Origin of the sequence: Catenovulum adriaticum, assembly GCF_026725475.1 — a bacterium.
GTDB lineage: Bacteria > Pseudomonadota > Gammaproteobacteria > Enterobacterales > Alteromonadaceae > Catenovulum > Catenovulum adriaticum.
Genome location: NZ_CP109965.1, coordinates 1,844,662 through 2,306,034, shown reverse-complemented (window position 1 = coordinate 2,306,034; position 461,373 = coordinate 1,844,662). Strand labels below are relative to the sequence as shown.

The 461,373-nt window shown below is 38.6% G+C and carries 369 protein-coding genes, 8 tRNA genes, 2 pseudogenes and 2 riboswitches (1 of these 381 only partly in view); of the genes and pseudogenes, 260 read left to right on the top strand and 119 right to left on the bottom strand.

The features are described 5' to 3' along the window. Positions 1 to 417 precede the first annotated feature (417 nt). From OLW01_RS10000 to OLW01_RS09990, 3 genes are all read left to right on the top strand, one after another. Entirely contained in the window at positions 418 to 1,401 is a 984-nt protein-coding gene (locus OLW01_RS10000) for an NAD(P)/FAD-dependent oxidoreductase (RefSeq protein ID WP_268073759.1), read from the top strand. A 497-nt stretch (positions 1,402 to 1,898) separates the two neighbouring features. Next, positions 1,899 to 3,035 carry an OmpA family protein gene (locus tag OLW01_RS09995; RefSeq protein WP_268073757.1) on the top strand — a complete coding sequence of 379 codons (1,137 nt, stop codon included), beginning with the start codon at positions 1,899 to 1,901 and terminating at the stop codon, positions 3,033 to 3,035. Between the two features lie 562 nt (positions 3,036 to 3,597). Continuing rightward, on the top strand, positions 3,598 to 4,734 hold the full coding sequence (locus OLW01_RS09990) for an OmpA family protein (protein ID WP_268073756.1): 1,137 nt from the start codon (positions 3,598 to 3,600) through the stop codon (positions 4,732 to 4,734). A gap of 149 nt (positions 4,735 to 4,883) precedes the next feature. Here the strand turns inward: OLW01_RS09990 and gloA are convergent, their stop codons facing one another. The 11 genes from gloA to OLW01_RS09935 all read right to left on the bottom strand — a co-directional run bounded on the left by gloA (position 4,884) and on the right by OLW01_RS09935 (position 14,317). After that, positions 4,884 to 5,282: a lactoylglutathione lyase gene (gloA, locus tag OLW01_RS09985; protein ID WP_268073754.1), complete on the bottom strand. Its 399-nt coding sequence runs from the start codon at positions 5,280 to 5,282 to the stop codon at positions 4,884 to 4,886. 42 nt (positions 5,283 to 5,324) lie between these two features. Continuing rightward, positions 5,325 to 5,960 carry an endonuclease III gene (gene nth / locus OLW01_RS09980; RefSeq protein ID WP_268073752.1) on the bottom strand — a complete coding sequence of 212 codons (636 nt, stop codon included), beginning with the start codon at positions 5,958 to 5,960 and terminating at the stop codon, positions 5,325 to 5,327. Between the two features lie 5 nt (positions 5,961 to 5,965). Then, on the bottom strand, positions 5,966 to 6,667 hold the full coding sequence (locus OLW01_RS09975; protein WP_268073750.1) for an electron transport complex subunit E: 702 nt from the start codon (positions 6,665 to 6,667) through the stop codon (positions 5,966 to 5,968). Beyond that, complete coding sequence (gene rsxG / locus OLW01_RS09970) at positions 6,664 to 7,290, bottom strand: electron transport complex subunit RsxG (protein WP_268073748.1); 627 nt, start codon at positions 7,288 to 7,290, stop codon at positions 6,664 to 6,666. Before rsxG ends, OLW01_RS09975 begins: the two co-directional genes overlap by 4 nt. 11 nt (positions 7,291 to 7,301) lie before the next feature. Further along, entirely contained in the window at positions 7,302 to 8,354 is a 1,053-nt protein-coding gene (rsxD, locus tag OLW01_RS09965) for an electron transport complex subunit RsxD (protein ID WP_268073746.1), read from the bottom strand. After that, positions 8,354 to 10,540 (bottom strand): electron transport complex subunit RsxC, encoded by a 2,187-nt coding sequence (rsxC, locus tag OLW01_RS09960; protein WP_268073744.1) that lies wholly within the window; start codon positions 10,538 to 10,540, stop codon positions 8,354 to 8,356. Before rsxC ends, rsxD begins: the two co-directional genes overlap by 1 nt. Positions 10,541 to 10,565: 25 nt before the next feature. Next, positions 10,566 to 11,129 carry an electron transport complex subunit RsxB gene (gene rsxB, locus OLW01_RS09955; protein WP_268073742.1) on the bottom strand — a complete coding sequence of 188 codons (564 nt, stop codon included), beginning with the start codon at positions 11,127 to 11,129 and terminating at the stop codon, positions 10,566 to 10,568. Continuing rightward, positions 11,126 to 11,710: an electron transport complex subunit RsxA gene (gene rsxA / locus OLW01_RS09950; protein WP_268073740.1), complete on the bottom strand. Its 585-nt coding sequence runs from the start codon at positions 11,708 to 11,710 to the stop codon at positions 11,126 to 11,128. The genes rsxB and rsxA overlap by 4 nt, the downstream gene beginning before the upstream one ends. Before the next feature lie 302 nt (positions 11,711 to 12,012). After that, positions 12,013 to 13,935, bottom strand: coding sequence for an EAL domain-containing protein (locus OLW01_RS09945; RefSeq protein ID WP_268073738.1), 1,923 nt, complete (start codon positions 13,933 to 13,935; stop codon positions 12,013 to 12,015). Positions 13,936 to 14,141: 206 nt separating this feature from the next. Next, a tRNA-Asn gene (locus tag OLW01_RS09940) sits at positions 14,142 to 14,218 on the bottom strand. A 22-nt stretch (positions 14,219 to 14,240) separates the two neighbouring features. Next, positions 14,241 to 14,317, bottom strand: a tRNA-Asn gene (locus OLW01_RS09935). An 847-nt stretch (positions 14,318 to 15,164) separates the two neighbouring features. On the opposite strand from OLW01_RS09935, the gene OLW01_RS09930 reads away from it, so the two are divergent. The 3 genes from OLW01_RS09930 (at position 15,165) to OLW01_RS09920 (ending at position 19,695) form a co-directional block, all read left to right on the top strand. Beyond that, positions 15,165 to 16,526: an MATE family efflux transporter gene (locus OLW01_RS09930; protein WP_268073736.1), complete on the top strand. Its 1,362-nt coding sequence runs from the start codon at positions 15,165 to 15,167 to the stop codon at positions 16,524 to 16,526. 4 nt (positions 16,527 to 16,530) lie between these two features. After that, positions 16,531 to 18,543 carry an excinuclease ABC subunit UvrB gene (uvrB, locus tag OLW01_RS09925; protein ID WP_268073735.1) on the top strand — a complete coding sequence of 671 codons (2,013 nt, stop codon included), beginning with the start codon at positions 16,531 to 16,533 and terminating at the stop codon, positions 18,541 to 18,543. A 69-nt stretch (positions 18,544 to 18,612) separates the two neighbouring features. Next, entirely contained in the window at positions 18,613 to 19,695 is a 1,083-nt protein-coding gene (locus OLW01_RS09920; protein WP_268073734.1) for an AI-2E family transporter, read from the top strand. 66 nt (positions 19,696 to 19,761) lie between these two features. Here OLW01_RS09920 and OLW01_RS09915 read toward each other — a convergent pair whose 3' ends face one another. Both OLW01_RS09915 and bcp read right to left on the bottom strand, forming a co-directional pair. After that, entirely contained in the window at positions 19,762 to 20,865 is a 1,104-nt protein-coding gene (locus tag OLW01_RS09915) for a phosphoribosylaminoimidazolesuccinocarboxamide synthase (protein ID WP_268073733.1), read from the bottom strand. Positions 20,866 to 21,024: 159 nt separating this feature from the next. Further along, positions 21,025 to 21,507 (bottom strand): thioredoxin-dependent thiol peroxidase, encoded by a 483-nt coding sequence (gene bcp, locus OLW01_RS09910; RefSeq protein ID WP_268073732.1) that lies wholly within the window; start codon positions 21,505 to 21,507, stop codon positions 21,025 to 21,027. A gap of 317 nt (positions 21,508 to 21,824) precedes the next feature. Here bcp and dapA point away from each other — a divergent pair, with 317 nt between their 5' ends. Both dapA and bamC read left to right on the top strand, forming a co-directional pair. Beyond that, positions 21,825 to 22,712, top strand: a complete 888-nt coding sequence (gene dapA, locus OLW01_RS09905; RefSeq protein WP_268073730.1) for a 4-hydroxy-tetrahydrodipicolinate synthase — start codon at positions 21,825 to 21,827, stop codon at positions 22,710 to 22,712. Beyond that, on the top strand, positions 22,705 to 23,793 hold the full coding sequence (gene bamC, locus OLW01_RS09900) for an NlpB/DapX family lipoprotein (protein WP_268073729.1): 1,089 nt from the start codon (positions 22,705 to 22,707) through the stop codon (positions 23,791 to 23,793). The genes dapA and bamC overlap by 8 nt, the downstream gene beginning before the upstream one ends. 78 nt (positions 23,794 to 23,871) lie before the next feature. Here the strand turns inward: bamC and OLW01_RS09895 are convergent, their stop codons facing one another. The 3 genes from OLW01_RS09895 to galE all read right to left on the bottom strand — a co-directional run bounded on the left by OLW01_RS09895 (position 23,872) and on the right by galE (position 26,877). After that, positions 23,872 to 24,720 (bottom strand): DUF481 domain-containing protein, encoded by an 849-nt coding sequence (locus OLW01_RS09895; protein ID WP_268073727.1) that lies wholly within the window; start codon positions 24,718 to 24,720, stop codon positions 23,872 to 23,874. Positions 24,721 to 24,837: 117 nt separating this feature from the next. After that, a complete protein-coding gene (locus tag OLW01_RS09890; RefSeq protein ID WP_268073726.1) occupies positions 24,838 to 25,845 on the bottom strand; it encodes an NAD-dependent epimerase in 1,008 nt (335 codons plus the stop codon). A 9-nt stretch (positions 25,846 to 25,854) separates the two neighbouring features. Next, positions 25,855 to 26,877, bottom strand: a complete 1,023-nt coding sequence (gene galE / locus OLW01_RS09885) for a UDP-glucose 4-epimerase GalE (protein ID WP_268073725.1) — start codon at positions 26,875 to 26,877, stop codon at positions 25,855 to 25,857. Positions 26,878 to 27,360: 483 nt separating this feature from the next. On the opposite strand from galE, the gene OLW01_RS09880 reads away from it, so the two are divergent. From OLW01_RS09880 to OLW01_RS09865, 4 genes are all read left to right on the top strand, one after another. Further along, entirely contained in the window at positions 27,361 to 28,710 is a 1,350-nt protein-coding gene (locus OLW01_RS09880) for a CmpA/NrtA family ABC transporter substrate-binding protein (protein ID WP_268076206.1), read from the top strand. A gap of 99 nt (positions 28,711 to 28,809) precedes the next feature. Continuing rightward, positions 28,810 to 29,805: an ABC transporter permease gene (locus OLW01_RS09875; RefSeq protein ID WP_268073724.1), complete on the top strand. Its 996-nt coding sequence runs from the start codon at positions 28,810 to 28,812 to the stop codon at positions 29,803 to 29,805. 42 nt (positions 29,806 to 29,847) lie between these two features. Continuing rightward, entirely contained in the window at positions 29,848 to 30,705 is an 858-nt protein-coding gene (locus OLW01_RS09870) for an ABC transporter ATP-binding protein (RefSeq protein ID WP_428980159.1), read from the top strand. A 100-nt stretch (positions 30,706 to 30,805) separates the two neighbouring features. Next, entirely contained in the window at positions 30,806 to 32,245 is a 1,440-nt protein-coding gene (locus tag OLW01_RS09865; protein WP_326498573.1) for an FAD-dependent oxidoreductase, read from the top strand. A 246-nt stretch (positions 32,246 to 32,491) separates the two neighbouring features. On the opposite strand, the gene OLW01_RS09860 is transcribed toward OLW01_RS09865, so the two are convergent. After that, on the bottom strand, positions 32,492 to 34,876 hold the full coding sequence (locus OLW01_RS09860) for a TonB-dependent receptor (RefSeq protein ID WP_268073721.1): 2,385 nt from the start codon (positions 34,874 to 34,876) through the stop codon (positions 32,492 to 32,494). A 382-nt stretch (positions 34,877 to 35,258) separates the two neighbouring features. After that, positions 35,259 to 36,455, bottom strand: coding sequence for a tyrosine--tRNA ligase (tyrS, locus tag OLW01_RS09855; protein ID WP_268073719.1), 1,197 nt, complete (start codon positions 36,453 to 36,455; stop codon positions 35,259 to 35,261). A gap of 459 nt (positions 36,456 to 36,914) precedes the next feature. Between tyrS and OLW01_RS09850 the strand changes: the two genes are divergently transcribed. Both OLW01_RS09850 and OLW01_RS09845 read left to right on the top strand, forming a co-directional pair. Further along, positions 36,915 to 38,372 (top strand): peptidoglycan DD-metalloendopeptidase family protein, encoded by a 1,458-nt coding sequence (locus OLW01_RS09850; RefSeq protein WP_268073718.1) that lies wholly within the window; start codon positions 36,915 to 36,917, stop codon positions 38,370 to 38,372. A gap of 18 nt (positions 38,373 to 38,390) precedes the next feature. After that, a complete protein-coding gene (locus OLW01_RS09845; protein WP_268073717.1) occupies positions 38,391 to 39,512 on the top strand; it encodes an anhydro-N-acetylmuramic acid kinase in 1,122 nt (373 codons plus the stop codon). 36 nt (positions 39,513 to 39,548) lie between these two features. Here the strand turns inward: OLW01_RS09845 and nadC are convergent, their stop codons facing one another. Together nadC and OLW01_RS09835 are read right to left on the bottom strand one after the other, a co-directional pair. Continuing rightward, complete coding sequence (nadC, locus tag OLW01_RS09840) at positions 39,549 to 40,415, bottom strand: carboxylating nicotinate-nucleotide diphosphorylase (protein ID WP_268073715.1); 867 nt, start codon at positions 40,413 to 40,415, stop codon at positions 39,549 to 39,551. A gap of 65 nt (positions 40,416 to 40,480) precedes the next feature. Continuing rightward, the gene (locus OLW01_RS09835) at positions 40,481 to 40,999 is read right to left on the bottom strand and encodes a retropepsin-like aspartic protease family protein (protein ID WP_268073713.1); all 519 of its coding nucleotides are present in this window, start codon (positions 40,997 to 40,999) and stop codon (positions 40,481 to 40,483) included. Here OLW01_RS09835 and ampD point away from each other — a divergent pair. Beyond that, positions 40,998 to 41,564, top strand: a complete 567-nt coding sequence (ampD, locus tag OLW01_RS09830) for a 1,6-anhydro-N-acetylmuramyl-L-alanine amidase AmpD (RefSeq protein WP_268073712.1) — start codon at positions 40,998 to 41,000, stop codon at positions 41,562 to 41,564. The two genes, OLW01_RS09835 and ampD, sit on opposite strands and share 2 nt — an antisense overlap. Positions 41,565 to 41,576: 12 nt before the next feature. After that, positions 41,577 to 42,425 carry a beta-lactamase regulator AmpE gene (gene ampE / locus OLW01_RS09825; RefSeq protein ID WP_268073711.1) on the top strand — a complete coding sequence of 283 codons (849 nt, stop codon included), beginning with the start codon at positions 41,577 to 41,579 and terminating at the stop codon, positions 42,423 to 42,425. A gap of 55 nt (positions 42,426 to 42,480) precedes the next feature. Here ampE and OLW01_RS09820 read toward each other — a convergent pair whose 3' ends face one another. The 5 genes from OLW01_RS09820 to tsaD all read right to left on the bottom strand — a co-directional run bounded on the left by OLW01_RS09820 (position 42,481) and on the right by tsaD (position 48,880). After that, positions 42,481 to 43,470, bottom strand: coding sequence for a phospholipase A (locus OLW01_RS09820; RefSeq protein WP_268073710.1), 990 nt, complete (start codon positions 43,468 to 43,470; stop codon positions 42,481 to 42,483). A gap of 73 nt (positions 43,471 to 43,543) precedes the next feature. Continuing rightward, positions 43,544 to 45,523: an acyltransferase family protein gene (locus tag OLW01_RS09815; RefSeq protein ID WP_268073708.1), complete on the bottom strand. Its 1,980-nt coding sequence runs from the start codon at positions 45,521 to 45,523 to the stop codon at positions 43,544 to 43,546. 73 nt (positions 45,524 to 45,596) lie between these two features. Further along, a complete protein-coding gene (gene miaE / locus OLW01_RS09810) occupies positions 45,597 to 46,367 on the bottom strand; it encodes a tRNA isopentenyl-2-thiomethyl-A-37 hydroxylase MiaE (RefSeq protein WP_268073707.1) in 771 nt (256 codons plus the stop codon). Between the two features lie 45 nt (positions 46,368 to 46,412). After that, entirely contained in the window at positions 46,413 to 47,801 is a 1,389-nt protein-coding gene (gene dbpA / locus OLW01_RS09805; protein WP_268073706.1) for an ATP-dependent RNA helicase DbpA, read from the bottom strand. Between the two features lie 68 nt (positions 47,802 to 47,869). After that, positions 47,870 to 48,880, bottom strand: coding sequence for a tRNA (adenosine(37)-N6)-threonylcarbamoyltransferase complex transferase subunit TsaD (gene tsaD, locus OLW01_RS09800; protein ID WP_268073705.1), 1,011 nt, complete (start codon positions 48,878 to 48,880; stop codon positions 47,870 to 47,872). A 206-nt stretch (positions 48,881 to 49,086) separates the two neighbouring features. On the opposite strand from tsaD, the gene rpsU reads away from it, so the two are divergent. The 6 genes from rpsU (at position 49,087) to OLW01_RS09770 (ending at position 55,270) form a co-directional block, all read left to right on the top strand. Then, complete coding sequence (gene rpsU, locus OLW01_RS09795; RefSeq protein ID WP_268073704.1) at positions 49,087 to 49,302, top strand: 30S ribosomal protein S21; 216 nt, start codon at positions 49,087 to 49,089, stop codon at positions 49,300 to 49,302. A gap of 12 nt (positions 49,303 to 49,314) precedes the next feature. After that, positions 49,315 to 49,761 carry a GatB/YqeY domain-containing protein gene (locus tag OLW01_RS09790; RefSeq protein WP_268073702.1) on the top strand — a complete coding sequence of 149 codons (447 nt, stop codon included), beginning with the start codon at positions 49,315 to 49,317 and terminating at the stop codon, positions 49,759 to 49,761. Positions 49,762 to 49,926: 165 nt separating this feature from the next. Continuing rightward, on the top strand, positions 49,927 to 51,690 hold the full coding sequence (gene dnaG / locus OLW01_RS09785) for a DNA primase (protein ID WP_268073701.1): 1,764 nt from the start codon (positions 49,927 to 49,929) through the stop codon (positions 51,688 to 51,690). Positions 51,691 to 51,881: 191 nt separating this feature from the next. Continuing rightward, complete coding sequence (gene rpoD, locus OLW01_RS09780) at positions 51,882 to 53,717, top strand: RNA polymerase sigma factor RpoD (RefSeq protein WP_268073699.1); 1,836 nt, start codon at positions 51,882 to 51,884, stop codon at positions 53,715 to 53,717. 191 nt (positions 53,718 to 53,908) lie between these two features. Next, positions 53,909 to 53,985, top strand: a tRNA-Ile gene (locus OLW01_RS09775). Between the two features lie 424 nt (positions 53,986 to 54,409). Next, positions 54,410 to 55,270, top strand: coding sequence for an HDOD domain-containing protein (locus OLW01_RS09770; RefSeq protein WP_268073698.1), 861 nt, complete (start codon positions 54,410 to 54,412; stop codon positions 55,268 to 55,270). A gap of 69 nt (positions 55,271 to 55,339) precedes the next feature. Here the strand turns inward: OLW01_RS09770 and rpmE are convergent, their stop codons facing one another. Then, positions 55,340 to 55,555 carry a 50S ribosomal protein L31 gene (gene rpmE / locus OLW01_RS09765; protein ID WP_268076205.1) on the bottom strand — a complete coding sequence of 72 codons (216 nt, stop codon included), beginning with the start codon at positions 55,553 to 55,555 and terminating at the stop codon, positions 55,340 to 55,342. A gap of 289 nt (positions 55,556 to 55,844) precedes the next feature. On the opposite strand from rpmE, the gene priA reads away from it, so the two are divergent. The 7 genes from priA to OLW01_RS09730 all read left to right on the top strand — a co-directional run bounded on the left by priA (position 55,845) and on the right by OLW01_RS09730 (position 64,831). Continuing rightward, on the top strand, positions 55,845 to 58,025 hold the full coding sequence (gene priA / locus OLW01_RS09760; protein WP_268073697.1) for a primosomal protein N': 2,181 nt from the start codon (positions 55,845 to 55,847) through the stop codon (positions 58,023 to 58,025). Positions 58,026 to 58,118: 93 nt separating this feature from the next. After that, positions 58,119 to 58,658 (top strand): SPOR domain-containing protein, encoded by a 540-nt coding sequence (locus OLW01_RS09755; protein WP_268073696.1) that lies wholly within the window; start codon positions 58,119 to 58,121, stop codon positions 58,656 to 58,658. A gap of 117 nt (positions 58,659 to 58,775) precedes the next feature. Further along, complete coding sequence (gene hslV / locus OLW01_RS09750; protein ID WP_268073695.1) at positions 58,776 to 59,330, top strand: ATP-dependent protease subunit HslV; 555 nt, start codon at positions 58,776 to 58,778, stop codon at positions 59,328 to 59,330. Between the two features lie 9 nt (positions 59,331 to 59,339). Next, positions 59,340 to 60,674 (top strand): ATP-dependent protease ATPase subunit HslU, encoded by a 1,335-nt coding sequence (gene hslU / locus OLW01_RS09745; RefSeq protein WP_268073693.1) that lies wholly within the window; start codon positions 59,340 to 59,342, stop codon positions 60,672 to 60,674. A gap of 366 nt (positions 60,675 to 61,040) precedes the next feature. Beyond that, a complete protein-coding gene (locus OLW01_RS09740) occupies positions 61,041 to 61,871 on the top strand; it encodes a flagellin N-terminal helical domain-containing protein (RefSeq protein WP_268073690.1) in 831 nt (276 codons plus the stop codon). Between the two features lie 775 nt (positions 61,872 to 62,646). Then, positions 62,647 to 63,468 (top strand): flagellin N-terminal helical domain-containing protein, encoded by an 822-nt coding sequence (locus OLW01_RS09735; protein WP_268073692.1) that lies wholly within the window; start codon positions 62,647 to 62,649, stop codon positions 63,466 to 63,468. Positions 63,469 to 64,000: 532 nt separating this feature from the next. After that, complete coding sequence (locus OLW01_RS09730) at positions 64,001 to 64,831, top strand: flagellin N-terminal helical domain-containing protein (RefSeq protein WP_268073690.1); 831 nt, start codon at positions 64,001 to 64,003, stop codon at positions 64,829 to 64,831. A gap of 464 nt (positions 64,832 to 65,295) precedes the next feature. On the opposite strand, the gene OLW01_RS09725 is transcribed toward OLW01_RS09730, so the two are convergent. Further along, positions 65,296 to 66,117, bottom strand: coding sequence for an SEL1-like repeat protein (locus OLW01_RS09725; protein WP_268073689.1), 822 nt, complete (start codon positions 66,115 to 66,117; stop codon positions 65,296 to 65,298). 366 nt (positions 66,118 to 66,483) lie between these two features. After that, a riboswitch (Lysine riboswitch) is annotated at positions 66,484 to 66,657 on the top strand. Between the two features lie 80 nt (positions 66,658 to 66,737). Between OLW01_RS09725 and lysC the strand changes: the two genes are divergently transcribed. Continuing rightward, positions 66,738 to 68,090, top strand: a complete 1,353-nt coding sequence (lysC, locus tag OLW01_RS09720) for a lysine-sensitive aspartokinase 3 (protein WP_268073687.1) — start codon at positions 66,738 to 66,740, stop codon at positions 68,088 to 68,090. A 178-nt stretch (positions 68,091 to 68,268) separates the two neighbouring features. Here lysC and OLW01_RS09715 read toward each other — a convergent pair whose 3' ends face one another. After that, on the bottom strand, positions 68,269 to 68,784 hold the full coding sequence (locus OLW01_RS09715; RefSeq protein ID WP_268073685.1) for a DUF6702 family protein: 516 nt from the start codon (positions 68,782 to 68,784) through the stop codon (positions 68,269 to 68,271). 272 nt (positions 68,785 to 69,056) lie between these two features. Between OLW01_RS09715 and OLW01_RS09710 the strand changes: the two genes are divergently transcribed. Next, complete coding sequence (locus OLW01_RS09710; protein ID WP_268073684.1) at positions 69,057 to 69,908, top strand: 23S rRNA (adenine(2030)-N(6))-methyltransferase RlmJ; 852 nt, start codon at positions 69,057 to 69,059, stop codon at positions 69,906 to 69,908. Here the strand turns inward: OLW01_RS09710 and OLW01_RS09705 are convergent. Further along, positions 69,905 to 70,801: a LysR family transcriptional regulator gene (locus OLW01_RS09705; protein ID WP_268073682.1), complete on the bottom strand. Its 897-nt coding sequence runs from the start codon at positions 70,799 to 70,801 to the stop codon at positions 69,905 to 69,907. The two genes, OLW01_RS09710 and OLW01_RS09705, sit on opposite strands and share 4 nt — an antisense overlap. 111 nt (positions 70,802 to 70,912) lie before the next feature. Here OLW01_RS09705 and OLW01_RS09700 point away from each other — a divergent pair, with 111 nt between their 5' ends. The 3 genes from OLW01_RS09700 to asd all read left to right on the top strand — a co-directional run bounded on the left by OLW01_RS09700 (position 70,913) and on the right by asd (position 73,774). Continuing rightward, the gene (locus OLW01_RS09700; RefSeq protein WP_268073681.1) at positions 70,913 to 71,512 is read left to right on the top strand and encodes an FMN-dependent NADH-azoreductase; all 600 of its coding nucleotides are present in this window, start codon (positions 70,913 to 70,915) and stop codon (positions 71,510 to 71,512) included. Positions 71,513 to 71,550: 38 nt separating this feature from the next. Next, positions 71,551 to 72,402 carry a pirin family protein gene (locus OLW01_RS09695; protein WP_268073679.1) on the top strand — a complete coding sequence of 284 codons (852 nt, stop codon included), beginning with the start codon at positions 71,551 to 71,553 and terminating at the stop codon, positions 72,400 to 72,402. 256 nt (positions 72,403 to 72,658) lie between these two features. Then, positions 72,659 to 73,774, top strand: coding sequence for an aspartate-semialdehyde dehydrogenase (gene asd / locus OLW01_RS09690; protein ID WP_268073676.1), 1,116 nt, complete (start codon positions 72,659 to 72,661; stop codon positions 73,772 to 73,774). 149 nt (positions 73,775 to 73,923) lie between these two features. Here the strand turns inward: asd and OLW01_RS09685 are convergent, their stop codons facing one another. From OLW01_RS09685 to pepA, 6 genes are all read right to left on the bottom strand, one after another. After that, positions 73,924 to 75,801 carry a DEAD/DEAH box helicase gene (locus OLW01_RS09685; RefSeq protein WP_268073674.1) on the bottom strand — a complete coding sequence of 626 codons (1,878 nt, stop codon included), beginning with the start codon at positions 75,799 to 75,801 and terminating at the stop codon, positions 73,924 to 73,926. A gap of 11 nt (positions 75,802 to 75,812) precedes the next feature. Continuing rightward, complete coding sequence (locus OLW01_RS09680) at positions 75,813 to 76,385, bottom strand: MiaE family protein (protein WP_268073672.1); 573 nt, start codon at positions 76,383 to 76,385, stop codon at positions 75,813 to 75,815. A 70-nt stretch (positions 76,386 to 76,455) separates the two neighbouring features. Beyond that, a complete protein-coding gene (locus OLW01_RS09675) occupies positions 76,456 to 77,178 on the bottom strand; it encodes a sulfotransferase (RefSeq protein ID WP_268073671.1) in 723 nt (240 codons plus the stop codon). Between the two features lie 92 nt (positions 77,179 to 77,270). Then, complete coding sequence (locus tag OLW01_RS09670) at positions 77,271 to 80,117, bottom strand: valine--tRNA ligase (RefSeq protein WP_268073670.1); 2,847 nt, start codon at positions 80,115 to 80,117, stop codon at positions 77,271 to 77,273. Positions 80,118 to 80,136: 19 nt separating this feature from the next. Next, on the bottom strand, positions 80,137 to 80,580 hold the full coding sequence (locus tag OLW01_RS09665) for a DNA polymerase III subunit chi (RefSeq protein WP_268073668.1): 444 nt from the start codon (positions 80,578 to 80,580) through the stop codon (positions 80,137 to 80,139). After that, positions 80,580 to 82,085: a leucyl aminopeptidase gene (pepA, locus tag OLW01_RS09660; RefSeq protein WP_268073667.1), complete on the bottom strand. Its 1,506-nt coding sequence runs from the start codon at positions 82,083 to 82,085 to the stop codon at positions 80,580 to 80,582. Before pepA ends, OLW01_RS09665 begins: the two co-directional genes overlap by 1 nt. Positions 82,086 to 82,421: 336 nt before the next feature. Between pepA and lptF the strand changes: the two genes are divergently transcribed. Genes lptF through OLW01_RS09645 form a run of 3 tightly spaced genes read left to right on the top strand, consistent with a single transcriptional unit; the run spans position 82,422 to position 84,983 of the window. Then, a complete protein-coding gene (lptF, locus tag OLW01_RS09655; RefSeq protein WP_268073666.1) occupies positions 82,422 to 83,534 on the top strand; it encodes an LPS export ABC transporter permease LptF in 1,113 nt (370 codons plus the stop codon). Beyond that, positions 83,531 to 84,595: an LPS export ABC transporter permease LptG gene (gene lptG / locus OLW01_RS09650; protein ID WP_268073664.1), complete on the top strand. Its 1,065-nt coding sequence runs from the start codon at positions 83,531 to 83,533 to the stop codon at positions 84,593 to 84,595. The genes lptF and lptG overlap by 4 nt, the downstream gene beginning before the upstream one ends. Before the next feature lie 22 nt (positions 84,596 to 84,617). After that, positions 84,618 to 84,983, top strand: coding sequence for a YbaN family protein (locus OLW01_RS09645; protein WP_268073662.1), 366 nt, complete (start codon positions 84,618 to 84,620; stop codon positions 84,981 to 84,983). Here OLW01_RS09645 and OLW01_RS09640 read toward each other — a convergent pair. Beyond that, positions 84,975 to 86,171 carry a flagella assembly protein FlgT gene (locus OLW01_RS09640; RefSeq protein WP_268073660.1) on the bottom strand — a complete coding sequence of 399 codons (1,197 nt, stop codon included), beginning with the start codon at positions 86,169 to 86,171 and terminating at the stop codon, positions 84,975 to 84,977. The two genes, OLW01_RS09645 and OLW01_RS09640, sit on opposite strands and share 9 nt — an antisense overlap. Positions 86,172 to 86,452: 281 nt before the next feature. Between OLW01_RS09640 and OLW01_RS09635 the strand changes: the two genes are divergently transcribed. The 3 genes from OLW01_RS09635 to OLW01_RS09625 are packed head-to-tail and all read left to right on the top strand — an operon-like array spanning position 86,453 to position 88,301. Continuing rightward, positions 86,453 to 87,118 carry a FlgO family outer membrane protein gene (locus OLW01_RS09635; protein WP_268073659.1) on the top strand — a complete coding sequence of 222 codons (666 nt, stop codon included), beginning with the start codon at positions 86,453 to 86,455 and terminating at the stop codon, positions 87,116 to 87,118. Beyond that, complete coding sequence (locus OLW01_RS09630; RefSeq protein WP_268073658.1) at positions 87,102 to 87,572, top strand: LPP20 family lipoprotein; 471 nt, start codon at positions 87,102 to 87,104, stop codon at positions 87,570 to 87,572. The genes OLW01_RS09635 and OLW01_RS09630 overlap by 17 nt, the downstream gene beginning before the upstream one ends. Positions 87,573 to 87,593: 21 nt before the next feature. Continuing rightward, on the top strand, positions 87,594 to 88,301 hold the full coding sequence (locus OLW01_RS09625) for a FlgO family outer membrane protein (protein ID WP_268073657.1): 708 nt from the start codon (positions 87,594 to 87,596) through the stop codon (positions 88,299 to 88,301). Positions 88,302 to 88,626: 325 nt separating this feature from the next. Here OLW01_RS09625 and flgN read toward each other — a convergent pair whose 3' ends face one another. From flgN to flgA, 3 genes are all read right to left on the bottom strand, one after another. Continuing rightward, positions 88,627 to 89,049, bottom strand: coding sequence for a flagellar export chaperone FlgN (flgN, locus tag OLW01_RS09620; protein ID WP_268073655.1), 423 nt, complete (start codon positions 89,047 to 89,049; stop codon positions 88,627 to 88,629). Positions 89,050 to 89,085: 36 nt separating this feature from the next. After that, positions 89,086 to 89,406 carry a flagellar biosynthesis anti-sigma factor FlgM gene (gene flgM, locus OLW01_RS09615; RefSeq protein ID WP_268076204.1) on the bottom strand — a complete coding sequence of 107 codons (321 nt, stop codon included), beginning with the start codon at positions 89,404 to 89,406 and terminating at the stop codon, positions 89,086 to 89,088. Between the two features lie 84 nt (positions 89,407 to 89,490). Continuing rightward, positions 89,491 to 90,180, bottom strand: a complete 690-nt coding sequence (gene flgA, locus OLW01_RS09610; RefSeq protein ID WP_268073653.1) for a flagellar basal body P-ring formation chaperone FlgA — start codon at positions 90,178 to 90,180, stop codon at positions 89,491 to 89,493. Positions 90,181 to 90,378: 198 nt separating this feature from the next. Here flgA and OLW01_RS09605 point away from each other — a divergent pair, with 198 nt between their 5' ends. The 13 genes from OLW01_RS09605 (at position 90,379) to flgL (ending at position 103,546) form a co-directional block, all read left to right on the top strand. Further along, complete coding sequence (locus OLW01_RS09605) at positions 90,379 to 91,302, top strand: chemotaxis protein CheV (RefSeq protein ID WP_268073651.1); 924 nt, start codon at positions 90,379 to 90,381, stop codon at positions 91,300 to 91,302. Between the two features lie 14 nt (positions 91,303 to 91,316). Continuing rightward, positions 91,317 to 92,147 (top strand): CheR family methyltransferase, encoded by an 831-nt coding sequence (locus tag OLW01_RS09600; RefSeq protein ID WP_268073649.1) that lies wholly within the window; start codon positions 91,317 to 91,319, stop codon positions 92,145 to 92,147. Between the two features lie 206 nt (positions 92,148 to 92,353). Beyond that, positions 92,354 to 92,755, top strand: coding sequence for a flagellar basal body rod protein FlgB (gene flgB, locus OLW01_RS09595; RefSeq protein ID WP_268073648.1), 402 nt, complete (start codon positions 92,354 to 92,356; stop codon positions 92,753 to 92,755). Next, a complete protein-coding gene (gene flgC, locus OLW01_RS09590) occupies positions 92,755 to 93,186 on the top strand; it encodes a flagellar basal body rod protein FlgC (RefSeq protein WP_268073646.1) in 432 nt (143 codons plus the stop codon). The genes flgB and flgC overlap by 1 nt, the downstream gene beginning before the upstream one ends. A gap of 11 nt (positions 93,187 to 93,197) precedes the next feature. Beyond that, the gene (locus OLW01_RS09585) at positions 93,198 to 93,932 is read left to right on the top strand and encodes a flagellar hook assembly protein FlgD (protein ID WP_268073645.1); all 735 of its coding nucleotides are present in this window, start codon (positions 93,198 to 93,200) and stop codon (positions 93,930 to 93,932) included. Between the two features lie 29 nt (positions 93,933 to 93,961). Continuing rightward, positions 93,962 to 95,380, top strand: coding sequence for a flagellar hook protein FlgE (gene flgE / locus OLW01_RS09580; RefSeq protein ID WP_268073644.1), 1,419 nt, complete (start codon positions 93,962 to 93,964; stop codon positions 95,378 to 95,380). 266 nt (positions 95,381 to 95,646) lie between these two features. Beyond that, positions 95,647 to 96,411: a flagellar basal-body rod protein FlgF gene (gene flgF, locus OLW01_RS09575; protein ID WP_268073643.1), complete on the top strand. Its 765-nt coding sequence runs from the start codon at positions 95,647 to 95,649 to the stop codon at positions 96,409 to 96,411. 25 nt (positions 96,412 to 96,436) lie between these two features. Next, positions 96,437 to 97,225 (top strand): flagellar basal-body rod protein FlgG, encoded by a 789-nt coding sequence (flgG, locus tag OLW01_RS09570; RefSeq protein WP_268073642.1) that lies wholly within the window; start codon positions 96,437 to 96,439, stop codon positions 97,223 to 97,225. A gap of 23 nt (positions 97,226 to 97,248) precedes the next feature. Then, positions 97,249 to 97,941: a flagellar basal body L-ring protein FlgH gene (flgH, locus tag OLW01_RS09565; protein WP_428980158.1), complete on the top strand. Its 693-nt coding sequence runs from the start codon at positions 97,249 to 97,251 to the stop codon at positions 97,939 to 97,941. Between the two features lie 35 nt (positions 97,942 to 97,976). Continuing rightward, positions 97,977 to 99,062 carry a flagellar basal body P-ring protein FlgI gene (locus OLW01_RS09560; RefSeq protein ID WP_268076201.1) on the top strand — a complete coding sequence of 362 codons (1,086 nt, stop codon included), beginning with the start codon at positions 97,977 to 97,979 and terminating at the stop codon, positions 99,060 to 99,062. An 8-nt stretch (positions 99,063 to 99,070) separates the two neighbouring features. Then, on the top strand, positions 99,071 to 100,117 hold the full coding sequence (gene flgJ, locus OLW01_RS09555; protein ID WP_268073641.1) for a flagellar assembly peptidoglycan hydrolase FlgJ: 1,047 nt from the start codon (positions 99,071 to 99,073) through the stop codon (positions 100,115 to 100,117). 157 nt (positions 100,118 to 100,274) lie between these two features. After that, positions 100,275 to 102,323, top strand: a complete 2,049-nt coding sequence (gene flgK / locus OLW01_RS09550; RefSeq protein WP_268073640.1) for a flagellar hook-associated protein FlgK — start codon at positions 100,275 to 100,277, stop codon at positions 102,321 to 102,323. A gap of 2 nt (positions 102,324 to 102,325) precedes the next feature. Further along, on the top strand, positions 102,326 to 103,546 hold the full coding sequence (flgL, locus tag OLW01_RS09545; RefSeq protein WP_268073639.1) for a flagellar hook-associated protein FlgL: 1,221 nt from the start codon (positions 102,326 to 102,328) through the stop codon (positions 103,544 to 103,546). Between the two features lie 76 nt (positions 103,547 to 103,622). Here the strand turns inward: flgL and OLW01_RS09540 are convergent, their stop codons facing one another. From OLW01_RS09540 to OLW01_RS09510, 7 genes are all read right to left on the bottom strand, one after another. Beyond that, positions 103,623 to 104,984 carry an NAD-dependent succinate-semialdehyde dehydrogenase gene (locus OLW01_RS09540; protein ID WP_268073638.1) on the bottom strand — a complete coding sequence of 454 codons (1,362 nt, stop codon included), beginning with the start codon at positions 104,982 to 104,984 and terminating at the stop codon, positions 103,623 to 103,625. A 133-nt stretch (positions 104,985 to 105,117) separates the two neighbouring features. Beyond that, complete coding sequence (gene doeA, locus OLW01_RS09535; RefSeq protein ID WP_268073637.1) at positions 105,118 to 106,374, bottom strand: ectoine hydrolase; 1,257 nt, start codon at positions 106,372 to 106,374, stop codon at positions 105,118 to 105,120. Next, positions 106,371 to 107,642, bottom strand: a complete 1,272-nt coding sequence (locus OLW01_RS09530; protein ID WP_268073636.1) for an aspartate aminotransferase family protein — start codon at positions 107,640 to 107,642, stop codon at positions 106,371 to 106,373. The genes doeA and OLW01_RS09530 overlap by 4 nt, the downstream gene beginning before the upstream one ends. Before the next feature lie 44 nt (positions 107,643 to 107,686). Next, a complete protein-coding gene (doeB2, locus tag OLW01_RS09525; RefSeq protein WP_268073635.1) occupies positions 107,687 to 108,868 on the bottom strand; it encodes a N(2)-acetyl-L-2,4-diaminobutanoate deacetylase DoeB2 in 1,182 nt (393 codons plus the stop codon). 424 nt (positions 108,869 to 109,292) lie between these two features. Beyond that, entirely contained in the window at positions 109,293 to 109,817 is a 525-nt protein-coding gene (gene fldA, locus OLW01_RS09520) for a flavodoxin FldA (protein WP_268073634.1), read from the bottom strand. A 24-nt stretch (positions 109,818 to 109,841) separates the two neighbouring features. Beyond that, a complete protein-coding gene (locus OLW01_RS09515) occupies positions 109,842 to 110,036 on the bottom strand; it encodes a DUF2788 domain-containing protein (protein WP_268073633.1) in 195 nt (64 codons plus the stop codon). Between the two features lie 72 nt (positions 110,037 to 110,108). Continuing rightward, positions 110,109 to 110,873 (bottom strand): alpha/beta fold hydrolase, encoded by a 765-nt coding sequence (locus OLW01_RS09510; RefSeq protein ID WP_268073632.1) that lies wholly within the window; start codon positions 110,871 to 110,873, stop codon positions 110,109 to 110,111. 313 nt (positions 110,874 to 111,186) lie between these two features. On the opposite strand from OLW01_RS09510, the gene fadR reads away from it, so the two are divergent. Beyond that, complete coding sequence (fadR, locus tag OLW01_RS09505; RefSeq protein ID WP_268073631.1) at positions 111,187 to 111,891, top strand: fatty acid metabolism transcriptional regulator FadR; 705 nt, start codon at positions 111,187 to 111,189, stop codon at positions 111,889 to 111,891. A 4-nt stretch (positions 111,892 to 111,895) separates the two neighbouring features. On the opposite strand, the gene OLW01_RS09500 is transcribed toward fadR, so the two are convergent. The 4 genes from OLW01_RS09500 to sodB form a co-directional block, all read right to left on the bottom strand. After that, the gene (locus tag OLW01_RS09500; protein ID WP_268073630.1) at positions 111,896 to 113,416 is read right to left on the bottom strand and encodes a SpoVR family protein; all 1,521 of its coding nucleotides are present in this window, start codon (positions 113,414 to 113,416) and stop codon (positions 111,896 to 111,898) included. Positions 113,417 to 113,426: 10 nt separating this feature from the next. Then, positions 113,427 to 114,695 carry a YeaH/YhbH family protein gene (locus tag OLW01_RS09495; protein ID WP_268073629.1) on the bottom strand — a complete coding sequence of 423 codons (1,269 nt, stop codon included), beginning with the start codon at positions 114,693 to 114,695 and terminating at the stop codon, positions 113,427 to 113,429. 57 nt (positions 114,696 to 114,752) lie between these two features. Then, positions 114,753 to 116,675: a PrkA family serine protein kinase gene (locus OLW01_RS09490; protein WP_268073628.1), complete on the bottom strand. Its 1,923-nt coding sequence runs from the start codon at positions 116,673 to 116,675 to the stop codon at positions 114,753 to 114,755. Between the two features lie 272 nt (positions 116,676 to 116,947). Beyond that, positions 116,948 to 117,532, bottom strand: a complete 585-nt coding sequence (gene sodB, locus OLW01_RS09485) for a superoxide dismutase [Fe] (protein ID WP_268073627.1) — start codon at positions 117,530 to 117,532, stop codon at positions 116,948 to 116,950. 297 nt (positions 117,533 to 117,829) lie between these two features. On the opposite strand from sodB, the gene OLW01_RS09480 reads away from it, so the two are divergent. Further along, positions 117,830 to 118,177 carry a Grx4 family monothiol glutaredoxin gene (locus tag OLW01_RS09480; RefSeq protein ID WP_326498571.1) on the top strand — a complete coding sequence of 116 codons (348 nt, stop codon included), beginning with the start codon at positions 117,830 to 117,832 and terminating at the stop codon, positions 118,175 to 118,177. A 145-nt stretch (positions 118,178 to 118,322) separates the two neighbouring features. Next, positions 118,323 to 119,255, top strand: a complete 933-nt coding sequence (locus OLW01_RS09475; protein WP_268073626.1) for a LysR family transcriptional regulator — start codon at positions 118,323 to 118,325, stop codon at positions 119,253 to 119,255. Positions 119,256 to 119,403: 148 nt separating this feature from the next. Here the strand turns inward: OLW01_RS09475 and OLW01_RS09470 are convergent, their stop codons facing one another. Further along, entirely contained in the window at positions 119,404 to 121,284 is a 1,881-nt protein-coding gene (locus OLW01_RS09470) for a methyl-accepting chemotaxis protein (protein WP_268073625.1), read from the bottom strand. A 96-nt stretch (positions 121,285 to 121,380) separates the two neighbouring features. On the opposite strand from OLW01_RS09470, the gene moeA reads away from it, so the two are divergent. From moeA to OLW01_RS09455, 3 genes are all read left to right on the top strand, one after another. Beyond that, the gene (gene moeA, locus OLW01_RS09465) at positions 121,381 to 122,595 is read left to right on the top strand and encodes a molybdopterin molybdotransferase MoeA (protein ID WP_268073624.1); all 1,215 of its coding nucleotides are present in this window, start codon (positions 121,381 to 121,383) and stop codon (positions 122,593 to 122,595) included. Between the two features lie 176 nt (positions 122,596 to 122,771). Next, the gene (locus tag OLW01_RS09460; RefSeq protein WP_268073623.1) at positions 122,772 to 125,981 is read left to right on the top strand and encodes an Ig-like domain-containing protein; all 3,210 of its coding nucleotides are present in this window, start codon (positions 122,772 to 122,774) and stop codon (positions 125,979 to 125,981) included. 102 nt (positions 125,982 to 126,083) lie between these two features. After that, positions 126,084 to 127,247, top strand: coding sequence for a DUF5723 family protein (locus OLW01_RS09455; protein WP_268073622.1), 1,164 nt, complete (start codon positions 126,084 to 126,086; stop codon positions 127,245 to 127,247). A gap of 1,246 nt (positions 127,248 to 128,493) precedes the next feature. Here OLW01_RS09455 and OLW01_RS09450 read toward each other — a convergent pair. From OLW01_RS09450 to suhB, 4 genes are all read right to left on the bottom strand, one after another. After that, on the bottom strand, positions 128,494 to 130,542 hold the full coding sequence (locus OLW01_RS09450; protein ID WP_268073621.1) for an OPT family oligopeptide transporter: 2,049 nt from the start codon (positions 130,540 to 130,542) through the stop codon (positions 128,494 to 128,496). Positions 130,543 to 130,637: 95 nt separating this feature from the next. Next, complete coding sequence (locus tag OLW01_RS09445; RefSeq protein WP_268073620.1) at positions 130,638 to 131,657, bottom strand: FHA domain-containing protein; 1,020 nt, start codon at positions 131,655 to 131,657, stop codon at positions 130,638 to 130,640. Beyond that, on the bottom strand, positions 131,648 to 132,913 hold the full coding sequence (locus OLW01_RS09440; RefSeq protein WP_268073619.1) for a S1C family serine protease: 1,266 nt from the start codon (positions 132,911 to 132,913) through the stop codon (positions 131,648 to 131,650). The genes OLW01_RS09445 and OLW01_RS09440 overlap by 10 nt, the downstream gene beginning before the upstream one ends. A gap of 823 nt (positions 132,914 to 133,736) precedes the next feature. Next, on the bottom strand, positions 133,737 to 134,540 hold the full coding sequence (gene suhB / locus OLW01_RS09435; protein ID WP_268076199.1) for an inositol-1-monophosphatase: 804 nt from the start codon (positions 134,538 to 134,540) through the stop codon (positions 133,737 to 133,739). Positions 134,541 to 134,708: 168 nt separating this feature from the next. Here suhB and trmJ point away from each other — a divergent pair, with 168 nt between their 5' ends. Together trmJ and cysE are read left to right on the top strand one after the other, a co-directional pair. Next, positions 134,709 to 135,443, top strand: coding sequence for a tRNA (cytosine(32)/uridine(32)-2'-O)-methyltransferase TrmJ (gene trmJ / locus OLW01_RS09430; protein ID WP_268073618.1), 735 nt, complete (start codon positions 134,709 to 134,711; stop codon positions 135,441 to 135,443). Then, positions 135,443 to 136,258 (top strand): serine O-acetyltransferase, encoded by an 816-nt coding sequence (gene cysE / locus OLW01_RS09425; protein ID WP_268073617.1) that lies wholly within the window; start codon positions 135,443 to 135,445, stop codon positions 136,256 to 136,258. Before trmJ ends, cysE begins: the two co-directional genes overlap by 1 nt. Before the next feature lie 750 nt (positions 136,259 to 137,008). Here the strand turns inward: cysE and OLW01_RS09420 are convergent. After that, positions 137,009 to 137,296 carry a GIY-YIG nuclease family protein gene (locus OLW01_RS09420; RefSeq protein WP_268073616.1) on the bottom strand — a complete coding sequence of 96 codons (288 nt, stop codon included), beginning with the start codon at positions 137,294 to 137,296 and terminating at the stop codon, positions 137,009 to 137,011. Between the two features lie 1,174 nt (positions 137,297 to 138,470). Between OLW01_RS09420 and OLW01_RS09415 the strand changes: the two genes are divergently transcribed. The 8 genes from OLW01_RS09415 (at position 138,471) to OLW01_RS09380 (ending at position 145,390) form a co-directional block, all read left to right on the top strand. Then, a tRNA-Ser gene (locus OLW01_RS09415) sits at positions 138,471 to 138,563 on the top strand. A 20-nt stretch (positions 138,564 to 138,583) separates the two neighbouring features. Beyond that, positions 138,584 to 138,660, top strand: a tRNA-Arg gene (locus OLW01_RS09410). 24 nt (positions 138,661 to 138,684) lie between these two features. After that, a tRNA-Arg gene (locus OLW01_RS09405) sits at positions 138,685 to 138,761 on the top strand. A gap of 418 nt (positions 138,762 to 139,179) precedes the next feature. Continuing rightward, the gene (locus OLW01_RS09400) at positions 139,180 to 139,437 is read left to right on the top strand and encodes an OadG family protein (protein ID WP_268073615.1); all 258 of its coding nucleotides are present in this window, start codon (positions 139,180 to 139,182) and stop codon (positions 139,435 to 139,437) included. 17 nt (positions 139,438 to 139,454) lie between these two features. Then, entirely contained in the window at positions 139,455 to 141,245 is a 1,791-nt protein-coding gene (oadA, locus tag OLW01_RS09395; RefSeq protein ID WP_268073614.1) for a sodium-extruding oxaloacetate decarboxylase subunit alpha, read from the top strand. A gap of 9 nt (positions 141,246 to 141,254) precedes the next feature. After that, entirely contained in the window at positions 141,255 to 142,388 is a 1,134-nt protein-coding gene (locus tag OLW01_RS09390; RefSeq protein WP_268073613.1) for a sodium ion-translocating decarboxylase subunit beta, read from the top strand. Between the two features lie 1,081 nt (positions 142,389 to 143,469). Then, positions 143,470 to 144,255 (top strand): hypothetical protein, encoded by a 786-nt coding sequence (locus tag OLW01_RS09385; protein ID WP_268073612.1) that lies wholly within the window; start codon positions 143,470 to 143,472, stop codon positions 144,253 to 144,255. A 10-nt stretch (positions 144,256 to 144,265) separates the two neighbouring features. After that, a complete protein-coding gene (locus OLW01_RS09380) occupies positions 144,266 to 145,390 on the top strand; it encodes a KTSC domain-containing protein (RefSeq protein ID WP_268073611.1) in 1,125 nt (374 codons plus the stop codon). 378 nt (positions 145,391 to 145,768) lie between these two features. Here the strand turns inward: OLW01_RS09380 and OLW01_RS09375 are convergent, their stop codons facing one another. Both OLW01_RS09375 and OLW01_RS09370 read right to left on the bottom strand, forming a co-directional pair. Further along, on the bottom strand, positions 145,769 to 147,412 hold the full coding sequence (locus OLW01_RS09375) for an IS1634 family transposase (RefSeq protein WP_268073610.1): 1,644 nt from the start codon (positions 147,410 to 147,412) through the stop codon (positions 145,769 to 145,771). Between the two features lie 124 nt (positions 147,413 to 147,536). Continuing rightward, on the bottom strand, positions 147,537 to 149,180 hold the full coding sequence (locus tag OLW01_RS09370) for an IS1634 family transposase (RefSeq protein ID WP_268073583.1): 1,644 nt from the start codon (positions 149,178 to 149,180) through the stop codon (positions 147,537 to 147,539). Positions 149,181 to 150,008: 828 nt separating this feature from the next. On the opposite strand from OLW01_RS09370, the gene OLW01_RS09365 reads away from it, so the two are divergent. From OLW01_RS09365 to OLW01_RS09255, 23 genes are all read left to right on the top strand, one after another. Next, positions 150,009 to 152,816, top strand: coding sequence for an SLBB domain-containing protein (locus tag OLW01_RS09365; protein ID WP_268073609.1), 2,808 nt, complete (start codon positions 150,009 to 150,011; stop codon positions 152,814 to 152,816). Positions 152,817 to 153,641: 825 nt separating this feature from the next. Beyond that, on the top strand, positions 153,642 to 153,932 hold the full coding sequence (locus tag OLW01_RS09360; RefSeq protein WP_268073608.1) for a nucleotidyltransferase family protein: 291 nt from the start codon (positions 153,642 to 153,644) through the stop codon (positions 153,930 to 153,932). Beyond that, positions 153,929 to 154,294: a HepT-like ribonuclease domain-containing protein gene (locus OLW01_RS09355; protein WP_268073607.1), complete on the top strand. Its 366-nt coding sequence runs from the start codon at positions 153,929 to 153,931 to the stop codon at positions 154,292 to 154,294. Before OLW01_RS09360 ends, OLW01_RS09355 begins: the two co-directional genes overlap by 4 nt. A gap of 1,931 nt (positions 154,295 to 156,225) precedes the next feature. After that, positions 156,226 to 156,798 (top strand): ATPase, encoded by a 573-nt coding sequence (locus OLW01_RS09350; protein WP_268073605.1) that lies wholly within the window; start codon positions 156,226 to 156,228, stop codon positions 156,796 to 156,798. Then, positions 156,795 to 156,950, top strand: coding sequence for a hypothetical protein (locus OLW01_RS09345; RefSeq protein ID WP_268073604.1), 156 nt, complete (start codon positions 156,795 to 156,797; stop codon positions 156,948 to 156,950). Before OLW01_RS09350 ends, OLW01_RS09345 begins: the two co-directional genes overlap by 4 nt. A gap of 273 nt (positions 156,951 to 157,223) precedes the next feature. After that, positions 157,224 to 157,487, top strand: a complete 264-nt coding sequence (locus OLW01_RS09340) for a four helix bundle protein (RefSeq protein ID WP_268073603.1) — start codon at positions 157,224 to 157,226, stop codon at positions 157,485 to 157,487. Positions 157,488 to 157,560: 73 nt separating this feature from the next. After that, complete coding sequence (locus OLW01_RS09335) at positions 157,561 to 158,553, top strand: Wzz/FepE/Etk N-terminal domain-containing protein (RefSeq protein ID WP_268073602.1); 993 nt, start codon at positions 157,561 to 157,563, stop codon at positions 158,551 to 158,553. Positions 158,554 to 158,565: 12 nt separating this feature from the next. After that, positions 158,566 to 159,669 carry a dTDP-glucose 4,6-dehydratase gene (rfbB, locus tag OLW01_RS09330; RefSeq protein ID WP_268073601.1) on the top strand — a complete coding sequence of 368 codons (1,104 nt, stop codon included), beginning with the start codon at positions 158,566 to 158,568 and terminating at the stop codon, positions 159,667 to 159,669. Positions 159,670 to 159,690: 21 nt separating this feature from the next. Further along, the gene (gene rfbA, locus OLW01_RS09325; protein ID WP_268073600.1) at positions 159,691 to 160,566 is read left to right on the top strand and encodes a glucose-1-phosphate thymidylyltransferase RfbA; all 876 of its coding nucleotides are present in this window, start codon (positions 159,691 to 159,693) and stop codon (positions 160,564 to 160,566) included. A 2-nt stretch (positions 160,567 to 160,568) separates the two neighbouring features. Next, positions 160,569 to 161,651 (top strand): DegT/DnrJ/EryC1/StrS aminotransferase family protein, encoded by a 1,083-nt coding sequence (locus tag OLW01_RS09320; protein ID WP_268073599.1) that lies wholly within the window; start codon positions 160,569 to 160,571, stop codon positions 161,649 to 161,651. Continuing rightward, positions 161,648 to 162,481: a sulfotransferase family protein gene (locus tag OLW01_RS09315; RefSeq protein ID WP_268073598.1), complete on the top strand. Its 834-nt coding sequence runs from the start codon at positions 161,648 to 161,650 to the stop codon at positions 162,479 to 162,481. Before OLW01_RS09320 ends, OLW01_RS09315 begins: the two co-directional genes overlap by 4 nt. A gap of 14 nt (positions 162,482 to 162,495) precedes the next feature. Continuing rightward, a complete protein-coding gene (locus OLW01_RS09310; protein ID WP_268073597.1) occupies positions 162,496 to 163,524 on the top strand; it encodes a glycosyltransferase family A protein in 1,029 nt (342 codons plus the stop codon). Further along, positions 163,511 to 164,959, top strand: a complete 1,449-nt coding sequence (locus tag OLW01_RS09305; protein WP_268073596.1) for a lipopolysaccharide biosynthesis protein — start codon at positions 163,511 to 163,513, stop codon at positions 164,957 to 164,959. The genes OLW01_RS09310 and OLW01_RS09305 overlap by 14 nt, the downstream gene beginning before the upstream one ends. A 9-nt stretch (positions 164,960 to 164,968) precedes the next feature. Further along, a complete protein-coding gene (locus OLW01_RS09300; protein ID WP_268073595.1) occupies positions 164,969 to 167,176 on the top strand; it encodes a polysaccharide pyruvyl transferase family protein in 2,208 nt (735 codons plus the stop codon). Further along, the gene (locus OLW01_RS09295; protein ID WP_268073594.1) at positions 167,176 to 167,814 is read left to right on the top strand and encodes a hypothetical protein; all 639 of its coding nucleotides are present in this window, start codon (positions 167,176 to 167,178) and stop codon (positions 167,812 to 167,814) included. The genes OLW01_RS09300 and OLW01_RS09295 overlap by 1 nt, the downstream gene beginning before the upstream one ends. 10 nt (positions 167,815 to 167,824) lie before the next feature. Further along, entirely contained in the window at positions 167,825 to 168,976 is a 1,152-nt protein-coding gene (locus OLW01_RS09290) for a hypothetical protein (RefSeq protein ID WP_268073593.1), read from the top strand. Next, complete coding sequence (locus OLW01_RS09285) at positions 168,966 to 170,048, top strand: glycosyltransferase (protein ID WP_268073592.1); 1,083 nt, start codon at positions 168,966 to 168,968, stop codon at positions 170,046 to 170,048. The genes OLW01_RS09290 and OLW01_RS09285 overlap by 11 nt, the downstream gene beginning before the upstream one ends. 9 nt (positions 170,049 to 170,057) lie before the next feature. After that, the gene (locus OLW01_RS09280; protein ID WP_268073591.1) at positions 170,058 to 171,098 is read left to right on the top strand and encodes a hypothetical protein; all 1,041 of its coding nucleotides are present in this window, start codon (positions 170,058 to 170,060) and stop codon (positions 171,096 to 171,098) included. A gap of 1 nt (position 171,099) precedes the next feature. Then, positions 171,100 to 172,284: a glycosyltransferase family 4 protein gene (locus tag OLW01_RS09275; RefSeq protein WP_268073590.1), complete on the top strand. Its 1,185-nt coding sequence runs from the start codon at positions 171,100 to 171,102 to the stop codon at positions 172,282 to 172,284. 15 nt (positions 172,285 to 172,299) lie between these two features. After that, positions 172,300 to 173,703, top strand: a complete 1,404-nt coding sequence (locus OLW01_RS09270) for a mannose-1-phosphate guanylyltransferase/mannose-6-phosphate isomerase (RefSeq protein ID WP_268073588.1) — start codon at positions 172,300 to 172,302, stop codon at positions 173,701 to 173,703. Between the two features lie 156 nt (positions 173,704 to 173,859). Then, a complete protein-coding gene (locus OLW01_RS09265; protein WP_268073586.1) occupies positions 173,860 to 174,867 on the top strand; it encodes an NAD-dependent epimerase in 1,008 nt (335 codons plus the stop codon). A gap of 1,092 nt (positions 174,868 to 175,959) precedes the next feature. After that, positions 175,960 to 177,030 carry a UDP-N-acetylglucosamine--undecaprenyl-phosphate N-acetylglucosaminephosphotransferase gene (wecA, locus tag OLW01_RS09260; protein WP_268073585.1) on the top strand — a complete coding sequence of 357 codons (1,071 nt, stop codon included), beginning with the start codon at positions 175,960 to 175,962 and terminating at the stop codon, positions 177,028 to 177,030. A 1,273-nt stretch (positions 177,031 to 178,303) separates the two neighbouring features. After that, positions 178,304 to 178,468 (top strand): hypothetical protein, encoded by a 165-nt coding sequence (locus OLW01_RS09255; protein ID WP_268073584.1) that lies wholly within the window; start codon positions 178,304 to 178,306, stop codon positions 178,466 to 178,468. On the opposite strand, the gene OLW01_RS09250 is transcribed toward OLW01_RS09255, so the two are convergent. Next, complete coding sequence (locus OLW01_RS09250) at positions 178,443 to 180,086, bottom strand: IS1634 family transposase (protein WP_268073583.1); 1,644 nt, start codon at positions 180,084 to 180,086, stop codon at positions 178,443 to 178,445. The two genes, OLW01_RS09255 and OLW01_RS09250, sit on opposite strands and share 26 nt — an antisense overlap. Positions 180,087 to 180,184: 98 nt before the next feature. Here OLW01_RS09250 and OLW01_RS09245 point away from each other — a divergent pair. From OLW01_RS09245 to OLW01_RS09210, 8 genes and pseudogenes are all read left to right on the top strand, one after another. After that, positions 180,185 to 180,823 (top strand): annotated as a pseudogene (locus OLW01_RS09245) (MBL fold metallo-hydrolase); the annotation flags it as partial. A 71-nt stretch (positions 180,824 to 180,894) separates the two neighbouring features. Further along, a protein-coding gene (locus OLW01_RS09240) for an IS3 family transposase (RefSeq protein WP_268073582.1) occupies positions 180,895 to 182,006 on the top strand; the annotation gives its coding sequence in 2 pieces (ribosomal slippage) (positions 180,895 to 181,156 and positions 181,156 to 182,006; 1,113 coding nt in all). Between the two features lie 17 nt (positions 182,007 to 182,023). Further along, positions 182,024 to 182,665 (top strand): annotated as a pseudogene (locus tag OLW01_RS09235) (MBL fold metallo-hydrolase RNA specificity domain-containing protein); the annotation flags it as partial. 1,290 nt (positions 182,666 to 183,955) lie between these two features. Further along, complete coding sequence (locus OLW01_RS09230; protein WP_268073581.1) at positions 183,956 to 184,285, top strand: helix-turn-helix domain-containing protein; 330 nt, start codon at positions 183,956 to 183,958, stop codon at positions 184,283 to 184,285. A gap of 7 nt (positions 184,286 to 184,292) precedes the next feature. Continuing rightward, a complete protein-coding gene (locus tag OLW01_RS09225) occupies positions 184,293 to 185,603 on the top strand; it encodes a HipA domain-containing protein (protein ID WP_268073580.1) in 1,311 nt (436 codons plus the stop codon). 280 nt (positions 185,604 to 185,883) lie between these two features. Further along, complete coding sequence (locus tag OLW01_RS09220) at positions 185,884 to 187,284, top strand: MBL fold metallo-hydrolase RNA specificity domain-containing protein (protein ID WP_428980157.1); 1,401 nt, start codon at positions 185,884 to 185,886, stop codon at positions 187,282 to 187,284. A gap of 973 nt (positions 187,285 to 188,257) precedes the next feature. Continuing rightward, positions 188,258 to 189,682 carry a phosphomannomutase gene (locus tag OLW01_RS09215; RefSeq protein ID WP_268073579.1) on the top strand — a complete coding sequence of 475 codons (1,425 nt, stop codon included), beginning with the start codon at positions 188,258 to 188,260 and terminating at the stop codon, positions 189,680 to 189,682. A gap of 236 nt (positions 189,683 to 189,918) precedes the next feature. Beyond that, entirely contained in the window at positions 189,919 to 190,371 is a 453-nt protein-coding gene (locus OLW01_RS09210; RefSeq protein ID WP_268073578.1) for an REP-associated tyrosine transposase, read from the top strand. Between the two features lie 384 nt (positions 190,372 to 190,755). Here OLW01_RS09210 and asnB read toward each other — a convergent pair whose 3' ends face one another. Together asnB and OLW01_RS09200 are read right to left on the bottom strand one after the other, a co-directional pair. After that, entirely contained in the window at positions 190,756 to 192,429 is a 1,674-nt protein-coding gene (gene asnB, locus OLW01_RS09205) for an asparagine synthase B (protein WP_268073577.1), read from the bottom strand. A 380-nt stretch (positions 192,430 to 192,809) separates the two neighbouring features. After that, entirely contained in the window at positions 192,810 to 194,885 is a 2,076-nt protein-coding gene (locus tag OLW01_RS09200) for a YjbH domain-containing protein (RefSeq protein ID WP_268073576.1), read from the bottom strand. Between the two features lie 235 nt (positions 194,886 to 195,120). Here OLW01_RS09200 and OLW01_RS09195 point away from each other — a divergent pair, with 235 nt between their 5' ends. The 3 genes from OLW01_RS09195 to speD all read left to right on the top strand — a co-directional run bounded on the left by OLW01_RS09195 (position 195,121) and on the right by speD (position 197,603). Continuing rightward, positions 195,121 to 196,269 (top strand): MalY/PatB family protein, encoded by a 1,149-nt coding sequence (locus OLW01_RS09195; RefSeq protein ID WP_268073575.1) that lies wholly within the window; start codon positions 195,121 to 195,123, stop codon positions 196,267 to 196,269. Positions 196,270 to 196,409: 140 nt separating this feature from the next. Beyond that, positions 196,410 to 196,745 (top strand): DUF3802 family protein, encoded by a 336-nt coding sequence (locus OLW01_RS09190; RefSeq protein WP_268073574.1) that lies wholly within the window; start codon positions 196,410 to 196,412, stop codon positions 196,743 to 196,745. Between the two features lie 78 nt (positions 196,746 to 196,823). Then, positions 196,824 to 197,603 (top strand): adenosylmethionine decarboxylase, encoded by a 780-nt coding sequence (gene speD, locus OLW01_RS09185; protein WP_268073573.1) that lies wholly within the window; start codon positions 196,824 to 196,826, stop codon positions 197,601 to 197,603. A gap of 657 nt (positions 197,604 to 198,260) precedes the next feature. On the opposite strand, the gene rnt is transcribed toward speD, so the two are convergent. Further along, positions 198,261 to 198,929: a ribonuclease T gene (gene rnt / locus OLW01_RS09180; RefSeq protein WP_428980187.1), complete on the bottom strand. Its 669-nt coding sequence runs from the start codon at positions 198,927 to 198,929 to the stop codon at positions 198,261 to 198,263. Positions 198,930 to 199,146: 217 nt separating this feature from the next. On the opposite strand from rnt, the gene OLW01_RS09175 reads away from it, so the two are divergent. Next, on the top strand, positions 199,147 to 200,019 hold the full coding sequence (locus tag OLW01_RS09175) for a flagellar protein MotY (RefSeq protein WP_326498570.1): 873 nt from the start codon (positions 199,147 to 199,149) through the stop codon (positions 200,017 to 200,019). A 1,115-nt stretch (positions 200,020 to 201,134) separates the two neighbouring features. On the opposite strand, the gene OLW01_RS09170 is transcribed toward OLW01_RS09175, so the two are convergent. From OLW01_RS09170 to OLW01_RS09145, 6 genes are all read right to left on the bottom strand, one after another. Then, positions 201,135 to 201,587, bottom strand: coding sequence for a DUF3010 family protein (locus tag OLW01_RS09170; RefSeq protein WP_268073570.1), 453 nt, complete (start codon positions 201,585 to 201,587; stop codon positions 201,135 to 201,137). 39 nt (positions 201,588 to 201,626) lie between these two features. Then, entirely contained in the window at positions 201,627 to 202,418 is a 792-nt protein-coding gene (locus OLW01_RS09165; RefSeq protein ID WP_268073569.1) for a phosphotransferase family protein, read from the bottom strand. 28 nt (positions 202,419 to 202,446) lie between these two features. Beyond that, entirely contained in the window at positions 202,447 to 203,076 is a 630-nt protein-coding gene (pnuC, locus tag OLW01_RS09160) for a nicotinamide riboside transporter PnuC (RefSeq protein ID WP_268073568.1), read from the bottom strand. After that, positions 203,063 to 203,323, bottom strand: a complete 261-nt coding sequence (locus OLW01_RS09155; RefSeq protein WP_268073567.1) for a YkoF family thiamine/hydroxymethylpyrimidine-binding protein — start codon at positions 203,321 to 203,323, stop codon at positions 203,063 to 203,065. The genes pnuC and OLW01_RS09155 overlap by 14 nt, the downstream gene beginning before the upstream one ends. 69 nt (positions 203,324 to 203,392) lie before the next feature. Then, positions 203,393 to 205,498, bottom strand: coding sequence for a TonB-dependent receptor (locus OLW01_RS09150; protein ID WP_268073566.1), 2,106 nt, complete (start codon positions 205,496 to 205,498; stop codon positions 203,393 to 203,395). Between the two features lie 1,309 nt (positions 205,499 to 206,807). Next, on the bottom strand, positions 206,808 to 210,854 hold the full coding sequence (locus OLW01_RS09145) for a PAS domain-containing hybrid sensor histidine kinase/response regulator (RefSeq protein ID WP_268073565.1): 4,047 nt from the start codon (positions 210,852 to 210,854) through the stop codon (positions 206,808 to 206,810). Positions 210,855 to 211,146: 292 nt separating this feature from the next. Between OLW01_RS09145 and gshA the strand changes: the two genes are divergently transcribed. The 3 genes from gshA (at position 211,147) to OLW01_RS09130 (ending at position 214,317) form a co-directional block, all read left to right on the top strand. Beyond that, positions 211,147 to 212,715 (top strand): glutamate--cysteine ligase, encoded by a 1,569-nt coding sequence (gene gshA / locus OLW01_RS09140; RefSeq protein WP_268073563.1) that lies wholly within the window; start codon positions 211,147 to 211,149, stop codon positions 212,713 to 212,715. A gap of 12 nt (positions 212,716 to 212,727) precedes the next feature. After that, entirely contained in the window at positions 212,728 to 213,339 is a 612-nt protein-coding gene (locus OLW01_RS09135; RefSeq protein WP_268073562.1) for a transglycosylase SLT domain-containing protein, read from the top strand. A gap of 525 nt (positions 213,340 to 213,864) precedes the next feature. Continuing rightward, positions 213,865 to 214,317: a hypothetical protein gene (locus OLW01_RS09130; protein ID WP_268073561.1), complete on the top strand. Its 453-nt coding sequence runs from the start codon at positions 213,865 to 213,867 to the stop codon at positions 214,315 to 214,317. Positions 214,318 to 214,332: 15 nt separating this feature from the next. On the opposite strand, the gene OLW01_RS09125 is transcribed toward OLW01_RS09130, so the two are convergent. Next, a complete protein-coding gene (locus tag OLW01_RS09125; RefSeq protein ID WP_268073560.1) occupies positions 214,333 to 215,979 on the bottom strand; it encodes a tetratricopeptide repeat-containing response regulator in 1,647 nt (548 codons plus the stop codon). 170 nt (positions 215,980 to 216,149) lie between these two features. Continuing rightward, a riboswitch (TPP riboswitch) is annotated at positions 216,150 to 216,249 on the top strand. Between the two features lie 260 nt (positions 216,250 to 216,509). Between OLW01_RS09125 and thiC the strand changes: the two genes are divergently transcribed. The 10 genes from thiC (at position 216,510) to OLW01_RS09075 (ending at position 226,777) form a co-directional block, all read left to right on the top strand. After that, positions 216,510 to 218,441, top strand: a complete 1,932-nt coding sequence (gene thiC, locus OLW01_RS09120; RefSeq protein WP_268073559.1) for a phosphomethylpyrimidine synthase ThiC — start codon at positions 216,510 to 216,512, stop codon at positions 218,439 to 218,441. Between the two features lie 78 nt (positions 218,442 to 218,519). Then, positions 218,520 to 219,602 carry a glycine oxidase ThiO gene (thiO, locus tag OLW01_RS09115; protein WP_268073558.1) on the top strand — a complete coding sequence of 361 codons (1,083 nt, stop codon included), beginning with the start codon at positions 218,520 to 218,522 and terminating at the stop codon, positions 219,600 to 219,602. 20 nt (positions 219,603 to 219,622) lie between these two features. Continuing rightward, on the top strand, positions 219,623 to 219,820 hold the full coding sequence (gene thiS, locus OLW01_RS09110; RefSeq protein ID WP_268073557.1) for a sulfur carrier protein ThiS: 198 nt from the start codon (positions 219,623 to 219,625) through the stop codon (positions 219,818 to 219,820). A gap of 11 nt (positions 219,821 to 219,831) precedes the next feature. Beyond that, positions 219,832 to 220,632: a thiazole synthase gene (locus OLW01_RS09105; RefSeq protein WP_268073556.1), complete on the top strand. Its 801-nt coding sequence runs from the start codon at positions 219,832 to 219,834 to the stop codon at positions 220,630 to 220,632. 133 nt (positions 220,633 to 220,765) lie between these two features. Next, a complete protein-coding gene (gene thiE, locus OLW01_RS09100) occupies positions 220,766 to 222,346 on the top strand; it encodes a thiamine phosphate synthase (protein ID WP_268073554.1) in 1,581 nt (526 codons plus the stop codon). 2 nt (positions 222,347 to 222,348) lie between these two features. After that, entirely contained in the window at positions 222,349 to 223,107 is a 759-nt protein-coding gene (locus tag OLW01_RS09095; RefSeq protein WP_268073552.1) for a HesA/MoeB/ThiF family protein, read from the top strand. A gap of 120 nt (positions 223,108 to 223,227) precedes the next feature. After that, a tRNA-Trp gene (locus OLW01_RS09090) sits at positions 223,228 to 223,304 on the top strand. Between the two features lie 18 nt (positions 223,305 to 223,322). Further along, a complete protein-coding gene (locus OLW01_RS09085; RefSeq protein ID WP_268073551.1) occupies positions 223,323 to 224,156 on the top strand; it encodes a hypothetical protein in 834 nt (277 codons plus the stop codon). A gap of 68 nt (positions 224,157 to 224,224) precedes the next feature. Continuing rightward, the gene (rimI, locus tag OLW01_RS09080) at positions 224,225 to 224,704 is read left to right on the top strand and encodes a ribosomal protein S18-alanine N-acetyltransferase (protein WP_268073550.1); all 480 of its coding nucleotides are present in this window, start codon (positions 224,225 to 224,227) and stop codon (positions 224,702 to 224,704) included. A 105-nt stretch (positions 224,705 to 224,809) separates the two neighbouring features. Further along, complete coding sequence (locus OLW01_RS09075; protein WP_268073549.1) at positions 224,810 to 226,777, top strand: CASTOR/POLLUX-related putative ion channel; 1,968 nt, start codon at positions 224,810 to 224,812, stop codon at positions 226,775 to 226,777. A 193-nt stretch (positions 226,778 to 226,970) separates the two neighbouring features. Here the strand turns inward: OLW01_RS09075 and OLW01_RS09070 are convergent, their stop codons facing one another. Beyond that, positions 226,971 to 227,471 carry a nuclear transport factor 2 family protein gene (locus tag OLW01_RS09070; protein ID WP_268073547.1) on the bottom strand — a complete coding sequence of 167 codons (501 nt, stop codon included), beginning with the start codon at positions 227,469 to 227,471 and terminating at the stop codon, positions 226,971 to 226,973. Between the two features lie 106 nt (positions 227,472 to 227,577). Here OLW01_RS09070 and OLW01_RS09065 point away from each other — a divergent pair, with 106 nt between their 5' ends. From OLW01_RS09065 to mdoH, 33 genes are all read left to right on the top strand, one after another. Beyond that, positions 227,578 to 228,462: a LysR family transcriptional regulator gene (locus OLW01_RS09065; RefSeq protein WP_268073545.1), complete on the top strand. Its 885-nt coding sequence runs from the start codon at positions 227,578 to 227,580 to the stop codon at positions 228,460 to 228,462. Between the two features lie 661 nt (positions 228,463 to 229,123). After that, entirely contained in the window at positions 229,124 to 230,713 is a 1,590-nt protein-coding gene (gene prfC, locus OLW01_RS09060; RefSeq protein WP_268073544.1) for a peptide chain release factor 3, read from the top strand. Positions 230,714 to 230,729: 16 nt separating this feature from the next. Next, positions 230,730 to 232,469, top strand: a complete 1,740-nt coding sequence (gene argS / locus OLW01_RS09055; RefSeq protein ID WP_268073543.1) for an arginine--tRNA ligase — start codon at positions 230,730 to 230,732, stop codon at positions 232,467 to 232,469. 576 nt (positions 232,470 to 233,045) lie between these two features. Next, positions 233,046 to 233,807, top strand: a complete 762-nt coding sequence (locus OLW01_RS09050) for a DUF3450 domain-containing protein (RefSeq protein ID WP_268073542.1) — start codon at positions 233,046 to 233,048, stop codon at positions 233,805 to 233,807. Beyond that, positions 233,807 to 235,168, top strand: a complete 1,362-nt coding sequence (locus OLW01_RS09045) for a MotA/TolQ/ExbB proton channel family protein (protein WP_268073540.1) — start codon at positions 233,807 to 233,809, stop codon at positions 235,166 to 235,168. The genes OLW01_RS09050 and OLW01_RS09045 overlap by 1 nt, the downstream gene beginning before the upstream one ends. 1 nt (position 235,169) lies before the next feature. Next, entirely contained in the window at positions 235,170 to 235,694 is a 525-nt protein-coding gene (locus OLW01_RS09040; RefSeq protein ID WP_268073539.1) for a MotA/TolQ/ExbB proton channel family protein, read from the top strand. A 12-nt stretch (positions 235,695 to 235,706) separates the two neighbouring features. After that, positions 235,707 to 236,105, top strand: coding sequence for an ExbD/TolR family protein (locus OLW01_RS09035; RefSeq protein WP_268073538.1), 399 nt, complete (start codon positions 235,707 to 235,709; stop codon positions 236,103 to 236,105). Position 236,106: 1 nt separating this feature from the next. After that, a complete protein-coding gene (locus OLW01_RS09030; RefSeq protein ID WP_268073537.1) occupies positions 236,107 to 236,724 on the top strand; it encodes an energy transducer TonB in 618 nt (205 codons plus the stop codon). Positions 236,725 to 236,803: 79 nt separating this feature from the next. After that, complete coding sequence (locus tag OLW01_RS09025; RefSeq protein ID WP_268073535.1) at positions 236,804 to 238,084, top strand: tetratricopeptide repeat protein; 1,281 nt, start codon at positions 236,804 to 236,806, stop codon at positions 238,082 to 238,084. Positions 238,085 to 238,257: 173 nt separating this feature from the next. Further along, positions 238,258 to 238,635 carry an HvfA family oxazolone/thioamide-modified RiPP metallophore gene (locus tag OLW01_RS09020; protein ID WP_268073534.1) on the top strand — a complete coding sequence of 126 codons (378 nt, stop codon included), beginning with the start codon at positions 238,258 to 238,260 and terminating at the stop codon, positions 238,633 to 238,635. Between the two features lie 78 nt (positions 238,636 to 238,713). Further along, positions 238,714 to 239,547, top strand: a complete 834-nt coding sequence (locus OLW01_RS09015; protein ID WP_268073533.1) for an HvfB family MNIO-type RiPP peptide maturase — start codon at positions 238,714 to 238,716, stop codon at positions 239,545 to 239,547. Then, complete coding sequence (locus tag OLW01_RS09010; RefSeq protein ID WP_268073532.1) at positions 239,540 to 240,286, top strand: HvfC family RiPP maturation protein; 747 nt, start codon at positions 239,540 to 239,542, stop codon at positions 240,284 to 240,286. The genes OLW01_RS09015 and OLW01_RS09010 overlap by 8 nt, the downstream gene beginning before the upstream one ends. Positions 240,287 to 240,505: 219 nt before the next feature. Beyond that, on the top strand, positions 240,506 to 241,945 hold the full coding sequence (locus tag OLW01_RS09005) for a sigma-54 dependent transcriptional regulator (protein WP_268073531.1): 1,440 nt from the start codon (positions 240,506 to 240,508) through the stop codon (positions 241,943 to 241,945). A gap of 133 nt (positions 241,946 to 242,078) precedes the next feature. After that, positions 242,079 to 243,191, top strand: coding sequence for a sensor histidine kinase (locus OLW01_RS09000; RefSeq protein WP_268073530.1), 1,113 nt, complete (start codon positions 242,079 to 242,081; stop codon positions 243,189 to 243,191). Positions 243,192 to 243,200: 9 nt separating this feature from the next. Next, positions 243,201 to 244,538 (top strand): sigma-54-dependent transcriptional regulator, encoded by a 1,338-nt coding sequence (locus tag OLW01_RS08995; RefSeq protein ID WP_326498569.1) that lies wholly within the window; start codon positions 243,201 to 243,203, stop codon positions 244,536 to 244,538. Positions 244,539 to 244,839: 301 nt separating this feature from the next. Next, positions 244,840 to 245,190, top strand: a complete 351-nt coding sequence (fliE, locus tag OLW01_RS08990) for a flagellar hook-basal body complex protein FliE (protein WP_268073527.1) — start codon at positions 244,840 to 244,842, stop codon at positions 245,188 to 245,190. 58 nt (positions 245,191 to 245,248) lie between these two features. After that, positions 245,249 to 246,940, top strand: a complete 1,692-nt coding sequence (gene fliF, locus OLW01_RS08985; RefSeq protein ID WP_268076195.1) for a flagellar basal-body MS-ring/collar protein FliF — start codon at positions 245,249 to 245,251, stop codon at positions 246,938 to 246,940. Continuing rightward, positions 246,933 to 247,967, top strand: coding sequence for a flagellar motor switch protein FliG (gene fliG, locus OLW01_RS08980; RefSeq protein ID WP_268073525.1), 1,035 nt, complete (start codon positions 246,933 to 246,935; stop codon positions 247,965 to 247,967). The genes fliF and fliG overlap by 8 nt, the downstream gene beginning before the upstream one ends. Before the next feature lie 20 nt (positions 247,968 to 247,987). Next, positions 247,988 to 248,785, top strand: coding sequence for a flagellar assembly protein FliH (gene fliH / locus OLW01_RS08975; RefSeq protein WP_268073524.1), 798 nt, complete (start codon positions 247,988 to 247,990; stop codon positions 248,783 to 248,785). Between the two features lie 34 nt (positions 248,786 to 248,819). Beyond that, positions 248,820 to 250,148, top strand: coding sequence for a flagellar protein export ATPase FliI (gene fliI, locus OLW01_RS08970; protein WP_268073523.1), 1,329 nt, complete (start codon positions 248,820 to 248,822; stop codon positions 250,146 to 250,148). 2 nt (positions 250,149 to 250,150) lie between these two features. Next, positions 250,151 to 250,588 (top strand): flagellar export protein FliJ, encoded by a 438-nt coding sequence (gene fliJ / locus OLW01_RS08965; protein ID WP_268073522.1) that lies wholly within the window; start codon positions 250,151 to 250,153, stop codon positions 250,586 to 250,588. 183 nt (positions 250,589 to 250,771) lie between these two features. Further along, positions 250,772 to 252,823, top strand: a complete 2,052-nt coding sequence (locus OLW01_RS08960; RefSeq protein ID WP_268073520.1) for a flagellar hook-length control protein FliK — start codon at positions 250,772 to 250,774, stop codon at positions 252,821 to 252,823. Between the two features lie 111 nt (positions 252,824 to 252,934). Continuing rightward, positions 252,935 to 253,468, top strand: coding sequence for a flagellar basal body-associated protein FliL (gene fliL / locus OLW01_RS08955; RefSeq protein WP_268073518.1), 534 nt, complete (start codon positions 252,935 to 252,937; stop codon positions 253,466 to 253,468). 13 nt (positions 253,469 to 253,481) lie between these two features. Beyond that, entirely contained in the window at positions 253,482 to 254,555 is a 1,074-nt protein-coding gene (fliM, locus tag OLW01_RS08950) for a flagellar motor switch protein FliM (RefSeq protein ID WP_268073517.1), read from the top strand. 78 nt (positions 254,556 to 254,633) lie between these two features. After that, positions 254,634 to 255,047 (top strand): flagellar motor switch protein FliN, encoded by a 414-nt coding sequence (fliN, locus tag OLW01_RS08945; RefSeq protein ID WP_268073516.1) that lies wholly within the window; start codon positions 254,634 to 254,636, stop codon positions 255,045 to 255,047. Beyond that, the gene (gene fliO / locus OLW01_RS08940; RefSeq protein ID WP_268073514.1) at positions 255,047 to 255,445 is read left to right on the top strand and encodes a flagellar biosynthetic protein FliO; all 399 of its coding nucleotides are present in this window, start codon (positions 255,047 to 255,049) and stop codon (positions 255,443 to 255,445) included. The genes fliN and fliO overlap by 1 nt, the downstream gene beginning before the upstream one ends. 9 nt (positions 255,446 to 255,454) lie before the next feature. After that, the gene (fliP, locus tag OLW01_RS08935) at positions 255,455 to 256,207 is read left to right on the top strand and encodes a flagellar type III secretion system pore protein FliP (RefSeq protein ID WP_268073512.1); all 753 of its coding nucleotides are present in this window, start codon (positions 255,455 to 255,457) and stop codon (positions 256,205 to 256,207) included. A gap of 38 nt (positions 256,208 to 256,245) precedes the next feature. Then, positions 256,246 to 256,515, top strand: a complete 270-nt coding sequence (fliQ, locus tag OLW01_RS08930; protein ID WP_268073510.1) for a flagellar biosynthesis protein FliQ — start codon at positions 256,246 to 256,248, stop codon at positions 256,513 to 256,515. Further along, on the top strand, positions 256,516 to 257,286 hold the full coding sequence (gene fliR / locus OLW01_RS08925; RefSeq protein WP_268073508.1) for a flagellar biosynthetic protein FliR: 771 nt from the start codon (positions 256,516 to 256,518) through the stop codon (positions 257,284 to 257,286). A 9-nt stretch (positions 257,287 to 257,295) separates the two neighbouring features. Then, positions 257,296 to 258,429, top strand: coding sequence for a flagellar biosynthesis protein FlhB (gene flhB, locus OLW01_RS08920; RefSeq protein ID WP_268073506.1), 1,134 nt, complete (start codon positions 257,296 to 257,298; stop codon positions 258,427 to 258,429). 258 nt (positions 258,430 to 258,687) lie between these two features. Further along, on the top strand, positions 258,688 to 259,260 hold the full coding sequence (locus OLW01_RS08915; RefSeq protein WP_268073504.1) for an outer membrane beta-barrel protein: 573 nt from the start codon (positions 258,688 to 258,690) through the stop codon (positions 259,258 to 259,260). A 390-nt stretch (positions 259,261 to 259,650) separates the two neighbouring features. Further along, the gene (locus OLW01_RS08910) at positions 259,651 to 261,276 is read left to right on the top strand and encodes an OpgD/OpgG family glucan biosynthesis protein (RefSeq protein ID WP_428980156.1); all 1,626 of its coding nucleotides are present in this window, start codon (positions 259,651 to 259,653) and stop codon (positions 261,274 to 261,276) included. Next, the gene (gene mdoH, locus OLW01_RS08905; RefSeq protein ID WP_268073502.1) at positions 261,245 to 263,188 is read left to right on the top strand and encodes a glucans biosynthesis glucosyltransferase MdoH; all 1,944 of its coding nucleotides are present in this window, start codon (positions 261,245 to 261,247) and stop codon (positions 263,186 to 263,188) included. The genes OLW01_RS08910 and mdoH overlap by 32 nt, the downstream gene beginning before the upstream one ends. On the opposite strand, the gene OLW01_RS08900 is transcribed toward mdoH, so the two are convergent. Further along, positions 263,189 to 263,953, bottom strand: a complete 765-nt coding sequence (locus OLW01_RS08900) for an AraC family transcriptional regulator (RefSeq protein ID WP_268073501.1) — start codon at positions 263,951 to 263,953, stop codon at positions 263,189 to 263,191. 157 nt (positions 263,954 to 264,110) lie between these two features. Here OLW01_RS08900 and OLW01_RS08895 point away from each other — a divergent pair, with 157 nt between their 5' ends. From OLW01_RS08895 to OLW01_RS08885, 3 genes are all read left to right on the top strand, one after another. Next, positions 264,111 to 265,271 (top strand): Gfo/Idh/MocA family protein, encoded by a 1,161-nt coding sequence (locus tag OLW01_RS08895; RefSeq protein WP_268073500.1) that lies wholly within the window; start codon positions 264,111 to 264,113, stop codon positions 265,269 to 265,271. Between the two features lie 42 nt (positions 265,272 to 265,313). After that, the gene (locus OLW01_RS08890) at positions 265,314 to 266,369 is read left to right on the top strand and encodes a sugar phosphate isomerase/epimerase family protein (RefSeq protein WP_268073499.1); all 1,056 of its coding nucleotides are present in this window, start codon (positions 265,314 to 265,316) and stop codon (positions 266,367 to 266,369) included. 86 nt (positions 266,370 to 266,455) lie between these two features. Beyond that, positions 266,456 to 267,697: an MFS transporter gene (locus OLW01_RS08885; protein WP_268073498.1), complete on the top strand. Its 1,242-nt coding sequence runs from the start codon at positions 266,456 to 266,458 to the stop codon at positions 267,695 to 267,697. A gap of 314 nt (positions 267,698 to 268,011) precedes the next feature. On the opposite strand, the gene OLW01_RS08880 is transcribed toward OLW01_RS08885, so the two are convergent. Continuing rightward, positions 268,012 to 268,911, bottom strand: a complete 900-nt coding sequence (locus OLW01_RS08880) for a DUF3369 domain-containing protein (protein ID WP_268073497.1) — start codon at positions 268,909 to 268,911, stop codon at positions 268,012 to 268,014. A gap of 143 nt (positions 268,912 to 269,054) precedes the next feature. Between OLW01_RS08880 and folM the strand changes: the two genes are divergently transcribed. From folM to pgi, 3 genes are all read left to right on the top strand, one after another. Beyond that, positions 269,055 to 269,759, top strand: coding sequence for a dihydromonapterin reductase (gene folM, locus OLW01_RS08875; protein ID WP_268073496.1), 705 nt, complete (start codon positions 269,055 to 269,057; stop codon positions 269,757 to 269,759). Between the two features lie 461 nt (positions 269,760 to 270,220). Beyond that, on the top strand, positions 270,221 to 271,174 hold the full coding sequence (tal, locus tag OLW01_RS08870) for a transaldolase (protein ID WP_268073495.1): 954 nt from the start codon (positions 270,221 to 270,223) through the stop codon (positions 271,172 to 271,174). 206 nt (positions 271,175 to 271,380) lie between these two features. Beyond that, complete coding sequence (pgi, locus tag OLW01_RS08865; protein ID WP_268073494.1) at positions 271,381 to 273,024, top strand: glucose-6-phosphate isomerase; 1,644 nt, start codon at positions 271,381 to 271,383, stop codon at positions 273,022 to 273,024. A 135-nt stretch (positions 273,025 to 273,159) separates the two neighbouring features. Here pgi and OLW01_RS08860 read toward each other — a convergent pair whose 3' ends face one another. Genes OLW01_RS08860 through purM form a run of 3 tightly spaced genes read right to left on the bottom strand, consistent with a single transcriptional unit; the run spans position 273,160 to position 275,586 of the window. Further along, entirely contained in the window at positions 273,160 to 273,900 is a 741-nt protein-coding gene (locus OLW01_RS08860; protein WP_268073493.1) for a DUF3108 domain-containing protein, read from the bottom strand. Continuing rightward, positions 273,884 to 274,543, bottom strand: coding sequence for a phosphoribosylglycinamide formyltransferase (gene purN / locus OLW01_RS08855; RefSeq protein ID WP_268073492.1), 660 nt, complete (start codon positions 274,541 to 274,543; stop codon positions 273,884 to 273,886). Before purN ends, OLW01_RS08860 begins: the two co-directional genes overlap by 17 nt. A 2-nt stretch (positions 274,544 to 274,545) precedes the next feature. Then, the gene (gene purM, locus OLW01_RS08850) at positions 274,546 to 275,586 is read right to left on the bottom strand and encodes a phosphoribosylformylglycinamidine cyclo-ligase (RefSeq protein WP_268073491.1); all 1,041 of its coding nucleotides are present in this window, start codon (positions 275,584 to 275,586) and stop codon (positions 274,546 to 274,548) included. A gap of 502 nt (positions 275,587 to 276,088) precedes the next feature. On the opposite strand from purM, the gene OLW01_RS08845 reads away from it, so the two are divergent. From OLW01_RS08845 to OLW01_RS08810, 8 genes are all read left to right on the top strand, one after another. Then, entirely contained in the window at positions 276,089 to 277,093 is a 1,005-nt protein-coding gene (locus tag OLW01_RS08845) for a DUF2066 domain-containing protein (RefSeq protein WP_268073490.1), read from the top strand. Then, positions 277,090 to 277,794 (top strand): DnaA regulatory inactivator Hda, encoded by a 705-nt coding sequence (gene hda / locus OLW01_RS08840; protein ID WP_268073489.1) that lies wholly within the window; start codon positions 277,090 to 277,092, stop codon positions 277,792 to 277,794. Before OLW01_RS08845 ends, hda begins: the two co-directional genes overlap by 4 nt. A 145-nt stretch (positions 277,795 to 277,939) precedes the next feature. After that, positions 277,940 to 278,212: a hypothetical protein gene (locus tag OLW01_RS08835; RefSeq protein WP_268073488.1), complete on the top strand. Its 273-nt coding sequence runs from the start codon at positions 277,940 to 277,942 to the stop codon at positions 278,210 to 278,212. Positions 278,213 to 278,237: 25 nt separating this feature from the next. Continuing rightward, complete coding sequence (gene proQ, locus OLW01_RS08830; protein ID WP_268073487.1) at positions 278,238 to 278,951, top strand: RNA chaperone ProQ; 714 nt, start codon at positions 278,238 to 278,240, stop codon at positions 278,949 to 278,951. A gap of 171 nt (positions 278,952 to 279,122) precedes the next feature. Continuing rightward, on the top strand, positions 279,123 to 281,186 hold the full coding sequence (gene prc / locus OLW01_RS08825) for a carboxy terminal-processing peptidase (protein WP_268073486.1): 2,064 nt from the start codon (positions 279,123 to 279,125) through the stop codon (positions 281,184 to 281,186). Positions 281,187 to 281,390: 204 nt separating this feature from the next. Then, positions 281,391 to 282,764: a sodium-dependent transporter gene (locus OLW01_RS08820; protein ID WP_268073484.1), complete on the top strand. Its 1,374-nt coding sequence runs from the start codon at positions 281,391 to 281,393 to the stop codon at positions 282,762 to 282,764. A gap of 71 nt (positions 282,765 to 282,835) precedes the next feature. After that, entirely contained in the window at positions 282,836 to 285,463 is a 2,628-nt protein-coding gene (gene pepN / locus OLW01_RS08815; RefSeq protein WP_268073483.1) for an aminopeptidase N, read from the top strand. A gap of 90 nt (positions 285,464 to 285,553) precedes the next feature. Beyond that, complete coding sequence (locus OLW01_RS08810; RefSeq protein ID WP_326498568.1) at positions 285,554 to 285,796, top strand: DUF2835 family protein; 243 nt, start codon at positions 285,554 to 285,556, stop codon at positions 285,794 to 285,796. 138 nt (positions 285,797 to 285,934) lie between these two features. Here the strand turns inward: OLW01_RS08810 and cspD are convergent, their stop codons facing one another. Continuing rightward, positions 285,935 to 286,150: a cold shock domain-containing protein CspD gene (gene cspD, locus OLW01_RS08805; protein ID WP_268073481.1), complete on the bottom strand. Its 216-nt coding sequence runs from the start codon at positions 286,148 to 286,150 to the stop codon at positions 285,935 to 285,937. 227 nt (positions 286,151 to 286,377) lie between these two features. Between cspD and clpS the strand changes: the two genes are divergently transcribed. Then, positions 286,378 to 286,698 (top strand): ATP-dependent Clp protease adapter ClpS, encoded by a 321-nt coding sequence (clpS, locus tag OLW01_RS08800; RefSeq protein ID WP_268073480.1) that lies wholly within the window; start codon positions 286,378 to 286,380, stop codon positions 286,696 to 286,698. A gap of 40 nt (positions 286,699 to 286,738) precedes the next feature. Further along, positions 286,739 to 289,012 (top strand): ATP-dependent Clp protease ATP-binding subunit ClpA, encoded by a 2,274-nt coding sequence (gene clpA / locus OLW01_RS08795; protein ID WP_268073479.1) that lies wholly within the window; start codon positions 286,739 to 286,741, stop codon positions 289,010 to 289,012. Between the two features lie 115 nt (positions 289,013 to 289,127). Here clpA and infA read toward each other — a convergent pair whose 3' ends face one another. From infA to smrA, 5 genes are all read right to left on the bottom strand, one after another. Beyond that, positions 289,128 to 289,346 (bottom strand): translation initiation factor IF-1, encoded by a 219-nt coding sequence (gene infA, locus OLW01_RS08790; RefSeq protein WP_268073477.1) that lies wholly within the window; start codon positions 289,344 to 289,346, stop codon positions 289,128 to 289,130. A gap of 84 nt (positions 289,347 to 289,430) precedes the next feature. Continuing rightward, the gene (locus tag OLW01_RS08785; protein ID WP_268073476.1) at positions 289,431 to 290,165 is read right to left on the bottom strand and encodes an arginyltransferase; all 735 of its coding nucleotides are present in this window, start codon (positions 290,163 to 290,165) and stop codon (positions 289,431 to 289,433) included. After that, on the bottom strand, positions 290,143 to 290,856 hold the full coding sequence (gene aat, locus OLW01_RS08780; RefSeq protein ID WP_487307249.1) for a leucyl/phenylalanyl-tRNA--protein transferase: 714 nt from the start codon (positions 290,854 to 290,856) through the stop codon (positions 290,143 to 290,145). Before aat ends, OLW01_RS08785 begins: the two co-directional genes overlap by 23 nt. A gap of 128 nt (positions 290,857 to 290,984) precedes the next feature. Beyond that, on the bottom strand, positions 290,985 to 291,938 hold the full coding sequence (gene trxB / locus OLW01_RS08775; RefSeq protein ID WP_268073473.1) for a thioredoxin-disulfide reductase: 954 nt from the start codon (positions 291,936 to 291,938) through the stop codon (positions 290,985 to 290,987). 155 nt (positions 291,939 to 292,093) lie between these two features. Continuing rightward, positions 292,094 to 292,675: a DNA endonuclease SmrA gene (gene smrA / locus OLW01_RS08770; RefSeq protein WP_268073472.1), complete on the bottom strand. Its 582-nt coding sequence runs from the start codon at positions 292,673 to 292,675 to the stop codon at positions 292,094 to 292,096. Between the two features lie 96 nt (positions 292,676 to 292,771). On the opposite strand from smrA, the gene OLW01_RS08765 reads away from it, so the two are divergent. Beyond that, the gene (locus OLW01_RS08765) at positions 292,772 to 292,957 is read left to right on the top strand and encodes a hypothetical protein (RefSeq protein WP_268073470.1); all 186 of its coding nucleotides are present in this window, start codon (positions 292,772 to 292,774) and stop codon (positions 292,955 to 292,957) included. Positions 292,958 to 293,020: 63 nt separating this feature from the next. On the opposite strand, the gene mnmC1 is transcribed toward OLW01_RS08765, so the two are convergent. After that, a complete protein-coding gene (mnmC1, locus tag OLW01_RS08760; RefSeq protein ID WP_268073469.1) occupies positions 293,021 to 295,123 on the bottom strand; it encodes an FAD-dependent 5-carboxymethylaminomethyl-2-thiouridine(34) oxidoreductase MnmC1 in 2,103 nt (700 codons plus the stop codon). 125 nt (positions 295,124 to 295,248) lie between these two features. Here mnmC1 and fabB point away from each other — a divergent pair, with 125 nt between their 5' ends. From fabB to OLW01_RS08745, 3 genes are all read left to right on the top strand, one after another. After that, positions 295,249 to 296,466 carry a beta-ketoacyl-ACP synthase I gene (fabB, locus tag OLW01_RS08755; protein WP_268073467.1) on the top strand — a complete coding sequence of 406 codons (1,218 nt, stop codon included), beginning with the start codon at positions 295,249 to 295,251 and terminating at the stop codon, positions 296,464 to 296,466. Between the two features lie 218 nt (positions 296,467 to 296,684). Next, positions 296,685 to 297,839: a 4-phosphoerythronate dehydrogenase gene (locus OLW01_RS08750; RefSeq protein ID WP_268073466.1), complete on the top strand. Its 1,155-nt coding sequence runs from the start codon at positions 296,685 to 296,687 to the stop codon at positions 297,837 to 297,839. 476 nt (positions 297,840 to 298,315) lie between these two features. Beyond that, entirely contained in the window at positions 298,316 to 302,869 is a 4,554-nt protein-coding gene (locus OLW01_RS08745) for a FimV/HubP family polar landmark protein (protein ID WP_268073465.1), read from the top strand. A gap of 770 nt (positions 302,870 to 303,639) precedes the next feature. Here the strand turns inward: OLW01_RS08745 and nhaD are convergent. After that, complete coding sequence (gene nhaD, locus OLW01_RS08740) at positions 303,640 to 305,085, bottom strand: sodium:proton antiporter NhaD (protein ID WP_268073464.1); 1,446 nt, start codon at positions 305,083 to 305,085, stop codon at positions 303,640 to 303,642. Between the two features lie 409 nt (positions 305,086 to 305,494). Here nhaD and OLW01_RS08735 point away from each other — a divergent pair, with 409 nt between their 5' ends. The 5 genes from OLW01_RS08735 (at position 305,495) to OLW01_RS08715 (ending at position 313,228) form a co-directional block, all read left to right on the top strand. Next, complete coding sequence (locus tag OLW01_RS08735) at positions 305,495 to 306,880, top strand: efflux transporter outer membrane subunit (RefSeq protein WP_268073463.1); 1,386 nt, start codon at positions 305,495 to 305,497, stop codon at positions 306,878 to 306,880. 3 nt (positions 306,881 to 306,883) lie between these two features. Then, positions 306,884 to 308,119: an efflux RND transporter periplasmic adaptor subunit gene (locus OLW01_RS08730; RefSeq protein WP_268073462.1), complete on the top strand. Its 1,236-nt coding sequence runs from the start codon at positions 306,884 to 306,886 to the stop codon at positions 308,117 to 308,119. Then, positions 308,116 to 311,208, top strand: coding sequence for an efflux RND transporter permease subunit (locus OLW01_RS08725; RefSeq protein WP_268073461.1), 3,093 nt, complete (start codon positions 308,116 to 308,118; stop codon positions 311,206 to 311,208). Before OLW01_RS08730 ends, OLW01_RS08725 begins: the two co-directional genes overlap by 4 nt. Positions 311,209 to 311,609: 401 nt before the next feature. Beyond that, positions 311,610 to 312,806 carry a porin family protein gene (locus OLW01_RS08720; protein ID WP_268073460.1) on the top strand — a complete coding sequence of 399 codons (1,197 nt, stop codon included), beginning with the start codon at positions 311,610 to 311,612 and terminating at the stop codon, positions 312,804 to 312,806. Continuing rightward, the gene (locus OLW01_RS08715; RefSeq protein ID WP_268073459.1) at positions 312,794 to 313,228 is read left to right on the top strand and encodes a hypothetical protein; all 435 of its coding nucleotides are present in this window, start codon (positions 312,794 to 312,796) and stop codon (positions 313,226 to 313,228) included. Before OLW01_RS08720 ends, OLW01_RS08715 begins: the two co-directional genes overlap by 13 nt. A gap of 32 nt (positions 313,229 to 313,260) precedes the next feature. Here OLW01_RS08715 and OLW01_RS08710 read toward each other — a convergent pair whose 3' ends face one another. Continuing rightward, the gene (locus OLW01_RS08710) at positions 313,261 to 315,348 is read right to left on the bottom strand and encodes a bifunctional diguanylate cyclase/phosphodiesterase (protein ID WP_268073458.1); all 2,088 of its coding nucleotides are present in this window, start codon (positions 315,346 to 315,348) and stop codon (positions 313,261 to 313,263) included. A gap of 279 nt (positions 315,349 to 315,627) precedes the next feature. Between OLW01_RS08710 and glnS the strand changes: the two genes are divergently transcribed. After that, positions 315,628 to 317,295 (top strand): glutamine--tRNA ligase, encoded by a 1,668-nt coding sequence (glnS, locus tag OLW01_RS08705; RefSeq protein ID WP_268073457.1) that lies wholly within the window; start codon positions 315,628 to 315,630, stop codon positions 317,293 to 317,295. Positions 317,296 to 317,510: 215 nt separating this feature from the next. Then, a complete protein-coding gene (locus tag OLW01_RS08700; protein WP_268073456.1) occupies positions 317,511 to 318,080 on the top strand; it encodes a YaeQ family protein in 570 nt (189 codons plus the stop codon). A 3-nt stretch (positions 318,081 to 318,083) separates the two neighbouring features. Here the strand turns inward: OLW01_RS08700 and OLW01_RS08695 are convergent, their stop codons facing one another. Together OLW01_RS08695 and OLW01_RS08690 are read right to left on the bottom strand one after the other, a co-directional pair. Beyond that, positions 318,084 to 318,389, bottom strand: coding sequence for an EscU/YscU/HrcU family type III secretion system export apparatus switch protein (locus tag OLW01_RS08695; protein WP_268073455.1), 306 nt, complete (start codon positions 318,387 to 318,389; stop codon positions 318,084 to 318,086). Further along, positions 318,386 to 320,371: a hypothetical protein gene (locus OLW01_RS08690; RefSeq protein WP_268073454.1), complete on the bottom strand. Its 1,986-nt coding sequence runs from the start codon at positions 320,369 to 320,371 to the stop codon at positions 318,386 to 318,388. Before OLW01_RS08690 ends, OLW01_RS08695 begins: the two co-directional genes overlap by 4 nt. 107 nt (positions 320,372 to 320,478) lie before the next feature. On the opposite strand from OLW01_RS08690, the gene ccmA reads away from it, so the two are divergent. The 11 genes from ccmA (at position 320,479) to OLW01_RS08635 (ending at position 328,896) form a co-directional block, all read left to right on the top strand. After that, on the top strand, positions 320,479 to 321,078 hold the full coding sequence (gene ccmA, locus OLW01_RS08685) for a cytochrome c biogenesis heme-transporting ATPase CcmA (protein ID WP_268073453.1): 600 nt from the start codon (positions 320,479 to 320,481) through the stop codon (positions 321,076 to 321,078). A gap of 3 nt (positions 321,079 to 321,081) precedes the next feature. Then, positions 321,082 to 321,756: a heme exporter protein CcmB gene (gene ccmB / locus OLW01_RS08680; protein WP_268073452.1), complete on the top strand. Its 675-nt coding sequence runs from the start codon at positions 321,082 to 321,084 to the stop codon at positions 321,754 to 321,756. Positions 321,757 to 321,764: 8 nt separating this feature from the next. Then, the gene (locus OLW01_RS08675) at positions 321,765 to 322,520 is read left to right on the top strand and encodes a heme ABC transporter permease (protein WP_268073451.1); all 756 of its coding nucleotides are present in this window, start codon (positions 321,765 to 321,767) and stop codon (positions 322,518 to 322,520) included. An 89-nt stretch (positions 322,521 to 322,609) separates the two neighbouring features. Further along, positions 322,610 to 322,819, top strand: coding sequence for a heme exporter protein CcmD (gene ccmD / locus OLW01_RS08670; protein ID WP_268073450.1), 210 nt, complete (start codon positions 322,610 to 322,612; stop codon positions 322,817 to 322,819). Then, positions 322,816 to 323,334: a cytochrome c maturation protein CcmE gene (ccmE, locus tag OLW01_RS08665; protein ID WP_268073449.1), complete on the top strand. Its 519-nt coding sequence runs from the start codon at positions 322,816 to 322,818 to the stop codon at positions 323,332 to 323,334. Before ccmD ends, ccmE begins: the two co-directional genes overlap by 4 nt. Then, positions 323,331 to 325,292, top strand: coding sequence for a heme lyase CcmF/NrfE family subunit (locus OLW01_RS08660; protein WP_268073448.1), 1,962 nt, complete (start codon positions 323,331 to 323,333; stop codon positions 325,290 to 325,292). The genes ccmE and OLW01_RS08660 overlap by 4 nt, the downstream gene beginning before the upstream one ends. Before the next feature lie 2 nt (positions 325,293 to 325,294). After that, the gene (locus OLW01_RS08655; RefSeq protein WP_268073447.1) at positions 325,295 to 325,858 is read left to right on the top strand and encodes a DsbE family thiol:disulfide interchange protein; all 564 of its coding nucleotides are present in this window, start codon (positions 325,295 to 325,297) and stop codon (positions 325,856 to 325,858) included. Continuing rightward, positions 325,858 to 326,346 carry a cytochrome c-type biogenesis protein gene (locus tag OLW01_RS08650; protein WP_268073446.1) on the top strand — a complete coding sequence of 163 codons (489 nt, stop codon included), beginning with the start codon at positions 325,858 to 325,860 and terminating at the stop codon, positions 326,344 to 326,346. Before OLW01_RS08655 ends, OLW01_RS08650 begins: the two co-directional genes overlap by 1 nt. 2 nt (positions 326,347 to 326,348) lie before the next feature. After that, positions 326,349 to 327,614: a c-type cytochrome biogenesis protein CcmI gene (gene ccmI, locus OLW01_RS08645; RefSeq protein WP_268073445.1), complete on the top strand. Its 1,266-nt coding sequence runs from the start codon at positions 326,349 to 326,351 to the stop codon at positions 327,612 to 327,614. Between the two features lie 16 nt (positions 327,615 to 327,630). Continuing rightward, positions 327,631 to 328,380: an MlaA family lipoprotein gene (locus OLW01_RS08640; protein ID WP_268073444.1), complete on the top strand. Its 750-nt coding sequence runs from the start codon at positions 327,631 to 327,633 to the stop codon at positions 328,378 to 328,380. 81 nt (positions 328,381 to 328,461) lie between these two features. Beyond that, a complete protein-coding gene (locus OLW01_RS08635; protein WP_268073443.1) occupies positions 328,462 to 328,896 on the top strand; it encodes an MgtC/SapB family protein in 435 nt (144 codons plus the stop codon). Between the two features lie 69 nt (positions 328,897 to 328,965). Here the strand turns inward: OLW01_RS08635 and fur are convergent, their stop codons facing one another. After that, positions 328,966 to 329,397, bottom strand: a complete 432-nt coding sequence (fur, locus tag OLW01_RS08630) for a ferric iron uptake transcriptional regulator (protein ID WP_268073442.1) — start codon at positions 329,395 to 329,397, stop codon at positions 328,966 to 328,968. A gap of 163 nt (positions 329,398 to 329,560) precedes the next feature. On the opposite strand from fur, the gene OLW01_RS08625 reads away from it, so the two are divergent. Further along, positions 329,561 to 330,055 (top strand): DUF4442 domain-containing protein, encoded by a 495-nt coding sequence (locus tag OLW01_RS08625; protein ID WP_268073441.1) that lies wholly within the window; start codon positions 329,561 to 329,563, stop codon positions 330,053 to 330,055. 250 nt (positions 330,056 to 330,305) lie between these two features. Here the strand turns inward: OLW01_RS08625 and rsmF are convergent, their stop codons facing one another. Then, positions 330,306 to 331,748 (bottom strand): 16S rRNA (cytosine(1407)-C(5))-methyltransferase RsmF, encoded by a 1,443-nt coding sequence (gene rsmF, locus OLW01_RS08620; protein ID WP_268073440.1) that lies wholly within the window; start codon positions 331,746 to 331,748, stop codon positions 330,306 to 330,308. Between the two features lie 215 nt (positions 331,749 to 331,963). On the opposite strand from rsmF, the gene OLW01_RS08615 reads away from it, so the two are divergent. Continuing rightward, the gene (locus tag OLW01_RS08615) at positions 331,964 to 332,689 is read left to right on the top strand and encodes an SIMPL domain-containing protein (protein WP_268073439.1); all 726 of its coding nucleotides are present in this window, start codon (positions 331,964 to 331,966) and stop codon (positions 332,687 to 332,689) included. A gap of 76 nt (positions 332,690 to 332,765) precedes the next feature. On the opposite strand, the gene OLW01_RS08610 is transcribed toward OLW01_RS08615, so the two are convergent. The 3 genes from OLW01_RS08610 to pheA all read right to left on the bottom strand — a co-directional run bounded on the left by OLW01_RS08610 (position 332,766) and on the right by pheA (position 338,324). After that, the gene (locus OLW01_RS08610; protein ID WP_268073438.1) at positions 332,766 to 335,837 is read right to left on the bottom strand and encodes an efflux RND transporter permease subunit; all 3,072 of its coding nucleotides are present in this window, start codon (positions 335,835 to 335,837) and stop codon (positions 332,766 to 332,768) included. Positions 335,838 to 335,846: 9 nt separating this feature from the next. Then, positions 335,847 to 336,980, bottom strand: a complete 1,134-nt coding sequence (locus OLW01_RS08605) for an efflux RND transporter periplasmic adaptor subunit (protein WP_268073437.1) — start codon at positions 336,978 to 336,980, stop codon at positions 335,847 to 335,849. Positions 336,981 to 337,163: 183 nt separating this feature from the next. Then, entirely contained in the window at positions 337,164 to 338,324 is a 1,161-nt protein-coding gene (gene pheA / locus OLW01_RS08600; protein WP_268073436.1) for a prephenate dehydratase, read from the bottom strand. 361 nt (positions 338,325 to 338,685) lie between these two features. Here pheA and OLW01_RS08595 point away from each other — a divergent pair, with 361 nt between their 5' ends. Next, positions 338,686 to 341,253: an EAL domain-containing protein gene (locus OLW01_RS08595; RefSeq protein ID WP_268073435.1), complete on the top strand. Its 2,568-nt coding sequence runs from the start codon at positions 338,686 to 338,688 to the stop codon at positions 341,251 to 341,253. Between the two features lie 90 nt (positions 341,254 to 341,343). Here OLW01_RS08595 and OLW01_RS08590 read toward each other — a convergent pair whose 3' ends face one another. Further along, positions 341,344 to 342,987 carry a GGDEF domain-containing protein gene (locus OLW01_RS08590; RefSeq protein ID WP_268073434.1) on the bottom strand — a complete coding sequence of 548 codons (1,644 nt, stop codon included), beginning with the start codon at positions 342,985 to 342,987 and terminating at the stop codon, positions 341,344 to 341,346. A gap of 562 nt (positions 342,988 to 343,549) precedes the next feature. On the opposite strand from OLW01_RS08590, the gene OLW01_RS08585 reads away from it, so the two are divergent. The 9 genes from OLW01_RS08585 (at position 343,550) to OLW01_RS08545 (ending at position 351,902) form a co-directional block, all read left to right on the top strand. Beyond that, positions 343,550 to 344,473, top strand: a complete 924-nt coding sequence (locus OLW01_RS08585) for an ABC transporter ATP-binding protein (RefSeq protein ID WP_268073433.1) — start codon at positions 343,550 to 343,552, stop codon at positions 344,471 to 344,473. Further along, positions 344,473 to 345,201, top strand: a complete 729-nt coding sequence (locus tag OLW01_RS08580) for an ABC transporter permease subunit (RefSeq protein WP_268073432.1) — start codon at positions 344,473 to 344,475, stop codon at positions 345,199 to 345,201. The genes OLW01_RS08585 and OLW01_RS08580 overlap by 1 nt, the downstream gene beginning before the upstream one ends. A 10-nt stretch (positions 345,202 to 345,211) precedes the next feature. Next, entirely contained in the window at positions 345,212 to 347,044 is a 1,833-nt protein-coding gene (locus OLW01_RS08575) for a GldG family protein (protein ID WP_268073431.1), read from the top strand. Positions 347,045 to 347,070: 26 nt separating this feature from the next. Next, on the top strand, positions 347,071 to 348,195 hold the full coding sequence (locus OLW01_RS08570; protein WP_268073430.1) for a DUF4340 domain-containing protein: 1,125 nt from the start codon (positions 347,071 to 347,073) through the stop codon (positions 348,193 to 348,195). A gap of 358 nt (positions 348,196 to 348,553) precedes the next feature. Then, on the top strand, positions 348,554 to 349,810 hold the full coding sequence (gene ectB / locus OLW01_RS08565) for a diaminobutyrate--2-oxoglutarate transaminase (protein WP_268073429.1): 1,257 nt from the start codon (positions 348,554 to 348,556) through the stop codon (positions 349,808 to 349,810). A 372-nt stretch (positions 349,811 to 350,182) separates the two neighbouring features. Further along, positions 350,183 to 350,407 (top strand): DUF4177 domain-containing protein, encoded by a 225-nt coding sequence (locus OLW01_RS08560; protein WP_268073428.1) that lies wholly within the window; start codon positions 350,183 to 350,185, stop codon positions 350,405 to 350,407. Continuing rightward, positions 350,400 to 350,624: a membrane protein insertion efficiency factor YidD gene (gene yidD / locus OLW01_RS08555; protein WP_268073427.1), complete on the top strand. Its 225-nt coding sequence runs from the start codon at positions 350,400 to 350,402 to the stop codon at positions 350,622 to 350,624. The genes OLW01_RS08560 and yidD overlap by 8 nt, the downstream gene beginning before the upstream one ends. A 60-nt stretch (positions 350,625 to 350,684) precedes the next feature. Then, positions 350,685 to 351,062 (top strand): TM2 domain-containing protein, encoded by a 378-nt coding sequence (locus OLW01_RS08550; protein WP_268073426.1) that lies wholly within the window; start codon positions 350,685 to 350,687, stop codon positions 351,060 to 351,062. Positions 351,063 to 351,092: 30 nt separating this feature from the next. Continuing rightward, positions 351,093 to 351,902 (top strand): M48 family metallopeptidase, encoded by an 810-nt coding sequence (locus OLW01_RS08545; RefSeq protein ID WP_268073425.1) that lies wholly within the window; start codon positions 351,093 to 351,095, stop codon positions 351,900 to 351,902. A gap of 76 nt (positions 351,903 to 351,978) precedes the next feature. On the opposite strand, the gene OLW01_RS08540 is transcribed toward OLW01_RS08545, so the two are convergent. Beyond that, a complete protein-coding gene (locus OLW01_RS08540) occupies positions 351,979 to 352,503 on the bottom strand; it encodes a DUF2058 domain-containing protein (RefSeq protein ID WP_268073424.1) in 525 nt (174 codons plus the stop codon). A gap of 111 nt (positions 352,504 to 352,614) precedes the next feature. After that, positions 352,615 to 353,256 carry an arylesterase gene (locus OLW01_RS08535; protein ID WP_268073423.1) on the bottom strand — a complete coding sequence of 214 codons (642 nt, stop codon included), beginning with the start codon at positions 353,254 to 353,256 and terminating at the stop codon, positions 352,615 to 352,617. A 40-nt stretch (positions 353,257 to 353,296) separates the two neighbouring features. Between OLW01_RS08535 and OLW01_RS08530 the strand changes: the two genes are divergently transcribed. The 3 genes from OLW01_RS08530 to OLW01_RS08520 all read left to right on the top strand — a co-directional run bounded on the left by OLW01_RS08530 (position 353,297) and on the right by OLW01_RS08520 (position 357,153). Further along, complete coding sequence (locus tag OLW01_RS08530; protein ID WP_268073422.1) at positions 353,297 to 354,025, top strand: ABC transporter ATP-binding protein; 729 nt, start codon at positions 353,297 to 353,299, stop codon at positions 354,023 to 354,025. Next, positions 354,015 to 356,558: an ABC transporter permease gene (locus OLW01_RS08525; protein WP_268073421.1), complete on the top strand. Its 2,544-nt coding sequence runs from the start codon at positions 354,015 to 354,017 to the stop codon at positions 356,556 to 356,558. The genes OLW01_RS08530 and OLW01_RS08525 overlap by 11 nt, the downstream gene beginning before the upstream one ends. A 109-nt stretch (positions 356,559 to 356,667) precedes the next feature. Beyond that, positions 356,668 to 357,153: a DUF2726 domain-containing protein gene (locus OLW01_RS08520; protein ID WP_268073420.1), complete on the top strand. Its 486-nt coding sequence runs from the start codon at positions 356,668 to 356,670 to the stop codon at positions 357,151 to 357,153. Positions 357,154 to 357,675: 522 nt separating this feature from the next. Here the strand turns inward: OLW01_RS08520 and cysG are convergent. Next, positions 357,676 to 359,097, bottom strand: coding sequence for a siroheme synthase CysG (gene cysG / locus OLW01_RS08515; RefSeq protein ID WP_268073419.1), 1,422 nt, complete (start codon positions 359,095 to 359,097; stop codon positions 357,676 to 357,678). Positions 359,098 to 359,419: 322 nt separating this feature from the next. Here cysG and OLW01_RS08510 point away from each other — a divergent pair, with 322 nt between their 5' ends. Then, a complete protein-coding gene (locus OLW01_RS08510) occupies positions 359,420 to 359,674 on the top strand; it encodes a DUF2999 family protein (protein WP_268073418.1) in 255 nt (84 codons plus the stop codon). 96 nt (positions 359,675 to 359,770) lie between these two features. On the opposite strand, the gene grxB is transcribed toward OLW01_RS08510, so the two are convergent. Continuing rightward, on the bottom strand, positions 359,771 to 360,421 hold the full coding sequence (gene grxB / locus OLW01_RS08505; RefSeq protein ID WP_268073417.1) for a glutaredoxin 2: 651 nt from the start codon (positions 360,419 to 360,421) through the stop codon (positions 359,771 to 359,773). A 212-nt stretch (positions 360,422 to 360,633) separates the two neighbouring features. Next, positions 360,634 to 361,794, bottom strand: coding sequence for an aminotransferase-like domain-containing protein (locus OLW01_RS08500; RefSeq protein ID WP_268073416.1), 1,161 nt, complete (start codon positions 361,792 to 361,794; stop codon positions 360,634 to 360,636). A 141-nt stretch (positions 361,795 to 361,935) separates the two neighbouring features. Between OLW01_RS08500 and OLW01_RS08495 the strand changes: the two genes are divergently transcribed. The 3 genes from OLW01_RS08495 (at position 361,936) to trhO (ending at position 364,589) form a co-directional block, all read left to right on the top strand. Then, positions 361,936 to 362,811, top strand: coding sequence for an AraC family transcriptional regulator (locus OLW01_RS08495; protein ID WP_268073415.1), 876 nt, complete (start codon positions 361,936 to 361,938; stop codon positions 362,809 to 362,811). Positions 362,812 to 363,124: 313 nt separating this feature from the next. After that, complete coding sequence (locus OLW01_RS08490; RefSeq protein ID WP_268073414.1) at positions 363,125 to 363,547, top strand: CBS domain-containing protein; 423 nt, start codon at positions 363,125 to 363,127, stop codon at positions 363,545 to 363,547. A 112-nt stretch (positions 363,548 to 363,659) separates the two neighbouring features. Then, entirely contained in the window at positions 363,660 to 364,589 is a 930-nt protein-coding gene (trhO, locus tag OLW01_RS08485; RefSeq protein ID WP_268073413.1) for an oxygen-dependent tRNA uridine(34) hydroxylase TrhO, read from the top strand. Between the two features lie 62 nt (positions 364,590 to 364,651). Here trhO and OLW01_RS08480 read toward each other — a convergent pair whose 3' ends face one another. Then, positions 364,652 to 365,056: a DUF1801 domain-containing protein gene (locus OLW01_RS08480; protein ID WP_268073412.1), complete on the bottom strand. Its 405-nt coding sequence runs from the start codon at positions 365,054 to 365,056 to the stop codon at positions 364,652 to 364,654. A gap of 545 nt (positions 365,057 to 365,601) precedes the next feature. Between OLW01_RS08480 and OLW01_RS08475 the strand changes: the two genes are divergently transcribed. Next, positions 365,602 to 366,447 carry an HDOD domain-containing protein gene (locus OLW01_RS08475; protein ID WP_268073411.1) on the top strand — a complete coding sequence of 282 codons (846 nt, stop codon included), beginning with the start codon at positions 365,602 to 365,604 and terminating at the stop codon, positions 366,445 to 366,447. Between the two features lie 125 nt (positions 366,448 to 366,572). On the opposite strand, the gene ppx is transcribed toward OLW01_RS08475, so the two are convergent. From ppx to OLW01_RS08460, 3 genes are all read right to left on the bottom strand, one after another. Next, positions 366,573 to 368,078 carry an exopolyphosphatase gene (ppx, locus tag OLW01_RS08470; protein ID WP_268073410.1) on the bottom strand — a complete coding sequence of 502 codons (1,506 nt, stop codon included), beginning with the start codon at positions 368,076 to 368,078 and terminating at the stop codon, positions 366,573 to 366,575. A 14-nt stretch (positions 368,079 to 368,092) separates the two neighbouring features. Then, positions 368,093 to 370,168 (bottom strand): polyphosphate kinase 1, encoded by a 2,076-nt coding sequence (gene ppk1, locus OLW01_RS08465; RefSeq protein WP_268073409.1) that lies wholly within the window; start codon positions 370,166 to 370,168, stop codon positions 368,093 to 368,095. Positions 370,169 to 370,324: 156 nt separating this feature from the next. Further along, positions 370,325 to 370,843 carry a glycine cleavage system transcriptional repressor gene (locus OLW01_RS08460; RefSeq protein ID WP_268073408.1) on the bottom strand — a complete coding sequence of 173 codons (519 nt, stop codon included), beginning with the start codon at positions 370,841 to 370,843 and terminating at the stop codon, positions 370,325 to 370,327. A gap of 157 nt (positions 370,844 to 371,000) precedes the next feature. On the opposite strand from OLW01_RS08460, the gene OLW01_RS08455 reads away from it, so the two are divergent. The 9 genes from OLW01_RS08455 (at position 371,001) to OLW01_RS08415 (ending at position 382,883) form a co-directional block, all read left to right on the top strand. Further along, a complete protein-coding gene (locus OLW01_RS08455) occupies positions 371,001 to 372,974 on the top strand; it encodes a methyl-accepting chemotaxis protein (protein WP_268073407.1) in 1,974 nt (657 codons plus the stop codon). 98 nt (positions 372,975 to 373,072) lie between these two features. Continuing rightward, positions 373,073 to 373,750: a TIGR00153 family protein gene (locus OLW01_RS08450; RefSeq protein WP_268073406.1), complete on the top strand. Its 678-nt coding sequence runs from the start codon at positions 373,073 to 373,075 to the stop codon at positions 373,748 to 373,750. A gap of 16 nt (positions 373,751 to 373,766) precedes the next feature. Next, entirely contained in the window at positions 373,767 to 375,044 is a 1,278-nt protein-coding gene (locus OLW01_RS08445; RefSeq protein ID WP_268073405.1) for an inorganic phosphate transporter, read from the top strand. Between the two features lie 228 nt (positions 375,045 to 375,272). After that, on the top strand, positions 375,273 to 377,507 hold the full coding sequence (locus OLW01_RS08440; RefSeq protein WP_428980155.1) for an ABC transporter permease subunit: 2,235 nt from the start codon (positions 375,273 to 375,275) through the stop codon (positions 377,505 to 377,507). A 12-nt stretch (positions 377,508 to 377,519) separates the two neighbouring features. Continuing rightward, on the top strand, positions 377,520 to 379,160 hold the full coding sequence (pstA, locus tag OLW01_RS08435; protein WP_268076192.1) for a phosphate ABC transporter permease PstA: 1,641 nt from the start codon (positions 377,520 to 377,522) through the stop codon (positions 379,158 to 379,160). Positions 379,161 to 379,180: 20 nt separating this feature from the next. Further along, positions 379,181 to 380,002 carry a phosphate ABC transporter ATP-binding protein PstB gene (pstB, locus tag OLW01_RS08430; protein ID WP_268073404.1) on the top strand — a complete coding sequence of 274 codons (822 nt, stop codon included), beginning with the start codon at positions 379,181 to 379,183 and terminating at the stop codon, positions 380,000 to 380,002. Positions 380,003 to 380,094: 92 nt separating this feature from the next. Next, positions 380,095 to 380,805, top strand: a complete 711-nt coding sequence (gene phoU / locus OLW01_RS08425; protein WP_268073403.1) for a phosphate signaling complex protein PhoU — start codon at positions 380,095 to 380,097, stop codon at positions 380,803 to 380,805. 124 nt (positions 380,806 to 380,929) lie between these two features. Continuing rightward, positions 380,930 to 382,297 carry a molecular chaperone gene (gene yegD, locus OLW01_RS08420; RefSeq protein ID WP_268073402.1) on the top strand — a complete coding sequence of 456 codons (1,368 nt, stop codon included), beginning with the start codon at positions 380,930 to 380,932 and terminating at the stop codon, positions 382,295 to 382,297. A gap of 1 nt (position 382,298) precedes the next feature. Further along, on the top strand, positions 382,299 to 382,883 hold the full coding sequence (locus tag OLW01_RS08415) for a uracil-DNA glycosylase family protein (protein ID WP_268073401.1): 585 nt from the start codon (positions 382,299 to 382,301) through the stop codon (positions 382,881 to 382,883). Here the strand turns inward: OLW01_RS08415 and OLW01_RS08410 are convergent. Further along, positions 382,867 to 383,094 (bottom strand): hypothetical protein, encoded by a 228-nt coding sequence (locus OLW01_RS08410; RefSeq protein ID WP_268073400.1) that lies wholly within the window; start codon positions 383,092 to 383,094, stop codon positions 382,867 to 382,869. The two genes, OLW01_RS08415 and OLW01_RS08410, sit on opposite strands and share 17 nt — an antisense overlap. A gap of 254 nt (positions 383,095 to 383,348) precedes the next feature. Continuing rightward, positions 383,349 to 383,501 (bottom strand): hypothetical protein, encoded by a 153-nt coding sequence (locus tag OLW01_RS08405; protein ID WP_268073399.1) that lies wholly within the window; start codon positions 383,499 to 383,501, stop codon positions 383,349 to 383,351. Between the two features lie 302 nt (positions 383,502 to 383,803). Here OLW01_RS08405 and ydiJ point away from each other — a divergent pair, with 302 nt between their 5' ends. Next, a complete protein-coding gene (gene ydiJ / locus OLW01_RS08400) occupies positions 383,804 to 386,857 on the top strand; it encodes a D-2-hydroxyglutarate dehydrogenase YdiJ (protein ID WP_268073398.1) in 3,054 nt (1,017 codons plus the stop codon). 503 nt (positions 386,858 to 387,360) lie between these two features. On the opposite strand, the gene OLW01_RS08395 is transcribed toward ydiJ, so the two are convergent. Further along, positions 387,361 to 388,776 (bottom strand): VCBS domain-containing protein, encoded by a 1,416-nt coding sequence (locus OLW01_RS08395; protein WP_268073397.1) that lies wholly within the window; start codon positions 388,774 to 388,776, stop codon positions 387,361 to 387,363. A 452-nt stretch (positions 388,777 to 389,228) separates the two neighbouring features. Here OLW01_RS08395 and OLW01_RS08390 point away from each other — a divergent pair, with 452 nt between their 5' ends. The 17 genes from OLW01_RS08390 (at position 389,229) to OLW01_RS08310 (ending at position 406,935) form a co-directional block, all read left to right on the top strand. Next, positions 389,229 to 389,951 carry a polysaccharide lyase family 7 protein gene (locus tag OLW01_RS08390; protein ID WP_268073396.1) on the top strand — a complete coding sequence of 241 codons (723 nt, stop codon included), beginning with the start codon at positions 389,229 to 389,231 and terminating at the stop codon, positions 389,949 to 389,951. Between the two features lie 152 nt (positions 389,952 to 390,103). Next, positions 390,104 to 391,075 (top strand): hypothetical protein, encoded by a 972-nt coding sequence (locus tag OLW01_RS08385; RefSeq protein ID WP_268073395.1) that lies wholly within the window; start codon positions 390,104 to 390,106, stop codon positions 391,073 to 391,075. Between the two features lie 270 nt (positions 391,076 to 391,345). Continuing rightward, on the top strand, positions 391,346 to 391,852 hold the full coding sequence (locus OLW01_RS08380) for a 3'-5' exonuclease family protein (RefSeq protein ID WP_268073394.1): 507 nt from the start codon (positions 391,346 to 391,348) through the stop codon (positions 391,850 to 391,852). A gap of 109 nt (positions 391,853 to 391,961) precedes the next feature. Beyond that, positions 391,962 to 394,538 (top strand): ATP-dependent chaperone ClpB, encoded by a 2,577-nt coding sequence (gene clpB, locus OLW01_RS08375; protein WP_268073393.1) that lies wholly within the window; start codon positions 391,962 to 391,964, stop codon positions 394,536 to 394,538. A gap of 124 nt (positions 394,539 to 394,662) precedes the next feature. Further along, positions 394,663 to 395,469: a CDP-diacylglycerol--serine O-phosphatidyltransferase gene (gene pssA, locus OLW01_RS08370; protein WP_428980186.1), complete on the top strand. Its 807-nt coding sequence runs from the start codon at positions 394,663 to 394,665 to the stop codon at positions 395,467 to 395,469. A gap of 100 nt (positions 395,470 to 395,569) precedes the next feature. Next, complete coding sequence (locus OLW01_RS08365; RefSeq protein WP_268073391.1) at positions 395,570 to 396,391, top strand: 3-keto-disaccharide hydrolase; 822 nt, start codon at positions 395,570 to 395,572, stop codon at positions 396,389 to 396,391. A gap of 108 nt (positions 396,392 to 396,499) precedes the next feature. After that, entirely contained in the window at positions 396,500 to 397,339 is an 840-nt protein-coding gene (gene truA / locus OLW01_RS08360) for a tRNA pseudouridine(38-40) synthase TruA (protein ID WP_268073390.1), read from the top strand. Positions 397,340 to 397,478: 139 nt separating this feature from the next. Next, positions 397,479 to 398,339 carry an acetyl-CoA carboxylase, carboxyltransferase subunit beta gene (accD, locus tag OLW01_RS08355; protein WP_268073389.1) on the top strand — a complete coding sequence of 287 codons (861 nt, stop codon included), beginning with the start codon at positions 397,479 to 397,481 and terminating at the stop codon, positions 398,337 to 398,339. After that, positions 398,339 to 399,589, top strand: a complete 1,251-nt coding sequence (gene folC, locus OLW01_RS08350; protein ID WP_268073388.1) for a bifunctional tetrahydrofolate synthase/dihydrofolate synthase — start codon at positions 398,339 to 398,341, stop codon at positions 399,587 to 399,589. Before accD ends, folC begins: the two co-directional genes overlap by 1 nt. 3 nt (positions 399,590 to 399,592) lie before the next feature. Then, the gene (locus tag OLW01_RS08345; protein ID WP_268073387.1) at positions 399,593 to 400,222 is read left to right on the top strand and encodes an SPOR domain-containing protein; all 630 of its coding nucleotides are present in this window, start codon (positions 399,593 to 399,595) and stop codon (positions 400,220 to 400,222) included. Positions 400,223 to 400,286: 64 nt separating this feature from the next. Beyond that, positions 400,287 to 400,784, top strand: coding sequence for a CvpA family protein (locus OLW01_RS08340; protein ID WP_268073386.1), 498 nt, complete (start codon positions 400,287 to 400,289; stop codon positions 400,782 to 400,784). Between the two features lie 14 nt (positions 400,785 to 400,798). After that, positions 400,799 to 402,310: an amidophosphoribosyltransferase gene (gene purF / locus OLW01_RS08335; protein WP_268073385.1), complete on the top strand. Its 1,512-nt coding sequence runs from the start codon at positions 400,799 to 400,801 to the stop codon at positions 402,308 to 402,310. Positions 402,311 to 402,408: 98 nt separating this feature from the next. Next, a complete protein-coding gene (locus OLW01_RS08330; RefSeq protein WP_268073384.1) occupies positions 402,409 to 403,167 on the top strand; it encodes a sulfite exporter TauE/SafE family protein in 759 nt (252 codons plus the stop codon). Positions 403,168 to 403,181: 14 nt separating this feature from the next. Further along, complete coding sequence (locus tag OLW01_RS08325) at positions 403,182 to 404,297, top strand: DNA alkylation repair protein (protein ID WP_268073383.1); 1,116 nt, start codon at positions 403,182 to 403,184, stop codon at positions 404,295 to 404,297. 227 nt (positions 404,298 to 404,524) lie between these two features. Further along, positions 404,525 to 405,472 carry a LysR family transcriptional regulator gene (locus OLW01_RS08320; RefSeq protein ID WP_268073382.1) on the top strand — a complete coding sequence of 316 codons (948 nt, stop codon included), beginning with the start codon at positions 404,525 to 404,527 and terminating at the stop codon, positions 405,470 to 405,472. Between the two features lie 135 nt (positions 405,473 to 405,607). Continuing rightward, entirely contained in the window at positions 405,608 to 406,228 is a 621-nt protein-coding gene (locus OLW01_RS08315; protein ID WP_268073381.1) for a LysE family translocator, read from the top strand. Positions 406,229 to 406,434: 206 nt separating this feature from the next. Then, positions 406,435 to 406,935, top strand: a complete 501-nt coding sequence (locus OLW01_RS08310; RefSeq protein WP_268073380.1) for an outer membrane beta-barrel protein — start codon at positions 406,435 to 406,437, stop codon at positions 406,933 to 406,935. A gap of 102 nt (positions 406,936 to 407,037) precedes the next feature. On the opposite strand, the gene OLW01_RS08305 is transcribed toward OLW01_RS08310, so the two are convergent. From OLW01_RS08305 to OLW01_RS08280, 6 genes are all read right to left on the bottom strand, one after another. Further along, positions 407,038 to 407,895, bottom strand: a complete 858-nt coding sequence (locus tag OLW01_RS08305) for a sugar phosphate isomerase/epimerase family protein (RefSeq protein WP_268073379.1) — start codon at positions 407,893 to 407,895, stop codon at positions 407,038 to 407,040. Next, positions 407,892 to 409,211: a DUF6005 family protein gene (locus OLW01_RS08300; protein WP_268073378.1), complete on the bottom strand. Its 1,320-nt coding sequence runs from the start codon at positions 409,209 to 409,211 to the stop codon at positions 407,892 to 407,894. The genes OLW01_RS08305 and OLW01_RS08300 overlap by 4 nt, the downstream gene beginning before the upstream one ends. Before the next feature lie 32 nt (positions 409,212 to 409,243). Then, positions 409,244 to 410,518, bottom strand: coding sequence for an AMP-binding protein (locus OLW01_RS08295; RefSeq protein WP_268073377.1), 1,275 nt, complete (start codon positions 410,516 to 410,518; stop codon positions 409,244 to 409,246). Then, on the bottom strand, positions 410,518 to 412,344 hold the full coding sequence (locus OLW01_RS08290; protein WP_268073376.1) for an IucA/IucC family protein: 1,827 nt from the start codon (positions 412,342 to 412,344) through the stop codon (positions 410,518 to 410,520). Before OLW01_RS08290 ends, OLW01_RS08295 begins: the two co-directional genes overlap by 1 nt. Next, positions 412,337 to 414,178: an IucA/IucC family protein gene (locus OLW01_RS08285; RefSeq protein WP_268073375.1), complete on the bottom strand. Its 1,842-nt coding sequence runs from the start codon at positions 414,176 to 414,178 to the stop codon at positions 412,337 to 412,339. The genes OLW01_RS08290 and OLW01_RS08285 overlap by 8 nt, the downstream gene beginning before the upstream one ends. Before the next feature lie 101 nt (positions 414,179 to 414,279). Further along, positions 414,280 to 415,650 (bottom strand): MATE family efflux transporter, encoded by a 1,371-nt coding sequence (locus tag OLW01_RS08280; RefSeq protein ID WP_268073374.1) that lies wholly within the window; start codon positions 415,648 to 415,650, stop codon positions 414,280 to 414,282. A gap of 529 nt (positions 415,651 to 416,179) precedes the next feature. On the opposite strand from OLW01_RS08280, the gene OLW01_RS08275 reads away from it, so the two are divergent. Then, positions 416,180 to 416,854 (top strand): response regulator transcription factor, encoded by a 675-nt coding sequence (locus OLW01_RS08275; RefSeq protein WP_268076191.1) that lies wholly within the window; start codon positions 416,180 to 416,182, stop codon positions 416,852 to 416,854. 100 nt (positions 416,855 to 416,954) lie between these two features. Continuing rightward, positions 416,955 to 417,299 (top strand): DUF2218 domain-containing protein, encoded by a 345-nt coding sequence (locus tag OLW01_RS08270; RefSeq protein ID WP_268073373.1) that lies wholly within the window; start codon positions 416,955 to 416,957, stop codon positions 417,297 to 417,299. Positions 417,300 to 417,329: 30 nt separating this feature from the next. Here OLW01_RS08270 and OLW01_RS08265 read toward each other — a convergent pair whose 3' ends face one another. Further along, complete coding sequence (locus OLW01_RS08265; RefSeq protein WP_268073372.1) at positions 417,330 to 417,590, bottom strand: hypothetical protein; 261 nt, start codon at positions 417,588 to 417,590, stop codon at positions 417,330 to 417,332. 155 nt (positions 417,591 to 417,745) lie between these two features. Further along, positions 417,746 to 419,764 (bottom strand): TonB-dependent receptor domain-containing protein, encoded by a 2,019-nt coding sequence (locus tag OLW01_RS08260; RefSeq protein WP_268073371.1) that lies wholly within the window; start codon positions 419,762 to 419,764, stop codon positions 417,746 to 417,748. Between the two features lie 450 nt (positions 419,765 to 420,214). Between OLW01_RS08260 and OLW01_RS08255 the strand changes: the two genes are divergently transcribed. From OLW01_RS08255 to OLW01_RS08225, 7 genes are all read left to right on the top strand, one after another. Next, positions 420,215 to 420,290, top strand: a tRNA-His gene (locus OLW01_RS08255). 234 nt (positions 420,291 to 420,524) lie between these two features. Next, positions 420,525 to 421,865 (top strand): MurL-like N-terminal domain-containing, encoded by a 1,341-nt coding sequence (locus OLW01_RS08250; protein WP_268073370.1) that lies wholly within the window; start codon positions 420,525 to 420,527, stop codon positions 421,863 to 421,865. Continuing rightward, positions 421,858 to 423,234 carry a UDP-N-acetylmuramoyl-L-alanine--D-glutamate ligase gene (murD, locus tag OLW01_RS08245; RefSeq protein ID WP_268073369.1) on the top strand — a complete coding sequence of 459 codons (1,377 nt, stop codon included), beginning with the start codon at positions 421,858 to 421,860 and terminating at the stop codon, positions 423,232 to 423,234. Before OLW01_RS08250 ends, murD begins: the two co-directional genes overlap by 8 nt. Before the next feature lie 305 nt (positions 423,235 to 423,539). Beyond that, complete coding sequence (locus tag OLW01_RS08240) at positions 423,540 to 424,079, top strand: hypothetical protein (protein ID WP_268073368.1); 540 nt, start codon at positions 423,540 to 423,542, stop codon at positions 424,077 to 424,079. Continuing rightward, positions 424,079 to 425,917 (top strand): OmpA family protein, encoded by a 1,839-nt coding sequence (locus tag OLW01_RS08235; RefSeq protein ID WP_268073367.1) that lies wholly within the window; start codon positions 424,079 to 424,081, stop codon positions 425,915 to 425,917. The genes OLW01_RS08240 and OLW01_RS08235 overlap by 1 nt, the downstream gene beginning before the upstream one ends. Then, positions 425,914 to 426,420: a Rab family GTPase gene (locus OLW01_RS08230; RefSeq protein ID WP_268073366.1), complete on the top strand. Its 507-nt coding sequence runs from the start codon at positions 425,914 to 425,916 to the stop codon at positions 426,418 to 426,420. Before OLW01_RS08235 ends, OLW01_RS08230 begins: the two co-directional genes overlap by 4 nt. Beyond that, positions 426,413 to 428,554, top strand: coding sequence for a putative bifunctional diguanylate cyclase/phosphodiesterase (locus OLW01_RS08225; RefSeq protein WP_268073365.1), 2,142 nt, complete (start codon positions 426,413 to 426,415; stop codon positions 428,552 to 428,554). The genes OLW01_RS08230 and OLW01_RS08225 overlap by 8 nt, the downstream gene beginning before the upstream one ends. Before the next feature lie 64 nt (positions 428,555 to 428,618). On the opposite strand, the gene OLW01_RS08220 is transcribed toward OLW01_RS08225, so the two are convergent. Beyond that, entirely contained in the window at positions 428,619 to 431,726 is a 3,108-nt protein-coding gene (locus OLW01_RS08220; protein ID WP_268073364.1) for an SNF2-related protein, read from the bottom strand. 248 nt (positions 431,727 to 431,974) lie between these two features. Between OLW01_RS08220 and srmB the strand changes: the two genes are divergently transcribed. The 3 genes from srmB (at position 431,975) to OLW01_RS08205 (ending at position 436,134) form a co-directional block, all read left to right on the top strand. Continuing rightward, positions 431,975 to 433,246, top strand: coding sequence for an ATP-dependent RNA helicase SrmB (gene srmB / locus OLW01_RS08215; protein WP_268073363.1), 1,272 nt, complete (start codon positions 431,975 to 431,977; stop codon positions 433,244 to 433,246). A 167-nt stretch (positions 433,247 to 433,413) separates the two neighbouring features. After that, positions 433,414 to 434,826, top strand: a complete 1,413-nt coding sequence (gene pyk, locus OLW01_RS08210) for a pyruvate kinase (RefSeq protein WP_268073362.1) — start codon at positions 433,414 to 433,416, stop codon at positions 434,824 to 434,826. A gap of 135 nt (positions 434,827 to 434,961) precedes the next feature. Next, positions 434,962 to 436,134 (top strand): serine hydrolase domain-containing protein, encoded by a 1,173-nt coding sequence (locus OLW01_RS08205; RefSeq protein WP_268073361.1) that lies wholly within the window; start codon positions 434,962 to 434,964, stop codon positions 436,132 to 436,134. A gap of 58 nt (positions 436,135 to 436,192) precedes the next feature. Here OLW01_RS08205 and OLW01_RS08200 read toward each other — a convergent pair whose 3' ends face one another. Further along, positions 436,193 to 437,140, bottom strand: a complete 948-nt coding sequence (locus OLW01_RS08200) for a GGDEF domain-containing response regulator (RefSeq protein ID WP_268073360.1) — start codon at positions 437,138 to 437,140, stop codon at positions 436,193 to 436,195. A gap of 589 nt (positions 437,141 to 437,729) precedes the next feature. Here OLW01_RS08200 and OLW01_RS08195 point away from each other — a divergent pair. The 9 genes from OLW01_RS08195 (at position 437,730) to gcvP (ending at position 450,694) form a co-directional block, all read left to right on the top strand. Further along, entirely contained in the window at positions 437,730 to 438,128 is a 399-nt protein-coding gene (locus OLW01_RS08195; protein ID WP_268073359.1) for a hypothetical protein, read from the top strand. A 147-nt stretch (positions 438,129 to 438,275) separates the two neighbouring features. Next, entirely contained in the window at positions 438,276 to 439,589 is a 1,314-nt protein-coding gene (locus OLW01_RS08190; RefSeq protein WP_268073358.1) for a TolC family protein, read from the top strand. Next, positions 439,582 to 441,027 carry an efflux RND transporter periplasmic adaptor subunit gene (locus OLW01_RS08185; RefSeq protein WP_268073357.1) on the top strand — a complete coding sequence of 482 codons (1,446 nt, stop codon included), beginning with the start codon at positions 439,582 to 439,584 and terminating at the stop codon, positions 441,025 to 441,027. Before OLW01_RS08190 ends, OLW01_RS08185 begins: the two co-directional genes overlap by 8 nt. Further along, on the top strand, positions 441,028 to 444,153 hold the full coding sequence (locus OLW01_RS08180) for an efflux RND transporter permease subunit (RefSeq protein WP_268073356.1): 3,126 nt from the start codon (positions 441,028 to 441,030) through the stop codon (positions 444,151 to 444,153). A 100-nt stretch (positions 444,154 to 444,253) separates the two neighbouring features. Next, the gene (locus OLW01_RS08175; protein WP_268073355.1) at positions 444,254 to 444,628 is read left to right on the top strand and encodes a PA2779 family protein; all 375 of its coding nucleotides are present in this window, start codon (positions 444,254 to 444,256) and stop codon (positions 444,626 to 444,628) included. 14 nt (positions 444,629 to 444,642) lie between these two features. Next, entirely contained in the window at positions 444,643 to 445,716 is a 1,074-nt protein-coding gene (locus tag OLW01_RS08170; RefSeq protein ID WP_326498567.1) for a PA2778 family cysteine peptidase, read from the top strand. A gap of 273 nt (positions 445,717 to 445,989) precedes the next feature. Then, positions 445,990 to 447,069: a glycine cleavage system aminomethyltransferase GcvT gene (gene gcvT / locus OLW01_RS08165; RefSeq protein ID WP_268073354.1), complete on the top strand. Its 1,080-nt coding sequence runs from the start codon at positions 445,990 to 445,992 to the stop codon at positions 447,067 to 447,069. Between the two features lie 76 nt (positions 447,070 to 447,145). Then, a complete protein-coding gene (gene gcvH, locus OLW01_RS08160) occupies positions 447,146 to 447,535 on the top strand; it encodes a glycine cleavage system protein GcvH (RefSeq protein ID WP_268073353.1) in 390 nt (129 codons plus the stop codon). A 273-nt stretch (positions 447,536 to 447,808) separates the two neighbouring features. After that, positions 447,809 to 450,694: an aminomethyl-transferring glycine dehydrogenase gene (gene gcvP / locus OLW01_RS08155; RefSeq protein ID WP_268073352.1), complete on the top strand. Its 2,886-nt coding sequence runs from the start codon at positions 447,809 to 447,811 to the stop codon at positions 450,692 to 450,694. Positions 450,695 to 451,596: 902 nt separating this feature from the next. Here the strand turns inward: gcvP and OLW01_RS08150 are convergent. Further along, positions 451,597 to 453,333, bottom strand: a complete 1,737-nt coding sequence (locus OLW01_RS08150) for a P-loop NTPase fold protein (protein WP_268073351.1) — start codon at positions 453,331 to 453,333, stop codon at positions 451,597 to 451,599. 1,014 nt (positions 453,334 to 454,347) lie between these two features. On the opposite strand from OLW01_RS08150, the gene OLW01_RS08145 reads away from it, so the two are divergent. Beyond that, positions 454,348 to 454,842: an REP-associated tyrosine transposase gene (locus OLW01_RS08145; RefSeq protein WP_268073350.1), complete on the top strand. Its 495-nt coding sequence runs from the start codon at positions 454,348 to 454,350 to the stop codon at positions 454,840 to 454,842. A gap of 273 nt (positions 454,843 to 455,115) precedes the next feature. Continuing rightward, entirely contained in the window at positions 455,116 to 455,529 is a 414-nt protein-coding gene (locus OLW01_RS08140; protein WP_268073349.1) for an energy transducer TonB, read from the top strand. 67 nt (positions 455,530 to 455,596) lie between these two features. Here the strand turns inward: OLW01_RS08140 and OLW01_RS08135 are convergent, their stop codons facing one another. The 4 genes from OLW01_RS08135 to OLW01_RS08120 all read right to left on the bottom strand — a co-directional run bounded on the left by OLW01_RS08135 (position 455,597) and on the right by OLW01_RS08120 (position 459,310). After that, positions 455,597 to 456,247, bottom strand: a complete 651-nt coding sequence (locus tag OLW01_RS08135; RefSeq protein ID WP_268073348.1) for a hypothetical protein — start codon at positions 456,245 to 456,247, stop codon at positions 455,597 to 455,599. A gap of 181 nt (positions 456,248 to 456,428) precedes the next feature. Next, a complete protein-coding gene (locus OLW01_RS08130; RefSeq protein WP_268073347.1) occupies positions 456,429 to 457,709 on the bottom strand; it encodes a TRAP transporter large permease in 1,281 nt (426 codons plus the stop codon). A 10-nt stretch (positions 457,710 to 457,719) separates the two neighbouring features. Continuing rightward, a complete protein-coding gene (locus OLW01_RS08125) occupies positions 457,720 to 458,316 on the bottom strand; it encodes a TRAP transporter small permease (RefSeq protein WP_268073346.1) in 597 nt (198 codons plus the stop codon). Further along, a complete protein-coding gene (locus tag OLW01_RS08120) occupies positions 458,291 to 459,310 on the bottom strand; it encodes a sialic acid TRAP transporter substrate-binding protein SiaP (RefSeq protein ID WP_268073345.1) in 1,020 nt (339 codons plus the stop codon). The genes OLW01_RS08125 and OLW01_RS08120 overlap by 26 nt, the downstream gene beginning before the upstream one ends. A gap of 251 nt (positions 459,311 to 459,561) precedes the next feature. Here OLW01_RS08120 and OLW01_RS08115 point away from each other — a divergent pair, with 251 nt between their 5' ends. Together OLW01_RS08115 and OLW01_RS08110 are read left to right on the top strand one after the other, a co-directional pair. Next, positions 459,562 to 460,035: a (2Fe-2S)-binding protein gene (locus OLW01_RS08115; RefSeq protein WP_268073344.1), complete on the top strand. Its 474-nt coding sequence runs from the start codon at positions 459,562 to 459,564 to the stop codon at positions 460,033 to 460,035. Then, positions 460,035 to 461,373: the 5' portion of a xanthine dehydrogenase family protein molybdopterin-binding subunit gene (locus OLW01_RS08110; RefSeq protein ID WP_268073343.1), read on the top strand. Its footprint extends 914 nt past the window's final position; the window shows 1,339 of its 2,253 coding nt (coding positions 1–1,339); its start codon is at positions 460,035 to 460,037; its stop codon lies off the right edge, out of view. The genes OLW01_RS08115 and OLW01_RS08110 overlap by 1 nt, the downstream gene beginning before the upstream one ends.

Genomic DNA, 461,373 nt, shown 5'->3' with positions numbered 1-461,373 from the left:
TGAAGTTTAAAAAACTGCTCAACAGAAAAGTTATGAAGGTGCGAATACATTAGAGGCAAGAGGTAGCTTCTCAATTTGAGCCCGTATATAAGCGAGCATCTTGTTTATTTCAATTTTTGTTTTTGACATTAATCGGGAGTCCATATAAGACCCCTGCCAGCTGTCAATTTATTATAGATGAAAGATCTGTTCACCATTAGTGACTGTATATAGTTAAATAATCAATAACGATTTCTTAAATTCAATTAATATCTGCTTGCTTTACATTCTGTTATTCGTTGATTTTTTGATTCGGGTTGCCAGTGAAATTAAACCTGTGTTTTAGGGTCTAAATTTTTAAGAGCTAAATATGCATACGCGTTGGTTTAATTAGTACCTATTGTGTATTTTGCGTTTAAAGCAGATTGAGGACAAAGAATGAAAACCTTAATTGTCGGCGCAGGTATGTCAGGCGCAGCCTGTGCAGACTTGTTAGAAAAAGCAGGCCATCAAGTGACTGTGTTTGATCGCGCCACGCGTGTTGGTGGACGGTTATACACTCGGCATTTACCTTGGGCAGACCTTGACTTGGGTGCCCAATATTTTACTGCTCGAGAACCGCTTTTTAAAACTCAAGTTGATAATTGGCATCAATCAGGTATTGTTCAATTATGGCAGCCAACACCTTGGCTGACTGATAATTATAATTCTCATCCTTCACCAGATAGACAAGCAAGGTATATTGGATTTAAAAATGCGCAAGCGCCTGTGGTCGAACTGTTATCTTCCAGTCATGTCTATTTACAGCAACATGTTGAAAAAGTTAGCCGTAAAAATAATCAATGGTACGCACAATTAAGCAATCATACACAGTCTGGCCCTTATGATACGGTGGTGATGGCGCTTCCGCTTCCATTGGCGGCTGATTTATTTGATGAGACGTTAATTCAAACCTTTGATTTACCCGATATTGAAGTGCAGGCCACACAGGTTTTGGCTGTGCAACTGGCTACCCCAATAAAAACAGAGATGGCATGGTCATTTGTTAAAGATAGACCTATTGATTATTTAGGACAGGTGAGTGCTAAACCAAATAGAAATGCTAACGGGCAAACATGGTTAATGCATTTTACTGATGGTGCTACACAAATGTATAAATATAACGCCACCTCTAGTTTTGTGAAGCTGGGATTATTACAGCTAGAGCAGATATTTTCAGATAATAAATTGGGCGAATGTGTTAATCATTATAGCTATCATCACCCTTACGCTCGGATTTGTAGTAAAAACATTAAACAAAGTTATTACTGGCAAGCCGAATATGGCGTTGGTTTTTGTGGGGACTGGTGTCAAGCTGGGAGAATTGAAGGCGCTTTTTTAAGTGGTAGACAACTCGCGCAACGTATATTAAATATTCAGTAGCTCTGTTTATAATTTTGATCTCAAGCCTCTTTCTTAAAAATAATACAAAGATTCACTCGGCTTAGTATGCTCTAAATTATTTTTTAATCGCTTGTAGTTTTCAGAAAGGCCAATTAACGCATAATAAATGTAAATATTATGCTTTTCATTGCTTTAGTCCTTTTCAGTGTATGTTATTTGTTCTAAAATGGTGGGGAATGAAAATGCACCAACGTTGTGCGAAAAATAAACAATAAGTTGTTTATGACGACATTCTTTATAAGAGTTTATCGAATATTTTGTATTGAAAAAGTCGGTTAATGCACAAATAATTAAATTTATCTTGGTTTTTGACTTACTTTGTATCGCCTTTTTGGTTTACTAGACTAGGTTGTATAAAAAGAATAAGCGAAATCATGTAAATATGATGGATATAAATTTAATAGATGTTTTAAGTTGGTGTAATTGGGATACTAACTTTCATATTAATAAACCCGTAACTGGTTAAGGAATATATAATGAAGAAGTCATTTAAACTAGCCGCACTTGCCTCTGCTATTTTATCTGCCCCGCTAATGGCTGAAGAGCCTGTTTATGTGACCGGCGGCGCAAATTTATTTTTGTTCGACACTGAAGTGCATAACTTAGATTCAGGTTTTGGTCCATGGTTAGGCTTAGGTTATCAGATTGATGATAAATGGGCTGTAGAATTAGATTACAACATGGCTGATACTGACACTCGTGGTTTATCTTCAAATGTAAGCACTGATGTTAGTTTATTATCATTAAATGGTGTATATCGCTATGCTCCGGTTGGTCAAAACAGCATTTTATTGAAAGCTGGTTTAGGTAAATATGACTTAGATGCTGGCGCAGCAGGTGATATTAGCGAAACAGTTGTAAAAGCGGGTGCAGGTTATGAATATTATATTCAACCTAACTTGTCTGCTACTTTCATGTGGGACTTATTATACAGCGTAGATGAAGTTTTAATTGATAGCATGCCGAGCATTGGTCTTAAATACCAATTTGGTGATGTTAAATCGTCTAGCAAATCATCTAGCAGTTCATCTAGCTCAAACGTACAGCCTGTTGATAACCAAGGTTTAGATTCAGATGGCGATGGCGTTGTAAACAGCCAAGACATGTGTGCAAATACACCAGCTGGTGTTCGTGTTAATTCACAAGGTTGCCCATTTGATAGAGACGCTGACGGCGTTTATGACTATAAAGACGAATGTCCAGCAACTCCTGCAGGTGCTAAAACAGACGCTAAAGGTTGTAAAGTTCAGTTAGCAGAAGAAGTATCTATGGATTTATATGTAACTTTCCCGTTTGATAGTGCAGATATTCCTAACGAATACTATGATGAAATTAAAAAATTAGCTGATTTCTTACGCCAGTATCCAGATACAGATGTTAAATTAGTAGGTCACGCAGATTCAACTGGTCCTGCTTCTTATAACCAAATGTTATCTGAAAAACGTGCAGCTCAAGTTGGCGAATATTTAGTCGACAGATTAAATGTTTCTAAATCACGTATTACAACAACTGGTGAAGGTGAAAGCCAACCAATTGCTGATAACTATACAGCGCAAGGTCGTGCTAAAAACCGTCGCGTAACTTCACACATTAAAGCTATTATTCAAAAATAATACAGTTTTAGGGTAAGTAGACAGATTAAAAGGCCAGTGATTTCACTGGCCTTTTTGTTTATTAACGAAGAAAGATTAAACTTTTAACTTAAATTAAATGACAATCCTTTACTAACTTTCTTTCGTAAATTTCACTTTCCTTAACCATCTCGCAAGACGTTATGCTTTCCTCAGCATTGAAAATACATAGGCTTAAATTATCAGTTGGTTATGCTTTATCGATAGGGCGGGCTAATTCGAGACTTATTTCACGTAATATCAGTTTAATGATTTGATATTATGCTGGGGGCTGGTATAAGTATGCCGAATTTATAAAACAGATATTAAAAACAGAAATTTAACGGCAATAAACTACAATTTGTTGTTTTTGCTCATCTATAAATGGGTAAACCGTTAAACTTTATTTGCGCTTTAGCATTTTTTAGACTAAATATTCTTTTTAATATGGAATTTAGTCATAAATATGTCGCTTAAAACGGGTGTAATTCAGTTGTCATTTAATTTATGAACTGGACGCTGGTTTTGACACTTAAATTTTTAAAATAACGGTAAGGAATACACAATGGAATTAAAACATACATTTAAACTAGCTGCATTATCTGCTGCCATTCTAACTGCTCCTGCAATGGCTGAAGAGCCTGTTTATGTAACTGGTGGTGCGAATTTATTCTTGTTTGATACCGAGATTCATAATTTAGATTCAGGTTTTGGACCTTGGCTTGGTTTAGGCTATCAAATTGATGATAATTGGGCGGTTGAATTAGATTACAACTCTGCTAGCACAGATACTCGTGATTTATCACCGAATGTAGACACGGATGTGAGCTTGTTGTCTTTAAATGGTGTTTATCGCTATGCTCCTGTAGGTCAAAATAGCATTTTAGTAAAAGCAGGTTTAGGTAAATATGATTTAGATGCAGGCAGCGCAGGCGACATTACCGAAACTGTTTTAAAAGCGGGCGCGGGCTATGAATATTATATTCAACCTAACTTATCAGCCACTGTTATGTGGGATTTATTGTACAGCATTGACGAAACGGTGATTGATAGTATGGCTACTATTGGTCTTAAATATCAGTTCGGTTCGGTAAAATCGTCAAAAACAGCAGAAAGCAAGCCAGCCAAAGTAGATCCAGTAGAAAAGCAAACTTTAGATTCAGATAGCGATGGTGTTCCAAATAATCAAGACATGTGTGCAAATACGCCAGCAGGCGTGCGTGTTAATTCGCAAGGTTGTCCGTTTGATAGAGATGCCGACGGTGTTTATGATTATCTAGATGAATGCCCAGCAACGCCAGCGGGTGCTCGAATTGATGACAAAGGCTGTCGTATTGCTTTAACTGAAAAAGTATCAATTGATCTCTATGTTTCGTTCCCTTTAAACAGCAGCTATATTCCTGATGAATATTATGATGAAATCAAAAAAGTTGCTGATTTTATGCGTGAATACCCTGATACAAATGTTCAATTAGTAGGTTACACCGATTCAACGGGAACCGCTAAATATAATCAAATGTTATCAGAAAAACGAGCAGCTAAAGTGGGTACTTACTTAGTTAATCGTTTAAATATTGATGCATCACGTGTGAGTTCTATGGGTAAAGGTGAAGAAAACCCAATTGCAGATAACTCAACTAAGTCAGGTCGTGAAAAAAATCGTCGCGTTACTGCTGAAATTACAGCTACGGTAGAAAAATAATTAAAGCATTTGTAAGCTTTTAAACAAAAAAAACCAGAGCTTATGCTCTGGTTTTTTATTTAGGGGTTGGCGAAAATTAAAAAATGTAAAGTAAAGCCAGTATTTAATAGCGCCATACTGAATACAATTTTTTATTAAAAACCGATATATTAAAAACCGATAGTTTCTTGCTTTTGAATAAGCTCTATTGCATATCCATCTGGGTCTTTCACAAATGCAATTTCAACCGTTCCGCCTTTAACTGGCCCAGGTTCACGCGCAATAATACCGCCTGCTGCTTTTATTTGTTCACAGCTTGCATAAACATTCTCTACTTCAATCGCGATATGACCATAAGCTGTACCTAAATCGTATTCGCTTGTATCCCAATTGTAGGTTAATTCTAGCACTGTATTATCAGCTTCATCGCCATATCCAATAAAGGCTAACGAATATTTATATTCGGTGTTGTCGTGTTGACGTAGTAATTTCATACCTAATACTTGGGTATAAAATTGAATAGATTTATCTAAATTCCCGACACGTAGCATAGTGTGTAAAAGACGCATTAAAGCATTCCTTATGAGTTAATGAATGGAGAAGGGGGTTGTTTAAATTTCAACTTTATCTTTGTATTCGCAAAGATCTTCGATAATACACGAGCCACATTTAGGTTTTCTTGCAACGCAGGTATAGCGACCATGTAAAATTAACCAGTGGTGTACATCAACTTTAAACTCAGCGGGTACAACCTTTAATAGTTTTTCTTCTACGGCGACTACATCTTTGCCCATTGCTAATTTTGTTCGGTTGCTCACTCTAAAAATATGAGTGTCAACTGCAATGGTGGGCCAACCAAATGCAGTGTTAAGAACGACGTTAGCTGTTTTTCGCCCAACACCGGGTAGCGCTTCTAGCGCGGCTCTGTCTTGGGGAACTTGCCCATTATGTTGATCAATTAGCATTTTGCAGGCTTTAATCACATTATTGGCTTTGCTGTTATATAAGCCTATAGTTTTTATATATTCTTTTAAACCATCTACCCCCAATGCATAAATAGCTTCTGGCGTGTTGGCAACCGAAAATAATTTTCTGGTTGCTTTATTCACACTCACATCTGTTGCTTGTGCCGATAAAGTCACAGCGACAAGCAATTCAAAGGGCGAGTTAAACTCTAGCTCTGTGGTTGGTGTTGGATTCTCTGCCCTGAGTCTGGATAATATCTCAATGCGTTTATTTTGATTCATAAGGATTAACTTTCAGCAGTCACTCTTGCTCTTTCTATCTTTTCGGATTTGTTTTTATCGCCTACCACTAAGCTTTCAATTCGTTTTTCAAAGCGGTTTTTTAATGCGATTAATAGCCCCATTACAATAAAAGCACCCGGTGGTAAAATAGCGACTAAAAAATGTTGCTCAAACTGGAATAGATGTAAAGTCCAGTCATTGGCTAAGTTACCTAATAATAAATCGGCACCACTGAATAAAGTGCCATTGCCTAGTATTTCTCGAATGCCGCCTAACATTAATAAAACAGCTAAAAACCCCAGCCCCATCATAAAACCATCAGCCGCAGCGAGGTGAACGCTATTTTTTGATGCAAATGCTTCGGCCCGACCAATAATGGCACAGTTAGTCACAATTAGTGGAATAAATATGCCGAGTGTTTGATAAAGCTCGTACGTGTAGGCATTCATTAATAGTTGAACAATAGTCACCAATGAGGCGATGATCATTACAAACACAGGAATGCGGATTTCATTTGGGATCCAGTTTCGAACAATTGAAACACTAATATTAGAACCCACTAAAACGGCTAATGTTGCTATGCCTAACCCCAATCCGTTAATAAATGTATTGGTGACGGCTAATAAAGGGCATAAGCCTAACATTTGCACTAAAGCAGGGTTATTTTTCCATAAACCCTGCCAGCTTATTTCTTGAATTGTGTTCATTTAGACTCTCCACAATTACTATCTAGTTCAAAAATATTGTCTTGTTGCTGTGCCCATAATAAAGTATTTTTAATTGATTTCACTACGGCTCTAGGGGTTATTGTTGCGCCAGTAAACTGATCAAATTGGCCACCGTCTTTTCTAACGGCCCAGGATGATTCATTCTCTGGCGTTAATTTTAGCTCGTTAAAAAAGGTGATCCAACGAGATTTTTTATATTCAATTTTATCTCCTAAACCTGGAGTTTCGCTGTGGCTTGTTGTCCGAACGCCTTTAATTTTTTGTTGGGTATCAATTCCAACTAATAAATCAATACGGCCGCTGTAGCCATCAGGTGCAATGCTTTCAATCACAAGCCCGGTTGGTTTGTTATCTAACCTAGCTCTAAAAACTCGGATAGCTTGTTGATTATTGTCTGTCATTATTCGACAGTCAGTCGTGATGTCATTGTTATATAGAGCTTTTGGCATGATGGCATTGATATTTTTTAAAATTGCCTGATTTTTTTCTTCTGTAATTTTTTGCTTAGTTAGCAAATGTGTCACTGTTACCAAACCTGTAGTGACAATAGCAAATAGCGTTAATATGGCGCTGGCTTTGCTAATGGGATGGATCTTAAACATTAATCTCTCCGTTACCTTGAAACATGGCCATAAGTGCGCGGCTTGGTGTAATAATCAATAAGAGGTACGCACATATTAGCAAGTAGTACGGCAAATGCGACAGCTTCTGGATACCCGCCCCAATTTCTAATTAAAAAGACCAACAACGCGATTAAAGCGGCATAAACGATTCGGCCTTTTGCTGTTGTGGATGCGGATACTGGGTCGGTTAAAATAAAAAAGGCTGCAAACATGGTGGCGCCCGATGTAAGTTGAATTGTAGGTGTTGCTATGCTTTCTGGCGCTGCTAAAAAATAAAAAAAGCTTAAACCAAATAAAACTAGGATAAAAGTAGTAGGGATGTGCCAGTTAATTATTTTACGTTGCAGTAGCCACAAACCACCTAATAAATAAGCCAAATTCACTTGCATCCATCCTAAACCGTAGCTATCACTAAATATATTTTGGCTGATGATTTCTTGGTAGGTTTGCTGATTACTTAAACCCGTTTTAATTGCATCGAGTGGCGTTGCCATTGTAAACCCATCTAGGTTGGTTCTAAATTGAGCTAGTGAGTATCCTTGCTCGCTGTAGCCGGTAAAAATAACCATGAGCATATCCCAAGTCGTTAAATCGTATTGGATAAGCTCTAATGGTGGTAACCACAAGGTCATAGAAAGCGGAAAAGACACAAGTAACACAACATAACCTGCCATGGCAGGATTAAAAATATTTTGTCCCAACCCACCATAAATTTGCTTGGCAATAATAATAGCAAAACTTGCCCCTATAATTGCAATCCACCAAGGGGCTAAAGGAGGTAAGCAAATGCCTAATAACAAACCAGTTAATAGCGCAGTATTATCTTTTAATTGTTTTAATGAACGATTTCGTTGACGCAAGCAAATGAGTTCCGCGATTAGAGCTGCGGCCATTGCGAGCATAATTTGAACTAGTACACCAATGCCAAAATACCAAACTTGGGCGAGTATGCCGGGAATACAGGCCAGCGCGACCGCTAACATCACATCGCTGGTTTTTCGTTGTAGCCGGTTGTGAGGGGAACTGGCGATGCGAAAATTCATTATTTATCTCCTAATGCTTGTTTTTTCGCTTTTGCTTTAGCAATTGCGGCCTTCACTCTTTGTTGCCTGATTTGTGCTTCTGTTAAATTTGAATGATCGGTTTCAGATTCTGGATCAGGTTGATGAGTTTGCGATTCGTCACTTGAATTAGATTCGGTTGCTGTGTCTGCTGACTTCGCTGTTGGATCTGCCGCTGCTTGATTTGCTTGCTCAGCTTTTCTGGCTTTCACTTTTTCGGCAATGGCTTTTGCTTTAGCCTGTTTATCGGTTAAGGCTTGAGTTTGCGGCTCGTCACTTGAATCAGATTCAGCTGCTGTGCCTGTTGAATAAGCGGCTTGCTCAGTTCTTGTTTGGCTCGTTTGCTCAGCTTTTCTAGCTTTCACTTTTTCGGCAATGGCTTTTGCTTTAGCCTGTTTATCGGTTAAGGCTTGAGTTTGCGACTCGTCATTTGAATCAGATTCAGCTGCTGTGTCTGATGACTTCGCTGTTGGATCTGCCGCTGCTTGCTCAGCTTTTTTGGCTTGAGCTGCACGTTTAGCTTTCGCTCTGGCAATAGCGGCTGCCGCAGTTGCTTTTGCGTTGTTTTTTGTTTCAGCCTCTGGCGCTGTTGCTTGTGGCGTTTGGTTGTTTGGTTCGGCTTCTGGTGTTTTTTGCTGTTTTTTTGCTTGTGCCCTTGCGAGTGCCGCAGCTACTTTGTCTTGCGCACTTGGATTTTTCGCCATGGACTGTTTACGAGCTTCTGATGCTTGCTTGTGTTTTTTTAGTCTTTCTTGTTTTTCGCGCTCTAATCGTTCATTACGAGCATTAAAACGTTCTTTCGCTTTTTCTGCTTTTTCATGTTCAAGTTGTTGATTTTTTATATCTGCTTTGGCAACTCGGTAATATTGGACTAACGGAATTTCACTCGGGCAAACATAAGCACAAGCACCACATTCAATACAATCAAATAACTTATAATCCTGTGCTTTCTCATATTCTTTTGCTTTACTGTGCCAATAGAGTTGCTGCGGTAGTAAGGAAGCTGGACATACATCGGCACAATAGCCACAGCGGATACAGGCTTGTTCATCGGTGGCTGCTGGTAATTCTTTATCGCTAGGCGCTAACACACAGTTAGTTATTTTGGTTACAGGCACTCGAGTGTCGGGCAGGGTAAAGCCCATCATGGGGCCACCCATTATTAACCTTGGTTTTTTTAGGGGTTGATAGCCTTGCTCTGATAACAAAAAATCGACCGGAGTGCCAATTCTAGCCCAGACATTTTGGGGCTCTGACAACTGTTTACCTGTTACAGTCACAACCCGTTCAATGAGTGGTTCACCATGTACAACCGCTCTAAATGCAGCGAAAGCAGTACCAATATTTTGGGTGATAATACCTAAATCTGCCGTAATCCCTTTACTGGGGACTTCTTGTCCGGTTATGACTTGAATTAACTGTTTTTCACCGCCAGCAGGGTATTTTGTTGGAATTGCTCTTACCACAAATTGCTGTTTTCCACGGCAAGCTTGCTCCATGGCTGCAATAGCTTCAGGTTTATTTTTTTCAATTGCAATGGCGACTAGTTTAGGTTGTAACAGATGGGTGAATATCTCAATGCCGCTGACAATTTCGTTGGCATGTTCTCGCATTAACAAATCATCAGCTGTTATATAAGGTTCGCATTCAACCCCGTTTATAATTAATAGCTCAATTGGCTGAGAGTTAGCTTGTTTTACATAGGTTGGAAATGAAGCGCCGCCGAGCCCTGAAATGCCCGCTTGCTTTAATTTATCTAACAGTTCAACTTTACTTAAGGTTAAATAATTTGGCGCTGGCGTTATTTCACACCAAGTATCTAAATGATCTGGTTTTATGACGACTGATATTTCGGTTAAACCAGACGGATGAGCTGTTATTCTGGGTTCAATCGCAATGACTTCGCCAGATGTAGGGGCGTGGGTAGGTAGCTCCATTGGCCCTTGCAATTGAGTTAAGGCTTGCCCTTTTAAAACTTTATCGCCCACTTTAACAGTTACTGCGGCAGCTTGGCCGATATGCTGTTTTACAGGCACTATATATTCATTGGCGAGCCCTAATCTTTTGATTGGTGCTTGATTAGAAAGTGACTTACGCTCAGGTGGGTAAACGCCACCAGGAAAATCCCACAAGTAACCTGATTTTATTTTATCGATCAAAGAATCCACGCAGACTCCAATTGATTATCTAGCATTATTGAATTTGTTTAACGGGAATGGTGTTAAGTTGCCAACGCCAATTTTCAGGCTTTGTTTCCAGTGGCAACATATCGATGCAATCAACTGGGCAGGGGTCAACACAAAGGTCACAGCCAGTACATTCATCAATAATAACAGTATGCATTTGTTTTGCAGCGCCGAGAATAGCGTCTACTGGGCAAGCTTGAATGCATTTTGTGCAGCCTATACATTCAGCTTCTCTTATGTAAGCCACTTTTTTGACAGGCTCGGCGGTATCGTTTTCTTCACTGCCCGCTAACGGTTTAACTTCTTTACCGGTCAAATCAGCCAGTTTTTTGATAGTGGAGTCACCGCCAGGCGGGCACTTATTAATGTCGTCGCCATCTGCAATGGCTTGTGCATAAGGCTTACAACCTGGGTAGCCGCATTGTCCGCATTGGGTTTGCGGCAATATTTCGTCGATTTGATCAACTAAAGGATCACTTTCGACTTTAAATCGAATATTGGCATAGCCTAAGACTGCCCCAAAAATGAGTGCAATGAGTCCTAACGCTAATAAAGAATATAACAAAATCATGAGAGCTTAATCAGTCCTGTAAATCCAAGAAAAGCTAATGACATTAAACCAGCGGTGACCATAGCAATAGCTGAGCCTTTAAACGGGGAGGGGATATCGGCAGCAGCAAGCCGTTCACGCATGGCTGAAAATAAAATAAGCACTAGCGAAAAGCCGATAGCCGCTGAAAAGCCATAAATAGCAGATTCAATTAAATTGTGTTTTTCATTGATATTTAACAATGCAACCCCTAACACCGCGCAATTGGTCGTTATGAGCGGTAAAAATATGCCCAATAAGCGATATAAACTTGGGCTACTTTTGTGTACGACCATTTCAGTAAATTGCACAACCACAGCAATCACTAAAATAAATGCAAGTGTGCGTAGAAATGCTAAATCGAGCGGGTATAAAATATAATGGTCAATTAAATAACTGGCGATAGATGCAAGTGTTAGTACAAACGTTGTTGCCAAAGACATGCCTATCGCAGTTTCTACTTTGCCTGAAACGCCCATAAATGGACATAAACCCAGAAATTTGACTAACACAAAGTTATTGACCAGCACAGTGGCAATAAATAATAAAAAATAATCTGTCATAATTTAGCAAATGTATATTATTGATTCGTCGTTAAGCAAAACGGTAAGGTAAATTAGATGATAAGCACCGTACCTAACTAAAGTCGTAAAAATTAAGAGGCGCTATTATCCGGTTTTAGTGTGAAGATAACAACTCGTGCGGCATAAGGTTTTTAAATTATTTCAGCTTTATTTTGGCTAATGGATTAATTTGGGCTGTGATACAGCTTATTCTACCAATGTTTAGCTTTACGAATGCGCTTTTGATTAAGAGGCACTAAAGAGTATAGCGCCCCTGTTGATGTATTAAAGTTTAATTCGTTTTAAAGTTCAGTTGGTTTGCCGATAAAGTAACCTTGAGTACCATCGATAAATATTTTTTCTAACGTATGTTTTTCAATTTCAGTTTCAACACTTTCAGCAAGCACACTCACACCGATTCGATGCGCTAAATCAATTAAAATTCGAACAAAATATTGATTATTTTTATCTTCATCAATGTTGCGGCTGTAACTACCATCTAACTTGATAAAATCAGGTTTTAACTCTCTAAAAAACTTAAATGAGGTAAAGCCAATACCAAAGCGTTCAACTGTTATGCGCGCACCGCTTCGATGAAGCATGCTGACAAATCGTTTGGATGCAGCGGCATTTTGTTGTAAACCAAACTCCGTTAATTCAAATACTAATTTGGCGGCAACGCCAGTTTCGCGTAATAAACGACGCTCTAACCAAATTACAAACTGTTCATCGTGCGCAGATTTTGCCGTTAAATTAATTGCAAAGCTTTGGTTTACTAAGTTTTTTTGTTTTATTAGATTGATAGTGCATTCAATGATCAGGCGGTCAATGGCTATAATTTTGTCCATACGTTCAGCCATTGCAATAAATGAATGCGTAGGCATCACCTGACCATCTTTATTTGAAAATCGAGCTAAAATTTCCGAATAGACTTTTGTACTTTTATTGGTCGGTTGGATGGGTTGTGCAAACAGTATCACTCTTTGATTCACTAGCACATCTTCAATAATATCTCGCCAATTTTGGCTACCATATTTTGAGCTAACATTGTTTAATACCGACTTATCATTTTGAATATGGCAAGCATTCGCTGTTTTGGTTTGAGCTAAGTTTATACCGGTATCGGCAAGGGCAAGCAATTCAGACAGATCATCATTAGATTCATAGCCGACAATGCCTGAATAGGCAATACTGTTGGTTTCAAATATTTTTTGCAACTCCGTTAAACGACCCGTTAAACTCTTCGCCAGATTATCCGCTTCTTTTAAGGTGATGTGAGGCGCAACCATAGCAAAGTCAGCGCCGTTAATTCGGTATAAGCAGGCCCCTTTATAGCTATTGCTAACTCGCGTTAAAGCTTGCGCAATGGCATTTATATATTCATCACCTTCATGGTAACCACGAGACTGGTTTATCGATTGTAGTTCAGTGGCTCTGATAATAGCCAATATGCCAAATTTGTCGGCGGAAACATCAGTTAGCTCTTGTTTTAAAAAATCTAAAAAGCAATTACGATTGGCAAGACCAGTCAATTCATCAATTTTTGCTTCAACTTGTAAACTTTCGGCAGATGATTTCCATTGTTCAATTTCTTGTCGAGATTTTTGGTGAATTTGATTTAAAGGCTCGACTAAAGGCAAACACTCTTTTGGAATCGATTCTGAATTGAATTGCGCTACTGGCAAAGCGTTATCATTATTGAGCTGTGCTTTAAATTGATTAGCTGTCTTGGCGATGCTTTTTTTAATGTTTAATAGGGTTATAAAGCTAGTAAATAGTAAAAGCACAAAAATAAGGGTTACGCTTAAGAAAATAAAGCGATCAGTTTGTTTAAATTCTTTAATGAAAGCTAAGGTAAAGTGAATATTGTATTGGCCATTTTCGGCGGTGAAATCAACTTCTGTAGGCGCTTGATTAAACCATAACATCCATTGCTGACTGAATGTATCGATTGGATCTTGAGGTGCATATTGATGTAATACTGTGCCATCGTTAGATACAATTTTTAAATGCTGATAGGCAAATTGGCTTTTAAGGGTTTTTATTAACTCTTTAGGTTGGTTAGAGTCGGTTGAGGTACTTAACGATTTAATGGTCTGAATATGATTTTGTTGTTGTAAATTCAGTGTACCGGATATGTATTGACCAATACAAAAGCACAATATCAAGCTAAAAAGAATACCAGCCAGTATATTATGTAGAAAAATCCGTCTTAAAATGCTCATGTACCTGGAGACTCCGTTAATTTTCAAACACGCATTAAATTATTTTTAATACAATAATTAAAGTTGCTAATCATAAATGAGCGTGATTAGTTAAAATAATTGATTAAAAATGAATTACTTAAAAGATGATTTTAATGAGTTTAGCGGAAATTCACAAGTGTTGTGATAGTAATAAGGTGATAATAGAAGTGAGCCAAAAGTAAAGTTGGCTCCCCCTCCCCGACTCGAACGGGGGACCTGCGGATTAACAGTCCGTCGCTCTAACCAACTGAGCTAAGGGGGAATAACTTTATTTGCTGACAAATTGGCTCCCCCTCCCCGACTCGAACGGGGGACCTGCGGATTAACAGTCCGTCGCTCTAACCAACTGAGCTAAGGGGGAATTGTCTCTGTCAACGGGGGCGCATCTTAATGATACTCAGTGTCGCTGTCAACAAAGTTTTTATTAAAATTACTAAAAAAATACTAAATGATTAAAATATCATCTTTGTTGATTTGTTTTTATACATCTCGTTGTTTATTTATACAAGTTTTGCTCACGTAAGTACATAAGCTAATTTTTAGTTTTAGTTAAGCGTGGATTATTTATAATTATTAAAGGTGTAACAAATGTCATTATTTAAGGTGGTTAGTTGATTTTAAATTGCCTTAAATTGGTGCATTTTTTAGTGTAATTGACATAAATGAGATGACCTGATGTCAATTAAAAATATTGAAATACTGTTAAAAAAAACAGTTTGCTTTGTGCAAAGCTAGGTAATTCAAGGGCTGGCTTTGGTTATCCACTAAAACTGTGGATAACTATGTTTATAAGTTTGAATATCTGGGTCTAAGCCGCGTGGTTACTGTGTCAATAAAAATAACTGAAAAATAATTAAAAAAATATTTTTAATTTATAATCAATAACTTACGTGTTTTTAGGCGAGGTTTTCTGTTTTTGGAGGTATTGACGTTCAAATATTTCTAGCTCTTGTGCATATCATGACTAAAGGATTGATTAAATATTCAATAAATAGGCCAATTAATACGCTAAAATATTTATCTCAAGTTCAATTTGTTTGGGTAAGGTTAATAAACTGAGTTATTACAATGACATTTAAAACAAAAAAATAAAGATTAATAAGCGCTAATGGTCAGTTAACTATACTGAGTTACTATAAATCATGGCACTTAGTTTATGGATCACTTAAACTATCGCGCTCCCATATTCTGGATTATTGGATTTAGCCGTGCCGACAGATAAAAAACGAAATGACTTGTTAACTCAGCCTATTAAGTCAACTTTAACAAAAATGACAATTCCTATGATGATGGGCATGGTTGCATTAATGTCATTTAATTTAGTTGATACTTTTTTTATTGGCTTAATAGGAACGGACGAGCTAGCCGCGGTAAGTTTCACCTTTCCGATTACATTTACCCTGATTAGTTTAACCATAGGTTTAGGGGTGGGTACCTCTGCTGTTATTGCCAAAACGCTGGGTAGTGGCCAAGAAGATAAAGCACAAATACAAGGGTGTAGTGCATTAATTTTATCTACCGTTTTAGTGATTGGTTTAGCTGTACTGGGTTATTTAACAATTGACCCATTATTTATTTTGTTAGGAAGCGAAGCTAATACCCTCAATCATATTCATGACTATATGCAAATTTGGTATTTGGGCGCCGTCTTTTTAACTTTACCTATGATAGGTAATGCTATTTTACGGGCCTCTGGCGATACTAAAACGCCGGGTATCATAATGGCGTTGGGCGGATTCATTAACGCTGTACTCGATCCTATACTCATTTTTGGTTGGGGTCCTGTACCCGCAATGGGCATTCAAGGTGCTGCTTTTGCAAGTGTTGCCGCTTGGATCGTGAGTAGTTCACTTATTATCTATTTATTAACGGTTCAGCGAGGTTTGGTTGAATTAGCTATCCCTGCTTTTGACAAGTTAAAATTATCAGTTATTGCTATTTTAAAAATTGGCTTGCCTGCTTCAGGTGCGAGCATGCTAACACCGTTAGCTATGAGTATTTTAACTGCGATTATCGCACAATATGGTCACGAAGCCGTTGCTGCTTTTGGGGTTGGACAACGAATAGAATCAATTGCAAGTATGCTGGTATTAGCTTTATCGATGACACTGCCACCTTTTATTAGCCAAAATTTAGGCGCTAACCAAACAAAACGAGTTCAACAAGCTTATAAAATGAGTTGTCGTTTTGTATTATTTTGGCAACTCGGGGTTTACGTTTTACTGGCTGTTTGCGCGCCTTGGATTGCAGATGCGTTTTCAGATAATGAAAAAGTACAGCATCTGATTTGTATTTTTATTTGGATTTTACCTGTAGGTTATGGTTTGCAGGGGATTGTTATTTTAACGAACTCGTCATTTAATGCATTGCATCAACCTATGATCTCTGTGCAGCTAAGTATCCTGCGTTTGTTTGTTTTTTATGTGCCATTTGCTTATATTGGTGGTTTAGTGGGTGGTATTGTCGGCTTATTTGCCGCATGCGTGATTGCTAATTTACTTATGGCAAGCGTATCTTTTATGCGTTTTAATCATTACTTTAAACAAATTCAAATAACATCAAAGGCTTAAATCAATGAAATCATTTGAATTAGTCTCTCATTATAGCCCCGCGGGTGATCAACCTAAAGCAATTGCGCAACTGGTAGATGGGATTGATGCGGGTTTAGCACATCAAACCTTACTCGGTGTTACGGGTTCAGGAAAAACTTTTACCGTAGCCAGTATGATTGCAAAATTAGGCCGGCCAGCAATTCTGATGGCGCCTAATAAAACCTTGGCAGCACAGCTTTATGGTGAAATGAAAGAATTTTTCCCCAATAATGCGGTCGAATATTTTGTATCTTATTATGATTATTATCAGCCTGAAGCCTACGTGCCTTCAACAGATACGTTTATTGAAAAAGATGCGTCGATAAATGATCACATTGAACAAATGCGTTTGTCGGCAACGAAAGCTTTATTAGAAAGACGAGACGTTATTATTGTTGCATCTGTATCAGCAATTTATGGCTTGGGTGACCCTCAATCCTATATGCAGATGCTATTGCATTTACGCCAAGGTGATATTTTAGATCAAAGGGCGATATTACGCCGGTTAGCCGAGCTTCAATACACTCGTAACGATATAGATTTTCAACGAGGTACATACCGAGTTAGGGGCGATGTAATTGATATTTTTCCGGCAGATTCGGAACGAAATGCAATTCGAGTTGAATTATTTGATGAAGAGCTAGAACAAATTAGAGAGTTTGATCCGTTAACCGGTGAAGTTTTTCGTAATTTGGCACGTGCAACTATCTACCCCAAAACTCACTATGTTACACCACGCGAAAAAATTGTTGATGCGATTGAGCAAATTAAAGCCGAACTTAAGCAACGACGCCAGCAATTATTAGACAATAATAAGTTAATCGAAGAGCAAAGAATTACTCAAAGAACGCAATATGATTTAGAAATGATGTTAGAGCTGGGTTATTGCTCCGGCATTGAAAATTACTCTCGGTATTTGTCTGGTCGTGATAATGGCGAGCCGCCGCCCACTTTAATTGATTATTTGCCAGCAGATGGTTTGATGATCATTGATGAGTCTCACGTGACCGTTCCGCAAATTGGCGCTATGTACAAAGGCGACAGAGCACGTAAAGAAAACTTAGTTGAATACGGGTTTAGATTGCCTTCGGCGTTAGATAACCGACCACTTAAATTTGAAGAATTTGAAAGCTTAATGCCGCAAAGCATTTTTGTATCAGCAACGCCGGGTCCCTATGAACTTGAAAAATCAAATGGTGAAGTCGCGGAGCAGGTTGTTAGACCAACAGGTTTAGTTGATCCCGCCATTGAAGTTAGACCTGTTAATACCCAAGTGGATGACTTAATGTCAGAAGCTAGATTGCGTATTGCAATGGGTGAGCGTGTTTTAGTGACAACTTTAACCAAGCGGATGGCGGAAGATTTAACTGATTATTTAAGTGAACACGATATTAAAGTGCGCTACTTGCATTCAGATATAGATACCGTTGAAAGAATGGAAATTATTCGTGATTTACGACTAGGTAAATTTGATGTGTTAGTTGGTATTAACTTACTACGTGAAGGCTTAGATATGCCAGAGGTTTCTCTGGTTGCTATTTTAGATGCCGATAAGGAAGGGTTTTTACGTTCAGAACGATCGCTCATTCAAACAATGGGACGTGCTGCCCGAAACTTAAACGGCAAAGCGATTTTATATGCTGATAAAATCACTAAGTCGATGCGCAAAGCAATAGATGAAACAGATCGGCGTCGCGAAAAACAAACTGCATTTAATTTAGAAAATGGTATTACCCCGCAAGCTTTGAATAAAAAAATTACTGATGTAATGGATTTAGGTGATGCGGCGAATGATGTTAAAACAGGGCAGGTTAAGCTGCGTAAGGTTGCTGATAAAAAAGCTCAGTATAAATTAAATAATGCGGCTGAAATAAGTAAAGAAATTAAAAAATTAGAAGCAGATATGTTTGAACATGCGCGTAATTTAGAGTTTGAACAAGCTGCTAAATTAAGAGATGATATTCATGATCTACAACAAGAATTACTTAAAGTGTAAGTAATTAGAAGCGTTAGCGATAAAGTAAATTGCCGTCTTGGACGCAATACAAATAAACAGGAAACAACAGTGTTAGACTTTATTATAAATTGGTATCACAAACGCTTTTCAGATCCGGATGCAATTACTCTGGCGCTGATATTAGTCTTTATATTTTTTGGTTTAGTATTGCTCGGGGATATTTTAGCGCCTGTCATTGTCGCGTTAGTGATCGCTTATTTATTAGAATGGCCAATTAGTCATCTAACCTGTTTAGGCGTTAGGCGGAGTTTAGCGGTAGGAGCCGTAGTCGTTGTTTTTATTTGCTTGTGTATTATTTCGTTTTTAGGGCTCACCCCACTTATATGGCATCAATTGCTTAATTTAATTAATGAAATTCCGAATATAATCCAGCAAGGTCAGGATTATTTATTGAATATCCCAGAATATCAAGATGTGATTAACGCCGAACAGATAAAAGCGGTGACTGCCTCGATCAATGAGCAATTTGTTGAATCTAGTAAAGGTTTATTAACGGCATCTTTAAACTCAATTGTTACGGTAGTCACTTTACTTATTTACTTAGTATTAGTGCCTTTATTAGTTTTTTTTATGTTGGCCGACAAAGAAACGCTATTACGCCAAGTCATGTTTTTGATGCCTAAAAAACGACGTTTAGCCATAAAAGTATGGGCGGAAATGAATCAGCAAATTGGAAATTATATTCAAGGCAAAGTGATTGAAATTTTAATTGTGGGTAGCGTCTCGGTTATTACTTTTTTATTGCTTGATTTACGCTATGCCGTATTATTAGGGGTTGCAGTGGGTTTGTCTGTATTAATACCTTATATTGGTGCAGCCGTGGTCACAGTGCCAGTTGGTATTGTTGCCTTATTTCAATTTGGAGTGAGCCCAGAGTTTTGGTATGTCATGATTGCTTACGGTATTATTCAAGCGATTGATGGCAATGTGATTGTGCCAATATTGTTTTCGCAAGCGGTTAATTTGCACCCTGTATTTATTATAGTGGCTGTATTGTTTTTTGGCGGTGTGTGGGGATTTTGGGGGGTGTTTTTTGCCATCCCGTTAGCAACCTTGGTGAAAGCGGTTATTAACGCATGGCCAACTAGTTATGACGCAAGCCAGATGCAAAGCCCAGTTGGCAAGAGTTAATTCAAACGCTGCAAAGCTAAAGCGAAAAATATAAGCCATAGTGAGCACTATGGCTTATCTAAAAATTTAATCAATAAGCCCATATTGATTACGTAAAATATCAATAATTTCAGCTTTAGGGTTATCAGATAAATTGAGCTTTTCACCCGTTATTTTTTCAGCAATACCAACATAAACTTGCGAAACATCCATTAAAACATCCACTGGTAAAGCGTTGTTTTTAGCCAATTCGCTGCGCTCATTCATTCGATCTTTATTTAATAAAATATCAGGATCTGGAAAGTGATTTAACAACAATTGACGAAAACCTTCTTTAGAGTTTTCAACAATGTCACCATTTTGATAAGCTGTTCCATCCCATATTCGCGAAGAATCAGGCGTGCCTACCTCATCCATATAAATGAGTTTTTCTTGTCCGTTTTCATCTTCTACATAGCCAAATTCAAACTTGGTATCGACAAATATTTGATCTAGCTGAGCTAAAGCATTGCTAATCACATCAAAGCCTTGCGTTAATAAATTTTCATAGGTTTGAATATCAGCTTGGTTAGAAAAATTAAATGCTGCGAAATTGTTTTGAATGTCGTCGCGTGTAATATTGACATCGTCGACTTCAGGTACATTTGGAATGCCTTTTAGTATGCCTTTGGTTGAAGGTGTGATTAAAAGCTCAGGTAATTTTTGATCTTTAGTCAAACCTTCTGGTAATTTTATACCACAAAAATTTCGTTCGCCTTTATTGTATGCTCGCCACATAGATCCCGTAATATACTGGCGACAAATAGCTTCAATTTTAACCGGCTTTGCTTTTTGCACGATCCACACAAACGGGTGAGGAATATCCAAAATATGGCTATCGGCCAGGCCTTGTTGTTTAAATAATTTAAACCAATGATTAGAAATTGCATTTAATGCGGCGCCTTTACCCGGAACGCCTTGCATACCTTGTTCACCGTGCCAAATGCAATCAAAAGCTGAAATTCGATCACTGATCACCATTATCGCAAGGGGTGCATCTTCGCGGACAGGGTAGCCTTTTTCTTTTATTAAGCGGCGGCTGTCTTGTGGTGTTAACCAATAAACAGAGCGAACTTTTCCGCTGTGAACTGGCTTGTCGGTTCGAATTGGCAAATCATCGTTGACTGCTAATACTTTATCAGCAAGGTTCATTAATCAAAATTCCTATAAATCACTGTGGGCAGCTTCAAGTTAAATCTAAGTTTTTAATGGATTTAACTTGAATTGAAATGTGTGGCAATAATACCAAACAAGGTTAACAACGCCAACTAGCATCATCAATTAACCTTGCATTGCTACAGGGGTAGATAATTACTCGCGATCTTGGCTAGAGGTTAAATAATCAAGCACAACTTGGTGGTGGTCTTTGGTTTTAAATTTATTAAAAACATGTTCAACGTTGCCATCTTTACCGACTAAAAAACTGATACGGTGAATACCGTCGTATTCTTTACCCATAAATTTCTTTAATCCCCAAACACCAAACCCATCGGCAACCGCATGATCAGGATCTGCCAACAAATCAAAGTTAAGGTCATGTTTGTCAACAAACTTAGCTAGCTTTTCAGGTTGATCAGGGCTAATACCAACCACTTTAGTATTTTGAGCTTCAAGTTCGGCTATCGTGTCACGTAATCCACAAGCTTGTGTGGTACAGCCAGGAGTAAGTGCTTTTGGATAAAAATAAACTAATACTTTATGAGTTTTAATGAGATCCGTTAGCTTAATAGTTTGTTGTGCTTGGTTAAGTAATTCAAATTTTGGTGCCGCTTGGCCTTCGGTTAATGTTTTCATATTCAATTATTTCCTTACTGCTTTGTTAGGTTGGTTAAGCAATGATAACAAATTTTATATTTTGCTGTCAGATAGGATAGCAAAGGGATGACATCCGAAATATTAATTTAAGCTGTAGTTTCCAGACAGTCTGCATCGCATTTACGCAAAAATGATTAATTTACCTTGTATGGATTTAGGCTATTTTCATGGAAAACGCGGTGTTTTTACCAAAAAATGTAAATATTTAAGATTAATTTACCTCAAATGCTGCATTCATATTGTCTTTTTTAGCGCTCAACAGTACCATAGAACGCTTGATTTTATGGGGGCATTAAATGATCCGAGGAAGTATTGTTGCGCTAATTACACCTATGCATAAAAATGGCGAGGTGGATTACCAAACACTTGAAAAATTAGTTGAATTTCATGTTCAAGCTGGCACTGATGGCATAGTTGCGGTTGGTACAACGGGCGAATCAGCCACATTACCTGTGGATGAGCACGTGAAAGTCGTTGAAACAGTTGTTAAAACAGCCAACAACAGAGTGAAAGTTATAGCAGGTAACGGTGCTAACTCAACTTCTGAAGCGGTTGAATTGACACTGCGAATGAGCCAGCTATCTGGTATTGATGCTTTTTTATGTGTAACGCCCTATTATAATAAGCCGTCACAACGTGGCTTGATAAAACATTTTGAAGCAATCGCTAATAGCAGCCATATTCCACAAATTTTATATAATGTACCAGGACGAACTGCGGTAGACATGCTACCCCCAGCAGTTGCTGAGTTAAGCCAACATGACAAAATTATTGGTATTAAGGAAGCGACTGGCAGCATAGACCGCTTACATGAAATAAAAGCGTTAGTGAGTGATGATTTTAGTTTACTCAGTGGTGATGATGAAACCTCATTAGCATTTTTACAAGCGGGTGGACATGGGGTAATTTCTGTTACAGCTAATGTTGCACCAAGTGAAGTCTCTAATATTTGCGAGCTGATTAAGCAAGACAAATATGACGAAGCAAAAGTAATTGATGAGAAAATTTTAATTTTACACCAAAAATTATTTGTTGAATCTAATCCGGTTCCAGTTAAATGGGCATTGTTCCGTATGGGGTTGATTCCTGAATGTATTTTCCGCTTACCGCTACTTGAGCCGGAACCAAATTCAAAATTAGTAATCGAACAAGCTTTACAACAATCAGGTTTTATACATGCATAAAACAAAGCGCTTATTAAAATGGACGAGTTTGGCTGCCTGCAGTGCATTATTGGCAGCGTGCGCTGGTAAGCCTAATAAAGCAGATGGTGATTTTAATTACACTGACGCTCAGCTTAAAGAGCCTATTAAAGTGCCAGAAAACCTTAGCTCGGCACAAGTTAAACAAGATTATTATATTGATCATCAATCACAATTAGATGGCCAAGTTGGTAATAAAATTTCTATTTTTCCACCCCGCTTAATTGCGCCTATTGTGACTGCCAGCCATATTGATGACAACGATCCACGTTCAACAATATGGTTTGAGCAAACTGAGCAAATTGATAATTTAAATCAGGCAATTTGGAATGCTATTAATGGCTATCTGGATAAAAATGACGTAGATGTATTAAGTTATGACAAAAATGCTCAGGTGTTATTAACCGATTGGGTTGAAGTTGAGCGAGAAACTGGTTGGGGCTTATGGACTAACTCCCATTTGGTTGAACGTCAAAAATACCAGTTTGAAGTAAAAATGAAACCGCACGGACGTTCTGGTCAGGTAAAAGTTAAATTAGTTGAACGTCAAGCCGTTAAAGAAAATGATCCTATGCATCAGGTGTTTAGTGACCAAGCCGTTGAAACCGAAATGGTTAATGCAATTGTAGGTCATTTTGAATATCGCCTTAGATTAGATGCTGAAAACAGACGTACAGAATACGTTAAAGGCTTTAATATGGAGCGTGGTCAAGCTCCAAACGGAGATGACGCCTTTATTTTAGATGTTCCTTATGAACACGCTTGGGTACGTATAATAGATGCACTTGATCATTATGAAATGTTAATGACGGATTTAAATAAAATCCAAGGTCGCATTTATGCACGTGCTAAGTCTGATAATACGGGCTTTTGGTCTAATCTAGTTGGCAAAAATGAACAGCTACTGGGTTTGAAAAAAGGCAGTTACGTGATTGAAGTTATTCGTGCTGGTGACAAAACCGCTGTAGTATTTAATGATATTACACTCGATCCTTTAACAGAAAAGCAGTTAGATAAAGTGTATCAAAAATTATCAGAGCGTTTTGCTGAAAACTTAGAATAGTATAGCGATAAGTTTGCAGACATAAAAAAACCGCATTTATTTGCGGTTTTTTTATGTCTGCAAAGCGATTAACGGTTTTTAGAAGTTATAGACTAAAGTCACTGAATTACGTTTATCGTCTGTCGTTATCCCTTCATTGGTGTTCTTTTTATTTTTGACAGCAGCTTTTAACGATAATGAACCATTTACTTGCATGGTTAAAGCCGTTTCAAAAACCGATTTTGTATTATAGTTGCCTTTTTCAATTGAGTAAGCTGATTTAAAATTAATGTTTTCCATAATTTTTCGCTGGTAAGTAACAGCACCACGCCAAATCATTTGCTTGCGGTTTTCATAATCATCTTTAGGGTAAGTTATAGCCCCATTATCATCGTATATTAAAACATTATCAGCATTGACACGCTGACCTTCATCATTGGTATAAACGCGTAAGCTATCAAATGCATAGCCAGGACCAATAGATAGGTCTAAAAAGCCCGTTTTTGAATCTAATACTCGAGTATTATAACCCGTTGCTATTGAAGTTTGGTAATGAAACGCAGAAAAGCGATCAGACTCGTACGAGGCGAAGGCTAATATAGCATCGCCTTCGCGATTAACTTTATAGTTTGTTTGGACAGAAGCGAAATACTTTTCTTTAGTTGTTTTTTTACGTTTTTTTTCCTCATTGTTATCGTCGGTATAGCTAACTTCGTCTTCTTTAAATGTGGAGTCAAACGCAAATTGATTACGGAATGATTCTGTTTCATTACCTATATCAAATTTAACTATGGTGGAAGTTGAGTCGTTTTTGTTTGTGCCAGACGTCATTATGTAGCCGACTTCAACGGAGGCGACAAAACTGCCTAATTTGTCCTGTCCTTGTTTTGCATATACTGAATGGCTTGTTAAAGCACAAGCAATTGCGAACGAGAGTTTTAGTTTCATTAGATATATAGGTACATTTTAGGGTTCAAGCAAAAATCGTAATTCTAAAGACTTCTGCTCAAACCTCAATGATAAGCTCATTATTTTTTCAAAAAAAGTTCACACTTATGTAAAGTTTTAAACTTGATAATAAGTGCGATACCAATCAACAAAAGCGTTAACGCCTTGTTTAACGCCTACTTGCGGCTTGTAATCTGTTATGGTTTCTAAATCTTGAGTATCAGCCCAAGTTTTATAAACATCGCCAGGTTGCATGGGCATAAAGTTCTTACTTGCTTCAATACCAATAGCATCTTCAATGGCTTTTACAAAATCCATTAGCTTAACAGGTGAGCCATTGCCTATATTATAAATATAATAAGGCGCAGAGCTATCTTTAGCAGAGCCAGCTTCCGGCTTCCAATTTGCATTCGCACTTGGCGGTTTACGAGCTACTCTTAGAATACCTTCAACAATGTCGTCAATATAAGTAAAATCTCGGGCCATATCGCCATTGTTATAAATATCGATAGCTTTACCATCGAGCATCGCTTTTGTAAATTTAAATAAAGCCATGTCTGGGCGGCCCCAAGGGCCATAAACCGTAAAAAACCTTAAACCCGAGGTTGGTATGCCATATAAATGGGCATAGGTATGGCTCATTAGTTCATTCGATTTTTTGGTTGCAGCATAAAGCGAAACCGGATGATCGACTGAGTCAGAGGTATCAAAAGGCATTTTTTCGTTGAGCCCGTATACAGAGCTGCTGGATGCGTAAACTAAATGCTTAACTTGGTTATGGCGACAGCCTTCTAATATACTCAAGTGACCAATTAAGTTTGCATCTGCGTAAGCAAATGGGTTATCAATTGAGTATCTAACGCCGGCTTGAGCAGCCAAATGAATGACTTGTTCAAACTGTTCCTTTTTAAACAGCTCAGCCATGCCTTCTCTATTAGCCAAATCGAGTTTGATAAATTTAAATTCAGAGTAGGGTGCGAGTTCGGCAAGCCTATCTTCTTTTAATTTTACGGAGTAATAGTCATTCAAGTTATCTATACCAACCACTTGATGACCTTGTTGTAATAGCTTTAACGCGGTGTGAAAACCAATAAAACCGGCGGCACCTGTAATTAAAAATTTCATAGTGTGCTCTTATTGTTTATACCCGTTAGGGTTGTTTTTTTGCCAGCGCCAGCTATCTTGACACATTCTTTCAAGTTCATATTGTGCTGACCAGTTTAACTCTGCTTTTGCAGCGCTTGCATCAGCGTAACAGGCAGCGACATCACCAGGACGACGATCTACGACTTCATAAGGAATAGGTTGCTGGGATACTTTTTCAAATGCAGTCGCCATTTCAAGCACCGAATAACCCGTTCCTGTTCCTAAATTATAAGTAAATACACCAGAGTCTGATTTTAATTTATCTAATGCTTTTAAATGTCCTAACGCTAAATCGACAACATGAATATAATCTCTTACGCCAGTGCCATCTTTGGTGTTGTAATCATTACCAAATATACTGAGTTTATCTCGTCGGCCAACGGCGACTTGGGTAATAAATGGCATTAAATTGTTTGGAATGCCGTTAGGATCTTCACCAATTAAGCCTGATTCATGGGCACCTATCGGATTAAAGTAACGTAAAATAGCAATACGCCAACTTGGGTCCGATTCTGCTAAATCACGTAAAATTTCTTCAATCATTAATTTTGAATGGCCATACGCATTGGTTGGTATGCCAGTTGGCATCGATTCAACTAACGGTAATGCAGCCGGATCGCCATAAACCGTAGCAGAAGAGCTAAAGACCAGTGATTTCACATTAAACTCTGCCATTACTTGGCATAAGGTTATCGTGCCTGTGACATTATTGTGATAGTAGGTAAGTGGAATTTGAGTGCTTTCACCCACGGCTTTTAAGCCGGCAAAGTGAATCACGGCATCAATATTGTTATGTTTAAAAATTTGACTTAGTGCAGGCTTGTCTAAGATATCTGCTTGAAAAAAAACAACATGTTTACCTGTTATTTTTTTTACTCGCTCTAAAGCTTCTTCTGAAGCGTTACTTAAATTATCAACTACTATGACCTGATCGCCTTGATTAAGTAGTTCTAACACGGTGTGACTGCCAATATAGCCGGCGCCACCTGTTACTAATATTGTAGAGCTCATAACCTATTCCTTTAATTTAATATAATGGCCTTAATTTAAGCAAGTTTAACGAATTATCAGTAATAAGGCTAAGAACTTTGACTCTTAATTAGTGCGTAATGTTCATTTTTTTGCACCTATTTGATTTTTATAATGGGTAATTATGCTTAATGATTTTATATATATTTATGATTTTATTGTTATTTTAACTTGTGGCATGTGGATTGCTTTGTATTTGTTGAGTTAAAAATTATATTGCCAATGATGGCAGTAGCCTAAAACCTCAATTTAAATTAAACCTAAATTAAAGAAACAATAAAAACGGGCAGATCACATTTATTAAAATAGTGATTTTTTGTCTAGTGACATAAACGCTTTAACGATGCGGCAACGAAGCTCACACCAATCTTGTATTTATATACCAGATTGGTGTGAGCTTTTTTTTTTGGGAAATTGGAGATACAAATGAAATTTACATCAAAGTGGATGAATAACTTAAAATCAATGTCGATTGCACTTTCATTAGCTGTGGGGAGTACGATAACACCCAGCAGTATTGCAGCGGATGTCGGTTGGCCAGAAAAAGAAGAATTAAAATTTGGCTTTATCAAATTAACCGACATGGCGCCACTTGCTATAGCTTATGAGAAAGGTTATTTCGAAGACGAAGGTTTATATGTCACGTTAGAAGCACAAGCCAACTGGAAAGTCTTATTAGACAGAGTGATCGATGGCCAACTTGATGGTGCACATATGTTAGCGGGTCAGCCTTTAGGAGCCACAATTGGGTTTGGCACTAAAGCCGATATTATTACCGCATTTAGTATGGATTTAAATGGCAACGCGATTACAGTTTCTAATGATATTTGGAAACAAATGAAGCCGTTAGTGCCGCATGAAAATGGTAAACCTGTTCACCCAATTAAGGCGGATGCGCTTAAACCTATTGTTGAAAAATATCAGGCTCAAGGTAAACCTTTTAACATGGGCATGGTTTTTCCGGTATCTACTCACAATTATGAGTTGAGATACTGGCTAGCTGCGGGTGGTATTCATCCTGGTTATTATGCACCGCACAAAGGGGACATTACCGGTCAGTTGCAAGCTGATGCATTATTATCGGTAACACCTCCACCACAAATGCCTGCCACCATGGAAGCTGGCACTATTTATGGTTATTGCGTAGGTGAACCATGGAACCAACAAGCTGTATTTAAAGGCATAGGTGTGCCTGTCGTGACTGACTACGAAATTTGGAAAAATAACCCAGAAAAAGTATTTGGGGTCAGTAAAGGTTGGGCTGATAAATACCCTAATACGCATATTCGAGTCGTTAAAGCTATGATCCGCGCCGCTATGTGGTTAGATGAAAACAACAATAAGAACCGTTCTGAAGCGGTTAAAATCTTAGCCAAGAGTCAGTATGTAGGTGCCGATTATGAAGTCATTGCCAATAGCATGACAGGGACTTTTGAATATGAAAAAGGCGATACCCGAGATGTACCTGATTTTAATGTATTCTTTCGATACAACGCGACTTATCCGTATTACTCAGATGCAATCTGGTATTTAACTCAAATGCGTCGTTGGGGTCAAATATCTGATGCTAAATCAGATGATTGGTATAAAGATATTGCTAAAAAAGTGTATCGTCCGGACATTTATGCACAAGCTGCAAAGGCCTTAATTGCTGAAGGCAAAGCTAAAGCGTCAGAGTTTCCTGAGTTTACAAATGAAAGCGGCTTTAAACCAGCTCAAACACATTTCATTGATAACATTGTTTATGATGGTTCAAAACCTAATGCGTATTTAGAACAATTTAAAATCGGGCTTAAAGGCAGTCAACAACCTTAAATCAATGCAAGTGAACATTTTTAGCTGTCAGTTTGTGGTGAATGGTGTTTCGCCACAGAATCAACTTAATCAGATCTTGTTAAATTATTAGGAATTTATATGCTTAAAGCAGCCGATATAGGCAAAGTGACAGTGCTCGAATTTAAAAGTGCAGTGAACACAGATGCCGCAAAAAAAATATCTAAACTATTATTATTACCTTTTATTGGCCTGACTTTGTTTATCTTTTTGTGGCATGTAGCGTCACAAAATATTGATACATCGCTTGGGCAGTTTCCCGGCCCGGTCCAAGTGCTGGAGCAAAGCTCTGTATTAGTCGATGAGCACTTTGCTGAACGGGAAAAAGCAGAGGCTTTTTATCAGCGTCAGCAAGAGCGCAATGAAGCTAGATTAGCTCAAGACCCAACTTATGATGCCAAAATTCGCGATTATACGGGTAAGTCGACCTTTTTAGACCAAATATGGACGAGTCTATATACCGTAATGGTGGGCTTTTTGATTGCATCGCTCATTGCAGTACCGCTGGGTGTTTTATGTGGGCTGAGCCAAAATGCTTATGCGGCAATCAACCCTTTAATTCAATTATTTAAGCCTGTATCTCCATTAGCTTGGTTACCGCTGGTTACAATGGTGGTCAGTGCTTTGTACGTAACCGATGATCCACTTTTTTCTAAATCTTTTTTAACTTCAGCGCTGACCGTTAGTTTATGCTGTTTATGGCCCACTTTGGTTAATACAGCCGTTGGGGTATCTGGCATTAATCAAGACCTAGTCAACGTGAGTCGAGTATTAACGTTAAATAAGTGGACTCATATTATCAAAATTGTTTTACCTTCATCTATCCCTATGATTTTCACTGGTTTACGTTTGTCATTAGGGATTGGCTGGATGGTATTAATTGCCGCAGAAATGTTAGCTCAAAATCCAGGTTTAGGTAAATTTGTTTGGGATGAGTTTCAAAATGGCAGTTCAGAATCATTAGCTCGAATTATGGTTGCTGTGCTGGTGATTGGGATGATTGGCTTTGCTCTAGACAGGATTATGTTAGCCATTCAGCGCCATGTCAGCTGGGATAAATCTGTTGCGCTACGCTAGTCGCTAGTCAAACTAACCCCAATTATGTAAGGAATGATAAAAATGAATTCAGGCAATCACTCAAAACATTTAGAATTTACCCAAGTTGGAATTGAATTTCCAACGCCTAAAGGGCCTTTTTGCGCCTTAAAAGACGTTAATTTAAAAATTGAAAAAGGAGAGTTTATCTCTTTAATTGGCCACTCTGGCTGTGGTAAATCAACGGTACTTAATATAGTTGCAGGCTTATATCAAGCAACAAATGGCGGTGTTTTATTAGACAATAAAGAAGTTAATCAACCTGGACCTGAAAGAGCGGTCGTATTTCAAAATCATTCATTATTGCCTTGGTTAACGGCTTATCAAAATATCGAATTGGCGGTTAAGCAAGTTTTTAAAGGCAAAATGAGTAAAGCACAAATGAAAGAGTGGATTAATCATAATTTAGCACTTGTTCATATGACACATGCGGCAGATAAAAGACCGGATGAAATTTCAGGTGGTATGAAGCAACGTGTTGGCATTGCAAGGGCGCTCGCAATGCAACCTAAAGTTTTATTAATGGATGAACCTTTTGGTGCACTCGATGCATTAACTCGTGCACATTTACAAGATTCGTTAATGCAGATTCACGCCGATTTAGGTAATACGGTGATTATGATTACGCATGATGTTGACGAAGCTGTATTGTTATCAGACCGTATTGTGATGATGACAAATGGCCCATCAGCGACTGTTGGCGAAGTGTTATCTGTTGATTTAGCGAGGCCCCGAGACAGATTAGCACTGGCTGACCAGCCAGAATACAATCATTATCGTCATCAGGTTCTGAAATTTTTATACGAAAAACAACGCAAAATTGAACCAGTATCAACTCAACATAAAAAGACTAATCCAAAAGGAAAAAATCAGGTGGCATAGAGCTTGCTTTACTTTTGTATATTATCGTTGTTGATTTATTAAAGGCCAGTTACCTGTAGCGGGTCTTTAGCCGACAAATGCAAAGGTGCAGGAGAATATTTTGTCTACTAAACAAAAAATTGTGGTTATTGGGAATGGCATGGTAGGTCATTATTTTGTAGATCAATTAGCTGCCCAAGCTCAGCAGAATGTTGAAATAACTGTGCTGGCTCAAGAACCTAGACTAGCGTATGACAGAGTGCATCTTTCTGAATTTTTTGCTGGTAAAACAGCACAAGATTTAGCTTTAACTTCAGATACTTACTATCAATCTCTAGGGATTAAATTTCACTTAAACAGTCAAGTCGATCGAATCGATAAAGCCAGCCAGTCGGTCACCACGGTTCAAGGCCATACCTTTGCGTATGACAAGCTAGTACTCGCAACTGGCTCTTTCCCTTTCGTTCCGCCGATTGCCGGTAAAGACAGAAAAAACTGTTTTGTATATCGCACCATTGAAGATTTAGAACAAATTCAAGCAGCTGCTAGTCAAAGTAAAGTCGGTTTAGTTATTGGAGGTGGCTTGCTCGGTTTAGAGGCAGCAAATGCACTAAAACAGTTAGGTTTAAAAACACATGTCGTTGAGTTTGCACCTCAATTAATGCCCACCCAAATTGATATTGGTGGTGGACGCCAGCTTAAAAACAAAATTGAAAATTTAGGCGTACAAGTTCATACCCAAAAAGCGACCAGTTTAATTACCGATGGTGAGCAATGCCTGCATAAGTTAGAATTTTCAGATGGGAGTGCGATTGAAACGGATTTAGTTTTGTTTTCTGCGGGTATCCGGCCGCAAGATACATTAGCCAGAATGTTTGAACTTGAGATTGGCGAACGGGGCGGAATTATCATTAATGACCAGTGCCAAACCTCTGATCCCAATATTTATGCGATAGGGGAGTGTGCATTGTGGCAACAGCGTATTTTTGGATTAGTATCGCCAGGATACACTATGGCCCGTGTTGCATGCGCTGACATTTTAACTAAACCTATGCAGTTTAAAGGTGCAGATATGAGCACTAAACTTAAATTAATGGGGGTTGATGTTGGATCTATTGGCGATGCCCACGCTCGTACACCTAATGCCCAAACCTTTTGCTATGAAAACCCACAAACAGGGGTTTATAAAAAAATAGTCACCAATGAAACAGCAGATAAATTAATTGGCGCAGTTTTAATTGGTGATGCAGCTGAATACGACACTTTGCTACAGTATTGTTTACAAGGCTTGGAAATTCCCGCTAACCCAGCTGAGCTTATCGTCCCTAGTTTGCAAGGTGAACCAGAAAACCCTGCAGATAAAATGGCAGATGAAGCTTTTGTTTGTTTATGTAACATGGTAACAAAAGGCTCAATTGTAGAAGCTATTGGTGGAGGATGTGAAACAGTCGATGAGATCAAAGCTAAAACTAAAGCCAGCAGTAGTTGTGGCACGTGTGTCAATATGGTTCAAAATGTGATCGATTCAGAAATGGCAAAACTGGCAATTGAAGTAACTTAACCTCAACCCAGTTTAATGAATATATTTCAAACGGCCTTTTCACGGAAACTGCGTTAAAATCTCGTAAGAAACCATGCAGAGCTATAAGGTTAATAATTCAATTAGTTAGAATACACCTTAACCCGAGTTGAGGTTAACTTAAACCAGCTCTTAAATTTGAATGAGCAAGTTAACAGTAGAGTGTTGGCAGATAAAATTAAAAAACCAAGGTTTTTATACCTTGGCTTTTTAGTTGAGTGGGAGCAACTAGTAAAATGATTTTCTGAGCGTTATGCCTATGGTTCTGGGCTGACCAACACGGTAGGCTAATCTGGCGCGACCACCTCGTTCGCGATCAAATGAAAGCTTAGTATTTTCATCCGTTATATTATTAATATAAACTAATACATCCCAATCATCATATAAAAAACCTGCATTTATATTTAGGGTTTGGTAAGCATCTAAGGTTAAATCCACTTCTGTCTCTTCATTACCACTTGCGCCTGCATAAGGTACCCCTAAACTAAATACGCCAGCGCCGGCCACTTGATCACTTGGTTGAGTAATACGGTCGCCAACATATTGCAGCGATGCATTCAGGTAAGTTGCATCTGAGCCAAATAAACTGGTTGGTAAATCGTAAGTGCCAGCAAATGCGAGTTGTAATTCAGGTACAGAAGCTAAACGATTGCCTTTTTTAACGCCTCCTATAACCTCACCATTGGAATCTAAAATCGTTGAGTCAAACTCTGCGCTAATATAGCTACCAGCAAGACTTAAATTTAAGTAATCGGTTGCTTGAGATTCAAATTCAAATTCAACCCCAGTGGTATGCGAGTCGGGCACATTAAATGAGATCCTAGATGAACAAGAACCTGCGTCTAAAGTAACCTGCAAGCCATCAATTTGGGTATGAAACAAGGCAACATTCGCTGTCCAAAATGATTTTTTAGCTTTAAAACCTACTTCATAGTTAGTGAGTTTTTCATCATCGTAATCCTGAAATCCACCAAATACAGCGGAGTCTTGCTCATTACATAAAGTTTCGTTGAGCGGATCATTTACGCCACCTAATCTAAATCCTTGAGATACTTGAGCATTTAGACTGATTTGCTGATCAATTTGGTAACTGGCGATGATTCTTGAATTAAATCCATCTGAAGCTGTCGAGTCTGTTTGTTCATCGCTATTTGAAAATAAGCCGCCTGTTTTAAAGCTACGTGTTTCTTCATAATCATAATATCGCGAGCCAAAAGTCACTTTTAATTTGTCGCTTGCTTGATAACTGGCTTCACCAAAAATCGATAATTGAGACAAATCGTAAGGGAGCCTTGCATTGTATGGTGAGTCGGCCTCAAAGCCATTAGAAACACTTTCTGCCGTGCCATCACCTAAAGCCGCATCGGTAAATTGGTCATAGCCAGGGGTAGGCAATCGTTGTGAATAGTTACGCTGCGTATCAGAATAAAACCCACCCACTAACCATTCAAACTGACTATCTTTGTTAGAGGCAAAACGTAGCTCGTAGGTATCTTGTTTTACTTTTGTGCTATCGCGTAAATTAGAAGGTAGTTTAACTGCCGCATCTGCAAGCCCTAAATCTAAACTAACACTGCCAGAAAGTGCACTGACATCACGGCTGACTAAAATATCACGGTCAGTATAACTATAAACAAAAGTAACATCGGCAAAATCCGCATTCCATTCACTGGTAATATCAGCAATTAGGGTTTCGTCTTCAAAACCTTCATCTAATAATAAATATTGTTCACGCTCTTTGAGTTTAATTGCGGGCCGCTCGGTTGTAAAAGGGTTGGCGAATAGGTTATAAATTTCATCGCGGTTAAACCCATTCACACTCAGCTTTTGAAAAACAAGCCGTGGGGTAATACTGATGTTGTCGGTTGGTTGCCATTTTATAGCGACTCGTCCGCCAGTTCGAGAGCCATCATTTATATCTTCTTTTCGGCTATTATTTTCGCCTAACGCATCAATAAAACCTGCATATTCTGTGGTATAAAATACACCCCGAATAGCGGCAGTATCAGACAAAGGGGCGTTTACCATGCCTTTTACATGCCCGCCCAATCCACCATCGGTAACACTGTGTGCGTTCAGTTCTAGTGAGCCCTCAAACGAACTTAACTGAGGCTGATTGGTTATGTACCTAACCGTACCACCAATTGAACCCGAGCCAAATAATGTGCCTTGTGGTCCTCTTAAGGTTTCAATTCGGTTTAAGTCATAAAGGTCAATATCTGGGGTGAAAAGTGATAATGAAATAACACTTTCATCTAGATAAATGCCCACTTGTTCTTTTACGCCGGGTTGGTCACGCACGATTTGCCCAGCAGAAACACCACGAATAGCGACCTGGCTTTGACCAGGCCCTAAATTTTGAATGGAGAGTCCGGCAATATTACGAGAGACATCTTCTAAGTTGTTTGAACCAGAGCGTTCTATATCAGCAGAGGTTTGTGCATTAACAGAAAATGGAATTTCTTGCAGTGTGGTACTGCGTTTAGTTGAACTGACGATGATGGTTTCTATTTCTTTTTTATTTGTTTGTGAATCGGTTTCTTGAGCGATCGTAAAACTGGGTGACAAGGTACAAGCTGCCGCAACGGCAAGCGTTAGTTTATGTATTTTCATGCTATAACCTTTTTGTACAGTGAGAGTGTGGTATGTTTTTATATTATTTACGATAAGAATAGGAGAGGATGCGGGTCAGTCAAATAAAGGTTTCAAAAATGTTGCATTTTAATTTTGGGAAGAGAGAAAGTTTCAGTCAGAAAATACAGCTTTATTACACAATAGAGTGGCGTACGCTTACATTATATTGAGTCTTTTTATTACGGAGTAGGGTTCTAAGTACCTGGAATATTTGAACTTTAAAGCGTTAAATTTGAGAAACGTATCGTATGTTGAAAATATGGCATGTGAAAACAAAAAAAATTAGCGACTGAGCGACTGAAATAAGTTTTCAGCCGCTAATTTAAAATTCTACTTTCAGTTTAGCGAATTCGGTTTGCAATTAAGCTAAATTAATTTTCGCAAACTTACGTTTACCAACTTGGTATACAGCTGTAGAGCCTAATTCGATAAGTTGTTTGCTGTCGCTGACTTTTTCACCATCAATCTTAACTGCGCCTTGTTTAATCATACGCATGGCTTCACTGGTGCTGCTAACGAGTTTGGCTTCTTTAAGAAAGCTGGCAATGCCTGTTGCTTCACCTGTGGTAATAGTTACAGTTTCTAAATCGGTCGGGATAGCATTTTTTTGAAATCGTTGAATAAAGTCTTGGTGCGCTTTTTCAGCGGCTTCATCATCGTTAAAACGGGCAATTAACTCTTTTGCTAATTCAATTTTCACATCACGCGGATTTTGACCATTTTCAACAGCTTGTTTTAGCTCGGCTATTTCTTCAAGTGGTCTAAAGCTTAATAAATCAAAGTAACGCCACATTAATTCATCTGATATTGACATCACTTTACCAAACATATCATTTGGGCTATCCGTGATGCCGATGTAGTTGTTTAACGACTTTGACATTTTTTGCACACCGTCTAAGCCTTCTAACAATGGCATCATAAGCACGGTTTGCGGTTTTTGACCTTCTATTTTTTGTAACTCTCGACCCATTAACAAGTTAAATCTTTGGTCGGTACCGCCTAACTCTATGTCTGACTCTAAAGCAACAGAATCCCAACCTTGAACCAGAGGATATAAAAATTCGTGAATCGCGATAGGCTGGCTGCTATTGTAACGCTTTTTAAAATCATCACGCTCAAGCATACGTGCAACGGTTTGGTTAGCGGCTAATTTTATCATGCCTGCCGCGCCCAATTTATCCATCCACTCAGAATTAAAGACGACACGTGTTTTTTCTGGATCAAGAATTTTAAAAACCTGATTTTTATAGGTTTCAGCGTTTGCCAGTACTTGCTCTTTTGTTAACGGCTTGCGAGTTACATTTTTACCCGTCGGATCACCAATAGAGCCTGTGAAATCGCCAATCAAAAAGATAACTTCGTGACCTAACTGCTGAAATGCCCGCATTTTATTGATTAAAACCGTGTGGCCTAAATGTAAATCAGGTGCGGTTGGATCAAAGCCAGCTTTGATTTTAAGTGGACGACCCAATTTAAGCTTTTCTAATAGTTCGTCTTCAACGAGTATTTCTTCTGCGCCACGTTTTAGTTCTGCGAGCGCTGCCTGCACATCAGTCATGCTTTTACCTATTTTAATTTAATATATACGGAACAATTGAGCCTAAGTTAGAGTCAGATGAAAGCTATGGTTATGGTGATAAACGCGGTAACAGTAGACTCATATTTTAAGCTGGCTCGTATACCAATTAATATATACGTGCCAAAATGAGTCATTCTATAGCGCAATAAGCTTAATTTAAAGCTCTAGCCGAGTTTATTAATTAATTTTTCAAACGTTTGGTGAAAAATCAATTTTTAGCGCAAGCCAAGCTAGTATCGGTGTTTAACCAACAGACTTGAGGTGACAGATATAAACTGATTTTTGTCTTTAACTGGTGCTTTTTATTATAAGAGTAATTTTGAGTGTACAAAACCTTAAAAAGTCTGGTTGTTTTTTAATCATTTTGGCTTCTAAACTAGCAAATAAAGCAAAATCAGTATATTCTGAGGGCGAATTTTTTTGAGGGGGTTTTTAATAATGCAAGTCGTCGCACGATTTTGGCGTGATTTTCCTACTTTGCATAAAGTATACATAATCTCAATTATTGTTATTTTGTTCGGCACAGTGTTTTTTCCATCCGAAAACGCGACTGCATCTCGTCAAAACGAGCCTGCGAGTAGTCGTTTAACACCGGGTGTTCGTTATAATTTAGATTTAGAGCAAGTGAATGCGCCACAAAGCGAACAATCCCAAAATACACAAGATGCTCAACCAGAGCAAGCGTCTAAAAAAACAACTTTAACTGACAAACAAGCCATTGCTGAATCAGTTAAAGTGATTGATGATGTATCTGAACAAGCGCAAATTCAGGCGCAACCAGAATTAAAATGGCGTGATATTAAAGTATTACGCAATGATAGTTTGGCGAAAATTTTTGAACGCAATGGCTTATCTGCTAAAACAGTCTGGGAAGTGAGCCAAAGTGGTGATGCTGCAAAAACCTTGATTCGAAAGTTAATGCCAGGTCAAGTGATTCAGTTGGGCTATCATAATGATGAATTTGTACAGCTAGTTTATCCGCTGTCTAAAACCAATTTGATTGAAATCCACAAAACCGATAAAGGTTTTAGTGCGCAAGAAATTGAAAAGCAAGTAGATGTAAAACAAAGTTTTGCAGCCGCAGAAATTACTTCTAATTTTTGGAATGCAGGTTTACATGCCGGTTTAACCAATCGACAAATTATGAATTTGGCAAACGTATTTGGCTGGGATGTGGATTTTGCTTTGGATATTAGAAAAGGCGATAGCTTTGCCGTGGTGTTTGAAGAGTTATATGTTGAAGGCGAATATGTTGGTACAGGTGATATTTTAGCTGCTGAGTTTATTAATCAAGGTGCTAATTTTTCTGCAGTAAGACATACAGACGGCACTTATTATACGCCAGAAGGTCGAAGTATGCGTAAAGCTTTTTTACGCGCGCCTGTTAACTTTAAATATATTAGTTCAAGTTTTAATCCAAGACGTTTGCATCCTGTGACCGGACGTGTCTCGCCACATCGTGGTATTGACTATGCGGCACGAACAGGTACACCCGTTGTATCTGCGGGTGACGGTCGAGTTATTAAATCAGGTTATAGTCGTTTAAATGGTAACTATGTATTTATTGAGCATGGCAAAACCTATGTAACTAAATACCTGCATTTGAATAAACGTTTAGTTAAAACTGGTCAGCGGATTAAACAAAATCAAAAAATTGGTACCGTTGGTGCAACAGGCCGTGTAACAGGCCCACATTTGCATTATGAATTTTTAGTTAATGGGGTACACCGTAATCCTAAAACTGTGAGCTTGCCAAAAGCATTACCAATTGATCCGGCTGAAAAAGCAGCGTTTAGCAAAACGGCAAGTCAGATGATAGCTATGTTGCAAACTAATAAACGCACGTTATTGGCAGCAAATGTAAAATCAGCAGATGCGGCGGTATCTACACAATAATTTAATCTAGGCTGATAAATGACAGAGTATTATATTGGGTTGATGTCGGGAACCAGTGCCGACGGCGTCGATGCAAGTTTAATTGCGATGCACTCAAGTCAGTTGTGCTCAATCGATCAAGTTTATTTGCCTTTTGATGTTATTTTTAAACAGCAAATCATTTCACTTTACCAATCTCAAACTGACGAGATTGAGCACTTATCACAAGTCGCTTATTTATTAAGCGGCTTGTATGCTGATGCAATTATACAATTACTTAAACAAAATAATTTAATAGCTTCTCAAATTAAAGCGATTGGTTGTCACGGACAAACGATTCGTCATCGTCCAAACAGTAAAACCCCTTTTAGTTTACAAATAGCGGATTACGCCAGGTTGGCGGAATTAACCGAAATTGATGTTATTGGTGACTTTCGTTCAGCAGACATTGCTGCTGGTGGTCAAGGTGCGCCGTTAGTACCTGCATTTCACCATGCTATTTTCCCCGCTCAAGCAGGTGATCAGGTTATTTTAAATATCGGTGGCATTGCTAATATGACAGTGTTAAAAAATCAGGTGACTCATCAGCGACAAACAATACTAGGGCTAGATACCGGACCAGGAAACGGCTTGCTTGATGAGTGGTGCGGTTTACATACTCAACAGCCTTACGATCATAACGGCCACTGGGCAGCAACAGGCGAAGTGATAGATGAATTATTACAAGCTTTGCTAAGTTGTGACTATTTTAAAATTAAAGGTCCTAAAAGCAGCGGCAGAGAAGTATTTAATTTAACTTGGTTAAATGAATTTTTAGCCGATTTTACTGAGCGTGCGGCTCAAGATATTCAAGCAACCTTAGTGGCTTTTACTTGCGAAACCATTAAGCAAAGTATCATTCAGTACACACAAACGGCGCAAGTTTGGGTATGCGGCGGCGGGGTGCATAATGAATATTTAATGCAACAACTGCAAACCCGATTAGGGGCAGGCTTTGAGGTGAACAGCAGCGCGAAAATTAATATTGATCCAGATTGGATTGAAGCAGATTGTTTTGCTTGGCTAGCTTATTGCTTTACGCATAGAATACCGGCCAACATGCCGGCTGTTACAGGCGCTAAAAAAGCTAAGATACTGGGCTGCTTATACCCAGCAAGTTAACTTTTTAGTTTTACAACAGCTATGCAAAAAACGAGACTATTTTATTCTCAATGATAAATCAATTGCTTGAATATGCTTAGTTAAAGCACCGCTTGAAATAAAATCGACCCCAGCTTGAGCATAGTCAGCAATGGTATTGATTGTAATATTACCTGACATTTCTAGTTTAGCTGGCTTATTACTCGCATTATTGATGGCTGCAGCTTCTGCTATTTGAACTGGTGAATAATTATCTAACATAATAATGTCAGCACCAGCATCTAATGCCAGTTGTAATTCAGCGTTATTTTCTACTTCTACTTCAACCGCTTTCCCTGGCGCAATTTTTCGGGCTTGAGTAACTGCTTTATCAATTCCGCCTGCCGCAGTAATATGGTTTTCTTTAATTAAAAACGCGTCGTACAGACCCACTCTATGGTTAACACCACCACCACAAGTAACCGCATATTTTTGTGCAAGGCGCATCCCCGGAATGGTTTTGCGTGTATCCAATAATTTAGTATGAGTGTGCTTTATTTTATCTACATATAAAGCAGTCGCCGTTGCCGTTGCCGATAAGGTTTGGATAAAGTTAAGTGCCGTACGCTCGCCTGTTAAAATGGTTCTAGCAGAGCCAGTTAGTGTACAAATAAGTTGATTAACTGCCAATTTATCGCCATCTTTTACGGCCCACTGAATATCAATTTGATCGCCCAATTGTTTAAAGGTTTCTATTAACCAAGCTTGGCCACAAAAAGTGCAATCTTCACGGGTTATAATGTGAGCACTGACAGATTGCTCCACTGGAATAAGCTGTGCGGTAATGTCGTTATTTGCATCTAGGCCGTTTAAATCTTCAAACAAAGCCAATTCGATTTGCTTAGTGATACTGTTTTTTAATTCAGGGCTTAAAGTTATGGTCATAGTTTTATTATCAAAATTGAGTGAAAAGTTAGAGGCGAGCTCAGCATTATCGCGCTATTTTATCATTAATATTGCTTTAGAGTTAGTGTATTACCGCGTTGGCTAAACTCAATTCGTTTTAAAGCACTCATGCCTAATAATATTTGCTCTTCATCCATATGCGGGTTAATGCTAGCTGACACGTTTCTGAGCGTTATTTCACCCACTTGGAGCGTATCTAACCGAGTTTGGAAAACCTCTACCACGCCATTTGCAGTTGACACAGTTTGGCGAGGCCCATAGGGTAAATTAAGTCTACGGGCGACTTTTTCAGGAACTGAGACATGCGTTGCTCCCGTATCTAATAAAAAAGTGACCGTTTGCTGATTAATATGACCGTTAGTGACATAATGCCCATATGGATTACGTTTTAATCTAACCTCAATGGTGCCAGCTTGACTATACTCACTGACAGGGCTTTGGTTTGGGTTTTCTTGGTTATCGTAAAAACGTTGAAACCCATAGGTTAGTAACACAAAACCGATAATCCATGCAGCATAATACATCCATTTTCCGGTTTTTTGATTGACATCAGGTTGTTCCATGAGTAATACCCACTTAAATAAAATTATAAATCATTTACTTACAGGTGCAGAGTTTCGCCCATCTGAACATTTTAATCAAAGACCACAGCCAAACCAAATCAATTTATTAGTGATTCACTGTATTTCATTGCCTGAAGATCAATTTGGATTAAACTATATTGATGATTTATTTTTAGGTTGTTTAGATTGTCAGGCAGATTTAAGTTTTCAAGCTTTAGCTGGATTAAGAGTATCTGCGCATGTCTTGATAAGGCGAGATGGGCAAATTATTCAGTATGTGCCTTTTGATAAAAGAGCTTGGCACGCCGGTGTATCTGAGTTTAATGGCAAAGCCAATTGTAATGATTTTTCAATTGGAATAGAGCTTGAAGGCTCAATCAATATTGAATATGAACCTGTTCAATATAAAGCGCTGGCGGGGGTGGTAAAACAAATTCAACAGTCCTATCCGGCTATTACTCATGATAGAATAGTTGGACATAGTGATATTGCTCCCGGGCGGAAAACAGACCCAGGTGAAGTATTCAATTGGGATCACTTTTATAAATTGTTAAATGACGATTAGGGATATAATAAAATGACATTGCTAAGTATAATTTTAGTGGTTTTACTCGAGCGGCTAATTAAGCCAACTCAAGGGTTTCAATATCAAACCTATTATCAAAAATATGCTGAATTAACCCGTAATTTTCTTAATGGTGAGCATAAACATTCGGCCGAAATATTCATTGTACTTTGGTTAGCTGTACCTGTTTGTTTAGTTGCTATTATTCAAGCAGTGCTCGGCTACGGGGTGCTAGGTTTGGTATTTTCAGCGTTTATTTTATTTATTTGCTACGGTTGTCCGCAACATAGGCTTTGGTATCAGGCTTACCTTGAAGCCGCAGCGCGTGAAGATAAACAAGCTTGTTTTCATTATGCTGAACAACTAGGACAAAAAATGGATGACGCTAATTCAGAACAAGCCGGAGAAACATTAGGTGAAGCGCTTATATGGGTTAATTTCCGCCATTATTTCGCTGTTATTTTTTGGTTTGTGATATTAGGTCCAGCGGGCGCGATTTTATATGTGTTTGCACGTAATTTGGCAAAAAACAGCCAAATTGATGAGAATCAAAACTGGCTGAGCCAAGCGAGTTTACGATTGTTTGAAATTTTAGTTTGGGTGCCTGCAAGATTAACCGGATTTGCCTTTTTGTTTGTTGGGCATTTTTCCAAGGCACTACCGGTTTGGTTTGCTGGGTTAACTCAATTAAAAAAGGGGTCACGGGTGTATTTAGCACAAGTTGCAAAAGCAGCTGAGCCAATTGATGTGCCTGAATCAGACTGCCTAACTGAGCCATGTTTAATGCTAAAACTAGCCAAGCGAGCGTTATTGTTTTTGTTAAGTGTTATTGCTGTTTTAACTTTAGCAGGCTATTTATAAGCGCTCTATAGCTTTTTGTTTAATTTTAGAAAGCGGTATTACGCGCTTTCTAAAATTACAATAAGCTGGTTAAAGCAATGCCTAAGCCAATACGCTGTTGTGAATAATTGTAGTCAATCAAACTTTCGCCATAACCATTAAAGTATTGTAGATAGCCAGTTACTCGCCCCCAAAGCGGAAATGTAACCCCCAGCTCAATAGCCCCTTTGCCGTGGTTTAAGTTTTGCCTAACCATAAAATGGCCCTGCATATTCTGATCGATTCGGTAAGCACCGTTTAATTCAAAGTAACCCATGTATTTGGCTATGTCAGGGTTGTCATCTCGGGTTGGATCGGTAATTTCTTTAGTTTTCGATTCAGGCAAACGCCACCAGGGTCTTAAAGTTAACGCCCAAGCTTCATCTTCAACAATCACAGATAAATACACTCGGTTCCAACTTCGAGAATAAGGCAGACTACGGCCGTTGGATTGATGCTCTAAACCAAATGCTAAACTGGTATGTGTGTTTAATAGCTGCCAATTAACGGGTAAATAATAAAAAATTTCTGGTTGGTAATTGGTTTCTCTAAAAGGCTTTGACATAGCCTCTGTGTATAACTGCCACCAAGATTGCATGGTCAAACCAAAAAAGAGGGCATCTCCTTCAGTAAAGATAGACTCATGGTTTAACGGAACTTTAAAGCTAATTTGAAACTTTGCTTCAAGTGGTCGCGCGGCTTCGCGTACGCCGTCATCTACCTCTATTTTATCGTTAAACCCTGATGTATGAGTGACAGGTAAAATGTAATTCATTTTATGTGGTGTTATTACATAAGGTGAAAAATAGGTTTCACGCTCAGCCGAAATTCGTTCACTTATTGCGCCAAGATGCGGTTGTTCATCTTCGTGCTTACACTTGTCGATAACATCCGTGACAGCCGTATCTTTTTCAGCTTCTTGAATTGTTTTTAAATAACAGGCTTGTTGATCACTATATTGCGCAAATAAATTATGCGAGGTGAGTAGCGAATATAAAGCTAAACTAAGTGGTAAAATTTTATGCATAATAATCCTTTTATAATTGTTAAGCATGAAAGCGAGTCATTTAAATTACGTAAGCCTGAATTTAGATATAGCTTTATCTGCTTGTCGCAGACATATCGAAATTTTTTAAATAGTTTTCAAAATGCTGTTTGAAGCTTGGATAAATAACTTGATTACCATAACCTGAAAGATGATCGGAATCGAAATATAAAGGTTTGTTATTTTTAAATAATGAGCATTTTGTGGTTGAGCAAAGAGCGGGTAATGGATCCCAGACAGATACATTTGGGTATTGTTGCTTTATTGTTTCGAGCGAGCTCGTAGTTGTTTGTCTATACTTTTCCATAAACTCCCTATCAAACTCATAACCTGCTCCGCAAATAGGGTTATCTTGGGTATACCAATCTGCACAACGAAACGCGATATAATTATATATAGGTTTGGGGGCATCTATAATGATATATGGTGTGATTTGTCGTAAGCTTTGGATTATTGTTAAAGATTCATTTAACGCAAGCTTTCTATCTGCAATAGCTTTATCATTGAATTGGTTAGCTAATTTTTCTTCTATATTGGCTGGAAAAATAGAGTTTTGATTTACAAAACGGTAAGTTTTTAAGCTAGCCAGAAATATAATGTCATCTGGCTTGGCGGTTGATTTAATTTCTTCAATCCATTTTTCTAACTTATTTAAACAAGGATTACCCGGTAATAATACTGGTTCACGTAGATTAGCAACGCCGCATCCACCTTTAGACATTAGTTTAATATTAATGCCGGTATCATTAGCTAATTGCCTTAACATTTTACTGTAGGCGCCAGCATGTGAATCACCTAGCACATAAAGAGTCCGATCAGATAAAATAAGCGGAGAGTCTTTTGTTGTTCGTATTGAAGTATATGGAGACCAGACAGTTTCGTTAGTTGTCACACTTAAGCTATTCCATCCTTGTGTCGAAAGGCCTTTATAAGTCACGGCTGTCGTTAAAAATATAGTCGCTAAACTAGCGAAGACTTTAATCTGACTGTTGATTTTTTTAGTTCTACCGATTTTTTGAAAAGTTTTTTCTACACCATAAAATGAAATTAATGAAAGGATATAGGTTATTGTGATAGCGAGAAACATTTCTAGCATGCTTTGCAATCCATAGGACCATCTGAAAAAACTAAAAATAGGCCAATGCCAGAGATAAAGTGAGTAAGATAATTTACCCAAGTGTTGCAACGATGTGCTAGCAAGTAAGCTGGATATTAAATTATGTGGCTTGCCTAAAACTAAGGCATTAATGACTAACCCTGTACCCACAACCGGTAATAAAGCCCATGGGAATGGAAATTGCCCTTTATTAGAAAAAATAGTTCCGCATAGAATAAATAAAAAACCTAAATATAATGATGCACTTGAACTAACCTTAATTAAATTATTTTTTCCGGTTAAAGATACATGCCATTTTAAAAGTATGGCACCAGCAGCTAACTCCCATAGTCTGCTTGTTAATAAATAATAGGCATAGTTTGTATGGGTTAAGCTATAGTAGATTGTTGCGATAAATGAAGCTGCAAAAAGAAAATAGATGGCATTTTTATATTTTTGCTTTAACCAAAAATACATTACAAAAGGATATATTAAATAAAATTGTTCTTCGACACCTAGGCTCCAAGTATGAACGAAAGGATTAAAATCAGTGGACGGAGAAAAATATGAATCGTTATTAAAAGCTAAAGAGAAATTGCTAACCCCAAAGAATGCATATAGCGCCGTTTCATTGATCATTCGACTTACAAAAAATTGAGGGATAAATAGTACAACTACAATACAACAAGTGACTAGGCAAAATAACAATGCAGGATATATTCTAAAAAAACGACGGCTATAAAAGTCCCAAAAATACTCATTAGTTGAACTCGGTTTCCTGTTATATAAAGACGATGCTACGACATAACCCGATATCACAAAAAAAACATCAACCCCAGTAAAACCTCCGGGCAAAAAATTTGAGCTTAAGTGATAGAGTATAACGGCAATAACAGCTAGCGCACGTAATCCATCAATTCCTTTAATGTGCTTGTTCAATTGAATGTTCCTGCATTTTTGATTTGTTTATTGGAGGTATTCGTTTATATCTGATTCAAATGATTAGGTAGCTTTATGCGATTGCGTTAGCAGGCTCACCACTATGAAACTTAAAATCATCATCGGGCGATAAAATTAACTTAGCTTCCACCTGCCCAAAAAATTCGACTCGTTTGGTAATATCAAAATCGGCAATGTCTTGAGCTAAAGTTAAATAATCTTGATAATGGCGCGCTTCTGAACGGAGCAAGGAGGTATAAAAATCACCTAAACGTTTATCAAGATGCGGTGCTAGTTTTGCAAATCGTTCACACGAACGCGCTTCAATGTAAGCGCCCACTATGAGTTTATCGACTAGTGCATCTGGCTCATAGGTTTTTACATGGCGTAACATGCCTTTGGCGTATCGGCAGGGCGTAATGCTTTGATACTCAACGCCGTATTCATCCATAATTTCTAATACTTGATAAAAATGATGCAGTTCTTCTTTTATCAAAACCACCATTTTATCAATCAAATCTTGGCCGTATGCTGAAGTCGATTTAGGAATAATAGATTTAGTTAATTTATTTTTGGCTGCTAATTCACGCCAGTCGCCTTCACGTTTGTAAATTAAGGTTTCAAAAGGTTTAAGCCAGGCGAGTAAAGCATCGCTGCTGGCTTTATCTACTGCATATTTACGAATTAAAAACATAGCCGATTGCGCAGCTTTTAACTCACAAATTAAATGATCAATCAGCAAAATGTTAAGGCTTTCTGGTTTTTTTGCTTTTTGAACCCAGCTATCTGGCGTTTCAGCCTGCAAAAAAGTGTGAATTGGCGCTAATAAATCGTCAAATGGCATAGGTATCTCAAATGTTTTACAGTGTAAATTTTTTAGTTAACAGCATTAATTACGTAATAATCGAGCTCTAAAGGTTCGGCCTTTTAGCTTGCCTTTAGCTATTTTATCTAAAGCAATTTTGCGGTTTTTATGTTTTACCGCTACGTAAGCCCAGTTATCAAATAGTTGAATTTTGCCGATGTCTTGCCCATTTAAATCATCGTTTCGGGTTAGTGCACCTAAAATGTCACCGGCTCTAACTTTTTGTTTTTTACCGCCGTCAATTTGAATAGTCGCCATGGTGGGTGGTGCAATTTGACGATCAAGTACGCTGTCTCTTGGTAGTGATTCTGCTCTTATTTCTCTATCTAAAAGCTCACTTAGCAACTCAATTTTATAGTGGTCTTTGTTACTGAAAAATGTAAACGCCAGTCCTTTTTTACCTGCACGGCCGGTGCGGCCAACTCTGTGTACGTGCACTTCGGTATCGTGTGCTAAATTATAGTTAAATACGGCATCTAGGTTATCTACATCAAGGCCTCGTGCGGCCACATCGGTGGCGACTAAAATGCTGGTACTTTTATTGGCAAATTGTACAAGGGTTTGGTCGCGTTCTCTTTGTTCTAAATCACCATTGAGCGCCATAGCGCTAAAACCGTATGCATTGAGTTCGTCGCATACCAAAAGTGTTTCGGCTTTGGTATTACAAAAAACCACGCTAGATTCTGGTTGGTGCTCTAATAATAATAAACGTAAGTTGTTGAGTCTGTCTTGATTGTCGTTAACCTGAAAAAAGTGCTGGCTGATAGTATTTTGGTCATGGCTGGCTTCTACTTTTATCATTTCAGGTTTTTGCATAATGCGCTGACTGATGCTTTCTATTTTGTCTGGAAAAGTGGCGCTAAATAGTAAGGTTTGTCTTTGTTTTGGCAATTTATCTACAACGGCATCAATGGCGGTTTGAAAACCCATTTCCAACATGCGGTCGGCTTCATCTAAAATAAATGTATTTAAGTGACTAAAATCGAGTGTATCGCGATTTAAATGATCTTCTATCCGACCAGGTGTGCCCACAATAATGTGCGCCCCGTGGTATAAAGAATCAATTTGCCGGCCAATAGGCACACCGCCACACAGGGTCAACACTTTTATATTGTGAATGGTACGGGCAAGTTTTCTGATTTCAGTTGCCACCTGATCGGCCAATTCGCGAGTAGGGCACAGTATTAAAGTTTGAATTCTAAATTTTTTGACATCCAATTTATTGAGTAAACCTAAACCAAATGCAGCGGTTTTGCCTGAGCCAGTTTTGCCTTGGGCGATAACGTCTTTACCGTCAATAATTAAAGGCAAGCTTTGTGTTTGTATTTCAGTCATGGACTGGTAGCCCATTGAATCTAAATTGGTTAATAATTCGGGCTTTAAATTAACAGTTGAAAACGCGTTTTTTGACACAGTGCGACCTTAAATAAATTAACAGAAGGTAAGTATACAGCCTTATTTGGCTGTATTAGGTATAAATTTTAAACCGCTTCTAATTCGTTGAGCGGCCAGCGAGGCTTAACATTGATGTTTTGGTTTGTCTGGCCTGCTTTAAGTCTTTGTAAACCAGCGTAGGCGATCATAGCACCATTATCAGTACAAAATTCTAATCTAGGATAATAAACCTCACCTTGCATTGATTGCATTAAGGTAGCCATTTTTTCACGCAGTTCAGTATTGGCACTTACACCGCCTGCAATCACAAGACGTTTTAAACCCGTTTGCTTAAGTGCTCGTTTGCATTTAATCAATAAAGTATCTACAGCGGCTTCTTGAAATGCGTAAGCAATATCGGCTAGTGTTTGAGGATCATCACCTTGTGCTTTTAAAGTATTGGCAGCAAACGTTTTTAAACCCGAAAACGAAAAATCTAAGCCCGGTCTGTCAGTCATTGGGCGTGGAAATTTAAAGCGGCCTTTTGTACCTTGCTCGGCTAATTTCGCTAATCTAGGGCCGCCCGGATAGTCTAGTCCCATAATTTTGGCGGTTTTATCAAACGCTTCGCCTACGGCATCATCTATACTTTCACCTAGTATCTGATACTCTCCAATGCCTTGAACTTCAACAATTAATGAGTGTCCGCCTGAAACTAACAAAGCCAAAAATGGAAACTCAGGTATATTGTCTTCCAGCATGGGTGCCAGCAAATGGCCTTCCATATGGTGTACGCCAATAACTGGTTTATTCCACGCAAACGCAAGTCCACGAGCAACCGTTGAGCCAACTAATAATGCACCAATTAATCCAGGGCCGGAGGTAAAGGCAATGCCGTCTATGCTTGATTTATCACACCCTGCTTGTTTAAGTGCTTCGTCTATTAACGGAATAATTTTTCGAATATGATCGCGTGATGCTAATTCTGGCACCACACCACCATAATCAGCATGTAACTTTACTTGGCTGTAAAGTTGGTGAGCCAAAAGCCCTTTTTGATCATCATAAATTGCAATGCCTGTTTCATCACAGGACGTTTCAATGCCTAAAACTCGCATAGATTACCTTTGTTCATACCGAATTGGCGGGCATTTTAACGATTTAACATAAGTTTCACCAGTTTTTGTGCTCAATAACTTTACTTTCTTAGGATAATTGGATTAGAATTGCGCACCATTTTTTAGTCTGGCCGCTGAAAATCCCCAAAATGGCTTGGGAATAATTGTTCGAAGCGGTGTGTTTAATTATCCTGAGGTGATATTTAATGCCAATTGTTAAGGTAAGAGAAAACGAACCATTTGATGTCGCATTACGTCGTTTCAAACGTTCATGCGAAAAAGCGGGTATTTTAGCTGATGTTCGTAGCCGTGAGTTCTACGAAAAACCAACTGCAGAGCGCAAGCGCAAAAAAGCTGCAGCAGTTAAACGCCACGCTAAAAAAATGTCTCGTGAAAATGCTCGTCGCGTAAAATTATACTAAGAACTACTTGATATGACGCTTACTGAACAGCTGAAAGAGGCGATGAAAGATGCAATGCGTGCGAAAGATAAAGCGCGTTTAGGTACTATCCGATTAGCACTTTCTGCCATTAAACAGCGAGAAGTAGATGGTCAAACTAGCCTATCTGATGATGAGGTTTTAGCAATTTTAACCAAAATGGTTAAACAGCGAAAAGACTCTATTACTCAGTATGTTGAAGGCGGTCGTCAAGACTTGGCAGATATTGAATCAGCCGAGATTGCTGTTCTTGAAAAATTTTTACCTGCCGCGCTTAGTGCTAATGAGCTAGATGAAATTGTATCTAATGCGATATCTGAAAGCGGTGCACAAGGGATGCAGGATATGGGTAAAGTAATGAATATTATTCGACCTAAAGTACAAGGTCGAGCTGATATGGGGCAAGTTAGTCAAACTGTAAAAGCTAAATTAACTGCCTAATTTAATTTATTCGTGTTCTTACAAAACCGCGCTTATGTGCGGTTTTGTTATTTCTAAAGTTCGAAAAAATATCAATTCATACTGTTAAACAAATGGCCATTAGGGCATATTGTAAACATGCATACCCAATTGCTTTTATCTATTTTTGGTTAAAATAAGAAGAATATGGCAGGCCGAATCCCCCGACATTTTATTGATGATTTAATCGCACGTACAGATATTGTTGACGTGATAGACAGCCGTGTTCGTTTGAAAAAAACCGGTAAAAACTATTCAGCATGCTGTCCGTTTCATAATGAAAAATCGCCTTCTTTTACCGTCGCGCCCGATAAACAGTTTTATTACTGTTTTGGATGTGGGGCCAAAGGCAATGTGATTTCATTTTTAATGGAATACGATAACCTTGAATTTGTTGATGCTATTGAAGAATTAGCCGACATTAACGGCGTTGCAGTTGAACGTGAAGATGTAGCCAACCCAGCTAAAGAACGACAACAAATTGCGCAAACCAAGCAAGATTTTGAAGTGATGTCACAAGCAGCTGAGTTTTATCAGCAACAATTAAACCAAGCCCCCGCTAAAGTAGCTGAATATGTGCAACTGAGAGGTTTGTCGGCTGAGATCATTGAGCAATTTCAAATTGGTTACGCCCCAGATGAATGGGACTCACTGCTAAAAAACTACGGACAAAGCCGACAAAGCGCCACACAACTTGCTGATTTAGGCATGTTAATTGAAAAAGATGGTAAAGCTGGCTTTTACGATCGCTTTAGAGACAGGCTCATGTTTCCTATATTAGACCGCCGTGGCAAATGTATCGCTTTTGGTGGTCGTGTGATAGGGGATGGTACGCCAAAATATTTAAACTCCCCAGAAACTCGAATTTTCCATAAAGGACGCGAACTTTATGGATTATATCAAGCACGAAATGCCAATCGTGGATTATCACGTTTATTGGTCGTTGAAGGCTACATGGATGTAGTGGCTTTATTTCAGGCGGGTGTAACCTACGCGGTAGCATCGTTAGGCACAGCCACCACCACAGATCATATTAAATTGATGCTTAGAGCAACCAGTGAAATTGTATGTTGCTACGATGGTGATCAGGCTGGCCGAGCTGCAGCCTGGCGTACACTTGAAAACGCCTTACCGAGTTTAGTGGATGGCATTCAAATTAAATTTGTATTTTTACCCGACGGAGAAGACCCAGACTCTTATATCAAACAGCATGGCAAGACAAAATTTGAACAGCTAATAGATAACGCACAAGATTTTGTCAGCTTTTTTTATCAAGAACTGTATCGCAAAATTGGCCAGTCAGAAGGGGAGTTTGCCCGCTCTAAACTCAGCCAATTAGCACAACCGCTGATAGAACAAATGCCAAACAGCGAATATAAACATGCGATAAACGACACCTTATCGGTAAAATTAAAGCGCGAAATTAAACATAACCGCCAAGATAAAATCGCAGATGCCAAAGCAAAACAAGCTAAATACACAGCTTCAACCTCAAGAAAGGTAACGCCAGTAAGATTAGCGGTTGCATTATTGCTTGAGCAACCCCATCTAATTAAACATCTGGCTAATATGTCTGATGAACAGCTTAAATCACTTGCACAAATGGATGAAGCTGGGATGGACTTTTTAGTTGAACTTTTATTATTTTGTCGAGGTCAACAACAATGTAGCGCAGCCCAAATTTTAGAGCATTGGCGCGGCACAGATAAAGAAAAAATCGTATCTCAGTTGATGATGTGGGAACACCACGTACAAGCTGAAAACATCGAAGTGGTATTTTTAGATGCCATTGAAAAGCTCTTATCTTTATTTGTGAGTAAACGAAAAGCAATGTTGCAAACCAAAGCCAAGATGAATTTGATTTCAGCTGAAGAAAAACAGGAATATTTAGCTTTGTTAAAAATAAAGTGAAAATAACAGGTAAGTGACCAATATTTAGTTATACTCAAAAATATAAGCCGAATCAACGATAGCTGATGCGACATATGGGTATAAAAACAACCATTATTGAACTTGCTAGTATATTAAATCGAATAATATGCTATAATGTCGAGTTCACTGCATCGTAATTAATTTCTTTTCAAAGGTAAGCGGAAGTCTGTATGGAGCAAAACCGTCAGTCACAACTCAAACTACTCGTTGCTAAAGGTAAAGAGCAAGGTTATTTAACTTATGCTGAAGTTAATGATCATTTACCACAAGAGATAGTTGACTCAGATCAGATTGAAGACATCATCAGCATGATCAACGATATGGGCATACAGGTTTTTGAATCTGCGCCTGATACTGATTCGTTATTAATGTCAGATGAAACAACAGCAACTGATGAAGATGCTGAAGAAGCAGCAGCTCAAGCATTAGCAACAGTGGAAAGCGAAATCGGTCGAACGACTGATCCCGTGCGTATGTACATGCGCGAAATGGGCACGGTTGAGTTGTTAACTCGCGAAGGCGAGATCAAGATTGCAAAAAGAATCGAAGAAGGCATTAACCAAGTACAATGCTCTGTTGCCGAATATCCAGAAGCTATTACTTATTTATTAGATCAATACGATAAAGTTGAAGCAGAAGAAATTCGCTTAACTGATATTGTTTCAGGCTTTATTGACCCTGACGAATCTGATGAAGTCGTATCGCCAACTGCAACGCATGTTGGTTCTGAATTATCAAAAGATGATTTAGATGACGAAGATGACGATGACGACGATGAGGAAGAAGAAGATACCGGGATTGATCCTGAGTTTGCACGTGAGAAATTTACCCAATTACGTGAAGCTTACGAAAAAGTCATGGCAGTGATAGACCAACACGGTCGTAATCATCCTGAAACCCGCGTTGTTATCGAAGAGCTAAGCGACATCTTTAAGCTGTTCCGTTTAATACCAAAACAATTTGATAAATTGGTTGGTAGCATGCGTAAGATGATGGACAAAGTGCGCACGCAAGAACGTATTATTTTAAAATATTCTGTTGAATATTGTAAAATGCCTAAAAAGGAATTTACCAAAGCCTTTGCCGGTGATGAATCTTCAACAGCTTGGTTAGAAAAAGCAGTTTCTAGTGATCAGCCATACGCAAAAGCGCTGACTGAACACAAAGACGAAATTTTACGCTGTATTCAAAAACTAAAAGTGATTGAAGAAGAAACCAAACTCAGCATTGTTAGTATTAAAGATATCAACCGCCGTATGTCGATTGGTGAAGCGAAAGCACGCCGAGCGAAAAAAGAAATGGTTGAAGCTAACTTACGTTTGGTTATTTCAATTGCGAAAAAATACACCAACCGTGGCTTACAATTCTTGGACTTAATTCAAGAAGGTAACATAGGCTTGATGAAAGCAGTTGATAAGTTTGAATACCGTCGAGGCTATAAGTTCTCAACTTATGCAACTTGGTGGATTCGTCAGGCTATCACACGTTCAATAGCTGACCAAGCGCGTACGATTCGTATTCCGGTACATATGATTGAAACGATTAATAAGTTAAATCGTATTTCACGTCAAATGTTACAAGAAAAAGGTCGAGAGCCAACACCAGAAGAACTGGCAGAGCAAATGCAAATGCCGGAAGATAAAATTCGCAAAGTGATGAAAATCGCCAAAGAGCCAATCTCAATGGAGACGCCAATTGGTGATGATGAAGATTCACATTTAGGCGATTTTATTGAAGACAGCACAATTAGCTCACCGGTTGATTCAGCTACTTCAGAAAACTTACAGTTTGCCACGCGAGATGTACTTGCTGGATTAACTGCACGTGAATCTAAAGTACTACGTATGCGTTTTGGTATTGATATGAATACCGACCATACGTTAGAAGAAGTAGGTAAACAATTTGACGTAACACGTGAGCGTATTCGTCAGATTGAAGCTAAAGCGCTTCGTAAATTAAGACACCCATCTCGCTCAGAGCAGCTTAAAAGCTTCTTAGACGAGTAAAGGTATAAAACACAGTGGTTTTTTAAAGCCACTGTGTTTTAAAACGCTATCTTGGTTAATCCTATAAAAATTAAAATTTGTCTATTATCTAACCACTTAGACAGAAAAATAACAAAAATAGGTGACATCGATTTTATACTCATTTATACTTCGCGCCGCTTACTTGATAACTTAACGTTTCAAGATAACATGGCCCCTTAGCTCAGTTGGTTAGAGCACACGACTCATAATCGTTAGGTCCCCAGTTCGAGTCTGGGAGGGGCCACCATTTCATCAAATCACAACATCCCGATAATCAATTTCAACGCCAATATAGTCTGTCTCAAGCAAACGTGTGTTCTTAATGTCCACAAAATTATTTCCTCGATTACGGCTCTGGCTAATCAAGGCTACGAGCTTTTAAATTTGCTATAGCTTTTTATCTTCCATGGGTTTTTAATTTTTTAGATGCATTTCAAGGCTTACTCGAAAATATAATCGGTAACGGCTGAGTCAGCCTGTTAGCGCGGCAAGCATTAAGCCTTATATAACTGGTCACCGCGATTTTACAATGTCTTAATTACTTAAAAAAGGCCGTATAAATAAAAACGCTGTAACTCAGCAATTTTTAATACAACTGCTATTGTTATGATTCAAGCATATATACCTTGGCTTGTACCCAGAATTAAACATTTACAAGGCAGGGACAGATAATGATAGAGGTTGATGATAAAGTTGCACTGGATGTAACTCACGGTTTTCATATTCCACCTAAGCCTGAAGTGCTTATTAAACTTAAAGCGTTGATGGCTCACAAAGAGCCTGAAATGCTTGATATTGCGGATTTAATATCAAGTGATGTTGGGCTGTCTGCTGGGATCTTAAAGGCCATAAATTCCCCTCTATACGGGTTAGATCGCAGTGTGTCGGATATTAAACAAGCCGTAGTTTTTTTAGGGGTTACTGGCACAAATGCACTGGCGACTGCAATTGAATTAAAGCGCTCATTTAACCAGAAAGATTCATGTATTTCATTAGAGCGATTTTGGGATAGTGCCACAGAAATAGCCGCGGTATCTGCGTTTATTGCGTATAAATTTAAGCATAAAGTGATCGTTGAGTCGATTTATACGTTAGGTTTATTCCACGATTGTGGGATTCCTGCAATGGCTTGTAATTATGCGGATTACAAAGAATTATTAATGGAGGCCAATGACAACTACGAGATTAGCCAAGTTGAATTAGAGCAAGCAAAATACTCAACAGATCACGCAACGGTTGGCTATTTTTTGGCAAAGTCATGGCATCTGCCTGATGATTTATGTCAGGTTATTTTACGCCACCAAGAAAGAGATTTTTTATCTCAGGTTCGGGATGAACAAATGAAAATGGGTTATGCCGCAATTAAAATGGCAGAAAATATTGTAACCAGTTGCAAACGTTTTGTGGCGGCTCCGGATTGGCCTCATATTAAACAAGATGTTTTAGATGCACTTGAGATTGATATTGATGAGTATCAGGATATTAGAGATGATGTAGATGACATTATAAATAGTACTCAAGTTGTATTGTGAGTATTTCATAAGTTTCAGGCAATAAAAAAGGCGCTTAAAGCGCCTTTTTTATTTAATAATCTAAAGCGATTATTTTTTAGAGCTAAGTGCACCAAAACGCTTCTTGAAGCGATCAACACGGCCACCAGTATCTAAGATACGTTGCTTACCAGTGTAGAAAGGGTGACACTCAGAACATACGTCTAAGTTTAAATCTTTACCAGCTGTTGAGCGAGTTTCGATTACGTTACCACATGAACAGCTAGCTTTAATTGTTGCGTACTCTGGATGAATATCTTTTCTCATCAGGATTACCTCTATAATAGGGCCGTATAGCCATTCGCGCCAAATAGTCACTACTTGCCGAATACCACACGTCATTTAAATAACAGCATTTTATAATGCCACTTGATTTGGTCGCGGATGATAAGGGATGAGAGATAGTAAATCAAGATTAATTTGAGAAAATGCTATTAGCGATGAACTTATTGAAAATTGAATTAAAGGCAGGCTTAATTATAAAAGTATGATTTTGCGTTCCCTTTGCTTATGTTAATGTATAGGGCTGATTATTGAAGTATTAATAGGTTAATTTGTGGCCATTGCTCAAGTTGCGTTAGCCGTTCCGCTACGCCGATTGTTTGATTATATCATTCCAACTCATTTGTCGCCCAATGTGGGCGCGCGAGTGACTGTGCCTTTTGGCCGGCAAAAATTGATAGGTATTGTGGTTAATATTAAAGCTAACAGTGATTACCCAGAGGCTAAGCTTAAACCTATTGATGCTTGTATTGATGTAGAGCCTTTAATAAATACTGAATATATCAAAATTTTTAATTGGCTGTGTCGCTATTATTTGTGCCCGCCGGGTGAAGTGTTTGTTAACTTGTTGCCTAAAAAATTAAAGCAAGGTGACCCTGATCGTTTAGTCACAGAGCCAGTTTGGCAGTGTACCAACACGCCAGCAAATATTTCTGAGCGGGCAAAACAGCAGCAAGCGCTTTACGATTATTTACGTAAACAAGGCAGCACGACTCAAAGTTTATTAAAGCAAGCCGGTTTTAGTAAATCAATCATTAATCAACTTGAAAAAAAGGCATTAATAGAGCCTGTTGATATTTTGGCGCAACCCCCTAAACCGCTTAAAATTAACCCTTCGCCTTATCAGTTGCAACCTCAGCAGCAAAATGCCTTCGATATTATGAAACAAAAAAGTGGTTTTGCGACGTATTTGCTTGAAGGGGTAACGGGCAGCGGTAAAACAGAAGTATATATGCAATTAATGGCACAGGTGCTAGCGCAAGGTCAGCAAGTACTTATATTAGTGCCTGAAATTGGTTTAACGCCGCAAACTTTGTCACGGTTTCAGCAGCGGTTTGAATGTGAAATTGCTTTATTGCATTCAGAGTTAAATGATAGCGAGCGCCATAACGCATGGCTTAAAGCACGCAAAGGCATAGCACCTATTATATTAGGTACTCGCTCGGCAGTATTAGTGCCCACACCTAATTTAGGACTCATTATTTTAGATGAAGAACACGATGCTTCATATAAACAGCAAGACGGCCTGCGTTATAACGCCAGAGATGTTGCTATTAAGCGAGCATCAGTGGAGTCATGTAAAATTATTTTAGGTAGTGCGACCCCCTCGTTAGAAAGCCTGAATAATGCGCTACAGGGGCGATTTGTGCATATTAAAATGCAACAAAGAACTCAAAAGCATGCGCCGCCAACCCCTCAATTATTAGATATTAAGCACCAGCCATTACAGGCCGGGTTAGCATATGGGGTGGTTGAAGCAATTGAGCATCATGTAAAACAAGGTAATCAGGCTTTAATTTTTTTAAATCGTCGGGGTTTTTCACCCGCATTAATTTGCCATGAATGTGGTTGGGTTTGTCAGTGCACACGTTGTGAGCGGCACTTTACTTATCATAAAGCTTTGTCTCAGGTGGTTTGCCATCATTGCGGTGAGATAAATAAACCGCCAGCTCAATGTGCGGAGTGTGGTTCAACACAAATTATTGATTGGGGCATAGGCACAGAGCAACTGGCAGATTGGCTCACTGAACGGTTTTCAGACGCAAAACCGATTAGAATCGATCGAGATAGTGTACGGCGCAAAGGCGAATTAGAAAACAAGCTAAAAGCGATAGAAAACGGTGAGCATCAAATTATGATTGGCACCCAAATGTTAGCCAAAGGGCACCATTTTCCTAATTTAACATTAACGGTAATAGTCAATGTTGATAGTGCACTGTACAGCTCTGACTTTAGAGCGGTTGAAAAAATGTCGCAATTATTAGTACAGGTTTCAGGTAGAGCAGGGCGCGCTGAAAAACGAGGGCAAGTTATTTTACAAACTCATTTTCCTGAGCATGAGTATTTACAAACCCTGATTTATAAAGGCTACCCAGCACTGCAAAAAAAATTACTAGCAGAGCGCCACCAAATGCAATTACCGCCTTATTATTATTGGGCAATTTTAAGGGTTGAATCGCCCCAACAAGCCAAATTATTAACCACGGTTGAATTAATCGAATCTTTATTTAATGAACAGATTCAAGTTCACTATCAAAATGTAAACCTATTTGCGGTGATGCCAGCACCTCAGGAAAAGCGAGCAGGAAAATTCAGGCATATGATGGTGTTTCAATCTATCCAGCGCAGCATGTTAAATGCAGCCATGCAGCAATTGGTGATGAGCTTAGAGCAAAATAGTTTTAGTCAGCAAGTACGCTGGACATTAGATATTGATCCGCAAGAAATGAACTAAATAATCTTTAATCTTTTTAGCGTTGGCTATTTTCAGCAAGCCCAATGCGCTTTAGAATAATACATAATTAAAGTAGGAGTTGTATTTGTATTCATGGCTAGAGACTATGTAAAAAAAGGTAAACCTGTACCTCGTAAAAACACTAGGCAACAGCAGCCTGCACCTAAAAAAACAAAAAATATTGTTTTGTTATTGTTGGTGGTTATTTTGATTGGCGCTTTTATCAGTTTTTTAATTTCGATTCAGGGCAAAGCGCCAGAGCAAAAAACCATAGAGCCTGTTAACTCAAGCAAAGAATCCCCGTTGCCAAAAATGCCAGAAGAAAAGTGGGAATATGTAAAAGAATTAGAGAATAAAACCATTGAAGTGGATGTACCTAAACGGGATGATAAACCTACACGGCCTTATCAAATGCAATGCGGTTCATTTAGAGTAGAAGGCCAAGCCAATACCATGAAAGCTAAAATTGCGTTTGCAGGGCTTGAATCTATGGTTAAAAAAACCAATGGTTCTAATGGCGTTTGGTATCGAGTGGTTTTAGGCCCTTACCCTACAAAACGAGAAGCTGAAGCAGATAGGCACAAGTTGCAAAGAGCAAAAGTGAATGGGTGCCAAATTTGGTTTTGGACTTGATTTTTAGCAAACCAATCCCATCTTAAATTCATAAATAAAAGTAACCCGCTGCATTGGCGGGTTATTTATGCTTGTTGCCATGATTGGCGGTAAGTCTCAACTAAGAGGAAAATATTTATGACTACGATAGTTTCAGTGCGTCGTGGCGACACAGTTGTTATAGGTGGTGATGGCCAAGTATCGCTTGGTAATACCGTAATGAAAGGCAATGCACGCAAGGTTCGCCGTTTGTATCATAATAAAGTGATAGCTGGTTTTGCTGGTGGTACAGCCGATGCGTTTACTTTATTTGAGCGTTTTGAAAGTAAACTAGAAATGCACCAAGGCCATTTAACCAAAGCCGCGGTTGAACTTGCAAAAGATTGGCGAACCGATAGAGCGCTACGCCGTTTAGAAGCCTTATTGGCGGTAGCTGATGAAACAGCCTCACTTATTATTACTGGTAACGGTGATGTCATACAACCAGAGCAAGATTTAATTGCAATTGGTTCGGGTGGCTCATTTGCTCAGGCTGCTGCGACTGCTATGTTAGAAAATACAGAGCTTGATGCGCGCTCAATCGTAGAGAAAAGCCTGAAAATTGCAGGTGATATTTGTGTTTACACTAATCAAAATCAAACCATTGAAGTGTTAAATGCGAATGACTCAACTAAAACTGAAGCTAAAAAGTAGGAGCCAATTATGTCTGAGATGACCCCAAAAGAAATTGTTCATGAGCTGAATCGTCACATAATTGGTCAAGACAATGCTAAAAAAGCAGTTGCGATCGCTTTAAGAAACCGCTGGCGCAGAATGCAGCTTGAAGAAGAGTTGCGTCAAGAAGTTACGCCTAAAAATATTTTAATGATAGGTCCAACGGGTGTCGGTAAAACTGAAATTGCACGTCGTTTAGCTAAACTCGCTAACGCGCCTTTTATTAAAGTTGAAGCCACAAAATTTACTGAAGTGGGTTACGTAGGTAAAGAGGTTGAAACGATCATTCGTGATTTAGCTGACATCGCGGTTAAAATGACTCGTGAACAAGCGACTCAAAAAGTGAAATACCGAGCTGAAGAAGCGGCCGAAGAGCGTATTTTAGACGCCTTATTGCCAAAGCCTAAACCTATGTATGGCGAAGAAGCACCAGCACAGGAAAGCTCAAGTTCAACCCGCCAAGTTTTCAGAAAAAAGCTGCGTCAGGGCGAATTAGACGATAAAGAGATTGAGATTGATGTGTCTGCGCCTCAAGTGGGTGTTGAAATAATGGCGCCTCCTGGTATGGAGGAAATGACCAATCAACTGCAAGGTATGTTCCAAAACTTATCGGGTGATACTAAAAAGACACGTAAATTAAAAGTAAGAGAGGCTTTTAAATTGCTGATCGAAGAAGAGGCCGCACGTTTAGTTAATCAAGAAGAGTTAAAAGAAGAGGCCATCGAAAACCTTGAACAAAATGGCATAGTGTTTATTGATGAAGTTGATAAGATTTGTAAGCGCGGTGAAGGCAATGGCCCAGATGTTTCAAGAGAAGGTGTGCAGCGCGATTTATTACCGTTAGTTGAAGGCTCAACGGTTTCAACTAAACATGGCATGGTTAAAACTGATCATATTTTGTTTATAGCCTCTGGTGCATTCCAAATGGCTAAACCGTCAGATCTCATTCCTGAACTGCAGGGGCGCTTACCTATTCGCGTTGAGCTGGGTGCGTTGTCATCGGGCGATTTTGTCAGAATCTTAACAGAGCCTAAAGCATCATTAACTGAGCAATATAAAGCCTTGTTAGCAACAGAAGGCGTTAATGTTGATTTTACCCAAGACGGCATTGAATGCATTGCTAATGCTGCGTGGAAAGTAAACGAGAAAACCGAAAATATTGGGGCTCGTCGACTTCATACCGTGATGGAAAAGCTAATGGAAGAAATTTCATATGATGCTTCAGAAAAAAGCGGCGAAGCATACTCAATTGATGCTGAATTTGTTAAAAAGCATTTAGATGATGCTGTCGATGATGAAGATTTATCTCGATTTATTTTATAAATAAGCTGATTAATCTCACTTTATTTAAAATGTTTTTGCTAAATTTCATAAAAAGCCAATAATCATTGATTATTGGCTTTTTCTTTTTTTTAATCTTAATTTTCAAATAGTTAGATTTCTTCTTTATTGTTATTTCCTCGCCTTACTCGACCGATAAATAAAAAACTTTAGCGATTTTTTTGTCCTTTATTTTCACTTTTTTATTAAAGAAGCGACTTTGCACTCCGATAACCTAATTGTCAGCGGATGATAATAATAAAAACAAGGTAGCGTTTATTTAGATGATTAAATCAGATAAATAAGCCAATAACCAAGCAGCAAAGCTGCAAAAAACAAAGCAACGAAAAAAGTTCAGGAGAGTGTAAAATGGGTATGTTCGTCAATACAAATGTTTCATCATTAAATGCGCAACGTCAATTAACAGGTTCAGGTAACGCGTTAGACACAGCGTTTGAACGTTTATCATCAGGTTTTAGAATTAACCGAGCCTCAGATGATGCGGCAGGTTTGCAAATCACAGACCGAATGACCACACAGGTACAAGGTTTAAACCAAGCGGTTAGAAACGCAAATGATGCCATTTCATTAACGCAAACAGCTGAAGGTGCAATGCAAGAAATTACGACTTCATTGCAACGAATTCGTCAATTAGCGATTCAATCACAAAATGGTATTAATACCTCAGCAGACAGAACCGCACTACAAAAAGAAGTGAGTGCGTTAAAAACTGAAATTAGCCGAATTGCGACAACCACACAATTTGCCGGGGTTGATTTATTGCAAGGCGATTATTCAGCAAAATTCTTAGTGGGTGCCAATGGCGGCCAAACGATTTCAGTCAACTTATCACGAGCAGCGGGTGGCAGCTTTGGTGCTTCAAGCTTAGTCGGTGGAGACTTATCAGTTGCAAGTGAACAACTGGCTTCGGCAGCGCTGAGCAAAATAGATGCAGCGATTTCAACTATCGGTGCGGCACGTGCAGACTTAGGTGCGCTTCAAAATCGTTTTCAATCAACGATTCGTAACTTAAGCAACGTTATTGAAAATGTCTCAGCAGCCCGTTCGCAAATTAAAGATACAGACTTTGCGACAGAAACAGCGACTTTGACAAAAAACCAAATTTTACAACAGGCGAGTACAACCGTATTAAGTCAGGCGAATCAACGTCCACAAGCGGCTTTATCTTTATTAGGTTAAAGATGGATAGATTAAAGGTTAGATAAAGCTATCTAACCTAATTTTAAGCTAAAGCCTTTATTGCTTAATTAAAACATTGAAGACTCTTTGAGTAAGAATGATTATTTTAAGTGAAATCGCGTTTTAGTCGTTTATTTTAGTCAATCGTTATTAATCGGTTTTGGTTATTGGCGGTTGACTTAACTGTCTCGTAAGCACTCTCCTGACTGGTGTTGCGATTTGCCGGAGCATTTTGCTCCGGCTGTTTTCGTTACATTGAGTTTTAATGAGTTATTACGTGAATTTAGGTTGGGCTAATTAAGAAGCACGGCTGTTCGTTTTTATTGTGCCAAGCATATGTGTAAATAAAAGTGAAAGCTTGTTATTTGAAACCAGCTAATTAAAGAAGAAGGACAAGGTTAAATTTAAAAAAAGTTAGGCAACCCGCCTATAACCAGCAGAATCAAATAAACGGATAAATAGTTGTATTTTGTTTACTGCTCACTTCATATCTTGCTGATCAGCTAGTGTTTATAACACCTACCCTGCATTTTAAATGTTTTATATGTTTAAAACATTGTTCTGTTTTTATTTTTCACTTAGTTTTCTATTTGTTTTAATTAACTTTTATTATTTAGCCAATTATTATTAAATTAATTTCTAAAGTTGTTTAACTTTTGGTCGATATAGAAATAGACAATGACACATATTTTAAATTTTGTGGCTTTTGTCTTAATTAGGCATTAAGTGGCCTATTAATTGATAAAAGAACATTCTAATTTTAGGAGTGAGTATTATGGGTATGTTCGTAAATACTAATGTATCTTCATTAAATGCACAGCGTCAGTTATCAAACTCAGGCAATGCATTAAATACCTCGTTTGAGCGTTTATCATCAGGTTTTAGAATTAACCGTGCATCAGATGATGCAGCCGGTCTTCAAATTACTGATCGTATGACTACGCAAATTCAAGGTTTAAACCAAGCAGTACGTAACGCAAACGATGCAATTTCATTAACGCAAACCGCTGAAGGCGCGATGCAAGAAATTACCACCTCTTTGCAGCGTATTCGTCAGCTTGCAGTACAATCGCAAAATGGTATTAATACCTCAGCAGACCGTACTGCACTGCAAAAAGAAGTCAGTGCGCTTAAAACCGAAATCAGCCGAATTGGTACAACTACTCAATTTGCTGGGGTTGATTTATTAACTGGTGGTTATTCAGCTAAATTTTTGGTCGGTGCCAATGGTGGTCAAACCATTTCTGTTAATTTAGAAGGCGACGGTTTTGGTGCGTCAGGTTTAGGTGGTGCAAACTTTGATGTCAGCACAGCTGATTTGGCGTCTGCCACTTTAACAGCCATTGATAGTGCGATTTCAACCATTGGTGGCGCTCGTGCCGATTTGGGTGCGTTGCAAAATCGTTTTCAATCAACGATTCGTAACTTAAGCAATATCATTGAAAATGTATCAGGTGCACGTTCACAAATTAAAGATACAGATTTTGCGACTGAAACTGCAGAGTTAACCCGAAATCAAATTATTCAACAGGCAAGTACAACTGTATTAAGCCAGGCGAATCAGCGACCTCAAGCGGCTTTATCGCTATTAGGTTAAGGATTTAGCTAGCTTAAGTTCTGCTTCCACCCGTTTGGGGATAAGCCAGGAGGTAGTGCGACGGGTTAATAGGCCAAGCGGGTGAGCCATACTCACTCCATAAGGGTTAAGCGAGGTTTAGCTTAACCCTTATTTTTGAGCCTTTAACTAAAAAGTTGAATTTTTTATAAATTATTTTGTTTTAGTTGAGCCGTTTGAATAACGGCTTGCTAAATTTTATTTTCTTGTTTTTAAGTATCTAATTTTTATATTTATTTATTTTTTTTTCTCTCTTTATTTTTGTTAATTTTAGTTGTTATTTCCTCGCCTTGCTCGTCCAATAAATAAAAAACTTTAGCGATTTTTTTGTCCTTTATTTTCACTTTTTTATTAAAGAAGCGACTTTGCACTCCGATAACCTAATTGTCAGCGGATGATAATAATAAAAACAAGGTAGCGTTTATTTAGATGATTAAATCAGATAAATAAGCCAATAACCAAGCAGCAAAGCTGCAAAAAACAAAGCAACGAAAAAAGTTCAGGAGAGTGTAAAATGGGTATGTTCGTCAATACAAATGTTTCATCATTAAATGCGCAACGTCAATTAACAGGTTCAGGTAACGCGTTAGACACAGCGTTTGAACGTTTATCATCAGGTTTTAGAATTAACCGAGCCTCAGATGATGCGGCAGGTTTGCAAATCACAGACCGAATGACCACACAGGTACAAGGTTTAAACCAAGCGGTTAGAAACGCAAATGATGCCATTTCATTAACGCAAACAGCTGAAGGTGCAATGCAAGAAATTACGACTTCATTGCAACGAATTCGTCAATTAGCGATTCAATCACAAAATGGTATTAATACCTCAGCAGACAGAACCGCACTACAAAAAGAAGTGAGTGCGTTAAAAACTGAAATTAGCCGAATTGCGACAACCACACAATTTGCCGGGGTTGATTTATTGCAAGGCGATTATTCAGCAAAATTCTTAGTGGGTGCCAATGGCGGCCAAACGATTTCAGTCAACTTATCACGAGCAGCGGGTGGCAGCTTTGGTGCTTCAAGCTTAGTCGGTGGAGACTTATCAGTTGCAAGTGAACAACTGGCTTCGGCAGCGCTGAGCAAAATAGATGCAGCGATTTCAACTATCGGTGCGGCACGTGCAGACTTAGGTGCGCTTCAAAATCGTTTTCAATCAACGATTCGTAACTTAAGCAACGTTATTGAAAATGTCTCAGCAGCCCGTTCGCAAATTAAAGATACAGACTTTGCGACAGAAACAGCGACTTTGACAAAAAACCAAATTTTACAACAGGCGAGTACAACCGTATTAAGTCAGGCGAATCAGCGTCCACAAGCGGCTTTATCTTTATTAGGTTAATTATTTATAGAGTTAAACAGACTTTTTATATTTAACCAAACTTATTTTGGCTTGTTTTGTGCATTACCTTTTTTGCAAACTTAGTTTGCGCTGTATAAGTCAATAAATTGGCATTTGACTCCCTTAATCAAATCCAATGATTTATACAGATGTTGACGGCAGTTGTAGTGGCCTAACCCTCACTACCTCCTGGCATTATAGCTGCCGCTCAACAAATTTTAGCCAAAGATATAAATTAGCTGTTTGTTTTAAACTTTGTTAATACTTTTTTTTAAATTTCTTCCGTAAAAGCTGCCAGTCTTACTCACATAAATGCGATTTGTACTATTGATTGATATAAACCTTGATTGATATAAACCTAAAGTCAGGCGGAATTATTTATCATTAAGCAAAAATTGCTATCTTAATAATATAATGGCATGGGTTAAGTTTAATGTTTCGAACAGATGTACTCACGCTTAGTATTAGCCAGTTGGTGAGTCAACCCATAGGGCATCTTCAATTTCTTCATATTTATCAGCTGCTATTCGCTGAGCTAGGTTGAGTTCTTTAGCTGTTAAGTATTTTTGTAAATCTTGGGCGACTGCTTTAGCTTCGGTTGCGCCATAAACATTTGCAAGTGTCATCCAGATATAACTATGAGTGACTGATTGCGGCAATCCTTCAGCTTTAATGAACATGGTGCCTAAATAAAACATGGCTTTAGCATGACCGGCTAAAGCTGCCCGACGAAACCATTTGGCTGCGTGAATGTAATCTTGGTGTTTTGCATAATAAACGCCTGTCGCAAATAACTTTTGTGGGTTATTAACCGGTTTGCTTGTTTTTAACCGTTCAACTTGTTTACTAAGCTGAGCTATTTGCTGAGTAAGTTGGTTAATGGCTGTTAGCATGGTTTGAGTGTTATCTAGCTTAGCTTCGTTGCTTGTGTTGCTTGAATTTTTGTATTCTAAGGGCGCGTCTAACAAGGCTTGAGTTAAATCATCAGGGATGAGCTTGTCGGCAGATTCTTGACTGTCTTTTAAACTTTCATAGGTCTCATCTTGCGGTGGATCTATGGAACTTAACTCGGTGAGCCCCAGCTCGTCGAAGCCTTCAGTGCTGGTATCGGTTAATTGGTGAGCTAGACTAAGTTCATCGGTTTCTTCTAATTCAGCTAAAGAATCCGCATTATCTTTTTTGATAAAAGCGAGCTCGTCGTCAAAAAGTTCGAGTTCGGGTAAATCTTGCCAGTCATTTAGCTCAGCTTGATGGTTAAATTGTTTTTCTTCAGTTGGCAATGTCATGATTATTTTTCGTTTATTGAGTTAGGTTTAAGGATAAGCACTTAGCTTAAAGTGTAGTTCATCCCAATTTAAATTTTAAATTTAGCTTAGGTCTGTTGTGCTTTTATTTGAAATTCTGCGGGTTTCAAGGTGCCTGTTTATTCCACAAATTATCATAAAATTTTTAAAATTATTTTAAAGCAAAGCTTGCCGAAATACAGCTCATAACAAGCGAGTTAAAAATAGAAATGGTTTAAATTTAGATAGACGCCTCACTTTTTAGTGATTCTAATTTATTAATAAAAATTTGATAAACAGATATTGATTTTTGAATTAATTTGCTTTTTAATGCGCGCGCGTCTTTGATCGGCCCTAACGTCGATCACAAAGACCGGAAGAGGTGCGATATTCAGGTAACTGGTAGGAAAAGGCTAAGCTTTAATAATCACCAGTAAGGGGAATACTCGCCGAGAAGCAAAACAACTTAGCATTTGTTTTGCTTCGGTTAGTGTGGTTGAATCCGGCTAACTGTCACCAACTTGGTGGAGAGCTTTCGGCCTTTGCTGTGAAGTATACATCCTTCATTTCAAAGCCTCTGCTTTCCCATAAATTGAAAATATTAAAATGTTTTCGGGGAAATAATGAAAAATCTTATTGTTGCCAAATTTGGCGGAACGAGCGTAGCAACTTTTGAAGCTATGTCGCGCTGTGCTGAAATTATATCAAATGAACCTAATATTCGAGTTGTGTGTGTTTCAGCTCAATCTGGTGTAACTAATCGTTTAGTTAGATTAACTAAAGCGGATGTTACCCTAGATGAGCGAGCTCAGTTAATATCTGAAATTAAAGAGATTGAATATGCCATTGTTGATGCCTTGGGACGTCCTGAGTGGGTTTGCCTAGCGTTAAACAATTTATTAAATGAATTAACGGCAGTTGCAAACTCTGAAAATTTAGTAGGCTCAATGCAACTCAAAGATCAAATTCAATCTTATGGCGAGCAAATGTCGTCTTTGTTATTTGCAGAAGTCATGAGACAAAAAAGCGTGCATGCCGTTAATTTTGATATTCGCCAAGTATTAAAAACAGATGATAATTACGGCAAAGCTCAGCCCAACATTGAGCAAACTCGGTTACAGGCCGAAAAATTAATTGCCCCAGAATTAGAAGCAACGGTTTTTATTACTCAAGGCTTTATTGGTTCTGATGATCAGGGTCAAACGACAACCTTGGGCCGCGGCGGCAGTGATTATAGTGCAGCTTTAATTGCAGAAGCCTTGCATGCTCAAACCTTGCAAATATGGACTGATGTGACCGGTATTTACACAACGGATCCTAGATTAACTCAAGCTGCACGTCCTATTCCGGAAATCAGTTTTGATGAAGCGGCTGAAATGGCTACCTTTGGTGCTAAAATTTTACATCCTGCTACGCTTATTCCCGCCGTTCGTAGTGGTGTTGGGGTGTTTGTAGGTAGCAGCCGAGAGCCAGATGTAGGTGGTACTTGGATTTTAAATAAAGTGGAAAATAAACCGCCTTATCGTGCAATTGCGCTGCGCCAAGACCAAACATTAGTGACATTAAAAAGCCCTAACATGCTATTAGCGAGTGGCTTTTTAGCAAAAGTATTTGCCATTTTAGCTGAATATAAAATTAGTATCGACTTAGTAACAACTTCTGAAATTTCAGTCGCTTTAACGATTGATAGTCCAACTAACTCGACAGTTACTGGGTTAAACCAAGTTGTATTAGATAAATTAGCGGAGTTTTGTGAAGTTAAAGTTGAAGAAGGTTTGTCGCTAGTTGCTGTGATTGGTAATCATTTACAAGCAAATTCAGGCGTTGGAGGTAAATTACTCACCGCTTTAGAAAACTTTAATTTGCGTATGATTTGTCAGGGTGCCAGCGCTCATAACTTTTGCTTTTTAACTCGAGCTCAAGATGCCGGTAAAGTAGTAGAGCATTTGCACGAAGCTTTGTTTGATGCGATTTAATTAATACTTGCCCTTATTATGGTGGCTAGAGGCTTTTATTCGTGTTTTATGTGGGGTGTTGAGTTGTTTTTATAGCAGAAAAATTAAACGCATCGTGAGATGCGTTTAATTTGATTTAACTTTTGATTTTGTATGTTTGTATCTTCAACTTAATATGTATGATTCTTTCTTGCGTGGTTTAAACCAATGAATCAGCATGACCTTTTTGCCAAACAATTAAAGGTTCATCAACTGAATTAGTAAAGGTGTAGCTATTATCTTCAACCAAAACCTTGTTTACTTGTTCTTCATTGCTGTCAAACAGCACTCGGTTATTAATGCTTAACATATCAGCATCTTCTAACGGCGCTTCAAAATTAAATACCACAGTTTCACCATCTAAATCCGCTGACTTAATAGATAAGTTGACAGGTTCGCCTTCGTTTTTAGTCACAGGCAAGTACTCTTGAAAGTAATATTCAAGGTAGGTTTGATAGGCTTTTAAATCTAACACATCAATATTAGGAATGTGTTCAACTTCAACCAAATCGTTTTCAATTAATTTTCGATTCACCTTTAAGGCTAATTTTACAGTTTCATCGTCAACCGACAGTTCGCTTGAACTACTCGAAGGTTCAGTATCGGCCTGGCTATTTAATGGTAATAAAAACATTAGAGCCAAGCTGCTTAATAATGTATTTGAATTTTGTTTCACGGTTACACCAAAAGTTAGAATATTAAGTTGTTGTTAATAATTTGTTTTAATTTTTGATTAAGGTCAAGCAAAAAAGTTCAATATTTTTATATTTTTTTTATTGATCAGTTTGTAAGCTAAAAAGTCACAAAAAATGTGCAAAATTACCCTTAAAGTACTGACATATATGGGGCTAAGCATTAAAAAATCAATCCTTTAATATTAAATATTCTGTAATCAAGGTATACTATTTTCTAATTATATCGCATTTTTTCCAGTTTAAAGGTTACCAAATGTTAAGTTATCGTCACAGTTTTCATGCCGGCAATCACGCAGATGTGCTTAAACATCTGGTTCAATTATTGGTTATTGAAAAGCTAAAGCAAAAAAATAAACCTTTTGTCTATATTGATACGCACAGTGGGCGAGGGGTGTATGATTTAAAATCAGATGATGCAAATAAAACCAGCGAGTATAAAGCTGGAATTATAAAATTATTGGCCGAACAAAAAAAAGCGCCAGAAGTTATTTTACAGTATTTAGATTTAGTTGCGCCTAATAACGCAGGCGCGTTAACTCAATATATAGGGTCTCCTGAAATTGCTCGGCTCAGTTTGCGAGAGATTGATAAATTAGTGTTAATGGAGCTGCATAATAATGAGATCGACTTATTAAAGTCGAATATGCGGGGCGATAATCGAATTGCCGTACATCATCGAGATGGGTTTGAGGGGTTAGCTGCTTGTGTACCACCAAAGCCAGCACGAGGTTTAGTACTTATTGATCCGGCTTATGAAGTAAAACAAGATTATGATTTTGTGGTTAAGCAATTGCAAAAAGCTTATAAAAAGTGGCCAACCGGAATTTATTTAGTTTGGTATCCGGTACTGGCAACACAAAGAGATCATAGCCAAAATTTAATCAGAAAATTAACTAATCTTGGTGTTTCAAGCTTATTGCAGGTTGAACTCGGGGTGAGTGAGCAGCAAGCAGATTTTGGTATGCATGCCTCAGGGATGTTGGTGGTCAACGCGCCTTTCCAATTAGATGAAAAAATAAAACCCGCATTAGAATGGTTAACCCCTTTATTAGCTCAAGATGATAAAGCTTACGCTAAATTAGAATGGCTTATTACACCTGCTTAAGTCGGAGTAAGGGGAAATTGTTCTAATAAACAATCAACCAGTTTTTTAGTGGCTGGGCCGCTATCGTCTTGTTTGGTTTGCACTAAATAAATAGGTAAAGCACGGTAGGCATTTTGGCTAAGTGGTATTTGTTTTAATTGGTTGTGAGTTAATTCAAATTGAATCATAGCTTGTGGCAAAAAAGCAAAGCCAATGCCTGCTTTAACCGCTTTAATAGAAGTATCAGGGCTAGTCACCGTTAATCTTTGCTCAGCAGCTAACCAGCCAGCATCTTGCTGACGCTTTACACCCGAATCCCGTATGACAATTTGTCTATATTGCTTTAAATCTTCATGATTAATCGGCGGCGTTAGGTTAAATAAACTATGTTTAGGATGTGCAACAGCAATCATAGTTGCTGTGGTAATTGGGGTGCCTAAAAAACCAGGTACAATTTTTGGTGTTAATACTATATCTGCGGTTTTTTCTAAAATCGCTTCTTCGGTAGCGGATAACACGGTTTCTAATATCCTGATTCGGGTTTTTGGATGCTGATTTGAAAACTGCTCAATTGCCGCTAACACAGGCTCAATTGGCATTAAACCATCTACTGCTATTGTCACCTCTGATTCCCAACCCATAGCTAAATGTGCGGCGGTTTGTTCTATATTAAGTGCACTTTCTAATAAATTTTTGGCATGGCGATAAAGTACTTTGCCACTTTCAGTTAAAACGGCTTTGCGCCCTTGGAGCATTAAGACAGGTGCTGGTAACTGTTTTTGCAAATTGGCTAACATGTAGCTAACGCTAGACTGACTTTTATTAAGTTGTTCTGCCGCTTTTGCAAAGCTTCCTTCATCGACAACAGCTTTAAAGGCAGCCCACTGTTCTAAATTAATTTTTGGAATTTTCATGATTAATCTAAAAAGTTGATTGTTTTAATCAATATTTTAATGCAATTAATCAAAAAAATCTTTGTATTATTGATTTGTACTGATTTTAACTTAAAAAATAAAGAGGTTTGCATGAAAAACATTTTAAAAATAGATTCGAGCATATTTGGCGAAAACGGTGTTTCTACTCAATTGGCAAATGCACTGATTGAGCAATTAAAAACAAAACATAACCATATTGATGTTATTCAGCGTCGCTTTGCTGAGCAAGAAATTCCACATTTTGATGCGAGTTGGATTGAAGCGCTTTCAACAAATGAAGCTGAACGTAGCCAAGCGCAGCAAGATAAAGTGAACTTTTCGGATAAGCTAATTGCCGAAGTTCAAGCAGCCGATGTACTGGTACTGACCGCACCTATGTATAATTTTAATGTGCCTTCAATGCTTAAAGCCTGGTTTGATCATATTGCACGGGCAGGGGTCACTTTTAAATATACTGAGCAGGGACCCGTTGGTTTGATTAAGGATAAACCTGTTTATTTACTGACCACGCGTGGTGGAATTCATAAAGGAAAGGCCGAAGATACGCAAATTCAGTTTGTTAAAACGTTTTTGAATTTTCTTGGGTTAAGCAATATCCAGGTCGTTTATGCAGAAGCGCTGAATATGAGTGGTCATCGGGAGCTAAGCATTGAAGCCGCTAAACAAAACATCGCAGAGCTTATTGAATAATCCGTGTGTTATTTACAATGTAAAATAAACTAGGAGTTATGATGAACAATCGCCATATTGTTGAAAAAATTCCAGCTCAAGCTACGTCAGATGGGGCTGGTGTTAAATTACTTAGAGTATTTTCTGGACCCAGAGCAGAACGCTTTGACCCTTTTTTAATGCTAGATGAATTTGGCTCTGAATCAGCAGATGATTATATTGCTGGTTTTCCGCCGCATCCTCATCGGGGATTTGAAACCATTACTTATATGCTAACGGGTAAAATGGAACATCAAGATCATATGGGCAATGTTGGTTTACTCAGTGATGGTGGCGTACAATGGATGACCGCCGGCAAAGGGGTGATTCATTCTGAAATGCCCAAACAAACCCAAGGTAAAATGCATGGCTTTCAGTTGTGGTTAAATCTATCTGCTGAAGACAAAATGCAGCCCGCAAAATATGAAGACATTGAGGCAGATGACATCCCTAATTTTGATTTTGAAGGGTTTAATGTCACCGCGATTGCAGGTAAAACTCAAGTTAATGACCAATTAGTGACAGGTAAAGTTCAGCAGGTAAAAACTCAACCTACTTATTTAGATTTTCAAGTGACTCAGGCATCCGAGATTGAAATTCATATTGCTGATGGGCAAACCAGTTTATTGTATGTTTATCAAGGCGAGCTAACAATAGGGGATGATAACGATAAATTAACGGCTCAACATTTGGCTCGGTTATCGAATAAAGGGCGGGTTAAATTGAGTGCAAGTACCGAAGCTAGATTTTTGTTAATGGCCGGTCAACCACTTAATGAACCTATCGTGCAAAGAGGTCCTTTTGTGATGAATTCAGCGGCGCAAATTGAGCAAGCAATTCGGGATTATCAAAATGATAATTTAACTGATTAACGCAATTTTTATGAGTTTTTACGGCATATTTTAAGGTGTAAACCTATTTTTTTATCAACTTTTTTTAAAATCAATTGGCTTATTGCTCAAACGAAGTTGTGGCGGTGTCTTTGGCTGAATATACAGGGTTAAATTTGTGACTTAAAGCTCGTTAATTTGGGGTTTATTTTGCGTTAAATCTAGCCGAATGGCTCGTTTTTATGTATGATCTTGGCTCTTTTAAAACTTCATTCAGCTCATCGAGGGGATATTGTTAATGAAAAAAGTAGGTTTAGTTGGTTGGCGTGGCATGGTTGGTTCTGTATTGATGAACCGCATGGTTGAAGAAAAAGATTTTGATTTAATTGAGCCCATTTTTTTCACCACTTCTCAAACGGGCCAAGCTGCTCCTAATTTCGGTAAAGATGCAGGCTTGTTATTAGATGCAAACAACATAGATGAGCTTAAAAAAATGGATGTTGTCATTACCTGTCAAGGTGGTGATTATACCAAAGCTGTTTATCCTAAATTGCGTGAAGCAGGTTGGAAAGGTTATTGGATTGATGCAGCGTCTTCATTACGTATGGATGACGAAGCCATTATTGTACTTGACCCAGTTAATAAAAACGTAATTAAAGATGGCATTCAAAACGGGGTTAAAACCTATGTAGGTGGTAACTGTACCGTATCTTTAATGATGATGGGGTTAGGCGGTTTATTTGCGAATAATGCAATTGACTGGGTTTCAGCGATGACTTATCAAGCAGCGTCAGGTGGCGGTGCTAAACACATGCGTGAATTATTATCTGGCATGGGTTATTTAAATCAATCTGTTGCTGGCGAATTACAAGATCCAGCCAGTGCTATTTTAGAGATTGATAAAAAAGTTACAGCAAGCTTAAATTCAGATGGTTTCCCAACAGATAACTTTGTTGTGCCATTAGCGGGTAGCTTAATTCCTTGGATCGATAGCGACTTAGGCAATGGTCAAAGCCGTGAAGAATGGAAAGCAGGCGCCGAAACCAATAAAATTTTAGGTTTAGATGGCAATGCAATTCCAGTTGAAGGTTTATGTGTTCGCATTGGTACAATGCGTTGTCATAGTCAAGCTTTCACCATGAAATTAAAGCAAGACATTCCGTTGGATGAAATCCACGATATGTTAGCCGTGCATAATGAGTGGGCTAAAGTAGTACCAAATGAAAAAGAAGCAACCATTAGCCAGTTAACACCAGCTAAAGTAACAGGTACTTTAGATGTGCCAGTTGGACGCATTCGTAAACTGAATATGGGCAGCGATAAACTTCTTTCAGCGTTTTCAGTAGGCGACCAGTTATTATGGGGTGCTGCTGAGCCATTACGTAGAATGTTACGTATTTTGCTTGAAGACTAATTAGCAGGTATTTTATTTACTGCGAATAGAAAGCGTCCTATGGACGCTTTTTTTGTATGTAGATTTAAGATTTTTAAAAGTGGGAAATATATTACTATTATTAATGCAGTGAACCACACAAGTTGTACTTTGCTTAAAAAACGTAGAAGTTACATTTGATTGGCTTTACGAAAATTACCCTGATAATCAAAGATACGCTCAACGACCTGCCAGTACTTTTTCTTCTGTTGGGCGATAACAAAGTCAGGATAGGGTAAGCTATTTTTTGCTGCTATGACTTGTTGATTAGACTCAAAAGCGGTGGGCTGGGTAGCTAACGCCAAGCGCCTCGCGAAATAAGCATTAAATTTTTCTTTTTGGGTTTTATTGGCCAAGTTAAATAGTTCACTGAGTTCTTGTCCATCTTCATCGTAATAAATCACTTTTAGCTTTTCTTGATGTTCAATTATTTGCATACCTGAACAGCGAATGACCATCGAATTTTTTAATTTGAGTGCGTCTTTAATTTGATCATCAGGGTCAACTAATGCGTGTTGGCATTCATGGCAATAACGGGCTGCAATATCATTTTCTGTCTGACATTGCGGGCAGTTTTTAAACTTAAACCTAAAATTACATTGAGTTGGTGGGGTATCTGCAAGCTTTGTGTCTAAGTTGTTAGTCTCGGCTGTTTCAATTACGCCCCAACATCGTCTGCCGTAATGCTCAATAATGTCACCGTCAGCATCTGTTTTACCCCAAAAAGTATTGTTAAAACCGCATAACGGACAAGGTACAGACACTGGGACTGTGTTTTTACTAGGGCGAACATTCCCCACTTCGGGATAATGTAAATCAAAGTCATTACCCGCATAGTCAATGACTAAACACTCGGTTTTATCGGGCGCTAAGCGTAAGCCTCGGCCAACAATTTGCTGATATAAACTAACGGATTCAGTGGGGCGTAAAATCGCTATAAAATCAACGTGAGGTGCATCAAATCCAGTGGTGAGTACTGACACATTAATTAAGTACTTTATCGTTTTGGCTTTGAATTGAGTAATAATGGCATCTCGATCCCTATGATGGGTATCACCAGTGACTATGGCTACTTGTTTTGCATCTGCAAATTGATTTAAATAATGGTGAATTTCTTGGGCGTGCTGAACTGTCGCGGCGAAAACCATTACACCTTGCTTATTAGTTGCCTGCTCAACAATTTGCTGACAAATCGCTTTGGTCACTCTGGGGTATTGAGTCAACAGCTGATTAATATCATTTGCTTTATATTCCCCGTTGGCGGTTGCTTGCAAATGACTAAAATCATAATGGGCGGTTGCAGCATTGACCATTTTAGGCGGCGTTAAAAACTGATTTTTGATCATGTATCTAAGCGGTAATTCATAAATACAGGTTTCAAACGGGCAGGCGGCTTCAGAGCGGAAAAAACCATAATAGTGATAACGGTAAATCCAACCAAAGTCGAGTCGGTAGGGGGTTGCGGTTAATCCTAGTATTTTTAACTTAGGGTTATTCGTTTGCAATGCCGAAATGACTTTTTGGTATTGGTTATTATTTTTTTTGGCTTGGTGAGTGTTTTTTTCGTTTTCTGGTTTTAGGTTTTTAGTCTGATTTTTTGTGGTTTTATCTTGCGCTTCAGCTTGCGCGTTATCTTGTGTATTGGCAACCCTGTGGCATTCATCAATAATAAGTAAGCTGTACTTATCTTTAAATGCATCTATATTAGGCGCGACAGATTGCACGCTGGCAAAGGTGACAGCGTGTTGGATTTCTTTTCGTTTTAACCCCGCTGAAAAAATGCCCGCTTTTAAACCGTAGCTTTCATATTTTTGGTGATTTTGTTCAACCAACTCTTTTACATGGGTGAGCACCAAAATTTTGCCGTTGGCGATTTTAGCCAGCTCAGCTATCACTAAACTTTTTCCTGCGCCAGTTGGTAGCACAATCACGGCAGAGCTTGAATGTGCCTTAAAGTGATTGATCGTCGCGTCAACGGCTTCTTGCTGGTAGGGGCGAAGTTGATACATTTAAAACCTTTTTAGTGCAATGCGGCTCTAAAAGGCAGGTTTTCACATATTTTAGCTTCGGCGATCAAAATTTCTTCTAATCGGCTATCAACCTCGGTTTTATCAAAATATTCATAGGCCAATTCAACAAATAAATTTTTGTGTTTGGCTTCTGATTTAGCGATGGCTTGGTAAAAATCTTTATCTTTACCTTCAGGTAATGCATCGGCAACCAGAGAAAACCTTTCGTGACCCCGTGCTTCAATGACCCCAGCGACCAGTAATCTGTCCATTAAAAATACGTCTTTGCCATTTCTAAATACCGAACGTATTTGTTTTATGTATGAATCTTGTTTGTCGTCACCGAGTATTTGATCGCGCTCGTCTAACAGTTTTAAAACCTGTTTAAAGTGGATTAACTCTTCAAGTGCTAAATCTGTCATGGCTCTAACTAACTTTCTGCGGTCGGGGTAGTGTGACAACATAGACATTGCCATGCCTGATGCTTTTTTTTCGGCAGCGGCATGATCTTGTAAAAAAGCATTAAAGTCAGCTAATACGGCTTCAGTCCATTTAAATGGGGTTTTGTATTTTAATTCAAACATGGGTTTTATTATCTCGCTCAAAATAGGGCTGAATTTTACCTGTGATGGCGTTTGATAAAAAGTCGTAAAGTTATATTTTATTCGGCTTGGGTGCGGTTTCGGCTAATAAATGCTGGTAATTTAACTTATCTATTTTACCTGCGCGAGTAGATGCAACTTTTAATGGATGTTTAATATGGTTCCAAGCTGTCACTTTGCCTGCGATATTTATGGGGGTAAAGCCTGATTTTATGGGATGAGTGGCAACTGGGTTTAGTTGTGGGTTTAGTTGTGGGTTTAGTTGTAAAAAGTTGAGTAGTTGCTGATAGCTATTTGAATCTGCGATGCTTAGACGCAGCAAATCTTGTTGCCTGTTTTTAAAATAATCTAAAACTTGGGCTTGGTGGCTGAGATAGCACTGCGTTAAAAAAGTATCGGATTGAATATTATCTAAGGTAAACGGCGAAAATGTTTGAGTAAAACAGCGTTTGATGATGGGGTTAAAGCCACCATCGGCTCTGAGTAAGTTATTAGCCATTCGGTTTAATAGCTGTTTTATTGACGGTAACCAGCTTGATAAATCGCGTTCAAGATAAATAAAACGACTGTTTGGGTAAGTTTTATCAAGCTGTTGATAATCTGCAAACACAGGTGTATCGGCGATAACTTGAGCCTGTTTAAAGCAATCATATACGTAAGCTGTATGCGCGGTTTTATAACCTAATTCCAAAAACGCAAGACATAAGCTGGTGGTTGCCGTACGGGGTAGGCCAATAATAAATATTTTATTATTTTGCAGTTGTAAGGTGTTCAAATGCGTCGCTTAAATAAAAACGCCGAATCTTTAAGTGCTTGAAGTGAAGGTAGCTAAAGATCCGGCTGTTATATTGTTGACTGCGATTTTATTTAAAGCGCAGAAATTTCAGCAAATTGCTGCTCGAGCTTGGTCAATGTCGATTCAGCTTCTGCTTGTTTTTGGCGTTCTTTGCTAATAACGGCTTCAGGCGCGTTATTAACAAATTTTTCGTTGCTTAATTTACCACTAATAAAAGAAACTTCTTTTTTAGCTTTATCAATCGACTTTTGTAAACGCGATAATTCAGCTGCTTTATCAATTAAACCTGCCATCGGGATTAATAAATCCATTTCACCCACTAAGGCAGTTGCTGATGCTGGACCTTTTTCACCATCTGCCAACACTTCAATGCTTTCTAATTTAGCAAGCGATTGTAAAAAGTTTTGGTTGTCGGCTAAACGGCGTTGATCGCTTTGCCCTGCATTACGTAGCAATACTTGAATTGGTTTATTAGGTGAAATGTTCATTTCACCACGGATGTTACGAACCCCTAAAATAAACTGTTTTAGCCACTCAACATCGGCAATGGCTGACTCTTCTATCATGTCAGCTTGTGGTTTAGGATAGGCTTGAAGCATGATGGTATCGCCTTCTACGCCTGCAAGTGGTGCTACACGCTGCCAGATGGTATCTGTGATGTAAGGGATAACAGGATGCATTAAACGCAGTAATGTTTCTAAAACCTGAATTAGGGTTTTACGGGTGCCACGTTGCTGTGCTTCAGTGCCATTTTGTAACACAGGCTTGGTTAGCTCAAGATACCAATCGCAGAATTGATTCCAAGTAAACTCATATAAAGTTTGAGCTAATAAATCAAAGCGATAGGTATCAAGGTATTTACGAGACGTTTCAATGGTTTGTTGAAGTCGACCTAAAATCCATTTATCGGCTAGCGAAAGCTCTATTTCGCCACCGTTTAAGCCACAATCTTGCTCTTCTGTATTCATTAATACGTAGCGGCTGGCATTCCATAATTTATTACAGAAATTACGGTAGCCTTCTAATCGCTTCATATCCCAGTTGATATCACGACCTGTTGAAGCCATTGCTGCTAAAGTAAATCTAAGTGCATCTGTACCGTGCGCTTCAATCCCGTTGTCGAATGTTTTACGCGTGGTTTTTTCTATTTTCTTGGCAACTTTTTCCTGCATTAAATTACTGGTGCGCTTTTGCACTAAACTTTCTAAATCAATGCCGTCGATCATATCAATAGGGTCAAGCACGTTACCTTTAGATTTTGACATTTTATCGCCGTTTTCATCTCGGATAAGGCCGGTAACATAAACGGTTTTAAAAGGTACTTGTGGCTTGCCATTGTCATCTTTGTTGAAATGCATGGTCATCATGATCATTCGTGCAACCCAGAAGAAAATGATGTCAAAACCTGTTACTAATACTTCAGAAGGATGGAAGGTTTTTAAATCGGGTGTTTCCTGTGGCCAACCTAAGGTTGAGAATGTCCAAAGTGCAGACGAGAACCAAGTGTCTAATACATCTTCATCTTGGCTTAAACTAATGTCGTCGGCTAAATTGTTATCGCGGCGAACTTCCGCTTCATCACGGCCAACGTATACATTACCTTGGTTATCATACCAAGCTGGAATTCGGTGACCCCACCATAATTGACGTGAAATACACCAATCTTGAATATCGTTCATCCAAGAAAAATACATGTTTTCGTATTGCTGGGGCACAAACTTTATATCCCCATTTTTTACAGCTTCGACTGCTGGTTGTGCAAGCGGCGCGGCTCTAACGTACCATTGGTCAGTTAATAAAGGTTCAATCACCACGCCACTTCGGTCACCGTAAGGTACAGTTAAGCTATGATCTTCAATCACTTCTAATAAGCCAGCTTCTTCAAACTCAGCTACAATCGCTTTACGTGCTGCAAATCTGTCTAAGCCATGAAAACGTTCAGGTAATGGGGCTTCTAGTTCAAGTGGTTTGCCATCAAAAGTAAAGGTTTCGCCTTGCGCTAAAATAGCCGCGTCTTGATTAAAGATATTAATCATAGGTAACTGATGGCGTTTACCAACTTCGTTATCGTTAAAGTCATGCGCAGGAGTGATTTTAACGCACCCTGTGCCTTTTTCCATATCAGCGTGTTCGTCGGCGACAATAGGAATACGGCGATTAACGATAGGTAATAAAATTTCTTTGCCGATGAGATCAAGATAACGTTCATCTTCTGGATTAACCGCAACACCCGTATCGCCTAACATAGTTTCTGGGCGGGTGGTGGCGACCACAATATAGTCTTTGCCGTCTTTGGTTTTTACACCATCAGCCAGTGGGTAACGGAAGTTCCACATGTGGCCTTTTTTATCTTTGTTTTCAACTTCGAGATCTGAAATTGCGGTATGTAATTTAGGATCCCAATTGACCAAGCGTTTACCGCGATAAATTAAATCTTCTTTATGTAATCTGACAAATACTTCTTTTACTGCTTCAGATAAGCCATCATCCATAGTGAAGCGTTCGCGCTCCCAATCCACAGATGCACCTAAGCGACGTAATTGTTTAGTAATAGTGCCGCCAGATTCTTTTTTCCAATCCCAAATGCGATCAATAAAAGCGTCACGGCCTAAGTCGTGACGTGTTTTGTCTTCTTCGGCTGCTAATTTACGTTCAACAACCATTTGAGTTGCAATACCAGCGTGGTCTGTACCAACCTGCCATAATGTATTGTATTGATCCATTCGCTTGTAACGAATCAGGGTATCCATAATGGTATCTTGAAATGCATGTCCCATATGCAAACTGCCCGTTACATTCGGGGGCGGAATCATAATGCTATAGGCATCGCCTTTGCCTGATGGTTTAAAATAGCCTTTCTCTTCCCATGCTTGGTAAAGCGATTGCTCAATTGCGGATGGATTAAATTTCGTTTCCATAAATACTCTGTACTCTACATTATGCGATTTCTGCTGGACTGGTGCTTAAGACATGTCCTGCAACTCTAAAGGTTTTATATCTTTCTCTGGCTTGTTGCTTTGGTTGTTCAGCGGCGGGCACAAAATCAAATATTTGTTGAAATTGTTGACTAAAGTCGGGCACTTGCTGGCTCAAATTAACCAATACGCTGCGTCTGTTTGTTGGCGCTTGCCAGCCTATTTCAACAGGCGAACCGTAACTAGGACCTTCGCCTTGTAAATTGTGCGCAACAAATTGTTTGGCATCAAATTGCCATAATATTTCATCAATTTGTTCTGCTTGGGCTTGAGTATCGGTGAATACAAAAACCTTGTGTTTATCTCTATAAAGCTTGGCAATTAATTGACAAGCAAATTGAGACACAGCAGCCTCAGATGAGCCTGCTGTGTTCTCTGCTAGTATATAAAAGGTAACCTGGCTCATTAGTCTGAAACTTGGTTAGACGCTCTGTTAATAAGGTATTGAGTTAACAAAGGGACAGGTCGACCTGTTGAACCTTTATTTTTACCGCTATTCCAAGCTGTACCTGCAATATCTAAATGAGCCCAGCTATATTTTTTAGTAAATCGTGATAAGAAACACGCAGCGGTAATACTACCAGCTGGTCGGCCGCCAATATTGGCTAAATCTGCAAATGGGCTTTCAATTTGTTCTTGATATTCATCCCATAAAGGTAAGCGCCATGCTCTATCACCCGATTGCTCGGATGCACTGACCAAATCATGAGCCAATGGATTATGATTACTCATTAAACCTGTGGCTTGATGGCCTAAGGCAATCACACAAGCGCCTGTTAATGTGGCACAGTCAATGACAACATCTGGATTAAAACGTTCAACATAAGTCAGCGCATCGCATAGCACCAATCGGCCTTCTGCATCCGTATTGAGTACTTCAACCGTTAAGCCAGACATAGTTGTTAAAATATCGCCTGGTCGATAAGCTCGGCCATCAGGCATGTTTTCACAGCCCGCTAAGATAGCGACTACATTTATTGGTAAATCTAACTCAGCTAAGGCGTGCATCGTTCCTAAAACACCAGCAGCACCGCCCATATCGTATTTCATTTCATCCATGCCTTGGCCCGGTTTTAATGAAATACCGCCAGCATCAAACGTTAAGCCTTTACCCACTAATACAATAGGCGCTACATCTTTATCAGCCCCTTGGTATTGGATAACAGACATCACAGATTCGTTTTCGCTACCACGGCCAACAGCCAGATATGATCCCATACCTAGCTCTTCCATTTCTTTTTCTTTTACGAGATAGGTCGAAATTTTATCGTATTCTTTATCGAGGTTAGTGGCTCGTTCGCCTAAGTATTCAGGGTTACAAATATTCGGTGGTAAATTAGCTACATCTCGGCAAACTTTTTGGCCGACGGAAATCGCTAAACTATGCTCAACCGCCTTTTCGCCAATTGCCAATTCGCGGCGAGTAGGGACATTAAATACAATTTTACGTAATGGACGGCGAGGCTCTTCTTTTTTACTTTTGAGTTGATTAAAGGTGTATAAGCAATCTTGCGTTGCTTCAACTGCCATTCTAACTTTCCAGTAGGTATCGCGACCTTTTACATGCATTTCAGGTAAAAAGCAGACAGCCTCCATTGAACCAGTTTCATTTAGCGTATTAATTGTTTTAGCAATAATTTGTCGGTACTGGCGCTCATCTAATTCTCGTTCTTTACCACAACCAACCAACAAAATACGTTCACTTAACACATTAGGCACATGGTGTAGCAGTAGCATTTGCCCTGCTTTTCCTTCTAAATCACCACGGCGCAATAAATTGCTAATGTAGCCGTCGCTAATTTTATCCAGCTGCTCGGCAACTGAGGTTAACCTGCGAGGTTCAAATACCCCTACAACAATGCAGGCACTGCGTTGTTTTTCTGCGCTACCGCTTTTAACGCTAAATTCCATGTTGACTCCTAATGCTGTTTGTATGCAAAACAGGGCAATTTATCACTGTTTTAGAAAAATACGACTGAAACTAAATAGAGTAATATTACCCTAAAATAGATTAAAAATAATCTGGTTATCTGTTATTAAGCCGTTTAGATTCGCGTTTATTTCGTGAATTTTTGCAAATTAAGGCTGAATAAAATTAACGATATCAGTTACAATTTGTATATTGATATATTTTAACTCAAAATCTGCTTAATTTGGCTTAGATTAACCGTATTTAGTTATGAAAATAACGAGTTTACTTAATATTTTGCTTGATTGCAGCAAAATACAAAATTAACGGACTTTAATTTGATAATTTTTCGATATCTACTGGTAGAAACCTTTAAAGCTCAGTTTGCCGTATTTGCTGTGTTAATGACGATTTTTACCTCACAAACCTTAATGCGGGTATTAGATGATGCCGTCGACGGGAAGTTACCCACCGAGCTGGTCGCTAATATGTTGATGTTATATATGCCCTCCCTTGCTGGTTTGATTTTACCGCTGAGTTTATTTATTGGTATATTTTTAGCGCACGGGCAAATGTATGCCGATAGTGAAATGACTGTATTAAAAGCCTGTGGTGTTAGCGAGTGGTATGTCAGCCGAGTTACTTTGGTGTTAGCGCTGATTATTGCCATTATTGCTGGGTTATTTTCTTTGTGGTGGACGCCGAGCGCATTTGAAGAAAGGGAAGTACTGCGCCAAGAGATTAAAGCCAATGTTGGTCTATCCTCTATCGTCGCGGGACAATTTGAGCAATCAAGTAATAAAAAAGCGGTAATATTTGTTCATGAAAATGAAAAAAATAGCGGTCAGTTAAGTAAGGTATTTGTTGCGCAGCTTACAGCAAATAATGAAAGCGAAAACGATTTTTATGTGTTGTATGCTAAAAGCGGTTATACAGAATCATTTAACCAAGGCGCTGAACGTTTAATTTTGTCTGAAGGCACAGCCTATCAAGGCAATTCGCATCAGCTCGATTATCAGATTACAGACTTTGTTGACTACAAGATGATCATCAAAGAGCAAACCATTGAAGAAAAAAGACTTAAGTTGTTAGCCGTGCCTACACCTGAATTATTAACTATTCCCGGCAATGCGGCAATTGCAGAGTGGCAATGGCGCATCTCTTTACCCATTAGTGTTATTATCGTTGCGTTAATTGCAGTGCCTTTAGCCCGAGTGAAACCTAGGCAAGGTAAATACGCTAAGCTCGTGCCTGCTTTTGCGATTTATTTGTGTTACTTCTTACTCTTGATGGCAGGGCGATCAGCACTGGAAGACGGCAAAATTCCACCACCGCTAGGGCTTTGGTGGATTCATGCCGGTGCTTTGGCTTATGGGCTGTATTTATTTACAACAGAGCGTACATTAGGTCGTCAATTTATTGCCAAATTTATACGTAGGAAGCGCGCATGATTAAAATTTTAGATTGGTATATTGGGCGCGCCATTGTTTCAGGTACGTTTTTTACTTTATTGGTATTAACAGCATTAAGCGGTTTAATTAAATTTGTTGAACAACTGAGATTAATTGGTCGTGGAACTTATGTGATGTCTGATGCGGCTATGTTTGTCGGCTTATCAATTGCTCGCGATTTAGAGATCTTTTTTCCAATGGCCGCTTTATTGGGCGGGTTATTAGGGCTAGGTGCACTGGCGAGTAATAGTGAACTCATTGTAATGCAAGCTGCCGGTTTGTCTAAGCTAGATATTATTAAATCAGTGATGAAAACGACCACCATTATGGTTGTTATTGTGCTCGTTATTGGAGAGTTTTTAGCACCTAAAATGGAGCAAGCAGCTGATAAGTTAAAAGATACCGCCATTTATGGTGACAAAGCTGAAGTTTCAGCACAGTCTGTCTGGTTAAAAGATGGCGCTAAATTTGTTTATGTCGGTGACAGTAAAGATATTTCGCACCTAAAAGACATCACCATCTATGATTTTTCAGATGAACTTGAACTAACACAGGTGACACATGCAGAATCTGCTGAGTTTAAAGGTAGTGACTGGACGTTAAGTCAAATATCACACACTCAAATTGGTTCGCAGTCAATTAGTCGCAATACAGAAGCAGAGGCGACTTGGCAGTCTAATATTACACCTGATAAATTAGCTGTGGTATCAACCACGCCAGAGTCATTATCGCTTGCAGAATTATCTAATTATTTGGATTATTTAGATAATAATGAGCAAGATGCTAGCCGTTATCAACTCGCTTTTTGGCGTAAAATTTTACAGCCTATAACAGTTGCCGTGATGATGTTAATGGCTTTGTCTTTTATTTTTGGGCCTCTGCGTAGTACTTCAATGGGCGCGAGGATTTTAATGGGTGTGATGACAGGTTTTGGTTTTTTTATTGCCAATCGAATTTTTGGGCCCATTGTATTGGTATTTAATATTTCACCTATTATCGGTGCGTTAATGCCAAGCCTGATTTTTACTTTGGTTGCACTGCATTTACTTAAAAAGCGTTAGCTATAAAATGTGTGCAAATATAATGCGTTATCTACTTATATTTATTGGCTGGAGCGCCATTGTATTAGGCGCGTTAGGCGTGGTTTTACCTGTACTACCAACAACGCCTTTTATTTTATTAGCAGGTGCTTGTTTTGCTAAATCGTCCCCTCGGTTTTATCAATGGCTGCTTAACCAAGCGTATTTTGGCGAAATGATTACCAATTACCAAAAATATAAAGGTATTAGTCGCAAAATAAAAGTAAGAGCGATTTTACTCATGTGGTTGAGTATGAGTTTTTCAGCCTATTTAGTGGGCCAGCTTTGGCTGACCTTAACTTTGTTGTTAACTGCTGTGGCTGTCAGTTGTTATTTATGGCGCTTACCTGAGCCGCCGACTTTAAAATAATTTTGAACTGACCATGTCGCCTATTTGAATATTGGCTAGCATATTATTGTTTGTGGTTTGAGCTACCGCAGAGTGGGGGTAAACTTGAGTGACTTCAACCTGGTAGTGGCTGATAATATAATTTGGGCGGACAATGCCTTGCTTGTCTGTGAAGCTTGCTTGATGAAGAATTTTAAAACGATCCCCCACATTTATTTTATTTTTACTGCCTAAATTAAATCGAATTTGACTGTCTGCTACTTCAATAATTTGCCCTTTAGCTGCGGTACACTGCATTAACGCTTCTAATTCGTTCAAACTTTTATCTATTTGATTATTTACGGCTAAGCCATAATCGCTTTGCCAAAAAAGGCGGCTATTTATATTAACTCGTTTTTTTATATCAAAGGGCCAGTGCGCGTCAGTTTGGTAATTAAATGTTTGCACAAGTTCACCGTTATATGCGTTAAACAACTCTATTTGCATATCAAAATAGCGGTGCGCTTGTTCACCCGTTAACCAGTTAGTTAACCGATTGTCGTTATACTGAATAGAGAGATCTGTTAATCGACCTGCTAAAATATATTGCACATCGCTACGTCGTGCGATTGCCGCAAGCATAGCTTTATCTAATTGGCTGCTCATAGTTTGTTGAGCATCGCTTAATTGAATTGGTGAAGGGTAATAATCTCTGGCGTCTAAGTGAAGAGATTGAGTTTGTAAACCTTGATAAATTTTTTCACTGACTTTGCTGGCTAGTGGATAAATCTCACCAATTTGAGCTTGTTCTTGATGACTAACAATAAAAGGAATAACGGCAATTGATTTGCGGTAATCAGCGGTAAAACATTGCCTGTCTTCGGCAAATACATCGGCGCGAATCGACACTTCTACCCGAGTGTTAGACACTTTTTCGTTAATAATTTCAATATCGTTAACCACACCGCTGCTGCGCACCATAAAGAGGTCTTGGGTGAGTAAACCATTTCGAACTTGCTGGGTACTTGATATTGATGCGCCTGAAAAAAGTAGCGCTTCTTTAATGGCTTCATCAATTGCTTTTTTACGAGCTTGGGTTGTATTGCCTTGATAAACTTTCGCGACGCCAGTTGTTTGATACCAAGCTGAAAAAGCAGAAGGTGCCATCCCAGACAATAAAATAGTTAATAAACAATACCTAAGACAATGCTTTTTTAAAATCAGGCTCATAATGCTCACATATCAATCAGTTGATTAAATTTAAAGTGCGTCAAAAAAATAGCACTTTTTATTTAATTTTAGCCAAATTGGCGTTTATTAAACGACTAAAGCGAATTTTATGCCAAGACATTATTTTTGCTTGTTTATTAAAGCTTAAGTATAGCGAGCATCTGTCTATTTTGATATTTTTTGGTTTTACTCGTTGATTAAAATGACGTCAAAATATAATTGGAACTATTTTTGCATTAGTCACCAATAAATCAAAATTTAATTATTTTAAGGCCAGTTAAATGCCAAAAATTGCTAAATTTGCCAGTGTATTTAGCTTATTTATGCTGGGGTGTTCAACACAAACTGTTAATAGTTATTTAGTGCCAGATACACCGGAAGCTGTAAAAGTGCCTGCTGATACATCTAACATGAGCCAATTATCGGTCAAAGCTTACAGTTTTATGCTAGCGGATGAATTGTTGCAACCTTTGGCTCAGCACAATTTAAACGGCAATATGTTAGTGACTCGTTTTGTTGATCAACAAAGCCGAACTCATGTAACGGATAAATCGTCGCCTTTAGCGGATTTAGGCGGGCAATTAGAAGAAAGCTTTATATACGAGTTACAAAAGCGTGGCTATAAAGTGATTGATTTTAAGCTCAGAGATTCAGTTTTAGTCCAGCCTGAAGGCGATTATATATGGAGCCGAGATTTAGCCGATTTAAAATCGAAAGTGGATGCTAAATATGTTGTATCGGGCACGTTAACGCCTCATCAAAATGGCGCCGTAGTTAATATTAGAATGATGAATATGAAAGATGGAGTCGTATTGGCAACAGCTCAGGGGTTTGTTCCTAATAACGTATTTTGGTCAGATGAAAAAGTGACAACTCGTAATGGTATTTTAATGCACAAAGGCGAGAATAACCGGGTTATTGGAGGCGATCGTGAAAGTTATTTTTAAATTATTCATAGTTAGCTTGTTTTTAACCGCATGCCAAACAAACTCAGATTTAGTACAGCTACATAAATATAATGAGTGGGAGTATCAGTTACCTGAAGAAGACTACATTGTCACCGCAACAGGGTACGCTCCTATTAATAGCCAAACCGGAAGTGATAAAACGGTCAAAATGATTAAAGCGATCAAAGTATCTAAATTAGATGCTTATCGAGATTTATCTGAAAAAGTACACGGTTATCAATTAAGTGGCAAGGTGAGTGTTAGAGATTTGGTGATGGGAGATGAACAAATTCGTGCCTCGGTACAAGGGGTGATAAAAGGCGCTCGGTTGATTAAATCATATCCTTTAGACGATGTGTATGTTACTGAGTTAGAACTTAATTTGCGTGATTTATATCGGGTGAGGGCTTTTACTAATGGGCAAACCCGAATTATCGATTCAAAGTACTACTAGTTGAGACTAGGTGGGGGAATAATGAAATCTTTTAGCTTATTAGCAGTAGCGACCGCAAGTGTACTCACGTTAGCTGGTTGTCATTCAATTGCAAAGTGGCAGCAAAAAAATGCTGATACCAACCAGTCGGCGGAAAAGCAAGCTCAATTAAATGATGAAATATTTAATGGACATCAAGATGCTGAATATACTAACTATTGGGCTAGGTCGCCGCATGCGTATTTAAATAAAAAAACAGCTCATTTACGCTCAGATACTCAATTAGACATTAGTGATTATGTTGAAGCTATGTCGATGCGTTTAATCAAAAATATGCGTTATGTTTCTGACAAAACACCCATTGCAGTGACTAGCTTTGTACCCATTGACTCAAATTTAGAACAAAGTAATTTGTTGGGTATGCACCTAGCTGAAAGCTTTCAGCACAATATGCAAAACTTAGGTTTGTCGGTAATTGACTATAAAGCAACCGGAACGATTAGAGTGACTGATCAAGGTGACTTTTCACTCAGTCGAGATATAGATGAATTGAAACATAACCATCCAATTGAATACATATTGACAGGGACTTTTACTTATAAAGATACTGGTATAGATATATACGCACGCGTGATTGGTGTCGAAAGTAGAGCCATTGTGGCTTCTTCACAAGGGGTAATCCCAACGGCGGTTGCTGAACAATTAATATCGTCTAAGCAAAACTCAGGAATTAGCCTAGTGAATCAATAAATGTTTACGTGAGTTTGTTAAGCTCATTTTCCTAAGCAAAATGGATAAATCTGAAACCTGTTAATTAAAAATGTTGTAGTCGCTTTGCTAAACATTTTTAATTAACAGGTTTTTTGTCGATTGATTTAGGCTGCCCTATTTTGTGTTTATAACTATTGAAGGTGTGCTTATGTGTGTTGGTTGTTGCTTTGTTTTTAGATTCTTGCCTTAAATGACATAAAAACCAGTCAATTTTTTGAGGAGAATTTAATGACTATTGGCGTGAGTTAAAGGATTGGGTAAGTCAAAGTTAGCTGAAGTTGATTTAGCAAGTTAGCGAAGCAGATTAGGCTTTGATGCCTTTACCTAAAGTTTGTGTTTGAGCCTGACCTTGTTTATCGTAAGTCATAGCATCAGAGTTTTTGAGCGCTAAAATGGATTGCTTTAATCGTAACACGTTATTTAAACTGGTGCGGATAACGCGTTCGTTAATTGCGCTTTGCGTTTTAATGTCAGCCAGCAATTCATCTAGTTTCGCAACCGCTTGGTTAAAGTGCTCATCTTTTTTGAGCTCTGATAAGTTTTCTAATTGCGAGATTTGTTGGTCAGTTTGCTGAATTTGTGTAAGTAGTTCGTTTTTATTTACCGCAATATTATACACTTCATCAGACTTTCGCTGTTTATAAGCCACCAACTCGTCGTTTAACAGTTGAGTAAATCCCTCAAGTTGAGATTGTTGCTTTGCTAATAACGCTTCATGTTGTGACATTAAATGTAAACCTGCTATTTAAAACGAATACAAAAATTATAGACCAAATAACTTGCCTTCGCTTGCAATAATATTATTTGCTAGCTTTTCGGCATTCACTTTATATTCGCCAGACTCAACCGCTTTTTTAAGACGATCTACTTTTTCTTGATCAAAGCCGCTCGCATTGTTTGCTTTTTTGGTCAAGTTATTTAAATTTTGCGCGGTTTGCGTTAATGACACAGAGTCTTGTCTGGGTGCATTTTTGGCTTGCTGCGCAGCTTGGTTAGCTGGATTATTTAACTGTTGATTTTGTTGCGACTTTTGCGCATCAACCGTATTTTTTCCGAGCTGGTTATTTAGGTTGTTTAGATTAATTGCCATATCTATACCTGTTAAAAAATGACTTCCAATAACTATATCGGCCATTTGTATTAAAGCTTTAGCCCTGTTTTCGTTAATTTATAAAAAAATTTGGATAGCACCAACTGAACTCACTCGGCCTTGTACAATCCGGTTTGAGCTCTTATTTTTTACACTAACTGTTTCACCATAAGTTGCATCAGACATGGCAACTCCGGTTGCTTTTACCGATAAGCCTGAAGTAATTGCCTCTATTGTAACCATTTCACCACGACAAACAAAGCAAATATTGCGGTTAATAATAGCTTGTCCTGATTTTATTTGTCGTTTTGCTTTACTGCCAATGATGGTATTTTTATCGGCAATAAATCCATTTCTTGAACGATTTTTTTCTAATAGCCTAACTTGAATATCTCCCTGACTGATGGTTTGCCCTGACTCTATATACTGGGTGGCGACAACAACCGGCGTCATAATTTTGACTTGGACAGGGACATACAACAGCCACTCTGTATCGGCATTGCATTTTATTTTAACCGTCATATTTTTAGAATAGGTATTAAAATTAGGCACGTCAGCAACGAGTTCACCGTTACATGGGTTTAGTTTTAATCGAGAATCAATAGGGGAGGCTATCGCTTTTAACGTTTCATCTGCTTGTTTAGGATACATTGACTCCACATGGTCCGCAGCAAAGTTTTCAATTTGTTTTTTGGTATAGTTAGCGGCTAAAGTTGCGCCAGAAAATAGGGTTAAGCTGGCGAATAACCAAGCGATTTGTGTTTTCATATTCTAACCTTAGCAAATAAATGCGACTTTTTTCATATTCGACTATGCTTAATCAAAAAAAAGCGTTATAAAAGAAACTAATATCTATTGTCAAAAACTGTTGGTATCTTGACTAATAGCCGTGTTATTGCATTATTTTGTGGTATTGAAGCAATTATCACACCAATAATAATGCCGAAGTGAATGTTGGAGAAAAGTATGGCAGGTGTTTTAGACTCTGTTAATCAGCGTACCCAATTGGTAGGACAAAATCGGTTGGAGCTTTTATTGTTTAAATTGCAAGGAAGGCAAAGATTTGGGATTAACGTTTTTAAAGTTCGAGAAGTTTTGCAGTGTCCAAAACTGACTTCCCTACCTAAACGAAATCCTTATATTCGAGGTGTGGCGCATATTCGTGGCCAGACTATATCGGTTATCGATTTAAGCATGGCAACTGGCGGCAAACCAGTTGAAGATACCAGTACATGCTTTATTGTGATTTCTGAGTATAACCGGTCGGTACAGGGATTTTTAGTTTCCTCGGTCGAGCGTATTATTAATATTAACTGGGAATCTATTTTACCACCGCCAAAAGGCGCTGGACGATATAGTTACTTAACCGCCGTTACCGAAGTTGATAAAGAGCTGGTTGAAATTTTAGATGTTGAAAAAATCTTACACGAGATAATGCCAATTGACGCTCAAGTGAGTGATGCCGTTATGCAAGCTAATCCGGTAGAGAAAGATTATTCAACGAAGAAAATTTATATTGCCGACGATTCATCGGTCGCACGAAACCAAGTTAAAAGAGCTCTCGAAGGATTTGGTATTGATTTACAATTAGCAATTAATGGTAAAGATGCACTCAATAAATTACTCGCTGAGGCAGAAGAAACCGGTGAAGTAACGGATAAGGTAGCGTTACTTATTTCAGATATTGAAATGCCAGAAATGGATGGTTATACCTTAACGGCTGAAATAAAAAATAATCCAAAATTGAAAAACTTAAAAGTTATTTTGCATACCTCATTGAGTGGTGTTTTTAATCATGCCATGGTTGAAAAAGTAGGTGCGGATGATTTTATTGCAAAGTTTAACCCAGACGAATTAGCGGGTGCAGTTCAAAAATGGTTAAATGTTTAAATTAGGGATCGTTTGTGCTTGATAAAAATATAAGCTCGGAAGACTATAGAAAATTCTGCACATTTTTAGAACATCAATGTGGCATAGTGCTTGGTGAAAACAAGCAATATTTAGTTAAAAGTCGTTTAACACCATTAATTAGCAAGTTTAATGTGGCCACAATTTCAGATGTGATTAACCGAGCGATGAGTATGACAGAGCGGCAACTCCGTGCCGCTGTTGTCGATGCAATGACAACGAATGAAACCTTATGGTTTAGAGACTCCTACCCGTTTGAAGTGCTAGCTAAAGATATTTTTCCGCAATACGATGGTAAATTTAAAACTGTGAAAGTTTGGTCTGCGGCCGCTTCATCAGGACAAGAGCCATACTCTATTGCTATGGCGTCTGCAGAGCACCAGCAACGTAAAGCCAACGCTTGCAAAGTTCAAATATTAGGTACCGATATTTCGCCGAGTATGCTGGAACTTTGTAAAAATGCTACCTACGACTCGCTAGCGTTAGCTCGTGGTTTATCCCCGCAGCGTAAACAACAATTTTTTCAAGCATCAATTGAGTCAGGTTGTATGACATTAAAACCTAACATTACCCAAATGGTTAATTTTAGGCAGATGAACTTATTAGACAGCTATAGCTTGCTAGGTAAGTTTGATATTATTTTTTGTCGAAATGTGCTTATTTATTTTTCTGCACAAAATAAAGCAAAAATTTTGAAACAATTTTCAAAAGCACTAAACCCAGATGGTTATCTATTTTTAGGGGCTTCGGAGTCTATTTCGGGGTTAAGTGACGACTTTGTAATGCAAAGGTGTAACCCTGGTATTGTTTACCGGTTAAAAAACTAACATACCAACAGCCATTGCCGCTTCATGTTTAAGGCGGCAATGATTGACTCTCTTTTGTCGCTAATCTCTCACCTTTATAATTAAATCCTTTCTACATTAGTTTTAACTCACTGATATTATTTGGTTATTTTTTTAGTTTTTATTGCTTAAGCTGGTTGGCATTTTATTTGCTTTATTCTAAACATGTGAGTTTAGGAGACAAAAAAATGGCGATTTCTTTCGATAAAGCTTTTGGCGTGCATCCTCAAGCGATTCAATTAAGAACTGAGCGCTCTGAAGTGTTGGCCAGTAATATCGCTAATGCAGATACACCCGGCTATAAAGCTAAAGACTTTAACTTTTCGGAAGCCTTATCTGGCGCGCGTCATCGCTATACAACGTCGCTTGAGCGCACCAATGATAAACATATTTCAGTCAGCAGTCAGATGAACGACGGCTTACAGTTCAGAACGCCAAATCAACCGGATACCGGAGATGGTAATACAGTTGATCTGCAAGCTGAACGAAATGAATTTTTACAAAACCAGGTTAGGTTTAATGCCAGTGTTCAATTTATGACAGATAAAATTTCTAGTTTGAAAAAAGCAATTAAGGGTGGGCAACCATAATGAGTAGCTTATTTAATGTATTTGATATTTCTGGCTCAGCCATGAGTGCACAGTCTGTCAGGTTAAATACCACGGCAAGTAATTTATCAAACGCGAATAGTGTGAGTTCATCGGTAGATGAGACATATCGCTCTCGTCAACCTGTATTTGCGGCTGAAATGAGTCGTGCACAAAATAATATGGATAATACAGAGAATGTTGGCGTAAAAGTACTTGGCATTGTCGAAAGCGACAAGCCTTTGCAGGTTGAGTTTAACCCTAACCACCCTATGGCGGATAAAAACGGCTACATCTACAAGCCAAATGTGAATGTGATGGAAGAAATGGCGAATATGATTTCAGCATCACGTAGTTACCAAACTAATATTCAAATTGCAGATGCCGCTAAAAAAATGCTTTCTCGAACCTTGCGAATAGGTCAAGGTCAATAAGGATAACTGATATGAGTAGCGTTGATACATCCTATACTGATTCTTTACGGTGGGAACAAAATGAAGGCACCAAAGTGCCTGAAGACACAGGTAATAAAGCATTACAACAAGAAGACTTTTTTGCTTTGTTAACCACCCAATTAGCAGCTCAAGATCCAACCAATCCAACCAGCAATGATGAAATGATCTCGCAAATGACAAATTTCACCATGGCGGACGGTATTAGTGATTTAGGCAATAAGTTTGATACTTTTACTAGTCAGTTTTCGGAATTCCTAGAAAATTCGTCATCGAGTCAAACTTCTAATAATGCATTGCAAGCCTCTTCAATGGTAGGACAGACAGTACTGGTTGAAAGCAACGAAGTTCCGCTATTTCAGTTTGATGAAGAAAATTATGGCATGTCTGGTCAATTAATGATGGAAAACGGCATGAATGATATTCGAGTTGAGGTTACAGATAGCAGCGGTAAAGTGGTTAATACCATTGAGGTTGGTGCGGTTTCAGAAGGGCCAGCAGGTTTTTATTGGGATGGTTTAGATGCCGACGGTAATCAAATGCCATCTGGTTTATATACGTTAAATGCAACGGGTATAAACCCGAGTAGTGGCGAGCGAAATGACATTAAAGTAGGTGCTTACTCTAGTGTAAATAGCGTTAGCTTTGGTAGTGGTAATAAACTTTCATTGAACTTATCTGGTTTAGGTAGTTTTTCGATGGATGATATTCTTGAAGTCGCATCTTAAGCGGCAGTAACTTAAAGAGGTGAAAACTTATGTCTTTTAACATTGCGCTTAGTGGTATTTCGGTTTCGCAAAAAGATTTAAATACAACCGCAAATAACATTGCAAACTCAAATACAACCGGCTTCAAGGGCTCGAGAGCTGAATTTGCTGATGTATATGCCAGTAGTGTATTTGGCGGCGGTAAAACAAAAGTGGGTGATGGCGGTTTAACGGCGGTCGTTGCTCAGCAATTTAGCCAGGGTAGCTTAAAATTTACAACTAACTCGCTAGATTTGGCAATTACTGGTAATGGTTTTTTTGCCACTACGCCAGAGTTAACTTCACGTGATAACACTTTTACTCGAGCTGGTAATTTTAAATTGAATGAAGATAATTTTGTGGTGACTAACCAAGGTAATTATTTACAGGTTTATCCAGTTAATGAAGATGGTACATCACAAGGGGTTTCTTTAAGCACCACAGATGCATTACGAATACCTGACTCAGCAGGTGTGCCGATTGAAACCAGTGAAGTAGAGATGACATTTAACGTAGATTCTACTTCAACTCCGCTGGACCCAGCATTATTTAATCCAAATGATAATTCAACTTATCATGCATCTTCATCTGTGACGGTTTATGACTCTTTAGGTGAGAGCCATATTCAAACCACTTATTATGTTAAAGATGAAGCGGGGGCAGCTGCTGCGCCACCAATTAATCGCTGGCATGTTTTTATGTCAATTGACGCAGATGATAATGGTAATCCTATCCCGGTTGATTTAAATGGCACCGCGACAGGGGCGACAGATCCGGATGCGGGTGGAACAGTGACTGCAGCACCGACAGGTTATGGTGCAGGTGATGGCGATTTTGTCGGTGTACCTATAGTGTTTGATAATCAAGGGATAGTTCAGTCGGTTAATGGGTATTTCCCAGGGGTTGATGCTGAACCTTTCATTCAAACTCAAGAATTGGGCCCAAATGCGGGTCAAGCAGGTGTTTTAACCAACGGGGCAAATCCAGCGCAGCAGATTACTTTAGATTTTCAAGATCCGACTCAATTTGCCTCTGCGTTTGAAGTGACCTCGCTTGAGCAAGACGGCGCAACCGTCGGGCGATTAACCGGTGTGAGTATTGGCGATGATGGTTTAGTTTCAGCGAATTATTCTAACGGCACAGTTGATTTTTTAGGTCGGGTAGCATTGGTGCGATTTGCCAATGAGCAAGGTTTGCAGCAAATTGGTAACACCAGTTGGAAAGAGACGATTTCATCGGGGCAAGCTTTAGCCGGTGAAGCCAATACAGGTACTTTTGGTAGTGTTGTTTCATCTGCACTTGAGCAATCAAATGTGGATATTACCCAAGAATTAGTTGATTTGATAACTGCTCAAAAATCATTTCAAGCTAACTCAAGAGCTTTAGATGTGAACTCACAATTACAACAAAATATTTTGCAGATTCGATAATAACTTTATCGAATCTGACAGTTCAACACCAGTCAACTCAAAGCCACATTTACTGTGGCTTTTTTATTTTTATTTAGCATCCTTCAGCTGGCAGTTAATTTTAGCTAGACGATTATCGTCAATAAACTGGCTAGCCTTTTCTTCCCTAAAAGCTAAGTTTATATCTTAAGTAATTTCAATAACTTAATTTAAATATTCTATTATTTGTTAAATTGGTATGCCGTTTGCTTTATCTATTGTACGTCAAATAATCAACGGCAGTCGATATGGATAAAATGTTATATATTGCAGCGAGCGGAGCAAAGCAAAATCTGCTCAATGTTTCTATGCAAGCCAACAATTTAGCCAATGTAAAAACCATAGGTTTTAAAGCTGATATGGCACAGGCCCGAAGCATGCAAGCTTTTGGTGAAGGTTTACCAACTCGAGTATTTTCAATGACCGAAAGGCCAGCGCAAAATATGGCTGGTGGAACTTTAATTACAACCGGACGAGATTTGGATATTGCAATTCAAGGAGATGGTTGGATGGCTGTTCAGGATAACCAAGGGGACGAAGCTTATACCCGCGCTGGTAATTTGCAAATAACCCCTGAAGGCATGCTGACTACAGCGCGAGGCAACCCTGTATTAGGGGAAGGCGGCCCTATTATTTTGCCTGTACCAGTTGATAAGGTAGAAATAGGTTTAGATGGCTCCATAGTGGTGAGGCCTCAAGGCGCACCCGCTAATTTTTTAGAAGACGTGGACCGAATTAAGCTGATTAAACCAGACGATGATTTTCAGTTAGATAAGAAAAATGATGGTTTATTTCGCCCAAAAGACCAGCAAGAATTTGAATTATGTGGATTTTGTGATGCATCGCCAGACGTTAAAATTGTTAAAGGCGCATTAGAGTCCAGTAATGTAAATGCGGTTAGTGCCATGGTTGATATGGTTTCGCTGCAACGTCAATTTGAAATGCAAACTAAGATGATGAAACAAGCGGAAACGATAGATCAGCAGTCAGACGCTTTAATGCGAGTTTTTTAATTGAGCTAATGCTCAGGAGGTTATTATGCACTCAGCTCTCTGGATTAGTAAAACCGGACTTGATGCAACCCAAACTGATATTTCGGTTATTTCTAATAATTTAGCCAATGCCAGTACGATTGGTTTTAAAAAAAGCCGAGCTATTTTTGAAGATTTATTATATCAAAACATAAATCAGCCAGGTGGTCGTTCTTCACAAGATACTGAATTGCCTAATGGGTTAATGTTGGGGGCAGGTTCTAAAGTAGTAGCGACTCAAAAAAACTTTAGTCAAGGCAATATGCAAACTACTGAAAACTCGCTCGATATGATGATTCAAGGTAAAGGTTTTTTCGAGGTTTTACAGCCTGACGGCACCATAGCTTATACCCGAAATGGCCAGTTTACTTTAGATGAAGAAGGTCAAATGGTGACATCAGGTGCGGGTTTTTTATTACAACCTAATATTGTTGTGCCTGAAAACGCACAGTCTATAACGGTGTCACAAGATGGAGAAGTTTCAGTTACCTTGCCGGGCGAAGCTGATAATGCAGTTATCGGCCAGTTAACGGTGTCTGATTTTATTAATCCATCAGGCTTACAACCTATGGGTCAAAATTTATATAAAGAAACAGCGGTTAGTGGAGCTCCAGTTCAAGGGGTTCCCGGTGTTGATGGCTTAGGTTTAACCATTCAAGGTGCATTGGAAACGTCAAATGTCAACGTCACTGAAGAATTGGTTAATTTAATAGAGAGCCAACGTGCATTTGAAATGAATTCAAAAGTCATTTCATCGGTTGACCAAATGTTAGGCCAAGCGGTTCAGCAACTATAATTTTAAATGTTTGGAGCAAAATCATGAAACCAATATATGTCATGCAATCTTTTGTATTGGTCTGTGCAGGGTTATTAACTGGCTGTGCCTCTACGCCGATGGAGCAACCAGAACCGGATGATCCTATGTATGCACCTATTGAGGCTGCTCCAACTATGACTCAAGTTGTGCCTAATGGCTCTTTGTTTAGCACTGTCGCTAACAATAATATTTACTCAGACAGCAAAGCCAGACGTCTTGGCGACATTATTACTGTCATGTTGGAAGAAAATACATCTGCTTCTAAAAACGCTAAAGCGGAATACGGTAAAGAGAATGATATCAGCATGGCGCCTTTTACCGCTTTTGGGAAAAACGTTACCTTTAAAGGTAACCCAATTGATTTAGGTTTAAGCAGCGAAACAGAATTTAAAGGCGATTCAAAAGCTGATCAAAGCAATAGCCTTAACGGTGAAATATCTGTACATGTGACGCGTATTTTACCGAATGGCAATTTGGTTGTTCGAGGTGAGAAATGGCTCACGTTAAATACAGGTAAAGAATATATTCGGTTAACCGGAACATTACGGCCTGAAGATGTGAGCAGTAGTAATACAGTTGCCAGTAATCGAATTGCGAATGCAAGAATTGAATATAGCGGAACAGGTTCGTTTGCAGATGCCAATAAGCAAGGTTGGTTATCGAGTTTCTTTTATTCCACTTGGTGGCCATTTTAAGAGGCGGGATGACGATGAAATCTCTATATAAAAAAATGCTTTGGTTAGCCAGTTTAAGTTTATTAATAGTAAGCAATCAAGCAATAGCACAACGCATAAAAGATTTAGCCAGTATCCAAGGTATTAGAAATAACCAATTAGTGGGCTATGGCCTAGTGGTTGGTTTACCTGGCACGGGCGAGCAAAGTCCTTTTACAGAACAAAGCTTTAAAACCATGCTTAATAATTTTGGTATTAGCATGCCATCTGATGTTAAACCCAAAATTAAAAATGTGGCTGCAGTTGCGGTTAGCGCAACATTACCACCTTTTACCAAACCAGGCCAAACCATAGATGTTACCGTGTCTTCTATCGGCAGTGCCGGTAGTTTAAATGGCGGTACGTTATTACAAACCTTCTTAAAGGGGATCGATGGCCAAGTTTATGCTGTCGCACAAGGTAGCTTAGTGGTTGGTGGTTTTGGCATACAAGGTGGAGATGGCTCGCGTGTATTAGTTAATACGCCAACCGTTGGTCGTATTGCTAATGGCGCTTTGGTTGAACGAGAGGTAAAAACGGCTTTAGGCAATGGCGACCATTTGGTTTATAACCTGCACCGGCCTGATTTTACCACCGCCAAGCGAATGGCTGATGTGATAAATCAATTAGTAGGGCCAAATACAGCCACAGCGGTTGATGCAACCTCAGTACAAGTGATGGCACCGCGTGATATTGGTCAACGTGTTTCTTATATCTCAACCTTAGAAAATTTACAGTTTAATCCGGCCGATGCGCCCGCAAAAGTCATTGTTAATTCTCGTACAGGCACCATAGTGATAGGTCAAGATGTGCGTTTAGCGCCAACCGCAATTACTCACGGCGGTTTAACGGTAACCATTGCTGAAAACCAGCAAGTGAATCAACCTAACGCCTTTGGCGACGGTGAAACTGTGGTCACAACTCAATCTGTGATTGATGTTGCCCAGGACGATACTCGGATGTTTGTACTGGATACGGGGGCTAGTTTAGATGAATTGGTTCGCGCTATGAACGAAATAGGCGCAGCGCCAGGAGATTTAATGGCCATTTTAGAAGCCTTAAAAGAAGCAGGTGCTTTGCAAGGCGAGTTAGTGATTATTTAGGGTTTGCAATGGACAAATTAGAGCAATCACAACTATATAACGACTTTTCTGGCTTAGATGAGCTACGTCAAGGCGGGCTTAAAAACGATAAGCAAGCGCTGCGCAAAGCCGCCGAGCATTTTGAATCTATTTTTATGAAGATGATGCTCAAAAGCATGCGTCAGGCTGAAGAGGTTTTAGCCGATAAAGATAGCCCTTTTAATAGCCAAACCACAAAATTTTATCGAGATATGCATGATGACCAAATGGCGATGGATTTATCTCAAACAGGTGCCTTAGGTTTGGCTGATTTAATTGTGCAACAACTCGATCCTAATCCTGACAATTTTCAAAGTGCGCAAAGCTTAAGGCCGGATGCCGGTTTACAGCAAGCATTACACAGCCCTAAATATGCTCAGCAATTGCGTCAAACAGATAGCGAGTTTGATAAGTCGTTAGATGACTCAATGCAGATGGCTAATTTAGTTCAGGCTGAGCAATTAGCGCGTTATCAGCATCTTCAACCCAATCAACCGCTTGCAAATGAGCCAATTCAGCAAGCTAGTGCGATTAATTCGAACAAGCTATTAAGTTTTGAATCAAAGCAAGATTTTGTTGATAAATTGATGCCGATTGCTGAAAAAGTAGCGCACAAAATTGGTATAGAGCCTCAAGCTATGATAGCTCAAGCTGCGCTAGAGACAGGCTGGGGGCAAAAAATGATCCAAAATTCAGATGGCAGTAATGCATTGAATTTTTTTGGTATTAAAGCGGATAATCGTTGGCAAGGTGATAAGGCCTACGTTAATACGCTTGAACACCGAAATGGGGTAGCAGTTCAGGAAAAAGCTCATTTTAGATCTTATGATAACGTTCATCAGGCACTAGATGACTATACCCAATTTATTCAAACTAACCCTAGATATAGCGAAGCTGTCTCCGTTGCTAACGATTCTAATGCTTACTTTACCGAGCTGCAAAACGCAGGGTATGCAACCGATCCTAATTATGCGTCAAAAATACAAGCCATATTAAAAGATTCCGTTTTTAAATCATCATCTGTGCTAAAGTTTTAAGATAACGAGCCGATATTTAAATACAGCTTAAAAGTATGACTGTGGCTATACTTTTATCGTGTTTAGGGTCATATTTTATTCAAGCTTTAGCACATTAAATTTGTATTAATCATCTAAATCGACTCACATTTGAGTTATTTAATTTTAGGTACGACCTATGAGTTCTCTATTACAGATTGGTAGTTCATCGTTATTAGGTAATCAAAACCAGTTAGCGACAACCAGTAATAACATCGCAAATTTAAATACCCCAGGCTACTCGCGTCAACGCACTGAGTATTCGAGCTATGTTGAGTGGGGGGTTGGTCGCCCACAAGTGACTCGATTATTTGATCAGTTTGCGATTGATCAATTCCGACGAGATACCTCTGAACATTCACGTTTAAAAGCTTTGTCAGATAATACCGCGGTGTTAGATACCTTATTTTCTGATGACTCAACCAGTATCGCCAAAGGGTTAGACAGCATTTTTTCACGCTTACACGAAGCTAGTGATGATCCAACTTCATTAACGCCAAGGCAACTTGTAATATCAGACTCACAAGCTTTAGTCGACAGAATGCAAAGTTTATCTGATCGTGTTCTAGAGCAAGAAAACGTTATCAACGATGAGCTAAAATTGCAGTTAAATGAAACCAATTCATTGATAAAGTCATTGCATGATATTAATCAGAGTGTAGTGACTTCTAAAAAAACGGAAGTGAATGGACAAGCCTCGCCAGAACTATTAGATGAGCGAGATGAAATAGTAAAAAAATTAGCCGAGAAACTAAATTTACAGCCGCTTGAAGATAATAGTGGGGCTATTTTATTGAATACACAAAATGGTCAACCTTTAGTCACGAATGGACATTACTTTCAATTTAAAGCAGTAAATGGTGATCCTGATCCAACCAGAACTCAAATTGAAATTTCAGCCAGCAACGGTTCAGCCAACCGAAGTTTTAATACTAATGATTTAGGCGGTGAGATAGGGGGCTTAATTGAATACCGCAAAACGGTATTGGATGAATCTGTTAACTCATTAGGTCAATTAGCGATTGCTTACGCCGATGCGATGAATGAGCAAAATAAAAAAGGTGTAACACTGGACGGAGATTTAGGAGAGGATGTTTTTAACATACCTACCACTAAAGCACTCGGTTTTGATGATAACTCTAGCAGCAACCATTTTATCGAAGTCGGTATTGAAGACGGCAAAGGTGGTAGCGTTACTAACTTTGATTATGAACTCACCTTTACCAGTGCAACAGAGTATACCGTGCAAGCGTATCAAGGCGGAGATGCCGTAGGAAACACTAGTGGACCTTTCACCATACCGGCCAATACGACGGATACTCAAGCCAGCGCCCAAGGTTTACCCGATGGTTTAGAATTAAGATTTGAAGCGGATGGTGCATTTGCGCAAGGCGATAAATTTTTAGTTCGCCCAACTCGATTAGCGGGTGTGCAAATTGATTTAAATATCAACCGGCCTGAACAATTAGCGTTGGCTGCGCCTATTACGGTTGAAAACCCCATTGCTAACTTGGGTTCAGGTGACGCTAAATTGACTAGCGTGAGCTCTACTGATAGCTCAAATACGCCGCTTAATATGTCAGCTTTTGACGGCGCTGGTAACTTAGATGCTGACGCGCCTGCAAAAGTAGTTTACACCCTTGCAGAAGAATATGAAGTACAAGACAGTACAGGTGCAGTGATAGGCACGGTAACTGACGGCAATAATATTATGCAGCAACTGCGTGATGCAGGTACATGGCCAGCCGGCTCACATGGTGAAAACTATCCTGGATATGAAATTAGTGTCTCGGGTAAGCCAGAACCGGGTGATGAATTTAACTTAGCCTATAACTCAGATAGCTTAGATGATAACTTTAATGCGCAGCAACTGACCGATTTACAATCGAGTGATACGATGCGCCGTAATGTAAGTGGCTCTGAGCAAAATACCCTCACCTTTAATCAAGCTTATTCTAATTTAATTGGCTTTGTTGGCGATACCGCAAATCGTGCTAACGTAGATTTAGCAGCTAGCGAAAGTTTGTTGTCGCAATCTGAAGCTAGAGTACAAAATGTAGCCGGGGTTAATCTAGATGAAGAAGCTGCAGATTTAATTAAGTTTGAACAAGCTTATAATGCATCAGCCAGAATTATTACCGTTGCTCAAACTATTTTTGATTCGCTGCTAGCAGCTGTGAGGACTTAATCATGCGTTTAACCACAAATATGATTTATAACCGAAATTTAGACGGTATTTTAGAGTCACAAAAGCGTTTGGTTAGAGCAAATGATGTACTGAATGAACAAACTAATATTTTAAAACCATCAGATGATCCAACAGGCGCCACTAAGGTTGTGCGGTTTGATGAAGATCTTGCGCGTTTAGAACAGTTTAAAAAGAATAACCTGAGTGTTAAAAGCAGTTTAGCCGAGCAAGAAACGATAATGACTAACATTAACGACTCGCTGACTAAAGCCAATAGTTTAACGATTCAGGCAGGCAATGGAGCTTATAGTTTTGAAGATAGAAAAGCGATAGCTGCGGAGATAAGCCTAATCAAAGACGAAGTTTTTGATTTAATGAACACCAAAAACGCACAAGGCGAGTATATTTTTGCTGGCGCTAAATCAGATCAGCCACCATTTGTAAAAAACTCAGCGGGAGAATTTGTTTATCAAGGGGATGAAAATATAAAACAAATTCAGGTGTCTGAAACACTTAAAATGGATACGGGTATACCCGGTTCAGGTTTAGCTATTTTTGAAAATACAGACGCGCGCAGCTCTGTGACTATTAATAGTACCTCAACTGCAACCGGTGAATATAGACTCATTAGTGGTGACAGCTTTGATAAGTTTCATACCCAAAATTATGTTCAAGTTCCGCCTAATCCAGCAGGCTCTAATGACTATAGTCTTGTATTGGGGGCGGGCACTTATCAGGTTGAAGATAACGCCGGCAATGTTTTAGATTCTGGTGATTATACTCAGGGTGAGCCTATTGAATTTAAAGGTTTAGAGTTTAAAGTAGAGGGTAATGCTGGTGACAGTATAGATTTTAGTTTGGACCCGCCAAACAAAAAGAATATTTTAAATGCTTTAGATGAATTAGTCAGTGTGATTCAAAGCAGTGAAAATTTAAATGACAGTTATTCAGATAAAATCCAAAACACGTTATTCTCTATCTCTCAAGCCCAACAGAATTTGGGCGAAGCCCGGTCAGAAATTGGGGGTAAGGTTAACGTATTAGATTCGGTTGCGTTATCGAATGCCGATCAGGATATTAATATCCGAGAAGCAAAAGCCAATGTATCAGAAGTTGATTTAGCTGAAGCCATAACTGAATTACAAAAACAAGAAGTAGCCTTTCAGGTATCGAGCCAAACATTTACTCGTTTATCCGGACTTTCGTTGTTTAATTATTTATAATTTATCTTAAAAAGAAAAAGTGGATAGCCTTTATCCACTTTTCGTTGATTATACTTTTCGTTAATTATATTGCGATTTATTTAATCCACACTTGTTTGGCATTTACAAATTCTTTTATGCCATGCGGACCTAACTCTCGACCGTAACCTGATTTTTTAATTCCGCCGCTGGGTAATCTAGGGTCGGTTTTTACAATGCCATTAATGGCTACTTGACCTGAGTTAATTTGCAAGGCCAGCTTCTCGGCACTGGCATCATCTTTACTCCAAATCGCAGCACCTAAACCATATTCAGTTCGATTGGCCAGCTCGAGTGCATGGGCGCTATCGTCAGCTTTAATAATTGCCATAACAGGCCCAAAGGTTTCTTCATTAAAAACGGCCATTTTGGGGGTTACATCGGTTAATAAAGTGACAGGGTAAAAATAACCTTGGGTATCAGGTAATTCACCGCCTAACAAGCAGGTAGCGCCAGCTTGAATACTTTGTGATACTTGTTGATGTAAATTTTGTTGTAAGTCTTGTCTCGCTAATGGGCCGATTTGGGTTGATTCATCTAGCGGGTCGCCTAACTTTAATGCTTCAAGCTTGCTTTTGGCTAATTCAACAAACTCGTTATAAACTGAAGCTTGAACAATAATACGCTTTGCTGCAATGCAAGATTGACCCGCGTTAATGATACGAGACAGCACAGCTGTACTGCTCGCTTGCTCTAAATCTGCATCGGCTAATATAATGCAAGGATCAGAGCCGCCTAACTCTAATACTGCTGGCTTTAGTTCTGAGGCCGCCACAGAGGCTACTTTTTTACCAGCCGCGCTTGAGCCAGTAAAAGAAATGCCGGCAATTCTAGGATCGCGCATGGCAACTTCTACATCCGAGGTTTTAACCGGTAAGTTGACCATTATATTTGCAGGTGCGCCTGCTTTGGTAAATACATCAACTAACGCTTGAGCACATCCAGGTACATTAGGGTCATGTTTCATCACACATGTATTACCAGCCATTAAAGCTGGCGCTAAATATCTAAATGCAATCCAAAGGGGGGCATTCCAAGGTAAAATACCAAGTAAGGTGCCAAGAGGCTGAAAAGTAACGTAACTTTTGGACGCATCGGAGGCTATCACTTCTTCTGTTAAATAGGCTTTTGCGTTTTGGGCGTAATGCTCAGCACACCAAGCTGACTTTTCTACTTCGGCTAAACCTTCTTTAATTGGTTTGCCCATTTCTTCAGCCATTAATTTTGCTAACTTGCTTTTATGCTCTCTGAGCTGGATCGCAATTTGATTTAATACGCTAGATCTTTCTTCAATCGATGTTTGTTGCCACTTATCAAATGCAGTAACGGCTTTCCCAATACAATCGCTTATTTGGTGAGCGTTTAATGCGGGATAGTCTGCTATTTTTTGTGCGGTAAAAGGATTGGTTGCAGTTAACATAATCACCTCTAAACGAATTTATCTCAGAGTGAATAAACTCTGAGATATGATATTTTAAATGACTTGATTATTTTTCGGGTTGGCGAATAGCACAGGCTATTTCATCATTAAATTTGAGTTTAAATGAGGTCGCCTATTTACTATTTACCTCAACTAATTTAGCTGATTTTTTATTATCAGCTTTATTGCTAGAACTGTTTTTATCTTTCGTTGGTTTGACTTTTTCATTGCTTTTTACTGAAAAATCTTCAGGCAATGAAAAGAAAGATTCGCAGCCTTTATCCGTTACATAAATGGTGTCTGAGATGCCACAGGTTTTGTTACCATCAACTCCCCACATCCAAGGGATAATATGAAATGTCATGCCTTCTTCTAAGAATGCAGATTCACCTTGTTTTAGACTAATAATATAGCCTTCATCCCAACTCGGCGGAAATGCGATCCCAATCGAATAACCTGAACGGGTAATCAGTCTCGCACCGACATCATTTTCAGAAATAATATTGCGCACTAAATTATCTACATCAGAGACTGTCATGCCAGGCTGCACATAATTTTTGACAGAGTGCAGAGCCAGCTTCATTCTTTCTTGAGCTTTATACATAGAGTCTGTCAATTTACCCATGACAATGGTACGCATCATGGCAGTGTGGTAGCGGCGGTAACAGCCACCAACTTCTAAAAAGACATGTTCATTTTCTTGAACCGTTCTACCTTCCCAAGTAGCGTGACCAATCATGCTGCGAGGACCCGATGTGACATAAGGCATAACAGCAGGGGGCTCACCGCCAGCGCTAAACATAGCACTGCTAATGGCTGCACCTATTTCATTTTCGGTAACACCTACTTGTGCAGCTTCAATACCGGCTTGCATTCCAGCTTCAGTCGCTTGTGCGGCTTTACGCATCAGCTCAATTTCTGCAGGAGATTTTTTAATTCGGCCTTGCTCTACAATACCAAAGCAATCTAATAATTTGCCTTCATTTAAAGTCGTGTGGATACAGTCTTGGTGGTAAGCCGGGAAAAAATAGCTATTGCGTTCATAACCAATGCGTTTTTTCGACAACCCAAACTCTTTTAGGGCATCCACGAGCATTTGAATAGCATCGCCAGTGTCAGGATAAGGGCGCGTTTTTTCAACCCAGGTTCGAGCAATAACGTTCGATTCTTCCATTGCTCGAGTGATCATAAAAGGTTCATCTTCTAACGGCACAACTAGGGCCTGAAAAAAAGAATAGCCAGTTGTCTGATAATCCGTTAAATACATAATATTTTCAGGATCACTGATTACCACCGCATCTAAATTACGTTGTGCGATGCGCGTTCTTAGTTCACTAATTCGGCGTTCATATTCGTCGAAGCTAAAAGTCATATCGTCGCGTTGTTTCATAAAGCCTCCATCACATCTTGTGTTGCTTTAACTAAAACTTCTAACCCTTGTTTTAAATCTGATTCAGGAATCGTGAGCGGGGGGATTAATTTAATAACACGTCCGCCTGTACCACACACGGCAATTAATAGACCTTGCTCAAAACACTTATCGATAATGGCACGGGCAGTTTCACCGGTTCCCACATCTAGGCCCATAATCATGCCTTTGCCTCTGATTTCAATTGCATCAAATGTGCTAGCTAAAGGCGATATGTGCTGCTGCATTGTCTCGGTTTTGGCTTTAACTTCTTGCATTAAAGCGTCATTTTCAAAGTACTTTAACGCTACACTACCTGCAACAAAGGATAAATTTTGCCCTCTAAATGTGCCAGTATGCTCACCCGGCGACCAATGTTTATCAATTTCAGGTTTAACTAAATTAAGCGCCATTGGCGTGCCCATGCCACCTATGCCTTTGGCTAAACAAATTACATCAGGGTCAATATCAATATCGTCAAAGCTAAAAAATGAACCTGTGCGGCCACAGCCAACTTGAATATCATCTAAAATGAGTAACGCACCCACTTTTTTAGCTAACTTACCTAATGCTTCTAACCAAGCTTTGCTAGCTACTTTAACGCCACCTTCAGCTTGAATCGCTTCTACTAAAAACGCAGCCGGTGGACTAACACCACTTGAGCTATCTTCATATAAAGCAGCTAAAGCATCTACGCTGGCAACACCGCATCCATTATGGCAATCACCACAGGTCTTTTCGCAGCCAAAAGGTTGATGCCGCACATGTTGAAGCGAAACGCCTGCGGCGCCCCTAAAATATTGGTTAGCAGTGCAAGCGAGTGCACCTAATGTCATCCCGTGAAAGCCATGAGTAAAAGCCACAACTTCAGTTCGCCCCGTTGCTCGGCGTGCAATTTTTAAAGCGGCTTCAACTGCATTTGTCCCAGTCGGCCCCATAAATTGTAATTTATGGGGCATGTTTCTAGGTTCTAAAATGGTGTCTACAAAGCGCTGCATAAAGTCCCGTTTGGCACTTGTGTGCATATCTAGGCTATGAGTGACCCCATTTTTTTCGATATATTCAATAACGGCTTTTTTCATATGCTGGTTGTTGTGACCAAAGTTTAAAACACCAGCACCAGCAAAAAAGTCAATATACTCTTTTCCATTCTCATCGGTTTGCCTTGCATTATTCGCGGTTTCGAAAACAACCGGATATACACGGCAGTATGCACGAATATCGGATTCTCTTTGTTCAAAAATGCTCATAATGACCTCCATGGGGTGACTGAGTTAAGCAAGCATTGCTTAGTTTAAGATTTAGTTAAATTAGGCACAGGAGCGCCTACAATACGAGAAAATAATTGAGTGACTAAGGCGATTAATTTATCGTTAAAATCGTAATTAGGACTATGGCAAGGCGCATCATGGTTTTCGCCATCATCGGCACCAATCAACGCAAATGCCCCCGGAATAGCATTTAAATAGTAGCTAAAATCTTCAGACGCCATAATTGGCACATTCACATTTTGTGCCAAACTATCTTTACCGTATAAATTTTGCCATTCTTCTCGCACGCGTTGGGCGTGGGTTTTATGATTAATGGTCGCGCTATAACGAGGGTAAATGTTGACCTGACACTCTGTCCCATAAGCTTTAGCGGTATCATGACTGATTTGTTCAATCAACTGATTAATAGTGTCAGCTGTTTCTTGATTCGGTACTCTAATACAGCCCGATAATTTGGCTTGTTGTGGAATAACGGTAAGACCACTTTCAGCTTGAATTGAGGTAACGCTTACAACAGCGGCCTGTTGTGGTGCAAGCTTACGGCTAATTATTTGTTGCAATGCGAGATTAATTGCACTTGCTGCTAAGACAGGATCGGCACACAGTTCTGGTTGGCTAGCGTGACCGCCTTTGCCGGTAATGATAACTTCGAACGTGCCATTGCCGCACATTACAATATCGTCAGGGCATAATAATTGGCCAAACGGAATAGCTGGCCAGTTGTGCCACCCATAAATATAATCTACCTCTTTTAGTGCACCATCTTTGAGCATTTCGCGTGCACCATGCCCGCCTTCTTCTGCTGGTTGAAAAACGAGGCTAACGGCACCCGGGATTTCGGCTTCATTTAACTTTAGCCACTCCGCCGTTGCCAATAGCGTGGCGGTATGGCCATCATGCCCACACGCATGCATGCAACCATCTGTTTTAGATTGCCAAGCTTTATCCGTTTTTTCGCTAATGGGTAAAGCGTCTATATCGCCTCTAAGTGCAATATGTGGGTGCCCATTTCCTTTTGCTGATGGGTTAATGCAAGCTAAAGTGCCAGTTTGCGCATAACTTTGCCACGGGATATCTAATTGATTAAGTTTTTCTCGAATCAGAGAAGCGGTTTGAGTTTCTTGCCAGCTTAACTCTGGTGATTGATGTAATGCTTTTCGGGTTTCGGTTGCCGAATCGATAATATCTTGCCAGTTGCTTGACATGAGTCTCCTATTTTTATTTGAGATGACCGCATTAGCGCAATAAGTTGAACTGCCATGTTCTAAAGCTTTTTAGAATCAATCGTTTACCTGTTTTCATCAAAAAATATATTTCAAATAACTAAAAACTTTACTATAAATTAAAAAATAGTTGTTAACTTGCATTGTCGCCAGTTATATAAAAAATATTTTTATATAAAGTAGTTATAAGCTGCTATTGCTTAGCGCTATAACGATTAATTAATCAATATATAAATTTGGTGTGTATTTATCGAGGAAAGTTCAAGATAAGTTTAGGCTTAAAATAAAATGGGATAGCGTTCAAATTTTTGAGCTGTCTTAAGCGCTTAAAAGGGGTGTCTAAAGAAAAAAATAAAAGGAGAGATAAAAAGGCATTGTTTAAAGATAACAATGCCTTAATGGTGAATTATTTAAATTCAGAAAGATACATTTCTTCAGTTAATTGCTGGCACCAAGCTTTAACTCGATCATCTGTTAATTCAGGTTGTCTGTCTTCATCAATACCTAAACCAATAAAGTGATCATCATCAACTAATCCTTTTGATGCTTCAAAGTCATAGCCATCAGTCGACCAATGACCCACTAAAGTTGCGCCTTTGCGTTCAATAATGTCGCGTACCATGCCCATTGCATCAAGGAAGTATTCGGCATAATCTTCCTGATCTCCACAACCAAAAATAGCAGCCACTTTATCAGTGAAATCTATCTCTTCTAAATCGGGGAAGAAATCATCCCAATCACATTGTGCTTCACCATAATACCAAGTTGGAATGCCAAATAATAAGAAGTCATAGTTTGCTATGTCTTCTTTACTTGATTTAGCAATATCATGAATGTCTACCAGGTCTTTACCCAGTTGTTTCTGGATCATTTTGGCGACAGCTTCGGTATTGCCTGTGTCGCTTCCAAAAAATAAGCCCACTACTGCCATATTGATAACTCGCTTTTACAAAGATTAAAAAAATACTTGGATAAGACCTTTAACTAAAAAGCCGGCGCATCCTAAAAACAGCACTAGCCAAACCATCACTTTGCCATACACAGGAACATCGCCTTTGCTTAAAATGTCTTTTATTGCCAATGCAATTAACACAAATAAGCCGCTGATCCCTAAATAAAAACTAAGTGCTTCAAATTGTTCAAAGGTCATGTTTGATGCCTATCTTTCACGTCAAACCAAAAATTAAGGTCGCAAACTATATCATACTTTTCGTAATGAGAATCATTTTTGTAAAAAATCTAAGATGATTTTATTGAATATGCTGGCTTTTTCTGCATGAATCCAATGCCCCGCTGCTTGAATAATCTTAGCTTGAGCATTTGGAAATTTCTGCTGAATAATACTTTGATGATCGGCTTGAATATAATCAGAGTTACCGCCTTTAATAAATAAAGTCTCGCCATCAAAACTCTGATTAGCTGGCGGATTAAATTGGCAAATTTCTGAGTATTGATCAATTAAAGCGGGCAAATTCACTTTCCATTGCCAATGATCCTCACTTTTTGTCAGATTGCTTAATAAAAACCGCCGAATGTTAATATCATCGACATATTGCGCCAGCTTCGCATCGGCCTGTTGTCGATTGGCAAGATTCGATAAATCAATAGCCTGTAAACCGTTAAATATCTCATTGTGCCGTTCAGGGTAGGCAACGGGTGCAATATCTTCAACCATGAGCTTGTTAATTTTTTGAGGGTAAGTTAGCGCGAGCTGCATTGCCACTTTCCCACCCATAGAATGGCCCAATACATTTATTTTATTTAAATTTAATGGGGCCAGAGTTTCTAGTACATCTTCAACCATTAAAGTATAGGTATGTAAATTGGTATGGGGTGAAACGCCATGGTTTCTTAAATCGAGATTAATCACTTTAAAATCAGCGGCTAAAACTTTTGCAATGCCTGCTAAATTTTGTGAATGACCAAGCAAACCGTGGAGTAGCACCACCGGCTCGCCTTGACCACTTAAGTTGTAATGTAACTTCATATTTAATCAAAATAATCTAATGGCTCAATAGAATGGATTGTAACAGATTTAACGTCAGCAATTTTGGCCATTTGAACGATTTTATGTGATTTTGATAAAGCGTAAAATGCACAAGGTATGCCATTTTAAACTATACTATGTGACTGAGTTCTACTTTTTGTAATGCATTATCGAACTGAGTCACGTTATACTGCATACATGTTAAGCTTTGTTTATATTTTCTTGTTTATTACCGCTGTCATAACACTTAAAAACAAATAAAAACGAACAGGCTTTAATAAATTATTAAAATTATTCAATAAAGGAAGTAGATATGTACATTAAAGCACAAGGCCCTGCGGGTGTTGCTGAAACATATTTAATTGAATCAATCTGGAATGGTAAATACCCTGCTGGCTCTATTTTGCCGGCAGAGCGTGAATTGGCAGACGTTATTGGAGTGACAAGAACCACCCTGCGCGAAGTCTTACAGCGCCTAGCCAGAGATGGCTGGCTAACAATTCAACACGGAAAACCGACTCAAGTTAATGATATTTGGCATTCATGCGGGCTGAATATTTTAGGCACTTTGGTTAAATTAGATCATAATAACTCGGATCAAATTATTGATGATTTGCTATCTGCCCGAACGAATGTTGCAATTATTTATGCAAGAGCTGCGGTAAAAAATGATGCTAAAGCGGTGGTTCACGCGTTAGCTGACTATAATAAATTGGCAGATACTGAAGAAGCTTATAGCGAATTTGATTACCAATTTCATCATGCATTAACCAGAGCTTCAAATAACTCAATTTATGTTTTAATTTTAAATGGTTTTAAATCGCTTTATGAAAAATTAGGTCGATTCTATTTTTCTCACCAAGAAGCCAGAGATTTAGCTCAGGCTCATTACAAAGCTTTTTTAGCTTGTGCCAGCGAAGGTGACTTTGAACAAATACCAGAGTTATTACGCAAATATGGGGTAAAGTCAGGTGAAATTTTCAAAAAGTATCAAGCAAATCTGCCTGAGTTAGATTAGCGCTTTAATCAAGCGCAACTTTTAACTTTTTAATAGGGCAAGTGTCTAATGTGCTGACACTGCCATCACTATTTTCCATTTCTAATTTCACATCAAATTTCCACAGCCGGTATAAATGCTTTAACACTTCTTGTCGACTGCTTGCTAATGGAATACGGTTATGCTGCGTATATCTTAAGGTAAGTGAGCGATCACCATTTATATCAACGTTGTGAACTTGAATGTTTGGCTCAACTTGGCTTAAGTTATATTGCTGCGAGAGCGACTCTCGAATATTTTTATAGCCTTGTTCATTATGAATAGCCGCGACTTCGATAAATTCTTGTTGGTCATTATCGGTTATCTTAAACAGTTTTAAATCTCTAATAAGCTTAGGTGACAAAAACTGGCTAATAAAGCTTTCATCTTTAAAATTCTGCATTGCAAAATGCAGTGTATCCAGCCAGTTTGAACCTGCAATGTCAGGAAACCAGTATTTATCTTCAACTGTTGGCTGCTCACAAATTCGTCTTATATCAATAAACATATTAAAGCCCAGCGCATAAGGATTAATACCTGAATAGTAAGGGCTGTTGTATGGTGGCTGATAAATCACATTGGTATGGCTGTTTAAAAACTCAAGCATAAAGCTGTCGGTAACTAAACCTTCGTCATACAGATGATTTAATATGGTGTAATGCCAAAATGTAGCCCAGCCTTCATTCATGACTTGGGTTTGTTTTTGCGGATAAAAATACTGGGAGACCTTACGAACAATTCGTACTAATTCTCGCTGCCACGGCTCTAACATAGGCGCATTTTTTTCAATAAAATATAAAATGTTTTCTTGTGGCTCGCTCGGAAATTTAACGGTTTTATGCTCTTTTTCGGTTGATTTTTTAGGTACGGTTCGCCATAAATCATTCACTTGGCTTTGTAAATATTCAGCTCTTTCGTGCTGGCGTCTTTGTTCTTCATGAATTGAAATTTTTTGAGGGCGTTTATATCTATCGACACCATAATTCATTAGGGCATGGCATGAATCTAAAGTCGACTCAACTTCGCTAATTCCATATTTTTCTTCGCAGTGCGCAATATAATTTTTCGCAAATAATAAATAATCGATAATTGAATCAGCATCTGTCCAAGTGGTAAATAAATAATTATTTTTAAAAAATGAATTATGCCCATAACAAGCGTGAGCCATAACCAATGCTTGCATTGTCATGGTGTTTTCTTCCATTAAATAAGCAATGCACGGGTTGGAGTTAATAACGATTTCATAAGCCAACCCCATATGACCTCGTTTGTAATTTTGCTCAGTCTGGATAAATTTTTTGCCGAACGACCAATGGGAATATCCAATCGGCATACCTATACTCGAGTAGGCATCCATCATTTGTTCAGCTGTAATCACTTCAATTTGGTTTGGATAAGTGTCTAAGCGGTAATGCTCAGCCACGCGTTTAATCTCAGTGTGGTATTGTTCAAGTAGCTCAAAATTCCAATCTGGGCCATCACTTAATGGCGTTTTTTGGGTGACCATAAGCTCCGCCTTATTTTATTTGTTTTTTAAACAGTTCACGAAAAACAGGGTAAATATCCGCAACCTGAGTAATGTGCTGCATTGCAAAATGAGAATTTTCTGCACTGAGTTTTTCGTATTCTCGCCATAGCGACTGATGGTTGCGAGTTGTTATTTCAATATAAGCGTAGTAGCGGATTAAAGGGAGAATGTGTTGATTAAGAATATCAACACACAATGGAGAATCATCAGCCCAGTTATCACCGTCAGAGGCTTGTGCCGCATAAATGTTCCACTCATCTTGTGGATAGCGTTTTTTAACAATATCAGACATTAACTTTAAAGCGCTGGAGACAATAGTACCGCCGGTTTCTTGCGAGTAAAAAAATTCGTGTTCGTCTACTTCTTTTGCTTGAGTGTGATGACGTATATAAACCACCTCAACATTTTTATAGGTACGGGTTAAAAACAAATACAATAAAATATAAAAACGCTTCGCCATATCTTTAGTGGTTTGATCCATTGAGCCGGAAACATCCATTAAACAAAACATCACAGCTTTGCTGCTAGGTAAGGGCAGCTTATTGTAATTTTTATATCTTAAATCAAACTCATCAATAAACGGGACTTTTTTAATTCGTTTTTTTAATGCTTCAATTTCGGCTTCAAGAATATGAATATCAGCGCTGTGATTGTGAGGCGCATGGCGTAGTTGTGCCAGTTGTTTTTCAGCTTCTTTTAATTGTTTTTTATGTTTTCCGGTTAAGGCTGTGCGTCTTGCTAAAGAGTTTTTCAGTGAACGAACAATGTCTATACTGCTTGGATTACCATCAGATTTAAAACCAGCACGCACCGTTTTATATTGAGTCACTTTGGCTATTTGATTTTTTTTAAGGTTGGGCAGTTCAAGATCTTCAAAAAGAATATCTAAATACTCTTCTTTTGAAATTTGGAATACAAAATTATCTTCCCCTTCACCATCTGGAGTCGCTTCACCTTCACCCGCGCCACTGCCTTCTTCTGAGGGTGGGCGATTAATTTTGTCACCTTGAGTAAATTGATCATTTCCAGGGTGAACCATATCGCGGTGGCCGCCTTTTCCTTGATGGAAAAAAGGTTCAGATACATCTCTTTTTGGAATACTGACACTCTCACCAGAATCAATATCCGTGACACTACGCTGATTAATAGCATCTGAGACCGCTTCTTTAATTTGCTGGTTATAACGGCGCAAAAAGCGGCGGCGATTAACCGCACTTTTATTTTTGGCATTTAAGCGTCTATCAATAAAATTCGTCATATTGGCTCCTACATTTGCCTATAACGTATGGTTTATTTGCAGGCAATGTTTGTTCAATTAAGACGATTTTCTAACTCTCAGATACCATTCACACAGTAGTCTAACTTGTTTTTTTGTATAACCTTTTTCCATCATACGGGCGACAAAATCATCATGTTTTTTCTGATCTTCATTGGAGGTTTTAGCGTTAAATGAAATAACAGGCAGCAACTCTTCAGTATTAGAGAACATTTTTTTCTCAATAACAGTTTTTAATTTTTCATAGCCTGTCCAAGCTGGGTTTTTGCCTCCATTATTGGCTCGAGCTCGTAATACAAAATTCACAATTTCATTTCTAAAATCTTTTGGGTTGCTAATACCTGCTGGTTTTTCAATTTTTTCAAGCTCATTGTTGAGTGCGCTTCGGTCAAAAAGCTGACCGGTTTCTGGATCGCGATATTCTTGATCTTGAATCCAAAAATCAGCATAACTGACATAACGGTCGAATATATTTTGACCATATTCTGAATAAGATTCTAAATACGAAGTTTGAATTTCTTTCCCTATAAATTCGACATACTTAGGAATTAAATAGCCTTTTAAATGTTCAAGGTAAAGCTCGGCAACGTCTGCTGAAAATTGCTCACGCTCAATTTGTTGCTCCAGCACATAAAACAAATGTACAGGGTTAGCAGCCACTTCAGTATGATCAAAATTAAATACCCGAGATAAAATTTTAAATGCAAATCGAGTCGACAGGCCAGACATAGCTTCATCAACCCCAGCAAAATCTCGGTATTCTTGGTAAGACTTAGCTTTAGGATCGGTATCTTTCAAGCTTTCACCGTTATACACGCGCATTTTTGAAAATATACTAGAGTTTTCGGGTGGTTTTAAACGCGACAATACAGAAAATTGCGCTAAAGTTTCCAACGTGCCCGGAGCGCACTGAGCATCTTTTAATTCGCTGTTTTCTATTAGCTTTTGATATATTTTAACTTCTTCTGAAATGCGTAAACAGTAAGGCACTTTAACAATATAAACTCTATCTAAAAACGCTTCGTTGTTTTTATTGTTTTTAAAAGCTTGCCACTCAGATTCATTTGAATGCGCTAAAACCATGCCATCAAAAGGTAGAGCCGACATGCCTTCCGTTGGGTTATAGTTACCTTCTTGGGTTGCGGTTAACAATGGGTGTAGTACTTTAATAGGCGCTTTAAACATTTCAACAAATTCCATAACCCCTTGATTACCTTTGCAAAGTGCGCCTGAATAACTGTAGGCATCGGGATCATGTTGTGCATATTCATCTAATTTTCTAATATCAACTTTACCCACTAAAGCTGAAATATCTTGGTTGTTGTCATCACCAGGTTCAGTTTTGGCAATCGCAATTTGGTCCAGTACAGATGGATAAACTTTTATTACTCTAAATTGACTAATATCACCATTAAATTCATGCAGGCGTTTTCTAGCCCAAGGTGACATTATGGTTTTTAAGTAGCGGTTTGGAATATTAAATTCGGTTTGTAAAATTTTTCCATCTTGCTCTAAATCAAATAAGCACAGCGGGTGGTCGTTAACCGGAGAGCCTTTTAAAATATAAATAGGGCAAACTTCTACTAAGCGTTTTATTTTTTCAGCAAGCGAGCTTTTACCCCCACCAACTGGGCCTAATAAATATAAAATCTGTTTCTTTTCTTCTAGCCCTTGGGCGGAATGTTTAAGGTAAGAGACAATTTGTTCAATGGCATCTTCCATGCCATAAAACTCTGAAAATGCAGGGTAGCGAGAAACGACTCGGTTTGAAAACAATCGGCTTAATGTTGGATCTTGTGCGGTATCTATCATTTCAGGTTCGCCAATAGCTGTGAGTAACCTTTCAGCAGCGTTAGCGTAAACAGATTTGTCAGTTTTACAGAGTTCTAAAAATTCTTGAATGGAATATTCTTCTTCCTGTTTTGACTCGTACCTTTGTTGATAATGCTCAAATATACCCATGCAGGCCTCCTAGCGTTGCCAGCTCAGATTAAGAATTCAGCAAATTTGAAAGCAAGTTTACGTCTTTCATTAATCAAGATGCGCTTTTAGAAAAAACGTGCTTTTAGATTAATTTAAGCGTAGACCTAAGAATGATTAAACGACAGCAAATAAAATGAATTTTTTAATAAATTTTATCTGTGTTGATAAGTAGATAGCAGAGTAAGGTAAATAAAAGAGGATATAAAAATCAGGGCATAATACCCTGATTTTTATATGATAAACCGAGTCACTTAGCTTGCTAAATTAGCAGCAACAAAGTCCCAGTTTACTAATGCCCAAAAAGCTTCAAGGTAATTAGGGCGTACATTGCGATAATCAATGTAATAAGCGTGTTCCCATAAATCAACCGTTAATAAAGGCTTGGTATCAGCATCTGTTAGTGGCGTTGCTGCGTTAGATGTATTTACAATATCTACCGTACCGTCAGGTTTTTTCACTAACCAAGTCCAGCTTGAACCAAAGTTATTAACTGCTTTTTCGTTAAATTGCTTTTTAAATTCTTCAAAAGAACCAAATGCTGAATTGATTGCATCAGCAACTGCGCCTGTTGGCTCACCGCCGCCGTTAGGGCTTAAGCAGTGCCAGTAAAAAGTATGGTTCCAAATTTGAGCAGCATTGTTGAAAATACCACCAGATGAAGTTTTGATAATATCTTCAAGTGACTTTTCAGCTAAATCTGTGCCTTCAACTAAACCGTTTAATTTAGTTACATAAGTTTGATGATGCTTACCGTAGTGATATTCAATTGTTTCAGTTGAAATATGCGGCTCTAATGCATTTTTTTCATAAGGTAATGCTGGTAATTCAAATGCCATGTTACTCTCTCCGTTGGCTAGTTGTATTGATCAACTCTATCTTAGAGATAATTCAATTATAAAAAACCTAAAAACAAGGGGGCTTTTTATAACTAAGATAGCGACTCATTGATACAATAGTGGCGCGACTGGCAATTCTCAACCCCTTGGCGCTTTATTTTCGGTATTCATTTGTTTTTTATTCAGCATAACCAACAAATTGCTCATTTAAGATTGATTTAGCCAAAAGCACTTGGGTCAATTGAGATAATACTTTACAATAGCACTCAAGTATAAAGATTAAAGGTGTACCGCATTATGGAAACTTTAGATAAAATTAAACAGCAGATCAGTGAAAACCCGATTTTGGTATTTATGAAAGGTAGCCCTAAGTTACCTAGCTGTGGTTTTTCAGCGCAAACAGCACAAGCTTTAATGAGCTGTGGCGAACCATTCGCATACGTAGATATTTTACAAAACCAAGATATTCGCGCTGAATTACCTAAATACGCTAACTGGCCAACTTTTCCACAATTATGGATTGAAGGTGAGCTAATTGGCGGTTGCGACATTATCTTAGAAATGTTTCAAAAAGGCGAATTACAGTCATTAATCAAAGAGACTGCAGCTAAACACAAACCAGTAGAGTCAGATAGCGAAAGCTAATTTAAACGCTAGATTCGTTGGTTAACAAGCCCGTTACTAATTACAACGGGCTTTTTTATATTTTTTTTACAGATAAGCTTGTTGAATGTATGAAAAACCAGTAACATTCACCGCATGAATTATTCAGCTTCAGCTTATAATACAAATGAATATATCTAAGATAGATTTAAACCTACTGATTTACCTCGATGTGCTTTTAAGAGAGCAAAACGTAACCCGCGCCGCTCAGCAATTAGGTATTACCCAACCAGCTATGAGTAATGGCTTAAAAAGATTGCGAGAGTTATTAAGCGATCCTGTTTTGGTACGAACCTCAGACGGCATGTCTCCCACTGAAAAAGCACGAAAATTACAACCAACCGTTAGACGAATTTTACTCGACTTAGAAGAAGCGCTTCAGCCAACAGACCCTTTTAAAGCAGAAAGCAGTACTCGCGTTTTTCGCATTATGGCGAGTGATTATGCGGCGTCTACGTTATTACCTGCGTTATTATCTCGGTTGCAAGAATTAGCACCTAACGTATCGTTAGATGTGATGACACCTAGTGATGTAACCTTCCATGACGTAGAGGAAGGTAAAATTGATATGGCAATTAATCGATTTGATGATTTACCTTTGTCTTTTCATCAAAAGGTTATTTGGACGGATCAATTTGTTTGTTTAACGCATAAAGAAAACCCTGTGATTGGTGATTGGGGATTGGATGCCTTCTGTCAATCTCAGCATGTATGGGTAAGTAAAACTGGGTTTGGGGTTGGCTTGGGTATGGACCCAAGTGATATTCAAAAACTCGGCTGGGTAGATGAAAAGTTAGACTCGTTAGGAAAAAAACGTGAAATTAGAGTATTCACTCGAAATTATCATGTTGCAATTCAATTAGCGATGGCTAAAAAATTAATGGTGACAGTGCCAAAGCGCGCAACTGCTAATTATTTACATGATCCTAATATTGTGATGTTAGAGCCACCATTTGAACTGCCACAAATTAAGCTTGATATGATTTGGAGTCCGCTCTTACATCACGATGCAAGTCATATTTGGTTACGCCGATTAATTACTGAAGTTGCCTCGTCGTAAGCGGTAAAGCGTAAGCACACAAAAAACCAAACTTACGATTTTTAGTGGTTATTTACAGATATTAAAAAAGCCGAATACATAAAAGTGTATTCGGCTTTTTTGTTTTTGATAAGGGCGTTTGAATTTAACGTATAACCACGCTCAGAGATTATACTTTAAATTTATCGACTGACTGATGTAACTCGGTAATGCTAGCGTTTATTGATTGACTAATATGAGTATTGGTTTCTGACATTTTATAAATTTCATCAGAGATATCACGAATCTTCACCACATTTTGATTTACTTCATCGGTCACCACGTTTTGTTCTTCTACCGCGGTGGCAATCATGGTACTCATATCTGAAATAGAACTAATTTCCCCTTGGATTTGCTCTAACATTTGATTGGCTCTTTGGGCTTGCTCAACCGATGTTTCGCCATTATGTAAACAAGTTTGAATCAAGCTAACAATCGCTGAGGAACGATTTTGTAATTGGCTGATCGTAGTTTCAATTTGCTTCGTTGACTCTTGCGTGCGCATCGCAAGGTTTCGTACTTCATCAGCAACAACTGCGAAGCCTCTACCTTGTTCACCGGCGCGTGCTGACTCAATCGCTGCATTTAGCGCTAATAAATTAGTTTGCTCAGCAATACCTTGAATAACCTCAATAATGTTACCTATAGTGCGGCTATCATCTTCTAATTTATTTATTTCGCTACTGGCATTATTTAAATGTTCAGCCAGTTCACTAATAACACTAACGGTTTGATCAACCTGCTGTTTACCTTGGTTTGTTAAACTCGCTGTATTTGCAGCATTGCTCGCTGCTGACTCTGTATTTTGGGCAATTTCGGCAACCGTGGTTTGCATCTCGGTTGCCGCAGTTGCCGCCATATCTGCTTGGCTGTGCTGCTCTTGCATAAAGTTTTGGGTATCGGCTGTCATTTGTGACAGCTTAGCCATGGTGTTATCTAACTCAGCAGTGGTTGCGTTAATATAGCCAATCGCATCAGAAAAATCGGCTTGTAGCTGATTAAAAGTTTTACTTAAAAAACTAATTTCATCGTTACCTGATTCATCTAATCTAATCGAGAGATCATTAGTTTGTCTAATTTTTTCTATTGTCTGACATAGCTTATCAATAGGGCGGGTGATGCTAATCGATACAAAGTAAGCAGCAATAATTAAAAGTAAAATGACAATTATAATGGCCGTAATGCCATTGAATAAGGTATTTTCAAATTTAGTTTTAATCGCACTTGTGGTTTGCGTGAGCAAGGTATTTAGGCTTTGTTCTGTTTGGTGAATGCTGTTGCGCATCTGACCTTTCAAACCAGATTGGCTATTTAAACCTAATGTCATATAGGCTTGTACAAACGCATTAAAATCATTTTTATATTTGGCTAGCGCTTGTTGTATTTGGCTTTTTACCTGGCTATTTATATCTGCGGCGTTAATTTGAGTTGAAAAATTATTAATGAGCACGGTAAATTTATCTAAATACTTTGTATCCATCCTGAGCATAAAATCTTTTTCTGCTCGTCGCAGCTGGAGCATTTGTACTAATAATGCATCATTTTGCTGTTGCTTAATTAAATCTTCAATTTTATGTACGGCTGCTCTTAAAGTGCCGTAATATCCAGATTCATGATCCAAGCCGATACTTTTTTGATGTTGACTTATTTCAATAAAAAGTCTTTTATAGGTTTCAATTTGTTTGGCAAAATCGGCTAATGCTCGAGTATCTATGTCTGATACTTGTAAGCTGCTTTTCATATCGCTAATTTGCTGCTTTATGTTGTCATGTTTTTCTTCAAACTCACTGACATAGCTAAGTGATTTACGAGCTAAAAAATCTTTTTCAGCGCGTCTTAACTCTAATACGCTGGTTTCTAGCTGGGCTATATGTAGTTTTTCGTCGTTTAGTGCATTTAATTTAGTAAAATCAGAGCTGATAATTGAGACGATAACGATGATGCCTAAACAAGAAATGAAGATATTAAGATAAGTACGTTGTCTAATACTTAACTGGTACATAAAATTCATGTAATTTTCCGAAAACAATGATTAATACTCAATTTTACAAGTATCAATTACAAATTAAAAATAATAAATTTATCGTTTTTAAAATAAGGAGTAATAATGATCCATTGTGATTCTCAACCCCTATTACCGTTAGAGGATGCATTAACTCAAATGCTAACTTTAACTAAACCAATAAAGCGCAACTTAACAAAAACGATATCCGAATCACAAGGCTGTATTTTGGCTGAAGATATAGTATCACCCATTAATGTACCGCCTTATGACAATTCTGCGATGGACGGTTACGCCATCGCGATAAAACCTGACACTTTGAAATACAAAGTAGTTGGCAAAGCGTTAGCCGGCCAACCTTATCAGCACAAAATTGTACCAGGCGAATGTATCCGTATTATGACAGGCGCGGTGATCCCTGAGGGGGCTAATACCGTGGTGATGCAAGAAAACGCAAAGCGTCTTGAGCAGCATATTGAACTTAGCGAAATTGCCCCTGCAAATCAAAACATCCGGCTAATGGGAGATGATATTCAACAAGGCCACAAAGTATTAGCAAAAGGGCAGTTGTTACGTGCGGTCGATATTGGTTTATTAGCATCACTAGGTATCGCTCAAGTAAGTGTATTTGAACCAATTAAAGTTGGCGTATTCACCACAGGAGATGAATTAAAGCAGCCGGGGGAATTATTATCAGCGGGGCAAATATATGATAGTAATCGGCCAATGCTTAAAGCCTTGTTAAATCATGCGTATATTCAAGTGGTTGATTTAGGCGTGATAGCTGATGATTTTTCAGCAATAGAGCAAGCTTTTATAACCTTATCGAATCGTTGTGATGCAATAGTATCTTGCGGAGGAGTATCGGTAGGTGACGCTGATTATACAAAACAAGTTATTGATAAAATTGGCGAAATTAATTTTTGGAAATTAGCGATTAAACCGGGTAAACCTTTTGCATTTGGTAAAATTAATCAGGCTTTATTCTTGGGCTTACCGGGCAACCCTGTTTCAAGTTATGTCACGTTTGAACAATTGGTTAAACCCGCCTTATCGCATTTAGCCGGTCAGCAGCCTGAACCAAAAGTTCGACTATCTTTACCTGTGAGCGGAACGTTGCGCAAAAGACCAGGCCGCAAAGATTTTCAACGTGCGCGATTAATCCGAAAAAATAATATAGTGGTTGCAGTCGAGCCGGCCGGAAAGCAAAGCTCAGGAGTTTTATCGTCAGTTGCTTACGCGGATTGCTATATTGTGTTGGAAGCAGAACAAGGTCATGTAGGAGACGGCGAACATGTGAATGTTGAATTGTTTAAATAAAGGTTTCAGTAATAAAACTAAAGGTTAATATTTATTAAGGTTTTTGTTTTTTTGTTTTGGGTTTATTAGGCTGCTTTTTATTAAAATCTCTGTTATTCATCAAAACTTCATCTAGTCTTGTTAGATATAGTTTAATACTTAAAGCGCGTCATAATAGCACCAAGGAACTTAACTAAATGCAAATATCTAAAAATACTCAAAAATATATATTATTAGGGCTTGCGAGCTCTGCGTTGATTAGCTGTGGTGGTAGTGATAGTAACGATGATGAGGTCACACCTGATCCAATTGTTAATATTGAAGTATCAGGTAAGGCCTCAAAAGGTATTATCAAGCAAGGGTTAGTCTCCATCTATAAAGTAACAGAGACCGGCTCTTTAGGGGAAAAGTTAACCACAGTACCCAGCGAAATACTTACAGATAATGATGGTAAATATACCGCTAATTTAGAAGGTGATTATCAAGGCGCTATAAAAATCATGATTACCCCTACAGCCAATACATTAATGGTATGTGATGTGATAGATGGCTGTGGTGATATTGCATTTGGTCAAGATTTAACGCTAGACACTAATTTTGAACTGTCAGCGGTGGCCAAAGCGGTTAAAGGCGATAGTGAAAATACACAAGTGACGACTAACGTAACTCCTTTAACGAATATTGCAGCGACGTTATTTGAAGAAACCTTGGCAAATAATAGTTCTATCGATGCGCTTAATGCTGTGTCTGCGGTTAACCAGCAAGTTGCTCAGCTGTTTAATTTAGGGCAAGGGGTTGATGTTTCTGAGATCGAAATTATTGATATTACAAACCAAGCTGAATTAGCTCAAGTTGACACTCAAACATTTCAAGCAGCGGCTATTAATGCCGCAATTGCGGCAAAAGCGGTAAAATCCGATAGCTTAGCGAATTTCCTTAAAGTGGCCGCGCAAGACATTGCAGATAATCAAGGTACGATTAAAGTTGGAGCTGCCAGCAGTGGTGAAAATGTTATCTCGTTGGCTGATACCTTGGCAGAAATTAAAAATTTAAATAGTCAGTTAGAACAAAAAATAATTGAAAAAATACAAAACTCAACTGAATTAACGGATGAAGAAAAACAAGCAGCTGAACAGATCGCTAAAGATGCACTGCAAAATAATACAAATATCAGCGAAGCTTACAATGATATTATTTTAGAAGCAGAAGATGATATTGAAGAAGCTGGCGACGAAGATAGAGCAGGTGACGAGTTTACAGAAGATGATATAAACGATGATCCTACCGGGCCTGTCGTAAAAGGCAAACTCATTGCCGATGATCGCCAGTTAGCTGAAGATGGCAGTTTAACCATTGATGTACTAGCTAATGATACCTTATCAATAGAAGGCGATAATACTGCACAAATTACCCTTGATTCTGTTTCGATGCCTAGCAATGGTACCGCCGAAATTAGTGATGGCAAAATTACGTATACACCTAATGCTGATTTTAGCGGTGAAGACGAATTTACCTATACGGTAAAAGCGCTAAATTTAATGTTTACTGCAAAAGTGACATTGCAAGTGCAAGCGCAAGATGATTTAGCGGGTGGTAGTTTTGAGTTGGCTGAAGATGAAAGCCGAACCGATTCTGCTATTGGCACTTATGATATTGATAATATTGAAAGCATTGAAATAGTGACTCAGCCTGCTAATGGTACAGCTAACGTTGATGCAAACAGTATTGAATATATGCCTAATGCTGACTTTAATGGAAGCGATCAGCTCACTTACAAAGTTAATTTAAAATCAGGGGAAAGTGATGAGAATACCTTTGATTACATGATTAGCTCAGTAGTAGATGCTGAAGCCGACACCATCAATACACCTCAATTTGCCAATGCCAGCATTAATGTACTAGCAAATGATAAATTTAGTGCACAAATTCAATCGGTAAAATTATTAAATGATTCAGCAGAGGTTGACCAGCTAGAAACAGACAAAGGGCTAGCCAATATTTCAGCCGATGGAGAATTAACATATCAGCCTTCAGATAGCGCAGTGGGTAGTGATAGCTTTAGTTATCAAGTTACCACCGAAACCGGAATGATGGAAACAGCCATTGTTAATGTTGAAATCAGCGCAAACGACTCAGCGGCCAAAGCCATGTTAATGGTCGAAGACATGCGAAATTGGGGGGCTTATTTATTCCCGAATGATTTTGAAGGCGCCGGTACTTTGGTTGAAGATACCAGAGCCATGTTGGACGTAGTAGATACAGCAGGCCCAGTATTTGAAACTCAGTTATCTGATATGACCATTTTAGGTGATGTGGCGGCGGTTGTTGAGCAAATTATGGATGATATTAACTCAGGCCAAACAGATGAAACCGTATTTGACAGTGCTCAATATGATGCCAGCTTAAGCGGTATGATAACCGTGCAAGAATTAGTGGATACCCAAGCGCAGTTAAAGGTAGATGTTACTCAAAATGGACACACCTTAAATATTGATGCTGAATTTGTCGTGCCGGAAGAAGAACCCCAAGACTCTGAACTGACTGAAAAAATGATTAAAGGGATTATTCACCAAGGTCATTTAGTTGCAGGCAAAACCTCGATTGAATTTACCGACCAATCTATGTTTGAGATAGTGCTAGCGGGCAGCGCGAATACAGAACATGAACAAAATAAAGTGCTGGAAATGATTGCGGCTATCGAAGTTGATTTACTGCAAGAAGCAACGGGTGATTTGACCCAAGATGTTCGCTTTGAAGGTGGACTCAACTTTACTTTAGTTAAAGGCCAAACGATAGACGTTCAGCTTGAAGATACACAAGACAATAGCGTTGAAACTGAATCTTTCACTTTATATTTACCAACTAATGTTTCAGCTCGAGGCAAATTTACAACAGACTCAACTAATACATTAGAAGCCAACTTTGTATTAACTATTGCAAACGCGGCTGGCTACACACTACCGAGTGATGTACTAATTACGAATCAAGGTGATAGCTTATCATTATCGTTAGATCTTGAAGATGAAAATACCTGGTTAAATACAACAGCCAGTATTGCTTTTGATGCAAATCCACAAGTTGAATCTCAAGGGAGTATTGTTGCCAAAGTGATGCGCACCGGTTATGAAAAAGCCACAGTGTCTATTGAAATGAAAGATTCAAACAGTCAGTTAACACTAACTTATGATTCTGAGCAAGAAGATAATATCACCATCAAAAATGATGATGGCTTATATGTTAACTACGACGAAAATGGATTGTATCCAACTGAAAATGATAAAACGATCGTCGCAGAAATTCGCACTGATGACGACGACAATAGCTTACTTGCAACTTTTGAAGAAAATGAAGATGGCTTAGTTGAGGTGTATTACACAGGGACTAATCGCTTTGAAACCTTCTTTTAATTCTATGCTATTTTCAACGTATTAAACTAACAAAAGAGGGCGCATGCCCTCTTTTTATTTGTTTACTTAGAGCGCCAGTTCAAGCTGTTATAGTGACCTTACATGCATATACCAAAAAATATAAAAGCCTTACTTACGTTATTTGTATTGCTGAGCCAGCCAGCGTTTGCACAAATAAAAAATGACAAAGCTTACAAAGTTGAATTTAATATTAACTCTTTTAGTTACAGCGAAGTGATGCCCGTTATAGAAACCTTTGCTGGGGTTATTCCTGTTGCTAGAATTGGGCGAGAAACCAGCTTTTCATCTAAACCAGAACAGGGCCGTCAAGCTATTACTCATAATCGGGCTAACATTCGAGTTAGCTGGGACCATTGGTTTATTCAGTTAGCCAGCCGTTATGATTATGATATTCAATTTACGCCAGATGCAGCTCAACTCTTTTTTTTAGAGCGCAATCAAAGGCCAGTTAATAAAGATAAATACTTGCTTAAATTCTCGGCCAACCATGTTAAAGCAAATGGATTTGGTTTGGGCTATCAATGGCAATTTAAGCAACTGGATATGAATGTTGTGGCGAATTATTGGCATGTTCAGAATATGCAAAATGGCGACATTAATGGCATTTTTCATGTTGAAGATGATGGCGAACATTTTGAAGTGACCGGTGATATTGACTATAAATATTTTCAAGATGCTTTATTAGACCGAAACAACTGCTCACAAAGTGATCCGCCCGTGCCGGGTTGTCATGGCGCCTGGAAACAGGATGGCGATGGGTATAGTATTGATATGCAATTGGCTTATCAAATAAATAAAAATTGGCGATTTGAAGCAAGTGTTTGGGATTTATTTAACCAATTTACTTATAAACAGTTAGGTATTACCCAAGGTCAGTTAGATACGCAAAACGAAGTATTTAACCCAGATGGCTCGTTTTCGATTAAACCCAGTTTTAAAGGCCAATTTTCGGATGGTAAATATAAGCAAAGCATACCAACGCAAACTAATTTGAGGTTATCTGCTGACTATGCAATACCCGTATGGGCAGAGCTTTATACCGTGGAAGATAGCTATTTTCCTTCATTAGGGGTAGGTGGTGATTATTTTAACACCCGGTTTGAGCTAGGTTATCAAGCCAAATCTAATGCTTTAATAGTGAGAGCCAAACATGCGTATTTTAATGTCTCAGTGGCTAGCGAAACCATTAACTTCCAGCAAGCTGGTACCATTATTATCGATTTTTCGCTTAACTATGCCTGGTAGCTAAAACCATAGGGTGGTTTAGCGAAGAATGAGCGTAATTGAGGATGACTTCAAACACCACAAATGTACGATTACGCGCCCACGTCGCTAATCGTACCTACGATGCTAAAATCTAAAATCTAAAGTCTGACTTAAAGCACCGTAGACGCGAAGCTGGCCTATAGGGATATAGGTCGTAGAGCAATGCAGGGAGCAATTGCCGATAGCACGCGCTTCCACGCCTCGTCATTCCGTACAGTGAGGCACGAACGTGATACGGAATCCATCTTATCAGCAACACGAAATTAATTTAACCATAAACCCGCGTGCGCAAGCTGCACGCCTACAAGGTTTATAAAACAAACCTAAAAACGTAGCCTTGATTAGCGAAGTATGAGCGTAATCGAGGAATACAATGTTAGGAACTAGGTCGCTGCGCTTCTAGGCGCTAGGAAAACCCCAACCCCTCAATTCTAAAATCTAAATTCTAAAACCTAAAGTCTGACTTAAAGCACCTTAGACGCGAAGCTGGCCTAGAACACCGTAGGCGTGCAGCTGGCCTATAGGGATATAGGTCGTAGAGCAATGCAGGGAGCAATTGCCGATAGCTCGCGTTTTTGGGTTCAAGGCAACACAGGAGCAAAATGCCGATAGCTCGCGCGCTTCTAAATTCAAGACGCCACATCAGCAATAGCCGATAGCACACGCTTCCACGCCTCGTCATTCCGTACAGTGAGGGACGAACGTGATACGGAATCCATCTTATCAGCAACACGAAATTAATTTAACCAAAAACCCGCGTGCGCAAGCTGCACGCCTACAAGGTTTATAAAACAAACCTAAAAACGTAGCCTTGATTAGCGAAGTATGAGCGTAATCGAGGAATACAATGTTAGGAACTAGGCCGCTGCGCTTCTAGGCGCTAGGAAAACCCTAACCCCTCAATTCTAAAATCTAAATTCTCAAACCTAAAGTCTGACTTAAAGCACCGTAGACGCGAAGCTGGCCTATAGAGATATAGGTCGTAGAGCAATGCAGGGAGCAATTGCCGATAGCTCGCGCTTCTAAATTCAAGGCACCACATCAGCAATAGCCGATAGCACACGCTTCCACACCTCGTCATTCCGTACAGTGAGGCACGAACGTGATACGGAATCCATCTTATCAGCAACACGAAATTAATTTAACCAAAAACCCGCGTGCGCAAGCTGCACGCCTACAAGGTTTATAAAACAAGCCTAAATTCTAGCCCCTAGAAACCTAACACCTAATCCGCTCGGCTGCGTTTATAAATATATAAACAAATTAAGAAAAAGGCGATTACGCCTGTCCAGCTGGCATATTCAATAGGGGTTGCAAGGGGTATTACAAAAGCGGCAAACACAGCTAATAACACGCCCATTAATGCTTCACCCGTAATTAAACCAGAAGCTAACAATAAACCGTTTTTATTATGAGCAGCTTTTTCAGATTCAGTACGATGCTTTAACTTACTCTCTAACCAAAACCTTAATAAAGCGCCAATAAACAAGCTAATAGCCAACGCTAAAGGCAAATAAATACCAATCGCAACCGCTAAAACATGCAGCCTAAATTTAGCCTTAAAACGTGCCAATATAGAATCAACAATAATGATAATAAATGCGATAAGCGCGCCAAGCTGAATCATCAACCAATCTAAACTTTGATTAAATATACCCGTGGTTAAATCACGCATTAAAACGGCTTGCGGTGCCGCTAAAAAATCAGCATTTGGGTTCGCTTCACTGGCTCGTCCAATCCCATAACTGGTATCCAATAAAATTAAAATAAAAGGTAAAACGATAGCCGCTACTACTACCCCAATCATTTGAAATACCTGTTGCTTCCATGGCGTAGAGCCTAAAATATGGCCACACTTTAAATCCTGTAAATTATCACCTGAAATAGCAGCAGCCGAGCAAGTCACAGCGGCTAAATACATGACAATAATGCCACCAATTTGGGCTACTTGAGTTAACCCAGACAATAAATAAAACCAAATAACCGAGCTAACTAAAACAGTGGCGATTGTCACCCCAGAAATTGGGTTGTTTGAACTCCCCACCACCCCAGCCATATAGGCCGCAACCGACGAAAAAATAAAAGCAAAAACCACAACAAACAAAGTCCAAATCAAAGTGAACATAACAGGGTAGGGTGTTCCTCCCAGTAATGGGTATATTAAAAATACCAACGGAGCAATAACAATAGGCATAGCCAATATTAATAAGGCGAAAGGTAAGTCGTGCTCAGTTCTTAATATTTGATTATCGGTTTGCTTAAATGATTGGAATGATTTTAAATTGGTTTTAATGCTAACCCAAACTGGTTTTGCAATTTGAATCAGCGACCACAAACCACCCACTAACATAGCGCCAACCCCTAAACGGCGGTTATCTTGCCAAATCATATTGGCAAGTTGCTGCCAATCGGTTTGGGTTAATAAATTCGTATCAGCAACTTGTACTTGTTCAAGCCAAAAATCAGACTGTAAATACCAATTGAGTGGAATCCCAATTAAGCTGCCAATTAATCCACCCATTAACACCAAAATGGCGATATTAATGCCAACAATATAACCAACGCCTAATAACGCCGGACTAAATTGAATGCTAAAATTAGCTAATATTTGACCATTTAATAGTGGTTTTATCCAAGTGGCAGACGCCGAAAAAATGCCAAAACCAGTCCCTATTAATTTAAATAGCGCGCTAATGCCACAGGCTTGAAGTAAATGACGAACCCCTAACTGGCTTTTCGAGCTAAACTCGGTTTGTTTATAGTGGGTACTATTATTTAATTCAGTGGGGTTAGCTTGAGTACCGGTTAATTGAAAACCAGCTTGTAATACTTCAGCGGTTGCAACCCCTTCAGGAAAAGCCAAAGAGCGATTAATAATTAACGCGCGTCTTAGCGGAATAGTAAAAATAACCCCTAAAAGGCCACCACTTAAAGCCAAAATTAAAATAGGCCAAAATGAATATCCTTGCCAAGCCTGCATTAATACCAGGGCTGGCACGGTGAAAATAACCCCAGCCGCCAAAGCTTCACCGGCCGATGCCGAAGTTTGCACCATATTATTTTGTAAAATATTCGTATTTTTAAACCAACTCATAATCGCCATACTTAAGGCCGCAGCTGGAATAGAAGCTGACACTGTCATACCAACGAGCAGGCCTATATAGGCATTAGCTGCGGTTAAAATAACAGCCAAAATAATAGCTAATATAATGGTATTTAAATTAAATTCGATAATAGATTGTTGAGCTGGGATGATAGGGGTTGTTTGAGCCATACAAAATCCTGTTTCTGGTGGCGCTTTTTTGCCATTATGACCAATAAAGACAAAGCAGCCAAGCTATCACAGCTTAGCTGCTTTGTTGAGGTTAACTACATCTCAATTAAATTTTCATTTTCTGTTTCGTTTTGATCTGTCGAATGCTCATCTTGCTTTTTTTCACGTGCTTCTTGTTGTGCACTTGAGTATAGCTCGCTATTGTTATCAACAAAATCGCCAATGCTAATGCTGTCTTTTAATAAAAACTGACTAGGTAAAATTAACCCTGAATAGCTTGGTCTGGCGCTAAAGTCTTTATGTTTTGCATAATAACCAAGCGAAGCTAAGCCAAATAAAAAGCAGCTGAGTGAAAAGCTTAGCCAGAGCTGGCGACGATCACGTTTTTGATTAAATAAATATAAACTAAAACGTAAACAAGCAAACACAATAACAAAACCGACCATCGCATTCATCACGTTGGCAATTGTGCCATTCGTATTATAAGCCACCAAACTGCTAACGCTCGTTAGCGCTTTTAGACTAAGTAGCGTGATCAATAAGGTGGACAAATGAGCCCAAAATCGAGCCTCGTGCTTAAAAAATCTGGATAATAAGCTCCAAAAGATAGGCCACAAGGTTAACGCAAAAATTAAACTCAGTACCGGATTAAATAATTGCTTTATTTTAAATTCACCAAAAAAAGTTAAATACTCAGTTAAAGCAAACAAACTAATAAATAAACTAAAGCTGGTTATAAAAAATAGTTTGCTTGAGAAAAACTCAGCGGTTTCTTCACTTTTAGTTAAAGCAATGGTTTCTGCTACTGGGTGGTGAGGTGATAATATTTTGATTCTAAGTTTACCTAAATAAAACTCATCTCCGCTTTTAAGTGTTTTTTTATTGAGTAATTGATTCTTATCTTTATCAAAAACATGGTTTAACGAATTTAAGTCTTCAATTTCAAATTCGCCCAGTTCGTTTTGGCTAATTTGGGCATGATGCTCACTAATGTGAATATCTTCTAAAATAATGTCATTATCATAAGCTCGGCCAATGCGAATAACATTAGATGAGGCTTTTTGCTGTTGACTAACTTTACCCGAGCGAGACAAAGTTTGAATGATTAATTCCATTGAATTGCCTCCATAAATTTTTGAGTAAAGGCTTGTGCATTTTCTTTACTCACGCCCGATAACGTAAAGTGGCTCATTAACGATGAGCTATTATTATGAACAGACACCGACATAAATAAAACATCATATAAGCTGGGATACTTTTTATAGTTTCTCACACAATAGGTACTTTTAAAGTTGGCATTGTTTTGCGCAGGGTGAGTAAAATTTTGATTGCAGTGATAATTGCTTACATTTTTTTCGCCCGCCGCGTTGCCCGGGCCCGCACGCGAAAAAGAGCCTTCTAGCAGTTTGCTAAATTGCATCGCATTGAGTTTATCTTTATCTAACCAACTAAATTGAATTTCAATATTGCCGCTTTGAAAATTTCGGTTTAAATAGAGCTTTTCTTTACTTAAGCAATTAATTTCACTGACCTTAAATTGTGCTTTTTCAGCCTCGGCATTTGATTGCCCCCAGCAAGGAATAAAAGGTGCAATTTCACTTAACACCTGAGTTTGACCTAACCGAGTTTGAGGCCAGTCGCTTGCTAATAAAGGTTCATATAATGCTTGTTGGCTGGTAAATAATTGGGTTTCAATATGCTGGTTGTAATTTTCAACTAAGATCGGCGCTTTGGTTGTTGTTAATAAGGTTTTTAGTTTAGTTAAGGGCACTAAAAAACCCAGTTGATTACCCGCAGTGGCGACATTAACACCTATAACTTCACCTTGCTGATTTAAAACAGGGCCGCCGCTCATCCCGGGGTTAATGGAGCCGGTAAAATTTATGCGTTGGTAAAAGCTATGAGCCGTAATGCCGTTATATGTGCCGGGCGATACTATCATGCCGTAGTCATGTGGGTTACCAATAGAGAATATGTCTTCCCCTTGGTTTGGGCTTTCTGTCGCTAATTTTAATTGAATAAGCGTATGAATATCAGCTTTTAAAATAGCCAAATCATTTACCACATCAAAATTAACTAATTTAGCAGGCAAGTTTGTGTTTTTATCCGTGAGTAATTCAATACGATATTGATTAGGGCTGTTCACAAATAATGAAACAACATGATAATTAGTGACAATATGGCCACCTTCAATTAAAAATGCAGAACCAATTGCGGATTTTTTATTGCTGTTTTTTTCAATAAGTTGAACTTGAAAAACAACCGTTTCATACTCTTTAAATAACGCATCAGCATTATTTTGAGCAAAAGCAGTTGCCGTAAATAAATATATGAATGCCCAGCTAGCAGTCAATAAATGTATGATTTTCATAAAAATAGATAAGTCTTTATGTAATTTGAATAGGCAAGTTCAAGATAACAAATCGATTAAAATAAATATATACCCAAAACACGCTAATTTTCTAGGCGCTAGGGTTGAGAGCTAAACCGTAGCCTTGATTAGCGAAGCATGAGCGTAATCCACCGGGAAGGTTCGAGGTTTTAGGATTCAGGCGCTAGGTTTGAGGTTTAAAACCACCTTTCCCCGCAAACGCAAAACTGGCATAAAACACCGCGTGCGCTATCGGCATTTTGCTCCCGGCAATGCTCTACGACGTATATCCCTATAGGCCAGCTGCACGCCTGCGAGGTTTGTAAAACGTAGGGTGGTTTAGCGAAGCATGAGCGTAAGCCACCGGGAAGGTTTTAGGATTCAGGCGCTAGGTTTGAGGTTTAAAACCACCTTTCCCCGCAAACGCAAAACTGGCATAAAACACCGCGTGCGCTATCGGCATTTTGCTCCCGGCAATGCTCTACGACCTATATCCCTATAGGCCAGCTGCACGCCTACGAGGTTTGTAAAACGTAGGGTGGTTTAGCGAAGCATGAGCGTAAGCCACCGGGAAGGTTTGAGGTTTTAGGATTCAGGCGCTAGGTTTAAAACCACCTTTCCCCGCAAACGCAAAACTGGCATAAAACACCGTAGGCGTGCAGCTTGCGCACGCGTTCCTAAATTTAAGGCAACGCCGGGAGCAATTGCCGATAGCGCACGTTTTTAAGTTTCAAAAATAAAAAAGCCCGCTAACTATATGGTTAGCGGGCTTTAAATATTGGTTTAATTGCTTTTTGGCAATTAATTTTTAATGATTATTGAGTTACTTTTTTAATTCTGGGGTTAAAAAAGGCTGAATTTCTTTTAAGGTAATCGCCAATAATTTAGGGTTAGCTGCCACAATATTACCTGATTTAAAGTAATTATGACCGCCAACCATATCAGTTACCATACCGCCTGCTTCACGCACAATTAATTCACCAGCAGCGGTATCCCAAGGTTTTAAACCAAATTCCCAATATGCATCATAACGGCCAGCAGCAAGGTAAGCTAAATCAAGCGCCGCAGAGCCAGCGCGGCGTACATCGCCACCAATTTTAAATAAAGCGCCAAATGTACCTATATAAGCATCATAATGTTGTTTAGCTTTAAACGGAAAACCCGTTGCTAAAATAGTGCCAGTCATGTCTTTTTTCTTAGCAACTCGGATTTTAAATTCATTTAACTGAGCGCCACGGCCTTTTACGCCAGTAAAAAGTTCATCACGGATAGGGTCATAAACAACCGCAACTTCCGTTTTGCCTTTAACTCTAAGCGCAATCGAAACACAAAAATGAGGAATACCACGAGAGAAATTAGATGTGCCATCTAATGGGTCAATTACCCAAACGTAATCTGCGTCTTTACCTGTTTTATGGCCGCCTTCTTCGCCAATAAAACTATGATCAGGATAAGATTGTAAAATGGTTGAAATAATATCGCGTTCCGCTTCGCGGTCAATATTGGTTACAAAATCATTGTCAGTTTTATTTTCAACCGTTACTCGGTCTAATTGTGAAAAGCCACGAGAAATCGTATGGCCTGCTTTACGCGCTGCGCGTACCGCAATGGTCAGCATTGGATGCATCATCTTACCCTGTCATGTAAAAGAACTAAAAATCGGCGCGTATTATAATTGAACAAGTCATTTTTAGCCAGTAAATTAGCCGATTTTTCATAAAAATAACTCAGCTTTGAGTTAACAAAAAGCTTGTCTATGCTAGAATACGCGCTCAATTCTAGAGGACACCTGTACATGCTTGATAAGATCCGGATTATTTTAATTAATACTTCTCACACTGGTAACATAGGTTCAACCGCTCGCGCGATGAAAACCATGGGCTTGTCTAATTTGTGGTTAGTTGACCCGGTTTCAAAACCGGATAGCCATTCATCAGCGCTTGCCGCCGGTGCAACGGACGTATTAGGCAAGGCTAAAATTGTAGATACATTAGATGAAGCGCTGGCAGGCTGTCGGTTAGTGATTGCAACCAGTGCACGTAGCCGAACTTTGGCTTGGCCTGAACTTGACCCTAGAGAATCTGGCATTAAATTAATTCAAGAAGCCCAGCACGACGATGGTGAAGTTGCGCTTATTTTTGGTCGTGAAAATAACGGCTTAAATAATGAAGAGCTGCAAAAAGCCACTTACCATGCCATTATTCCGGCAAATCCAGATTATAGTTCACTCAATTTAGCTGCAGCAGTACAAACCCTTTGTTACGAAGTTAGAATGGCTTATTTACAGCAAGAAAAATTTGAAACGCAAGTGGAACCTTATCCACTGGTTGATGATATGGAGCGTTTTTACAAGCACCTTGAAGAAACACTAATTGGCACCGAATTTATTGTTAAAAATCACCCGGGCCAAGTTATGAGTAAATTAAAACGCTTATTTAACCGCGCTCGACCTGAATCGCATGAACTTAATATTTTACGTGGTATGTTAGCGTCGGTTGATAAGCTGGTTAAAAATAAAGGTAAACAATAATGTTCGACAGGCTAAAAGAAGACATTCAAGCTGTCTTTCATCGTGACCCAGCCGCTCGAAACTTTATGGATGTTTTAACTAACTATCCGGGCATGCATGCGATTTGGTGGCACAGAATAAGCCATCCTTTGTATCAACATAATTGGAAATGGCTGGCACGTTTTGTCTCTAACGTAGCAAGATTATTAACCGGTATTGAAATTCACCCCGGCGCAACTATCGGCCGTCGTTTTTTTATTGACCATGGCATGGGCGTTGTCATTGGTGAAACAGCCGAAATAGGGGACGATTGCACTTTATATCATGGGGTAACTTTAGGCGGCACCAGCTGGAATAAAGGTAAACGACACCCAACTTTAGCCAATGGCGTGGTAGTGGGGGCAGGCGCAAAAGTATTAGGGCCAATTAATATTGGCGAAAATGCAAAAGTAGGCTCAAATTCTGTAGTGGTTAAAGATGTCCCAGCAGAAGCAACCTGTATCGGTATACCAGGGCGTATTGTAGTACCCAAATCACAACAAAAAACAGATGAAGTACGCAAAGCCATCGCCAAAAAATACGGCTTTGATGCTTATGCGGTTAGCTCTGATAACCCAGATCCAGTTGCCAATCATATTGGTCGTATCTTAGATCACATGCATTTTATGGACAGTAAAGTGATTGAACTGTGCCGTGAAGTGAAAAAAATGGGGGGTGATGTTTGCGATCAAGCCATCCCTGGTTTAACCATAGATGATGATGAAATTGTCAAAGCCGAACAAGACGCCGCCCGCGACAGAACCAACCACCACGAAGCATTCGATCCGCAAATTTAATTTTACCCGGTACCTTTGTATGACTGGTCCCATTCAGTCCTTCGCAGGGAAGACGGCACTAAACACCATCGTCATACCCGCGCACGACTGAATGGATTCAGGAGGTAGAATAACGCAAGGAGCAGTTATCGAGGCGGGTATCCCTTTGGCGGCTTCGAACCTTGTTAGTATTCTGAAATAACAAGCGACAATAGTGCTGATTAATTCAGTTGGTTTGACTTAGGTTTTGTGGTGATTGCGGGATCCCTGCCTACGCAGGGAAGACGGAGTAAATGCAGGGAAGACGGATTTCCGCCCAACCGTCATACCCGCGAACGACTGAATGGATTCAGGAGGTAGAATAACGCAGGGAGCAGTTATCGAGGCGGGTATCCCTTTGGCAGCTTCGAATTTTTTAGTATTTTGAAATAACAAGCGACAATAGTGCAGATTAATTCAGTTGGTTTGACTTAGGTTTTGTGGTGATTGCGGGATCCCTGCCTACGCAGGGATGACGGAGTAAATGCAGGGAAGACGGATTTCCGCCCAACCGTCATACCCGCGAAGGCGGGTATCCCTTTGGCGATGTTGAACTGTGGTAGGGATTAAGAGGTACAGGCAATTATATTGCTGGCTGAATTTGTATTTTGTAATGTCTTTTAAAGTGCTTGCGGGATCTCTGCCTCGGCAATTGCTCCCTGCATTGCTCGATCTCCTGAATCCATTCAGTCGTTCTCAGCGATGACGAGGTAAACCAAGGGATAACACATTTTAAACTAACGGCCATAAATCGTTCCAGTCAGGGTTATTTTCTTCAATTAAATTAACTTTCCATGCTCTTTTCCATTTTTTCATTTGTTTTTCTCGGGTTATTGCCTCATACATAGTTTGATGGCATTCAACATAAACCAAATTAGTGATGTCATATTTTTGAGTAAACCCAGAGTTATACTTTTGCTTGTGCTGCCAAACTCTCTGGTTAATATCACTTGTTACACCAATATATAAAGTTCCATGCTTTTTACTTGATAATATGTAGACGCAAGGTTGATGCAGCATTTCAAACTCCGTTTTGAATAAATATCCGTTCCGTTAATTATAAACCGAGTTTTAGAATTTGACTGAAAACTAGAATGTCTTTTTCATCAATTCGAACTAATAATGATAATTCACTTCGGCGGCTTCGAACCTTGTTAGTATTCTGAAATAACAAGCGACAATAGTGCTGATTAATTCAGTTGGTTTGACTTAGGTTTTGTGGTGATTGCGGGATCCCTGCCTACGCAGGGAAGACGGATTTCCGCCCAACCGTCATACCCGCGCAGGCGGGTATCCCTTTGGCGGCTTCGAACGTTGTTAGTATTCTGAAATAACAAGCGACCATAGTGCTGATTGGTTTAGTTGCTTTGACTTAGATTTTGTGGTGCTTGCGGGATCCCTGCCTACGCAGGGATGACGGAGTAAATGCAGGGAAGACGGATTTCCGCCCAACCGTCATACCCGCGCAGGCGGGTATCCCTTTGGCGGCTTCGAACGTTGTTAGTATTCTGAAATAACAAGCGACCATAGTGCTGATTGGTTTAGTTGCTTTGACTTAGGTTTTGTGGTGATTGCGGGATCCCTGCCTACGCAGGGATGACGGAGTAAATGCAGGGAAGACGGATTTCCGCCCAACCGTCATACCCGCGCACGACTGAATGGATTCAGGAGGTAGAATAACGCAAGGAGCAGTTATCGAGGCGGGTATCCCTTTGGCGGCTTCGAATTTTTTTAGTATGTTGAAATAACAAGCGACAATAGTGCTGATTAATTCAGTTGCTTTGACTTAGATTTTATGGTGATTGCGGGATCCCTGCCTACGCAGGGATGACAGCGTAAAAAAGGATGACGGAGTAATACAGGTATGACAATACTCAACACCATCGTCATACCCGCGAACGACTGAATGGATTCAGGAGGTAGATAACGCAGGGAGCAGTTATCGAGGCGGGGATCCCTTTGACGTTTTCCAACTACGGAATGCAACCCCCAGATCCCAAAACTCCAAATCCCAGAAGCGAAGCGTCCCAGCAATCCATTAACCCAAAAACGCATTTATTCAAAAACTAACCGCTTTGATTTATATTTGCACAAAACTTGGTTAATAATTAATTAATCAAAAAAAATATGGATTTTTTTTAGAAAAAAGTTTGACAAAAATCTGAGAATCGTTAATATGCGCCCCAACGAAAACGGTGAGATGGCCGAGAGGCTGAAGGCGCTCCCCTGCTAAGGGAGTATAGGGTTTGTAGCCCTATCGAGGGTTCGAATCCCTCTCTCACCGCCATTTTCGTAAAGATCAAATACGCGTGTGTAGCTCAGCTGGATAGAGTACCTGGCTACGAACCAGGCGGTCGGAGGTTCGAATCCTTCCACACGCGCCATTTATCTTACCCTAATATCAAAACGCGTGTGTAGCTCAGCTGGATAGAGTACCTGGCTACGAACCAGGCGGTCGGAGGTTCGAATCCTTCCACACGCGCCACTTCTCAGTTTTACCATCTTATTATTAGTTGTAAATGAGCAGTGTTGTTAAATTGTGTAGGTGGTATTTTTTAATACTTTTGCGCCTTAGAGTTAAATTATTTTAACTACAATGTAAAAACACTGAATTTGTTTACTAAACTTAAGCCACTTTAAATCAAACAAATTTAGTGTAGGTCGATATTTAGACTATGCAAAATTCTGTTATGGTCTATATATTATTATCTTTACGTTGAAAATTAACTGATAATTTATGTTTTTAATGGTTTTAATTCAATTAAGCACTAAGACATAAATTTTTAGTTCTTTTTTACGTTGAATTGAGCGTTTAAACTGATACCAGATTTTTAATTTGGTTGATTTATAAACGGCGTCGTGATAACCGTAGGTTCACGAACCTAAATTAATAGAGACGATATATGGAAAACAATCTAGGAGCTTTACTACTTGAAGCGGGCAACCTACTGTTAATCGGTATGGTGGTTGTATTTTCGTTTTTAGGCATTTTAATCTTTTTAATGAAATTAATGTCTAGCTTGGTTGGTGGTGATGCACCTGTCACAGCACAGGTTAATCCTGGCCAAAGAGCCAGAAAACCAGCATCAGCCCCCCAAGATCACAAAGTTAAAGCGGCTATCTCAGCTGCAATCCACCAATATCGCCAAGATAACAAATAGCAAGTAGGAGATTTATTATGGCCAAGCCGCTACTGATTACAGATGTTGTATTAAGAGATGCGCATCAATCACTATTAGCCACTCGTCTACGTTTAGACGATATGTTACCCATCGCCGAAAAGCTAGATAAACTAGGTTATTGGTCGCTTGAAAGCTGGGGTGGTGCAACCTTTGATTCATGTATTCGTTATTTAGGCGAAGATCCTTGGGATCGAATTCGTGAACTTAAAAAAGCCATGCCAAATACCAAACAGCAAATGTTATTGCGTGGTCAAAACTTATTAGGCTATCGCCACTACGCAGATGACGTGGTTGAAAAATTTGTTGAACGTGCACACACAAATGGTGTTGACGTTTTCCGTATTTTTGACGCAATGAACGACGTACGCAACTTACAAACGGCAATTAAAACTGCGATTAAAGTAGGTGCACACGCGCAAGGTACATTATCGTACACAGTGAGCCCGGTTCACACCATGGACATGTGGATTGACATGGCGCGTGAATTAGAAGATATGGGCGTTCACTCAATCTTTATTAAAGACATGGCCGGTTTATTAAAACCTTACGTTGCTGAAGAATTAGTCACTCGCTTAAAAGAAGCGGTTGATGTGCCAATTGCGATGCAATGTCATGCCACTACCGGTTTAAGCACAGCCACATACATGAAAGCCATTGATGCCGGTATTGATATGTTAGATACCGCGGTTTCTTCAATGAGTATGACATACGGTCATACAGCTACAGAAACCATTGCCGCCATTGTTGAAGGCACAGAACGCGATACAGGTCTTGACCTTAATGCAATGGAAGAAGTCGCCTCTTATTTCCGTGACGTTCGTAAAAAATACGCCAAATTTGAAGGCGCATTAAAAGGTGTCGATGCACGTATCTTAACGGCACAAGTACCTGGCGGCATGTTAACTAACATGGAAAGCCAATTAAAAGAGCAGGGCGCTGGCGATAAATTAGACGCCGTATTAAAAGAAATTCCGAACGTACGTGAAGATTTAGGTTTTATTCCACTTGTCACACCAACCTCACAAATTGTAGGTACACAAGCAGTATTAAACGTATTAACGGGTGAGCGTTATAAATCAATCACTAAAGAAACTGCTGGTGTTTTAAAAGGTGAATACGGTGCAACTGCAGCACCAGTAAATGGCGAGTTGTTAGCTCGAGTATTAGAAGGCGGTGAGCAAATCACTTGTCGTCCGGCAGATAAATTAGAGCCAGAAATGGACAACCTAACTGCCGAATTAGAAAAATTAGCGGAAGAAAAATCAGTTAAACTAGCCGATGAAAAAATTGATGACGTATTAACTTACGCATTATTCCCACAAATTGGCTTTAAATTTATTGAAAACCGTAATAACCCATCTGCATTTGAACCAGCACCAACGGCTGAATCAGAAGAAAAACCTGCATCAAACAGTGCGCCACAGGTACAAACAGCAGGTCCAGCTGCTTATAGCGTAAGGGTTGATGGCAAAGTTTATCAAGTAGAAGTAGCACCTAGCGGTGAAATTACAGATATTGAAAACATGCAGTCAGGTGGCGATGAAAGAGTGCCACAATCAACCTCAGTATCAGCAGCTGAAACCTTAAACTCACCATTATCGGGCAACATTTTTAAAGTTAATGTAAACCCAGGCGATCAAGTTGCCGCTGGTGATGTGGTTATCATTATGGAAGCGATGAAAATGGAAACAGAAATCCGAGCAACCAAAGATGGTGAAGTGGTTGACGTATTCGTTAAAACAGGCGATTCAGTTCAGTCTGGCGATCCAATGTTAAGTTTGTCGTAAGGGTTTAAAATGGACGGTATAGCAACTTTATGGGCCTCAACGGGCATAGCTAATTTTGAAATTTTACAATTAGTGATGATTGCTGTTGGTTTTGGGCTTTTGTATTTAGCAATTTCTAAAAAGTTTGAACCTTTATTATTATTACCTATTGGTTTTGGTGCCATATTAACCAACATACCAGTGGCAGGTTTTGCTGATGAAGGCGGTTTACTTTACTACGTATACCATATAGGGATTGATACGGGTGTATTCCCACTTTTAATCTTTATGGGTGTCGGCGCAATGACAGATTTTGGTGCGCTTATCGCAAATCCAAAAATGTTATTATTAGGTGCAGCGGCTCAAACCGGTATATTTGCCACCTTGTTTGGCGCAATTTTGTTAAACCTAATTCCAGGTTTTGATTTTACCTTGGCGGATGCATCGGCGATTGCCATTATCGGCGGGGCAGATGGCCCAACCGCAATCTTCTTAGCGTCCCGGCTAGCGCCCGATTTATTAGGTGCAATAGCGGTAGCTGCTTATTCATATATGGCACTGGTTCCAATTATCCAACCACCCATTATGAAAGCATTAACGTCAGAAGCGGATCGTAAAATTGTAATGGAACAATTAAGACCTGTTTCAGCGAAAGAAAAAATGATCTTTCCATTAATGGTACTCGGCATCACCATTTTATTCTTACCAGAAGCAACCCCATTAGTAGGTATGTTCTGCTTAGGTAATTTAATGCGTGAATGTGGTGCGGTTGATCGTTTGAGCAAAACAGCTCAAAACGAATTAATTAACATAGTGACCATTTTCTTAGGTTTAGCGGTGGGGTCTAAATTGTCCGCTGACAAATTCTTAACCGTAGAAACCTTAGGTATTTTAGCACTAGGTGCTGTTGCATTTGGTATTGGTACCGCTTGTGGTGTATTAATGGCTAAACTAATGAGCAAAATGTCGGGCGGTAAAATTAACCCGCTTATCGGTGCCGCTGGCGTATCAGCAGTGCCTATGGCAGCTCGAGTTGTGAATAAAGTGGGCTTACAAGCCAACCCACACAACTTTTTACTGATGCATGCAATGGGCCCCAACGTAGCCGGTGTATTAGGCTCAGCCGTTGCCGCAGGTATTTTATTAGCATTAGTCGGTGGTTAATGGTTAGCGGTTAAATTTTTAACCAAACCAAACTGATAAAAAGGTTGCCTCGGCAACCTTTTTTTATACCTAACATAAAATCCACAAAAAGTAGGGTGGTTTAGCGAAGCATGAGCGTAAGCCACCAAGAAGGTTTGAGGTTTTAGGATTCAGGCGCTAGGGAAACCCTCAACCCCTAAATTCTAAAACCTAAATTCTGATTCAAACCACCGTAGACGCGAAGCTTGCTCGCGTTTTTAAATTTAAGGCAATGCAGGGAGCAATTGCCGATAGCACGCGCTTCCACGCCTCGTCATTCCGTACAGTGAGGCACGAACGTGATACGGAATCCATCTTATCAGCGCCACGCCAGCAATTACCAACCCCCGCGTGCGCAAGCTGCACGCCTACAAGGTTTACAAAACAAACATTAAAAACCCCGCTTTGATTAGCGAAGCATGAGCGTAATCCAGGATGACTTCAAACACCACAAATGTACGATTACGCGCCCACGTCGCTAATCGTACCTACGGTGCTAAAATCAAAAATCTTTTCCCTAGCAGCGGAGCGCCCTAGTCCCTAGAATCCTAGAACCTAAATTCTAAAGTCTGATTCAAACCACCGTAGACGCGAAGCTTGCTCGCGTTTTTAAATTTAAGGCAATGCAGGGAGCAATTGCCGATAGCACGCGTTTTTGGGTTAAGGCAACGCACACGTGTATTGCCGATAACAATTCGCGTGCGCTATCGGCATTTTGCTCCCGGCAATGCTCTACGACCTATATCCTATAGGCCAGCTGCACGCCTACAAATTTTATAAAACAAATTTAAAACGTAGCCTTGATTAGCGAAGCATGAGCGTAATCGAGGATGACTTCAAGCACCACAAATGTACGATTACGCGCCCACGTCACTAATCGTACCTACGTCTTTCGAGAATTTAGATTTGAGATAATAGATAAGAGAAAAAGTAGGGTGGTTTAGCGAAGCATGAGCGTAAGCCACCAGGAAGGTTTGAAGTTTAAAATACCTATAGCTCGTGGAAAAATATCAAAGTTAAGTTATATTTTTATACAGGAACTACATTATTAAAGGATTATTATATGAAGTATTTATTTGCCAGTTTAATTTTTATTGTAATGAAAAGTTACGCTGTAAATTTCAATGATATCAATACTTACAATAACGAATTAAGATATCACAGAGGTGATTATATTCGTTATATCAACTATATTTGGGTTGCTAATTCTTCCTCTATTGGCAAACCACCTTCAGCAATAAGTAAAGTTTGGACTCATATCCCTTTAATTAATATTCAAGAAGCGAAATTAAGCGGCCATTATAAAATAGGCCAAGCTGTTACTCACCTTGACCGCTATTACTTCGCAATAAAGCAAACTAAGTTTAAATTTAATGATCGCCACTTTGAACGTAATTGGGTTGAGTTTTCGCATCCAGCTATAGGGTACGATTTACCAATAATTGAGAGTCTACCTGATAATTTAATGGGAATTGATATTAATCAGAATGATTTAAGAGATGATTATGAAATTTATGTGTTAATGAACTTTTCATCGCTTCAGTTAAGAAATCTAGGTCTAGCTGCGGGGCGTTTATATAATCAAGTGCTCATGTTAAGTAATATGCCTAATTTGTTTAACACTGAACAAGATCTTAAGATTTTTATGAATAAATTGGTAGCATCGCGTATTTGCCAGAAAAAACTTACATTAAAATATCCTGATTTCACAGGGTTTCAGCACAAATATATTAATTCACCCAGCAGAATTAAGGCCTATTATGGCGGACAAAAAGTTTTACATACTCAGCTAGGTGATGAATACGAGGCTGCTATTATGGATGATTCATGTGTGCAAGTTATCAATTAAGGAATATTAGATGAAAAAATTATTAAAGATAACTTTGCTCATTATATCTTGTATATATTCAAATCAAAATGTTTATGCAGCCCCAAAAATTTGTTCAGATTATATTGATTTTTTACAACTGTTTTATGTGAATGGAATGTTTACAAGTTATGAGGCGTTTTTAGAGAATAAAAGAGCATTGAATCAATTCCAAGATGGTTTTTTAAATCAATCGTATAAAAAAGCAAGCTCAGTTAAAGGCGCCTACAATGATAATGAATTTTTTGTAAGTCAACTTGCAGAAGTAGCCAAACATAAAATAGAGGATATTGCAGAAACACAATCAATAAAAAATAAACTGGAAGAAGCTGTCTATCAGGTATTATTGGGAAACCCAGTCCAAGAAATAAAAAAAGACTTATTAATAGATATAATAGCTCACAATTGGAATTATTTTTTACCTTCAATCATTAATGAAAATGATTATATAAACGCAATTTCGCAGCTTAAAAATACAATAAATGGGTGCAGTAGAAATGTGTTAGTATCGCACTCGCAAGGTAATTTTTATGCGAATAAATTGATAGATGACATGTATTCTAAGCATATACTGCCAGGTGGTTGGTTGCTCACTGACTACCCCATGCTAGGGCTGATGTCTATTGCAAATCCAGCTAATACCATAGGTGATCAAACGGGTACCAAAAATCCAAATTTAGTTGGGCATATTACAAATGACAATGATTTAATTATGTTGGCAGTGAGAGATGCCCTTGAAGCTGTGGATTCAAATTTTAAATCATCATTTAATTCCAGCGATTGGTCTGGCCACTCTATTATTGAATCATATTTAAGTCAGCCGCAGCAGGCTAAATATATTTCAACTTCTATAATTGCTATTGCTGATTCAATGCTGCCCGTACCAATGTATAATCAAAATTTAACACAGTCTAGCGCCATTGAGAGTTATGGCTATTCTGACGTAAACCACATTCTAGATATAAAGTTTTCTGCTAAATATATTTATCGTTATTCTAGTGTGCCGGGGGCTGTTATTACAGATTTTAATCAAGCTATATCTAAAGGCGGCTTTTATAATCAATTTGTTAAAGGAAAATATGAATCTAAAAAAATAGAACAGGGAAGTAAATATTAAAAAACTAGTGACACTAAACGATACACAATAGAGGTTTGAAAACGTAGCCTTGATTAGCGAAGTATGAGCGTAATCGAGGAATACAATGTTAGGAGCTAGGCCGCTGCGCTTCTAGGCATAAGGAAAACCCCAACCCCTAAATTCTAAAATCTCAATTCTGATTCAAACCACCGTAGACGCGAAGCTTGCTCGCGTTTTTAAATTTAAGGCAATGCAGGAAGCAATAGCCGATAGCACGCGCTTCCACGCCTCGTCATTCCGTACAGTGAGGCACGAACGTGATACGGAATCCATCTTATCAGCAACACGAAATTAATTTAACCAAAAAACCGCGCCAGCCAGCTTGACGCCTACAAATTTTATTAAACCCGACATTGATCAGACCCCAAGCTCAAAATTATTAATTTTATAGTAGCGTTCAGCACATCCTGCGAGCTGCTGGATTACACTATTCCTCACGTCATTTATCCCATCCACATGCACCAACTCATAGTCATAGTGGGTATCAAGCTGCACTAGGTTTACACCTTCAAAACACTGGAATACCCAACGTAAAGTTGGATTGCTAATTGGTTTATTTATCTGATTTGGAATGGTTATTTGCGCTTTAGCCATATTCGCACGTAACCGTCTTTGACCTATGCTATAAACCAATAACGACAGCGTCATAATCATCAACAAGGCATCGATTCTGCTTGGCTTTTTTATAAAAAGTGACGAGACAAAAAATAGTGGGTCTTTTAAAAATCTAAACCCTCGCTCAACATGAGATTGCGCTTTGTAGCGCTCAAAAACGCATTCATCGCTTAACTCAGTTTCACAGGCATTTGTTGCCAATACAAAACAAGATTTTTGTTCGACGTAATTCTGTTGCGCGGCTTTATCTTCGGTCACTTGGCCGATAAGTTGCCATTGCACTGATTGAACCACCGCATCTTTTTTGGGTCGGCCTTTTCCTTCATATTGATTATGTGCGTTGCACTCAGCAATGCTTAAACTATGGTATTTTTGCTTTTTATCTAATACTGCTAAGGCGCTTTGTGCATCCGTTTCACAAGCAAATCTTTGCGCTTGCAAATGAAATAGGGCTTTATCCAATGCTTTGCGCTCTTTAGCCACTAAACCTTCGATGCTTTTCTGTGCACGTGCTTTTGCTGCGTTAGAGTAAACAACCAGCCAACGCTGCTCAATATCCATATGCTCAACTCTAAGCGGTCTGTATTGATAGTTGTCGTTGATACGTGTCCAATCATTGGCCGTTAACGCTTCTGAAATGGACTGATTTTCTAATTTTATCGTGGATGGAATGAGAGTGATAAATCGAATTTGTTGGAGAAATTCGGCATTTTCTTTGTGGTAAAATTTGCTGTCTGCTATACAAAATTTGGGGGCATCGCTTGCTTTGAATGTATCTACCAATGCGCTGGCACGCTCTCTAAATATAGTGCTGTCAGATGCATTGCCATCCCAATTTTTACTGAGCATAGGGACGCCGCCGTCTTGCGTAACAATCATCTCTTGCACGATTTGTTTTAAATCAGGTCTATGGTCTTTGCTGTATCCATGTTTGATTTGAATTGGAATTTCATCTTCTTGTTCATCATCTATATTGTATTGGCCTGTAAGTGAATAACTTGTTGTATCTAAAGATTGAAATTGGGTGTCGACTTGCTCTATTTGGCAAGCTTGATAGGCAATACGAGCAAAAAGATTGTCACAACCAAAGTCGCTGCATTGGTCGAGTGTGCGTCCTAATTTGTGACGGTTAAAGTGACTTGCCTCGACTCCTTGTCTAAAAAGATGCTCCATTGGCAAATTTTCAAAAAATTGTGGTGTGAGGCTCAAAGGTCGGTTAGAAAAGCCCAACCCGTTCATAATCATGCCTTTAACCGCTTCACCTGGTGTTATCTCTTGCTTTTCATCTTGAGGTAAATATTGGTCTATTAATTCAACTAGTTTCAAGTCGTCAATTACGCCTGCTACAATTCCATGATGATCTAACCGTTTGATTTTTAATTTCATATTCACCTCAATAAATTGAAGTGCTATTTTATGTTTTTTAAGAGGATCTGACGATCCCTAAAAATAAAATTATTGAATGATCGTCTGATCAATATCGGTTAAACAAACTTAAAACCGACATTGATCAGACCCCAAGCTCAAAATTATTAATTTTATAGTAGCGTTCAGCACATCCTGCGAGCTGCTGGATTACACTATTCCTCACGTCATTTATCCCATCCACATGCACCAACTCATAGTCATAGTGGGTATCAAGCTGCACTAGGTTTACACCTTCAAAACACTGGAATACCCAACGTAAAGTTGGATTGCTAATTGGTTTATTTATCTGGTTTGGAATGGTTACTTGCGCTTTAGCCATATTCGCACGTAACCGTCTTTGACCTATGCTATAAACCAATAACGACAGCGTCATAATCATCAACAAGGCATCGATTCTGCTTGGCTTTTTTATAAAAAGTGACGAGACAAAAAATAGTGGGTCTTTTAAAAATCTAAACCCTCGCTCAACATGAGATTGCGCTTTGTAGCGCTCAAAAACGCATTCATCGCTTAACTCAGTTTCACAGGCATTTGTTGCCAATACAAAACAAGATTTTTGTTCGACGTAATTCTGTTGCGCGGCTTTATCTTCGGTCACTTGGCCGATAAGTTGCCATTGCACTGATTGAACCACCGCATCTTTTTTGGGTCGGCCTTTTCCTTCATATTGATTATGTGCGTTGCACTCAGCAATGCTTAAACTATGGTATTTTTGCTTTTTATCTAATACTGCTAAGGCGCTTTGTGCATCCGTTTCACAAGCAAATCTTTGCGCTTGCAAATGAAATAGGGCTTTATCCAATGCTTTGCGCTCTTTAGCCACTAAACCTTCGATGCTTTTCTGTGCACGTGCTTTTGCTGCGTTAGAGTAAACAACCAGCCAACGCTGCTCAATATCCATATGCTCAACTCTAAGCGGTCTGTATTGATAGTTGTCGTTGATACGTGTCCAATCATTGGCCGTTAACGCTTCTGAAATGGACTGATTTTCTAATTTTATCGTGGATGGAATGAGAGTGATAAATCGAATTTGTTGGAGAAATTCGGCATTTTCTTTGTGGTAAAATTTGCTGTCTGCTATACAAAATTTGGGGGCATCGCTTGCTTTGAATGTATCTACCAATGCGCTGGCACGCTCTCTAAATATAGTGCTGTCAGATGCATTGCCATCCCAATTTTTACTGAGCATAGGGACGCCGCCGTCTTGCGTAACAATCATCTCTTGCACGATTTGTTTTAAATCAGGTCTATGGTCTTTGCTGTATCCATGTTTGATTTGAATTGGAATTTCATCTTCTTGTTCATCATCTATATTGTATTGGCCTGTAAGTGAATAACTTGTTGTATCTAAAGATTGAAATTGGGTGTCGACTTGCTCTATTTGGCAAGCTTGATAGGCAATACGAGCAAAAAGATTGTCACAACCAAAGTCGCTGCATTGGTCGAGTGTGCGTCCTAATTTGTGACGGTTAAAGTGACTTGCCTCGACTCCTTGTCTAAAAAGATGCTCCATTGGCAAATTTTCAAAAAATTGTGGTGTGAGGCTCAAAGGTCGGTTAGAAAAGCCCAACCCGTTCATAATCATGCCTTTAACCGCTTCACCTGGTGTTATCTCTTGCTTTTCATCTTGAGGTAAATATTGGTCTATTAATTCAACTAGTTTCAAGTCGTCAATTACGCCTGCTACAATTCCATGATGATCTAACCGTTTGATTTTTAATTTCATATTCACCTCAATAAATTGAAGTGCTATTTTATGTTTTTTAAGAGGATCTGACGATCCCTAAAAATAAAATTATTGAATGATCGTCTGATCAATGTCGGTTAAAACGTAGCCTTGATTAGCGAAGCATGAGCGTAATCGAGGCTGACTTCAAACACCGCAAATGTACGATTACGCGCCCACGTCGCTAATCGTACCTACGGTTTTCAAAATCCCAACCCTCAATTCTAAAATCTAAAACCTCAATTCTGACTCAAACCACCGTAGACGCGAAGCTTGCTCGCGTTTTTAAATTTAAGGCAATGCAGGGAGCAATTGCCGATAGCACGCGCTTCCACGCCTCGTCATTCCGTACAGTGAGGAACGAACGTGATACGGAATCCATCTTATCAGCAACACGAAATTAATTTAACCAAAAACCCGCGCCAGCCAGCTTGACGCCTACAAATTTTATAAAACAAACTTAAAACGTAGCCTTGATTAGCGAAGCATGAGCGTAATCGAGGCTGACTTCAAACACCACAATTGTACGATTACGCGCCCACGTCGCTAATCGTACCTACGGTGCTAAAATCAAAAACCTTTTCCCTAGCAGCGAAGCTGCCCCAGCCCCTAGAATCCTAGAACCTCAATTCTAAATTCTATCCCCTGAATCCACAAACCTCCAAAATCACTAATTAATGCCCATTTTTAAAACTAATCATTAAAAACACATGGTTTCTCGCCATAAATTTGTTATATTTACGCGCTATAAATTCCAGAACAAATTTAAACTGTGCATCAAATGCTAATAGCGGATTGCTAAGCATTGTAAAGGGACAACAAAGTACTATGAAGCTAAGACTGCTTATTTTATCCACTCTTTTTTTTAGCCTTTCAACTCAAGCGGTTACACCATCGCCGGCTCAAATTGAACAATTTAAAAAACTACCTAAAGCGCAGCAGCAAGCGTTAGCAAAACAATATGGGGTTAATTTATCTAACTTAAGCAACAACCAAAACAACAAACAAATAGACAACCCCGATGTTGTAAACGAACGCCCAGATCAAAAATCACGCGATAGCCAAAGCGCAGGCGACGAAGTCACCGAAACTGAAATCGACAAAGGCATGCGCAGCCAAAACCAATTAAAAGAAAGCGGCACCAAAAGCGTAAGCAGCGAAACAGACGATTCTGAAAAAGCCCAACCTAAACGCAAACTTAAACCATTTGGTTATGAGCTTTTTGCAGGCGCACCTAGTACATTTGCGCCAGCAACCGATGTTCCTGTCCCGCACGAATACGTATTAGGCCCAGGCGATACCGTTAAGATTCAACTATTTGGTAAAGAATATAAAGACTACAGCCTAACCATAGATCGTAACGGCACCTTAATATTGCCAGAAACCGGCCCACTTCAAGTAGTAGGCATGTCGTTTGGCGAATTTAAAACCTTTATTAACGAACAAATCGAACAAAAAGTCATAGGCGCAAAAGCCAATGTAACCATGGGCGAAATGCGCTCAATTCGTATATTTGTACTGGGCGAAGCCTACCAGCCAGGTGCCTACACCGTTAGCTCGTTATCAACCATTATCCATGCGTTATTTGTATCGGGCGGGGTAACCAACGTGGGTTCATTGCGTAATATTCAATTAAAACGCAAAGGCAAAATAATCACCACCTTCGATTTATACGACTTACTATTAAAAGGCGACACCTCAAAAGACTTAAACCTATTGCCAGGCGATGTTGTATTTGTACCACCGGTTAACAGCACCGTTGGTATAGACGGCGAAGTTAAACGCCCAGCCATATACGAATTAAAAGGCGAAACCAGCACCCAAGAGCTAATTAAACTGGCCGGTGGACTATTATCAACAGCCTACCCAAATGCCTCAAAGCTTGAACGCCTTCGTAGCGATGGAACCCGAACCGTAGTCGATTTAGATTTATCTAAGCGAGCTAACAAACAAAAAGTTGTTAAATCAGGTGATGTATTACGTATTTATTCAGTGTTAGATGAAATGGAAAACGTAGTAAGCTTAAATGGTCACGTACATCGCCCAGGTCGATTTAGCTACAAACCAGACATGCGTTTGTTAGATGTTATTGGCAGCATCACTGCACTTAAAGCAAATCCAGATTTAGACTACGGCTTAATCGTACGAGAAGAACCGAATGTACGTACCGTATCAGCCTTATCGTTCTCACTTAAAAAAGCGTTCTCATCGCCGCACTCAGCTGAAAATTTAGCCCTGCAAGAGCGTGATAAAATTTATGTATTTGCAGCAGACGAAGCACGAAAACTTGATAAACTATTAGCACGCCTAAAAGCACAAGCTCGCTTAGACGAACCTGCTAAAGTAGTTAATGTAGCAGGGCATGTAAGATACCCAGGCAATTACCCATTTACTCAAAATATGACAGTGGCAGATTTAATTAAAGCCTCGTACGATCTACAGCTTGAAACCGACATGAATTATGCGTTATTAAAAAGCAAAAATTATCGTCAAAACATTACCGAGTTTGACGTGATTAGCTTTAATAACCCAGCTGATTTAAATAAAAGATTATCACCAGCCGACAAGTTATACGTGTTTTCAATTAATGACGAACGCGAAGAGCAGTTTGTTGACTTAATTAACGAAATTAAACGACAAACCAACAAACAAAACCAACAGCAATTAGTAACGATTAATGGCGAAGTGAGATTTCCGGGCACCTACCCATTAGCTAACAATATGTCACTTAAAGACTTAGTGGCAGCGGCCGGTGGTTTTACTGAATCGAGCTTTATGAACTCAGTTAATATCAGTCGATTTAATACTAATTTAAAAGATAAATCTGAGTATTCACTAATTAAATTGGATCTTGATTCCGACACATTAAACACTTATCAATTACAACCTCGCGACAGCATAGTCGTAAATAAAATACCAGATTGGCGCGATCATGAAACAGTTAAGTTATTAGGCGAATTTAAATTTCCGGGTACTTACGTAATTAACAAAGGCGAAACCCTAGCCGAGCTTATCGAGCGAGCAGGTGGCTTTACAAATGAGGCCTTTGTTGATGCCTCTATTTTTACTCGCAGCTACTTAAAAGAAAAAGAGCAAGCTTTATTAGCCGATGCTGAACGTAAACTTAAACGTGAATTAGTATCAGCACAAATCAATGCAGGCGCAGCCGGCAGCTCAGAAACCATTTTATCATTACTAAGCGAACTAGAAGGCGTAGAAGCCAGCGGCCGTATGGTAATTGACAGAAAACAGTTACTTAGTGCTAACGACTCAGTTGAATTACGCAGTGGCGATAGCCTCATTATTCCGCGCAGAAACAGCGCAGTATCTGTTATTGGTGAAGTTTACTCAGCCACCGCCCAGGTTTACACCAAAGATTGGGATATGGACGATTACATAAACGCAGCCGGCGGCTTTAACCAAATCGCAGAAGGTTCAGATGCCTATATTATAAAAGCAAATGGCCGAGTTGTAGGAAACACAGGTTGGTTTAGCTCAAGCGATTCAATTGAACCGGGCGATACAATAGTGGTACCAACTAATATAGACCCAGTACCAACCCTAAGTATTTGGCGTGATGTAACCAGCATTATTTACCAATCCACAGTCGCATTAGCAGCCGTCGCCGCATTATAAAATAAATTTTAAGCGCCAAGTTTGAAATTTTAAAAAGTAGGGTGGTTTAGCGAAGCATGAGCCTAAGCCACCAAGAAGGTTCGAGATTTTAGGATTCAGGCGCTAGGTTTAAGTTTTAAAAACCATCTTCTCCGCAAGCTGGTATAAAATACCGTAGACGCGAAGCTTGCTCGCGTTTTTAAATTTAAGGCAATGCAGGGAGCAATTACCGATAGCACGCGCTTCCACGCCTCGTCATTCCTTGTGCCACCCCGTCATTCCTGCGCAGGCAGGAATCCCGCAAGCCCCACAAATACCATGACTCACCACAAAACAAAACCAGCACCACAATTGCCAACCTTTCGTCATTCCGTACAGTGAGGAACGAACGTGATACGGAATCCATCTTATCAGCAACACGAAATTAATTTAACCAACCCCCGCGTGCGCAAGCTGCACGCCTACAAATTTTACAAAACAAACTTAAAACGTAGCCTTGATTAGCGAAGCATGAGCGTAATCGAGGATGACTTCAAATACCACAATTGTACGATTACGCGCCCACGTCGCTAATCGTACCTACGGTTTTCAAGAATTTGGATTTGAGATAATAGAAAAAAGTAGGGTGGTTTAGCGAAGCATGAGCGTAAGCCACCAAAAAGTTTGAGGTTTTAGGATTCAGGCGCTAGGGAAACCCCAACCCCTAAATTCTAAATTCTAAATTCTCAAATCTAAAATCCCTCTCCCCAACCAAATAATAATTATGCAATGTCCACCAACCTATGGGACAATTTATTCTTGCGTTAACCCAAAAAACAGCGATACTAATTACAAGAAGGAGGGTGTATGAAACCGTCGAAAGTGATTAAAACTAACAGAGAGCGCATTAAACTTGTTCTTGAGCAATACCATGTAACAAACCCTAGAATATTTGGTTCTGTAGCGCGGGGAACAGATACAGAAGAGAGCGACATAGACTTGTTAGTTGAAACAACAACTGACACAACAATGATGGATATTGGCCATATAAAATATCAGCTCAAAAAATTACTTGGGGTAAGCGTAGACGTATTGACGTTAAACTCAGTACCTAAAAATAAAAGCGCTCAATTACTTGAAGAATCAAAACCGCTATGAGTCGGGACAAGCAAAGGTTACTAGATTATCTTGAACATATTTTAAAGGCGATTGAAAATATTGAATCTTATTGCTCAGAAATTGATGAAATTCAATTTTTAGAAAATTCACTATATCAAGACGCAGTGGTTAGAAATTTTGAGGTTGTTGGAGAGGCTTGTAATAATATTTGTAAACACTACCCAGAATTCGCAGAGCAAAACAATAATATACCATTTGGTTCTGCATATGAAATGCGTAATGCGCTCGCACATGGCTATTTTAAAATTGACTATGAATTAGTTTGGAAAACGATTCATCGAGAGCTACCAGAACTTTATCAAAAAGTAGCTAGTGTGAAATTTAATTATCAAAACACTTAAAATACACAGTCACTATGAAGGTTCGAGGTTTTAGGATTCAGGCACTAGGGAAACCCCAACCCCTCGTCATTCCTGCGCAGGCAGGGATCCCGCAAGCCCCACAAATACCATGACCAACCACAAAACAAAACCAGCATCACACTTGCCTGTAAATTTTAAAACTCAATCAAGATTCAAAATCGCCAGAGGGATACCCGCCGTCGCGGGTATGACGAATATGTAAACAGGCTTTGTAAATTTGTAGGGTGGTTTAGCGAAGCATGAGCGTAAGCCACCAAGAAGGTTCGAGGTTCTAGACGTTAGGTTTGAGGTTTAAAACTCTTGACACCTAGAACCTAGCCCCTAGAAATCTCAATTCTAAAATCTCAATTCTGATTCAAACCACCGTAGACGCGAAGCTGGCCTATAGGATATAGGTCGTAGAGCAATGCAGGGAGCAATTGCCGATAGCACACGCGCTTCTAAATTTAAGGCAACACATCAGCAATTACCGATAGCACACGCTTCCACGCCTCGTCATCCCTTGTGCCACTACGTCATTCCTGCGAAGGCAGGGATCCCGCAAGCACCACAAATACCATGACCAACCACAAAACAAAACCAGCCCCACAATTGCCTGTAAACCCTAAAACTCAATCAAGATTCAAAATCGCCAGAGGGATACCCGCCGTCGCGGGTATGACGAATATGTAAACAGGCTTTGTGAATTTGTAGGGTGGTTTAGCGAAGCATGAGCGTAAGCCACCAAGAAGGTTCGAGGTTCTAGACGTTAGGTTTGAGGTTTAAAACTCTTGACACCTAGAACCTAGCCCCTAGAAATCTAAAATCTCAATTCTGATTCAAACCACCGTAGACGCGAAGCTGGCCTAGAACACCGTAGGCGTGCAGCTTGCGCACGCGCTTCTAAATTCAAGGCAACACATCAGCAATTACCGATAGCACACGCTTCCACGCCTCGTCATCCCTTGTGCCACCTCGTCATTCCTGCGCAGGCAGGAATCCAGCCGTCACCACAAATACCATGACTCACCACAAAACAAAACCAGCACCACAATTGCCTGTAAACCCTAAAACTCAATCAAGATTCAAAATCGCCAGAGGGATACCCGCCTCGATAACTGCTCCCTGCGTTATTCTACCTCCTGAATCCATTCAGTCGTTCGCGGGTATGACGAATATGTAAACAGGCTTTGTGAATTTGTAGGGTGGTTTAGCGAAGCATGAGCGTAAGCCACCAAATAAGGTGTGAGGTTCTAGACGTTAGGTTTGAGGTTTAAAACTCTTGACACCTAGAACCTAGCCCCTAGAAATCTCAATTCTAAAATCTCAATTCTGATTCAAACCACCGTAGACGCGAAGCTGGCCTAGAACACCGTAGGCGTGCAGCTTGCGCACGCGCTTCTAAATTCAAGGCAACACATCAGCAATTACCGATAGCACACGCTTCCACGCCTCGTCATCCCTTGTGCCACCTCGTCATTCCTGCGCAGGCAGGAATCCAGCCGTCACCACAAATACCATGACTCACCACAAAACAAAACCAGCACCACAATTGCCTGTAAAACCTAAAACCTAAAACCTAAAACCTAAAACCTAAAACCTAAAACCTAAAACCTAAAACCTAAAACCTAAAACCTAAAACCTAAAACCTAAAACCTAGCGCCTAGTTTCCTAGAAACCTAGCCCCTAAAACCCCATTTCCCCAAAAACTAAACGGCTTTCACACAAATTCCAAAAAAAGTCATGAAAACTTAATCCAATTATGGAATAATGCGCACCATTGTTTAAGGGATTAAAGCAAAGCACGCACCTGCCAGCGAAACTCCCTTACCAAAATGAATAAAAACGATTTAGGCTAGATGGAAACCTAGGTTGCTAGAGCGCTACGCTGCTAGGATTTAAAATCTAAAACCTAAACTAAAGGAACTAAAATGCCTAAATGTTGGATAATCGCAGGCCCAAACGGAGCCGGAAAAACAACATTTGCTTTAGAATATTTAGCCAATATAGTAAAGTGCACGCATTTTATAAACGCAGATTTAATAGCTGCTGGTTTATCGCCACTGGCACCAGAGCAAGAGCTAATAACAGCAGGTAAGTTATTGCTCAAAGAAATAGAAAACTGCATAAACAAGAACAAAAACTTTGCTGCAGAAACAACTTTAGCAGGTAAAAACTACCTAAAGCTAATAAAAAGATTAAAAGCACAAAATTGGGATGTAGATTTAATATACTTAGCACTACCCAGTGTCGAGCTTTCAAAAGAGCGAGTTGCAGAACGAGTAAAACACGGTGGTCATAACATACCAATAAGCGCACTAGAACGACGTTTTAGCAAAAGCTTAAAAAACTTATTTGAAGCCTACAGTAAAGAAGTAGATAATTGTGTTTGTTATATAAACCACTTAAATTTTCCTGAAATAGTATTTGATAAAAATACAGAAGGAACAACAGTGGCTAATCGACATTATTACGATTTATTGAAAGAGAAGGCGAGTAAATGAACACTGAACGAAAAAGTGAAGTATCAGAGAACGCTTTAGCTATTGGCCAAGCACTACAAAACGCCGTAACCAAAGCATTAGACAAAAAGAAAAAACTCGGCCAATACGCCGTAATATGGGACGACAAAACCCAAACAGTAAAAAGGATTTAGGCTAAAGAGGCAAAGATTTGAGAGTTTAGAATTGAGACTTTAGAACAATCTAAAAACTTGAAATGGAATTTCAATATGCAATTTAAGCAATTAGAGGTTGCCTACATGGATTTAGGTAGTAGAGCAATGCAGGAGCACATTGCCGAAAGGAAACGCAGCTCACGCCTAAGCGTAGAACTATACAAATACAGCGAAAAAATTAAAAACTACGGCTACCGCGACTAAATAACCCGCGCAGCCTTGTCAATCCCCTCAAATATAGCCGACGACTGCATGGATGCAGGAGGTAGAATAACGCAGGGAGCAGTTATCGAGGGGGAAGATAGAGATAGTATTAAAGAATGCATGAGATTTTTAAATATAGCGAAAGGCTCAAGTGCAGAAGTAATAACGCAGCTCTATATTGGTATCGAAGCCAATTTAATTGAGCGAAACCAAGGAATAACATGGATTAAAGAATTGGAAGAAATAAATAAAATGCTTGGCGGATTATTAAACACGAAGCGCAAATTGCTTCAAAATATCGCTCCCAAGTAATTTTCACCAGGATGAAAGCCGAAATTAGGCATCAATTCTAAAATCTAAATTCTAAAATCTAAAATCTAAAACCATGACGAACAACCTAGAAAACCGCTTACAACATATAGAAGATAAGCTAGATCACATAGCTCTAAAATCCAAAGTCTCAAATCTCGATTCTGACTTTTCTGCGCCCGTTCCGGGCGACGACGAAATCGATCTCCGTGAACTCTGGAATGTTATCTGGGCTGGCAAATTTAAAATCATCGCCATCAGTGCCGTTTTTGCAATCGCCTCCGTCATCTACGCTTTATCATTGCCCAATATTTATCGTGCTAGCATCACTGCGGTGAACGAAGATAGCTCTAACAATGGTGGACTGAGTTCGCAACTTGGTGGTTTAGCGGCTTTAGCAGGTGTTAATATTGGTGGAAGTAAAAGCTCTAGGATAGATCAAGCGCTTGCATTATTAGAAAGTAGACCTTTTTTAGAAAAAATAATTGCAGATTACAATTTTAAGCCAGAGCTTTTAGCGGCGGAAAGCTGGAGCCCTGACGAGCATAAATTCATTTATGACGAAGACCTATTAGATCCGACTACACGAGAATGGTTATATCTGGAGGGTGAATCCCTCGAACCAAAAAGCTGGACTGCATACAAAGTATTCAAAAGCAATATCACAGCTGAGTTTGAAGCTAAGTCTGGCTTATTAATATTAAATTATGATTCCATCTCCCCTGAATTTTCCTTGAAAGTAGTTAACATATTAAAAAATGAATTGAATATATTTTATCAACACCTTGATATGGAAGATGCAAAAAAGAATATTAATTATTTAACAAATAAAATTTCTGAAACTCAAATCACAGATATGCAAGCGGTGTTTTACAAAATGATTGAATCACAAACAAAAACCTTAATGCTTGCCGAGGTAAGTGATGAGTATTTAGTTAAAACGGTAGTGCCAGCTACATATCCAGAAGAAAAATTTGGCCCTAAACGCGGTTTGATTTGTATTTTGATAACATTTTTGGGTGGGTTAATTTCTTTAGTTTATGTGCTAATCGCACACTACAGAAAATAAGAAGAGTTTGAGATGAAAATATTAGTTACAGGTGGTGCTGGTTTTATCGGTTCAGCGGTTGTTAGACATATCATTAACAATACTAACCATTCAGTTGTTAATCTAGACAAACTTACTTATGCAGGCAATTTAGAATCATTAGCTAGTGTTAGCACTAATGAGCGTTATGCTTTTGAGCAAGTTGACATTTGTGATGCAACAGAATTAAAACGCGTTTTTGAGCAACACAAGCCAAATATAATCATGCATTTAGCCGCGGAAAGCCATGTAGACAGATCGATAGATGGCCCAGGCGAATTTATGCAAACCAATATTATTGGCACCTATAACTTGTTGGAGCAGGCAAGAGCGTATTGCGCAAACTTAGAAGTCGAAGCCAAAGCAAAATTTAAATTTCACCATATATCAACAGATGAAGTTTATGGTGATTTACAGCATCCAGATGATTTTATTGGTGGTGAAGGGAAAGGCGAAAAGAGTGAATCTCAAAATTTACCGCTTTTCACTGAAGATACTTCTTATGCCCCAAGTAGTCCATATTCTGCGAGCAAAGCGAGTTCTGACCATTTAGTTAGAGCTTGGGCGCGTACTTATGGCTTACCAACAGTTGTTACCAATTGTTCAAACAATTACGGACCTTATCACTTTCCTGAGAAATTGATTCCACTAGTAATCCTAAATGCAGTAGCAGAAAAACCATTGCCAGTGTATGGAAAAGGGAATCAAATTCGTGACTGGTTATACGTAGAAGATCACGCGGAAGCGTTAGTATTAGTTGCCACTGAAGGAAAAGTAGGAGAAACCTACAATATTGGCGGACATAATGAAAAGCAAAATATCGAAGTGGTAAAAACCATCTGCCAAATATTAGATGAGGTTAAGCCAAAAGCTAAAAAGTACGCAGAACAAATTACATTTGTAGCCGACAGACCCGGCCACGACATGCGTTATGCTATTGATGCAAGTAAAATACAAAAAGAGTTAGGCTGGCAACCTAAAGAAACTTTTGAAACAGGTTTGCGTAAAACAGTGCTTTGGTATTTGGAAAATGAAACTTGGTGGCAAAATGTATTGTCAGGCCATTATCAGTTAGAGCGTTTGGGTTCTGGTAATTAATAAGCATAACAAGGATATTTTATGAAAGGCATAATACTCGCAGGTGGTTCAGGTACTAGGCTTTACCCTATTACGATGGGTGTTTCAAAGCAGTTATTACCCATATATGATAAACCCATGATTTATTACCCGTTGTCGGTATTAATGCTAGCAGGTATACGTGAAATACTCATTATCACCACACCAGAAGATTGTAGTTCATTTAAACGCTTATTAGGTGATGGCTCTCAATTTGGTATTGAATTAACCTATACAGTACAGCCTAGTCCAGATGGCTTAGCTCAAGCATTTATTTTAGGTGAAGAATTTATCGGTAATGACGATGTATGTTTAGTTTTAGGCGATAATATTTTTTATGGTCAAGGTTTTAGTCCTAAATTAAAACACGCTGTAGAAAATGCTAAAAATGGGCAAGGTGCAACTGTATTTGGCTACCAAGTAAAAGACCCTGAACGTTTTGGCGTGGTTGAATTTGACGAGAATAGAAAAGCAATTTCAATTGAAGAAAAGCCAACAAAACCAAAATCTCATTATGCAGTTACTGGGTTATATTTTTATGATAACTCAGTCGTTCAGTTAGCTAAGCAAGTTGAACCTTCTCATCGTGGTGAATTAGAAATAACTTGTTTAAACGAAATGTACTTAAAACAAAATAAATTAAACGTTGAAATGTTAGGCCGTGGTTTTGCGTGGCTAGATACAGGTACACACGAGAGTTTACTTGAAGCAGCGCAGTTTGTAGAAACCATAGAAAAACGCCAAGGTTATAAAATAGCCTGCTTAGAAGAAATAGCTTTTAATCAAGGTTGGCTAAATAAAAACGATATTAAAAAATTAGCGAAACCATTATTGAAAAATGGTTATGGGCAATATTTGATGGAGTTAGTTGAAGACTAAATATGAATATTGCATTAAATAGCCCTGTAGCGCCAGACTTAAAAAAACTGACAAGTTATCTAGAGCAAGTCAATGATAGCGGTTGGTATACGAATTTTGGCCCATTGCATCAAGAATTAACGTCACGTCTAGAAGAATATTTAGGGGTGAGAAACTTATTACTTGTTTCTAATGGTACTTTGGCTTTGCAAGTCGCTTATAAAGTGCTTGGTATCTCAAATGCGATAACCACCCCGTTTAGCTTTGTCGCTACAACCAGCTCGTTGTTGTGGCAAAATATACAAACTCAGTTTTGTGATATTGACTCTCAAACCTATAACCTATCGCCAGACACAACTGAGATTGCATTACAGAACGATCCATCTTTAAATGGAATTGTAGCAACTCACGTTTATGGCAATCCTTGCGATGTTTCTGCATTTGGTGATTTATCCAAAAAATATAATACAAAAGTTTTATATGATGCTGCGCATGCATTTGGCATTAAAGTAGGTGAACAATCGGTACTCAATTTTGGCGATGCGAGCACGCTTAGTTTTCATGCGACTAAAGTGTTCCATACAGTTGAGGGTGGCGCTATTATCTTTAAGCATAAAGCTGATTTCGAAAAAGCAAAACAACTTATTAACTTTGGTTTAGACAACGGTGAAATCACGGATGTTGGAATTAATGCGAAGTTAAATGAATATCAATGTGCAGTTGGCCTAACTTTACTGGATAATGTAGATAACATATTAAAACATCGGGCTGAGTTGTTTCGAGCATATTTAAATGGCTTATCAAACACCTTAATTGAAACACCTAAATGGCATCCTAATGCTAATTATAACGGTGCTTATTTTCCAGTTAATTTAATGAATATGGATAATTTTATAAAGGTGTCCAAGATATTAAATGACAATGGCATACAGTTTAGGCCTTATTTTAAACCTTCTTTAGATAGTGCATTTGCACACGTTCAAAACAATGGAACTGTCATTTCTCAGCAAAAAACAAAGTTTATTATTTGTTTGCCTTTACATTTTTATATGTCTAAACAGGATGCCGACCTTGTAGTAAGTTTGATTAAAAAGGTAATTAAATGATTGATTTTTGCATATTAGGAAACCCAAGATCAGGAACAACTTTACTTCGGCTGATGCTATCTACTCATCCAGACATTACAGTGCCACCAGAAGCTGGCTTCGCCGTGTGGTTAATGGAAAACTGGGAAGGAGAATTTTCGCCTGAGATATATGTCGAAAAGCTTTGTCAGACAAAAAAAATTGAATCTTGGCAAATAGATCAAAAAGAGCTAACAGCGTATTTACACAAAAACAAAGTAGATTCTCTAAAAAGTGCAATTTTACAAACTTATGAGTTCTACCGTGAAAATGAACAAGTCCAGTTTATTGGAGATAAAAATAATTTTTATCTCGATCATATTGATACATTAAAAAAAATAAACTCATCAATGTCTTATATACATATTGTAAGGGATGGAAGAGACGTAGCCTGTTCATATTTACAGCTAATGAATAAAAAGTATACCTCAAAATACGCGCCTATTTTACCGACTAATATAACGGAGATAGCAAGCAGTTGGTCACAAAACAATAATAAAATTAGAGCAGGCATCCCCCCTGAAAAAATCATAACAATTCGATTAGAAGATTTAGTAGAAAAGCCTGAAAATGAACTTAAACGCGTATGCAAGTTTTTAGGTTATAAATATGACATTAAGATGTTGGATTATTATAAAAACTCAGACAATTACGAACCTAAAGAATATGATGAGTGGAAATCAAAAAATAAAAAACCAATTGAAAATGACAACTTTAAATTCAAAAGAATACTTTCTCAGGCAGATATCGCAGAGTTTGAAAAAGTTGCTGCAGATACACTGGCTCATTTTGGCTATGAGTTATTGAGCTGACATTTGGAGTAACTTTGAAAATCTATACTGAAAACGAATTATTAGTCGCTTGGGATGACTTGAACTTCAAAGTAACAATTTGCTGTGTATGTTTTAATCATGAAAAATATATTAACTCAGCAATGGAGGGTTTTTTTGCTCAGCGTACCAAGTTTCCATTTAAGGTACTCATTTATGATGACTTATCGACAGATAAATCTAGAGATATTATAAAAGCATGGCAGCAAAAGTACCCGCATATTATTGAAACTGTTTTTCCAGAAGAAAACCAATACTCTAAAGGAAATCGACCGTTAGATTTGCTATTACCTAAAATAGATACTGAGTTTATTTCCTTGTGTGAAGGGGATGACTATTGGTGTGTGGAAAGTAAGTTGCAAAAACAATATGATGAATTGGCTACTAAACCTCAGTTAAATATATGTTTTCATCCAGCATATACATGTTTAGATGGAAAAATATTGGATAACGGATATGGCTGTCAGGGATCAACTTCAAAAATTATTCCAATTAAAAAAGTAATTGAAATAAGCGGTGGGCTTATGCCCATGGCATCTATGTTTATTCGTACACATGCTTTAATTCACTGTCGTGGAGACTTTCCTCAATTTTATCGTAAATTACTACGGCACAGTGCAATACAAATTATTTCTGCTATAAAAGGCGGGGCATTATACTTACCTGAAAAAATGTCGGTTTATCGCTCGATGCACGAAGGTTCTTGGAGTTTTCAAAATGCCAAAAAATTACAAGCTCAAGTAAATAACTTCATTGAATTTACACAACGAAATGAAGAGCTAAAAAAAATAACTAAGCATAATTACGACCGCATTTTTGATCGAGTTATGCTGGGTCGAATTTACCGTTTTATAGGAAACTCTAACCTCAACTTAAGCAATCGTATATTTTCATATAGGAAACTACTTAAATTGCCAATAGGTTCTTACAACAAAGTTCATGGTTTATTGGCTTTAGTTTTAGGCGTTCTTAAACGCATTTTGTTCAAAGTTAAACTTTTAAAGGCCAAGCGTGTTAACAAATAAAACGGCATTAGGTGTCATCTGGAGTTTTTTAGAGCAATTTTCACGCCGTGGAATTTCAGTTCTGGTGACGCTGCTACTTGCTTACTTTTTAACACCTGAAGATTATGGTTTGGTTGCCATGATGAGTTTGTTTTTAGCTTTAGGTAATGCGTTAATGGAGTCTGGCTTTAAACAGGCTTTGATCAGAAAATTAAATTTAACAGATTTAGATATTAATACAGCTTTTTATGCAAACATACTGCTATCTGCTATTGCTTATATCGTCTTGTTTATAGCTGCCCCCTTTATATCTGCGTATTATAATGAACCTCAGCTGACAAGCCTGATCAAAATAGCTGGTCTTATCTTGATATTTAATGCATTTCAGGTTGTACAAACTGCAATTTTGTCTAAAAAAATGGAATTTAAAGCGTTACTTAAGGCTAACTTTCCAGCCGCCATCATTTCAGGTGCTTCTGCTGTTTTATTAGCATATTTGGGTTTTGGGGTATGGGCTTTAATTGGACAAATGTTGTTATCATCTTTACTGATATCAGCATTTTTATGGCTACAAAGTAGCTGGCGTCCTAAAATGCGTTTTTGTATGCATTCTCTTAAAGAAATGTATAACTATGGTTATAAGCTATTTTTATCTAGCCTGCTAGATACGTTTTATAAAAATATTTTTGTGATGATCATTGCGAAGACATTTACAGTGTCGTTAGCAGGTTTGTATTTCTTTGCTGATAGAGTTAAGGAGCTATTAATAACACAGCTGATTATATCTATTCAAACGGTTACATTTCCAGCTCTTTCAGAAATACAAGATGACTCGGCGAGATTAAAGCAGGCCTATCGTAAAATAATGCAAGTGATGACATTTACGGTATTTCCCATACTGCTTATTTTTGCTGCTTTAGCTGCAGTTGTTTTTGATCTACTTCTGCCGGACAAATGGTTAGCAGCTGTGCCTTATTTACAATTAATGTGTATATCATGCTTGGTGATACCAATTATTTCAATAAACCTAAATATTATAAAAATTAAAGGACATAGTGGTTGGTACTTGTTTTTAGAAATTGTTAAAAAACTTACAGGTTTTATTGTATTATTTTTTACCTATAAGCATGGTGTACTAGCTATTTTATATGGGCAGATAGCAAGTCAGGCAGTTAATTATTACCCTAGCGTATATCTCTCAAATAAATTGGTAAGTTATTCGTTTGTTCAACAAATGAAAGACTTTTTACCAAACTTAATATTGTCTGCTGTAGTTGCTATTTTTGTTTGGTATTTACAAACAATTTTGACTCTACCGGCATTTATTGAGTTGATTATCTTAGGGCTTCTTTCACTTATTATGTTTGTTGGGGGGGCTTTTGTGCTCAAACTCGATTCGCTAAGTTTAACCCTAAAAATGTTGCAAAATTTAAAAAATAAAAAACGAGCAAGTTAAGGATTTTACGTGACAAAACATTTTTTACTCGTCAATGAAAACGGATCTGACAATATTGGTGACCATGCTATTAATGAAGGTCTTAAAACGTTATTGTCAGAAAAAGGGTATACATATGAATCTGCTCCTTTTTCTACAAAAAAACAAGTTCAACAAGCCAGCCAACAAAAAGTAGAAAAAAGCGTTTTAACAAAGCTAAAACGGTCCATTTTATCTATTAAACCTTTATTTCACTTTTTGTGGCTACAAAAAAATAAAGCTTTAATCCAAAACCAGCTTAATAATCAATATGACGGAATTATTATTGGTGGGGGGCAACTAATTCTATCTGGTTTTGCGTTTCCTATTGCGATGCATGCCTGGGTTAAATATGCAAAACAAAAAAATATACCAGTTTATGTGGCTGGAGTAGGGTGTGGTGAAAACTTTTTACCTAGCGAGGTAAAATTATATAAAAAAGCACTGCAGCAGTGTGATGCGATATTCGTCCGCGAAACTGCTTCAATTGGCAAGCTCAAAAGTTATTTTAATGTGGAAGCAGAATTTTGCCCCGACTTAGCATTTGGGTTAACTCCGTTAGACAAAGCACAAAAAGCGAATGGTATCATTGTTGGAATGACTGATTATGCGGTATATCAAAGGTATAAAAATGAGGTAACAGATAATCAGTATGACACTTACGACAGTTACTTAAATGCTTGGTTAAACAAAACAAAGTCATTAATTATAGATTCTGAAGAGCCTATTTATCTGGCGTCTACCACCCATAAAGATGCAGCCTGTAATCGCGATTTATATCAATTATTAAAAGCAGCTGTAAATAACCCTATAGAATTAGTTGATGGTGTTGAATCGTTAGACCAATATCGCCGTCTGTTATCAAGATCTCGCGTAGTATTCTCAGGCCGAATGCATAGTTTGATTTTAGGTAAGATTGAAGGGTGTGAACTCAAACCTTGGGTTATCTCTGCAAAAATTTACGGTTTTTTAGATACTTATGGGACTTTAGAGTATGAAGAAATAAAAAGAACTTTTGTTCGACAATTCATAAATAAGCTTTCGACAGTTTCTGTCGCTGTAATTGGATACAGTGATTATGTAGGAGGTAGTGGTACGGGCACAAAGGGCCTTTGTAATGCGCTGGGTCGGGTAGATGGTGTAGTATGTAACAAATTTTTTGTGAAGCCATCGGGTGGCCGCAATAGTCCAATGCAATGGATTCATGATATGGTTGCTAAATTATTGCACGTATTACTGGTTATTTTGGCGAGAGATTTTAGCTACCGGACAGTAAACATTTATAGCCGTCTACCAGTACTTGATGTTTTTAGACATGACTATGTTTTTGGTACGTGGATAGGCAACAATACTATAACGCTTAAGGAGCTTATTAGGTCGGATAAGCATATATTTTGGCGAATGTCAGATGAGTGGGCTTGGCTAGGTACTTTGCATTACAACACAACTAAAAAAGAGACTCATGCTATTAAAAAAGTTAACAATTATTTTTTAGAGCAAAAGCTACGCTTGCTTTCCAAAAGTAATGTTCACGTACTCGCCCCTAGCGTTTGGTTAAAAAACTCTCTTTTACGAGTCCTACCTTGCATACAGGAGCGGGTTCATGTTTTGCCAAATGCGGTTGATTCTTTTTGGTTTTACGACTTTAAACCGAAGGAAAAGAGCCCTAATAAGATTCAAATACTTTTGATTGCGAAAGACCTTGATGAACCCCGAAAAGGGTTTGACGTATTCGAGAGTCTAGCAGCTGAGTTTAGCTCAGACTATATTCAATTTTGCGCGGTTGGCTCCACTAAGCAACGTAACGTTAGTGGCCCAGTCAAACACAAAGGATTACTAGATAAACTTGCGCTTCGAGAGCTTTTAAGTGAACCATCGATTGTATTATCCATCGGAAATTTGGATACCTCCCCCAACTCTATTTTAGAAGCCATGGCAGTTGGTGCTTTGCCTTTAGTTAGAAAGGAGTCAGGAATAGTTGATTATTTACCATCTTGTTTAGACGATTTGTATAATCCTACATTCGATACTCGAGGTGATTTGTTGGTGAAGCTAAAGGGGGGGATTCGTGCACTTGAGCAGAAGGGAGATTTAGTTAGAGCCCAAGTAGCTAACCATATTAGGCATTCCTACTCGTCCGAAAATATTTCTTTTGAACTAGCGAAAATAATTAACCAAGTTAAAATTGGGGAAAAATAATGAAAACGGCTTATATTGGCAAGAATTCTAAAGTATATCAGTTGTTGAAAAATGCTATATTCCGAACGGGTGATATTGAAGTTTCCTACCGAGACGATTTCGAACTACTTGTTAAAAATGATATCGTTCAAGCAGTAGTCTTTTCATGGTCTAAGAAGTTGGAAGACAACATTGCTTTATTCGTTCGTTTAAACCGGTCAGGTATAAAAAAAGTTTACTTTCTTTCGACAAGTGCAACCTGTTTTGAAAGTTGTCATCGTTATGGATATGTAAAGAACAAACTAATCGTTGAACAATTTGTGGTCTCAAATTTCGACTTGTTTTACATCGTAAAAGCTGGTTTAATTGAAAATACACATGATTTAGGGAAAATACATGGTTCAGTCCCGTATACGTCTTTGGACGGATTGGCTTGCTCCATTAATGAATGGAAGAAATTGTCAAGCATTGAGGACTCTAAGGAGATAAAGTTATTTAAAGTAGATTGTCTTACAAGTCAAAGCTTAAAACTACTGCTACTGTACCGCATTTATAAGCTATCTAGTTACTTACCATTTTTCATCTCTCGACCTTTAGATATTGTGTTTAAGTTACTGGGATATAATAACTACGGTTATTTGTTCAGGCAATTTAACTGAGTACTAATTTATGTTTGATATTGTTTTGATTGGAAGTGGGCTGATTGCCGAGTCGTTTTTGGAAGGACTATTGCAAACAGAAAAACCATTGAAAGTCTGTGTTGTTGCCCCCTCCGGCTATCCCTCTAGCCCTTTAAAAACTGTCGAGCTTGATGGAGGACTTGTGACATCTATGTATAGTGGGTGCAGAGGTTTAGGGGCTGGATGGCATGGAGTTATACCAAGTAAATACATTGGTAATGACGAATCCTTAAAATTACTCCGTTCTTGGTATGGGGATATGCGAAAACAGTCACTCTTATGTGATTCTGACTCTCGTGTATTTGTTCCGTATAGAGTGCATAGGCCCAAAATGAGGAACTTAAACTCAGTGCATTTTATTTCTGGATTAGTGAGGCGCATACACGGCCGTGATAAAAATCCCAGCATCGAATTAGCTGATGGTCAAATGCTAGCGTGTAAAAAGGTATATTGTGCTGCTGGCCCCATTAATACCTACTCGCTATTTGCTAGGTCTAGTGATTTGCATGACAGTTTTAAGTTAAATAGTTTTATGGGTGACCATGTTACAGCGTACTTGGGGTATGTGAGTAATAAATACTCACCACCAGATATGGCAAGACATGGGGGAGGATTCTCATACCAAACGCAACTTCTTCATGATTGTGTCATCTTTAAAAGACCTGCTGTGTGTGATTTCAATAATGCTGACAATGTTGCTAATTACACTAGAGCTTGGTCAAACCAAAAAACTGATATTATTAAGAAATTAATTACTAATGGTAGTGCAGGCCTAATCGGAGAAGCTTTGTTTAATAAATTTGGTATAGTTCTTCCTAGTCGAGGAACGAACGTATATGCACAAATTGAATCAAAACAAATATTTCGATTGATTAATAACTCTTGGGTGACTAATGAGGAATCTTTGAAAAAGGTTTTTGCTACGATTTCATTGCTTAGGGCGGGCGTCTCTGGACTTTCAGTTCCCGAGAAATATAAGGTAGGGGTGGGTATACACTTTTTTGGCAATATCCAACCTCTTTCGAGCGACTCTTGCATTAAAGTCCTTGACGCTTCAATTGATCAACATTTGGGACCGTATCATCATACATTTTTTAAATGCGTTAAAGCGTATGAATTGGGGAAATGTTATGACAAATAAAATTCTGTTGTTAAGCGCAGAGTTTCCGCCGTATGGCGGGGGAGCTGGAGTCGTAGCGCAGAGCTTAGCCTCTTCGCTGTCCAGTATTGGCAACTTAGACATTACATTAGTAAAACTTCCTTTTCAAGGGCGTTTTAAATGGTTCGGCTATAGCTGCTTTATATTTAAGTTTATAATGAATTTGATTGTGCATCGACCTAATTTGGTTATTTTAAATGACCAAATTTCCGCATTGTTGGGGTTTATTCCCTCTAGCTTCGGCATTAATTACGTTGTTTTATCGCATGGTTCAGAGGATCGCGCTCTCTTTGGTCATCCAACTACGATTAAGTCGATATTGAAAGTAGATAAATTGTATGTACACGCTGTCAAAAATGCTGCAGCCTATATATTGCCCTCAAAATTTCAAAAAAGGAAAATGCTAAAAACTCCTTTGGAGGCATATAAATCAAAGTTTCACGTCTACCCATGGGGAATTTCAGAATACGAAAAAACGTTGCTTTCTTGTGACGGAGTTAAACTGCAAAGTGCAATGAAGCATTTGGGACCAATAAACATTTTAATTTGTGCGCGCCTTACCCCAGGCAAGGGGGTCTATTCCTTTGTAAGCCAATTAGTTAAAAGCGCTCATGAACTAGAAAAAAAAGTAGCTGTTTCAATACTTGGGAGCGGGGAGGAGTTGCCTTTAATCCAGGAGTTAGTAAATAAATGTGATCCTTCGAAGCTTGATATTAAGACGATTGGATGGGTAGATCAAAAAGAAGTGCCAAAATTTTACCAAGAGTCGCAAGTATTTGTTCATACGAGTACTTTACCTGAATCTTATGGTTTAACTTTTCAAGACGCTTTGATTGCAAAGCTAAAAGTATTTGCCATTGATGTAGGCGCTCTCGTTGAGTTCGAACAATTTGGCCAAGCTAGTTTTTTTAATACACAACAGAGGATGGTTCAAGGTTTAATTCGTTGGGTCAACGAAGACCATGATAAATGGATGGCACTTAGTCGTACACCCGATTTATTAAGCCCTAGAACAAAGTTAGTTGACTTCCTTCTAGAAACAACTGTTGAATAGGCTCATTTTGTGAATGCAATTTTGCTAGCTATTGTCGGATGGAGTGTGCTGGGGAAGCTATTTGCAATTGTAATACTGTGTGGTGGATTGATTAAATCATTTCAGAGCCTCAAAGTAAGTCAAGTTGTATTAGTGACGGGGGTTTTGTTTGTAGACATGTTCGAAATGCTTTATCTCCAGCAATTCAAAGAACCACTTTTTTTACTACTGTTGCTGAGTTTTTTAAAGGTTGACTTATCCCGCACCCCCCGACTATTTTTATTGAGTTTTGCAGTAGTAGTTACATTAGTTTTATTGTCTAGTATAGAAAAATCTCAAAAGACAATTGTAATTTTTTTTGTAATGGCTCTTTTGATCTACATATACAACATTAAGTATCCTAGGGTACTTATGACTGCTATTTGTTTGTTTTTATATCTTTTTGTACTTAAGAGTGAGATGCTGCTGTTAACCGTTGTTTTACTATGGGCTGTGCGGCTGGCTCGAAGCTTGAGCTTTTTCTCCATGTGTCTTATCACGATAGTTTTATATGTTTTAATGTGGAAGTTATTTGAGTTTTATTCCATCGAAGTTAGTGGGTTAATTTTCTTTCTGGAAGGTGCTAATTTATGGAGAATATTTTCTAATATATATGTAATCGAATGTTTTACGGTAGATTTACCTAAATCTATATTGGGCATACAGACAAAAGCTTGTGGTGAGCCTTACCTTCAGGCGTTTTGGAGGGAGAGCCAAACGTTTATCAATAATTTTTACATCAGTGATGGGACCCCACAAGGAATACTATTTCGCCTTGTTTTTGAGTACGGCATTTTTGGGATCATATATGGCGTATTCTTGTTGGCAATTATATCTTCTGGTGTTGAAGAATTTGAGCGCAGAGGACATGGGTACTTTCGAGATTTCTTATGTGTAATCATGTTAATAGCTTTGTTTTTCCAAAGCTGGTTTGGTAACCCCATTTTTTGGACTGTTTGTGCGATTATATTTGGGACATGCCGCACTAATAGTTGCTTTTGGGCATTAAAGATAGGTAGAAAGGCTAGATGATATGAGGAAGAATATTTTAATTACCACTCCTAGGTTCCCATACCCAGTGATTGGTGGTGACAGATTGCGAATTTACTATATCTGTAAAGAGTTAGCAAAAGACTACGACTTGACTTTGCTTAGCTTGTGTGAAACTCAGGAAGAGATGCAGATGCCAATTCCAGACGATGGTGTTTTTGCTAAGGTTGAGCGTGTATTGTTGCCCAAATGGAAATCGTATTTAAATTGTTTGTTTACTTTACCAACTAAAACACCATTACAAGTTGCTTATTATTCTTCGGCTGAATTTAAAAAAAAGGTTGATGAGTTTGTTCCTCAACATGATCTTGCATTAGCTCATTTAATAAGAACAGGGCATTATTTGAGACAATCTGATATTCCTAAAGTATTGGAAATGACTGATGCAATTTCAATGAACTACGAACGAGTTGGGGCTATTGCAAAATCATCCGGTTTTAAAAACATGGTGTATTCAGTAGAACAAAGCCGGTTAAAAAATTATGAACAAGAAATTGCCAAAGATTTTGATTTGTCGGTTTTTGTGTCGCAAGTCGATAAAGATTATTTGTTTCCAGCTGGCTCGGCCAGTCGAGATAAAGTATTGGTTTGTTCTAATGGCGTGAGCTTTGACGCTTTGCCTTGCGATTATCAACCCGATGGTAAAACGATTGTTTTTATTGGTAATATGACTACGGTTCAGAATTTAGATGCGGCGCGTTGGTTTGCCAAGTCGGTAATGCCTGAACTTGTCAAACGAGGTAACTATCAATTTAAAGTGATTGGGCGTATTAAAGAACAAATAAAGGAAGAATTTAATTGTTACGCGAACACATTAGCTACTGGTGGGGTTGAAAGCGTCGCTGAAGCTGCTAAAGGTGCAATTGCGGGCGTATGTCCTATGCGTTTAGGTGCTGGTGTCCAGAATAAAGTTTTAGAATATATGGCTTTGGGAATGCCTGCTATTACCTCTTCTGTTGGCTTAGAAGGTATTGAAGCTGAAGTAGGAAAGGAGCTTTTAGTCGCGGACGATATTAATGACTATGTTGAAGTTATTTCAAATATTGCTAAAAATCTTGATTATGCGGAAAATTTGGGTTCGCAAGGCAACGAGTATGTTAAAAAAGCTCATACGTGGAAAGGGAAACTCTTTCCTATGATAAAGCTAATTGATAAATTATTAAACTGATTGAATGGATTAAAAATGTTTTTACCTATTGTTATGGCTGGCGGCACTGGCTCGCGCTTATGGCCACTTTCTCGTTCAGTTTACCCAAAGCAATTTTTGTCACTAACCAGTGATAATACAATGTTGCAAGACACGGTTTTAAGGCTGGCAGGCTCTGAACATAAAGCACCACTTGTTATTTGTAATGAGGCAAGTCGTTTTATGGTTGCCGAGCAATTAAGAGCAATTAATGCGTTACAAAGCCCTATTATACTAGAGCCTGTTGGCCGAAATACAGCGCCAGCTATTGCACTTGCAGCATTGCAGGCGGTTGCTGATGGTTCTGATCCGGTTTTATTAGTGTTAGCGGCTGACCATGTAATTGCGCAACAAGCCGAATTTTTAAAGGTAATCACTAAAGCAGAAACGCTTGCTGAGCAAGGCGCTATGGTTACTTTTGGCATAGTGCCAAGCCATGCTGAAACCGGCTATGGTTATATTAAACGAGGCAATGAACAAGGGGATGCATACCAGGTTGCTAGCTTTGTTGAAAAACCAGATTTAGCAACTGCGACTGAATATTTTAACTCTGGTGAATATTATTGGAATAGTGGCATGTTTATGTTTAAAGCTAGCCGTTATTTAGCCGAATTAGAGAAGCATCAACCACAAATTTTAGCCGCTTGTAAAAAAGCGATTGGCAATACGGCGAGCGATTTAGATTTTGTTCGGGTTGATAAAGCCGCGTTTGAAGCTTGCCCAGATGATTCTATTGATTATGCGGTGATGGAAAAAACGGGTTCTGCTGTGGTTATACCGTTGGATGCGCAGTGGAGTGATGTTGGCTCGTGGTCGGCTTTATGGGATGTAAATAATAAAGACCAGAATGGTAACGCTGCTAAAGGTGATACTATTTTACATGATACCAATAATTGCTTGGTTCAAGGTGGTGATCGCTTAGTGGCAACGGTTGGGGTTGAAGACTTGGTAATTGTAGATACCAAAGATGCATTATTAGTAGCCGCAAAAGATAAAGTGCAAAATGTAAAACAGATTGTATCTAAACTAAAAAATGATCAGCGTAGTGAACACGAGTTTCACCGTGAAGTTTATCGCCCTTGGGGTAAATATGATTCAATAGATAATGGTGAACGTTATCAAGTTAAACGTATTACGGTTAAACCGGGCGCTAAATTATCGGTACAAATGCATCATCATAGAGCTGAGCATTGGATTGTGGTATCGGGTACTGCAAAGGTTACTAATGGCGATAAAGATATTTTATTAACCGAAAATCAATCAACTTATATTCCGGTAGGGGTGATTCACGCATTAGAAAACCCGGGTAAAGTCGATTTAGAGCTAATCGAAGTTCAGTCAGGTTCATATTTGGGTGAAGACGATATTGTTCGGTTTGAAGATAAGTATGGTCGGGTTTAGGTAGGTTAGGGCTATTCGTTACTGGATTATAAGCCAACTTGACGTCTGCGGTTAGTTGGTTTTTTTTCTTAGACGCGAAGCTGGCTCGCGTTATTAGTTTAACGACACATGCCATATGAGGGCGCTCCGCTTAGAACACTTTTTGGATTGTATTTGATGAAATATTTAGTTACAGGTGCTGCAGGTTTTATTGGCTTTCATACGGCACAACGTTTATTAAGCCAAGGGCATACTGTTGTTGGTATTGATAATTTAAATGATTATTACGAAGTTCAGTTAAAAAAAGATAGGCTTAAAGTATTAGAGCCAAGTGAAGGATTTAGTTTTAAATTTATTGATTTAGCTGATCGTGAAGGCATGGTTGAATTGTTTAAAACAGAACAGTTTGATCGGGTAATTCATTTAGCTGCTCAGGCTGGTGTTCGTTATTCAATTGATAATCCGTTTGCTTATGCTGATTCTAATTTGATTGGGCATTTGGCTATTTTAGAAGGCTGTCGACACAATAATGTTAAGCATTTAGTTTATGCCTCTAGTAGTTCGGTTTATGGTTTAAATACTAAAATGCCATTTTCAACTGAAGATTCGGTTGATCATCCTATTTCGCTTTATGCTGCCACTAAAAAATCAAATGAGCTAATGAGCCATACGTATTCGCACTTGTATGGTATTCCAACTTCGGGTTTACGATTTTTTACTGTGTATGGCCCTTGGGGTCGCCCAGATATGGCTTTGTTTAAATTTACAAAAGCGATTTTGGAGGGTAAAGAAATTGACGTTTATAACAATGGCAATATGGCACGTGACTTTACCTATATAGACGATATTGTAGAAGGTATTTTACGGGTTGCTGAAAAACCGCCTGTTGCTAATAACGATTGGGCACCAGAAGGTGGATCTGCTAAAGATAGTTCAGCACCTTATTATGTGTACAACATTGGTAATGGTTCACCTGTTCAGTTGATGGATTTTGTAAAAGCGATTGAAGATGCCATTGGTACTGAAGCTAAAAAGAATTTTATGGATATGCAGCCAGGTGATGTTTATAAAACCTGGGCAGATACCGACGATTTAGAAAAAGTAACAGGCCATAAACCACAAGTGGGTGTTAAAGAAGGCGTTAAAGCCTTTGTTGATTGGTATCGAGAATATTATGGGGTATAGGGGAATTTAGGTTTTGGAGAGCAGGTTCTAGGAATTAGGCTCTAGGAATTAGGCTCTAGGGCGCTTCGCTGCTAGGGGCGAGATTCTCGAAAACCGTAGGTACGATTAGCACGTGAGTGCGTAATCGTACATTTGAGGTGTTTAAAATTAATCCTCTAATAAGATGGATTCCGTATCACGTTCGTCCCTCACTGTACGGAATGACGAGACGTGGAAGCGTGAGCTATCGGTAATTGCTGGTGTGTTGCTAATAAGATGGATTCCGTATCACGTTCGTCCCTCACTGTACGGAATGACGAGACGTGGAAGCGTAAGCTATCGGTAATTGCTGGTGTGTTGCTAATAAGCTGGATTCCGTATCACGTTCGTCCCTCACTGTACGGAATGACGAGACGTGGAAACGCGGGTTGTCGGGTAATTGCTGGCGTGTTGCTAAATAAGATGGATTCCGTATCACGTTCGTCCCTCACTGTACGGAATAACGAGACGTGGAAACGCGGGTTTTCGGTAATTGCTGGCGTGTTGCTAATAAGATGGATTCTGTATCACGTTCGTCCTTCACTGTACGGAATAACGAGACGTGGAAACGCGGGTTTTCGGTAATTGCTGGCGTGTTGCTAATAAGATGGATTCTGTATCACGTTCGTCCTTCACTGTACGGAATGACGAGACGTGGAAACGCGGGTTTTCGGTAATTGCTGGTGTGTTGCTAATAAGATGGATTCCGTATCACGTTCGTTCCTCACTGTACGGAATGACGATACGTGGAAACGCGGGTTTTTGGTTTGAGGGGAAGGCTGTTTTTAAACCTCAAACCTAGCGCCTAAAAGCCTATTATCTAGAATCTTATATTGTTATGTCATTTCTTGCTTTTTTGTATTGTCTGCTATAATTAATTTGTTTGTAAAATGTGTGCTGGTTATTGGTCAGTTAATTATGTTTAAATAATTTGATCAATTTCACAGTTTAGTGTTAAAAGCCTTACGCACAGGGATAATGAAGAATAAATTTTTCATTTTGTCATATTCAAGTTAGTCTGCTTGGTGTATTATAAGCGCCGATTGAACTAGCGTGACCTAAACGGAGTTTTGTATGGAAATAATAGCTGCGATTGCTATTAGCTTTGCCTCAGTATTTGTTTTACAGCCTTTTGCCGAAAAAATCGGTCTTGTCGATAAACCCAATGTTCGTAAAAAACATTCAGGTGCTATCCCGTTAGTGGGTGGTATGGCGTTTTATTTTGCTACCTTAGTTGCTTGTATGGTGGCTTTTCCGGGTGATAAAACAGTTACTTTATTTTTAATATCGTCTGCTTTTGTGGTGTTTTTAGGTGTGCTGGATGATTATCATAATTTAAGTGTGCGCTCGCGTATTGTATCGCAGGTACTCATTGCCAGTATTATGGTGTTTGGCGCTGATATGTATATTCACAATTTAGGCAATTTAGTTGGCTTAGGTGATATTGATATTAACGTTGCAGGTACGTTATTAACTTTTCTTGCTGTGATTGGGGCTATTAACGCTTTTAATATGACAGATGGGATAGATGGCTTAGCCGGCTCACTTGCTTTAAACACGTTCGCTAGTATTGGTATTTTATTTTTTATAACTGACCAGCATACATTTTTAGCTTTGCCAGTTATTTTAGTTTGTGCAATTCTTCCTTATTTAGCCTTTAATTTAAGTTTAGTACCGGGCCCGGTTAAAAAGATTTTTATGGGTGATGCGGGTTCTATGTTTATTGGTTTGAGTGTTATTTGGTTATTAACTATTGGTACGCAATCTGAAACGCCTGCTTTTAGAACCGTTACTGCACTTTGGATTATTGGTATTCCGTTAATGGATATGGCGGCTATTATTTACCGCCGTATTCGTAAGGGCCAGTCTGCGTTTTTGCCTGATCGTGATCATTTGCATCATATCTTTTTAAGAGCCGGTTTTAGCTCTCGTCAGTCGCTTGCCATTATTTTTGGTTTGTCTATGTTTTATTCTGGTTTTGGTATTGTGGGTGAGATTTATCAGTTACCAGAGTGGTTTATGTTTGTTTCGTTTTTAGCGATATTTGCACTGTATTGTTATTCGTTAGTGCATGTTTGGAAAGTGGTGCGTTTTGTACGCCGCCAAACCGTTAAACGCATAAGAGCCAAAAGAGCCGCACCTTAAGCTCGAATTTATTTTTGTAAAAAAAGCCTGCATTTGCAGGCTTTTTTCGTTTAGGGGAGAGGGGATAGGTTTCAAAAGATTAGAATTTAGATTTTAGAATTTAGATTTTTAGGCGCTAGGTTTCTAGAAACTAGGGCGCTTTGCTGCTAGGGGCGAGATTTTAGAATTTAGAATTGAGAGGTTGGGTTTTTTCACTTGAGGTTTTGTGGGGCTTGCTGGATTACACTGCCTCGGCAATTGCTCCCTGCATTGCTCTACCTCCTGAATCCATTCAGTCGTGCGCAGGAATGACGGAGCACCGTAGGTACGATTAGCGGGGTGGGCGCGTAATCGTACATTCAATTTAGGCATTGGTTTTTTAACCTTGTAGGCGTGCAGCTGGCCTATAGGGATATAGGTCGTAGAGCATTGCCGGGAGCAAAATGCCGACAGCGCACGCGGTGTTTGTTGGGCGAATATATTTTTGTATTGCTTTTAAATGCTAGATTTCGGTAATTGATCTCGATGTTGCCTTACACCCAAAAACGCGAGCAAGCTTCGCGTCTACAATATAATCTAAACTCGGGGTACAAATTACAACCCGCCAGCTGCACGCCTACAGTGGTTTATGTCAGATATAAGAATTTAGATTTTAGAATTGAGAGGTTTGGGTTTTTAAACCCTGTAGGCATGCAGCTGGCCTATAGGGATATAGGTCGTAGAGCATTGCCGGGAGCAAAATGCCGATAGCGCACGCGATATTTTAAACCTCAAACCTAGCGCCTGAATCCTAAAATCTTCCTGGTGGCTTACGCTCATTCTTCGCTAAACCACCCTACAGATTCACTATGCCTGTTAACACATTCGTCATACCCGCGAACGACTGAATGGATTCAGGAGGTAGAATAACGCAGGGAGCAGTTATCGAGGCGGGTATCCCTTTGGCTATTTGAATGTTGATTAAATTTTAGAATTTAACAGGCAGTTATGGTGCTGGTTATGTTTTTTGGTTGGTAATGGCATTTGTGATGACTGCTGGATTCCTGCCTGCGCAGGAATGACGGAGCACCGTAGGTACGATTAGCACGTGAGTGCGTAATCGTACAATTGTTACTTTTAACCTTGATCCTCGATTACGCTCATGCTTCGCTAATCAAGGCTACGTTTTTTCAACTCTCAACTCTCAATTCTCACGTCTCAAATCTTTCTGCTTAACTTTTCATTTTATCTTTTGTTTGTTTTTTTCATGTTATTCCCTAAACTTTAAATTGGTTTTATTTAAAGGGATTTATCTATGAATCAAAAAGTTATGCAAACTCCGGGGATTATTCATCATGGGGCGGTCGATGGTGTGACTGGTTCGTGTCATCAATTAAACATTTCTCCTCATCAGGCTATTTTGGTTGATTGCGGTTCGTTTCAACCGACATTGATCAGACCCCAAGCTCAAAATTATTAATTTTATAGTAGCGTTCAGCACATCCTGCGAGCTGCTGGATTACACTATTCCTCACGTCATTTATCCCATCCACATGCACCAACTCATAGTCATAGTGGGTATCAAGCTGCACTAGGTTTACACCTTCAAAACACTGGAATACCCAACGTAAAGTTGGATTGCTAATTGGTTTATTTATCTGGTTTGGAATGGTTACTTGCGCTTTAGCCATATTCGCACGTAACCGTCTTTGACCTATGCTATAAACCAATAACGACAGCGTCATAATCATCAACAAGGCATCGATTCTGCTTGGCTTTTTTATAAAAAGTGACGAGACAAAAAATAGTGGGTCTTTTAAAAATCTAAACCCTCGCTCAACATGAGATTGCGCTTTGTAGCGCTCAAAAACGCATTCATCGCTTAACTCAGTTTCACAGGCATTTGTTGCCAATACAAAACAAGATTTTTGTTCGACGTAATTCTGTTGCGCGGCTTTATCTTCGGTCACTTGGCCGATAAGTTGCCATTGCACTGATTGAACCACCGCATCTTTTTTGGGTCGGCCTTTTCCTTCATATTGATTATGTGCGTTGCACTCAGCAATGCTTAAACTATGGTATTTTTGCTTTTTATCTAATACTGCTAAGGCGCTTTGTGCATCCGTTTCACAAGCAAATCTTTGCGCTTGCAAATGAAATAGGGCTTTATCCAATGCTTTGCGCTCTTTAGCCACTAAACCTTCGATGCTTTTCTGTGCACGTGCTTTTGCTGCGTTAGAGTAAACAACCAGCCAACGCTGCTCAATATCCATATGCTCAACTCTAAGCGGTCTGTATTGATAGTTGTCGTTGATACGTGTCCAATCATTGGCCGTTAACGCTTCTGAAATGGACTGATTTTCTAATTTTATCGTGGATGGAATGAGAGTGATAAATCGAATTTGTTGGAGAAATTCGGCATTTTCTTTGTGGTAAAATTTGCTGTCTGCTATACAAAATTTGGGGGCATCGCTTGCTTTGAATGTATCTACCAATGCGCTGGCACGCTCTCTAAATATAGTGCTGTCAGATGCATTGCCATCCCAATTTTTACTGAGCATAGGGACGCCGCCGTCTTGCGTAACAATCATCTCTTGCACGATTTGTTTTAAATCAGGTCTATGGTCTTTGCTGTATCCATGTTTGATTTGAATTGGAATTTCATCTTCTTGTTCATCATCTATATTGTATTGGCCTGTAAGTGAATAACTTGTTGTATCTAAAGATTGAAATTGGGTGTCGACTTGCTCTATTTGGCAAGCTTGATAGGCAATACGAGCAAAAAGATTGTCACAACCAAAGTCGCTGCATTGGTCGAGTGTGCGTCCTAATTTGTGACGGTTAAAGTGACTTGCCTCGACTCCTTGTCTAAAAAGATGCTCCATTGGCAAATTTTCAAAAAATTGTGGTGTGAGGCTCAAAGGTCGGTTAGAAAAGCCCAACCCGTTCATAATCATGCCTTTAACCGCTTCACCTGGTGTTATCTCTTGCTTTTCATCTTGAGGTAAATATTGGTCTATTAATTCAACTAGTTTCAAGTCGTCAATTACGCCTGCTACAATGCCATGATGATCTAACCGTTTGATTTTTAATTTCATATTCACCTCACTAAATTGAGGTGCTATTTTATGTTTTTTAAGAGGATCTGACGATCCCTAAAAATAAAATTATTGAATGATCGTCTGATCAATGTCGGTTTCAAGGGGCTGAGGTTTCGGGTAAGGCGGGTGCTCATTCGCCTCAAATTAATTTCGATTTATCAAACATAAAAGCTTTGGTAGTTACGCATTGTCATATTGATCATGTTGGGCGTATTCCTTGGTTAGTTGCGGCTGGTTTTCGTGAATCAATTTATTGCACTCAAGCAACGGCTGAGTTGTTGCCTATGGTGCTTGAAGATGCCATTAAACTGGGGATTACTCGTGATAAACATTTAGTTGAGTCATTTTTAAAAGTGATTCGGTCTTTGATTGTGCCAGTGGCATATAAGCAATGGGTTAATCTTAAAGGCATGGATGGCGTTAAAATTAAATTTCAGCCAGCGGGGCATATTCTGGGATCAGCTTATGTTGAGGTTGATGTTAAATGCCATGAGTTTAAACACAGGTATGTGTTTTCGGGTGATTTAGGCGCGCCTTATACGCCTTTGTTGCCAGCTCCTAAATCGCCGTATCGGGCAGATACTTTGGTGATAGAGTCAACTTATGGTGATAAATGCCATGTTGGGCGAAAGCAAAGGCGCGCGCAATTAAAAGCCGTGGTTGAGCGGTGTTTGCAAAATCAAGGGGCTGTGTTAATTCCGGCATTTAGTATTGGTCGTACGCAGGAGTTGTTGGGTAATACACCCTAAAAATAACTGACGTCAAAAGTAGAATTTTCTCGTAACATAAACGCAGGAGATTCTGCATGAAAACATCAAAATTTAGCGACAGCCAAATCCTGGCAATTTTAAAACAAGCGGAAGCCGGTGCGCCGGTTCCGGAGCTATGCCGCGAGCATGGCATGAGTTCGGCTACCTTTTATAAATGGCGCGCCAAGTTTGGCGGCATGGATGCGTCCATGATGGCCCGATTAAAAGAGCTGGAAACCGAAAATGCACGGCTTAAAAAGATGTATGCCGAGGAGCGACTAAAGGCTGAAATCCTCAAAGAGGCCATCGAAAAAAAGTGGTAAAGCCGTCGCGCCGACGGGAGTTGGCGCAAAAGGCGGTGCAAAACCATTCCATTGCCATCAAGTTAGCGTGTTCCTTGTTTGGGATTAGCGAAACCTGTTATCGCTATCAGGCCAAACTGAGTGACGAGAACGCGCTAATTGCTGACTGGCTGCTTTGGCTAACGACAAATCACCGCAGTTGGGGCTTTGGTATGTGTTTTTACTTTTTACGTAATGTGAAACGTTTTGGCTGGAACCATAAGCGGGTGTTGAGGATTTATCGGGAGCTGGAGCTTAATCTGCGCATAAAGCCTAAGAAGCGCTTAAAACGGGATAAACCTGAAGCACTTGCTGTGCCTGAGTCGATAAACCAGTGTTGGTCTATGGATTTTATGCATGACCAGCTTGTTGATGGCCGCAGCTTCAGGCTACTCAATATCATTGACGATTTTAATCGTGAGGGTCTGGCGATTGAAGTAGACTTCTCGCTGCCAGCTGAACGTGTTGTCCGCACTCTCAATCAAGTTATTGAATGGCGTGGAAAGCCCAGGCAAATCCGCAGTGACAATGGCCCGGAATATATCAGTGCGTTATTGGCTGAGTGGGCTGAAAAACGTGATGTTGAACTAAAATTTATCCAACCAGGCAACCCACAGCAAAATGCTTATGTGGAGCGGTATAACCGCACCGTTCGCTACGAATGGCTGAACCAGTATTTATTCAGCAGTATTGCCGAAGTGCAAGATCATGCGACAGAATGGCTATGGTTTTACAACAATGAACGACCAAATAAGGCAATTGGTGGCATACCACCGAAATACAAACAGGCTTTAATAACGCAACCTTCTACTTTTAGCGTCAATTAAAAATGGGTGTATTACCGTTGTATGAAATTGAAGATATTATTAGCCGTTCGGGTAAGCATGATATTTGGCAGGATTTAACGGTTATTTTAGATTCGCCAATGGCGGCTGATTTTACCCGCCATTATCGAAAGTTATCTAGTTTATGGGATGCCGAGGCTAAAGCTAAGTTGGCTAAAAGCAGGCATCCGCTCGACTTTGAAAATTTGTATACCATTGATAGCCACGCTGAGCATTTGTCGGCGATTGATTATATTAAGCGTAAAGGTTCGCCTTGTATTGTAATTGCAGCGTCGGGTATGTGTAGTGGCGGGCGTATTATGAATTATTTGCAGGCATTGTTGCCCGATGAACGCACCGATGTTTTGTTTGTGGGTTATCAGGCAAAAGGCACGCCGGGGCGCGATATTCAACAGTATGGCCCGCGGGGTGGTTATGTTTATATTGATAATGAACGGGTTGATATTAAAGCCGGGGTTTATACTTTGTCTGGTTACAGCGCGCATGCGGATCAAAAAGATTTGGTGAATTTTGTTAAACGTATGCGTTATCGGCCCAAGCATATTAGGATTGTGCACGGTGACGACGAAGCCAAATTGGCTTTAGCCGAGCAGTATTATCAATTGTTAGGCGATGATGTTGAAGTTGAAATTGGGAAGTAGGGGTTATTGAGGTTCTAGGATTCTAGGTTGCTAGGTTTTAGGGCTAGGGGAACAGAGACTTGAGAATTTAGATTTGAGATTTGAGATTTTAACACCGTAGGTACGATTAGCGGCGTGGGCGCGTAATCGTACAATTGTTATTTTAACCTTGATCCTCGATTACGCTCATGCTTCGCTAATCAAGGCTACGTTTTTAGGCCAGCTTCGCGTCTGTGGTGTTTTATGCCAGATATAAGAATTTAGATTTTAGAGGTTTGGGTTTTTAAACCTTGTAGGCGTGCAGCTGGCCTATAGGGATATAGGTCGTAGAGCATTGCCGGGAGCAAAATGCCGATAGCGCACGCGATATTTGTTGGGCGAATATATTTTTGTATTGCTTTTAAATGCTAGATTTCGGTAATTGATCTCGATGTTGCCTTACACCCAAAAACGCGAGCAAGCTTCGCGTCTACGGTGTTTTATGCCAGATATAAGAATTTAGATTTTAGAATTGAGGGGTTGGGTTTTTTAACCTTGTAGGCGTCAAGCTTGCTGGCGCGATATTTTAAACCTGAAACCTAAAACCTGAATCCTAAAACCTGCTTGGTGGCTTACGCTCATACTTCGCTAAACCACCCTACATTTTTTGAATCTACAATCTCAAATCTCAATTCTCAAATCTCAATTCTCGAAAGACGTAGGTACGATTAGCGGCGTGGGCGCGTAATCGTACATTCAATTTAGGGGTTGTTGGTAACAATTGGTTTTTTAACCTTGTAGGCGTCAAGCTGGCCTATAGGGATATAGGTCGTAGAGCATTGCCGATAGCGCACGCGATATTTGTTGGGCGAATATATTTTTGTATTGCTTTTAAATGCTAGATTTCGGTAATTGATCTCGGTGTTGCCTTACACCCAAAAACGCGAGCAAGCTTCGCGTCTACGGTGTTTTATGCCAATTTTGTGTTTGCGGGGAGGGCGGTTTTAAACCTCAAACCTGAATCCTAAAATTTTCCTGGTGGCTTACGCTCATGCTTCGCTAAACCACCCTACATTTTTTTAATTTACAATCTCAAATCTCAATTCTCTAAAGCCGTAGGTACGATTAGCACGTGAGTGCGTAATCGTACATTTGTGATTTTTAACCTCGATCCTCGATTACGCTCATGCTTCGCTAATCAAGGCTACGGGTGGAATCGCGTGTTCATCGGTAGGTAATGACTTTACATAAACCATGGTTTATAATTGACTGTTTAATAACTATAGTTTATAAAAGATAAATTATAAACTATAGTTATTAATGGTGAGTAAGGTGATTTTAACAAACCTAAAGCAATTATCAGCAGCTATCAAAACTAAACGTTTAAATCGTAATTGGTCACAATCAGACTTGGCAAAGAAAACGGGCCTTTCACAAGTGACTATTTCAAAGATTGAAAGGGGTGGCGAATTTACGGTATCGAATCTCTTTACCATTCTCGCTTCGCTTGGATTAAAACTAGACGTGAAGGATGCGCACTTGGGCTTGGAGTCAGACGCTACGCTTAAAGGCGTCGCCTCAGCTGGATTTAGATCAAATGAAATATTGACTAAAAATATTCCAAATCAAAAAACGATAAAGAAAATAAAAGTGCTCAAGTAGGCCATGTATGGGACGAAAAAAATTATCACAAGTGTTGCACTGTAGTTTAAACAGTACTTATGTCGGCACATTAACGCGCAAAGGTAATCAGCTGGCATTTCAATATTCAGAGCAATATTTACAGAATCCAGAAGCTTTCCCAATATCTCAATCACTCCCTTTGGTATATGAACCGCAACAAGGTGACCAGGTTGTGTCTTATTTTGATAATTTATTGCCAGATGAACAAATCGTCAGACAGCATGTGGTTGATAGGTTGGGCGCTAATAGCGTCAAGCCTTTTGATTTGCTTCAGGCGGTGGGGGGAGATTGCGTGGGGGCGCTCACATTTTCACACGAAATAGATACCCGTGGTGTGCCTGAAGTAGATTTGCAATACCTTTCAGAACAAGAAGTGAGCGAGCAAATAAAACAAACACGGCTTGGCACTTTGGGCATGTCACAAACTAATAGCTTTCGTATATCTATTGCTGGTGCACAAGATAAAACAGCCTTAACCCGTTGGGATGGCAGGTGGGGTTTGCCAAAAGGTAAAACGCCAACAACTCATATTTTCAAGCCATCAATCGTTAGCCGTGATGAGCGGGTTGATATGAGTAACAGCGTATACAATGAATTCTTTTGTATGAGCCTACTTCAAGCTTGTGGGTTTGATACAGCTAACACAACGGTTGAGCGTTTCGAAAATGAAGCCGTTTTGATTGTTGAGCGCTTTGATAGACTGATTGACGAAAAGAAAATCTATCGAGTAGCACAAGAAGATTTGTGTCAGGCACTTGGCGTGTCTTCGGGATCTAAGTATGAAGATAAAGGTGGACCAAGCGCGAAAGAAGTGGTTGATTTTTTGCGAACGTCCAGATACCCAGAGCAGGATATCCATGACTTTTTTGCCTCGCATTTTTTGTTTTGGTTAATTGGTGCTATTGATGGTCATGCAAAAAATTTTAGTGTGTTTATTGATAGTGAAGGTTATACCCTGACCCCCTTTTATGATGTGATGTCGGTCTGGCCATATGTAGGTCAGGGTGAGTTTCAGGCAAAGAAAATTGAGATGGCCATGTCAGTGCGTGGCAGTAAAAAATATTATAAGTGGCATAAAATTATGCCTCGTCATTGGTTGAACCAGTCCAAAATACTCAAAATAGCTGAAGATGATGCGCTTGGCATAATCAATCAGATGTTGGAAGTGGTACCTAGCGCTTTGGATGTGGCTAAACGTAAGTGTGAAAAATATGGTGATGATGCGATAGAAGTAGCAGAGGTGATTGAGGCAAATACGCTTGAAGCTATAAAGCGGTATAAAAGGCTAAGCCGATAAAATTTGGATTTACACGCTAGGTTTTAGGGCGCTTCGCTGCTAGGGGGGGGGATTTTAACACCGTAGGTACGATTAGCGGCGTGGGCGCGTAATCGTACATTTGTGATTTTTAACCTTGAACCTCGATTACGCCCATGCTTCGCTAATCAAGGCTACGTTTTTTCAACTCTCAATTCTCACGTCTCAAATCTTTCTTCTTAACTTTTCATTTTATCTTTTGTTTGTTTTTTTCATGTTATTTCCTAAACTTTAAATTGGCTTTATTTAAAGGGATTTATCTATGAATCAAAAAGTTATGCAAACTCCGGGGATTATTCATCATGGGGCGGTCGATGGTGTGACTGGCTCGTGTCATCAATTAAACATTTCTCCTCATCAGGCTATTTTGGTTGATTGCGGTTCGTTTCAAGGGGCTGAGGTTTCGGGTAAGGCGGGTGCTCATTCGCCTCAAATTAATTTCGATTTATCAAACATAAAAGCTTTGGTGGTTACGCATTGTCATATTGATCATGTTGGGCGTATTCCTTGGTTAGTTGCGGCTGGTTTTCGTGAATCAATTTATTGCACTCAAGCAACGGCTGAGTTGTTGCCTATGGTGCTTGAAGACGCCATTAAGCTGGAGATTACTCGTGATAAACATTTAGTTGAGTCATTTTTAAAAGTGATTCGGTCTTTGATTGTGCCAGTGGCATATAAGCAATGGGTTAATCTTAAAGGCATGGATGGCGTTAAAATTAAATTTCAGCCAGCGGGGCATATTTTGGGATCAGCTTATGTTGAGGTTGATGTTAAACACCATGATTTTAAACACAGGTATGTTTTTTCGGGTGATTTAGGCGCGCCTTATACGCCTTTGTTGCCAGCCCCTAAATCGCCGTATCGGGCAGATACTTTGGTGATAGAGTCAACTTATGGTGATAAATGCCATGTTGGTCGAAAGCAAAGGCGCGCACAATTAAAAGCTGTGGTTGAGCGGTGTTTGCAAAATCAAGGGGCTGTGTTAATTCCGGCATTTAGTATTGGTCGTACGCAGGAGTTGTTGTATGAAATTGAAGATATTATTAGCCGTTCGGGTAAGTGTGATATTTGGCAGGATTTAACGGTTATTTTAGATTCGCCAATGGCGGCTGATTTTACGCGCCATTATCGAAACTTATCTAGTTTGTGGGATGCCGAGGCTAAAGCTAAGTTGGCTAAAAGTAGGCATCCGCTCGATTTTGAAAATTTGTATACCATTGATAGCCACGCTGAGCATTTATCGGCGATTGATTATATTAAGCGTAAGGGCTCGCCTTGTATTGTTATTGCGGCATCGGGTATGTGCAGTGGCGGGCGTATTATGAATTATTTGCAGGCATTGTTGCCTGATGAACGCACCGACGTTTTGTTTGTGGGTTATCAGGCAAAAGGCACGCCGGGGCGTGATATTCAACAGTATGGCCCGCGGGGTGGTTATGTGTTTATTGATGATGAACGGGTTGATATTAAAGCTGGGGTTTATACTTTGTCTGGTTATAGCGCACATGCGGATCAAAAAGATTTGGTGAATTTTGTTAAACGTATGCGTTATCGCCCCACGCATATTAGGATTGTGCACGGTGATGACGAAGCCAAATTGGCTTTAGCCGAGCAGTATTATCAATTGTTAGGCGATCATGTTGAAGTTGAAATTGGGAAGTAGGGTTATTGAGGTTCTAGGATTCTAGGATTCTAGGATTCTAGGATTCTAGGTTGCTAGGTTTTAGGCGCTAGGATTTAGGGCTAGGGGAACAGAGACTTGAGAATTTAGATTTGAGATTTTAACACCGTAGGTACGATTAGCGGCGTGGGCGCGTAATCGTACATTCAATTTAGGCATTGTTGGTAACAATTGGTTTTTTAATCTTGTAGGCGTCAAGCTGGCCTATAGGGATATAGGTCGTAGAGCATTGCCGGGAGCAAGATGCCGACAGCGCACGCGGTGTTTTCGGTAATTGCTCCTGTGTTGCCTTGCACCCAACAACGCGAGCAAGCTTCGCGTCTACGGTGGTTTATGCCAATTTTGTGTTTGTGGGGAGGGCGGTTTTAAACCTGAAACCTGAATCCTAAAATCTTCCTGGTGGCTTACGCTCATGCTTCGCTAAACCACCCTACATTTTTTTAATTTACAATCTCAAATCTCAATTCTCTAAAGCCGTAGGTACGATTAGCACGTGAGTGCGTAATCGTACATTCAATTTAGGCATTGGGTTTTTAACCTTGTAGGCGTCAAGCTGGCCTATAGGGATATAGGTCGTAGAGCATTGCCGGGAGCAAAATGCCGATAGCGCACGCGGTGTTTGTTGGGCGAATATATTTTTGTATTGCTTTTAAATGCTAGATTTCGGTAATTGATCTCGGTGTTGCCTTACACCCAAAAACGCGAGCAAGCTTCGCGTCTACGGTGTTTTATGCCAATTTTGTGTTTGCGGGGAGGGCGGTTTTAAACCTGAAACCTAGCGCCTTCCCGGTGGTAACGGGTACCGATTCAAAAAACTGCATTATTTAATACAAAAAAACTCAATCTAAATATAAAAAAAGGTAAACTTAAGTTGCTTAGCCTCGTTTGGGTTTAAATCGCTGATTAAAACGGGTTGCTTAAAAAAATTGGAAGATAAAATTAAGGTTGAAGATTAATGACTAAACTAATCACCAAAACGGTATTGGAAAACTCAGGGGTTAAATTTGGCACAAGTGGGGCACGCGGTTTGGTAACTGATTTTACCGCTGATGTGTGTGCGGCTTTTACGCATGCGTTTGTTGCATCAATGCAGTTAAATTTTACATTTAAGCGTGTTGCTTTGGCGGTTGATAACCGGCCAAGCAGTTATCAAATGGCACAGGCTTGTGGTGCTGCGTTAAACCAACTGGGGCTTGAAACTGTATATTATGGGGTTATTCCAACGCCGGCATTAGCCTATGCTGCTATGCAAGATAATATTCCGTGTATTATGGTTACAGGGAGTCATATTCCGTTTGATCGCAATGGTTTAAAGTTTTATCGTCCTGACGGAGAAATAACCAAAGCAGAAGAGCAGGGCATTAACAATGGTGAGGTTGAGTTTGACTCGCTGGGTGATTTGCCTGAATTAACGGTTGATGAGTCGGCTGCTAATTTATATGTTGAACGTTATACATCGTTATTTAACGAGCATTTTTTAGCGGGTAAACATATAGGTATTTATGAGCATTCTAGTGCGGGCCGCGATTTATATCCTCAATTGTTTACTCGTTTAGGGGCTCAAGTTACCTCGCTTGAGCGAAGTGATCAGTTTGTACCGATTGATACCGAAGCGGTTTCTGATGAAGATAAAGCGAAAGCTTTGGCTTGGTCTAAAGAGCATGGCTTTGATTTGATTTTTTCAACCGATGGTGATGGCGACCGGCCTTTATTAGCGGGTGAAAATGGCGAGTGGTTGCGTGGCGATATTTTGGGCTTGATTACCGCACAAGCGATGAACATTGAAGCTTTAGCTGTGCCAGTGAGTTGTAATACCGCGATTGAGTCTTGCGGTGCTTTTAAGCAGGTTGAGCGGACTAAAATTGGCTCGCCTTATGTGATTGCTGAATTTGAGCAGCTTAATCAAGTTTTTTCATCGGTTGCTGGTTTTGAAGCAAATGGTGGTTTTTTATTAGGCTCAGATGTTGAGTTGAACGGACAAATTTTAAAAGCCTTACCAACCCGTGATGCGGTGTTACCTGCATTAATGTTGTTAGCGGCCAGCCAAGATAAAACAGTGGCAGATTTAGTGAATGCATTGCCACCGCGTTTTACCCATAGTGATCGGATTAAAGATTTTGCAACTGAAAAAAGCCAGCAAATTATTGCCAATGCCAAGCAATCGCCAGAAGATTTATTGGTTAAGTTAGGGTTTGAAGACGTTTCTATTGCTAAGGTAGATACGACAGATGGTTTAAGAATGACGTTATCTGATGGCAATATTATTCATTTAAGACCATCAGGCAATGCACCCGAGTTAAGGTGTTATGCCGAATCAGATAATGTTGATGTTGCAATAAAATTAGCCAATAAAGTGTTGGGTAATATTGTAAAAGTTTGAATTGGGGTCGGATAATTTTGTAGACGCGAAGCTTGCTCGCGTTTTAGGTTTATATGTGACATTGGTGTATTGCGTGCGTTATCGGCAATTGCTCCCTGCATTGCTCTACGACCTATATCTCTATAGGTCAGTTGCACGCCTAGGGTGTGGTTTAAAATTCTGATTTTGGATTATATGTAGACGCGAAGCTTGCTCGCGTTTTAGGTTTATATGTGACATGGTTTAAAAGGATTTTTATGTTTTCATCAAGGAAAAGGTTGAAAGGACGGATTTCTAAAGCATTTTCATTCTATTCTGTGACTCTGTGTTGTTATCAACGACAAAAAATTTTTCAAAATTTTGATAATGGATGCGTTGCAACAAAAGCGCTAATGGCTTTTGAGCAAAAAGGGTTAGTAAAAAATGTTTGCTACATGGTTATGCCGGATCATTTGCATTGGTTGTTTCAGCTTCAGGGATCAGTAGAACTTTCAAGTTTAGTTAAGCAGTATAAGAGTTTTACCGCAGTTAAATTAAATCAATCAGGTGTTACCCATACCAAAATTTGGCAATCAAATTATTATGATCACCAAATTAGGCAAGAATCAGATTTGGTCGCTCAAGCTCGTTATATTGTTGCAAACCCATTAAGAGCAGGATTGGTTAATCGCGTTGAAGAATATCCGTTTTGGGATTGTATTTATTTATAGGCGCGAAAGGGATATCGAGTTTTACATGCGAGATCGGCGTATCGCGTGCGTTATCGGCAATTTAAACTTCCGTGTATCGCGTGCGCAAGCTGCACGCCTACGGTGCTGTTTGATAATTGGGTAGATGATTTTAAAAGCGGAATTGCCTGTTAAATCGCGTGCGTTATCGGCAATTTAAACTTCCGTGTATCGCGTACGCAAGCTGCACGCCTACGGTGTGGTTTAAAATTCTGATTTTGGATTATATGTAGACGCGAAGCTTGCTCGCGTGTCAAGCAACACCGGATCAATAACAATTTATGGAAACAAAAAACGCAGTGCTCTTTCGAGGACTGCGTTTTTTTGGTTTTCACGCGATATAAAATCGCTGCTACTAAGGTAAGCTTATTTGTTGTAAGCGTCGTTATGAACGGCTGCTACCGCGCGACCTGAAGGGTCGGCCATTTTTGAGAAGCTTTCGTCCCATGCAAGTGCTTCTGGTGTGCTACAGGCTACTGATTTACCGCCTGGTACACATTCAGCACATGATGGATGTGGAAAGTGTTCTTCAAAAATGCTTCGGTAATAATAAGCTTCTTTGGTATCTGGCGTATTGTGCGGGAATCTGTGCTGCGCACTGGCTAGCTGATCATCAGTTACGTTTTCGGCACAATGTTCTTTTAAGCTGTCAATCCAGCTGTAACCAACACCGTCACTAAATTGTTCTTTTTGACGCCATAAAACATCATCTGGTAAGTAACCATCTTTAAAGGCTTCACGCAAAATGTGTTTTTCAGATTTGCCATCTTTACACATTTTAGCTTCTGGGTTGATGCGCATGGCAACATCCATAAACTCTTTGTCTAAAAAGGGTACTCGTGACTCTACACCCCAAGCTGACATGGCTTTATTTGCGCGTAAGCAATCAAACATATGTAGTTTGTTTAATTTACGGTTAAGCTCTTCATGAAATTCTTTTGCGTTTGGCGCTTTGTGGAAATACAAATAACCACCAAAAATTTCATCAGCACCTTCGCCTGATAAAACCATTTTAATCCCCATGGCTTTAATTTTACGCGCCATTAAGTACATTGGGGTTGATGCACGAATGGTGGTTACATCATAAGTTTCAAGGTGGTAGATAACATCTTTAATGGCGTCGATACCGTCTTGAACTGTGTAAGTCATTTCGTGGTGAACAGTGCCAATGGCATCAGCTACTTTTTTGGCTGCTTTTAAATCAGGCGCACCTTCTAAACCAACTGCAAATGAATGAAGTTTTGGCCACCAAGCATCGCCTTGGTCGTCTTCTTCAATGCGTTTTGCGGCAAATTTTTGGGTAATAGATGAAATCACCGACGAGTCTAACCCACCAGACAATAATACACCGTATGGCACATCTGACATTAGGTGTGATTTAACTGATTTTTCTAATGCGGCGTTAATATCAGCTGGTTCTGCTGCGTTGTTTTTAACGGCATCGTACTCCATCCAATCACGATGGTAATACTGGCGTAATTCACCATCGGCACTATGTAAATAATGCCCTGGAGGAAATTCTTTAATTGATTTACAAGTCGAAACCAATGATTTCATTTCTGATGCGACATAAAAGTTACCGTGTTCGTCCCAACCCATGTAAAGCGGGATAATCCCCATGTGGTCACGCGCAACTAAATATTCGTTTTTAGTTTCATCGTAAAGGATAAATGCGAACATGCCTTTGAGTTCGTCAATAAACTCAATGCCTTTTTCTTGATATTTAGCCAAGATAATTTCGCAATCAGATTTAGTTTGAAACGTAAAATCAATTGATAATTCTTTTTCTAGCTCTTTGTGATTATAAATTTCGCCATTAACCGCTAATACATGATTTCGATTTAGATTGAAGAGTGGTTGGTCGCCTGAATTTACATCTACAATTGCTAAGCGCTCGTGCGCTAAAATTGCGTTTTCGCCTGCGTAAACACCTGACCAATCAGGGCCACGGTGGCGCATTAATTTTGACAGCTCTTTTGCTGTCTCTCTCAATTCAGCTCGATCAGTCTTTAAATCGAGAATACCGAAAATTGAACACATAGAGTTTATTACTCCCTCTTCAATCAATAAGTCTTAAAAGTTTCGAAATCACCGAGTTAATCACTCGAAATGTAAGGTTTGTCAGCATATTCATAAAAAAATAGAATACAAGAATATATTGGTGCTTTTAATTAATTTTTTTAGATAATTTAGCCATTTTGTACAAAATAAGCCGATGTTGCGCGTTTTTTGTACTTATATCCGTGTATTTTAGCTTCTTTGCTAAGAGGGGTGATTATACCAAAGCCAAATCAGTCTGAACATATGTAATTTAGTAGTTTAGTGTTTGGCGTTTATATATTGTGCGTTTCAGAGGGGATAAAGCAGGCAATTTGCCTGCTTTATGTTTAGTTCATTTAAGTTAAGCTATGTTAATTTAGCTATCTTAATTCAAAGAAAGCACTGCGAAGTCTTTCTTGGTTTTGCTGTAAATAATTTAAACCGCTGCGGTCAAAATTATTAAAGTGGGTGCTGAGGTTATAAAAGTTTCTGGCTTCGTCTGCTAAGCCAAATGTTAAGCCGTTATGCTCTTCACCTACTAGGGTGTGTAATACGTAACTCCAGTCTGCACGGCCACGAATATTAATGTATTTGTTGTTAAAGTCTTTACGTGGACCAAGCGGCACAGTAAAGCCAATCCCAACTTGTTTTTGATAGTCGTCTTCGTAATTGAACCCACTTAACCCTTCGCGAGCCCCTTTGGTGGCTTTAAACGAAAAGTTAACTTCAACATCATCAAAATGTCGGCTGACAATAAAATGATAGCCTTTATCGCCCGACCAAAACTGACCATACTTGGCTAAAAAGCTGGTATCTAAACTAGATGAGTAATATCTATATTTAGCCACTTTGATTTTTCGATCGATATCGCTGGCTATTTTTTTATAACACTCAATTAAGACTTTATCTGGATCGTTTAAGCAGTTTCTGTCGTAGCCATAACTTGTGTGGCCTTCAAATTTATAATTACCGGCATAAACACTCACTCTGTGTGCGCCCGAATCACTTATCCAATCTGCTTCGACACTGGTTTGAACAAAATCTTGTGCGTATTTACCGTAATTAAATAACACACGTGAATTTAATGGTAAATTTACAACTTGGTGAAAAGTTGCATTAAGGAGTGCTGAGTCTGGCTGACGACCGCCTGAAAATGCGCGACCATCTCGATAGTCTTTACTCTCTTTAAGCTGATTAATATGCAGGGCGGTAAACGCAGCACCTTTCCAAAGGGGAAGTTCTAAATGGCTTGCTAACGCGAGCGAGTAATCAAACATGCCTACTTCTGTGCCCACGGTTGAGTTTAAATGTGGGTATAAGGTGATTTTAGGTTTTATAAAAAAGCTTGATTCAGACTCAAACCAGTTAATATCGGTATTAGGTTTATTTTGGCTTAGTTTAAGTGCGTCGCCTTTTAAAAAGCTGCGATATTGCGCTAAGTTACCCGATGCAGAGTTAACAACCACGCCACTTTGCTTAATATTAACGGTAAAATCTTTAACTTGATTAGGCGCATATTGGCTAATTAAACCGATAACCACGCCGTAAGTATCAATCACGTTAGTGCTATAAACTGAGTTATCAACTTCAACGACAATGCGGCTGTTGCCAGCCATGCCGATTCTAAACTGGTCAAAATCACGGCGAACTAAAGCTTTGTTAAGCATTGATAAAGTTTGCGCAAGGCTGCTGGTTTGTTCGGTTTCAATGGGTTTTATTTGTTTTAGTTGAGTGGGCGTAATTTCTGTTGCTTTACGAGTTAAAGGCACGTTTAAGCCAACCGAATAAAAGGTGTTGTCTGCTAGTTGATCATCGCTGGCACCTAGCATAGCTTTTGAAATGATTTGCGCACCCCATAACCAATTTTTTGGGGTGGCTAGCTCAATACCATAGTTGGTGCTGGTGGCGTCGTACTCTGCCAAAATAGCACCCCATTCATAAGGCTGCCATTTTAATGCGGCAAAGGTGCCGTTAATGCGATCAAGTTTTGAATCACTTGAGCCCGCACCTAATGAAATATCTAGGTTGTAGTCGGCAAAATATTTTGAGGCGACCATAAATTTAGCATCATAATGATTTGCAGCGCCGCCTAAATCTTGAATGCCAACTGCCAGCTTAAACCAGTCATCTGGAATAAAAGGAATTTGCATTTTTACATTGGCAGATAAATCAGAGCTGCCACTTGAATCTTGAGTGTATGCTGATAAACGGGTTGATAGCTCAACGCTTTCCCACAGTGACACACCAAACTGATAATTGGGGGTGTCTTTGTAACCACCACGTTCGGTTAAGGTGCTGTAAATAATGCTGCCATAACCTTCTTGTAGGTTATAGGCACTAGGCACATTAAAGTAACCGCCATAACCATTTAACGATGGTTGAACAATTGGCTGCTCGTTGGCTAAAGCTGGGGTTGTCGCTATCAATAAGCCAATCCCTGTCGACAATAAACGCATAAATCACCAAGTAAATTTTATTGAAAAGTGTAAGAATTTTTTAATGTGCCATAGTATAACGGTTTCAATTAACGTTAACAGTTATTTGAGTGAATCTGGCTTTATTTGTCGGCTAAATTGAAATCTAAATACAGCAAACTGGCATCTTAAAGGGGTTTAGGTTTAAAATACGCGTTAATTTTGTCATTACCTTTATTTTGGGTTGACTAACATTCTACAGAGTACAGGAAATACTATGTCATTTGATTTTGATCGTGTGATTGACCGAAAGCCCACTCATTCTTTTAAATGGGATAAATACAAAGGGCAAGATGTGATCCCTATGTGGGTAGCGGATGCTGAATTTTCACCCCCTCAAGAGGTGATTGACGCGATTAAAGAACGCACAGAACATGGCATTTTAGGCTATACCTTGCCTTATGATGAATTAAATCAAAGTGTATGCGATTGGGTTGCCAAGCAACATAACTGGCATATTTTACCGGATTGGATTGTTTGGACGCCAGGCGTAGTACCTGCCTTTAATGTGGCTTGTAAAGCCTATTGTGAGCCGAGCGATAAAGTATTAATTCAGGTGCCAAATTACCCTCCTTTATTAAAAGCGCCATCGTTAAACCAGTGTGAGCGGGTGGATATTCCAAGTGTATTAGTGGAAGGTCGTTGGACGTTGGATATGGCCGAGCTTGAAAAGCAGGCCGCTGATCCAAAATGTAAACTATTTATTATGTGTAACCCGATGAATCCGGGTGGCTCTGTGATGACCGAAGCTGAACTTAAGCAAGTGGCTGATATTTGTTTGCGTCATCATGTTTTATTGTGCTCAGATGAAATTCATTGTGATTTAATTTTAGACGAAAATGCGAAACATATACCGGCTCCGGCGATTGCAGAAATTTCAAGCCGTTCAATTAGTTTAATGGCACCCAGCAAAACTTTTAATATTGCGGGCTTGGGCGCGTCATTTGCTATTATTCCTGATAGCCGAGTAAGAATGCAGTTCAGAAACGCCGCTATGGGCATTGTGCCTTGGGTTCAGGTGTTAGGTTTGGTTGCAACAGAAGCCGCTTTTGAAAAAGGCCATGACTGGCATCAGGCTTTGATTGAATATTTGCGTGCTAATCGCGATTATTTATATCAGGAAATCAGCCAACTTAAAGGCATGAAAATGAGCAAAGCTGAAGCAACTTTTTTAGCTTGGATTGATTGCTCAGAGTTAGGGGTTGAAGATGTTCAAAGCTTTTTTGAAGAGGCGGGGGTAGGCCCATCACCCGGTCGTGATTTTGGTGAGCCACAATATGCGCGTATTAATTTTGCTTGTACCCGAGCTCAGTTAGAGCAGGCGGTTGAGCGAATTAAAACGGCACATCGCCAACTAGATAAATAACCTTAACTTGGGTTAAGGTTATTTAGTAAGTGGCTAACACAGGTTTAATGAATGATAGTGAGGTGTAATATTTTATGTTTACACCTTTTCCAACCAATTAACGGCATACGATTAATCGTAAGTATAAGTAGTAATATATTATGGTGACAGAATCTCAAGCCTATATTGAACTAATAGGTTATTTTACTGAAAACATTGCTTTATTTGAGTCGCAAGATACCGCAACCACCGGGCAAACCATTGGAAGTTTAATTGAAGAAAAAATCTCAGACAATGTGATGAAGTTTTTTGAGCAGCATCCTGATTTGCCACAAGACACTCGATTAGATGTTGTACGTGAAGCCGATGCTATTGTGACTGATTTAGAAGAGTTTTTATCTCGAAGATTAGAGCAAGAAGCAACTGAACCTCAAAAAGCGTTTATTATTGAATTTTCGGCGTTAATTAAAAATTTATTTGATTCAGCTTTTGCTTAACTTTGTATTAGAGCGAGGTGGTAGTGTCGGGCTTGAACTGAGCGCTGTGTTATTGTTGATAAAGGGAGTCTGTTAGTTTTGTCTTCTGAAAAAATTAAATTGCATGGCTTTAATAATTTAACTAAAAGTTTAAGCTTTTCACTTTACGATATTAGCTGGGCAAGAAGCGAAGCTCACCGGTATGAATATGCGAAGTATATCGACCATCACTATAACGCTAATCGATTAACGGATATTTTGTATCAAGTAGTTGAAATGATTGGCGCTAATGTGCTGAACATTGCCAGGCAAGATTATGATCCGCAAGGTGCCAGTGTCACGATTTTAATGAGTGAGGCACCAACACCTTCGTTACCACCGCCGAAACCCGCAACTGAGTCGGTTGTTGCGCATTTAGATAAAAGCCATATTTGTGTTCATACGTATCCTGAAAACCATCCTCAAAATGGCATTAGTACCTTTAGGGCAGATATTGAGGTGTCGACCTGCGGCATTATTTCACCGTTAAAAGTGCTTAATTTTTTAATCCATTCGTTTGATTCTGATGTGGTGACGGTTGATTATCGGGTGCGTGGTTTTACCCGCGATGTGTCGGGTATTAAGCATTATATTGATCATGAAATTCGGTCGATTCAGGATTATTTGTCGGCAGATATTCACCAGCTTTACGATATGATTGATGTGAATATTGAGCAGGAAAATATATTTCACACCAAAATGGTTTTAAAAGATTTTGAGCTAACCCATTATTTGTTTGGTAGTGGCATTAATGAAATGGGCGAGACTGAAATTGCTGAAGCTAAAAGCGGCTTACAACGTGAAATTCAAGAAATATTTTACGCTAGAAATATTAGTTAGGATATTAGGGGCTAGGATTTTAGGGGCTAGGGAGCTTCGCTGCTAGGTTTTATAAACCTTGTAGGCGTCAAGCTGGCCTATAGGGATATAGGTCGTAGAGCATTGCCGGGAGCAAAATGCCGATAGCGCACGCGATATTTTCTCCAGCGTTGCCTTCTACATAAAAACGCGAGCAAGCTTCGCGTCTACGGTGTTTTATAACAGCACCGTAGGTACGATTAGCACGTGAGTGCGTAATCGTACGTTTAATTTAGGGGTTGGGTTTTTAAACCCTGTAGGCGTGCAGCTGGCCTATAGGGATATAGGTTGTGGAGCATTGCCGGGAGCAAAATGCCGATAGCGCACGCGATATTTTCTCCAGCGTTGCCTTCTAAATAAAAACGCGAGCAAGCTTCGCGTCTACGGTGGTATAAGCCAGATATAAGAATTTAGATTTTAGAATTGAGAGGTTTGGGTTTTTCACTTGAGGTTTTGTGGGGCTTGCTGGATTCCTGCCTGCGCAGGAATGACGGAGCACCGTAGGTACGATTAGCGGCGTGGGCGCGTAATCGTACAATTGTGGTTTTTAACCTTGATCCTCGATTACGCTCATGCTTCGCTAATCAAGGCTACGTTTTCTACAATCTCAAATCTCAACTCTAAACTCTCAAATCTTTTTTATTTATCGGGTTGTTTTTCTTCCTCTTCTGGTACATCAACCGAGATGGGCCAGCCACCTAATGCTTTCCATTTATTAACCATGTAGCAAAATAATTCGGCTGTTTTTTCGGTGTCGTATAAAGCGCTGTGGGCTTGTTTGCTATCAAATTCAATACCGGCTGCACGGCAAGCTTTTACTAACACGGTTTGACCTAAGGTTAATCCGGCTAAACTGGTGGTATCAAAAGACACAAACGGATGAAAAGGCACTCGCTTTATATTGGTACGCTTAATCGCGGCATTAACAAATGACATATCAAATGCAGAATTATGTGCCACCATGACACTGCGCTGGCAGCCATAATGTTTTTGGCGTTTGCGAACTTGTTTAAATATTTCTTGTAAGGCTTCTTTTTCACTAACAGCGCCTCGCAATGGGTTGTTTGGGTCAATCCCATTAAACTCAAGTGCGGCTGGCTCTAATACTGAGCCTTCAAATGGCTCTATATTAAATTGTACGGTTTCACCGCAGTATAAATAACCTTCTTCGTCCATTTCGGTTAGGGTGGCAGCGATTTCTAATAAGGCATTATTATTTGCATCAAAGCCCGCGGTTTCAACATCAATTACCACAGGGTAGTAACCACGGAATCTTTGTTTAAAGTTTTCTTCAGACATGTCATTTATTTTTAACAGATTTGTATGCCATTATGCCAGAATTTGAGTTTGAGATCAGACGATTTTTAATTTCGAGTTGAGCTTTAAGGTTTTATCGCTTTTTATATAGCGCCTTGTTATTTTATAACTGGTCTAATAATTGCTTCGTTCCATTTATATTTAATAAATTGCGTTATTTTGTTATTGGCTTGGTTTTATCGTCAATATTTTGTCTAAAGGTTTGCAAATGATGAACAGACTCCAAGGTTTGCTGGCATTACTTTGTTTGGTTAGCTGTCAAAGTTTTGCCGATGTGCGGCATTATCAAGCGAGTATTGATAGCTCTAAATGGCAGTTTTCAAAACAAACTCGCCTGCAGTGTCGTTTAGAACACGCCATTCCGCGATATGGAAAAGCGGTATTTTCTAGTGCAGCAGGGCGCTCGCTTAATTTAAATTTTGCTTTGGATATGTTACGCCTGCCGGATAATTATAGCTTTGCTAAAGTGAGCTCTGTACCGCCAAGTTATCGTCCTGGGGTGGCAAGTAAATCTGTAACTGAAATGAAATTACTTAAGCAATTTGATGGTGAGCTGACCCAAAAGCCCGCTTGGATATTATTAAATGAGCTTGAAAAAGGGATGACGCCAACATTTTATTATCAAGACTGGTATAGCCAATTTGATAAGGTGGTTGTTGGGGTGAGTGCGGTGAATTTTCATCAGGCTTATGATGAGTTTTTATTGTGTTTAGATAATTTATTGCCTTATTCGTTTGAAGACATTTCGTTAACGGTTTTAACGTACCAAAAAAATTCATCGGAGTTGAGTAAGTCATCTAAAAAACGTTTGGCTATGATAGCCGAATATTTAAAGCAAGATGTAGAGCTTGAGCTGGTGTTGGTAGACGCCTATACCGATAGCTATGGTGGTCGTTTTCATAATCAGGAACTTTCTAAAAAACGAGCTGCAGCCATTCAAAGCTTTTTTGTTGAGCATAATGTTGATAAAGACAGAGTTAAAATAGAAGGCTTTGGGGAAAAACGGCATATAGCATCAAATCAAAATATTATTGAACGCAGCAAAAACCGCCGGGTTGTGATTAGAATGCAAAGACCATAATTGAGGTAGGTTTTTAGGTTTTTAGGTTTCTAGGCGCTAGGACGCTTCGCTGCTAGGGGCGAGATTTTAGAATTTAGAGATTTGGGTTTTTAAACCCTGTAGGCGTGCAGCTGGCCTATAGGGATATAGGTCGTAGAGCATTGCCGGGAGCAAAATGCCGATAGCGCACGTAATACACCCATGCCACATATAAACCTAAAACGCGGGGTAAACCCGCTGCTACGTGATGTGGCAGCGATTTTATATCGCGTGAAAACGATAAAAACGCGAGCAAGCTTCGCGTCTACGGTGGTATAAGCCAGATATAAGAATTTAGAATTGAGAGGTTTGGGTTTTCCTAGCGCCTAGAAGCGCAGCGGCCTAGTTCCTAACATTGTATTTCCTCGATTACGCTCATGTTTCGCTAATCAAGGCTACGTTTTCTCAATTCTCACATCTCAAATCTTCTTGGTGGCTTACGCTCATGCTTCGCTAAACCACCCTACAAATTCATAAAGCCTGTTTACACACTCGTCATGCCCGCGGCGGCGGGTATCCCTTTGGCTATTTTGAATCTTGATTGTGTTTTAGGATTTACAGGCAATAATAATGCTGGTGTTGTTTTGTGGTTGGCAATGGTATTTGTGTTGACGGCTGGATTCCTTTCTCGATAACTGCTCGCTGCGTTATTCTACCTCCTGAATCCATTCAGTCGTTCAAAGGAATGATGGGGTATTGGTAATTGATTTGGTGAAAATCGGTGGCTTACGCTCATGCTTCGCTAAACCACCCTACAAACTCATAAAGCCTGTTTACACACTCGTCATGCCCGCGGCGGCGGGTATCCCTTTGGCTATTTTGAATCTTGATTGTGTTTTAGGATTTACAGGCAATAATAATGCTGGTGTTGTTTTGTGGTTGGCAATGGTATTTGTGTTGACGGCTGGATTCCTTTCTCGATAACTGCTCGCTGCGTTATTCTACCTCCTGAATCCATTCAGTCGTTCAAAGGAATGATGGGGTATTGGTAATTGATTTGGTGCAAATCGGTGGCTTATGCTCATGCTTCGCTAAACCACCCTACGTTTTTTTAATATTAAATCTAAATTCTCAACTCTCTAATCTAAAACGTTTTTTTATTCAGGGTCGTTTTCGGCTAAACCATAATACTGAATATTTAAATAAGCGTAGGCGGTGGTAAAGGCGTTTTGCTGAAACATTTTTAGCCCTGTGCTTTTAAAATCTACTGGTAGAGGGTTGCGTTTAATACTGGCTTTTTCTTCTGAATTGTTTTGTAAATTGACTTCAAGACTTTCAATTAACTGGATGGCAGCTTCCATTTTAAATCCGGCCGCACTGCCTGAAAATTTACCGCGGGTTGGACGCTCTTTGATGACCACTTGCTCAACTTGGTAATCTTCCATTAATTTTTTAAAAGCAAATTGAAAATCGAGCGTGTCTTGCTGTCCCGCACCCGTTAAAACAAATTTTTGAGTACGGCAGTCAGGTACGCCAAACAAACCTTGATCTAAGGTTAAAATGCAAATGATAGCTTCGCTACCTTTAAGTTCGACTCCACAAGCTTTCATAAATAAGGTATCCAATCGATTAATTTGATAGTTAATTGGTTATTGTAACTGATGTTGGTGGGTAAACCAAAGCTGGTTAAGCGGTTTTAGTACTTTTAAATATTGTTGCACTCTGTTGAGAATGTTTTGCTCGGGTTGTGGGTTGTGCTGGCAGTATTTTGTAATCAGTTGCTGTTGTAAATTTGAGTTTAAGTTATTAATTAATATGCTTGCTGCTAAATCATAGGCGGGCTCGGCGACTCTGGCATATTCCCAGTCAATTAAATAAGGCTGCTCGCCAATTAAAATATTTTCAAACGATAAATCACCGTGGCAAATACAACAAGCCTGTTGGCTTTCATCCAGCTGTTTAGCTTGTGTTAATAGGGATTTAAATGAATACTCGGGCAGTTTAAGCGCGGCTAATAAATTTTGTATATCGTTAAAAATTTGCTGGCGAATAATATTTGAATTGATAGGCAGGTTTTGTTGGTGGAGTTGGCTCATTAAACTCACAAGATCAGATATTGTCGGCGAGGTGTTACGGCTACTAACTAATTCATCGATGATTAAGCCTAGCTGAGCATTTTCGTATAGGGTATTTGGGGTGATTTTTGGGGTGATTTGCTGAGCCCAATGTCGGCTCGTTCGTTCGTTTTTAAAACTGTTTGTTGATAAAATCTTAGAATTTAATTGCTTAATAAAAACGGCTGGATGATGTTTGGGATACGCAATAAAACACTGATTAGTGTGGTTGTGTGTCAGCGGCGTAATTTGTTTAAATTCGCCAAGTTGACTTTGCAGCCAACTCAACGATTTTTGATTTAAATTTTGGATACTAGTATTAGGCATATATAGCAGGTAACGTTTATATGCTGGGCTAGTATGCCGAGCTTAAGTTATTATCGACTGGCTGTTCTTTGTAGTGCTTTTGCCATTGATAATAAGCCCACGCGGCTAAAATAGTGTAACAGACAAATAGTAGCGCAGTGACGACTAACGATTTTTGTATATAAATATAAACTGACACTGCATCAATCACGATCCAATAAAGCCAGCTTGCAACCACTCGCTCCGCAATTAAGTAAGTGGCATAAATACTAAAAATTGTTGTGAATGTATCAATTAACGGGTAATCCGCTTGGGTATTTAATTCAAGCCAATGGGCCAGTGCAAAACTGAGTACACATAAAATACTAATAATAACAAGATGGTGGCTAACAGGCCAACGAGTGTAAGTAACATGGTTATCTTTTTTACTCCAACCTAATTGCCAGCAAAACCAACCATATATCGCCATAGCCATATAATAAACTTGCAGTAAGCTGTCCATTAGTAATTGGGCATTAAAAAAGATGATGCAATAGATTGCACTTGCAAAAAATGCGATAGGCCAACACCACATAACACCTTTGGCTGCCATTATCACATAAGCTAAACTGAGAACCAGCGCTAAGCCTTCCCATATAGAGATAATAGACAATTGTGTTAAAACCTCATTCAGAGACACTGGATTTATCACCCATTAAAAATTTGCAGACAAAAATGTGTGTGCCGGTTCGCTCAAATGTGGTTTTAAACTCTTTATTTAAGCAATCCATCACGGCGTCGTATTCACCAAACACTTGGCTACTCATACCATTGGTGACAATATCTAAGTTAGAGTAGGTGCGAATACGTTTTATAAATTCCCAGACTTCGGTTTCAAAGTCTTCAAATTGTAGTGGGTATAAGCTAATTTCGACTGATAATTGCATTGTTATTTCCTGATGTTACCGTCGTTAATCATAGCAGCCATTATTAAATGGCTGCGATTAATTTTATTTTTAAAATTGATATTCAGCAGTTATGCCAACTTGTTTTGGGGCGCCATATTGATAATAGGGTTCAGAAACACCACCTGGGCGAGGGTCCATAATATAGCCGCCAAAATCAAACCCTTGAATGTAATAGTCTTTATCCGTTAAGTTTCTGGCCCAAAGCTTAATTAATACTTCGTTAAATTGATAATTTAATGAGGTGTTAATTAGGTTGTAGCTTTTTGATTTAACGTTATGATCGTCTGAGAAATAAAAGTCATCTTTGCCTTCTGCTTCAATATTCCACCAAAAGTTGTCTGTTAGGGTAAAGTTGAATCCTAAATTGTAGGTATAATTAGGAGATTGAGATAGTTCTCTACCCATCGTTGGATCTGCATTTGGATCTTCTTGATATGTATCAAACTCGGCTTTTAAATAACCGAAATTAGCGTAAGTTTGTATGTGGCTAGTGATTAGATAACTTAAGTCTAACTCAACTCCTTTAGAGCTGCCGTCTGTTGCATTTTTTATCGAAGGAAGAAATTGAATACTGCCATCTTCATTTGGAATTAAAAAATCCTTTTTAATTTGAATGTCTTTACGTTGCATATAAAATGCAGTTAAATTTGCCGTTAAACCATGGTTTTGATATTTGATCCCTGATTCGTAATTCCAGAGGTATTCAGGCTCATAAAATCGGTCGGCTTCTGGTAGGGTTCCATCTGAGTTAACACCCCCGTTCATATAACCTTTATTCACTGAGGCAAATACAAATAACTCGTCAGAAACTTTATAATTTAGGCTCGCTTTACCGCCAACCAAATTGTAATCGGGCGTTGCATTGATACCTGCTGAATTTTGATAATCCATTTCATGATGTTCGTAGCGCATCCCGGTCGTTAAGCTCAACTTTTCAGTGAGCTGAGTATCTAACTGGCCATAAATTGCTTTTTTATTATTATCAAAATCAGAGCTGAAGTCGCTATCAAAATACGTATAGCTTCTGACGTATTCGTCTTGTTTCTTTTGCCAATATACACCGACTATCCAGTCAGTTGATTGGTTAAAAATTCGACCTGCAGGTTCAGATAAAAATCTAAACTCTGTGCTGACATTTTTTTTGTCGTGTTGGTTTCTGTCTTTCGCTTTATAGGCTGCAAAAGGTTCTCGCTCTGGAATACCTTCATAGGTCCAGTCATCGTCAAATCCGTAATCTGTATCAGAGGTGGCAAAACTTTGAATTGATTCAAATGACGCTTGCTCATTTAGTTTGATGCTTAGATGGCTACTTAAAGCTGTGGTGGTTTGTTTATCTTGACCTGGCTCATCGCTAAAGGTTTGTCTGGTATTTTCTATGCTAAAGGCATCGTAACCGTTATCAATATTAATGTGGGTGGCGTTGATATCCCAAGTCACATTTTGATTAGGTTGGAATCTAAGTTTACCACGCAGCGTTAACTCGTCTCTGTTATTGGTGTCGTGGCGCTCTAAGTGGGTGTTTTCAATAAAACCATCACTTAAATATTGATGTGCTGAAACGCGGTAGCTTAAACTATCAGTTAATGCGTTTGAATAGGCTGCACCAAGCTCTTGCGTTTTATAGTTACCGACGCCTAATTTTACTCGGCCAGAAGGGCTGTTTGTTGGCTGAGTGCTTTGCATATAAATTAAACCCGCGAGTGCGTTGGCACCAAAACGAGAACCTTGCGGGCCGCGTAGCACTTCAATTTGTTCAATATCAAATAATGTTGCAGCACTACCCACTGCGCTGTAATCGACTCCGTCTATATATAAACCAACCGGATAGTTAGTGGGGGCGTCGTATTCACTTTGCGCCCCAATCCCTCTAATTTGAATAAAACGAGCGCGTGATGTGCCGCCGGCAAAGTTTAAATTAGCTGCTGAGGATAAAATAGATTCTAAATGGTTGGCTGAGTTTCGCTCAATCGTATCTGTACCAATCACACTGACGGCAATTGCACTAGTTTGAATTGAGTTTTCGCGGAAGTCGCCTTTTATTTTAATGACTTCGGTAGACTCAGTTTCGCTTGAGTTATCTGTTTGTTCTGCTTGCGCGTTAAATTGAAAGCAGGCCGCTAAAGCAAGCGCGATACGAGTGATATTATGTTTCATTATGCTCTCTGAATTGTGGGTTTATAAACGCAGAGAGATACAACAAGACCATCCCTACGTCAGCATTACCTGGACAGGTACAATGGGTTTGCAAAGCATCTCAGTCTTATTGGATTAATTAATGAGCTTTAGTCATTTAATTAATCCATAGAACACCCCATGGTGCCGCTATGGTAACAAGAACAAGGAAGCGAGTCGAGTTAACCACCGTGAAGATTTGAGATTTTAGAATTGAGATTTTAGGCATTAGGGGTAAAAATTAAAATGTAGGGTGGTTTAGCGAAGTATGAGCGTAAGCCACCAGGAAGGTTCTAGGATTCAGGCGCTAGGTTTGAGGTTTAAAATATCGCGTGCGCTATCGGCATTTTGCTCCCGGCAATGCTCTACGACCTATATCCCTATAGGCCAGCTGCACGCCTACAGGGTTTAAAAACCCAAACCTCTCAATTCTAAAATCTGAATTCTTATATCTGGCTTATACCACCGTAGACGCGAAGCTTGCTCGCGTTTTTATCGTTTTCACGCGATATAAAATCGCTGCTACACCACGTAGCAGCGGGTTTACCCCGCGTTTTAGGTTTATATGTGGCATGGGTGTATTACGTGCGCTATCGGCATTTTGCTCCCGGCAATGCTCTACGACCTATATCCCTATAAACCCAGCTTGACGCCTACAAGGTTTATAAAACCTAACCCAGCGCCTAGAATCCCAAAATACAATTGTACGATTACGCACTTACGTGCTAATCGTACCTACGGTGCTGTTATAAAACACCGTAGACGCGAAGCTTGCTCGCGTTTTTATGTAGAAGGCAACGCTGGAGAAAATATCGCGTGCGCTATCGGCATTTTGCTCCCGGCAATGTTCTACGACCTATATCCCTATAGGCCAGCTTGACGCCTACAAGGTTTATAAAACCTAACCCAGCGCCTAGAATCCCAAAATACAATTGTACGATTACGCACTTACGTGCTAATCGTACCTACGGTGCTGTTATAAAACACCGTAGACGCGAAGCTTGCTCGCGTTTTTATGTAGAAGGCAACGCTGGAGAAAATATCGCGTGCGCTATCGGCATTTTGCTCCCGGCAATGTTCTACGACCTATATCCCTATAGGCCAGCTTGACGCCTACAGGGTTTATAAAACCTAACCCAGCGCCTAGAATCCTAAAATACAATTGTACGATTACGCACTTACGTGCTAATCGTACCTACGGTGTTAAAATCTAAAATCTAAAATCTAAAATCTAAATTCTCGCCCCTAGCAGCGCAGCGCCCTAGAAACCTAGCGCCTAGAAACTAGAAACCTAATCTTGTTGTTGGCAATACTGAATTAATTGCTGCAAGGTATCGATTGCTGCCTCATTATCAAATATTTCGAGCTGATGAATAAGCGATTGGTATAAATCTTTTACTTCTAATGCTTGCGATAAACTTTGTATGGTTTGGGTGTCAGCTTGGGTGATAAATTCGTCTTGTTCTAATTTTTGTTTTAACGCGGTGAGATGCGGTAAAACTTCGTCAAAGTCTATAGATTCTTGTTGCTGATCCGGCGTTTTTTGGTTTGATTGAGCTAACATTTGTTGGTTAAGTTGATTAATTGTTTCATGCAGCACATTTGAGTATTGAGCCGACCAATATTCAATTGCATTATTGCTTTGTTGATTTGGGTTTTGAGTTAGCGCATTTTCAAAATGTTTGCAGGCCAAGTGTAGCTTTTGCAAACCTAAATTACCGGAAACGCCTTTTATTGAATGAATTAATTGTTGAGCATTGTGGTTTTGCTGAGATTCAATAAAGGTGTTAATTTTTTGGTCGCTATTTTGGTTATCCTCAACAAATCGTTTTAGCATTTTTTGTGTTAATTCATGATTGCCAGAAAACTGATTAAGTGTATAAGACAAGTTAGCGTAGGGCGCGGCGGTAAGCGCGCTGTCTTCAACTGTTTGATTTAACTCAGAGGCAGTTGCATTACTTGTGTTTGTGCTTTTGTTGCCACTTTGTGAGGTAAAATTTTGACCTAGCCAGTTTGAGATAGTCGATAATAGATCAGCTTCATTAATGGGTTTTGCAACATGATCATTCATCCCATTTTCAATACATTTTTCTTTATCTTCTGGCATTGCGTTGGCGGTCATAGCAATAATAGGCAGTCTTTTATATTGTTCAATTTTTCTAATTTCACGCGTGGCTTGATACCCATCCATCTCTGGCATTTGAATGTCCATCAAAATTAACGCAAAGTCTTGTTTGCTTAATTTTTCTAAAGCTTGTTTACCGTTGTCCGCTAAGGTGATTTTAAAGCCATGATAAGTGAGTAAGGCTTTAGCCACTTCTTGGTTTATTTCATTATCCTCTACCACTAAAATATCCAAACTAACTCCCTTTGTTGTTTGATTTGGCGTAGACGAAGCAATTTGAACGTCACTAGTTTGATCAGACTGTGATATCAGTCGGTACAAATCCCAAATATGCAGCGGCTTGTTAATATTCTCTGCGCGCTCCATTTTAGGCAAAGCTGATGGTTTTACTGAGTTATGTTGGATCACAAAATAGGCGTGCTCACAAGCAAGAGTATTGCGTAATTGTTCAAATAAACCGGGCTGTTCATTCATCTTGTCATAATCGACAATAACCAGTTTAAATTCAGATTGGTTGTTAAGGTTTGATAGGGCTACTTGAATGTTGTCACAGGTTAGTGTGGTGTAACCAAAAGTGGCCAAATTTTGTGATACTAATTGGCTGAGTTTAGGATTAGGTTCAATTAATAAAACAGGATACTCTGGGTAAATTAGCTGATCAAATTGGTAGATGGGTTGCAGAATATTATTTAGACTAAATGGCAGCTCAAAACTAAACGTAGCGCCTTGATTTACTTGGCTATTGACTGTTATTTCACCTTGCATTAATTGGCAGAGTTGGCGACAAATTGTTAAGCCTAATCCGGTGCCCCCGTATTTTCTAGAGGTTGAGTTATCTGCTTGGGTAAATGATTTAAATAGATTTATTTGTTGTTCTTGAGTTAAGCCAATTCCGGTATCAGTGACGGCGAATTCAATTCTGGCGTTTAAGTCGCTACAGGTTTTTAAGCGCACTAATAATTCAATTTCACCTTGTTCGGTAAATTTAATTGCGTTACTCACTAAATTTAACAAAATTTGATTAAGTCGGTTAGGGTCACCAACGAGTGAAAAGGGCACATTGGGCTCTACATTAACAATAAATTCAAGCCCTTTTTGATGAGCTTTATGCGCAAGTAAGTGGCTAACCCCGGTAATGATGTCTGCTAAATTAAATTGAATTCGCTCTATCTTGAGTTTGCCAGCTTCGATTTTAGAAAAATCTAAAATATCATTAATAATACTGAGCAAATTATCGGAGGCCAAATGAATGTTGTTGATACGATTACGTTGCTCTGCATCGAGCTGACTTTTGCTGATTAGGTTTGTTAAACCAATAATCGCATTTAGCGGTGTACGAATTTCATGGCTCATGTTCGCTAAAAATTCGCTTTTTATTTTATTGGCTTGTTCGGCTTTATCTTTAGCGTCGGTTAACGCTAGGTTGCTGAGTTCAAGTTGTTTGGTTCTTTGCTCTACTCTTTGCTCTAATTCATCATTGAGCACCGTTAGCTTGTGTTCGGTTTGTTTACGATGGGTGATATCGGTATTTGAACCTATCATCCGTAGTGGTTTATTGTCTTGATCGCTGGCAAATACCTTCGCCCTGCACAATATCCAAATGTATTCGCCTGATTTGTGTTTCATCCTAAACTCTTGCACAAAGCTCGAAGCTTTACCTTCTAATAACTCATTGGTAGATGCGAGCACTTTATCGGTATCAATTGGGTGAATAAGCGCCTGCAGGGTTTCTAAGCTCGAATCAAGTTCATTGGCTTGATAACCTAACATTTGGCGCCAACGCGCACTTATATAAACTTGATTATTGACAATATCCCAATCCCAAATCCCATCGTTGGTCGCTTCTTGTGCGTAGGCGAGTCGCTCTAAACTATGGGCTAAATTATGCTCGGTATTTTTAATTTCACTAATATCGTTAACACAGCCTAAAATAATTGAATGATTGTCTATTTTTAATTTTTCAAACCGAATATGTAAATGTTGCTCGGTTTTTTGATCGGGGCGTAGGTGACAGTTAAAAAATTCAGCTTGATGTTTAGAGCTTGGTTGGATGAGTTTTTCTAAAGCTTCGCTGATGAGCTCTGCATAAGGTTCAGGTAAAACCGTAAATAAGTCTGTATATTTGGGCGTTTCAGACAAAGAAAAAATATCGACGAGCGTATCTGAACAATAGAGTTTTAATGTATCGCAATGAAGCTCAAACGTGCCTATTTTGGCGATGTTAAGTGCTCGATTAAGTTGTTTTTTTTGGGTTTGAATACGTGCGTTTTTACGAACTAAACGTTTTTTTAATGAATCAAAAGCTTTAATTAGTGGGTGGAATTCACGAGGGAAATTTTTGAAGCTTGGTGTCGCAAGTTTATCATTACGGTTAAGGGCGAGTACATGATTAGTTAACTGCTGAATGGCATTTGAATAAAGCCATAACATTCGGCTTGGCAATAAAGCGATTGTACCTATGATTAATATACTGATGAAAATGACCAAACCAAACTGTTTTTCTGCATAGGTGGGTTTACTAACTGTGGTAGCACTAACCAATTGCCAGTTAGTTGTGGGTGTTAATTCGGCTAACTTAGGCGCAAATTTAAATTGATGATTAAAGTTAGGCTCACTGGTTTGAATTGAGTTAGGTGCCGCTATAATATTTTTTTGGTTGTTAGTTAAATAAAAACCAGTGTTTTGTATTAGCCACTCTGGTTTTAGTATGAGTGCTAGGTAACCTAAATTATTATCCGGATTGCGGCTAGTTGGTTGGGCTTGAATGGCGCTGTTAGGAGAAAAAACAGGAGATATGAGCACCAGTTGATTTGACTCAATAATTAGATGTGGTTTTGCCGCTAGGTTAATATTTGCCAGTTTATTTAAATATTGGTTTAGGTGATGATTTAGCGCTTGGTTGCTATTTTTTTGGTCAGACCAAAATTGATTTTGGTATTTAATGGCTGTTTGCACATAATTTTTATGGGTTTGAGTTTTAAAAACTTGGCTAAGAGCTTGAAATTGTGCACTTGCGTCTTCATTGTTAATAAAACGAATAGAGTGCGGTAAATTTGATATTTGGATAACTTGAGTTAAATTGTCTAATTGACGCTGTATTTTGCTGGTAAGCTGCTGGTTAACTTGGACTGCTGCTGATTCTAAATCGCTTTTTTTTGGCTCTTTTGGTTGAAGATACTGATAAAATGCAAAATACAGTATGGTAAAACTCATTAAGACACAGCAAAAAACTAATGTAAATAATCGTTTTGAAGATAGTTTGAGTATCATTGGATGAATTATTCCCTGCTGAGTCGAGTCATTATTTTTATACAATTTTGTTATTTTTTGCTATTTAAGCGGTCTATTTTAATGTCCCAAATTATCTTATATAGGGGCTTTAATTCAGCTTAGAGTTGTGAGTATATACATAAATTTATGTAAACTGTAGTTTGCTCAGTTTATTAAAACACATATGCAAACAAACTGGCTCATACTGCCTGCATATGGAATAAGGAAACATTAGGTGAATGTGAATAAAAACCTGTTAAATTTTTTGAAAAGCCAGCCAACGTCTTATTTTGCTGGCTTTAATCGAGGTATTGAAAAAGAAGCATTACGCATTCACGCATCTGGCAAATTAGCCACAAGCCAACACCCTAAAGGGCTTGGCTCTGCGTTAACGCACGACTATATTACAACGGATTATGCTGAAAGCTTAGTTGAGTTTATCACCCCAGTTGAGCAAAATGCGCAAACTAGCATTCAACAATTATTGGACTTACACAAATTTGCTTATCAAAACCAGGGCGAAGAACTACTTTGGCCCATGAGCATGCCTTGTTTTGTCGGTAGTGAAGATGATATTGAAATTGCTAAATATGGCACCTCTAATATTGGCAAAATGAAAACGCTATATCGCCAGGGTTTAAAAAACCGCTATGGTAGCTATATGCAAGCCATATCAGGTGTGCATTTTAACTTTTCGTTTCCTGATAGTTTTTGGCAGGCTTGGGCTAGTAGCCAAGGCAAGGTGGCTAATCAATCATCTATCGATGAGGGTTATTTAGCGATTTTACGTAATTTAAAACGAAACTTATGGTTGTTGGCCTATTTATTTGGCGCTTCACCAGCACTTTGTTCATCGTTTTTAAATGGTAAATCGACACCGTATCCAATGCAAAAAATAGGTAAAGGCACTTTGTATTTACCTTATGCTACTGCGTTACGTTTAAGCGATTTAGGTTATACCAACAAAGCGCAAGCCGCGCTTAATATTCGCTATAATCAATTAGATGATTATATTGCAGGTTTACGCCATGCTATTCGTATGCCTTCGGCTGATTTTGCGAGTATTTCAGCGAAACCGGGTGACTATCAGCAACTGAATCAAAATGTACTACAAATAGAAAACGAATATTACTCACCGGTTAGACCTAAGCGCGTTACTGAGTCTGGTGAAAAGCCGACAGATGCGCTGGAGCGTGCTGGCATTCAATATATTGAGTTAAGAGCGTTGGATATTGACCCTTTTAATCCAGCGGGTATGTCAGTAGAACAGGTTCGTTTTTTAGATTTATTAATTACTTGGTGTGCATTAACTGATTCGCCAGATATTGAACGCGAAGATGAATCTATTATCGCCGAGAATTTACAGCAAGTGATTTTGTATGGTCGCAAGCCAGATTTGTTGTTAGAAAAAAACAGCAAACCTATTGCGTTAACGCAATGGTCGACTCAAATATTGGCAGAATTGGACGACTTAGCCAAAATATTTGATGGTGATACTCAGGGCGTATATCACCAAGCGCTGATGGCACAGCAAGCTAAAATTGAAAATCCAGACCTAACGCCGTCAGGCAAAATTATGAGCCATTTACTCGAGCATAATTTAGACAATGGTTCTTTTGGTCTTCAACTTGCTAAACAGTATCGTAATGAAAGTTTTGAGCGAGATTTTCATCATTTTACACAAACTCAATTAGAGCAAGAAAGTAAAGATAGTGAACTGCGCCAGCAGTCGATTGAAAATGCAGATGAACTGGACTTTGATACTTTTTTAACGCAATATTTCGGCTCGTCGTTGTCTGATTAGTTGTTATTTAATATGAAAAAAGTCATTAGCCTTGCATTGTGTGCATTACTCTTGAGTAGCTGTGCAACGCCACCGCCTAAAAGGCCTGAAAATTTGTGTGAGATCTTTTTTGAGCACAGAGATTGGTACGATGATGCGCAAGATGCAGAAGAGCGCTGGGGCACACCTATTCATGTTTCTATGGCTATTATGTATCAGGAAAGTTCATTTAGGCATAATGCCGCTCCGCCAATGCAGTATTTTTTATGGGTTATTCCAATTGGCAGAGCCAGTTCTGCTTATGGTTACTCGCAAGCTAAAACGATGACTTGGTCAGACTATATGCGCGAAACTGATAATTACGGCGCAGACAGAGATGATTTTGATGATGCGATTGATTTTATGGGATGGTTTATTTATAAAACAAATAAAATCAATAAAGTATCTAAATGGGACGCTTATAACCAGTATTTAAATTACCATGAAGGCTGGGGTGGTTATCGTAAAAAAAGCTATAACCGAAAAGCGTGGTTAAAATCTGTATCGGCTAAAGTTCAACGAAGAGCTGAAGTATACGGAGCACAACTTAGAGGCTGTAAAGAAGAACTTAGCCATGGTTGGCTATGGCGGTTATTTTTTGGTTAGCCCTTACAATTTGCGCGATTGGTTTATGAATTACATATGAATTACAATAATGGTCGCGCTTTGTTTAGTTTAAACTTTTTTCCATTTTAGCTTTCCGCTTTAACTTTTCACTTTAACTTTCTAGTGTATCTTTATTGGTGACTAATGGTCATTAATTTGCTAGGTTTGGTATTCAACCCCATTTTTTGAGTATTTTTATATCGATTTAATCTTTTCTTATATTTTTAAGTTTTAGTTATTGATCAATATTGTTAACTAAGCCACTAAAATAATTTTTATTATTAGCCTTTCACTTATTAACTCCCAAATATCCATTAGTCATTTAAAATGTTGATTAGTTGTTTAAATACAGGGAGCTGCCCTATCTACAGAGTTAGCCTATACTTAAATAACTTAAATGCTGGATAACAAATTTAATACCTTAGCTAAGTTATTATCTAGGGTTTAAGTTAAATACCTTGATAGTAAGCGCTAATATAGCTTAGCGGTTAATGATTAAATTTTTGGCAACGCAGGTGGTGTAGAATGATGTTTCAGGCTCAACAAATGTGCGAAAAAAATTGGTCAATTAAAACATTAAACGGTCAGTTTTTATCTGTGATGAAAGGGCAGGTAGGTTTGATAGAAGATGCCGTGCTTAATAATATTAAATGGGCATTTAAACCGGCAAGTGATATTGGCCGATTTTATATTGAGCATGTTGATTCAGGCGAACGTTTAGTTGATGTGGTAAATGGTGGTTATGATAGCTGGAGCTTAGAACCCGGTTTTGACGGAAGCTTTGCATTTGTAAGCCAAGGTGGGCTGTTTCGCCATTTTGATTATCGATTTGATGAACATAATAAGCAATCTATTGTTGAAACTGATTTTGCCTATCCAAAAAAGCCGGTCCTTGATCCGGTACTTAATAAAGAAGTGTCTTATTGTGATCTTTGCAAAAAGCGTTTAGCTGAATATTACCATTGGGTAATTGAGTAGGCTTTTGATAGTCAGCTAAGCTGAATTAGTGTGGCGAACGTCGTATTGCTCACTGCGTGCGGTTAAAGACTCATATCGGGTTTGCTGTTGGGTGTCTAATTTGTTTTGATTGATAACTTCTATTGCTTTCCAATAAAGCGCTTGTTGGGGCTCGTCTAAATGCTGACGTTGCTTTTGTTCTACCAGTACTTGTAATAAATTTAACGCAATTCGCGCATTTTTTGGCATTAATTTTAATGCATCTTTAAAGGCTTGCATGGCTGCATCAATTTGTTTTTGGTTATATAACTGCACCGCAATATTGTTAAGTTGACGTGGTGAAAATGGAATGTCGCGTTTTTCTTGCGTTTCTTGAGTTAAAAATTTAGCCATGATTTTTCCATTTATATCATCAGCATCAAATACCTGAGGTACTTCTTCTAATAATTCAACGGCCTCGTTTTGATATCCTAATTCATGAAATGCTTTAGCTCTATCTATGTAATCTTCAAAACTTATTGCCCCGTATTTGTCCAATTCAAGGGAGTTTATTAGTTGTTTGGCTTTGTCTTGTTCGTCTCTAATGTAATGCAATCTGGCTTGCACTATGGCTATTTTATTTTTCGATTCCGCGGTATGTAAGAATTCTCGTTTAACGGTGGCAAGGTATTTATCAGTTTGTTTAGCAATGTTAACTGATTCTTGCTCAGTTAGCGTTAGTGCATAATCAATTCCGGCGCGGGCAACCGTTAAATATAAGTCTTCTGTATCGTGCACCGAATGTTTGGCAAATCTTAACATAGTTTTGGCCGCTTCGAATTGGCCACTATGATCGTGTAATAACCTGGCTAAATTAACAACCGATTGGTGACGTTTGATATTGCGCGGTGATATTGCTTTGGCATTTCTAAATTGTTGATAAGCTAAATCGTATTCATCATGGTTAATGTAATACTGTGCTAATAAATCTAAAGCGGCTAGGCGTGTTTCAGGTTTTTTTACTAGTTTATCTAAAATGGCTTTTCCGGCTTCTTCTTTATTTAATCCTAAGTAAGCTTTGGCGAGGCCTATCATTGCCCAAGTAAATTTTTGCACCGTGATGATGTCATAAAAGTAGCGAGCCGCGGTGGCGAAGTCTTTTTGTGCTAATAAAATATCGCCTTTTAGGCGCATTACCAGCGGATATAAATGGGTTTGTTTTGGATTATTTAAAGTGTCATCAATATGCGCTAACGCACCTTTAAAATCTTGGTTATCTAGTGCTTGATAAATATGATTGAGTTTTTGTTTGCGCTTAAGTACACGTAATAAACGTTCACTTAATTCTTTTGATGTAAATGGCTTAGCTAAAAAGTCGTCAGGCTGGAGTTCAATGACACTATTAACCAGCGCAGCATCAGTTTCTGCACTGGTAAAAATAAAGGTGGTGTTGAGCTTAATGGCTCCTTTATCTTTTAGTTCTTCAAATAAATGATAACCATCTCGGTCGCGGCTTAAATTAAATGAACAAATGATTAAGTCAAACAAGATATCGTCAGTTAACCTGAGTGCGTGCTTAGCGCTTTCAGCAATTTGAATGCTGTCAAAACCAATTTTTTCTAATGATTTTTTCAGAAAAGTTTGCGCCAAAGCTTGATCATCAATAATTAAAACTCGGGCATGTTTGATTAAATCTTGATTCATATTACAGGCTTAAGGTTTGGTTAACTGATTCAGGCAGAGGTTTGTTTGTTATTAGTACGATCAAGCTACCTTTAATCATTCTTTGTATTGATTATTAATTTAAATAGCGTTAATTACAAGTTTCTCAAGTTTTACTTTTAAATTAATTTGATATCCGTATAATCCAAATTGAAAACTTGTCGGAGTGCCTGTAAGGCTGAGATCGCGTAAGTGGGATCCGTCGAACCTGATCTGGTTAACGCCAGCGTAGGGAACAAGAGTAAACATCTTTTTATACTCTTCATAACTAAGCTTTTTAGGGTTTTCAATTAATCTGGTTTAGGCTTAGCGCTTTATTTATCGGTTAAGATTGAAAATTCAAATGGCAAACTTGGTTTAATTAATGTTAAAGCAAGGGCTAAGTACGTTATTAATATTTGCGCACTTGATTGTTATGTTGATATATCAAAATTATATCTTGTCTCAGATTTGCATTCCGTCTTTATTCTAAATCGTGGTTTAACCACAAACACAGAGATAAAGGCATTAATATGGCTACTAGCAACAGTAACAGAAGAGAAACCCGAGCTGCCGCTCAAGAATTTATTAATAATTTAACTGGCCAACCTTTCCCAAATTCACATAAAGTTTATGTTGAAGGTTCAGACCCGAGTATTAAAGTTGGGATGCGTGAAATTACCCTCGCTGATACTTATGTGGGCGGTACTAAAGAAAATCCTGAATTTGAGCCTAATGAGTCTATTCGAGTTTATGATACTTCAGGCCCTTATACTGACCCTTCTATAAATATTGATGTGCATAAAGGTTTACCTCGTATTCGTGAAAGTTGGATAGCCGATCGTGACGATACTGAAGCACTTGATTCAGTTACCTCTCGTTTTAGTCAAAAACGATTAGCGGATGATGGTTTAGATCATATCCGTTTTGAACATCTTCCTAAAATTCGCCGCGCAAAATCGGGTAAAAATGTAACTCAAATGCATTATGCTCGCCAAGGCATTATCACGCCAGAAATGGAATATATTGCGATTCGCGAAAACGCAAAATTAGCCGAAATTAAAGACAAAGCCTTAACGCCTCAACATCCGGGTAACCCTTGGGGTGCTAATACTCCAAAAGAAATTACGCCTGAATTTGTGCGTAAAGAAGTGGCTGAAGGTCGCGCAATTATCCCAAACAATATTAACCATCCTGAATCTGAGCCTATGATTATTGGCCGTAACTTTTTGGTTAAAGTGAATGCGAATATTGGTAATTCAGCGGTGACTTCATCAATCGAAGAAGAAGTTGAAAAGCTGGTTTGGTCAACCCGTTGGGGCGGTGATACTGTGATGGATTTATCAACAGGTCGTTATATTCATGAAACGCGTGAGTGGATTATTCGTAACTCGCCAGTGCCAATTGGGACAGTACCAATTTATCAAGCGCTTGAGAAAGTAAATGGCGTTGCCGAAGATTTAACTTGGGAAATTTTCCGCGATACGTTAATTGAACAAGCAGAGCAAGGCGTGGATTATTTTACGATTCATGCGGGTGTATTATTGCGTTACGTGCCTATGACAGCTAAGCGTTTAACCGGTATTGTTTCGCGTGGTGGCTCTATTATGGCGAAATGGTGTTTAGCGCATCATAAAGAAAGCTTTTTATATACCCACTTTGAAGATATTTGTGAAATTATGAAAGCCTATGACGTTGCGTTTTCATTAGGGGATGGTTTACGCCCGGGTTCAATTGCCGATGCCAATGATGAAGCCCAATTTAGTGAGTTACGTACTTTAGGCGAATTAACTAAATTAGCTTGGAAACATGATGTGCAAGTGATGATTGAAGGTCCTGGGCATGTGCCTATGCATATGATTCAAGAGAATATGACCGAGCAATTAAAGCATTGTGAAGAAGCGCCTTTTTACACTTTAGGTCCGTTAACAACTGATATTGCACCTGGTTATGACCATATTACTTCTGGGATTGGCGCGGCTCAAATTGGTTGGTATGGCTGTGCAATGCTTTGTTATGTAACTCCAAAAGAGCATTTAGGTTTACCAAACAAAGAAGATGTAAAAGAAGGCTTAATTACTTATAAAATTGCGGCTCACGCTGCTGATTTGGCGAAAGGTCATCCGGGCGCTCAAATTCGCGATAATGCCTTATCAAAAGCTCGATTTGAGTTTAGATGGCATGATCAATTTAATTTAGGGTTAGACCCTCAACGTGCACGTGAATACCATGATGAAACTTTGCCGCAAGAATCCGGTAAAGTAGCGCATTTTTGTTCAATGTGTGGTCCTAAATTCTGCTCTATGAAAATTACTCAAGAAGTACGTGATTACGCGGCTGATTTAGAAGCGAAAAACATAAAAATCGGTGAGTTAGACTCGCAAGTTAATCCAGATGCGGGGATGGCTGAAAAATCAGCTGAGTTTAGAGAAAAAGGCTCAGAGATTTACCACCAAGCTAAGTAATTGAGTTTTGGGATTGGCTTTGCGTTTGCTAATGCAAAGCCAATGACAGTTTTGTGTGGAAAAGAGTGGTAATCTGCAATGAAAATCGCGGTTGTTGGTGCTGGGTTAGTTGGCCGTTTAGTTGCTTGGCAATTAAGCCAGACCCACGAGATCACGCTTTACGATAAAGACTTTACAACTGCTAAGTACAGCGCTGGTTATATAGCGGCGGCCATGTTAGCTCCGGTAGCTGAATCAGTTATCGCGAGCCGTTTGGTGGTTGGTTTAGGCCAATTGTCAGTTAATTTATGGCCGAATATTTTAGCTGAATTAAAACAAAATGTGTTTTATCAGAAAGCGGGCAGCTTGATTTTAGCGCATGCTCAAGATAAAGGTGATTTAGCCAGCTTTTGCCAGCGACTCAAAATAAACGATGGGTTAAAAACGGTGACACGTTGTCAGATTGCTGAGCTAGAGCCTCAAATAGGGGAACGTTTTCATCAAGGAATTTGGCTGGAAAATGAGGCGCAAATTGATAATCGAGCTTTATATCGTGCGCTTGAGCAAACAATATTAACAAGCCAAGTTAAAATTATTACCACCGAATGTGCCACTATTAGCGATAATCAAGTGAGTGCGAACGGCCAAAAACAAGATTTTGATTGGGTGTTCGATTGCCGAGGACTGGGTGCTCAGCTTGATATTAGTCGGTTAAGAGGGGTGCGCGGCGAGGTTGCGCGAGTGTATGCACCAGAAGTGCAATTAAATCGTCCGATTCGTTTATTACATCCAAGATACCCCATTTATATTGTGCCTAAGCCAAATCATGAATATGTAATTGGTGCAACGGAAATTGAATCATCTAGCGATAAGCCGATGACGGTGCGTTCAGCGCTTGAATTATTATCCGCCGCTTATAGTGTTCATTCAGGTTTTGCGGAAGCGCAAATCACGTCGCTTGATGCGGGTTTACGGCCTAGCATGCCTGATAACGAACCCATGATTCAGCATGATGGACGCGTTATTCGCATAAATGGTTTATACCGTCATGGTTATTTATTAGCGCCAGCGGTTATTGCTCATGCACTTGAATTGTTTAATCAGCTTACTGAGCAATCCACAGATTATTTTTATCAATCAGAACAGCTTGATTCTGGGCATTTTGATCAAGTGTTTGGCTAAAAAATGCAGAGTTTTAATTTATGAATATTATTATTAATGGGCAACCTATTGAATTACCGCAAACTCAATCATTGATTCAGGTAGTTGAAAATTTTGGGGCGGTAAAACCATTTGCATTAGCAGTGAATGGTCAATTTATTCCCAAAAGCCAGCATCTTGTTTATGAGCTTAACGAAGGCGATGCGATTGATATTTTATCTCCGGTACAAGGCGGCTAAAAGGTTAATACATGAAAAACAACACAGGTACTTGGTCAATTTACGGCACAGAATTAGAGAGTCGCTTGCTTATTGGTAGCGCTTTGTATCCGTCACCTGCGACTATGCAAGACTCTATTGAAGCCTCTAAAGCTGAGATTGTGACGGTTTCGCTTCGCAGGCAGTCGCCTGAACAAGCGGGCGGGCAAGCTTTTTGGCAACAAATTCAAGCGTTGGGTAAACATATTTTACCTAATACGGCAGGGTGTCACTCAGTGCAAGAAGCTGTTACTTTGGCACAAATGTCTAGAGAAATATTTGATACCAATTGGATTAAGTTGGAGTTGGTTGGAGATGAATATAATTTACAGCCTGATCCCATTGATTTATTAAAAGCGACTGAAATTTTGTTAAATGACGGCTTTCAGGTGCTGCCTTACTGCACTGACGATCTGGTAATTTGTCGCCATTTAGTTGAACTGGGTTGTCAGGTTTTAATGCCTTGGGGTGCACCTATTGGCACGGGTAAAGGTTTATTAAATCCGTATGCGTTATCTGCTATTCGTAATCGTTTTCCTGAGATTAGTTTAGTTGTTGATGCTGGGATTGGCTTGCCATCACATGCGACACAAGCACTTGAATTGGGTTATGATGCGGTTTTATTAAATTCTGCCATCGCTCAAGCGCAAGATCCAGTCATGATGGCGAGCGCATTTAAATGTGCAATTGAAGCCGGAAGACAAGGTTATTTAGCTGGACGAATGCCAGAAAAAGATACTGCAAACCCAAGTACACCTACGTTAGGCATGCCGTTTTGGCACCAAACGGGATAATACACATCTGGGTAATATATAATATAAGGGTGTAGGTATATTTTGCTAGGTTTGGTTACCTTACCTTATTTTTGCAAGTCGTTTATCCGTAGCGTTGGGGCAATTGCTCTGGTTGGTTTAAGTTGAGATGTTAATGTTAGAAGAAAATAAGCGCACTATCGTTTGGAGCATTGCGGGCTCAGATTGTTCAGGCGGTGCAGGTATTCAAGCCGATTTAAAAACCATGCATAATTTAGGCTGTGAAGTTTGTACTGTTATTAGCGCAAATACAGCACAAAATAGCTTAGGCGTTACTGAAATTAATGCCGTTAATGAAGATGTTTTATGGTCGCAATTAAAAGCTTTGCATCAGGACAAACCCGCTAACGTGATTAAAATTGGTTTGTTGGCTAATAAGCGACAGGTTGATTTAATTGCTGATTGGATTTTACGGTGTCAGCGTGATTGGGCGCAGCCGCCTATTGTGGTATACGATCCGGTCGCTATTGCTAGTGCTGGTGGTGATCTAGTTGAAGAAGATATACTACCTACTATTAAACAAAAATTGTTTCCGTTAGTTGATGTATTAACCCCAAATGCAGACGAAGCCCAGCGATTATCTGGCGTTTATATCATTAGCTGGGACAGTATGTTGGATGCCAGTGCAGCCTTGCAAAAAATGGGCATAGGCGCAGTTATTATTAAAGGCGGACATATTGATATTGATAGTCGCTATTGTGTCGATTTAGCGGATAATGGACAGAATCAATATTGGCTCGCTTCTGAAAAAATTGATACCGAACACAGCCACGGTAGCGGTTGCACTTATGCCTCGGCTGTGGCCGCCTGCTTAGCACAAGGTTATTTGCTACGCGATGCGATTACAGTTGCTAAGGCTTATATTAACCAAGGGTTAACTGCATCATCAAAATATGACGGTATTTATGGCCCTATTTGGCAAGGTAATTGGCCTTTAAATTTTGCTTTTTATCCGCACGTTATGCAGCCAAATTCACATTTTGCCAAGCAGTTAGATTGGGAAATTGAAGGCACCAGCGAAACCAGCTGGGCCTCTGAATTTGCAAGCTGCGATACAGCTAGCCTAGGTTTATATCCAGTAGTTGATAGCGTAGAGTGGATTGAGTTTTTATTAAAGCAAGGGGTGAAAACGTTACAGCTAAGAATTAAAAATTTAAATTTAGCTGATGTTGAACCAGATATTATTAAGGCAATTGCTTTGGGCAAGCAATATAATGCTCGGTTATTTATTAATGATTATTGGCAGTTAGCCGTTAAGCATAAAGCTTATGGTGTGCATTTAGGCCAGGAAGATGTACAAAGTGCCGATTTAAATTTAATTAAACACTCTGGCTTGCGTTTAGGGATTAGTACACATGGTGAATACGAACTGATAGCAGCAATGCAATTAAAGCCTAGCTATATCGCTGTGGGCGCTATTTACCCAACCAAAACAAAAGATATGACAGGTCAAATTCAAGGGTTAACTCGATTAAAACGGTATTTAACATTGCAAACTGACATGAAAAATCAACAGCAACCTACATGTCCTATGGTAGCCATTGGTGGTATTAATTTAGAGCGAGCTAAGCAAGTTTGGCAAACGGGTGTTGGCTGTATTGCGGTAGTGACGGCTATTACTCAAGCGAAAGATCCAATACAAGCCGTTGCTGATTTGCAGGCAATAACAGATACAAATCAAGCATTACAGGATTAACTATGCCGTTATCGGTGCAGGAAGAATTAAGATATAGCCGCCATTTATTATTAGATAAAATAGGCAAGGCAGGGCAGTTACGGTTAAAGCAAGCGCGGGTCGTTATTGTGGGAGCTGGTGGTTTAGGTTGTCCTGCAGCTTTATATTTAGCGGCTAGTGGGGTGGGCACGTTAACTTTAATTGATCCAGACACAATTGAAATTTCAAATTTACAACGTCAAATTTTGTACAAAACGAATCATGTCAAACGCGGCAAAACCGAAATAGCCGCTAACCAATTACAAGCCTTAAATCCTGAAATTAAAATACTGGCAATTGGAAAACCAGTTGAACAATGTGATTTTGAGGGCTTGTTGGATTCAGCCGATATGGTTTTAGACTGCACAGATAATGCCTCAAGCCGCTATTTTATTAATCAAGCCTGTCAACAAAACAAAATACCTTTAATATCTGGCGCAGCCATTCGTGGCGAAGGGCAGTTAATGGTATTTGATTTTGAAAATAATAGCTCGCCCTGTTACCAATGTGTTTACCCTGATTTAGCTGAAGAAACTTTAAATTGTAGTAATGCGGGTGTGTTAGCGCCTGTATTAGGGTTGATGGGCAGTATGCAAGCGCTTGAAGCAATAAAATTGATAACGCAAGGCGCATCAAATCAAACTAATAAGTTATTATGTTTTGATGCTTGGCAAATGAGTTTTCATCAATTTGGTTTAACGGCTGATGATAATTGTCGTATTTGCGGGAGCAAAATAGGTTAATTAGCGCTTTTTAGCGTGAAAGTTGAACGAATTGAAGATAAAATAAGCAAACGGTACAAAGGAGTGAATTAATTGCTTTACACAGCTCAAAGCCTCTGTATAATCTGGCCTCAATTCGCTAGGGGTGTAGTTCCAATTGGTAGAACAGCGGTCTCCAAAACCGATGGTTGGGGGTTCGAGTCCCTCCACCCCTGCCATTTCTCGAGAAATCTGAAATGACGCAATTATTAAACCGCTATCAGCAGGCTGTTTTAGCCGAGTTGAACATACCAATATTTCTTCATCATCAATCAAATTCTGATTTATTTGAGACTTGTGATGACTCAGCTGTGAAAACAGCGAATGAATCTGATGCACAGATTTCATCAAAACAAATTTCACCTGAAAATACATCAACAAACAAATCCGCAGCTGAAATCAGTATATCTGTTAATAATGCATCGGCAGCAGAGTTAGAACAAAAGCACTCTGAACGTCATTTTAGTCAAACAAATGATGAGATCTCAGGCCAAGCTAATTCACCTCAACCAACAATACCAGCAAAACCGCAGCCAAATTCAGTTAATGAGCCTGTGTTACAGCAACCGCAAATTGAACAAAATCATCCAGCCGCTAGTCAGCCTATATCGCAACCTCAGAAAAACGATAATATTGACGTTATTGCTGATAAGCTGACCCATGCTTCGTTGCAGGGGCAATCAGCTGAGCAAAATACAGAGCAGCTAGAGCGTGATAAAGCAATTGCGGATAAAACGAAAGCCATTAATCAGTTAGCTTCAATTTTACCAACCACTTCTACTGCATCTGAGGTGACTGAGAATAATTCTAAAAAATCCGAACAATTTGCGTTGCGCTTGTCAGCCATTGACGCAAGTGATTTGAGTATATTGCAGGTGTGGTCACATAATAATGATTGGACATTTGAGCAAGACAGTCAACATAAAGTGATTGCTTATCATCCTAAATTGTCACAACACATGGATTTTGATTTAAGCCAGCCAACCAATAAAAAAAGTTGTTGGCAACTTATTTTAAGCTGTCTTAATTAGCTAGCTTTTTTGGTTAGTGATTAAAATTGCTTGTTGCATAAAATAATTTTAAGGTCATATGCACGAACATGAAAACCCTAATTGTTCCTTTCTCTGAGCGCTATCTTGCGCAAACTTTAATAATTGAAAAACAAGCGCAACCAAACCCATGGAATGAAAAAATTATTCGTTCGTGTTTTGGGCGCCGGTATATGAATTTTGCGTTAACGTTAGCTAATTCAGATCAGTTACTTGGCTATGTTTTTAGTGATCATGTGGCGGGCGAAGTCAGCATTATGAATATTTGTATATCACCTCAATATCAGCGTAAAGGATTTGCTAAGCAACTGCTTAACCATCTTGTTTCGCATAGCCAAGCAATTAATGCCGAAACACTTTGGTTAGAAGTGCGAGAATCTAACATAGCGGCTCGCGCCTTATATAATGAATTAGATTTTAATGAAATTGCGGTTCGTAAAAACTATTATCCTGTTATTTCGGCTAATCAAAAAAAACCAATTAATAACAAAGAAAACGCCATTGTAATGAGTCGCGACTTGGCTTTTTAAAAGCAAAATTTTCGATTTTTCTTTCAACATAATACTAAGCGTGATAATAGTGCAACATAATCATTATTAGCTGTTATTGTTTTTATTTAAATAGGGTCATTGTTCATGGCGATTCATTTCAATCATTTACAACCAATAGATAGGCTCAAGTATTTTATCGAGCGTCAGCTTGTAAAAGGGGCTGGCTATCAATTATTTGTAATTGTGGCTTGTATTGCTATGGTTTCAATCGCAGGTGGTTTGTTAATCGCACCAATTAATTTTGATGGGCATGCTATTGGCGAAGATGTTTGGTGGGCTTTTTTACGCTTAACTGACCCTGGTTATTTAGGTGATGATCAGGGTGCATGGCGAAGAGTAGTTTCAACCTTATTAACGATTTGTGGTTACGTGTTATTTATGGGTACTTTGGTTGCCATTATGACCCGTTGGTTAATCGCGTTTATGGAAAAGTTGGAACAAGGTTTAACCCCAGTTTCAGTGAAACAACACCTGGTTGTATTAGGCGATACCAGCCGAACAGTGCCAATTATTCATGAATTGTTAGGCAATGAAGATAACAGAAATTATTTTAAAAAATTAAATAAAGATAAAGATTTATCGATCATTTTATTAGCTGAAACCGTTAATGCGATTATTCATCAGCAACTGTTAGCTGAACTAAATATGCCACTGAAATTAAGTAAACGTTTAGTACTTAGATCGGGCAAGTCGATTCAGTTAGATGCTTTGCACCGAGCCGCCTGCACTCAAGCAACCGCCATTATATTACCAAGCCAATTTCAGCGTTCTGACTCACCAGTGACCTCAGATGTGGAAACGATAAAATCTTTATTGTCTCTTAACGTGTTGGCTGAAAGCAGTGGTTTACACCCTAGAGTGGTGGTTGAACTTGATGATGCCCGCCATGCTAAACTGGCTAGAAAATCTTATCAGGGCGGTTTGAGCACAGTTGCAACTGATGAAACCATTAGCCGTTTGATTGCTCAGTGCGCCGTTGTTCCAAGTTTGCTCAAAGTGTATAGCCACTTAATTACCTCATCAAAAGGCGCGCAGTTTTATTTTAAATCGGCTGAGCCTTTTGTTGGCATGGCGATTAATCATATTAAACAGTTACACTCAGCCGCAACCTTAATTGGCTTTATCGATCCTCAAACCGAACATTTTGCGTTATCTGTGGGTGACACAGCCCAGCATAAATTAAAGCAGGCTGATGTATTGGTGTTTGTGGCACAAAATTTTCAGCAGATAGAAAAAATTTTACCGAGTAATAAATTAGATAAAGTTCAGTCAGCTGTGCAAAAAACAACCAGTAAAGTTAGCGTAAAAAAATCTCATAAGCGATTATTATTACTGGGCTGGAACCGACGTGTACCTGCAATTATTGCTGAGTTAGATAGTTATGTGAAAGAGCGTTTTGAAGTGACTATAGTGTCTAGCTTAGCAACTGAAATCCGAGAAGCTGAAATTGCTAAACTAGGACCTTTTAGTGAGCGCACAACAATAGAACATAAGGCGGCTGACTATATGGTTGAAGCAGACGTTAAGCAGCTCAACCCAGATAATTACGATATTGTATTACTTTTGTATAGCGACAGGTTAGATTCAACCGAAGAGGCCGATGCAAGAGTTTTGGTAGGCTCTATGGTGCTAAATGAAGTATTAGCTAATACACAGCAACAGCCGCATGTTTTGATTGAATTAAGTGATCCTTCTAATGAAAGCTTTTTGGATCAATCTGGATGGGATACCTTTATTACGCCTTTAATCATGAGCCATATTTTATCGCAGACTGCGTTAATGCCACAAAGCCAAGTTTTGTTTGATAGCTTAATGAAAGCAGGCGGCATTCAAATACGGCTTCGTCAACTTGAGCATTACTCAGATAAAGAAATGCTGAAAGTTGATCAGCTTAAGCTGCTGGCTGAACGGCAAGGCGAATTACTCATTGGTATGGTTAAGCAAGACCTCAGTGGCGATCAGGTTATTTTAAATTTAGAAAATGGTACCCGAGTTTCACAGTTAGCCAATGATCAAATTATTGTGATTGGCAATGAAGCCGGAATTGCCTAACGCCTTTTATCGTTAATAAAAGCTCCGCCGAGTCGCTTAGCCAACTAAGATAGAAGATACGTCAACACGTTGGCTTATTATATCCATAGTTGTATCTACCAAAGACGCTACCTGAAAAACTAACATTCATTCAATGGCGACTAGTAAGCTCGATATCTGCTAGGATATACCGAGCTTATAAAATGTAGCAGTATTATTTTTTGGCGTGGTAAGCCTTGGATACAGCGTAGCTGTCTTCAAACCAGTTCCAGCTTTTTACTTTGTCATTTTCAACATGCACGCGAACTGCCCAGCTGAATTTTCCGGTATCTACACCAGATTTATTGGCAATGGCACTCATACTGCCCATAAATACCGCTTGATCGCCGTTTGCAAAGCTATAGTCTGTAGACCAGCTTGTTACTTTCAAACCAGCACCAAAGCGAGGAAGAAAAGTTTTTAGTACGGTTTCTTTTGACTCCCAGTTACCGATCCACGGAATGTTGGAATCTCCTTCGTTATGCCAAACAAAATCGTCTGCCATTAATGCTTGAAGTTTATCCATGTCACCAGAGCCTGCTGCCCATAGGAATGCTTGAGCCGTCTCTAATGTTTTAGCTGAGTCAACCGCTTTTGTGTTATCCGCTAGGGCTGGAGTGAGTTGGAAAAGAGCGAGTAGGGTAGCAAGGGCGATTAGTCGATTTTTTTTAAACATTTTGTTCTCCTAAATGTAAGTTTTAAGTTCAATGTGTTGGTATGAACACTATACCTGTGCTAAATTTTTGGTAAATTCACTAATTAGACACGTTAGGTATGCGAAAATGCACAGTATAAGATGGGGCGACCTGCAATATGTTCTGGCGGTAGCGAATGAAGGCTCATTATCTGCGGCAGCCAGATCATTGGGCGTGAATCACAGTACCGTATTGCGTCGTCTTGATGCGTTTGAGTATCGCCATAAACTACGCGTTTTTCATAAACTTTCTACCGGATACAAATTAACTATCGAAGGACAAAAATTACTAGAGTCTGCATTAGCAGTAGAATCTACTGTGAAAGCACTGGAGCATAAAATTTTTGGCCAAGAGATGAAGTTGGAAGGAACGCTAAGGTTAACAACAACAGATGCTTTATCGCGTTTAATCTTGGGGACTCATTTGGCTGCTTTTCATCAACTTTATCCGAAAATTCAATTGGAACTGAGTTTGACATCTCGTCGTTTAGATATCTCACATTTAGATGCAGATGTTGCGATTCGCGCTGCAAGTGAGTTGCCTGACACTTTGGCGGGAACCAAATTGTGCAAAATGGCTTTTGGTGTGTACGGTGCACCTGAGTATATCAATGGTCTGCAAGGCCAACATCCACTTGAATCTGCTACTTGGCTGATGATGCATCAAGGCAATGCTTCATTACAGGTGTCAAAGCTGATTTCAGAGGAAAAAATAGTACTGAAAGCCGATTCTTTTGAACCTTTGATCATGGCGGCTGAAAATAAGATGGGACTGGCTTATTTACCTTGTTTCATCGGAGACGGTTCGACAATGCTGCAAAAAGTGGATATGGAAGTAAAACACCAAAGTACCGATCTTTGGGTAATGACTCACAAAGATCTTGAACATTCAGCCAGAGTAACAGCGTTTGTTGATTTTATAGAAGAAGCAATAAAGTTAGATCATAATCGATTAGCTGGTTTTGATCATTAGCGTTTTGCGTCGCCTCGTATTATGTTGCTTCAGAAAATTTTAATTAGTGGGTGTTCATTCGCTTTTTAATGACACTGAAAATCGCGCTAAAGATATACTCTGCTTTTGGCGATGGTAATTGAGTGGTTATTGGATTGAGGTCATCAATTGGTATTAGGCTAGAATTAACTTAGCCTACAACGACCGAATTTCCATAATATCGTTACTGAGTTTCTGATAATATAGCTATAAATTAATCTATTGTTTAATGGCGAACATTTTTAAACTGTCTGCTGTTATCATTATTGGGGTCACGAAAGTGCGGTACACAGCTTAAACTGTAGTTTTTAAACAGTTTAAATTGTATCAGCAATAGCAATTAATGATAGCAACTGCACAATTATAGGGGTTGGTAAACAGGCTATAAACGAATAAGTTTGAGATCTAGTCATAGCTGTTTACAAGCCAAATAAGCAATAATTGAGACCTGCCAAAACAGAGCATTGATGGCTGCTGAGTGTAAATGCTAACCGATTAGATAACCATTGATTGTTTATAAAGTCAAAATCAGCGAAAATAGCGGCCAATTACGATTAACACAACGGATTTAACAAGCGAAGAACTGAAAAAGAGTACTTCTAACAGTGTTTACAAATCCGTGTACAAACAAAAGAATTTATACATGGCAAACCAAGATTTTCTTAATGAAATCAATAAGCGACGGACTTTCGCAATTATTTCTCACCCTGATGCGGGTAAAACAACAATTACTGAAAAAGTTTTATTATTCGGCAAGGCGTTGCAAAAAGCAGGTACAGTTAAAGGCCGAGGTTCAAACCAGCACGCTAAATCTGATTGGATGGAAATGGAAAAAGAACGTGGTATCTCGGTAACGACCTCGGTAATGCAATTTCCTTATAATGGTGCTTTGGTCAACTTATTAGACACTCCAGGTCACGAAGATTTTTCTGAAGATACGTACCGAACGCTAACCGCAGTTGATTCCTGTTTGATGGTTATCGATGCGGCTAAAGGTGTCGAAGACAGAACTCGAAAATTAATGGAAGTGACTCGCCTACGTGATACGCCCATTGTTACTTTTATGAATAAATTGGACCGTGATATTCGCGATCCAATGGAATTGTTAGATGAAGTAGAAACTGAACTCAATATGGCCTGTTCTCCTATATCTTGGCCGATTGGATGTGGTAAAGGTTTTAAAGGGGTTTTTCATATTCATCGAAATGAAGCAATTTTGTATCAGTCAGGCAAAGGCCATACGATACAAGATGGTCAAACGATTAAAGGCTTAGATAACCCTGAATTAGATTCTGCAGTAGGTGAAGAGCTGGCCGAGCAATTAAGAGAAGAGCTTGAATTAGTTATAGGCGCATCACACGAATTTGATCGTGAATTATTTTTAAGCGGCGAGTTAACACCTGTCTTTTTTGGTACAGCCTTGGGTAACTTTGGGGTTGACCATATGCTCGATGGGTTAACCGAATGGGCGCCTGCCCCTATGCCTCGTGAAACAAGTGAGCGAGACGTAATTGCAACAGAAGATAACTTTTCAGGATTTGTATTTAAAATTCAAGCCAATATGGACCCTAAACACAGGGATAGAATTGCATTTATGCGAATTGTGTCTGGCAAATATAGCCAAGGCATGAAAATGAACCACGTACGCACTGGAAAAACGATGAGTATTTCTGACGCTGTTACTTTTATGGCTGGCGATCGTGAACGCGCAGCAGATGCTTATGCTGGTGATATTATTGGTTTACACAACCATGGCAAAATTCAAATTGGTGATACTTTTACTCAAGGTGAAAGTCTTAAATTTAGTGGTATTCCTAATTTTGCACCTGAATTATTTAGACGAATCCGTTTAAAAGATCCATTAAAGCAAAAACAATTATTAAAAGGTTTAGTACAGTTATCGGAAGAAGGTGCGGTACAAGTATTTAGACCTTTAATGAATAATGATTTAATTGTTGGTGCGGTTGGGGTACTGCAATTTGATGTAGTGGTAGCGCGATTAAAAGCAGAATATAAAGTAGAAGCTATTTACGAAGCAATTAATGTTGCCACAGCAAGGTGGGTAGATTCTACTGATGTGAAAAAATTTGAAGAATTTAAACGCAAAGCCGAAAGCAATTTAGCGTTAGATGGTGGCGATAACTTAACTTATATCGCGCCAACCATGGTTAACCTAAATTTAGCCAAAGAAAGATACCCTGATGTGGCGTTTCGCCAAACACGTGAACATTAATTGATAGCGAATTTTTATGAAAATCAGACAACTATTAACCGATAAAGTACAACAAGCTATGTTGGCTGTACAAATCCCTGCTGAATTTGGGCCGCATATCGCACTTAGTAAACAAGCTCAATTTGGTGACTACCAGGCAAATGGTATTTTAGGGGCTGCAAAAAAATTAAAAACAAATCCACGCGCCCTTGCCGAACAAGTTATCGAACAGTTAGATCTTTCAGATATTGCATCCAAAATTGAAGTCGCTGGACCAGGCTTTATTAACATCTTTTTAGCTGAAACTTGGTTATCAGAACAACTTAATCATCATTTAGCTGATCCTAGAAAAAGTGTTGAAAATACCGATAAGCCCGATGTTTGTGTGGTTGATTACTCATCACCCAATTTAGCTAAAGAAATGCATGTAGGGCATTTACGCTCAACTATTATTGGTGATGCTGTTGTTCGTGCGTTAGAGTTTCAAGGCCATAACGTTATTCGCCAAAACCATATGGGCGATTGGGGAACCCAGTTTGGCATGTTAATCGCTCATTTAGAGGAAAAGCTTGAGGGCAACTCAGTAGCAGAAGTTGCGCTTGCTGATTTAGAAAACTTTTACCGTGAAGCTAAAAAGCGATTTGATGACGATGAAGCGTTTGCAAATAAATCTCGTGATTATGTGGTTAAGTTACAAAGTGGCAATGAACGCTGTTTAGAGTTGTGGCAAGAGTTTATTAATATTTCGGTTTCTCATAGTGAAGCGGTTTATAAAAAACTTAATGTCACTTTAACACGAGATGATATTAAACCTGAAAGTGCCTATAACGATAAATTGGCCGGTGTTATTAGAGATTTACAGCAAAAAGGTTTAGCAGTTGAAGACCAAGGTGCTCAAGTTGTATTTTTAGATGAACTCGCCAAAAAAGATGGTGAACCATCGGTTGTGATTGTTCAAAAATCAGGTGGCGGTTATTTATATGCAACAACTGACCTAGCAGCGGCAGAATATCGCAGTAAAAGCTTAAATGCCGATCGATGCTTGTATTTTATAGATGCGCGTCAATCTCTCCATATGCAGCAAGTGTTCACTGTGGCTCGTAAAGCCGGCTTTGTTAATCCGGACATCAGTCTAGAACATCATGCTTTTGGCACTATGATGGGAGAAGATGGCAAACCGTTTAAAACGCGTTCTGGTGACACTGTTAAATTAACCGATTTATTAGATGAATCAGTAGCCCGCGCAAAAACACTTATTGCTGAGCGAGCTACCGATTTATCAGAGCAAGAACAAACAGAAATTGCGCAAAAGGTTGGAATAGGTGCTGTTAAATTTGCAGACTTATCAAAACATAGGACCAGCGATTATATTTTTTCTTGGAAGAGTATGCTGAGCTTTGAAGGGGCCACAGCGCCTTATTTACAATATGCATATACTCGGGTGCGTTCAATTTTTGCTAAAGCGGGTATTGATCCGGTAAGTTTGACAGCAGGTATTCACATTGAAGCAGAACAAGAGCGGGCATTAGCGATTAAATTGCTTCAATTTGAAGATTATTTAACGCAAGTAACAAAAGAAGCACACCCACATGTACTTTGTGCCTACTTATATGAATTAGCCAGTGTGTTTATGAGTTTTTACGAAGCTTGTCCAATTTTAAAATCAGATGTTAATGAAACTGATAAACAAAGCCGACTTGGACTAAGCTTATGGACTGCACAAGTAATGCAGTTAGGCCTAGATGTTTTAGGTATAGAAACCATGGAAAGAATGTAACCCTACCCGTGATTCACCAAAAGTTAATGAGCCTTAATTTTTATCTAAATTAATTTAAGGCTCAAATCAATCAAATAATCAATTTATGACTGTAATAGGGCGTGCTAAGGTTTATTTAAACCCGTGTCTAATAGGTTTATTATAACTTATATTTATTCTTACTATAAACAAAGTTGTTAAAATTGATTGTTCTAACCTCCTTACTCTGGCTGCTCTGCCTGAACCTTTGTTAACATTTGATTAAATTTAAAGCAAATAAACCCCAATATGTAAATTAGATAACAAAAAAAGCAAAATTTATTGTCTATTTATATAAAAATCTTTGCAATCTACTAGTCACATTCGCTAAGATTCAGATGCGTCTATAAGAAGAAGGTCCGTAAGTATAATCTTTAGTGCTGGATTTTACTTACTTTCACTTTATTTATGTAAACAGCGCGGTTGACAGACTGAGGGAATTGGTAGAAGATTTGTTGCAGTTTTATTTAAAACTATAACAAAAGTTCAACGGATGAATCAGAGTCCGCCAGCTAGAAAGTTCCATACAATTATTAATTATTGGGAATCGTGTCAAAGATGATAAAAAGCAAAAAACTCGCGTCTGCAATAGCTGTAACATGTGCGATGTCACTGTCTACAGCTGCCTATGCAGACCCAGTGGAAAATCTGCACAAAGAAGAGCGTGCTATTCATAACGCCGCTGTTAAGTCTCAAAAACGTGTCGATTCTATGTTTGAGCAATCAATTGATTTGCTTGGTGAGTATCGTAGCGTTGTTGATGAAACTGACAATCTAAACATGTACAACGAACATGTGCAGAAACTGGTAAACAACCAACAGAAGCTAATTGATTCACTACAAGGCCAAATTGACGGTATTGAAGATACTAAAAAAGGGGTTGTACCTTTAATGTATCGTATGCTTGATTCTTTAGAGAAATTCATCGCATTAGATATCCCAGTGGAAGTTGAAGCTCGTACAGAACGTGTTGAGCGTATTCGTGAATTAATGAGCGATCCTAACATTACTACGTCTGAACGATTCCGTTTGGTATTAGAAGCTTATCAAATTGAAAATGATTACGGTTCAGCTATCTCTGCATATCAAGGCAAATTAAATGATATGACAGTAGATATGGTTCACATCGGCCGCGTATCACTTTTAGCTCAATCTTTAGACCTTAAGCATGCTTGGGTTTGGGATAATGACGCTCGTGATTGGGTTGAATTAGGTGATGAATATATCAAACCAGTTACCAAAGTAATTCGTATGGCTAAGAAACAGGTTGCACCTGATCTCATTAAAGTGCCAGTGTTTGCAGCGGAGAGTGCAGAATAATGAAATCAATTAAAACAATTCTTACTGCTTCAGCTATTGCTTTAACGTCTATGACTTTTGGCGCTTACGCAAATTCAAATTCGTTAGACCAATTGCTTCAAGAAGTTAAATCAAACCGTGTTTCTGAAGCTAAATTAAATAAAGAACGTGAAGCGGAATTCCAAGCTGCACGTGACCAGAAACAAGCCTTATTAAATAAAGCAAAAAAAGAGCTAGAGGCAGCGCAAGCTCGTCAAAAGCAATTGCAACAAACTTTTGCTGATAATGAAAAACGCATTACTGAAAAAACCAACGAACTTGATGATGCTAAAGGTACATTAGGTGAAATGTTTGGTGTGGTACGTCAAGCTGCTGGTGATACAGTAGGTCGTATTGCAACTTCAATCATTAGTGCACAACCAGCTTATTCTGATCGTACAGAATTATTAGGTCGTTTAGCAGAAGCTAAAGAGTTACCTAAGTTAAATGAATTAGAAGAATTATGGTTCGCACTTCAAACTGAAATGACTGAATCATCAAAAGTTGTTAAATTCGAAGCGCCGGTAATTGGTTTAGATGGTTCTGAATCAATGCAAACCGTAACTCGAGTTGGTTCATTCAACTTATTAGCAGATGACCATTACTTAAAATTCAACTCAGAAAGTAATCAAATTGAACCTTTAGGCCGTCAGCCTGAAAGTCATATGGTTTCATCTGTAGCTGATTTTAATGGTACAGATTCAGGTTACGAAGGTTTATATATTGACCCTTCACGTGGTGCAATTCTTGATATCTTCAAGCAAAAAGCAACTATGATGGAACGTTATCATCAAGGTGGCTTACCAGGTTATGTAATCACAGTTGTATTATTAATTGGTATGTTAATTTCTCTTGAGCGTTTCGTTACACTAACGATTGTTGGTGCTAAAATTAAATCTCAGTTGAAAAATCTTTCTAACCCTTCAGATAAAAACCCATTGGGTCGTATTTTATCGGTTTATCATTCAAACAAATCAGTTGATACTGAGACGCTTGAACTTAAACTTGATGAGGGTATTTTACGTGAAACACCAAGTATTGAACGCGGCGTAAACGTAATTAAAATCCTTGCAGCTATCGCTCCATTATTAGGTCTACTAGGTACGGTTACAGGTATGATTGGTACGTTCCAATCAATCACCTTATTCGGTACGGGTGACCCGAAAATTATGGCGGGTGATATCTCAATGGCACTTGTTACTACTGCTCAAGGTCTAATCGCAGCATTACCGTTGATATTCTTACACAGTATTACTGCAGCTAAGAGCAAGTCTATTGTTCATGTCTTAGAAGAGCAAAGCGCGGGTATCGTAGCGGCTCACGCGGAGCAGGAGCGAGCATAAGATGTTATACCTGATAGAACTTTGGGAAACTGTCAGGGGATTTATATCAACCGGGGGCGATGTATTATGGATCGTCTTCGGGGTGCTAGCGGTAATGTGGATTTTAATGATTGAAAGATATTGGTATATGTTTATGGAATTTCCAAAGCATAAAAAAGCCATCATTCAACGTTGGGATTCACGTGAAGATACGACTTCTTGGTATGCGCACAGAGTGCGTGAAGCTTGGATTTCGGAAGCATCAGAATTACTGAATGCCAGAATTCTATTGATTAAAACCCTAGTGGCGGTATGTCCTTTAATTGGATTGTTCGGTACGGTTACGGGTATGATTTCGGTTTTCGAAGTTATGGCTGTACAAGGTACGGGTAACCCTCGCTTGATGGCATCGGGTATTTCCATGGCGACAATTCCTACTATGGCAGGGATGGTTGCAGCGCTTTCCGGGGTTTTCTTTAGCTCTAGAATAGAAACTCGCGTAAGAATGGAAGTAGAAAAGTTAGTGGACAGTTTGCCACATCATTAGAGAGATTCATTTATGGCACGTAGACATCGCCGACAAGAGGAAGATGCAGCAATCGATATGACGCCGATGCTAGACATCGTATTCATCATGTTGATCTTCTTCATCGTAACAACCTCTTTCGTTAAAGAAGCAGGTATTGAAGTAAATAAACCAGAAGCAAGCCAGGCTGAATCTAAGCCTAAAGCAAATATCTTTGTTGCTATTAATGACAACGGTGATATTTGGATGGATAAACGTATGGTAGACGTAGAGCGCGTTCAAGCTAACCTTGAAAAAATGTTAGCAGAACAAGCAACAGATACTGTCATTGTCCAGGCTGACGAAGAAGCTAAACATGGCAGAGTGATGAAGGTCATGGATCAAATCAAGGCCGCTGGTATTGATAAAATCGTAGTCGCGGGGAAAAAATAATATGATCCGCCTACTGTTATCCATACCAATAGGCATAGCGATAACATTCGGCCTTTTTGTTTTGATGGCACAGTTAATTGCCAATAATCAACGAGGCCCAGATGCTTCTGAGGAAGCACCTAGGATTGATATCGTGATGCAAAAACCGTCCGATTCTGTGCAAGAGCGAACCAGAACGCCGCCACCACCACCACCGCCGCCTCAAGCTCCACCGCCGCCACAAACGGCAGAGCCTGATACGACGGACGCTGATGCGGGAGGTATTAATTTAGATGTACCTCAAGTTAATACAGGTGGTGTTGATGCAGGTATCGGTGATATTAGTGGTGCGTTAATGAAAGATGGTGACGCAACACCAATTGTTCGAATTGAACCCCGCTACCCGGCACAAGCAGCAAGGGATGGCATTGAAGGTTGGGTTGAGTTAAGTTTTACTATCGATGAAGTTGGTGGAGTAATTGATGTAGACGTTATTGACTCACAACCTAAGCGAATTTTTGACCGTGAGGCTAAAAAAGCGCTTTCAAAATGGAAGTACAAGCCAAAAATTGTTGATGGTAAGCCAGTTAAGCAACCTGGTCTGACAGTAAAACTAGACTTTAGTTTGGCATCAAACTAACTTGAGTCTAGGCTCAATTGAGGAAGGTTAGCTTGAACCTTTGTAGTAAATAAGCGTTGAAGCTAACCCAGGAGATAGTATGAAATTCTCACGATTGATATTAACAGCGGTTTTATTCGGTGCGACAGCATCTGCAACTATGTTGCCGATGCAGGCTGCAGCGGCACAATCGCTAGAAGAGAAGAAAAAGGCAAGACCTGTAGAGGTAATGTCTGAAAGAGTTGGTAAAAAAGTTGCTGAAGCGGTTGAGTTTTTAACGCCTAATGAAGAAGAAGGTAGAGAAGCCGATCCTAAAGCTGCTATCCGTCTTCTTGAAGAGCTAGAGCCGAAAAAAGAATTTGATAAAGCTTATTTATCACAACTTATCGGTAAACTTTACGCTCAAGAAGGTGACTACGATAAAGCCATCAGCAAAATAAAATATGCAGCAGACTTAGACATTCTGAGTTGGGATGACCAAGCCGGTGTATATAAGCTTTTAGCTATTTTGAACCTTCAGGAAGAAAAGTACCAAGCAACGATTGATGCATATAATCAATGGTTTGCGTTTACAGAAAAGCATGACCCAACAGTTTATAGTCATAAAGCTTTGGCTTATTATCAGCTAAAAGAATATGACAAAACTATTGAGAATGCTGACTTAGCAATTCAGTATGCGAAAGAACCTAAAGCCGATCCTTATCAATTAAAAATGTCTGCTTATGTAGATCAAAAAAATTATAAGGGTGCGATTGAGGTAACTACTGATGCTATTAAGGTATTCCCGGAAGATAAAAAATGGTGGATTCCACTTGCTCAATTCTATCTAATGACAGAAGATTATGAACGTTCATTGTCGACTTTCGAATTAGCAGAAATACAAGGGTTTTTAACCAAACCAACTCATTTTACAACCTTAGCTCAGTTGTACTCAATGAATGGTATTCCTTACAAAGCAGCTGTGACGATGGAAAAACACATCGAATCTGGCTTACTTGAAAAGAATGCTAAAAATATGGGATCAACTGCAAACTATTTTCATCAGGCGTCAGAATATGACAAAGCAGCAAAAACTTATTTAGCAGCCGCTAAATTAGATAATGATGCTGAGTTCTATCGTAAATCTGGTGATTTATTTTCAGTTTCCGAAAAGTACAAAAGTGCAATTGCTTCATATAACAAAGCTTTAGAGTATGATAGCCCTAAGAAAGGCTCAATTAATGTTGCGTTAATTGAAGCTCATTTCAATTTAGGCAATTACAAAAAAGCATATGAGCATGCACAAGAAGGTCTTAAGTCTAATCAACACAAACGTGTTGCAAAAGGCTGGTTAAGCTATATTAAAGATACAGCCGAGCGTAAAAAGATCTCAATAAACTAAATCTGAAACACTGAGTTTAGTTAAAAAAGCAGCTTCGGCTGCTTTTTTTGTATTTGTTTTTATTTTAAATTTATTTTTGATGTGAAATTAAATAGTAAATAATTGAAATTATTTTCTTTTACCAAAGGTCATATTAGCAGCGATAGCAATTTATTTTTAAAAGGATACGCGTTATGAAATCATCAAATCAAACCTCATTAAATTTAGCAATAGGTGCTGTTGTAGTTGGTTCTTTGTCAGGTGTGGCAACAGCAGAAACTTCTCCTTTTTCAATGCAACCTTTATCTTCTGGATATGAGCAGCTAGTGCATGAAGCTAAATCTGGTGAAGGTAAAACTGAACATGAAGCTAAATGTGGTGCTAAATCTGATCGGGAAGCTAAGTGCGGTGAAGCTAAATGTGGCGAAGACAAAGCTAAAATGCATGAAGAAGGTAAATGTGGAGAAGCCAAGTGCGGCGAAGACAAAGCTAAAATGCACAAAGAAGCCAAATGTGGAGAAGGTAAATGTGGCGAGGGCAAGTGCGGTGAAGGTAAGTGTGGCGCTAAATAGCACCCTCCAGAACACTATTAGCATTTACGGCTTTTAAAAGCCGTTTTTATTTAAAACAGGGTACTTAAAGGTTCACCAATGCAGGTTCAAAAAAAGCTAACAGGTGCGGGTTTAGGCCTTAGGCGTGATTTTATTCAGGCATTGTCGGATTCATTTCCGCAAACGCTAGACTTTTTAGAGGTTGCCCCTGAAAATTGGATGCGTCAGACGGATCAAGCTGTTGAGCAATTTTCAGCACTAGCCCAGCAACATTCATTTGTTTGCCATGGATTGTCCTTATCAATTGGTAGCCCAGACCCGTTGGATATTGACTTTGTTAAGCATGTGAAAGCTTTTTTAGATAAACATGGCATTTTGTTTTATTCAGAACATCTAAGTTTTTGTTCTGCTAACGGGCATTTATACGATTTAATGCCCATTCCATTTACGCAAGAAGCTGTAGATTATGTGGCTCAGCGAATAAAGCTAGTCCAAGATATTTTAGAACGACCGTTAGTACTTGAAAATGTCTCTTATTATACACCGCTGTCAACAGAGCTAAGTGAAAGTGATTTTACCAATGCAATTCTTGCAGATTCAGGTGCCAAACTATTATTAGATGTTAATAATGTTTATGTTAATTCGGTTAACCATAATTATGACCCAAAGCAATTTATTTGCTCGTTACCCACCGAGAAAATTGTTTATGGGCATATTGCAGGCCATTATAACGAAGCAGCCGATTTAATTATCGATACTCACGGCGCGGACGTAATTGAACCTGTGTGGGCTTTATTAGAGTACGCATATCAGTATCATGGTGTATTTCCAACCTTACTCGAGCGTGACTTTAATATTCCAGATCCAAAGCAGCTTTTAACCGAGGTTAATAAAATTAAATTGATTCAAGACAGGTATCAAATTTATGCCTGATTTCAAAGCGCTACAGTATCAGTTTGCGTCAGCGATTAGAAACCCGACTCAAAGCCATAATTTAGATATTGAAAACCGACGACTTAAAATTTATCAAGGTTTGATTTTTAACACCATTCAAGGGTTTATTGATAGCGCATTTCCAGTTCTTAAGCGAATTTATAGTTCTAATGACTGGTTAAGAATAAAGCAGCAGTTTGTTGCCAATCACCAAGCTCAAGCCCCTTTATTTTGTCAAATAGCAGAAGAGTTTGTGGCGTACATAAAAAATGAGTATGAAATCTCGGAAAGTGATCCCATTTTTTTAGCTGAGTTGGCTCATTACGAATGGCTTGAGCTAGATATTTCGCTTAGGCCTATTGAAGCTAGCGAACGTTTGATTGATGATATCAATACACAATCGCTTTATTTATCAAAAAGTGCAGAAGTTGTGTCTTACCCATTCGCAGTTCATCAAATTAGTCCAGACAATCAACCTAAAATAGTTGATTCTGAGCCGACATTTTTAGTGGTATACCGTAACTGGAAAAAACAAGTTCAGTTTTTGAAAGTGAATGCGGTAACCGCTTATCTTTTGGACTTAATTGCAAAAGAGGTCGCAAATGACTTTGCCAGCCTAACCGAATTGTTACAACAAGCCTTACCGCAAACAAATGCTTTAATATTGCAGCAAGGTTTAGCACAAAGCTTAACTGAACTTGCTGAGTTTGGGATTGTGATTAATAAAGACAATCGATAAAGTTGCCAATATGTTTGAAAATACTCAACTCTTTACACTTACTACCTCTACTTAAATAGGCTGTAAGTACCGATTAGTTAAGCATATTTAATCATTTAAAGGTAAACTGATTTCATGATACAAAAAATTGACGTTTTTTAGGTTTTAACTGGATTAATTGATAAGTTTCGTCAATAATTCAACCAATAGATTTCATAATAACAATAATTTGACAGGCGCATGCAAAATAATCGACGTATTCTATTAATTGACTCTACTGCTAGCGATTTTTCGACGCTTAAAACCATTCTTAAGTTTATGGATGAAGATTTTGATAGTGTCGACGTCAATGATACAGCTCAAACCTTAGTTCAACATCAGCAGTGGAAAGCGGTTTTACTTAGTGCTAATAGTGATGATTTTGAGCTATGTAAGCAATTAATTACCGCAGCGCCAGAGTTGCCGTTTATTGTTGATCAGCGTTTATCTGACTTAACCGGCCTTGCGAATGTGGTTGCCGCGTTTGATAGTCAAATTACCCACTCTGGTTTTATTCAAGCTTTGCATCGCTGTGAACTTTATTTGCGTAATAAACCCAACCAACAATTAAGATCCTCTAAAGACTTGCAACACACTTTGGTGGGTCATAGCCATGAAATGCAGGTCGTTCGTAAGCTAATTGAACAGGTTGCGCCAACTGACGCTAATGTACTTGTATTGGGTGAATCAGGCACAGGTAAAGAGGTGGTTGCTCAGGCCATTCATCGTTTATCTAAACGCGCTAAGGGCCCGTTTGTGCCAGTTAATTGCGGGGCTATACCCGGCGAGTTACTGGAAAGCGAGTTGTTTGGCCACGAAAAAGGGGCTTTCACCGGAGCTATTAGCACACGTAAAGGTCGATTTGAATTAGCTCAAGGTGGCACTTTATTTTTAGATGAGATTGGTGATATGCCGTTGCAAATGCAAGTAAAATTGCTCAGAGTATTGCAAGAGCGTATGTTTGAGCGTGTTGGTTCGGCGTTGCAAATAAAATCGAATGTAAGAGTAATTGCAGCAACTCACCGAGAATTAGAAAACTTAGTCAACGAAGGAAAATTTAGAGAAGATCTTTATTATCGCCTGAATGTATTTCCGGTTGAAACGCCTGCACTTAGAGAAAGGCGCGAAGATTTACCCCTATTGATTAATGAGTTAATTCGCCGTTTAACTGAACAAGCGCAAGATTCAGTTAAACTTACAGATAATGCGATTCAATCTTTAATGGAGCATAAATGGGCCGGTAACGTACGAGAACTCTCTAATTTGATTGAACGGCTTTCTATTTTGTATCCAAACCAATTGGTCGATGTCGCAGAACTGCCTAAAAAATATCAGCATATTGAAGTGGACACGTTTGAGCCAGAGTATCCAGAATCAGTTTTAGAGCGGGATGCATTAAATGATTTGTTTTCATTTTCAGAAGACGAAGCACTTGAAGAGGAACAAGCCAGTACCCAAATGGTTACCGAATTACCGCTTGAAGGGTTAAACCTTAAAGAATATTTATCTGAAGTTGAAGTTGATTTAATTAATCAAGCACTTTCCGCGCAAGAAGGGGTAGTTGCCAGGGCAGCTGAAATGCTAGGTATGCGTCGCACCACCTTAGTTGAAAAAATGCGAAAGTATGGATTAAATCAATAGTGGTTTAGCTGTCAAATTAACGACTCCTATGAACCTAGCTTAACTCTATGTTTTATAAGTATTAAATTGTTGGCATTTGGATTGCATTACCTTTGTTAGAATTTTAGTTAAACTTTTGACACAGGTTAATATCATGCAGGCATTGTCGATTTCAAAGCCATTTCACACTTTACAACAAGAAAGCTATCTAGGTGAATTAAACGAGTTAAGAGGCCAGTCTGCTCGTTTAAAGCATTTAGTCGATATTTTACCCGCCGGTGTCATTATTTTGTCAGAAACGGGCTTGGTCGAACAAGCCAATCAAATTGCAATTGATCTATTAGAAGAGCCATTAATTGGTGAATCTTGGCTGAGTGTTATTCATCGCTCTTTTAATCCCAAAGCAGATGATGGACATGAAATTTCACTTAGAAACGGGCGTTTAGTTAAGTTAGAAACAACAGCGCTCACTCCTGAACCAGGTCAGTTAGTCGTGTTAACAGACATGACAAATACACGTTTGTTACAAGCTAGATTGAGCCAATTTAAACAACTTAGTGTGCTAGGAAAAATGATGGCATCGCTGGCTCATCAAATTCGCACTCCTTTGTCTGCCGCTATGTTGTATGCTGCTAATTTGGCAAATCACTCTTTAGCCCCGGCTTCAAAACAAAACTTTCAAAGAAAGTTAATGGCTCGATTACATGATTTAGAAAATCAGATTACTGATATGCTGCTATTTGCAAAAAGTGGAGAGCGCCAGGTTGCTGAAAAACTATCGTTGCAACAGTTATTATCAGAGGTTCAGTCTGGCAGTGAAGCCATGATATTGCAAAGCCAGGGTTGTTTAACGACTAGCTTACCTGAACCTGATATTATTATTTACGGTAACAAAAATGCGCTGGCAAGCGCGATTCAAAATTTAATTCACAATAGTATCCAAATCATAGAAACAGGTGCTCAAATAAAGCTGTTAGCTAAAAGGTGTCCAACTGATCCAAATTTAGTTTGGATTCAAGTTTCGGATAACGGTCCGGGGATCAATGCCAACCAATTACCACATATATTTGAACCTTTTTTTACCACACGAAGCAAAGGCACCGGACTAGGTTTGGCTGTTGTTAAGGCGGTTGCTGAGCAACACAAAGGGCAGGTTAAAGTTGAATCTGAGTTGGGCAAAGGCAGTGTTTTTACCATTGAGCTCAGTATAGTCGATTTAGCTAAAAACGAGTCTAGTGATTTGAATTATGCATCAGGTCAAAATTAATCGGAGTATATGATGAATCATTTTATTTTAGTGGTAGAAGACGACGCCGATTTAAGAGAAGCTATTGTGGATACATTAGCCATCGCAGGTTATAACTGTGTTGAAGCCCAATCGGGTGAAGAAGCTTTAATCAAATTAAACCAAGAAGACATTGGTATGGTTATCAGTGATGTTCAAATGCCGGGTATGGATGGGTTGTCATTATTAAAAGCTGTTAAAAATAAAACGTCTGATATGCCTATTTTATTAATGACCGCGTTTGCCAATATTAAAGACGCGGTGGATGCGATGCGAGAAGGCGCCACTGATTATCTTGCTAAACCTTTTTCGCCAGAAGTATTATTAAATTTAGTGAGTCGTTATTTACCGACAGAGCCAGTTAAAGCTTTTAAGCCAATTGTAGCTGATGAAAAAAGCATCGATTTATTAAATTTAGCTTCAAGAGTTGCCCAATCTGACGCTTCCGTTATGGTATTAGGTCCAAGCGGTTCAGGCAAAGAGGTATTAGCGCGCTATATTCACCAACAATCTCCTCGTAAAGATGCCGCTTTTATTGCCATTAACTGTGCTGCCATTCCTGAAAATATGCTTGAGGCAACATTGTTTGGTTACGAAAAAGGCGCTTTTACCGGAGCGCTGCAAGCTTGTCCCGGAAAATTTGAGCAAGCCCAGTACGGAACTATTTTACTAGATGAAATCTCAGAAATGGATTTATCGCTACAAGCTAAGCTGCTGCGAGTATTGCAAGAGCGAGAAGTGGAGCGTTTGGGGAGTCGAAAAACCATCAATTTGGATGTCAGAGTGATAGCCACTAGTAATCGTGATTTAAAACAAGCTGTGGCGAATGGCACTTTTAGAGAAGATCTTTACTATAGGCTTAATGTTTTCCCATTGACGTGGCTTTCACTAAATGAACGTAAATTAGATATTTTGCCACTGGCGGAACACTTAATTGAACGTCATGCGAAACAGAATAAGCAGCAAGCCCCTAAATTATCAGTCGCTGCCCGTCAAATTTTGCAGCAATATGAATGGCCAGGTAACGTACGCGAATTAGACAATGTTATTCAGCGGGCTCTGATATTGAGCCAAAACCAATATATAGAAGCGTCAGATATTTTGATTGAAGCCGACACTGCTGTGTATCAATCTCAATTTAACCAAGCGCCAGAACAAGATTCACTAGGGGATGAATTAAAACAGCAGGAGCATCAAATTATTATTGATACGTTAATTGCTTGCCATGGAAAGCGAAACAAAGTCGCAGATCAGTTAGGCATTAGCCCACGTACTTTACGATATAAAATTGCTAAAATGAAAGAGTATGGCATTGAAATCCCAGTTTAAATTCACCTGCTTGACTCGTTTAAGTTAACCTTAGACTAGTCAATTTGTTTACATGGAAGTAAACGTATTTTAAAAGGTATTTTTAGTAGGTTAAAGCTTGAGTTAAAAGGTAGTGTGAGGCTGGGTTAGTTGCTATTTATACCAGTAGTTTTAACAAGTACTCAAATTTTTAGACTTAGGAAAACCAAAATAAACAAAATCTTATTCCCATAAACTTATAAATTTATTCCTGTCTGGCATACTAACTGCATATCCTAGTGTAAATTAACTCAATTCAAAAAATTGACGCTGGGAGATAAAGATGAAAATTGGTTCAGATTCTTTATATGCTGAAATGCAAAAAATGGCGATAGGTGCAAATTCACCCATTCAAAATGATGTGATGGGCATTCCCTCGCAATCGATACCTAAAGTTGAAAACCCTACCCAAGCAAAATTTGGTCAATTGTTGAGTGATGCAATTAATAACGTGAATGACTTGGGTTATGAATCAAAACATAAAACAACTCAGTTTGAACTAGGCGATCAAAGTGTTTCTTTAGCTGATGTTATGATTGCAAAAGGCAAAGCAGGTATCGCCTTTGAAGCAACCATTCAGGTTAGGAATAAGGTCATTGAAGCGTACGATAAAATCATTAACATGCCGGTGTAACCTGCAAACAGGTATGGAGTAAATAACAGTGGCTGAACAAACTGCAAACAACGATTTAATGGTATCAGATAGCAACGCTAGTACTGATAATCAAGACGTTGCAAACGAAGAGCAAAAATCTGGATTTTTAAGCTCACTTGGCAATGTCGATGTATTACGACAAGTGACTTTGATACTTGCGCTTGCAATTTGTTTGGCAATTGCAATTTTTATTATTGTCTGGGCTCGCGAACCGGATTTTCGTCCGCTTGGCAAAATGCAAACTGAAGAACTAATCCAAACACTTGATTTTTTAGACCAGCAAAAAATTGAATACCGACTTGAAGGCGATGTGGTTTATGTTATCGAAGAAGAATATCAAGATATAAAACTTCAGCTTAAACGTTCAGGTTTAGAGGTTGCTGCAGGGCCATCTGAAGGGACTGACATATTATTGACTGACATGGGCTTTGGGGTTAGTCAAAGAGTTGAACGTGAGCGCTTAAAATTTAGTCGCGAGCAAACATTGGCTCGAACCATTGAAGAACTTCAATCTATTCAGCGCGCCAAAGTATTGTTAGCCATTCCAAAAGAAAATGTGTTTGCTCGGCATGAAAAAAAGCCCAGTGCAACCGTTGTACTTACGCTAAAACGTGGCAGCATTTTATCTTCTGAAGAAATTGATTCTGTTGTAGATATGGTTGCTTCAGCGGTTCAAAGTTTAGAGCCTAATCGCGTTACCGTTACCGATCAAAACGGCCGTTTATTAAATTCAGGCTCGCAAAACGATTTATCTGCTCGTAATCGTAAAGAATATGAAATTGAGCAAAAACGAGAGTCTGAATATTTAGAGAAGATTGACACCATCTTAATACCCGTAGTTGGTTTAGGTAATTATACCGCACAAGTTGACGTTACTATGGACTTTACCTCGGTTGAGCAAACTCAAAAACGTTACAATCCGGATCTACCAGCCGTACGCAGTGAAATGACGCTTGAAACTAACTCGTTAGGCGGTGTAGCAGCCGGTATACCAGGTGCTTTAACCAATCAGCCGCCACTTGAATCTAACATACCGGAAGAAGCAACCAATGGTGAAATTAATGCTTCGCCAAGTAAAAGCCATCGTGAAGCCACCAGAAATTACGAGTTAGATACCACAATTAGCCATACTCGCCAGCAAACAGGCGTTATTCGCCGATTAAGTGTATCTGTTGCAGTTGATTATGTTGCTAGCACAAATGCTGAAACTGGTGAAGTAAGCTCAGAGCCAAGACCTGTGGCTGAACTGGCCAACATTCGTCGTTTATTGCAAGGCGGTATTGGTTTTGATGTGCAACGAGGAGACACATTAGAAGTTGTCGCTATGCCGTTTGTAAGGGAAGATATTGGCGAAATTGAACAGACGCCATTTTTTGAAGAACCTTGGTTCACTAAGTTAGTTCGATTAATATTGGGTGCTGCGATTATTATCGTCTTGATATATGCGGTAGTTCGACCTATGCTGCGTAAATTAATCTACCCTGAAGAAGTGGTAGATGATTATTCACAAGATAGCGTTTCATCGGGTGTTGATTTAGGGGACGAAACTTTAGATATGTTATCTAATGATTTTGATGCCAGTGCTGTTGGTTTCTCGTCAGATGGCACCTTAATGTTACCTGATTTACACAAAGATGAAGATGTATTAAAAGCGGTTCGAGCCTTGGTTGCAAACGAACCAATTTTATCAGCCCAAGTGGTTAAAGCGTGGTTAAACGAAGATGCCTGATAACGAAATAGCACAACAAGACTTTGATGTCAGCCGGCTCGAAGGGGTTGAAAAAGCAGCGGTATTACTTTTGAGTTTATCGGAAGAAGATGCTGCTCAAATTTTAAAACACTTAGAACCTAAAGAAGTTCAAAAAGTGGGTATGGCGATGGCGTCTATTGATGATTTTAGTCAGGCTAAAATCACCGCAATTCATAAATTATTTATTGATGATATTCAAAGCTTTAGTACCATAGGCTTCCAAAGTACAGAGTTTGTTCGTAAAGCTTTAACAGCTGCCTTGGGTGAAGATAAAGCGGGCAATTTGATTGAACAAATTGTGATGGGCAGTGGTGCAAAAGGGTTGGATTCACTCAAATGGATGGATTCAAAACAAGTTGCCAATATCATTAGAAACGAGCATCCACAAATTCAAACCATTGTATTGTCATATTTAGAGCCAGAGCAATCAGCTGAAATTATGAATCAATTCTCTGAAAAAGTGAGACTTGATTTAATGATGCGAATTGCGAATTTAGAAGAAGTTCAACCAGCCGCGCTACAAGAATTAAACGAAATTATGGAAAAACAATTTGCCGGCCAAGCGGGTGCACAAGCAGCTAAAATGGGTGGCTTAAAAGCCGCAGCCGATATTATGAACTACCTGGATACTAATATTGAAGGGCAGTTGATGGATGCTATCCGTGAACATGACGAAGAAATGAGCCAGCAGATTCAAGATTTAATGTTTGTATTTGATAACCTAGCAGATGTTGATGACAGAGGTATACAGGCCATCTTGCGTGAAGTTCAGCAAGATGTTCTCATGCCTGCGATTAAAGGCGCAGATGAGAGCTTAAAAGATAAAATATTAAGTAATATGTCCAAACGAGCGGCTGAAATGTTAGTTGATGATTTAGAAGCTATGGGCCCAATTCGAATTAGTGAAGTTGAAGCGGCACAAAAAGAAGTGTTATCGGTCGCGCGTCGGTTATCTGACTCTGGTGAAATTATGCTAGGCGGTGGCGGCGGTGAAGAATTTTTATAGAATAGGCAAGTAGCCCCATTATGGCTGATGATTTTAAATACCGAAAATCGATTCGACGTGACGATGATTTAATCGCCGATGCTAAAGCATGGGATATTCCAGACATGCAAGCTGAATTAAACCAGAAAGATGAAAATTACACGAACGTTCTGGGAAAAAAGTCTAATTGGGTATATGAGCCGCCGGAAGCAGATGAAGAAACCGAAGAAGTAAAGCCACTTACTATTGAAGATGTAGAAGCAATTAGGCAAGCTGCATATGAAGAAGGTTTTGCTGAGGGTCAAGCTCAAGGTTTTGAAAAAGGTGAAGTTGAAGGTAAAGAGCAAGGCTACGAAGTCGGTTTAGAGCAAGGCAAAACACAAGGTCATGAAGAAGGTTTGGCAAGTGGCACAGGATTAATGGAAGAAAAAGCCCAACACTGGAATGATATTATTGCGCAACTGGATGAGCCTTTAAAGCAGCTTGATAGCCAAGTTGAAAACGAACTTATTGAGCTTGTCGTTAGTTTAGCAAAAGCTGTGATTCAGACAGAACTTAAAACCAACCCTGAAATTATATTGCAAAGCGTTAAAAGTGCCGCTGAGTTTTTACCCTTTAATACCCAGCAATGTCAGATTTTGTTGCATCCAGATGATTTTGAAATGGTGCAGGAAAGCTACGGCGATAAAGAAATTAATCGCCGTCAATGGCATTTGCATAGTGACCCGAACGTTGAGAGAGGCGGGGTTGAAATTAAAACTCAAGTATCCAGCGTTAGTTATACGATGGATGAACGAATTAACGAAATTTTTGAAAACTTTACTCAACAATCGAGTTAAATAACGGCAATACGTGTTAATGGCGGATTTAAACATGAGCGTGCAACTTAGCCAACGTTTACAGCAATATCAAGCACACATCAGCCAAAGTAAACCTAAAGTGGCTGGCCGGCTAACTCGAGTGATAGGATTGACACTTGAAGCCATTGGTTGCCAGGCTGCGGTGGGCACTCAGTGTAAGGTTGAATCGAGTTCAGGTTATATTGATGCAGAGGTTGTTGGTTTTGAAGGGGATAAAATTTATTTAATGCCCAGTGAAACCATCCAAGGTATTTTACCGGGTGCTAAAGTCGTTCCTAGTGCAACTCAAGATCACCTTCAATTAAGCATGGATTTATTGGGCCGAGTATTAGATGCAAGAGGCCAAGCTATTGACGGAAAAGGTAAAATAGCTACATCTGATCAACCTAGAGCACATCATAAGCTGAACCCTTTACATCGTAAACAAATAAGCCAACCATTAGATGTTGGTATTAGAGCCATCAATAGCATACTGACGGTTGGTATGGGTCAGCGAATTGGTTTATTTGCCGGCTCGGGCGTGGGTAAAAGTGTTTTACTAGGGATGATGACCCGAGGAACCGCAGCTGATGTCATTGTGGTTGGATTAATTGGCGAGCGTGGCCGCGAAGTTAAAGAGTTTATTGAAGAAATATTAGGTGAGTCAGGGCGTGAACGCGCAGTTGTGATTGCAGCACCTGCGGATAACGCCCCCTTAATGAGGCTAAAAGGATGTGAAACTGCCTCTTCTGTTGCTGAATATTTTCGAGATCAAGGCTTAAACGTTTTGTTATTGATTGATTCAATTACCCGCTATGCTCAAGCCCAGCGTGAAATAGCTTTGGCTGTAGGTGAGCCGCCAGCAACAAAGGGTTATCCGCCTTCGGTATTTGCTAAATTACCGGCTTTAGTAGAACGAGCAGGTAATGGTGGTGATGGTCAAGGTTCTATTACCGCTTTTTTTACCGTATTATCAGAAGGGGATGATATGCAAGACCCTATTGCAGATGCATCACGCGCTATTTTAGATGGTCATATTGTATTATCACGTGAGTTAGCTGACGACGGGCACTATCCAGCGATTGATATTGCAAAATCAATTAGCCGGGTAATGCCAGCCGTGACGAGCGACGAGCACCAACAACAAGCCAGAATTATTAAGCAATTATTTTCAAGTTATCAAAACAGTAAAGATTTAATTTCAATTGGGGCTTATACCAAAGGCACAGATCCAACCATTGATGCTGCCGTTAAGTTAAAACCAAAAATGGATAAATTTTTACAACAAGGAATGAAAGAAGTCATTACTTATGATGATTGCTTATCCCACTTGTCTACGTTAACCAGTTCGTTTAGGGCTTAAATATGTTACCGCGCCAGTTACAACTTGTGGTTGAATTTGAACGTCAAAAAGAAGATAAGCTAGCGTTGCAATATGCTGAAGCCCAACAAGATTTGCAAGCAAAAAACGAAAAACTAGTTGGCTTAGATAAACATAAGCATGATTATATAAATAATATGAATAACAATGGGCAAGGCGGGATATCGCCCGACCATTTAATGCGATTTCAAGCTTTTATATCGCAACTTGATAAAGCTTGTACTCAGCAAAGAGCCAAAATTCAAAATGCGAACAAAGTGGTAGAGCAGCGGCGTGCGCTTTGGTTGCAACAGCAACGAAAACGAAAATCAATTGAGCTGCTATTAGAAAAACAAGAACGAGCAGCGCTTGCAAAGCAAGATAAACAAGAGCAACTAGTACTTGATGAGTTTGCACAAAATCAATTTGTTCGTCGAAGTTAATTTCTTATTCTCACCTAATAATTGGTACGGAACTTGATTGTAACGAATTAGAGGTAAGTAGCGTCAAAATAAATGACGCTTTGAGCTAAGTTGTAGAATACAGGCTTACCCTAGGAAATCAGCTTTTAATTACTCATTTTGATTGTTTTGTTGTTTGTTTTATACAGGAATAGGAAACCTTTTATGCAGTATCTTGCCAATGTTCAAACAAATATTGCCGCTTTGCCTAAGCAAAACTATGCTTCATCGCAACCTAGTGCAGCGAGTGGCATTGTTGCTGACCAAGATTTTGCTGATATTTTAAAAGCCTCAAATGATAAAGCGGCAAAAAAACAAGCAGTTGAAAATTCATATCAACAAAAATCAGAAAAAAAAGCGTTAACATCTGCGGATAATACTGGCACAAATCAACATCAAAAAAACGAAAAAATAAATAATTCAGCTAATCAAACCACTAGCAAAGACAAATTTGCTGATAGTGAAACTTCGTCGACCCCAGAAAAACAAACAGATAAATATTCTGCCGCGCAAGTTGGCGATACTTCAGGCAAAAATCAAACAGCTCAAACTGATGAGCAGAAAACGCCAAGCACCTCCCAAATTTCCGGAAAGATTAGCTCAGACAATAGCCCAATAAAAAAAGAAACTCAGCACTCAGTTGAAGATAGTTTTATTATTGAGTCAGCGGATGCTGAGTTGGTTTTAACTAAGCCGGCGAAACAAGCCGCTAAACTTGAGAATGCTGACGAGTTTGATTTTTTAAATTTTTTACAAAAGGCGCAAAATAATAAAGCTGAGTTAAAGTCAGCGGAGAATCTGCAGGTTAAAGTTGACGCACAATCAAAAACGCAGCTTAAAGCGGAAGATGTGCAAGTAAAAGAAGTACATGAAAATGACATCATGGTTGAAAATGCTAAAAGTGAAATAGAGCAACCAATCCAAGCTTTAACAACGGGAAAAGTATCAGAAGCTTCTGTAAAGCAAACTAGTTTAAATCAAGCGGAATCTACTCAAAAATTAGATGATAAAAAAGCGAATGAACAAAAGACGAATAAACCAGATACTCAAGTAACAGAGGCCCAAGTAAAATCATCTGCTAATGTTGATGAAAATGAGCAAGCATTGGCTAAATCTGATGATAAAAGAAGTGATAAAGTGAATCATAGCCAAGCGGTTGAGGTTAAATCGGCTAAATCAGATACGCAAGTTATTAAACAGGCAAGTGAGAGTGGCCAACTCAATGCGCAAAAACAAGATCTGAATGAGCCTCAATCAACTGTAACAGAGGCTAACCCAAAAGAGACAAAAGCAAATAAAAGCCCTGATGTACAAGCTGCTAATCAACAAGCAGTATTAGCTCAAACGCAACAACAAGAGAAAGCAGTTCAACAAGCTACTGACGATGACAAAATAGTAGAGCAAACTTTAGTTCAATCGGTAAAAAGCGAAACCCCGACCGATAAAAAAGCAGATCCTCAAAATGGAGTGCAATCTGCTAAAGCAGAGCCTACTAAATTAAACGCCGAGGGCAAACAAACTGTGCAATCATTAAATGCAAATAAAGAAGGCCAAACTGAAACTGCAAAAGAACTGATTGGACAAGACAAGTCGATAATTGATCACGCTAGCTTAGAGCAATCCGCTAAACAAGAAGTGCATACACAGCAAGCAAAACTAAGCGAGCATACCGCAAGCGCTGATCATAAACCTGCGACAGCTCAAGTTTCGCAACAAATACACAAACAAGAGCAGCAATTTCAGCAAGCTGATAAAAATGTTGAAAAGCAGCAAAGTCTTCATCATCAATTAAAAGAGCAAATAAATTTAAACAAAAATGATTCTGCTAATGCTTTAAATGACTCAGTTAAGTACATGATGAATAGCCGTATTCAATCGGCAGAAATTAGAATTGACCCGCCTGAATTGGGTAGCATGCAAATTAAAATTAGCATGAACGGTGATCAAGCCAGTGTGAGTATGGTGGTACAAAACCAGCAAGCTAAAGATATTCTGGACCAATCTGTGCCTAAATTAAAAGAAATGTTAGAGCAGCAAGGCATTCAATTAGGTGAGTCTAATGTTTCTGAGCACCAAAGTAAGGGTGAACAACAAGCAGGTCAAGGCCATGGTGATGGCGCTTCAGATCAGCCCGAAGATGGCAACGCAGGCGAGTCGCACCAGATAGAACAAACTATTAATAATGGGCATTTAGGTACCGTTGATTATTATGCTTAAATTAATTAGCCGTAGATACAGGTTTTAGACTAAAATACACAACCTATAATTATTGTTATACTTCAACAATATCGTTTATATAGCATAAAATAAAAAGAGTGGGAGTTTACTATGGCGGCTGAACCAGAAGAGTTAGAAGTAGAAGAAAAATCCGCAGGTAAAGGTAAATTATTTATTATCATAGGTATTGTTGTGGTGCTTGCATTAGCTGGCGCGGGTTACTTTTTTCTAATGAGCGATGATAGCAGTTCTGCACCTGAAACAGCTCAACCCAGTTTAGACGAAACTAGCCAACCTGATGGGGGCAACGGTTCGGTAGAATTAGGTTCCGCTTTATATGTCGCCATGCCGCGTCCGTTTGTTTTTAATGTGCCCGGTACACAAAGAGATCGCTTAGTTCAAATTAAAGTACAGCTGCTTGTTAGAGGCGCTCAAAATGAAGAAACAGCAAAAAAACATATTCCGTTAATTGAAGGCACTTTATTACGTATATTTAGTGGTGCAAGTGCTGATCAGCTGGGTACAACTGCAGGAAAAAGTGCCTTAAAAAGTGATTCATTAAAAGCCGTACAAGACGAAATGCAAAGTATTGCAGGGCGCACCGTGATTGAAAAAGTGCTATTTACTGGTTTTGTGATGCAATAGGTAACATGAGTAAATGAGTGATTTATTATCTCAAGACGAAATTGATGCGCTACTTCATGGTGTTGATGATGTTGAAGAAGAAGACATAGACGATGATGCTGGCGGCTCTGGTGGTTCAGGTTCGAGCGCATCAGAATATGACTTTTCATCTCAAGATAGAATTGTTCGTGGGCGAATGCCCACGCTTGAGATTGTTAACGAACGATTCGCCAGACATATGCGCATAAGCCTATTCAATATGATGCGTCGCACAGCCGAAGTATCCATTAATGGCGTGCAAATGATTAAGTTTGGCGAATATGTGCATACCTTATTTGTCCCGACGAGTTTAAATATGGTGCGATTTAGACCGCTGAAAGGCACTGGTCTAATTACCATGGAAGCAAGATTAGTTTTTATCTTGGTAGACAACTTTTTTGGGGGCGATGGTCGCTATCATGCAAAAATAGAAGGTCGTGAATTTACACCCACTGAGCGTCGAATTATTCAAATGCTGCTTAAATTAGTGTTTGAAGATTATAAAGAAGCTTGGGCACCAGTGATGGACGTTTCTTTTGAGTATTTAGACTCTGAAGTGAATCCAGCTATGGCTAACATTGTAAGCCCAACAGAAGTTGTTGTGATAAGTTCTTTTCATATTGAATTAGATGGTGGTGGTGGCGATTTTCATATTTGTTTGCCGTATTCTATGCTTGAACCTATTCGAGAGTTGTTAGATGCAGGTGTGCAAAGTGATAAAGAGGATACAGATTTACGCTGGAGCAAAGCGTTAAGAGATGAAATCTTAGATGTCAAAGTTGATATTGCAGCTAAATTGCTCGACTTTGAATTGTCACTTGAAGATATTATGGAGTTACAGCCAGGTGATGTGATTCCGGTTGAAATGCCAGAAACTTTAACGGTATTTGTAGAAGATTTACCAACTTATCGTGCAAAAATGGGCCGTTCTCAAGACAATATTGCGGTTAAAGTAACTGAAAAAATTAAACGACCACAATCTGTTAAATCAGAATTACAGATGGTAACTCGGGGTGGGCGCCGAATTGACGCGGAAGCTGAGTTAAGAGAATTGGAAGACTTTGATTAAAAGTAAACTTTCATTGTTAGATATCGCTTGAATTATCAAACGTCAACAGACCCTAAGATCAAAATAGAGAGTAATCGTATGAGTGAAGAAATGGATGATTGGGCTGCAGCAATGGCAGAGCAAGCTGAATCAGAGGCTGAAGCTGAACAAGCGCAAGGTGAAAAAAGTGAAGCTCAGCTAGCCGAACTTGAAGAACTATCAGAAGAAGGCGCCCCGATTAGCGCAGAAGAAAAACGAAAACTGGATACCATTTTAGACATCCCGGTGACGATTTCAATGGAAGTGGGTCGCAGTAAAATTAGTATTCGAAATTTATTACAACTAAATCAAGGCTCAGTGGTTGAGTTAGACAGGGTAGCAGGTGAGCCTTTAGATGTGTTAGTTAATGGCACCTTGATAGCTCATGGCGAAGTGGTTGTGGTAAACGATAAGTTTGGTATTCGGTTAACTGATGTGATTAGCCAAATTGAACGCATCAAAAAATTAAAATAATGACTAAACTCATTTCTCATTTAAAATTTTTTTTATTCAGTTTATCTGGCATATCGACTCAAGCCTTGGGACAAACGCCTGATTTAATGTCGAGCATACCAACTTTGCTAATTGGTTTAGTTGTTATGCTTGCACTTATTTATGTGTTAGCTGGGCTTGCCAAAAAAACCAATTTTATGCAGATGAAATCATCAGGCATGAAAGTGCTCTCTGTCTTACCTTTATCGGGCCGTGAAAAAATAATGTTGATTGAGGTGGGAAAGCAACAATTGGTGATTGGGGTGACAGCTCATAATATAAATTTAATTCAATCGCTTGATGAACCAATTGAAATGCCGGCGCAAGATTTTAAGCAAACTTTTGGTAAGTTGATGCAACAGAAAAATAAACAACAATAAGACTCATATATGAAGCGACTCAGCACTTATCTGTTATTACTTCTTGGCTTGGCTTTCAGTTCTGCTGTATTCGCAGAACCGGGTATCCCTGCACTGACCGTGTCGGACAATGCTGATGGTGGACAAGATTATTTAATTAGCCTGCAAGTTCTGGCGTTAATGACAATGCTGAGTTTTTTGCCAGCGATTGTGATTATGATGACGTCATTTACTCGTATTATCATAGTATTAGGGATTTTACGGCAGGCAATTGGTTTACAGTCGTCGCCGCCGAATCAGGTATTAGTTGGGATTGCTTTATTTTTAACGTTTTTTATTATGAGCCCAGTGTTAGAGCAAATTAATGATGAAGCACTACAACCTTATATTGAAGAATCGATTACAGCTAAAGAAGCGTTTTCGATAGCACAGGAGCCAATGAGAGCGTTTATGCTGCATCAAACGCGAGTCAAAGACATAGCGACATTCGCAGAAATCGCTGGGTATGAAACTTTAGACGGCCCTGAAGATGTGCCAATGCGAATTTTAATACCAGCATTTGTAACGAGCGAACTTAAAACCGCTTTTCAAATTGGCTTTATGTTATTTATTCCGTTTTTGATTTTGGATTTAGTGGTCGCGTCAGTATTGATGGCGATGGGTATGATGATGTTATCACCCATGATGGTCTCGTTACCTTTTAAGCTAATGTTATTTGTATTAGTCGATGGCTGGAATTTAACCATGGGTACTTTGGCAACCAGCTTTGGGGTTGGCACTTAACTAAAGTTGTCGAACCAGCCAAATAAGGAGACACCACTATGCAACCAGAAATATTTGTTGATATTTTGCAAGAAGCCATGTTTATGGTGATTTTGCTTGTTTGTTTAGTGATTGTACCCAGTATGATTGTTGGCTTAATTGTCGCTATTTTTCAGGCTGCGACTTCAATTAATGAACAAACCTTGAGTTTTTTACCGCGCTTAATTGTGACCTTAGCAGCGATTGTTTATGGCGGGCATTGGGGGATTAACCATTTAATGGAGTACACCATAGGTATGTTTATGCGGGTACAGCAAGTGGTTGGCTAAATGACGTTTTCAACTGATTTAATCATGCAATATTTGGCAGATTTATTACTGCCTTTTGTTCGGATATCTGCACTTTTGGTTACCATGATCGGCTTTAGTGGTAAGTCGGTTTCAAAAAAAGTAAAAGCTCTATTAGCTTTGATGATTGCATTTTTAATTGCACCTACCATTCCATCTCCTGGTTTCACTGAATTATTTTCGCTCGCTGGCTTTTTGCTAGTTGTTCAACAAATTTTAATTGGCGTTGCGATTGGGTTTATCTCTCAAATATTTTTAAACACCTTTGTGATGGCTGGTCAAACGATTGCTGTGCAAACAGGTTTAGGCTTTGCAACTTTAGTTGACCCTGTTAATGGTATTAATACCGCAGCGATTGGCCAGTTTTACGTTATTTTAGCCACGTTAATTTTTTGGGCTGTTGATGGCCATTTAACGATGATCAAAATGATAGCTTTAAGTTTTGAAGCTATGCCAGTGGGAACTTGGCTAGCAACAGAGCAAATTTATAAAGTGGTTGAGTGGGGAAAATGGCTATTTTTAGCAACCATGACACTAGCGTTAACGCCAATAACCGCAATGTTAATGGTTAATTTTACGTTTGGTATCATGACTCGAGCTGCACCCCAGTTAAATATTTTTTCAATTGGTTTTCCGGTCACGCAGATTACCGGGTTAATTGTGGTTTGGATTAGTCTGTCCGTCTTTATGTTGCATTTTGATACGATTTGGCAAGATGCAGCTTATTTAATGTGCGATATTTTAGGGTGCTAAAGGAGACATATGGCTGCAGAAGACGAAGGTAAAACCGAAGACCCCACCGCAAAAAAGGAAGAAGACGCTCGTAAAAAAGGCCAAGTTGCGCGTTCACGCGAATTAGGTACTATGATGGTGTTAGTAGGTGGCGGCATTGGTTTTTTACTTTACGGCCACTATTTGGGGACTGCGCTTTTTGGCGTTTTTAAAAAAGGCTTTGAACTTGAGCGTGAAGACGCTTTTGACATGTCTCGCATGTTTATTCAAATGAAAACCTTGCTTGCTGAAGTGGCTTGGCCTGCATTTGCATTGATTCTAGTTTTGGTTGTTTTTGCTGTTATTGGCAATATAGCTTTGGGTGGTTATAACTTTTCAACACAAGCAATGCGTCCTAAATTGAGTAAAATGAATCCGATTAAAGGGTTTAAACGAATTTTTGGCATTCAAGGGCTGGTTGAGTTAGTTAAATCTGTTGCTAAGGTGGCAGTTATTATTACCACTGCCTATATTTGCGTTAATTTATTTTACGACGAATTGTTACATATCAATGTAGAAGCAATGCCAGAAGGTTTGTTTAAAGCGTTAGAGATTCTCATTTGGGTATTTTTAATTTTAAGCTGTTCACTTATTTTAATTACGTTAATTGATGTGCCATATCAATTACATCAGCATAATGAACAGTTAAAAATGACCAAGCAAGAAGTGAAAGATGAACATAAAAATTCAGAAGGTGATCCCATTGTAAAAGGGCGTATCCGTAAAGCTATGTTTCAGGCTTTTCAGCGCCGTATGATGCAAGAAGTACCCAAGGCAGATGTCGTTGTTACTAACCCAACACATTTTGCTGTCGCCCTAAAATATGATCCTTTAGGCTCAGGGGCGCCTAAATTAGTTGCTAAGGGCGCAGATGAGATGGCGCTACACATTAGAAAAATAGCAGATGCGCACGACGTACCTATTTTAACCGCTCCTATGCTGGCTCGTGCAATTTATCATACCACTGAATTTGAAGAAGAAATTCCTGAAAAATTATTCGCGGCTGTTGCGCAAGTATTAGCGTATGTATTTGCCCTAAAAGATTATAAAAAAGGAAAAGTGAAAAAGCGTCCTAAGCAGTTTAGCCCGAGCAAATTACCCATTCCACCAGAGATGAAATATTAACCTTATCTGCCATTGAGAAAAACCGAGTTTGCAATTCTTATCTTGAGCGTAAATATTTCATTTGCTTGGTTCCTTTTTACAATGTTTGTTATTTTTTTAACCCTATCGCTGGCACTTTCGAAGTGTTTTCTTATGATTTTTAAAGTATTTTTTATTTTGGCACGTTGTTTGTATCACCGTTTGTGTTCTAGTTGTTATCCCCAGTTTTGGTGACATGCAGCATAGAATTTAAAGAGACTTAAATAATGGAGGTATTAGATGAACAAGCAATCATTAATCACTTTAGCAGCAACGTCTTTATTAGTTACTTCAGGTTTAGCTCATGCCGATACAACTGACCACCAAGGTCTTTATGTGGGGGCCGGGTATGGTTTATTAAAAGTAGATGGTAACGAAGATTTTGATGAAGAAGATGATGCGGTTAATGCCTATGCAGGGGTTCAATTTAATCAAATTTTATCAGCGGAAGCTGGATATATAGATTTTGGTAGCTATGGAAATGATGTTTTTAGCTCTGCAGTGGATGGCTATACCTTGGCTTTAAAAGCAGGGATTCCAGTGCATGATAAAGTCACTTTATATGCTCGTGGGGGTCAACTGTGGTGGGAGTCTGATTTAAGCGCAACCGACGATAACCAAGATTTAGATGGCGAAGATTTCTTTTATGGGGTTGGTGCCTCATTCGCTTTATCGAATAGCTGGGATGTCCGTTTAGAGTACACTCGTTACGATTTAGAGTTTGAACGTGATGAAATTGGCATTTTAGCTGAAGTTGATGACTTTGATACTGAAGTTGATCATGCAGGTATTGCACTTCAATACACTTTTTAATCGCTTAAAATAAACAGTGCTCTTAAGCAAAATTGTTTAAGGCGCTGTTTAAACTCGTTTTTTATAATTATTTTTAATGAATTAACCACAAACACAGGCACGATGGTTCGGTTTTATTTTTGCTAAGGTTAGAAATTGCTACATAGTTAACAGCTTGGTAAAAGAGTCGAGCAGGCTACTGGCTTTGTAAACCTATTTAGGGTTAGATATTAAAAGGTCAAACAGTTAAAAGTGAAAGTGTTTTATTTGCCGGAATTACGATGGAAGTAGGCGTTTAACATTGATTGAGTTTGCTGGCTTGAACATGAATGTAACTGCAAATCAAATCAAGGAACTCATTTTTAATTAACCCGAATTCAAATTAAAAAAATGAAAGTCATGGAGGCTAACGTGTTTCAATTTACCCATAATATTACCCACCACTTTAAAATAGATTACAAATTAATTGCAGTAGCCGCGATTTTAAATAGTGTTTTAGTGAGTGGCACTCAGGCAGCCACCAATGAATTTAGTGCTAAAACGCCTCAAAATATTTTATTCGACGTTGTCACGGCTAGAGCAAAAAAACTAGCCGAAAACACTTATGTAGAGCCTGAAAAAATCCAGATTGATGCACTTAATAATATTGATTATCAAGCATATAGAGCAATACGATATCGCTCTGAATCAGCTATTTGGCACAACAGCGGATTGTTTGAGTTGCAGTTATTTCACCCCGGTTTTTTATATCAACAGCCAGTTAAAATTCATACTGTAACGCCTGATGGTGATGTTAGCATGTTGCCGTTTGATCCTGCGCATTACTCCTATGATGCAAGTGCAGAATCACTACAACCTGTTATTGAGCAAGCAATTGGCGAAACTAAGCTAGGTCATGCCGGTTTTAGAATTCACTATCCATTGAATACCAATGAATACAAGGATGAAATTGCCGTGTTTCAAGGCGCCTCTTATTTTCGAGTTGTCGGCCCGAATCAAGTTTATGGTTTATCAGCTAGGGGTTTAGCAATTGACACAGCAGAGCCCAAAGGGGAAGAGTTTCCTGTTTTTAGAGAGTTTTGGCTAGTGAAGCCTACTGCGGAACAAACTCATTTGGTTGTGTACGCATTATTAGATAGCCCATCTGTTAGTGGCGCGTATCGATTTGAACTACAGCCAGGTATTTCGACGCAAGTTAAAGTAAACGCAAAGTTATTTGCACGTCAAGACATTAACAAATTAGGTGTAGCGCCATTAACCAGTATGTTTCACCACGGCGAAAATACCAATCGATTTATTGACGATTTTCGACCTGAAATTCATGATTCAGATGGTCTATTAGTTCGTTCAAAAGAGGGGCAGTGGACTTGGAGAGCATTGACAAACCCAGTTAATTTAAGAGTTAATTCATTCCAATATACCTCACCTAAAGGGTTTGGCTTATTACAAAGAGATAGAGAGTTTACGCATTACTTAGATGCTGAAGCTCATTATGGTAAACGTCCAAGTTTGTGGGTAGAGCCGATTGGTGATTGGGGTGAGGGCCGCGTTGAGTTAGTTGAAATTCCAACGGATACCGAAACCAATGATAATATTGTGAGTTACTGGGTGCCAGAAAAGCCTTTTAAAGCGGGTCAAACTCGTGAATTTAATTATTATTTAAAAACTTTCGATTCAGGTTTGCCAGAGCATGATAAAGCTCAAGTAGTACGTACCCGCATTGGATGGGGCGCTTTGCCGGGTGAAGATAACCCGCCGCCAAAATCGAAGCGCCAAATTATTGTTGATTATAAAGGCGGTGCATTGAGCAATTTATCTGGAGATTTACCACTGCAAGCGGATTTGTCACTTTCAAGCGGAAAAGCAACAGATATTACTGTGATTCGATTGCCTGACGATCAAGGCTGGCGTGTTGCATTTAAAGTAATGCCAGAAGATAACCAAGCAATCGATATGCGATTAGCATTAACGTTGAGGGAACAACAATTAAGCGAGGTATGGAATTATGTTTGGTATGCCAATGACGTCGAGTTATAAAATGACGCAACACAGTGAAAATAAATCAATTCCATTAAAAGGATTTCGTAAGTTATTCTTTGGTTTGTTAGTTGTCGCGACTGCAGCGTTAGGTATCTGGATTATGTTTGATATTTTACGTTCAAACGGCACCAGTATATTAGAGTTTTCGTTGCTTGTTTTATTTTCAATTACCTTTACTTGGATAGTGACTGCTTTCTGGAGTGGGGCGATAGGCTTTGTTTTACAGCTTTTTAAGCTTGACCCTTTAACACTAAAACCTCAAAAAGAAATTCAGTTATTAGACTCAAATGAGCTTAGTAAACAAAAAACTGCCGTTATTATGCCCATATATAACGAAGATACGGGACGGGTAATAGCAGGTTTTGAAACGACATTACGTTCGCTTGCAAAGCAAAACAATATGGCGCATTTTGATTTTTATCTATTAAGTGATAGTCAGAATGCGGATATTGCGAAAGCTGAAGCCAATGCATGGGGCGAAATGTGCGAGCGTTTAGGCGATTTGTCAAAAAATGTCTATTATCGACGACGAACTAACAATAAATCACGAAAAGTTGGTAACTTAGCGGATTTTTGTGAACGTTGGGGTAGTCAGTACGATCACATGATTGTACTGGACGCCGATAGTATCATGACAGGTGAGTGCATGCTGAAGCTTGTGTCGGCTATGCACCATAATCCTCAAGCCGGATTAATTCAAACGGTTCCTATTCCGGTTAGGCAGCATACGTTTTTTGGTCGATTTTTGCAATTTGCTGCAGTTTTATATAGCCCAATGTTAGCGACTGGCTTAGCATTTTGGCAAACCAATGGTGCCAATTATTGGGGACATAACGCTATTATTCGAGTTAAGGCGTTTATCGAGCAGTGTGGTTTACCAGAACTCGATGGTAAAGGGCCTTTTTCGGGAGAAATTTTAAGTCATGACTTTGTTGAGGCTGCTTTACTGCGCCGCTCGGGCTGGGATGTATTACTACTGGCGGATTTAGAAGGCAGTTATGAAGAAGTACCTAGCAACATACTTGACTATGCCATAAGAGACAGACGCTGGGTGCAAGGTAATATCCAACACTTAGGTTTATTAAACTCATCTGGCATTAAAATGATTAATAAGCTGCACTTTTTGTTGGGGGCCGTTGCTTATATTTCATCGTTAGTGTGGTTGTCTATGCTTGCGCTGAGTACATTTGATGCGGTAGGGCGGGCAATGGATAGTAATATCTTTTTTGAAAGTGCTTATCAAATGTTTCCTACTTGGAAAATTGCGAAAACAGAGTTGATATACTCGTTGTTGTACTTAACTGCTGGATTACTGTTATTGCCTAAAGTTATGGGGATAATTATTGGGCTTATTCATAGAAGAGCTGAATTTGGTGGCTTTTTTAAACTCTTGTTTGGCTCAATTATTGAAACTATATTTGCGATTATTATTGCACCTATGATGATGGTTTTTCATGCCTATTTTGTTGTATGTGTGTTTATCGGGCGTAAAGTGAGCTGGGATCCTCAATCCCGAGAAGGGCGTATGGTTAAATGGAAAGAGGCGTTTTCTTACACCTTTTTCGCCACCAGTGTCGCGCTAATATGGGGTGCTGTAACTTATTACTACACCCCCGTGTTTTTCTATTGGATGACACCCGTATTGTTTGGCTTGGTATTAGCGGCCCCTATCGTGAGATACTCTAGCAGTTTAACATTAGGGCTGTTGGCAAAAAAAATGGGGCTCTTTATTTGCCCAAGTGAAAGTCAAACTGATGCCGTTTTGCTTGAGTTAAATCAGCATTTAGATAGCGTACCGACGTCGTTTCTGGTCGATTATCCGTTGCCTGAGCTCCCGGCAGAGCAAAAAGCTCAGATGCCAATACAAAGCTTTTCATCAACAGCTAAGGCTCGTACGGTAAAAGCCTAATTATTTAATAAAATCAATTTTATGGGTACTTGCGGCTAAACTTTTTTGAAATTGTTTAGGTGTAAGTCCCATTAATGTTTTAAACTCTTTGGTAAAGTAGCTTTGGTCACAAAAACCGCATTGCGTCGCGGTTAAACTAATATTTTGTCCTTCCCTTAGTAACTTACAAGCAGCGGCAATTCGTGTCTTTTTAATAAATTGGCTTGGTGAGCAGGCAAATCTAGCTTTAAATTGTCTTTCAAATGTACTAATTGACATATGCAATTGACTCGCTAATTTGCTTATATCAATACTTTCGCTAAAATTTTGTTGGATAAAGCCAACCGTGTTTTTAAACTGGCTGTAAGGTTCTAATTGTTTGTCAGCCAGTGATAAATCACGTGTGATACCTTCTATCCCAACCGTTTCTCCCGCTCGATTTAATAAAGGCGATTTAGTGGTGACATGCCAGCGCATTTTGCTTGAATTACCGGGAATTAACTCAACTATATTGGCAATAGCTTGACCTGTTTTCATTATGTGTTGATCATCTTGCTGAATTTTTTCGCCTATACTTCGTGGCAGTATGTCTAAATCTGTTTTGCCGATCAGAGATTTAAGCCCATCAAATTTAAAATGATCTAAAAATAGTTGATTGGCATACACAAACCGACCGTTTAGATTTTTCGCAAAATAAAAACTGTCACTTAAGGTTTCAAATAGCTGGCTAGGTTTATCTAGAGAATTTTGAGTGTAAAAAGCAAACACATCAGAGTTGTTTACCATATTGTTATGCCTTATGTTAATAAACGTAACTTATTATTGCTTTTTGAGTTACATATGCCGATTTTATTATAGGAATCGACTGAATTATTACAGAATTTTTTGATAGATCAACTGATACTAGCTTCATAAAGTACAAGTAAATAGGGCTGGAGTCTAAATGAGTAAAATTAGAATGGGAATGGTCGGTGGCGGCCATGGAGCGTTTATTGGTGCTGTTCACCGAATAGCGGCGAGTATTGATAGCCAAATTGAATTAGTTTGTGGCGCATTTGCCAGTAGTGCTGAAAAATCACTTGCATCCGGAAAAGCTTTATATTTGCCAGAAGATCGGGTTTATCCAGACTTTCAAACCATGTTTGAAAAAGAAGCTCAGTTACCGCAAGACCAAAGAATGCAGTTTGTTGCCATTGTAACACCAAACCATATGCATTTCCCGGTTGCTAAAGCAGCTCTTGAAGCTGGCTTTCACGTCTTATCAGACAAACCTGCGACTTTAAATTTAGCCGAAGTTAAAAAGCTGAAAAAAATTGTGAAAGAGACAGGGTTATTGTATGGGTTGACTCACACCTACTCAGGCTACCCAATGGCCAAACATGCTCAAGAGATGATAGCTAATGGAGAAATTGGTCAAGTTAGAAAAGTAATGGTTGAATATATCCAAGGTTGGTTATCTGAGCCAGAAACTGAAGATAATAAGCAAGCTAGTTGGCGAACTGATCCCTCTCGTTCTGGTATTTCTGGTTGTATGGGTGATATTGGTAGCCATGCCGCACATCTTGCTGAGTACATTAGTGGTAAAAAAATTACACATGTTTGTGCAGAGTTATCTACTTTTGTTGAAGGCCGTCGTTTAGATGATGACGGTATCGTATTACTCAAAATGCAAGATGGCGCGAAAGGTACATTACAAGCAAGCCAAATTTCAGCAGGCGAAGAAAATAACTTAACCATTCGTATTTACGGTGAAAAAGCAGGTTTAGAATGGCACCAACACGAGCCTAACAGCTTACAAGTTAAACCACTTACTGGTCCAATGCAGACATTAAGAACGGGTTTAGTGGATGGTGTTAAAGCAAATCGAGGTACACGAACTCCGGCCGGTCATCCGGAAGGCTATTTAGAAGCTTTTGCGAATATTTATCTGAACTTTTCGACAGCTGTAAGAGATTTTGCCGATGGTAAAACCATTGACCCACAAGCCTATGATTATCCTTCAATTGAAGATGGTGTTCGGGGTATGGCATTGGTTCAATCATTTGTTGATAGCAGCGCATCAGACTCGAAATGGTTTGAATTAGAACAACTTTTAGCTGATTAAGTGACACAGGCTTAATTTAAGCCAGATAGGAGGATTTAATAGATGAAAACATTAAAAGGCCCAGCAATATTTTTAGCGCAATTTGCAGGTGACGAAGCGCCATTTAATACGTTACCTAATATTTGCGAATGGGTTGCGAGTTTAGGTTATAAAGGGGTGCAAATTCCAACTTGGGATAAGCGTTTATTTGATTTAGAAAAAGCGGCTACCGATTTAGATTATTGTAAAAAAATTCAAGATACCGTTGCCGAACACGGTCTAGAAATCACTGAGTTATCAACCCATTTGCAAGGTCAATTAGTGGCTTGTCACTCTGCTTATAACGATTTATTTGATGGGTTCGCACCAGCTGAATATCACGGCAATCCTGAAGCTAGAACTGAATGGGCGATTGAGCAAATGATGTTTGCCGCTAAAGCGAGTAAAAACTTAGGCTTAAAAGGGCATGCTACTTTTTCAGGCGCTTTATTATGGCATACCGTTTATCCATGGCCACAACGTCCGGCTGGTTTAGTCGAAACCGGTTTTGCAGAGTTGGCTCGACGTTGGTTACCCATTTTGAATGCGTTTGATGAAGCTGATTGTGATGTATGTTATGAGCTACATCCAGGTGAAGATTTACACGATGGGATTACGTTTGAGCGTTTCTTAGAAGCAGTTGATAACCATCCACGCGCAAACATTTTGTATGATCCAAGCCATTTTATTTTACAGCAGCTTGATTATTTAGATTTTATCGATATTTATCATGAGCGTATTAAGGCGTTCCATGTTAAAGATGCCGAGTTTGTGCCAAACGGCCGATCTGGTATGTATGGTGGTTACCAAGGCTGGGTGGATCGCCCGGGCCGGTTCCGATCATTAGGCGATGGTCAAATTGATTTTAGTGGTATTTTTAGTCGTATGGCTAAGTACGACTTTGATGGTTGGGCTGTCTTAGAGTGGGAATGTTGTCTTAAACACCCAGAAACGGGTGCTGCAGAAGGTGCTCCATTTATCGCTAAACACATCATTAATGTGACTGAAAAAGCGTTTGATGATTTTGCAGCGTCAGGCATTGATGAAGATTTTAATAAAAAAGTGTTGGGCTTAAATTAAAAGAATAAAGCATCAGTTAAGCTCATTTAGTTGATGCTTGCTAACTAGTTAGAGATAGACTCCGAGACTAACAAAGAGACCATAAAATGAATAATACTAATATTAATCAATCAAGAATATTTCTGGCATGCTGTGTGGCGTTAATTGTAACCGCCATGACATTTGCTATACGTGCGGGTATTTTGGGGCAATTAAGTGATGAATTTAACTTAAGCGACACTCAGCTAGGCTGGATCAATGCGATGGCCTTTTTAGGCTTTCCGGTCGCTATGATGTTTGGCGGTTTATTATATAATTTGATTGGCGCGAAAAAACTTATGTTTTTAGCGTTTTTCTGCCATTTAATTGGTTTGGTTTTAACGATAATGGCAGATGGCTTTATTTTATTATTACTGTCTAGCTTCTTTGTTGGTTTTGCAAATGGTTCAGTAGAAGCGGGTGCAAACCCACTGATCGCCGAAATTTACAAAAATAATAAAACCGCAATGTTGAACCGTTTTCACGTTTGGTTCCCAGGTGGTATTGTGATAGGTGCGATAACGTCTAACTTTATGACAGGATTAGATCTGAGCTGGCATGCTCAAATTGCAATCATGATTTTACCAACAATTATTTATGGTTGGCTCATGTTCGGCCAAGCATTCCCGAAAGACGACGAAGTAGAAACTTCAACTTCTGCGAATATTAAAGCTTTAATTTCACCTTTATTTATTTTTATGATGTTCTGTATGACATTAACCGCCATTACAGAGTTTGGTCCGCAGCAGTGGATTGACCGAATCTTAGGCTCAACCGACGCTAACCCAATGCTTATTTTAGCTATGACCACTGGTGTAATGGCCGTTGGTCGTTATTTCGCGGGTCCTTTAGTACACAGACTTAACCCAGTTGGTGTATTGTTAATGTCTTCTGTTGTAGCCACTTTTGGTATTTATTTATTAAGCATTGCCAATGGCGGTTTAATCTATTTAGCTGCGATTGTATTTGCATTAGGTGTGACTTATTTCTGGCCAACAATGATAGGCTTTATTAGCGAATATACACCTAAAACAGGCGCTTTGGGTATGTCATTAATGGGCGGCGCCGGTATGTTTTCGGTGAGTATGTGGAATCCTGTTATTGGTAATTGGATTGATGCAGGTCGACAAGCTGCGGAAAAAACTGGTTTAACGGGCGCTGAAGCGGAAGTGGTAGCAGGCCAAGTAACCTTAGGCCATTTAGTGTATTTCCCATTAGTATTAATTGTTTGTTTTACGGGTTTATACTTTATGACACGTGGCACACGTAATAAAGATAATCAGACGAGCAACGCCGCTGAATCTGTTTAAAAACTTTAAATAATAAAACTTTAATAAAAAAGACAAGTTAGATTTTAACTTGTCTTTTTTATTTCTATCTATCCATTTATATTTATTTTCTTTCTATAACTTCATATCTTGATTTAGCTTATCTGCGTGTATTCGTTTGCTCTCGTTCACTTTACAATGATTGATTGACTGTGTTTTTATCTTAATCTCAGTTCGGCTAAAGGTGTATTTTAGCTAATTGGATTATTTAACCTTACAGCTCTGCATGGTTTCTAACGCCTTCTTCGTGAAAAAGGCCGTTTGAAACATATTAATTAAACCGAGTTGAGGTTATCTTAAAGTTGTGCATTTAAAAGTATGGCGATGGCATTTGTGTAGTCGCTCAAGCTACTTATTTGTAATTTATTTAAGGCCGTATTTTGTTGAATTATCATAACGGACTGCGTTGGAAACGTTTGTTTAAAAATGACATGATACTGGGGAAGGGGATTATTTTCTGGAGATTTAATAAGTTGCTTTATTTGTGTGTATAACGCGGGTGGAAGTTGAGATATTTGGTATATATTTGAAAACTGGCCAGTATGTCCAAGCAGGGTTTCATTTCCTTTTGGTTTTTTTATTATGTGCAATACAGGGCTTTTTATTGCAAGTAAATCTAGCAGTTGAATTAACGCCATTTGGGTAAAATCAGGCAAACTTTTAGGGCTTAATACGAGAGGAATACTTTTAATTAGCTGATTAAATTTTGATTGTTGGTTTTGCGCATACATAATGTCGCGATAACAGCGGATAGCTGAATAAACGGTAGCGGTTAATTTATGAGCCGTTAGTTCTGATTTTTGTTTGTAGTCATGAATATCATAGCCTTTTATGATATCTTCTTTGGGTACATTGCTGGTCTGACCGGTTCTAAGCACTAGTCTGGTCACAGGGTTATTCAAAGTTTGACGAACCCACCTTATTAATTCAAGACCAGCACTGTTAGTTTCCATGACAACATCAATAAAAGCGAGTGCAATATCAGGTTGCTGTTGAAAAATAACTTTTGCTTGATTAGCTGTGTATGCATTTAAAAGTAAAATTCCCTTGTCTTCTATAATCGCATTTTTTAAAACTAACTGGGTTACTTGGTGAATAAACTTATCATCATCAACAATGAGTATTTTCCAGTAATCATCAACCTGAGTTGGATTGCTAGGTTCATGGCAAAAGTGTAAAAAACCATCGTCGCTCATGTTGATCCCTTAAGTTGTTCACTGTCGCTATTTTAGGATAGTTGAATTTACTGATTTAGGGTGGATTTTAATATTTGAATGAATAAATTGTATTGTGGAATATGAAGCAACAAGTAGAGGTAGAGGCAGTTTAGGATCTAATGATGAAAAATACGATTATCATAACAGGCGGAGCCCAACGAGTCGGTTTGGCTAGCGCATTAGCTTTACATCGTTCAGGTTATCAAGTGGTCATTACATATCGTCGTTATCGTGAGAAAATTAAAGAACTGCAAGCATTAGGTATTACTTGTGTTCAGGCGGATTTTAGTCAAGATGAAGGTATTCTATTTTTTATTGAATGGGTTAAACAAAATGTAGAGAGTTTGCGGGCGATTATTCATAATGCAAGTGATTGGAAAGCAGAATCCGATGAAGCTGACACTATTTCGCTTATGAATCAAATGATGCAAATTCATGTGCAAGCGCCATATCAGCTTAACTTGGCATTGAAAAACTACTTTAGTCAATCTTCAACTGGCGATATTATCCATATTACAGATTATACCGTTGAAAAAGGAAGTGAGGATCATATCGCTTATTGTGCCAGTAAAGCGGCGTTAGCGAATTTAACTTTGTCTTTTGCAACTAAATACGCGCCTACTATTAAAGTGAATACCATAGCACCTTCACTCATTATATTTAATCAAGGTGATACCCAAGCGTACAAAGAAGAAACATTAAGTAAATCTTTATTCGGTATTGAGCCAGGTACACAAGAAATGGTGGCTGCAATAGAGTATATTTTATCGAGTGACTACATGACTGGCCGCACGTTAAAGTTAGATGGTGGCCGACATTTAGCGTAAAAAAAACTTGATGTTTTGAATGTGGTTTTTTGAGCTTAAATATTTTTTGATACCGATTTTATGTTATAATCCTGTCATCTTTAATTGGAATAATAAAGCTGTTTATATTGATTGTTTGGTGGCTAAATCACTCAATTTTTTTAGTCGTGACTGCAAACAAGATATTATAAAAGTAATATAAAAAGTTTACCTATTGCTAAACGTTTATGTTGATTAGCATAAACGTTTTATGGCTAATCTTTTTGACAAGTTTAATTATAATATTTAACCAATTAATTCTTGTAAATATAGATTTTGATCCCCATATATTTGTTATATATTTGATGAATAGTTCGAATCTATACAAAATCTGTATAATGGTATTAAACCAAATTATCGCATCAAAGCTAGCCTAATAAGTTGGCTTTGGTTACATTTCTGATTTTTTGTTAGAACAATTGAAACCTATAGGATAGTTATACATGACTACTAAGCTGGAAAACTTACGTAAATTGACAACTGTTGTAGCTGATACAGGCGACATCGAAGCAATCAAAAAATTTAAACCTCAAGACGCAACAACTAACCCAAGTTTATTATTAAAAGCAGCGCAAATTCCTGAATATGCCCCTTACATTGATGAAGCGATTTCATGGGCTAAAGCGCAATCAGATGACGCAGAGCAACAAATTATTGATGCTGGTGATAAATTATCTGTAAACATTGGTTTAGAAATTTTAAAAAGCGTACCTGGCCGTATTTCAACTGAAGTTGATGCTCGTTTATCATTTGATAAAGAAGGCTCGTTGGCAAAAGCTCGTAAATTAATGAAGCTTTATAATGATGCTGGTATCTCTAATGACCGCGTATTGATTAAATTGGCTTCAACTTGGGAAGGTATTCAAGCTGCTGAAATTTTAGAGCAAGAAGGCATTAACTGTAATTTAACACTTTTATTCTCTTTTGCTCAAGCGCGAGCTTGTGCTGAAGCTGGCGCATACTTAATTTCACCATTTGTTGGTCGTATCTTAGATTGGTACAAAAAAGCAGAAGGTAAAGACGGCTATGCTCCATCAGAAGATCCAGGTGTGGTTTCTGTAACTAACATTTACAATTATTACAAGCAACATGGCTATGAAACAGTTGTTATGGGTGCAAGCTTCCGTAACACTGATGAAATTATTGAATTAGCTGGTTGTGACCGTTTAACTATTGGTCCTGCATTGTTAGAAGAATTAGAAGCAGTTGAAGGCGATTTAGAAGTTAAATTAGCATACAGCGGTGAAACTAAAGAACGTCCTGCACGTTTAACGGAAGAACAGTTCCGTTGGGATCATAACCAAGATCCAATGGCTAATGAAAAATTAGCTGAAGGTATTCGTAACTTTGCTGCTGACCAAAATAAATTAGAAGACATGTTACGCGCTAAGCTTTAATTATTAATTTTAATTAGCTTATACAAGGCGGTTTATACCGCCTTGTTTGTTTACAACCCCTAGGGGCTGTTACTCGTATTCGCATACGACTGTAAGGATACAGGAGACGACTAGCTAACCTATTTTGCGTCACGAGCTAAAGCGTTTAGTTAAAATACTAGTTGTATAACAAACGTTAATAGACCCTAATAATAAAGAATAAAATTATGGCTTTATTTACCCAATTAAAAAGTTACCAAGCTTTACAATCACATTTTGAAGAAGTTAAAAACGAGCATATGCGTGATTTATTCGCAAAAGATGCGGATCGTTTTACTAAATTTTCAGCTAAAGCTTGTGGAATTGAACTCGATTATTCAAAAAACCGTATTACGGAAAAAACTAAAGCGCTTTTATTAGACTTAGCTCGAGAAGCTAAAGTTGAAGAAAAGCGTGATGGTATGTTTACAGGCGCACGTATTAATACGTCTGAAGATCGTGCTGTTTTACATACTGCGCTACGTAATAAATCTGATAACGAAGTTTTAGTAGATGGTCAAGATGTGATGCCTGAAGTGCGTGCCACACTTGCTAAAATGAAAGCCTTTGTAGCAGAGGTACATGATGGAACTCGTAAGGGCTACACTGGTAAACAATTCACTGATGTATTAGCGATTGGTATCGGCGGTTCTTTTTTAGGCCCTAAAATCATGACCGAGGCACTTAAACCTTATAAAGTTGAAGGTTTGAACGTTCACTTTGTAGCGAATGTAGACGGTGCACACATTCATGATGTATTGGCTAAATTGCCAGTTGAGACGACTTTAGTGTTAATGTCTTCAAAATCGTTTGGCACGCAAGAAACATTAAAAAATACTTTAACGACGAAAGAATGGTTTTTAAATAACGGCGGCACATTTGAAGATATTGCAAAGCACTTTATGTGTGTTTCTTCAAACATTAAAGCGGCTACTGAATTTGGCATGGATGAAGACAATATCTTCCCTATGTGGGATTGGGTAGGCGGTCGTTATTCGTTATGGTCAGCAATTGGTTTACCGATTGCACTTGCGTTAGGGTTTGATAATTTTGAAGCGTTAATTGATGGCGCTTACGATATGGATCAACACTTTTTAAGCGCTCCGCTTGAAGAAAACGTACCAGCGTTATTAGGTGTTTTAGGTGTTTGGTACATTAATTTCTTTGGTGCACAAAGCCATGTATTACTGCCATATGATCATTATTTACGTGGCTTTCCTGCATATGTTCAGCAATTGGATATGGAATCTAATGGTAAATCAGCAACACCAACAGGCGATTATTTAGACTATGCAACCGGTCCAGTGATTTGGGGTGGAGAAGGTACTAATGGTCAGCATGCTTTCCATCAGTTAATTCACCAAGGCCAAGTATTGATTCCGGCTGATTTTATTATGCCAATACATTCTCAACATGAAATGAGTAATCACCATGCTATGTTGGCTTCAAACTGTTTTGGCCAAACTCAAGCACTAATGCAAGGTAAAACTGTTGAGCAAGTCAAAGCTGAATTTGCTGATAAAGGTTTAACTGACGCTGAAATTGAAAAAGTTGCGCCGCAAAAAGTATTTGAAGGTAATAAACCAAGTAATACTATTTTGATGGAAAAACTAACGCCTAGAGCCTTAGGTCAATTAATTGCTATGTATGAACATAAAGTTTTTGTACAAGGTGTTATTTGGGGTATTAACTCTTTCGACCAATGGGGTGTGGAATTAGGTAAAGTGTTAGGTAATGATGTGTTAGCTAAGCTAGAAGATAGCTCTATAGAGTTAGACGGCGATAGTTCAACTAATGCATTAATTGAGCGTTTCCGTAATCGAAATGCTTAAATTTTTAACTAGCTTTGTTATGTAACCAAGCTAGTTAATCAATTATTCAATAAAAAGGTCGCTCTTAGTAGCGACCTTTTTCTTTTTCAAATATACGCTATTTACTTAGCTTATTCATGAACTGAACTTAGTTTTTTATAGTGGGGTAAAAACATATTTTTCTAGCTGAGCGTCTGCTACTTCGCTGCCGTCGCGCTCTTGTCTGATACGAACTAATAAATAGCCTAATTCGGGCGCTAACCAAAATTCTGTAAGGCGGTCACTGTTTTTTCTAATTCTTTGTAATTTGACCGTTTTTATTTTACCCGCTGGTACTTCAATTGTTTCGTTGGCCACGACTTTAAAATGATATAACTTATCTCGTTTTTTATGATCGATAAGGTAGTATTTCATTTCGGTTTTACCGGCTGCTAAATCTAGCTTCATTTGAAGTTGGTAGCTTATTTCATCATACCAATGAATACTAGCGTCGGCATCTATTTCAACGTTTTCTTCATTATCTATAATGTTAGATTCTTTAAAACTTAGCGTTGTGCTTTTGTCGCTACCTGTACCTTCACGTTTAAATAAGTAGCGAATAGGAGTAACTGTTTGCTCATCGATGGTTAATTCAGAGGTTTCTCTGCGATGATCACTTAAAATCAGAAAAGATAGCTCTGAAAAATATGAAAACGTGAAACGATTTTCATCAATTTGGGATAGTTGGCGCTTAGCTGAACCTAAATTGAGGCGGCCTTTTGAAACTTTATATTTAGCATTAAATGGTGTTAATACATGATTTTGCGTTGTTTGTGTTGGTGAACTATTCGCAGAAAAGCCCACCATACTAATAGCTAAAATACATGAATACGAAAAACAACTAATTTTTTTCAACATAGAGCTCACCTGTTACGGGTAACACTTTATCATCAAGCCAAGCTTGGTTATGGTGCATTTTTAACCTTTGCTGGCAAAACCATCGTACAACTTTAGGGTAAATTATATGTTCTTTAGCATGGATCCGTTGAGCGAGTGTTTCCGCCGTGTCAGAATCTGTAACTTCAATTTTGGCCTGACAAACAACGGGTCCGCCATCTAATTCTTCAGTTACAAAGTGGACACTCACGCCATGCATTTTATCACCAGCGTCAATTGCTCGCTGGTGAGTATTTAACCCTTGATACTTAGGCAACAATGATGGATGAATGTTCAACATTTTTCCAACATATTTTTGCACGAATGCAGCGGTTAAAATTCGCATAAAACCAGCTAAGACCACTAAATCAGGTTGGTAGGTATCAATTACTTCACTGAGTGCTTGATCATAATCTTCGCGATTTGAATAATCTTGATGATTTACAACATGGGTAGAAATGTTTGCATTATTGGCTCTAACTAAACCATAAGCTTGCTGTTTATTAGAAATCACAGCAGCAATCTGGCCACCAAGCTGGCCAGATAATTGATTGTCGATCAAAGCTTGAAGATTTGAACCACTGCCTGAAATCAAAACAACTATTTTTTTGCTTTCAGCTGTCACGCTTATACCATCTCTACTTGCGCTTCACCGTCATTGGCATCTTCAATTGAACCGATTAACCATGCTTTTTCGCCCGATTGACGTAAGCTAATTAAGGTCGCTTCAACATCATCTTCGTGAACCGCTAAAATCAAACCAACACCACAGTTAAATGTTCTAAGCATTTCGTGTGTTTCAACATTACCTGCTTCTTGAAGCCAGCTAAACACATCAGGCCATTGCCAGCTATTTTGTTCAATCACGGCTTTCGTATTGTTAGGTAATACCCGTGGAATATTTTCCCAGAAACCGCCACCAGTAATATGGCTTATTGCATTAACTTTGGTGTTTTCTAAAAGCTTAAGTACAGATTTAACATAAATTTTAGTTGGCTGCATTAAATGTGATTTTAATGGTGTGCCATTTAAATCTTGCTCTAAATCGGCTTCGCTTACTTCTAAAATTTTTCGAATAAGTGAGTAGCCATTAGAGTGAGGACCAGACGATGCAACCGCAATTAATTTGTTACCGGCTTGCACGCGAGTACCGTCAATGACATCTGCTTCTTCTACAACGCCCACACAAAAGCCAGCAAGATCATAATCACTGCCTTCATACATGCCTGGCATTTCAGCTGTTTCGCCACCAATTAAAGCACAACCAGACTGGCTACAGCCTTCACCAATACCTGAAACAACAGAGGCTGCAACATCAATATCTAATTTTCCGGTTGCATAATAGTCTAAGAAAAATAAAGGCTCAGCACCCTGTACAATTAAATCATTGACACACATTGCAACTAAATCAATGCCCACAGTGTCATGAAAACCTAAATCGATTGCAAGTCTAAGTTTGGTGCCAACTCCATCTGTGCCTGAGACAAGCATAGGTCGTTTATATTTTTCTGGAATTCGGCAAAGTGCGCCAAAACCACCAATATTACCGACAACCTCGGGGCGGCTAGTTGCTTTTGTTACGCCTTTGATGCGTTCAACTAATTCATTGCCGGCATCAATATCAACGCCTGCGTCTTTGTAATTTAAAGTTGTTTTCTGCTCAGCCACAGTGGATCCTATTAATAAAATCAAAAAAACGAATAAATTATACCCCAATTAACTGCAAATGCGAGTTAGGGCGATTCATGTTTAACTTTAACCGAAAAGCGATGAGTACCTTTCAATTATAAAATGTTTATATGTTCACAAAAGCAACAGTAAAAACTAGCTAATTGACGATTAACATGAGTCAATACCGTTTTGCGAAACTTAATTTAAGTAAACATATTGTACCAAGTATAAAATCGGAATAAAAAGCTTTTGCTTGATATATTTGTCAGAATTCAGGATGAACAGGATAATATTGCTTGATATTTGAACGGTTTTTAAATGAATTGTAAAAGCGAATCGTTTTTGAGCTTTAAATACATTATGATTAGGTTATTATGGTTTGGCTTGGTTCATTTAATTGATTAGGAAGATTTTTAAACCTATGGCTTTGTATTTCAGCCGTTTTATACAACTATTATTTTTGTTATGCTTTTTGGGTTTTAACGCCAGTGCTGTTGAAATGAATGGCTTATACACGGCACAAATAGCGGTACAAACTCAAACATATCAAGAACGCCAAAACGCTTATAAAAAAGCGATTGAAGTTGTATTTATTCGAATAAGCGGTAATCCACATATTTCAAATCATAGTGATATTAAAAGTGCGATTACAAATTCTACTCGCTATCTAAGTCAATATCAGTTTCAACATATTGATGGACAGTTATTTTTAAAGGCGCAATTTAATGAAAAGGCAATTAATCAACAAATCCGCGCAACGGGTGGCACTATTTGGGGTAGTCGTAGGCCTCAGCTTATTTGGTGGTTAGCGCTTGAAAATGATGATGGGCAACGCAACATAGTTGCAGATGGCAATAACGACATTACTCGTTCGGTATTTGAGCAAAGTCGAGTTCGCGGGGTCGCTTCGTTGTTTCCTTTAGTCGATTTTGACGATTTAATGCTCGTCTCTCTTTCTGATATTTGGGGACGGTTTGATGAGCCAGCGTTACGTGCTAGTGAAAGATACCAAGCAGAAGTGATTGTACTGGGTAAAATATTTAAACAAAAAGCACAAGATTCAGTATCTAGCCAAGCTTGGTTTGCACAATTAAATTTAGTCGATGGTAGCCACTCTCAGCCTTTGTTAGTGAATGCAGACGATAAAAATTTGCTCATGAGTAAAGTGGTTGATGAAGTTGCAAATTTATTAGCGCAAAAATATTCAATAAAAGCGAGCGATGTCACCACCGAAGATTTATCCTTGACGGTTGAGAATATTGATAACGCTGCAGAAGCCATTGTTATTCAAGATTTTTTAGCAACCATTTCGGCGGTCGATACAGTTAAAATATATCAACTAAATCAGTCGGGCGTAACTTACCACTTAAATTTATTGGGTGAAGCGCTTGATGTTTACGACGCCTTAACATTTGACGATAGAATTGAAAAAGTGACCCCTAAATTTGGGCAAGAGAACAGTATGCCAAATAGCCTTTATCGATGGAAAGGACAGTCCCATTGAAACAGCAGTTAACTATTAATTTTGCATTTGAACCTGAAGCAAGTTTTGACTTTTTTTACGCGCAGGGCAACCAACTTTTGGTTGAAAATTTAAAGCAATTTATTAATCAGAAGTCAAACCAATACAGTAAGCAATTGCTTTATTTACATGGTATGACAGGGTGTGGCAAAACACACTTGCTACATGCTGTTTGTCATCACAGCGATGAAGCTGGAAAAACAGCTCAGTATTTACCAGCCGAACAGCTCATTCAATTACCACAAGAGTTTACACTGGGCTTGGAAAATAATGATTTATTGGTGATTGATGATGTCGATTTATTAGTAAACAATTTTGAGTGGCAAAAAAATTTATTTGATCTGATTAATCGTTGTTTAGAGCAAGGTTGTAAACTCATATTTAGCGCGAAAAAACCAGCAGATGACGTTGGTTTTGAGTTGCCCGATTTGATATCTCGATTAAATTGGGGTGAGATTTGGTTGTTAAAACCACTAAGTGATGAACAGCGACAAGCTATGTTACAGCTTAGAGCTCAAGGGCGAGGTATTCCTATGAGCGATGAACTCGCAAGCTATATTATTTTGCGTTGTCAGCAAGACAATGCAAGTATTTTAAGCTGCTTAGAATGTTTAGATAAGGAATCACTAACCGAAAAAAGGCGGTTAACAATTCCTTTTGTAAAAAATGTTATGGGCTGGTAAAGTTGAGTTAATTGCATCAGCTTGAATGAAAAACTCAACAAAACGCGTGAAAGCATTAAACTTAACTTGTTTTTTGTGTATGATGCATGCCAATTTTCCTAGCTTACATTAATAGACGTAACGCTAGTTTAGTACGGTGAGAATTTTGAAAGAATTAATTTCTGTGCACCACTATTTGGTTGGTGCCGATGATTTGGCCGATTGGCATGAGAACAATGAGCTTGCTGCTGATAATTACAATCAAGTGATTCATACTGTTTATCAAATGGCAGATGATGATATTGAAACAGAGCAATTAGAAGGTTTACTTGAACAAGTATGGCATGCTTTGGCAGCCGATGAATATTTGAGCGAGTTTGAAGATGAAAGTGAAATTATGTTGTGGGTTGAAACTTTTTTAAAAGCTCAAAACCAATAACATAATTGAATGGTGAAATTAAATAATGCAACAAACAACCCCTGAAAATGAAAACGCAGTTGACGCTGCAACAACAGAAAGCCAAGCTACAGACACTGTTGAGTCTGCTACCGAAAGCCAAAAATTAAAAGCACCGCAAGAAGTTATTGCGTATTTAAGTGAATTGTTTCCACAGTGTTTTTCAATTAAAGGTGAAGCTAAACCTTTAAAAATTGGTATTTTCCAAGATATCGCAGAGCGAATAGACGATGATGAAAAGTTGTCTAGAACGGTATTACGTTCAGCTTTACGAAAATATACCTCTAGCTGGCGTTATTTAGCGAGCATTAAAGAGGGAGCAAGTCGCGTTGATATCGATGGCAATGAAGCTGGTATTATTGAAGCAGAACACGCGGAACATGCAGCTACTTCGCTTGCGCAAAGCAAACAAAAAGTTGCAGAACGTCGTAAACAGCAACGCCAAGCTGAAGGTAAAAAAGCGCCTCAAACGCGAAAAAAGCATGCTAAAGCGAACCCAAATGTTAAATCTAGCCAAGCTGGACGAAAGCCTATCGCTAAACCAGCCCCTAAAATTGAAAAACGCGATCCATCTGTGCCGTTAGAAGCAGGCATGAAAGTAAACGTTTTAATGGGGAACTCTCCGGTAAGCTGTATACTCAAAGAAGTTAACGGCAACGATGTTGTGGTAGAAACTACTTCAGGCATGACAATTAAAGCCGAGAAAAAACAAATAGTTTAACTGGCAAAGTTGTGATTGTTACCCACAAGTCATCAATTTTTTTGATGACTTAGTTTGGGGAGCAAACAGATTGTTAGCTTATCTAATACTAAAAATATCAGTCCAAAGCGGCGTACATTGCGTTTTGGATCGTTTTACTGTGCTTAGACTCAGAATTTAGGAGTGCTCTAGATGTTTGTGAAAATGCCGATCCGCAGTTTAATTCTGTCATCTGCAATTTTGTTTAGTAATTCTTTGTTAGCTGAAACTGCTAACGACAAGCCCATCACACTTCCTAAGCTGAATCAGGAAACTCAACATGCGTTGGCCAGTAAACGCATTTATCAGCTCTTTACCCGTGAACATTATAAACGCTTTCAGATGGATGATGCTTTTTCACAAAAAGTATTTGAGCGATATGTTGATCAATTAGATTATAACAAGCAATTCTTTTTAGCCTCTGATATTGAAAAAATGTCGGCCAATCAAAACAAATTCGATGAAGCTTTTTACCGAGGAGATTTGTCTTTTGTTTATGACATGTATAGGGTTAATTTAGAACGTCGTAAAAAGATGTATAGCTATGCGCTATCGCTATTGGACGAAAAAAAACCAATGAACTTCACTGGTGAAGATTTTTATTATTATGACCGTGAAGATGCAACTTGGGCTAAATCAGAAACAGAATTAAAAGAATATTGGCGAGAGCGGGTTAAATATGATGCGCTCAATCTTAAATTAACAGGTAAAGAATGGCCCGATATTGTTGAGCGTTTGAACAAACGTTATCAAACCGCAATTAAACGTTTGTCTCAATCACAAAGTGAAGATGTTTTTCAGGCTGTTATGAACGCTTTTGCTCGCAGTATTGAAGCACATACTAGTTATCTATCTCCTCGTCGAGCAGATCGATTCGCAATGGAAATGAACCTATCATTAGAAGGGATAGGTGCAGTGTTATTTGCCGAAGATGACTACACAGTGATTAAAAGTTTAGTCGCGGGCGGCCCGGCAGATAAATCTCAACAAATCAAGCCAGAAGATAAAATTATTGGGGTGGCCCAAGGCGAAGAAGAAATGGTTGATGTGATTGGTTGGCGCCTGGATGACGTTGTTGAATTAATCAAAGGTCCAAAAGGGACTCAGGTTCGTTTGCAAGTGCTTAAAGGCGATTCAGCGGATAACAAATCGATAATTGTCTCTATCATTCGCGATAAAATCAAACTAGAAGACAGAGCCGCAACATCAAAAGTATATACGCCAGATAGCGGCGTATACAAAGATCGTAAAGTTGGTGTAATTGAAATACCCAGTTTTTATTCAGGGATCACTCGTGATGTTGTTAAAGAACTTAAAGCGCTAGAAGAAGATAAAGTTGAAGGCATTATTATTGATTTACGGGGTAATGGCGGTGGCTCATTACCCGAATCAATTAATTTAACAGGCTTGTTTATTGAAAAAGGGCCTGTTGTGCAAGTGAGAAGTGTTGGTAATCGTGTTGATATTCAAAAAGATAGAGATGCTAGAGTTTTTTATTCAGGCCCTCTAGTCGTTATGGTTGATCGCTATAGTGCCTCAGCATCTGAGATTTTTTCTGCTGCTATCCAAGATTATGACCGAGGCTTAGTGGTTGGAGAAAACACGTTTGGTAAAGGTACGGTACAACAACATCGTTCATTAGAGCGTCGCTTTGATATATTGGATAAACCGCTTGGTCATATTCAATATACTTTCGCTAAATTTTATCGAATTAATGGTGGCTCTACCCAAAACCGTGGTGTTAGACCGGATATTCAATTTCCAACGGCAATTGATCCAGCTGAGTGGGGTGAAAGTAAAGAGGACAACGCACTCCCTTGGGATAAAATTCCAAGTGCAAATTATAACTCTGTGGGTGATATTACGGCTTCACAAATTGCTAAGCTAGACAAAAAACATCAGGCGAGAATTAAAAGAGATGTTGAGTTTTCATACATTTTTGATGATATTGAAGAATATAATCTCAATAAAGACAAAAAATTTGAATCTTTAAATGAGAAAGAGCGAGTTAAAGAGCGTGATGAAGCTAAAGCGGAACGCTTAAAACGAGCCAACGAAAGATTAGTTAGAATGGGCAAAGAAAAAGTGGAATCTGTGGACGATATCCCAGATGATATTAATGAGTACGACATTTTCTTAAATGAAGCAGCGAATATTTTATTAGATTATGTCGCTTTAACGCCCACAACTGGAAACGATGAATTAGCTAAACAGTAATTTATCTAATTCGTTAATAAAAGCCCCTATGTGTTATGCATTGGGGCTTTTTATTAATTTTAATTAGTATTTAAAAATTGTCTCAAAATACGTGAAAACGTCTAAACTTAAACAAGTTAAAGTATTTCCATTTAACTCTGATACTTATAAAAAGTTATCTATAAAAAATAACAATGTTCAAATATACCGCTTGCTGGAATTGCCATGCCTCAAATCGAAAACACACACGCTCAATGGTCTAATCGTTTAGCTTATATTTTAGCCGCAACAGGTGCTGCCGTTGGTTTAGGCAACATTTGGAAATTTCCGTATATCATGGGAGAAAATGGCGGGGGGGCGTTTGTTCTTGTTTATTTATTTTGTATCGCGATAGTGGGTATTCCTGTGATGATCGCCGAAGTTTATTTAGGCAAAACAGGCCGCCAAAGCCCAATGAGAGCACTGGGTGTCGTTGCAAAAAAATATGCGGCCTCCGCAGCGTGGAAATATGCTGGCGGTATGGGTGTGTTAGCTGGCTATTTAATATTATCGTTTTATGCTGTGATTGCAGGTTGGGCATGCGCTTATGTTATCGAAACTGCTCAGGGACATTTTATTAATGCCACGCCTAGCGAAGTTAAAACAACGTTTGAGAGTTTAACTAGTTCAGCACCTCAATTGATCGCCTGGACAAGCTTTATGTTATTGGTAACTGTTGGTGTGGTGGCTAAAGGATTACAGAAGGGGTTAGAACGTTGTGTGCGTTATATGATGCCCGCGATGTTTTTACTGTTAATCATTATTGCGGGTTACTCAGCTAATTATGGTGAATTCTCGCAAACGATTCAATTTATGTTTGCACCTGACTTTAGCAAGCTCACAGTAGATTCAGTATTAGAAGCACTAGGCCATTCATTTTTTACGTTAAGCCTAGCCTCTGGTGTGATGATTATGTACGGTGCGTATTTACCAGAAAACACCTCTATTGTTAAAACTTCTATCTGGATAGCACTTGCAGATACCATGGTAGCGTTGATCGCTGGTATTGCGATTTTTCCAATTGTATTTGCTAACGGGTTGGAGCCAAGTGCCGGGCCAGGCTTAATTTTTCAAACTTTGCCATTAGCATTTGGTCACATGCCAGCGGGGCAATTTATTGGTAGTCTATTTTTTGTGATGTTAGTGTTCGCCGCTTTTACATCGGCGATCGCCTTAATTGAATCAAGTGTAGCTTGGCTGGTAGAGAAAAAAGGTTTTAACCGAATGCTCTCAGCTGCGCTTTCAGGATTTGGTTTATGGTTATTAAGCTTATTGAGTATTTTTAGTTTTACCGGTGCATCCTGGACAGAAGTTCATTGGTTTGAATCAAGCATGAATTTTTTTGAAATGATTGATTATCTTACCGCTAAAATTATGCTGCCATTAGGTGGTTTTTTCATTGCTTTGTTTGTTGGTTGGTGTGTAAAACAGCAAGATTTAGCGATGGAACTAAAGCTATCTCCATTTATGTTTTTAGTTTGTTCAAACTTACTTAAATTTATTAGCCCACTTATTATCTTAATTGTATTTTTGAATCTAATAGGTGTTTTAAAATTTTAAAACTTTAGTGTCCTCAAGGTGAGTCATCATTTTGAGGCTTCTACTTTTCGTTTACCGCAAAGAGAGTATTTATGTCCAATACGATTATTAACTCTACAAAGGCTCAATATTTAAAAGACTATCAAGTGCCACCTTTCTTAGTTAGAAACACAGAGCTAACCTTTGAACTAAATTCAGGCTTTACTCAAGTTACGGCTGTAGTTCAATATTATAAAAATGGCGAGCATAATTTACCCTTAGTGCTCAATGGTGAACACCAAAAATTAATTTCAATTCAACTCAATCAGCAATTACTAAACGAAAACGATTATGAACTAGAGGAAGATACATTAACATTTACACCTCAAGTTGATGAATTTGAGCTGACTATTATTAGCCAAATTGATCCGGCTAACAATACCTCGCTTGAAGGCCTTTATTTATCAGAAGGAGCCTATTGCACTCAGTGTGAAGCTCAAGGTTTCAGACGTATTACTTACTTTCAAGACAGGCCTGATGTTTTAAGCACCTTTACCACTCATATTATCGCTGATGTTAAACAATACCCGTACTTACTTTCTAACGGCAATAAAATTTCAGAACACACATTAGATAACGGATTGACTCAAGTAACTTGGCAAGACCCTTATAAAAAGCCTTGCTATTTATTTGCTCTCGTCGCTGGTGATTTTGATCTACTGACAGATAGCTATACTACCAATACAGGCCGAAAAGTAGCACTTGAACTTTTTGTAGATAAAGGCAATTTACATAGAGCTGAACACGCAATGGCTTCTTTAAAACGAGCAATGGCGTGGGACGAAGAAAGGTTTTCATTAGCCTATGACCTTGATATTTATATGATAGTTGCAGTCGATTTTTTCAATATGGGAGCCATGGAAAACAAAGGTTTAAATGTTTTTAACTCAAAATGCGTACTAGCAGATAGCCAAAGTGCAACCGATGCGGATTATTTGAGTATTGAATCTATTGTCGGTCATGAATATTTTCACAATTGGACAGGTAATCGAGTAACGTGTAGAGATTGGTTTCAGCTGAGTTTAAAAGAAGGCTTAACCGTTTTTCGGGATCAAGAATTTAGTATGGATTTAGGCTCAAGAGCCGTGAATCGAATCCAGCAGGCTAAAATTATGCGTGAGCATCAATTTGCTGAAGATGCTGGACCTATGTCGCATCCTATCCGTCCAGAATCTGTTATTGAAATGAATAATTTTTACACAGTGACTGTGTATGATAAAGGTGCAGAAGTCATTAGAATGCTGCATAGTATTTTAGGGGAAGAAAAATTCCAACAGGGGATGCAACTGTATATCGAACGTCATGATGGACAAGCGGTAACTTGCGATGATTTTGTTAGTGCCATGCAAGATGCTTCTGGTATAGATTTATCACAATTTAAATTATGGTATTCACAAAGCGGGACACCCATTGTAAACATTGAAACTCACTACAATGAAGCGCAAAGCATCTATCAAATAAAGATTACACAAGGTACGCCAGCTACCGCAGATCAGCCTGAAAAACAAGCTTTACATATCCCTATTAATGTTGCGTTTTACAGTGAGGATGGCGAGCCGCTAGCGCTCACATTAGATGGACATACCTCAAATGAACAGGTGATTAATTTAACTCAAACCAATCAGACGTTTACCTTTGATTGTTCAAAACAGCCTATTGTTTCATTTTTACGGGATTTTTCAGCCCCAGTTAAATTAGATTATCAATATGCAGATGACACGCTAGCCCAACTTATTTTAGCCGAGACGAGTGCCTATACTAAATGGGAATTAATGCAAACGCTATACATTCAGCATCTTAAACTGAATGTTGAAAATGCTGAATATGTTTACCCTACATTAATTACCGAGTTATTAGCTGAGTTATTATCAGATACGCGATTAGATAAGGCGATGCTTGCTGAGGTATTAAAAGTACCTTCTTTTGCTTCGCTATTGGAGCATTTTGAGCAAGCAGATGTTGATGCCATTTTACGTGCGCAAAATGCATTAGCTTTGCATATTGCTGAAAATTTAAAAACAGAACTTACTCAGGTTTACCAAAATAATTACCGTCAAACTTATCAATATAACGGCGAGGCTATTGCCGAACGTGCTTTAGCGAATGCTTGTTTGTCTATATTGGCAGAGTTAGCAACAGATCAAATTCAAGCGCTTATTGTTGAGCAGTACCAACAATCTGACAATATGACGAATACGTTAGCTTCAATGTCCGCAGCGGCGAAATTAAAAGCACAATCTAGTTTTAGCCAAATTATGGAAGATTTTAATCAAAAATGGCAAGGAGATGCTTTGGTTATGGATAAATGGTTCGCCACATTTGCTAAACAAGATAATGATGACATTTTGACGCGGTTAGACCAGTTGCAACAACATCCAGATTTTAATTGGAATAACCCTAATCGGGTTCGTGCTTTAGTAGGGCAGTTTGCGATGTTTAATTACCCTCAATTTCATCATAAATCAGGGCGAGGATACCAATATTTAGCTAAAGTGATTAAACGCTTAAATAGCATTAATCCACAAGTGGCAGCCCGAATGATTACTCCGTTGATTCAATATAAAAAATTAGATCAACACAGACAAAATTTAATTATTTCTGAATTGAAAAAATTGGCAGAGTTGCCGACATTGTCGAAAGATTTATTCGAAAAAATTAGTAAGTCATTGCCTACATCTTAAACGTGTACCTTAACAGTAGAGGTTAGAATATTGCTCATGTCTGCACGAGTTAAATAGAATGCTGACATGAGTCTAGTCTAGCTCCATTTGATGTTTCCTACTATGAACTCATATTATACTTATTATTTTTCATTAAATATTAGCTATTTAGAATGCCAAATATTTTATACTGGACAGTTGCAACACGTTTTATTAATTGATGATAGGGGCTATAAAGTTCAAATCCCGGTCGTTAATTTAAAAAAACATTTGGATAGTAGAGGGTTAAAGGGACGGTTTAGATTACTCACAGACACGAGTCATAAAATATTAAGTTTTGAGCGGATTGTTTAAGTTTATATTTGTATTGAATTTAAACCATAAAAAAAGCAGCTAAGCTGCTTTTTTTTATGGTTTACAGCGACTAAATATATGTTTTTAGTCACATTTAGTGGCTATTTGGCCGTTGCCAACAATAGAGGTAAGCTTCTATTATTTAACCATATCCGTCAGCTTAATGTTAGTAGCATGTAAACCTTTAGGGCCTTCTTCAAGCTCAAACTCTACTTCTTGGCCTGCTTTTAATGTTCTATAACCATCCATAGTAATAGTCGAGTAATGTGCAAACACATCCTCTTCTTTTCCGTCAGGAACAATAAAACCAAAGCCTTTTGCATTGTTGAACCATTTAACTTTACCGATAGCCATACTGCTAATTCCTTCTATATCAACTCAAACTTCTAAATTTCAAATCGTTTAGGCTATACTGCAAATTTAATGACAATCATTGAAAATTAAATTACAGCCTACATATTCACTGTAGATAAAATATAATTTCAGTCAAGTTAAATTTCAATTTAAATGAAAAAACACTTTATTTTTTGTTAAAGTGATTTTCGTTGTGCATAAACTCAATCGAGAGCTATATTTTAAGTATGGGTAAGTTAAATGAACCTGATCACCAAGATGGTGAGTTAAAAGAAGCGGTTAAATCTAAACTCAAGCCGCCTTCAATGTATAAAGTGGTATTAAATAATGATGATTACACCCCAATGGACTTTGTGGTCGATGTGTTAATGAAGTTTTTTGCGATGGATACGGAAAAAGCAACACAAGTTATGCTGGCTATCCATTATGATGGTAAAGGCATATGTGGCGTTTTTACTTGCGATATCGCAGAAACTAAAGTGGCATTGGTAAATCAATATTCGAAAGAAAATCAACATCCGTTAAAATGTACTATGGAACAAGCCTAGTGGTAAGGATGCTTATTTTTGTCAGCCAGTGGAGTACCTTATGCTAAATAAAGATTTAGAGCAGACGTTAAATGAAGCATTTAGACAAGCGCGAGAGAACCGCCATGAATTTATGACGGTTGAGCACTTGTTGTTGGCTTTATTGAATAATCCAGCAGCAAAGGAATCGCTCGTAGCTTGTGGTGCGCCGCTTGAAACCATTGAATCTGAGTTGGCGAGTTTTATTGATGAAACGACGCCATTAATACCAGAAAATGAACAAGACCGGGAGACTCAACCTACACTTGGATTTCAGCGCGTGTTACAGCGTGCGGTTTTTCATGTCCAATCATCAGGAAAAACAGAAGTTACCGGAGCAAATGTTTTGGTAGCAATTTTTAGTGAGCAAGAATCACAAGCGGTTTATTTATTGAAAAAATCGGATGTTAATCGATTAGATGTGGTTAATTTTATCTCTCACGGCATTCGTAAAACAGAAGGTGAGGATAATTTTGACGGTGCATCTATTGATGAAGAGCATGTTGATGAAGTTCAAAGTGAAGAGGGCAGTGTACTTCGTTCATTTTCAACTAATTTAAATAAAGAAGCAGAAAAAGGAAAAATAGATCCGTTAATTGGGCGCGACCAGGAATTAGAGAGAACCATACAAGTTTTATGTCGACGTCGTAAAAACAATCCATTATTGGTTGGTGAAGCTGGGGTTGGTAAAACGGCAATAGCAGAAGGTTTAGCTTATCGGATTGTGCACGAAGATGTACCTGAGGTGATAGCAGACGCCACCATTTATTCATTAGACATGGGTGGGCTACTAGCGGGCACTAAATACCGTGGTGACTTTGAAAAGCGCTTTAAAAGCTTATTAAAAGAATTAGAGCGAGATGAAAAAGCGATTCTATTTATTGATGAGATTCACACTATTATTGGGGCGGGTGCCGCTTCGGGTGGGGTGCTTGATGCATCTAATTTATTAAAGCCATTATTATCAGGTGGCAAAATTAAATGTATGGGCTCAACAACTTATCAAGAGTTTCAAGGTATTTTTGAAAAAGACAGAGCTTTGGTAAGACGTTTTCAAAAAGTAGATGTAGTTGAGCCATCGGTGGATGATACCACTAAAATTTTAATGGGATTAAAATCTCGTTATGAATCACACCATGGTGTGCGTTACACCGCAAAGGCGGTAAGAGCAGCGGCAGAGTTATCAGCTAAATATATGAACGAGCGTCGTTTACCTGATAAGGCGATTGATATTATCGACGAAGCTGGTGCTAGTCAGCGGTTGGCCGCTCCAAGTAAACGCAAGAAAACGATTAGCGTAAACGACATAGAAATGATTATTGCTAAAATGGCAAGAATTCCAGAAAAGTCGGTTTCATCATCAGATAAAGATTTGCTTAAAAACCTTGAGCGCAATTTAAAAATGATGGTGTTTGGGCAAAATTTGGCTATTGAAACCTTAACGTCTGCAATTCGATTATCACGCTCGGGTTTACAAGACGAAGGTAAACCTGTGGGAAGTTTTCTTTTTGCCGGACCAACTGGGGTTGGTAAAACGGAAGTCACTCAGCAACTCGCGAAAATTATGGGGGTTGAACTCATTCGAATTGATATGTCTGAATATATGGAGCGACATGCAGTTTCAAGATTAATTGGTGCACCTCCTGGGTATGTTGGTTATGAGCAGGGTGGTTTATTAACTGATCAAGTAATCAAACATCCACACTCAGTTGTATTATTAGATGAAATTGAAAAAGCCCATCCCGATGTATTTAACATTCTGTTGCAAGTCATGGATCACGGGACACTAACCGATAACAACGGGCGTAAAGCTGATTTTAGAAACGTTGTTATGGTGATGACAACCAATGCTGGTGTTCAAGAGACAACTAAAAAATCGATTGGTTTTCAGCAGCAAGATCATAGCAGCGACGCCATGAATGAAATTAATCGCACTTTTAGTCCTGAGTTTAGAAACCGTTTGGATAATACAATTTGGTTCAATCATTTAACACCAGATATTATTGTTCAAGTTGTTGACAAATTCGTAGCCGAGCTTGAAACCTTATTAGACAAAAAAGGTGTTTCACTTATTTTACAAAGTGATGCTCGTGAATGGTTGGCTGAAAAAGGCTATGACAAAGCGATGGGAGCAAGACCTATGGCTCGAGTCATCCAAGAGCATTTGAAAAAGCCACTTGCGAATGAATTATTGTTTGGCAAGCTGATTAAAGGCGGTAATGTCGTTATATCGGTAAATGGAGATGAGCTGCAATTTCAATATGAAGATTGTGCGGCAGAAGCTGAGCATCATTAAATTATGATGTCACGTTTTTAAGCTACAAAAAAACCGACGTGAGAACGTCGGTTTTTTTATATCAACTTTCTAAAAGCTAATGGGTTATATCCGGCATCAATTTATGCCCAGATTATTAACGCTGGCGGAAGACAATACGACCTTTTGACAAGTCATAAGGCGTCAGTTCTACTGTAACCTTGTCGCCAGTCAATATACGAATATAATTTTTGCGCATTTTTCCAGAAATATGAGCAACGACAACGTGGCCGTTTTCAAGTTCTACGCGGAACATAGTGTTAGGTAACGTGTCTAAAACCGTTCCCTGCATTTCAATGCAATCTTCTTTCGCCATTTAAATTAAAAACCTCAGTTGTAAAATATGTTTATACGGAAAATTGGCGCAGATCATGCCTTAAGCTGTCGCGTATGTAAAGGTTTAGCTGATTTTTTCTCCGATTATCTGCTCTGAATTAATCCAATTTCCGCCAATTAGCCTTTGATATGGTTTGTATTGAGTTTTGTAATTCATTTTACGACATTCATCTACTTGATAACCTAAGTATACATATTGCTTTTGATTGGCTTTAGCCTGCTCGATGAGCTGTAAAATGGCAAAACGTCCTAACGAGTATTTATCATATGCGGGATCAAAAAATGTATAAACGGCTGAAAAGCTATCGGGCAATACATCAACCACAGAGACTGAAACGAGCTTGTCTTGGTCATAAACCTCTAAATATCCAACCGTGAGCCAATCAATAGCTACAAAGCTTTGATACTGCTCTTTTGTTGGAGGAAACATGCTGCCATCATAATGTCTTTGATTGATGTAGGTTTCAAATAAAGGGTAATAATGCATGATATTTGAACAGTTCTGGTTTAGCCTCACGCTAAAGTGTTTTGCTTTTTTAACCGTTCGCTTTTGGCTGCGACTCAAACTGAATGTTTTAACTGGTACCCGAATAGATTGGCAGGCATGGCAAGCTTCACAATGAGGCCGATAAACTTGAGCGCCGCTTCGTCTAAATCCTAATGTCATCAGCTGTTCATAGTTTTCGGGCGTTTGCACAACAGAATCTAATGCAACCAGCAGCCGCTCTTGCTCCGTGGGAATATAATTACAGGGAAAATATTGGCTAATGCCAAATTTAATTGGGATTGAATGACTCATGTATTTGCTCAAACCAAAGTGATTTATTAATCATTTTGGGTGTTAGTTGGTTCAGTTTTTCTAAAAAAGTCGCTCTTGATATTTCGCTCACGCCTAAACTTGCCAAGTGTTCATTTTGCATTTGACAGTCAATTAATTCGACTCCGGATTGTTTGCATAAGTGAACTAAAAAGCAGAGCGCAGCTTTAGAAGCATCAGTGACGGTATGAAACATAGATTCACCGCAAAATACGCCGCCAGCTAATACGCCATATAAACCGCCTACTAGTTGCTGTGCTTGCCATACTTCAATAGAAAATGCATTGTGTTGTTGATGTAATTGAGTATAAGCTGTTTTCATTTGTGAGGTTATCCATGTGCCCTCTTGAGCGGCTCTTTGCGTTGCACATTGCTCAATTACTGCTGCAAATGATTGATTGACACTAAATGTAAATCCCTGCTTTCTAATGCTTTTTTTCAAGCTTCGGCTAATGTGTAAATTATCTAAAAAGAGTACTCCCCTCGGGTCAGGGCTCCACCATAAAATAGGTTCACCTGGATTAAACCAAGGAAAAATACCATTGTGATAAGCTGACATTAAGCGTTGTGGAGAAAGATCGCCGCCGATAGCCAATAATCCGTTTGGGCTGGATAAAGCAAGTTGAGCTGGAGGAAAATTGACGTTGTGTTCGTCTAGTTGATATAAAGCTATTGCACACCTCGGCTATGATCAATTAAGACTTAAGTATATAAGGCTTTAGCTAAATAGGTTAGTGGAATTGGATAAAATGAGCAAACACAAAGGCCAGCTTGCTCATTTTTTATTAAAGCGGATGAATATTATTTTAACACGTCTAAATAACGCTCTGCATCCAGTGCAGCCATACAACCCGTTCCAGCAGAAGTGATTGCTTGACGATATATGTGGTCACAAACGTCACCTGCGGCAAATACACCTTCAACGCTAGATGCGGTTGCATTACCTTGCAAACCAGAATGCGTAATAATATAGCCATCTTTCATTTCAAGTTGACCTTCAAAAATATCAGTATTAGGTTTGTGGCCAATTGCGATAAATACACCCGCAACATCTAAATTTTCAGTGGCGTCACTTTTTGTATCTTTTAAACGAATCGCGTTTACACCCATATCGTCACCTAAAACTTCATCAAGTGTGCGATCGGTATGTAAAATGATATTACCGTTTTCAACTTTATCCATTAATCTATCGATTAGGATTTTCTCTGATTTAAATGTATCTCGGCGATGTACTAAATGCACCTCTGATGCAATATTTGACAAATATAAAGCTTCTTCAACTGCGGTATTACCGCCGCCTACAACGGCCACTTTTTGGTTTTTATAAAAGAAACCATCACAAGTTGCACATGCTGATACGCCTCGCCCTTGGAAAGCTTGTTCTGATTCTAAGCCTAAATACTTAGCTGACGCACCCGTACAAATAATTAGAGCATCACAAGTATATTCACCAGCATCACCAATTAAGCGATAAGGCTTTTGTTTGAAATCTACGGTATGAATATGATCAAAAAGAATTTCAGTGTTGAATTTTTCAGCGTGAGCTTGCATACGTTCCATTAATGCAGGGCCAGTTAGGTCGTTGGCATCGCCTGGCCAGTTTTCAACTTCTGTTGTGGTGGTTAGCTGACCACCTTGCTGTAAACCTGTAATTAATACGGGTTTTAAATTTGCACGTGCTGCGTATACTGCCGCTGTATAACCAGCAGGACCTGATCCTAAAATTAACAGACGACTGTGTCTGGCTTCGCTCATGTGTTTTCTCCAATCTAATTTTGAAACTTGAAATGATTCTTTCTAAAGTGAGGTCTAAAAAGCATATCTCAAGTCTAATTTAATTTTCTAGTGAATTAAATTATTTAGTCAGTTCGGTTTTATCGATTCACCACAACAAATTTGCATAGGCTCGATTAAACGAACCGTTTTGAGTGGCGTTCTCTATTTTCACGTTTTTTATCAGCTGATTTCCTAATCAATACATAAGTAGCGCCATACCCACCATGATGTTTTTGCGCAGTGTGCATTGCAAGCACAGTATTTAGCGTTGGTAACCAGTGGTTAATATGGCTTTTAAGTAACGCAGGGTAGGGTTTGCTATGTTGACCTATACCATGAATAATCAATAAAGTACGAACATTGTGTTGATAACAATCTTTAATAAACTGAAAGACTTCAATTCTTGCTTCTGACAGAGTGAGTCTATGCAAATTAAGCTGTGCATCTATAGGATATTTACCAAGTCGCAACTTCCGATAAACACCTTCTTGTACACCATCACGTTTGAAAGAAAGATAATCATAAGGGTCAATGGGTTCTACAAACTCAGTTGTTAGCGTGTTGTCGTCTTGTGACTCTGCTTTTATTGCATTTAGTCTTTTAAGTTTCTTTTGTTGTTCTAAACTGTTGTGTTTATTTATCACCTTGTCTTGAGTCATAGGTTTGACATCATTCATGGTTTGGCTAAAGCTAATCCAATCGTTTGACTGTTTCATGGTTACCTCCAAAAACATGGGCTAAAAAGCTTAAGCTTTTGTCATCTTGGCCGATAGTTAAATTATCATTAATGAATCGGTCAGTGGGTGTTTGTTATGTCACAATTTGTAAGCTTAGATCAAGCAGATTTTTGTCAACCAGAAGTCATTTATAATGAAATGACCTCTGTTGATAATGTTATTAAATCAATTCGCTCGTTAACTCATAACATAGAAAAATTGAAAGCGACCTACCAACAAAGCCCTACAAAAGTCAATTTTTCGTTAAACAACATGCCTTAAACAGTTAAACGAGATTCATTTATTAAGACGTTTGAAGAGGATTTTGTAAATTTTTAATCTTGATTATAATTTGCCTCTTTTCATAGTTCTGATTGCAAAACGATTAGGGTGCACCGCTGTAATGGTATCAAGTGATAGCGGTATGCTTTCATTTTGCATTATTGCAGCTAAAGATTCAGCCATTAAAGGTGTATTTGTTAAGCCCCTTGAACCTAACCCAGCAATAACGTAAAGGTTAGGGTATATACTGATCGGCTGTTGAGGCAACCTCCCGCCTTTAGCAAATCCATTTAACTCTGTTTGTAGGCTTTCGATTGGACTAACGTTACCTATCATAGGTAATCTGTCTTCTGTGGTGGCTCGAATCGACGCGCGACTCGAATCTACATTTTTGTCGGTCAACCAGCCTGTAATATTAGGAGTATGGGTTTGATGCATTTCTAAATTTGCATTATCGTCCTCTTCGCTAATTTTTGCATCTGTTTGATCTATTTTGAACGTAGCACCAACGCTATGCAGATTTTGCCATTGCGGTGTTAAATAACCTTTATGGCAAATCACTTTTGTTAGTTGGTTGAGTGTTTTATTCGATTGTAAATAACTAACTTGTCCGCGGCTGGGCTTAATCGCCAAATGTGTTGTTTGAGGTAAATGGCTCACTTGCCAACCTTGAGCCAAAACGACATTGTCGGCTTCAAATACCTGAGTTTCAGGTTTATCGTGAGTGGTTTGGCAGGTTAACCGCCAGTTATTTTGTTGTCGATTTAAATAAATTAATTGAGTATGAGTTGAAAGCGTTAGTTGTTGGGTTTGTTGTAAATATTTAACCGCTGCTTTAATAAAACTTGTTGGGTTTAGCCAGCCTCCTTGAGGAAAATAAAGGCCATTATGAGGGAAGTTAATACCCGTCACTGATTCCATTTCTTGTTGTTTAACATGGTCAAACAGTTCATTTGGCAAACTTGGGTTTGCAAGCAAAGCTTGCTGGCGTTTTTGCATTTTTTCAGAAAAAGCCAGTTGCACCACCCCACAAAAATCAACCGAGAATTCAAATCGGCGACGCCATTTTTGATAAAATTGACAGGCATATTGATAACTTTTTAAATGGCAATCGGTAACCCTATTCAATTCATTTTGTACTAACGGGTAAATAGCACCTTGGCGGTTACCTGATGCACCATCAGCCAAATGGCTTTGGCAAATTAAATGGATATGGTGTCCACGCTCGGCGAGGGTTAATGCTGTGCAAATGGCCGCGATGCCGCCGCCAATAATACAAGTTTGTTTACTTTTAGCTGGCATTTGTGGATACGGAGTTGGTTGCAAGCTTTGCTTTAATTTTGTTTGAGCTACCTTGTTTGAATGTGGGTCGGCAGTTGTCGTTTTATTTTGTCTATTTTTATTTCGATGACTGATGCTTGATTCGTTGGTATTGATTTGAAGCTTATGACCCAATAGCATTTCACGTTTACGACCAAACCCTTTTTGTTTATTAACAACGAAACCCGCTTCAACTAACCCACGTTTAACGAAGCCAGCTGCGGTAAATGTTGCAAAATGACCATTTTTTGAAGCAAGCCTTGCCATATGATTAAAGATATTTTGATGCCACATGGCTTGATTTTTACTAGGCGCAAAGCCATCTAAAAACCAAGCATCAACAATACCGGTTTGATTATCGGCTACTTGGGGTAGTTGAGTATGAATATCACCAAACCATAAATCGAGTTTTATTTGCGAATCAAATTCAATTCTATGTATACCTTCAACTAAATAGGGGTAATTTTGAATGAGCTGCTCTGACCAGCAAGAAAGCATTTGCCAAGGGGCCAAGGCTTTAGCAAGATCAGTTTTGCATAGTGGGTATTTTTCAAAACTGATGAAATTTAATTGTTTTAATGGACTGTTTGGATTTTGCTGTTTAAATTGAGTGAAAGCTTGGCAGACAGCTAAAAAATTTAAACCAGTTCCAAAGCCGGTCTCAGCAATGGTAAAATGATGGTATGGCCAAGTTTGCCAACGATCATTTAACTTGTTACCTTGCTGAAAAACATAACGAGATTCTGCAAGCCCATCGTCGGTAGAAAAATAGACGTCATCAAATTTGGTCGAGACAGGTGTACCATTTTGATTAAATTCTACGCTGGCGGTGTGTATTTTTGTCAATTTTATTCACCCAATTGCATAACAAGGATCGCATTTTACTTGAAATTAACCGATAATAAGCAACTTTTAGCATACCAGAAAAATAATTTGCAATAAGTTGTGTCTTTTGCACTAAGAGGAATTTTATGAAAAGAGCTGTGATTACTGGCTTAGGAATTGTATCTAGTATAGGGAACAATGCACAGGAAGTAACATCTTCGTTAAAAGCTGGCCGCTCAGGTATTACACATTCTCAGCAGTTTGCAGATGCAAATATGCGCAGCCAGGTTTGGGGTAACGTAGACATAGACTTCTCTGAACATATCGACCGAAAGCAGTTACGTTTTATGGGCGATGCTGCAGCCTATGCTTATATTGCGATGAAACAAGCGGTTGACGACTCTGGTTTATCTGAATCGCAAATGTCTAACCCAAGAACCGGCTTAATTGTAGGCTCAGGTGGTGCTTCATCAGAAAACCAAGTAAATGCCGCGGCCACTATGCAAGCTAAAGGCGTGCGTCGTGTTGGGCCATATATGGTTACTAAAACTATGGGTTCTACCGCCTCTGCTTGTTTAGCAACCCCATTTAAAATTAAAGGTGTTAATTATTCAATTAGCTCAGCTTGTGCTACATCTGCTCATTGTATTGGTCACGCTTGGGAACAAATCCAGTTAGGTAAACAAGATGTCGTTTTTGCTGGCGGCAGTGAAGAATTACATTGGACACTAGCTTGTTTATTTGATGGTATGGGTGCGTTATCAACTAAATATAACGAAACACCAGATAAAGCGTCTCGAACTTATGATGCTGATAGAGACGGATTTGTAATCGCCGGTGGTGGTGGTATTGTCGTGGTTGAAGAGCTTGAACATGCGTTAGCGCGTGGTGCAAAAATTTACGGTGAAATTGTTGGTTATGGCGCAACGTCTGATGGTTATGACATGGTTGCGCCTTCAGGTGAAGGTGCCATACGTTGTATGGAGCAAGCGATGGCCACAGTTGATGAAAATATTGACTATGTTAATACTCATGGCACGTCAACTCCAGTGGGCGATGTTAAAGAGCTTGAAGCCATTCAAACGGTATTTGAAAAATATAAACCTGCGATTAGTGCAACTAAAGCAATGACAGGTCATTCGTTAGGGGCTGCAGGTGCTCACGAAGCTATTTATTCATTATTAATGCTAGAAAACGACTTTATTGCGCCTTCTATTAATATTGATAACTTAGATGAAAAAGCAGCGGGATTAGACATTGTATCAGAACCGCGTGATGCTAAACTCAACACTGTTATGTCGAATAGTTTTGGTTTTGGTGGCACAAACGCTACACTTGTATTTAAGCGTTTTCAAAAAGCGTAACTGTCGTTAAATTGAAAATACTTTAAATAAAAAGCCGCTCTTATTAGCGGCTTTTTATTTATATTACCTTATTTACTCAAGCAACTTGAAAGCGATTAATTTCAGTAAAATATAATAGGTTTATTTAAAAAATTAATAGGCTGCTGAAACAAAGTTTTTTGGGTTTTGAGTTTAAAATATCTAACTAACAAAAATTTAAAAACAAAGCTGAATTAACCATGAGCGAAAAACCGCATTTTTTTATCGAAGACTCATTATTATACGCTGAAGAATTTTTTTCAGAGCTTGGCCAGATTACACGTTTTAAAGGCCGAACAGTCACCAGTAAAGACATTTCCGAAGCCGACTATCTTTTAACTCGCTCAACCACTAAAGTGAACCAAGCCCTGCTAAAAGACTGTCATAAATTAAAGTTTGTAGGTACAGCAACAGCCGGTTACAACCATATTGACAGCGATTATTTGGCAAGTCGGAATATTCCATGGAGCGCGGCTCCTGGTTGTAACGCCGATGCGGTGGCTGATTATGTTATAAGCACAGGTTTAAATTTAGCCAATAAATACGGCTTTATGTTAAAAGATAAAGTGATTGGGATTATTGGTGTTGGTCAAATTGGAGAGCGTTTAGTTCGTCGGTTCAATGCATTGGGCTGTCAAGTTGTGCAATATGATCCGGTTAAAGCTTCTGAAAATACCAGTTTTGAAAGTGCGGACTTTGAAGCTGTTTTAGCTTGCGATTTAATTACCTGCCATGTACCTTTGGTTAAAGCGGGAGCTCATCCAACCCAACACATGTTTGACTATGAAACTTTAGGCAAATTAAAACCTGACACGATTTTAATTAATGCATGTCGTGGCGAAGTAATCGATAACGCTGAATTACTACGCTTTTTTGAAAATGGGCATGCTCTACGTGTGATTTTAGATGTATTCGAGAATGAACCAAATATTGAATTAGGTTTATTAAACTATCTTGAATTTGGCACACCGCATATAGCTGGTCACAGCCTTGAAGGAAAAGCACGAGGCACAGAAATATTATACCAAATGATGTGTCAGCGTTTAGGCGTAGACGCACCCATAAAATTAGAATCATTATTGCCGTCATTAGCGATAGAACACATGGTTTTAACGGATAATTATTCGTTAAGCCAGCGTCAATATCGCGCTATTATGAACCTTATTTATGATATCCGAAATGATGATTTAGATTTTAGAATGGGACTTAAACAAGCGCCTGATAGTTTTGATAAATTAAGAAAAAACTATGCAATTCGCCGTGAAGTAACCTCATTAAAAGTCAAATGTGATAATTCACTATTGCCAATATTTACTGATTTAGGGTTTAATACCAGCTTAAAAACCGAATCGTAATAAATAGCCTGAATGCGGTAACTAAAAGTTAAATTAGATAGCTGTCTTTTAAACTTAACTGAATATGTTTTTGTTTCGGGTTCAGGCTGGTTAATTACATAAATCAGTTAGTCAGATCACACTTAATTCTATCTTGAAAAAAGATATATTTAAAAATTAAAGTGTTAGTTTAGAAAAGTTGTCTCGCTTATTAGGGGTATAACGGACATATTTTTGTGAATTTATTCGCTTTGAACCATTAAGTGTATATAGCTTTAATCTCTTTATATAACAGGTGGCAAGCCACTTAGTATTATTAGCTGTATTAGAATTTAAACAACTTGGAATAATTTTTGCCTGTTTAATGGCAAGGTAAACGAATAGATAAAATTTTGGCTGGCAAGCAATATTTTAATTGTCTGCTGATATTCGACTTGACCCAACTGGTTAAAATTCAAATAACTGCGTTTTAACGCTAGATTTAGGATTGATAAAGAATGCGCTTGTATCGAAAAATTTGTTTGGCTGTTGTTTGGCTAGCGTTACTAGGTACGCAATTTAGCTTAATTGAAATTGTTATTGCAAATAAAGCGTATGCCGAGATCCAAATTCGTGGTGACAAGCAAACCGATACGGGTTTAACATCTAATACTTATGGTCCCATTACAGCGCAAGATACTTTATGGAAAATAGCCGATAAAATTCGTCCAGATAATAGTGTATCTACCTATCAAATAATGGTGGCTATATATCAAGCTAACCCAAATGCTTTTTTAAACAACAACTTAAACAATATTCGCAGCGGCGCTACATTAAAAATACCAACTGTTAGTGCAATGCGTAAAGTAAATCAAACTGCGGCTAAAAATAAATCAGATCTTGACGATGAGATTTGGGCAGAAAAACAACGGAAAGTGACTGCCGCAAAAAGTAACCCCGAAGCGCAAAAACGGCAAGAACCCGCCAAACAGTCAGATTTAGAAATAGCCAAAAATTCAATCGAAACCCGAATTGATGCACTTCAGCAAGAGCAAGCCAAATCGTATGAAACGATAAAATCTCAATTTTCAGCCTCGCTAGATAATATTCAAACTTTGATTGATGAAAATGAACGTTTAAAAAATCGCTTGGTTAATGTTAACGACGAAGTGGCATCTTTACGCTCACAAGTTGGACAAGATAGTTTGTTGCAGCAACAAATGGACAAAATTTTGGCGCAACAAACTGAAATGTTAGACCAGCAACGTAAAAAATTAGCAGAAGAAAGCGAAAGTGGTTTGAGCCAGTTTTGGCAAGCTGTTAGCTCAAATATTTTATACCTAATTATATTAGCCACGTTACCTGCACTCATTTTAATTGCGTTACTGTGCTGGTGGCTAATTGCTCGCAAAAAACAACAAAATACACAACAAAGTGAAAATGCAGCTAATTTATCACCAGCAGATAATGAGACGTCTGATATTGAAAACTATGACAATTTATTTGAAAACCAAACAGCCTCCTCTATAGATAAGAGCCCAGTTGAGGAAGGTGGCATCCGGTTAGACGATGATGAACTTTTATCTGCGATGACAGACGATGATGATGTTGACGATCTGCTCGTGGCCGACAGTGAAGATGAATTACTGAGCATGCCTGAACAGGTAAAAGAGTCAGATGATGATACTTTAGATGTTGGTTTTACCGATGATATCTTAGAGCAATCGCTTGATGATTTGGTTGGCGGTGATCTAGATAGCGAATTGGATGATATTGTGTCTGAAGATGATATTGATGCGCTACTGGAAAATATTGATGGTGACGATCAAGCCTCAAGTGACACTAAACCAGACAGAAAAGAAGCTAGTACCGAATTATCCCAAGATGAATTAGATTCACTATTTGAAAGTGATGAAGAGTCCGAAATTTCAGGGGCTGAAAATGGAGAGACAGAGTTATTAGATGATAGCGATATTGATGCGCTAATTGATAATAACCAAGCTGAAAACGAAAACCTTGAAGCTGAAGATGAACTCGATGCTTTACTTGATGAAGACATGGCTCAGAACCCAGTTAACGAAGCAGATTTAAATGAAGATGTTGATATAGACTCGTTAATTGAAGATACCCAAAATGAGCAGCAAGCAAACAATAAAGCCAGCGATGACGATTTTGATATAGATTCACTGATTGATGAAACGCAAGGTGAATCACAAGCAGAGCCTGAAAATAGCGATGACGATTTTGATATAGATTCACTGATTGATGAAACGCAAAGTGAATCTCAAGCAAAGCCTGAAAATAGCGATGACGATTTTGATATAGATTCACTGATTGATGAAACGCAAGGTGAATCACCAGCAGAGCCTGAGAATAGTGATGATGATTTTGATATAGATTCACTGATTGATGAAACGCAAGGTGAATCTCAAGCAAAGCCTGAAAATAGCGATGATGATTTTGATATAGATTCACTGATTGATGAAACGCAAGGTGAATCACCAGCAGAGCCTGAGAGTAGTGATGATGATTTTGATATAGATTCACTGATTGATGAGGCGCAAGGCGAATCACCGGCAGAAACAGACGTAGCGCCTCCTGAAAGTCTAGATGATGAATTAGATATAGACTCGTTGATTGATGAAGCGCAAATTGAGTCGCCAGTTGAAACAGACACTGCCTCTGATAATCAAGATGATGAAATTAAAGAAAATCCATTAAGCTTAGATGTTGATTTTGAACCTGATGAAGAGATTAGTGTAGCTGAAAACAATCCTGAGCCAGTTGAAAAAAATGAATCACTGGCTACCGATTATTCACCTAGTAATACTGAAACCAGTTTAGATGTTGAGTTTGAAGGTGATGGACCTGATATTGGCAATGAGTTAGAAGCTGATACTGAGGCACTTGCCACAGAACAAAATATAGATTTAGCAGCCGACCTTGAGCCTGAAACATTGTCTGATCCTGAATTAAAAATTGATTCAGATATAGAAGATGAAGTAGATACTGATTTACAAACAGAAATACAAACAGGTTCAGATACAGATCTGCAAACTGAGCGTGATTTAGGCAATGAACAGGCTGGTGAATTAGTAGACGACGAAATCAGGGAACCTGCTCAGCCCGAAAGCGAGTTATTAGCAGAACCAGTACCAGAGCCTGAAAATGAACCAGAATTAGGCGCTGATTCTGAACTTGATATTGAAAGTGATAGGGAAGATGACGGAATCGACGAGGCTGACCTAGATGTTGAAAAAGGTTTAGCATTAGATGATGAGTTGCAAACTGAGCGTGATTTAAGCGATGAACAGGCTGATGAATTAGCAGACGACGAAATCAGCGAAGCTGCTCAGCCTGAAAGCGAGTTATTAGCAGAACCAGTACCAGAGCCTGAAAATGAACCAGAATTAGGCGCTGATTCCGAACTCGATATTGAAAGTGATAGGGAAGATGACGGAATCGACGAGGCTGACCTAGATGTTGAAAAAGATTTAGCATTAGATGATGAGCTGCAAACTGAGCGAGATTTAAGCGATGAACAGGCTGATGAATTAGCAGACGATGAAATCAGCGAAGATGTTCAGCCTGAAAGCGAGTTATTAGCAGAACCAGTACCAGAGCCTGAAAATGAACCAGAATTAGGCGCTGATTCCGAACTCGATATTGAAAGTGATAGGGAAGATGACGGAATCGACGAGGCTGACCTAGATGTTGAAAAAGATTTAGCATTAGATGATGAGCTGCAAACTGAGCGAGATTTAAGCGATGAACAGGCTGATGAATTAGCAGACGACGAAATCAGCGAAGCTGCTCAGCCTGAAAGCGAGTTATTAGCAGAACCAGTACCAGAGCCTGAAAATGAACCAGAATTAGGCGCTGATTCCGAACTTGATATTGAAAGTGATAGGGAAGATGACGGAATCGACGAGGCTGACCTAGATGTTGAAAAAGATTTAGCATTAGATGATGAGCTGCAAACTGAGCGAGATTTAAGCGATGAACAGGCTGATGAATTAGCAGACGATGAAATCAGCGAAGATGTTCAGCCTGAAAGCGAGTTTGAACAAGAGCCGGAATTAACCGCTGAGCCCAGATTCGAGACAGATAATGAATTGGATTCAGAACTTGGCCCTTATGCCGATTTTGAAACCGAAACAGAAGACGAATTTGATTTAACGGATGAAGAATTAGATCAAATAAACCTTGATGAATTAACTGAACAAGAAAGTGACCCAGAAATAGAAAGTGCGCTTGAAAATTTTGACTCTATCGCGGAAGAAGTCGAATTTGAAGAGCCAGCTGAAGGTTTTGAAACTTGGCTTGATGAAAATGAATTAGCGTTCGAAACGGAGCATCAAGCACAAACTCAAACGAGTGATCCAGCAGAACAAGCATTTGAAAATGAGCTAGAACAGCTGCTTGATCCCACTTTTGATGGCAATGTAGATAAAGAGCAATCTAGCTTTTCAGTTGATGAGACAACTGATGGGTTAAATATTGATAATTTATTAAATAATGCTGGACCAGATATAGAAAGTGATGACCCAAGCTTGCAAGCAATTGATGAGTATGAAAATACTAATTTTGATGAATTGCTAGGTGAGTTGTCATTAGATGATGTTAAGCCCCAAACGCAATCAACGGATACACTTAACAATCTAGAATTAGATAGCTTAATTGCAGATGAAGACAGCACTAAATTGGATTTTGATGCCGATGAATTAGCTTTTAATTCCATATCTAGCAAACCGCAACATCGAGCTGCTGATTTTATTGAAGTTGATAAAATTTTAGAAGATTTAGAAAGTTCACATAATGAGATTGAACCTTATGATCAAAATAAAATTAAAATTGATTTAGATAATCAAATTGAACGCGAGGATATTGTTGGATTTGATGTTGATCAAGATGATATTTCGGGCTTACAAGCCAAGCTGGATCTAGCACGGGCTTATATCGAAATTGACGATATTGAATCGGCCAAAGCATCACTAAACGAGGTTGTTGAAAATGGTGATGATATACAAAAAAGTGAAGCTCAGTCTTTATTAGAAAAGTTAAAAGGCTAACATAAAGTCGTGTTAGTGTATTTATGACCTTTTGCTAAACTATTGGCCTTTATGCGCTAATAGTTTTCAAAGAGGTTGGAACAAGCCTGATAAACAGTTACTTTCTGGCTGAGTTAGCAATAAATAACGTATAGCGCTGAAAATAAAAAACAACTATTATTTCTTAAAAGTAGCCAGTACTCGCGGGCGCAAACATCGCGAATTCCAAAAAATTGCAATGTATTTAAATCCTCAATCTTGTTAGTGCCTGTCTAATTTAATACCTTTATTAATACTCGAATATAACCAGTTGGCTGGGAATAATTCATATCCATGTTTTGCGGATTATAATGTATGTAACCTCAACTCGGTTTAATGAATATGTTTCAAGCGGCCTTTGCACGGTAACTGCGTTAAACTCTCTTGCATTCAACCCCATGAAAGGGGGAGGTAGAGCGACATCGGAACTAAAGCCGAGACTAGCTATTGACGCGTGAATTTGCCTTGTCCACGCAAAAATGCTTGTTAGAAACCACACAGGTCTATAAGGTTAAATAATTCAATTAGTTAGAATACACCTTAACCCGAGTTGAGGTTAGCTATTAAATATTCTCATTGGTGGATATAGCGACCTAGTGTTAACGTTAAATATAATGGGATCTTATTAATGTCGTTGGATTTTGATAAACGATTAGAAGTTAAGATAGAAAGACAAGTTATATAGGCAGGCAATTTAGATAAGGTAACACACTAAAAGCAATTTGCTTTTAGTGTGTTAAGCGTACATTTAATTAGTGATTAATTAGTAAATGTACGCCAATTGAAGCAGCGTACCCTAAAGCAATCGCCCAGCTCCACTTTAAATGACCAAAGAATGAATAATTACCTTTAGACTGACCCATTAATGCAACACCTGCCGCCGAGCCAACTGATAACAAGCTACCACCGACACCCGCTGTCATTGTAACAAGTAACCATTGGTCTAAGCCCATATCAGGATTCATGCTGATTACGGCAAACATAACAGGAATATTATCGACGATAGCTGACAATAATCCTGCTACTATATTCGCATAAGTTGGATCCCAGTTTGTGTACATGGATTCTGAAATTAATGATAAATAGCCAATAAAGCCTAAACCACCCACACTCATTACAACCCCAAAGAAGAACAATAAGGTATCCCATTCAGCCTGCGCTACTTTGTCAAATACGTCAAAAGGAACAACTTGGCCTAAACGCTTAAGTGCTTTGTCATCTTTACGTTTTTCAGCTTCGGTTCGTTTTTTAGCAAGCGAGCGAGGTAAACTGCGGCGTAAATAATAACCAAAGAATTTAAGATAACCTAAACCAGTCATCATCCCTAAAACAGGAGGCATGCCAAACCAGCTGTGCGCGATAACAGAGGTTGCTATGGTTAAAATAAATAAACACACGATGCGTTTAGCGCCGCGTTTCATTTCAAATTCTTCTTTAATGACCTTGCTGGGTTCATTACTGATAAATAAACTCATTATTATAGCTGGGATAATAAAGTTAACGACAGCAGGAATAAATAATTTAAAGAACTCTACAAAATGTACGTAGCCAGCTTGCCAAACCATTAACGTGGTAATATCACCAAATGGACTAAATGCACCGCCAGCGTTTGAACCTACAACAATGTTAATACAAGCTAAATTTATAAAGGTTTTATTACCCTTTGCCACTTTTAATACAATTGCACACATTAACATTGCGGTTGTTAAGTTGTTTGCAAAAGACGAAATAGCAAAGGCTAATACACCGGTTAGCCAAAACAAGCTGCGTAAGCTTAACCCTTTTGAAATCATCCAAATGCGGATGCCATCAAAAACACGACGCTCTTCCATTGCGTTGATATAAGTCATCGCGACAAGTAAAAACAGCAATAATTCTGCGTATTCTAAAAGGTTATGTTCGAAGATTTCTTTCGCTAGCTCAGACATATCGTGCTGCGTATAAACCCAACCCAGAGCGAACCAAATAAGGCCTGCAGCTACTAATACAGGTTTAGATTTACGTAAATGTAAGAAGTCTTCGGCGATTACTAATGCATAAGCCACGATAAACATAGTAATTGCAAAATAACCGACAAAATGGTTAGTTAGGTCTAGTCTTTCTACGCTAGCGGCTTGGGCAAAAGCTGATGGCGATAAAAGTAATGTAGATAAGGTGATAAATAATGTTATTAAGGGGGTCGCAAAGTTCTTGCGCATTATACTGGGCATAATGTTATATCAATACCTCAACAGATGGATTGCACTAATTTGGGATGCACAACTTTAGCACAACTTGCTTAATTAAGGTACGAAGATGAAATATTTTTATGCAATAAAACTGTGTTTTATTAAGCGCGAAATTAACTGTATTTTTATTGTGAAAGATATGTTTTATAATGTTTTTCTTGTGTAGCTTAGGTGTATAAATACGATGTGTGATTTGACTAATTATTTACGCTTACTGAATAAATAGCTTTTTTAGTTGGTATGCTCAACATTAAATGATTACTTTTACGTAAGTGAGTATAAATAATGTGTAAAAGTTATGTAAATTATAAAAAAGTGATGTCATTCACAATGTGAGCTTGGTAATCTTTTCAATCTATAAAAAAGCATGATGGATAAAATGAATTTTGTAAAAACAATTAAATTTATCGCATTAACAGCCACCTTGTCTGCTTGCCAGAGTAATTATAATGGTGCGATAGATCAGCAAGTTGAGTTTCCAACGCGTTGGCAAAATGCATTGCCTGAAACCCCACAAGGCACTAAATTAGTGCAGTGGGTTGGTTCGGAGCAATTAAACCAATTGATTGAAACAGCAATTGCGAATAATCAAAACATTCGAATTAAGCAATTAGATGTAGACAAAGCTAAATTGAATTTACAAAGAGCGGGCGCTGTATTTTGGCCGGATCTAGATTTTTCCTTGCAGGCCAGTCGTGGTAAATCGGCTTCAGATGCTGCTATTTCTAATCAAGTTTCTGCCGGTTTATCCGCTAGCTATGAAATTGATTTATGGGGTAAATTGAGTGATGCACAAAAAGCCGCGCAATATAATTACCAAAATACAATAGTTCAATTAGAGCAAGCTCAGCTAGATTTAATTACCTCTGTTAGTTCGGTTTGGTTGCAGATGTTAGCATCAGTGCAGTTTATTGATATAACAGAACAAAAATTAAAAAATTTACAAGGCAATTTAGATATCATTGAAAACGGCTATCGTGCGGGGCTTAATTCGGCGTTAGATGTTTATTTAACCCGGAATAATTTAGAAGCTGAAAAATCTAATTTAGCAAAGCAAAAAGCCACTTTAGCACAGCAGAGTCGTCAGCTTTCGTTGTTATTAGGGCATTCACCAAAACAAGGGTTAGAGGTAGGGGATGATTTTCCCGAAGTGGATTTTTCACTACTTAAAGGCATTCCATCAAGCCTGATTAAACAGAGGCCAGACGTACAGTCGGCTTGGTTAAATATTTTAATGAGTAATGCTAATTTAGCTATTTCGCATAAAGATAGATTCCCCAGCTTTCGTTTAGCCGCGGACGTTGATGACAGGCAATCTAGTTTATCTGATTTATTTAGCCAAGGGATTGCTTGGTCTTTATCTGCGTCAGTACTGCAACCCATATTTGATGCAGGGCGTTTGAAAACGCTAGAAGCACAAGCAGAAATTGAATTAAGCCAGTCAGAGCTTAGCTATGTGCAAACAATTTATCAGGCTCTTGACGATATAGAAGGTGGGTTAAATCAATTTGCTTCGCTTGAGCGCCAACTTAGCTATAGTGAAACCTCTAGAGACAATGCTATTTTGGCTGAACAGCTTGCGTTTGAGCAGTATCAACGTGGGATAACAGATTACACAGATTACCTTTCAACCCAAAGAACGGCATTTAATGCTAAAAATCAGGTTGTTGAGTTGAAACGACAAATTATTACCAATCAAATTATGCTGCACCAAGCATTAGGTGGCGACTTTGCAATCGCTAACTTAGAACAGCAGGAAAACTAATTTATGCTAAAAATAATTAAAAAATTCATGCCACTTGTTCTGATAGTGCTTTTTATTGGACTTGTATGGGTTGTTGTTTATAGTAAACCTCAAGCTAACCGAAAGTTTACGCCACCAGAGGCACAGATATCGGTTGATGTTAAACCATTAAAAGCTGTTGATTATCCAATTATCATTGATTCTTATGGGTTAGTTGAAGCACAAATTCAAACGGCATTAACGTCACAAGTTGGTGGAAAAATTACCTATGTGTCAGAGTCGATGCGCGGCGGTGGTTTTTTTGATAAAGATGAGTTGTTAATTGAAATTGAAGCTGTTGACTATCAAGCTGATGTTGATATCGCTTATGCAAATTTAGTAGACGCACAACAAGCGGTGGCAGAACAAAAAGCGCTTGCAGATCAAGCTTTAAAAGATTGGCAAAGATTAGGTAATAGTGAACAAGCGCCAGATTTAGTGCTACGCAAACCACAATTATCAGCAGCCAAAGCAAAGCTGGCTTCAGCAGCGGCAAATTATGAGCAAGCTAAAATTCAACTTGAGCGCACCAAAATCACAGCCCCTTACGCAGGTAGAGTGCTTAATAAATCAGTTGACTTAGGGCAAGTCGTTTCAGGAAATACTCAATTGGGTGAAATTTACTCAACAGAAGCAATTGAAATAAGCTTACCAATTAAAAATAACGAAATTAGCTTAGTCGCATTGCCCGAAGACTACCGAGGCGCAACTCGTGATGTTCAAGTAAATGTAGACATTATTTCGCAATTAGCTGGCAATGAAGTTTGGCAAGGAAAGCTAGTGCGCACAGCAAGTGAAATTAGCGAACAAAGCCGACAGTTACATGTAGTCGCTCGTATTCAAGACCCTTTCGGAGAAAAAGCTTACGGTAAAATGCCGTTAAAAATCGGCCAATATGTAACTGCTAAAATTCAAGGGAAAACACTAAATAACGTCATTATTTTAGAGAATAAGACCATATACCAAGGCTCTTATGTTTACACCTATGAAAATGGCGTATTGCAACGTAAAAATATTGAAATTTTATGGCAAAATAATCAGGTTGCCGTGATTAAATCAGGTCTTAAAGACGGTGATGTGTTAGTGACCACGCCACTTGGTCAAGTGTCAACAGGTACTCGGGTTAAGTTAAAGCAAGATAATATGAGCAAGCCAGCTAATACAGCTCGAACAGATAAACGTGGTCAAGCTAATAAAGATAAGCAAGGTGAAGCTAAATGATTGCTTGGTTTACTAAAAATCACGTAGCTGCCAATTTATTAATGATTTGTATTATTGGTTTAGGTGCGTACCACTTAGTGGCGAAAATTCCGCTTGAGGTTTTCCCTTCAATTGAAACTGATATTGTAAGTGTGAGCGTGAGTTTACGTGGTTCAACACCAGAAGATGCTGAATTATCGGTAGCGACTCGTATTGAAGAAGCATTGATGGATTTAGAAGGGGTGGAAGAGATTACCAGCCGTTCAACTGAAGGGGGCGCCAGCGTTAACGTTGAAGTTGAGCAAGGTTACGATCCACGGGAAATTCTTGATGATGTTAAAAATAGAGTTGATGCGATTAATACCTTGCCGGGTGAAGCTGAAAGGCCCATTATTTCGCTGGCTATTCGCAAGCGTGATGTTATTGATGTAACGATTGCCGGGAATGTGACCGAAAAAGAAATTCGGCAAATTGCGGAAAAAGTAAGAGATGACTTACTTAAAACAAATGGCATAACTCAAGTTGAAGTCAAGGGGGTTCGAAACTACGAAATTGCCATTGAATTGCCCCAAGATACCCTGCGTGAATACAACTTAAGTCTATCTGATGTATCGACGGCGATTCAGCAAAGCTCTCTTGATTTATCTGCCGGTAATATAAAAACCGATGGTGGTGATGTGCTGATTCGCTCAAAAGGTCAGGCTTATCGCCAAGATGAATTTGAACGTATTATTTTAAAAACTCACCCCGACGGCACGGTTCTTACCCTGGGTGATATTGCGCAAATTACCGATGGATTTGAAGAATCACCCATTCGTACTCGATTTGACGGTGAGCGTGCTGCAACTTTATCGGTTTATCGGGTAGGAAAACAAAGTGCGATTGAAGTCGCTGATAAAGTTAAAGAATATATCGTGGAGCAACAACGAAAATTACCAGATGGAATTACCATTAGCTACTGGAGCGATGATTCTGTGGTGGTTAAAAAGCGAATATCCACGTTATTAACTAATGCTGTGCAAGGCGGTATCTTAGTATTAATTTTATTGGGCTTATTTTTAAGACCTGCGGTTGCTTTTTGGGTGTTTATTGGTATTCCGGTAAGCTTTTTAGGCTCCTTTGTTGTTTTATCTTGGTTTGGTTTTACGTTAAATATTATTAGTTTATTTGGCTTTATTGTGGTGCTAGGTATAGTGGTGGATGATGCCATAGTCACAGGCGAAAATATTTATAAGCATTTAGAAAAAGCCGAGAATGGTCTGCAAGCAGCTATTGTGGGCACACAAGAAGTCGCGACCCCGGTAACCTTTGGTGTTTTAACAACGGTGGCAGCCTTTGTCCCTATCTTATTTATTGAAGGGAATCGCGGCGCATTTTTTGCGCAAATACCAGCGGTTGTTATTCCGGTGTTATTATTTTCATTAATTGAGTCTAAATTTGTATTGCCAGCGCATCTTAAATATTTAAAAGTAAGACAGCAAACAGATCCGACCAAGCAAAATAAGCTACAACAAATTCAGCAAAAATTTGCAACTGGGTTCGAGCTTGCCATTTTAAAATACTATCAACCCGCACTTAAATTATGTTTGCAAAATAAAAGAAATACCTTGATCTGTTTTTGTGGGGTATTGGGAATTATTATGGCTGCGGTTATGGTGGGCCATACTAAGTTTATTTTCTTCCCTAGAGTACCCAGTGAAACAGTGTCAGTAAATGTAACTATGCCTAACGGCACACCTTTTGAAGTCACGGATAGCCACATAGCTCGTATTACTGAAATAGCGCAAGATTTACAACAAGAGTATGTTGATCCTGTGACTAACGAATCGGTTATTTTGCATATTTTATCACAAACCGGTAAGTGGGGCGATGCGGCAACTGGGCAAGTGCGTTTTCAAATAACACCGCCAGAAGAGTTGCATTTTAATGTGTCTAGTCAAGAATTGGCTCGAGAGTGGCGCCAACGTGTTGGCGAAATTCCGGGGGCAGAAGAAGTTATTTTTAGATCCGAATTTGGGCGTTCGGGTGATCCTATAAATGTACAATTAAGAGGTAATGATTTTGTTCAGCTAAACAAAGTAGCTGAACAAGTAAAATCACGTCTAGCAACCTACCCAAGCGTATTTGACATTAATGACTCAATGGCGGACGGTAAAGAAGAAATTCGGATTGAATTAAAAACGGAAGCTTATTTATTGGGGATTACTCGATCTCAAGTCATTAGCCAAGTACGACAGGCTTTTTATGGTGTTCAAGCTCAACGAATTCAGCGCGGCCGAGATGATGTTAGAGTTATGGTGAGATTCCCTAGGGATGAACGTAATTCAGTTGCTAATTTAAATAATATGTTGATTAGTGCAGCCGATGGTACACAAGTGCCTTTATCTCAGGTAGCTCGCTTTGTACCGGGTAAAAGTCCTACTTCTATTTATCGAATTGATGGTTATCGAACTTTAAATGTCGTAGCCGATGTTGATAAAGAGCAAGTGAATATGACAGTGCTTAATCAAGACTTATTGAGCTATTTAGATGAATTAATGGCGCAATATCCGAGTGTCGATTATGTAATGGACGGTGAAGCTAAAGAGCAAGAAGAGTCATTCCAATCCTTATATTGGGGTTTGCTCGGGGTGCTATTTGCGATTTATGCGTTATTGGCTATACCACTTAAATCGTACACCTTGCCTTTAATTGTGATGTCTATTATCCCTTTCGGTATTATTGGTGCTATGTTTGGACATTGGTTAATGGGCATGGATTTAACCATTATGAGCGTTTGGGGCTTACTTGCTTTATTGGGGGTTGTCGTTAACGATTCTTTAGTACTAGTTGATTATATTGGCAAGCAACGTGACAAAGGGATAGACGTTAAAGACGCTGTGTTAACAGCGGGGGCTGCGAGATTTAGACCTGTTATGTTAACCTCGTTAACCACTTTTATTGGTTTAATGCCATTATTGTTTGAAAAATCGACCCAAGCGCAATTTTTAATCCCGATGGCAGTTTCATTAGGGTTTGGGATTATTTTCGCCACCTTGATTACACTATTGTTGGTGCCGGTTAATTATTTAATGGCGATTCAAGTCAGAAACTGGTGGAGAGCTATTTAACATTCATTGATCTGTCTATGCGTCTCTGATGACCTTCGGAGGCGCGGTAATTCGGCTATTTTAATGACAACCAAAGATCCACATGCCCTAAGAGGTTGTCTAACTTTAGAGTTTTCAGATAGGCCGCCAATAATTCTCAATTATTTTCCACTATTTTGGCTAATGTCACCGCTAAAGCTTTTCTTTTTTGTCAATTTTGTTATGTTCTCGTTTCTCTGACTATTGCTCATTTATATTTATCTCGCTAGCTGGTTGTTTATTTCATATAACTAACCTAATTTTTAATTAGCTAAGTTTAAATTTATAAATGAGTGAATGCATACAAAATTAATTTGAATCCAGTTCTGCTTGCTGCAGATCGGCAAATTATAATATTACCAAATAGGCTCAAGGATTTATTCATGCGTTTTGTTCAAGTACTACTCTCAGCCGCATTATTATCAGCCAGTCCAACAGTGGCTAGTGCAAATACAAATGAGATTAATTTTTCAGGTTTTGCACGTTTGGTTGGTGGCGTTATGTTGTCTGAAGATGATGCTTTATCAACTTATGACAAGGACTTGAAGTTTAACCAACATAGTTTATTAGGGCTGCAGGCTAGTTATGATTTAAACCCCGATTTATCGGTCACTGCCCAGGTATTAGGTAAAACTCAGTCGTCAAATTCTGGTCTTGAATGGCTTTACTTAAAATATCACTTAAATGATAACTGGCAAATAAAACTGGGTAAGTTACATACGCCGTTTTTTGACTATAGCGATGTGATAAATGTTGGTTATGCTTACCCTTGGGTTGTTTTGCCAACAGAGATATACGATTCGTTTTTTTTCTCATCGTTCACTGGCGGTTTAGCTGAATATACGAGTTTACTGGCTGAATATAATGTTTCAATTCAAGCTTATGTTGGTCAAGTAGATGAAACAATTTCGGTCGCGGGTGAAGAGTTTGATGTCGATCTTGATTACTTTAACGGAATTGCTTTTCAGTTAAGTCGAGGCTCTTTTAACGCTCGTTTGTCTAAAACGTTGGGGAATTACCGAGTAGATGATGTTGGGCTAAATCCCGTGATTGATGCATTTACTGAAATGGGTCAGCAGTGGCCCGTTTTTTCATCGGTTTCTGAATCGTTACGGGTAGAAGGGGATGTTGAATTTACTCAACTGAGCTTGTCTTATGAGCGTTTAAATTGGTATTTGAAAGGGGAATGGATAGATATCAGCCATGAAATCGATTTATTAACTGAATTAACTGGCTATTATATTATTGCTGGTTACCAACATAATGAATTTACGTATCATCTCACTTTTAGTGAGCGGCGCGGGCATTATATTTCAAATTTTCCAGTGCTGCCTACAATTGGCGATCCTGAAGCCGATTATCTCATTGGTGCTTATAATCAAGTATCACAAGACAGACCTATTTTTAACTCATCAACGATAATCCTAGGGAGTCGTTGGGATTACCAACCGGGCCTTGCGTTTAAATTAGATTTAAGTTTTATTAGTGGCCGCCCAGAAATACATTTACCTACGATTGAGCACACTGATTTTGATCGACAGGCAACGTTATTAACGGGGAGTGTTGAATGGGTATTTTAGTCAATAAACGGCTTATTTTATTCATTTTTTGCTCGCTGAGCTTATTTGCCAATGCCAATGACTTATTGGTTGTTAGTTCAAAAATGTCGCCAGTTGAATTGTCTAGGCAACAGATTAAACAAGTCTATCTTGGCGCTAGATTATCGGTTGATGGGGTTAATATTCAGCCGTTGGCTTTACCGGTTGGCGTACGCTGGCGCAGCGTATTTAATTCAAAGGTAATTGGTTTAAGTGAGGCTAGAATTCAGTCTTATTGGGCACAAATGCGTTTTACCGGTAGACGTACTGAACCGACGGAAATGGATAACACGGAAAAATTGATTGAACAACTTAAGCAGCAACCCGGCGCTTTAGGTTATTTACCTAGCCATTTAGTTGACGCAAATTTATTTCATATCATTTATCGTGTGCCGCTTGACTGACATGTCATCAACAAAGCAACAAACATCTTAACCTAGTTAATTGTATATAAGTTGAGCTGTTGATTTATTTTATTTATTTGATCTGATATTAAGTGACTTTCAAGCGGCTTAGAAAATAAATAACCTTGAATAAAGTCGCAACCTGCCTGCTTTAAGATTAAATATTGAGCGTCAGTTTCAACGCCTTCGGCACAAACGGTTAAGTTAAGCGTTTTAGCGAGGCGGATAATCGCTTCAACTATTTGCCTGTCTTTATCCGAGCGCTGTAAGTTGTGAATAAATGATTGATCTATTTTCAGCGTATCAGCTGATACTTGGGTTAAATAACTTAATGAGGAATACCCAGTGCCAAAGTCATCTAATGCAATGTGGCAGCCAAGGGCTTTGATTTCTTTAATAAATAAATTCGCTAAAATAAAATTTTCCATATAAATCGACTCAGTAATTTCAAACTCAAGCAGATTAGGCGAAATTTCATATTGGTGAATTTTGTCGATTAGGCTATTTAAAAAACTAGGTTTTAAAATATCAAAAGTAGATAAATTAAAAGAGATAATGCAATTTGCTAGCGCTTTATTTTGTTTTAATGTTTGAAAGCCATTATTAATTAACCAAGTGGTTAAATCGGTAATCTTACCGGATTGTTCAGCAATTGGGATGAATTCAGCCGGTGATATAAAACCTAACGTAGGGCTTTTCCAGCGTAATAACGCTTCCATAGCGATAGCCCCTTTTGTTGGCGAGACTTTCGCTTGGTAAACAATAAAGAACTCATTTTCGATAAGGGCTTGATCAATAGCGTTTGCAATTTGCAGTCTTCTTTGTTGTTGCTCACTCATAGAATCTGCAAAAATGACATATTGATTACGCCCATTGGCTTTAGCTTTGTACATTGCAATATCTGCATTGCTCAACAAGGTGTGTAGTTGAATTTGATTCCCTTGATTAAAAGCAATTCCAATACTAACGCTGGTGCTGATTTGCCATTTGTTAAGTGCAAAACTAGTCGTGAAAACTGAAAATATTTGCTGGGTAATATAAATTAAATCGTTAGCTTGTTTAGCGTTTGGAATAATAATTGCGAATTCATCACCACCAATTCGAGCAAGTGTGCAGTCTTTACTAACACAGTCTGATAATCGTTGTGCTATTTGCTTAAGGAGCTTGTCACCATTCGTGTGGCCTAAGGTATCGTTAATCGTTTTAAAGTCATCTAAATCTAGTAGTAATATCGCAAATGATAAATTATCGTTAGTTAGCATATTGTCGACTTTTTCTAAGAATAATTTGCGATTTGGCAAGTGGGTTAGGGGGTCGTAATTTGCTAGTAATGTAAGCTTTTGCTGTTGTTCAATTAAAGTATTAGTGTGTTTCGTATTTTCTTGTTTTTCTTGATTAATGGTATTTAGCATTTTATTGATGCTGCCGGCTAAACTGGCAATTTCATCATTGCCAGAGTGTTCACTTTTTAACTGATAATTTGCAGTTTGTGTGACTTGAGAAACTAAGTTTTTTAATTTTATTAAGGGTCTAATTAAGCTGCTTTGCAGCCAAATGAATAAAATAATAATGGTAATAATGATGGCTATGGTGACTGGAATCACTTTTGATAAAAACAGTTCTTGGCTAGTGTGAATTTGGTTTTGGTAATCAACTGATATGACAAAAGTACCCACTGGGTAGCCTGAATCTCCAATGCTTTGACGTAGCATTAAATACGGTGGATCTATGTTGACTTGATTAAATGGTAGCTTTTCAACTTTACCTGAATCGATAGCAGCTTCAATTTCTTTTATGATCTTTGGCGAAAAAAAATCTGGATTGACATAAGGTTGGATGAGCGTGTTATTTTTGTCTAATACTAAGGCGTAGCGAATATAAGGATAATGATCCAGTTGTAATAACTGGGTACTAATCGCAAATTCATCAACTGGGGTTGATGAAAAGTGCTCAATCATTCCTGTTGCCAAGTTATTGCTAAGTGCTAATAAATCTTGGCTAATTGCTTGCTTAAATAATCGCTCATGTTCGTTTAAAGCTAATGTGACTAGCGCGGTCGCACTGGCAATCATGGTTAAGACTGAGATAGCAATTAATTTTGTTCTAATGCTGACAAACATTATGTCCCTTATACTAATACAACGTCACTTAGCGTTTTGGTTACGAATTTTAAATGGTAATTATGTTCGTTTAAGGATTCGTCATATAAAAAATTATTTATAACAAAAATTTAGCTTTTAAACACTATATATAAAGCTTTTAATTGATAAAAATCGCTTAAAGCTTAGTTTTTTTACTTTTCATGTTAGATTATCTATACCCGTGCTGAAAATACGGTACAATCGGGATATAAAACTTCAAAAATAATCTGGCTTAATTTAGAGAGGTATAATCGTTATATGGTCGACACAGTCGCTCGCCCAAGCAATTTTATTCGTAATATCATTGATGAAGATCTTGCCAGTGGTAAACATTCTCAAATTCAAACTCGTTTTCCGCCAGAGCCAAATGGCTACTTGCACATTGGTCATGCTAAATCGATTTGTTTAAATTTTGGTATCGCTGAAGATTACAACGGAAAATGCAATTTACGGTTTGATGATACTAATCCAACTAAAGAAAACATCGACTATGTGCGCTCTATTGAAAGTGACGTAACCTGGTTGGGTTTTACATGGAACAATGACGTTTGTTACTCATCTAATTATTTTGATCAGCTTTATCAGTATGCGCTTGAGCTAATTAAAGCTGGTAAAGCTTATGTTTGCTTTTTAAATGGCGAACAAATGCGCGAATACCGTGGTACTTTAAAAGAGCCAGGAAAAAATAGTCCGTACCGAGATACATCGATAGAAGAAAATCTAGCGTTATTTGAAAAAATGCGAGCGGGTGAGTTTAAAGAAGGTGAGTGTGCGTTAAGAGCAAAAATTGATATGGCGTCTCCTTTTATGTGTATGCGAGATCCTGCGTTATATCGAGTTAAATTTGCGCATCATCATCAAACGGGCGAAAAGTGGTGCATTTACCCAATGTACGATTTTACCCACTGTATTTCAGATGCGATTGAAGGGATTACTCATTCGCTTTGTACATTAGAGTTTCAAGATAATCGCCGATTATACGATTGGGTATTAGATAATATTTCGATTGAATCACGCCCACATCAATACGAGTTTTCAAGGTTGAACCTTGAATATACGGTATTGAGCAAACGTAAATTAATTGCATTGGTTGAAGACAATCACGTGGCTGGTTGGGATGATCCACGTATGCCTACGGTTGCAGGCTTGCGTCGACGAGGTTATACAGCTGCATCTATCCGTGAATTTTGTAAGCGGATTGGTGTTACTAAGATGGATAACATGGTTGAAATGGCAATGTTAGAAGCCTGTATCCGTGAAGACTTAAATGAAAATGCGCCGCGAGCGATGGCGGTTTTAGATCCGGTAAAAGTCATTATTGAAAATTATCCGGCTGATCAGCAAGAAATTTTACATGTTTCAAACCACCCTCAAAACGAAGCATTTGGTAAACGAGACGTTCCATTTTCTGGCGAGCTATGGATTGAAAAAGAAGACTTTAGAGAATCAGCCAATAAAAAATTTAAACGTTTGGTATTAGGCAAAGAAGTTCGGTTACGCGGCGCTTATGTTATTAAAGCTGAACGTATTGAGACAAATGAAGCAGGTGAAGTGACCACCATTTATTGTACTTACGATGCGGATACGCTAGGTAAAAAGCCAGCTGATGGACGCTCTGTTAAAGGGGTTATACATTGGGTGAGTGCCGCGCATGCTAAACCAGCAGAAGTCCGTTTATATGATAGATTATTCCAAGTGCCTAACCCTGCAGCAGAAGAAGATTTTACTCAAGCGCTTAATCCTCAAAGCTTGGTGGTAATGTCTAACTGTGTGGTTGAACCTAGTTTAGCTGACCTTGAAGCCGAAAAATCAGTTCAATTTGAACGAACAGGTTATTTTTGCCGAGATAATCAATCAGCAGATAAATTAGTATTTAATCGCACTGTGGGTTTACGAGATAGCTGGGCAAAAGTTGAAGCTAAATAACCCTTAAATATCTGTTTAACAGTTAGCTTAAAAGGCACTGATTCGTCAAATCGATTCAGTGCCTTTTTGTTTTTAAGCCATATAAGCGAGGCCTCAATCACAAATTGCTCTAAAAACTAGATTAAATGTATAGCGGATAGGGTGTTTTTATCAAATTGCATTAAACTTTAAGATGTTAGATACAAAATCCAGTCAACTGAGCGAGGTTAAACCAGATGGCCAGTTCAACAGTGATTAAAGCGGATATTAATGTATCGCACTTAGACTCTCAGCAATATTTGCGTTTAATGGAAGTCATATCCATTGACGGCCAAGAATCGGCTGAACACTTTACACTGCGGTTATTAACATGGGCGTTATTTCGCCAAGATTTGTTTGTTGATGAAAAAATACAATTAGGGCGCTCGATTAACTCGAGTGAATTACCTGATTTATTTGTCAAACGTACTCAGGCGCAATATGAACACTGGGTCGAAGTGGACAATTTCTTGCCCGATCGGCTAGAAAAAGCAGAAGCAAAATCAGAACATATTTGGCTGTTTTATACACAAGCGGATAAAGTACAAAAACTGCTTAAAAATATTAATAAGCATCCTAATCTACAGTTAGTTGAGATTTCGCGTGAATTAATCGAACAACTGGCAGCGCAAACGACTAAAAATATTCATTGGAATGTGATGATCGATAATGATCAGATTACGGTAGCCTCTGGTGATTTATACCTTGAATCTAGTTTAACTTTTTATCATCCGCTAACCGTACCTTTACTGGATTTAATTCATTAAAGGTTATACTTTTTGATCAATTTTTTGATGTAAATTGTTCCATTCATCGGGTTCTTTGCCTTGCAGCATATAAGACCAAGCGATGAGTTCGGCAATAATTAAATAAACTTCTCTGGGGATTTCACTGCCGACATCTAATCGGCTTAAATAATCAGCCAGCTCGTTATCTTGATGCACCAAAATACCGGCTTGTTCGGCTTGTTCAATAATATGTTCCGCTAAATGATTATACCCTTTAGCAACGACTTTAGGCGTTTGTGGCGCTGGGTAGGTTAAGCTAATCGCGGTTTTAGGCGTTTTATCTGTCATAATCTATACTGCATCGTTATTGCGGTTTCTTGCCACAGTTGTTCGGGGATCTTTCCGATGTTAAATCCGGTTTCTTCTAAATTTAAATTGAAGTGACTTAGTCGCTTTTTTAATTCGTTTATTTTGGCTTGGGCGACTTGGTTTAAACTGTCGGCTTCACAGTAGATATTTAATTTTAAGGTGTCGTCAATTAATGCTGCTTTAATTAATAGTTTGCCATGCTCTTCAAAATTAAATTTAAGTGAAAACTTCCATAGCTTGATTGCTTGCTTATGTTCATCTTCAAACTCATCTGCCTCGCACTGTAACGCCAGCTGCGCATAATCAATTTGGTTATTTTGCATAAATGGCAAACTCGCGAAAATCTGGTTTTGCCCTTGAGTTTGATGTTCGGCTGATTTGATTTGATTTATTTGAAAATGTTTAAGTGCCTGAGCTGCGGATTGCGTTGACTTTTGTGCTGTAACTTGGCCCTGAGATGAATTTTTAGACGATAACTGGCTTTCACTTGATGCTTGACGAGTATTCGTTTTAGCTTTAAACAATATTTGCAGAGCTTGTAATAATTGGGTAGCCAAACCTGTATTGGGTTGTAACGGATTTGTGCTTAGATTAGCCACTAAGCTGGGTAACTGTATTTGTGTTTTAATTTGTGATTGAACTTGCTCTGCACTCGTTGGTAATTTAAGTTGGTCTAATCCTTTTGATAATCTTGTTAACGTATTTTGCAAAGTGGATTGTTTTTCAAATAAAAACTGTAAACTTTCGCTTAGATCATTTTGTTGTACTTGATGTGCTAATTGTCTGATGTTCTGAATTTGGCTAAGCGATAATGTTTGTTTATGGTCGGTTGTTTGGTTTAATTGTTTTAAGAGCGCAGCAGGCGAAATTTCGTTTTTCGGTTGAACCTGAGCCTGAACCAATGGGCTTTTTAATTGAAATAACTGGCTGTTTATCAACTGGTTGCGCAGTTCATCTGTTATTTTAATCTGAATAGATATGGATTTATCATATTGAATCACTAACTCAGGCTTGTTGGATGAAGCTGGATTGCTTTGCAAGCTAAATTTTAGTTTGTCATTTTGATTAAGTGGTAAATCCGCCGTTGGGTTTTTTATTGCTAGTAATTCAAATAATGCTTTTGGCGTGTGTGATAATTGACTAAGGGTTTGTTGTGCCATTTGTTTTACTGGCAATATAAATGAATATTTTTCATTATTGGCTAACTGTAATTCACCTTGCTCTCCTTTAACTGTTAAATTAGCTAATTGCCAGCCATTAACTTGGTTTAACTGAATGTTTGCCGAGTTTTCCAATTTTAGTTTTATAGGAGTATTGGCTAATGTAAAGCTTATATTTGGTTGCTCGATAAGTATATTTTTTACCAGGTAAGTATCCGCTTTAGGTTGGTTAATTTGTGCATTAATAACCATGTTTTGATGCTTAGGATGATTAACAATGGATATATTAAGGCCATGCGCTTCGGGTTTTACTATTAAAGATAACTGTTTTCGGTGCGTTAAATCATGAGGCAATGGCAATCTGTAATGTTTATCTTCAAATACAAACTCAGCCTGGTTTTGTTTAACGGATGCCGTTACTAAATGACCTTTAATTTGATTCGGCTCTAGAGTTTTAGTTGCATGTTGTGCTAAATGATTTACTTGGATTGAGGTTAACGGCTGCCTAGTGACTAACGTTTTACTTGGCGAAATAGTCAGTGTTTGCTGCTGTAAACTGACATCTACTTGCTTAATATTGTTAAGCTGCGATTGTTGATTGGGGTTGAGCTTTATATCTATTTTTTGGCCACTTGGAAATTGCAACTGGCTAATCACTTGGTTTACTTTATGCAGGGCCGCTTGCCTGATATTGTCTTGGATTTGGGCATAAGGGACCAATGCATTTGTACGTTGGGTACTTGATGCTAGGTTCGGCGTGCTTTTTTGTAAACTCTTTTGTAAATAATCAGGTTCTACCATAAAAACTCTTCAGCCATAAGCAAAACTGGATGGCTATTAACTGTGGTTTAATCACTCGATTATGGTAATATTCGACCCCATTTTCCATACTCGAATAGTTGCTTATTTTGTTATCGGCCAATCAGTTAACTTGCATTAGAAATCAGCGAATTTTATTTGATGATTTGTCATTTAAACTTGAACCTAGTCAATTACTGTACCTTACTGGGCCCAATGGCGCTGGCAAAACAACACTCTTACGTAGTTTAGTTGGTTTGCAGCAATTACACCAAGGGGAAGTTCAGTTATCGGGCGTACCTATTGCTGATTGCAGCCCGGATATTTTATATATTGGGCATAAAGCTGCAGTAAATGAGTGGTTGTCAGCAAAGCAAAACTTACAACATTGGCTTAATTTAACGGATCAAGTAGCAGACTGTGAAAGCTTGTTAATGAAAGTAGGGTTGAGTGGTTTGATGGATATTCCGGTTAAATTTTTGTCCGCTGGTCAGAAAAGACGAGTCGCTTTGGTTAAAATGTGGGTATCTAATGCAAAATTATGGGTTTTAGATGAACCTTTTACGTCAATCGACATCAAAGGCGTGGAAGTTTTAAATACTTTATTTGAAAGGCACAAAGCGGCAGGCGGTTATGTGATAGTGACAAGTCACCAAACTTTACCTGATCAAATTGTCGATCAGAGACTAGAGTTGAGTTATCGGTTTTAAGTTATGTCATATTCACATTTTTTTTATCAAATGCTTAAACGCGACCTGCAATTGGCTAAAACACAAAAGCATGAATTGGGTTTGCCCATTTTATTTTTTATTTTAGTTTTGATTCTGTTTCCGATTGCGGTTGGCCCGGAGGGCAACTTGCTGGCTCGATTAGCACCTAGCATTGGTTGGGTTGCGGTTATTTTAGCCATTTTAATCGCATTGCCTCGTATGTTTGCCGAAGATTATGAAAATGGTTGGTTGGAACAGCTATTTCTGTCAGGTTATCCCGGCAGTTTAATTGTGAGTGCTAGGGTCATTAGTTTTTGGCTTTTGTATTGTGTGCCTTTAGTGTTAAGTAGTTTTTTAGTCGTGCCATTTTTTAGTTTTGATATTCAGTTATGGTGGGTTATGTTGCAAACTTTATTGTGTGGCAGCATATTAATGACCTGTCTTGGCTCGGTAGCAAGTGCGCTGCTGGTTTCAAGCCGAAAAGGCAGTGGTGTTATGGCGCTTTTAATTGTGCCTTTATTGATACCCGCAATTATTTTTGCCAGTGCAGCGCAAGAAGCAGCGAGTCAGTCTTTGCCTTATACTAGCCCATTACTTATTTTATTCGCACTGGCTATTTTTGCATTAACAATAGCGCCGCTTGCAACGGCGCAAGCATTAAAATTAAATTTAGGATAATAATTAATATGTTTAAGTGGTTGCACCCATATGCAAAGCCTGAAAAAGCCTATTTAGTTTCATTAGGTATTTTTCGTATCTTAATGCCTATCAGTCTTATAGGACTCATTGTCGGATCGATTTGGGGGTTGGTGTTTGCGCCTGCTGATTATCAGCAAGGCGATTCATTTCGCATTATGTATATCCACGTACCCGCTGCAATTTGGTCTATGGGCATTTATATGTCAATGGGCATTGCTGGTTTTTGTGCATTGGTTTGGCAAATTAAACTAATGGAATTAAGTGTTATTGCTATGGCGCCTATTGGCGCGGTATTTACAGCGGTCGCTTTATTTACTGGGGCCCTATGGGGTAAACCTATGTGGGGGACTTGGTGGGTATGGGATGCTAGGTTAACGTCTGAACTCATTTTATTATTTTTATATTTAGGGGTTTTTGCGCTTTTTCATAGTTTTGATGATAAACGTTACGGAGCAAAAGCTGCCTGCATTTTAGCTGTTATTGGTATGGTGAACGTACCTATTATTCATTACTCCGTAGAGTGGTGGAATACCTTGCATCAAGGGGCCAGTATTACCAAATTTGATAAGCCTTCTATCGCAGGTGAAATGTTATGGCCTTTATTAATTAATATTTTTTCGGTGATGCTATTTTTTATTGCGCTGACCTGTTATCGATTTTCGACCGAAGTGCTTAGAAATGAAAGCCACCGCAAATGGGTGTTAGATTTAGTCAACCAAACTAAAAAAGATAAGCAAGCTTAGATTAGGTTGTCTGAGAATACAGACAGCGAATAAATTATAGTGGCACTTTTATCAGTGTCGTCAGTATTAAAATTAATTAAGTTGAGATTATGGGCGCATTTGAATCTTTTTGTGATTTTTTACAGATGAATGGATACGCATTTTATGTGTGGTTATCTTACGGACTCACACTGGTTTGTGTGATTGCTCTGCTAATTTGGTCAAAACAGCAACGTAAACAAGTTGAACATGAGATTAAACAACAAGAGCTAATTAAAGCAGCCAGAAAACATCAAGTACAATCGGAGATGAGTCTATGAATGCAAGACGTCAAAAACGTTTATATACAGGCCTTATTTTAGTATTGGGTTTATCAATTACGATTGGTTTGGTTTTATATGCATTAAAAGAAAATATTGATTTATTTTACACCCCAAATGAAATTGTAAACGGTAAAAAAGAAACGGGTATTAAACCTCAAATTGATCAACGACTGCGCATTGGCGGCATGGTCGTTGAAGGAAGTGTTAAACGCGGCACTGACAATTTAAATGTTCAGTTTGAATTAGCTGATGCTCAATCCAAACAAAATATTGTGGTTGTTTATGATGGCATTTTGCCTGATTTATTTCGAGAGGGTCAGGGGATTGTTGCTAACGGGTATTTACGAACACCTACCAAAATTGAAGCCTTTGAGGTTTTAGCTAAACATGATGAAGAATATATGCCGCCCGATTTGGCTGAGGCAATGAAAGGCATTAAACATGTAAAACCACAGCAAAACCCTGCGTTGTCAGAGCAAACTTCAAAACCAATCTCAGGAATAACCGAATGATCCCAGAAATAGGCCATGTTACGCTGCTAATAGCATTTGTTTTCGCTGTGTGTCAATCGGTACTCCCCTTAATTGGTGCGCAAAAAAATAATGCAGATTTAATCTCGTTAGCTAAACCTTTTACTTATGCTAATTTTGCTTTGCTAACCATTGCAATGGGCTGTTTAGCTTGGGCATTTTATGTAAACGACTTTTCAGTTACGTATGTTGCAATGAACTCAAATAGTCTACTGCCTTGGTATTATCGTTTATCGGCACTTTGGGGTGCGCATGAAGGTTCTTTATTATTATGGGTGTGGATTTTATCGTTGTGGACGATTGCGGTTGCAATATTCAGCCGTAGTTTAGACGATGCTGATGTTGCCAGAGTGCTGGCTGTTATGGGCATGATTGCGGTTGGTTTTATTGCCTTTGTAGTGTTTACCTCTAATCCATTTGAACGAACTTTCCCTAACTTTCCTGTTGATGGCCGGGATTTAAATCCGCTTTTACAAGATTTTGGGCTTATTATCCATCCGCCTATGTTGTATATGGGATATGTAGGCTTTTCGGTTGTTTTTGCTTTCGCGGTTGCAGCGTTAATTAGCGGCAAATTGGATGCTACTTGGGCTCGTTGGTCTAGACCTTGGACATTAGCCGCATGGGCATTTTTAACGATAGGTATTACACTTGGCAGTTGGTGGGCTTATTACGAGCTTGGTTGGGGTGGCTGGTGGTTTTGGGACCCGGTTGAAAATGCCTCTTTTATGCCTTGGCTTGCTGGCACTGCACTCATTCACTCTTTGGCCGTGACCGAAAAACGAGGGGCGTTTAAAAGCTGGACGGTTTTATTAGCCATTTCAGCCTTTTCACTAAGCTTGTTGGGTACTTTTTTGGTCCGCTCGGGGATTTTAGTTTCAGTGCATGCTTTTGCCAGCGACCCAACCCGTGGTTTATTTATTTTAATTTATTTACTCATCGTTATTGGGGGCGCATTAACTCTTTATGCAATGCGGGCCTCTAGTGTTGTCAGTACACATAGGTACAAGTTATTTTCGCGTGAAGTTTTATTGTTTATTAATAATGTCTTGCTCGTAGTCGCTTTAGTGGTTGTGCTTTTGGGTACTTTATTACCTTTGGTTCATAAAGAAATCGGTTTAGGTTCAATTTCTATCGGTGCGCCTTTCTTTAATCAGATTGCCTCAATTTGGTTTATTCCATTTTCGTTAGTATTAGGTATCGCACCTTTTATTCGTTGGAAGCAAGATAAGTTATCGCGCCATCACAAAACGCTATTTGTAGGTGGTATTTTAACCGTTTTATTGGCTTTGACGTTTTATTTAGCTTTAGCGATTGATGATTTATTAACACTAACAGGGATTGTATTAGCTAGCTGGGTGGCCTGTTTAACGGCGTTAGAAGTGGTCAAAAGTAAATCTATTACCAAACTAAGTTTATCGCACTGGGGCATGGTTTTTGGCCATTTAGGCTTTGCTGTGCTAGTGATTGGGATTTCAGTGACTCAATTTTCAAGTGTTGAAAAAAACCTAAGAATGAAGCCAGGTGAAGTGGCTGAAATTAATGGTTATCAGTTTAAATTTGAATCAGTTGACTTGGTGAAAGGCCCAAATTACTCTGCTTACATGGGGGAATTTGAGGTGACAAAAGGCAGTAGTCAAGTGCATTTACACGCGGAAAAACGCTATTATAAAGTGCAATCAAATGTGATGACAGAAGCAGGGATTGATGCGGGTTTATGGCGTGATTTATATGTTGCTTTGGGTGAATCGTTAGACGATGGTAGTTGGGGCATCCGTTTGTATGTGAAGCCTTTTGTTCGTTGGATTTGGTTAGGCGGTATTTTAATGATGGTTGCGGGTATTTGTTGTTTGGCTGACCCAAGATATCGTCGTATTTTATCAGCTAAAGTCAGTTCAGATAAAGTTAGCCCAGAAAAAGTAAAAGAGAGTGGGAGTTAACAATGAAAAAGTTGCGTTTATTTATTCCAATTAGTGTGTTTTTACTGACTGCTGTTTTTTTATACAAAGGGTTGTTTTCAGATCCAACTGATATCAAAAATGCCAATTTAGAGCGTGAATTTCCTGAATTTGAATTACCTAATTTAATGGATGAATCTCATATTTATAACAAAGCAGATCTATTGGGTGAGGTTACGTTAGTGAATGTATGGGGCACTTGGTGTGTTACTTGTCGAGTTGAATTGCCTTTTATGACTCAGTTACGTAATCAAGGCGTGCGAATTGTTGGCGTTTATTATGACAACGCCGCCGAAGCGGCATTCGGAAATGTTAATTTAGCGAAAACTCAAGCTGAGGTTGAGCAAATGTTAGCCCAATTAGGTAACCCATTCCAATTTAATATTTATGATGTTAAACGAGACTTATCACTTGATTTAGGGGTTACAGGCGCACCAGAGAGTTTTTTAATTGATCAAAACGGGGTAATTTTAGCGCACCGCCGTGGCGCGATTGATGAACGAGTTTGGCAGCAGCAATTTCAACCCTTAATTGAGCGAGTTCAATAATGTGTAAGTTCATTTTTAGCTTGCTAGCCTGGACGTTTTTTTGGTCTCAGTCTGTTTATGCACTTGAGCAAACTTATCCGTTTGATGATGTGAATAAGTCAAAAGTATTTGACGAATTAACTCAAGAATTAAGATGTCCAAAGTGCCAAAACCAAAATATTGCAGATTCAAACGCTATGGTCGCAATTGATCTTAAAAACAAAACTTACGAGCTAGTAAAAGAAGGTAACAGTAAACAGCAAGTGGTTGACTTTATGGTCGCCCGATACGGCAATTTTGTGCATTATGATCCGCCTATTAACTCAGTTACGATTTGGCTTTGGGTGATACCTGTCATGATTTTGGTATTACTAATTGTGGTTATGTTACGTCGTAAAAAAGAAGCGGGGCCAAAAATTGATGATAACTATTTGGCCCAAGCCGAAGCTTTATTAGCGCAAGCTGAGCAGAAAAATACAAAAGCAACTAAACAAGACAAAGAGGCATAAAATTGATTATTTTAGGATTAGTACTCATTTCATTAACCCTGTTTTTTTGTTTTTCAATTTTAATACCTTGGTATAGAAAATCACATCAATTACAGTTAAATCAAAGTTTACAAGTCAATTTATACCAAGAAAAATTACACGAGTTAACAGCCGATTTAAACGCTGGAAATATTGATGCTGAAAGTTATGAAGCAGCTAAAGATGATTTAAAGCTTCAACTGGCTAGCGAGCTCGCTAATATTCAGTCGCATTCGTCGATTAAATTTAAACGAGGTTATGTTTGGTTGTTGCCTATTATTACCTTGGTGTTGGTTTGTGTTATCTATTTTGGTCAAGGAAAACCGGAGCAAATGCAGCAATTTTATCAGGCAGAGCAACAAACCTCTGAATTTGCTAAAAAGCTGCTATCAGGAAACGAAAATTTTAGTAAAGATGAACTAACGTCATTTTATATTGGTTTGCGTAATAAACTAGCTAGTGAATCTGACGATGCAACTGGTTGGCTGCTGTTAGGCAGGGTGGCTTATTCATTAGGACATTTAGAAAACTCAATGCAAGCTTACGAGCGGTCACTTGAATTAAGCCCAAATAAATATTCTACTTTATTAAGCTACGCCCAAGTGCTTATTTCAACTAATGACGATAAATACCGAGAAAAAGCGCTAGATGCTTATAATCAAATTTTGAAACAAGCACCACAAGACGCTGAAGCATTAACAATGGCTGGATATGTCGCTTTTCAATTAGATCGAAAAGACGCTGCGCGAGTCTATTGGCGAAGTGCATTGCAAACATTAGATGAAAAAGACAACCGAATTCAAGCTATTGCCCAGGCAATGCCGGATTTAGCTCAAGAATTAGGAATCGCGTTACCTAAATTAGCCACTCAGACGCCGACATCATCACAAAAGCAAACAGAAACAGATGGAGTCAGTAAAAAAATTAAGGTCAATTTGCTTGTATCTGAGTCGACTCATGCTAAATTAGCTCAATTTAAATATTTAGTGGTGTTTGCTCGGCCACAGCTATCAGGGCCGCCAGCGGCAGTTGTACGATTACCCATCAGCGGTGAATTGCCTAAGCAATTAACTTTATCTGACGAAAACGCAATGATGGCTAACTTTAATTTATCGTCATTATCTCAGGCTTATGTAACGGTTCGTCTGTCAAAAGACGCAGATGTAGCTTTGGCTGACAATGATGTTGAAGTTAATAGTGCGCAACTCACACTGGATGATTTAATACATACCGTCACTATAGAACTGTAAAGGAACTCAAATCCATATGTTGCGCAAACATTTATGTTATTTGTTATGCACGCTGGTGTTGGCTGGTTGCGCCAGCACACAATCAGAACCTCAAACTGAGTTAAATGATCCATTAGAATCAGTTAACCGAAGCGTTTGGGATTTTAACTATGATATTTTGGATAAACATATTTTAAGACCCACTGCATTGGCATATCAAAAATATATGCCAATGCCAGTTCGTATTGGTTTGGTGAATATGTCGTCAAATCTTGAAGCGCCGTCTTCAATGATTAATAATTTACTACAAGCAAAACCCAAAGAAGCAGCTACCAGCGCTGGTCGTTTTTTATTAAATTCGACTGTTGGTTTGTTAGGGTTAGTTGATGTAGCTGGTTATATTGGATTAAAACCCGAAGAAGAAGAGTTTGATGAAGTATTGGGTAAATGGGGGGTATCTACCGGGCCTTATTTAATGTTGCCGGCTTACGGGCCGTCAGTGCCTAGAGAATTAGCTGGGGATGTTGTTGATTCGGCTTACTTTCCATTAGATGGTTTAACGATTTGGTTATCGGCATTTCGGTTTGGAATTGACGCATTGGAATCTCGTATTCAAGTGATTCCACAAGAGCAATTATTAGAGGATAGTTTTGACCCCTATATTTTTGTTAAAGAAGCCTATTTTCAAAATACTCAGTTTAAAGTTTATGACGGCGATCCGCCTAGACCTAAAGTAGAAGAAGCAGAAGAAGCAGACTTTGATGCGTTTTTACAAGGTTTAGAATGAGTTCGCGATACGATTTTGGGCTGTACTTTGTTAGGTTTTTTGTACCATAATTAATTATCGTATTTTAGCTAGAGTTGTTTCATGCCACCAATTGATATTGATTTTAATTTAATCGTGTTTCATTTTGTTCAATTAGGAATTGCTTTGCTGTTGTCGCTGCCAATTGCGTTAAACCGAGAAACGCACGATAGAGGCGCGGGGCTTAGAACGTTTCCGCTAGTGACGATTGCTTCCTGTGCTTTTATGCTAGTTGGTATGAACGTTTACCAAGGTTCAGACGCCGAAGCGAGAGTAATGTACGCTATTATTACTGGGATGGGCTTTATTGGTGGCGGTGCTATCTTTAAAAAACAAGATGGTGGTAGTGGCACTGCAACCGCAGCAGGTATTTGGAACACAGGCGCTATTGGGGTTTCTGTGGCTTATAGCCGATATGAAATTGCAATTGTGCTATCTATCATTGGGTTTTTGATCTTTCAGTTTTCAGGGTTAATTAAAGATAAAACTTGCAAGTAAACTGCGCCGTGGCTGAACAGTTTACCTGTTGTTAATTTATTTAGCTAACCTGAAAAATTGTTATGCAAGTTAATCGTCTTGCCCACATTTTTCACTATCTTTGCAATAACCATAAAGATGTAAGCTGTGGTTTGTGAGTTTCATGCCATGCTCTTCGGCAACCATTTCTTGGCGCTCTTCAATAGTATTATCAATAAACTCTACTACTTTGCCGCATTTTAAGCAGACAAGATGATCGTGATGCTTTTTTTGGCTTAACTCAAATACAGATTTGCCACCTTCAAAATGATGGCGGTTAACAATACCTGCATCATCAAATTGGTTCAAAACACGATACACTGTGGCTAAGCCGATCTCTTCACCTAAATCGAGTAGTATTTTATATAAATCTTCAGCACTGATATGTTGATGTTCTGGATTTTGTAATAGCTCAAGAATTTTTATTCTAGGAAGGGTAACTTTTAACCCTGCTTTTTTCAGTTCAGTATTTTGTTCAGACATAATTATTTGCTATTCGATAAATTTACAAAGATTATATACCTAAACTGCATTAAGATGCGAGTTTAGGACTCTAGTTTATGGCTTTAATTTTATAAAATCACTGCTTAGGTATATTTACAGCAGTACAAGTTTTTATTAAGAGCTCGTTAAGGTTTTTTTGTTTATGGATAAGGTATTTAAATACCCTAATTTTGTGAAGTTTGCATTAAATATTTGGCCACCGTTTTTATGTTGTGGTATTCGGTTTACCGAGATAGCTAAAGACTTTAGCTATGCACGAGTGGAGCTAAAACACTGGAAGCTTAATTTAAATGCAAATCGTACTCAGTATGGCGGAAGTATATTTAGCATGACTGATCCTGTATATAGTTTGTTATTAATGGCCAGCTTAGGAAAAAAATATCATGTTTGGGATAAATCAGCTGATGTTGACTTTATTCACCCCGGTCGAGAAACTTTAGTTGCTGAAGCATTTTTAAATAGTGAACGACTGAATGAAATTCGAAAGGCGACCGAGTCGGGTGGTAAAATTTATCCAACTTTTACATTTCATGTTAAAGATAAGCACGGGCAATTAGTGGCTCAAGTTAACCGCACTTTATATGTTAGGTTAAAGGCTAAATATCGACCTAAAACTGTCCATAAAGGTGAATTGTAAACGCACATATAAAAAAGCCCAGATAATAGGTATCTGGGCGAAATGTTAGACTCAAAGGGGTGAGTCTATTTGCGCTAACTAGCTAAACCTGTCTGCCAAATCTAGCTAGATGATTTAATTGTAGAATAGCTTTATATTCCTGCCCAGTATTGGTTGGATTAATTTGTTCCTAAAGGCGGCTGTTAAGTCTTTTTAGTTATATACCGAGCAGCCTAAAAATATGCTTTTAGGCTATACATTGCACATCCCGTTAAAAACGAACATTATCTCTCACTAAATCGCGTGGCAGTAGGTTTTTAAGTTTATCAGGCAGTCGTTTTGCAAACCCTAATGCTTGACCATTCGCAAGCACCAATACTTCACCTTTACTTAGCGCATCTAATTCATTGTTTTCGAACCAAATATCTTGGCCTTTTAAGTATTGCGCAGCTTGCTCAGGTGTTAAGTTCATCGCCTGTTTATTAAAGTACTGCGCAAAATTAACGGCTAAATTATGATCGAGCTTGAAGCCATGTTTGGCTAATTCGGCTAATTTTACCCCCACGCGTGAAAATTTCACTTTGCCAATAAGCTGCTCAAAACCGGGTGGAAAATACCATACTTCTTGATTGCGCTGATAACAATGTGCCAGTGGAAAAGCGTCACAAGCAAATTGCTGTGATAAATATTGAGCAAACGTATCCGCTAATTTATGACTAATTTTAGGGTAGGGGAATTTACCCAAACGGCGGAATGGGTTATTTTCTGCAATTGGAGTGGCACCGGTTTTTTTGATGCGAGCAATAAAAAAGCCTTCAGAGTCGTACAATTGAGGCCAAACATGTAAAAAGCCGTCAGGCGTTATACTTTGCTCTGCACCTTCAAATAATTGATCAAGAGGCTCAAACTCAAGTTGATCTGGATATTTTTGTAAAAGTGCTTGGCAGATTCCTTGATTTTCAAATGGGTTTAAAGTACAAGTGGAATAAATCATGACACCGCCAATTTTAAGTGCGTGAAATGCGGCATCAATTAAATCAGTTTGGGTTCTCGCAATCTCGTGAACGCTGCTTTCACTCCAGTTTTTCATTGCATCTGGATCTTTACGTATAGTGCCTTCACCACTACAAGGCGCGTCTAATAAAATGGCGTCAAAGGTTTCATTTAAATGTTTAAATAACCGCCCATCCATATGGGTAAGGGCCGTATTAGTCACTGCACATCTTTGAATATTGGCAAACAGCCCTTTACTGCGACTAGATGAAAATTCATTCGCAACAATAACTCCTGAATTATTCATTAATGCCGCCAGTTGAGTGGTTTTAGAGCCAGGCGCAGCGGCTAAATCTAAACAAGCGTCTAATTTTGTTTGATTTAAAACCAGCGCTTCAGGAGGGAGCATAGAGCTGGCCTCTTGAATGTAAAAAAGGCCAGTAACATGTTCTAATGTATTCCCCAAAGCGATTTTATTTTCTTGCTCGGCTGGGCGCTCTACCCAAAAGCCGGTGTTACACCAAGGTATTGGTTGTAATTGCCAGCCTTGTTGTTGCATCTTATCAATAAAATCATTGACTGAAATTTTTAAAGTATTAACTCTAATACTTTTTCGAAGTGGCTTAGAGCAATACTCAAGAAACTCATCTAGGCTAATTTTTTGTGGAATATGGGGTTTAATAAAGTCAATAAAATGCTGTGGTATAAAAGCTTTGCTCACGGTTTTGTTCACTTAAAGTTCAGTATGGCAGAAATATACTGTAGCTATCACGCAATGCAAGTATTGAGATGATTTAATCTAAATTATCATGCTAATCTTCTGGCATAAACTCGCTATAAGCCAAGCTAATTCAAATTTTGAACATGCTAAATGAATTTTGAAGCAGATGTTAGGTCAAATAACTGATAAGTAACATTATTAATAACAGAGGTAATATGAGACAAATAACAAATAAGCGTAATAAAATGACTCGCGTTAAACAATTGGTTTTCAGTGCCGCTTTGATAAGTTTGGCTTGGGCGACACCGAGTTTAGCGAATACTCAAACGGTTTCTGAGCAAATTAACGTTAATGGCAAAGGGGCTGTGACAGCCATACCAGATAAATTGACCGTTAATTTATATATTGAAGAGCACAATTTAAGTGTATCAAAAGCCAAACAAATTGTAGATGCGAAAAGTAAGCGTTTGATTAATAGTATTTTGCAGTTAGGGATAAATGAACAGCAGGTGCAAAGTTATCAATTGAGTATACAACCACACTATGAAACTTTACCAGATCATAAACGAGAGCAAGATGGCTTTATGGTGAGTCGTACATTTAAAATACAATTAAATAATTGGGATAAATTTGATACTTTAATTGATAAATCTTTAGGCTTGGGCGTTACTCGAGTCGGTCAGATTAGTACTTTAATTTCAAATCGTTATGATCTGTATTTGCAGGCTTTGGAAAAAGCGGTCGAGCAGGCAAAAGTGAAAGCTGCTATTTTAGCTAAACAAGCAGGTCGAGATTTAGGTGCTGTTATTCAAATATCTGAGCAGGGCGGCTATCAGCATTATGTTGCTGAATCAATGAGCTTTAAATCATCAAGTAGTAATAGTTTACCAGGCACAGCTGAAATTCAAGCGAGTGTATCTGTTAGTTTTAAATTAGATTAAATTAGCTTTTAAGGTTTAAATTAAAGTGATAGTTAAATGCTTGGCTATCACTTTAATTTAGGTTGGTCAGGAGATGTTAATTTGTTGACGCTTCATTTTTGTAAAACAACGCGTATAAGCAAGGCACTATGCATAAGGTTAATAAAGTCCCCACAGCTAAGCCGAATGCTAATACACAAGCCAGTCCGTAAAATAATGGGTCATGGCTTATAATTAACGGTAGTAAACCTAATACGGTAGTAATTGTTGTCATACAAATAGGCCTTAGCCGGCTATGACAGGCCTGCTCAATTGCTTCCATCATGCCCATGCCAGATTCACGATTTATATCAATTTTGTCAATTAATACAATGGCGTTATTAATTATAATACCGGCTAAACTATATAACCCCAGTGATACCATAAACCCAAACGGTGCTTGCATTATCCAAAGCCCCGATACCGCACCAATAAAACCTAGCGGAATGGTTGCAATAATAATTAAAGGGCGTCTAAATGAGTTAAATTGCACTATTAGTAAAATAATAATCAAGGCCAAAACTAAAGGCATATTTTTCGCTAATGCTTGTTGGGCATCGCTTGATTCTTGCACTACACCGTCATATTCAATGGTGTGATTAAGTGGTAGGTTTCGTTTTAACTTTTGAATTTGAGGGTCAATTTGTTGTTTTAATATTTCGGCTGTCATCGATAAGTGTCGAGCTTCTACCGTTACAGTTTTGAATAAATCTTCTTTTTGAATTTTAGAAAATTCATTGTAAGGTTCAAAATCGGCAATTTGAAATAAAGGAATATAGTGATTAGAAGCCGGAGAATAAATACTTACTGTTCGTAATCTGTCTAAGTTATGACGCTCATTTAGCTCAGCTCGGTAAATAATAGGAATAATATTATCATTTTCACGGTATTGAGATATTTGTGCACCGCTAAAGTAGCCTTGCAAAGTGGCTGCGACATCATTTGAACTAATACCGGCTCGCCGAGCTTTTTGTTGATTGACTAGTACTTTAATTTTGCTGATTCGGCCTTCCCAGTTATTGCGAATGTCTATGGTGCCATCAGTTTTTGCTAATAAGGCTTCAATTTTTTTCGCTTGTTGGTAAATAACATTTTCATCAGGCCCTTTTACCTGAATAGAAATCACGGCTGAGTCAGACGGCCCTAAAAACATCTTGTTGACGTGGGCAGAAACATATGGAAATTTCTCACGAAAGCCATTTCTTAACTGACGAATAGTAGGTTCAATTTGTTCAGCTTTATTAATATTTAATACCATAAACCCTTTGTTTTCAGACGGATCGTCTGGGCTCAACGATAACACAAATCTAGGTCCGCCAAAGCCAACATAAGCCGCGTAAGAGTCAATTTGTGAAAATTGTTCTGGATTGGAAAGCCATTTAAAAACAGCTTGCATGGCTTGGTTAGTGGCCCGGCTGGATGCGTCTGGCGCAAGCTCAAGGTCAACCAAAATCTGTAAACGATCTGAGTCTGGGAAAAATTGCTTGTTTAAAAATGGCATACTGGCAACTGAAACAATTAATAACAGCACACTAAAGCCCAAGCTAATTGCTTTGTGGCTAAGCATCCAGCTTAATATCTGCTGATAACGATCTTGAATTTTGTGATATAGCTTTTTTGCGTCAGATTGGGTTTGTCGTTCGTTTTTAGCAGCGGGTTTATTGACAAAAAAGTAGCAAAGTACGGGAGTCACACTTAAAGCCAACAACCAACTGGTCATTAATGAAATTAAAATCACTAACGATATTGAACGGGTATATTCACCTGCTACGTGCTGCGCTAGCATCAAGGGCAAAAAAAACAAAATGGTACTAATGGAAGAGCTTAATAGCGGCACCGCCAAAGAGCTTGGGCCGTGGGTAAGCGCATAAACTCTATCTTCTCCGCGCTCTAATCGAGCTTTAAAATCTTCAGCGATGACAATGCCATTATCGATCAATAAACCTAGTGCAATAATCAGCGTAGCTAGGCTCATTCTCTCTAAATTTATGCCGGTAAAATTCATAACGGCTAAGCTTAGTAGCATTACACAGGGGACTATACTGCCAACAATTAAACCGACTCTAACCCCTAAAAACACCATAACTACCAGCAACACGATAATTAATGTTTGTAGTACATTAATTGAAACCCCATACACGGTTTGACTTACTTGGTCGGCTTGATAAGTTGCAATTTCTAATTGGTAACCGACGGGCAAACTTTGCTGAATTTCGTTTAATTTAGCTTTCATTTTAGGGCTAAAATCAAGCACGTTGTAACCATTTAACATGGAGATCGCAAATATTAACGCGGGTTTGCCGTTGTAATAAGCTAGCTTGTTAGGTGGATCTATATAGCCGCGTTTTATTTTGGCTAAATCTCTTAATAAAATGGGTTGCTGCAATTGCGGCAGGGTAATGAGTAGCTCGCCTATTTCTTGGACCGAATTAAAATTACCAGAAGGTTCAATTGCAAAACTTTTTAATCCGGTATCAATTGACCCGCCCGGGCTGATAATATTTTGGCTCTGTAAAATAGCGCTTAGTTGCGCGGGGGCAATACCAAGTTGCGCTAATTTTGTATTGGATATTTCTAAATATATTTGTTCTTGCTGAATGCCCAATAAGTCTATTTTTTTAGTACCTTTAACGGCATACAAAGTATCTCGAATGTGTTTTGCCATTTCATGCATTTCGGCTAAAGAAAAGCCGTCAGCCGTTAGCGCTAACGTAATAATAGCAACATCGCCAAATTCATCGTTAACTATTGAAGGTTGCGTTCCTGACGGTAATTGTGATTGTGCAGCTGATACTTTGTTGCGAAGGTCTTGCCAAATATTATCTAAATTAAAATAGCGATCAGCGATTTCGACATGAATAACAGATGAACCCGTTGAAGAAGTGGAACGAATTCTTTCAACCTCAGGGATTTTCCGAATAGACTCTTCAAGTTTTTTAGTAATTAAGCGTTCGACCCGGGCAGAAGCCATGCCTGGATAACTTGTTGAAACAATTGCTTCGCGAATGGTTATTTCAGGATCTTCACGAGCCGGTAGTGTAAAGTAACTTAATACGCCATATAAAATACTCAGTGCTAAAATAAAAAATAATGGCTTTTTATAACGCAAAGATACAGCCGCAATATTCATTCTGCCGCCTTAATTAAAAATGGTAATTTGTTTTTCGAGTAACTTAACCGATTGGCCATCTTTTAAAAAAGAAACGCCAGCAGTTGCAATAATATCCCCAGGTTTTATGCCTTTTGATACCAATACTTGGTTGTCTATTATGTTTTCGGTTTGCACAGCAACTTTTTTAAGCGTATGGCTTTGTTGTTGATACACAAATACAAAAGCTTGTTGGTTTGCACCAGCCAATAAAGCGGCAACTGGAATTTTAACCGTATTGCCCTGATAACCTGAGCGCCCAGTGCCATTAAATTTAAAGGCGACTTCAACCGACATGCCCGCTTTTAACTCTGGATTTTGTGTGGTCAAATTTAAAATCACTGGAAAGGTATTAGCTCCTTGGGCCGTGTTTGAAATTTCAGTAACTTGTGCATTTAAGGTTTGGTTTGGGATAACTTGACTGGTTACTTGGCAAGTTAACCCAGGCTTAATATTTTTAATTAAGGTTTCAGGCACTAATACGGATACTTCGAGCCCGTTACTGGCTTCAATAGTTAATGCGGTTTGACCGACATTAATTTGCTGAGAGGGTTCTATTAAACGCTGGCTAATATGTCCATCATAAGGTGCGAATAGCTGAGTATCGTTTAAGTTTTTACGAGCGATATTATACTCTGTTGTTGCGACCTCTACCGTACTTTTAGCTGATTCATATAAAGACTTGGCGTTATCAAATGCAGAAAGCGAAACCAGTTGTTCGGCTTTTAGCTTTTTAAAGCGCTCAAACTCAGCTTTTTTGTCAGCATAATTAGCTTGAGCTTTATGTAAGTTACCTTGAGCAGCTTGTAACGATAGCTGATAATTTTCTGGCTGTAATTGTGCTAATTTATCACCCGCTTTTACCTTATCGCCTAATTTAACCCAAACTTTTTCAACTTTGCCTGCTACTTGAAAGCTAAGTGGGGCGAAATCAACGGGTTGAAGCTCACCTGCAATATGTCTTACTTGGGTTAGTTGGTGTTGTTGCACTTGCATCCAAGCAATACTTCTATCAACTAATTCTTTGGGGGCTTCAGTTGGCTGACAGGCATTTAAGCAGGTTATTGCAATTAATACTTGGAACCAAGATAAACTTAAAATTTTGTTTTTAAACGTCAATGTCATAATTCCGTAGCCTGGGTAAAAGGTTTGGTGTTTAATTTTAGTATGAATGATTCATTAAAGTTCAATTCTCGAACAAATGAAAGTTTTTAAAAGCTGCATTGTTTGCGGGTGCATGTGACGAAAAACAAATGAATGAACACCCAGCAAAACAAATATAGTCTATATTCTACTGGGTATAGTCGGCTATTTTTGAGTTTGGCTACTTCTATCTAAATAGCAGCCAATTTCAGTAAAATCTGTGGTGCTGGCTTTTAATGCTTTTATAGCTGATTGCATAGGCTCAGTAGTAACATTTTCAGTCACATCTATATAAAACATTTCTTCCCACGGACGTCCTTTGATTGGACGAGATTCAATTTTACACATATTAATATCGTGCTGTTTGAAAATCATTAACGCATCCACAAGTGCGCCCGGTCGCTGGCCAACAGCTAATACTAATGAGGTTTTAGCTGCGCATTGAAATGGCACATTAACTGATTCACGAGCAACGATAATAAATCGTGTTTGATTATCTTTTTGGTTAGCAACATCAGCTTGGATTGATTGCAAATTATAATGTTTGCCAGCTTCTGCACTCCCTAAAACTGCCACACTTGGGTCATTTAACTTTTTAACAACTTCTAACGCAGACGAAGTGCTGTCCATAACCTCAAGTTTGATATCGTCAAACTCAGCTAAAAAGTCGCTGCATTGAGCAATCGGTTGGTGGTGACCATAAATGGTTTTTATTTGAGCAGGATTCGTTTCGCACGCAACCAGTAAATTGTGTTTTACAGGGATAAATAGCTCATCTACAATTTTAAGTCGAGTTGTTTGTAATAAATCGTAAACTTCATTAATACTGCCAGACGAGGTATTTTCAATAGGGATAACACCTAAGTCTGCTTTTTTATCTTCAACCGCTGCAAATATGGCGTTAAAACTATTACAACCTAGATCAATTAAGCCGCCATTAACACCAGCTAAATACTTTTCAACTGCGGCATGGCTGTAGCTCCCTTTACTGCCTAAGTAAGCAATTTTATATTCAGCGCTTTTTATTTCAGGGTTATTTAGCTGTAATAAATAATCTTGCTGTAGTTCGACTGAATCTTCAATAATTTGTCGATACACTTGATTTATATAATCGGCTTTTAAATTCAGCTTTTTGCCTTTTTCCGTCAAATTTTGTAGTAACAAAGTTTCACGGTAGCTGTCACGAATTGCTTTTTTTGTTTCAACTTTACTTTGCACGACTTGAAGGCTTAGCGCTCTTCGCTGGGCTAATAAGTTGAGTAGGTTTTCGTCTAATGCAGTAATGTCGTTTCTAACTTGGTCTAAATCAATTTTTGCCTTTGCCATCGTAGTTCTCGTGCTTATGCACATTTATTTATCGCGAATAAAAAATTGCGCTAACTATAGCGAAAAAACAGCCAATGATAAAACCTTTATTAGGGAACTTGTGTTGTGAGCGGCGTGTTTTGTGCTTTTTAAAACTAAATTAGGAACTGTTTGTACGAAATATCTCACAATTTTAAGATATTACTTGAGTTTTGATATGTATCGTGTAAAAAAGAAGCAACAGGTAAATTTAGTTTACCTGACTTTAACTCAATAAAGCACATTGCTAATAATATAAAATATGATGACTAAAAATAAAAAAATAAAAAATATACCAAAGTTACTCTATCTTACATTAAGCTTAATATTAGTGCTTTTGTTTTTGTTAAGTTTTGTATTTTATCGCGCACTCAGTAACCTTTACAACTCAAACCAAGCTCAATTGACCGAGCAACAGTTTGTTAATTTACAACATGCCGAACAAGTTTTTCAAGCTCGTTTTGAACAACAAGCATTATCCGTTGCAACTCACCCAAATGAATCTAAGTTATTAAGCAACTCGGCTTCATTTATGGTTCAGCTTGATTCTAAAAATACGATTTATCGTCAGACATTTCTTACAAAAGAAGGCGCGATTGCCCATCAATTGCCGTTAAGCTTTATTGATAAGCTCAACAACGCTTTTGTAAACAACACCATTAAAGCCACTTGTTGTGGTTACACCAAATTGGCTAGCAATACTTGGGCTCGTGTCGGCTTGAGTCAATTAACTGATCAAAGCTGGTTGATATACGGTGAACTAATTGATACTGATACCAGTTTAATTAAACAAATCAGCGCATACACCAGCAGACCGGATAAGCTTAGCGGGCTTAACGTACAATCACTATTATTTAAAGATTTTTTCAAACCCGCTGATGAATTAGAAATTCAATTAAAACCACTGCATTTTGCACAAATACACCAACAGCCGCTTTGGCTCATTTTTGTGGCTATTTGTGTATTAACCGTGCTCGCTTTTGTATTGGTTATTATTTTAAAGTGGCGAGATCCAAAGCAGAATTTAGATAAACTTAAACAAGAAATCATGAGTATTAAGCCGTTAAATTCAACGTCAAATCATAAGCTCGGCTCAACAAATACAGAAGACACGGCTGAGCTAGCTGAATCTATTAACGCGATGTTAGATGAATTATATGAAACCCGCGAATTTAATAAAGTCGTCCTTAACTCTATTGGCGATGCGGTTATTGCGACTGATCTTAAAGGCGTAGTGACTTATTGTAATGCCGCAACTTATCAAATTATTCCGGTGGATGAATCAGAGTTAATTGGTCAGCCTGTTTCACAAGTTTTACCTTTTGTAAATCGAGCGGATATCGATAAATTAAATGCTTCTTTAACCGATGTGATTCGGCAAAAAAACGAAGGTGCTGGAGAACGTTACACACATGAATTTAAACGTAATTTAGAAATTTTATTTGTTGAAAAACACATTACTTTATTACGTAACTCAAACCACGAATCTGTGGGTACCGTTATGGTTTTACGTGATATGACACAATCAGAGCGGCTTAGGCAAAAACTTAACTTTCAGGCCAGCTACGATGTGGTGACTAAGTTATTGAATCGACATAAATATGAAGAACAGCTCAATTTTGCAGTACATAGCGCTAAAACAGACAAACGTGAACATATTTTATGCCAGATTGATTTAGATCGCTTTAAACTAATTAACGATAATGCAGGACATGCTGCAGGCGATCAGTTGTTACATGAAATTGGTGCTATTTTACGTTCATTTCTGCGAAAAACAGATATTTGTGCCCGAATTGGTGGGGATGAATACGGCATTATTTTATTTGACGCTCGGCTTAAACATGGTCTAGCAATTATCGAAAAAATTCATGAACATATTAAAAGTTATCGTTTTATTTGGGCTGGTAAGGTTTATAGTGTAGGGGCTAGTTTTGGGTTGACGGAAGTCAATCAGTCCACACATAACAGTGCTGAAGCTCGGCGTGAAGCAGATGCTGCTTGTTACTTGTCAAAAAGCCAAGGACCTAACCATATTCAAGTTTTTGATAGCGCAAATGAGCATTTAAACTCGCACCATCAAGCACCACAGTGGGCAGCTAAAATTAACGATGCCTTAATTAATGATAAATTTGAATTATTTTTTCAGCGGATTAATCCAACCGTTGGTAAAAGCGAACGAGAGCACGTCGAAATTTTATTACGAATGAGAGACGAAGCAGGTATTTTACTTGCGCCAGGCTTGTTTTTACCGGCGGCGGAACGTTTTCGTTTAATGTCAAAGATTGATCGTTGGGTCATTAAATCGGTATTTACTTGGTTATCATCTCGCCCAAGCATTTGGGATTCAGTGACTTTATCTATTAATTTATCGGGTGAGTCACTAAATGATGGAAGTTTATATGGTTATATTATCGACTTACATCAAAAAGTGGGTTTTCCAAGTGAGTCTATTTGTTTTGAAGTAACAGAAAGTGCAGCCGTAAATAACTTAGTTACGGGGCGAGAGCTTATTTTACGTTTGAAAGCTTATGGTTTTACGTTTGCGTTAGATGATTTTGGTAAAGGCTTTTCATCTTATAGTTATTTACAAAACCTGCCTGCAGAGTATGTCAAAATAGATGGTGGCTTTGTCAAAGAGATGATTTCAAACAAGCGAGATCATGAAATTGTGCGCTCAATTCATCAAATTAGTAATGCAATGGGTATGAAAACAATTGCCGAATATGTGGAAGACGATGAAATATTAGAAGCGCTTCGAGAAATAGGAGTCGATTATGCGCAAGGTTTTGGTATTCAACGGCCCGCGCAATTGAAAGAATTTAAGCCCGTCGCCGAAATTATCTCAAATGTGGTTATTCAACCTCAAGCCGATGCAGAGCTAAATTCAGAAGTGACGATAGCAACGGACTAGCACGCTAATTTTATTGCACCTAAAGTAAAAATATAGCGTCTGAACATAGCTAAACAAAAGGCTCATCAACTCACCCAGAACTCATATAGTTTAAGCAATATCTGAATGAGTATAAATGACAAACTGGTCGCGACCTTGTTGTTTTGCTTGATATAGAGCTTTATCGGCTTGGTTTAAACAAGTCTCAATATCATGGCTGATTTCTGACATACCTATTTCTGAAATACCTATGCTCACCGTGACATCTAGCTGGGTTTGTTTTTCTGTGGGTATTTGCAAATGATGTGCACAGTTTAAAATGCGTAGCGCAATAGATTCCGCATTTTGAATACCGCAATCTAGCATTAAAATTGCAAATTCTTCTCCCCCAATTCTAGCAAAAATATCGTGCTCTCGAATTAATTTATTATGTAAAGTATCACATAAGGATGTTAGTACTCGATCACCTGTTTTGTGTCCATACTCATCATTAATACTTTTAAAATTATCTAAATCAATCATAAATAAAGTAATAGGAAGATTTTTTCGGTGCGCTAAATTTAATAATGCATGGCCTTTGTCAAAAAAAGCCCGTCGATTATAAATTTTAGTGAGTGGATCGCTTGTTGCCAGAATTTTTAGTTTTTTATTGACTGATACTAGACTGTTTTCAGCATAACGACGACGCTTAATTTCTTTTCTCAGTGATGTCGTTAAATAAGCAAAGCGCCAAGTAATAATAGATAACAACGAAATTATTAAACCTGAAATCACCATATAGTGTACAAACCATGGAGAGCGGCTATCATTTGGATTAAAGATAAAGTCACTAATGTTATCTGTTGATTTAACCATACCCAATTCGTAATAGTTATTTGCAATTTTTTGCCAACGACCGGGGTTCATGTGACCAATTGTAACTAACTCTGGCATCACTAATTTTTTGAGCTGTAGCGCTTCATATCGTAAATGCTCGATGGATTTATGAGGCGCATATTTAGCATGAATGAGTTCAACGGTTTCATCTATATGACTAAACGCATATTGCCAGCCTTGAAGAGAGGCTTTAGTAAACACTTTTACGAGTTCAGGTGACGATTTAGCTAATTTACTATGCGTTATCAAGACATCATTATAAAAGTTAACTCCATAATCAACAGGGTTAATAATATTGTATTCAATATTTTTTTGTTGGAGCAAAAATGGTTCGTTTGAGATATAAGCATTAAGCGCATGGGTTTTTTCGTCAATCAAGTTATCTACCGTAAAATTAGTTTGTTTAAAATTAATATTCGATAAACTGATATTTTCTTTTTTGAATACAGTTAATAACTCAGCGCTTTCTATTGGATTTAAGATCGATAGGGTTTTGTTCGTTAAATCGTGAGGTCGGGTTAAATTATTCTTTTTTAGGGTAATCCAGATAAGCGGGGAGCTTTGCATTATAGCGGCCAGTGCGACTATAGGTTTACCTTGAATGTGGCTAATAATGGCACCCGAGCCACTAATCGCAAAATCAGCCTTTTGGTTGATTAAATTATCGACAGGGTGAAACGCGTTAGGCCCACCCTCAATTAAGCTAACGCTTAGTTCTTGTGCTTGATAATAACCTTTTTCAATGGCCATATAATAACCAGCAAACTGAAACTGGTGACGCCAGCGCAATTGTAAATTAACATCTGTTGCTGAATGTAACGGCGAGGTGATTACAACAAGCAAATAGATATATGGTTTAATTCTTTTAAGTATGCCCATTACGTGCCTTAAAAAATGACAGGGTTTAACGTTTTTTTATAGTATAGTGCAGTTAGGGTCTGTTTATCTTTTGAGTACAAATTTTGTTCTAACTGAGCGCTTTTAAATCGCGGTGTCGTATAGTTATTCTATATAAAAACTGAGCACAGCTACCGCATCCTGCTCACGTTAAGTGCCTGCATCCACGCAGGCAAAAAAGAGTTGGAAGCGCTCAGGACGAACCTGAAAGGCTGCCCCCGTATGGCTTTTTTACGGCGTTACCCCACATGGATGTGGGGTAAGATGACTTTGCAGGAGCACAAAGTCTTTATCGCTCACTTATGTAGCGCACTACGCGTCAATCGCTCTGCATTGTATAAAAACCATACGGGCTGCTGCAAAAATGAACGCAAAAGGTCAGCAGACCCTAGAAGAGGCTTGTATTATTATTTGTAAACATATGCAGGGCAAGCTAGTTTTTCTTGCAGAAAACGAACTCAAATGGTTGAGTTTTGAAAAATATTAAAAATAATAAATAGGTATCATTATTTGCTTAGAGCAAAATTAGGAGTGTAGCTAAGTTATGATTCGTGTAACTAATCTTACCAAACGATTTGGCCAGTTAACTGCGGTAGATGGGTTAAATCTTGAGATAGAAGCCGGAGATATTGTGGGCTTTTTGGGGCCGAACGGGGCAGGTAAATCGACTACCATGAAAATGCTCACCGGTTTTTTAGAGCCAAGCTCAGGACAAATAGAAATTTGCCAATTAGATATTGCAAAACAGCCATTGAAAATAAAAAAAGCCATGGGATATTTACCAGAAGGTACCCCAGCCTATGGTGAAATGACGGTAGTGCAATTTTTAACTTTTATTGCTCAAGTTAGGGGTTTAAAAGGTCAACATAAAAAGCAGCGTTTGCAAAAAGTGGTTGAGCAAGTGCAATTAGAAGGCGTATTAAACCAACAAATTGATAACTTATCCAAAGGGTTTAAGCGTCGAGTTGGACTGGCTCAAGCCATATTACACGATCCTAAAGTCCTTATTTTAGATGAACCAACAGATGGTTTAGATCCAAACCAAAAACATCATGTTCGCCAATTAATTTTAAACTTAGCTCGAGATAAAATAGTGATTATTTCGACGCATTTGCTTGAAGAAGTGTCAGCAGTTTGTAATCGCGCGATTATTATCGCTAAAGGTAAAAAATTATTCGATGGCACGCCACAGGCATTAGCGAGCGAGTCGCCGTATCATCAAGCCATCACGATTGAGTTTGAAGATGAAAAACCAGATACGTCACAGCTAAGGTTAGCGCCGGGTGTTACCCATATTATTGAACGCTCAAAAAATAAAATTTCTATTATTGGTCATGAAAGCTATGAAAATTTGTTTCCGCAAATTTTTGATATTGTTCACTTGCAAGGTTGGCAGCTAAAAGCAATGTATTCAGAGCAAGGCCAATTGGATGATGTATTTAGAAAAATGACAGAGGAGGTTAGCTAATGGTCGGTGTTATTTTTAGACGAGAGCTCGCAAGCTTTTTTGCAACCCCAGTAGCCTATGTATTTATTTTAATTTTTTTAAGTTTAAGCAGTGTTTTTACATTTTATTTAGGCTCGTTTTATGAGCGAGGACAGGCCGATTTATTGCCTTTTTTTAATTTTTTACCTTGGTTGTATTTATTTTTAGTACCCGCCATAGCCATGAGAACTTGGGCGGAAGAACGAAAAAGTGGCACTATCGAGTTATTAATGACGCTACCAATCACGACAACTCAAGCATTATTAGGAAAGTTTTTTTCGGCTTGGGTGGTTTTAGGTTTGTCGCTACTGTTAACTTTTCCTTTATGGCTCACTGTTAATTACTTAGGTGAACCAGACAACGGCATTATTGTGGCAGCCTATTTAGCCAGTTGGTTAATGGCAGCGGCATTTTTATCCATAGGTATCTGTATGTCAGCGTTGACTAAAAACCAAGTAATTGCTTTTATTTTAACGGTTGTTATTTGCTTTTTATTTGTATTAAGCGGTAGTCATTTATTTTTATCATCGTTAACGAATGTAGCACCAGCTTTGGTGATAGATACGATAGCCTCTTTTAGCTTTTTAACGCACTTTGAAGCAATGGCAAAAGGGGTGGTTAGTGTTCATGATGCAGCTTATTTTTTTATTGTTAGCTTGATATGGTTAAGTGCCAGTAAAGTTATTATTGAATATAAAAAGGCGGAATAGGAGAATAATAATGAAAAAATTCCAAATCTTTATTGCCTTATTATCGCTTGCTATTTTGTTTATTGGCGCGGTTGTGCTTAATAATACCTTTTTAGCCAAGTACCGCTTAGATCTAACGCAAAATCAAGTTTATACCCTATCAGAGGGCTCTAAGCAGATTATCGAACAAGTAGAAGATCCGATTTATTTTTATTTTTTCTTTTCGCAAGAAAACTCTGAAGGAATGACGCAAATTCGAAACTATGCGCAGCGCGTGCAAAGCTTGTTAGAAGAGTATGCGTCATTAAGTGACGGCAACATTAAGCTAGAGATTATTGATCCCGCGCCTTTTTCTGAAGCGGAAGATAACGCCGAAGAGTTCGGTTTAACCGCTGCACAAGTTGGTAGTTTGGGTGAAAAGCTTTATTTTGGTTTAGGGGCCCGAAACGCATTTGATAAAAGCGAAACCATTGCGTTTTTTGAACCGTCTAAAGAGTCATTTTTAGAATATGATATTAGCCAGTTGTTACAGCAACTAGTGGCGCCAAAATCAATAAACGTTAGTTTATTAACTGGTTTACCTGTCTCGGGAAGCGCAAATACAATGAACCCTATGATGGCAATGCAACAGTCGCAACCAGCTTGGGTATTTTATCAGCAACTAGAGCAGCTTTATCAGATAAACAGAGTTGAAACCGTAAATACCGAAATTCCGGCCAACACAGATGTTTTATTGTTAATTAACCCAAATGAAATGAATGAAAATTTACAATATTCCATTGATCAATATGTCATGAATGGCGGTAAAGCACTTATATTTATTGATCCGCTAAATGAGTCAACGGGTGTTATGCCTACTGATAGCCAAAATACGGCCAGTTTGTTAGCAGCTTGGGGGATTGAATATAATCCTGACATCGTTTTAGATGCAGCTAGTGCACTTGAAATTAGGTTAGCCTCGGGAGCCGCTGGTAAACACTATGGCTATTTAGGACTACATAGCCAAAATATTAATCAAAATGACGCGATCAATGCTCAGCTTGAAAGCATTAATGGCGCTTCATTTGGGTCGCTAATGAAAATGGATAAACTTAAAGACGCGCAATTTGAGCCTTTACTAAGTAGCTCTAGTTCGGCTAGCACGATGGAGCTTGAACAATACCAAGCCGTGGTTGATCCTAATCAATTAAAAGTTGGCTTTGAACCTAAAAATCAAGTTTATCATTTAGCTGTTCGAGTTAATGGCAAAATTTCATCCGCTTTTGCAACAAATGATGAATTAAATCAAGCGGCTAATTTTAAATCTGAAACAGACAAAGCGAACTTAATTGTTGTTGCAGACTCAGACATATTAGCGGATCGTTTTTGGGTGCAAACCAGTCAATTTTTTGGTGAAATGGTCGCAACACCTTTTGCAAATAACGGCGATTTTGTTGCCAATGCAGTTGAAAACTTATCGGGCAGCGATGAGTTAATTAGTATACGAGCCCGAGGTAAGTTTAGCCGCCCGTTTACCCGAGTGAATGAATTGGAACTAAAAGCTGAAGTCCAATTCAGGCAAAAAGAAGAGCAGTTACAACAAAAATTAACTGAAACTGAAAATCAGTTGGCTCAGCTTCAAGGACAGCCGCTTGAAGCCAATCAATTGGTCTTAAATGACAAGCAGCAAGCTGCTATTGATGAATTTGCTAAGCAGAGAGTCAAAATACGTAAAGCGCTGCGAGAAGTTCAACACCAATTAAATAAAGATATTGAAGCGCTAGGGCGTTGGCTCAAATTTATTAATATTGCGGTAGCACCTTTATGTTTAACCTTGCTATTGTTTGTATTCAGTCTGTTATTAAAACGACGCAGATTAACTTAGATCTCATTGAAGGGAGTTTTTAAATAATGAAAGTTTCTTCTGCATTACTAACTTTATTATTTGCCGTATCCGTATTGGTTATTAGCCTTTATTTTACCCAGCAAAATAATAGTGTACAAAAAGTGGCAGATCATCCTGATTGGTTAGCCGAGCTTAAAACTGAAAAAGCAGATTTAAATAGAATAGAAATTTATACTAAGCAAAACCAGCTTTTAGTTGATGCGAAATTAGAAAACAGCGTTTGGGTCGCTGCAAATATGGCAAATTACCCCTTACAAGTTAAACCTATTTCAGCTTGGTTTAACTCGGTATTAAATGCCAAAAATGTGGAGCCTAAGACTAATAATGCTGAAAAGTTTTATAAATTAGGGCTAGATGATCCCAGTTTAAAAACAACGATGGCAAACTCACATGCAAAACCAGCGTCTTTAGTTAAACTGACGGCAGGTAAGTCCTATCATCTATTGTTGGGTAATTTTGCCTCGAGCGGGCAAGGTCAATATGTGCGTCGACAAGATAGCCATCAAACTTGGTTGTTAAATCAACAAATTAATTTACCCACTTCAATTATGGATTGGATAAACCCGAGCTTATTTACCTGGACACCAGAACAGGTAGATATGATTTCGGTGCATCAAGTTATAACGGGTGAGCAATTTAAAATTGAGCGTCATCAACCCAAAGCTGAACTTTTGCTTGATCAAACTGAAACCAGTGCCCAGTTTTCAGATGTTGAAGACAATCAAGCAGACGCATCTCAATTTGAACAAACTAATGTAAATTGGTATCTGACACCTTTGACTGATAATCAAACCCTAAAATCGGAACAAACGGTTATTGATTTTATTCAAAACTTGGCAGATATTGAATTTTTAAACGCGAGTAAAATTCAAGCCGATGTATGGCAAAGTGAGGCAAGAACTTTAGTGCAAATTGGTTTTCAAGACGATAGCTTACTGAGTCTTAATTTGTTGGCGTCTGATCAGCAATATTGGTTGAGGGTGATGTCGCAGGGCAGTGGTGAAATCGCCACTCATCACACGCAATTAAGCCAGTGGCAATTTGAAATATCGGCTGTCAGTTTTGAGCAAATTAATTTAAAACAAGCTCACTTTTTAGAGTCACAAAGTGAGCAAAAAATCAGCGAATAGAACAGTTTAGATTAAAAATCAACCGATTGATAGTGTTGTTTAAATTTATTAAAAACTGCAAAATAACTTGATTTGTATATCTATTAAATTCAACTAGAATCAGATGGTTAGCAAAAAAAAATAGTTGTGGTTTAAGTCGGGTTTTGGCAAAAATAAGCCAAGATTCATAGACTTGTAACTGGACTTTAACTAACAAAAACTGTTAATCTAATTAAAGCAAGTAGCCTGAATTAACAAGCTACTTGATTATTTGACTCGTTATATTCGTTTGTGTTTTTGTGAATACAAAATCAAAAATAAGTCGTTTGACGACTGGTTTGAGTATAACTTTTAAACCTTTAACCTAAGAGACAATCAAATGGACATTTTTGAAGAACATGAATCTGAAGTGAGAGGCTATATTCGCTCTTTTCCTACTCTTTTTGACAAAGCAATTGGCTCTGAGCTATTTGATAAAGACGGCAAACGTTATGTCGATTTTTTTGCCGGAGCGGGTACGTTAAACTATGGCCACAACCCAGAAGTAGCAGTGGAAGCTCAAATTCAATATTTAAAAGATCGCCGAATTGCGCATGGCTTAGATAAAGCAACTGTTGCGAAGCAAGCTTTTTTAACAACTTTTGTTGAAAAAATTCTTGAGCCCAGAGGCTATAACTATAAAGTACAATTTACAGGCCCAACTGGTACTAACTGTACTGAAGCAGCAATGAAGCTTGCACGCCAAGTAAAAGGCCGCGGTAATATTGTTGCATTTACTAATGCATACCATGGTCACACAATGGGTGCGTTGTCAGCAACAGGTAATGAAGCTTATCGTGATGAATCATATGGCGCTCGTGGTGCGGTATCTTTCATGCCTTTTGACGGCTTTTTAGGTGACATGGATACAATTGAAGTGTTCCGTCGCTATTTAGAAGATAAAGGCTCTGGTTTAGAGAAACCAGCCGCAGTAATGTTAGAAACTGTTCAAGGCGAAGGTGGTATTAATGTCGCTTCATCTGAATGGTTACAAAAATTAGCTCAGTTGTGTAAAGACCACGATATGTTGTTAATTATTGATGACATTCAAGTGGGTAATGGCCGAACTGGTAAATTCTTCAGTTTTGAAGAAGCAGGTATTAAGCCTGATTTAGTATGTTTATCTAAATCAATTGGTGGTGGTAATCCGATGGCTGTATTGTTAATCAACCCTGAAGTTGATGCATGGTCGCCGGGTGAGCATACAGGTACTTTCCGTGGTAACTCGTTAGCTTTCGTTGCTGCAAAAGAACTCATTGACCAATATTGGTCAGATGATTCTTTGACTCTAGAAGTGGCGCGAAAATCTAAACTAATTGTCGCTGCGCTGGAAGAGTTGAAAGCTGAATTTCCACAATTTGACTGTAAAGTAAAAGGTCGTGGTTTAGTACTAGGCATTCAAACTAATCAACCGGGCTTAGCAGATAAAGTATCGGCTAAAGCGTTTGAAAAAGGCCTAATTTCTGAAACTTGTGGTGCTGATAGTCAAGTGAACAAAATATTTGTTGCATTAACTATCGAAGATGAAATTTTAAATGAAGGTCTAGCTATCTTTAAAGAAGCCTTTAGAGAAGTTGCTGGCGAAGCTAAAGCTTAATTTAGCGTACTAAATAGCTTAAATTTAAAAGAGGGCTTATAAAGCCCTCTTTTTGATCCTATCTATCACCTTGTTGTAATTATTTATTCTATTCTCATCTTGCTTTGCGTTTTACCTTTACTTAATTAAAGGTTAATACTTGGTTAAATATAAATTTATTGATAGTCTAAAGTTTAGGCGTTTTGTAAAGCTAAGCTTTGGGCGTATTTGTTTTTGTTTATAATTTTAGCCTAGCCCTGTGGAACAAAAATAACACGAACATTCATTCGCCCTAGGATAGTAATACTGAGTTTATTAAATTAAATCAAACTAAGCCGAGTTAAACTGGCTGATGACTCCGTTTAAATACAATCATGATAATAGGAAATAATAATGCCAAGATTCGATGAATATAAAGTGATGCATGTGGTTGAAGGTGGTTGTGGTACTTTGTTGCTAGGTTCAAGTGGTTTACCAATGAAAAAGCTAGAATCTACCTTAAACCGAGAAGCTGCAGATGGCTGGGAATTAGTGTTTCAGGTTATTGAGAATAAAAGGTTTTGGCTTTTTTGGACACGAGAAGCCGTCATTGTTACTTTAGGTCGAAGCCATGGTTAAGGCGTGGGTTTTGTCTGCTATTCGTCGTTATCAGGCGGGTGGGGGCTCTAAACGTTACTTTAATCTTGAGTGTAATTTTACGCCAACTTGCTCTGAATTTAGCGCACAGGCAATTGAAAAATATGGGTTGCGTAAGGGGATTGTGCTTGGTTATCGACGTATATGCCGTTGTAATCAACCTGATAATCCTGACCGCATTTTTGATCCGCTAAAGTGATGATTATCTGCCTAATCTAAGTTAACAGGGCTTAGGTATTATAATTTAATCGAGGAATTTATGGACGATCAAACGTTAAGAGACGAAGAAGAAAGCTTACGTCAGCAAATTGCGCAATTAAGCAACCAACAAAAACAATATTATTATGAGTTGGAAACACAACGAATAAAAGACCCTGATACTTACGCTGTCCTCAATTATTTTTTTGTAACTGGGCTCCACCATTTTTATTTAGGAAAAAATATGCAGGGTGCAATTGATCTCATTATTCTTGCGTTGGGTATACTAACCATTGAATATTATGGCTGGGTATTGATTATCTTAATTTCATTGTATGAATTGCCGCAATTATTTAGAAGCCAATCAATTGTTCATAAATACAATAATGACATGATGCGAATGACATTAGCTGAGGTTACACATAGGCCAGTGTTTTAATGTTAGTTAATAATAAATTGTGATCAGTTAATGACAGTCCATTATCAGCTCAAAGCTGACTACAAAAGGTGGGCAATTATTATTGCGGCTAGCTTATTGGTTATATTGCTATTTATTTATAAAGCTTATACCTACTTGTTACCCACTTTAACAGAATACCTAGCTGCGCAGTTGCCAACCGATGCGAAGCAGCAAATATCTACACGAACATTAAAACAACTGGATGCTAATACCTTGACTAAATCTAAACTTAGTCTAGATCAGCAAGCACGTTTTAATGCTTTGTTCTCAAGTTTAATTGAAAATTATAAATCAACATCGTTACAGGCTGAGCCACTTGAATTTCAGCTTTTATTTAGAAATTGGCCTGATACGGCAAACGCAATGGCATTGGCTGATGGTACGATTATAGTGACGGATAAACTGGTCGACCTAATTGAAAACGATAAGCAAATGGCTGCGATTTTGTTGCATGAAATAGCTCATGTGAAGCTTAATCATCAGATTGAAAATTTAGTTCAACTTTCTGTGATGTCTGTTTCCATGGTTGTTATATTGGGCGATACCAGTACGCTAAGTAGTTTATTATTGCAAGGGGCGGCCATTGGCACATTATTATCTTACTCAAGGCAGGCAGAGCGAGAGGCTGATTCATATGCGGCTATACAAATGATGGTGCATTATCAAGATGTGCAGCCCTTTATTAATATTTTAACTCGACTTAAAGCACAGAGCTTACAAGATCAACAAGCGTCTCAGCCAAGTTGGTTTAGTACACATCCTGATATTTCAGCGAGAATTAATAATATTAACCAAGCCATTGCCGCTAAAACCCCTTAGTTAACGAGGATGTCATAACGGCAATATTGAGCACAAACGAATTTAAACTAAGGTGTTTAAAGAATAAATTAGCGGTTTACCACATAAGATCATCTGGAATAACAAAATCAGCGTAGGGATCTTCTTCATCGATATTCTGTGCAGATGAGGCTTCGTCAGGGTTATTTACAAGTACAATATAGCCCTCATCTCGTTGGCTAATTTTATCTGCAGCGTTTGCTGGAATAACATAATAAGTATCGCCTAACGTTGCAATGGCAACATAGCCTTTAATGAGCTGACGCTGTAGCTTTTCACTCACATAAATGCTTTTAATCAAGCCGTTATGTTCAAAATTATATTTAATCTCGCCTGTTTGGCTAATTTGATGGTTAGTAATGAGTTGTTTTATTTGTGCAGTTATCGCTTTTTGCTCTGCTTCTTTTTTAATCGCCAAGTTGGCTTGCTCTGCTTTCGCTTGTTGTTCTGCTTTGCTGGCTTCTGTTGCTGCTTTTATTTCTTTTTTTAAGGTTCGGCTTTTTTTACTACCTTTTGCCGCTTTCTTGGCTTTTTTTTGATTAGTTAAACCGGCTTTTAATAATTGATCTTGTAGCGAACTCATTATTGGTGAACTCCGAAAAATGATGATGACTGTGCTTTATACCGCACAGTATAATTGATGCTAATAGCTAAAAATTGTCGCTATTGTGCTAATTTATCTTAAATAAAGCAATTACTCTGATTCAATTGCTTGATTTAAATGCTTATCCATGTAGGTTTTTATTTGAGTTTGTGCTTTTGCATTTGGGTGTATGCCATCGTTTTGCATTAGGTCAGGCTGGGTCGCGACAGACTCAATAAAAAAAGGAATTAAATCTAACTTAAATTCAGATGCGATTTGATGGTATTGTTTAATAAATAATGCAACATAACGTTGACCGTAATTAGGAGGAATTTTTATTTCTGCTAATATGGGTTCGGCATTATGTTGTTGGCTTAATTGAACTAATTGGGTTAAATTTTGTTTAATAGTAGAGAGTTGAAAACCGCGTAAGCCGTCATTGCCACCTAGCTCAATTAAAACCCAAGTTGGTTTAAACTCGTTGAGCAATTGTTTAAAGCGGTTTAAACCACCACTGGTGGTATCACCGCTGATACTGGCATTAATGATTTGTCGATTGGGATATTTTTGTTGCCAGTCTTGTTTTAATAAATAAACCCAGCTTTGTTCAACTTCTAAACCATAACCAGCGGATAGGCTATCGCCTAATATGAGTAAGGTTTGTTTATTGGTTGAAGCGTGAGCCGATTGAACTAAAACGGTATTTAAAAGTATAAATATAACAAACAGTGGCGCTAATAATGTGTTTTTCAAATGTTTATCGCTTGCATTAAAATAATAAGGAAGGGGCATAATGTCATCTATTCTCAGCGTAAAAAAATTATCTAAAACAGTAATATCAAATGGCGAAGAACTCAAGATCTTATCTGATTGTCAGTTTGAAATAAATGCAGGAGAATCGGTTGCGATAGTTGGTCGTTCAGGCTCAGGTAAGTCAACCTTATTGAGTTTATTAGCTGGATTAGACGTATGCGAACAAGGTGAGATTGAGCTCGCTGGACAATCTTTAAACCGACTAGACGAAGAGCAGCGTGCTTTATTGCGAGGCCAGCATGTTGGCTTTGTGTTTCAGTCTTTTATGTTAGTCCAAAGCTTAACTGCTCTTGAAAACGTCATGTTGCCACTTGAATTAAATCACCAAGCAAAAGCAAAAGAACAAGCCAGTGAACTGTTATCGGCAGTTGGCTTAGCCGACAGAGGGCATCATTATCCTAATCAGTTATCAGGTGGTGAGCAACAAAGAGTCGCAGTGGCTCGTGCGTTTGCCAGTAAGCCCGATATTTTATTTGCGGATGAACCAACCGGTAATTTAGATGCTGAAAACGGGCATAAAGTAGAAAATTTATTATTTGAATTAAACAAAGCGCAGGGAACCACTTTAGTATTGGTCACTCACGATTTAAATTTAGCCAAACGATGTCAGCGGCAACTCCAGATGCAAGCGGGTCAGTTAACTGAAATAACCCAAAATATAACGAATCAACCCAAAATTAATGACGAGGCTGGTTCTTATGCAGGTTAAAACGGTTTCTTTTCAACAAATGTTTAGCGGGGCATTTCAGCTCGCATCAAGGTTGCTTAAACAAGAGCTAAAGCGTGGTGAACTCAGTATTATTTTGGCTGCGCTAATATTGGCAGTGTCGTCTGTTTTTTCACTGTCTATGTTTAGTGAAAGGCTGCAAGGTGCGCTACAAGATAAAAGTGGAGAGTTTTTAGCAGGCGATAGTTTACTGATTGCTTCACGGGAGATAAACCCTGAGTGGGTCAGTAAAGCCAATGAATTTGGCTTAACTGAGTCTAAGCAAGTTAGGTTTTCGTCTATGTTGTTTGCCAATGAGCAAATGCAGCTTGCCAGTATTCGAGCCGTGGACTCAGCTTACCCACTAAAAGGGGAGTTAGCAGTAACAGATGCTGCATGGGATCAAGGACAAAGCACCCAAAAAAGAGTACAAGCCGGAAAAATTTGGTTAGATAGTAAATTAGTAAGCCAGCTTAAATTATCAATTGGCGATAGTGTCGAACTTGGCAATGCTCAATTTGAATTATCAGAGGTTGTTACCAGTGTACCGGATGCGGATCTGAACGTATTTAACTCAGGTGGTTTAGCGCTGATTAATTTGACTGACTTGGAGAAAACCGGGGTTATTCAACCAGGCTCCAGAGTGAGTTATCAACTTAATTTAATCGGCGAAAATACGCAATTAACTGACTTTCAAGATTGGGTTGAACCTCAACTCAATCGCGATATTCATAGGTTGCGCTCTACTCAAAATAATAGCTCGCCAATTCTTAGAGCGGTACGCAGAGCTGAGCAATATTTTTTATTAGCCAGTTTACTCGGTATCGTTTTGGCCGCGACCGCCATTGCAGTAGCTGCTTCGCGTTTTTGCGAGCGTCATTTTGACTTGGTTGCTATTTTAAAAACGCTCGGTGCTAGCCAGCAGCAAATTAAGTGGGTATTTGTTATTCAATTGGGGTTAATTGCTTTAGTTGGTATTGGGGTAGGGTTAATGATTGGCTATCTCGGACAAATTGCCGTTGTTCAAGCTTTGCAAAGTTATTTACCCGACTATATTCCAAGTGGCGGTTTTAGACCTTGGTGGCTGGCTGTAAGTACAGGGTTGTTAAGTTTATTGTTGTTTTCGGTTTATCCGCTCCTTAAATTATTTTCAATTCCACCGCTGCGTGTTTTACATCGGCAAATGCAAGGTTTAAAAAATAAAGATTGGTTAAACTGGCTGTTTTCAGCCACCGCTATTTTTTGTTTAATGTGGTTATACAGCGACAGTTTAAAACTAAGCTTAGCGTTATTAGCATCTGCTGGGGTTGTGATCGTTTTATTATTACTGATTGCCAGAAGCGCTATTTGGGGGTCACGCAAAGCTGGTGCTAACGCTGGTAGCGCAACAAAATTAGCGCTTGCTGGGCTATACCGGCGAGCACGTGAAAATAGCGTTCAACTAATCAGTTTTACGGTAGCCATCGAGCTTTTATTAATTGTATTAGTACTGCGCAACGATTTATTAGCACAGTGGCAATCTCAGTTACCAGAAGGCACACCTAATTACTTTGCCGTGAATATTAGTGAAACTGAGCTTGAGCCTTTTACGCAAGCTTTTCAAAAGCAATCAATTGAAATAGATGATACTTACCCTGTTACCCGTGGTCGTTTAACTTCGATTAATGATGAATTATTGCGCGATCAAGTATCGAAAGAAAAGCGTGATGATGTAGAAGACAGACAACGCTCAATTGGACGAGAGTTAAACTTAACTGCTTATCCGAATTTACCAGAAGAGAATGAATTGGTGCAAGGGCAATGGTGGCAACCCAACGAAACTGATTATTTAGTATCAATTGAAGAAAAATTATCAGAGCGTATGGGGATTGCGTTAGGCGATAAGCTAACTTTTAATATTGCTGGAAAAGCGTTAGACGTAAAAGTTGCAAGTATCCGCTCAGTAGTTTGGGAATCAATGCGACCTAACTTTTTTATGATTTTTAATCCGGCGGTTTTAAATGAATTTCCGGCTACATATATCACTAGCTTTTATGTGCCTGAAGAAACTAAACCAAAGCTGCATAATATTATGAGCCAGTTTCCAAGCGCGACCTTAATCGATATCGACGCTATTATTAATCAAATTAGACAAATTACAAATCAAGTGTCGTTGGCGGTTGAGTTTATTTTAATTTTGGTTGTTGTGGCAGGTGGTTTAGTCTTAATTGCACAAGTGCAAGCCAGTTTAGATGAAAGGCGACAAGAGTTAGTTATACTTCGAACGCTTGGCGCTAAGTCTAGTCTACTCAGAAACAGCGTTAGTTTAGAATTTATGATTTTAGGGGCGCTAGCCGGGTTGTTCGCCGCGATGGCTAACGAAATTGCGCTGTATATTTTGCAAACTCAGGTATTTAATATGCCAGCGAGTTTTCATTGGTCATTTTGGTTAATTGGCCCTATAACCGGTGCTTTAGTGATTGGTTTATTAGGGCTGGCAAGTTGTTGGAAATTAATAAAAGTGAATACGCAAACCTTGATACGAGCTTTAAGTTAATTGGACATTAATTTTAAAAGGACTTTTCTATTGATTAAATTTATCAGTAGCTTTAATTAAATGGGGCCGTTACCATAGTTTATATAACACTATAAAAAACTTAAAATGAATGAATATACTTATTGTCGTTGGCGTATTTATCCTTGTTTTAATTGCAACGCATTTTTGGCAAAAAAAACAGCAACAAGCTAAAATTGACCGTTTCGAATTTATCAAAAAGCATGAAGCGTTGCAGTTAAACCCTAGGCAAAAATTACATTTGTTATTACAGCAAATATTAAGCTCTGAGTACCGTATACACTGCCAAGTTTCGCTTGCTTACTTAATTAGCGCACAAGACAAATTGCTAAAACGTAATTCGCTAAGTAAGTTGATGGATTTTGTGATTACGGATAAAAACAATGCTATTTTGGCTGTTATTGAGTTAGATACTCGTGCTGAAAACGAACGGAAAAACGATTGGGTGCTTGCCTGTTTAAAAGGGCAGCATTCGTTTATTCGTATTCCACCGCAGCAAGATTACAACTTAGAAAGCATAGCTGAGCACTTGCAAACGGTTTGCGGTTTAGCGATTGAAAACCGCCAAATGTCATAACGACAAGGCAGAATAATGAAGTGATTTCTTAAAACGGGATGTATTTAAAGCGCTAGGGTCTGTTGACGTTTGGAGTACAAATTTTGTTCTAACTAAACGCTTTTTGATCGCGACGCGAGATATGTAGCATAGTTCTTCTATGTCAATATCGAGCACAGCTACCGCATCCTGCTCACGCTAAGTACCTGCATCCATGCAGGCAACAAAGAGCAAAAAGCGTTTAGGACGAACCCGAAGGGCAGCGTTTGTTTAGCATTTCTACTGTGTTGCCCCACATGGATGTGGGGTAAGGTGACTTTGCAGGAGCATAAAGTCTTTATAGCTCATTTATGTAGCCCACTACACGTCAATCGCTATGCCTTGTATAAATACCAAACAAACTGCTGCAAAATTGTACCCAAAAGGTCAACAGACCCTAGCAAGGCCTAATTTCGATAGAGTATCAAATTTAGGCCTTTTGGTTTTAACTAAAGCACGCAATGTGTGCAATCTATTCTATAAATCAACTCAATAAAGTAGATTTTACGGCTTTATATAAGTGTTAAAAGTACTGGTTTCATCAGTCAATTCATCTGGATTAAACCAGTTAAGGGTATTTGCAAGTTTAACCACTTCCCCAATAATTAATAAAGCAGGTGAACCAATCTGATTGTCTCTGGCCAGTTGCGGTAGATTATCTAAATTGCCAACGTATACTTTTTGCTCGCGGGTGGTGCCTTTTTCAACAATCGCCACAGGCATGCTTTTACTCATTCCATGATGAATCAACTCATCTTTAATTAATTGCGCTCGGGTTAAGCCCATATAAACCACTAATGTTTGGTATGGACGAACCAGTGCTTGCCAATCTGGATAATCACCGGCTTTACTGTTTTGGCCTGTGACAAATACGACTTTTCTGGCGTAATCTCTGTGGGTAAGCGGTATGCCTGCATAACTGGCGCAACCAGCCGCGGCTGTGACAGCTGGAATGACTTGAAATGGAATTTGGTGTTCAACCAAGGTTTCTAATTCTTCACCACCTCGGCCAAAAATGAAAGGATCTCCGCCTTTTAAACGGCATACTTTTTTACCTTCTTGGGCTAATCTAACTAATAAATCGTTAATTTCTTCTTGTTGTTTTAAATGATAATTTTTTTGTTTACCGACACAAATAAAATCTGCATCTTTACGAGCTAAATCAAGCGTTTTTTGGGAGATGAGTCTATCGTAAACAATTACATCAGCGAGCTGCATTTTTTGCAGTGCTTTAATGGTCAATAATTCTTCATCACCAGGACCAGCACCGACTAACCAAACTTCACCTTGCACTTGTTCATTGGCAATTAAATCGTTGACAATTTGTTCTTTTTGTTCAGCTTTTAGCTGGCGAAAGCGACTGACGATGGAACTGGAAAAAAAGTTTTCCCAAAAAGTTCGCCTTTGATCTAATGTACTGAAAGCTTGCTTAATTCGTGTGCGCAGCGAACCTGCATACTCTGCTATTTCGCCTAATGCTTGCGGCAAGCTGGACTCTATTGTCGCTCTGATCCGTCTGGCTAATACGGGGCTCATACCGGCTGATGAAATCGCGATTAAAATAGGGGAGCGATCAACAATAGAAGGTGTGGTATAACGGCAATATTTAGGTGAGTCAACGGTATTAATTAAAATTTTATGGGCTTCACAATAAGCGTAAACTTGGGCATTAACGGTTTCGTTATCCGTTGCGGCGACAACTAAACGCATATTATCAATTAGCTGATCTTGGTAATTTTGATTAAGCCAAGTTAAATGATGGTCGTCAATGAGTTGTTTTAATTCAGGGCAAACTTTGGGTGAAATAATGGTCAGTTCGGCCTGTGCTTTAAGTAATGCGCTGGCTTTTCTAAACGCGACATCACCGCCCCCGACAACAGCACAAGGAAAATTATTTAAATTTAAAAATATCGGAAATTGTTCCATTGGTTGATCCTATACAGCTAAAAGCACCAGCAAATTTTTAAATTGAGTATATCAGAATATCGGCTTTGCTTTTTACGGATTCACTTAAAAGCGATAAAAATGTATGGGGTTCGTCTTGATTAATCCTTGCCATGATTTTTAACGAGCTATAGGTTATTTTAGTCTTAGGCAAAACAGAAGCTCGTTATTTCTGCTTTGTCTAAATCATTTCCGCTCGACTCACATTATATACAAAGATAAACACGTACAAAGGCTGACATTTAATTTAATTCAGAGTATAAAGCCCACTATTTATAAAGTAGATTATAAAGTAGGAGCAACAATGAACCCAATTATTCAAACATTAAAAGAGTTGAATGTAAGCGATGAAAAAATTGCTGAATTATTTACTCAATTAACAGATAACCCGTTAGCCGCTATGCCGACTATTCAATCTTTAGGTTTACCTGCTGATAAATTGCAAGCGTTAATGATGACAGTGATGGGCAACCCAGATTTAATTAAGCAGGCGGTTGACGAATTAGGATTAGACTTTTCAAAAGTAGAGCAAGCAAAAGCTAAGTTTAACGGCAGCTAAGCAATCGGTTTATTCGTACACTGTCGAATTAGAAAATCAGCTGGTTATAACACAGATTTATATAATGGCGTAACCAGCTGTTGACTGTGTTAAGGGCTAAATGGCTTGAGCGGTATATAATTTTATTCGGGTTAATTTAGCGACTTGATCAATATATTCCGCAACTTTATTTGGAAATTTTAAGCCTTTTACCACAGTTAAATTGCGCAAAAACGGAAATAAATTAATATCGTCATAGCTTAGTTGATTATTGCGGTCTGAAGGGAGTTGAAGAAAATCTAATCGCTGTAAAACAGAATGCATGTTTTCAATTGCTAAATTAGATTGTTCAAAAGCGCTCTCAAAGCTCATATCAATCATTCGTGTTTTATTTTTTTCGAACCAATCTTTGGCTTCTTGGCTGGCAAATTCTGGTAACTCAATTTTTAACCAACGTGGAAACACAAGTGTATTGCTAGCCTCGCTGGCTTGACTTAACCATCGATTAATTTGTGTTGATTGAGTTGAGTCTAGTAATTGTGGTTGGCCGTCTGAGCGATCCAAGTATTCAACAATATCCAAACTTTCGGCGATATAATTACCATTTTCAGTTTGTAAAATAGGCACCGTATTGGCACCTACTTTATCTATTCTGGCTTGAACATCATGATTTTGTAAGTACTCAATAGCGACTGGTAAATTTTTATAGCCCACAGCCATTCTTGCTTTTAAACAAAATGGACAATGATCAAATACAAATAGTTTCATGCGCTTTCCTTTTGAGTTGCAAAGTGTGATGGCATCTTATCAAGCTTTATCGTTTGGAGCGAATCTGTTGAAATGGAGCGCGTTGAACTTATTTTGTATGTATTGGTTTGTTTGAAGCCTACATTGTGCCGCTGGACCTAACTTTTATCCAAAGTGTAGGTCTGTAAGGGTAGGTGTAGGCTAAAAGAATGGGCCTATAAATTAAAAATTAATTAAATTGGTTTGCAACTCTCATTTATAGCCGTAACTAAACGATCAACTGCGGTTGCGAGCTCGCTTTCGCTGGCATTCGTAAAGTTTAACCTTAACGCTGGCTCAACCGTTTCACCTTGCTGATAAAATACAGCACTAGGCACAACAGCGACATTATTATCAATGGCCGCTTGTGCTAATTGGTAAGTATTACAATCAGGCACGGTTAGCCAAATAAACATACCGCCATCAACTGTATTAAATTGGCAACCAGCTGGTAATTTTTGACTTAGTTGCTCTGTTAACGCAAGATAACGTTTTTGGTATAAATCACGTAATTTCGCCAGATGCTTGTCAAAGTTAGGGTGTTTTAACAAGTCTAATAAAACCGCTTGCATTGGAACAGATGAATGCAAATCAGAAGATTGTTTTACTTTTATGAGTGGGTTAATCCAATCGGTTTTTCCTGTTAATAAACCAAGTCGAATGCCAGGTGTCGCTATTTTAGAAAACGAGCGTAAGACTAATGAGTTATCTGGACAAAAGCTAGAGGTGAGTGGCAACGCCTGGCCATTAAATCTAAGTTCACGGTAAGGCACGTCTTCAATTAAAGTGACATTATATTGAATACAAAGTTGGGCAACTTTTTGTCTTACTTCAAGTGACCAGCACACACCAGTTGGGTTATGAAAATCTGGAACCGCGTAAAACATCACTACTTCACCGGTCGCAAATTTTGCTTCTAGTTGAGCCAAGTCAGGGCCGTCTGCGCGTTGTTGAATACTTTGCACATTCGCTTGGGCTAAGCCAAATACTTGTAATGCGCCTAAATAGCTAGGTGCTTCCATTACAACAATATCATTTGGATTTAAAAAAGCACGAGCGATTAAATCTAAAGCTTGTTGCGAGCCCGTACAAACAATTGCGCTGTGGTGGCCGGGTTGTTGCTCTGTTTGTTTAAAATAATCGAGTAAAGGTGCATAACCTGCGGTGTGCCCATATTGAAATAATTGAGGGCTTGCTGCTAGCGTGTTAAGTGAATCTTCCATTAAATCAAGTGGAAAGCTTTCGCCATCGGGTAAGCCGCCAGCGAGCGAGATAACGCCTTGCGTTTGCGCAGCCGCTAAAATTTCGCGAATGTAAGAAGGTTGAATTTGTTGTAATGATTTTGCGATTTTCATACTGATTGGCACACTGAAAAAAATTTGCCCAAGCTTACTTGAAATAAATTGCTAAGTGATGTCCTTTTATGCTTTTATATATGTCCGTTTATGATATATGTAAAAAGATAGCCATGTACGGTTTGTCCAGAGAATTTTAAAATGTCATCAGAACAAAAAATCTCGAGAATAAATGATGTATTAGCCTATATTCATCAAGATATAACCTTTGATCTACCGGCGAAAGATTTAGCTGATATTGCGGCTTACTCTGAGCAACATTTCCACCGTACTTTCAAACAAGTGGTGGGTGAACCCGTGCATTCATATATTCGTCGAGCGCGTTTAGAGTTTGCTGCCAATCAGTTAATGTTTGATTCTAAGGCTAGTGTGTTAGAAATTGCGACGAAAAGTGGTTTTTCTTCGGTTTCATCTTTTAGTCGTGCATTTAAATCTATTTTTTTTATGTCGCCGGGTCAATGGCGACAGAGTGAAAGTGAAAATAAAGATAAGCCTTATTTAAAAGACGCTGAAATAGCGGCTGCGTATCAAAGGCTAGATAAATCCAAATGTCCTCCAGCAAATATTATTAATTTGCCAAATCGGCATGTTGCGTATGTTCGGCATACTGGTTACGGGCGTTCTATTCGTCAAGCATGGCAAATTCTTCAGGCTTGGGCACAGATAGAAAAACGCGACTTTTCACAGCAATTTGGCTTACATCAATCGAATCCAGCTGTGGTTGAATTGGCGCAATGCCGATATGTAGCTTGCTTGGCTATTGATACTCCTTTAACTCGTCGGGGGGTTGTTAATAGCTTAATGATTCCAGGCGGTTTACATGCTGTTTTTAAGTTAACAGGGAAATATGGCGACTTATTACCGCAGCTAAGTTACATTTTAGAGCAATGGTTGCCCGCGTCTGGCTTTAAAATGCAATCGACACCTGCTTATGTTCAATATTATAAAAACCAATTTTTGACAGCTGATGAGTTATTTGAACTGGATTTTTGTTTACCGATTTCTTTATTTATTTAATTTTATAGCACTGCATGATGGCTAATTATAATTTTGTTGCGTGGACAAGTTAAATTCGCGCGTTAATAACTAGCCTCTGCGTTAGTTTCAACGCCGCTCTACTTCCCTTATCCATTGGGATTTATGCAAGTAAATTTAACGCAGTCTCCGTTAAAAAAGGCCGTTTGAAACATATTCATTACACCGAGTAGGGGTCATCTAGGTTGGTTAAATTTAAGTGGGTACTAAAGGGATTAATTGAGGTTGTAATTGGCGTTAGAATCACTTTAAATATTCTAAGTGTGTTAAACATTAATAAAGGAGTTGTGATTAGATGAAAATAAGTGACTTGATGTCTAAGCCGGTGGTAACTGTTGAGCCTGATGACGCTTTATCTGTAGTCAGTGAAATTTTCAATAATACACATTTTCATCATTTATTAGTGGTTGAAAAATCAAAGTTAGTGGGTGTGGTGTCGGATCGAGATTGGCTAAAAGCGCTTAGTCCAAATCTTGATACTGCATCCGAACAAGCAAGAGATCGTGCGACTTTAAATAAGAGAGTTCATCAAATTATGTCGCGTCATCCCGTTACATTATCAGTGGAGAGTAACTTGGTTGATATAATCAAATGCTTTGATGAACATATTATTTCGTGTATCCCAATTGTAGATGAAACAAATAAACCAATTGGTATTGTTAGCTGGCGTGATTTGATTAAATTAATGAGGCAAAGAGTTAAGCAAAAAGAAGCTTAATTGTTTATTGATCTATATCAACCGCTTTATTCGCATTTTAGGAAAAAAATCGTATAATTCGCAGCTTAATTTTTGTATCCAACTTACGATTGGACTGAACAGAGGAAGCCTAATGAACTACGTAGTTGCAGCACTTTATAAATTTACCCGTCTTGATAACTTTGAAGCTTTAAGAGAGCCTTTGCATAATGTGATGGTAGATAACCAAGTAAAAGGTACTTTATTATTGGCGGTTGAAGGTATTAACGGCACGGTGTCAGGCCCTAGAGAAGGGATTGATGCGGTGTTAAATTGGTTAAAATCGGATCCTCGTTTAGCGGATATTGAGCACAAAGAATCCATTGCCCAAGAGCAAACTTTTTATCGAACGAAAGTTAAGCTTAAAAAGGAAATTGTGACCATGGGGGTTGAAGGTATAGATCCAAGGCAGGTCGTTGGTACTTATGTTGAACCTAAAGATTGGAATGCTTTAATTTCTGACCCTGATGTTTTATTAGTTGATACTCGGAATGATTATGAAGTGGCCATTGGTACTTTTGAAAATGCGGTTGACCCTAAAACCACAACTTTTCGTGAATTTCCAGAATATGTTGAAAAGCATTTAGATGCCAAAAAACATAAAAAAGTGGCTATGTTTTGCACGGGTGGTATCCGCTGTGAAAAATCAACGGCTTATTTGAAAGAGCAAGGATTTGACGAAGTTTATCACTTAAAAGGCGGTATTTTAAAATATTTAGAAGAAGTACCTGCAGAACAAACCAAATGGAAAGGTGAATGTTTTGTTTTTGACCAGAGAGTGACGGTTGATCATAATTTAGAGCAGGGTAGTTATGACCAATGCTATGCTTGCCGTATGCCAATTACTGAAACCGAAAAGCAAGATGAGAGATACCAAAAAGGGGTTAGCTGTCCACATTGTTTTGATAAAACTTCAGATGAAGATAAAGCACGTTTTGCTGAACGAGAACGCCAAATTCAGCTGGCTGAAAAGCGTGGCGCGGTACATATAGGTGATGAAGATAGCGTAAAAGCTGAAAGTTAATTAGTTTTAAGTTTAGGTTAAACATTAAATAAGCGATGCATTTTTAACGAGCGCATCGCTTTTTATGCGCCCAGTAAGTTTACATGTTTTATTTTTTTATAGCGTAGGGCTAGCGAAATACAATGGGTAAGGGCGTTAATAGGAATTTCCTGACCTAGTTTAAACACGATAGCTCTGTTTCCATCGTATACAAAAATGTCACCATATAATTCTTTAAAACACGCAATGAGTTTTGTTTGACAGTGAAAATAAATATAATATTGCTGTGGTGTTTTCTCTTTCCAATCAAATCTAATGGTACTGCCAATGCTAGAAATGTAGCTAGGTTCACCCCATTTGAGTGTTTCGGTTAACCCGTTAATGCCGTCATCTTTTGCTGTTTTTATAATCAGTTTTCGAGTTGCCATTAGCGCAATAAAAGCATCTTTAGGATAGGTTTTAAATTTGCGCTGTACGTTTAAATCCATGTTATACATTTAATAAGGTGCTCAGGTATAAAATTTAAATAAGTTAAGGCTTTTTAATAAAAATCATTCGCTTGTTTATAGAGTGCTCAAGTTAACTATCATAAGTAATAATCACCATATCGAGTTTTAGCTTGTAAAACGCACAAAAATTGATTAGTTTTATAAACAGATAAATATTTAATAATAAAACAGATGGACCTGATTTTTAAGTTTTAACATGTTGATATTTAAAAGACTATTTTAAATTATTCAAACAGTAACACGCTAAAATTATTTATTTTTTAATGCCATTGTGTGAAAAATTATATGGCACCCGTTCCGATTTAGTTAATAGCCTTGGGTAAATTTGCATTTTATCCGATTATAAGATGATTTATCTCGATTTATTGTATTGTTTAATTGGCTGAAAAGATTGATTTTTATGCTTTTTGTCCGTAATTAAACTTGCCAAATTTTGAGAGCAGACTAAATTGAAATTGTATCTAAATTATATGACTTCCAATTGTATATATCCCAACGATAACTCGAATGATGAAAGGATTGATATGTCAACTGAAAATGCTCTACTGACTATATTAGCTGAAAAAATTAAAAACGACTCTCTTGTTTTACCTACTTTGCCTGAAATAGCAATTCGGGTTAGAGAGGCTGCTGATGATCCAGATATTAATTTGCAAGCTATGTCTGAAGTGATAGCACATGATCCGGCATTGTCAGCTAGAATGCTAAAAATTGCCAATAGTGCATATTTAGGGCGGACGGTTAAGGTAGAGTCGTTGCATCAAGCGGTGACTCGAATAGGTTTAAGGCATATCAAAAATATCGCGACTGCTTTGGCGATGGAGCAATTGTTTATTTCGCATAATGAAACTGTAAAGCAATTTTTAGATAAAATTTGGTTACTGACAGTTGAAGTTTCTGCTACTGCGATTGCTTTAATGAAGCTATACACAGCTCGTAACAAACATACCCCGTTAAGCTTAGATACAATCACGCTTGCCGCTATGGTTCATAACATTGGGGTGCTACCTATTTTAACTGAAGCAGAAAGACACCCAGAGGTATTTGCTAACCCAGACTTTTTAGATGGTGCTATTGCCCGTTTGGCAGGCCGTATTGGTGGCTCTATTATGCGCGCTTGGGAATTTAGCCCTGAATTTATTACCGTGGTAGAGCGTTGGAATGACAGGCGTTATGAAACTGATAATGTATCTTATATCGATTTTATTCGCATTGCGGCCGTTCATGTAGGTGTTATGCCTGTTAATGAAACCTTGGATTCGTTTTATGGTAAATATGTTGAAAAAGGCATTATTCCAGATGAAGACTATTTAGAAGAAGATGAATTTTTAGAGCAATATCAAACTGCTCGCACCATATTTTTAGATTAATAACGTACAATGCCTACGCTAATACAGTGTAGTGGTAATGAGTAAGGTAAATCTACGCGATTAAATAGCTCAATTAATACTGTAGATTTACCAAGTTAGACTTTACCTACGACATTTGGTGTTCGTTACAAAATACTTAATTTAAAGCCAGCCTCAGCTTGTATATTTTGCTCGTTTTCTAAATCCGCGTTTAATAACTTTTCTGTATTTAAAAAATCTTTTGGAAATTGTAATTCGATATGATCGTTTTTCACTCTTACAGTATAACCTGAAAGGTAATTTTCACGACGTCGTAAATTTAAAATGGCGGCAATACGCAATATTCTTATTAATCTGGTTAATTGCTCTGATTTGTATAAACTTAATTTAGGGAGTTCATTCAATTTGCATTTTTTACGATGAAAGCGAACCAAGCAAGCAATGGCAATTTGCTCTTCTTGATTGAAACCCGGCATATCCGTATTTTCAACAATATAAGCAGAGTGCTTATGGTAACCCGATGAGTGTATTTGCAAGCCAATTTCATGTAAAAGCCCAGCCCAGTGCAACAGAGAGCGATAATCTAACTTGCCAAATTTCCATTCGGTATCTAGTTGATCAAATATAAAACAAGCAGAACGTGCAACTCGAGCAGCTTGTGCGGTATCTATTGCATACCTTTGACTTAAACTTTCAATGGTACGCTCACGAATATCGTGATGTTTGAATCTGTCTTGCATTTCATAGAGCACACCTTCTCTTAGTGCAGCATCTTCATAGGTCATTGATTCAATGCCTAAGCTATCAAATGCGGCAATCAGTACAGCCAAACCTCCGGCGAGCACTGGACGCCTGTGCTCGCTCACGCCAGGAATATTAATTTTGTCTATATGTCCATAGCTCATTAAACTTTGCTTTAATTTTTCAAGATGGCTGGCTTTTATTTCATTTTTACTCCAACCATTTTGAACGATAGCTTCTCGAATCGCTTTAATTGTGCCAGATGTGCCATGGCATGAATGCCAACCTGTATTTTTGTATGTATCTACAATAATCTCAAGTTCTTGCTCGGCAGCTAAAATAGCGCGCTGAAATGCGTGCTCAGTAATTTTTCCATTTTTAAAAAATTGATTGGTATAGCTAACGCAACCCATGCTCCGAGAATTTAATTGTAAAGGTATAAAATATTCGCCAATTATAAATTCAGTACTGCCACCGCCAATATCAATCACTAATTTATTACCTTCGTGTGCGACAGTATGGGCTACACCTTGGTAAATCAGTCTCGCTTCTTCTTTACCGGGAATAATTTCAATGGGATAGGGGAATACAGCTTCTGCTTGAGTTAAAAATGCTTGGCGATTTCGAGCTTTACGGAGCGTATAAGTGGCGACTACTCTAATGTTTTCAGCTGGAATATCTTTTAACGTATCAGCCATTTGGCTTAAGGTTTCTAACCCTCGATCCATCGCCTCTTGGTTAAGCGTTTCATCGCCAGATAAGCCCTGGGCTAATCTGACTCTGTGTTTGATTTTATGTAAATTTTGAATAGAACCATCAATAATTCGGGCAACAATTAAATGAAAGCTGTTGGAGCCTATATCTAACGCGGCAACCACATCGGCTGTTGTGGCTGTATTTTCGTCACTCATAAATGCCCCTTTGTCTATTTAGCGCTATATTGAGCTTGTTTCAAATAGTCATAAATTGCAACCTGAGAACGAATTTTTTTACGGTTACCACGCTTAACATATTGGTTTTGTTGATTTCTGTCTATAATTCTGGCTTTAGTTGTGTCTTTATATTGTAGTTCAAACAAGTCTTTTATTTGTTGTTTTAAGTGTACATCATAAATTGGGCAACTGACTTCTATTCTATTTTCTATATTACGAGTCATCCAATCAGCGGAGGATATGTAAATTTTTTCATCGCTGCCGTGACCAAAAATCATGACCCTTGGATGCTCTAAAAACCGATCAACCACACTAATGGCAGTAATGTTATCGCTTAACCCTTTTACCTGTGGCAACAGGCTGCACATACCTCTAATTATAAGCCTTATTTTTACGCCAGCCTGACTGGCTTCATATAGCTTTAAAATCAAAGGTTCGTCTACTAAATTATTAATTTTAAGATCAATGCGTGCAGGCTTTTGTAGGCGTGCATTTTGAATCTCTCGGTCAATTAACTGAGTGATATTAATACGTGTATTAATAGGCGAGACCATTAAATGGTAAAATTTAAATCGTTTGTAGCTGTGTTGAATAAAATCAAACACATTTTCCACTTCTTTTGTGAGCTCAGGGTTGGCCGTAAATAAACTAAAATCTGTATATATTTTTGCTGTTTTTTCGTGGAAATTACCTGTGCCCAAATGAGCATATCGAACTATATTTTGCTCTTCTTTACGGTGAATTAAGCAAAGTTTTGAATGAATTTTTAACGTGGGAATACCAAATTGTACTTTGATCCCCGCATCCGTCATCACGCGTGACCATTCAATATTGTTTTCTTCATCAAAGCGGGCTTTTAACTCAACAACTACACTAACGTTCTTACCATTTTTCACTGCATCCATTAATGAATTGATAATGCGAGAGTTTTTTGCGACTCGGTAAATATTCAATTTAATTTGGGTTACCGCAGGATCAAAGGCGGCTTGTCTGACTAATTCAGTGAAATGGTTAAATTGATGATAAGGGTAATAGAGTAAAATATCTTGTTTGCTAATGGCTTCAAACGCAGTTTGTGCTTGGGTGAAATGAGGATGTGCTAATGCTGGCAATGATGGATTTTCTAAATATTTTCGGCCAAAATTAGGAAACCCAATAAAGTCTTTAAAATTCCGATAACGTCCGCCTTCTAACAGACCTTCGTTAGCATCAGAAATTTGTAATTGTTTTTTCAAAAATTTAAGCATGCCAGCAGGCATTTCTCTGTGGTAAACCACGCGAGTTGGCTCAGCGCTGAACCTTTGTTTGAGACTTTCTGACATTTGTTCAACGATACTTTGATCGATTTCGTCTTCAACAATATATTCGGCATCTCGCGTAATTTTAAATGAATATGCGCATATTTCATCAAACTGAAAAAATCCGCTAAATATGCTCCGAAGGTTATGAACAATAATATCGTCTAATAAAATAATTTCTTTTTTTATTTTACTTTTTTCAGGCGGTAACAATACAAAACGAGAGACTTCATTGGTTGGTACTTCAACAATTGCGTATTCTTGATGATTTCCTTGACTCATCTGCACGGCAAGGTAGGTTTCATTGTCATTGAGTAAATTAACCAGCTTTCGGGTTTTGGATGGAATAATAGGGGTTAAATGTTTTAAAACCTGGTTTTTAAAAAAACTTTTAAGCCAATTCTCGTGAAACGCGCTGAGTTGAGACTCATTAATAAAGTGAATGTTGTGCTTGGCAAGTTGTTTAGTGACGTCTTTATATATAGCATCAAATTTATTTTGTAACTCTAACACTTTTGCTTGAATATCGATAAGTAATTGGTTTGCGCTATATTCGTTGCTGATTTCTGGTTGTGCTTTTTCTAGAATATTTCGACGTTTGACGTCTGCGACTCGGACCCTGAAAAACTCATCTAAATTGTTAGAAAATATCCCTAAAAATCGAACTCGCTCTACGACAGGAACTGTTTTGTCGGCTGCCTCTTGTAATACCCTTTCATTAAAGGATAACCAACTGAGTTCTTTTGCGATAATCGATTGTGTTTTTGTCATTATTACGCTCTAAATCTAATATTAAATTCAATTATTAAGTGCGGTCAATTACAACTTTTAATGATGACGCTTTTATGACAATTGTCATAAAAGCTGTCATAAAACAGACTGACAATCTAAATATAGCTGGTTTTTGTTTATTATCGCTAATCTAAATTAAAGTGATGTCACCTCTACATCAACAATTAAATCATTGGCAATTTCTTCTAATGCTTGGGTGAGATCGTCTAAATCGACATCTGAGGGGATCTCAATATCAGCTTGTGCTTTAAATAAAAGGCTACCCCAATTTGGTGCACTTTCACAGGTAGAAGTTAATTTAAGTAAATTGACATGATGGCTGGCTAACGTATGGGATATTTCTTTAATAATGCCCGTTTTATCGTTCCCCATAATCGTTAGTTGTGCAACATTATGTTGTTGCGTTTGCTGATTATCACCTTTGGCGATATTGAGCTGAAAGTCTGTCCCAGAAAGGCTTTCAAGCGCATTTAACGTATTGTTAGACTCTTCAGTTGGGCAGCTAAACTCAACAATCCCTGCAAACTGACCTGATAATCTACAAAAATTACTCGCAAGCCAGTTGCCTTTATGTTCATCGATAATTTTAGATACTTTTTCGATAACACCTGGCTTGTCTCGCGTGATAATTGAAATGACATAATTGGTATGCATCCGACACTCCTTTGGTTGGGTTAGATTAAGTTTAGTATGCGATTTTAATTATGCTTTTGTCTATACCTAATTAATTGTGACAACTGTAACAAAAGTGTCATTAAAGGCTGTTAAGGTTTCGCCACTATTATTTGGCGGTTCTTGGTTTTTATATTTAATGAAAATTTCAAGTTTTTCAAACTTATCTGCGGGCATTTTATTAGCCATTAGTGCAGGGTTAATCATATTAATTACTTGGTCTGATTGGCAAAGAGCGCAAGTGCAAGCTAATTTAACTCAATATCAAAATAACAAAAATTTATTAACTCAAACATTTCGCGTAAGTGTGAATCAATATTTGCAAACTAGTAACTCAGTTAAGTTGAACCAAGCATTAAGTGAACTAGAAAAAATCAAACAAAATTTTTTAGCCCAAGACCCAGTGTTATATCAACCTTTACTTAAGCAAGTTGATGATATTACTCAATTAATGAATCAGGATATTAGAGCAGCAGGTAAACTAGGCAATAATAGCGCAACTTTATTACAGTATGCAGAGCAAAGCATGCGCGGCGATTTAGAAAGCATGTATGAATACGCAAAGCTTGCGCCACCCCAACAAAGTAAACTTGCTGCTGAATATATGAGTTTAATCGCGAATGCGAGCCAAGTATTACATCATTTAAGTTACCGGCGAGAGCGGGCTTTTTTAACAGGCTCAGCTGATATACATCAGCAAAATATTGAACGTTTAGTGGATGTCAGTTTAGAGCTACTGAGTAAGGTTAGACAATTAGATGAACTTAGCCGGCTTGGCTTGTTTCCTCCAGTCGAGCCAGTAGATGAAGACGAATTATTTTTAGGTATGGCAGATGAGCCTGTTGAAATTGGCGATGAAGTATTAGCTGATTTACGTTCACAAGTGAAACGCTATCCCAAAGAAGTGGAAAATACTCAAAATGCGTTAATGCAAATCAATCAGGCTTTCACTCAACTAGAGCAGGCTGTTGATCAGTTTGAAGCTGGCTTTTTAACCATTGAAGCTCAATTATTGGCACATCAAATGGAAGTTAACCAACAAACCAAGTGGTTACTCTATTCGGCTGCGGTTTGTTTAGTGATTGTGGCGGTACTGATTATGCTGTTTCAATATATTTGGGTGGTGAAACGAATTAGACAGTTGAATTTAAGTTTCTATAACCTAGTTCAAACTGGTGAGGTTAAACGCATTCAGGTCAATCAAAGACGCTCCGAAATTGATGAAGTGAGTCAGAGCTTTAATTTACTGTTGGAGCAACTTGAAGTCGAGCAAGCTACCAAAAATACTAAATTAGTCGAAATATCCTCTACTTTGGCGGGGTTAGTTGGTGAGACTAAAGATATAGAAAAATTCACCGGTAATATTGCTCATGACATGACTCAAACTGGTAGTATTTTAGCCCAGCTAATTGAGTTAGCAGAGCAAGTATACCAAGGCTCTGAGTTGGTTCAGCTAAACGCGAAAGAGACGGAAATATCAATTCAAGACAGTAATAAAAAAATAGAAGTTGTCACCGACAATACTCAAGCAATAGTGAGCGCTGCCAATGAAAGTTATCACTCAGTTGCGAGTTTATTATCGTCTGTTGAAAACGCTGCTAATATTATAGACAGTATTGGTAGTATCGCAGAACAAACCAATTTATTGGCTCTAAATGCAGCGATTGAAGCCGCTAGGGCTGGTGAACATGGGCGAGGATTTGCAGTGGTTGCAGATGAAGTTCGTAGTTTATCTAAACGAACACAAACCTCACTAGCTGAAATGACAGACATTTTAGCTCAACTTAAAGGTGCGTCAGCACAGTTGGAGTCAACCATCAAAAGCATTGACCAGCTGTCAATTGAACAACAAACGACGACCCATGAGTTATCAGAAAATGCTGAAAAAGTTCGCCTGCAAGCACAAAGCTCAGCCAGTACAGCATTACAAAGTTTTCATAATGCGAGCACTCAACTTGAACATATTAATCAATTTAAAAGTGCAATACAGCAGATTGAAATGATTATTCAACAAGCTAGAGAAAAAGCAAATGTAATAAGTCAAAGTACTGAAAAACAAGCAAATAATATTATAGAAACACTAGGGGAAGCGGAGCTAAATCAAGCAGCTTAAATAAAAAAATACAATATTTATTAAATCGTATTATTTTTTTGCCAGATTTTTAGTGTAGAATCCGCCGCCGCAAACAATATATAACTAAAGGTTAAACTATGTCTGCTAATTCATTTTTAGGTGTATTTGGAAAATCGCCTTTTAAAGCGTTAGAAACGCATATTGAGATTGCCAAATCAGCTAGCCAAACATTGGTGCCATTTTTTGAAGCTGTTTTTGACACAGATTGGACACTTGCTGAAAAATTACGAAAAGTCATTTCAAGCAAGGAGCAGGATGCAGATAAAATTAAGCGGGAAGTTAGAATTCAATTACCCAAAGGTTTATTTTTACCCGTTGAACGAACAGATGTACTTGAGTTGTTAGTTCAGCAGGACAAAATTGCCAACAAAGCAAAAGATATTGCAGGTCGAGTTATCGGCCGCGAGTTACCTATCCCTCAAACACTTCGTGAAGAATTTTTCGTTTATTTAAAGCGTTGTATTGATGCCGTGCAAGTGGCAGCTAAAGCAATTAATGAATTAGATGAATTACTTGAAACGGGCTTTAAAGGTCGTGAAGTTGAACTAGTCGAAAAAATCATTTCTGAAATTGATGCTATTGAGGAAGACACAGATTCCATGCAAGTGAGTTTACGTCTTTCTGTACGTAAGCATGAATCTGAGCTAAGTCCAATAGATGCCATGTTTTTATATGATGTTATCGAATGGGTTGGCGATTTAGCAGACAGAGCTGAATCAGTTGGTGGCCGCTTAGAGCTTTTATTAGCACGCTAATATTTCAGGAGTTTTGATGGATATTTTACAAAGTTACGGTTTAATCCTTATTTTATTTGCCGCAGTTGTTGGTTTTTTCATGGCTTGGGGTATTGGCGCCAATGATGTAGCTAATGCGATGGGTACATCGGTTGGTTCTAAAGCGCTGACCATTAAACAAGCTATTATTATTGCCATGATTTTTGAATTTGCCGGTGCTTATTTAGCGGGCGGTGAAGTGACCTCTACTATTCGAAAAGGCATTATTGATTCCACTCCTTTTATTCAATCTCCTGAATTGTTTGTGATCGGTATGATCTCGGCACTGGTTGCCGCGGGTATCTGGCTTGCAGTTGCTTCCTATATGGGTTGGCCTGTATCAACTACTCACTCAATTGTTGGTGCTATTATTGGTTTTGCGCTAATTAGTGCAGGTCATGAAGCAATTAACTGGGATAAAGTAGGCGGTATCGTAGGTAGCTGGATTGTCACACCTGTGTTATCTGGTGTGCTGGCATATATTATATTTATGAGCGCACAGCGATTTATCTTTAATACCGACAATCCAATCAAAAATGCAAAACGTTATGTCCCTGTTTACATGGCTTTAGCCGGTTTTATTTTATCGTTAGTGACGATTAAAAAAGGTTTAAAACACGTATTTTCTGATTTTGAAATGGCTGTGAGCGGTGGCGAAGCTTATTTATATGCCGCCATTGTTGGTCTTGTTGTTGCCATTGTTGGACGGTTTTTTATTGCTCGTTTAAAAATTGATCCGGCGGCGGATAAAGACATGCAGTTTAATAATGTTGAAAAAATCTTTGCGATATTAATGATAGTGACTGCTTGTTGTATGGCTTTTGCCCATGGTTCAAACGATGTTGCGAATGCAATTGGCCCATTAGCTGCGGTTGTAAGCGTAATTCAAAATGGTGGTCAAATTGGCGCAAAAGCAGCGTTAGCATGGTGGATATTACCTTTAGGTGCATTAGGTATTGTAGCTGGTTTAGCGTTATTTGGTCATCGTGTGATGGCAACCATAGGTAAAGGTATTACTCATTTAACCCCAAGCCGTGGTTTTGCTGCAGAGTTAGCAGCGGCTAGTACTGTGGTTATTGCCTCGGGTACAGGCTTACCTATCTCTACCACTCAAACTTTAGTCGGTGCGGTTCTAGGGGTTGGTTTAGCCCGTGGTATTGCGGCGCTTAATTTAGGCGTGGTTAGAAACATTGTTATTTCTTGGGTTGTTACTTTGCCAGTTGGTGCTGGCTTGGCGATTGTATCGTATTTGATATTAACCAGTATCTTGCTCTAAATTAAACTAGTTTGTGAGCTTTAATGACAAAAGTGTCATTAAAGCCGCGCAACCTAAATTAAAGGCTTCTTCGGAAGCCTTTATTGTTTATACGTCTCAAGCTTTGATTTTCGCTGCATTTTACTTCTACTAGCTGTCTAGTCATATGTACTCATTTTTATTGGCTGTAACACAAGTGTCATAAAAATATAATATACTGAGGCTAGTTTAAATAGATTAAGTTCATGTATGTATCAAGCTAGCAATCAAACAAACAATCCGAATTTTATTCGAAATGTTAAAGACAAAGTTGCCAAATATGGGGTCACAGCGGGTGGCGTTATGGTATTGGTTGCTCTGTTGCTTATCTTTTTTTATTTGCTTTATGTCGTACAACCCATTTTTGATGGGGTATCGATAAAACATAAATTAGATATATCAGTCGAACAACCCAATAAAACGTTAGCGTTGGGTTTAGATGATCACGTTGAAACCGCTTACCGGTTTACTGATGATGCCCAACTCACCTATTTTCAGCTTAAAGGGGCAAACGCAGGGCAACCAATTTCACAATTTCAAATAAAATTGGATGCACCAGCTGTTGCGTTTACGCCCAGTATGGCACATTTAAATCAATATGCCTTTATTACCCAAAAACACCAATTAGTTGTAGCCTCGCCAAAATTTGAATTAGGTTTTGCTAATAACGAACGTCAAATTACGCCGCAAGTGAGTTACCCGCTAACGCCATCTGGTTTGTCATTGTCATCTAACTCAATAATTGAAAAATTTGCGTTTGCAATTGATAGTGCCGATCAAAAAGGGGGGGTGTTATATCAAAATTCCCAGGGCGAAATTAATTTTGTGCGTTTAGATGCTGAAGTTAATTGGATGACAGATGAAACTCAATGGATTCAATCACAAACCAAATTGCCTGTGGTGGCTGGTCAAGTTGATTATTTGTTGCTAACTGCTGATGTCTCTCGTGCTTTTGTGATTCAGCAAGGTCAGTTATTTGTGTTTAACACGCGTAATCCAGATGACGTTTCATTAGTATCAAAAAGCCAAGTTGTTGACTATGGGACTGAGGTAACAGCAGCTGCTTTATTGGGCGGTGCTAACTCTATTTTAATTGCGGACGATAGTGCTAACGTGAGCCAATGGTTTGAAGTTAACGGTGAAAAAGGCCGTCGTTTTGAAAAAATTCGAAGCTTTGATACCGAGCAGGTTCACACTGAAATCTATCCTGAATATTTTAGACGCAGTTTTGTTTCAATAGCCAAAAATGGTGAACTGGAAGTATTTTATACCACGAGTCAGGCTGAATTATTTACGGGCCATATCACGCAAGGCAAAATTGATACACTGGCAATAGCACCCCGAGCAGATGCTTATATTTTGCAGTCTAATAAAACGCTGCAAGTATTTAATGTTCAAAATGAACACCCAGAGGTGACTTGGTCTGCTTTATGGCAAGAAGTATGGTATGAAGGGTACAGCGAACCAGATTATGTGTGGCAATCTACATCAGCATCTGACGATTTTGAATCTAAATTCAGTTTAGTACCAATTACGTTTGGCACGATTAAAGCTGCGTTTTACGCTATGCTATTTTCAGTGCCCATTGCGCTTTCTGCAGCAATTTATACCGCTTATTTTATGCCAGCTAAAATTCGAACTTTGGTTAAACCCACAGTCGAAATTATGGAAGCATTACCAACCGTTATTTTAGGGTTTTTAGCTGGCTTATGGCTAGCACCACTAATTGAAACTCATTTAGCCGCCTTACTTGTTTTAGTGATATTACTACCGCTGTGTATTTTAGCGGTCGCTTTTGCTTGGCATAATCTGCCTAAAGCTTGTCTTAGTAAATTACCTGTAGGCTGGGACTCAATTATTTTAATACCCGTTATTATTTTATTAGCTTGGGGCTGTCTAGCTATTAGTCCTTGGTTAAACGATGTCTTTTTTGATGGTGATGTTCGTTTATTTATTACGGATGACTTGGGTATTTCGTTTGATCAGCGCAACTCATTAGTGGTTGGCATTGCGATGGGCTTTGCAGTTATACCCACCATATTTTCAATTGCCGAAGATGCCGTGTTTTCTGTGCCAAAACATTTATCTCAAGGTTCGTTAGCGTTAGGAGCCAGTCAATGGCAAACCTTAGTCAGGGTTGTATTGTTAACAGCAAGTCCAGGTATTTTTTCGGCGGTAATGATGGGGTTAGGCCGAGCGGTAGGTGAAACAATGATTGTATTAATGGCTACGGGTAATACACCTATTATGGATTGGTCAATTTTTCAAGGGATGCGTACTTTATCAGCTAATATCGCGGTTGAAATGCCAGAATCTGAAGTGGGGAGCACTCACTATCGTATTTTGTTTTTAGCTGCGTTTGTCTTATTTATTTTTACGTTTATTTTTAACACAATTGCTGAATTTGTTCGTCAGCGTTTGCGTGATAAATATAGTTCTTTATAAACCAAGGTGTAAATAATGAAAAATTGGTTTAAATCAGGATCCCCTTGGATTTGGATGACGGCAGGTGCCGTAAGTTTGAGCTTAATTTCGGTGCTGGGGCTGTTACTTATGATAGCTTGGCGAGGTTTAAGTTACTTTTGGCCAGCAGATATTTACGAATTTAAGTTACAGCAGGGCTTAGCCGAGCATACGATTATTGGTGAAATTTATGAGCGCGAAGAAGTGCCAGTTAAGCGTTTGCGCGAAGCGGGTTTAACTTTACCAGATAATACTGATGAATTTATTGAGCGCTTGTTGATTAAAACGGGTAATCGAGAATTTGTTGATTTGGATTTTCGTTGGGTTTTAGAAACTGATATTAAGAGTCAAGCTAAACAACCGGGATTAGCTGTATTTGAACGAACCAAAAATGGTAATTTTTATGGTTATGTTGATCATGTTTTAATTGACGGAGAAAAAGCACCCGCAAGTCAGGCTCAGCAGGTAATTGATAGAGCAGTTGATATTAATGAGAAAGCTCACGATTTACAAAATGATGAAATTGGTGCTATTAATTATCGATTAGAAAAAATCAGGTTAGAACAACGCGCGCTTGAGTTAGATAATGAGCTGACTGATAAAAAATTGGCTGAATTTGAAAACGAAATAAAACAACTCAATAAAGATTATCAGCGGTACGAAAAGCAGCTATTTAAATATCGTCAGGCAGCGAGTCGAGATGCGGTTATTGTTAAAGATATGCGTGGTGAGTTAGTCAATATTCCCGCAGCACAAATCTTAGATTTCCATTTTCCAAATGATATGACGGTGCTGGCTAAAACCGGTCGGTTTTTTGTGCAAATTGGCAAGTTTGTCAGTGACGATCCTAGAGAGGCAAATACCGAGGGCGGTGTTTTCCCCGCAATATTTGGAACCGTTTTTATGGTGATGTTAATGGCTGTTATTGTTACCCCATTTGGGGTTATTGCAGCTATTTATTTACATGAATATGCGGCAAAAAATAATGTCACCAAAATTATTCGAATTGCGGTAATTAACTTAGCTGGTGTTCCTTCGATTGTATATGGGGTGTTTGGTTTAGGCTTTTTTGTTTATATGTTAGGGGGCAGTATTGATGAATTATTTTATCCCGAAGCTATGCCTAATCCAACATTTGGTACGCCTGGGGTTATTTGGTCGGCCCTTACCTTGGCAATTTTAACTTTGCCTGTGGTTATCGTTTCAACCGAAGAGGGCATGTCTCGAATTCCAAGTTCATTACGTCAAGGCAGTTTAGCTTTAGGTGCAACCAAAGCCGAAACTTTGTGGCGTATTATTATCCCAATGGCTAGCCCAGCGATAATGACCGGACTTATTTTAGCAGTTGCACGTGCGGCTGGCGAAGTTGCTCCTTTAATGCTAGTTGGGGTTGTAAAAATGGCGCCTACACTACCTTTAGATGGAAATTTTCCGTTTATTCATGTTGACCGAAAGTTTATGCATTTGGGTTTTCATATTTATGATGTTGGGTTTCAAAGCCCTAACGTAGAAGCCGCAAGACCATTAGTATATGCCACCGCTTTTTTATTAGTGACAGTCATTGTTGCCTTGAATATTACGGCGATTGGTATACGTAACCACTTGCGCGAAAAATACAAATCGCTTGAACATTAAATTTATAAGGTTTATTAAAGATGATTTCATTATCACCTGAAGTTACTAAAATTAATAATGCCATTTCGCCAAGCGAATTAACCGCTGAGCAAACGGCATTACAAATGCGAGATCTCAATTTGTTCTATGGCGATAAACAAGCTTTGTACAATATTGATATGAAAATTCCTAAAGGAAAAGTAACCGCTTTTATAGGCCCTTCAGGCTGCGGTAAGTCAACTTTGTTGCGTTGTATTAACCGCATGAATGATTTGGTTGATATTTGTAAAGTAAAAGGCGAAATTTTACTTGAAGGCAAAAATATATACGATAAAGATGTTGATGTTGCAAATTTGCGCCAAAACGTTGGCATGGTATTTCAGCGGCCAAATCCGTTTCCAAAATCGATTTACGAAAACGTCGTTTATGGATTACGACTGCAAGGAATTAAAGAAAAATATAAACTTGACGAAGTTGTTGAAAGCTCGTTACGTAAAGCTGCTTTATGGGATGAAGTAAAAGATAGATTAAATGACAGCGCATTTGGTTTATCTGGCGGTCAGCAGCAAAGACTAGTGATTGCTAGAGCAATAGCGATTGAACCTAAAGTATTATTGCTAGATGAGCCAACCTCGGCGCTAGATCCAATTTCAACCTTAACGATTGAAGAGTTGATTAATGATTTAAAAGAAACCTATACTGTGGTAATTGTGACGCATAATATGCAACAAGCAGCGCGTGTATCTAATTATGCTGCTTTCATGTTTATGGGTGAGCTAATTGAATACTCTGAAACAAACCAATTATTTACGACACCGGCTAAAAAGAAAACCGAAGATTATATTACCGGTCGATATGGTTAAGTAGCCTTAGTTTTAGATAAAATTATCATAACCGCTTGAATTATCGCTGATATTTTAGGTACACTCAGATTTAATGACACTAGGTGTAAATTATGGATTTAAAATTAGATAAACATATTTCAGGTCAGTTTAATATTGAACTTGAACGCATTATGAGCAGTGTATTAGATATGGGCGGTTTGGTTGAACAGCAAATAACACAAGCGCTTGAGGCGATTAATAATAGCGATCCTAAAATAGCAGAAAAAATCATAGAGAACGACAATAAAATTAACGACTATGAAGTGGCAATAGACGAAGAATGCGCTCGAATTATTGCCAAACGCCAACCTGCAGCCATTGATTTAAGAATTATTTTGGCAGTGGCAAAAATGATTGCCGATTTAGAACGCATAGGTGATGAAACTTGTCGTATGGTCAAAGCTGCACAAGTTCACTTTAGCGGTCAACATCATCAATTTATTGTTGATTTAGATCATATGGGTCAACAAGTATTGACCATGTTTAATAAAGTATTAGATTCGATGGCACGTATGGATAGTGATGCTGCCTACGAAGTTCATAAGTTAGATAAAAAAATTGATAAAGCTTATGAAGGTATTATGCGTCAATTAATGACTCATATGATGGAAGATCCACGCTCTATTCCAAAAATAATGGATGTTGTTTGGGCCACACGTTCACTAGAGCGAATAGGTGACCGCTGCCAAAATTTGAGTGAGCATGTGATTTATTTAATAAAAGGCAAAGATGTACGCCATAGAAGCAGTGAGCATATTGAAAAAATGCTAGAGGTTAAATAAAGTAAATCAGCTTAAAAGTGGCAAAGGCTATTAATTGCCTTAAAAAATAGCGTTACTTTTTTATTTTAATTGTGCCAGCCAAGCTAAATGAGTATGCTTACGGGTTTTTTGAAAGAGGCTTTGTATGGCGACTATAGGGTTTGATTTTGGCACGTCTAATTGCGCCGTTGGCATTATGCGTAACGCTCACCCTGAGCTGGTTACGTTAGCCGAGCACGGCTTTTACATGCCTTCCAGTTTATATTCTGCCAGTCGAAATACCATTGTTAATTGGCTTTATCAAAACCTACCTACCAACGAACAAAGTAATTTCGCCAGTGCTAGAAAGCTTGCTTTGCAAAAAGGGCAAATGGCGCTAGCAGAGCTGAAACTAGATGGGTTGAATTCTGAGTTATCTTTTGGCAAATCAGCTTTAGAGCATTACCTCGAAGATCCCGAAGAAGGTTATTATATTAAATCTCCTAAATCCTTTTTAGGGGCAACTGGTTTAGTTCGCCAGCAAATCGATTTGTTTGAAGATATTGTGGCAGCTATGATGTGTCATATTAAAGCTTGTGCTGAGCAAAATTTAAAAGAAGATATAGATCAATTGGTCATTGGCAAGCCTGTCAACTTTCAAGGATTAAAAGGTGACGAGAGTAATCAGCAAGCATTAAATATTTTAACGAATGCAGCAAAGCGAGTCGGTTTTAAAAACGTTGAATTTCAATTTGAGCCTGTTGCAGCTGGGGTCGAATTTGAAGCTAGTTTACCAACAGAAAAACGCGTGTTAGTGGTTGATATTGGTGGTGGTACGAGTGATTGCTCAATGTTATTAATGGGACCTGAGCTAATCAATCATGAACAGCGTAGCGAACATATATTAAGCCATAGCGGTCAACGAGTGGGTGGTAACGACTTTGATATTCAATTAGCTTTGTTTGGATTAATGCCATATTTAGGGATGAATGGGCAACTTAAAACAGGTAAACCTTTACCAGTTAAATGTTTTAGTGATGCGGTTGAAATTAATAATATTGCGGCACAAACGCGCTTTTACAGTGCTGAAAATGCACGTATGTTAGCTCAGTTGCTACGTGATGCCGAACAAAAATCTTTGCTCGAACGCTTGTTAAAAGTACAGCAGCAAAAATTGAGTTATCAACTAGTCAATTGCGCTGAACAAGCAAAAATTGAGTTATCAGCTGTAAATTCTACCCTTGTAGATTTAGACTTTTTAAGCCCGTCGCTAATGGCACAGCTTGAGCGAGATAATTTATTGCAGGCTAATCGACGAATACTCGATTCAATCGCGCAATTAATTAATGAAGCTATTAACCAAGCAGGGTGTGAGCCTGATATTGTGTTTGTTACAGGAGGCACAGCTAAATCGCCTGTTTTTAATCAATTTATCAGACAGCTTTGCCCAGCAGGAACCGAACTTGTCGTTGGCGATTATTTTGGTAGCGTTGCATCTGGCTTGACTAGATGGGCAGATAAAATTTACCGTTAGTATGATGAATTTAAGTTTAGAAGCATTAAAACAACAGGCATTAGCTTGCCGTGAGTGCGAGGCGATTTTAAACCCGAATCCGGTTATTCAAATCAGTTCGCAAGCTAAAATTTTAATTGCAGGTCAAGCGCCCGGTCGAAAAGCAGATAAAGCTAATAAACCCTTTGCCGACGCCAGCGGAGATAAGCTGCGTCAATGGATGAAAATCTCAAATGATGATTTTTACAACGAAAATAAAGTCGCAATTTTACCAATGGGGTTTTGTTATCCGGGTTCGACTAAATCGGGCGATATTGCACCATCTAAAGTTTGTGCCCCGCTTTGGCGAAAGGCCTTACTAGCCCATTTAAAACAGGTTGAATTAACCATAGTGTTGGGACAATACGCTCGCCAGTATCATTTACCAAGCAGTCAACTTAATCTAACTGAAACCGTTAAACAATGGCAGAAATATGCTCCAGAGCAATTTGTTTTGCCGCATCCAAGTCCTCGTAATCAATATTGGTTTAAGAAAAATCCTTGGTTTGAACGTGAAGTGATTCCTGCGCTTCAACGACGAGTTAAACAGGTTACAAGCGACAATTAAGCTTGGGATAATGTTGCTGAATAGCTTGATTAATTTGTTTGAGAACATGTAGATGATTTTTTATATATTGTTTTTGAATATACATACTCACCGGATGAGCACCATGTTTTATTGCATTAAAGTGTGACACAGGAATATTGCCTTGCTTTGCCGCGTTTTCAAATACCGCACTGTTTACCATTACTGCATCAATCCGCTTAAGTTTTAGCATTTTAGCTAAATTATCAACTTGTAAAACACCAGCTACATTGTATTTATCTTTTTCAAGACATAGATATCAATTCGCTTTAAATGGGCTAGCCAACTTTATACTGCTTTTTAAATTGTTTATTGTCAGGTAGGTATTCAGCGTCTTTATTAATATACCAACTAACACAAAATGGGTTGAGATAAGATTGAATATGTATTTTGGTGTTTATTTTCAGTGGCTAATAAAACGGCATCTATTTGGCTCTTTTTTAGTTTTTAAAATGCTTGAACAAAATTAGAACTTGGTGTTATTTGATATGGGATCTTGGCCACTTCAAGTATTTGAGAGGCTTTTTTGAAACCTTCACCTTGCCATTTATCTTGAATTTTGTGCGAGAACGGAGGGTAAGTAGGTGCTAAAACACGCATTTTTTGAAGTTGTTTTTGCTTGTGTATATTGTATATTCATCGATAATAAAAATAAGCTTATTAAGCTAATTTTTATTAAGTTGAGCCACATACTGAAGCTATGTTTTTTGCCCTCGGATATTTCAAACGCATATAAATAAAATAAGAAAGTCAGTTAAAATTTATTTAAGTGTAGTCTACTGACTATAACTCACAAAGAAATGCGCGCTATATTTAATCTCAAAATAAATAAAAACTTAGCTGCAACAAGTAAGCTAAAGTTGATATAATCTGCACCAAGTTTTATAAGCGATAGATAAAGAATGATCCCACGTTTAACAGAAGTCGATGCCATTGAACAAAGCTACCTTGATTATTTAGCAGTGCTTAAATCAGCGCGTTTTGAAGGTGATATCGAAACCAGCTATGCTAGTCGTTTTTCGGTTTCAACCGATAACAGTGTGTATCAAAACTTACCCCAAGCGGTTGTTTTACCAAAAAATATTGATGATTTGGTCGTGTTGACTGAAATCGCGTCAAAGCCAGAGTTTAAACAAGTTAAGTTTTCACCTCGAGGCGGCGGTACTGGCACAAATGGGCAATCGTTAACGTCAGGGATAGTGGTAGATATCAGTCGCCACATGAATCAAATATTGGATTTTAACGCTGAACAGGGCTGGGTAAAAGTTCAAGCTGGGGTCGTAAAAGATCAATTAAACGCCTTTTTAAAACCCCATGGTTACTTTTTTGCGCCCGATTTAAGTACCAGTAATCGGGCAACTATTGGCGGTATGGTTAACACTGATGCTTCAGGACAAGGGTCATTGGTTTATGGTAAAACAAGTGATCACGTTTTAGCGCTAAAAAGCGTATTAATTAATGGGGAGGTGCTCGATACCGCCTCTATGCCTACGGCCGAAGCAGAAGAAATAGCCAAACAAACGAGTCCTATTGGTAAAATTTATCAGCAAGTCTTAACCAGCTGTCGTGACCAGCGCCAACAAATTTTAGATACGTTTCCCCGATTAAATCGCTTTTTAACTGGCTATGATTTAGAGCATACATTTAATAACGATTTAACTGAGTTTGATCTGGGTCGAGTGATTACGGGTTCTGAAGGCTCTTTAGGTTTTGTTGCCGAAGCTAAATTGAACATTACTCCAATCGCGCCATTTAAAACCATGGTAAACGTAAAATACGACAGTTTTGAATCGGCGCTAAGAAACGCACCTTTTTTAGTGAAAGCGAACGCAACCTCAGTTGAAACTATTGACAGCAAGGTTTTAAATTTAGCGCGTGAAGATATAATTTGGAACTCAGTTAGCCATTTAATTACCGATGTGCCGGGCAAGGTAATGGAAGGTATTAATATTGTTGAATTTAATGCGGTTCAGGCACAAGACAGTGCAGCTAAATTAAACAATTTAACCCAGCAGTTAGACACGCTTATTGCAAACGGCGAAGCCGGTGTTATAGGTTATCAAGTAACAGATGATCTGGGCTCAATTGGTACAATTTATGAAATGCGAAAAAAAGCGGTTGGTTTATTAGGAAATACTAAAGGCAGCAAAAAACCACTGGCTTTTGCCGAAGATACGGCGGTGCCGCCTGAAAACTTAGCTGATTTCATTATGGAATTTAGAGCCTTATTAGATAGCTATCATTTGAACTATGGTATGTTTGGCCATGTGGATGCAGGCGTTTTACATGTTCGACCTGCATTAGATATGAATGATCCCGAACAAGAAATCACCCTGCGCCAAATATCGGATAAAGTGGTTGCTTTAACTGCTAAGTATGGCGGCCTAATGTGGGGCGAGCATGGTAAAGGTTATCGTAGTGAATATGGGCCAGAGTTTTTTGGCCAAGAGCTATTTAATGAATTACGCAAAATTAAAGCGGCTTTTGACCCAGATAACCGAGTCAATCCGGGCAAAATTTGCACCCCATTAAACTCAGACGAAAAGCTTGTTTCAGTTGATGATACCAAACGCGGATTTTACGATCGTCAAATTCCGGTTAACGTTAGGGAAAGTGTTGATACGGCCATGAACTGTAATGGTAACGGCTTATGCTTTAATTGGGATGCTAATTCACCTATGTGTCCTTCTTATAAAGTTACAAGAGATAGACGACACAGCCCTAAAGGTCGAGCTGGTTTAATGCGCGAATGGTTACGCCAGTTGAGTAATCAAGGGGTTGATTTTAATCAGCTTGAAAAAGACGCTGTTAAAGGTGAATTTGAATCATCTTGGTTTGCTCGTTGGCGAAATACGAATTCTAAAAAGCAAGGCGAATATGACTATTCGCATGAAGTTATGGACGCTATGGATGAATGTTTGGCTTGTAAAGCTTGTACGAGCCAATGTCCAATAAAAGTTGATGTACCTGCCTTCAGAGCACGTTTTTTACAGCTTTATTACGCTCGATATAGTCGACCATTAAAAGATTATTTAGTGGCTTCAATTGAAAACAGTGCGCCGTTAATGGCTAAAGCACCAAGATTTTTTAATTTTTTCTTAAAATCTAAACCTGTGCAAGGGCTTATTAAGCAAACTTTAGGTTATGTAGATACTCCATTGTTAAGTTATCCGACGCTTGAGCAAAGTGTGGGAGATATGAATGTTTTGGACTGGAATTTATCACGCTTACAGCAAATGAGCGAAGCGCAACGATTAAAGGTAGTTGCCATAGTACAAGACCCATTTACCTCTTATTATGATGCACAAGTGGTTGCAGATTGGATAAAGCTTATTGCTAAATTAGGCTACACTCCGATTTTATTGCCGTTTAAACCAAATGGTAAAGCCCAGCATGTAAAAGGCTTTTTGAATAAATTTGCAAAAACTGCAAAATCAGCTGCTGCATTTTTAAATCAATTGAATGAATTGCATATTACTTTGGTGGGTACAGATCCAAGTTTAGTACTTTGCTATCGGGATGAATACGCTAAAGTGCTGGGTGATAAAAGAGGGGATTTTGACGTTTTATTACCTCATGAATGGCTGAAAAATGTTTCATTCCCTGAAACAACTCAAAATAACCCTGAAATTGAATTTAAATTATTTGCGCATTGCTCTGAAAAAACCGCAGCGCCATCTAGCCAAAAAGACTGGCAAGCAATTTTTAGTAAAGCAGGGGCTAAGCTAAGTCCTGTAGCGGTTGGTTGTTGTGGTATGGCTGGTACTTACGGACATGAAGCCAGTCATTTAGATAATTCAAAAGCGATTTATCAAATGAGTTGGGGCGATAAAATTAAACAAAGTGTTCCAGTGGAAGTGCTGGCAACCGGCTACTCTTGTCGCTCGCAAGTTAAACGCGAAGATGGATTTAAACCTAACCACCCAGTACAGGCTTTGCTTAACTTATTAAGTTAACCACGTCTTGTATTTAACTATATGGCTAAATACTATACTGGTTTGACCGTACTGGGGCGTGTTGATCTTTGCTGTATAAATTTTGTTCTAGCTAAACGCTTTTTAATCGCAGCGCGGGTTTACTTCAGGCATCCCTGCCTTACGCTAAAGCCAGCAGAGCTGTTTAAAAACATTTCCGATGTTTTTGTGTAGGCCTCGTGGGCTGATCAGCAACAAAGCGTAACAAGCGTTTAGGACAAACCCTTTGGGCAGCGTTTGTGCGGTATTTCTACTGCCTCAGCACTCATTTATGTAGAAAAACTACACCCAAATCGTGCTTTGTTGTATAAATACTGTACAAGTTGCTGGAAAGTAATACAGAAAAGATCAAAATGCACTAGTTTAGCTGGATGTAACTATAAATAAAAACCACTGTGACTAGTCATTTATGCACAGTGGTTTTTTAGTTCAAACTAGATGCTTATCTAGATTTTCAGACACTACCCGTACATATAAATAACTTATTAGCTTTTAGTTTGTTCAACCACAACCACCTCGTTTGTCGTTGAATGGTATGGTGATTCGTCATTTGAACTTTCTAAAGTCGCATTCAGTTCATAACTTTCAAAATCATCTTTAAATATTAAAACGGTGCCAGCTGTATCTGAATATATCTTTATATCATCAATATAATAAGCAGTTGCAACCGTTGCATCATTATCAGCTAGTTTAAAACTTAAATACTGTAAACCCGCTTTAGTTAAAGATAAATTTGATGAAACAGATGAAAATGCAGCATTAGTTACCTGTGTACTATTAATGCTTAAAGTCACTAATGGCTGCACAGTGTCTGATGCATTTGTTGCGTCCCAAGTAAATTCTACATCAATCCATTCATCTCCGGTAAAACTAGCGTCAACTTCTATATCTTGATTTCGAATATCATAACGGCCTTCTTTAATCTTAAGCTCAATTAAATCTTTGCCTGAGCTTACTGAGCTGCCGTACAAGCCAATATAAGCATCTTTAAAGTCTGTGTCGTTATCTGTTGGATTATTGTTTTGCGCACCCGCTTCTTTCTTAAATGAAAGCGTTAATTTGCCGGTTGTAAGTGGCTCTATATCACTATCTGCCAATTTTAATCGTAGTTCTCCTGTATCGTCGGTTTTGGTATCCGTCAGTTTGGCGACTTTGCTGGTGGTTGAAGTGATAACAGGACCTGTAATCGTAATCTTGATTGAACTCATGGTACCATCAGCAGATTCTATATTAATGATGTCTGTCAGAGTGTCGGTTAGCGATGCTAAAGCTGACACATCAGTATGACTGCTCGTTAATGTGTATATCCAAGAACCCGCGTCATCAATCGAAAAAGTACCGTACGTTGTTGCCTGACTTACTTGGCTAACCACGCTTGCTTCGCCAGAATCCGGATCAGTCACAGTTACAGTACCTGTTAAATCTCCATTCACATTATTAATGGTTGTTTTTGCTAAATCGCCGCTAATTGTGGCGGGTGTATTGATCTTAACCGGCTCAACCCCTTTTATGGTGATCACTATGGTTTGGGATGTGCCATCAGCAGACTTTACGATAATGGAATCAGTTAAGGTTTCGTTCGCATTCGTTAACGCCACAACCTCATCGTTGCTACCATCTAAAGTGTAGGTCCAGTTGCCATCTTCAGCCAAATTAAACGTGCCATAATGCGTTGCTACCGCAGATTGGCTGATTGCTTTATTTTCACCATCATCAACATCAGTAATCGTTAAGCTTCCACTTAAGTCTGTACTTGAATCGCTTGACACTTGTGCCAATAAATCACCAGAAATAATAGCTGGCGTATTCTCTGCTATATCCCTGTCATTGTCATCGCTGGATTCTAGGTTACAAGCTGACAATGAAAGCAACAGGCCTAAAGTAACTAAATTTTTTTTCATTTTTATTTTCCTCTTTATCCTATGGTTAAAAATTCATATCTATTTTTTATTTCAAACGTTTTTTAGTTCATAAACGGTATTTAACATTAATCTTATAACTTGGTGGTAATGCCAGTTTTGGGGTGCTAAATCATTATTTAGCTAAAAACCCTAAAGAGTTAACTAAGTTAGACTGCTTGTATTTTAATATTTGATTTATTTTTTAACTTTATAATTTAATTTATTATGTTCATAGCGTCCCAGACATATACATCTTTCGGGTTACCGATATTGCATAACCGCCTGTTTTATCGTGCTTCTAATAATTGATTCAATCGAATAACTCAATTTTTAACAGTATAAATTGGACTTACCACTTGATCAATTATTTTTTTTAAAATATATTTAACACGGTTATTACATAGCCGATTTAAAAATTATTCATATTAAACATTTCGAAGGAGACATTAAAAATGTTAAAAGCACTATCAAAAAAAATCTCGTTAGCAACCGTATCTAGTTCACTTTTATGTCTGTTGTTCACTGTTTCAGTACAAGCTCAGTCGTGCAGTGCACAAAGCTTTAATTGGGCGAGTGAATGGGACAATGAATTTACTAATACTAAATATAAGGGGTTACAATTTCCTCGAACTAGCACTTGTATTTCGGGCAGTAATCTTAATGATCAAAAAATTAATGGACATTTTTTTCAGCAAGATGGTCACGCAGTGTTCGACAATGACGATGGCGATGATGGACGTACAGAGGTTCGCTCACAAAATATGTTAGGTAACCACTCAAGCTTTAACGCTAGATTTAGGTTTGAGGGTGCAAGCTTAAGTAGTCGTAACTACACGGTTGGACAAATGTTTGGCGAAGGTGATGGTCCAATTGTCCGAATCGAGCAACTTTTTGGCGACTTACGCGCAGTTATTAGAACATCACCGGGTGCTAGCACCAGTGTGTATGGAAACCAAAGTGCAAGTCTAAATACTTGGTATACCTACAAAATGGTTCGCGAAAATAATAAAATTAAGGTTTGGATCAATGGCTCGGAAGTAACGCCCAGTGGTGGCCTTACTCTTAGTGGATTCGATATTGCAAAAACTTATTATAAGGCAGGTTGCTATATGAGTAATGCGACACAAAGCAATGGATGCCGAGCTAAGTTTGATACGATTCAATACATCCGTTAATTAAAATTGTTGCCAAGTTAACCTCAATTTAACTCAGTTTAAGAAATACCATTTTGTCAGTTGGTATTTATTCGGTTTCTATATTGGGGTTAGCTTAAATGTTTATCACAATTATTTTTATCTTCTCAAAAAAGCTATTGGTTGGAATATAAATGGGCAAAATATTTTTGGGTATAATCGCGCTTATCTCATCGTTTTTTATTGGAACTTGGTACGAAAATCAGCGTTTTCATTGGAGTCAGGAAAATACTCGAATAAACAAATTACCGGCTAACCAAACACAAATTGTTGTTAGTAATACACAAAATCATCACAAGAAAACAGCCCAAAAAACCGAATGTGAATATTCTCAGATTGAAAATAAAACGCTCAAACAGCTAAATAATGAGGAGATTCAATTAGAAAATTTAGCTATTAATAACATTAATAGCTTAAAAGTCTATTTAAGTTTTATGGACTCACCAGCGTTTAAGTTTGGTAAGATAGCAGACTTTGTAAACCAATCAGAACAAGGCCTTAGTTACCTGTATTCACTTTATCAAAATTCTCGTGAACCAGCTTCTCTCTCAATTCTTGGGAGTATTATTCAGTTAACACCTAGCAAAGATAAAATAAACCTTGCAAAAGACTTGCTATTTGACACGAATGTCGAAAAACGTCAGTTCGCTTATGACATCTATAAAGAGTCTGACACCTCGTTACCAGAATTGACCGATAGTTTAATTGATGCCAGTTACTATGAAGATAACAACAACGCATTAACCGTTTTAATTGACGCTATTTCAAAAACTTGTAGCCAGCTTTTAAGTCAGTATCGCTGTGCAAACCGTTTAGCAGAACTGAGTCAAAATAAAATTGAATCCATCGCGATTAAAGCAATATCAGCGATTTCGCAATTGGAGCAAAGCCAAATAAAAACAGATGTTTTAAAACACCATTTAACCAATGGGACAACTGAATTTAAATTAGCCATACTCGAGACAATGAATGCGACTTTAAAAAAAGATGAGGAACTGATTAAACTCATTAGTCAGATCTCTGAAGATCATTCGGCATCGACACAACTGAAACTCGCCGCCAATGCATTTTTATACAAAGTTGAGTTAAATAACCTAGACTTTTAAGTAGACCGTTCGTCATAATGTTTAAACTAGCAGACGAGCAAAGCCTTTGCCTTTGCTGCTTTTCTAGTTGTTTTCCTTTTCGTATTGTAGAGTAATTGACAAGTGTATACAGGTTATTCAAGTATCGACTAGAATCATATCAGAGACATTATAAATAACATTAAATGTCCACGGACACTATAAGTTGTTAAATATGAAAATTATAATGCACTTATTGACTTTTAAATTAGTTGCATCAGTATTTTAAATGAAAAGGGACAAACGCACTGAATGGAGAATAAATTACCTATTATTTTAGACATTGAAGCATCAGGCTTTGGTCGAGGTAGTTACCCGATAGAAGTAGGTTTTGTATTGCCGTCTAAAAAACGACTCAATTATCTCGTAAAGCCTGAGGATAATTGGACTCATTGGTCAAGTAGTGCAGAGCACAAACATCATATTAAACGCGAGTTATTGTTTAACATGGGCTTTAATGTACGACAAGTAGCTGATGAGCTGAACAAAACGCTAGCAGGTGAATTAGTTTACACAGATGCTTGGGGGCATGATTTAAGTTGGTTAGGTAAATTATATGATGCCGCAGGTTGTTTGCCCAGTTTTAAATTAGAACCAATCAGAGCTATTTTAACGCAAGCCCAAATAGAAATTTGGCACAGTGTTAAAGATAATTTAGTTGAGCTTTATAAAGAGCCACGGCATCGAGCTAGCTCAGATGCCGCCATTATTCAATTATGTTATGAGTTCACACAGGTAGAAACGGCCCAATATTTTTAAGTTAATTTAATTCATCTGGGTAGATGATTTTGCTTTAAACTCCCTTGATATTTTTTCTGTGAATACCCATTTATGAATAAACTAGGTTATTTGATAAGGTACTTCAATCATGAGATTAGACAGACTTACTAGCCAATTCCAACTTGCTATTTCCGATGCCCAATCTTTGGCATTGGGACGAGATCACCAATACATTGAAGCAACTCATTTAATGTATGCTTTACTCAACCAAGATTCAGGTTCAATTCGTAATTTATTAACTCAAGCAGGCTGTGAAATTACCGCGTTGCGGGCGCAGCTATCTGAATCTTTAGATAAGCTGCCTAAAGTTGAAGGCATAGGTGGTGATGTCCAATTATCACGTGACATGATTAGTTTGTTAAACCTATCAGATAAATTGGCACAAAAACGCAAAGATAAATTTATTTCGTCAGAGCTTTTCGTATTGGCTGCACTTGAGCAAAACGCATCGTTAGGACAAATGTTAACCAAATCGGGTATTAGTCGGGCTCAATTAGAAGCAGCGATAGAAAAAGTGAGAGGCGGACAAAACGTAGATGATCCTAATGCCGAAGAGAAACGCCAAGCCTTAGAAAAGTACACTCAGGATTTAACCGCGAAAGCAGAGCAGGGCAAGCTTGATCCTGTTATAGGTCGAGATGAAGAAATTCGCCGTACTGTACAAGTGCTACAACGTAGAACGAAAAACAACCCTGTATTAATTGGCGAACCAGGGGTAGGAAAAACCGCAATAGTTGAAGGTTTAGCACAGCGTATAATTAATGGCGAGGTTTCTGAAGGGCTTAAAAATAAACGCGTATTATCATTAGATATGGGCGCTTTAATTGCCGGCGCTAAATACCGAGGTGAATTTGAAGAAAGATTGAAAGCGGTATTAAATGAGCTTGCCAAAGAAGAAGGACAAGTCATTTTATTTATTGACGAACTCCACACTATGGTTGGCGCAGGTAAAGGTGATGGCGCTATGGATGCCGGAAATATGTTAAAGCCGGCATTAGCTCGAGGTGAATTACATTGTGTTGGTGCAACAACATTAGACGAATACCGCCAGTTTATCGAAAAAGATGCTGCGCTTGAACGTCGTTTTCAAAAGGTATTAGTGGATCAACCTAGCGTTGAAGATACGATTGCCATTTTGCGCGGCCTAAAAGAAAGATACGAACTACATCACTCAGTTGAAATTACTGATCCGGCTATTGTGGCGGCGGCCTCTTTGTCTAATCGTTATATCGCAGATCGCCAATTGCCCGATAAAGCGATAGATTTAATTGATGAAGCAGCTTCAAGCATCCGAATGCAAATCGACTCTAAGCCAGAAGAGTTAGATCGCCTTGAACGTCGCAGTATTCAACTTAAATTAGAGCAACAAGCATTGCAAAAAGAGCGCGATGATGCCAGTAAAAAGCGCTTAAACACTATTGAAGAAGAACTGGAAGGCATTACTCAAAAATTTAATGATTTGGAAGAAATTTGGAATGCAGAAAAAGCGGCATTACAAGGTACTCAAAATATTAAAGCAGACCTTGAACAAGCGCGTTTGGATATGGACATTGCTAAGCGGGCTGGCGATTTAAGCCGCATGTCTGAGCTTCAATATGGCAAAATTCCAGCGCTTGAGCGCCAGTTAGATTTAGCGGTTCAAGCTGAAATGCAAGACATGAGCTTGCTTAAACATAGAGTTACAGAGGAAGAAATTGCAGATGTACTCTCGCGTTGGACTGGCATTCCAGTATCGCGCATGCTTGAAAGCGAGCGAGATAAGTTGTTGCAAATGGAAGATAACTTACATCAACGAGTGATTGGCCAAGACGAAGCAGTTAAAGCTGTCTCTAATGCTATTCGTCGTTCTCGTGCCGGTTTGTCTGATCCGAATCGGCCTATAGGTTCATTTTTATTTTTAGGCCCAACTGGGGTTGGTAAAACAGAACTCTGTAAGTCATTGGCAAGCTTTTTATTTGATTCAGAAAGCGCCATGGTCAGAATCGACATGTCTGAATTTATGGAAAAACATTCAGTTTCTCGCTTATTGGGAGCGCCTCCGGGCTATGTGGGTTATGAAGAAGGCGGTTATTTAACTGAAGCTGTGCGCCGAAAACCTTATTCTGTTATTTTGCTAGACGAAATTGAAAAAGCGCACCCTGATGTCTTCAATATTTTGTTGCAACTATTAGACGACGGCCGATTAACAGATGGACAAGGCAGGACAGTTGATTTCAAAAACACAGTGGTCATAATGACATCTAATTTGGGCTCTGATTTAATTCAAGAGTTGACGCATTCGGGTCATGAAGATCAAGTTAAATCTTCCGTGCTAGAGGTAGTTGGTCAACATTTTAAACCTGAATTTATTAACCGGATAGATGAAACTGTGGTGTTTCATCCATTGGCCCAAGATCATATCCAGCAAATTTCATTGATTCAGTTAGATGAACTCAAAAATCGTCTGGAAGCCCGTGGCTACGGCTTTGAAGTCACAGATGCAGCTTTGGCAAAGCTCAGTAAAGCTGGCTTTGATCCTGTGTTTGGTGCCAGACCATTAAAACGAGCAATTCAACAGGAAATTGAAAACCCATTAGCACAAGCTATTTTATCAGGTTCAATTCCAACAGAAAAAACCATTGTTGTTGATGAAAAAGATGATAAATTAGTCTTTGTATCAAAATAAGTTACAATATAAAAGTAACTTGCTACATGAGGTTTCTATTGCTACTTATTTAACTATGGTTGCAACTAGAAACCTTTATTATTTTAAGGATTAAGCAAAAATTTTTATGACTGATTCAAACGATATACAAAAACATCCAAGCAAAGGCATTTATCTGTTACCTAACATTCTCACCACAGCTGGCCTTTTTTCTGGTTTTTATGCAGTAATTGCCTCTATGAACAACCATTTTGAAAGTGCTGCAGTTGCTATTTTTATTGCGATGATTTTTGATGCGCTAGATGGTCGAGTTGCCAGAATGACTAACACCCAAAGTGCATTTGGAGCCGAATACGACAGTATGGCGGATATGGTGTCTTTTGGCATCGCACCAGCATTAGTCGCTTATAATTGGGCTTTGTTTGGATTAGGTAAAATTGGTTGGCTAGCCGCATTTATTTTTACCGCCGCTGCGGCATTGCGTTTAGCCAGATTTAATACCACGGTAGGTACAGCTGATTCACGTTATTTTACTGGGTTAGCAAGCCCAGCAGCGGCCGCGATTGTCAGTGGTATGGTTTGGCTAGGTGCCGATTATGAACTAAACCCAGATACCTTTGGCGTCATTGCGATGATAATAACCACCGTGAGTGGGTTGTTGATGGTTAGTAACTTTAAATATAGCTCGTTTAAAGAAATAAAATGGAAAGAACGGGTGCCGTTTATTGCTGTTTTATTCATGGTATTAGTCTTTGTCGTTGTGGCTACTGAGCCTGCATTAGTGTTGTTTTTGATCTTTTCTCTTTATGCGTTGTCAGGTCCTTTTATTACCTATAAAAGTGTTAAAGAAATTAAAAATAAACTAATAGATGAACCTGACGAAACAGCGACTGAAGCAAGTAAGGCGGCTTCACAAGAGCAAGACGAAACAGAAAATAATCAGACTAAATAGTAGGTTTAACTTATTATTTGGCAATATTTAAAAACGGCTGATTCTTTAATCGGCCGTTTTTGTTTACTTATACGTTTTTACATTAACAGATGGAATGACTATGTTTAAAATCAAGTGGGCTGTTATTAATTCTGCTTTGCTATTATCACTGGTAAGTTGTGTGCAATTAGATCAAGTGGAACAAGTGGAACAAGAGGTTGTTAAAACAGATCAAACGGATAATCAAAAAGGTGAATGGATATCTCTATTTAATGGCAAAGATTTATCGGGTTGGCATATCAAATTTACAGATCATCCACTAGATGAAAACTATCTAGATACCTTTGGGGTTAAAGATGGAAAATTAATTGTTTCGTACGATAACTATCAAAATTTCGACGATAAATTTGGTCATATTTTTTATCAAAAACCTTTTTCAAGTTATATTCTAAAGCTTGAATACCGTTTTATCGGCGAGCAAGTTAATGGCGGGCCCGAGTGGGCTTATCGCAATAATGGTATTATGTTTCATAGTCAATCACCGAGCAGTATGGCAATTGAACAAAGTTTTCCTCGTTCGATTGAGGTTCAGTTACTCGGCGGCACCCAAGGACAAACTCGAACAACGGGCAATGTTTGCACACCAGAAACCAATATTGTTGTGAATGGTCAATTGAGAACTGAGCATTGTATCTTATCTACCTCAAAAACTTACCCAGGCGATCAATGGGTGCAAGCTGAAATAGAGGTGCACGGGGGCGAAAAAGTCATTCATCGGATTAATGGTGAAGTGGTATTTGAATATCAAAAAACTCAATACGAGCCAAAAAGTGAGTATGCATTAGGCTTGAGCGATTTGATTATCGACGAGGGCTACATTGCGCTTCAAGCTGAGTCACATCCAACCGAGTTTAGAAATATTATGATAAAGCCATTAGATTAAGGTGTTTATCTTTATTTGTGATTAATGTAATTGCTATTATTATGCTCAAGCTCGCATTTTTACTTGGTTTGGGTATAATGCCGCCACTTTTATTCATGTGGTTATGATATGAAATTTGCGTTAGGTATTGAATACGATGGTGCCCGGTATTCGGGTTGGCAAAGACAACAAAATGTACCCAGTGTTCAGCAGGCATTAGAAGAAGCTTTATCCAAAGTGGTTAACAAAACAATAGTGGTCACTTGTGCAGGGCGAACTGATTCTGGCGTACATGCGACAGCTCAAGTTGTGCATTTTACCACGGATGTTCAACGCGAAATTAAAGCATTGACTTTAGGCGTTAATGCCAATTTACCTAAAGATATTGCGGTAAAATGGGCTCAAATTGTTGATGACTCATTTGACGCCAGATACTCAGCTACGGCACGCCGCTACAGATATGTTATATATAATAACCCGTTAAAGTCAGCTATATTGCCCCAAGGTATCACTCATTGTTATCACGACTTAGATGCAACTAAAATGCATCAAGCTGCTCAAGCTTTAGTGGGCGAAAAAGATTTCACCTCATTCAGAGCAGCGCACTGTCAATCAAACACACCATTTAGAAATATTCACCAAGTATCGGTTACGCGAATTGGTGAATATATTGTTATCGATATTACTGCAAATGCGTTTTTGCACCATATGGTTCGCAATATCGCGGGCTCTTTAATGGAAATAGGCAAAGGCGAGCAAGCTGTTAACTGGATATCAGAGTTGCTAATTGCAAAAGACCGCACGTTAGCCGCGGCCACAGCTAAACCAAATGGTTTATATTTGGTTCGAGTTTTTTATCCAGATAGTTTAAATATTCCCGTTGTGCCGATGGGACCCGTTTTTTTACCAGAGCAAATTGAACCATTAAATATTGAAAAAATCGATAAACAATGCGAAGTAAGCAATTAAATCTATACTTATCTCTACTTTAAGATGCAGGTTTTAGTTAAAATATGCTTCAGTTTATGATTTAATGTGCGGCATTAAGAGTTTATCGCTTTTTGTATAAACTAATTTTTCTTTTTGAAATTATACCCAGAGATTATCAATGAGTTGGATCGAAAAAATATTACCTAAAACAAACTCAAGCAAAAAAAGCAATGTACCAGAAGGTGTTTGGGTTAAGTGCGACGATTGTAGTTCAGTTTTGTACCGTGCTGATGTTGAGCAGCAACAAAATGTTTGCCCTAAATGTGGTCATCATATGCGCATTTCTGGCCGTGCTCGTTTGGAAGCTTTTTTAGATGTGGAAAACCGCACTGAACTAGGTTCAGATTTAGAACCACAAGATAAACTTAAATTCAAAGATTCAAAACGATATAAAGACAGAATTACTGCGGCCCAGAAAAAAACCGGTGAAAAAGATGCATTAATTGCATTTCAAGGGGCTGTAAAAGGCGTGCCTGTGGTGGCTGTTGCATTTGAATTTGGTTTTATGGGCGGTTCAATGGGCTCGGTGGTTGGCGCTCGTTTCATTAAAGCGGTTGAAGTTTGCTTGGAACAAAACTTACCTTTAATTTGTTTTTCAGCTTCAGGCGGCGCAAGAATGCAAGAAGCATTAATGTCATTAATGCAAATGGCTAAAACCAGCGCAGGTTTAGCTAAAATGAGTGAGCAAGGCTTGCCCTATATTTCAGTTTTAACCGATCCTACTATGGGTGGCGTTTCAGCTAGCTTTGCGATGCTTGGTGATTTAAATATTGCAGAGCCTAAAGCACTAATTGGTTTTGCTGGCCCTCGAGTAATTGAACAAACGGTTCGTGAAAAATTACCGGAAGGCTTTCAGCGAAGTGAGTTTTTATTGCAAAAAGGGGCAATTGATATGATTGTCGATCGCCGTGATATGCGAGATACCTTATCGCGATTAATTACCAAACTGATGAATTTACCTTCTATTGAGCAAATTTAATGGTCAATCCATCCGCTCAGGTAGCTTTTAATTCGCTGCCAGACTGGTTAACTTATTTAGAAGCGCTTCACCCTAACGATATTGAGCTGGGGTTGGAGCGTGTTCGTCAAGTTTATAACCGATTAGATTTAAACTTTAGTCAAACCAAAGTGGTGCTACTTGCTGGCACCAATGGCAAAGGCACTAGTTGTCATTTAATGCAACAACTTTTGTGTGCCCATGGCTTTAATGTGGGCTGCTATAATTCCCCCCATATTCATGATTATCGTGAACGCGTAACGGTTAATGCAAATTGGCTAAGTGAGCAGCAGCATTGTGATGCTTTTCAAGCCATAGAGCAGGCGCGCGGTAATATAGCGCTAACTTATTTTGAGTTTGGCACATTAGCTGCCATTTATTTACTCGCTCAACAATCGCTAGATTATATTTTATTAGAGGTTGGCCTAGGCGGACGGTTAGATGCAACTAACATTGTTGAACCTGATCTATCTATTATTACCACAATAGATTTAGATCACCAAGACTGGTTGGGTACAAACCGAGAAGTGATTGGTTTTGAAAAAGCCGGTATTTTTAGAGCGCAAGGCAAGGCGGTTTGTGGTGATTTAAATCCACCAGATACCGTTAAACAACAAGCGTTAGAAAAACAGCTAGATATTGTGTGGCAACAACAAGACTTTTGTTATCAAATAGAGCCTCAGTATTGGTCTTGGCAGGGTAAAAAAAATCAATTTAATCATTTAAATAAACCCAACATGCCGATTCAAAATGCGAGTACGGTTTTAGCGGGCTTAGAGCAACTTGGCCTTGAGCTGGATATTAATTTAATTAATGCATGCTTCATTGATTTTCAATTAGCCGGCCGCTGGCAAAAAATTTCAACTCAACCTGATGTCATTATTGATGTTGCACATAACCCAGAATCGATTCGTTTTATGCAGCAACAACTACAACAGTACTCACACCAAGGTAAAAAAATTGCTGTGCTGGGCATGTTAAAAGATAAAGATATTAAAACCGTTATTAACACCATAAAAGCTGATTTTGATGCTTGGTATTTAGCAGATATCAACCAGCCAAGAGGCGCAAAAGCCACAGATTTACAAACCGAATTAACCGTATCTGATAAAGTAAGCTGTTATCAATCGATTCAACAAGCGTACAAAAGTGCTTTAGCAGATGCTCAACTAGACGATCTTATTGTTGCGTTTGGCTCTTTTTGGGTGATCACAGATATTTTGACGGATTAAATAATGGGTAATTCATTTCAAAATCGTTTAGTGGGTAGCATCGTCTTTATTGCGTTAATCGTTATTTTTTTACCGGATTTATTAGACGGTAAAAAAAGCGAGTATTCCGATCAATTTCAAACGATTCCGAACAAGCCTAAAGTTAAAGCAATACCTATTGCCCCTGATTTTCCAGAGTCTGCATACGATGAACAAATGCAACAGGCAAAAGTACAAATAGATAATGAAGCCCCTGTTGATCACTTATTAGAAAATGATCAATCAGAACAAGTAAATGATAATTCAGCATCTGAACAGCCTAAGCAAGACAAACAAGATAAAGTTAATTCAGCGCAATCAGCAAAAAAACCAGAACCGAAGCAAGCACCAACTCAATCTCAGTTTACTAATGCAGCTTGGGTGATTCAATTAGGTAGTTTTGGTAATAAAAAAAATGTTGATAACTTAGTTAATAAATTAAAACGTGAAGGCTATGTCGTATTTACTAAATCAGTAACTTCCAGCAGCGGTCGTTTAACCAAAGTATTTATTGGTCCTGACTTGGATAAAAAGAAACTTGAAAAGATGTTACCTGCTTTAAAACAGTTAACGAATTTAAAGGGCAAATTAGCAAATTATCAACCAGCGCAATAATGATTAGCATTATGGTGTTAGGATCTGGTAGAATTCGCCCGCACATTTCAGCATGAAGATAGATATGGTCTGGATCGATTACGCGATTATAGGTTTGATCAGTATTTCTACACTGGTCAGTTTAGTAAGAGGCTTTGTTCGCGAAGCTTTGTCATTAGTGGTATGGATCACCGCTTTTTTTGTAGCCAGTACTTTTTATTTAGATCTGGCGACCTTATTAAACAGCATTGATGATGAAATGTTGCGTAATGCAGCCGCAATTGCGATTTTATTTATCGTAACTATTTTGCTTGGCTCGTTAGCTAATTATTTAATTTCACAGTTGGTACAAAAGACAGGGTTGTCGGGTACAGATAGAGTGCTAGGCTTGGTGTTTGGCGCACTACGAGGTGTCTTAATTGTATCAGCTATACTATTCTTTATGGACGCTTTCACGCCTGCTGCAACGTCAGTTTGGTGGCGTGAATCAGTTCTAGTTCCTGAGTTTAAGATTGTGATTGAGTGGTTTTTCGAATATATGAAAAACACCTCTAGCTTTCTCAAAGACATTAAACCTGTTTAAGAGGTAGATAATCCATGTGCGGTGTTGTTGGCATAGTTGCTCATTCTCCAGTTAATCAAGCTTTATACGATGCGTTAACCGTTTTGCAGCATCGCGGGCAAGACGCGGCTGGTATCATGACCATTAACGATGGTATGTTCAAATTGAGAAAAGCCAATGGATTGGTAAGAGATGTGTTTGAACAAAAACACATGGAAAGATTAGCAGGTAACTGGGGGATAGGGCACGTGCGTTATCCAACTGCCGGTACTTCTACATCTGCAGAAGCTCAGCCTTTTTATACCAATTCTCCTTACGGTATTGCGTTAGCTCATAATGGTAATTTAACCAATGCAGATGAGTTAAAAGAAAACTTAAAAAGCGAAGCTAGGCGTCATGTTAATACCTCGTCAGATTCTGAATTATTAATGAACTGGTTTGCGCATGAACTCTGTGAAGCTAATGCTTGGGACTTAACGCCTAAAGATATTTTTAATGCAGTAACCAAGTTGCATAACAAAGCACGCGGTGCTTATGCAGTGGTTGCTTCAATTGTTGGCTTTGGTATTGTTGCATTTAGAGATGTTTATGGTATTCGTCCATTAGTATTAGGCCGCCGAGTGACAGACTTAGGTACTGAATATATGGTTGCGTCTGAAAGCGTCGCGGTGGATGCGGTAGGCTTTGAGTTTGTACGTGATGTTGCCCCAGGTGAAGCCATTTACATTACTAAAGAAGGCGAACTACATAGTCAGCTTTGTTCTGATACTGCTGAGTTAGTTCCTTGTTTATTTGAATATGTTTATTTTGCTCGTCCCGATTCAACGATTGATGAAATTTCTGTTTATGCGACTCGCGTTCGCATGGGGAAAAAGTTAGGCGAAAAAATTAAACGTGTCTGGAATGAATTAGAAATCGATGTCGTGATTCCAATTCCAGAAACCAGCTGTGACATCGCAGTGGAAATCGCCAGCACGTTAAACGTGCCTTATCGCCAAGGCTTTGTAAAAAATCGATACATTGGTCGAACCTTTATTATGCCGGGTCAGCAGCAAAGACGTAAATCCGTGCGCCGCAAATTAAATGCAATCTCATCTGAGTTTGAAGGTAAAAACGTATTATTAGTGGATGATTCAGTCGTACGTGGTACAACCTCAGAACAAATTATTGAGATGGCACGTGATGCGGGCGCTAAAAATGTTTATTTTGCATCGGCTGCACCGGAAATTCGCTTCCCGAATGTTTATGGGATTGATATGCCAAGCGCCAATGAATTAATTGCTTATGGTCGCGAAGTGGAAGAAATTTGCCAGTTAATTAAAGCCGATGGATTAATTTTCCAAGATTTACCTGATTTAATTGAAGCAGTAAAAGCAGGTAATCCAAGTATCGAGCAATTTGAAAGCTCGGTATTTAATGGTGAATATATTACTAAAGATGTTAACCAAGCTTATTTAGATCATTTAGATGCATTACGTAGTGACTCAGCTAAAGATTCAGGTAGTGCAAACCAAAGTTCGAGCTTAGATATCCATAACTTTAGCTAAGGTAAACAAACTTAATTATTAGGTTGACCATATAAGCTATCTAAAAAACGCCGCTACAATAGCGGCGTTTTTGTTTGTAAATTTGCAAGGAACCTTAGGTGTTAGATCAATTTATATTATTTGTCATTAGTTTTATCGCGAATACTTTGTCGTCTCTGGCTGGTGGCGGGGCAGGACTATTGCAACTTCCGGCTTTAATCTTTTTAGGTCTCCCTTTTTCTATTGCATTAGGCACACATAAAATTGCATCTGTTGCGTTGGGGTTAGGTGCCTCCATTAAACATCTTAAGCACGGGCAATTTAAATTTGCGTTAATCATTACCTTGCTTATTAGCGCCATACCGGGTGTTATATTGGGCGCGAATATTATTTTAAATATCTCGCCTTTTATTGCCATGACAGCGCTGGGTACATTAACTATATTGTTAGGTATTTATTCTATTTTAAAGCCTCAACTTGGCATTGAAGATACCGAAAAAAATCGACATTTACAGGGCTATTTAGTGGGCGGTTTTGGCTTATTTATTATTGCTATTTTAAACGGTTCACTAACCTCAGGTACGGGGCTATTTGTGACTATGTGGCTTATTCATTGGTTCGGGTTGAGTTATGGTAAAGCCGTATCTTATACTTTGATTATGGTGGGGATTATTTGGAATGGAATGGGTGCAGCTACGCTTGCTATGCTCACTGAAATTAAATGGAATTGGTTACCTGCCTTACTGTTAGGTTCATTAATTGGTGGTTATGTAGGGGCGCATTTAGTGATCGCAAAAGGCAATAAATTGGTTAAACGTGCATTTGAAGTAATGACGATACTGGCAGGACTTGCACTTTGGTACAAGGCATTTAATTAAGGATAAATTAACTGATGGAACCAATGAAAAACGGTTTAGCTGAACCAGCAATTAAACGCATTGCTCAAACTTTTTCAAGTATTTTTGACTTTGATCAAGCTCAATTTGAGCAATTAGCAAAATCAGATTTAGAGTCTTTAGAGCTTAAAGCTCGATTAATGCATTTTATTAAAGCATTGCACGTTTGTTTACCAGATGATTTTGAAAAAGCAGCTGTACTGTTGGCTCAAGTACCAAAAGTTTGGGCCGAATTAGATGAGCAATATCAGCGAAATGCGTTATCGGGTTTTGCGGCTTGGCCTATTATTGATTATGTCTCGGTTTATGGAACTGAACATCCTGAAATCTCGCTCAATTTATTAAAAATACTAACGCCTTTATTTAGTGCAGAATTTGCAATACGGCCTTTTATTCAGCAATATCCGCAACTTTGTTTATCTTATTTTGAAATTTGGGTAAAAGATACAAACGAACATGTTCGCCGTTTGGTGTCTGAAGGGACACGACCTTTATTACCTTGGGGTATCCGTTTAACTCAGTTTGTCATTGACCCTAGCCCAAATTTAGGTTTATTAGACACTTTAAAAAATGATCCCAGCTTATACGTGCGTCGTTCAGTAGCTAATCATTTGAATGATATTGCCAAGCATGATCCTGAACTTGTGATCAATATTTGTACTGAATGGCAGCAAAGTGCAGATGAAAAAACATTATGGTTAATCAAACATGCATGTCGAGGGTTAATTAAAGCAGGGCATCCCAAGGTATTTAAATTATTTGGTTATACCCAGTCACCTGAACTCACTCTGAGTGCACTTAGATTAGAATCACTCGTTGTTCAACAAGGCGGTGACTTAACCTTTGAGTTTGATGTGCAGTCAAATGCAAATAGCCCACAGCAACTGGTTATTGATTATAAACTGCATTTTATGCGCGCCAATGGGCAGCACAATATAAAAGTTTTTAAGCTTAAAAATTTGCATATGGCCGCAATGCAAGCCGTTCAACTTAGTAAAACACATTCGTTTAAGCCTATCACAACTCGCAAATATTATTCAGGCACACATAAAATAGAAATAATGGTAAATGGTATCACCAGACAAAGCTGCGAATTTGAACTGGCTGATTAAACGTAACCAGTCCCCCTCAATTTTCATCCGAAATGAGTTATAAAGCGCTTGATGAATAAAATGTAATTCGCTTTGATTTAAGGTATGGTTTTGGGCGTGTGAATTATTTCTGCCTGCCGAAGATAATTTTTTCTCAGTTCAAATTATAAACATAGATATAGTTTAATTAATCTGAATTCTGGATAAAAAATTATCTAAAGCATTAGTTTCCAACAATAGAGTCATTTATGTTACCTAATACCAATTTAAATTTGTTGCGCTCTTTGCATGTGCTTTTACATGAAGCGCATGTTAGCCGAGCTGCTAAACGGCTTTATATTACTCAATCTGCAGTGAGTCGCCAATTAGCTCAACTTAGAGAAATGTGCAGCGACAAATTATTGGTACGCCAAGGTAATCAACTTGTCTTAACCCCAAAAGCTCAATCTTTAAAACAGCGATTAGATAGTTTATTTAATGAATTAGAGCAGGTATTGCAAGATTCGACCTTTGAACCAGAAACTTGGCAAAGTGAACTGGTTATTTCTTCAAGTGACTATATAGCACAATATGTATTACCGGATATTTGTGCGCGGTTAAGTGAACAAGCGCCGCACTTAAAAGTGACTTTTAGACTATGGCAACCTGAGTATATAGATAATTTGCATGAGCTGGGTATAGATATCGCTTCCACTATTCTGCCTAAAAAACCAAAAGGCGTATCTAGCAGTTATTTAGGACAAGACGTTTCCGTGGTGGTTATGTCCAAACAGCATCCACTAGCAGCAAAAAATAAACTATCGCTCGAAGCGTTTGTTAGTTTTCCGCATATTAAAATCACGGGGGGCGCGGATAAAGATTCTAATATAGATAGTCATTTAAAAACGCTTAATATGCAGCGTAAAGTGCTGTTGCAAGTTCCATTTTTTACCGCTGCAATGAGTCGTATGCAATCTACTGATTGTTTAATGGTCATTCCTCAACATATTGCTAAACATCTATCAGAATATTGGCCGATTATATACCATGATATTCCTTTTCATCTGGAAGCTAATCATTACTGGTTAGTTTGGCACACTAAATATGATAATGATGTTGCCCATAAATGGGCCAAAGAACAAATTCAACTTACCTTACAAAGCAGTCAGCATTCAATTCATTTAGATGATGAATTCCATGCTAAACCCAAACTTTAGTTTATTTAAACGCATCAGCCAATTGAATTAACTATTTTATCAAAAAGGTATGACTTTAAATCATATCTTTGATGATTAAGTATGATTTCATTTTATGTTTTCCGTCTGGGTAAAATGCAATTTTACGGGGGGATTATGAGCATAACATTTTATTTAACGCTGATGAGCGTTTGTTTATTAGGTGCAATGACACCCGGACCCAGCTTAATGGTGGTGGCAAAAAATTCGTTAACGGGCGGGCGCTTACATGGCGTGGTTTCGGCTTGGGCACACGCACTTGCAATAGCGCTATATGCGTTAGTCACGGTCACTGGTTTATCAGTGTTAATGCAAAAATTGCCTATTTTGTTTCAATCAATTACCTATATAGGCGGTATTTACCTAGCTTATTTAGGGGTTAAATCATTATCTGCAAAAGGGGGAATGGCTGAGCAATTAAGTTCAGGCATGCAATCTAGCTTATGTCGCTCAGCTAGAGAAGGCTTTTTAGTTTCGTTACTTAACCCTAAAGTCTTAATATTTTTTATCGCTTTATTTAGCCAATTTATTCAAACATCACAAACCACAACAGAGCAAGCAATCTTGGTATTTATTCCATTGATGATGGATGGACTCTGGTTTTCGTTAATTGCCTTACTGCTAACTAAACCGGTTGTCATTCGTTACTTGCAAGATAAAGCATTATTAATTGATCGACTATCAGGGAGTCTTTTGATCATTTTGGCCAGTAAAGTGTTGCTAGCACCTTTGTTATAAATCACGACTTTTACAATATTATTTGGGCTTAAATCATTAAAAAGTTTATATTTTTCTGAAGCGCTTCAAATTAATTGTTTAACGTATTGGAAATATCATAATTTTGCACCATAATGGTTCGCGGCTAAACCACTTAAGCGGCAATATAAAGCACTAATCTGGTTAGTCATTCTATGATTGTTTAAAAACACGAATAAGGAAATAATATGTTTAAAAAAGCATTGTTAGCAGTTTGCATCGCGGGCGCTTCATTTTCATCTTTTGCTAATTGGGTTGGTGGCGTGAGCTATATTAACTTATCCAATGACGAAGGAGCTGATATTAGTTTAGGCGGGTTAACCGGCTCTCTAGGGTATCAGTTTGACGCACAAAATGGTTTTTATTTTACACCTGAATTGCGGGTAGGCACAGGTATTTCTGATGACTCTGTTGGCGGCGTTGATGTAGAAATGGATAGTTTTGTTGCTTTATCTGTTAGAGGGCAATATTCAGTGAATCAACAAGTGTATTTATTTGCTGCGCCTTCATACGCTAATGCTGAGTTAACGGCATCAGGTGGCGGTACTAGTGTTACAGAAGACGAGTGGGAGTTTGGTTTAGGTGGCGGTATTGGCTATCAAATGACAGATGCTATGTCTGCTGAATTTATGTACGAGCAATACGACGACGCTGATTTAATGAGTTTTGGCGTTAAGTTCTCTTTTTAAATATTAGCCAAAGTTACACAAAGTTTACACAAATAAAAAGCTTAGAGTTGGTTATCCACTCTAAGCTTTTTTGTTAATGAGCTACTTAGCAATTAACGCGAGTTATCCAACAAAGCGTTTTGCATGTTCATTGGTTTGCTGCAAGCGTTGAATTAAATATCTGTCGCGGTTTAAAACGGTTTTACATTGATCGCCAAACCATTCTAACGAAGCTTCCATATCACGAACATTTTCATCTGGATGTGTGTTGACGTAATCAAGAAATTCAGCGTAATTAACCGCCCCATCAAATAAAGGCACTATACCTTTACGTGACCCCGAAGCTGAATAAACCGTACTAGGAGAGAACACATCCAGTAATTTAGCCGAGCTAATATTTTTAAGATGAAAGTGATTAATGACTGGTTTTAAGCGTTCAAATGCTGGAATGATTTGCGCTTTTGATTCCCACACATGCAATACATCAAAATTGAGTTTAAGATTATCACGGGCAACCTGTTCAAATAATTGCTCAGTTGATGTGACTGTATCAGCATAGGTATTTGGATGTGTTTCAATGATTAAACTCAGTCCATGTGGCGTCATCCAATCACATACTTTTTTTAGCCGATTTGCTAGTTGGATAAAGTCAGCTTGAGTTGTGTCGGCGCTACCTTGTTTACCTGCAAAGGTTCTAACTTTTTTGCTTCCCCAGTGTTTTGCTAGCCGACAAAATAATTCAACTTGCTCTTTTAGCTCTGACTCGCTTGCTTGTAGCGGTAAATAATCACTCAGCATAGTGGCTTTTAAATCAAACTCGGCGAGCCAATTTTTATTGTAATGAGGCTGACTAGCTAAATTTTTAGCATGTATACCCCAAAGCTCAATCCCTTGAAAGTGGTTTGCTTGTGCCCATTTTGCTAGCTGGTCAATCGAAATCAGTTGATGGCGAAATGAGATAGTGCAAAGAGACAAGATCATATGCAAACCTCGGCGTCTTGTGTATCGGTCGTTAACTTGATTTGTTGGGTCCATTGATTAAATAGTGCAGCAAGTCGACGTTTAATTTTAAACTCTCGCTCATCTTGTAGTGCTAATAACTGAGTTATCTCGTTAACCAAGTGGTCACTATTACTATGAGTTGCCTCATTAAAGTTAGCAGCAACTTTCATTGCTCTAAATTGAATTTGTTTATAGCCAGATACCAATTGTTCAATTAAATCACACCAACTTTCAAATTCATCAAAGTCCATTTCAAGTGCTAACATAAAAAATGCCAATCCGTGCTCGTAAGCATATTTTCGTATCGCAAGCACAGGTAAATTTGTGAGTGCTTGGTTTAAACCTGCCGGGGTTAAATCATCTCTTTGTTCAATATGTGCGTTTATGATGTTTCGCACCGCATTAGTCATGGGGTTGGTATTGAGTTTGAAGCAAGCAATAAAATAATCATAAATTGCTTTACTGCTAGTAGGGGTGATTTCATCGCTGTCAAATAAATACCCGCCTGCAACGGCGTCAGACTCAATGGCTGCTAATACCTGCTGCTTGTTTTGTTCACCTTGCCAACGAAAGTCAGGATCCCACATAAATAAATTATCGGGATTTTTGCTCTTTTCTAACATCACATAATGAGGAAAAGGGTTTTGATTAAATTTGTTTTCGCGCTCAGGTAGTAAAAACATATCTAACATTACCATAATGTGCTGACTGTCGGCTTTGTGTTCAATTAAACTCAATAAAAAAGAAATGTTTTCGGTTTTAGATTTTTGAGGCCGATACCAAGGTTTAACCTGTATGCCATAAAGTAGATTAAACCAATAGCAGAAAAAATCATGATTTAAATCATCAGCATGATAATGAATTTTATAATTATCAGTTACGACGACCTCCGCATCCCAAACGCCAAAATAAAATGGTCGATGATCAACAAGCGGATGAGCCTTTATGCATTCAGACAAGCAACTCACAAAACAGTGCACTTTAATATCTTCAAATTCGTCAGTGGTGTCACTGGCATTCGAGCTTGCTGTTGGATTTGTATTTGAAGCAATTCTACTTAATACAAATTCACTTAAACTATCTATGGTTTCAAAATCTTTGGCGTTTAGCGCTTCATCCGGTACGTCTATTGAAAGCTCTAATTCTAAACTAATTAATAATTGCATCACTAGAACCGAATCTAAATATAGGTCTTGATTCAACCTGGCGGTTGGACTGAATGCGGCCATATTTGCAGTGGGAATTTCGCTTATCAAAATATTTTTAATAGCTTCAATCAGGGTATTTTTTTGCATAACAGATTCATTCATGTTGTTGGTTACCATCATTAAGCTGGTAAAGCATTAAAGGCTATGGCTAGTTGCTTACGATTAACTTTACTATTTGCCATACGTTCCACTTGTTTGACTGGCTGTACCATTTGCGGCACTTGAAAAGTGGCCAAATGCTGGCTACACCAAGCGCGAATAGCGGCTGGTTCAACCTCCGGCATAGCGACATACTGCAATGCGATGCGTTGACCGGCAATCGTATCGCTAACTTTAAACACAACACAGTCGGTAATTTGGGGGTGAGTTAAAATAATATTTTCTATTTCATTCGGATATACATTTAAACCAGACACGATAATGGTATCGTCTAAGCGGGCAACAAAATGTAAATCGCCATTTTGGTTTATAAACCCTGTGTCTTGTGTATGTATGGTTTTTAAACCGGAGGCGGTTTCAATATGGGCGATAATTTCAGTGGGTTGGTTGATATCATGGCTGGCTTCAAGTTGTACGTGCGGTAAAGGCACGCCCAAATCATTAGCTGCTTTTGGATGCTGACTGATACTGATACAGCCGGCCTCAGAGCATCCGTACTGTTGGTATAAATGCTTAACGTTCAGTTGTATTTGTTCAAATACCGGACCAGACATAGTTGAACCTGAAGTCATTGCCGCAAATAAGTTATCGCCTTTAGGCCATAACTTGGCGAGCCCTTGCAGCATAACTGGTGACGAATACAGCAAAGGCTTATCGCAATTTTTCAACACTTTAATTAAATATTTAGGATTAATACTGGTGATTATTTTAGGCATTTTATCTCGGGCTAACGCTACCATTACTCCGCAAATTAATCCGTATGAATGGGTTACGGGGCAGGCGATAACAGGCGTCATGCTGTTGGCCGCTGTGAATGCCCGGCAATAGCTGTCAATTTCAATATCAATATCAGCCCAGCTACGCAAAATACATTTAGGCTCGCCTGTGGTGCCTGAGCTCATTTGAATAATGCCGGCGTGTATACTGTGATTTTCAGATAATTTTTTAACAGCGGATTTGAGCGATATCATCTGAGTTAAATCTTTATAAATTAATAAACCACAACCGGCTTTTTCGGCCATTTTTTTCGCATTGTCTAGCGGGATGCCCGAATGAATTGGCATGGCTGATATTTTTCTGGATTTTAGATAAAAACAGAGCGTTAGCCAGATAAAATTATCTTCAACACAAACGGCGATGGCATGCTGTTGATTAAGTAAATCATAATCAAGGTACGCGGCCTGCTGTTTAGCAACGTCTAATTTGCTATAAAAGGTATCATTTATGGTAAACATTATACTTTCTCTGGTTTGTCTTGAGTTATCGCGGCAATTAAAGATCGTTTTTTATGGTTGGTCTGCGAGCTAGCGCGGGCCAGCGGGTTTTGTATGTCGTGATGAAATTCACGACTGGCACTGCCATTTAATTTTTTATTGAGCAAAGATTCGGTTTGAATACTGGGCTCGAAAATATTTATTTGTTGCAAACGAGCAGGGCTGGTGAGCGCGGCATTTTCATAATCTTTAAATGCTTGGTAAACCACTTGCCAAAAATCTTGCTCTGAAAACTGATAATAAGATTCAAGCAATACGGCCAGATCAGATAAGTTAAATACCAACAAGGTATCAACAAATAACTCCCTTAATGCTTCAACATCGCTCATCCAATAATATTGATTGGGTTTGCTCTTTTGGTAACACGGATTTAATTTATTAAACTCAGGCGCTAATTGGGGCTTTTCAAGATAACTGTGTACGTATTCTAAGCTTTCATGAAAATCTCTCAGAATTACTTTTTTTGGCCAACCTTGTTGGTGTTCAATCAACATATTTTGTGCATGTGCTTCAAGCGCAATGCCGTGTTTAACTAATAAATGCCAAACTGGAATCATGCTGATATTAAGCAAGCGCTGTAACCATTTTTTACAACCATGGGTTTGAATCCAAGAGTCGATAAAGGGTTTATTATCTTGTTCGATTACCGTTAAAGCGACAAACGGAATAGTCTGTTTAGGATTAGAGTAGTTATTAACACTTAGCCTAAAAATAACGCCTAATTGATCAGCTAATTTTGTTAACCAAGGTTGACTATTTATATTTTCGCTGGCGATGCTAATCCCAGCGTATTCAGATAAGAAAACCATATTTTTTTGTAAAAAAGTATCAGATTCATATAACTGATTGAGCCAATTTGAAAGCACGGGGGCGGTGCAAATTGAATGATTTTCTATACTTCTAACGGAGGACGTATTAACCATATTTAACGGCAGTTTGATATTTGCTTTATTAGGGCGACTGACATTAATTAAGGTTCTTACCGAAATACTAGCCTGATAAAAATCACCCGCCGCGCCTAAATAATATAATTGCTGATTATCAATTGCGGCGGCTAATGTTTGCTGTAAATTAACCCACTGCCAAGGGTGAATCGGAAGGAATGAAAACAATGTTGGCTCTGTGGTTAGCTCAGCTAATTTGTCATTCAATTGGCTAACGTAAGTTTCACCCAGCTCTTGCTGCCAAAACGTTTTTTCAGAAGTTGACTGAAAACAAAATTTAAGCAAGCTGCTATGCAAGGCTATCCAATGCAATTGAAAATGATTGGCTGCTTCGGGGCCGTAATTTTTATGATCTGAGTCGCTAAATCCAGTTCTGGCTTTAAAACACGGATGATAGGGATGGCCTTCATCAATCGCTGACTCTAATTCTGCATAGCTCAAATCTCGTCGACTGCTTAACTGGCTTAAAAACTGATTATTCCAGTTACACAACGCGATGGTTTGGTTGAGTTCAGTGATTAATTTATTTTTTACATGTTGTTTTGCTGGTAAATTAGCAACCAGTTCCGCCAATTGAATGGCTTGCCACTTACTATTTTTATAAGCATGCATTTGTGAAGCATCTAACCGGATGCGACTAAAGCCGGTGATTTTTCCTTTTGTTTTATATTGAGTATGACCAAGCATGAAATAAAAATAACCGTCTAGATGCTGATACTGGCATACTTTTTCAAATAATATGGCTTCTAACAACTGACGAACCACTCGGTTAATTACTAAATTAGGCTGATTTTCTCGAGCATTTTTTAAAGGCACATTAGTGTGCTCAATACGATTAAGCACACGCATATTCCTTTTTATTTTGAGTTAACGGGTGGTGTGTTTTAGCCTGCAGGTGGATAGGGTAAAACGGATTTTTAAATTGGCTATAAACCGCTAGTTCTTGCTCAGCTTCTAATTCATCTACATCTGCAACTCGCGTTAATAAATTAGCTTTGCTGGCAAGTAAGGGTTGATTAAATGCATTGTCCACAAAGTTTGCGCCAGCGCCTTTGAGTTTAAAGCGAAGTGTGTTTAATTTTTGGTAACTGACGGCTAGTAGCTGTTGCTCACTGATTAAATCGTCCTGACCGAATCGACTAATGATTGAAAATAATTGATTAATAAACAAATAATAACCAAAACGGTCAATAATCATTTCGTCCTCATAAAATAGATCTGGATTACGTTTAAGCTCGGGTACACTGGCTTGCAGCTTGGTTTTCATATGGGCAGATAAATAAAAACCTTGATTATCGCGATAATAATATTGGCTTGGGCAATGATGATTTAGGGTAAGTAACGAATTTTGTTGATGCGCTTCTAACGCAACACCGTGATTTTCATATAGCCAAATCGCTGGCTCAATTGCACAATGCCAATAGCTGTCAAACCACAATAAGCTAGCTGTTTTTGTGCTCAGGTGTTTTTGTGATGCCAGCGCTTTTACGCTTTGCGCTAATTTTGATTCTGCGTTTTGATGAATTGGATCTTGCACTAAAGCTGCAATAGACAGGGTTGGATTTGCATCACTTGATTGTTTTGTAAACGGGTTACGGCGAATAATAGTTTCAAACCCACTTTCAGTTTGATCCGGCAATGAGACTGTAATGTAAGCTGGATCTTCAATTAAAGTAAATTGTGGAAAATTTAAATTAAAATTACTTCCAGCTATTAATTTACCGACACTTAACCCTGGTTCTAGTTCATGTGCCATATTTTTACGAAGTGAATTGGTAATTTTAACCGGAATTGATAGCTTAACCATATAATCTAAATCAGGGCAATACAAAGTTCGTACCGATGAAGTAGGCGTAAATACATGGCCCATAGTGCCTAAATCTACCAACTGACCACTGCTGAGTAATTGCTTAATATTATCTTGATGCAACAGCCAGTGGGCTTGTAATGGGTGAACAGGCACTAGCTGTTTGTCATTGTCTATGTCGATTGAATGACTATCCGTTTGCGCGATTTGTGTAATGATTTGCGCGACGCTTTCAGTAGTAGATGAATTAAATTTTAATAAGGATTTAGATACCGCAAAAAAGTGAAGTTGAAATTTAGCTTTTAATTCTGGAGTATAGTTTTTATGTTGCCATGAATGAATGCCTTGGCGTGATTTTGGAGTGGGGTGCATCCAATGACCAAATAATAAAGATTGTTCTGAGGCGATAAAATCTAGCGTATTTAAACTTTCATCCTGTTGGCGCTGGTTTAAATAATCAGCCATAATTTGCTGGCTTTCTAGCATTCGATTAAGCAATTCTAACTTGTCTTTTGCATGCTCGCCAAGCGTGGTTTTATTTGCATAAATATTGTCAATTAACATTAAGCAGGCAGAAAGAAAGCTAATTGCTTGCCAGCTCCAGTCGTTATCTCTTTTACAATATACTTGCGTTATCTGGTGTCGACCAACCGTTGAGCGATACGAAACCGCTAACACTAAACTTGTCTTAATATCTGTTAATTGTAGCTCTAATGCATGTGCAACTATCGGATTAAATTGAACGCCCGTATGCTGCTGCCAACTTTGACTTGAGTGCCAAACACCGCAGTCTATTTCCCTTAAATAACAATTTGTAAATGCCTGAAAGGATGCGTTTTCGGCGAGTTGATTCGCATTTAAATATTCCATTTTGCATCTCCTAGCTAATGAGTCTTGAGTTACTTGATGTTATTGATAATGATTATCAGTATCAAATGATTTTACAAATGTTACAAATCGGGCTGGTTGATCTACTTTGAGACTAATTTTGCAGGACGGTAGCGCCAACAAAAATATCCTGCCAGCAAAAATGCAAGCCATTCAGATAAAGGCAGCGCAATAATAAAAGTCAGATTCGGATTTATATTAGGTAGTATTAGCCAATGTGATAAAAAATAATGAAAGCTGACCAGTAATAACGCAGGTAAAATTAAACTACGAGTGATGGCAATAATTGCTGAAGGTTTGGGCTGATGAACAGCGGTTAAGTAGCAGGTTAAAATAATATTGGTACCATTGATTAAAAATAATGGTAATAGTAAAAATAATAACTGAAGACTGACCTGTTGCACCAAAATTTGCTCTTGGTTTATAAACCAACCAATACTCGATTCAGGCCAAATTAATAAGATTAAGCCTATTATCAAACCCAGTGTTAATGTGCTCATAAGGGCGACAATTAAAAAATGTTGTACCCGTTTAAATTGTTGAGCTCCAAAGTTTTGACTAATAACCAAGTGCAAAGCATCCGCAAAACCGTAGCTGATCATAATGCTTAAAAATATGAAATAATTAACTAAAGTAAAAGCTGCAACCCCTTCAACGCCTAAGCGAGCAATCATCACGGCATTTAAAATAAAAAAGATAATGCCCACAGACAACTCGCTAATTAGTTCTGATACCCCGTTGTAGGCAGAGCGAAGCAACAAATGCCAATTTTTTTGCATGAGGGTAAAGTTAAGTGTTTTGTTTTTACTGAAAAAATATCGGCTTAATACTAAAAACTGAATGACCTGCGCAATAGCAGTCGCGTAAGCTGCGCCAGCTAAACCCAATTCAAGATAAACAATAAACCAAGCATCCAATGCAATATTTAATACCGCACCAGTAACCAGCGCGCAGGTTGCTAATAGGGGGTGATTGTCAGCACGCACTAAATAATACAGCACCATAGTGGTTAATTGGATAATAAACACCCAACGAATAACATTTAAGTAACTGGCCGCAAGTGGCGTTATCTCGTCGGGTATATTTAATAGCGAAAATAATTGAGCTTCAAATATTAAGCTCAACAAGGCAAATATCAGGTTTATAACCGCGGCCGCAATGAGAGATTGACTAAAAATGTGGTTGGCTACTGATTGATTTTTTTCACCCAAAGCTTTGCCTGCGCTGACGGCACCACCGATTGCCAGCATAATGGCAACGGCAATCAAAATGGTGAAATAGGGGATCATTAAGGTAATTGCAGCTAATGCGTTAGCGCCAATAAAATTACCAACAAAAATACCGTCAATTAAATTTGCACTGGTGATTGCCAGCAAGCCGATAATAGATGGCAATACATAATAAAAATAAGTGCGGATGACTCGTCCGTTCAGGACTAGGTTGAAGTTAGACATGCATAGCTCTCAAAATAAATAGGATTAGCGCGTGCTTATTTTTGTTATCTAAAAAAGATAAGCAGAGGCTAGGGTCTGTTGATCTTTTGGGTACAATTTTGCAGCAGTTTGTGTGGTATTTATACAAGGCATAGCGATTGACGTGTAGTGGGCTACATAAATGAGCTATAAAGACTTTATGCTCCTGCAAAGTCACCTTACCCCACATCCATGTGGGGCAACACAGTAGAAATACTAAACAAACGCTGCCCTTCGGGTTCGTCCTAAACGCTTTTTGCTCTTTGTTGCCTGCATGGATGCAGGTACTTAGCGTGAGCAGGATGCGGTAGCTGTGCTCGATATTGACATAGAAGAACTATGCTACATATCTCGCGTCGCGATCAAAAAGCGTTTAGTTAGAACAAAATTTGTACTCCAAACGTCAACAGACCCTAGTATAAATATCAAAATAACCATTGCAAATGATATTGGTTATCATTAGTCTTTGTGTTTTGTAGTTTACTGAGATTGTAAAAGGTATTTTTGGGTGATGCATGTTTTAATCATGGAAAGTGACAGTCAATTTAACGGTGAATTGACTGAGGTTATAAAAAAACGAGGGAATAAAGTTACATCATGCAGCGATATGACGTCAGGTTTTGCTAGTGCACTCGCACAACCTTTTGAGCTAATTTTAATCGGTTTAGCGGGTTTAATTGCCAGCGATATTTCAAAACTTAAAAGTATTCCGAAAAATTATGAAACGCCGATTATGGTGTTTTCTGTGTCGAATAGTTTAGACAATCGAATCGCCAGTTTTAAGCATGGTGCAGATGATTATTTATTAAAACCCGCTAATTTAACTGAGGTTCTGTTAAGGATAGATGTGGTTTTACGCCGCTATACAAAACCAAGTGTGAATGAATCATCTGTTATTTCTATCGATCAACTGAGCTTATTCAAATCAACTCAAAGTGTCGTTTTTGCTGAAAGTGAATTACATATTACACCAATTCAGTTTCGGTTATTGTGGCAACTGCTACAAAATCGTCACCAAGTGTTAAGTAAAGCATTTTTATATCAAGTTGTTTTAGGGCGTCCATTTTCTACAGATGATCGAAGTTTAGATATGCATTTAAGCCGCATCCGCAAAAAATTGGTTGCTAAAGGTATGTCACCAGAGCGCCTAACGACTGTACACGGTAAAGGGTATCGTTTTTCGTAGAGCAAACTTAATCATATTTTAATCGCCTAAATTAAAAAGTATTCAGAGTATTGAATCGTTTTAACGTTTTTATTTTGCTCAAATAAACAAAGAGGTATTAATGAGTGTAATTAGCCAATTAGAGTCAGAAAAAATAAGTCCTTTCATTGCTTTATCACAAATTGATAATTTTGATGGCAGCAGAATGGTCAATAGATTGTGTAAACATTTTTCGCATAAAATAGATGCTGGCTGGAATGACACTCAAGGCTATATTGAATTTGCGATGGGATTTTGCGATATGACCGCTAGCAACGATTTTATCCGTATGCGCTGCGGCGCCAATACGAAAGCTGAATTAGATGAAATACGGGATTGTATTGACGCGCATTTTAACCGATTTTCAAAACATTCAAATAACATTTTGCATTGGCGTTATTTATTTAACACGTCAGGCGGTGCTTAATTAACCTAAATTCTGGATAAAAATTAGCTTTTAATCTGTGGTTATCGTTTTAGCTTGGTATTTACGCCAAGCAAATAATAGGCAAAATACGGTGATCAATAAACCAAGTAAATTAATCAATAGCAGATCCCAAATTGCACCTTTAGTTGTGTAACCCAGTAAAATAAGCACAGTGTCATATAAAGGCGCTATGGCAAATAAAATTTCAGCAACCACCGCCTGAACGACAACGGCCATTGGGCTGGCCGCATATAGCAGCAAACCAGCTGCCCAAAAAACTGGAATTAACAAAAAAATGCCAATGAATACCCCTTTAGCTACTGCTCTAGTGAGTGTTTTCGTTATCGTTTTAGTACCGCATGATATTTATGGTATATAAATTCCGTTAAGAGAAAAGCAGCTTTTGCCTTTCTCTTATGAGCTAACAGTTAAATGTAGACTCGCCGTTAAAATTGATAGCTAAGTGTCAAACGAACATCTCGGCCAGCAGAATTTTGGCCAGAAATAATTTCGTAGCCTGGATTGTGGCGTAAATCTTCAACTGAACCTTGGCTTAAGTAAGTTTTATCAAACAAGTTTTTAACCGCTAAATTGATTTTAATCGCTTCAGTTGGCGACCAAGATGCGTATAAGTCGTGCAAGCTGTAACCCTGTTTGCTAGCTGTTAAAGTTTCTTCATATGGACCACCTTCATCAACCAATATTTCAAATGGGTCCATAGATTCAACATATTGGCTAACCCAACCTAGCGTTAATTGCTCGTTAAATACATAGCTTAAATCAACTAGGTAATTGTCACCCATAGAGGTTGCGGTTGAACTATGAAAGTAACGAGTGGCAGTATCGCCGTTAAATTCTGACGTTGCATGGTTTAAATCGATATGCGCGTAAAATTTGTTTATGTTTAAATCAAATTGTAAATAATAACCTTGGGTTTCAAGGTCATGATCTAAATTTTCAGCAAGCTTGCCCCAAGGCGCCATGTTGCCAATTGGATCTTTAATTTTAGATTGATAACGGCCCACACCCACTTCAAAATTTTCGCCTTGATAATCGACCCCAAACTCTAAATTGGTTGCGGTTTCTGCTTTTAAATCAGGATCATTGGTATAATAACCCACTTTATAAGAGTCTTTAACTTTAGGTCCTCGGATAGCTGATGCAAAACCAGCGCTTAAACCTAAGCTGTCAGTGAGTGAATAACTGGCGCTAATATTTGGCGAAATACCACTGTCGGTTATGTTTAACCCCGTCCAGTCTGTTAATTCATAATCATCAAATCTAGCACCCGTTGAAATGGTTAATACATCATCAAAATTAATGACACTTTGCGCAAATACACCTAAAACTTTACCTTCTTCGTGAGTTGGGGTTTCTGCTAACGCACTTTCGTCAGCGCGATAGTTTAAACCGTAAACCAAATAGACATTAGCCAGTTCAGACGTAAATAAAGATTTATTCTGAATATTAAGGCCTTGTGATTTAACTTCGCCAAATACAGGGTCTTCACCATAGTAACGTGTTTGTTGTTGGTCTGATTGGTATGCAGTTATTCTAAAATCAACCAAATCACTGGTCAGGTTATCGTAGCCGTAGTTTAAAATAATGCTTTCTCGTGTCCCTTCAGTTGGCGAAAGTGTGTTTTTTGCACTTGGGATTAACTCTGGCTTGTATAAAATATTCCCTTCTTCTTCAAGGTTTTCATAGCTAATTGATAAATATTGGCTGTCGGTTAAATACGCAACGCCTTTTAAATAACCTAATGTTTTTTCTGAGCCGCTACCGACAATTTCATTACCATCACCGTCTTCTAAATTTCCACTATCAGAGCTTACTAAATTGACCATAGCGCTGTATTTACGATCTTCATCGGCGGCATAAGCGGTGAGGCTATATTTATTGCCACTGCCATTGGCTAAATGAGATGCTTTTAATATACCGCCTAAATTTTGATCTTTTTTCAAAAGATCAATTGGCGATTTAGTGGTCATTCTAACGGCACCACCTAAAGCACCTGGGCCAACAGCGGCACTACCTGCACCAGCTTCTACTTCTACTTGTTTTAAAATTTCAGGTTCAACTGTAATTCGTCCAGTGTGATGGAATACGGCTTCGGCAATTTCAGCGCCATCAATAGAGATATAAAGCATATCTTCACCTACATTGCGTAAATATATTTTTTGTGATGAAGAAACTGAACCGCCGACATTAATTGAAGTATCTAAACGAAAAATATCTTCTAAATTATTCGCTTGAATTTTTTCTAATTGTTCTTGGTCAATTAAGCGGTCGAGGCCAGTAGTTGCTTGGCCTCGAACGACTATCATTTCAACATCATCTTGGTTAATTTCTTTTTTTACCTTGTTAGATGAATTGTCAGCAGCCATTGATGAAGCACTATGAGTTGCTAGCAAAATAGCAAGTGGTAATGATGCAAATTTAAATTTGTTTAATGTTACGGGCATGAAGTGTGTCCTTGTGTTCAATATTTTTTGTAATTTATTAAATGGTAATTATTCTCATTTGAGTTGTGAATTCCAGTACTTTTACAATTGTTACATTTAAGCAGGGTGCCAAACGGAATGCTCAAAAAGTAACGATTCAAAAAGATGGTTATCTGGTGGATAAGCCATTATCTTTTTTGATTGAGTATTTGTTTGTTGCTAGTTTATTTGCGATTTATTGTTGGTTGAACAAGCTCGGTGTAGCCTGTTTCAATCGGTATTAATAAAACCAAGCAAACCATCATTAAGGTGGAGGGACGATTAAATTGCATAGTATTTAGCCAATCAACCCTAAAAATTTAAGAATATTAAAAAAACTTAAGTTTTAGGGTTGCCGGAGAGACTTTAGTTAGCTAGAATCCGCGCCACTTCTTTGAGCAAACTTATGTTTAAGAAGTCATTTCTACTATGGTGGCTGTAGCTCAGTCGGTAGAGCCCCGGATTGTGATTCCGGTTGTCGTGGGTTCAAGTCCCATCAGCCACCCCATTATTTCAATCCCTGTGATTCCACCTTGATTTAGCGCGGGTTCAAGTTTCATCAGCCACCCCGTTTTTCATTCCATTATTTTATCCGAATTTAATTGGTAGCAGCGATTTTATATCGCGTTGTTCATAAATTAAATTTAGCTATTCAGCACTCAATTTTTATGTTTTTGTCATCTTTTTAATTTTAGTTTTGATACAATCCTCAGTCATCTTTATTTAGATATTGGCTGACGCTTTGTTTACCTCTGAACTATTCGAATTTAAGCAAACTGATTTTGTAAAAGAATCACAACAATTAAACCTGCATTATAAGCAAGGGCAATACACGTTTTGTGAAACCTTAACGTTCGAGCACGACTCGTTACAGATAGATGAAACACAACCTGAAATTTCCAATGCGATTAAGTATTTACATCTCGCCGCTGGCGTTAGCTATTTTAAATTACAGCCGTTTAGCCAAATTAAAATGGCACAAACGACCTTAAATACAGCACAAGCTCATTTTTTTAAAAAGCTATATATTAATGGGTTAGCCGAGTTTGCGTATCGTAATCAAATTGATATTCGAGAGGCTTGCGAATTCCCATCATCAGATGTTACCCAAACACCTTTAGTTAAAGCCACAGAGTCACAAGAACAACATGCATTAGTGTTAATTGGTGGTGGTAAAGATTCATTGGTGAGCATTGAAGCGCTGAAAAAATCTGGCAAAAAAGTTACCTTATTTGCAGTTAACCCGGCTGAACCCATTTTAAATTGTGTTAAACAAAGTGGTTTACCTTTTGTATCAGTTAAACGCACACTCGACCCACAGCTATTTAAATTGAACGAAGCTGGCGGGCTAAACGGCCATGTGCCCATTACCGCCATTATTAGTTTTACCGCGCTTATTGTTGCCCAAGCGTTAGGTTGTGATGCCATTATTACTTCTAACGAAGCGTCAGCCAATGAAGCCACTGTGGTTAAAAATGGCGTTGAAATAAACCATCAATACAGTAAATCGTACGAATTTGAAAAAGACTTTACCGCATTTGTGCAAAAATTTGTTCACCCAAACTTGGCTTATTTTTCATTGTTAAGGCCATTTACCGAAATGCGAATTGTACAAGAATTTGCACAATTTAGTCATTATGATGCTGTTTTTACCTCTTGTAATAAAGCATTTAAAATTTACCATCAAAAATCTCAAACACGTTGGTGTTTAGCCTGTCCTAAATGTCACTTTGTTCATTTAATGTTTGCTGTTTCTGGTATGGATGAAGCCCGCTTAAAGAGCATATTTAATGGTAACCCGCTTAATCAAATTGAACATCTTCAGGCTTATCGTGAACTGGTGGGATTAACCGAAAACAAACCTTGGGAATGTGTCGGCGAAAAATTAGAATCGGCAACCGCTATATATATGTTAAGCCAGCAAAAAATAACGCAGGATTATGCAGTAATAAAACAGTTGAGCCAAGCCGTTATTCAAGCTTATGGCGCAGATGTACTGCAAAGCGCGAGCACCGATTTATTAAAAGCGCGTTCTTTACATTATATTCCTGAACAATATCGGGGATGTTTTGCTGATGTCTAAACAAACGGGTGGTTTAGCGCACCAAATCGCAAAAAATCAAGCTACCCTTATATGGGGCTTTGGACAAGAAGGCCAAGCTTGTCATCAGTATTTAACGCAAACGCTTAAAGCTGACAACGTATGGATATTAACGGATGAATACCAAGCTGATTTAGCTGACTATCCTAATTATATTTATGCTGAGCAAGGATTAAATCGGTTAAGCCAAGGTGATTTTAAACTAATTATTAAAAGCCCCGGGATTAGTTTATATCGAGACGAGTTAATACAGGCAAAACAAAATGGTAGTTTGGTTTCGTCATCAACCAATTTATGGTTTGAACGTTATTCAAATGCCAAAACCATTATTGTGACAGGCACGAAAGGCAAAAGCACGACCGCGAGTTTATTAGGTCATTTAATGCACAGTATTGGGTTAGATATTTTGGTTGCCGGAAACCTAGGTTTACCATTAATAGCAGTTGAGCCTGCTCGTGATTATACTATTTTAGAGCTGTCGTCTTATCAACTGGCAGATTTAAATGCGCACACAAACGCTTTTATTTTATTAAATTTGTTTCAAGAGCATGTACCTTGGCATAAAACAGCCGCGCAATATTATTTAGATAAAACTCGTCCAGCGCGCAATAAAAATTGTGATCTGCTAATTTGTAATGCTGAATCTCAATTAACCCAGCAATATTTAATTGAGCCAGCTAAACAGCAACAAGCCCCTTTAATTGCGACTTATTTTAATCAGGCTCAAGGGTTTTATTGTAAAAATAATACTCTGTTTTATTACGATGAGGCGCTTAGATTTAAATTTAATTTAAAAGGGGAGCACAACCTTAAAAACTTGGCTGCTTGTTTAACCTTATTAAATGAATGGCAGTTAAATTGGCGTTTGGCACTAGAAAAACTAGCCAACTTTAATGCATTGGCGCACAGGTTAGAAGAGCATGAATACGAAAATGGTATGATTGCGGTGAATGATAGTATTTCCACAACGCCAGATTCTACTGTATGTGCGCTTAATTGTTATACTGACAGACCTGTTTATTTGATCTTAGGCGGAGCAGAACGCGAACAGGATTATCAATCGCTTTTATCACAGCTACCCCAATTTAACATTAAACAGCTGGCGCTGATCGGCGATACTGGTAAACGCATTAAACAGGGATTAGATATTTCAAACCCGAAAATAGATAAGCTGCCTAAATATCAATTTTTCGATAATTTACCTCAGGCAATGGCGGATATATTGGCCAAAGTTCAAGCAGGAGAGGTGATTTTATTGTCGCCCGCTGCACCGAGTTTTGGTGAGTTCAAAAATTATCAGCACAGGGGCGAGTGTTTTATTCAACTGGTGAACGCGGCGGCACTAGCTTAAATAATAAAATTTAATGCCATATTATTTTATACAGCCCTTGCAATTGTGCAGACCAAGCAATTGTAAGGGCATATTTTTTTATTGTTTTTTGATAATAGTCTTTATCTTGCCCTTTAGAATCTATTTCGATCTAGACTACTTTTTAGCCCCTACCTAAATTCGGATAATAAGTTCATGTATAAATAGCTATTCAGTTGCAATAAACGGAAATATTTTAAATATTTAACCTTCAAAGCACTAAATAACAAAAGTTTAACTATACTCAATTAAAATCGAATTCTTATCATTTTAAAAAGGACCAAGGGATGACTGAAAATGTACCGAACGACAATGGAAAAGCTGAAAAAACGAGTTCATCGGTTAATGAACTTACCCAGCTTAGGCAAATTATATTTGGTCAGGCACAAGCTAATTTAGAACACAAAATTACCAACCTGCAAACGTCACTTGATAATGGATTATCTGCTTTATCTCATGAGTTAAATGATAAAATGCAAAAACTGCATGAGCAAATTGACCATAATTTTGCTGCAATGGAAGATAGAATTCAGTATGTAGATAAACAGCATGACGATAAGTCAGATAAAATTCATAATGAGTTAAGCAATTTAGCATCTGAACATGAAATGTTTTGTGCAACCACAGATAAAAATATTGATCAGCTAAATCAAGATTTTCATAAAGAGGCCACCCATTTAAAATCTGAATTTAATGAACTGTTAGATGGATTGCGACAACAATTAGATAAAGTATCTGCCGAGCTAGGCACTTCTAAAACCGACCGTAAAACGCTGGCAAAACTGCTGTCAACAATGGCAAATAATTTGGAAGATGATGAGTTGTAATGCAAACCCATGTTTCGTCAGATGATAAAAATAATATAGTACAACAGGCACTCACATCAGAATCAGATGAAGAAATGCTTGCCGCCTTGCGAGATATTATTCTGGGGCAAGACCAACATTTGATTACGCAAATTATGCGTAGCCATGCGCGTGAACTGGTTGCTAATGTAGTCGTTGAGGCTTTACACGACAGGCAGCTGAAAGATCAATCGGTTGATAAAATTTTACAACCTGTAATAGAGCAATCAGTTGAGCGCTCCGTTGAAACTCACAGTGATAAATTTGTTGGTTATTTTTACCCGATTGTTGGTAGTTTGGTTAGAAAGTCAGTTAAAGCTTTTTTAAGTAACTTTATTGAAAAAACCAATCAAATGCTGGAGCACAGTTTAACGGTTAAAGGGATTCAATGGCGAATTAAAGCGCGCCAAGCTAATGTTTCGTTTGCGCAGTATGCGGTTTCTCAAACATACCAGTATCGTGTTGAACATGTTTTTTTAATTCATCGTGAAACTGGCTTACTGCTAAAATCAGTTAGTCACCCTGATAGCGTTCAAACCGATCCTGATTTAATTTCATCAATGCTGACAGCGATTAGCGATTTTGTGTCTGATTCGTTTGCCCAGCCGGATTCCACAGATGATGAGCAGCTAGAAACTATCGTTACAGATAATTATACCTTGCTAATAAAACCTGGCCCTTATGCCACATTAGTTGCGTCTGTTACTGGGCAAGCGCCCAGCCATTTATCTGAGAAAATGCAGTTAAGTATGGAGCAGATCCATCAGCTTTATCAAGCTGAACTAAGCAAATTTAACGGTGACAATGCCGAGTTTGAACAATCAGAAGGCCAACTTTCTGATTGTTTAATTGCCGAAGAAAAACTTGAATCTAAAGAAAAAAAACCTTGGATGGCATGGATACTGTTATTAATTTTAGGGGGATTTTTAACGCATTGGGGTTGGCGAGTTTGGCAAAGTCAGCAAATAGAAGCTCAGTTGTCAGTAATGGATACGTTGCCTGGCTATAGCTTGCAAAAATTGAATGTGGACTTTGGCTTTAAGCATCAAAGCTCAGCCCAAATTGAATTATTAAGAGACCCTGACAGCGTGCCAGTTAAACAATGGCTTGCAAATCAGCAGATAACACTTGATCAAATCGAGATTAAAGAGAAATACTTTCATTCGGTCGAACCTAGTTTAATTACACAAAGATTAAGCCCAATCAAAGCTGAGTTTACCGAGCTTGAATTTAATCATAAAAATGGTGTTTGGTTTGCCAGCGGTAAAGTACCAGCCAACCAAAAATATCAATTATTAATCAAACTGGGCGCAATTGGTTTATCCGAAGGTATTAATTTAGATCTAACTCAGTTGCAAATCCAGGCCAGCAATACTTTGCTTGCTCAATCACAGCAAGTTAGCGAGCAGGCATTATTTCAAATTTTAGCTAAAATTAATGCAATTCAAATTGATTTTGAACTAGCCGAGGTTAAATTGGCAGAGCCTATGTTAGCGCAACTAAATAAACTGACTCAGCTTTATCAAATGGCTAAAAAGCTGGCTGAGCCACTTAATTATCAATTAAATTTAGTGGTTGTTGGCACCAGTGACGCAAGTGGTCCTAAACAAATGAACCAAAAATTAAGTATTGATAGGGCCAATAGTGTACGAACAGAGTTGGTTAAACAAGGGATCTCGCAGGACGAAATTTATACAACAGGTGTGAGTCAATTGGATAATAAGCATTTTGGCAGTGAGGCATCACAAATAAATACAAGGAAGGCCTTATTTAATGTGATGTACCTTAAGCAGACACAAAACACGGAGAGAAAAATATGATCCAAAAAAAAATATGCCTTCTAGGTGGCTCCAGCGTCGGTAAAACCAGTTTGGTTAGACAATTTGTGCAAGGTATTTTTGATGATAAATATTTAACCACCATAGGTGTTAAAGTTGATAAAAAAATTGTTGAAGTTGAAAACAAGCAAGTTCAATTTTTACTATGGGATATTGAAGGCGTCGATCAATACGCGCATTTTCAACAACGTTATTTGCGTGGTGCATCCGCGGTTATTATTGTGATTGATCAAACACGACCTCAATCATTATTAGACGCATTTGAAATTTTCAATCAAGTACAACAGTCATCAAATTGTCCTGCTATTTTAGCTTTAAATAAAAGTGACTTAGTTGCTGGAATTGATATTAACCAAGCTCAATTTCAGCAATTTCAAGCTCAATTTGAGTTGGTTTTTCAAACTAGTGCAAAAACGGGTGCACAGGTAGAAAACTTATTCAATGATTTAGCCACGCTACTCATTACGGAGACAAGTAATGGATAATGTAATTAGCGATGCATTAATTGCCAACGGACAAGCTATTTTTATTTGTCCTGATCCACAACAAGCAAGTTTGGTATTAGTGGCGGGGGAATCTGATTGGCTACAACAATTATTACCACAAGCTAAGCTTAATCAAGCTTTTAACCTGGAAGAACAAAGTTACTTTTTGCAAGACTTTTTAATTGATGCTAAAGCATTGTGGGGTAATTCAGTTCCAGGTCAATTAAATTCAGGGTTTTGGACTGAAGCGTTAGACAACCATATAAGCTTACATTTAGATGCTAAAGCCATTAAAACGGATACAAATAATGTACTTATATTAACGAATCAAGCTGATGCTTACAGTCAAAAACAAAAAACGTTACAAGCAGCTCGCAATATTTTATTAGCTAACGATCAATTACAAGCTCAGTATGAACATTTGCATAATAAATTATTGAGCATGATTAATACATCCCACTCGGTTAATAACTTATTTACGCCTGTGGTTTCTGCAGTTGAAAACGCAAGTTTTGGGGTGATTATTTTTGATGCCGAGTTTAATGTAATTATTGAAAATCCCGCGGTATTTAAAACCTTTGAAGTCACGCATTTTGCACGTTCTACTCTAACATCTCCAAGCCAAATTATGTTAAAGCTAATGCGGTCTCAACTACCTGAATTTTCTCGGCTCATTGAAACCTCAGCCAGTTGGAATGGGGAGCTATGCTGGATGAAACCGCCGCACACGTTAAAATGGCTTAAGGTTGGTTTTTACCCAGTGAGAACCGACAAACAAACGTTAAGTAATTGGTTGTTTTTTGTGCATGACATTAGTCGCGAAAAATACTTATTACAGCAAAATGAAAGCCTTAGTCAGCAAGATGTGCTAACCAGTTTATTTAACCGCAGTGCGTTTTGGCAATATTTAGAAAACCAAGTAGCTGAAGAAATTCCGTTTTTTTTACTTTATATCGACATTGCCCAATTTAAGCAAATTAACGAGTTTTATGGTCATAACGAGGGGGACCAACTGTTAATTGAATTGAGCCGACGTTTGAGTAACTTAATTGCGCCAACTGACTTTTTAGCGAGAATGGGCGGAGATGAATTTGCAATTGTGTTAAACAATATCGATAGTCTAGAGAAATGCAAAGCGTTTAGCCAAAAACTATTTTCGTTAACCAACCAGCCTTTTTATACCCAAGAAGATGAGTCTTATTTAATTGGTTTAAAAGTAGGTGCAGTCAGTTATCCTCATGATAGTTTACAGCCTGAAGATTTACTTAAATTTGCTGATTTAAGTGCTTATAGCGCCAATAAAAAAACACGCAACGCGATTCAATTTTATTCTCAGGAATTAAAAGAAGCATCACATCGACGAATTGATTTAGAACAAGCGCTTAAGCTAGCTATTGAAAACGATGAGCTGTTACTGAATTTACAGCCTATTTTAAATTTAAAAACGCTTAAAATTGAAAAAGCAGAAGTGCTTGTTAGGTGGAATCGTCCTGACGAAGGCATAGTTATGCCATCAGAATTTATTGCGATAGCCGAAAAAACTGGATTAATAGTGCCATTAGGCAAATGGGTTTTTAATAAAGCCGCTGAGTATTTAAAGCAATTAGAACGCTCAGATATTCAAATTAAACTTTCGATTAATTTATCGCCAATGCAAGTGATGGACAGTTCATTTTTTGAATTTATTAAATCTACAATTGAGCGCCAGCAAGTGGACCCTACATTATTAGAATTAGAGGTCACTGAAAGTAGTTTAATTAATGATTACAATGAAGTGTTTAACCTATTAAATTCAGCACGGGGTTTAGGTTTAAGCGTATCCGTTGATGATTTTGGCACAGGTTATAGCTCGTTGGCTTATTTAAAACGTTTGCCAATTGATATTTTAAAAATCGATCGTTCTTTTGTGCAAGATATTGCAACCGATGCTAATGACAAAGCCATTGTAATGGCTGTTATTGCAATGGCGCATCAGCTTAAATTAAAAGTCATAGCTGAAGGGGTTGAAACGCAAGAGCAACAAAGGTTTTTAGTGGATAACGAATGTGATTCGGCACAGGGGTATTTGTTTAGCCGACCTATTTTATTTGCTGATTTTGTTAAACTGATCAGCAGCCAGTGGCAGTCAAGCTAAGCCTGACTGTCACTTTTATTAGCTAATATTAATCAATACCACGATCATTTTATCATTAAAAAGCTTAGGTATTTTTAAAAAGCTCCAGCAAATTATCGGCGGTTAGATCTTTTATTGAGTCTATGCTTTGTTTACCAAACATACTTTGGTTGAGCGATTTTTTGCTTTCCTGCATTTTTAGTACTTTTTCTTCAATGGTTTCTTCACAAATCAATTTGTACACAAACACTGGTTTGGTTTGTCCTATTCGGTAAGCTCGGTCACTGGCTTGTGCTTCTGATGCTGGGTTCCACCAAGGGTCATAATGAATAACCGTATCGGCCGCGGTTAAATTTAAGCCAGTACCGCCTGCTTTTAACGAAATTAAAAAGATGGATACTTCACCATTTTGAAAACGCTCAATTTGCGATTGCCTATCGCGAGTTTCGCCTGTTAATTTTGCGTAATCTATACCTAAAGCTTCTAACTCACCTGAAATAATATGTAGCATTTGAGCAAACTGAGAAAAAAGCAAAATCTTGCGGCCTTCTTCTAGCATTTCAGGTACGGTTTCTTTTATATACTCTAGCTTGGCTGACGTTTTAATTTGCTGAGTGCTCTCAAAGTTAAGCAGTTGTGGTGCACAGCAAATTTGTCTTAGTTTAAGCAGCGCGTCTAAACATTCAAGTTGGCTTTTGGCGAGGCCTTTGTCTTTTAAAATGTTTTTAACTTTATCTTCCATGCTGATTCGAATCGCTTCATATAACATGCGCTGATCGTTATCTAACGAAATGTATTTAACAATTTCTGTCTTTTTAGGTAATTCTTTGGCAACTTCTTCTTTTTTACGACGTAATACAAAAGGTTTAATTTTTTTGTGCAGCCTGTATTGAACATCTTGGTCTTGCAAGGTTTCTATTGGCTTGCGGTATTCTTTACTAAATTTATTTTGCGGTCCTAAAAAGCCAGGCATTAAAAAGTCAAATAGCGACCAAAGTTCGCCTAAGTGATTTTCAATAGGCGTACCACTTAAACATAAACGGTAATCTGAATTGAGTCGTTTTATGCTTTGCGTCATTTGCGCTCTAGGGTTTTTAATATTTTGTGCTTCATCTAAAATAAGTAGCTTAAATTCTTGTTGTTCAAGCTGCTCAAAATCTCGGTTAATTAATGGGTAAGTGGTTACCACAACATCGTAATCAGCGAGTGTATCTAAGGTTTTTTGACGACTACTACCATGTGCTGATTTTATATTTAAATTAGGGGTAAATTTATGAGATTCATTAATCCAGTTACCAACTAAACTCGTTGGGCATACCACTAATGCGGGTCTATCTAATTGACCATTTAAACGCATCACTTCTAACATGCTTAGAGTTTGCAGGGTTTTACCTAGGCCCATGTCATCCGCTAAAATACCGCCAAATTGATACTCCATTAAAAACATTAACCAGTTTAAGCCTTGTTGCTGATAAGGTCGTAAATCTGCATTAACTGTTTGTGGTAAGTCGACAGGGCGAATCCCTTCAAAATTAGCGAGTATGTTAGCTAAGCGTTTTACATGGGTACCGCCAATACATGAGTTAATTTCAGGAATACTGTTTAATAAGTGTGCTTGTCGGTTAGAAAATTGCGCTTGTTTGTTACTGGCTTCTTGCAAGATATTTAAAATTGGTTTGAGTTTATCAATATGAATGCGCACAAACTGATGGCGGTTTAAGGCAATTTTTACACGTCCAGTTTGGGCGCGCCAGTTTTCAGTTTGCTTTAACCAATTAACTAATACCGGAATTAAATCAATTTTTTGTCCGTCAAAATCAATTTTCATCCCCAGTTTAAACCAGTCTTTGTTTTCGTTTATTTGGTACTCAAAATCCGGATCATTAATGATGCTAATTGGATGAACACCTTCTTCAAACTCGACTTGCCAACCCTGAGAAATAAGTAAGGGCATTACTTCTTCAAATATGTTTAACCAAAACTGGTCATATCGAACGCCAATTTCTGTATTGTAGAAAAAAACAAAATCGTTTTGTTTGCCAACGCCTTTGCTATGTGCAAAACCGTAATTTTCTAGCAAGTAAAATGCTTTTCGTTCTTGAGATTGGTTACGGTAAATTTGTACGCTAGAGTTTTGTTGCTCTAATTGATAATAAAGCTGACTGACTAAAGTCATGGGAATTTCGTAATCGTCATATTTCATTCTGAGTTTGGCGATATAACCAGCGTCATTTAAGCCAATTCTAAATACGGGCGTGAGCTTTTCTTTGATTACTTTTATGTCTTTAGTCAAAGGCAGTTCAATGCGAGGCGATACATTATGTTGGGTTTGCCACACTGAAAATTCTATTAGTTCTTTTTCATTTAACGCAGGCAAGTTTAGTAAAGTATGTAACAAAGCGCCGTTTAGCTCGGTATCTATTGTGCCAATGGTGCCTTTAGCCGGGTCATAGTACCAAGGTTTTTCAGCTGGGATTAAAAACCACTTTTCGGCTTTTTCTAAACTAAAAATGAGTTTAAATTCGTCGTCTTGCTTTTTCCACTGATGTTTTAGTTTACGCGGCGCACCATAGTGAATAGGCGCTTGTTTAGCCGATTGCCAATAGCAACGTCCGGTTTCTAATAATTTAGGTAAAGCTAAATTAGCTTGCTGGCCTTCTAAATATAGCTGGTGGCTGGTTTTTTCATTTTTTTCTTGATTAAAAACAGCGAGTACGTCGTTGTCTTCATCATTTCTAGGTTGAGCGTGCCCAGCTAAACTTAATTGAATTCGAGTGTAATGGGTATTTTGTTCTAACACGGGCGACAAACAATACGCAATGCCATCGGTTTTTGGGTCTAAATTGGGTTTATTTTGAGCGTGCCAGCCGAATGCCTCTTCGGCATTTTGTTGCCATTGCCCAAAAGGTCTTACGGGCGTGCGGTCAATTAAATTATTGGCTTCTGCTGCAATTAATGTTGCTACCGCGTGCTCGCAATGGCCGCTATTTTCACAGGTACACAAGCTTGATAAATCAGCTTTATCAATCGCGACTCTAAATTGTTGCTTTTTATTTTCAACCACAGCCGTCACAGTGTTTAACAAGCTAATGGATTTTAGTTTTGTGACATTATCTTGCAAATAATGCTCTAAGCCTTTTTTATATGTGGCTTGACCAAATTGTTCGGTTAACTCAGCATCGTATACATTCATTAATCATCTTCGCCTGTTTTAGTTAGCTTCAAACCTAGTTCTGATATTTTTTATGCTATTAAACTCTTTAGTTTGAGTCCTTTGGATGTGATTGGCTTCATGAGCATCGATCAGTCTATCAAACTAAATTGAAAAATAATCAAATTTAATAAAAAATTATCAGTAATTCATGACAATTGTTCTTTGATTGCTTTACTTAAAGGGGTATCAAGTTAGAATGTGCGCATTATTGTAAAGTGAGAATACCCGTGAATTTTTCCGATTTAGAATTAGATGATGTTTTACTCAATGCGGTTGAACAACAAGGCTACACTAAGCCGACAGTTATTCAACAGTTAGCCATACCGCCAGCGTTAGATGGTAAAGATATTTTAGCCAGCGCGGCAACGGGTACGGGTAAAACAGCCGGCTTTGTTTTACCGGCATTACAGCATATTTTAGATTATCCCAGAGGCCGAACAAACGGGGTTCGAATTTTAATTTTATCACCTACCCGTGAACTCGCCGAACAAACCTATAAAGTGGCAAAACAGCTTAGTTGTTTTACCGAAGCAAACTGCGCCATTATTACCGGTGGGATCAATTATGGTAAACATAAAGATATTTCAGACGGTTTAGTTGATATATTAGTGGCCACACCAGGGCGTTTGCTCGAATATATTGAAAACGAAACATTCGATTGTCGCGACATTGAATGGTTAGTGCTTGATGAAGCCGACCGTATGTTAGATATGGGCTTTGGCCAAATTATTGAAAAAATTGGCGCCGAAACTCAATGGCGCAAACAAACTTTGTTATTTTCAGCCACGCTAGAAGGCAAGGGCGTTGAAAGCTTTGCTAATAAGTTTTTAACCGACCCAGTATTAGTTGAAGCCGATTCTCCGCGTCGTGAAAAAGCAAAAATTATCCAATGGGTGCATTTATCAGATGATCGTACTCACAAATTATCTCAGTTAATTCATTGGTTAAAAGCTGATGAAGTTCAAAAAGCGATTGTTTTTGTTAAAACGCGTGAGCGGGTAGCAGAGTTATGCGGTCAGCTAAATACTGCCGATTTAGCCTGTGCTTGGTTACAAGGGGATATGGCGCAAGATAAACGGCAAAAAGCCGTTAAAGCTTTTACCTCGGGTTATCGTAATATTTTAGTGGCAACGGATGTCGCCGCGCGCGGTATTGATATTGACGATGTTAGTCATGTATTTAACTTTGATATGCCTCGAACCGCCGATATTTACGTACATAGAATTGGCCGAACGGGTCGAGCGGGTAAAAAAGGCACAGCAGTTAGTTTTATTGAAGCGCATGATGTGGCGGTATTAGGCAAAGTTGAGCGCTACGTTAAAGAGAAATTAGCAAGGCGTGTAATTAAAGGTTTAGAGCCTAAACACAAAGAAGCCAAAATACCGACAAAAAAATCTAAGCCAAAAGCTCGAAAATTGGTACAAAAGAAACAAGTGGCTGCCAAAGCTAAAAAAATGGCAAAGCGCGCTGCTAAAAAAGCACAATCTAATAACGAATAGGCAAATTAATATGAGTCTGTTAAATGATTAATTAAGCTTGTATCAAAGCAAGTTATGGCGAATATTGTTTAGCATATTACTATATTTGTTTTTTTAGTCGGAATTGGCAATCAAATCAGCGTATAATGCGCGAAATTATTTTTATAATTAATGGCGAAGAGTAAATAATGAGCAAAAAGACAAAAATTGTCGCAACGGTATCAGACCTTAAAGGCGATGTTGAATTTATTGGTGAGTTATATAAACGTGGTGTAAACGTGATCCGTTTAAACACGGCTCATCAAACCCCTGAAGATACCAAAGTGGTTATCGAGAATGTACGTAAAGTCAGTGAAAAATTAGCGGTTTTGGTTGATACCAAAGGCCCAGAAATGCGTACTAATTTAAAAATTGAAGAAGACCTATCAATCAAAACTGGCGATAAAGTCACTTTTCGTGCAGATGGTTTAGACGTAGCAACGACACGCGATGCGGTACAAGTAAACTATTTAGGTTTTGTAAATGATGTACCGGTTGGCGCGCACATTTTAATTGACGACGGTTTATTAGAATTAGTTGTTGATAGCAAAGACAGTGAAGCTTTATACACAACGGCATTAAATAACGGCAAAATCAAGAAAAAGAAAAGCGTTAATGTACCGGGTGTTGAAATTAAATTACCTTCAGTTACTGAGCGTGATAAGTCATTTATTGAAATGGCGATTGAAGCGGGTGTTGATTTTATCGCACACTCATTTGTACGTAACAAACAAGATGTGTTAGACGTACAAGAAATCTTAGACGCTAAAAATTCACCAATTAAAATTATCGCTAAAATTGAAAACCGTGAAGGGGTTGAAAACTTAGACGAAATTTTAGAAGTGGTTTACGGCGTTATGGTTGCTCGTGGTGACTTAGGGATTGAAATTCCGGGTGAGCAAGTACCATTAGTACAAAAAGACATGATTCAAAAATGTATTCGAGCAAAAGTCCCAGTCATTACTGCAACTCAAATGCTTGAAAGCATGATTCAAAACCCACGCCCAACTCGTGCTGAAATTTCAGATGTTGCAAATGCGGTATTAGACGGCACTGATGCACTCATGTTATCAGGTGAATCAGCTTATGGTGATTACCCGTTTGAAGCGGTTGAAACTATGGCCCGTATAGCGCGCCATGTTGAAGTTGAAACTGCAAAAGGAATTAACTTTGATATCGAAGATAGCCGTGATGATTTACAAGCTTACATTGCTAAATCTGTTGCAAAAGCGGCGCGTGATTTAGATGTTGACGCGATTATTGTACCAACTCGTCAAGGTACAACGGTTCGTCAAATTGCTTCACACAGACCTTCAGCACCTATTTATGCTGCGTGTTATGAGCCAGAGCCACTACGTTTATTATCGTTAAGTTATGGTGTTGATGCTTATTTAATTGATGTTGAAGACAGAGCAACTGTACTTAACAAAGCATTAAGCCCATTAGTTGATAATAAAACATTAACTGACGAGAGCTTAGTGATTGTTGCGAAAAGTGCACCAGGTTCACCTAAAGGTGAAACTAACCGCTTTGAAATTAACACAGTTAAAGCTTTAGTTTAAACTTAGCTTAAGCTGTATATTAAAAACCAGTTCAATTGAACTGGTTTTTTTGTTTTTACTGTTTATTCGTTTATTAACTCGGTAGAATTATCAGCTTTAAATAACCGGAGTTCAGTTATTTTTGCAAGATTAAGTATGGCCAAATTAAACATTGTTATTTTTAGTCTACTCACTATTTTTATAGTGCCCTTGGCTTGTGCAAATAAAATAAGCCATTTTAACCAAAGTTTTTCGTCTAGTGTGGCTAGGCAATTTAAAGAATTGAATATTCCGGGTGGCGCTTATGCCATTATTAAAGACGATGAAATTCTAGCATTAGAAACCTTTGGTTATACGGATAAAACCCAAACCCAAAAAGTAACTCCAGAGACCGTTTTTAGGTTAGCTTCGGTATCAAAAACTTTTGCCGCGACCGTGACCACTATGTTGGCGCAAGAGCATAAATTGGACTTGTCCGATCCTATTACAAAATTTGTTCCTAAATTTACGCTTGCCAGCGAACAAGCCGCTAATAAAATTAAAATACGGCACTTATTAAGTCATTCCAGTGGGCTTATGCCAAATGCGTACGACAATTTATTACACGAAGACTGGAGTTTTGAAAAAATCATTAGCCGGTTTGATCGTATTACCCCGTTATGCCAACCAGATCAGTGTTATGGCTACCAAAACATTGCTTACTCACTCATTCAGCCTGCGATTGAGGCCAGCCAAAAAAAATCTTTTACGAATTTAGTGCAAGATAGATTATTTTCGCCATTGGATATGAAAAATGCTTCAGTGGGGATAGATGTTTTTTTACAAGAGAATAATATTGCTAAGCCCCATGTGCTGGTTCAACGTGTTAGCACAGGTAAAAAAAATAAGCTGGGAAAATCAATTAAACGATACATATGGCGAACCGTTCCTGTAACGCCTGATTTTTATAAAGTTGCACCGGCTGCCGGGATTAATGCCAGTATTACGGATTTAGCTAAATGGTTAATTGCAAATATGGGTTATGCGCCAGATGTGCTATCACCCAGCTTATTAAAAGAGATCACGACGCCTAGGATACAAACCAAAAGAGACTTGCGAAAGCGTTTTTGGCGTAATCACTTAGTGGATGCGCATTATGGCTATGGTTGGCGAATTTATCAGTTTAAAGATTATCCTGTTATATATCACTCTGGCTGGGTACAGGGGTTTCGTGCAGATATTGGCTATTCACCTGAATTAGGAATTGGTTTTGCAATGTTAATGAATGCCGAATCAAGTTTAATTGGTAAAATATCGTCTGAATTTTGGACTTATGCTAAACAGTTATAAGTTTTTACGCCTTTTATCGCAAGCCTATTAAGTTAATCACGACAAATTACCGCGAGCGTTAGTCGACGAATCTATTTTTGCCTAAGCTTTTAGCCTGATAAAGTTTGCTGTCTGCATCTTCAATCATTTTTTCTGGGTGGTTAAAATGGATGCCATTATTATGCGTCGCAATACCTATGCTAATGCTGACAAACCCATGAGTCGCTAATTTCGATTGACGAATTTTTAGCGCTTGAATTTTTTCGATTATTTTATTAGCAAGTTGTTTGGCACCGTCACTATTTGTGTAGGGGAGTACTAATGTAAATTCTTCACCGCCAAATCGAGCTGCTAAGTCACTGTTTCTTTGTTCGAATAATTTCAGTGTTTGAGCAACCTGTGTAAGACATTTATCTCCTTCTAAATGACCAAATTCATCATTAAATAATTTAAAGTCGTCTATGTCGATCATCATTAATGTTAATGCATAATCGCCTCTGACAGATTTCTCAAATTCATCATTTATTGAATCATCTAACATTTTACGGTTTGCCAAACCTGTTAATGCGTCAACATTTGAGCTAAGTGCTAACTGTTTGTTTTGCTCAATTAATTCCATACTATTTTTCACTCGGTTAAAGGTGATTTGTGTATGACCAGAGGTATTAATGTAATCAATTGCGCCTAGCGCTAATGCGGTTTTTTCTTGGTCGATATTAGTGGCTTCGCTCATAAAAATAAAAGACGTACTATTAAAAGGCGTGTGCGTATTAAAGCGTTTTAATACCGAAAAACCTGACAAACCAGGTAACTCAACATTTAAAATAGCTAAGTCAATATTTTGTTTAGATAATTTGTTTAAAGCGGAATGTCCGCAAGTTGCAATTTCAATATTAAATAAAGATTCAAACAAGCTTTGGTATTGACGAATGACACTAATATTGTTGTGTGCGATTAAAATAGTCGACGTTGTTTTGATAGATTTAAGTGGATATATATTACTATGTTGTAAACCAAGTGATTGCATTTTAAATCCTTGTCTTATCTATAATTATCATCCTTGCTTTACGATACCATTCATGCAAAGTCGGATTTCAATTGGTTTTTAAATTTAAAGCTTTTAAGTTTGTTTTGGCTAAAGTAGAGGTCAAATAAGTTAGCATATTAACATAAACAGCTTTGATTTTTATTCTCATTTTATGCAAAATTCACACCTGATTTTAACTTGTTGATATTAATGGTTTTTTATTTTACTTTGATGCTAGATTGAAAAAAGTTACAAAATGATTAGGTAAAGGTTACACTGAATTGTTTATTAAGGCGCATTATGTTTGCGTGGCGGTTCACACTTTAAATTAAAAGCTTTATTTATCGATTTTTGACTGTTAATTTTCACCGCAATTTTTAGTGGGGAACGGTTTGTTGTGTATCACTGATTTTGCATTGAGCAAACGTTCAATACTTTTAATTACCCCATTATGAATTGTCCGTGTTTAATGGTCTGGGTTTACAATTTGATATTTTTAGATTAACTTATACCGCTTATAGTTGTTTAGTATTTTTAATAATCACAGTGAAATTAACTTTTGCATTATTTCCAATTGAACATTAAATTAATGATTTTAACTTTACTCGTTTTTGTCGGGCAAAGTTTTGCATCTATTAATGCTCATTGTGAAATGCCAATGAATCAACAAATGCAATTGTTCACTAAGCAATCTTCCCAAATGTCAGAGCAAATGAGCCAGTCAGAAATGCCAGATTGTGAGCATATGAAAATGACCTCATCAGCCAAGCTCAGTTCTACCGATACTAACAGTCAGTTAAACGCAACGGATGATTGTTGCGATCAAACTTGTCACTGTTTAACTCAAGCCAGTACATCTAGCTTATTTTTAGTGCAGTCAATAAGTTTACTAAATGCTCGCCAATCGGCTGTTAAAATTGATCTTCAGGTTCAAAATCAACCTAAAACTCTAATCCATTCGTTATACCGACCTCCCATACTTATTTAAATTCTTTTAGCTTTTAATCAAAGCGATGCCAACTCCAAAACAACCATACTAAGGTTGTTAGTTGTGCATTAATGTTTTGTTTTTTCAATTAGTTAGAACCCACCTTAACCCGAGTTAAGGTTAAATAACATTGTGGAAATCATATTAATGAGAGTTTTTATTATTGGGCTGAGTTTATGTCTGGCCACTCAATTTGCGATTGCAGATGCTTTAAGTTTAAGTGACGTCGTTAATTTGGCTGTGAAAGGCGATATTTGGTCACAACAAAGTCAAGCTGAGCAAAGTGCTTTACAGCTTAAAAGCACAGCAGCTAAACAGTTAGATAATCCTAAAATATCCGTCAACTTGAATAATATGCCAACTGAAACTTGGCAATTTAACCAAACATCAATGACCCAATTAACCTTGGGTGCTTCGCAAGTATTTGAGCGTGGTAACCGCAATCAAATTGAAAGTGATTTGTATAATATTAAAGCCAAGTCACATCCGTTATTGCGAAAAGAGCGACAAAAACAAGTTAGCCGAAGCGTAGCTTTGCTATGGTTAAATGCTTATTTTGAGCAGGAATCGCATGCGCTATTGTTAAAAAACCAGCAAGTGCTGAGTAATATACTGGAAATATCACAAGCCAATTATGCCAGCGGTTTAACAAATACTAAGCAACAAGATGTATTGAATGCACAATTAGCTTTAATGCAACTTGATGATCAATTAGTGCAATCAAAACAAAATTTGTCAGCCTATTTATCGCGTTTGCAGCAATGGTTGGTTGAAGGGGCGGTTGGCTCAAATATAACGATAAAACCAGAACTTCCTAAAGCGGCTTTTCAGCTTACGCCTGAACAGTTAAAAATGTATGCCCAGCAAAGCCAAATGCTGAAAGTATTAATGCAACATCCTAGTATTCAATTGTTTGACAGCCAGTTTCAAGTTTCAAGTAAAAAAATTGAACTAGAAAAACAAGCCTATAAAGCCCAGTGGCAAGTCAATGCAAAATATGGCTATCGTCAGAATAGTGATTTTGGTGAGACTCGTAGTGATTTGTTTTCGGTAGGGGTGAGTTTTGATTTACCCATTATTAACCAAGCTCAAACCGAGCAAAAAGTAAAAGCCGCTATTTATCAATCTGAATCAGTTAAAACTCAAAAACGTTTAAAGCTGCAAGCCATGATGGCCGAGTTCTCAGCGGCGTTAACCCAGTATAAATTTTTACTAAAACGAAAAACATTATACCTAAACTCGAGTTCAGAAAATATTTTAGCGCAATCACAAAGCTTGGTAAAAACGGCGCTGTCAGCTTATGCCCAAGAAGAGGGTGATTTTGCGGATGTGTTTAGTGCGAACTTAATTGAACTTAACAATCAAAGGGCTTTATTAAAGGTAAAAGTGGATATAGTCAAAGCTTGGATTGAGCTTAATTTTTATTTAAATCAGAATCACTTAGGAGCGGCTAATGAGTAGCGCTAAACGAAATATTATCTACTTGCTATTAGGTGCTTTACTGGGTGTAACGCTGACGCTTTTATTAACTGATCAACCAGAAACACACAAAGAAAACTCAGCAGGCCAAGATAAATCGCCGTTATATTGGGTTGCACCTATGGATGATACTTACCGGCGTGACAAGCCGGGTAAATCGCCAATGGGGATGGATCTAGTACCCGTTTATTCAAAAAGTGAACAGGCAGTAGCAAAAGGTGAAGTTAAAATATCGCCGCAGGTAATCAACCAACTTTCGGTTAAAACAGTCGCCGTTGAGCAACGTGATTTAAGCCAAAGTATTAAAACAACCGGTTATATTCAGTTTGATGAAGATAAAATACACCATGTTCATCCACGGGTTCAAGGCTGGGTTGAACAGCTTTTTGTCACCTCAGTTGGCGACTCAGTTGAAAAAGGTCAGCCGTTATATGAGTTATATTCACCTGAATTAGTCAATGCACAAGAAGAGCTATTAATTGCGCTAAAACGCAACAATAGCGAGCTGATTCGCGCTGCAAAATCACGACTTAAAGCATTGCACTTGCCCGAAGATTTTATTACCAACTTGCAAAAAAATAAGCAAATTAAAAAAAATGTAACTTTTTATGCGCCCCGAACGGGCGTGTTGAAAAAATTAAATATTCGGCATGGATTTTATATTAAGCCCGGTATGACACTCATGAGCATTGGTGGGCTTGAACAAATGTGGGTAGAAGCTCAAATATTTGAACGAGATACCGCTTTGGTTGAAGCTGGTTTGCCGGTTAAATTAACCTTAGATTATTATCCCGGACGTACTTGGCATAGCCAACTAGAGCGAGTTTATCCGGTGCTTAATGAAAAAACACGCACGGTGCGGGTTAGATTTAGCTTAAATAACCCTAACTTGTTATTAAAGCCAAATATGTTTGCCAACATTGAGATTGAAACCAAGCCGATAAAAAATGCGTTAGTAGTACCCGCACAAGCTGTGATTCAAACAGGCGATCAAAATAAAGTGGTATTAGCATTAGGCGATGGCGTTTTTAAATCGGTTGATGTGGTAATGGGGCAAGCTGCACAAGGTTACATTGAAATTATTCATGGTTTAACAACCAATGATAGAGTGGTTAGCTCAGCTCAATTTTTGATTGATTCTGAATCGAGTAAAACCTCAGATTTTATGCGTATGCAATCTAATACATTGCCATTTGCACAAGTGAAAGGGGTTATCAACTCAATTAATAAAGCCACCCGAACCCTTAATATTAGCCGGGAGCCAATCGCTAAATGGAATCGATCAGCCGCCACAATGGATTTTATTGCCTCACCTAGAATTAATCTTGACCGTTTAATGGTTAATCACCCTATTGAATTTAGTTTTGAAGTAGGTGACGAGCTGGTGGTAACACAAATTACGTTACTGGAGGGCCAATAAATGATTGAACGTATTATTTATTGGTCAGTTAACAATAGAGTATTAATCCTGCTGCTAACTTTGATTTTAATCGGGTTGGGAGGCTACTCACTTAAAAATACGCCAGTGGATGCTATTCCTGATTTATCTGATGTTCAGGTGATTATTAAAACCAGTTATCCGGGGCAGTCGCCACAAGTTGTTCAAGATCAAGTCACGTTCCCGTTAACATCAGCCATGTTGTCTGTACCTAAAGCCAAAACGGTACGCGGTTTTTCGTTTTTTGGTGATTCTTACGTGTATGTGATTTTTGAAGATGATACCGACATGTACTGGGCAAGAAGCCGAGTGTTAGAGTATTTAAGTCAAGCGTCTGAAAGTTTACCTAAATCGGCCTCATCAAAGCTGGGTCCAGATGCAACCGGCGTGGGTTGGGTATATTTATATGCGCTTGAAGACCCAACAGGCCAACATAGTTTAAGTGAACTTCGTAGTATACAAGACTGGTTTTTAAAATATGAATTACAAACCGTAGAAGGCGTATCTGAAGTTGCGCCTATTGGCGGTATGGTTAAACAGTATCAAGTACAAGTCGATCCGCAAAAACTGCGTGCTTACAATATTCCATTAACTCATGTTCAGACCGCGCTGCAAAGAGCGAACCAAGAAACCGGTGCTTCGGTTATTGAAATGGCTGAAGCGGAATATATGGTTACATCCACCGGCTACCTAAAAAATATTGAGGACATTAAACAAATTCCGTTAGGCCTGACAAAACAGGGTGCAACCATTACGTTTGCTGATGTCGGTAATGTGGTTACCGGTCCTGCAATGCGAAGAGGCATTGCTGAGCTAAATGGCAAAGGTGAAGTTGTGGGTGGCATAGTGGTAATGCGATATGGGGCCAATGCACAACAAACAATTACAGCCGTTAAACAAAAAATAAATAGCTTAAAACCGAATTTGCCTGAGGGGGTTAATTTGGTAACGGTTTATGACAGATCACAATTAATTAATAATGCCATTAATAACTTGTGGCATAAATTAGGCGAAGAGCTGCTTATTGTGGCTGTAGTTTGTATTGTATTTTTGTTTCATATTCGCTCTGCTTTAGTGGCTATGGTGAGTTTGCCGTTAGGCATTTTGGTTTCTTTTATTATTATGAACGCGCAAGGTATTAACGCTAATATTATGTCTTTAGGTGGGATTGCAATTGCAATTGGAGCCATGACAGATGGGGCGATTGTAATGATTGAAAATATGCACAAGCATATTTCGAACACGCCGCTAACATCACAAAACCGCTGGCAGCTTGTCGCTAAATCAGCAGCAGAGGTAGGGCCTGCTTTATTTTTCAGCTTGCTGATAATAACCGTTAGTTTTTTACCTGTTTTTATTTTAGAGGCACAAGAAGGGCGCATGTTTGAGCCCTTAGCCTTTACTAAAACCTATGCAATGGCCGCATCAGCCGGACTGGCGATTACTTTAGTGCCGGTATTAATGGGTTATTTTATTCGCGGCAAGGTTATTGCTGAGCATAAAAACCCTATTAATAAGTTATTAATTAACCTGTATCGTCCCGTTTTAAAAGCAGCACTTAATAAACCTAAGTGGACGCTTTTTTTGGCGCTTTTAGTCACAGTATTGGGTTTTTATCCGGTCAATAAAATTGGCAGTGAATTTATGCCTCCTTTAGATGAAGGGGATTTAATGTATATGCCAACGACTTACCCGGGGTTATCAATTGCGCAGGCTCGTCAATTATTGCAGCAAACTGACAAACTTATTATGACAGTGCCTGAGGTTAAAACCGTATTTGGTAAAGTAGGGCGCGGCGAAACAGCAACCGATCCGGCGCCACTCACTATGATTGAAACCTTTATTCAATTTAAACCCAAATCACAATGGCGAGCAGGCATGACACCCGAAAAGCTCAAAGATGAGTTAAATCAGCTTATACAACTACCCGGGGTGAGCAATGCTTGGGTTATGCCGATTAAAACCAGAATCGATATGTTAGCTACTGGGATTAAAACGCCAGTGGGTATTAAAATAGCGGGTGATGATTTAAATCAAATTGAGCAAATTGGCCGTCAAATTGAAACTATTTTACAAAAAGTTGAAGGCACGGCCTCGGTTTATTCAGAGCGAGTTAGTGGCGGACGCTATATAAAAGTTGATATTAACAGAGCCAAAGCCGCGCAGTACGGTTTAAACATAGCCGATATTCATCAAGTTATTAATACCGCTATTGGGGGCGCTAAAATCACTGAAACCATTGAAGGCCAAGCCAGGTATTCAGTTAATCTGCGTTATCCTCAAAGTTATCGGGATTCGCCACAAGCATTAAAAAAATTACCAATAGTGACAGAGCAAGGCATTCATTTGGTATTAGCAGATGTCGCCCGTATTTATGTTGAATTAGGACCGCCTGCCATTAAAAGTGAAAATGCCCGCATTAATGGATGGAGTTATATTGATGTAACGGGGGGCGATATTGGTAGTTATGTTGCGCGCGCAAAACAAGCATTGGCTGAGCAACTAGATATGCCTGCTGGCTATTCAATTAGCTGGGCAGGCCAATACGAATATATGTTACGAGCGCAGCAAAAGCTTAAATTTGTTTTGCCTATTACTTTGGCACTCATTGTGATTTTATTATTTTTAAATTTTAAGAATATGCGTGATGTGCTGATTATTTTATTTACGCTGCCTACCGCATTAATAGGCGGGTTGTGGCTGCTTTACTTGGAAGGTTTTAATTTTTCAGTCGCCGTAGGCGTGGGGTTTATTGCCCTTGCGGGTGTCGCAGTTGAAATTGGTGTATTAATGCTGGTTTATTTACAGCAAGCTTGCCAAAGCTTAACCCAATCAGATAATCGCACAGCGATTACTAAAAGGGTGTTACAAAATGCAATTATACAAGGTGCTACCTTAAGAATTCGCCCTGTGGTGATGACCGCGGCGACTATTATTATTGGTTTATTGCCCGTTTTATATGGCAAAGGTACAGGCTCTGAAATAATGAGCCGAATAGCCGCACCTATGGTAGGTGGCATGTTGAGCGCTTTGCTGTTAACGCTAATAATAATCCCTGTGGTTTATTATTTATTGAACTTATATCGTATAAAAGTTCACAAAAATTAATAGCTTGCTGGATATTTTTAATCTATGCGGTTAAGCTTTTAACTGCTTAGTTTAACGTTTCAACATTTGATGTTTCAATAATAGAAAGGATAAATAATTTATGAGCAAATTAATCCAAGCGGCTGTTGCAAGTGGTTTGTTAATATTGGGAGTCGGTCAAGCGAGCGCGGGTTTGTACGAATCAAATCAGGTGATTCAAAGCCAAGAATATTCGTTTAACAAAAACCAAATATTGTCTTATGTTGATTCCGAACAAGTGCAAAATAAATTAACCGAGTTGGGGATTTCAGTTGCTGATGCAAAAAATCGAATTGCCAACATGACCCATGAAGAATTAGCATCTCTTAATCAACAGCTCAATGAAGATGCAGTTGCCGGTGGTATTGTTGGCACTATTATCACGGTTTTAGTTGTCGTTGCTGTATTAGATGTAATGGGCATTACTGATGTGTACCCATTTATTCGTCCGCTTTAATTTGAGTCATTATTTTGAATAATCAGTTTAGCCGCGCCTGTTTTTTTCGCGCACCTTTTTTTGGCTCACCTTTGTTTGGCTCAATAAAGGCCAGTGTATTCACTGGCTTTTTTATTGCTACTTGTATGTTTTTAACAGCTTGCCAAACCCCACCTCATACGCAAAAACTGTTAAATAACCCACCCAATGTGCTTAAACACAAAATTGATAAAGTACCATTTTATCCGCAGCAAGATTATTTTTGTGGGCCTACCACATTGGCAGAAGTCGCTAATTTTTATGGCGGTAATTATTCGCCCGCACAAATAGCCCCTAATACTTTTGTGCCGGAACTACAAGGCACGCTGCAAATTGAAATGAAAGCTGCCACACGCCAGTTAGGCATGCTTGCATACACCCAAAAGGCAAGTTTAGAGCAGCTTTTAAAATTAATCGCAGAAGATATTCCCGTTATCGTATTACAAAACAATTCAATTGCATTATTGCCCCAGTGGCATTATGCCGTTGTAATTGGTTATGATATGAATACACAAGAAATTATTTTACATACAGGGGTAACCAAAAATCATCGGCTGGCGCTCTCTACGTTTGAGCGCACTTGGCAGCGCGGAGAATATTGGATGCTTGCGATGTTACCGCCGGATAAAACCAGTGATCAGCTAACGGCTTTTACTTATACCAAAGCGTGCCAAGCTTTATTAGATACTGGCCAAACGCAAGCGGGTGTTACCGCATTAAAGGCGGCGACAGAGCAATGGCCTGATTATTGGCTGGCTTATTTTTTATTAGCTAATCATTATTTAGGGCAACATTTAGCACAACAAAGTATAGACTCTATTCAGCAAGCACTGCGCTGGTACGAAAAAGGATTTGAATACTCAACTCAAGAGATCACCTATTTAAATAATTATGCATATGCGTTAGCACAAGCAAATTGTTACCCTCAGGCAATTGAGATGATTAATCATGCACTTAAATTGGCACCTGGCAATGCCAACATGATGGATACAAAACATCAAATATACCAAGACAAACAACAAGCCGTTTTAGTGCAACAATGCCCGCAGCATAATAAATTTAATGAGTGAGCTAACGCTTAAATTGAAATGAAATTAAACGTTAAAAAATAATATTGAGACTGCAATTTTAGCTTGATATTGTCGTTTAGATATAAACTTAAGTTATTATATTTAAGTCATAAGGCGGGCGGTTTGATTTAAATAAATGGCAAAACATGATTAAACAAATGCTTTTGCCAATTATCCACTAATAAGCTTTATTTTGGCTATTCAGACGGCGCTAACTTGGGTATAATCCGCGCTAAAATTTCTTGCTAAACTTTGACAACAAGCTGACCTAATATGACAAATAAAACTGTACTTCACGCTAAACATTTAGAAGCCGGTGCCAAAATGGTAGATTTTCACGGTTGGGAAATGCCAATCCGTTACGGCTCTCAAATAGAAGAGCACCAAGCGGTAAGACAGTCAGCAGGCATGTTTGACGTATCACATATGACTGTGGTTGATGTTAAAGGCGAACAAGCTCAGGCTTATTTGCAGTATTTATTAGCGAACGACGTTGCCAAGCTCACCCAGCCCGGCAAAGCGCTTTACTCTGGTATGTTAAACGAACAAGGCGGGGTAATAGACGACCTTATCGTTTATTTTTTTGCCACAGATGATTATCGTTTAGTGGTTAACTCTGCCACTCGTGAAAAAGATTTAGCTTGGTTAAATAAAGTTGCCGCTGATTTTAAAGTTAAACTGACCGAGCGCGACGATTTAGCCATGATTGCCGTTCAAGGCCCTAAAGCCAAAGCCATAGTCGGCGAACTATTAACGCCAGAGCAACAAACTGCAATTGCCGATATGAAATACTTTAACGGCGTACAAGCTGGCGATTTGTTTATTGCAACCACAGGTTACACCGGCGAAGCTGGCTATGAAATTTTATTACCTAACGAACAAGCCGCTGGTTTTTGGCAGCAATTATTAGATAAAGGCGTTGCGCCTTGTGGTTTAGGTGCACGAGATACTCTACGTTTAGAAGCCGGTATGAACTTATACGGCCAAGATATGGACGAACACACATCGCCTTTAGTAGCCAACATGGGTTGGACGATTGCATGGCAGCCAGAATCACGTGATTTTATTGGCCGCCGAGCGCTTATTCAAGCCAAAGCCGAACAAAGCGAAAAATTAGTGGGTTTGGTTATGCATGAAAAAGGCGTATTAAGAGCCGGCAGTAAAATACGTTGCGACGCAGGCGAAGGGATTATTACCAGTGGTACGTTTTCACCTAGTTTAGGGTTTAGTATTGCATTTGCTCGAGTCCCTTTAACCATTGGCGAAACGGCTGAGGTTGAAATGCGCAAAAAGTGGGTTAAAGTAAATGTAGTAAAACCTAGCTTTGTTCGTAACGGGCAATCTGTACTATAAACAGATATTAACCAATCAAGGTTAAGCCAAATAACTAATTTATCTTTTTTAATTTATTGATTTTAAGGAACTCAAAATGAGCAATATTCCTGCTGAGTTAAAATTTGTAACTAGCCACGAATGGGTTAGAAACGAAGGTGACGGTACAGTAACCGTGGGCATTAGTGATCATGCCCAAGATTTGTTAGGTGATTTAGTACACGTTGATTTACCTGATGTAGGCGAAGGGTTTACCGCAGGTGATGAAATTGCAGTGGTTGAATCAGTTAAAGCGGCATCAGATGTTTATTGCCCGGTAGCAGGTGAAGTTATTGAAGTGAATGAAGAGTTAGAAGACTCTCCAGAATTAGTGAATACCGATGCCTATGGCGATGGTTGGTTATTTAAGCTTAAAGTTGAAGATGAAGGTGAAGTAGACTCTTTATTAGACGCTGAAGGTTATGAGCAATCGTTAGACGACGAATAAATATCGCTTAACCAGAAACGCAATTAAACCTCGAAGCATGATAAAACTGGCTTCGGGGTTTTTTATTTTAAAAACTCGAATGTAAAGTTGTTTTATTCAAAGCTCGCCAGATTTAGTTACGCCTGCTTTAGTTATGTTAGCTTGTTAAATGCTGTGCTTATTTAGTTAAAAAACGATTTTACATTCGGGTTACACCCCAAAATTTTAAGTGCTTTGGGCATTTGCCTAAACCATTAAATCACATTACACCAGTTTGATTAGGATACCTAGTTGATGAACGACAATTTATCTTTACTTCAGTTAGAACAGCGAGATGACTTTATTCAGCGCCACATTGGCCCTGACGAAGCTGAGCAACAGCATATGCTTGCGACTTTAGGTTTAACATCGCTTGACGAATTAATCACCCAAACCGTGCCAAAAAATATTTTGCTTGAGCAAGCAATGCAATTAGGTGATGCGCAAACTGAAGTTGACACACTGGCGCAATTAAAAAAAATGGCGAATCAAAACCAAGTTTTTAATTCGTATATAGGGATGGGTTACTACCCAAATTTTACCCCAAATGTGATTTTACGTAACGTGCTAGAAAACCCAGGCTGGTACACAGCTTATACCCCGTACCAACCAGAAATAGCACAAGGCCGCTTAGAGTCATTATTAAATTACCAGCAAATGGTGATAGATTTAACGGGCATGGAAATCGCTAACGCTTCATTACTAGATGAATCAACAGCGGCTGCTGAAGCTATGGCAATGGCAAAACGCATGAGCAAAAATAAAAAATCTAACTTATTTTTTATCGCTGACGATGTACATCCACAAACCATTAATGTGACTAAAACCCGAGCTGAACTATTTGGCTTTGAAGTCATAGTGGCACCCGCTGACGAAGTGGTTAACCAAGATGTATTTGGCGCTTTATTTCAATACCCAAATACCACAGGCAATATTTATTCAATTGAAACACTCATTCAATCTGTTGCCGACAGAAAAGGGGTGACTGCGGTTGCTACTGATCTGTTAGCGCTAACACAACTAAAAACGCCCGCTGAATTAGGCGCAGATATTGTGTTAGGTTCAGCGCAACGTTTTGGTGTGCCTATGGGTTATGGCGGCCCTCATGCTGCATTTTTTGCCACTAAAGATAAATTTAAACGCTCATTACCCGGTCGTATTATTGGGGTATCAAAAGACAAGCGCGGCAAATTAGCGCTGCGCATGGCATTGCAAACACGCGAGCAACATATCCGCCGTGAAAAAGCCAACTCTAATATTTGTACTGCACAAGTATTATTAGCCAACATGGCCGCTTTTTATGCGATTTATCATGGCCCTAAAGGCTTAGATATGATTGCTAAACGCACCCAAAGATTAGCCAGCATGTTTGCGCTAGGTTTAAAAGCAAAAGGCGTTGAACTGGCTTCAGCATACTTTTTTGATACTGTGTGTTTTAAAACCGATGCTAAAACACAAATTATTGACAAAGCCAACGCCGCAGAAATTAACTTGCGCAGCGACTTAGATAACGCCATTGCGGTGAGTTTTGACGAAACCAAAACTCAAGCCGATTTAGCGCAATTATTCTCAGTTATATTAGGTGACGAGCATGGATTAGATTTGGCCGAGCTGGATAAACAAGCGACAGAATATCAGGCGATTCCTGATAACTTACAGCGTGAATCCGACTATTTAAGCCACCCAGTATTTAATACTCATCACTCAGAAACTGAAATGCTGCGTTACATTAAATCTTTAGAAAATAAAGATTTAGCCTTAAATCATTCAATGATTTCATTAGGCTCGTGCACCATGAAACTCAATGCCACAGCTGAAATGATCCCAGTTAGCTGGCCAGAATTTGCTAACTTACATCCATTTTCGCCTATTGAACAAGCGCAAGGCTACAAGCAAATGATCACCCAGCTTGAAAAATGGTTGGTAGAAATTACAGGTTACGATGCCATGTGCATGCAACCAAATTCAGGTGCGCAAGGTGAATACGCAGGCTTATTAGCCATTCGTAAATATCATGAAAGCCGCGGCGATAGCCACAGAAACATCTGCTTAATTCCTAGTTCAGCGCACGGTACTAATCCGGCCTCAGCTCAAATGGCCAGCATGAAAGTAGTTGTGGTTGCCTGTGATGAAAAAGGCAACGTAGATATGCAAGATTTAAAGCAAAAAGCGGCAGACGTGGCTGAAAATTTATCTTGTATCATGATTACATACCCATCTACTCACGGCGTTTATGAGCAAACTATTCGTGAAATATGCGACATAGTGCACCAGCATGGTGGCCAAGTTTATATGGATGGCGCTAACATGAATGCGCAAGTGGGTATTACCTCACCTGGATTTATTGGCTCAGACGTATCGCACTTAAATTTGCATAAAACTTTTTGTATACCACATGGCGGCGGTGGTCCAGGCATGGGGCCAATTGGGGTAAAATCGCACCTAGCACCTTTTTTACCTGATCACCCAGTGGTTAATGTGGTAAAAGAAAACGCAGATAACGGCGCAGTTTCAGCCGCACCTTGGGGTAGTGCCAGTATTTTACCTATCTCTTGGGTATATATTGCGTTAATGGGCGCAAAAGGCTTACGTAAAGCCACCGAAGTCGCCATTTTAAATGCTAATTATATTGCGACCAAATTGGCCGATCATTACCCCATTTTATACCGTGGCCAAAATAGCCGAGTTGCACATGAATGTATTATTGATTTACGTCCACTTAAAGCCAGCTCAGGCATCACAGAAATGGACGTCGCAAAACGCTTAATGGACTATGGTTTTCACGCACCGACTATGTCATTTCCGGTTGCTGGCACACTCATGGTTGAACCGACAGAATCTGAACCTTTGGTTGAAATCGACCGCTTTATTGACGCCATGATAGCGATTCGTGAAGAAATTGACCAAGTAGAAAAGGGCGTTTGGGCGTTAGATAATAACCCATTAGTCAACGCACCTCATACCATGACAGATTTGGTGGATGAAAACTGGAACCGTGCATACAGCCGAGAACTCGCTGTATTCCCAAGTCCAGCCGCAGCCGCCAATAAATTCTGGCCAACCGTAAACCGCATCGACGATGTTTATGGCGACCGGAATTTAATCTGCTCATGCCCAAGTATTGAGAGTTATGTAGAGTAGGGATTAGATATACTAAACCCCAAAAAAGCGGCGCCCAGCCGCTTTTTTTGTTTTTACCCCACCCAAATTTTTTTTGTATTAAATCAAAATAAATTCTTACGTAGGTTTCATAAGCCAGAGGCGCATGTAACGGTGTCTGGTAAGCCAGAGGCGCACCTGACGTTTCGGAGGCGCATGTAACAATTTATTGTAAGTCGGAGGTGCAGTTGACTGATTTTCCGGATCGGGCTGTGGCATTGCCTGCCTTGGATTAATATTTAACCGTCGGTTTTCACCACTTTCACCGAACTCGTTTTACGTAGGTTTCATAAGCCAGAGGCGCATGTAACAATGTTTGGAAAGTCGGAGGTGCAATTGACTGATTTTCCGGCTCGGGCTGCAAAGTCGCTGGCCTTGGGTTAACATTTAACCGTTAGTTTTCACCACTTTTACCGAACTCGTTTTTACGTAGGTTTCATAAGCCAGAGGTGCATGTAACAATGTTTGGTAAGTCGGAGGTGCAGTTGACGGTATTCGTGTTTGTGCAGCGGAGTTATCGGCCTTGAATTAACATTTAACCGTCGGTTTTCACCACTTTCACCGAACTCGTTTTACGTAGGTTTCATAAGTCAGAGGCGCATGTAACGGTGTTTGGAAAGTCGGAGGTGCGGTTGACTGATTTTCCGGCTCGGGCTGCAAAATCGCTGGCCTTGGGTGAACATTTAACCGTTAGTTTTCACCACTATTACCGAACTCGTTTTTACGTAGGTTTCATAAGCCAGAGGCGCATGTAACGGTGTTTGGAAAGTCGGAGGGGCAGTTGACGGGGTTGTCCCTTGTAACCTTAAAATCAGTCAGATGCAGTCCGAAAAAACTAATCAGCTTAAAGCCTTACCAGCATTAGTTCAGGTTTTATCTGACAGTTACCCGTCTTTACGTACTGAAAGTTGGGTAATACCGCGATAAATTACGTTATTTAAAAGAGTAAAAAGTCCCGCTTTTTGACCGTGCAAACTATCTATTTCCTGATGAATTAATTGATGTAGTTTTTGTAGTACAGGTAGTTCATCTTTCAGGTAACGTTTGATGTTTTGTGCTCTATATCTTTCTCTGATAAAATCGGTAAAGCATTCAATTTCTTTTAAGTGCCAATTTTTGATTGTTATAAACCATTTTTTTTCTGTATATTTGTTCAGGAAACAACTAGTGCTAAATTTTTTCTCTACTTCTTCATGAACGTTAGCCCAAGAAACTTTAATTTTATCAAATAGCTCGTCATCAGAGATTTTTGAATCTTCGGCTTCAAGTTTAGCACTGTGTTCTTCGTATAAATTAGAGATATCTGGGGTGTATAATTTAAATGTATGGTATTGATTTTCGGTATCTCGGTAAAACTCTTTCTTGTTGACATCTTTTTTAAGCATATTTATAAATTTTGATATGTTTTTATCATCGATAAAATTATGTTCAATTAAATATATATAAAACTGACAGGCTTCAAACCAACGTTTGATTGGTACATTTTCTTTTTTAAATCTCAGATTATTTAACTCGGTTAGCAGATAGTTAAAGTCATCTCGGTACAAACTTGAGTGGTTAAAAAGCAGTTGAGCTATCAGGTTTGTGTTTAAAACTATTTTGCCTAGCTCATTGATATCCATTGTGAGCTGAGTTTCATTACAGCAATAAGATACCATTTTTTCAGTTGGCGGATAGTAATCTCGATAACGGTTATAGAACTCATCTTGTTCATTAGTTTTTTGTATAGCATTGGGTTGAGCTTGGATTTTTGCTTTTATTGATTTATTTCCTAACGCGCTATAAATCTCCTTAACTGATTTTTCATGTTTGTAGTGCAAACAACTAATACGAATTAAATCTTTTGCAAATCCTGCTATTGTTACGTCAAGATCTACGTCTGGAATATCTTTAATTTGCGAATATATATACTTCAGCTTGTAAGCAACCCGTTTTAATACACGCAAATTTTTAAGCTCATATTTTTCAATTAAACGGATTAATTGAGGTTTAAAATCGAGCAGATCACCGTATGGTTCAAAAGCAATTTTAAATAACTCTTCTGTGTTATGAGAGAACTTTACTTTACCGGAAAATGCTTTTTCTAACAGAGAGTTATTGAGGTTTAATTCAGCAGAGTTTAAGACAAAAATAAATGAGAACTTATTTTCTTCTGCGAAATGCAGACATTCGCCGATAATTTGCTCTTGAAACTTCGTATCATTTAAACGCTCTAAATCGTCTAGTACCACAATTAAGTTTTCTAATCTTGCCATCAGAGCGTGTTTAATCGCACCACTTGATGTTTTTAATATATTGCCAATTGTTCCCGCGTTATCAGTATCGAATGCTTTAAATATTCCCAAAGCGCTATCTTTAACTTGACCAATCCAGTTTGGGTCAGCTTTATCGCTCAGGTACGAAGCTGAAATTAACTTATCGCGAAAGTCGTTTAAACTACTCAAACCGAATAAAGAAAAATAAATTATATTTTTGGTGTTAGATATTCTTTTTAGCTCAGGGTTCAGGGTGTGTTTTGTGTAATAAGTTTTGCCTGATCCCCAATCACCATCTAATTTAACCATTGACGGGAATGAATTATCTTCTAGTAGATGTTTAATTTGCTCTGCTGGTGAAGCCACGAATGATTCCAAATATTGCTGTTTGAGTAAATTTAACCTATCTGAGCATTCGAACTTTGTAAACTGATATTTAACACAATTTTTCAGGGAAAAGCAGAGCTAAAACCCAACGCTGAACTTTCATATAAACTCCGTACAAATTGTCGGATGCGCCTGTGGCTTATCACGACATTGTCAGGTGCGCCTCTGGCTTACCAGACCTACGAAAGAGTCTAATAAATGGCCGGATGGTATTCGTATCTGGCGTATGTGGTTTTCGGGATTTTGGGTTACTACTGGGTTACGGTTTTAATTTTCAGGGGAAAAGCCGAACTAAAATCCAACGCCTAAGTTTCATGTTTGCACGGAGCGATATTGTCAGGTGCGCCTCTGACTTATCCAGACATTGTCGGATGCGTCTCTGACTTATCCGACCTACAATAAACATGGGAGTTAATTAAAAATGGAGAGTAGGGGTGCGATATCGGCGGGTTTATGTGGCGGGTGGTTCATATTTTTTTACGGTAAATTTGCAAGATAAAAGAGCTAGTTGTTGGTTGAACAGGTTGATTTATTACGAGAATCTGTGCGTTGAGTTAATGATATCTCCACTAATCACTGCTATAGGGCTTAAACTATGGTTAACATCATAAATCCTAATCATATATTAATAGTAATTTAGCCGTTTTTGGCTAATTTTAGTGAATTAGCCATTTTCGGCTAATTAAAAGAATTAGCAATTTAAGACTAAGGAATCGTAGAGGAAGAAAGTTAGTTTCAGAGAGCTTAATTAAGTTTTAGTTTTATAGAACAAAAATTTGAAGTCACACACGCTATTAAGATTTTTATATTAAACATTAACTAAAAGTCAAAAGTTTTAAGTCGAACCCGACAAGGTACAAATTGTCGGATTCGCCTCTGGCTTATCATGACATTGTCAGGTGTGCCTCTGGCTTATCCAGACATTGTCGTATGCGCCTCTGGCTTATCCGACCTACAATAAACATGGGAGTTAATTAAAAATGGAGAGTAGGGATGCGGTATCGGCGGGTTTATGTGGCGGGTGGTTCATATTTTTTTACGGTGAATTTGCAGGATAAAAAGAGTCAGTTACTGGTTGAGCAGGTTGATTTGTTACGAGAATCTGTGCGTTGGGTTAAGCAGCGTAAACCGTTTAGGATTGATGCTTGGGTGGTTTTACCGAATCATTTACATGCGGTTTGGACTTTGCCTAAAAATGATACTGATTATTCAGGGCGCTGGCGCGAGATTAAAAAACGATTCAGGCATAATTTAGCCAAAGCTCAAGTCTTACCCGGTGCAAACGCACAGTTGATTAATCGTCCAATCTGGCAAAAGCGGTTTTGGGAACATACCATTCGAAACCAAGCTGATTTTAATCATCATATTGATTATGTTCATATTAATCCACTTAAACATGGTTTGGTTAAACAGGTAAAAGACTGGCCATATTCGAGCTTTCATCGAGCTGTGTTGCTCGGGGATTATTTAGTTAACTGGTGTGGTTAATTTAAAATTATTGGTGTATATTTAAAGTTATTGATTTAAATATACACAGTAAGTTTGGGTTTGGCCATAAGGTGAATGTGCTATTTGGCAAACTTACACCGGTGTATGAATCAAGTTGTGTTAGGTAAGCATGGATTAATAAATCAACTAATAAGCTTAAATTGACGCTCATTCTGCTAGGGAAGCGGTTTAAAATGTAAACTATAAAAAATCAATTTTCTGCGCGGCTTCAATTAGACAAAATTCCTATAATATTAATAAAAAGAGTATTTGATGAATAAGTATTACTTGTTACCTCTAGTCACTTTGTTGTTCGGTTGTCAAAGTATACCTAAAGGTGAGCGTTTGTTTTGCATAAGTGCAGACGATAAAAATCAGCCTCAATTTGAGTATTTTCCCACTCCAATCAGTAGGGTCGCTCCTAGATATCCAACAACAGCAGAGAAAGATGGTGTAGAAGGGTTTGTAAAATTTAAGTTTGATGTTTCAAAGAATGGCAAGCCTGTTAATATTAATATTGTTGAATCTTATCCAGGAACAGTTTTTAATTTAAACTCCAAACAAGCATTAAAAAAATGGAAATATAAACCAGCAAAATTTAATGGCGAGTCTATTCATTCTAGTTGTTATGAATTAACTTTAAATTTTCAGTTAAATTACTTGCGTGTTAAAAACACACCTAGTTAGTTAAAGACTTGGGTTTTTACACCGCAAGTCTTTGGCAGCCATTTTTGAAAGAAAAGTGAACGAAAAGTTATTTAATTTCGTATAAACGAATATTATCTATTAATAATATGCCAGTGTCTTTTCCTTTGATATTGTCAATATGGAAGTTAATAGGTTTGCCTGCTTTTAAAAACTTTCCGTCTATGGTGTTGCCAACGACTTGCCATTGGTTGATGTTTTCAATCGGTGAGCGCATCCATGGCGATTCGTCAACTTGGTTAAAAAGTTGGGCGTGACCTTCTAATAAAAAGGCATCAAATTCAAATCGATACTTTTTATTTTCGTTTATTTGGTCACGTAAGCGCCAAATACCGTACTGGACTTTAAAGTCACCTTTAGCTAAAACCACGCCTAAACTTTGCTTGCCGCTTTTAGCCGCTTCTGACATAGGGCCAAACTCAGCTAAATTTAATTGAGATTTTTCTTGCCGAGGTTTAGGAAAGTTTTTATCTAGTGGCTTTTCAAAACCGGGATTTGCATAGGCTAATAAGTTTTTGCCAGTAAATGACTGGTTTTGTTTTTGTTGATTACTTGGTTGGGTGTTTTGTTGCTGCTTATCGGCAGAAGCCGGTTTAGCCGCTTGTTGGTTCGACTTTGTGGTTTCTGCGGTTGAGGTACAGCCTAAAAGCAAACCGCTGGTTATTAAACTCACTATAAAAGATGATTTTTTTACGCTCATAAAAGCTCCACTTAAATTTTTATTATGGGTTTTCATTCAGTTTATTGATAAAGAAAATATTATGTAAGAACATAAACTAAGTTTTTCTCCATTGCAAACTGACATTTAAATATGAATTTTTTGGTGATTTACATCAAAGATTCGCTTATTTTTATATAAGATAAGCCATGATGAAAAACGATTACCGATAGATCAGTGTGGGTAACCACATTGACAATGACGGAATAAAAGTAACCAGCAATAACACAATAATTAATGGAATCACAAACGGTATAGTTGCTTTTGTACATTCTTCAAACGGCACTTTAGTCACTCGTGACAGTACATACAAAACCATGCCCACCGGTGGGGTTAATAAGCCAATCATTAAATTTAAAACCATCACTACACCAAAATGCACTGGGTCAATGCCTAGGCTTATCGCTATAGGCAATAACACCGGCGTTAAAATGGTAATTGCGGCAATGGTTTCCATAAAGCAGCCCACGGCGAATAAAATAAAGGTCATCATTAATAATATATAGGTTTTATTGTCGGTAATGGTTAGCATCCAACGGGTAAAATCTTCGGTCACATGTTGTGTGGTTAGCACCCATGAAAAAATCGCAGCACCGGCAATTATCAGTAAAATAATGCTTGTGGTTTCAATGGTTTCCATGCTGACTTTAACCAGTTTTTTAAAACTTAAAGTGCGGTATACCAAGCTGCCTAAAATAAGTGAATATACGGTGGCAGCTATTGCAGCTTCAGTGGCGGTAAAAATACCAAAGAGGATGCCGCCAATAATAATAACGGGTGTCATTAACGATAAAAAAGCTGACTTAAATGTGGTTGCGACACGCGGTATGCTAAAACTGGCATCTTTGGGGTAATTACGTTTTTTAGCGTAATAAGCCACCATTATCATTAAGGCAACCGCCATTAATAAGCCAGGAATAAAACCAGCTGCAAATAGTTGCCCAATAGAAGCGCCCGCCATAACGCCATAAATAATCATAGGTAAGCTGGGTGGAATAATTGGGCCTATAGTTGATGATGCCGCAGTAACCCCAACTGAAAAACCCGCATCGTAACCTTTGGCACGCATGGCTTTTACTTCAATTGCGCCTAGGCCGCCCGCATCAGCCACGGCTGCGCCAGACATACCGGCAAACATAATAGATGCACTAATATTGACATGGCCTAATCCGCCGCGCATCCAGCCAACTAATGAATTAGCAAAATCAAAAATACGGCTGGTGATACCTGCTGAGTTCATTAGTGCGCCAGCTAATACAAAAAAAGGAATGGAGAGTAGTGGAAAGCTATCCATACCGCCAACCATTCTATGTAAAACAACCAATTCCGGTACTTGCCCAAGGTAAATAATAGCGAATAAAGCAGACCCCGCTAGCGCAAAGGCAACCGGCACGCCAATAATAATCATGATAAATAGAGAAATCAGTAATATTGCAATAACCATGAAAATTCCTTTAATCGCAAGAGGTTAAGTTATCGTCAGCGGATTTGCTTGCTGGCGTTGATAAAATACAAAATAAATATTGGCAGCTACGGACAATCATTATGCATAAACAGCCTAAAACAACACCGTATAACACACCAACAGAAACAGGCAGTGAAGCCATTTGATGGATACTAATGAGTGGGATTATTTGCCAAGCAAAATAGGCTAAAGTGATTAAAAATAGCAGGTTAAAAAAGGCGATAAGCCGATAAATATAGTGTGAAAGTTGATAGGGCAACCAGCGATGAAACAGCATAACAAAAATATGGCTGTTGTTTCGAATGCCAATACAACTGCCAATAAAGCCTAGGCAGACAAGTTGATAACGTGCTAGCTCTTCGGTCCAGCCAAGTGGTGATGAAAACACATAGCGGCTTAAAAATTGTGAAAACACGGTGAGTGCTAACAACCAAAACAATATAAAGGCTAGCCAGTCTTCAAATTTATAATCTCGATACGAAAAGTGACTGTCTTCTTCAATATGAAAAACGCTGGTTTTTTCTGGTGATAGAGCCTCTTGTGCTGCAATGTCTGTTTGCTTATTTGATGTTTTGTAATCGGTCATAGTAAGCCGCCCCTAGTGTTTCTTTAATCCCTTGGTGTGAAGGTAGTACTTGTTTTCTAAAAGCGTTTCGGTCGACAGTTAAAATCTCAGAGCCTTGTTTTTTAAACCAAGCAATTAGATCTTTTTCTGATTGGCGTGTTTCGGTTGAAACATTAGCTGCGGCTTGTTTTAAGGTTTGGCTAAAAATTTGTTTATCTTCTGGCGATAAAGATGACCATAAACGATCGCTGGCTACCGTGAGTACCGAGCCTTGTAGATGACCCGTTAAGCTAATATATTTTTGTACTTCGTAAAATTTTTTGGCTTTGATGGTAGGAAGCGGGTTTTCTTGTGCATCGACCACACCTTGTTGCAGCGCTAAATAAACTTCAGAAAACGCGATAGGGCTAGGGTTAGCGCCAACCGCTAGCGGAAACATTTTATAAATAGACGCATTTGGAACACGTAACTTTAAATTTGTCATATCGGCGGGCGTTAAAATAGGTTTGTTTGAAGTTAAGTGCCGTTGCCCGTAGTAATTATTGCCCACGACTCGATTGCCGTGTGACGCTTTTTTGTAGCCCTCGATTAATTCGGCAAATAAATCGCTTTCGTTAAAGTGTTGCCAGTGTTGGTAATCACGAAATATATAAGGTAGTTCAGACAATGCCATGGGCGGGTAATTTTGTGCCGCAAAGCTGGTGCCTGTGTAAATAATATCAACTGTGCCTAAACTTAGGCTTTGATTGAGCTCTGCCTCTTTACCCATGATGGATACTGGAAAAACGTCAATCGCGTAGCGTCCATTTGTTTTGCGTTCTATTTCTTGGGCAGCCCAAACCGACCATGTGTGTAAAGGCTCAGATATTTCGTAAACATGTGCCCATGTTAGTTGTTTAACTTTTTCTTTAGCGCTAAGCGTTTGGGTAAAAAAAGCTAGGCTAATCAATATTAAACTGGATAAAACAAACCGAAAGCGGGCTTGTTTATGTGCTAGGGTTTTTAACAAAAACATGTTTATGATCCATATTTTTCATTATTGATGTTATTTTAATTTATACATCCTGTTACTTATTGGTTGTAAATGCAAGTTAAATAGTAATAATTTTAATGTTAATTGTTTACCATTTGTTGATAATTACTTTTATATGAAATATCTTTAGCAAACTAATAATGTGGCTCAATACGTTGTTGGATTAGTTTTCTATAAAATCTCTATTTGAGCTAAACTAAACTCACTTAATTAAAATTGATGGCGACACGACTATGCTAGAACTAAATATAAATAATGAAATACATCAAGTTGAAGCGCCAGACGACATGCCTGTGTTGTGGGTATTACGTGATTTATTAAAAAAAACAGGCACTAAATTTGGTTGTGGTATGGGGCAGTGTGGCGCTTGCACTATTCATATAAATGGTCAGGCGATGCGCGCTTGCATTACGCCTGTTGGGGTTGCCAAAAATGCTAAAATTACCACAATAGAAGGCGTTAGCCGAAAAGGTGAGCATCCTATTCAAATTGCGTGGAAAGAAAACAATGTTCCCCAGTGCGGCTATTGTCAGTCTGGCCAAATAATGAGTGCACTTACCTTATTAGAAAATAATAAAGCCCCAACAGATGAAGATATTAATAATCACATGTCGGGTAATATTTGTCGGTGTGGTACTTATCCACGTATCAAACAAGCTATTAAACAAGCCGCCGCGGTGCTCGCGACAGATACGGGAGATAAATAATGGAAACTTTAAAATTATCTCGTCGTGATTTTTTAACTTACGCTGGGATTTCTGGCAGCGGTTTATTGTTAGGATGTAGCGCGGTTCCTAAATCGCCACTGGAAAAATTCCAAGCTCCGTTGAGTAGCGAACCTCAAAGACTCAATATATTTGTCGCCATTAAACCAGATAACAGTGTCGAAATTGTCAGTCACCGAGTTGAAATGGGGCAAGGCTCTAAAACGGGGATTCCACAAATAATTGCAGACGAACTGGAAGCCGATTGGCAGCAGGTTAATGTGATTCAAGGGTTAGGCGATAAACGCTACGGTGACCAAAATACAGATGGATCAACTAGCATTCGTAAATTTTACGACAAATTACGAGAAATGGGCGCATCTGCCCGAACCATGCTAGAGCAAGCCGCCGCTGATTATTGGCAAACCGACCTAACAAATGTGTATGCCAAACAAAATAAGGTTATTAATAAACTAACCGGAAGCTCGTTAACTTTTGGTGATTTAGCTGAGCTTGCCAGCAAACAAGCGGTACCTAAAGTTGAATCTTTGGTTTATAAATCACCTGAGTCATTCAATTTTATTGGCAAGCCGGTCCCTATTGTTGATTTAGACGATATCTTGGTTGGTAATACGACTTTTGGAATTGATATTGATTTACCTGATTTATTAATTGCCTCAATTGAACGTTGCCCTGTTATTCACGGCAAGGTGAAAACCTTTGATGCAACGCAGGCGTTAAAAATTCCGGGTGTAATTGATGTGATTGAAATGCCTAGCACACCAGAAACGGTTGTATATTTTCCGTTATCAGGCGTCGCTGTATTGGCAACTAACACTTGGGCTGCAATGCAAGGGCGAAAAGCGTTAAAAATTGAGTGGGACTTAGGTAAAAATAAAAATCATGATTCACAAAAAGGTTTTTCTACTTTTAAAAATAACTTAAAAAATGCCCCGCAATTGGTCGCAAAACGTGGCGACGTGAGTAAAGGTTTTGCAAGCGCCAGCCAAATCGTTGAAGCTCAATATCAAACCCCTTATTTAGCACATGCGCCTATGGAACCCCCTATGGCAACGGCTTGGTTTCATGATGATATTTGTGAAGTATGGGCTTGTGTACAAGATCCACAAGCTGTGATGGCACAAGCTGCAGCGATGACAAAACGACCTAAAGAAATGTTTAAAGTTCAGCCCACTTTACTGGGCGGTGCGTTTGGGCGTAAATCGAAATCAGATTTTGCCAATGAAGCCGTTTATTTGGCAGATAAAACTCAACGCCCTGTTAAAGTGGTTTGGAGCCGGGAAGATGATATTCAATTAGGTTATTATCATGCTGGCGCAG

What these genes read in the sequence shown, in the direction of transcription:
- OLW01_RS08115 (WP_268073344.1), top strand. Translation starts at nt 459,562, where the DNA reads ATGCTAGAACTAAATATAAATAATGAAATACATCAAGTTGAAGCGCCA.
- OLW01_RS09365 (WP_268073609.1), top strand. Translation starts at nt 150,009, where the DNA reads ATGAAGCTAAGACTGCTTATTTTATCCACTCTTTTTTTTAGCCTTTCA.
- OLW01_RS09890 (WP_268073726.1), bottom strand. Translation starts at nt 25,845, where the DNA reads ATGAAATTTTTAATTACAGGTGCCGCCGGTTTTATTGGTTTTCACACC.
- OLW01_RS09210 (WP_268073578.1), top strand. Translation starts at nt 189,919, where the DNA reads ATGTTTTCATCAAGGAAAAGGTTGAAAGGACGGATTTCTAAAGCATTT.
- flgE (WP_268073644.1), top strand. Translation starts at nt 93,962, where the DNA reads ATGTCTTTTAACATTGCGCTTAGTGGTATTTCGGTTTCGCAAAAAGAT.
- flgC (WP_268073646.1), top strand. Translation starts at nt 92,755, where the DNA reads ATGAGTAGCTTATTTAATGTATTTGATATTTCTGGCTCAGCCATGAGT.
- ccmB (WP_268073452.1), top strand. Translation starts at nt 321,082, where the DNA reads ATGTCATATTCACATTTTTTTTATCAAATGCTTAAACGCGACCTGCAA.
- fliM (WP_268073517.1), top strand. Translation starts at nt 253,482, where the DNA reads ATGAGTGATTTATTATCTCAAGACGAAATTGATGCGCTACTTCATGGT.
- pepA (WP_268073667.1), bottom strand. Translation starts at nt 82,085, where the DNA reads ATGGAATTTAGCGTTAAAAGCGGTAGCGCAGAAAAACAACGCAGTGCC.
- OLW01_RS09700 (WP_268073681.1), top strand. Translation starts at nt 70,913, where the DNA reads ATGAAAAACATTTTAAAAATAGATTCGAGCATATTTGGCGAAAACGGT.
- wecA (WP_268073585.1), top strand. Translation starts at nt 175,960, where the DNA reads ATGGAAATAATAGCTGCGATTGCTATTAGCTTTGCCTCAGTATTTGTT.
- flgA (WP_268073653.1), bottom strand. Translation starts at nt 90,180, where the DNA reads ATGAAAACACAAATCGCTTGGTTATTCGCCAGCTTAACCCTATTTTCT.
- OLW01_RS08675 (WP_268073451.1), top strand. Translation starts at nt 321,765, where the DNA reads ATGTTTAAGTGGTTGCACCCATATGCAAAGCCTGAAAAAGCCTATTTA.
- OLW01_RS08785 (WP_268073476.1), bottom strand. Translation starts at nt 290,165, where the DNA reads ATGAGTCATTCAATCCCAATTAAATTTGGCATTAGCCAATATTTTCCC.
- fadR (WP_268073631.1), top strand. Translation starts at nt 111,187, where the DNA reads ATGTACATTAAAGCACAAGGCCCTGCGGGTGTTGCTGAAACATATTTA.
- OLW01_RS09665 (WP_268073668.1), bottom strand. Translation starts at nt 80,580, where the DNA reads ATGAGCCAGGTTACCTTTTATATACTAGCAGAGAACACAGCAGGCTCA.
- OLW01_RS08860 (WP_268073493.1), bottom strand. Translation starts at nt 273,900, where the DNA reads ATGTTGAAAAAAATTAGTTGTTTTTCGTATTCATGTATTTTAGCTATT.
- OLW01_RS08625 (WP_268073441.1), top strand. Translation starts at nt 329,561, where the DNA reads ATGGATAAGGTATTTAAATACCCTAATTTTGTGAAGTTTGCATTAAAT.
- pstB (WP_268073404.1), top strand. Translation starts at nt 379,181, where the DNA reads ATGATTTCATTATCACCTGAAGTTACTAAAATTAATAATGCCATTTCG.
- OLW01_RS09215 (WP_268073579.1), top strand. Translation starts at nt 188,258, where the DNA reads ATGACTAAACTAATCACCAAAACGGTATTGGAAAACTCAGGGGTTAAA.
- grxB (WP_268073417.1), bottom strand. Translation starts at nt 360,421, where the DNA reads ATGAAACTATTTGTATTTGATCATTGTCCATTTTGTTTAAAAGCAAGA.
- OLW01_RS09200 (WP_268073576.1), bottom strand. Translation starts at nt 194,885, where the DNA reads ATGCGTTTATTGTCGACAGGGATTGGCTTATTGATAGCGACAACCCCA.
- murD (WP_268073369.1), top strand. Translation starts at nt 421,858, where the DNA reads ATGTCTAAACAAACGGGTGGTTTAGCGCACCAAATCGCAAAAAATCAA.
- fliI (WP_268073523.1), top strand. Translation starts at nt 248,820, where the DNA reads ATGAGCGTGCAACTTAGCCAACGTTTACAGCAATATCAAGCACACATC.
- OLW01_RS08605 (WP_268073437.1), bottom strand. Translation starts at nt 336,980, where the DNA reads ATGACATTGACGTTTAAAAACAAAATTTTAAGTTTATCTTGGTTCCAA.
- OLW01_RS09085 (WP_268073551.1), top strand. Translation starts at nt 223,323, where the DNA reads ATGACGCAATTATTAAACCGCTATCAGCAGGCTGTTTTAGCCGAGTTG.
- OLW01_RS09105 (WP_268073556.1), top strand. Translation starts at nt 219,832, where the DNA reads ATGAAAAACAACACAGGTACTTGGTCAATTTACGGCACAGAATTAGAG.
- fliO (WP_268073514.1), top strand. Translation starts at nt 255,047, where the DNA reads ATGACTAAACTCATTTCTCATTTAAAATTTTTTTTATTCAGTTTATCT.
- fliG (WP_268073525.1), top strand. Translation starts at nt 246,933, where the DNA reads ATGCCTGATAACGAAATAGCACAACAAGACTTTGATGTCAGCCGGCTC.
- gcvT (WP_268073354.1), top strand. Translation starts at nt 445,990, where the DNA reads ATGACAAATAAAACTGTACTTCACGCTAAACATTTAGAAGCCGGTGCC.
- OLW01_RS08135 (WP_268073348.1), bottom strand. Translation starts at nt 456,247, where the DNA reads ATGAGCGTAAAAAAATCATCTTTTATAGTGAGTTTAATAACCAGCGGT.
- OLW01_RS08580 (WP_268073432.1), top strand. Translation starts at nt 344,473, where the DNA reads ATGGTCGGTGTTATTTTTAGACGAGAGCTCGCAAGCTTTTTTGCAACC.
- OLW01_RS09195 (WP_268073575.1), top strand. Translation starts at nt 195,121, where the DNA reads ATGTCATTTGATTTTGATCGTGTGATTGACCGAAAGCCCACTCATTCT.
- OLW01_RS09455 (WP_268073622.1), top strand. Translation starts at nt 126,084, where the DNA reads ATGCATATACCAAAAAATATAAAAGCCTTACTTACGTTATTTGTATTG.
- asd (WP_268073676.1), top strand. Translation starts at nt 72,659, where the DNA reads ATGAAAAAAGTAGGTTTAGTTGGTTGGCGTGGCATGGTTGGTTCTGTA.
- OLW01_RS08230 (WP_268073366.1), top strand. Translation starts at nt 425,914, where the DNA reads ATGATCCAAAAAAAAATATGCCTTCTAGGTGGCTCCAGCGTCGGTAAA.
- flgB (WP_268073648.1), top strand. Translation starts at nt 92,354, where the DNA reads ATGGCGATTTCTTTCGATAAAGCTTTTGGCGTGCATCCTCAAGCGATT.
- fliH (WP_268073524.1), top strand. Translation starts at nt 247,988, where the DNA reads ATGGCTGATGATTTTAAATACCGAAAATCGATTCGACGTGACGATGAT.
- OLW01_RS08660 (WP_268073448.1), top strand. Translation starts at nt 323,331, where the DNA reads ATGATCCCAGAAATAGGCCATGTTACGCTGCTAATAGCATTTGTTTTC.
- OLW01_RS08490 (WP_268073414.1), top strand. Translation starts at nt 363,125, where the DNA reads ATGAAAATAAGTGACTTGATGTCTAAGCCGGTGGTAACTGTTGAGCCT.
- OLW01_RS08120 (WP_268073345.1), bottom strand. Translation starts at nt 459,310, where the DNA reads ATGTTTTTGTTAAAAACCCTAGCACATAAACAAGCCCGCTTTCGGTTT.
- OLW01_RS08530 (WP_268073422.1), top strand. Translation starts at nt 353,297, where the DNA reads ATGTCATCTATTCTCAGCGTAAAAAAATTATCTAAAACAGTAATATCA.
- OLW01_RS09155 (WP_268073567.1), bottom strand. Translation starts at nt 203,323, where the DNA reads ATGCAATTATCAGTCGAAATTAGCTTATACCCACTACAATTTGAAGAC.
- nth (WP_268073752.1), bottom strand. Translation starts at nt 5,960, where the DNA reads ATGAATCAAAATAAACGCATTGAGATATTATCCAGACTCAGGGCAGAG.
- purF (WP_268073385.1), top strand. Translation starts at nt 400,799, where the DNA reads ATGTGCGGTGTTGTTGGCATAGTTGCTCATTCTCCAGTTAATCAAGCT.
- OLW01_RS08610 (WP_268073438.1), bottom strand. Translation starts at nt 335,837, where the DNA reads ATGAATATTGCGGCTGTATCTTTGCGTTATAAAAAGCCATTATTTTTT.
- hslU (WP_268073693.1), top strand. Translation starts at nt 59,340, where the DNA reads ATGTCTGAGATGACCCCAAAAGAAATTGTTCATGAGCTGAATCGTCAC.
- OLW01_RS09370 (WP_268073583.1), bottom strand. Translation starts at nt 149,180, where the DNA reads ATGAAATTAAAAATCAAACGGTTAGATCATCATGGAATTGTAGCAGGC.
- OLW01_RS09845 (WP_268073717.1), top strand. Translation starts at nt 38,391, where the DNA reads ATGACAGAGTATTATATTGGGTTGATGTCGGGAACCAGTGCCGACGGC.
- OLW01_RS09995 (WP_268073757.1), top strand. Translation starts at nt 1,899, where the DNA reads ATGAAGAAGTCATTTAAACTAGCCGCACTTGCCTCTGCTATTTTATCT.
- thiO (WP_268073558.1), top strand. Translation starts at nt 218,520, where the DNA reads ATGAAAATCGCGGTTGTTGGTGCTGGGTTAGTTGGCCGTTTAGTTGCT.
- OLW01_RS08540 (WP_268073424.1), bottom strand. Translation starts at nt 352,503, where the DNA reads ATGAGTTCGCTACAAGATCAATTATTAAAAGCCGGTTTAACTAATCAA.
- cysE (WP_268073617.1), top strand. Translation starts at nt 135,443, where the DNA reads ATGTTCGACAGGCTAAAAGAAGACATTCAAGCTGTCTTTCATCGTGAC.
- proQ (WP_268073487.1), top strand. Translation starts at nt 278,238, where the DNA reads ATGCAACAAACAACCCCTGAAAATGAAAACGCAGTTGACGCTGCAACA.
- argS (WP_268073543.1), top strand. Translation starts at nt 230,730, where the DNA reads ATGAAAATCAGACAACTATTAACCGATAAAGTACAACAAGCTATGTTG.
- OLW01_RS09125 (WP_268073560.1), bottom strand. Translation starts at nt 215,979, where the DNA reads ATGAATCAAGATTTAATCAAACATGCCCGAGTTTTAATTATTGATGAT.
- fliE (WP_268073527.1), top strand. Translation starts at nt 244,840, where the DNA reads ATGAAAATTGGTTCAGATTCTTTATATGCTGAAATGCAAAAAATGGCG.
- rsxB (WP_268073742.1), bottom strand. Translation starts at nt 11,129, where the DNA reads ATGATTTTGTTATATTCTTTATTAGCGTTAGGACTCATTGCACTCATT.
- OLW01_RS08310 (WP_268073380.1), top strand. Translation starts at nt 406,435, where the DNA reads ATGTTTAAAAAAGCATTGTTAGCAGTTTGCATCGCGGGCGCTTCATTT.
- OLW01_RS09460 (WP_268073623.1), top strand. Translation starts at nt 122,772, where the DNA reads ATGCAAATATCTAAAAATACTCAAAAATATATATTATTAGGGCTTGCG.
- OLW01_RS09095 (WP_268073552.1), top strand. Translation starts at nt 222,349, where the DNA reads ATGCCGTTATCGGTGCAGGAAGAATTAAGATATAGCCGCCATTTATTA.
- clpB (WP_268073393.1), top strand. Translation starts at nt 391,962, where the DNA reads ATGAGATTAGACAGACTTACTAGCCAATTCCAACTTGCTATTTCCGAT.
- nadC (WP_268073715.1), bottom strand. Translation starts at nt 40,415, where the DNA reads ATGACCATAACTTTAAGCCCTGAATTAAAAAACAGTATCACTAAGCAA.
- OLW01_RS10000 (WP_268073759.1), top strand. Translation starts at nt 418, where the DNA reads ATGAAAACCTTAATTGTCGGCGCAGGTATGTCAGGCGCAGCCTGTGCA.
- OLW01_RS09320 (WP_268073599.1), top strand. Translation starts at nt 160,569, where the DNA reads ATGAATATTGCATTAAATAGCCCTGTAGCGCCAGACTTAAAAAAACTG.
- OLW01_RS09170 (WP_268073570.1), bottom strand. Translation starts at nt 201,587, where the DNA reads ATGAAAGCTTGTGGAGTCGAACTTAAAGGTAGCGAAGCTATCATTTGC.
- OLW01_RS09225 (WP_268073580.1), top strand. Translation starts at nt 184,293, where the DNA reads ATGGGACGAAAAAAATTATCACAAGTGTTGCACTGTAGTTTAAACAGT.
- fliQ (WP_268073510.1), top strand. Translation starts at nt 256,246, where the DNA reads ATGCAACCAGAAATATTTGTTGATATTTTGCAAGAAGCCATGTTTATG.
- OLW01_RS09585 (WP_268073645.1), top strand. Translation starts at nt 93,198, where the DNA reads ATGAGTAGCGTTGATACATCCTATACTGATTCTTTACGGTGGGAACAA.
- flgN (WP_268073655.1), bottom strand. Translation starts at nt 89,049, where the DNA reads ATGTCACAACATGAAGCGTTATTAGCAAAGCAACAATCTCAACTTGAG.
- OLW01_RS09875 (WP_268073724.1), top strand. Translation starts at nt 28,810, where the DNA reads ATGCTTAAAGCAGCCGATATAGGCAAAGTGACAGTGCTCGAATTTAAA.
- OLW01_RS08410 (WP_268073400.1), bottom strand. Translation starts at nt 383,094, where the DNA reads ATGCTAAAACTTAAGCGGATTGATGCAGTAATGGTAAACAGTGCGGTA.
- clpA (WP_268073479.1), top strand. Translation starts at nt 286,739, where the DNA reads ATGCTAAATAAAGATTTAGAGCAGACGTTAAATGAAGCATTTAGACAA.
- OLW01_RS09685 (WP_268073674.1), bottom strand. Translation starts at nt 75,801, where the DNA reads ATGTATCAACTTCGCCCCTACCAGCAAGAAGCCGTTGACGCGACGATC.
- prfC (WP_268073544.1), top strand. Translation starts at nt 229,124, where the DNA reads ATGGCAAACCAAGATTTTCTTAATGAAATCAATAAGCGACGGACTTTC.
- OLW01_RS09860 (WP_268073721.1), bottom strand. Translation starts at nt 34,876, where the DNA reads ATGAAAATACATAAACTAACGCTTGCCGTTGCGGCAGCTTGTACCTTG.
- rimI (WP_268073550.1), top strand. Translation starts at nt 224,225, where the DNA reads ATGAAAACCCTAATTGTTCCTTTCTCTGAGCGCTATCTTGCGCAAACT.
- OLW01_RS08885 (WP_268073498.1), top strand. Translation starts at nt 266,456, where the DNA reads ATGAATAATACTAATATTAATCAATCAAGAATATTTCTGGCATGCTGT.
- OLW01_RS09005 (WP_268073531.1), top strand. Translation starts at nt 240,506, where the DNA reads ATGCAAAATAATCGACGTATTCTATTAATTGACTCTACTGCTAGCGAT.
- OLW01_RS09290 (WP_268073593.1), top strand. Translation starts at nt 167,825, where the DNA reads ATGTTTGATATTGTTTTGATTGGAAGTGGGCTGATTGCCGAGTCGTTT.
- dnaG (WP_268073701.1), top strand. Translation starts at nt 49,927, where the DNA reads ATGGCAGGCCGAATCCCCCGACATTTTATTGATGATTTAATCGCACGT.
- OLW01_RS09045 (WP_268073540.1), top strand. Translation starts at nt 233,807, where the DNA reads ATGAAATCAATTAAAACAATTCTTACTGCTTCAGCTATTGCTTTAACG.
- OLW01_RS09820 (WP_268073710.1), bottom strand. Translation starts at nt 43,470, where the DNA reads ATGCATAAAATTTTACCACTTAGTTTAGCTTTATATTCGCTACTCACC.
- OLW01_RS08650 (WP_268073446.1), top strand. Translation starts at nt 325,858, where the DNA reads ATGTGTAAGTTCATTTTTAGCTTGCTAGCCTGGACGTTTTTTTGGTCT.
- OLW01_RS08640 (WP_268073444.1), top strand. Translation starts at nt 327,631, where the DNA reads ATGTTGCGCAAACATTTATGTTATTTGTTATGCACGCTGGTGTTGGCT.
- OLW01_RS09315 (WP_268073598.1), top strand. Translation starts at nt 161,648, where the DNA reads ATGATTGATTTTTGCATATTAGGAAACCCAAGATCAGGAACAACTTTA.
- trhO (WP_268073413.1), top strand. Translation starts at nt 363,660, where the DNA reads ATGAACTACGTAGTTGCAGCACTTTATAAATTTACCCGTCTTGATAAC.
- OLW01_RS09530 (WP_268073636.1), bottom strand. Translation starts at nt 107,642, where the DNA reads ATGAGCATTTTTGAACAAAGAGAATCCGATATTCGTGCATACTGCCGT.
- OLW01_RS08195 (WP_268073359.1), top strand. Translation starts at nt 437,730, where the DNA reads ATGATTTTAACTTTACTCGTTTTTGTCGGGCAAAGTTTTGCATCTATT.
- rpsU (WP_268073704.1), top strand. Translation starts at nt 49,087, where the DNA reads ATGCCAATTGTTAAGGTAAGAGAAAACGAACCATTTGATGTCGCATTA.
- ampE (WP_268073711.1), top strand. Translation starts at nt 41,577, where the DNA reads ATGACATTGCTAAGTATAATTTTAGTGGTTTTACTCGAGCGGCTAATT.
- OLW01_RS09710 (WP_268073684.1), top strand. Translation starts at nt 69,057, where the DNA reads ATGTTAAGTTATCGTCACAGTTTTCATGCCGGCAATCACGCAGATGTG.
- OLW01_RS09480 (WP_326498571.1), top strand. Translation starts at nt 117,830, where the DNA reads ATGGAAACTTTAGATAAAATTAAACAGCAGATCAGTGAAAACCCGATT.
- OLW01_RS09835 (WP_268073713.1), bottom strand. Translation starts at nt 40,999, where the DNA reads ATGGAACAACCTGATGTCAATCAAAAAACCGGAAAATGGATGTATTAT.
- rpoD (WP_268073699.1), top strand. Translation starts at nt 51,882, where the DNA reads ATGGAGCAAAACCGTCAGTCACAACTCAAACTACTCGTTGCTAAAGGT.
- OLW01_RS09670 (WP_268073670.1), bottom strand. Translation starts at nt 80,117, where the DNA reads ATGGAAACGAAATTTAATCCATCCGCAATTGAGCAATCGCTTTACCAA.
- infA (WP_268073477.1), bottom strand. Translation starts at nt 289,346, where the DNA reads ATGGCGAAAGAAGATTGCATTGAAATGCAGGGAACGGTTTTAGACACG.
- doeA (WP_268073637.1), bottom strand. Translation starts at nt 106,374, where the DNA reads ATGAAACAACGCGACGATATGACTTTTAGCTTCGACGAATATGAACGC.
- rsxA (WP_268073740.1), bottom strand. Translation starts at nt 11,710, where the DNA reads ATGACAGATTATTTTTTATTATTTATTGCCACTGTGCTGGTCAATAAC.
- OLW01_RS08270 (WP_268073373.1), top strand. Translation starts at nt 416,955, where the DNA reads ATGAGTGTAATTAGCCAATTAGAGTCAGAAAAAATAAGTCCTTTCATT.
- OLW01_RS08140 (WP_268073349.1), top strand. Translation starts at nt 455,116, where the DNA reads ATGAATAAGTATTACTTGTTACCTCTAGTCACTTTGTTGTTCGGTTGT.
- bcp (WP_268073732.1), bottom strand. Translation starts at nt 21,507, where the DNA reads ATGAAAACATTAACCGAAGGCCAAGCGGCACCAAAATTTGAATTACTT.
- OLW01_RS08205 (WP_268073361.1), top strand. Translation starts at nt 434,962, where the DNA reads ATGGCCAAATTAAACATTGTTATTTTTAGTCTACTCACTATTTTTATA.
- OLW01_RS09880 (WP_268076206.1), top strand. Translation starts at nt 27,361, where the DNA reads ATGTCGATTGCACTTTCATTAGCTGTGGGGAGTACGATAACACCCAGC.
- OLW01_RS09135 (WP_268073562.1), top strand. Translation starts at nt 212,728, where the DNA reads ATGAAAAAAGTCATTAGCCTTGCATTGTGTGCATTACTCTTGAGTAGC.
- fliP (WP_268073512.1), top strand. Translation starts at nt 255,455, where the DNA reads ATGAAGCGACTCAGCACTTATCTGTTATTACTTCTTGGCTTGGCTTTC.
- OLW01_RS09450 (WP_268073621.1), bottom strand. Translation starts at nt 130,542, where the DNA reads ATGGCTCAAACAACCCCTATCATCCCAGCTCAACAATCTATTATCGAA.
- OLW01_RS09340 (WP_268073603.1), top strand. Translation starts at nt 157,224, where the DNA reads ATGGATGCAGGAGGTAGAATAACGCAGGGAGCAGTTATCGAGGGGGAA.
- OLW01_RS08345 (WP_268073387.1), top strand. Translation starts at nt 399,593, where the DNA reads ATGGGTAATTCATTTCAAAATCGTTTAGTGGGTAGCATCGTCTTTATT.
- clpS (WP_268073480.1), top strand. Translation starts at nt 286,378, where the DNA reads ATGGGTAAGTTAAATGAACCTGATCACCAAGATGGTGAGTTAAAAGAA.
- ampD (WP_268073712.1), top strand. Translation starts at nt 40,998, where the DNA reads ATGAGTAATACCCACTTAAATAAAATTATAAATCATTTACTTACAGGT.
- sodB (WP_268073627.1), bottom strand. Translation starts at nt 117,532, where the DNA reads ATGGCATTTGAATTACCAGCATTACCTTATGAAAAAAATGCATTAGAG.
- OLW01_RS08405 (WP_268073399.1), bottom strand. Translation starts at nt 383,501, where the DNA reads ATGCGTGTTTTAGCACCTACTTACCCTCCGTTCTCGCACAAAATTCAA.
- lysC (WP_268073687.1), top strand. Translation starts at nt 66,738, where the DNA reads ATGAAAAATCTTATTGTTGCCAAATTTGGCGGAACGAGCGTAGCAACT.
- OLW01_RS09295 (WP_268073594.1), top strand. Translation starts at nt 167,176, where the DNA reads ATGAAAACGGCTTATATTGGCAAGAATTCTAAAGTATATCAGTTGTTG.
- OLW01_RS09755 (WP_268073696.1), top strand. Translation starts at nt 58,119, where the DNA reads ATGGCTAGAGACTATGTAAAAAAAGGTAAACCTGTACCTCGTAAAAAC.
- pgi (WP_268073494.1), top strand. Translation starts at nt 271,381, where the DNA reads ATGGCTTTATTTACCCAATTAAAAAGTTACCAAGCTTTACAATCACAT.
- fliJ (WP_268073522.1), top strand. Translation starts at nt 250,151, where the DNA reads ATGTTACCGCGCCAGTTACAACTTGTGGTTGAATTTGAACGTCAAAAA.
- OLW01_RS09605 (WP_268073651.1), top strand. Translation starts at nt 90,379, where the DNA reads ATGGCAGGTGTTTTAGACTCTGTTAATCAGCGTACCCAATTGGTAGGA.
- cysG (WP_268073419.1), bottom strand. Translation starts at nt 359,097, where the DNA reads ATGGAACAATTTCCGATATTTTTAAATTTAAATAATTTTCCTTGTGCT.
- OLW01_RS09065 (WP_268073545.1), top strand. Translation starts at nt 227,578, where the DNA reads ATGCACAGTATAAGATGGGGCGACCTGCAATATGTTCTGGCGGTAGCG.
- rsxG (WP_268073748.1), bottom strand. Translation starts at nt 7,290, where the DNA reads ATGTTTAAGATCCATCCCATTAGCAAAGCCAGCGCCATATTAACGCTA.
- OLW01_RS08145 (WP_268073350.1), top strand. Translation starts at nt 454,348, where the DNA reads ATGCGGTATCGGCGGGTTTATGTGGCGGGTGGTTCATATTTTTTTACG.
- OLW01_RS09035 (WP_268073538.1), top strand. Translation starts at nt 235,707, where the DNA reads ATGGCACGTAGACATCGCCGACAAGAGGAAGATGCAGCAATCGATATG.
- OLW01_RS08295 (WP_268073377.1), bottom strand. Translation starts at nt 410,518, where the DNA reads ATGTTTACCATAAATGATACCTTTTATAGCAAATTAGACGTTGCTAAA.
- OLW01_RS09345 (WP_268073604.1), top strand. Translation starts at nt 156,795, where the DNA reads ATGAACACTGAACGAAAAAGTGAAGTATCAGAGAACGCTTTAGCTATT.
- bamC (WP_268073729.1), top strand. Translation starts at nt 22,705, where the DNA reads ATGCATAAAACAAAGCGCTTATTAAAATGGACGAGTTTGGCTGCCTGC.
- OLW01_RS09515 (WP_268073633.1), bottom strand. Translation starts at nt 110,036, where the DNA reads ATGACCTTTGAACAATTTGAAGCACTTAGTTTTTATTTAGGGATCAGC.
- OLW01_RS08995 (WP_326498569.1), top strand. Translation starts at nt 243,201, where the DNA reads ATGATGAATCATTTTATTTTAGTGGTAGAAGACGACGCCGATTTAAGA.
- OLW01_RS09705 (WP_268073682.1), bottom strand. Translation starts at nt 70,801, where the DNA reads ATGAAAATTCCAAAAATTAATTTAGAACAGTGGGCTGCCTTTAAAGCT.
- OLW01_RS08890 (WP_268073499.1), top strand. Translation starts at nt 265,314, where the DNA reads ATGAAAACATTAAAAGGCCCAGCAATATTTTTAGCGCAATTTGCAGGT.
- OLW01_RS09010 (WP_268073532.1), top strand. Translation starts at nt 239,540, where the DNA reads ATGCCTGATTTCAAAGCGCTACAGTATCAGTTTGCGTCAGCGATTAGA.
- OLW01_RS08285 (WP_268073375.1), bottom strand. Translation starts at nt 414,178, where the DNA reads ATGGAATATTTAAATGCGAATCAACTCGCCGAAAACGCATCCTTTCAG.
- OLW01_RS09150 (WP_268073566.1), bottom strand. Translation starts at nt 205,498, where the DNA reads ATGAAACATAATATCACTCGTATCGCGCTTGCTTTAGCGGCCTGCTTT.
- OLW01_RS09645 (WP_268073662.1), top strand. Translation starts at nt 84,618, where the DNA reads ATGCGTTATCTACTTATATTTATTGGCTGGAGCGCCATTGTATTAGGC.
- OLW01_RS08525 (WP_268073421.1), top strand. Translation starts at nt 354,015, where the DNA reads ATGCAGGTTAAAACGGTTTCTTTTCAACAAATGTTTAGCGGGGCATTT.
- OLW01_RS08260 (WP_268073371.1), bottom strand. Translation starts at nt 419,764, where the DNA reads ATGCCCGTAACATTAAACAAATTTAAATTTGCATCATTACCACTTGCT.
- OLW01_RS08320 (WP_268073382.1), top strand. Translation starts at nt 404,525, where the DNA reads ATGTTACCTAATACCAATTTAAATTTGTTGCGCTCTTTGCATGTGCTT.
- gcvP (WP_268073352.1), top strand. Translation starts at nt 447,809, where the DNA reads ATGAACGACAATTTATCTTTACTTCAGTTAGAACAGCGAGATGACTTT.
- OLW01_RS08820 (WP_268073484.1), top strand. Translation starts at nt 281,391, where the DNA reads ATGCCTCAAATCGAAAACACACACGCTCAATGGTCTAATCGTTTAGCT.
- fliF (WP_268076195.1), top strand. Translation starts at nt 245,249, where the DNA reads ATGGTATCAGATAGCAACGCTAGTACTGATAATCAAGACGTTGCAAAC.
- OLW01_RS08460 (WP_268073408.1), bottom strand. Translation starts at nt 370,843, where the DNA reads ATGCATACCAATTATGTCATTTCAATTATCACGCGAGACAAGCCAGGT.
- OLW01_RS09275 (WP_268073590.1), top strand. Translation starts at nt 171,100, where the DNA reads ATGAGGAAGAATATTTTAATTACCACTCCTAGGTTCCCATACCCAGTG.
- OLW01_RS08395 (WP_268073397.1), bottom strand. Translation starts at nt 388,776, where the DNA reads ATGAAAAAAAATTTAGTTACTTTAGGCCTGTTGCTTTCATTGTCAGCT.
- cspD (WP_268073481.1), bottom strand. Translation starts at nt 286,150, where the DNA reads ATGGCTATCGGTAAAGTTAAATGGTTCAACAATGCAAAAGGCTTTGGT.
- OLW01_RS08550 (WP_268073426.1), top strand. Translation starts at nt 350,685, where the DNA reads ATGGACGATCAAACGTTAAGAGACGAAGAAGAAAGCTTACGTCAGCAA.
- OLW01_RS09490 (WP_268073628.1), bottom strand. Translation starts at nt 116,675, where the DNA reads ATGGGTATATTTGAGCATTATCAACAAAGGTACGAGTCAAAACAGGAA.
- OLW01_RS09025 (WP_268073535.1), top strand. Translation starts at nt 236,804, where the DNA reads ATGAAATTCTCACGATTGATATTAACAGCGGTTTTATTCGGTGCGACA.
- yegD (WP_268073402.1), top strand. Translation starts at nt 380,930, where the DNA reads ATGGCGACTATAGGGTTTGATTTTGGCACGTCTAATTGCGCCGTTGGC.
- OLW01_RS08240 (WP_268073368.1), top strand. Translation starts at nt 423,540, where the DNA reads ATGACTGAAAATGTACCGAACGACAATGGAAAAGCTGAAAAAACGAGT.
- smrA (WP_268073472.1), bottom strand. Translation starts at nt 292,675, where the DNA reads ATGAAACAGTCAAACGATTGGATTAGCTTTAGCCAAACCATGAATGAT.
- nhaD (WP_268073464.1), bottom strand. Translation starts at nt 305,085, where the DNA reads ATGCGCAAGAACTTTGCGACCCCCTTAATAACATTATTTATCACCTTA.
- OLW01_RS09730 (WP_268073690.1), top strand. Translation starts at nt 64,001, where the DNA reads ATGGGTATGTTCGTCAATACAAATGTTTCATCATTAAATGCGCAACGT.
- OLW01_RS09740 (WP_268073690.1), top strand. Translation starts at nt 61,041, where the DNA reads ATGGGTATGTTCGTCAATACAAATGTTTCATCATTAAATGCGCAACGT.
- OLW01_RS08440 (WP_428980155.1), top strand. Translation starts at nt 375,273, where the DNA reads ATGTATCAAGCTAGCAATCAAACAAACAATCCGAATTTTATTCGAAAT.
- accD (WP_268073389.1), top strand. Translation starts at nt 397,479, where the DNA reads ATGAGTTGGATCGAAAAAATATTACCTAAAACAAACTCAAGCAAAAAA.
- dapA (WP_268073730.1), top strand. Translation starts at nt 21,825, where the DNA reads ATGATCCGAGGAAGTATTGTTGCGCTAATTACACCTATGCATAAAAAT.
- doeB2 (WP_268073635.1), bottom strand. Translation starts at nt 108,868, where the DNA reads ATGTCAAGCAACTGGCAAGATATTATCGATTCGGCAACCGAAACCCGA.
- OLW01_RS08615 (WP_268073439.1), top strand. Translation starts at nt 331,964, where the DNA reads ATGAGACAAATAACAAATAAGCGTAATAAAATGACTCGCGTTAAACAA.
- OLW01_RS08185 (WP_268073357.1), top strand. Translation starts at nt 439,582, where the DNA reads ATGAGTAGCGCTAAACGAAATATTATCTACTTGCTATTAGGTGCTTTA.
- OLW01_RS08900 (WP_268073501.1), bottom strand. Translation starts at nt 263,953, where the DNA reads ATGGTAAACAACTCTGATGTGTTTGCTTTTTACACTCAAAATTCTCTA.
- flgJ (WP_268073641.1), top strand. Translation starts at nt 99,071, where the DNA reads ATGGACAAATTAGAGCAATCACAACTATATAACGACTTTTCTGGCTTA.
- OLW01_RS08765 (WP_268073470.1), top strand. Translation starts at nt 292,772, where the DNA reads ATGTCACAATTTGTAAGCTTAGATCAAGCAGATTTTTGTCAACCAGAA.
- OLW01_RS08690 (WP_268073454.1), bottom strand. Translation starts at nt 320,371, where the DNA reads ATGGTAGAACCTGATTATTTACAAAAGAGTTTACAAAAAAGCACGCCG.
- trmJ (WP_268073618.1), top strand. Translation starts at nt 134,709, where the DNA reads ATGCTTGATAAGATCCGGATTATTTTAATTAATACTTCTCACACTGGT.
- OLW01_RS08720 (WP_268073460.1), top strand. Translation starts at nt 311,610, where the DNA reads ATGCGTTTTGTTCAAGTACTACTCTCAGCCGCATTATTATCAGCCAGT.
- pepN (WP_268073483.1), top strand. Translation starts at nt 282,836, where the DNA reads ATGTCCAATACGATTATTAACTCTACAAAGGCTCAATATTTAAAAGAC.
- OLW01_RS09130 (WP_268073561.1), top strand. Translation starts at nt 213,865, where the DNA reads ATGATGTTTCAGGCTCAACAAATGTGCGAAAAAAATTGGTCAATTAAA.
- OLW01_RS09420 (WP_268073616.1), bottom strand. Translation starts at nt 137,296, where the DNA reads ATGCTGCATCAACCTTGCGTCTACATATTATCAAGTAAAAAGCATGGA.
- OLW01_RS08520 (WP_268073420.1), top strand. Translation starts at nt 356,668, where the DNA reads ATGAATATACTTATTGTCGTTGGCGTATTTATCCTTGTTTTAATTGCA.
- OLW01_RS08960 (WP_268073520.1), top strand. Translation starts at nt 250,772, where the DNA reads ATGCAGTATCTTGCCAATGTTCAAACAAATATTGCCGCTTTGCCTAAG.
- trxB (WP_268073473.1), bottom strand. Translation starts at nt 291,938, where the DNA reads ATGAGCGAAGCCAGACACAGTCGTCTGTTAATTTTAGGATCAGGTCCT.
- OLW01_RS08385 (WP_268073395.1), top strand. Translation starts at nt 390,104, where the DNA reads ATGGGCAAAATATTTTTGGGTATAATCGCGCTTATCTCATCGTTTTTT.
- OLW01_RS08880 (WP_268073497.1), bottom strand. Translation starts at nt 268,911, where the DNA reads ATGAGCGACGATGGTTTTTTACACTTTTGCCATGAACCTAGCAATCCA.
- OLW01_RS08275 (WP_268076191.1), top strand. Translation starts at nt 416,180, where the DNA reads ATGCATGTTTTAATCATGGAAAGTGACAGTCAATTTAACGGTGAATTG.
- OLW01_RS09070 (WP_268073547.1), bottom strand. Translation starts at nt 227,471, where the DNA reads ATGTTTAAAAAAAATCGACTAATCGCCCTTGCTACCCTACTCGCTCTT.
- folC (WP_268073388.1), top strand. Translation starts at nt 398,339, where the DNA reads ATGGTCAATCCATCCGCTCAGGTAGCTTTTAATTCGCTGCCAGACTGG.
- miaE (WP_268073707.1), bottom strand. Translation starts at nt 46,367, where the DNA reads ATGCCATTTGACGATTTATTAGCGCCAATTCACACTTTTTTGCAGGCT.
- OLW01_RS08915 (WP_268073504.1), top strand. Translation starts at nt 258,688, where the DNA reads ATGAACAAGCAATCATTAATCACTTTAGCAGCAACGTCTTTATTAGTT.
- OLW01_RS08570 (WP_268073430.1), top strand. Translation starts at nt 347,071, where the DNA reads ATGAAAGTTTCTTCTGCATTACTAACTTTATTATTTGCCGTATCCGTA.
- OLW01_RS08200 (WP_268073360.1), bottom strand. Translation starts at nt 437,140, where the DNA reads ATGCAATCACTTGGTTTACAACATAGTAATATATATCCACTTAAATCT.
- OLW01_RS08450 (WP_268073406.1), top strand. Translation starts at nt 373,073, where the DNA reads ATGTCTGCTAATTCATTTTTAGGTGTATTTGGAAAATCGCCTTTTAAA.
- OLW01_RS08175 (WP_268073355.1), top strand. Translation starts at nt 444,254, where the DNA reads ATGAGCAAATTAATCCAAGCGGCTGTTGCAAGTGGTTTGTTAATATTG.
- suhB (WP_268076199.1), bottom strand. Translation starts at nt 134,540, where the DNA reads ATGCATCCAATGCTGACCATTGCGGTACGCGCAGCGCGTAAAGCAGGC.
- OLW01_RS09790 (WP_268073702.1), top strand. Translation starts at nt 49,315, where the DNA reads ATGACGCTTACTGAACAGCTGAAAGAGGCGATGAAAGATGCAATGCGT.
- OLW01_RS08695 (WP_268073455.1), bottom strand. Translation starts at nt 318,389, where the DNA reads ATGACAGATAAAACGCCTAAAACCGCGATTAGCTTAACCTACCCAGCG.
- OLW01_RS09220 (WP_428980157.1), top strand. Translation starts at nt 185,884, where the DNA reads ATGAATCAAAAAGTTATGCAAACTCCGGGGATTATTCATCATGGGGCG.
- OLW01_RS08390 (WP_268073396.1), top strand. Translation starts at nt 389,229, where the DNA reads ATGTTAAAAGCACTATCAAAAAAAATCTCGTTAGCAACCGTATCTAGT.
- OLW01_RS08340 (WP_268073386.1), top strand. Translation starts at nt 400,287, where the DNA reads ATGGTCTGGATCGATTACGCGATTATAGGTTTGATCAGTATTTCTACA.
- uvrB (WP_268073735.1), top strand. Translation starts at nt 16,531, where the DNA reads ATGAAATCATTTGAATTAGTCTCTCATTATAGCCCCGCGGGTGATCAA.
- OLW01_RS09050 (WP_268073542.1), top strand. Translation starts at nt 233,046, where the DNA reads ATGATAAAAAGCAAAAAACTCGCGTCTGCAATAGCTGTAACATGTGCG.
- flgG (WP_268073642.1), top strand. Translation starts at nt 96,437, where the DNA reads ATGCACTCAGCTCTCTGGATTAGTAAAACCGGACTTGATGCAACCCAA.
- OLW01_RS08730 (WP_268073462.1), top strand. Translation starts at nt 306,884, where the DNA reads ATGCTAAAAATAATTAAAAAATTCATGCCACTTGTTCTGATAGTGCTT.
- glnS (WP_268073457.1), top strand. Translation starts at nt 315,628, where the DNA reads ATGGTCGACACAGTCGCTCGCCCAAGCAATTTTATTCGTAATATCATT.
- rpmE (WP_268076205.1), bottom strand. Translation starts at nt 55,555, where the DNA reads ATGAGAAAAGATATTCATCCAGAGTACGCAACAATTAAAGCTAGCTGT.
- lptG (WP_268073664.1), top strand. Translation starts at nt 83,531, where the DNA reads ATGATTAAAATTTTAGATTGGTATATTGGGCGCGCCATTGTTTCAGGT.
- OLW01_RS09360 (WP_268073608.1), top strand. Translation starts at nt 153,642, where the DNA reads ATGAAACCGTCGAAAGTGATTAAAACTAACAGAGAGCGCATTAAACTT.
- flhB (WP_268073506.1), top strand. Translation starts at nt 257,296, where the DNA reads ATGGCTGCAGAAGACGAAGGTAAAACCGAAGACCCCACCGCAAAAAAG.
- OLW01_RS08575 (WP_268073431.1), top strand. Translation starts at nt 345,212, where the DNA reads ATGAAAAAATTCCAAATCTTTATTGCCTTATTATCGCTTGCTATTTTG.
- OLW01_RS08510 (WP_268073418.1), top strand. Translation starts at nt 359,420, where the DNA reads ATGAACCCAATTATTCAAACATTAAAAGAGTTGAATGTAAGCGATGAA.
- OLW01_RS08590 (WP_268073434.1), bottom strand. Translation starts at nt 342,987, where the DNA reads ATGGGCATACTTAAAAGAATTAAACCATATATCTATTTGCTTGTTGTA.
- OLW01_RS08225 (WP_268073365.1), top strand. Translation starts at nt 426,413, where the DNA reads ATGGATAATGTAATTAGCGATGCATTAATTGCCAACGGACAAGCTATT.
- OLW01_RS09510 (WP_268073632.1), bottom strand. Translation starts at nt 110,873, where the DNA reads ATGAAGTTACATTACAACTTAAGTGGTCAAGGCGAGCCGGTGGTGCTA.
- OLW01_RS09385 (WP_268073612.1), top strand. Translation starts at nt 143,470, where the DNA reads ATGAAGTATTTATTTGCCAGTTTAATTTTTATTGTAATGAAAAGTTAC.
- thiE (WP_268073554.1), top strand. Translation starts at nt 220,766, where the DNA reads ATGTTAGAAGAAAATAAGCGCACTATCGTTTGGAGCATTGCGGGCTCA.
- OLW01_RS09640 (WP_268073660.1), bottom strand. Translation starts at nt 86,171, where the DNA reads ATGAGCCTGATTTTAAAAAAGCATTGTCTTAGGTATTGTTTATTAACT.
- OLW01_RS08190 (WP_268073358.1), top strand. Translation starts at nt 438,276, where the DNA reads ATGAGAGTTTTTATTATTGGGCTGAGTTTATGTCTGGCCACTCAATTT.
- thiS (WP_268073557.1), top strand. Translation starts at nt 219,623, where the DNA reads ATGAATATTATTATTAATGGGCAACCTATTGAATTACCGCAAACTCAA.
- OLW01_RS08585 (WP_268073433.1), top strand. Translation starts at nt 343,550, where the DNA reads ATGATTCGTGTAACTAATCTTACCAAACGATTTGGCCAGTTAACTGCG.
- OLW01_RS09020 (WP_268073534.1), top strand. Translation starts at nt 238,258, where the DNA reads ATGAAATCATCAAATCAAACCTCATTAAATTTAGCAATAGGTGCTGTT.
- flgF (WP_268073643.1), top strand. Translation starts at nt 95,647, where the DNA reads ATGGATAAAATGTTATATATTGCAGCGAGCGGAGCAAAGCAAAATCTG.
- OLW01_RS09990 (WP_268073756.1), top strand. Translation starts at nt 3,598, where the DNA reads ATGGAATTAAAACATACATTTAAACTAGCTGCATTATCTGCTGCCATT.
- ectB (WP_268073429.1), top strand. Translation starts at nt 348,554, where the DNA reads ATGGACATTTTTGAAGAACATGAATCTGAAGTGAGAGGCTATATTCGC.
- asnB (WP_268073577.1), bottom strand. Translation starts at nt 192,429, where the DNA reads ATGTGTTCAATTTTCGGTATTCTCGATTTAAAGACTGATCGAGCTGAA.
- OLW01_RS08315 (WP_268073381.1), top strand. Translation starts at nt 405,608, where the DNA reads ATGAGCATAACATTTTATTTAACGCTGATGAGCGTTTGTTTATTAGGT.
- fliR (WP_268073508.1), top strand. Translation starts at nt 256,516, where the DNA reads ATGACGTTTTCAACTGATTTAATCATGCAATATTTGGCAGATTTATTA.
- OLW01_RS09145 (WP_268073565.1), bottom strand. Translation starts at nt 210,854, where the DNA reads ATGAGTTTTACCATACTGTATTTTGCATTTTATCAGTATCTTCAACCA.
- OLW01_RS09250 (WP_268073583.1), bottom strand. Translation starts at nt 180,086, where the DNA reads ATGAAATTAAAAATCAAACGGTTAGATCATCATGGCATTGTAGCAGGC.
- OLW01_RS08130 (WP_268073347.1), bottom strand. Translation starts at nt 457,709, where the DNA reads ATGGTTATTGCAATATTACTGATTTCTCTATTTATCATGATTATTATT.
- OLW01_RS09735 (WP_268073692.1), top strand. Translation starts at nt 62,647, where the DNA reads ATGGGTATGTTCGTAAATACTAATGTATCTTCATTAAATGCACAGCGT.
- OLW01_RS09175 (WP_326498570.1), top strand. Translation starts at nt 199,147, where the DNA reads ATGATGAACAGACTCCAAGGTTTGCTGGCATTACTTTGTTTGGTTAGC.
- OLW01_RS08180 (WP_268073356.1), top strand. Translation starts at nt 441,028, where the DNA reads ATGATTGAACGTATTATTTATTGGTCAGTTAACAATAGAGTATTAATC.
- fur (WP_268073442.1), bottom strand. Translation starts at nt 329,397, where the DNA reads ATGTCTGAACAAAATACTGAACTGAAAAAAGCAGGGTTAAAAGTTACC.
- flgK (WP_268073640.1), top strand. Translation starts at nt 100,275, where the DNA reads ATGAGTTCTCTATTACAGATTGGTAGTTCATCGTTATTAGGTAATCAA.
- OLW01_RS08560 (WP_268073428.1), top strand. Translation starts at nt 350,183, where the DNA reads ATGCCAAGATTCGATGAATATAAAGTGATGCATGTGGTTGAAGGTGGT.
- ccmE (WP_268073449.1), top strand. Translation starts at nt 322,816, where the DNA reads ATGAATGCAAGACGTCAAAAACGTTTATATACAGGCCTTATTTTAGTA.
- OLW01_RS08305 (WP_268073379.1), bottom strand. Translation starts at nt 407,895, where the DNA reads ATGATCTTGTCTCTTTGCACTATCTCATTTCGCCATCAACTGATTTCG.
- OLW01_RS08415 (WP_268073401.1), top strand. Translation starts at nt 382,299, where the DNA reads ATGATGAATTTAAGTTTAGAAGCATTAAAACAACAGGCATTAGCTTGC.
- OLW01_RS09255 (WP_268073584.1), top strand. Translation starts at nt 178,304, where the DNA reads ATGAATCAAAAAGTTATGCAAACTCCGGGGATTATTCATCATGGGGCG.
- ccmD (WP_268073450.1), top strand. Translation starts at nt 322,610, where the DNA reads ATGGGCGCATTTGAATCTTTTTGTGATTTTTTACAGATGAATGGATAC.
- OLW01_RS09725 (WP_268073689.1), bottom strand. Translation starts at nt 66,117, where the DNA reads ATGACATTGCCAACTGAAGAAAAACAATTTAACCATCAAGCTGAGCTA.
- rfbB (WP_268073601.1), top strand. Translation starts at nt 158,566, where the DNA reads ATGAAAATATTAGTTACAGGTGGTGCTGGTTTTATCGGTTCAGCGGTT.
- thiC (WP_268073559.1), top strand. Translation starts at nt 216,510, where the DNA reads ATGGCTACTAGCAACAGTAACAGAAGAGAAACCCGAGCTGCCGCTCAA.
- ydiJ (WP_268073398.1), top strand. Translation starts at nt 383,804, where the DNA reads ATGATCCCACGTTTAACAGAAGTCGATGCCATTGAACAAAGCTACCTT.
- OLW01_RS08125 (WP_268073346.1), bottom strand. Translation starts at nt 458,316, where the DNA reads ATGACCGATTACAAAACATCAAATAAGCAAACAGACATTGCAGCACAA.
- OLW01_RS08845 (WP_268073490.1), top strand. Translation starts at nt 276,089, where the DNA reads ATGAATGGCTTATACACGGCACAAATAGCGGTACAAACTCAAACATAT.
- OLW01_RS09495 (WP_268073629.1), bottom strand. Translation starts at nt 114,695, where the DNA reads ATGACGAATTTTATTGATAGACGCTTAAATGCCAAAAATAAAAGTGCG.
- oadA (WP_268073614.1), top strand. Translation starts at nt 139,455, where the DNA reads ATGGCCAAGCCGCTACTGATTACAGATGTTGTATTAAGAGATGCGCAT.
- tal (WP_268073495.1), top strand. Translation starts at nt 270,221, where the DNA reads ATGACTACTAAGCTGGAAAACTTACGTAAATTGACAACTGTTGTAGCT.
- tyrS (WP_268073719.1), bottom strand. Translation starts at nt 36,455, where the DNA reads ATGACTGATGTGCAGGCAGCGCTCGCAGAACTAAAACGTGGCGCAGAA.
- flgL (WP_268073639.1), top strand. Translation starts at nt 102,326, where the DNA reads ATGCGTTTAACCACAAATATGATTTATAACCGAAATTTAGACGGTATT.
- OLW01_RS09770 (WP_268073698.1), top strand. Translation starts at nt 54,410, where the DNA reads ATGATAGAGGTTGATGATAAAGTTGCACTGGATGTAACTCACGGTTTT.
- tsaD (WP_268073705.1), bottom strand. Translation starts at nt 48,880, where the DNA reads ATGCGAGTTTTAGGCATTGAAACGTCCTGTGATGAAACAGGCATTGCA.
- pyk (WP_268073362.1), top strand. Translation starts at nt 433,414, where the DNA reads ATGAGCAAAAAGACAAAAATTGTCGCAACGGTATCAGACCTTAAAGGC.
- OLW01_RS08495 (WP_268073415.1), top strand. Translation starts at nt 361,936, where the DNA reads ATGTCATCAGAACAAAAAATCTCGAGAATAAATGATGTATTAGCCTAT.
- OLW01_RS08700 (WP_268073456.1), top strand. Translation starts at nt 317,511, where the DNA reads ATGGCCAGTTCAACAGTGATTAAAGCGGATATTAATGTATCGCACTTA.
- OLW01_RS08445 (WP_268073405.1), top strand. Translation starts at nt 373,767, where the DNA reads ATGGATATTTTACAAAGTTACGGTTTAATCCTTATTTTATTTGCCGCA.
- OLW01_RS09265 (WP_268073586.1), top strand. Translation starts at nt 173,860, where the DNA reads ATGAAATATTTAGTTACAGGTGCTGCAGGTTTTATTGGCTTTCATACG.
- phoU (WP_268073403.1), top strand. Translation starts at nt 380,095, where the DNA reads ATGGATTTAAAATTAGATAAACATATTTCAGGTCAGTTTAATATTGAA.
- OLW01_RS08475 (WP_268073411.1), top strand. Translation starts at nt 365,602, where the DNA reads ATGTCAACTGAAAATGCTCTACTGACTATATTAGCTGAAAAAATTAAA.
- OLW01_RS08635 (WP_268073443.1), top strand. Translation starts at nt 328,462, where the DNA reads ATGCCACCAATTGATATTGATTTTAATTTAATCGTGTTTCATTTTGTT.
- OLW01_RS09440 (WP_268073619.1), bottom strand. Translation starts at nt 132,913, where the DNA reads ATGAAAATCATACATTTATTGACTGCTAGCTGGGCATTCATATATTTA.
- OLW01_RS09635 (WP_268073659.1), top strand. Translation starts at nt 86,453, where the DNA reads ATGCCAAAAATTGCTAAATTTGCCAGTGTATTTAGCTTATTTATGCTG.
- OLW01_RS09500 (WP_268073630.1), bottom strand. Translation starts at nt 113,416, where the DNA reads ATGGTCACCCAAAAAACGCCATTAAGTGATGGCCCAGATTGGAATTTT.
- OLW01_RS08455 (WP_268073407.1), top strand. Translation starts at nt 371,001, where the DNA reads ATGAAAATTTCAAGTTTTTCAAACTTATCTGCGGGCATTTTATTAGCC.
- galE (WP_268073725.1), bottom strand. Translation starts at nt 26,877, where the DNA reads ATGAGCTCTACAATATTAGTAACAGGTGGCGCCGGCTATATTGGCAGT.
- OLW01_RS09895 (WP_268073727.1), bottom strand. Translation starts at nt 24,720, where the DNA reads ATGAAACTAAAACTCTCGTTCGCAATTGCTTGTGCTTTAACAAGCCAT.
- OLW01_RS08325 (WP_268073383.1), top strand. Translation starts at nt 403,182, where the DNA reads ATGGAACCAATGAAAAACGGTTTAGCTGAACCAGCAATTAAACGCATT.
- OLW01_RS08545 (WP_268073425.1), top strand. Translation starts at nt 351,093, where the DNA reads ATGACAGTCCATTATCAGCTCAAAGCTGACTACAAAAGGTGGGCAATT.
- OLW01_RS09540 (WP_268073638.1), bottom strand. Translation starts at nt 104,984, where the DNA reads ATGTTAACTGCAACCAATCCTTTTACCGCACAAAAAATAGCAGACTAT.
- OLW01_RS09040 (WP_268073539.1), top strand. Translation starts at nt 235,170, where the DNA reads ATGTTATACCTGATAGAACTTTGGGAAACTGTCAGGGGATTTATATCA.
- fldA (WP_268073634.1), bottom strand. Translation starts at nt 109,817, where the DNA reads ATGGCAGTAGTGGGCTTATTTTTTGGAAGCGACACAGGCAATACCGAA.
- OLW01_RS09915 (WP_268073733.1), bottom strand. Translation starts at nt 20,865, where the DNA reads ATGAACCTTGCTGATAAAGTATTAGCAGTCAACGATGATTTGCCAATT.
- OLW01_RS09015 (WP_268073533.1), top strand. Translation starts at nt 238,714, where the DNA reads ATGCAGGTTCAAAAAAAGCTAACAGGTGCGGGTTTAGGCCTTAGGCGT.
- OLW01_RS08480 (WP_268073412.1), bottom strand. Translation starts at nt 365,056, where the DNA reads ATGGATTTAAACGTACAGCGCAAATTTAAAACCTATCCTAAAGATGCT.
- gloA (WP_268073754.1), bottom strand. Translation starts at nt 5,282, where the DNA reads ATGCGTCTTTTACACACTATGCTACGTGTCGGGAATTTAGATAAATCT.
- OLW01_RS09380 (WP_268073611.1), top strand. Translation starts at nt 144,266, where the DNA reads ATGAAAAAATTATTAAAGATAACTTTGCTCATTATATCTTGTATATAT.
- OLW01_RS09190 (WP_268073574.1), top strand. Translation starts at nt 196,410, where the DNA reads ATGGTGACAGAATCTCAAGCCTATATTGAACTAATAGGTTATTTTACT.
- OLW01_RS08715 (WP_268073459.1), top strand. Translation starts at nt 312,794, where the DNA reads ATGGGTATTTTAGTCAATAAACGGCTTATTTTATTCATTTTTTGCTCG.
- rfbA (WP_268073600.1), top strand. Translation starts at nt 159,691, where the DNA reads ATGAAAGGCATAATACTCGCAGGTGGTTCAGGTACTAGGCTTTACCCT.
- mdoH (WP_268073502.1), top strand. Translation starts at nt 261,245, where the DNA reads ATGTTTGGTATGCCAATGACGTCGAGTTATAAAATGACGCAACACAGT.
- OLW01_RS09165 (WP_268073569.1), bottom strand. Translation starts at nt 202,418, where the DNA reads ATGCCTAATACTAGTATCCAAAATTTAAATCAAAAATCGTTGAGTTGG.
- OLW01_RS08235 (WP_268073367.1), top strand. Translation starts at nt 424,079, where the DNA reads ATGCAAACCCATGTTTCGTCAGATGATAAAAATAATATAGTACAACAG.
- rsxD (WP_268073746.1), bottom strand. Translation starts at nt 8,354, where the DNA reads ATGAATTTTCGCATCGCCAGTTCCCCTCACAACCGGCTACAACGAAAA.
- OLW01_RS08300 (WP_268073378.1), bottom strand. Translation starts at nt 409,211, where the DNA reads ATGCAAAAAAATACCCTGATTGAAGCTATTAAAAATATTTTGATAAGC.
- OLW01_RS08735 (WP_268073463.1), top strand. Translation starts at nt 305,495, where the DNA reads ATGAATTTTGTAAAAACAATTAAATTTATCGCATTAACAGCCACCTTG.
- flgH (WP_428980158.1), top strand. Translation starts at nt 97,249, where the DNA reads ATGAAACCAATATATGTCATGCAATCTTTTGTATTGGTCTGTGCAGGG.
- OLW01_RS08655 (WP_268073447.1), top strand. Translation starts at nt 325,295, where the DNA reads ATGAAAAAGTTGCGTTTATTTATTCCAATTAGTGTGTTTTTACTGACT.
- OLW01_RS08710 (WP_268073458.1), bottom strand. Translation starts at nt 315,348, where the DNA reads ATGTTTGTCAGCATTAGAACAAAATTAATTGCTATCTCAGTCTTAACC.
- fliN (WP_268073516.1), top strand. Translation starts at nt 254,634, where the DNA reads ATGAGTGAAGAAATGGATGATTGGGCTGCAGCAATGGCAGAGCAAGCT.
- OLW01_RS09475 (WP_268073626.1), top strand. Translation starts at nt 118,323, where the DNA reads ATGAATATATCTAAGATAGATTTAAACCTACTGATTTACCTCGATGTG.
- OLW01_RS09400 (WP_268073615.1), top strand. Translation starts at nt 139,180, where the DNA reads ATGGAAAACAATCTAGGAGCTTTACTACTTGAAGCGGGCAACCTACTG.
- folM (WP_268073496.1), top strand. Translation starts at nt 269,055, where the DNA reads ATGAAAAATACGATTATCATAACAGGCGGAGCCCAACGAGTCGGTTTG.
- OLW01_RS08750 (WP_268073466.1), top strand. Translation starts at nt 296,685, where the DNA reads ATGAGCGAAAAACCGCATTTTTTTATCGAAGACTCATTATTATACGCT.
- fliL (WP_268073518.1), top strand. Translation starts at nt 252,935, where the DNA reads ATGGCGGCTGAACCAGAAGAGTTAGAAGTAGAAGAAAAATCCGCAGGT.
- OLW01_RS08380 (WP_268073394.1), top strand. Translation starts at nt 391,346, where the DNA reads ATGGAGAATAAATTACCTATTATTTTAGACATTGAAGCATCAGGCTTT.
- OLW01_RS09390 (WP_268073613.1), top strand. Translation starts at nt 141,255, where the DNA reads ATGGACGGTATAGCAACTTTATGGGCCTCAACGGGCATAGCTAATTTT.
- OLW01_RS09470 (WP_268073625.1), bottom strand. Translation starts at nt 121,284, where the DNA reads ATGAATTTTATGTACCAGTTAAGTATTAGACAACGTACTTATCTTAAT.
- truA (WP_268073390.1), top strand. Translation starts at nt 396,500, where the DNA reads ATGAAATTTGCGTTAGGTATTGAATACGATGGTGCCCGGTATTCGGGT.
- OLW01_RS09335 (WP_268073602.1), top strand. Translation starts at nt 157,561, where the DNA reads ATGACGAACAACCTAGAAAACCGCTTACAACATATAGAAGATAAGCTA.
- OLW01_RS08895 (WP_268073500.1), top strand. Translation starts at nt 264,111, where the DNA reads ATGAGTAAAATTAGAATGGGAATGGTCGGTGGCGGCCATGGAGCGTTT.
- OLW01_RS09870 (WP_428980159.1), top strand. Translation starts at nt 29,848, where the DNA reads ATGAATTCAGGCAATCACTCAAAACATTTAGAATTTACCCAAGTTGGA.
- OLW01_RS08280 (WP_268073374.1), bottom strand. Translation starts at nt 415,650, where the DNA reads ATGTCTAACTTCAACCTAGTCCTGAACGGACGAGTCATCCGCACTTAT.
- ppx (WP_268073410.1), bottom strand. Translation starts at nt 368,078, where the DNA reads ATGAGTGACGAAAATACAGCCACAACAGCCGATGTGGTTGCCGCGTTA.
- ppk1 (WP_268073409.1), bottom strand. Translation starts at nt 370,168, where the DNA reads ATGACAAAAACACAATCGATTATCGCAAAAGAACTCAGTTGGTTATCC.
- prc (WP_268073486.1), top strand. Translation starts at nt 279,123, where the DNA reads ATGTTTGTGAAAATGCCGATCCGCAGTTTAATTCTGTCATCTGCAATT.
- OLW01_RS09075 (WP_268073549.1), top strand. Translation starts at nt 224,810, where the DNA reads ATGGCGATTCATTTCAATCATTTACAACCAATAGATAGGCTCAAGTAT.
- OLW01_RS09560 (WP_268076201.1), top strand. Translation starts at nt 97,977, where the DNA reads ATGCTTTGGTTAGCCAGTTTAAGTTTATTAATAGTAAGCAATCAAGCA.
- OLW01_RS09445 (WP_268073620.1), bottom strand. Translation starts at nt 131,657, where the DNA reads ATGGAATTAATCATTCAAACTTTGTCTCGCTCGGGTAAAGTTAGTCAA.
- OLW01_RS08220 (WP_268073364.1), bottom strand. Translation starts at nt 431,726, where the DNA reads ATGAATGTATACGATGCTGAGTTAACCGAACAATTTGGTCAAGCCACA.
- OLW01_RS09270 (WP_268073588.1), top strand. Translation starts at nt 172,300, where the DNA reads ATGTTTTTACCTATTGTTATGGCTGGCGGCACTGGCTCGCGCTTATGG.
- OLW01_RS09625 (WP_268073657.1), top strand. Translation starts at nt 87,594, where the DNA reads ATGAAATCTTTTAGCTTATTAGCAGTAGCGACCGCAAGTGTACTCACG.
- OLW01_RS09695 (WP_268073679.1), top strand. Translation starts at nt 71,551, where the DNA reads ATGATGAACAATCGCCATATTGTTGAAAAAATTCCAGCTCAAGCTACG.
- OLW01_RS09945 (WP_268073738.1), bottom strand. Translation starts at nt 13,935, where the DNA reads ATGAGCATTTTAAGACGGATTTTTCTACATAATATACTGGCTGGTATT.
- OLW01_RS09850 (WP_268073718.1), top strand. Translation starts at nt 36,915, where the DNA reads ATGCAAGTCGTCGCACGATTTTGGCGTGATTTTCCTACTTTGCATAAA.
- OLW01_RS09000 (WP_268073530.1), top strand. Translation starts at nt 242,079, where the DNA reads ATGCAGGCATTGTCGATTTCAAAGCCATTTCACACTTTACAACAAGAA.
- gcvH (WP_268073353.1), top strand. Translation starts at nt 447,146, where the DNA reads ATGAGCAATATTCCTGCTGAGTTAAAATTTGTAACTAGCCACGAATGG.
- OLW01_RS09355 (WP_268073607.1), top strand. Translation starts at nt 153,929, where the DNA reads ATGAGTCGGGACAAGCAAAGGTTACTAGATTATCTTGAACATATTTTA.
- OLW01_RS08365 (WP_268073391.1), top strand. Translation starts at nt 395,570, where the DNA reads ATGTTTAAAATCAAGTGGGCTGTTATTAATTCTGCTTTGCTATTATCA.
- yidD (WP_268073427.1), top strand. Translation starts at nt 350,400, where the DNA reads ATGGTTAAGGCGTGGGTTTTGTCTGCTATTCGTCGTTATCAGGCGGGT.
- OLW01_RS08500 (WP_268073416.1), bottom strand. Translation starts at nt 361,794, where the DNA reads ATGAAAATCGCAAAATCATTACAACAAATTCAACCTTCTTACATTCGC.
- OLW01_RS08810 (WP_326498568.1), top strand. Translation starts at nt 285,554, where the DNA reads ATGTTTCCTACTATGAACTCATATTATACTTATTATTTTTCATTAAAT.
- hslV (WP_268073695.1), top strand. Translation starts at nt 58,776, where the DNA reads ATGACTACGATAGTTTCAGTGCGTCGTGGCGACACAGTTGTTATAGGT.
- OLW01_RS09375 (WP_268073610.1), bottom strand. Translation starts at nt 147,412, where the DNA reads ATGAAATTAAAAATCAAACGGTTAGATCATCATGGAATTGTAGCAGGC.
- OLW01_RS08725 (WP_268073461.1), top strand. Translation starts at nt 308,116, where the DNA reads ATGATTGCTTGGTTTACTAAAAATCACGTAGCTGCCAATTTATTAATG.
- OLW01_RS09350 (WP_268073605.1), top strand. Translation starts at nt 156,226, where the DNA reads ATGCCTAAATGTTGGATAATCGCAGGCCCAAACGGAGCCGGAAAAACA.
- OLW01_RS09975 (WP_268073750.1), bottom strand. Translation starts at nt 6,667, where the DNA reads ATGAACACAATTCAAGAAATAAGCTGGCAGGGTTTATGGAAAAATAAC.
- OLW01_RS08745 (WP_268073465.1), top strand. Translation starts at nt 298,316, where the DNA reads ATGCGCTTGTATCGAAAAATTTGTTTGGCTGTTGTTTGGCTAGCGTTA.
- OLW01_RS09285 (WP_268073592.1), top strand. Translation starts at nt 168,966, where the DNA reads ATGACAAATAAAATTCTGTTGTTAAGCGCAGAGTTTCCGCCGTATGGC.
- pheA (WP_268073436.1), bottom strand. Translation starts at nt 338,324, where the DNA reads ATGGCAAAGGCAAAAATTGATTTAGACCAAGTTAGAAACGACATTACT.
- fabB (WP_268073467.1), top strand. Translation starts at nt 295,249, where the DNA reads ATGAAAAGAGCTGTGATTACTGGCTTAGGAATTGTATCTAGTATAGGG.
- OLW01_RS09680 (WP_268073672.1), bottom strand. Translation starts at nt 76,385, where the DNA reads ATGTTTGAATTAAAATACAAAACCCCATTTAAATGGACTGAAGCCGTA.
- OLW01_RS09030 (WP_268073537.1), top strand. Translation starts at nt 236,107, where the DNA reads ATGATCCGCCTACTGTTATCCATACCAATAGGCATAGCGATAACATTC.
- moeA (WP_268073624.1), top strand. Translation starts at nt 121,381, where the DNA reads ATGATCCATTGTGATTCTCAACCCCTATTACCGTTAGAGGATGCATTA.